The following is a 429,829-nucleotide window of genomic DNA, read 5'->3' on the forward strand; positions in this document are numbered from 1 at the left end:
AGCGTACCTGCACTTTGCGCTACATTCGGCACGTAACCGATCAGTCCCAGCCCTACACCGGACAGCGTACCAGCGAGGGATTGAGCGAGCTTGCGGGAGAAGTTGAACAGCGAGTACGTAATACCATCTTTGCGCTCACCCGAACTCCATTCGCCATAGTCGATAATATCCGATACAAATGCCCATGTAACACCATTCGGAATACTGATCCCGATAAAGGCGATACTGGCAAGAATCGTAAACACATACACATTGGAAGGCATCATAAAGTTAATCGTATCCGCAATCACACTCACTGCCAGACCGATCAGTGCTGTATTGCGTTTGCCGAACTTTTTAACCAATTTGGGCAGGAACAGTACCCCGATAAAGGACGAGCCGATAATAATAAAGTTCATATATGCCATCAATTCCACATTGCCAAGATTGTACTGAGCAAAATAAACGAGCATCGCGGATTTGATATTGTAGGCGGAGATGGTGAATACCGTCATCAAGACGAGCACCAGTAGCGGCTTGTTGCTAATAAACGTTTTGACGATCAGTTTAGGCGACAGCTTCTCTTTTGGCGGCGCCTGATTGACAACTCGCTCCTTCGTACCACGATAACAAAAGACGAAAGCGATTACACCAATCGCCGACATCAACGCCATTACAACCGGATAACCGACCGATGGATTGGAGAAGTGCACGATTAGTGGCATAACAACCACACTCGTAATAAACAGCGCGCCGAGCGAGCCTGCCTGCCGGAACGAAGATAACGACGCTCGCTCCACCGTATCCTGCGTAATCGCTGCACCGAGCGAACCGTACGGAATATTCACAAACGAATACCCAATGCCCCAGATCATATACGACGCATACGCATAGAACAATTTGCCACCTGTCGACAGATTCGGCGAGATAAAGGTCAGAATCGTCAAAATCGCCAGTGCGATGCTGCCCATGATCAGATACGGTCTGAATTTGCCACGTGGACCGATATTTTTACGATAATCAATAGATGAACCGACGATAGGATCACAGAAAGCGGCGAATATTTTGCTGACTGCAAAAATCCCCCCTGCCGCATATGCCGGAATGCCCGCCACATCAGTAAAGAACTTTAATAGATACAATTGCCCCAGGTCAAACATAAATCCGTTCCCAAAGTCACCAAGACCGTAGGAGATCTTTTCTTTTAAACTGATTTTGCTTGTTGTTGCTTCGGCATCCGTGTGAACGCCCTCGATTGTTGCTGTCCCCATCATGAACCCTTCCTTCTTCTGTTCAATATGATTGTGATGACACGATCAAAAAGCATATGCTGCTGCATAGTATATATTGTGAAATTTTTCACTTTATATTCCTGCATTGCTCCTTGATTCCCCCATGCAGGGCAGTGTGTAGGCAGATAAAGCTGTGCAGATATCTGCTTACACCCTGTTGCACGTATATCCCATATTTCTTTTACGCTAGATCAAAAGTGTATGCTACTGAGCAGCTGATCACGAAACAGATACAACCGCTGGGAAATCGAAGTACTGTTCCGCATTGTTGTAGCAGATGCCCGCTACAATCTCTTTTAATACATTCATATCGTCCGGCACCTCGCCGCTCTCCACCCAGCTTCCGAGCAGATCACATAGTAGACGGCGGAAATACTCATGCCGTGTATACGACAAGAAGCTGCGTGAATCGGTCAGCATACCGACAAAACGGGCGAACACACCGAGATTGGCGAGAATACGCATCTGCTCAAACATGCCATCTCGATGATCGTTGTACCACCATGCGGTACCAAACTGGATTTTGCCGGGAATGCCGCCGCCTTGGAAGCTGCCTGCGATACTTGCCAGCACATGATAGTCGTTCGGATTGAGCGAATACAAAATGCTTTTTGGCAATCCGCCCGCGCTTTCCATATCGTCCAGCAGCGATGCCAGCGGGGTTGCAATCGCGCCATCGTTCACCGCATCATACCCCGTATCTGATCCCAGCTTGCGGAACATCGGCGTATTGTTGTTACGCAGTGCATGGATGTGTAGCTGCATCGCCCAGCCCAGCTCATGATACAACTGGCTCAGGAATACGAGCGTATGTGTTTTGTGCTTGGCTTCTTCTTCCGGCGTCACCTGACCTTCGCGCAATGCTTTGGCAAAAATGGCGCTAGCTTCTTCGCGAGTTGCTTTGCCATAGACGACCGTATCGAGCGCATGGTCAGATACACGTCCACCAGCGGCATGGAAGAAACGAACTCGTTTCTCCAATGCTTGCAAAAATTGATCATACGTCTGAATGTCCGCACCGTTCGCAGCAACCAATCGTTCCAACCATGGACGGAATGTGTCACGGTTGATCTCCAGCGCCTTGTCTGGGCGGAAGCTTGGCAGCACGAGTGTATCAAAGCCTTGTAGCTCACGGATCGCTGCATGATGTTCCAGCGAATCAGCAGGATCATCGGTCGTGCAGACGACCGTCACTTTGGACTTGGTGATCAGATCGCGTGCGCCAAAACCAGCGCCTTGCAGCTGCTTGTTTACCTTTTCCCAGATCGACGGTGCAGTCTTCTCGTTCAGCAGTTCATATACGCCAAAGAAACGCTGCAATTCCAGATGTGTCCAGTGATGTAGTGGATTGCCGATCAGCTGGGGTACGGTTTTGGCCCAAGCGAGGAATTTGTCATAGTCGTCGGCATCGCCGGTGATGTACTTCTCCTCTACACCATTGGCACGCATCACTCTCCATTTGTAGTGATCGCCATATAGCCAGGCTTCGGTAATATTTTTGAAGCTTTTGTTCTCGTATATTTCCTGTGGGCTCAGATGACAGTGATAGTCGATAATCGGTAAATCTTTGGCTGTGTCATGATACAGTTGGATCGCAGTTTCGCTGTGTAACAGAAAGTTCTCATCCAGAAATTTGCGTGCCATATCGGTTCATTCCTTCCCTGATTCAGACTGTTTTATTTATTTTGTTAACGTTAACATTTCATGGTTTCATTGTAGCTCTTTTCTGCCAAGAAGCAATAGGAAACTTCAATTTTTAGTTGTTACAGTTGTTTGAAATGAATGACGCTGTATCTGTAACAGATATCACAGATAAACGCTAAAAAAAGTGATTCGTCTATTGCCCAATGGTTCGCCTCCTCCGCTATATCCAGTATAAACAAGCTTACATTGTATTTCTTTTCATTACAAAAATAGGATATTGCATCTATCCAGTTACGTGAAACAGCTACTCTCATCATGATCGATTACGTTTCATTCATAAATAGGTTATCATTTCGATATATATTGCTGTTCTATTATGACCTTTTCATCCTTACATACTAAGAAAATTGCAGAACAAGCAGTATTCTCCTTTCTTCCCCACTCCTTTGTCACAAAAAAGCCATGCTCTGATCTGATGTTATTATGATTATTCTCATATGTTTGCCTGTATCGTCTTCCCTATTCTTGTATATCATACTCAGCGATCTCATAGTTTCTTCTCTCTCTCATGCCACGTTCATGCAGATCATCTTTCCATTCTTGCAGATTATTCTCCATCGTTGCAGATCATCTTCGCTACAAGCACTTGCCCTCCCCTTATAACTGAACAGTACATAACACAAAAAGCGGCATCCCCTCTCCATTGAGAAGAAATGCCGCTAATCATGCACATGCTCTCATTTCATTCAGAGCATAATGTCTATTTCAGTTGTAATTCATTCTATTGAAACAACCCAATTACGAACGTGTATGCTGCTCTAGCCACTGCACCGTATGTTGCAGCTTGCCGCCTGCACGTTCAATCGCCTGCTCTACCTGTACTGTTGCTGTACCGCCATAGACGTTACGCGCATTCACTACCGTTTCCGGTTGCAGCACTTGATAGATGTTATCGTCAAACAGTGGCGAGAAGTTCTGGAACTCTTCCAGCGTCAGATCCAGCAAATACTTACCTTCCTGAATGCAGTACAGCACCGTTTTGCCGATCACTTCATGCGCCTGACGGAAAGGCAGACCTTTGTTCACAAGGAAGTCTGCAATATCGGTCGCATTTGAAAAGTCCTTATTGACCGCTTCTCTCATCCGCCCAGTATTTACCTTCATAGTGGAGATCATTGGCGCGAATAGTTGCAGTGCACCTTCCAGCGTCGCGACTGTATCGAACATGCCTTCTTTGTCTTCCTGCATATCTTTGTTGTATGCCAGTGGCAACGACTTCAGCACGGTCAGCAGACCGATCAGATTGCCGTATACCCGACCTGTTTTGCCGCGTACCAGCTCTGGTACGTCCGGGTTTTTCTTTTGTGGCATAATGCTACTACCAGTACAGAATGCGTCATCCAACTCGATAAAGTTGAACTCCGTACTGCTCCATAGCACCAGTTCTTCGCTCAGACGCGACAGATGCGTCATGATGAGCGAAGCACCCGCCAGAAACTCGACGATAAAGTCACGGTCACTAACTGCATCCAGACTATTTTCATATACACCGTCAAAGCCCAACTGCTCTGCCACAAAATGACGATCAATCGGGAATGTCGTACCTGCCAGCGCACCTGCGCCAAGCGGCAGTACATTGATCCGTTTGTAGCTGTCCTTGAGTCGGTCGATATCTCGCTCAAACATGGACACATACGCCATAAGATGATGCGCGAACAGAATCGGTTGCGCACGTTGTAGATGCGTATAACCGGGAATGATTGTATTCAGATTGTCTTTTGCCTGCCCGATCAGCGCTTCCTGCAACGTGTGCAGCAGTCCGGTCAGTTCTACTACCCGATTGCGCAAGTACAAGTGCATATCGGTTGCCACCTGATCGTTACGACTGCGACCAGTATGCAGCTTGCCACCGACTGCGCCGACTTCTTCGATCAGATGCTTTTCGATATTCATATGAATATCTTCATCCGATACGGAGAATTGCACCTGCCCGGCACGGATTTTGTCCAATACTCTGTTCAGACCGGCTTTGATCGTCTCTACATCTTCTGCCGGTACGATGCCACATTTGCCCAGCATCGTAACATGCGCCAAACTGCCCTGAATATCTTCTTCTGCTAATGCTTTATCAAAGTTGATGGAAGCTGTATATTCCTCCACCAGATGATTCGTTTGTTTCGTAAAACGTCCGCCCCATAATTTGCTCATGTTGCCGGTCACACTCCCTGCTTCACTTGGCTTGCTGCTTGCTGTTGTACGCCCGCGCCGACTTTCAGACGCAGTGCATTCAGCTGAATAAAGCCAGCTGCATCGCCTTGATCATACGCATTTGTCGGATCGGCTTCCATCGTAGCGATATCCGGATTGTACAGACTGTATGGGCTGCTCAAACCGGCAGCGATGATATTACCTTTATACAGCTTCACGCGTACCGTACCAGTCACGTTCTTCTGACTTTCGGTTACAAGTGCTTGCAGTGCCAGACGCTCTGGTGCGAACCAGAAGCCATTGTACACGAGGTTCGCATAACGAGTAATGAGCGAATCACGCAAACTCATCACTTCGCGATCCATCGTCAGTGACTCCATTTTACGGTGAGCAGTGAACAGAATCGTGCCGCCCGGTGTCTCGTATACGCCGCGACTCTTCATGCCGACAAAACGGTTTTCCACCATATCGACGCGACCGATCCCGTGCTTGCCGCCCAGCTCGTTCAGCTTCTCCATCACTTCCAGCGGAGTCAGCGATTGACCGTTGAGCGAGATACAATTGCCTTGTGCAAATTCCAGCTCCAGCATTTCCGGCTGATCCGGTGCATCTTCCGGGGATACACTCAGGACGAACATATCTTTGTTGCTCTCTGCACTTGCGTCAAAGTTCGGATCTTCCAGTACGCCGCTTTCGTAGCTGATATGCAGCAGGTTACGGTCGGTGGAATATGGCTTCGCCGCCGATGCTGTTACCGGAATGCCATGAGATTCAGCATAAGAGATCATTTCCGCACGTCCCGGGAAGTCTTCACGGAATTTCTCCAGACGCCAAGGCGCGATCACTTTGATCTCCGGTGCCAGTGCTGCTGCATTCAATTCAAAGCGAACCTGATCATTCCCTTTGCCGGTTGCGCCGTGAGCGATAGCAATGGCGCCTTCAGCACGAGCGATTTCCACCATACGTTTGGCAATCAGTGGACGCGCAATACTGGTGCCCAGCAGGTATTGTCCTTCATACAGCGCACCTGCTTGGAACATTGGATAAATGAAATCTTCAGCGAATTCTGCGCGCAGATCGTCGATGTATACTTTGGATGCGCCAGTTGCCAGTGCTTTTTCTTCCAGACCGTCCAGCTCGTCTGCCTGTCCGATATCCGCTGTAAACGTAATGATTTCCGCGTCATATGTTTCTTTTAGCCATTTCAGGATGATGGACGTGTCCAGTCCACCGGAGTATGCCAGTACAATTTTGTCTTTTGCCATTTTAAGTGCCCCCCAATGTAAAACCTCTTGAAGCGGACAGGTGGATCGCAGACACACACAAGTTGCGCCCGCTCTGTTCCTGTCCGTCAAAAGGCTGTGTATTGTTCATTATTGTTATTGTAAAGGTTCCTGCTGCGCCCAACAACCGGGTTGTGCGCTTTGTTTCTGATTAGGAAGAGATTAGCCGATCAGCGCCGCCATAATCGCTTTTTGCGCATGCAGACGATTTTCCGCTTCATCGAAAATAACGCTGTTGCCACCGTCGATCACACCCGCGCTCACTTCTTCGCCGCGGTGAGCAGGCAGACAATGCAAGAAGATATAATCTGGCTTCGCATGGCTAACCAGTTCCTCATTCACCTGATACGCTGCAAATGCTTGCTCCCGTATCTTCTGCTCTTCCTCAAAGCCCATGCTCGCCCACACATCGGTATAGATCGCGTCTGCGTTGGCTACCGCTTCTTTTGGATCACGTACAACCTTGATCGTTGCGCCGCTCTCTGCTGCCAGCACTTCGCACTGCTTCAACACTTCAGGATCTGGCTCGTACCCTTCCGGGCTTGCTACATATACATCCAGACCGACACGCGCGCCGCCGATCATGAGCGAGTGCGCCATATTGTTGCCGTCGCCGATATACGCCAGCTTCAGTCCTTTCAGCTTGCCTTTGTGCTCCACAATCGTTTGGAAATCTGCCAGCACCTGACATGGATGTCCTAGATCGCTCAGTCCGTTAATAACCGGAATGTCGGCATATTTCGCCAGCTCGGTTACATTTTCATGACCGAACGTACGAATCATAATACCGTCCAGATAACGAGACATCACTTGCGCCGTATCGGCAATCGTCTCGCCGCGTCCCATCTGAATATCATTTTTGCTCAGGAACAGCGCGTGTCCGCCCAGCTGATACGTACCGACTTCAAACGATACGCGTGTGCGAGTGGACGACTTTTCAAAAATCAATCCAACTGTTTTGCCTTCCAGCGGGCGATACACTTCACCAGCTTTTTGCTTGCGTTTCAATTCAATCGCCAGCTCGATCAGAAAATGAATTTCCTCAGCGGTATAGTCGCTCAGCTCAATAAAATCTTTGCCTTTAAAATGGCTCAATTCCAGCTTGCCTGTTTGTGTTGCATCGGACAATGTTCCAGCCTCCTCAGTAATCGGTGACATTGTTGCTGTATGCGGATTAGGCATACGGCACACCGATCTGTTCTTTGTATAGTATGCACGCTATATCAGGTGCACGATTGTATGATTAGGAATCGTATGGTCAACCTATATTATTCATGCGTATGCAACCGATTGGGTGCATCAAATGAGTGGAAATGCACAAAAAATAAGTGGAAATACACACGTTTCGCTTACTTGCCGTTCGGACTGCCCGCCGTTACGACTGGCGCATATTCCTGAATAATCTCGCTCAAAAGAGTGATCGCCTGATCAATTTCTTCTTTTGTGATCAGCAGATTCGGCAGCAAACGGATAACATTCGGACCAGCATTAACGAACAGCAGACCTTTTTCCTGTCCAACAAGAATGAGTTCGTTGATCGGACCTGCACATTCGATCCCGATCATCAACCCTTTGCCGCGAATCTCCAATACAAATGGATGATCTGCAAATTTGTCATGCAGCTGTTGATTCAGATAGTCGCCCATCTGTGCAGCATGTTCGACTACATGTTGCTCCTGTAACGTTTCCAGTGTTGCGATTACCGCTGCGGTTGCGAGCGGCGTACCGCCAAAGGTCGAACCGTGACTGCCTGCGCTGAATGCTTCTTTCAGATGAGCTTTGCCAACCATCGCACCAACGGGGAATCCGCTTGCCAGACCTTTTGCCAGTGTGAAGATATCCGGTTCGATACCGTAATGTTCAAATGCCAGCAATTTGCCAGTACGTCCCATACCGGTCTGAATCTCGTCGATAATGAGCAGCAGACCATTTTGTTTGCACAACTCTGCTACTGCCTGTACATACTCCACACCTGCCGGATGCACGCCGCCTTCCGCCTGAATCATTTCTAGCATGACAGCAGCGGTATGCGGTCCGATTGCATCTTGCAGGGCATCCAGATCGTTCAATGGAACAGTAATAAAGCCTGCTGGTAGTGGATGGAAGCCTTCTTTCACTTTATCCTGTCCGGTAGCAGTTAACGTTGCCAATGTACGACCGTGGAATGACTGGGTAAAGGTAATGATCTCGTAACGCTCTTCGCCTTTGATCTTTTGCTGATACTTACGCGCCAGTTTGATCGCCGCTTCGTTCGCTTCCGCACCGCTGTTACAGAAAAACACCGCGTCACCGGATGTCATCGATGTCAGCATTTGCGCCGCTTTTTCCTGATTCGGAATCTGGAACAGATTGGACGTATGCCACAGTTGATCCAGTTGATCCTTCAGCTTGGCTGTTACACGTTCGGGAGCATGTCCCAGATTGGTTACTGCCAGTCCGCACATAAAGTCCAGATACTTCTTACCGTTGACATCCCATAGATAACTTCCTTTTCCTTTGTCAAAAGCAAGTGGGTATCGCGCATACGAAGGGAATAACGCACTTTCGGTATTTGCTGGTGATTGCTGGTTGTTGATCGGATTAGCCATGCTGGTCACGCTCCTTAATCGTTGGTTTACACTGTTCGTTAGAGAATTGGCACTTGCTGTAATAGTGAACGTTACACTTACAGTACGGTACTTCGCACAATGCGTGTGCCAACAGCATCGCCGTTCAGTACCCGGCTCAGAATGCCAGGCTCACTGCCATCCACGATAATCACTTCTTGTACATCACCTTGAATGCAGGCAATCGCTGCTTTGACTTTGGGGATCATGCCGCCATAGATTTCGCCAGTTTCGATCAACTGCTCAATGTCTGCGATTGTTACTTGCGGCAGTACTTTCTTTTCGCCGTCCACTTGCTTCATAATGCCCGGTACGTCGGTGACCACGATCATGCGTGGTACGCCAAGGTGCGAAGCAACCGCTCCCGCCGCCGTATCGGCATTGATGTTATAACGTTGCCCGGTAGCATCGACACCTACTGGAGCGATGACCGGCATATAGCCCAGATCAGTAATGGAGCGGATAATGGATGCCTCTACATAAGTGACATCGCCCACCAATCCGACTTCCGCGGAATTGGCAACCGGTTTGGCCTGAATCAGACCGCCGTCGACACCGGAGATGCCGATAGCTTTTGCCCGGCTGCCCTGAATTCGTCGGACGATCTGCTTGTTGATGCTACCCGAAAGCACCATCTCCACGACATCCAGCACTTGTTCGGTCGTTTTGCGTAATCCGCCGACAAACTCGGTTTCAATCCCTAATTTGCCCAGATTGTCCGAGATCGCCGGGCCACCGCCATGCACGATAACTGGCTGAATACCAGACTCCTGAATCTGCTGCAAATCTGCAAAAAATGAATCCGGCAGCGCCGCCAACGTACTGCCGCCACATTTCATCACAAAGGTACGGGCTGTCTGTTCTGTCATATCCATATCCTCCATTCTCCGATTGTCTATGTTGTATTGTGGTTCTATTGTAGATAAATGATGTATCTCGTTTCTGAAAATATCGTTGGATATCGCTTGGTATGAAAGTCACTCGTTACATATATTTAAACGTCATAGCCGATATGTACACTGGCAACAACAACCTGCCCTGTCGTTATTGCCATCATAATATTAAATTCCCAATTCCATGGTTACGTACGATACGCCGCATTGATACGCACATAATCGTATGTCAGATCGCAGCCCCATGCGAGTGCGCTACCTTCCCCATAATGCAGATCGACCACAATCTGTACCGTATCGCCTTTCAAATATTCCAGCGCCGCATCTTCATCAAATGGCACTGGACGCGATCCAGTAAGCACGACGATATCTCCAAGGCGAATATCGACTGTATTCACATTTACCGGTTCGCCAGCACGCCCAACCGCCGCAATCACACGTCCCCAGTTGGCATCTGCACCAAACATAGCAGATTTGACAAGACTGGAACCAATGACCGTTTTGGCAATCGCTCTGGCGGACAGATCACTAATTGCACCGTTGACCACAACCTCTACAAGCTTGGTCGCTCCTTCGCCATCGCGGGCAATCGCTTGTGCCAGATGCTCACATACATGGCGGAATCCAGCAGCATATGCTTCCCAATCAGCATGCGCTGGCGTCAGTTCCTCATGCTCTGCCAGTCCGCTTGCCATTGACACCAGCATATCGTTGGTACTCGTATCGCCATCAACCGTAATCATATTAAACGTACGATCTGTCGTATCGCGTAGCAACTGATGCAGATGAGCAGATGAAATCTTCGCATCCGTCGTCATAAATGCCAGCATCGTCGCCATATTGGGGTGAATCATGCCCGACCCTTTGGCTGCTCCAGCGATGTGAACAGTAACACCATTCACTTTCACCGCTACACAGATTTCCTTTTTCACCAGATCGGTCGTCAGAATCGACTGGCAAAATGCTTCTGCATGCTCCGCCGTATTGCCCGTTGCCGCAGCCAGATTATCGATACCGGAAGTGAGACGATCCATTTTCAACAGTTCGCCGATGACACCAGTCGATGCAACCGCCACATCGTCTTCATGCAAATGAAATTGCTGCGCCGTGCGCGCACGCATCGTATACGCATCCTGCTCACCTTGCTGACCAGTACAGGCGTTTGCATTACCACTATTCACAACGACAGCGCGCAGTGTACCATTGGTTAGACTTTCGCGAGTCACTTGTAGCGGTGCCGCCTGAAACAGATTCGTCGTATATACTGCCGCCGACGCTGCCGGAACATCACATACGATAACGCCTAGGTCGTTACGCTCTGTCTTTTTCAATCCGCAATGCAGCCCTGCTGCCTGAAATCCTGCCGGTGTGACGATTGAACCGTTCTGAACCTGTTGAAATGCTTGATCTGACATGATATCTCCACTCACTTCCTGATCGACGATGTAAATTTGAGAAGATGTATTTGTAGAAAATAGATACTCTATACCGATATGTGCATGATCGCGAGATCAGCAGCGTCATTGTTGATCGTATCTGTTAAGGATACACCGGAATCATGTTGAGTCCGAGATTCTCATCCCAGCCCATCATCAGATTCAGGTTTTGAATTGCCTGACCGGCAGCACCCTTGACCAGATTATCAATGACCGACACAATCGTCATACGACCGGTACGCTCATCCAGTGCAAAGCCGATATCGCAATAGTTGGAACCTGCTACCTCTTTGGTAGATGGCCATTGTCCTTTGCTCCGTACACGGACAAATGGACGATCTTTATAATAATCGCGGTACAGATCAATCCAGTCCTGCTCGGAATGATTGCCTGTCGCCGTCATATACATCGTACTCATAATACCGCGTGTCATCGGCACGAGATGGGTTGTAAATGTGACTGTCACTGGCTTACCTGCGACTTCACCAAGCACCTGCTCGATTTCTGGAATATGCTGATGCTTGTTGATTTTATACGCTTTGAAGTTTTCATTCATTTCCGCATAATGGGATGTCAGGCTGGTGCCTCGTCCTGCACCAGATACGCCGGATTTGGCGTCAATAATGATCGTATTGGTATCCACCCAACCAGCGTCCACACCCGGTAACAGACCGAGTAGCGTCGCTGTTGGATAACAGCCGGGATTGGAGATGAGTCGCTGACCTGCTACACTTGCGCCCTTACGTTCGCATAATCCGTATACCGCTTCAGCCAGCACATCCGCCTGCGGTGCTGTATGCTTGTACCATTGCTCGTATACAGCTGCATCCTTGAGACGATAATCGCCAGACAGATCGATCACTTTCAGACCTGCTTCCAGATATTGCGGAGCCAGTTCGCCGCTCACACCGGATGGTGTCGCCAGAAAGACCAGATCTGCTTTTTGCGCTGTTTCGGCAGGATTCACACCGTCCAACTCCATATCCAGCAATCCATTCAAATGTGGAAATTGATCCGACATCGGCTTGCCACTACTAGAAGCCGAGATTACCGATGCAATCTCTACTTGTGGATGATGCTGCAAAAAACGAATCAGTTCCACCCCGCCATAGCCGGTGGAACCTACAATTGCGACTTTTAGTTGATCTGAACTCATCTTCCATTCCCCCTGTTCCTTGCTTCTACGCCATATCATACGTTGCCAATCTGCTTCATCTATCGCTGTTGCTGTATCGATGTTGGCATGGCTCCGATTGCTGAGGTGGCGGTAACGTCTCCGATGAATAAGCTGTGTATTATTATACATCATATGTAATATAAATACAACTTTGCACACAAACATTATTTCAGCCTGACAGTTTATCATATCTCCGTTATGGTGCGGATTCCTCTCCAGATGATGATAGAGCCGTGTCATGTTAAAATAAAGACAAAGCATGATCCCAGCTACATCGTTATCCTTAGTTTATACCAATGTGAACGGAGTGAGTTCTTCGATGCATTCATCATTTTCCTTTACAACCGATACAGCCGCTCTCTCGATCTTCGACTTGCAAGCTATTCGTCATCGAATCGACGATACGTCCGATTGGTGGACGATCGAGCAAGATGAATTGGAAGAAAGCAATTATGGTCGCATCCTATTCTTGCATGTAGAACATGACGGTACATACGATGTGCATATCGTAGCGCATATTGAGCAGCCGCAAATGTCCGGTATGCTGTATGTTCCATCAGGTCAACTGTTCGCAGGTGCAGCCGAGGATACAACCGGCGGCGATCTGGAGCCAGATGATTCCTCGGCTGTATCCGGTCAACTATGGACGATACGCCCCGGTGTATATCAAGTGCAAGCTGCTCGACAACAACAGTCTATCCAAATGGCGCTGATCTGGTTAGCAGATACTCCCTCTGCAATTCCCAATTCTAATCGTCCCACATCAGCCGAATCTGAAATCAACACGACGTCTACAATTAATCCGATACCCAGTCATGCCAGCCCTTCCGTGAATAACGTCATACTGAACAACTTGAACCAGCGCCTACGCCTTTAATTTAACATCTGCCTGCGGTCTGCGCTTCTCACCATATCCAATGAAACGATTTACCAAAAAAAGAGCATCACACCTCTACGTTCGAAGTGTGATGCTCCTTACCATTTCATCCCGGTAGCTTAAACCCTTTCCCCAGCACCTCATGCGCATTGCTAATAATGACAAACGCCTCTGGATCGACCGACCGCACAATCGTTTTTAAGCGGCTAGCTTCATTTTGCCCAACAACAACCATGAAAACAGTACGCTCATCCCCCGTATAACCGCCCTCTGCATTCAGCTTCGTTAACCCGCGATCCAGATCATTCAGAATCGCCCGCTGCATTGCCTCGACTTCCTCGGAGATAATATAGGCAACTTTTGAATTGCTAAAGCCCAGTTCTACCGCATCAATCATTTTACTCGTCACAAACAACCCGATCAATGCATACAGCGCCTGTTCTGGCTTGAGAAATATCGCCGCCAGCAGAATCACCGTACCATCGGTCATCACCACACAAAACGACATGCTAAACCCGGTCAGCTTATGAATCATCTGCGCCAATATCGCCATGCCACCAGTCGATCCGCGACCACGAAACACAATTCCCAAGCCCAGACCTACACCAATTCCTCCATATAGTGCGCCGAGCAGCGGATTCGTCGTCGGCGCGGGAATATCCCGCGTGATGTATACAAACAATGGTAATACAATTGTGCCCAGCAGCGAACGAATACTAGAATGCCGCCCCAGCACAAAATATCCCGCCACAAATAGCGGAATATTAAACACCCACTGCGTATACGCCGGTTCCACGCCTAACACTTGCGCCGCAATAATCGAGATGCCCGCCACGCCACCAGACGCAATATGATTAGGCAGCAAAAACAAATTAAATGCCAGCGACATCACAAACGCGCCCATAATAATCAGCGCCGCATCCCACGCATTGCGCAGCGGCCCTGTCAAAGGAATCACCGGCGGCTTCCGCCTGCGTCCCGTTGTTGTCAAAGAAGTCATCATCTCCACTACCACCCATATCCACAAATTGATAAAACCAACATTTTAAATATCTAATAGGTTCCCATACAAGAATCATCCCATTCCCAATCCGATTCCCATCATCTATCGCGGCTTTTATTGTAGTAGAAAAGTCCATTTCCCGAAAGAACACGCGGCAAACGGGTGATACTTTAACCCGGGAGAGAACCAAAGCGGCACAACAGAGACGAATAATTGGAATAAAGCCAATCAGCCAAAATAATTATCGATATTACTTGACGCGTAATAGCCATTTTTTAATTTGAAAATAATTCGTTCCTCATCCAGTGATTGTAGAACAATTTCTTTTTCCAACTCTTCCAACCAAGCTATTTTTATTCTTTTTATAAAAATAGTTATCATAAACTGGATCAGGATAACGATAATGCCTATGGCGAAACCGTCAAATAGTTGTTTCCAGAGTAAATTATTAAAATTTACCGTTTGTATTATACTGTAGGTAAGATACGCATGAAGAAATATAGATGCCCCTGTCCAAATGAGCATCATACTAATTTTTCGATCCCGTGTTACATATAATTCAGATTCTAATATTGTAGACTGTTCAAGCCTATACTTTTTAATTTGAATATATACTAACATCATAAAATCGTAAAAATATCGAATACTATATAATGCAAAGTATAATTCAAATACGTAATACCCTTTAGTGTGACTTATAGCAAGTAATATCACGTTAATTGATACATTCACCAAATTAACAACGGCATCAAATACTTGAAGAATCATATTACCTTTATGATCAATATTCTTCTTTTTACTGTAATAGAAATTATGAATCTTATCATTTCTCACATACACATTAAAAATGTCGAACGTCGAAATCAAAATATTTGTAAAAAAAGCATACCCAACTATCACAACCAACCCATGTTTTTGGATGTTAACGATGTCGGGATATAACCAGTAAGCTAACCCCAATAAGGCGACTGCTATCACCCAATTGTTTAACCCACCAGACATTATTTTTTGTCGTTCACGCTCCTGCAATCGATTTATATAGTCCAACCACTCTTTTTGTGTGTTCATACGTTCCATTTTGACTCCGCTCCTTAATGATCATCATTCGTCCACTTTCACACCAAAAAGACTGCGCTTTACAGATAATACACTCCACCTGTAAAACGAAGCCTTTTCTATTCACATTGACGTCGAATGTCAAAAGATACTGCTGTTATCCTATCTCCAATCCAATCTTACCGTAACCACGTCGTCGCTGAAGCCTTTCGCACCAACAATTCATAATACCGCCCCAATCGATGCAGCCCCTCTTCTAGCAACTCCACACTGCCTGCAAAACAAATTCGCACGCGGTGCAGCCCCGCCGGACCAAATCCTTCCCCCGGTGCTACAATCACCTTCTCTTCATGCAACAATCCAAATGCAAATGGCTCCGAAGTCATTCCCGTTGCCGAAATGTCCGCCATAATATAAAACGCCCCCTGTGGACGCGAATGCGGAATTCCGTACTGCTCCAGCAGCTCGCACGCACGATCTCGCTTCGCTTTATAGCGCAACCGCTCTGCCTCTACATGGGACTGATCCCCATTCAGCGCCGCTTCGCCCGCCTTTTGCGTAAACTCCGCCGCACAGGTCGTTGTCGGCTCCAACAGCTTCCATATTAGCTCCGTCAATTCCTCCGGCACGATCATATAACCGAGACGCCATCCGGTCATCGCATACCCTTTGGAAAAGCCATTCACGCTTACAATCCGATGCGCCAGATCTGGGCGTACTTCTAGCGGACAACACACTTCGCCATCGTAAACCAACTCATCATAAATCTCATCCGAAATCACAAATAGATCGTGCCGCTCCGCCAGTGCCAACAGCTCCTGCCATACCTGACGCGGATACACTGCTCCAGTCGGATTACAAGGCGAATTGACAATAATCGCTTTCGTTGCTGGAGTGATTTTGGACTCCATATCTTGCAAATCCGGTATGTATCCATCTTCCGCCCGCGTAGCATAATACACCGGCTCTGCATGTTGCATACACAGCATCCCCTCATAATTAGGATACCCCGGATCTGGAATCAATACTTCCTCACCCATATCAACCAAAGACAGCAAAATCGCATGCAGCGCACTCACCGCACCTGTCGTGACCACGACACGCCCCGGATCGATCTCTATGCCATATTTACGCTGCATCCGCGCTACAATCGCCTCACGCAGCGAAGGCAAGCCCGCATTGGATGTGTAATGCGTATAACCCGCTGCCATCGCCATTTGTCCCGCTTCGACGATATGTGCCGCCGTATCACCCTCCGGCTCGCCAATCTGTAACGGAATCACATCATCATATTGCGTAGCTGCCACCATAATTTTACGAATGCTATTCGGACGCATGTTTTGTCTATGTACAGATGGTTTCCCTCTCATCGTCTCCACCGTCTCCTGTCTCTGTAAATTAAAATCATTATCCATCCCCATCTATTAGATTGCAAGATGACATAAGCAAGTCACTCATACATTCAATCCGTACATCCAATATCACTAAGCACCATGAACGATGAGCATATCTCTGATCGTCCACACTTCATATCTGTACACAAATCAGCCAGATCTCCACATACACAAACCAGATCTTCCTATATATCTATCGTCTAACAAAAAAAGCTCCGGCATCCCCTCCATCGCTGGAAAAGCATACCGAAGCTATCTATCGATCTTATTGTATTAGCAGATCACGATTGACTCCTTTGGTACCAATACCAACTAGAATATACAAGCTGCAATCACAATACAACTCATCCATTCTGTCAGTATCAGCCAATCATTACTCTACCTCAATCTTCAACTGACTACGCAGATAACCGTCGATAAACGAATCCAGATCTCCGTCCATCACAGCACCGATATTACCGGTTTCCACTTGCGTACGATGGTCTTTGACCATGCTGTACGGATGGAATACATACGAACGAATCTGGCTACCCCAAGCGATTTCGGATTGCTCGCCGCGGATTTCTTCCAGATGTTTACGTTCTTCTTCAATCTTACGCTCATACAATTTGGAGCGCAGCATTGTCATTGCACGCTCACGGTTTTTGATCTGCGAACGCTCGGTTTGACAGCTGACTACTACACCGGAAGGAAGATGCGTAATCCGAACAGCGGAATCCGTAGTATTGATATGCTGACCACCGGCACCACTGGCGCGGTACGTATCGACTTTCAGATCTTCTGTACGAATCTCGACCTCAGCATCATTCGTAATCTCAGGCACCACATCACACGATACAAACGACGTATGACGACGACCCGACGAGTCAAATGGGGAAATACGAACGAGACGGTGTACGCCTTTTTCTGCTTTCAGATAACCATAAGCATTGTAGCCCTTGATCAGCAGCGTAACGCTCTTGATCCCAGCTTCGTCACCCGGCAAATAATCCAGCACTTCCACTTTGAAGCCGCTTTTCTCCGCCCAGCGCGTATACATACGCAGCAGCATTGAACCCCAGTCCTGAGACTCCGTACCGCCTGCACCCGGATGTAATTCCAGAATCGCATTCAGCTTGTCGTACGGCTCATTCAGCAGCAATTGCAGCTCGAATTCCTCGACTTTTTTGACAAGTGCAGCGACACCTGTTGTCACTTCAGCTGCCAGCTCAGCGTCGTTTTCCTCGTCTGCCAGCTCAGCCATCAGACTCACATCGTCATATTCCTGTTGCAGCTTATTGTACTGATCCACAGAACCTTTGACTGCATTCATCTCAGCAATGACCGCCTGTGCAGATTCATTGTCGTCCCAGAAATCCGGTGCAGACATTTTCACCTCAAAGTTCTCGATCATTTCATTTTTGAGATCTAAGTCAAAGAGACCCCCTAAGATTTGATAGTTTCTGCGCCATCTCGCGCAGATCATGCTTTACATTTGGTTCGATCATTGAACATTCACCTCATTTAAAATTTAAAACGCTACTTTCATTATACATACCCCAGTAGCAGCATGCTGCTTCCATCCTGCTCGCCTCGTCAATAATCCGAGAAAAGACACCCACGATAACAGTGAGTGTCTCTCTGCTCTATCCATATGCCACACAATGCCGTGTGGACATACTATGTTGCTTGTTTTATTTCCGTCTGCGACGACGTTCTTCGCGGGAAGGACGTTTCTCCGCCGTTTCGGAACTGTTCGTGCTGACTTTGCTTGTATCCACAACCGCTTGACGCTCTTGTTGACTCTGACTTTGAATTTGCGCTCTCATCACATAACCGGCAACCTCTTCTTGAATGTCAGCGATCATTTGGTTGAACATTTCAAAGCCTTCGAATTGATATTCGCGCAGCGGATCAGTACCGCCGTAAGCACGCAAGTGAATACCTTGGCGCAGTTGCTCCATCGCATCGATGTGATCCATCCATTTGCGGTCAACCGCACGCAGTACAACCACTTTCTCGAATTCGCGGATCGTTTCTTCGCCAATTTCTTTCTCACGTTGCAGATAGTATAGCTCTACACGCTCAAATAGGTAATTGACCATTTCTTCTTTTTCTTTTTCTTCCAGCTCTTCCTTGGTTACATGGGTCGTTTCAACGAGGAAGTTGTTGTTAATATAGTTCGCAACTTCTTCCAGTTCCCAGTTTTCCGGAATATCGTCATTACAGTGAACTTCAACGACACGTTCCACACAAGGTTTGATCATTTGCAGTACAACTTCACGAATGTTGTCGGACTCCAGCACTTCACGGCGCTGTTTGTAAATGATCTCGCGCTGTTTATTCATCACATCGTCATATTGCAAGACGATTTTACGCATATCAAAGTTACTACCTTCAACACGGCGTTGTGCAGATTCTACAGCACGAGTGATCATACGGCTCTCAATCGGCTGATCTTCTTCAAAGCCGAGTTTTTCCATCATGTTCATCACGTTGTCCGCGCCAAAACGCTTCATCAGTTCATCACCGAGAGACAGATAGAACTGCGTAGAACCTGGATCACCCTGACGACCAGCACGACCACGCAGCTGGTTATCGATGCGGCGAGATTCGTGACGCTCGGTACCGATGATGTGCAGACCGCCCACTTCGGCTACGCCTTCACCCAGAATGATATCTGTACCGCGACCTGCCATGTTCGTAGCAATCGTTACCGTACCCGGTTGACCAGCACGTGCAATGATTTCCGCTTCTTCTGCATGGTATTTCGCGTTCAGTACTTGGTGCTTGATGCCTTTACGTTTCAGCATTTCGGACAGCAGCTCGGAGTTCTCGATCGATACGGTACCGACCAGCACTGGCTGGTTTTTGGCATGGCGTTCTACGATTTCTTCGACAACTGCACGGAATTTGCTTTGTACGCTCTTATACACAACGTCTGGAGAATCCTGACGTTGATTCACACGGTTCGTTGGAATTTGCAATACTTCCAGACCGTAGATTTTTTTGAATTCTTCTTCTTCGGTTTTCGCTGTACCGGTCATACCAGCAAGCTTGCGGTACATACGGAAGTAGTTCTGGAACGTGATCGTTGCCAGCGTCATACTTTCGTTTTGTACTTTGAGGTTTTCTTTCGCTTCAATCGCTTGGTGTAGACCATCGCTATAACGACGACCTGCCATCAGACGACCGGTAAATTCATCGACGATCAGAACTTCACCCTCGGACTCAACATAGTCAACGTCACGGTGCATAATAACATTCGCTTTCAGCGCTTGTACTACGTGGTGGTTAATCGTTACATTTTTATTGTCATACAGGTTTTCGACGCCAAAGAAGTTCTCGGCTTTTTCTACGCCTGCTTCAGTCAGTGCTACGGATTTTACTTTGATATCTACAGTGTAGTCATCTTCCGCTTTCAGACTTTTCACAAAACGATCAGCTGCAAAATACAGCTCTGTCGATTTTTGTGCCTGACCCGAGATGATCAACGGTGTACGTGCTTCGTCAATCAGAATCGAGTCGATCTCATCAATGATACAGAAGTGCAACGGACGCTGTACCATTTGCTCTTTGTACAGCACCATATTGTCACGCAGATAGTCAAAACCGAATTCGTTATTCGTACCATACGTGATGTCGCAAGCATATGCTGCTTGTTTTTCTTCGTGCTTCATACCGCTCAAGTTAATGCCGACACTCATACCGAGATAGTTATAGATCCGACCCATTTGCAGGCTATCGCGCTGTGCCAGATAGTCATTGACAGTAACGACGTGCGCGCTTTTGCCTTCGAGGGCGTTCAGGTATACAGGCAGTGTACCTACCAGCGTTTTACCTTCACCTGTTTTCATCTCGGCAATTCTACCTTCGTGCAGTGCGATACCACCGATCAGCTGAACGTCAAAATGACGCATGCCCAGCTGGCGTTTAGATGCTTCGCGTACGGTTGCGAAAGCTTCCGGCAGCAACTGCTCAAGCGTTTCTCCCTTTTCGAGACGTTCACGGAACGCTGCTGTTTTGCCCTGAAGTTCTTCATGGGACAAAGCCTCAAATTCCGCTTCCATATTATTGATAATGTCTACGGTTTTCATAATCCGTTTGACATCACGTTCATTTGAATCACCAAAAATTTTCTTAACGAGTCCTAGCATGGTTAACCCCTTTCGCGCAATACAAAGATAGATTATTGAATAATGGAACAGATACGACGCTTCCGGGGGATTATTCAATAATCTCAGTTGCAATAAATTGTACCAGTTTCAGGGAAGCGCCGCAACAAAACAGCCCTGCTGCCCTGCGATTCACCGGATGATGTTATACCAAAATGTAAATACGACCAGAGAAATCATATCCCGTGTCCGTAAAGTTCAATATGAAATTTGTTACGTAGTTTGTTACGTGGATAATAACTAACAATCTTGATTGTATATTGCATCCATTCGTTATCACTTGATTGTGACAGTATACTACCCTGTACCATACGCAACAACTTGCCATTTTGTTTCCAAAAATACGTTTTTTTCAGAAAAAAACGCAAAAAAAAGTAAAATTCGATAAAATGCCATCTTCATAGACGACCGTTGTTACCCGATTGCATACCCTGATTCGCTGTCTGGCAGGGTGTAAGTGCAGATGGCGAAATATGGATGTGCCGCATGCAATACCACCTAATCAGTATACTCTACTTTATAGTGGAATGCACTTGTTTGTTGAATGCTTTTCCAGTTTCTGGGGACACCAAAAAGAGCCTCATCCGCATAAGCGGACAAGGCTCCCATTACATATTCCATATCAGGGTTACAGCGGATACTGCGTTAACGTTCCATACGTACTCTAGTTGCCTGATCTACAATATCACAACATGTTGCCGGACAGGAATGATGCGAATCATTACTCCTGCTCGATCAGACCGTATTTGCCGTCATCGCGGCGATATACGACATTGACCTGCTGTGTGTTGACATTGGAAAATACAAAGAATGTATGTCCAATCAGATTCATTTGCAGAATGGCTTCTTCAACGTCCATCGGCTTCAGGAGGAAGCGTTTGTTACGGACGATTTCGTATTCATCAGTTTCCACTTCGATATCTTCGTCTTCATCAACCGCCAGCGAAGCGATGATTGGATCTTCCACGAAGAATGCTTTCAGGTTCTCGTCGTTTTGACGGAACTTGCGGTTTAATTTGGTTTTGTGCTTGCGGATCTGACGCTCCAGCTTGTTCACTACGGAATCAATGGAAGCGTACATGTCCTCGCTACGGTCTTCCGCGCGAAGCAGCAAACCCGGGAGTGGAATGGTTACCTCTACGGTAAAGCGTCCGCGATTGGAACTGAGTGTCACCATACCGTCGGAAACGGGCGGTGCATCAAAGTATTTCTCCAGTCTGTTCAGCTTTTTGTCCACATAATCTTTAATCGCATCTGTAACTTCAAAATGTTGACCTCGAGTAGCAAAATTCATGTGGCATTCCTCCTTTATCGAATTATAACATAGATGTCAGGTGTAAGTAAAAGGAGCGTTAACGTGGATTTGCAAATTATTAAAGCGTTAACAATTCCGATTCAACATTCTTCCTGTTTGCAACCCTGACTACAAAATAACACTAAATTGCAACAGCCGCTAAGTTAACTAAAAATGGTGTGAGATTGATTCGTATTTGTCGTCTACCATTTTGTATATTTAACGTTGCCGTTACTTTTTTGACTTAACCGATTTGGAGATTGTTAAACAGGTTGTAGCGATCCGACATCAAAATAACATATAGTTATGTGTGGAAATAGCGCATGACGATAGAGCAAAAGAATCATGCCAAAGCATCGCAACAACTCCGAATTGGGATACTATACTGCTTCTTTTTATTTATAATATTAGCTTCGTATACAAATACTTTTGTTTAAGTATGTACAAGATATTTATTGTTGGAACATGTAAAATATACACAAAAAGACCCCGGAATGACTTCCGGAGTCTTAGCTAATTGTTCAAATGTAACCATCAGAATTACCTATGTAAGGTCGGCAAAAGCCAAGGGATGATTATAATTTGATAACGTTAGCTGCTTGAGGTCCACGCGCGCCTTCGACGATGTCGAATTCTACGGATTGCCCTTCTTCAAGCGTCTTGAAACCTTCGGATTGAATTGCGGAGAAATGTACAAATACGTCGCCGCCTTCGTCAGTTTCGATGAAGCCGTACCCTTTTTCTGCGTTAAACCATTTCACTTTACCTTGCATGCAATAACATTCCCTTCGTTATCAAATAAAATAAGGCATCGCCTACATTTCTGAATATACCATTTTTGGTTTCTAAATGTCAATTGGAAAAGTAAAGGTTTTCTTGTAATTATATTACATAATAGAAGGAACATTTATATAGCAATTACAAAGAAACTATTTATTCCAAAATGTAGTGTTCTACTCACCATGTAACTCTTGTCGAATGTCCATCATTAGGTTCTGAATATCCAAATCGGGATTTTTTATTTGAGCCAAATAATGGACTGCGAGTTTCTTCTCTCCAAAGTTATATAGCATAATCCCCATATTCGATAATAGCTCTTCATTGGCTTCATTCCATTTCAATCCATTTTGGAACAGGGGCAGCACCAGATCATACTTTTCATTATTGTACAATTCAATAGCCAGATGATTGTATAGTACACTTCTATCTTCAGTGATGATTTTATTACCATCAATGTATGCTATGAGATCGTCCATATGAATCTCATTTGCCAATAACAGGTTGACCATACTAATTACAAACTCATCACTTTGAGGGACAAGCTCATCAAGAGATGATTGTACAATCGTTTGACCGCTGACAATATAATTTTCCACTTCATATTGGCGTTTGGTACTTGGATCGTGAATACTAATTTCAGCAATCTTATCAATTTGCGCCTGCTGTTCATCAGTAAGCGGTTGAGACACTTCGCCAATGCATTCTACATTTTTATAATTGGCTTTGTTGAATAAATTACGAAGCTCTACATGGCTGAAATGATGAAGCGGCACTTGATGCGCATAACCGATATATTCAGGTTTATATTGTCCGTTGATAAAATCAATAACATCCTCATAGAACATACCATTATGAACCTTAGCCAGAATCATCCCGTCACTTTTTACATATTTACGTATATCGGAGATTAATGCATATGGATTCGTAACATATTCAAGGACATTCGGTAGCAAGATATAATCAAAATACTTTTCTGGGTAATCCAAATCCTTCTCTATATCTCCCACGACAGCATTGGAGAAATGTGAAGCAATAGCAATAGCGGCTTTGTTAATATCCACCCCATGAAGTTCAGCATTCGGATATTGATTTTTAATCTCTAGCAGAGTCGCTCCGCATCCGCAGCCCAGTTCCAGTACTTTCAATTCAGCATCCGCATGTGTATTGATTTTTTTGATCAAAGTATAGTTAATTTGAGTGGCATAACCGGAATGGAAACCCCATTTTTGACGAAACTTTTCCTGATTGATATTCATGACATCTGTATATGAATTACCAGGTCTTGCTTTGAATGATACTGAACCAAAATGATGAATAAATGTATCTCTACACACCATCATTTTATAACCAGCCTGCAAAATTCTGAATGAATAATCGCTATCTTCAAAATTACCCGGCGTGAATATCTCGTCCAATACTCCGATTTGATCAATTACTTCTCTTTTGATTAGCATGCACAAGCCTACAAGCTTTATCCGTTCTTCCCATTTGTCAGGATTAGAGACGTTCATACTAATGGCAAACTGAAGCATATCTTCGATCGAATCATATGGAACAGGAATCATTTGGTGATTAGCAGAATTATTGGTGACAGGTCCAACAGCACCAATGGATTCATCGCTATACAAGCAGGTCAGCAGATTATCCAACCATTCTGGTGCTACAATGACATCATTATTCAGCAGCAGAACATTGTCTCCCGTAGCAATCGCAATCCCTTGATTACAGCCTTTGGGGAAGCCTTCGTTTTGCGAATTGAATATTGTCATAATATCCGTTTGCTCTGCTAGCCAATCTCTTGTTCCATCTGTAGACAAATTATCTACTACAATCAGTTCATAACTACCGGGGGTAGTAAATTTTCTAATGCTATCAATACATACTTTCGTATAGTTCAATTGATTGTACGTTAAAATAACAATGCTTGTTTTCATAGGTTGTGCAGTCATATGATTCATCTCCAAATGTCCTGACTTGATTGGCTTAGAGCTAGTTACAGGACTCCATTTATGTTTTGATAGATTCGGTCACGCACCTCACCAAATAAATGCCAATCGGTTTGTGTAGCATTATCACTACTTTCACGCTGCGAATATTCACTGGTAACTTCACGAATATGATAAAACCCACTAACATCACTAAGTCGAATCCAAAAATCCCAATCTTCTAAAACACCATAATCCTCATTAGCTCCGCCTATTTGAAGCGCCAAATCCCTCTCAAACAATGCTGTCAAAATCGGAATGTAGTTGGTTTGCCGTAGCAACATATAGTCAAAATCCTGAGAGTGTCTCAAGCTTTTGGATTTTGTCTGCCAATTATCGCCTTGTTTCGTTTCACTTCTTAATAGCGCATTCGAATATACCACTCGCTGTTCATTAAAGATCACTTCGCTCATAAGCAGCGCAATATGATTCGGATAAATCAGATCATCGTCATCCACAATATTAATATAGCTTCCTGTTGCTAGCTTAAGCCCTTGATTCAAAGCTGCTGCTCGTCCAACGGACTGCTCATATCTCTCATACAAATAAGGATAATTCAAATTGTCTAGTATATCCTGTACATCTTCTCCACCATCGTTAATAACGACTACTTCGATGGAAGTGTAGAACTGCCGATTAATACTTTCCAGACAACGCTGCAACAAGTCTTTTCTATTTTTGGTTCTAACAATGATGGAAACGGTCGGAAGATGATTCAGCTGACGCAATACTGTATTCAGTTCCTCATACATCATGCCCATCAATTGATCAAACAGATTCAAATCCAGCTCTCTCAAATCCGCAACGTATTTGATCGCCGTATCATAATCACCGATACTCATCAAAAAGTAGGCAATATTGAACATTAATTCTTTATTCTCAGGCTCAATCTGCAAAGCTGCTTTAAAGTAAGGAAGTACCCGTTCCACATGGCCCTGCTCAAAAAATAAAACGCCAAGCGTATTATACAATTCAAATTGGCGCTCTGATCTTTGTTTATACTGAATATGATCCATCAAAAGCTGATCTGGATATTCAGCAACTTGTTCATACAACGATTCTGGTTGAACCTGTTCAAAAACGGCACTCAGTTGACTTTTCTGAATGAGTAAGACGTAGTCGCTATATAGAAGCTGATCCTGTAATTGGGGATCGATCATATTTGTAATACTCCGAACAAATGCAGCGTCCATGGATAATGCAGGAATACCGTACGTACTCACCACATCATACTCTTGTTGTGTTACCAAATGCTTAATATCATCCAGCGTATAAGTAGAAGTTGGCGAATCATAAGACTGCTTGTCAGCATGACTCCAATTTCCGTTCAGCAAACGCTTGATGTTATTAGCATTCATCGCATTGGACACATTCAAAATCACTTGCTCTTTAGCATGCAATTGACTTGAGATTTGAGCCAGATATTGCTGAGGATCAGCTACGTTTTCCAATTGATTTGTTATAACTGCTATATCGTTTTGAGTAGTAGCCAATACCGCTTTTTTATCCGCGATAGCCAGCTCTAGTCGCTGCTTCTCTGGCTGTTTGTTCCATTTAAGCCTGAATCTTGCAATATCAGCATGCAATAGATCGTCCAATAAATATACACCGGCTGGTGCTTTGAAGAAATTGCGATCTCTGTACTGTTGAACTTGTACCTGATTCTGATTAGCCCGGGTCAAAAAATCCAATGCCATTAAGCGAGCAGTATGAAATTGCTCATCCAATCTCCCTATTTTCGCAAAGATATCGCTACTCATTACAAAGCATTCCATACTCAAATCGAACGGCTCAATACTGCTTAACTCCGAATTCAGTTCTCTTACATTCACATGAATAAACACACTAGCTGTCGAATTATTTAGCTGGTGCGTCAAACAAAGATTTGCCAGACCATCTTTGCTCATAAGTATATGATCATTCACAACCAAAATATGTTTGTAATTCGCAATCTCCAACCCTTTATTACAAGCTTGCGCATAATTGAGCTGTTGATGACTGAATAAGGTCAACAAACCACTTTGTTCAGCCAACCAGCTTGTAATCTCACTATTTGGGATTGTTTCTACCACGATCAACTCATAGTGCTGTTCTATCATATTTTGCTTAAGATGCTCCATACATTGAACTAGCTTTTCAAGACTGGCACCTGCAATCAAAACAACACTTAGCGTTTGCAAGTGCACCTGTTCATTCATCTCCACCAATACATCACTCCGTTCCGTCCAAATAATGATATCGAATTATGGAAACGTCAATCCTTTCAATCTGTCCATAGAAGGAGAATAATCGTAATCGGCAGCCAAAATATACTGCTCCTTTGCTTTTTCCAATTGCCCGGTCACTTCATAAAACACACCCAGATTATGATGCGCTGCAAAACTTCCGGTTCCGCGTACACTACCTTCCAGATCGCTCTCACCGATTTCCAGTGCACGCTGATAAAATTGCTCAATCAACGGCAACATATCGCCGTACTGCTCTGTATCGCTCAGAATCAGCTCTAGCAAATACAGCGCCGATACAAAATAAAAATCTGGATACTGCCCGAAATGCTGCTGTTCATTTTCAATGATGGATAATCCAACTTCCAAATGACCAGAAGCGATAATTGCATACATCAGATTGATTACGATACTTGCAGCATAATTCTCATTGCCCTGCATATGCAGATAGGCTTCTTTCCCATGCTGAAAAGCCAACTCATGCTGATCTAAACCACGATACTCCTTGGCAAGCTGATAATGGTAATATGGATCATTGGGTTGCTCCGCCAGCACAGCTTGTAGAATCGGAATATTGCGCTGACTTCTCGACTGCTCGTAATAGCCGTCATGTTGGATTTCAATATTTACAATTGACCGCGGATAATGAGACTGTACTTGTTCATGAATTCTGCCTTCATATCGGCAATCCGCTGGCAGTAATCTGGAAATATAACTTTGTTCATAATTAATACCATCTGTCCCTTTGAAGACATCGATGCGTTTCAAGCGTCCGATCTGTGTTACAGGCTGATTGATAAAGGTACGAATGGCTTCCCCACAATCGTTGGAAATATACTCATCTGCATCTAGCACCAGATTCCAATCACTAGTCGATTGGGATAATGCAAAATTACGCGCCGCTGCAAAGTCCTGCGTCCATTTGTAGTCCACAATTCTGGCATGGTATTGTTCGGCAATTTGCTTCGTGTTGTCCTGTGATCCGGTATCAACAATAACGATATCGTCCACATACGCAACTACACTATCCAAACAACGTTTTAGCGTCCGTTCTTCGTCTTTGACGATCATAACAAGCGTAATGGTTGGGTTCATAGTTCCTCCTTCCGCAACAGAAAGGTTTTCTTTATTTTGGGATTTATTTGGAAATCCAAGCCTTATAGCCTATTATTGGTATATAGTTTATTAAACACATTATGGCGTTTACTCTCGGCTCCGCCCTTATGTAATACGGAGTCTATTTCATTCATTTGCGTCTGCGCATTTATGAAAATGATTCACATTGATATTATCGACAAGCATAGACGGATTTTATATAGGCACAGGGGTATAAATTTCATGAGGCATTTATAGGAAACAGCGTTTATCCGATATAGTGTATAGGTACACATGATGAAAGGTGGGGAATTATGAATCAGCGTTTGAAGGTAGCTATGTTGATGAGCAGTTATTCCGGCTCAAATACGCTGGCGTTATATCGCAATATGCCAGACTACATCCGCGACAAATATGAAGTAGTGCTGCATGAACTAAATCATGCGCATCAGCATCCAGACTTTTACCATAGCGATGTTTACATCAATACACACGGCGAGTACCCATCCAATCCGGGCAAACTGAATGTAGAATTATGGCATGGCTTTCCGATCAAAGGCATGGCATTCATGGATCGTGAGGAGAAGACCGATCCAGCTGAAATCTTCGGCTACTGGTCGGATATCAATATCATTGCCTCTTACTCCCCTCTGTATAATACGTTGATGAACGCTTGTAACGGAGCGCGGATTGAGCAATACCAGATTACCGGTATGCCGCGCAATGACCTGTTGTTCAATGATAACAGTACACAGCGCTTAACGAAGATGATCCCGGAGCTAGCTGGTAAAAAGATTCTCTTCTTTATGCCAACCTTCCGCAAGTCTGTCGTTACTCCTGAGAAAATAGATGGGCGTAAAACCGAAAGCAATCTGTTCGGCTTTGAGCATTTTGATCAGGCAGCATTTGCTCATTTTCTACAGGAAAACAATTTGGCGCTAGTTGTAAAGCTGCACCCATTTGAGGAAGCTTATTTTCTAGATAGCTTCGCCGACTGGAATGCGCAAAATATTTATTTTCTGACGAACGAAATGCTAATTGCAGAGCAAGCGGATCTATACGAATTGCTTGGTGCAGCAGATCTACTGATGACTGATTATTCATCTGTGTATTTCGATTATATGCTGCTGGATCGTCCGCTGCTGTTCACACCTGTCGATCTGGAGCAATATCGCGAGACACGCGGGTTTCTGCTAGAGCCTTATGAATATTGGACACCAGGACCAAAAGCGCTCGATCAGCAGCAATTAACGGATGCCATCTCAGTTTATCTCCATGATCCGACAGCATATCGCGAGCAGCGGCAACAATTACTTCCTCTTATTCACACGTATACCGACAATCGTTCGGCAATGCGAGTATGGGAAACGATTGATCGTTATATCGTAGAACATGCTCACCAGATTGCCCAGCAGCAGCAGCATACGACGGAGAACCGGCAATTGCAGGAACAGATCAAGCAGTCGATCTACACGATGATTGAGCAAGGAAAAGTAATGGATGCAGAACGCTCACTGCAAGAATATTTGCAAACTGCCAAAGCTGACGCCGATGTCTTTTCGATGAAAGCGATGATTCACCTGCTCGCCGGACAATTGCAGGATGCCATCGATACGTTGAACAAAGGAAGCGAGTTCTTCCCCGGTAATGCCGATTTGATCTACAATCTTGCATACATGTATGAAAATGCGAGTGACTGGCAGAATGCCTCACTGCATTACCAGAAATTCATCTTGATGTCTGATAACGAAGATCTGAAGCAAGCTGCACAACAAAAAATACAGTTGCTCAAGCAGGAAGGGGCATGGGAATGAAGAAAATTATTACGTACGGTACATTTGATTTACTTCATTACGGTCATATTTTGCTGTTTCAGCGTGCACGTGCACTAGGCGATCATCTGACGGTTGCATTGTCTACAGACAGCTTCAATGCTATCAAAGGCAAACATGCACACTTTTCTTACATTGAGCGCAAAATGATGCTGGAAGCGATTCGCTATGTGGACGAAGTCATTCCCGAAGAAAACTGGGAACAAAAGAAGGACGATGTAGTGAATTACCATATCGATACGTTTGTGATGGGTGATGATTGGCAAGGTAAATTTGACGAATTGAAGCCTTATTGCAATGTCATTTACTTACCGCGAACACCGGACATCTCGACCACATCCATCAAGACCGATATTCGTCAGTCTGCCCCTGCTCCCTTCTCACCAAACACTGGCAATATGTAAATAAACTGATACAGGAAGGTATTCGCTTCTCTAGCATGAATACCTTCTATTTATTTGGGTGGAACATACAGGTCACCATAACGGAGGACAATATGAAACTGATTAGTCTATGCATGATTGTAAAAAATGAAGAAGATGTGCTCTCCCGCTGCCTTGATAGCGTCAAATCGATTGTTGACGAAATCGTAGTTGTCGATACTGGTTCGACTGACGGTACGCGCGCAATCGCTGAACAGTACGGTGCCAACATGTTTGACTTTGCGTGGATCAATGACTTTTCCGCCGCCAAAAATGAAGCCATTCGTCATGCCAGCGGTCAATGGATTCTATTCCTAGATGCAGATGAATATTTCCGTGGCAATGATGCACTGGAATTAAGAAACTATCTGTCCCAACAACAACCACAGCCAAATGTAGTCTTTAATTTGCCTGTTATTAACTACACTGGTTCTGCCAAAGAAAATCATATTATGGAAAGCTCTGCCGATCGCGTCTTCCCCAATCATATGAATATCTGGTATGAACGTCCGATTCATGAACAGATTGTATCCAGACAACCGGATATGCAGTTGTACAACTTCAAGCTTCCATATCGGATTCATCATTCCGGTTATTTGCATGAGACGCTGGAAAAGAAAAACAAGCACGAACGCAATATGCAGATTTTCAACAATTATGAGAAAAACAACAAATTAGAAGCCTACGACTTCTTCACACTTGGCAACGAATATTACGCTACGCAAAATTATGCGCGTGCAATTGAATATTTTCAAAAAGCGATTCAACAGGCAGAATCGGTCAAAGTCGCTTGGTATCCCCATGCACTAATTGCTCTAATCAATACGTATTATCATTCTGGACGCTTGAATGATTCATGGAAATTGATTGAAGATAAGCTGGTATTATTCAAAGAATATCCTGAATATTATACGTTCCGTGGTATCCATTACGAATGGTTCGGTCATTTTGACGAAGCCAAACAAGCGTATCAACAGGCGATTCAGGTCGCGGAAAAGAAAGCTGCACAGCATCTAACATTCTGGATATACAGCCCAAGTATGGGCTTCGATATTCCAATTGAACGCCTTGGCGATATCGCTCTCCGTTTTGGCGAAGCTCAAACTTATATTTCGTGGTCACTCAAATTGTTAGCGCAAAATAATGAGAATATTACGCTATTGATCCGTACACTGGAGCAAATTTCGTTAGTCGATTCTGCCGAAGGCATTATTCGATTACTGCGCGGATTTTACGATGATCAGAATATGTATCATACAATGTTGCTATTTGAAGCCTCACTGGCAATCGCCAATGCTGAGATGGCGCATCATTTTCTGGCACTGCTCGGTTCGGAGTATGAGCTATCTGCGCAACAACAATTACGCCTTGCTTTAATCGGCAAAGATGATGCAGAATTGACCTTCGCACTCCAAACTGCTGAAAAAGAACAAAATCGTTCACTCGGGTTAAATAAGCAATTGATTCTGGCAGCGCTCATCCAGCGTAATCTCACGTTGCTGAAGCTTGTAGACGCAGGCACGACCGATGCAACCATCTGGCAAACCATTGCGGAACGATTGTTACGCGAGGATGCCAATAACACAACTACCGATACTACTGCGAAGGATGATCACGAAGAGATCGATAATGAGCAATTATTTTTACTTGCCAAAGACCTGTTCCTGCTAAAACAATTTGATACGTTTGACCAGCTCATTCATCGGTTTTCGCAACCCGGTCTTGTTAATATGCTCGCGAATTATTTCTACACTCGCGATTGCAAAGACATTGCATTTAATTACTATTCCCTACTGCTCTCAAAACAGCAATTGGATGTGATCAGTCTGGAAAATCTGGGCTTTTATCATATTCAAGAAAACTTGCCGGATGAAGCTGTTGAGTTTCTAGTCGAAGCATTGCGTCTTGATCCTAACCGCATTTATCTCTATGCTACCCTTATCCGTTATGCTGATAGCGAGATCAAACAGCAATACATTCAGCAGTTCAGAGACCGCTTTGGCAAATTAACCAGCGTATCCTTTTTACGACTTTGATTCTGGATAAAGGAGACTATTATGAAGATTGCATATTTTATTATGGCTCACCATAAACCGGATCAATTGCAGCGCTTGCTTCAAGCGATCTACTCCCCACAGCATCTATATTTGATTCATGTGGATAGCAAGGCAGATGCTTATCTGCACGATATGGTATCGTTTTTTGCCGAGAATAACGACAATATCAAAATATTAACCAGCCGCTCGGTTCGCTGGGCAGCATGGTCTCAAGTTCAGCTAGAGCTGGACGCCATTCGCGAACTACTACATCTGGATCGCGAATGGGATTATTATGTGAATCTGAGCGGCCAGGATTTCCCACTCGTCAAACAGGAGCAGCTGGAGCAGATATTAGAAGGTGATACAAGTAACTATGTACGGATTGAGACCCTACCGCCTGCCGAAAAGAACGTCCGTCAAAACTTTTATTGGGTTGAAGATATGGGGCAAATCAAGCGAATGGGCGAACGTGAGCCATTTGAATCGTATTTTGAAAGTGATATTACACCAGTATGCGGTTCTAGCTGGAAAATGATTACCCGCTCGTTAGCGCACTTTGCTGTGTATTCCACATTTTCTTATGAACTTCAGGAATACTGTCGCTACTGTCTGGCACCGGATGAGATGTTTTTTCAATTGCTATTGTACAACTCCGATTATGTACTGACCCATAGCAATATGCTGCATCGATTTTTTGAAATGGAAACGATGCAGGAAGGTGCAATGAGCCGACCACGCATTCTAACCAGTGCAGATTTGGACAAGATTCTGCAATCGGATTGCGTGTTTGCACGTAAGTTTGATGATGCTATAGATAGCGAAATTTTGACATTGCTAGAAAAGCATCTCGGATTGCCAACTGCTTAATGCTTATTCGTCTATCTCTTAGACGCATTATATCATTCATTCTTTCCATGTATGGCATAAGCCAATCAATCTCTAATGCTAACTCTTACGTCTCTTATTCATCTTATTGCCAACAGAAAAGCAGCCGCTGGATGATCATCCCGGCTGCTTTTTATCGTATACATTTTAAAGCAATATTAACGACTATATGGGTTATTGTAGCTCATTGCTGCACCTTTGTTATCGCTGTATGCTTTACTTTGCATATGATACTGGCGAATTTTGCGAAGCTGCAATGCGGCATCATCTTTGATTTCATTCATACGTCCTACAATAATCTCATCGTACGAAAGAATATCGCGAATCATCTGCTTTTCTTCCTCATTGACCTGCTCTTTTTGCTCCAGATCGCTCATTGCTCCATTGCGTAGAGCAATCAGAGCGATCAGCTCGTTCTCCTCTGCTTCGGCGATATTCTCAGCCGTATACACGGTCTGATTGTACAGCTTGCGCAGCGAGCGTTCAATCATAATGAAACTTCCTGTTGTACCGCTTCGCCGGAACCGACAATACGGATACATTCTTTCCAAGTATCGCGCAATTCGGTCAGATGTCCGATAATTTCCTCGGCATCTTCCGCATTTTTGCGGATATTGGCTTGGATCAATTTGTAGTTCATGTATTCGTACAAACGAGCTAGTTCTTTGGAGATCGGATATTTGTGATCCAGAGCAGCAGTCAATTCGTTAATAATGGCTTGTGCACGCACCAAACTTTTGTTTGCCAGTTCGTATTGTTTATCGTTAATGGCGACGATTCCTTGTTTCGTAAAACGAATCGCTCCATCGTACAGCATAATAATAAGTTGCCCAGGGGAAGCCGTTTGCACCGATGACTGTTGATATTTTTGAAATGCTAAGTTCAAAATTCTTCACTCCTTAAGAGAATAATTAGCCTGAGTAGCTGGATAAGCTGGTTGACATCGAGTTATATTTACTTACAGCCGATTCCATTGCCGTGAATTTAGTATAGTAGCTATTTTCGATACGCGTCATAAATTCCTTGAAGTCGGAAATCTTATCTGTCATCGCTGTAATTTGACGACTCAATTCCGAGTTGGAAGCAAAATCAGTGTTGGTTGAAGTACTTGTTGTAGATGTACCTACTGAGCTGTACAGGGAAGTCAGTGCCGTATTAGCAATCTTGGACATCCTTGTGAATACACCAGAACTGGTACTGGAAGCGGAAGTATCACTGCTTGTTTTGCCAAACAGTTCTGCGACACGATCCGGATTGGCTTCGATAGCTGCAGTCAGTTTGTCTTCATCCTGAATGACCAGCTTCCCTTTTTCGCTATACGTACCAGTCGTGATACCGAGCGTCTGTAAGTTCAGCGTAGTGCCATCAGAAGTAGTTACTGACGCAAGCGATGTCATACGCAAATCAGATACCATTTTGGACAATGTCGTATCGTTGCGTAAGCTACCACTTTTTGCTTTCGTTTCCCACAATGCAATTTGATCATCGGTCATACTTTCTTTTTGTGTATCTGTCAGTGGCGTATAACTACGGTATACACTTTCATCCAGTTCGGAATTGACTTTATCAATTAGTGTATTGTAATCGCTAATAAACGATTTAATAGTCGAGAGAATAGAGCTTGTATCAGATTTAACGTTGATATTGGTTACACCGCCAGTACCGGATACGCTATTCAGTGTCACGCTCACACCATTGACGGTGAAATTGTTGCTGGAATATTCCATATCCATACCGTTAACATTAACCTTGGCTACTTTACCAGCAGCGGACAATCCATCTTGCTTAAAACCATTAGAGTTGGTAAATAGGTCACCGCTTAAGCTAACTGCTGTTGTAGAGCTAGTATCGGTATTATTGATTGTCAGTTCGCCAGTAGAGGAGCTGAATCCGGCGGTAACACCGGCGCTGCTGGCATTGATCTTACTTACCAAACTTGCTACTGTATCTGTATCATCAAAGCTAATCGAAGTTCCGTTAATAGAAACCGTATTGCTGCTATAGCTGATTGTACCTGCCGATTTTAAATCTCCCAGCGTTTTGGAAGAATCAGAGGATGAAATCCCGGTATCTAGCGAAACACCGGTTGCATTGGACGATAGTCCTTTAAGATCGCCGCCAACACTTACTGATGTTCCTGTGCTATTGGAAGAGATCGACAGCTTGCCGGAAGTAGAATCATAGATGGCTGTGACACCAGCTGACGTGTTAGAGTTGATTTTGGTAACAAGTGAACTCATTGTATCACTCGAACCGTCATATGAAATCTGAACACCGTTTACTTCAACATAGCCTGTATTTCCAAGAGAAGTACCTAGGGTTTGCGTGGAACTTTTAACACCAGTAGATAATTGAAGATTGCCGGAAGTTGCCAGCTGGTCGACACGTACAGCCAGTGAACCTGTAGCTGTACTGGATGCCGTTGCAGTAACCGCTGTTGTATTACCAGTAACTGCTGTTGTCTTGGCACTTAGTGCTGTCGATTTGGAATACGTAGACAGCTTGTTATTACGAAAATCAACGATGGATGTAGTTAGAGTACGATAATCCTCCTGTTTCCATTCCATCTTTGTTTTTTGCTGATTCAGCTTGTCCAGCTTGGTTTGCTGAGCCTCCATCAGTTTTTTGACGATTGAGTCTACATCCAGACCGGAAGTCAATCCGGATAATCTTGTAACTGCCATTGCAATTCCTCCCTATACTTTTTTATCGACCAAAATGCCTGCATTTTCAAGCATTTTCGCAACGGCATCCAGTGTTTTTTCAGGTGGAATTTCACGAATAAGGTTACCGTTGTCTTTATCATAAACTTTGATCATAATCGCATTTAATTTATCATGTACCGATATTTGGAGGCTAACATTCGGACCTTGCATAGCCCGCGTGATTCGCTCCATCTCCTCGACTTTTTTCTTATCATCGACGGACACCACTTGAACTGACGGATCACTTGCCGTATCTTCCTGAATTGGAATGGCATTAATCTGCACAGGTTCGCTTGGAGTAATATGTAGCAGATTGGGATTGGCTGAGCCTGTTGCTGAAACGTTCATCTTCATTAGAACACCTCTTTTCCCGGTATAATACCCGGTGGGATGAATGATTTCATATCTTGCCTGTTATTATATATATCGGCTCTATTGGAAGAGCATTGAATATAAATTTCATATTTCCCGGTAAATAATAGGTAAAATAGTGCGTAGTACCTTATCGTAATATCCATTTTTTCGCAATCGGGAAATGATACATAATATAAAAACAAGAGGTCCTAGGATTCCAGGACCTCTTGACTTGGCGAGATCGCCACCGCTTAATATTAACGCAGCAGGGACAGTACGCCTTGTGGTGCAGAGTTAGCTTGGGACAGCATGGATTGTGCTGCTTGTACCAAGATGTTGTTTTTAGTCAGTTTTACCATCTCAGAAGCCATATCAGTGTCACGGATGTTGGATTCCGCTGCTGTCAGGTTCTCAGTAGTTGTACCCAGGTTGTTCGAAGTGTATTCCAGACGGTTTTGCTTAGCACCCAGTTTCGCGCGCTCTGTTGCTACCGATTGGATTGCTGTTTCGATGCTGCTCAGGCTTGTTGTAGAAGTCAGGTTTTTGAAGCTTGTAGTAGTGATAGCACCGATCGAGATGGTTACACCAGTTTTGTCGCCAACTTGGATGGTAACACCCTTCGTGATGCTGATACCGTTGAAGGTTGTTTGGGACATGATGTTGTCGATTTGTGTACCCAGCTCGCCCAACTCTTGGTTGATGTTCGCTTTGTCAGTGGAAGAGTAAGTTCCGCTGGCTTTTTGTACATTCAGTTCTTTCATACGTGTCAGCATGGAGCTGACTTCGTTCATTGCACCCTCAGCTGTTTGTACATACGAGATACCATCTTGTGCGTTACGGGAAGCTTGTTCCAGACCGCGAATTTGACCGCGCATCGATTCAGAGATCGACAGACCCGCTGCATCATCTGCTGCACGGTTGATACGCATACCGGAAGACAATTTCTCCATACTTTTGCTCGAAGAAGCACTGTTCAGGTTCAGGTTACGCTGAGTGTTTAACGCTGCAATATTGTGGTTGATAATCATGATATTATTTCCTCCTTGAAGGTACGTTCCCACGTCCATGTGGTTTATTTTGGCGATTCAGCGAGCTGATTGCTCCCGCCTTACCGCTCTATAATATATATCGTCGCTTGTACCTGAATTGTTTATAGCAAATGGAACCTTTTTATCCCATTTTTATAATTAATTTTGCGTTCGTCACCTATAGACAGTCGTATACAAATAGATGTAAGAGTCATGATGATTTTAGATCGCATCATCAGATTCTGTTTGAAGAAGTGACATGCAAAGAAAAAAAGACCCTGAACATTCCAGGGTCTTTTAGATTGGCGAGATCGCCACCGCTTAATATTAACGCAGCAGGGACAGTACGCCTTGTGGTGCAGAGTTAGCTTGGGACAGCATGGATTGTGCTGCTTGTACCAAGATGTTGTTTTTAGTCAGTTTTACCATCTCAGAAGCCATGTCAGTATCACGGATGTTGGATTCCGCTGCTGTCAGGTTCTCAGTAGTTGTACCCAGGTTGTTCGAAGTGTATTCCAGACGGTTTTGCTTAGCACCCAGTTTCGCGCGCTCTGTTGCTACCGATTGGATCGCTGTTTCAATGCTGCTCAGTGTAGAAGCAGAAGTCAAACCTTTGAAGCTACCTGTAGTGATGGCACCGATCGAGATGGTTACGCCAGTTTTGTCGCCAACTTGGATCGTAACACCCTTCGTGATGCTGATACCGTTGAAGGTTGTTTGGGACATGATGTTGTCGATTTGTGTACCCAACTCGCCCAACTCTTGGTTGATGTTCGCTTTGTCAGTGGAAGAGTAAGTTCCGCTGGCTTTTTGTACGTTCAGTTCTTTCATACGTGTCAGCATGGAGCTGACTTCGTTCATTGCACCCTCAGCTGTTTGTACATACGAGATACCGTCTTGTGCGTTACGGGAAGCTTGTTCCAGACCGCGAATTTGACCGCGCATCGATTCAGAGATCGACAGACCCGCTGCATCATCTGCTGCACGGTTGATACGCATACCGGAAGACAATTTCTCCATACTTTTGCTTGAAGAAGCACTGTTCAGGTTCAGGTTACGCTGAGTGTTTAACGCTGCAATATTGTGGTTGATAATCATGATATTATTTCCTCCTTGAAGGTACGTTCCCACGTCCATGTGGTTTATTTTGGCGATTTAGCGAGCCGATCGTACCCGCCTTACCGCTCTATAATATATATCGTCACTGTCTCAGGCTTTGTTTATAGCCATTTTACATTTTTTTAAAATTAATTTTAATAATATATTTCTGGATTTAAGCGTCTTTCTGTTTGGTCAGTTGGCTTTGTTGCTTTTTCCATTGTTCCAACAGTTCCGGTCCTACCGCAGCATGCTGATTACTTAATTGGATCGTTTCGTAAACCTCTTTACGATAAATATCAATGTTCTTAGGCGCAGCAATGCCGATTTTGATTGTATCGGCGTCAACGGACAGAACTGTAATTTCAATTTGATCATCAATGATGATGGATTCGCCTTTTTTACGCGATAGTACGAGCATAATTACAACTCCTCCTTCGTCTGTTTATTCGTCCGGGATTGTAGTGGATGCTTGGTTGTGTAAGGAGTATTTTGCAAAATAATCTGTTTTGCCTGCTGTTGCTCCACATTGAATATGATAGGAGCTGCCAGATTCATTGTGATCTTCTCGGATTGCGTATGCCAGGTTACGATACAACGTACCGCCACATGCTGTTCATCATTGATCTCCAGCTCTTCCTGAACATCTTGAGGCAATTCAAATTCATATTGCGGGAAAAATACGAATGGATCGACTATGATAAAACTAACATGCGGATTATCGACTGCTTGTAATAAACTAAATGATTCATATTGCGGAACAACAGTGTACTGATTCAGTTCAGGGAACCCAGGAATGCCTTTGGCAAAATGGTAGCTGTTCTCTTCCAAAGTAGTTGTATGATCCGGTGAAATGGATGAATTGGACATGGATGCAGAATCCTCCTTAGTTTCAAGAAAAGGCTACGGACAGAGGTAGTCCATAGCCTTTTAAATTTACCTTTATGGTGTATATTGTAAGTTTAACTCAAGAAATTAACAAGAGACATCTTCATAACAGAAGCAGAAGTTTGCAGTGCTGCCTGATAAATCGTTTGTGCTGTTGTTGTCTTGATCAACACTTCTGAAATATCGGCATCTTCAACATCAGATTGAAGTGTTGTTACATTCAGTTCGCGGTCTTCCAAACGACTCTTCACCAATTCCACACGGTTCGTTTTGGCACCGACTTCGGAACGAGCAGCTGACATTTTGGTCGCTCTGCTCTGGATATTATCCAACTCGCTACTGACTGTAGAAGAATCTCCACTGTCCATCGCTGTAGTCAGACGATCAATTACTGAAAATACATTGTCAGTATCCGTACTGCTACCAAAAAAGTCATTACCACTCGTACTCACACCAAGCGATACCTGTTCACTGATACCATAGGTAATAGAACCAGTATCGGTTGCAACATTGGAATAACTCGTTACAGAATCAGATAATTGATATGGTTTTGTTTCAGACTGTTGACCATTGAAAATATATTTGCCGGTCAATTGGCTGTTACCGATATCAACCAGTTGTTTTTTCAACTCTTTCAGCTCATCACTGATCGCTGTCAAACCGCCACTTTCCGTTGTGCCTGTACTTGCTTGTGTTGTTAGTTCTTTGATCCGAGTCATAATATCGCCAGCTTGACCCATAACGGTATCGGAATAATTGAGCCAACTTTCCGCATTATCGGTGTTAGTCTGATATTGCTTGTTGGAATTCAGCTCAGCACGATAGCGGAGTGAATACGTTGTACCGACCGGATCATCCGATGCTTTGTTAATTTTTTTACCAGTTGACGATTGATTATTCAGATCATTCATTGTATTCATGTTGTTATTCAGGTTGCGCAGTGTCTGATTCGACATCATCGTTGAGGTAATACGGATTCCCATATGCGATCTACTCCTTATTTATTAAAGTCCAACTCTACCCGTGCTGTTAATCAAACGGTCCAGCATTTGGTCCATTGTCGTCATGAAGCGTGAAGCAGCACTGTAAGCATGCTGGAATTTGAGCAGATCGGTCATTTCTTCATCCAGCGAAACGCCACTGATGGATTGACGACTAGAATCTACCTGATCGGTTAATGTCTGTGCATTCGTTGATTGACGTGTCGCTTCTTGCGAATCAACAGCCAATTGACCTACCATACCATTAAAATAATCTTGGATCGTTGTTGGCGTGCTACCACCAAAATCCATTTTGTCGCCTTGTAATTCAGACATGATCAAAGCAAGTCCACCGTTACCGGCAACAACCTTCTCATTGGTTCCTGTACCTGTCGTACGCAGAGAGAAGGCAATTTGGCTTGGATCATTCTGAAGTGTTGTATTCAACGTAATATTGCCTGCTGTAATCGTACCACTACCATCCGAAGTACTGAAAAAGTCGCCGCCAGCTTCACCGGAACTATTATAGCCCAGTTTATGCAGACCGTTAATTCCATTGACAGTAACCGTCAAGTCAGAAGTTAATGTCCGGTTGCCTGCTGCATCGGAATAAGTCACACCGTTTAGTACTGTTCCTTCTGGAATGACCGAACCTGATGGCAATGTTACACTAACCGAACCGTTGGCAATCGTATTCGCCAATTGATTGAGCTGCGTTTTTTGATCAGCAACGTACTGGTCACGAGAATACAACATACCTTGAATTTCTCCGCCAGTCAGTGTGCCATTCTCATAAGCTGTTTGCACACCAGCAGCTGTAAGCGGAGTAACGGTACCGCTAGTTACTACCTGTTGTCCACCAAAAGTCACCTGATAACCTGTGCTCAATTCAGTCACCGATACGTTACCATATTTGGACAGTTGATCGATAGCATAGTCACGTTGGTCACGAAGATCGTTGGCATCATTGCCTTGAGCTTCGATTTTCATAATGTTCTGGTTGAGTGTTCCTACGGTTGATAACAGTGAGTTGGCAGTCGATACATCCAGTGCTACGCTCGATGTCAAATCTGTACTCAATGTATCCAGTTGTTTGCTCATCTGATTCATTGCATCAGTAAGAGCAAGTGTATTTTCTTTTAATACTTTCTGGTTGGTTGTGCTTTGCGGATCATTGCTAAGGCTGGACCAAGCAGTCCAGTAGTTGTTCAATACGGTTTGCAAACCGGTATCCGAAGGTTCGTTGACGATCGTCTCCAGCTTGCTAAGAGTATCCGCTTTGACGCTCCAGCTTCCCTGGGAAGCATTCTCATTACGGTATTGTGTATCCAGGAACATGGAGCGAACACGCTGAATCGAGGTTGCTTCCACACCTGTACCGATTTGTCCGGAGTTGGTCGAATTGCGGAAGGCCACTGCTTCCAGGGGATTAGTGGCACTTGTATGTACCACCTGCCGCGAATAACCAGCTGTATTTGCGTTGGCAATGTTATGAGAAACAGTATTTAAAGATGTCGTTGTGGTGCTCAGACTCCGGCGTGACGTCTCAATGGAATGAAATGTTGATGTCATATGATCCTCCTAATATTAACCTCGTGTATCAAATAATCCCGAGCGGGTAGCGCCATATGCTTTGTCTGCCGGATGCTGGTACGTTGCTTCCTGTTCCGGAACAAGCGTCATCATTTCCAATGAAAGATCCACGTAATCCAAAGCCTGTTGAATGAGCTGTTTATTAAGGTCATTAAGCTGTTGGAACTGCTGCAGGGTATCGAACAGTTCGGAGCTAACATCCAGCAGTTGTTGCTTCTCAGCGGGATCAAATACAAGGCGAGCTAGTTCAGCAAGATTCAGACGCAGTTTGGACTTAATGCCTCTGTCCAGCAGGAAGGCGTATACCAATTGCTCACGTTCCTGTTCCTGTTGTCCAATATGCTTGGCTAATTTGGATTCCTGATTCATTACAGCAATCAGTTCATTCACATTGTTTTTGATGACGGCCTGCTTTTTGCTTTCTCCCAGTTCAATCATTTGCAGGTGACTTTCATTCAGTTCTTTTAACTTGGCCACCAGCGGCTGCACAGTTCCACTCATTGATTAATTCCCCGTTCCTTTTAAGAAAGGCAGTAGTTTGTCAGCCAGGGCTCCTGCATCCACTTGATACGTCCCAGCAGCTACTTGCGCTTTCAGACTTTGAATTTTTTGTGCACGTTCTGCATCAGCAGACGCTTGCGTTGCATTGGCTTGCAACATTTCCATAGCTTCCGGCGAGATCGAAACTTCGTCTTTGCGATTAGCTTTCTTTTCGTTCGTTACGGCTTTGGCTTCTGCACTGCGTTGATATGGGTTAATTGCCCCTACACGTTGTGTATCGTTAATTTTCATAGTTTTTTACACACTCCTTAGTAAATTTGAGAAAGAGTTCCTACTTCATGGTGTCATATGCGTCGGGAAGGTGGACCGTCTTTTCAAAATTAGGAAGTCCTTTTGAGATAACAGGAAGGTTGGGTGATAGTCGGAATAAGAAGGTTCCTGGTATCATTAAGACAACCGAATTTGTTGTTACTAAGATTATCGACCACTTTCGCATCAATTTTTATAGTCTTAAAGTGGTTAATTACGTAGTAATTTTTTTCGTTTCTTAAGTCCCAATCCTGCACAGCTATGCAAGCTTTAACACTCTGATAGTACTAGGAAATGTCGTTATTTGACTAGGAATAGGAAATATTTCTAGTCTTTTCGGAATTTGTCGACAATTCGGTATGCTCCCTGGTTCTTAGTACCGTGTTCTTCTTTCGGCTGTTCTGCCGGTTCTTCATAAGCATGACGAATATCTTTGGTAAGGCGTGAGCGGCATGAATCGCACATATTGCCTTCGCGGATAACTGTCCCGCATACTTCACAGGCATATCCCATATTGGGCGCATTGGCGATGGAGATGCGACCTTCACGAATAAATTGAGTGATCTGCTTGATAGGAACTTCCGTCGCTTCGGACAGATCGGTAATGGTAGCTCCTCTATTTTGGCGCAGATAATGATTGCAATCCTCGTATTGACGCTCAATCTTTTTGATACAGTCACTGCACATTCCTCTTAAATTCAATACATACAATTTCCCGCACTGAGGACAATTTCCTAAGTTCATTGCTGTTTGCCTCCTGTCATTCTGTACAATCTATATGGCCCAGCTTCACAGTTATTAAATAAGATGTCTTTATTTATATCGTAAATTAAGCGTCATTTTATTAGTGTTATATGTTAAAATTGTGAGATTTGCGTATGTGTGTAGGCTGAGTTCTATAAATTGTCATACGTTTGACGACATGGAAGCAAACAGAGCATAGATATGATCACCACTTTATAGATTCATTAAAACAACCTTTTGATAAATAAAGTTGTAGCTACTTGCTGCATCAAGAACGTGCACAAGTAAGTGAGAAGATGCGAAGCTGACTATATTGTCGCTGCGCACTTTCCTGTAAAGCAATCGCACAGCTATTTATTGTACTTCCTGTTGTATAGATATCATCAATAAGCAGTAGCTGCATGATTCGTGGCTGCTGCTTTTCTTTGGCATTATCAAATAGGAAGGGATGATTTAGCGTCCTATACAAGGACAAAGAACGAGATAATACATGTTTAGGCGAAAGCTTGGTATGCTGTTCCTGACGATAATGCTGTTTATTATCCTCATTCTCTTCCCATTGTGCAAGCCAGTCACCTGCCTGCGGCAAACATGAGAAAATACCTTGTACATTACGCTGCCTTCCAGCACGTCCTTGCGAGCTTTGCTTGTTTGTGTGACGATTACGCTCCAATAACGATATACAAGGGATTCGCAATTGTGCTGCCAGTTGTTCCGCCATCACTTGGGCTTGATCAAATCCACGACTTTGCAGGCGATCTGTACTAGCTGGCACCCAGGTAATCATGTCGGGTCGCCAGAACCTACGGTAATGTAAGGATAATTCGGTTTGCATGCGATAGTAGCCATGCTCCATCAATACTCCAAACAATGCAGCATATCGCTCATTACCTCGATATTTGTATTCGGCTAGCCATTGCCGTACATCCGGCGTATAAGAGACCGCACTACGATTAAGCATAAATGCACGCTGTGCAAACGACTGCCGCCGACAATCTGGACATAGCTCTGCTCTCCCGCATACTCTACATTTCAGATCAATGATCCATGGAATGCGTGCTGCACATGTGGAGCATAGACCGGGATATGCTCCATGCGACGCTATATTGCGATTGCAGACGATACAGCAATCATGTTGAGGGTACCAGGAAGTCTGCCATTGTTTATGTAAAAATGAGAAAATATTCCTGAGTCTCATTTTAGGTAGCCCTCCTTGCGTGCGGCTTTGTTCATATAGCGAATTTGCCGAATTGCTTCTTGTTGAGAAGCTGTCCGCTCGGTAGCAGCAAATATAACCTGCCCTGCTGGATCTTCTTTGGAACGTCCTGCTCGTCCAGCCATCTGAATAAGGGCAGCTGTACGGTAGACAGAATGATTGGCTTCTATTATATATACGTCGCTCTGCGGTACGGTAACTCCTCTCTCCAAAATCGTCGTTGTCACAAGTAAACGAATATGCCGATCACGAAATGCCATGACCTTTTCAGCGCGATATGCATCCTGTGAGGACGTTCCTACCACCACCAGATGAGGAAAATGATGTTGGATGAGTGTCACCATATCTGTAATCCAATCAATTCTTGGCACAAACCAGAATATTTGGGCATCACGTTCGATAGAATGACGTAGCTTAATGATCAACGATGGTGGAATGCTATTCTTTTGGCGCCAGTAGGAAAATGGAGCCATTCTCAACCAATGTGGAACAGGAAGAGGATGACCGTGAAAACGTGCTGGTACTTTGGCATGTGCGAGCGTTCCATATTGGATTTGCTTCTGTAATTCTTTAGAAGGAGTAGCTGATAAATATACATATTTCCCATGCGGCAAGCACACCTGACTAGCAGCATATTGCAACATAGGATTGCCTTCGTACGGAAAAGCATCGATTTCGTCGATAATAACCAGATCAAACGCCGCTCCATAACGAAGCAATTGATGCGTAGTTGCAATGACAATTTGTCCTTCCTGCCAGCGCTGCTCACTGCCACCATACAATACAGTTACCGTCTGTGCTGGAAAAGCTCTGCTGATGCGTGGTGCCAGCTCTAACACTACATCTCGCCGCGGTGTAGCGATCAGAACACGTCCTTGCTGCTGAATCATATAATCTACTAATGGAAATGTCATTTCGGTTTTGCCGGCGCCTGTCACTGCCCATATTAGAAAGCGAGATTGCTGATTGTAGGTTGATTGTTCCACAGTAGGATTTTGTTGAGCATACGTAATTTTCTTATGACTATACCTAGCAGCTAAATGATTATGTAATGCTGAATATATACGTTGTATACTTGTTATCTTTTTATATAGAAATGCTTCTGGATAAACCTGCAATTGATCTTGTAAAAATAATAATGCTGTTCCAGCTGCCTGTGCTTGTGGCACACTTAGTCCCCAACTGTCCTGAAGTTGCTGCAATGTTTCACGGGAAACATTGGTTGAACGTTCAATCGTTGGAGCAGCAATGCTTCTATTGGTAATCGGTGGACGAACTGCTTGCAACAATATCCCACATTCTCTGCTACGTCCCATAGTAAGGCATTCTTCACAATATCCGCAGCTTGATGATCCACAGCTGGCACACGGTGTATAGACGATCTTCGTACTGTTACATCGCCGACAACGACTTGAATGGGATGAATGATGATGATGCAATGACTGCGATTGTGCAGATAACATAGCTAGGCGTTGCTGGAAACGATCTACAACAGACATTTTGGCAGTTATTGGTTCTTGTACATAAACAGCACTGAGCAGACGAATCTGCTTTTGTAAATAAGCAAGCTGTACACAGCTACGCCAGCTATTCAGATACGGCGATTGACGATCTTCTATGACATTCTGAAATTCCGACACTAGCAATGATCTGCCATTTAACAAACCCGTAATGAAAATGGCACCACACACCAGTTGTCGTTTTGTAGATGAATCCATGATATTGCCCTTCATATCGCCTGAACGATACGTTGCTAATAAGCTCTGCCCTTGTTGTGTGTAGCCCTGTTCAGCTTGCCATAACAGCGATGGCGCTGGATGCAAATGAGACTTTACAATGTGTCTGTATTGCAAAGCCCAACCAGCTGGACGATCAGTAGCGATCAGCCAAATGCGCTGAACAGCTTTTCCCTTTCTATTGTTAGCTGTCCACCACAAAAGATCCACTCGCAAATCCAATGATACTTCGATTTGCAGTTCCTGTTCATATTCCACAGCGTATACATGTAATTTCGTACCAATCACTCCTCTTCAAAACATAAAAAAGCACACTATCCCTTCACAGGAACAGTGTGCTTCACTTGTTGTGTTCATTATGAACGCTTTACATCCGGCAAGCAATACCGGATTTGCGCAGTCTGGAATTACAGTGTAACCCAGCCATGTTTAATGGAATTAATAACAGCTTGTGTACGATCGTCCACTTCCATCTTCTGCAAAATACTGCTGACATGGTTTTTCACTGTTTTTTCACTGATGAACAGGTATTCACCGATCATCTTGTTACTTTTACCTTCTGCCATCAGACGCAGTACTTCAGCTTCACGGCGAGTCAATGGGTTATCGTCACCAGCTACGAATTTCACGCCAGTATCACCATTGTTGTTATTGTCTGCCAATGTACCCGTTTCATTCACATATGTCATGCGGCGCAGTTGCTGAATCAGCTTGCCCGTTACTTTTGGATGGATATAGGCGTGACCTTCCACTACCGAGCGGATGGCGTTAACCAAAGACTCGGCTTCCATATCTTTTAGCAAGTAGCCGGAAGCACCTTTGCGCAGCGTTTCAAACACATAGCTCTCATCGTCATGGATAGACAGAATGATAACCTTGATATCCGGGAAAAGCTCACGCAATTTCTCCGTTGCTTCTACACCGTTCTCGATTGGCATGTTGATATCCATCAACACTACTTCCGGTGGAGTGTGGTTACAGAACTCCAATACTTGAATGCCATCTCCACATTCACCGATAACCTCCAGATCATCCTCCATATTAAGGATGCGCTTTAGACCTTCGCGGAATAGTTGATGATCATCGGCCAATAGTATTTTGATCTTTTTAGAGCCGTAATCATGGTTTTCCATCCTGTTACTCCTTTCACTTTTCCACATTCGTTGGAATATGAATCACAATTTTCGTCCCCTGATTTTCGGCAGATTCAATTTCCATTCTACCGTCAAGCAATTCGACGCGTTCCCGCATACCAATCAGACCAAAATTATTATGGTCTTTGGTGCGCTGTTCTACTTTTTCCAGATTAAAGCCCTTTCCGTTATCTTCTACGGTCAGCTTCACAATCTGGGCCTGGAATGTAATGATGACTGTTACATACGTAGGCTCGGCATGCTTGGATGCATTCGTTAGCGCCTCCTGAACCAGGCGATAGATAGCAGCTTCCATGGCGGAACTAAGCCGGTATTCCTTGCCTCTGGTTTCAAAAATGGATCGGATTTTGGTTTTATCCTCATAATCCTGAACATACTTCCGCAGAGTTGGAATAAGCCCCAGATCATCAAGGGCCATCGGTCTTAAGTTAAAGATGACTTTTCTCATTTCTTCTAGACTAGAACGCACTTGCGCTTTTAAATCTATTATTTCGTCTTTGACCATAGCATAATCCTGCTTTGTAATCATTCTTTCCACAATTTCGGTCCTAAGAACTAGGTTTGCCAGCAATTGTGCTGGTCCGTCATGGATTTCGCGGGAAATACGTTTCCGTTCATCTTCCTGCGCCAGAATGATTTTCAAGCCGATTAATTGCCGATTTTTAGCTGATTCGATAATACGGGTTACTTGATTAAGCTCGCCGGACAGATATTCCAGTACAACTCCCATTTGCGAACCGATCGTTTCGGCACGCTCGATAGAGCTTTCTACATTCTTTACCCGTTTTTGCAGGTCGTCGCGCCGCGCTTTTAGATACATTTCTTTTTCGCGATATATCATCAGATCAAGCTGCAGCTGAGTCGCCCTCTCGTAGGCTTGCTTGATATCTTCTTCATTATACCGCACAAAGTCACGACTTACCTCAGTCAGTCTGATTCGGGAACTGCGATAACCGACTTCGAGCTGATCCACTTTCTCAATCGTCTCTGCTGTCTCACGCAATACCAATTCCAGTTCGGTATTGAGAGACAGCAGCTCACGACGAGAAGTGTCCAGAATCTCAAAGATCTGGTATTTGCTGTTTTCCATTACATTTGTCGCGTTCTTAATGACGTGATCTATCGCATCAGCGTGGAACTCCACTTGATCTTCTCCATTTCTGTAAGTCATTTATAATGATACTTTTATATCATATTATAACTTATCACGATTGGATAGTAATCGTCTTGGTTGTTTGATCCCATTTTACGTTTAATCCCAGCTGTTCTGACACGAGTCGCAGAGGGACTAAAGTCCTGCCAGATACAACAACCGGTGCCACAGAAGAGCTTTGACGCTTGCCATTTACTACAAATGCCTTGTCACCAACTGTCAAATCCATCAACTGACCAGAGCGCAAAATCGTCACACGCTGGCTACTTTGATTCCAGTTAGCCTGACCGCCAAAAGCATCAACAATATATTTGACAGGAATATACGTTGCATTGTCTTTTAACATTGGTGCGGCATCGATCGATTGAGATGTACCATTAAGTGTAGCTGTTTTTTTGCCAACTGTCATAGCTAGCGAACCGGTTGGATTCGTATACGTCGGCGTTTGAGCTGTGCCGGTTAGTTTAATGTTATCCAACTGAATCATGCCTGTCGCTGCGCGTTCATCCTGTCCTTCTTCCACATTGACTACATAGAAGCGTTTCAGTTTAGCCGGATATGCGATATTCAGTCCAGACAGATCCACGTTGAGTGTTTTCCAACCTTTCCAGTTAATACTCTTCGCCAGATCAATGTAGACCGTTTTGCCATTAGCGTCTGTTACTTCACCACGCAACCAGTTGTAACTTTGATCGCCATACACATCGACTGACATCGCTGTCGATCCAGCAGTCAATGCTTTGCCAGCAGTACCATTCAGCTGAACATAAGCATATTTCTTACCAGTACCGGCTGTCATGTCATAGCTTAATTGCAATGCTTTGGAATTAGAATGATCATCTGCTCCTTGAGTAACAGTCGCTGATCCAGTTACCGCACTTGGATTGCCAAGGAAGCTAATTCCGTAATTCACATTTTCAAAATCTTCCCATGTACTGCTAGCAGCTCCGCCGCTGGTCAAGACGATCATCGTACTAAAGCCGTCATAACGTGCAATCGCGTAACCGACGTCCGTACCGTTATTGACCGAATTAATCGTCAACTGATCACCTTTGACCGTTCCTTTAAAGCCGACAAATTCCCATTTCAGCATTTCAGGAGCGATTGTCAGATTGGAGCCATTTTTCAGTGTTGCAGTTACAGGTACCGAAAGCGTAGTACCTGCTTTCAAACTTGCCGTTTTGGTAGCTGGAGTCAGACTTTGGATCGCTTCTGCTCCGACCACTTCTACATTCATGCTGGTGCTGATGCCGTTACTAGTAGCAACGACTTTGGCTGTTCCTGATTTTAGCGCCTGGAACTGAGTGCCATTCCATTTGATATTGCTATTACCCGCTTTCCAGGTTGGCTTGATCGCATCGTTTTTGATCGGATTATAGTACGTATCATAACCCTTGGCCGTGTAGGTGGCTGTCTGACCAAGCAGAAGCTGCTTAGGCCCACTGATACTAAACCCTTTTACACTGCCCTGTGGCGCGCTTGTGTACACGCCTAGACCGTTGACTACGCTACGCTGCGTTGTACCACCATATTCTGTCTCAAACGTCAGGTCAGCCTGATCCTCGCCCAGCGGACGTGTAACCAATGTAGTCGAACCGCCGCCGTCCAAATTCAGACCTTTCCAAACACCGATGGAGGTCATAAAGGATTGCAGTTCGTATAGTGACATCCCTGCACTGTTGTTGTTGTCTTCTACTGCAACAATGTAAGCATACCGTCCATCCTGAGAATAACCGACTGCTGTACGTGCACGATTACCGCCAAGCGCCGATACACTACGTGAGAAAGAAGTTGCTTTTCCCTGATCAACCAGAATAGTATGACCACCAATCATCACTTCAAGATCAGATGGATTTACCGTTTTACCAGTAGATTTTACTTGTAGCGCATAATCAGCTGTCACTTTTTGTCCAACCGTCATATGTTGCTGAATAAATTTGGCTGCTGTACCATGAGCACGCAAAATATAGGCGCCTGCCGGTACCGTCTGATTAATGCCTTTATTCAGCGAAATCTGCTTAATCACACCATCCTGCACCAACACTTCAGTTGGTGTAGTAGAACTGTTAGCTGGACGCTCTACCGCTTTCCACGCATCCGTATAAATATACATTTTATTTGTATGGCTGAACGTTTTATCTGGTTCTGTCATATACGATGCTTGGTTAATACCAGCCAGATCAAAAGTCGAACCATCTTCTGCGGTTACTTTTCCAGTAAAGTTGAATTGCTCAATCATCGGTGTGCCACTTTTGGTAACGCCAAATGCATACATCCCGCTGAGCTGCGAAGGGCTAGACATCAGAACACCGTTCGAAACTTGAGCCCCCATCGGTACGCCTTCTGCACTTGTATTGAAGTAGTCACCGTTCACGCCAGCTACCGCACCTGTTTCCTGTGCCATGCCTTCTACGGATTGACGGGTTGTAAATTTACCGTTCTTACCAGTCATCACATTCAGATTCACGTATGGATTTTGTAAATCAACCTGTACCACATCAGCCAAAATGTTCACTGTTTTACCAGAGCGGCTAGTTTGATATCGGTATTGCAGCAATTTGGCTCCTGACGTAATAGTGCTTTCATCTAGTTTCGTCGTTGCAGCCGCACTTGCCGTATGTGTAGATAACAATGTGCCTGCGGGAATACCCAACTCGACTACAGGCTGAATCCACAACACACCTGCAACAGTCAAGGCAATCCATTTGGTCATTGTTTTTGTTTTGCCAATCATCAATTCAAACGCCCCTATCCTCAAAATTACTAGTCAATTGTTCAATATACATCTACATACATGCTAAAAAAAGCCTTATACAGTTAGACTTCACTACAGCGAAAAAGTTACGCTATTTGCAGTAATTCAGCAAAATAATGTCCATATCCATACTCCATAACAAACTTATCATTGTGCAAAGTCAATGCACACTAGTTGTAGTATAGTACAATGCCCTTTATTTCAGAAGTTATATTTATTCGTGGCATGACTAAGAGGGCTGTAATAGACGTTTTGAGATTGGCCTAATCAAATCTTAATAAAACAGTATATGTATACAAGATACTGCAAGCACCTTATTTTCTGATGAATAGAATAATCCCAAAATAACAGTATATTGAAAAGAAATAAAAGAAACCGCACGGTAAATGTCCCCGGCGGCTTCTCCTTTTAAAATTCCATATTTTCTTTAAGCGTAGTGCTACTATGAATAAAGCATATTATATTGAATCGCATACACCATCATAAAAACTATGTTGCCGGAATAAACAATCATTCCACTGCTATTTCAATATACAATCTCGCTTTTATTATTCATATCATTATGCATAAAATACAGATTTTACAGACCTGCTTCAGATTTCAACAGCTCTGCTTTGTCTACACGTTCCCAAGGCAAATCTATATCTGTACGACCAAAATGACCGTACGCAGCAGTTTGACGATAAATAGGACGACGCAGATCCAGCATACGGATAATGCCCGTTGGACGCAGATCAAAATGCTTACGAATCAGTTCCACCAGCTTATCTTCCGCTACTTTACCTGTACCATACGTATCTACATTAATGGAAACCGGGTTAGCTACACCAATAGCATAAGCCAACTGAATTTCACATTTATCAGCCAAACCTGCTGCAATGATGTTTTTGGCTACATAGCGTGCTGCATATGCAGCGGAGCGGTCAACTTTTGTAGGATCTTTACCGGAGAAAGCGCCCCCGCCATGACGTGCGTAGCCGCCATATGTATCCACAATGATTTTGCGACCAGTCAATCCGGCGTCACCCTGAGGACCACCAATCACAAAACGTCCTGTTGGGTTAATAAAGTATTTTGTTTCATCATCCAATAATTCAGCAGGTACTACCGGCAAAATTACATGTTTGCGGATATCGTCCTGAATTTGTTGCAACGATGTATCAGCTGCATGCTGAGTGGAGACTACAATCGCATCGACACGAATCGGTTTGTTATCCTGATATTCCACAGTTACCTGTGTTTTACCATCTGGGCGCAAATAGTTTAGTGTGCCATCTTTACGTACTTCCGACAAACGGCGAGCAATGCGATGAGACAATGCGATAGGCAAAGGCATCAATTCAGGAGTCTCGTTCGTTGCAAATCCAAACATCAGACCCTGATCACCGGCACCAATATTTTCAGTTTCCAACTTGAGTTGCTCTGGATCACGTGTTTCCAATGCAGAGTTTACACCTTGTGCAATATCTGCAGATTGTTCATTCAAAGAAGTTAGTACTGCACATGTATTGTAATCGAAACCGTACTTGGCACGTGTATAACCAATTTCTTTTATCGTGTTACGCACAATTGCCGGAATATCAACGTATTCCGATTTGCTGCTGATTTCACCGATAACAAGAACCAGACCTGTGGCAACAGATACTTCACAAGCCACACGCGCATTAGGATCATTTTCCAAAAATGCATCCAGTACAGCATCCGAAATTTGGTCACAAATTTTATCAGGATGTCCTTCTGTTACAGACTCTGATGTGAATAGATGTTTTTTAATCGTGGACAACAGATTCAACCTCCCATATGGATATTAAGGTGAGCGTATTGTGCAAAATCCCCAGCATCCCAGCAGAGCGTTCCCACACAAAAAATGAACCCTTTCCACCCGGAAAAGGTTACTTTTACAAGCCTCACAGGTCATGATAACTCATTTAATAATAAGTGTCAAACCAATTAATACACAAATTCCAGTCGGAATTAAAGGTTTTAATCTGATAGAGTATTTTAATCCAAGATTATACTAATAATAGACTATGAGTAAGGTGATATATATGCCCATACTATTTTCTACTGTAATGTTATTGCCAATAAACAGTGTCCAAGGTTATACGTACAATTAAAACGTAATCTAGTACATATCAAACAATATTGAAAACAATCATGTAGAAGCATAAATAGTATCTATGCTTCTTTCGTATATATTTATGCAATATGAATGATGAAGATTATTGCACCCCATAACTACCGATTACCATAACGGTAGCATTAGAACTCGAAGCTGCATCTACGGTAACGCCGCGTCCATCACGAGGGAATAACAGTAGATGGTTATTACTTATTACTTGAGAACCGCCGACTTCTGTTCCACTTGTAATATCGATGATTCCATTGGATGCATCACTGTATACGATAGCCTTTCCTTTACGCACAATGACTTGTGTACCTGCATTAGCAATCAACTTTTTCCCTGGACGTAGTTCTACGATCGATACTTTAGAATTACTGTTTGTACTTGTTAATGTACCTGTCGTATTCGAACCAGTATTAGCTGTACTAGAAGTATTGTTCGTATTTGTGGTAGAAGAACTCGAATTTCCAGAATTCGTACTGGAACTATTAGAGTTAGTAGGAGTTGTGCTCGTATTCAAACTGCCTCCCAATGCCTTTTGAATTTGCTGATCCACATAACTTTTGGTAACAACAGGATCATCCGATGAACCTAGCTGACTACTTGCATTACTCACTGTTGTAAATGAGCTTCCTACCCAGATCCCTATTCCAACAGTGGCTACGGCTAAAAGCCAGGTTGAACGCTTTTTCATACATACAGCCTCCTTCATAATCAACAATATTAAACGTATATTTATTTAAAAGTAAAGTGTGCATTTTATATGGTACAAATAGTAATCATCTGAAATGCTAGAGCAACAAATTAGCATATATAAACAAAAATACCCCGGAGCAGTTTCCTACTCCGAGGTATCTCAGCGAAGGTATGACTACCTTCTATATTGCAGCAATCATATCAAGAGATATTATTTGCTGTTTACTGTTACAGTTTTGGAAGCTGCGTCGTATTGAACAACTGCATCCAGAGCTTTACCAACCCATGCGATAGGCAGTACAGTACGGTTGGATTTAGTTACAGCTTTAACATCCATGTTGATTGTAGAACCATTGATTGTCAGTTGGTTAGTGTTCAGTTTCAGCTGAACTACACGGTCACCTTTGATCAGGGTTACTACGGAAGTAGCTTTGTCGAACAGGATGTTAGCTTGAGTCACACCCAGAGCTTCTGCAACGTAACGAACTGGCAAGTAAGTGCGTCCGTTTTCTACATAAGGAGCAACTTCAGCTGTGCGAGTTTCACCGTTTACAGTGTAAGCAGTGCTACCAATAGTGTAGATAGCTTCTACAGCATTGTTTTCAGTACCAGCTGGAGCAGTACCGATTGTAGCGATAGATGCTTGTGCAGCATAACGATAGCTGGAGTTCCAAGTATCAGCTACATCATCAGCACCATGGTATGCAGTGTAAGCTGCTGCATCGCCTTGTACTTTAGCAACGATGTCGCCTTGTGGTACAGTGCGGTCGATACGCAGGTTCACACCACTTACTGTGATTGTACTTGCAGATGTGCTTTCGCTATCAACGTAGAAGCGCAGAACGCCTTGAGTACCGCTGTTGTTGTAAGTATCAACGGATACGTTACGGATAGTCAGGTCACCAGAAGTTACAGATACTGTTGGTGTAGAGCCGAAAGTTACGCCAGCTGGCAGCAACAGTTCAACCAGACCATTACCATCGTCAGTCAGTGCACCAGCAGCGCCTTCTTTCAGAACCAGATCGCCGATAGAAGCATTGTCAGTACCGATAGCAATGTTGTAAGTTGCATTAGTAGCAGTCAGTGCCAGAGAAGAAACGGAAGTAGCAGCTTTAACTGTACCAGTCAGACCTTGGCTACCTGCAACAGTCAGGTTCAGATCACCTGTGAAACCTGGTTGTACAGCAACTTCAACGTCTTTCAGAGTTACATAACCAGCTTTGTTAGAAGTGTTCAAAGCGCCAGTACCGCTCCAAGTCAGACGCAGTGTACGACCATCAGTACCGCTGTAGCTAACTGTTGGTGCATTCAGACCATTTGCTGTTTCAACAGAACCTGTTGTACCAGTTGTGTCTTCGCCATCTTCGTAAACAGACTGCCAACGAGCGCCTTCAGGCAGTTGCAGAGTTACAGTACGGCCACCAATGAAGGAACCTGCTACTGCTTCTTTAACAACGATATCACCCAGTTGTTGCTCATCTTGTCCACCAACTACTGTAGTTGGGGAAGCAACTGTTACGCCACCGCCATACTCGCCATAGCTACCTACAACCAGAGAAGATACGTTTGCGGAAGAGTTACCGCTTACTGTAGCAGTGATGTCGCCATCTTTTGCTTTATCTTCGTCACTCACGTTAAATGTCAGTGGCAGGTTGAAAGAAACTGCATCGTCAGACAGTTGAGAAGCGTTAATAGTAATTGTATCTGTACCAAAACCAGTGATTGTAGGAGTCACATCAGTGTCACCATACAGAGTTACTGGAGCATCGTTAGAAGTCCATTCGAAACCAGCTGGCAGTTTCAGTTTCAGACCATTGCTAGTTTTGAGGGAAGCTGCAACAGCTTCGGATACTTTCAGTGTGAAATCGAAAGCGTCGCTGCTGGATTGAGTATCGTTAGCTTCTACCGCGATTTGACCCGCACCTACTACAGTACCTACTTTTACAGTACCAGTTGGAAGACCACTGTTGGAAGCAGCACTGAATGTCAGGTTAACATCACCAGTAGATTGACCAGAAATGTTGATATCGCCCAGGTTCAGGTTTACGTTTTTGTCGTCTGTACCAGTAGGGTTGCTACCGTTATAAACGATTTGTGCTGTGTTATTGCTGATCAGGTAAACTGCAGCAGTAACACCAGTAGCACCAGAAACACTAAATGTGTTTTGATCTTCTACAAATCCAGTTTGAGAATTTGCAAGAGCAACTGTACCGCTAGTGTAGTTACCAAATGTGTAACCAGATGGCAATGTGAAAGTCAATTTGCTGTTGTTAGCACCGCTCAGTGTACCTTCATCCACAGTAACTTGAACGCGACCCAGAGAAGCGGAATCGTAGCTTTGAGTTCCGAAAGTTGGAACGTTGTAAACTGTGAAGCCACCAGAAGCTTGTGCTTGTGTTGGAGCAATGATACCTGCAACTGGAGCTACGCCTGCCAGCAGAGCTGCGCTTGCTGCGACGTTAATTACTTTTTTAGTAGACTTTTTCATAACCTTTTGTTCTCCTCCTTGAATATCATAAACATTTTTTTTGTTTTTTTGTTTGTTATGGATTTTGTCACTCATCAGTCGTTACACCCCCTTTCCGAGTTCAAGCAAATCCCTTTTTATGATGATATCTGTGACAAAATCACAGAAAATCGTAACCGGAACATTCGTCAATCGAAAAACCGCAGTGTCCAAAAGTATTATACATTGCGCCAATGATGCCGTAAAGACATTTTTTCACATCGGAATTGTTGAATGTTCCACTAGGGTTCATTGTCATTCAACAACCTGCCAGCATGTGTTTGCTGTCGTTTCATCAGGTTCATATATGTAGACGCATGTTTTCTTCAAAAGTTGCAGTGCCTTCAAAAAAAGTTTTACTTTTTTTGCCGAACCTTATTAATCATACTACACTTTTGTAAGAAATACTAATTTCGCCCACATTACCTGAGTCTACAGTACTTTTCATTAACTATATTAGTACTAAACAGGTTTGTTGTTATTTAAACAGGTGAATCAGCGAATATTTTAAACTTGCTCGCTGTTTTCAAAATTATAGACGCGGGTGGTTGCAAAAAGGTTGCATGGTTTTTAAAGTTTTTTATCTTTTTTTCTAAATTCTTTTGTTTAGTCCTGAAATAATGCTTCTAATCCCTTGCTATGACTGGGGTTTCGGATATTTTAGATCATTTGAATTTCTTTAAGAAAAGAATATCATCCGATATTGCATCACTTTTTTTCTCTGTTCTATATATTTGGATAGTTAGTTTTATACCTTTCACTTTTTTGGCGGTCGCTGATTTTCGTTCATTGAGTGCTTTTAATGCATACTCAATCTTTGAAGCTTTAAGATTAAAACCATATGTAAAACACATTCCAACTATTCCATCGATATCATTTTGCTTCTAAAACATACAGGTTATCAAAAGAACCCCCTGCCTCCATAAAATTGGAAGACAGGGGGTTTGAAGTATTGAATAAATCTATACCAATATCAATTAAAAATATTACTTTTAAGACATCTTAGGCAGCAATTTTTGACCGATCATAACACGTGCGAGGATGGCAGCTGTATCAGCACGCAGCATTTTGGCTGTTGGCTCGAAGTTGTATCCTTTGCTTGTGTCTGTAGAATCGATAGCAGAGCCGTTAATATAACCTTTTTTGGCTACTGCCAGTACGGATGCACGAGCATAGCGGTCAATAGAAGCATAGTCTTTGAAGATCTTTTGCAGACCAGCATCGACTTTGGTATTATCGGTTTCCAGTTTCAGGTTAGTTGCACTGGCAATAATAACAGCAGCATCCTGACGGGTAATATTATCCGCAGCACTGAACACTTGCGGCTGTGTACCACGTACGAAACCTGCACGGGCAGCTGTCTCAATATAACGGAAGTCATAAAGCGAATCATCCGTAATCGAGTTCAAACTTGTACTTACATCGATAAAGTGTTTGGTACCATTGTAGTTCAACGGAATTTCCAGAGCTTTAACAATCGCAGTTACAAACTCACCGCGAGTAATATATTGGTTCGCACCGAAAGCTGTATCTGGATCGGTCGCTTTCATGATTCCTTTGGAATAGAGAGCTTCCATGTAGTTACGTGCATAACTGTGCTGAACGATATCGTTATACGAATAGCTCAGTTTGGCAACAACATAGTAACCGAATCGGTCAAACGGTACAGTGATTGTACGCTTGCTAGCGTTAACTACGCCACCGATATTGCTCCACTGTTTCAATTCAGGGTCAAAATACAGCACTGTTACAGTTTTGCCTGCATCTACAGCCATATCAGACAGATAGGACAAAGTAATGGTACCACGCTTCGAAGGAACGAGTTCATTCTCAGAAGCACGCAGGTAGTAGCTTTTCGCTACAGGGCTGCTTGTATACGTTGCTGGTTGGTACGGATCTTGCCCTTCTGTAATCGGATCGTAGGCTGTTGTTGTTGCATCATCGGCAACACCTGGATCGATCCAATATACATCACTTGCTTTCACGAAGTGAGTATTAAAGTTGGTTACAAAATATTGTTTACCTACAGTACTGAACAGAGCTTTTACACCTACTGGTGCAGTTTCGATATCATAACGTTCTACTACACCGTCATTGCTGTTCGCGATAGCAAAGAGCAATGTGTTGCCGGAGAGAACTTCGCCACTATAATCATCAGTGGAGTCAGCATCTCTGCGAATCAAGCTAGTACCAGCAGGGAATTTCAGTTGCAGATCGCCATTAAATACCTTAGCGGAGTTTTTCATCGCCTGCATATATTGTGCGCCAGGAATGTTCGTAGGCACATACGTTACAGTAACGGTATCTTTAGTTGTATTATCACCGATTTTTACAGTAATTGGGATCTTAGTTTCTTTATTCGCTTTGAGATCTTTGACGCGGATATGGTATGCATATTCAAACTCTGGAGTACCATCATGGTCCATATCCAGTTGCTCTACTGTTGCAGTTTCTTTGTTGATTGTGACAGCTGATGCATTTTTGGAGTTAATAACAACATCAACAAAGTTGCTGTTGGTAGTTTTTTGAGCCGTCAGTGGTCGAACGATTTCGTAAGTTGCACTGATTGGGTCAATCTCCATCGTTGCCGTTGCGGTTGGACCACCATCACCTGTGTTGTATACGGTAAATGTGTACACAACCGGGCTACCATCTGTAGGCATAGTTTGATTACGAAGTACAAAAGCAAAGGACTGTGTGCTGTAATCGTAGTAAACACTTAAGCCTTGCACTACAGAAGTATTAGATGTATTAAACGCATCCGAAGTAGCAACACCTTTTTGCATACCACCAAATTGCTTATCGAGAGTCCAGGTAGATACAGTCGCACCAGTAGAATCAGTAATGACAAGTTTATAGTTTGTTTTGGTTTTAATAGATGTGAGATTTCCTGTTACAGCAGAAGCAGTAGTTCCCAGATCAACAAAATCAAATGTTCCATACACATTGAAATTAGATTGTTTAGTCGTATAATTAGATCCACTCATCGGAAAATTGGTGTCATCTTTAGCTGTTGGTACAGCATCATTTGCATTATTGTAAGTGAATGGGAACATACCCAGTGTTGTGTTATACGGAACAACTGGAATATCTGTTGGTACCAGATTTACTTTAATTGTATTCTCATACGAAGTAGTGCTCGATTTAAATACGAATTTGATCGTATTCTCACCGGAGAACATTGCGCTATAAGCATCACTATAACTTACAACCTGGAAGTTCTCGATACCTTGTCCACTCACTTGTTGCAGTGGTACAAGAGTATTATTGATATAGAAAAATACGGTTTGTCCGTCGCCGCTGTATTTGATTGTGCTAGTATCGGCTACGTTTTGCAGTTTACCTTTGAAACTATCCAAACCTGTAACAACAACTTCTTGATTCACAGCGGAGTTGTTTTGTCCATAACTTACCACTTGACCATCATACGCTTTGGTATAGGTGATATATGGACCATACAGAATATTTACAGTTGCAGAAGACGTACTTGTCTCGGAACCTTTTGTTGCCGTGAAAGTCAGTTTCATCGTTCCAGTAACCGGAATTTTGCTCAGTTGGATGAGATAACGTTTCATCGTTTGCTGTGTTCCGTTTACGCTGACTACGGTACTCGAAGTTGCGATTTGGCTTGTTGTCCAAGTACCGGCTGTTACCGACTTGCCAGTGGAATCAACAATTCCGGTCAAATCTACAGTCGTGCTGCTATCGGCATTGGCTACCAGTACTTCAACAGCTGTTGGCAGTGAGAAGATGTTAGCACCGTCCAAAGTCGTTCCGGTCATACTTAGTGCTTGACTGGACGTCGTGGATGCGGAATAGCCGGACAGATAATTCAGTTTGTAAATATAAGGTGATGTGGAATTACGCAGTGTGAAGCCAAGACCCGGGCTTGTGATAGTACCGCCGGATGCTGTCAATTTTACATTCACTTGTTGTGCAAATGTAATGCCACTTGTATCCGGAATAGTATACGAGAGTGTCATATACGATGTTGTATTGTCGACTAGTGTTGGCGTGATCGTACCTGTTGCTGTTACGCCACCAGACAAGGTATACGTCAGGTAGTCTGTCAGTGTAGGTACTTTACCGTCTGTCAAAGGAATAACAACTTTACCTGTTACGCCTGCTTTCCCTGTGCCGTCAGATTCAGGAGCGATACTGAAGTCAGGATAGTTGGACAAATCAGTCGATTTGTTGCTGCCATTCGTGGCATACGTATCATAGAAGGTGGTACTTCCGTTGTAGAATGTCACTTCGCGAGTTGTCGTGAGTGTCTGTGTACCATTGGAAGCTTGAATGCTCAATGTGTTCTTACCGCTATTGATTGTAAGTGGTGCTACGGTAAAAGAATAGTTATTCGAGCTGGAAACGGTTGCTGTACGACTGGAACCGCCATTTACCGATACGGTTACTTTCGTTGCGTTAGGAGCAAAACCTGTTAAAGAGATACTTGCTGTACTTTGACCAAAACTTGTTCCGCTTTTAGTCGCTGTCAGAATAGCTGGTGTATCTTCGCTCAATGCTGTAGTATTACCATCCAGCAAAGCGGAAAGATTATAAATGGTTGGACCATCATGATATTCAAAGTAGATCGATTCCGATACGTTGGAGCCACCACCGGATGCTGCACCGGAGAAGGTTACTTTATTCAGACCGGCATACAAAGGAATATCAGTAACCGTGATGCTGGAGTTGCTAGTTGTGTAGTTGGACAAACCAGTCGTCTGGTTAGTCGTATCTTCTACATAACCGCTACTTCCTTTATAAATGCGTGTTACGCTATAACGAATGCTTGTTGCATTGACGCTGTTATAACTACCTGTAATGGTTACTTTGCTATCTCCCACAACGTGCGGGGAAGTAGGATCATAACTTTCGTTAGGGAAAATGAAAAAGCTGCCTGTTGCTGCATGGGCTGTGCTTCCACCGATTCCCTGCGGCAAAAGACCGACCAGCAAGACTACCGCCATAATCATCGATAGTATTTTCTTCAAAATAATGTTCCTCCTCTTATTCCGGTCGCAGCTCCAACTCTATTTTGCGGGCTTAACCTGTCTACCCTTTTTATCGGCAACGGTAGCGAAGATTTTAATAAAATCAGGAAATTAACAAAAAAAACCTGTCATGTACAAGAGTGTACATGTTGCGATATGGACAAATTTCGGAATATGGTCGCTGGATAACTGAACTTGATGTATGTAGTACGATTGGATTTTCTTATAGATAATAATCTTCTTTTTCAAGCACAAAATGGAATACATATAATAGAAGAAACTCGATTTTCTGCTTCTGAATTAAAGTTTATTTATAACAAACGTTACTATTCTGTATACAAAAAAGCCTCCAGCTACCTGTTACGGTAGTAGAGGCTTTGCTTAATTTCGATTCAGATGAAGCTGTAGAGCACATATATTGTCTATGATCATTCATGTTATATCATGATTATTCATATTCAATATGTTGCATGTGCGTTTATAGTTGGATCAAGATCACTTGGAAACTAATACGATCTGTTGCCTTATGGTTTACTGCTACGTGTTGGATCAGGCTTAACACGCAAGCGGGCAAACAGATCAAGCAACGGACGCTTCGTTTGACCGACCAGCCCGATGAGTTCGGCACCAATCTGCATGACGAACATCATTACGCAAATGACGGCAAAGGTAACCCAGTTGGCATCGTTTACGGCTGCTGTTGATTGAATGATAGCCAAAACTCCGAAGAAAGCGGCAATTCCGTAAATCAGCAGTACCGTCTGACGATGGCTCAAGCCCAATTCGCGCAGACAATGGTGAAGGTGTCCTTTATCCGGTGCAAAGATCGGCTTCTTATGTACCCAGCGACGAATAATAGCAAAGAATGTGTCTGACAGAGGTACGCCGATAATGATCAGCGGTGTAATGAATGATACAACGGCAATTTGTTTGAATCCAAGCAGCGAGAGCATCGCCAAGCTGAATCCGAGGAACAGTGAGCCAGTATCTCCCATAAAGATTTTGGCAGGATGGAAATTAAAGTACAAGAATCCAACAATCGCGCCAAGCAGCAGTACACATAATACAGCTACCGGATAGTTGCCCATAATAAGTGACATCGTAAAGATGCTACCAATAGCAATTGCGGATACACCAGCTGCCAATCCATCCAACCCATCAATCAGGTTGATCGCGTTCGTAACTCCGACAATCCATAAAATGGTCAGCGGAATCGAAATCCAGTTTTCGAGTGAGAAGTAATTATCCTGAAAAGGAATATCTAAAAAGTCAACTCTAATTCCATATCCAAATACGACGATACATGCAGCTGCCAGTTGTCCGCCCAGCTTTACTTTAGCTGAAAGCTCGAAACGGTCATCCAATACGCCAATCAAAATGATAATGGCGCCAGCAGTGAAAAATGCCTTCATGAAGTTGGCATCACGCGCCGGAAGATCAAAAGGCAAAAACGGCAGTACGACCAGAAACGCAATAGTAAATGCAAGAAAAATACCCAGACCGCCCATACGTGGCATAATGCGCGTATGTACTTTGCGGGCATTGGGAACGTCCACTGCTCCGATCTTAACCGCAAACTTTTTGACGAGAGGTGTAAGAACAAGCGCAAGAACGAGCGCCAGTACAAACCCAAGAATACAAACGATTAACATTTTGCTTTTCGACCCCCAATTTATCTCACGGAGCCAATTATAACCCCGTTCGAATCTAAACACCAAGCTTTTTTTCACGGTTTTTCAGCGGAATGTGCAAAATAATCCTGTATTTATTGAGCTTTTGTTACACTTTCCTTGTCTTTAAGCACTTTTACGGCAAATTTGGGCAGCACAAGCATCCGTTTATAACGGTGTGGCTCTTTCAACAGCCGATAAAACCATTCCAGACGTAATTTCTGAAAAGCGACCGGTGCCCGTTTGGATTTGCCTGAAATAATGTCAAAGCTTCCGCCCACACCCATCATTACCGGCACATTCAGCTGCTGCTTATGTTCACCGATCCATGGCTCCTGATTGTCTGCACCGCGCGCTACAAACAGTAGATCTGGCGCTGCCGCACGGATCGTGGCAATGACTTCGGCATCTTGATCTGATCCGAAGAACCCATCACGATAGCCGGCAATGATAATCCCCGGATATAAACTTTGTAACCGGGTAGCAGTCGCCTGAATCACTTCCGATGTGGAACCGAGCAGATACACCTTCCAGCCATGCTGCTGTCCTACGTCCATCAGGCGGTGCAGCAGATCAAATCCAGCTACGCGCTCGGCAACCGGCTGACCACAAGCTGATGCTGCCCATACCAGCCCTGCTCCGTCAGGAACAAGTAATTCAGCTTCCTTCATCACTTTCATGTATTTGGGCTGTTCCAGCGCTGTCATGATCATGATGGGATTAGCGGTAATGATCTGGCTTGGTTGGCGTAAGGCAATTCGTTCTTCCAAGTAGCGCACAGTGTCATCCATATTCAGTTTGGATACATTCAATCCGTAGATCGGAACGGTTGGGATGGTACGGGTTGCATTCATCTATTTGATCACCTTTGTTTCAAAAAATAATGAGCGATAAATTGTGCCGGGCTAGCGGCATCTTGCTTGAGCGCCTCAATATATGGCGCTTTTTCATGTTTCCATTGTGGTGATTGATCTAGCAGAGCCATCATTTCGGCTTGCAAATGATCACTGTTCACTACTGTACTTGTGCCTGTCGGCTGAATATGCAGGCGATTCAGAAACTGGTCGATCTTCGGATCGTAGGAGATACCCAGTAAGGGAACCTGCAACGAAGCAGCGTAGATCAGACTATGCAGTCTCATGCCCAGCATTAGATCGCATTTGTTCACTTCAGCCAGCATTTGCTGTGGATCGGTTACTTGTTGCGCGGTGCTGATGAAACTGCCATTGGCGTTAAGATCACCGATTCGCTTAATCACATAGGCAGAAGCTTGCTCGTCTTCTGGCAAATGAAAGGGCAGAAAGCGTAAATGAACCGGACGCGCAGCAGCGAGCTTTTTTAAACCATCAGCAATGCCATCCAGTTCTCGGCGTTGCTTATCCCAGAAACGAATGGAAATACCGATCACCGGCAAACCAAGATCTTCTTTGGAACCATGCGATGACGGTATCGTCGAAATCGCATCCGACGTTTGATCGTGATCTGGTCCCTCTGCGGGTACGATAACATCCGATGGATTGTTGATCGACAGTTTCTTTGTCAGATCAGTTGTTGCCGTGTGTAATGCGGTTGCTCTTTTGCCGTCCGCATGGGTAGCGACCGTTTCTGGCAACGTCAACCCCATGACCGGATCGGCAACGACAGATACGCGTTCTGCTTCGATTCCCATTCTGCCCAGTAGCGCAGCAGATTCTTGATCGCGGACAGAAATATAAGCACTTTTGCGAAATACATTGCGAATCCATTTGAAGAAAAAGGGACGCTGTACGGGACCGACACCTTGCGCATAAATGAACACTGGTTTACGTGCCCATTGCGCAATATGGACAATACCAAGATAGTACGGGATGGTCAGCAGACCGGTGGAATCCTGCAATAGACTGCCACCGCCACTGATCATACCATCGCTTTCCTTCATAAGTTGGCGAATCTCGGCAAGCTTCATCCGATGGACAGACCGCACATTATACATACGTGCAGTCCATTCCGGATCATTGGACAGGACAACAGGGACAATACGAATGCCCTCTGCTGCTTCCTGTGCTGCCAACGAATTTAGGATGGACTTCAGTACTGCCTCGTCGCCGCTATTCCGGAAACCGTAGTAACCGGAAATTACGATTTGAACAGATTGGGAAGCCATTTACGCCAACACCTTTCGATGAATTGCCAGATCACAATCGCTACCAGACCAAGAACCAAACCAAGTCCCATACCGAGCAGGCCACGAGACAGGGAAATCAGAACTGGTGAGTGAATATGGGCAAATGTGTCGACCATCGACAACTGACCAATTGAAGCGATAATTAGAATATAAATTGCTTGGCGATATTTCGCAGCGATAAAGACGCCAACGATAAACAGCGGATGCGCCATCAAAAATTCTTTGTTACGCGGACGGACATTGAATAGTCCTTCTAATGAATTACGGAATTGCAGTTCAAGCGGCGATACCGTTCCCGCATTACCTGTACGAGACAGATAATACATACCAACAATACCAACGATCCCGAGCACAATCACCCATGTCAGTGTAATTGGACGAGTCAGCAGCTTGCGGATACCAGAGAATCCAAATCCTTGATTGCCACGATAAAAAGCAATATACAGCGCAGTCAGCGCAATCGGTGCAAAATGCAGCAGGCTGACACCACGGAACTGGTTGATCACGAGTTGATACGTAATATCATCCAGCAGACCGATAATGAACAGCGCGCCAGTCAGTGACCACAGCGATGTGCGCAAGAACAATAGAACAGATTGAACGACACGGTTGCCAACTGTAAGTGTATGGCGTGCATCGTATAGCTGATCGACTTTGCGAACGGCATAAATCATCGCAATCGTCGGGATACTGATTGCTGCGAGTAGCGCAACGCCCTGCTCTAGCAACAATGACTTGTGAATCACGATCAAGCCTGCACTGCCAATCAAACCAAGTGCAAATACGGTCAATGCCCATTTACGTGCAAAGTAGTGTACCAGCAGTGAAATCGCAGCAACTGCACCAATCAGCACAATTAGCTTAACGACGCGCTCCATTGGGAATGTACTCACATCACGCGCTTCAGCTGGGGCGATTGTAAAGCCATTTTTCTGAATATCCTGCATCGCATGACCTTTCGCCTGCAAGCTCTGGATAATGTTATCAATCGAATTTGTCATAGCGGCTTTGGTTGTATCACGCGATACCGCCAAGTTCAAATACATCATACGAATATTACGGTCTTTGCTTGCCAGTACAAAACGGTCAGCAACCGTAATCGGATCAAGCTGAGAATCCCCTTGACTGAGCGAATACAGACGAACGACATTGTAATCGTTCAAATACGCCAGTTTGCTAAAGCCATCTTGTGGCTTTTTCAGATTCTCAATAGCAGCGATCGCAATATGATGCTTTTTGAGCAGCTCAGCGAATGCCGTAATACTTTTCTTCTCAATATCATCATTAAAGCCCGTTACTGTAGCGCCATCAAACAGAATCGTTTTAACGCCGTACGCGGAAAATTGATCCATCAGCGCACTCATCATTTGTTGATTGTACGGCAGTGCATCGTTGAGACGCGGTACGATCTGGAAGCCCATATCATACATCATTTTCATAGCAACTGGGTCAGGATCAAGTGGCTTCAAGCCAGCATCATCCGTAGACGTTTGAATGACGACACCCGGCAGTCCCTGATACGACCAGGACGATACTGGAATAGACAATGAACTGAATACCCGCTCAAGAACAGGACGCAACGTCTGCTCGTTCTCTTTGCTGGTGAACTGGACATATGTAAAATTGTCGTTGAGTGGAATCACCTGATTTTGGAAATTAGCCACATCCGCAGAACTATACACATGCAGACGACCGGACGATTGCAATTCGCTCAGATTACTCTGGTACAGAGCAACGGAGCCAATCCCGGCATTTTTCATTAATTGCAGCTGTTCCCGGATATAATCCTGGGGATGAGGCTGATACGACGCAACAGTAATCAGATCACGATAATTTAATACAAACTCCACATGTTTGGACGTGCTCTCGGTTTCGATCCGGTTATAGGCAATCGGCAGCGAAGCCAGCATACCGATAATGACGAGAATCCATAACCATTTCGCAGAAGCATTATTCCAATGTTGCCATTTCTGAACCACTCAAGTACCTCCTTAATAAGTTCGTTATACGCCTACCGGACAATGTCCTAATTGCGCGCATAACGAATGGTTCCGTCGTCCGCAAACTGCCATGCAACGGAACCGCTTCATTCATCTGCTCTATTATATACTGTACAACAGCCGCTATAAAGTATTCCTTTTTCATAAAAAGCAAGATATCCAGCTGGGTGAATTGCAATTGTGCTTACGTATTATCCGTCAACGCGGCTCATCACTGCTTGCTTCAAGTTGTTCAGGCGTGCTTCGGAATCGCTCGCCGAATCACCGCGTACGGCAAAGTACACTTTGATCTTCGGCTCAGTACCGGATGGACGCAGGCAGAACCAAGAACCGTCTGCCAGCATGAATTTCAGCACGTTTTCTTTTGGCAGTCCATTCAGACCTTTGGAATAATCCAACGCTTCACTCACTTGTACGCCACCGATCTCGGATGGGCTATTGGTGCGCCAGTTTTCCATAATGCCCTGAATTTGAGCAACGCCGTCTTTGCCTTTCAGTGTACGGGATTCCAGACCTTCAAGGAAGAAACCGAATTGATCGTACAGCTCTTGTAGCACATCGTACAGCGTTTTGCCTTGCTGTTTGTAATACGCAGCAGCTTCGCTGATCAGCAGTGCAGCAACAACGGCATCTTTGTCACGAGCGTAATTGCCTGCCAAGTAGCCATAGCTCTCTTCATAGCCAAACAGGAATGTGTGCTCACCGGATGCTTCAAATTGATCCATTTTCTCACCGATGTATTTGAAGCCAGTCAGAGTGTTGTATACTGTCGCATGGTAGTGCTCGGCGATCGCTGCACCCATTTCACTCGTTACGATTGTTTTGACAACTGCGCCGTTAGAAGGCAATTTGCCTTGCTCTTGCAGTTGGCTCAGATAGTAGTGAATCATAATTGCGCCAGACTGGTTACCAGTTAGAACGAAATATTTGCCGGATGGGTCTTTAACTACTGCACCCATACGGTCGCTGTCTGGATCGGTTCCGATCAGGATGTCAGCACCAATCTTCTCGCCCAGCTCAATTGCCAGCGTGAACGCTTCGCGTTCTTCCGGGTTTGGAGATTTGACAGTACTGAAGTTACCATCTGGCTCCTGTTGTTGTTCTACAATCGTCACGTTCGTAAATCCAAGGCGTTTCAGACCTTCTTTTACCGGACGATTCCCCGTACCATGCAGCGGTGTGTAGATAATGTTCAGGTTTTTACCGGCATCGCCTGCTAGCAGTTCACGATTCACACTGATCGATGTCACAGCATCCAGGAATGCTTCATCTTCATCGTTACCGAGCCATACGAGCAATCCTTGTTGCTCCGCTTCTTCACGGCTAATGCGTTTGATGCTGGCGAACGAATCAATATCACGGATTTTGGCAATAACTTGTTCCGCTTCGTCTGGAACGAGCTGACCACCATTATTGTTATATACTTTATAACCGTTGTATTCCGGTGGATTGTGACTCGCTGTAATAACGATACCGCCAGTTGCCTTCAGATTGCGTACGGCAAATGACAGCTCTGGTGTAGAACGCAGCGAAGGGAACAGCTTGGCAACGATTCCGTTACCCGCTAATACCAGTGCTGCTTCCAGTGAAAATTCGGGGGAAAAATGACGGGAGTCATGTGCGATAACGACGGACGGCTTGCCCTCTCCGTTATGTACAGACAAAATATATTCAGCCAGCCCTTGCGTGGCACGTCCTACAGTGTAAGAATTCATACGGTTGCTACCCGCGCCGATGACGCCGCGCAGTCCGCCTGTACCAAACTCAAGATCTCGGTAGAAACGGTCTTCCAGTTCGGATACTTGACCGTCCAGGCTTTGCAGTTCCTGCTTGGTCTGTTCATCAATTGTTGTATCGTTAAGCCATTGTTGCAGATTGCGCTGTGCTTGCTCGCTAAGTGTTGTCATTATATCCATCCCTTCTCCACTGCTCGATATAGGTATATCCTGATCCAATATAATTTTTATCTTACCGCTCAGGCTTTGTCTGGATCGGTAAGGGCAAACATGATCTCGCCTTCGGCAACGACTTTACCGTCTACGGTTGCTACCGCGCGACCTTTGCCGATGGAAGCTTTCATACGAGTGATCTCCACTTCAAGGCGCAGTGTATCGCCTGGTACGACCTGTCCACGGAAACGAACACCGTCGATTCCGGCAAACATCGCCAGCTTGCTGCGGTTGGCTTCTACTTTCAAGATTGCTGCTGCACCTACCTGAGCGAGTGCTTCCACGATCAGTACACCTGGCATTACCGGATAGCCCGGGAAATGACCAGTGAAAAATGGTTCGTTGATCGTTACATTTTTGATGCCTACCGCACGTTTGCCTTCTTCCAGCTCCAGCAGCCGGTCAACTAGCAAAAAGGGCGGGCGATGCGGAATAATCTCTTGAATTTGTTGTATATCGTACATGCTGATAAAACTCCTCTCATTCCTCATCATTATAGGGGCTTGATCCTTATAATGGAATATAACTTTCGGGCAAATGTTGCGCCGCTTCCGGTCTTGCTCATCCGGGCATTCCCCATCATTATAACGGTTTCGGCATAAAAAATAAAACTCCTGCAAATGCAGGAGTCTCTTGTCGTTATGGTGCATATACAAGCTCAAAAATATGAGCCCATGTTTCGGGATAAAAGACATCAGCAAAGCTCTGATGTCCAATCATAGCGTAGCCTACAGTCATGCCGATCAGTGCAGCGGCAGCAAAGCCGACCAGCACCAGCACGAACTGAAGTGTTCTCATACCTGCGGAACGCGGAGATGCAGCTGGCTTGTCTTTGGGTTTCTCCGGTTTTTGCGTTTCGGAAGTTGTCGGTCTTCGGGTTAGCCGCTTGTTAGGGCTTGCCTTCTGAGTCCGTGCTGCTTCCTGAATGGCGGAACGGCGATTAGCCACGAATCGTATTGGTCAGGTTCATCATTTGATCACTGGACGACAATGCACGCGCTGCCAGCTGATATGCGCGCTGTACATTCATCATATCTGTCATTTCACTGCTCAGATCTACGTTGGAAGATTCCAGAAATCCCTGACGAATTTCGGTATCTGCCGACATCGTGCCTACGACTTGAGCACGCTGTGCATTAGCAGGAAGTACGAACAGATTGCCATCCATTTGCTGCAAGCCTTCTGGATGAATCACACGATCTACGCCGATACTTTGTGGAATCTGGCGCTCCCGTCCGTTCTCCACTACCGTTTTGTTCACAATGGTTACTCGTCCTTGTCCATCTGTAGAACGAATAACGCCTTTATCATCAATACCGATATCGGTTTTGGCAGGAACTTTGATCGGATCGCCTTGATTATCCAGCAGCAGATACCCTTGAGCTGTTGCCATATAAGCACTCTTCGGATCATTCGCGACCGGGACAAAATGGAACGAACCTTCACGTGTCCAGCCTTCCTTGCCATCTACACTTACACGGAACATGGCATCGCCCTGGATCGCCAGGTCGGTCGGGTTGCCTGTCGTTTGCATCGCACCCTGAGTCATGTTCATCGTTACATCGCCCATGCGTGCGCCAAAGCCGATATTGTAGCCACTAGCGGTCGAACGACCAGCCAGCGAAGAAGCTGCACCCGGTTGTTGTTTGACAATTGCAAACACATCCTCAAACGTCGCTTCCTTGCTTTTGTAGCCTACTGTATCTGCATTCGCGATATTATCCGATACAACGCCCAGCTTTTGTTGAATACCGCTCATCGCCACCATGGCGCTGATCATGGAATTGTTCATTATTGGCCTCCTTTGTTTGCCAGTTATTACACAGCAAGTATCTTGCTTTTATTATACGCGGCCGACATCGTTAACAGTTTTATCGAGGCTTTTATCATAAAATTGGACAATTTTTTGGTTTGCTTCATAGGCGCGTAAGGCGGCACTCAGTTCAACCATCGATGCAGCAGCATCGACTGTGGAGCCTTCCAGATACCCTTGGCGCACTTCCACGTTATCTGCCGCTTGCAGCTGTCTTACACCAGCTTCTGCGGTATTGGCAGCACTGATTTGAAAGAGTCCATCACCAGTACGTGTCATCAAACCAGGCTGGTTGACGACAGTAATACCAATCTGACCGACCTGCTGCCCCGTTTGCTTGGAAGAGATCACACCGCGAGAATCCACGTTATAATCACTCATTGAGCCTTGCAGCGTAACTGGGTTTCCATTGCTGCCCAGTACGGCGTTGCCAGTAGATGTGCGCAGATTGCCTGCACCATCCAATTGAAAATTACCATCCCGAGTATACCCGGTTTCGCCATCTTTTCCGGTCACGGCGAAGAATGCCTGTGGACGATAAGTGATCGTTCCATTATCTGCTACGTATTTGCCGGAAGCATCGAAAGGAATATTTTGTCCGGTAGCCGGATCAGGCAGATTCATTTCCGATACAATTGCAAAATCATCCAAGGAGTTTGTCTGACGAACATCACCTTGTACATTGACAGACACACTTTCCTCAGCCAGGACGCCAGTATTAATGCGACCGATTTGACGGCTTGTTTGTCCTTGGTCACCACCACTCAGGGAAATGAGCATCTCCGGGAACGAACGTTCAATGCTCTCAACTTCCTTATAACCGGGCGTATTGATGTTTGCAATGTTCTGCGTAATGGTATCATGACGGCGCTGTTGTGTAATCATGCCAGAAGCGGCAGTATAAAGACCTCTTAACATTACCGGATACTCCTCTCACTTCTCAAAATTCCGTCTCTGTTCCGTATCAGTCAGCAGGGATTCTGTCGGGTTACTTCTTTATTTTACCGCAAATTAACAGGATGTTCATGTATTATTGCTATATTAAATGCGAAAAGGCATAACTATACTGTGATTCGTTATTATTTATATCGGCATGCCTAGAACTTTTTTTTAGATACTTTATCCAAATTATTTAACATAATTCCAGTTCCTTTAACGACACAGTGCATCGGGTCTTCAGCAACTAGCACGGGAACATGCAGTTCCTGAGACAACAATTCTTCCAGACCGTCCAGCAATGCACCACCACCTGTCAAAATAACACCGCGGTCGATAATATCTGCCGACAATTCTGGTGGAGTCTGTTCCAGCACCATTTTGGCGGAACTCACGATGGACAAAATGGTATCGGACAATGCCGCTTGCACTTCGCTTGCTGTAATCGTTATTGTCTTCGGCAGACCAGTTACCATATCGCGACCACGAATATCCATCTCACGCTGAATCCCGCTTGGACGTACAGTAGCGATATTCACTTTGATATCTTCAGATGTGCGTTCACCGATCAGCAGTTTATATTCATTTTTGATATAACGCATAATGGATTCGTCGAATTTGTCGCCTGCTACTTTGAGCGATGACGAAGTAACGATGTCCCCCATCGACAAAACGGCAATATCGGTTGTGCCGCCGCCGATATCGATAACCATATTACCACTTGGCTCAAAAATATTCATGCCCGCGCCAATCGCAGCCGCTTTCGGTTCAGCTTCCAAAAATACGTCCTTCGCACCAGTACGCTCTGCGGCTTCACGGATCGACTTTTGCTCCACAGACGTAATGTTCGTCGGCGCACAAATCAAAATGCGCGGATGACTGTACCAGTTACGCGCGCCTACTTTATTAATAAAATGTTTGAGCATCGATTCTGTCACTTCAAAATCGGCGATCACGCCATCACGCAATGGACGAATAGCCACAATATTCCCTGGTGTTCTGCCGATCATCCGGCGTGCTTCTTCACCGACAGCTAGTACGCGTTTGGTGTCTGTTTCCAGTGTTACGACAGATGGTTCGTCCAGTACTACACCTTTACCTTTTACGTGAATGAGTACGTTTGCCGTACCCAGGTCAATTCCGATATCCTTGCTAAACATGTCAAGAGCCTCCAAAAGTCGTATTTCCGGTAAAAGAGTCTCTTATCACCACACCGTCTGGGCGAATTCACCAACAAAGCTGTCTGTAAGTTTGGTTGCTGCCATGGATCACAGAATTCGCATTTCGTCCAAATGCTCAGATCGTCAAACTCTAATCACGGTCAATCTTTATTAAAATTAGCATAATTGCATAGTGGATTCAACGATAATGTTCGGGATTTGGCGGAAGTAACAGTAATGTAACCACGCAAAAAGCCGGACACGAGGTCCGGCTTCAGCTAATGGTACTATGCAAGGCTATATTCGCGAACATGACGGTCATCCATTTACACGCTCATAGCGTATATAAAGTAACCGGTATTCCGCGTGTCAAGCCAATGATTTAACATTACACACCAGTTGGTTGTACATTCAGCATAGATACATTTGCCGACTTGGCTTTTTCAGCCAGTACAGCAGCTGCTTCATTTGCTGATGGTACAGCTTTGACTTCGGCATCTTCCAGACGCCAGATATCAGCACCCAGACCGGACAGCTTCTCAGCCAGATGTACATAACCGCGGTCGATATGATGAGTACCGCCCACTTCGGTTGTACCATCGGCAATCAGACCAGCACAGATCAATGCAGCACCAGCACGAAGGTCGGTTGCGCATACTTTGGCGCCAACCAGTTGTGGACCGCCTGTGACGATGGATGTTCTGCCTTCGATACGGATACCCGCATTCATCAGGTTGAACTCGTCCACGTGCATAAAGCGATTTTCAAACACGGTTTCGGTAATGATGCTAGTTCCTTGAGAGCCAAGCATCAGCGCCATCATTTGTGCCTGCATATCCGTTGGGAATCCAGGATAAGGCAACGTTTTGACATCTACAGCACGGAGCGGATGATTGGCAACAACACGTACACCATTTTCATCCGGTGTAATCTCTACACCCATTTCTTCCATTTTGGCGATGACTGGACCGAGATGGTCTGCAATCGCGCCTTCTACATATACATCGCCGCCAGTGATGGCAGCTGCTACCATATACGTTCCCGCTTCAACACGGTCAGGAATCACGGTATGTTCAGTTCCATGCAGTTTTTCCACGCCTTCAATGCGAATCACGCCTGTACCTGCACCACGAACTTTGGCACCCATTCCATTCAGGAAATTAGCCAGATCCACGATTTCCGGTTCTTTGGCAGCATTCTCAATCGTTGTAATGCCTTCTGCCAGAGTCGCCGCCATCATGATGTTCTCGGTAGCACCCACACTTGCAACATCCAGATAAATCTTGGTGCCGCGCAGTCTGCCATCGCATTTGGCTTCGATATAACCGTGGCCGAGATTGATCTCTGCGCCCATCGCTTCAAAGCCTTTCAAATGCTGGTCAATCGGACGTGTGCCAATCGCACAGCCGCCCGGCAACGAGATACGGGTTTTGCCCAGACGGGTCAACAACGGACCCATTACCAGAAAAGAAGCACGCATTTTGCTAACCCACTCATACGGGGCTTCGCAAGAAGACAATTCCTGTGCATCGACATGGATTGTCTCATTCTGGTATGTAACCACAGCTCCAAGCGATTCCAATACTTTGTTGATAGTCATTACATCGTCAAGGGAAGGTGCTTCGTGAATGATGCTTACACCTTTTTCTCCCAGTAAAGAGGCAGCAATAATCGGGAGAACTGAATTCTTTGCCCCGCTAACTTTGACATTCCCTGTCAATCGCTTGCCACCGCGGACGATAAATTTGCTCATTAGGATTCCCTCCGCGCGTCATTTTGCTTGTCCGGCATTATAAAGTGAATGTGAATAGTAGGATGAACATGGCGATGGCCCTGGAGGTCATGCTGTCTGATCAATGAAGATGCCAGCCTGTATACTACGTTATTCGCTTTCGGTTTACGATGCCTATTGCATGTAATTTGGATTTAAAATTGAATGTAATGGTTGATGTTCCAGCGGTTGTCCAGTTTCAAACATGAAGTCAAATGTGCGGTTACGTGAATAGAAATAGTACGGCGGCTTAACAATTGAAATAAGCCTAACACACTTATAACCGTAATCCCCACATTCAAAACATAAATCGCAGTGCCTGTGTCCACTGGAGATAGTCGAGCAAAAACGCGGATACGAAATGCCCAAGCACAATCGCTAGTAATAAATGAAGCATTTTACCAGCAGCATTCTTGGGATGACGAACCAGCAGATCAAACTTAAAATTTTGCAACGCCCACCATGAAAGACCAATGCAAAGCAGCGAGATGATAATGGATAGCAAACCGTTTGTGCCGACAGCGGCTCCCGCATCTACTGTGCTCATTCCAGCTCACAGCCTCCTTACTTAAATTACTTGGCAATCAGTCTTTTATACGGACTATTCTATAATACTTGCCCTTTAGCAAAGAATCTAGTCCCAAATTTACAAATTTCACCGTATACATGGCATATTCGTGCATTTCCTGAAAAAAAAACAAGGTTTTCGCGTGTTTCATGCATTCAAATCAGCTTTTTTCAGCGAATATCTCGGAAATACAGATGGGTCTAAACACCCAACCACACAAAAACAGCCGGACCGTTATGATGACGGGCCGGCTTGTTTCTATTATCGGTTTTCACCTGAAGAAGATACTTTGATACGGTTCATGGCGCGTTGCAATGCAAGCTCGGCGCGACGGAAATCAACATGATCCTGACTAGAGCGGTTGCCCAGTCGGCGTTCGGCACGCTCTTTGGCAGCGCGTGCGCGTTCTACGTCGATATCGTTTGCTCGTTCCGCACTTTCTGCGAGTACGACCACTTTGTCGGGACGCACTTCCAGAAAGCCGCCCTGAATCGCAAAGGTACTTCTTTTGCCGCCAGCCTGGAATGTCAACGGCGCCACTTTGAGTGGAGTTACCGTTGGAATATGGCCGGCGAGAATGCCCAATTCGCCTTCGACACCTGTGGCGATCAAACGATCCACCTGTTCGGAAAAGACCAGGCGCTCAGGTGTGACGATTTCCAATAAAAACGTGCTCACTTTCATCCCTCCTCACGTTTTGTAGGCATGCTCTTACAGTGTTTTCGCTTTCTCCACTGCTTCCTCGATTGTGCCTACAAAGAGGAATGCCGCTTCCGGAAGCTCATCGTGTTTACCGTCCAGAATCTCTTTGAAGCTACGTACAGTTTCTTTAACCTGTACATAACGACCTTTGATACCGGTAAACTGCTCGGCTACGTGGAAAGGCTGGGACAGGAAACGCTGAATTTTACGCGCACGCGAAACAGTCAGCTTATCTTCCTCGCTCAGCTCGTCCATACCGAGGATTGCGATAATATCCTGTAGCTCCTGATAACGAGCCAGAATGCGTTGTACGCCTTGAGCCACATTATAGTGCTCTTCGCCAACAACTTCTGGAGTCAGGATACGAGAGCTGGAAGCCAGCGGATCAACCGCCGGGAAAATACCCATCTCGGAGATTTTACGCTCCAAGTTGGTTGTTGCATCCAAGTGGGCAAACGTTGTTGCCGGAGCTGGATCCGTATAGTCATCCGCAGGCACGTAGATCGCCTGAATGGACGTAACCGAACCTTTTTTAGTAGAAGTGATACGCTCTTGCAGCTGACCCATCTCTGTAGCGAGGGTTGGCTGGTAACCTACCGCAGACGGCATACGACCGAGCAAGGCGGATACTTCAGAACCCGCTTGAGTAAAGCGGAAGATATTATCGATAAACAGCAGTACGTCTTTGCCTTCTTGATCGCGGAAATATTCCGCCATGGTCAAACCGGTCAAAGCAACGCGCAGACGTGCGCCCGGAGGCTCGTTCATCTGTCCGAATACCATCGCTGTTTTGTTGATAACACCAGACTCTCTCATCTCGTGGTACAGGTCATTACCTTCACGAGTACGCTCACCAACACCGGAGAATACGGAGATACCGCCGTGCTCTTGTGCGATGTTGTTGATTAGTTCTTGAATGGTTACCGTTTTACCTACGCCGGCACCGCCAAACAGACCGATTTTACCGCCTTTGGCATAAGGTGCGAGCAAGTCGATAACTTTGATCCCTGTTTCCAGCATTTCTGCTTGTGTCGACAGTTCATCAAATTTCGGTGCTTCACGGTGAATCGGGTTATTGATCTCGGAAACAACATCACCCGCTTCGTCGATAGGCTGACCGAGTACGTTAAATACGCGACCCAGTGTTACTTCACCAACTGGAACAGAGATCGGTGCACCCAGATCCTGTACTTCCAAACCGCGCACAAGGCCATCTGTGGAAGACATTGCAATACAACGCACCAGGTTATCACCTTGGTGGTTGGATACTTCAAGCGTCAGGTCGATCTTTCTACCGTTTTCCAGTGTCGTATCGACCTTAAGTGCGTTCAGGATTTCCGGCAGTTGACCGCGTCCAAACTCAACGTCGACAACCGGACCCTGAATACTTACAACGCGTCCTGTATTCATTATCCTTTTCCCTCCTACTGACTTGCTGTATCAAACCATATTGGAAGCGGTGCTGAATGGAAATGAATCCACCAGCATCCGCTTTGAAGATAAATTACGAATTCGAAAATAGACTGAAAAGCGAACCCTATTTACGGCATAACCGCAATTGTGGTCTGCGCTTCTTAGTTTTGTGCGTTTGCGCCAGCTACAATCTCAGTAATTTCCTGGGTAATAGCCGCTTGACGTGCACGGTTATATACCAGTTTGAGATCGCCAATCAGCTGGGAAGCATTTTTGGTTGCACTGCCCATTGCTGTCATACGTGCACCCTGCTCACTTGCTTTACCTTCCAGCAATGCATTGAAGATCAGAGTCTGCGCATATTTGGGTAGCAGGACAGCCAGTACTTCCTCGGCTGAAGGTTCGTATTCGTAGCTAGCCGTTACTGCACTAGATTCCACTTCCAGAGCATCCATTGGAAGCAGACGTACAGACGTCGGTGTTTGTGTTAACGCGTTAATAAACTGGTTATAACATAAGTACAGTTCGTCGTAACGACCTTCTTCGTACCCTTGAATCGCTGCCTGAGCAAGCGATTTGATATCCGCATAAGACGGGAAGTCCGTCAATTCGGCTACCGAATCGGTGATCGGCATACTACGACGACGGAAATAATCGCGCCCTTTACGTCCGATAACAAACAGTTCGTACTCATCTGTAGAAGAGTGACGCTTCTTAATATCTGCGCTAACCTGACGCAGAATGTTGGCATTGTAACCGCCAGCCAGACCACGGTCGGAAGTAACGATTAAGTAGGCAACACGTTTAACCGGACGTTTGTCCAGCATCGGGTGCTTAACGCCTTTCGTACCAGAAGCGATACTCGCAACGACTTCGCGTAGCTTATCGGAGTAAGGACGTGCAGCTTGAGCCTTCTCCTGCGCTTTACGAAGCTTAGATGCTGCGACCATCTCCATCGCTTTGGTAATCTGTCTCGTGTTTTGAACACTTTTGATCTGCCTTTTTACTTCGCGCATACCTTTAGCCATATGGTTTCACCACCTTAACCTTTGAATCGCGTTCAAAGTCATACGATCACTGTCATATCCAGACGTTGGCTGACAGCACAATCGTGCTCTTCCTAGAGACATCGACTGCTGCAAACATGCCGCAGGTCAGTCGGTCTATACACCTGTATATGGAATATAACCATCTGACCTGAAGATGTGCTATTGCGGAAAAGTTACCAGACGAAGCCGGAAGTGTCCTTTTCGCGCATCATTTATAGGATACTACCCGCTATGTACGGGTAGCGGTTCGTTCAGAGCCGGTTTTAGCTAGTTGCAAAACCTTTTTTGAAAGATTGGATTGCTTCTACCAGAGCGGCTTCGTTATCGGAAGTCAGATCTTTGGTATCGCGGATCGATTGCAGAACAGCATCATGACTCGTTGTCATGAACGACAGGAATTCCGATTCAAAACGACGTACATCAGCTACTGGAATATCATCCAGATGACCTTTGACTGCCGTATACAAGCTGACAACCTGCTGTTCAACGAGCAGCGGTTGGTTGATGCCTTGTTTCAGAATTTCCATCATACGTGCACCACGGTTCAGACGGGACAATGTCGATTTATCAAGGTCGGAACCGAACTGAGCAAATGCTTGCAGCTCGCGGTATTGCGCCAGATCCAGACGCAGTGTACCAGCAACCTTTTTCATCGCTTTGATCTGTGCGGAACCACCGACACGAGATACGGAGATACCTACGTTGATCGCTGGGCGTTGACCTGCATAGAACAGCTCGGACTCCAGGAAGATCTGACCGTCGGTAATGGAGATTACGTTCGTCGGAATGTACGCCGATACGTCGGACGCTTGTGTCTCGATAAATGGCAGTGCCGTCAGGGAACCGCCGCCTCGTGCGTCACTCAGTTTCGCTGCACGTTCCAGCAAACGGGAATGCAGATAGAATACATCACCAGGGAAGGCTTCGCGACCCGGTGGACGACGGAGCAGCAAGGACAGTTCGCGATAAGCAGCTGCCTGTTTGGACAGGTCATCATAGATGATCAGCGCATGTTCGCCTTTGTACATAAAGTACTCGCCCATTGCGCAGCCCGCGTAAGGAGCTATGTACAACAGTGGGGATGGATCAGATGCGGATGCAGTTACGATAATAGTGTAATCCAATGCGCCATGACGACGCAGCGTTTCCACTACTTGTGCTACTGTGGATTGCTTTTGACCGATAGCGACATAAATACATTTTACGCCTTGGCCTTTTTGGTTGATGATCGCGTCGATCGCAATCGCCGTTTTACCCGTTTGACGGTCACCGATGATCAACTCACGCTGACCACGACCGATTGGCACCATCGCGTCAATCGCTTTGATACCAGTTTGCATAGGCTCATGAACCGATTTGCGGTCGATAACGCCTGGTGCAGAACCTTCAACCGGACGGAATTCTGTTGCTGCAATCGGTCCTTTGCCATCTACAGGTTGACCCAGTGGATCGACAACACGGCCCAGCAAAGCTTCGCCAACAGGAACTTCCATGATGCGGCCAGTACGTTTTACCTGATCGCCTTCGCGGATATCTGTATATTCACCAAGGATAACGACACCGACATTATTAGCTTCCAGGTTCAGTGCCATACCCATAACGCCATTGGAAAACTCAAGCAGTTCGCCGGACATTGCGTTTTGCAAGCCGTATACACGAGCGATACCATCGCTTACTTGGATAACGGTGCCGACTTCAACGACTTCAATATCGCTTTTGTACTGCTCTATTTGACTTTTAATCAATGTACTGATTTCTTCAGGTCTGATACTCAAGTCAGTCCCTCCTGTCTCTTATGCTTGTTTCCGAAAAGACTTTTCCAAACGTTCCAGTTTACCTGAAACGCTGCCGTCATACAGCTTGTCGCCGATGACTACTTTGAGTCCGCCAATGAGCGACTCATCAATTACATTTTGTATACGAAGACGCTTGCCTGATAATTGACCGAACGTAGCGGACACTTCCGCCTGCTCTTGCTCGGTTAATGGAAACGGTGTGTACACAGTCGCATCTGCAACATTCAGCGTATCGCTGACAATATTGTTGTAGCTGCTCAGCAGTTCGGGAAATACCTCATATCTGCCGCGCTCAATCAAAAGCACCATCGTACGCAGCAGGGCATCGGAAACTTTGCCCGAAAATACGTTATCCAGCACCTTTTCCTTATCAGCCAGCGATATATTCGGCGTAGCGATAAAATTGCGGAATTCATGATCCGCTGCCAGCGCGTCGACAACGGCTTTCAGTTCCTGACCGGTTTCTTCCACACGTCCACTATCGGACGCCGCTTCAAAAAGGGCTTTGGCGTAACGGGACGATACTACAGTATCGCGGCTCATTGTCTGATCCCTACGTCTTTCAGGTAATCATCCACCAGTTGTTCCTGCGCTTTTGGATCAACTTCTTTTTGCAGCACTTTGGAAGCGATTTGTACGGATACAGCACCGATTTCGCTGCGCAGTGCAGCCACGGCTTTGTTTTTCTCGTTCTCGATATCGCGAGCAGCCTCGTTTTTGAGACGCACCGATTCTTCTTTTGCTTGATTGATCAGCTGTTCAGCTTGGCTGTTGCTCGTTTGACGAGCTTGCTCAAGAATATCCTGAGCATCTTTACGTGCCTGCTGCAAAGCCACTTTTTGTTCTTCTACATATTGAGTTGCCTGATTGCGCGTCTGAGCTGCTTCGTCCATTTGCTGCTTGATCAGTTCGCGGCGTTTTTCCATCACCGAAAACAGCGGACCAAAGGCATAACGGTTCAAAAGCCAGTACAGGATCAGAAACGCAACGATTACAATCACAAGGTTAGTCCATTCAAAATGCAAATCAGTTCACTCCTTCCCCGAAACTTCCAAATCGAAATACATTCATTTAATGAAGAGAAATGAAAATATCATCCGAATCCTATGACTTCACGTACACTTACGCTAAAAAGAAGGCGCGGATGGCTGTGGCCTTCCCCGCCAGTTGATTTGTTCTTTGTTTATGCAGCAGCGTAGAAAATGAATGCCAGTACGACACCGATGATTGGCAGTGCCTCTACCAGACCTACACCGATAAACATTACTGTTTGCAGTGTGGATTTCGCTTCCGGTTGACGAGCGATACCTTCTACCGTTTTACTTACGATCAGACCGTTACCAATACCTGCGCCCAGTGCGCCCAAACCTACGGCGATAGCTGCCGCCAGAAATGCTAATGCTCCCATTGAAAAAATCCTCCTTAGAGTGTGTAAATTATTATTTATGTTGAGCCCGGTACGAAGGGATATCCAACTTCCGAACTGTAAAACCAGTTACAAAAAACTATCAGATCACGCTCTTCAAAATCGGCAACTGTGCGTCGATAATGAGTTAATGATCTTCGTCCGTCTCCAGCGACTGTGATATGTATACCATAGCCAGAATGGTGAAGACAAAAGCCTGGATGGTGCCGACAAAGAGACTGAATCCCTGCCAGACAATCAATCCGAGCACGGAGGCAATCGCCCCTGCTCCAAACCACAGTGTGGACATTTTAAGCAACACGGAAATCAGTACTTCGCCGGCAAAAATATTACCGAATAGACGCATACCGTGTGTCAATAATTTGGAGAACTGCTCAATCAGGTTAATTGGGAAGAAGAAGAAGAACGGTTTGAAATAATGGCCGAAATAGTGCTTCGGATTCTTCACAATACCTAGGAAGTGAACCAGAACGAATACGATCAGTGCCAATCCCATTGCGGATGCAGCATCAGCAGTTGGTGATTTCCACCAGCCTACCTCAACATACTCTTTGCCTGAATTCAGACCATCGAGAACCGTTGTGAGCGGCAAACCGAAGAAATTAGCTGCTGCAGGGTCTGTATACTTGAACGGAATAACAAGCGGTAGACCGAGCAGATTACTGACAAAGATGAACATAATCAGTGTCAGACCAAGCGACAAGAACGGTGCTCCCTTTTTGTAGTCCATTGTACTCGAAATCAAACCCTGTACGAATTCGACTACCCATTCCATAAAGTTTTGCAGTTTGCCTGGATTCTCTACAGACAGATTGCGGGTGGCCAGTTTCGCCAGTGCGAATACAATGATACCACTTACAATTACGGTTAAGATCAGGGCAAGGTCAAACTTTAAATTTCCAATCTGAACTATCGGTGCTTCATGCATTTTTCTCACCCCTTTCGTTGTCGGACTCTGACTTACTTTCGCGACGAGAAAGGATAAAGCCTATAATGACAAGTGCAAACGGTGCAAATACAAGACTTCCAGCAAGGGCGTGAATCTCAAACACCTTCGGAAACTCGACTGCAAGAATAACGGCACCAATCGAAAAAGCCGCCCGCTGTGCAAATCCCAATCCTTTGAATCTCTTTCCTGTGCCGCTAGCTGCCTCATCGGTCATTTTTTGCACCTTACGAGCCAAATACTTCGTATTCACGAAGCTGACCGCCGAGCCCACAATCAGCCCGAAGGCAATGGGACGGTATTCCGGAAGCAATGCGACAGCAAGAAAACAAAGCGCGAGAAAAGCAAAGGTGGTCCGGGTCAGCCAATAAATGTACGCTGGTATTTCATTCATTCGGTTCCCCCACTATTTTCTTAATGATGACAATGATACCTACAATGCCTGCAAACAGACCTGCAAGCACGCCGATGGCAATACCGATTCCTGAACCATTCCACATTCGGTCCAGCCAGGAGCCAAACCAGAATCCGGCGAGTGTGCACACAGTCAGATCGATACCGATCGCACTCACCAGTCCAACCGCCTTCCAAGGTGACGAACCGTCCGGTTTGCGCTGTTGTTGTTCTGTCATAACACACTCCACCCTCGGAATCCCAGTTCATTGTACTGAATCGTTCAAGTCTTTGTCAAACCATTTCGCTTTAGCACTTTAACGCAAAGTCTTCACGAAACACCACTTGATACTGTGCGATTGATCACACGTACCCTACAGTATCACTGTATACTGCAATCGTCTTTTTCACAAGACGGCTGTAGGTCCTTTTTTGAACGTTGTGTGAAATTCTTCGGGACGTTCTTCCAAAACACCGTAATGATGCAAAATCGCATTGACAATTCGTTTGGAAGCCTGCCCATCACCGTAAGGATTCGCCGCTTCACTCATGGATGCGTACAGCTGTTGATCGGTCAGCAGTGCATGAGCACGTTCATAAATTTGAGTCTCATCCGTACCAACCAATTCCAGCGTACCCGCATCAATGCCTTCCGGACGCTCAGTCGTATCCCGCAGAACGAGAACCGGTACACCAAACGAAGGTGCTTCTTCCTGCAATCCGCCGGAATCCGTCAGAATCAGATGGGTATGCGGATAGAAATTATGCAGATCAACTACATCCAGCGGATCAATCAGCTTGATGCGTGGATGGTTGCCCAAAATCTCATAAGCCGGTTCTTTGACTGCCGGACTTGGATGCACCGGATACACAATCGCTACATCTTCGAACTCGTCAGCGATGCGTTTCACAGCACGGAAAATATTGCGGTGTGGTTCGCCCTGCGATTCGCGGCGGTGTGCCGTCATCAGAATCAGGCGCTTGCCTTCTGCCCACTGCAATACCGGGTGGCTGTAATCAGGCTGTACTGTATATTGAAACACATCTGTTACCGTGTTGCCTGTGATATACACGCTTGACGGGGATTTATTTTCTTTATGCAAATTGCCTGCCGACCATGCTGTCGGTGAAAAATGCAGATCTGCCAGTACGCCGGTCAGTTGACGGTTCATCTCTTCCGGGTACGGGGACATTTTGTTCCAGGTGCGCAGCCCTGCTTCCACATGACCCACATCGATCTGTTGCATAAAGGCGGAATAACTCGCCAAGAACGTCGTCAGCGTATCACCATGCACGAGTACGATATCGGGATTGGCATCACGCAATACCGGCTCCAGTCCCTGTAGCACGCGAATCGAAATCTCATTCAGCGTCTGGCGATCTTTCATCACGTCCAGATCGTAATCCGGGGTAATGTTGAACACTTCCAACACCTGATCCAGCATCTGACGGTGCTGTGCAGTTACACAAACAACCGATTCGATATGCTCTGGGTGCTTTTGCAGTTCAAGAATGAGCGGAGCCATCTTGATCGCTTCGGGACGTACGCCAAAAATCGTCATTACTTTAATCTTTTTCATAACTTTGGTTTATACCTCGCTTTACTTAGTTCCGTAGAGACGGTCGCCTGCATCGCCAAGACCCGGTACGATATAACCATGATCGTCCAGACGCTCATCCAGTGCAGCTACATAAATATCTACATCAGGATGCGCATCCTGTACTGCTTTGACACCTTCCGGTGCAGCAATCAGGTTCATCATTTTGATCTGGGTGCAGCCACGTTTCTTGAGCACATCGATAGCAGCAATAGCGGAACCGCCGGTTGCTAGCATCGGATCGATCACGATCAGTTCACGCTCTTGCACATCGGTTGGCAGCTTCACATAATACTCCACCGGTTGCAGCGTGTCTGGATCACGGAACAGTCCTACATGTCCTACTTTGGCTGCGGGCAGCAGTTTCAATACGCCGTCCACCATACCCAAACCGGCGCGCAGAATCGGCACCAGACCGAGCATACGTCCAGAGATTACTTTTCCTTCTGTTTTCACGACCGGCGTTTCAACCGGAATCGACTCCAATGGAATATCGCGTGTAATCTCGAATGCCATCAAGGTAGCAACTTCGTCTACAAGTTCGCGGAATTCCTTCGTATTGGTGTTTACATCACGAATAAATGTAAGTTTGTGTTGGATCAAAGGGTGATCGCATATCACCAGTTTTGCCATGGTTTGTCCCTCCGGTATATGTTCAATAATAACAATGGTAAGTCCTATCGATGCGTATGTATTCAAAACACATGGCACAAGGTTGAGGACCGGGGAACACACTTCCCCCCGTAAATCTTGTCTATTATATCATTACACGAGGTCAATTTCACCAGCAACTCCGACGAATTCATGCAATTCTCGAATATGACAGTATAACGCTTACAATTTCCAAATGATAGCGTATTTATCCTGAAATCACCCAGTACTTACTATTATAATAGGAAATGGCTTGAATGGGGCAAATTATTTTAATTTTTCTCAAAAAATTTATTGTAAAAATTAACAAGAAAAAAGCCAGCAGATAATTACGCATCTGCTGGCTTTTATGATCGTATGCAGCGACTGATTATTCCGCCAATTGCATATTACATATTGTAAACGAAACGTATGAACCACGCGGTCTATTCATTCTCAAAATAGTCGGAATGACAGACTGAATTGCACAAATTCAGCGCGCGTAGAATTAATACTTCACTTGTTGATACAGGGGGAATTGCGATGTCAATTCTGCTACGTCTTTGCTTGCTTGTGCCAGTACGGCTTCGTCTTTTGGTGCTTTCAGTGTAGCGGCGATGATCTGACCGATTTTCTTCATCGCTGCTTCGTCCATACCGCGTGATGTCGCTGCTGGCGTACCAAGACGGATGCCGCTCGTGATGAACGGGCTAGTTGGATCGAATGGAATGGCATTTTTGTTTGTTGTGATGCCAACGGAATCCAGCACATGCTCGGCTTCTTTACCTGTGATATGCACGCTGCGTGTATCTACCAACATCAGATGGTTATCAGTACCACCGGAAACGATCGTCAGACCTTCTTCCACCAGTGTCTCAGCCAGTACTTTGGCATTTTTCACTACGTTTTGTGCGTACGTTTTGAACGAAGGTTGCAATGCTTCCCCCAGTGCAACCGCTTTGGATGCGATAACGTGCATCAGTGGTCCACCTTGTGTACCTGGGAATACAGCTTTGTCGATCGCAGCTGCCCATGGCTTGCGACAGATGATCAGACCACCACGCGGTCCGCGCAATGTTTTGTGCGTTGTTGTGGTTACGAAATGAGCATGCGGAACAGGGCTTGGGTGTTCGCCCGCTGCCACCAGACCAGCGATATGTGCCATATCAACCATGAACAATGCACCTACATCGTTGGCAATAGAAGCCAGTGCTTCAAAGTCGATGGTACGTGGATATGCACTTGCACCAGCTACGATCAGACGAGGACGATGCTTGAACGCCGCTTTGCGCACTTCATCATAATCGATCAGGAAGTTGTCTTCACGTACGCCGTAAGCAACGAAATTGTATAGCAGACCGGATGCATTTACAGGGCTACCGTGGGTCAGGTGACCACCATGCGCTAGGTTCATACCGAGTACTGTATCGCCCGGTTTCAGTGCTGCCAGGTATACTGCCATATTCGCCTGTGCACCGGAGTGCGGCTGTACGTTGACATGCTCAGCACCGAACAGTTCTTTGGCACGGTCGCGTGCGATGTCTTCTACGATGTCGACATGTTCACAGCCACCATAGTAACGTTTGCCCGGATAGCCTTCAGCATATTTGTTAGTCAGTACGGAACCCATCGCTTCCATAACCGCTTCGCTGACGATATTCTCAGACGCAATCAGCTCGATATTATCGCGTTGGCGTTTCAGTTCCAGTCCCATTGCTTCCAGTACTGCCGGATCATTGTTTCTCAGTTGCTCCATCATTGTTCATTTTCCCCCTGATCATGTTCATTATTCGTTAAGTGACATTGCACATGCGCTCAGGCATGTCCTATCAATCGCACGTTCCACCATCAGCCGAAGGCAATGGGGTGTACACCGCGCGTTCGCCGCCAATCAGTTTGGGGCGAGTGCGTGCGGCATTCACTCTAGCTTCGCCAAGCTGACGCAGATGCGTGCGGTAAGGCACAGCAACACGTTTCAAATGCATTCCGATTAACGTTTCTCCAATATCGATGCCCGCATGAGCTTCGATGCTTTCCGCCAAACATGGATCTTGGGCGGTTTGGTACACATAAGCTGCCATCGAACCGCCCGCCTTGGGAATCGGTACGGCAGCGACCTCTGTCCAGTTGTATCGATCCAGACTGGAGCGTTCTACGACTAGTGCACGATTCAAGTGCTCACAGCATTGAAAAGCAAGCTGAAAGCCAAATTCGCGTTGTACGTCACGAATGCCTTCCACCAGCGCTTCCGCAATATCCAGTGTACCGGATGTGCCGATATGCTGTCCGGCAATCTCGCTTGTACTTGCGCCAATGACCAGAATACGATCTGGTCCAAGACTGGCAGCTTCCGCTACCTCACGGGTAATCAATGCCGCATCGCGCCGAATAGCAGCGATCTTCTCGTCATCCTTCATGATCTTTGCCTCCTTGTGCAGCTATAGGATCGCCGGTTTGCAGCCGTGCAGGCTGTTCACCTGCCATGTAGTATCATTATAGCGCGCAGAGGATGCAGCGGCGACATTACTTTGTAAAACCGCATCGCCGCTTCACGAAAACATGCCCAAAAGACCAAAAAAAGAGCAGGACACACAGGTTATGACTGTGTATCTGCTCTTTGCCCAGGCGACCGGCCGTATGTTCCGATGCTCCATTGTGGTTAGGTTCCACTCTTGTCGCCAGTTACATCGGATCTGTCTTTGTGCTTCCATCATAAGGCATGTTTTTTGGAAAATCAACCGGATTTGTTCAAAAAAATCGATGAAATTCTTTGAACAATACAATTATCGCGGACGATACGCTTCCAGCTTATCCAGCAGCTTGTCCAGTGCAGCGCGAATATCCGCGGCGGCATATTCGTAATCATCGCGCGTACCGCCATAAGGATCAACAATATCAAAGCCGGGAATACGCTGTTGAATCTCGATCAACCGTTCATAATCAGCGGAATCAATCGTACCGCCCAGTGCGCGGCTGATTTCAATACCAGCGTGCAGACTGTCGAGTTCTTCCAGATCGGCGATGACGGTAGCGTCGTTTTCTACATATTCCTTGAGTGTATATATTTTGCCAGCAGTCTGGGGAAAACGGCGCAGCACTTGCTGCTTATGGCTACCCGTTAATGTCAAAACCAGATCCGCCCAGTGTATAGTCGTTGGTGTCAATGAGGATGAAGTAAGCTGATCATAAATCTGGTGATCATGCAGCACTGCTTCCGCATGGCGAGATACGGACATGCCATCCACGGCAGCAACACCAGCAGAGCGGACTTCGACAGGTATGCCGCGCTCCTTTGCCAGTTTCCGCATAAAGCCTTCCGCCATCGGGCTGCGGCAGGTATTGCCGGTACATACAAACAAAATATGATGCATGCTCATACCTCCCGTTCCTTCATATATTCGGATATATGCCCAAGTAGGGCAATCTTCCGTGTCATTCATTATAGCAGACTCTGACTGCCGGGACACTATACAACATACGCTACGTACGAGTATGTCACTGTATAGATCAATCTTAGTCTATCGTAATGATCTGTCCACCTGCAGCCTTGGATAAGCGGTTCATCACTGCCAAGCCAACCCCGGATTCTGAACAGCCCTGTGCCAGAATATACGTAATGTTGTGATCGTCAAATGTACGCAAGCTGCCGTACAATCGACTTGCTGCCTGTTCCGGTTGTTCAGCACTGCCAAGTGATAATCGCAATGCCGAGCCGTAATCCGTCGTATCTTCATCAAACGTCAACACACCGACCTGTTCACCACGTTGCTGGGCAGCCAGCAATTGCTGCTGCATCCATGCACCGACATGTGCCGGACTATGACCGATGACAATACTCATATTGCCACGCGGAGCATAGTGCGTATACTTCATGCCTGGCGCGAGCGGTGCGATCTCTGCCGAGACACCTGCCAATCCGGGATCAAGCTGTACATCTGTAGCAATGGTCAGTAATTGTTCACGCGTAATCCCGCCCGGTCGCAAAATAAGCACGGTGCCGTTCTCCTTCACTTGAATCACGGTAGACTCCACGCCAACACCTGCATCCCCACCATCGACAATACCATCGATTCTGTCTGCCAGATCATCCGCCACATGAGCAGCAGTTGTCGGGCTAGGGCGACCGGAACGGTTAGCGCTTGGCGCAGCTAGCGGTTTGCCGGAAGCAGTAATCAATGCTAGCGCCACCGGATGATCCGGCATCCGTATGCCAACAGTGCGAAGCCCTGCCGTCACGCGTGGAGACAGCACATCCTCCACTACCGGCATCACCAGCGTTAGTGGACCCGGCCAGAACGCATCCATCAATTGACGCTCCAAGGGCAGAACACGCTGTACCAGTTCATCCAACTGATGATTCTGCGAAATGTGGACGATCAACGGGTTATCTGCTGGTCTTCCTTTGGCAGCGAATACCGCTTCTACCGCTGATGTATTGCCCGCATCGGCGCCAAGACCGTATACCGTTTCCGTTGGAAATGCGACAATACCGCCCTGCGCCAGTACAGCTCCCGCTTCTGCCAGCTGTTCCGGTTGCGACGTATGCTGGGTAAGCTGCCAGATTGTGCAAACTTGCGGTTGTGTCTTCCCACTCGCCTGCTGATTGGATTGCGATACCGATTCTGCTTCGTGACTCATGATTGGCAAACCTCCTATCTCCTTGTTCCTGCTATCGATCTATATTTACTTAACTCATTCATTCTTCAAAATAAAAGGAGTACCGTCTATGTTAGCGCGGTTCTCCTTGGGTACAATGTGCGATTAAGACGTGCTAACTTGCAATTGAGACGTATCAAAGCAACGATCACTCTACTTGCTCCAACAGGTATACTTTCGTCCTATCGTATCGGTATCTTCGCATCCAACGCAATCGTTATCGTCGTATTCAATGCATACGATAATCTGATCAGGTTGCTTTGCTGCCTACATACCGATCTGCCACTGCTAGTGGCAACTCGTCTGTATCGACCTGATTGTGGATGCGAATGCTCATAACCAAACCCATACACGCCATATTCATCAGCAGCGATGTACCACCAAAACTAATAAACGGCAGCGTAATCCCGGTCAATGGCATCAGCCCGATAAACATGCCGATATTTTCAAAAATCTGATATAGCAGCATCGCTACAATCCCGATAATCAGATACGGTCCGGCACGCTCGCGACATTCTAATGATACGAGTACCAGCCGGTGAATGAGTGTGAAATACAGCAGCAATAACACCGCTGCCCCGATAAATCCGAACTCCTCCGCTACGACGACGAAGATCGAATCCGAGTATGTCAGCGGTACGCGATCTGCCTGCACCGAGCTGCCTTTCATATATCCTTCACCGCTCAGACCGCCAGAAGCGATTGCCAGCTTGGCATTGCGCGTATGATACACTGCCTTCGCCGTTGCTTCATCCGGCATCAGCCATGGATCGATCCGTTCCATCCAGTGCTCGCGATTAATATCGACCAGATATTTCTCAATATTATCGTGATACGCTACATAACTGCGAATCCCGACTACAATGAGCAAAATCGCAAGTGCGGTTACGAGTGCCGCCTGCGTATATTTCATATTGCCGATCCAGAGTAATGCCATCGTGATAATCAGATAACTGAGTGCGTTCCCAAGGTCATTTTGCACCATTACGAGTGCAAACGGCACAAATGTAATACCCAGCAATGGAATAATATCGCGCCAGAAGCCGAGTTTTAGCTTGTTCTTGTTCGCCAGCATGACGGACAGGAACATGATCAGCACCATTTTGAACAATTCTGCCGGCTGCAAACTCACACCGCCAAAATTCAGCCAGCCCTGCGCATTGTTCAGCGTTTGCCCGACGATCATAACGAGCAGCAACAATGCCAGACCACCGATGTAAATGTAAAGCGAATATTTGAGCCAGAAACGGTAATCCACCAATGCCATCACGAAGAAAACGATAAATCCCAGCGCATAATACATCGCCATCTTGCTGGTGGAATCACCAAACTTGGCACTGGAATGGGTGGCACTGTAGATCACGATCAGACTTGTACCCATCAGCACAAGCAAAATGGCAAAAAGTGGCCAGTCGATCCGCTTCAGCTTTGCGATCATGATTGTCTCCTTTTCGTTCCGGTCCCGCGCTGTCTGTTACAGCATCCCGATCACATGCCGTTCGATGCCCGCAAGATCCTTGATAATATGAATCTGATCATATCCGGCAGTGCGCACCATATCCGCTACATCCTGTGCTTGCCCCTGCCCAAGCTCAAATGCCACCATCGCTGGCAATCCGCTTAATAACGACAGCTGTTCCATCATGATCCGGTACGGTCCAAGCCCGTCCGGTCCGCCTGCTAATGCACTTAATGGTTCATGCAAACGTACCTCCGGCTGCAATCCGGCAATATCATCGTCGGGAATATACGGCGGATTGGACACGACAATATCTACGCGGCGTCCAGCAAATGGCTCTAACAGATTGCCCTGCTCCCAATGAATCGGCGTCTGCTGCCGCTCACTATTCTGCCGCGCTACCTGCAAAGCATCCAGCGAAATATCGCTTGCCCAGATATCCCAATCTGGCATCATTCGTGCCAGTGTCAGTGCAATTGCACCACTGCCAGTGCCGATATCTACGCAGACTGGACGGTGAGCATGATTGGACGTAGTATCACTTTGCCAATTCTGACTTTGCATATCCGTTATGCCCTGCTGAATTATTGCATCTGTATCTTCAGAATGGATATAATCACCAGCTGAATGTGCAAGATCAGCATCGTTGTTATCAGGCAGCTCTTGTTCTCCTTGTGAAAAGACCAAATCAGCTGCCAGCTTAGTTACCGATTCGACGAGCAGTTCCGTTTCAGGACGTGGAATCAGCACAGATGGGGTCACGATAAACACTTCACCGTAAAATTCCTGCTCCCCAATAATATACTGCGCCGGTTCACCAGCCGCTTTGCGCTGAATGACCTGCTCCCAGATCTCACATTTGTCCTGAGGAAACGGCTCTGGTAGCGCCATATAATACGCCGCACCGGACAAGCCCAGCACCCATTCCAGCAGCAGGCGGGCGTTAGACTCCGGCTCCATCACATCATGCTGCTTTAAAAAAGAAGAAGCCTCAACATAGGCTTCCCTTATACTTTGTTGTACCTTCATTCTGAACAGAGGCTGTTGTTCTAACACATCAAGCCTCTTTTGCCATCAGGTCTGCCTGCTCTGCTACGGTCAATGCAGATACGATATCTTCGATCTCACCGTTCATGACCTGATCCAGCTTGTGCAGCGTCAAACCGATCCGGTGGTCAGTAACACGGCTTTGCGGGAAATTATACGTCCGAATACGCTCACTGCGATCACCGGTTCCGACTTTGCTTTTCCGCTCGCCAGCGTATTTTGCTTCTTCTTCCTGACGCAACATATCCGAGATACGTGCGCGCAGTACTTGAAGGGCTTTTTCCTTATTGGAGTTCTGGGATTTGCCATCCTGACAAGTCGCCATAATTCCAGTCGGCATGTGGGTTACACGTACTGCCGATTTGGTCGTATTGACGGACTGACCGCCCGCACCACTGGAACAGAACGTATCGACACGAATATCGCGATCATGAATCTCGATATCCAGCTCTTCCGCTTCCGGCATAACTGCGACCGTTGACGTCGATGTGTGAATACGTCCACCGGACTCGGTTGTCGGAATCCGTTGTACACGGTGAGCACCGCTCTCAAATTTCAGCTTGCTGTACGCGCCGCGTCCATTGATCAGGAATGTAACCTCTTTGAATCCACCAAGATCGCTGACGTTCGTATCCAGCACTTCCACTTTCCAGCCCTGCGTATCAGCGAAACGGGTGTACATGCGGTACAGATCGGCTGCGAACAATGCCGCTTCGTCGCCGCCTGCCGCGCCGCGAATTTCCACGATGACGTTTTTGTCGTCATTCGGGTCTTTGGGCATGAGCAAAATATGAATCTGGTCTTCCAGTTCATCTTTGCGTGAAGACAATTCATCAATTTCCATTTTGACCATCTCGCGCATCTCGTCGTCGAGTTTCTCGCCCTGAAGCTGCTTGGCTGCATCCAGTTCTTCGGTCACTTTACGGTATTCGATATATGCTTCATATGTCGGCTGCAAATCCGACTGTTCTTTGGAGTAATCGCGCAGACGCTTGGAATCGCTCGCTACGTCTGGATCGCAGAGCAGCTCGCTTAATTTGTCATAACGGTCTGCCAATGCCTGTAAACGGTCTAACACAGGAAACCACCTCTTTAGTATTCATTCGTCTAACAGTTGTTCGCTGCATCGAATATGCCGGTGTAATCCGGGCGGTGTCCCTGTTACGAAGACGATCGGGCAGCTTATTTTGTTACGATAACTGGACAATTATGTGCAAAAAAGTTTGCTTTTGAGACAAGTTCATATCTACAAAACAAACTTTGTAAAGATAAAAACAAAACCTCAGTTCCAGACAGCATGATGCCAAACAGCGTGAACCTAGACATATGCGGACAAAACATAAGGTTACGACTCTTAATTATAGCATAGAATATACCGCTTTCCTATCCTAAAATCTGCTGTTTTCACTTCATTTTTGGCGGGTGAACTAGGTTTGCTTCTCCTATGTAAGTTTATCTATACTAAGGATGCCGAAAATGACGGTAATCATTGCATTGCACATTCAAAATCAGGAGGTCTTCTCATGGAAAAGATTACACTGGGTCAACAAGGTCTGAGCGTGTCCAGACTTGGATTGGGTTGTATGGGCATGTCGGAATTTTATGCAGGACGGGATGAGCAGGAATCACTACGCACGCTGGATATGGCGTTTGACAAGGGCATTACCTTTTACGATACGGCAGATATGTATGGCAGTGGGCATAATGAGGAGTTTATCGGTCCTTTCATTCGTCAGCACCGCGATGAGGTTGTACTTGCTACCAAATTTGGTAATGTGCGCGGAGAAGATGGTTCGTATCAAGGGATCAAAGGCACACCAGAATATGTGCGGCAAGCCTGCGAGAAAAGTCTGAAGCGACTCGGCGTTGATGTGATCGATCTGTATTACCAGCATCGCGTCGATCCGAATGTGCCAATTGAAGAAACGGTTGGCGCTATGGCGGAGCTAGTGCGTGAAGGCAAGGTTCGTTATCTCGGTCTGTCTGAAGCTGCACCGGAAACCATTCGGCGCGCCCATGCCGTCTTCCCGATCTCGGCGCTGCAAACGGAATATTCCCTTTGGAGCCGCGATGTAGAAGATGAAATTCTGCCACTTTGCCGGGAGCTAGGTATTGGTTTTGTACCGTACAGCCCGCTGGGACGCGGATTCCTGACTGGGCAGATTCAATCGTTCAACGATCTCGCCGAGGATGACTATCGCCGTTCGTCACCGCGCTTCCAAGGCGATAATTTCCAGAAAAATCTCGATCTGGTGGAGCGTATCAAAGAAATCGCTACTGAGAAAAACTGTCCGCCTTCGCAGCTGGCGTTGGCATGGCTGCTAGCGCAGGGCAACGACATCGCGCCGATTCCGGGTACGAAGAAGACGAAGTATCTGTTAGAAAATGTCGGCGCAGTGGATATTTCGCTGACGCCAGAGGAATTGCAGCGCATCGATGCCGCTGCTCCTAAAGGCGCCGCTGTCGGTGAGCGATATAACGAAAGCAGCATGAAGACGATCAACTATTGAGTATAGTGTTAGTGAACGATTCGTTGCGATGTGGAGTGAGCTAGCATCATGTAGCAAGCTTGAGCAACCTGTTCGTCCATTGTGATGATCATAGGATTGTTGATGATATTGCGAGTACAGAGAGTAATATGTAGTACGCTGAATATAGAGAGTATATGTAGTGCGTTATAGTATGGATGTTGTTATTCAAAAAGCCGATTGCTCGTAGGGAAAGGAGCTTCGGCTTTTTGAGTATACATATGCAGACCGACTTTATAAAAGCAGCCAAGCAACCGATATAGATCATTGCAGCACCTACCGAAAAATGGCATATTTGCCATGGGAATTGGTTATTGGTCATTATTGTTGGATAGCAATAATCAGATTTGTAGTAGAACGTATTAGAGCAAGGATAGAGATTCAATACTAATCGGTAGTGCAGCAATAGTAAGTATACATAGATATATGGAGGGTATAGAAAAATGTACAGAAAAGCAGCATTCGGACGCGCTAAAATATATGTATTCCATTGGGTCGCCATTCTTTTCATGGCGTTCGTCAGTTACATCCTTTGGAACGTTGCTTTAGAGCGAAGTGGTAGTTGGATTGCATTGTGTTTTACGCTCTTGATTATGGTGTCGCTATGGAACAGCTATAGCGGAACTGTACGGGCACGGCATTATCATCACGGTAAAGGCTTTATGTATTATCGAATGACAGACTGGCAAATGATGATGCGGGAATGGATCATTGTGCTATTATGGGCAGCCATTTTCATTATCGTGATCTTCAGTCCGTGGAGCGATCTTACGATTATTGGGATGACAGGTGCTATCGCTATGATTGTTTTATTGTATCAACGCTTTATGACATGGGCACGCAGACGTCGACAGCACATGGATCAGCAACTGATTCACGTTCTGAAGCAGCGCAGAATTTTGAATGAGGAGGAAAATGTTACTGCGATTTTTGGGAATTTGAAAGTCTCCGCTATGATTACTGATACGGTAGTTACAGGTATCGACGATTTGCATGTGTTTCGTCAGCATGATGCAGCATTTATGGCGCTTACTGAACAGGAGTGTATTATCGGGACTCAGCAACCTGGTAAGCTTTTTGTATATACATCCATTCCTTATTCGCGTATTCATCAACTGGCTGTACTGAGCGGTGGAACGTCATATAAAAGCAAATCTCAATATGCTCCGGGTATGATTCTGATTGTCGGGGACGAGCAAGCCCGGCAATGCAATGTCAAATTTTCGCTTGCGACGCCGTCTGTGATCCAGCGGTCTATACGTGAATTGCTGAATCAGATGGATATGGCGCAAGCTGGGATGGATCGTTTGGAACATCCGATAAACCGGACGCATGATGCGTATATACCGTTTGAGCATGCACGGGAAGTGTCGACGTTGGAGACGTATGCGCCCTTTGAGCGGTAAGGAGCGTTAGCACAATGAACCTACTCAATCGAACCCGCAGAGGCGAATGGAAAATCTACCTCATGCATTGGATTATATGTCTGTTTACACTGCCCCTTTGTTATTTTGTATATGATGAAACAGGAATCGGCTATTCCTTTGCGCTTGTGGTTACGACGACTGCACTTTTCTGGTTATGGCTCCCGCGTATACTGATACTCAATCCGAAAACATCACACTATCGTCCACATCGTGGATTTATATTTTATCGTCTGTCCCCATCGTTTCGAATGGGATATTTTATCGTCTTTTATGTATTGTTTTTGCTGACAACTATTCTATTGTATATTACCAATGCATTACAACGATGGATGCCTATAATGTGTACATTGATTTTGTTGATTTTGCCGTTCTTTTACTGGTTGTTTATCAAATATCATCAAAGACTGTTACGAGAGAATCTAAAGACTACACAAGTATTAGTAGAAAAAGGGATTCTATCGGTGAATGATGAACTGGTGGCGGCATATAGCAATCTATCCGGGCACCGATATGAAAATGAAGCTTACTCGGATGATGATATTGAAGATTTGCGTCCTGGCGGAATGAACGGCTCATTTACTTCTCCGCTTCATTTTCTGGTTCTGACTCCCTTTGAATTGATTATGGGTACACAGCGTCAGGGAGAAGATTTTGCTTTTACAACGATGCTGTTGCAGGACATTAGGCAACTCTATGTATCGACCAATTCCATGAAGCAATTCGACTCCTTCAAAGAGAATAATCAGTTGATTGTAATCGGAAACGGCAACTATCGACAATATCATTTTGAATTTAGCGATGGTATGGGTACGACGATTCGTCCCTTTGTCCAGCAGTTGTTAATCCAGATGGATCACGCTCATCTCCGGCAAAATCCCGGCTTTATTCCATCGATTCGCAAGCATCCTGCTTATGTGCCGTTTGAACAGATTCCGCTCCTGTCTACAACAGACGAAGTGTATTTGCCGTTTATGAAATAAGAAGATACCGTTAGACATGGTATGAATGTTCCAATATGCAATATCAATCATTAAAAAGAAACCAAAAAAGCCTGATGGATCAAGCTGCGAAAGGAACTATCCTTATCGTGCTTGTCTCCATCAGGCTTTTTGCTATATACGCTTATGCTCATGCAAAAGTATCAATGCCAATGATCATCTCCGTCATACTACGCATCTTGTATCTAACGATATCCAAAACACGCATTGCATCACATCTGACGATTCTATTCGCATCGTACATCGTACAACATTTACACGTTAAAACGGAAATGCATCACATCGCCGTCTTTGACGATGTACTCTTTGCCTTCCAAACGCAGTTGACCGCGTTCTTTGGCGCCGTTCATCGAACCAGCTCCTACGAGATCATCGTAGCCCACTACTTCTGCACGGATAAATCCGCGTTCGAAGTCGGTGTGGATCACGCCAGCGGCACCCGGTGCTTTGGTTCCTTTGCGAATTGTCCATGCGCGTACTTCCTGCACACCGGCAGTGAAATACGTGTACAGTCCGAGCAGACGGTAAGCCGCTTTGATCAGACGGTTCAAACCGGATTCTTCCAGACCAAGTTCTTCGAGGAACATCGCTTTGTCTTCGTCGTCCAGCTCGGAGATGTCCGCTTCGACTTTGGCACTGATTGGCACAACTTCTGCGTTTTCAGCAGCAGCAAATTCTTTTACTTTGATTACGTAAGGATTGTTGTCGGCATCGGTTACGCCGTCTTCGCTTACGTTCGCTGCATACAGTACCGGCTTCATTGTCAGCAGATGCAGATCGCGGATGATGATTTGCTCATCGTCAGTCAGTTCTACGCTACGTGCAGGCATATCGCTATACAGGGCTTCTTTGATGCGCTCCAGTACTTCGATCTCTTGCGCATACTGCTTGTTGCCGCCCTTCATGTTCTTTTTGGAACGGTCGATCCGTTTGTCGACGCTCTCCAGATCGGCGAGTACCAGCTCCAGATTGATCGTCTGGATATCGCTGATCGGATCGATTTTGCCATCAACGTGGGTGATGTTCTCATCTTCAAAACAACGAACAACGTGTACAATCGCGTCGACTTCACGGATATGAGCGAGGAATTTGTTACCCAGTCCTTCGCCTTTGCTCGCGCCGCGTACCAGACCAGCGATATCGACGAATTCGAATGCGGTTGGTACGGTTTTTTTCGGTACAACCAGTTCTGTCAGTTTATCCAGACGCTCATCCGGTACTTCGACAATACCGACGTTTGGATCAATCGTACAAAACGGATAGTTAGCGGATTCTGCGCCCGCTTGTGTAATTGCATTAAAAAGAGTGGATTTACCTACGTTAGGCAATCCGACAATACCAGCTTTCAAAGCCATTTATATGACAACTCCCATATGTTGAATTGGTGACAGGTCTCATCTGAATTTCCACACTATTATATATGACAACCTCAGGTGTGGCAAACGATTAAACGATAAATTTATCCGCCTGACCTTTTAGCTGCCCTGCCAGGTTGTTCAGATCACCAGAAATGTTACGTAATTCGGAAACAGACTGCTGCTGTTCCAAGGCACTTGCCGCTACTTCTTCGGTCATAGCGGACGTCTGCTCGGTAGTGGCAGCAATATGCGTCAGATGCTCCTCGACTTCGTGGCGGATATGCTGCATACGGCCAGTTTTGTCCGACAGATCGCTAGCGAGACGCTGTACATCCTCAGACACCTGACTGACCTGCTCAAACGATTCCATGCACTCGGCAATTCGATGTTCCTGCTGCTCTGCCGACGTCAGACTGCGAGCGAATTCAGCATGAATGAGCACAATCTGCTGCACAAATTGTCCCAAAATGCGGTCAATCTCACGGATTGATTCACCAGACTGCTGCGCCAGCTGTCCCATTTCATTGGCAACGACCGCAAAGCCGCGTCCTGCTTCACCGGCACGAGACGCTTCGATGGAAGCATTCAGCGCCAGAATTTGCGTTTGCTTGACGATGTCCTGCACTTGTCCGCTAATGCCGGAAGCTTGCCGTGATTGCTCTGCCAGCGTATCCGATAGCTGCTGCAATTGCTGCACGCTGCTCACATTGGCTTTGCCCTGCTCTAGCAACAGTTCATGCTCATGCAGCACCGTATTGCGCACCGTAGTCAATTGCTGTGCGGTAGCGCCGAATTGATGCACATAGCTGCCAATCTCGTCCATGATCTGACCAAGACGCGCGGACTGGTCAACCGATTGTTCCGTTTGTTCTGCCTGCTGATTCGCACCAGAAGCGATTTCCTGAATAGCACGCGACAATTCCTCTGTCTGACGCAAGGTAGCACCGGATACTTCGCTAATGTGACCAGACGATTGTTGCAAGGTATCCGAGCTATGCTGAATACTGGAGATCATGTCAGTAATATGAGCGATCATCGCATTGTTCAGATCACTAATCTCGCCCAGTTGATCGCTAGTGATGCGTTTCGATGCAATGGTCAGATTGCCTTGCGTCACTTGCTCCATGCTATGCTTGATCTCTCCTACTTGGCTCAGCGTGCGCCGGATGAAGATCATTGCGACAATCGCTGCCAACAGGACAACAGCTGCGAAGATCGGGATTACTAGCTGATAAGCGGTAGTCAACGTACTCTTGTACACATCACTGACCGTTTTCGCCGGAATATCGATGCCGACATAACCAATCGTCTGACCGCTGCTATCCTGAATCGGAGCAAAAGTAGAGAAAAATTCGCCCCATGTATTATCCGCAACAAGTGGTGTCGTCACAACCTGCCCTGCCAGCACTTGACGATCCACCGCACTGGAGAAGACAAAATCATCGCCATACGCGCTGTAATTATCATCATTCCATGGTGCTCCATCGACGGTATAGATCCATTTATCATCCACATGATTGAACATGTACACATACATCGCACCCGTCTGCTCACGCAGCTTGATCAATTCGTCGCGTAATTCCTTATAACCTGTCGTCTGCTCAGGATCAGACGACGTATTCACCGATTGAATGGCCGCTTGATCCAGACCGGCTGCTGTTTTGGTCGTCAAAATGACATTGTTTTGCTGCAAAGTGGACAGCGAAGATTGCTGAATCAGATGCTGGGTCGTCCACATCGTCAGCAATCCGATCATCAACAATGGCACTAAAATAATCAAATATAATTTCAGGCGCAGTCCTGCCCTAATGCGTCGCTTTGTCTTTCTCATGCTGGTTCCTCCCGGGTGCTCATTTCGCTGCAACAAAGAATACATTCCATTGTCGCAACATTGACTTTAACCTTCCTATTATCGACGCCTGATCAAGGATTATGTATACTTCCTCGGTAACTTTCACGGAGTTTACCTATTCTCTGAAAATGAATCCGCCTACAGGGCAGAGAACGATCCAGCATCCATTTTCCAACAGCAAAAAAAGCCCGGACAATATCCGAGCTTGAGCTTGATCAGAGGATTATTTCGTCATACATACCATCCCTTAACCGAAATAAGCACCCTTCTCATACAGATGCTTACTCTGCTGAAGGTCTTTAATATTGCGTGCGCCAACACCAAACATCGCAGCAGATAATTCAAACTCCACCTGCGCCAATACCTGTTCCAGCGCTTCGATGGAATCGACTGCTGCACCGAGGAGTGAGCGTCCGAATCCTGCTAGATCGGCACCGAGGGCGATAGCTTTGGCAGCATCCACGCCGTTGTGCAGACCACCGCTACCGATCAGTGGAATCTCTGGCAACGTACGTCGCACATCTATGATGCAATCCGCTGTTGAATTTCCCCAATCGGCAAAAGCTTCCGCTGCCGCGCGCCGCACAGCATCATGGCTGCGGAATTTCTCGACCTGACTCCATGAAGTGCCACCTGCACCCGCCACATCGATAAACGCTATCCCAGCATCCGCCAGTCTGCGCGCTGTCTCCCCGTCGATGCCCCAACCGACTTCCTTCACGCCCACTGGCACATCTAATTCGCTTGCTACCTGCTCCATCCGTGACAACAATCCGGCAAAATTCACATTGCCTTCCGGCTGAAACACTTCCTGCAATGTGTTCAGATGCAGCACCAGCGCACTCGCTTCCGCCAGTTCGACCGCACGGCGGCATTGTTCCACACCGAATCCGTAATTCAACTGCACTGCGCCAAGGTTGGCGATCACCGGAATATCCGGCGCTTCCTGACGAATATGAAACGTCGCCGCTAGTTCGTCATGCTCAATCGCCGCGCGTACCGAACCGAGACCCATCGCCCAGCCACGATGTTGCGCTGCCTGCGCCAGACGGCGATTGATCTGCCCGGTCGCTTCGCTGCCGCCCGTCATGGAGCTGATCAGCAGCGGTGTACGCAATTCCATGCCGAATAGCGATGTTCCCAGCTGCACATCAGCAAAATCCAGTTCTGGCAATGCCTGATGACGGAAACGATATCGTTCGAACCCGGATGTTACGCCTTCGCCGGCGACATTTTCCTCCAGACAGAGGCGGACATGCGCGCTTTTGCGATCCGAAATATGTCCCTCTTCGGGATGATTGTGCTTCATAGTTGCTTCCTTCCTTGATCAGGATATGTAGGCAATCGACGTTTGACGCATAGAAACGGACATTTGCATCTTCGTCCTTGCACTGTTTTCCCGCCAGATCATTTCTCATATGCTTCACTATACCAGCAATTGCGCATATTCCAAACCGTAATGCAAATCTACTCTTACATATGGCATACTTGCGGATCTATCAACTTTGCGATACACAGCATCAGCACTCACCTGTGCGAATGTTCGGCGATGTGACGTGCAACCAGTTGACCGGATAAAGTAACAATAGGCGTGCCACCGCCCGGATGTGTCGTACCACCCACATACCATAACCCTTGTACATCCTGACTACGATTGCCCGGACGGAAAAAGGTCTGGCGTGCGCCATTGGATGAAATGCCATAAATGGCTCCTTTGTGCGCATACGTATCCCGCTGAATATCCGCTGGCGTATAATGCTGCCATACCTCCGCCTGACGAATGCCGGTCAATCCGTACTGTTCCAGCATACCGGCAATCCTTTGCCCATATGCGTGTTGCTGCTCCTGCCAGTCCCAGCTGTTCGACGTATACGGCGCATTGGCAAGAATGAACAGATTGCTGCCACCCGCCGGTGCCATCTCCGGTTCAGAATATCCGGAATGACAAATGTACAGCGTCGGATCTGCCGGTGCCGTGCGTTCCTTGAAAATATGCTGAAACTCCGGCTCATACTGCTCCGGGAAAAATACCGTGTGATGCAGCAGCTGATCATATCGCTGCGGCACCCCTGCCAGCGTGACAAAACCGGACAACGATGGCTCATAGCTGTCAATTCGCCGATCACTGAGCGATGGACGCTGCTCCGGTTCTAATAGCATACGGCTCGTACTAAGCACATCGCCATTAACGATCACCAGCGGCGCTTCATAATGACCACGATTGGTATCCACACCAGTCACCTTGCCAGACGTAGTCAGAATCCGGTTCACTTCGGTTCCGGTCTGGATATGTATGCCTAGCTCCAATGCCAGCTGTTCCATGCCGCGAATAATCTGATGCGTCCCGCCTTGGACACCGTATACTCCATCGTTCGCCTCCACATGCGCCAGCATCGCGAAGATCGCTGGTGCCGCATAAGGCGATGCGCCCACATAAGTCGCATAACGACCGAACATTTTCAGTGTATGCGGATGGTGGAAATATCGCTGCAACAGCTGTTGCAGCGTCGTCAGCGGACGTACACGCAGTAGACTTTTCCCCATTGCTGGCGTCAGCTTATCCTTCCACGACAATAGCAATGTATTCAGAAAGCGCGAATCCGCCTCACGATACAGCGCCTGCGCTTCCTGTAAAAAGCGCTTGTACTGCATGGCATCCTGCGGGCTGAACGCAGCAATCTGCTGCGCGGTCACATCCGCATCCCGGCTCAAATCGACAATATGCCCGTCGGCAAACACATTACGAGTACGCGGCTCCAATTCGTACAGCTGCACATACTCATCCATAGAACGCCCCGCCTGTTCAAACACACTGCGGAACACATGCGGCATCGTAATCGTGCTAGGTCCGCGGTCAAAATGGTATCCATCGATCTCCACCGCTTGTAGCTTGCCGCCAATCGTTGGCTGCTTCTCCAATATCGTGACTTCATAGCCGCGCGTAGCTAGTCCAATCGCGCACGATAATCCGCCAAAGCCGGCTCCGATAACGATAACCTTGCGTTGACCAGAAGATGTATTGATATTCATCCGTACGTCCTGCCTTTCCAGCTGTATCCTTTGCCATTCAGACTGCTGATCCATGAATCCAGCAAAATCAGGATCATACCTATCGCACCCAGCGGCATCAGCACACCCATCCAGAACGGCTTACCGCTGAATTGATCGATAATGCCTTTCGTAATCATTCCAATCAGTACCGCAGCCGCAGCCCAACCTACAATAATCGGTTGCAATGTGACGATACCAACAAGCAATGATACGAGCGGCAGTAGAAATAGAAGTGTATATATCCCGACAATACCGAGTACCAGCCAAGCATTGCGCCCGGTACCGACAAAGATATTTTTCTTATACCCTTCCCATACTTGCGCTGCATTCCGATACATGCGAGCGGACGTATAACGATGTACATCCGCCAGCGTCACCGGATCACCTACCGATTTGACGGCTTTGGCAAGTTCCATATCTTCCACAATATGATTGAAAATATGCTCATGCCCACCTGTGCGTGCATAACTGTCTCGATGAATCATCAGCCATGCCCCCGTTACCGCTAGAAAAAAGGGCTTTGGACTGCGACGCACCATTATGATCGGTAGATGATACCCGATAATAAACGCCATCATCGGCACAACAATCCGCTCCAACCACGTTTCGGTATCCATACGTGGAAAGCCGCTGATCAGACCGGTTCCTTGCGAGCGTGCAGTGACCATCGCCGCTTCCAATGCTTCTCGTTCCAAGCGTACATCGGCATCGATAAACAGCCACCATTCGCCCTGTGCATGCTTGGACAGCTGATGACAAGCGTATGATTTGCCCATCCATTCCTCTGGTAGCGGTTTTCCCTGAAATAGCCGGATACGATCATCAATCTGCATCAGCGCCTTAATCTCCTGCTCTGTACCGTCTTCGGAATGATCGTTAATAACTAGAATTTCCAGCCGAATCGTATCCGTACGACAATCCAGCACCGATTGCAGACATTCGCGAATATTCACTTCTTCATTGCGCGCCGGAATCAAGACTGACAGCAGCGGCAATTCACTATTCTGCTGCTTGGTGTGGATAGACGTATTTAGCTGAATCGATGTATTCAGTTGACTTTTCAAAGGCAACTCAGATGGTTCAGGATACACCTGCTCCCATGATTGTCGTTGCACTGTATCGCCAAGCCGCGGCATTTGCCGTATATTCCAGATCGTAAACACCAGCTGCAATCCCAACACGATGATAATCACTTGCAACAGCAATTCCATAAACTCACCTTTTTCTCCACTGGCGGTATTGGTCGTATCGGTCATCGGTCGAACGGCGGGGCGGAATCAAGTTCCGTTCATCCGCCATATTGCCATCCTGCCGAATCATCTGATCGCGATGCCAGTTCAGCTGCGAGGTCAGACGTTCTTCCAGCAATGCTGAACATTCAGCAGAACGTAAATTTTGCCAGTCTTCGCGCAGCGGTTCGCCAACATGTAGCGACACCTGCAAGCGCGCATGCTGAAACAATCCGTAATACAGCGTCACTGGAATGACCGGAGTATGTACAGGTGCTTGCCGCAACAACAAATGAATACCCGGGCGAAAGCCCAGTGGTCTTGTATCCAGATGCTTCATCTCCCCTTGCGGGAAAATCCACACCCGACCGCCATTTTGCAGCAATTGCCCGCCATAACGCATCGATTGCCGAATGTCACCCGGGCTACTTTTATCAATCGAGAATGCACCCAATTTCCCGAAAAAAGCATACCGCTTCAATTGTCGCTCCTCCATCATCACATAATGATCCGCATGCGACGTCTGCCGAAATGCATGATATAGCAGCAGTCCATCCCACCACGAACTATGATTCATAATATAAATCGCCGGCTGCCCAGCAGGAATCACATCCAATCCATGACCACTCATCGCAAACGATTGAAACTGACGGCGTAGCAAATAACGATCATTGTACAATCTGAATATACGATCAAATCCAGCCGATTTACGCGCGGCGATCATAACGGTAACTCCCTTCCGCCAGCAATATACCTACCAGCGCAAAAATGACCGATCCGGTAATGCCATGCTGCCATGCCAGCAACCCGAACATAAGCAGAATCGCCTGATACAACCAGACCGCCTGTCGTCTAATACGCCGCGATAATGTCAGCAGCGGAATACTCAGCGACAGCACACCGCCAACGACAAACCATGCGACAAAGTTGCTCCACGGTACGCCGTAAAAGCCACCGCTACCACCCCAATGCCAGAAACCACGTGCATGTGCGACCGGATCAAGTACCAGATCAAGAATAATAATCCATACCCCAACCAGACATGCGCGTACCACTTTTCCAACCCAGCCGTGTAACCCACGTACACTGGATAATAGAATCCCGCCCGTCACTACCGCAATCCAAGCAAAGCCAAGCGTCCACGGCACCCCCCAGATCAGCGCACCTAACGTATTGCTGTACGCATATTGTCCAAACGGCCAACCGGTATGTACACCAAGCCATTCCAGCGCCATGCCGCCCAGCCACATGAGCGCAGCGGCAGACACCAGATGTCGCATCGAGATTACGTTTGCATGACTGACTGACCGGTCGGACAGTGGAGTTTGCACCGTGCTTTTACGAACGAGCGACAGCGCGTATAAGGCATAAAACACGAGAAACAGTCCATTGGAAACATCCAGTACCTTTGGTACACCGATCGTCAGCAGTAATCCTGCTCCGATCACATACCAGACCCAGAATACCCATGCCATCCTACGAAACCGCCGGACGGTTCAGCATATCCATATTCACATCATGACGCTGGGCAATGCCGATCAGCATCATCACCTTCTGCTCATCGCTCACAATCGCGCGCTGTGTAAACACGTCATATCGATTGTCCCGAATGACATCCATAATGCCTGCATAGAACGTCGCCGCAAGTTCCACCGTAAACGCGCTGCGCTCTGGATATTCGTCCAGATCACCCAATCCGGTAGCGAACCACTGCTCTGCCAGCAGACGCAACTCTTCCATCATGTTTTCGAAATTGGCATTGATCACGCCATCTTCCAATTCCTGCTCCGTATACCCATGTCGCGCCATCAACTCCAGCGGAATATAACGACGACCGCGACGGCTATCTTCGCCAATGTCGCGCATGATGTTAACGATCTGCATCCCTTTGCCAAGTGCAATGCCGGAATGGCGAATCAGCTCGCTATGCTCGCCTTTTAGTACAGGCAATAACATCTCGCCTACTGTACCAGCGACCAGATAACAATAATGCTCCAGCTCGCGCATCGTGGAATACCGAGTAAAGGTCAGATCATACGTCTGCCCATCCATTTGCCGCTGAAACGGCGCTTTGGACAATGCCGGAAACTCGTGGAACAACCAGCGCAGCGAAGGCCAGATAAAATGTCCATCTGCCAGCTCAAGCGCCGCAAACTTTGATTGCAATTCACGAATGCTATACGGCGATTGCTCCGGCTCATCCACACTGTCATCAATTAAACGACAAAAGGCATAGATGACATGCACCGCTTCCTTTTGCGGACTCGGCAGCCAGCTAAATGCGTAATAAAACGATGATGAACCCTGACGAATCATCTCTTCGCAGTTTTTCAGATCCATTTCGGTTGCGTATTTCAAATTCCCAACTCCTTTAACATTTGCTGTGCCGCCATTCGTGCGCCCTGCATGACAATCGGTACGCCGCCGCCCGGATGAACGGAAGCACCTGCCGCATACAGACGACGAATGGTCGGAAATGGACGTGGCTGCGGTCGATATACACCGGACTGTCGGATAATCGGGGCAATACCGAAGCTGCCACCACCGTACAATCCGCTTTGCAAAGCGTCTGCTGGCGTACGTACCTTCATCCAATCGATCGAAGCACGAAGACCATGCCAACCGCGCTGCTCTACCGTATTCAATACTTGCTCCACCAGCGCCCCCGTATCCTGCTCCCAAGCGATGCCTTCTGCATCCGTTACCGGAATTAGGAAGTACAATGCGCTGCGTCCGGGTGGAGCTGCTTGATCATCCAGTGCTGTCGGATTGAACACGTACACTGACGGATGCGTCGGCAATTGCCGCTGTCCGAATGTCTGACGCAAACTTTGATTCAGATCATCTGGCAAAAAGAACTGATGGGTCAGCTGATCGTCCCAACGCCGATTGGTGCCTGCATAGATCAGCACACAGCCAGATGACGGTTGAAACGGACGACGACGTGGCTTGAGCTGCGGATGTGCATGCTCAAGCAGTCGGTCGATAGATGGAAAATCGCCATTGAACAACACGCTGTCAAACGGCAATCGCTCCCCGTCGGCTTGTACGCCGATGCATACACCGTTGCGTACTTCCAGACGCTCCACCGGACAATTGGGCTGAATCGTCACACCGCGATGATGCAGCTCCTCGCCGAGAATTTGCGGCAGTGCGCCATATCCACCTTTGAGCATCCAGATACCAAAAGCATGTTCCGCATACGGCAGCATCGTGTACAGCCCTGGCGACTTTTCGGGAATGCCACCAATATATAGGCTTTGCAGCGAATACGCTTCACGCAGACGCGGATTACGGAAATACAATCCAGCAGCACTGCTCAGATTCCGATACGCACGTAGACTGCGCATCAAGCCTAAATTACTGCGCGAGAAGAACGAACCTGCATTCGGAAAATCACGTTCCAAAAACGAAGCCTGTCCCCGTGAGAATAACGGCGTCATATCACGCATAAAGCGCTGAAATCCAGCTCCCTCGCCGGGAAATAGTCGTTCGATCTCCGCCGCCTGCTGCTCTGTGCCGCGATGCTTGGTCATCACACGTCCATCCGTATAATGAATCCGGTACAGCGGATCACATTCCAGCAATGGCAGTCGGTCACGGCTAATACCCGCTTCTTCCATAATGCCATGCAACATCTCTGGCAGCAGCACAATCGTCGGTCCCTGATCAATCTGCATACCATCCTGCTCTTCAAAAGCAATGCGACCACCCAGCCGATTGCTTTGCTCAAAGATCGTCACATCTGCGCCGCGCTGACTGAGCAGCAATGCCGTTGTCAGTCCGCCGATTCCGCCGCCCACGATGGCGACCTTTTTACGACGGCTCATGACGGCTCCGCTTCGGCAAGCACGTTTGCGGCATCCTGCGAATGGCTATGGGTGACGCCATCCTGTTTGAAGATCAACGCCGTGCTAATACGCGCCGATTCGAAGATAGTCGGCAAACCGCTGCCCGGATGCGTACCACCACCGACGAGCCATACATTATCTACTTCCTCAAACTGATTGTGCGGACGAAATGCCATCATTTGCCCCAGATTATGCGTCAGATTGAACACAGCGCCCTGATACACATCCAGCTGCTGCTCCCAATCGAGCGGTGTGAACAATGTCAGCTGCTCAATCCGGCTACGCAATCCTTGCAATTGCGGAATCTGCTCAGCACGGTTCAGCATCTGCTCCTTCACATCTTCGCGCTTGGCTTCCCAGTCTGTTTCGCCGCTCAGATTCGGAGTCGGCATGAGCAGATACAGCGCCGATTTGCCCGCAGGTGCCAGCGTAGGATCAAGCCGTGACGGATTATGCACGTACAGAGATGGATCGTCCGACAGCGTCTTGAACTTGGTTACTTCGTCGACGTATTGATGATAATTGTCCGAGAAATGTACGGAATGATGATCCAGATCGACCTCGCCATCAATGCCTAGGTACAGCATCGCAGCAGAGCAAGAATACGTCTTGGCAGCAACTTTCTCCGGCGCATACTTGCGCAATACACCCGGCTCGAACAATCGATTCATCGCCGTCGCGAAGTCGGCATTAATCACCACATGATCTGCCATGATCTGCTGTCCATCATCCAACAATACGCCAGTTGTCTTGCCATTCTCAGTCAGTACACGCTGTACTCCCGTACTGGTATGTACGCGTCCGCCATGTTCAGAGATCACCTTTGCCATCGCTTCGAATACAGCATGCACGCCGCCTTCGGGATGGAACAAACCGTAGCGATGTTCCAAATACGACAAAATGGTAAATGTACCCGGACAATCCCATGCCGACATGCCCAGATATTTGGACTGGAACGTAAATGCCTGCTTCAATCGCTCATCGGTAAAATACTTGGATAAGCGTCCGTACACCGTATCATGCAGATGCAGCTTCGGTAGCGCACGAATGACATCCGCACGCGCATAATCCAGCAAGCCTGCAAATGGACGACGCAGCAGCGGCATTACCTTTTCCAGCTTCACATCTTCCTCTTCCAGATAGCGATAATATCCGTCCTCATTACCGGGAAACAGCGCTGCAATCTGCGCTGCGGTATCCTCGCGATTGCGCGAAGGCTTAAACACGGTATCGCCAAAATGCAAGCTGTACAGCGGCGTCAGTTCTTGCATGTTTACATAATGATGAAGCGAACGACCCGATAGACTGAACAATTCTTCAATGAGATGCGGCATCATCAAAAAAGTCGCCCCACGGTCAAATCGGTAATCGCCGAGTTCCAGCCTGCCAGATCGTCCACCGACTACAGGCTGCTTCTCGAATACATCCACCTCGTACCCGTGACTCGCCAGCAGCATCGCTGCCGCAAGTCCGCCCGGTCCTGCTCCGACGATAACTGCTTTGCGGGTAGATTGAGTCGCTTTCATGACATTCCCCTTTGTTCCGAATTAAGATCCTTTGGTAAGGTGCGTAAAAAAGATAAAATTGCAACCATTTACCCATACGCTATATATAAACAATTAACACCCCGTTTGAACACCCTGTCCGTTAGGCTGTCACACATATTCCACAATTGTTATCTGTCGTCGTGCCGTACTGTAGGCGCAAACAATTGTTCATACAAGTATTTGCTCTGTTTATCATCCTTTTGCTCCCTTTTTGATGTCCGTATTCTTCGTACAGAAGTCTATATTCATCATACAGCTCATCTGTGTTGCAGCTTACTGTCTATCTCCTGCACCAAATGATCTGCTTACGATGTAGCAGTTGCGTCAAAGATACGGCTTTGTTGTTATATGGTTAGATAGGATGGATATGCACGGATTCCTTTGCATGACCACCCCCTTATATTGAAAGGAGTCTATATCCACATGAGCGCATTTTCGGAAAATACTTCCCCCGTGCACAGTTCACGTTCCAGCCGTCATACTAACAAACCGAAGCAGCGTAACGGCTGGCGACTCTCGACTGTCCGCATCTTACTCGGTCTATTGGTGCTATGGCTGATCGCCGTCATGGTCTACCAGACCAACAAACCGCTACCAGCGGGCGTCTCGTATGAGAGTCCCGTTTACAGTGTGGATCATGTGAATTTCTACTATGACCTCACCTATCCCGCCGCCGGATCAGGCGACCGATTTACCCAGAAACGGCATATTTACGATCGTGTGCTGAAGATGATTGACGAAGCGAATCAGTACGTCGTTATCGATATGTTCCTGTTCAACAACTATGTACATAACGGTCAGAAGTACCCGTCCCTCAGTGAAGGGCTGGCAAACAAGCTGATCCAGCGCAAGCAGGAAAAGCCGGATATGCAAATGGTGTTCATTACTGATGAAGTGAATACCGATTACAACTCCACCCCCAATCCATTGCTGGAAAAATTAAAGCAAGCAGGCATCAGCGTCGTTATGACCGATGTTGATCCACTTCGTGATTCTACGCCTGTGTACTCGGCGGTATGGCGTACCTTTTTCCAATGGTTCGGTCAAGCAGGCAAAGGTACAATTCCGAACGCTATGGCAACATCCGGTCCAGATATGACGTTCCGCTCGTATTTGAAGCTAATGAATGTCAAAGCCAATCACCGCAAAGCGATCATCACCGACAACAGCGCGATGGTATCGACTGGCAATATTCACGATGCGAGTGCATACAACTCGAATGTCGCATTTGAAGTACAAGGTCCCATCATCGGCGAATTGCTCAAAGCCGAGCAAGCGGTCGTTAATCTATCCGGCAGTACTATAACATTGCCAACGTACGATGACAACACCGCAACCGCCGATAATCAAGGCACAGGCGACACTGTAGACCCTGCTTCTGCATCATCAGTCTCTGCATCGTCGACTGCCACCGCTCAAACCGAATCAACTTCGAGTAACACAACCAACACTGTCCATACTGCATCCAGTAGCTCAAGTAACGCCGCATCCGGCTCTACCAACGGTAGCAGTACTGGTCAAAATGGAAGTACGCTTGATCCGTCAACTGGCGGCTCTGGCGATACTAGTGACGGCGGTAGCGTCACATCGACCGACTCTACCGGCAGCGGTCCGATTCAGCTGCGTTATATGACTGAAGGCAAAGTGTACGACCGCCTGCTGGAAGCGATTCGTTCTACCGAGAAAGGTGATACGCTCTGGATGGGCATGTTCTATCTCGCTGACAAGCAGGTAACGAGCGAGCTACTGAGTGCATCGCAGCGCGGCGTCAATATCCAGCTCATTCTTGACCCGAACCAGAATGCATTTGGACAGGATAAGATTGGGATTCCAAACCGTCCGGTCGCTGCCGAACTAAACGATGAATCCGGCGGCAAGATCGGCATTCGCTGGTACAATACGACCGACGAACAATATCATACGAAGCTGATGTACATCGATTCCGCCAACAGTGATGATCTAATCATCGGTGGCTCGTCCAACTTCACGCCGCGTAATCTCAAGGATTATAATCTGGAAAATGATTTCTGGATTTCCGCTCCAGGCGACGAGCCATTAATGCGTGAGGTAAACAGCTATTTCAATATGCTGTGGAACAACGATGGCGAACAGTATACCGTTCCGCTCAGCGACTATCAGGAAGATACAACATGGCTCAAAGACATCGCGTATCGCTTACAGCTCATTCTTGGCTTTACGACATTTTGATATTTTAGCGATTGCTTTGATATTATGCTCTAGCAATCATGTTAAGCATCGAACAGCACTTGTACGATTCACTCTTTATCTTTATTTTCAGTTCAAATGAATACAAACGCAGGCTCTCCTACAAACACAATGTAGCAGAGCCTGCGTTTTTGATGTCACTATGTATTTGCCATATCTGTTTGACATCTCAAATTTGTGGTGATACTATTTTAACTAACGACCGTTAGGTAGGTGATATTGTGAATGTAAAAAGTCAATTGCTCAATATTGGTTTGTCCCATTTTGCTCGCGATGGATATGAAGGAGCTTCCCTTGCAAAGATTGCCGCTGAAGCTGATATTAAGAAGCCATCGATCTATGCGCATTTTGATAGCAAAGCCGATCTATTTTACAAAGTTCTAAAACGAGCAGCACGCGTACAGCAGCATTCCATTATGCGCTATATATTGGAGCATCGCCAGGATACGTTGGAGCAACAGCTGCATGGACTGCTGCATCATATTTTGCAGCTGTATCATACCGACGATACGATCAAATTCGTTGTACGCATGTCCTTTTTTCCGCCGCAGGCATTGGAACAACAAGTATTTCCGTTAATCTACAATATGCTGGATGAGCTGGAACGTCATCTGATCAAGCTATTTCAGTATCAATTGCAGCAGGAGCAGGATACGTTGCAGCTCATCGTATCAGTAGAGCAAGCGGCACGCGCGTATATGACCTGCGCCGATGGTATCGTCATTGAAGTGTTGTATGGACAGGATCAGCGCTCCATCCAGCGACTTGATACGATCTGGCCGATCTACTGGCGCGGCATTATCGACAAGTCTGAATAGACGCATCGCAACATATCGGAACAACTCAACATTCGCAAGAAATCCAAATGTAGCAAAGATATAGATACAAAAAGGAGTTTGAGTAATCATGAATCGCAACTGGTTATACGTATTGATTGGCGGCTTGATCGAGGTCGTGTGGGTGTCGGGGCTGAAGCACGCTGCGTCACCGGGAGAATGGACGTTAACAGCAATCGGTATCGCCGCAAGCTTTTACCTTATCATTCAAGCTTCACGTCGCTTGCCAGTAGGCACAGTATATGCCGTATTTACTGGTATCGGCACGGGCGGAACAGTAGCGGCAGAGATGCTGATCTTCGGCGAACCGGTACAATGGGCGAAGATCGGTCTGATCCTGCTGCTGATGGCTGGCGTGATTGGATTGAAGCTTGTTACTGATAGTGATAGCAAATCCACAGCAAAGGCAGGTGAAGCATAATGTATTGGCTGAGTCTGATCGCTGCTGGTTGTTTTGAAATATTCGGCGTCATTTGTATGAATCGACTCGTTCGGCAACGCTCTCTGATGAATGTATTGCTGATGATTGTGGCGTTTGGCGGTAGCTTCTCGTTTCTGACATTTGCTATGAATGGCATCTCTATGGGCACGTCGTATGCGATCTGGACAGGGATTGGTACGGTGGGCGGAGCAATTGTCGGCATGCTTATGTATAATGAAGCAAGAAGCGGATTGCGCATTCTGTTTATCGCCATGATCGTAACGTCGGCAGTCGGATTAAAATTGATCTCCTGATGGTTGTCTGTTCCGGCATCACTCCGACCATACGAAAGTGGCGTTACAGACTGCGATACCGATATGGCAATCCACTCGTCACTACATGGTTTTGAAGGAGTATGCACGTATGATTACAACGGTCACGCTTAATGCAGCGCTGGATCTTGTGTATCAAGTATCCACGCTGCGTCCCGACACGGTACATCGCATTCAACACGGACTGATTCTGCCCGGCGGCAAAGGGGTCAACGCCGCCCGCATCATTCATCGGTTCGGTGAACCGGTAACCGCCGCTGGATTCGCAGCCGGTCATAATGGATATCGACTCATCTCGCTGCTACAAGAGGAAGAGATTCCGGCGCGGTTTACCGAAGCACAGGGCGAAACCCGGTTCGCGATTACGGTACTGGATCGGGAACAGAAAACCCAGACTGAATTTATCGAGCAAGGGGTTAGCGTCAATGTACAGCAGCTAGATCGGGTCGAAGAAGCGATTGCCAATCTGGCAGCCCATTCGCAGTGGGTGCTATTCTCCGGCAGTATGCCTAACGGCTGTCCCCCTCCCTTATACGGACGGCTGATCGAGATTGCCCGTCGTCATGGAGCGGCAACGGCGCTGGATACGAGCGGCGAAGCGCTGATGCATGGTATCAAGGCAGCGCCGTATCTAATCAAGCCCAACGAGCAGGAAGCCTGTCAGTGGGCAGGCATCTCACCCGATTCGGCGGATCGTCCCAAGCGATTGCGTCAGGCACTAACGGCGATGATGGATTACGGTGTAGAAATGCCCGTCATCTCGCTCGGTGCAGAGGGCGCAATTGCCGCCGAACGCTCGACAGGCAATTTCTACGAAGTGTCTGTACCACAATTGCAGATCGTCAGTCCACTCGGTAGCGGCGATGCGATGATGGCAGGAATGCTCGTATCTGCCAGTCGCGGTGGCTCAACACGGGCGATGCTGCGATTAGGTGCCGCCTGTGGCAGCGCGTGTGCGCTATATCCCGGAGCCGGTATACTGGACATGGAAGATGTGTACCGCATCGGCAATCATATCGACATACAACAATCCCCTGAAGCTTAAAGCTCAGGGGATTGTTGTGCGTGCGGGAAAGCGTACATCCATAAAGATCTCACCGGTCTGCGTATCGCTTACGACAAAATTGATTTCATGTGGAACCAGTTCATTGCGTGCGTACTGTCTAGCCCAGTCCAACGACGGAAATTCCTTTTCAACCTCACATGATCGGACGACAATCTTCGGCAACATGCCCCTATGCTCGTTCAAGGTGGTCAGCCTCCCTTTACTACTCCATTGGACAATCCAGCTGCGTTTGAAGCCGTATAGACGCATTTTTTGTATAAAAATAACAATTATGGGCTAATATTCACTCCATAACTAATGTCAGATAGTTCCTTAGACGTACCGCAGGTCTACTGCATAATGGCGCAAATCTTCCTGATCCTGTTCCAGATAAGACAGTACCATCTCCGCCCACTGTCCATATAGGGACTGAGTCGCTTGCTGTTGCAGCTGCTGACACAATGCCGGAACCCACGGCTGTAAATAATGCTCCATAAAATCAAGCTGCGCTTGAATTACGTTGATCTGCTCCAGCGTATTGCCTTCGCTCTCGGCTAATCGTTCTGCCAGCAGTGACATGAATTCCAATTCAATGCCGATATGATCATCGGTTTCCTGCGCGGTCTTTTTGAAGGTAATGCCTGCACGAGAATAGACCGAATTCAGCATCGCTTCATATCCGCAAGGCTCTTGCCCTGGACGAACATACTCTGCCGCTCGGAAGCCGGATGGCAATCCGTGCTGTTCAAACAGATGCTCATATACGCTGCACTGCTGGTCAGCGTCCTGAATAATATTGGCAAGGGGTGTATCTTCAAGCGTGAGCAGCAATGCGTGAGGACGAGCGGATAACTGCATCAACCGTCCCGCTTCCCGGCGCCATTCGATCAGCTTGGAAAGGGTTGGTTTGCGCTGCAACATCTCACTCAATAAACGATACGTCATGACCCGGCTGTATAACCAATCTGTGTTCGTCTTCACTTCTGCATTCACCGTCATGTCAATACACTCCTTGTGATTTTTTTCACTTCAAATATGATGTCATTTCAACTATGATTGCACTAATTCACTTCAGGCGGTACATAGTATGAACATGTGACGCCTGTACGTTTGCGAAGCAGATAGCGGACTATCTTTCGCTTGACCATATTGTAACCGATATCACAAACTCCATGTGCATTTTACGCATACGTTCATAAAATAGTCATCTTTTTCCAAAGATTACCTGACAAAATCATGCCCAGTGTCACAATATTAGAATAAAAGCCGTAACGAACAGTTTTTTAGCTGTCGAACGGCTTTGGGACAATATGCAGTTTGCGTGCTTGTTCATACGCTTGTGGATCATTCATATTGTGTAGACACCATGCTGTCAGATCGCCTTGCATATCAGATGGTTGTGTACGCAGAATATCTTCCATTGAGAGCTTCCGTACATGATGCTGCCCCAGCCAGTCCATCACCTTCAACCGCCCCTGTTGTAACGACGTCGCAAGCGAGGCACGTACACTATGATGATACACCGCATACAGTGGATGCGTACGCTGTTTATATGTCGGCACCACCGCCTGTACTGTCGGCGTTCCATCATACTGGACTTCGCTGTTATATGCTTCATGTAACAACAGATTCAATAAAGTAGTACTAGCAAAAGGCAAATCACACGCACTCAGCACATACCATTCTGCATCCAACGTATTCATCCCCGCATACAAGCCTGACAACGGACCTGCGCCCGGAAACTCATCCTGCGCGAGCGGTATATTCAGAACATCATACTGTCGATCCAGAGCCGAAGCGAGACACATCTGATCTACACACGGTTGCACGGCAGCTACAACCCGCTCGATCACCGTCTGCCCACCAATATCCAGCAATGCCTTGTCTCTGCCCATCCGCCGCGATTGTCCACCTGCTAGTATAATGCCTGCGGTCGCGACTTTACTGTTATTTTGCCGTTGATTCCGTTGATCCATATGATCTATCCATCCTTTCTGTTCCTCATCATCGTTTCTATGCTCCATGATCTATGTTGTCTTCGTTACGTTGGATATATTACGGCTACGCGCTTATGGATTCAAATTGTATGAGAACCTAGCTGCGCTAGTTCTACATTTTCATATGATACAGCTGTTATCTACTCAAGAATACAATCGCCTTTCCTTTTCAGGCACACGTTACGTATACCGTTATTATAGCGATTTAGCCTGCATGTTTCGCCTATTCCGAATGAGCCGGTAGCAATGCAATATATCTAGATTCATAAACCCGCAGATAGCCGCATTCTCATACAAAATGGTTTGTATCCCCTTACAACTAATGATACAGTAAATGCAATGTCCCATGGAAAGGATTGTCGCATCGTGGATTCATACCCAGTCAAGTCTGCTTTTACCACACTTCGGTGGTATACCTTTTTTATTTATGGAACGATGGTGATCTTCACCAGCTTCTTTCAATTATATTTGCAAGATATCGGCATGACCCAGAGTGAGATTGGCGCCTTGATGGCGATTGGACCTTTTATATCGTTGTTCGCGAACCCGTTCTGGGGCTATCTGGGTGACCGGCTGCAAAATGTACGGCTAGTGCTACTACTGATGATGACTGGTACGCTGCTAATCGTACAGATCGTTTTCCATCTTAACGATTATGTGGTGATGTACATCGTCATGGCGTGCTTTTTCTTTTTCCAGACGCCAATGTTTGCACAATCCAGCACACTGATCCTCAACTATATCGACGGTACACCTTACAAATTCGGTGGCTTTCGATTGTATGGCTCGCTTGGCTGGGCATTGACTGCGGTTTGTGCCGGACCGATCATTGATTATCTCGGTGTGCCACGAATTGGTAATGTATTTACGATGTTACTGCTCGTAGCGATTGCGCTGATGCTGATGTTACCTGCACAGGCGAAGCAGCCCGGCGGCGGTGCTGTTATGAATCTGACCGCGTTGAAGCAGATCGGGAGCAATTTGTATTTTATCGGCTTTATCGTGCTCGGTGTGCTCGTTTCGATTCCAAATATGATGAATAGCACCTTTCTGTCTCTGTATGTGATTGAACTCGGCGGCAGCAAAAGTATGGTCGGATGGGCTGTATTCGCATCCTCGATCTTTGAAGCGGCGCTGTTTCTGTTATTTGACCGATTTCTAAAACGCAAAGTGTCCTTTATGATCGGTTGGTTGGCACTTGTCAGTCTGTTATTCACGCTACGCTGGCTGCTCATGGCAGAAGCGGTGAGCCCGCTGCAAGTCATTTTCATCCAACTGCTGCATGCAGTGACCTTTGGCGGATACTTCTATGTAGGTACGCAATTGACGATGATGTTCGTACCGAATGCGTTCCGCAGCTCGGGGCAAGCACTGTATACGATGACATGGAGCGGTGTCTCCGGTGTCGTTGCCGGCTTCCTCGGCGGCTGGTTATTCCAGAATTTCGGTTCCGAGCAAATGTATCTGGCAGGTGTCGCACTGTCGCTTCTAGGCGCGCTTGGCTTTGCATTTATGTGGCTGAATATCCGGCGTACCGACTACCGTCTGCCGGATGAAGACATATAATATGTAACCAGTAAAATAACCAACAAAAAATCAAATAACCAACAAAAAATCAAATAACCAACAAAAAAGTCGCGGCTCCGTTACAGGGAACCGCGACTTTTGTATGAAACTTAAAATAATTTGTATCCTCGTTCAATGAACTACAGATGCAATATCCATGCTACATTTGTGCTACCGTTACGCTTTTGGCAGCTTGAACGAACTCTTCATGGATACGACAAGGTTAAACACCGGATCGCCCGGCATCGTGTATTTCGGATCAGCACTGAAATACCCATGACGGAAAAATTGATAACGATCATATCCTTGCGATTCTTTCAGACCCGGCTCAACAAAACCATGAACGATTTCCAGTGAGTTCGGATTGATAGAATCAAGGAACGTTTTCTCTGGAATCTCATCGTTGCCACCAGCAGTTTCTTCGACCAGCTCTTCTTCCTCGGCTTTGATCAGCGGCTCGTACAGACGGAATTCTGCCGGTACAGCTTGTGTCGCTTCGACCCAGTGGATGGTACCTTTCACTTTGCGACCGGTAAAGCCGGTGCCGCTCTTCGTTTCCTGATCATACGTACAATGAATCTCAGTCACATTGCCGTCGGCATCTTTGACAAAATCATTGCATTTAATGAAATACGCATGCTTCAGACGCACTTCATTGCCCGGATACAGGCGGTGGTACTTGGCAGGCGGTTCTTCCATAAAGTCGTCCTGCTCGATATAAATTTCGCGCGAGAACGGAATTTGACGGATACCCATCTCTTCGTTCTCCGGGTTGTTTTCCGCGTCCAGCATCTCCACTTGTCCTTCTGGATAGTTGGTAATGACCACTTTCAGCGGACGCAGTACGCCCATCGTGCGCGGTACAGTCAATTTCAGATCTTCACGGACAAAGTGATCTAGCATTTGCAGATCGACGATACCCTGACTTTTGGAGATCCCGGTCTCGAATACGAAGGAACGCAGTGCTTCCGGTGTGAAGCCGCGACGTCGCAAACCAGAGATTGTCGGCATACGCGGATCATCCCAGCCGTCTACAATGTTCTCGTCCACAAGCAGCTTCAGCTTGCGCTTACTGGTCAGCGTTTGTGCTACATTCAGGCGACCGTACTCATATTGATGCGGCTCGGCATCGACATCGCACTCACGGATAACCCAATCGTAAAATGGACGTTGGTCTTCAAACTCCACCGTACACAGGGAATGGGTAATCTTCTCATACGCATCTTCCAGCGGATGGGCAAAGGTATACATCGGGTAGATGCACCATTTGTCACCTGTGTTATGATGCTCCAGATGCGCGATACGATAAATGACCGGATCACGCATATTGATGTTCGGCGAGGACATGTCGATCTTGGCACGCAGTACCTTTTCCCCGTTGCCGAATTTGCCGTCACGCATTTGGCGGAACAGCTCCATATTCTCGTCGACGCTGCGATTGCGGTACGGGCTGTCTTTGCCCGGCTCGGTCAGCGTACCACGATTTTCGCGAATTTGGTCAGCGGTTTGGTCGTCGATATAAGCAAGACCTTTGGTGATCAGCAGCTCGGCTTTTTCGTACATAAAGTCGAAGTAATCGGAAGCAAAATATTTACCTTCCCATTCATAGCCCAGCCATTTCACATCTTCCTCAATGGAACGGACATATTCTTCGTCTTCTTTGGCAGGGTTCGTATCGTCAAAGCGCAGATGCGTTTTGCCACCAAATTCGTCAGCCAGCGCAAAATTCACCCAGATGGCTTTGGCATGACCGATATGAAGATAACCGTTCGGCTCCGGCGGGAAACGAGTCACAATGTTGTTCACTTTGCCGGACTTCAGGTCGTCGGTAATGATTGTTTTAATAAAGTTAGAAGGAGTCAAATTTGGGTTCTCCACACCTATCAACCTTTCATCGTTCAGTTTCTGTTCAATACATTCTATTATAACGGTTATATAGACTTAGGCAAGGATAAGCGGCTTTTTACAGTCACGCGAAATGGTAATGAAAACGCTATATTCCCCGCAAAAACCCTTTTGACGAAGATCAGGGAATACGGTAGCATAGATGAATATCATGACTGACTGCATAACAAATTCACTATTATAAAATCCAAGGAGTGTGTATGATGAACCAGATTAAACTGTCCCGTGAAACCCGCGATACACTGATTGCCAACATCCAACAATTTTTTGAAATGGAGCGTGGCGAGATGATCGGTGAGCTGGCAGCAGATGGCGTGCTGGACTTTGTATTAAAAGAAATCGGTCCGCATATGTACAATCAGGCACTTGCCGATTGCCGTACACTCGTTAACGAACGGATGGCAGGCATCGAAGAAGATATTTATGCGCTCGAACAGCGAACTGCTCTACGCAAACGGTAATTCTGATCCAGTCTTTGCACGTTAGACTACGAAAGCGAGGAAGCACTGCATGTTTACATACATTCTGGATGAAGAGATTGAATTAAGACCGCTGGAACCGGCGCACGCGCGTCACATTTATCAGCTGATCGATCAGTCCCGCAGTCATCTGCGTCAGTGGTTGCCCTGGGTAGATGCCAATACGTCGGTCGAGGACAGCGAGAACTTCGTACGCGCCAGTCTGACGCAGGCGATGGAAAATGGTGGCTTCAACGCGGGGATTTGGTACAAAGATCAGCTGGCTGGCATTATCGGCTTTCACGAGATCAACTGGAATCACCGCTCGGTCGGCATCGGTTACTGGCTGGGCGAGTCGTTTCAAGGCAATGGGCTGATTACTTCTGCGCTGCGGGCGATGCTGGATTATGCGATGCTGGAGCTGAATTTGCACCGGGTGGAGATCCGCTGTGCCACCGCGAATAAGCGTAGCCGAGCAGTGCCAGAGCGGCTTGGATTTATTTTGGAAGGCATTATTCGGGAAGCAGAGCTACTGCCATCGGGGTATGTGGATCATGCGGTGTATGGGATGTTGCAGCAGGAATGGAAGTTGAAGCGGTAAACGATCCTAGTGTCTATTAAAAAAAACCACATTCAAGCGATACACGCCTGAGTGTGGTTTTTTATATGTTTTATTAAAATAGATATGCAGGGATCAATAATACTTTCTTATTCGTTAGAAAAATCCAAACTTTTGGCAACCTGTAATAGTAGTTTTTGATTCGCATCAAAAAATGTTTGAGGTACATCAGCGTAAAAATGATACGTTGCGCCGTCCTTGGACATATACACCATATCGTACATAATACGATTATTTTGCTTACCTGTTACAAGAATTGCTTCTTTTCCATTGTTTAATATGACCTTTTTCCGCTTCATTCCTTTTTCTTGCTTATGATACGGATCTGATATTCCTTGCAAGTAGTTTGAACCGTACACTCGAATATCAACATTAGGGTTGTTGGTATATAAGCTTTTACCATCGCCATTAAATGCCTCTTCGCCAGCTTTCCAACTTGTAGGATACTGAATAGAAAATCCAAATCTTTCATTTACATATTTCGTTAGCTTCTTACTCTTTTTGCTTATCTGCTGCACTTGTTGTTTTTCATTGGTTTTTGATGTTTGGTAAGTAATAGAATTCGCAGGGTTGCTAAAATGATTGGCTTGCAGCAGTATTGTTGAAAATCGCTGGCTGGTCGGTGCAGCAAGTACTGCGTTGGAGCAGGTGGCACAGAGCGTTGCGGCAGCGGTAGCTATCCATATGAGCATTATCTTTTTCACATCAATTCTCCTTTTAAAATTGGTCTACAAAATATCCTTCCGAATCCCAATACTCTTCGTACTTTTTATAGATATCGCGAATAGTATCCTTAGGTGGACCTGAATTCGCCAGCAACCAGTTTAGTATGTAAGCAAAATCTTCATTGCGATCCTCCCAGATAAAATCCAAAAGGTCAGATTCCACACGGACCAACAATCTCTGTCGTTCCACCTATCCCATTGAAATAAAACTTCCACTCCTGGACTACATCTTGCGGATTATAAGGCAACAGATATTCCACAAACTGATGGATGGACGGAAATTCTTCAATTCGGGTATTGAGACTATGACACAATTCCTGAATCTGCTCCACTGACAAGTCATGTGGAAAATATGCAGTAAAATTAACTCCCACTACGATTCGCTCCTTTCAAATGTGATTGTATTTCAACTTTGGCTAATGACTCCATTATAGTTAAATATTCTCTCTTTTTCACACTTTGACTTCTTTTGCTTGACTGCAAGTTCATTTACATTTGTTTTTTCAATTTTTTTGTACTATCGAAATAAGTGAATGTGGCGCAGTTGTGACGTCCAGACTCATCGCTTCTTTCTTTTCATCATTTCTTTACACCAATTTAAGTTTGATTTAAGCCAGCACGTTTATGATAGGGTTGCACCACCATTATGAAAGCAAACGCAAAGAGAGGTATCCATATGAAACGCACGAACATCAATCACCGCGCCCGCAAAGGCAAAGCGATGATCAGCACACTGTTCCTCGGCATTGCCATTAGCAGTATGTTACTCGGAGAACAAGCGAATGCACAGGCAGCCGTCAAAACGTCCACTGCTTCCTCTGTTGTCCGTGAACAGCAGGACCCATTCCTGAGTGCAGTCGGCGCCACTTCAGATGAGGATGTCTATGATGATCTGTATGAAGGTGAAACACTCGCGGATACAGCACGCCGCAACGAGAAAGACCCACAGGCTGTGATTGACCTGCAGGTGTCCCAGATGAACGACATGCTCATGCAAAGGCTGATCAACGGAAGCCTGACGCCTGATACATACCGGGCGCAAAAGGAAGAGCTGACCGAACTGATCACGAAAAGTGTCTACGGCCAGCAATCCTATAACCTGTAATCTATAACCAGTACGTCATCAAAATGTCATCCACATATTGTCCGTGAATATAGAATTGTTCCTGAAGCCGTCCATTTTCGACGAATCCGTATTTGTCGTAAAAATGGACGGCTTCTTCGTTCGTCGATAATACGCGCAGGGTCAGCTTGCGAATACCTTGCTGGCGTGCATATCGGCATAACGTATCCAGCAGCTTGACGCCGACACCGAGCCGACGATAGTCAGGATGAACAGCGATGTGAATATCGTATACATGACGACTAACGGCAAACGACTGCGGACAAGCAAACCCAACATATCCGCAGATCACATCGTCCTGTACCGCCAGCAATTGGCTGCCCGGCGGACAAGCTTGTAAATATTCACGACGAGTTGTGCAATAAAAGACGGACGGTGTATTGATATGATTCCAGACAAGCTGATCCAGCTGCATCAGCTGCCTCGCATCCTTCATAGTAGACAGGCGAATGGTGATATTCGGTACGGAACGAATCGGCATGACAGGAACTCCTTTCGATCTGGAGTACATTCATCTACAGTCATCCTGAGCCAAACTTGAGTAAAGACGACTTGAATAAATTATAAACAGGAATGAACAAAATAAATACCAGCAAAAAAAGCACTCTTCTGCAAAAAGAGTGCTTTTCAATACGCTATGCAGACACAATTTGTCTATTTACTGTGCTGTGCTGTGCTGTGCTGTGCTGTGCTGTGCTGTGCTGTGCTGTGCTGTGCTGTGCCAAATGGTATTACTTTCTACTTTCCAAAAGACAAGCTTACTGTCTAGGCTTCAGCATCACTCCGCGCTGCGCAACACTATGAACCAGATAAAATGCGAGCGACAACACAGCTGCAATCACAGCGACCCATGTCACCGGAATCAATCCACCTTGATCGTAGAATATTCCCATCACGTAAGGTCCGATTACCCTACCAACCGCACCGATGCCACCAGCGACACCGAGATAAAATGGCGCATACGCCCCCGTCCGCTCAGACACAAACGACGGAATCGCCGGAGAGATCAGCATCTCGCCAAATGTAGTCAGAATCATCGCTACGATAAACGCAGGATAGTTGTGAAAACCTAGAATGACGATATAACCAAGCAGGTAAAAGACCGCGCTCGCCGTCATCTGCGCCTGCGCCGTACTAGCGAACCAACGCCGAATCAAGTGAATGAATGGCTGTCCAGCAAAGATCAGAATGCCATTCATCGTCCACAGCAGGCTATAATAGCTGATCAACAGACCAGAGCTGACGATAAACGGCGATACCCCGGTATTCCAGATCGAATTGCCCAGCCACAGGAACAAAGTCGCTACACCCATAAACAGATAAATGCGCACCTGTCCCAGCAACCAGCCCGTACTTTCCCCACGTCCCGCTTTCGGACGACCGGGATTGTTATCGTCGATATGCTGACTGTCGCCCGTACCGATTTTGCTCAAATAAACGAAGAAAAATCCGGCAAACAGCACACAACTCAATCCATTAATTACAAACGACAAATAATACGAAATATCTGCCAGCACACCGCATAACGCCGTTCCCAGCGCTACCCCGATATTGTTAGCAACATACACGATATTGAACAGCTCCCCGCGCCGATCCGCAAAGCGAAACCCGATAAACGCCTGAATCGCTGGCATCGACATAGAGTTGAACAGCCCGATCATTACCATCGCCCCCATAAACCAGTACCAGTGCGTACTGACAAAAGGCAGTGTAAACAAAAACAGTCCATTGAATAGCAGCGATCCCACGATTAGCTTACGCACACCGAGTCGATGATATAGCGAACCACCCAACAGTTGCCCGATAATGCCGCCCAGCGATTGCAATAGCACCACCAGACCGGCATCCTGCATCGGACGCCCCAGCTCCTGATACACAAACAATGTAACGAGCGGCCACATTAACGACCCGCCTGCCGCATTCAGCAGACTGGCAAGCAAAAACACCTGAATTTCCTTTGGATATGATTTGAGCCAGCGCATGATGTATTCCTTTCTATCCTCATTCCAATGTCAGTTCCGATCTAAGCATGTATAATGAAGGCAATGACCTGTTATTGGCTTAACTTGCTACGGAACTTAGCTAAACAGCGCAAATAGCCAAACATACACGCTAACGCCATCTCGTCAAACACATAAAGTCTAGTATGCTTGATCACAATCGCAACGGGCAAGCATCTTCATTGCCGCTTTACACTGATAAGGAGTTGAATATAGATGAAATATCCACAGTCTCCGACATTGGAGCAGCTGTACGAGGAATACTATACCTTGTTAACTGCTGTCGCTTACCGGATGACCGGTTCGCATGGCGATGCCGAAGATATGGTGCAGGATGTATTTGCTCGGCTGACACAGGAGCCGCTTGCAGACATTACTCATATCAAAGCGTATTTGATTCGTGCTGTCACCAACCGTAGTCTGAACCTGCTGCAATCTGCCCGCAAGCGGCGCGAGCTATACCCCGGCCCATGGTTGCCCGAACCGAATGTACTGCCGCTCCATTCTGCCCGGCATATAGAAACGGCTTCTCTGTCCGCGCAGCCTGCCATTACAACAACTGATGCGGCAACCATACATTCCCACACCCCGTCTACTCGTCCATTGCCACTATCCATACAACCGTTACTGAACGACAAAGTCACCGGATTTTCCGATTCCGATAAGCAAGGCACCGAGCAGCTTATGCTGCGCCAGGAAGAGATCAGTTATGCCGTGATGGTCATGCTGGAGCAACTTACACCAGTGGAGCGAGCAATCTTCGTACTGCGGGAATCGTTTGAATTGGATTATAGCGAGATTGCCAGTTATGTACATAAGTCCGAAGCTGCCTGTCGTAAAATATTAAGTCGCATCCGCTCCCGTCTACAGCCCGCCAGTCACGCAGAAGCTGATGACCGACTCCATACGATGAATCCTACAATACAGAGCGAATATTTTGCTTCAGCCTTTTTGCAAGCAGCACGTAGTGGGAATTTCACCCCGCTGCTGCATTTGCTTCAGGACGATGTGCGCATGTACACCGATGGCGGTGGCAAAGTGCGTGCTGCGATCCGTCCAATCTTAACACGCTATCGTGTAACTACGTTTCTACAAGGCATTGCTGGCAAAGGTGCAATGTAAGGAAATTGGTCAGTCATTTCCGTCAACGGCGAACCGGGCTTGCAGCTGATTCGGGATGGACAGCCTGTGTATGTGTTCTCGTTTGCATATGGTATGCAGGGACAGGTAGAGCATATTTATATGATCTCTAATCCAGATAAATTAACGAGAATCATGGCGCAGCATACTGTGTAAACCAAGTGCAATATTGGCATTCACTATACTTGTCACAACCTCCTTCGCTATCTTGTCTGTATATAAGAGGGCACTTCTTCAACGCTGTGCCTCTGTATACTATTTGTGTCGCACACCAGGAATATGATTTCATAGCTTATCCCTGATGTGCGACAACCATTATGAGGAGGAAATCTCTATGCAAGTACGTCTCGACCATTACAAAGCGAACCCCGGTGTTTACAAAATGATGCTACAGATGGAGCAGTTGATCAAGGAGCAGGAATTGGACCCTGTATTATATGAATTGATCAAAATCCGCGCTTCCCAGCTCAATCGCTGCGCCTTCTGCCTAGACAAGCATATCCGCGATCTGCGCAAGATGGGCGAACGCGAAGAACGGATTGCACTACTGAGTGTCTGGCGTGAAACGCCTTACTATACCGATGCCGAACGTGCGGTTCTGCATTTGACTGAAGTGGTCACGGATTTGACGCATCAGGGTGTGCCACAGGATGTGTACGATGCGGTGCTGGAGCATTATGATGAGCAACAGTTTATGACCATCTTAACTGCGATTAATGCGATCAATTGCTGGAATCGGATCGGTGTGGCGACTGGAATGTTTCCCGGTTGCCGCTAATTGCAGATCGGATCGATGCACGTTATGATGCACATCCTAACGTAGACATCATGATATTCAATCTGATGATGAAGTTGAATGTTTCGACAGATGCTAAATAATGCCGAAATAGCGTTTCGACTTACTGTATTTGCGGTCTGTATGTGCGTTATATTGGCGTTCTTTTCCTGCGTATATGTATACAAAATAGCAAAGTAGAATTTTTTCGTTTTTTTGAATATAGCTATGTTTCAATCACACACTTACCGTTTAACAATAAGTAACGGCATTTGGCAAGAGTGATGTCCCCTTCATTCTTACCTTCTGTCATATCATGGACCACTCCCGGAATCCGCCATACTACGGTTTCGTTCCCCCGAACCGAATTATGGCGGATTTCATTTTGCCTACTATTGATTACATCAAAACAGGACCTGCTCTGAGGATGCAGGTCCTGTTTCTTCATATATTCTGTTCCGATGATTGTTCTACAATTTGGTTTCTTTGCAACATAGCCGAGATGACGAACGCCATTCATTGGCACGGTCAAACCTTCTCATTTTTACTTAGCTGCATCATATAAGCTAGTTGTAGTTATGATCTCGTTGTATTCATAATCTGGCTATATCACTTCATTACCGTTTCCCTTGTTGCAGTGCCAAAATGCTGTTCAGCAAATGCAATTTGCGAATCGGCTTGGTGATTACCGTCTCAAATGTATCGCGGAACTCACCCTCTACTTTCTCACCGAGAGGAGCTAGTAAGAACAACGGCTGCTTCTGAATCTTCGTCCGCTCTCTCATCCAGCGTTCGCGATCAATGAGCACGAGGTCCACCAGTACGAGATCATATTCATGATGATACAATTCGTCAAAGAAACGTTCATCCATCTCGTGAACGACGGTTACCTGTGCATTCCACTCATCTAGCATATTGCGAAGTAGCGTACGGCAAATGCTGTTGTTCTCCAACAGCAGAATACGAGTATCATGCAATACGCTATTTTGGAATGGAATCGACGGCAGATCCGTATACCGTTCAAAATGCAGCACGATATCAATCGCTGTACCGACACCATCCATGCTTTTGGCTTCAATCGTTCCGCCCATCAGTTCAACGAGCTGCTTGCAGATAGCCAGTCCAAGTCCCGTACCTTGATGCATATGCTCACTCTGCTCATGCATTTGAGTGTAAGATTCAAAAATATGCGCCAAACGCTCCTTCGGAATACCAATCCCTGTATCTTCGACACAGATCTTGACGGTTAAACGATCTGGCTGCTCATCGGGCAACAGAAACAGCGAGATTGTAATATCTCCTTGTTTCGTGAATTTGATCGAATTTTGCAGTAAATTCATCATAACCTGTCTGACTTTGAGTGCGTCGCCAATAACAAACAGCGGAATATCTGAATGTACATTCAGATGAACATGTACGCCTTTTTCAAATGCACGCGGCGATAAAGCATATGTCAAATCTTCAATTGTATTAATCAAATCAAACGGATCGCGATTCAATTTCAACTTACCAGCTTCCATCTTGCCAATATCCAGCAGGTTATTAACGAGCGCCATCAACGCTTCACTACTACCGTTCAGTATCCCCATATAACTTTGCTGTTCTTCATCCAAAGATGTATTTTGCAAAAGTTCAATCATGGACAGAATGCCGTTCATGGGTGTACGGATTTCATGGCTAAGCATGGATATAAAGCGTGCCTTATTCTCGGCTTTCTGCTCGGCAATCATCAATGACTGCTCATGATCGTCCAACTTGAGCCGAAGCCTAGCTAGCTCCTGTTCCATTTCTTGTTGCTTTTCAATTAGTTCGTTTATCTTTTCCATCTTGCACCTCGAGAATCGTTCTGTACAAAATTAATCATTTCACAAATCCTGTATATCACTACAATTTACACTATTACCCGTATCTTATGATTTAAACCAATTTTATAATTCGAAACCTACTTAGCTATCAATTTGTGAAATGAGACCTGTAATAATAAGCAAAAAGCCGGGACTTCGCCCGTGCAACATGGGCGTCTCGGCTGACTTCTTGCATCATGGATCATACAGTTGGACTAACCAAATGATCCTACTTGCGTAATGTGCTACAGATCAGGATTGCATCAATGCGTCTGCTCGCTATGCTGCAATGGCATCGCCGTCGCAGAAGCCGCTGTATGTTCGTTCAGCGCCGACTGTGTTGATACGCCATGCTGCCCACTAGCATTGCCTGCTGCTGACATGGTTGCATTGGTGGGACGGATATACGCGGTAAAATACGCGCAAGCAACAAACAACGCACCACCAGTCAGATTACCAAGCCAAACAGGTACGAAGTTCATAAAATACTGTTCCCATGAATAATGACCTGCGAAGATCGCTGCCGGAATCAGAAACATATTAGCGACAACGTGCTGGAATCCAATGGCAACAAACGCCATCGTCGGGAACCAGATGCCCAGCACCTTGCCACTGATGTTATCTGCGCTGTACGACAGCCATACAGCGAGTGCGACCAGCCAGTTACAACCGATACCGGAAATGAACATTTGCAGGAATGTGCCTTCCAGCTTGTGCCCTGCCATCTCAACCGTCTTCGCCAGATACGGTCCGGTTTCCGTCAAACCAACGATATGTCCGAAGAAATACGCGACGAACAAAGCACCAAGCATATTCGCAAGCGTAATTGCTACAAGATTGCGCGCTACTTCCATCGTTGTAATTTTACGTGCCATGCGTGCCAGCGGAACCGCCATCATATTCCCAGTTAACAGTTCACCACCAGCGATTAGCACCAGAACAAGTCCGACCGGGAATAGCGAAGCTCCGACAAAATTGGCAAAGCTGCCCCATTCTTCCGGCATGCTGGCAATGACCCGAATATCTAACAAAAATCCAAGTGCGATAAAAGCACCCGCCAAAAATCCAAGCACCAGCATCTGCGTCCAGCTGGAGCGTGCTTTGGTCACTCCAGTGTCAATCGTATTCATCGCGATTTGCTGCGGTTTGTAGTAAGCCATGAAGGGTTCTCTCCTTTGAATGTATGGTCATCCGTTTCGGTTAGCGGATATTTTCATATTTCAATTTTAATGAATTTACTTTGTGAAAAAAGTAACATTTGTCACGATGAAGAGAATTTTTACGATAAACTGCGAAATTCATCACCATACATCGACGCAGACAGCCAAATAAAAAAGCCGCCATCATCAGATGGCGACTACAATGAACTTGTATCCTATGCAGATATGATTACACGTTCACGGTTTCTTTTTGCGCGACTTGTGGCAGTGCTTGCAGACCGACGCTGTTCAGGTAGTTCCACGGTTTGTTGTAGTGTGGTTGGAAGAAGAAATCAACAAAGGCAAGCTGATCAACCGTCATACGCGCCTGAATGAATACCGAGATCGTATTGATCGATTGCGTCAGATCGGCGTGCGACATGATCTGTGCACCAAGAATGCGACGGCTACCTGTTTCATAAACGACTTTCAGAGTCACTTTCTCATGGGTTGGCATGAATTCAGGACGGTAGTTGTCGTGAATAGTCGATGTTTCTACGTCCAGACCAGCAAGGCGTGCAGCGACTTCGGTCATACCGGTTGCAGCGATGTTTTCTTCATAAATTTTGATACCGGATGTGCCTTGTGTACCAAGATATTCAGTCGTCGGGTTCACCAGATTGCGGGCAACGAGTGTACCCATGCGTACCGCATTGGTTGCCAGCGGGATGTACGCGTGTTGCTGGGTTGGGTTGTAGAAGATCGCACAACTGTCACCAGCGGCGTATACGTCTTTTTTGCTCGTTTGCATGTAGTTGTCAACGACGATTGCACCGTTTGGCAGCATGTCCACCTGACCTGCCAGCAGTTCGGTTTGTGGACGGAAGCCGATGCACAGAATGACCATATCGGCGGTGTGTGTACCTTTATCGGTAACGACGGTATTTACTTTGCCATCGGTGCCTTCAAAGCGTACGACTTTCTCATTCAACGCCAGCTGGATACCTTGCTGTGTCAGCACTTCTTCGGTACGAGCGGTAAATTCAGGGTCAAGGTATTTGCTCAGAATGCGTTCTTCGGCATCGATCAGCGTCACTTGTTTGCCGTTCATTTGGAACGCTTCGACCAGCTCAACACCGATGTATCCAGCACCGACAACAACGATATGATTGGCAGATTTGGCTTTCTCAATAATTGTATTCGAGTGATTAAAGTTCTTAGACAATACGATATTATCTAGTTCAATGCCCGGGAATTTGGGAATGATCGGCCACGAGCCAGTCGTAACGATTAACTTGTCAAACGTATCTGTCAGCTCGGTTCCGGTCGTCAGATCGCGGGCAGTCAATGTTTTGGCGTCGGTGTCGACGGAAGTGACCTCGTGCAGCATTTTGGTGGTCACACCCAGTTCAGCTAGTTGCTGTGGCGACGAGTAGAACAACCCGTTCGCATCTTCTACGACACCACCGACATACAGCGCGATACCGCAAGACAGGAACGAAATATTGTCATTGCGTTCGTACACGGTGATTTGAGCATCCGGGTACAATTTGGCGGTGTTGACGATGGCGGCGGTTCCTGCGTGAGTACATCCAATAACTGCTACTTTCATGGTTTCTTCCTCCTGTGTGTAACTCTATATTTTTGTATGTGGTGCAAATAAGTTATCCATTCCGTCAGTGACATCTGCTCCGTTCAGCGTTCTGTTCGCTAGCGGAGACAACTTAGTGAATACATTCACATTTGATAATAAAAAGAGAGGACAGCGATCTGAAGATGCAGATGGGAGTTTGGGATGAACATTCGTCTGCGGAAAGCTGTCCAAAAGGTACATGGAGGAACCGGGGAGAAACGTTGCCTGTTTCGGATTCCGATTCCGATTCCGGTAAAGATGTATTGCCTGATGGGGTATAGTTGAAAACGTTGGTTGTGAATGTTTTCACCTTATGTGATTATTATATTGTGATAAATGTCACAATGCAAGGGGTTTGGGGAATGTTCATAGTTTGTTCAAATTTTCACATTTGGGGTGTGATTTGTTGTGTTGACTTGTTTGAAATAATGGCATGTAGGCAGCATGCACTCCGGGAAGGAATACGGGAACGTCCTCGGGTGGAGCCGCGGGAATCTTTTGGAATGGGAGTAAATGAAGATTCCCGCACCTCCAAAGTCGTCCTTTTCCCGTATTCCTTCCCTCCGTTCCGTGCGGCTTGCATCAATTTAAAAAATGTAACACCTTCAAAATCCTATAAGTGACTTTACTTCCGTAACGGTAGGTTTATAGGATGAAAAGTTGATGGGAAGTACAGTATGCTCTACATCATTCCATGCATGTACAAAACCCATCGAAGGTCGGTAGACTTAATCGGTGGGGTCTTTTACGTCTTTTGATTTATAGCGCATGATTCTATATAGTTTGCGTCCGCTAAGAGTACTACTTAGGGTAGCGGCAATTGCTTTTATAAAAAAACAGGTTCAACCGGGGACGAAGTGGCGTGGTGTACGCTTCTTCGTCTCGGGCTGAACCTGTTTTTAGGTGTCGTATTTTAGTGCTTGATGGATTGGGTAGCGCATCTCGGTTCCATGGGCAGAATATTGCATCTGCCTTTTTATGCAGGATACGATTGGGATGGATTAGTTTCGTGCGGCTTGCAGGACGTGTCCGTGTTGGCGGACTTCTTTGACTTGTTGTTCGGCGTTCAGGGCAGCTTGCACGTTGCCTTCGAGGGCGTATGGCAGGCAGAGTGGCACGCCGCTGCGTGGGTCGGTGACGATGTCGGCTTCGATGCCGAATACGTCGCGCAGAACGTCGCAGGTCATGACTTCGGTTGGTGAGCCTTCGGCGATCGCTTTGCCTTGTTTGATCGCGATCATATGGTGTGCGTAGCGGGATGCGTGGTTCAGGTCATGCACGACCATGATGATGGTGCGATGGGCATCAGCATTGAGTTTTTCTAGCAGTTGCAACACTTCCAGCTGATGCGCCATATCAAGATAGGTGGTCGGCTCATCCAGGAACAGAATATCGGTATCCTGTGCCAGTGACATGGCGATCCAAGCGCGCTGGCGTTGACCGCCGGACAACTGGTCGATGGGACGATCGTGGAAATCGAGCATACCTGTCGCTTCCATTGCCCAAGAGATCTTCTCTTTGTCTTCCGCCTTCATCGAACCGAAGCCTTTTTGGTATGGGAACCGACCGTATGATACTAGTTCGGTTACAGTCAGCCCTTCCGGTGCAGTTGGGGTTTGTGGCAAAATGGCGAGCTGCTTGGCAACTTCGCGTGTGGATTGCTTGTGAATCGATTTGCCGTCGAGTAGAACGGAGCCGTTTTTCGGTTGCATAATCCGCGCCATCGTCTTGAGAATGGTCGATTTCCCTGATCCGTTCGCACCGACAAGCGCCGTAATCTGCCCCTGTGGAATTTTAATATTCAAATCCTCGACAATCAGGCGATCCTCATAAGCAATATCCAATTTGGACGTCATCAAACGCACCATAGTTACCCATCCCTTTCAATCCGCAGCCGCCTGTTTGGCGGTCTGTCTGTATAATTCGGTGTGGCTCTTGCTGCCTCACCTTATGCCGATTGTATTCCGGCTACTATCCTTACGAAGTTCATCTGCAATCTTTTTACGACTTACATCTATTCTGTACTGCATCGCTCTATATGGAACGAATACAGCTTTTTGCTGAAAAATAACTTAGGCATATATTGCACACCTACATTCGCTATATGCGACATGCGACAATGCCTTTCCATCCGTTCAAGCGCGTGAGCGTGCTAGTAAGTATAGGAAGTACGGTCCGCCGATGATGGCAACCATCACACCTGCGGGAATTTCCGAGTTTTCCATCAGGGTGCGACCGACCATATCAGCGATGAGCAGTAGCACTGCACCGATCAGCGCACTGACTGGAATGACGTGCTCATAACGCGGACCGACGAGACGGCGTGCGATATGCGGACCCAATAATCCGATAAAGCCAATGCCACCACTAACTGCAACACAGGCGGCGCTCAGCGCTACTGCAATTACGAGCAATAACAGTCGCTGGCGATTTAAATACGAACCAAGTCCGGTCGCTGTATCGTCACCGAGCGAGAATACGTCCATCTGTCTTGCTTTCCATAATGCTGCTGGCAGCAAGACGATAATCCATGGCAACAATGCCGTAACAAATTTCCAGCTACTGCCCCAGATGCTGCCTGCTTGCCATGTCGCGATAAAGTTAAATTCATTCGGATCAAGCTGCAAGGTCAATACGATCATAAGCGCATTGATGCCTGCCGCCATCGCGATCCCCGACAGCACAAGACGTGAGGACGAGATGCCCTTGTTTTTTTTGTAAGCCATCAGGTAGATACCAGTTGCGGCAGCGAACGCACCGATCAGTGCCAGAAATGGCAACAGCATCGGTGATGCCGACTCTCGCATAGGATTGGTCACGACGAACAGCACGACTGCAAGCCCTGCACCGGAATTGATACCGAGGATACCGGGATCAGCCAGCGCATTACGAGAGACACCTTGCAAAATCGCTCCTGCGACCGCCAAGCCCATACCGACGAGCAAAGCGATCACGATACGCGGCAATCGAAATTGAAATAGGATAAGTTCATCCCGCGCGGTTCCGCCGCCAAATAGGGTGCGTAGCACTTCCATTGGTGACATTTTCGTAAAGCCAGTATTCATGCTAAGCAGCAAGACAACAAAAGCAGCAATCGCCAGAACAACTAACGTAATGACTGTGCGAACCGTTCGTTTACGATTGAATATGACCTGATTCACAGATTATCCCCCACTTTCTTCCGAATGACATAGAAGAAGTAAGGAACCCCGATCAGGGCAATCAGCGCACTGACCGGCTGCTCGGTCGGCGGATTGAGCAATCGTCCGAACGTATCGGCGAATACAAGCAACAATGCACCGAGAATGGCAGATGTCGGAATTACCCATTTGTAATCGACACCAACGAGTGCACGCGCAGCATGTGGAATCATCAGACCGATGAAGCCAATAGCGCCGACTGTGGATACCGAAGCGCCTGCCAGCACCATCACAACCAGTACAGCACCAAGCCGTACTAACGCCGTGCGCTGTCCCAAACCAGAAGCGACATCATCGCCCAGACTGAGAATTGTTATCGATCGGGAAAGGAGAAACGAACCAATCAGCGCCGCTGTAATCCACGGCCATAGGATATTCACCTGACTCCACGTAACCCCTGCCACTCCGCCCGCATACCAGAACGCCAAGTCCTGTGAAATGCGGAAGTACAGCGCAATGCCTTCCGATAATGCAACAAGCATTGCTGCCACTGCCGCGCCTGCTAGTGCTAACCGCACTGGCGTTAATCCGCCGCGTGACAGCGAGCCTATGCCATAGACGAGTACTACACTCAGCGCTGCGCCGAGAAATGAAAACATAATCAGCTGGTTAAAGCTCAGTCCAGGGAAAAAAGCAAAACACAGTGCCAATACAAAACCTGCACCTGCATTGATCCCAAGTAAACCGGGATCTGCTAACGGGTTACGCGTCATCCCCTGCATAAGCGCACCAGCGACAGCAAACGATGCTCCAACCAGTGCACCGGCAATAGCACGCGGAAGCCGTAGCTCCCAGATCACCTGATGATCCTGATTCGATGGATTAAAATGAACCAAAGCCTGCCAGACGACGTCCAGCGGGATTTGCCGACTTCCTTTGGCGATCGAAAACGCCAATCCGGCAGCCAGCAAAATCAAACCGCCGATAATAATCAGAAGCGCTGCGTAAGGACGCGACCAGATTTCTTCTTTCGGCGAGGTCTGCCGGCCTTTTACATGCGTACTGCGAGTCATAAGCAAGCCTCTTTCTAAATCTCATAATCAATACATATAAATGGAGCCGCCGACATCCATCATGGATAAACGGACAGCTCATTGTGGGTGTATATGCTAGTTTGTTATTTTCTTCTATACAGATGTGTTCATGATAACTTCATTTGCAAAGCATATAGTTTAAGATACTGATAATCATTATCACTTGTCAACCTGAAATCGTAAAAAGGCGGCTAATTTCCTAATGGTTTAGAGGACGCCATGGGTGTTGGAGCTTGGTGCATGGCATCTTTCACTTCAGGAAGGAATCAGGGAGCTGTCTTTTAAAACAGGCTCCAGTCGAATTCTTTGGATAGGCGTTCCAATAGATGGACGCCAGCGATGCTGTTGCCGCGATGGTTTAGGGATGGGCCGACGAGACCGATGCCGTATTGACCGGGGACTAAGGTTAGGATGCCGCCGGAAACGCCACTTTTGGCGGGCAGCCCGACTTCGATGGCGAATTCGCCAGAAGCGTTATACATGCCGCAGGTGACCATGAATGTTTTGGCGATCTGGACGTAGCGGCGTGGGATGAGCTTCTCGCCGGTGTGTGGATCGACGCCATCGAAGGCGAGTACAAGCGCCATACGGGACAGGTCTGCGCACGTCACTTCGATAGAACAATGACGGAAATAGACGGACAGCACATCTTCGACCGGATCTTTGAGCACGCCGTTTTGCTTGAGGAAATAGGCGAGTGAGCGGTTTAAGTCGCCCGTTTCCAGCTCGGAGCTGTACACGTCCATATTGTAATCCAGCGTATCGTTGCCGGATAGTTTACGGAAAAATTCCAGAATGCGTTTGGATTTCTCTTCCGGGCTATCACCTGCGATCAGGGACGAGACGGTGATTGCTCCGGCATTGATGAGCGGGTTGAACGGGATGCCCGGCTCGACCAGTTCCAGTTTGATCATGGAATTAAAATCGTCGCCGGTTGGCTCCTTGCCTACATTGTAAAAGACCGCTTCTTCGCCATGATCGATCAGCGCCAGAATGAGGGTGAATACTTTGGAGATGCTCTGCATGGTGAATTTGAGACCGCAATCGCCAGCGGAGATGCTTTCGCCTTGCGAGTCAGCGATGTAGATTCCGAGTGCATCGCGAGATGCTTTGGCAAGCTCAGGAATATAGGATGCCACGTCGCCCTGTCCCGTGCGAAGGCGACTTGTTTCCAGCCAATCGGGTAGTTTCTTTTTCATTTTGTCCATTTGTTCCATACTCATATTCAATCACTCCTATTTTTGTCGATTTGATGTCTTTGTGTGAGGAAACGATCTTTTTGTATATACTTTCTATATATGGAGATTATTCTGTTCTCATTTGATATGCTCTTGTCCTGTATTGTTGCTGATTTTGACTTTCTTTACTATAGCAGAGATGGGCAAAAAGTTGGTATGCTGAACGTAAAAGTAACTTTTTCAGCAGAACGCGGTATAATACTCATACCGGCTCCAACAATTATGCTTGATAGTCAGTACCCAACATTAGCGGAAAGTGGTGAACCGATGAACGGCAAATTAAGAACAGCCATCGCTGGAATTCCAGTGGAACAGTATGCAGTGCAGGGAAATCTTCCGCTTTGCCTGTCCGACGGTGCATCGCCTGCGCTGGACAAGCTCAAGCCGCTGGCGGATGAAGTGTGGAGCGATGGGCAGCATGAGGTGTTGACGTTTCATTATGCCGGACATGCAGTCCATATGACCTTTCAAAGCTCTGGTACGTATTTATTTGACAGTATGGATATTTGGGCAGATATGTCCGATTGCGGCGAGATCGGCATCGGCGCGCCGGAAGGATTATCACTGCTGGCAGCGCGCATGTCGCTGGAAATGGATATTTTTGAGCTACCGGATGAAATGATCTGTCTGCTACCCAATGCGGTTACGGTACATTACCGCAAGCATAATCAGCAGTGGATGCTGACCAAGATTGCCGGAGCGTATCGCAATTATGAGGATACCCGCTCTAGTCTGCATGTGATTGCTAACGCCGGATAATATTGCTGAATACAACCAAAAGCCTTCACCCCGTTTACGATTGACGGGGGAAGGCTTTTTTTGAGATATAGGTGACGAGCTTACGAATGAAGTGTATGCGATGGTACGGATTTGTTCTTTTTGACTGCTGCTTTGCCAAACCAGCGGTCGCCGAATTTGTACACGATAATACCAGCGACAATCACGAGTACGCCGATAACTTTGCCGGGCGTCAGTGGAATGCGCTCCAGCACCAACCAGCCTGTCGTATCGAACAACAGTGCCGTACTGAGCTGAGCAATCAAGACGATGGATGTGGCAAATGTCGGTCCCAGACGGCGAATACCTTGCACAAGGCAGAACACAACGCCAACTCCAATCGCACCGCTAATCCAGTACCATGGCTGCATATGTTGCAGCGAAAATGTTCCTTTGCCTTCAAAGATCAGGCTGGCGGTCAGCGAAGCGATAAAGCCCATTCCTAGCACCAGCGTCGTTGTTGCCCATGAGCCAACCTTGTTGTTGACCTGATTGTTAAAAATCGTTTGCAGACTAACAAGCGCGCCTGCAACTGCCGCGAGCAGTATGCCCATAACCATGTGTATCCCCCCTGCTATATCGATGACGGATAATTGATCCGTTGTGTCGTTTCATTGTGTATGTTGGCATGTAATGCTCGTTTATAATTTTAAAATAACGACGCCAGCGATCATCAGCAGTACGCCGAGACATTGCGGCCATGTGATCTTTTGCCGGAGTACGCCGAACCAGCCGTTGCTATCCACCACAAAGGTCATACATAGCTGTGCAATGAGCAACGCTGACACGGTAAATGTAACCCCGATATACTGAATCGCGGTCACTTCGCTGAAGATGATGACCGATGCGAATGCACCGCCAAACCAGTAGAGTGGCTTCACCTTCCGCAATCCTTGCCAGTTGCCATCGCGCACGATCAGCAGCATCAGTGCCGCCAAAATAAAGCCAGTCAGCTGCGTAATCGTCGCTGCCTGCCAAGTGCCGATATCGTAGCTAATCCGGTTATTCGCTACACCCTGCAATGTAATGCACGCACCGCCAAGCAGTGCGAATAAAATGCCTTTGAACACATGACAAACCTCCCAATCCCTTACCGTACGAATCTTCGCTACAATAAACCCTTTTCCCATTAAAAGGCATATCTATCTGTTCATAAAGGACATATGTCCCATTAGGGCAGTTATCAGGTGTTCATTGACTCCATCATGCCCAGTTTTGTTGTAAAAAGGGGGGGTTTTTTACCATTATAGATGAACGGAATATGTCCTATTCTTAAGGGAGGAATGTGCAAATGACGATTGCCGATGTAACGGGGCTGGTCACGACGGTTGGCTTTCCGGTAGCGCTTTGTTTTGTACTGTTAAAATACGTTTTGCAAAATATGGAAAAGCAGTTGAATCAGCTGGATGAAACGGTAAAAGAACTGACAGAAGCGATCCGCAGTCTACGTAGGGAAAGTAGTGACAAAAGTCAGTCCTCACGTCATCACAACACACGAAGGCGCGACAATGACTCGGATGATCAGATGTAAAAAAAGGATGCTCCGACTAGGGAGCATCCTGCTTGGCGTGTTATGACGCTTGAGAATGGTAAAAAGAATAGTCTATCCCGCCACCCGTGTACATGGACAGGGCTTATAACGAGAATCCCAATTAACGACGACCGCGACGGCTATCTGAGCTACGACCGCCCGCATTGCTAGAGCGATTGCCACCAGTGTTACTGGAGCTGCGTCCACCTGCGTTGCCGGAACGATTACCGCCAGTAGCGCCGGAGCTACGTCCGCCCGCGTTGCGACCGCCTGCGCTACCAGAGTTGCGATTGCTGCCAGCGCCATTTCCGTAACTGCGTCCACCTGCTTCGTAGGCACTACCACTACGGCTTGCACTATTACCAGTGCTGCGTCCGCCAGTGCTGCTGCCTTTACGGTTGCTTGCTCCGTATTCGCGTGTACGTGCATTGCCAGCGTTGGAAGCAGCACCGTTGCCTTTGGATGAATCGCGGCGGAAGTTGCCTTCTTCATCTGTACGGCGGGATACCGCACTTGTACTTGCCGGGCTATCCGGGCGTGCAGAACGTTCGTTACGCTTGTTTTTGCCTGTGCGTTTTGGACCGCTAAATTCTGCGGATGCGCTGCGGTCATTGGTACGTTCACCTGCACGCTCGTTGCTGCGTTCCGTTGTACGACCTGTACCGCCGCCACGGCGACCACCGGAAGAACGTCCGCCCTGTTGAGCGGAACCGCCACGACTGCCATAACCGCCAGCAGAGCTGCGTTTGTTTTTGCCATTTCTACCAGATTCGGTTGTACGACCACTGCCGCCGCTACGCGGTTTGTGCTCGCGTACATTGGACAGCAGCTCACCGGAATCATCGGATTGCGCGGATGTACGAGAGATTTCGCGTTGCAATTTCTGCGCCGTCTCGCGTTCAATCTGCTCCAGTTCGCGGCGATCATGCGGCGTTACGAATGTAATCGCACGACCTTTGCCACCTGCACGTCCAGTACGACCGATACGGTGAATATAATATTCGACATCCTGTGGGATATCGTAGTTAAATACGTGCGTCACACCTTCGACGTCAATCCCACGCGCTGCCACATCTGTCGCTACAAGCAATTGCAGCTTCGCTTCGCGGAATGCCTTCATGACTTGCTCGCGCTTGTTCTGAGACAGATCGCCATGCAGCTCGTCTGAGGAGTAGCCCAGTTCTTGCAATTCTTCGTTCAGCTTAGCAGCACGACGCTTCGTACGGCAGAAAATCACTGCCAGATACGGTTGCTCACGGTCGATATATTCTTGCAGTGCAGCCAGTTTGCCGCGTGGCGTACATTCCACAACGAGCTGACGGATCAAGTTCAGTGGAACGGTTTCTTCGGTGCCGACACGAATATCATGCGGTTTACGCATATATTGTGCGGACAGGCGACGAACGCCCTCTGGAATCGTTGCAGAGAACAGCATCGTTTGACGGGATGGTGAAGTTGCCAGAATGATCTGCTCCACTTCCTTCAAGAATCCCATATGCAGCATTTGATCCGCTTCATCCAGTACGAGCGTGCGAATCTTCGTCATATCCAGTGTGCCACGACCCATATGGTCAAGCAAACGCCCTGGTGTACCGACAACCAGATGGCAACCGCCTTCCAGCTTGCGCAGCTGACGTTCTACGTCCTGACCGCCGTAAGCTGCCAGAATACGTACGCCTTCGTAAGCGTCAGCAAGCTTGCGCGCTTCAGTAGCGATTTGCAGCGCCAATTCACGCGTTGGCGCTACGATCAGCGCCTGCGGAGCACCGGTTACGTTCAAGTTTAATTTTTCAAAAATAGGCAGCAAAAATGCCAGCGTCTTACCTGTACCGGTCTTCGCCTGTACAATCGCGTCTTCGCCCTGGAGCAGAAGCGGAATGGATGCCTGTTGCACTTCAGTCGGCTGGGCAATGCCGTTCGCTGCGAGCAATTCTACTGCCGCAGACGAAATATTGAAAGAGTTAAAATTTGTCACTGTGTTCACCTGTTCTTCCTTCATATTGGGCAGCCCGTCCGCACATCATGATGCAACCGCAAATCCATACGGCCCAGGCCAGAGTCGTCCGCCATGTACAGATGATCATTTATCTGTTCATTCAACGTCCGCTCGTAAAAAGAAGCATCGGCTCATCCCGATGCTTCAGTGCCGGTCAATCACCGACACGATATAATCATACGAAATACGACATGTTCATTTGTTCATCATTACAGCTTGTTTGCATAGCGAAACGCCGTCAAAGTGCAGACGTCTCTAGCGTCAATATAACGTGTATTCCGGTTTCCGTCAATGCCCGGACGAAATTGAGCCGTGACTAAGGCGCTCATACAATTCGCGACTTTCTTCATTCAGACCGCGAATATGCAGTACTTTACCATGTTGCTCGTACTTGTCCTTGAGCTTGCCGATACCAATGACCGCCGAGTGATCCCAAATATGGGAACGGGCAAAGTCGATAGTCACATCCTGCGAATCGTCCGCCGGTTTGAAATGATCAACAAACTGGCTCATCGTCCCGAAAAACATCTGTCCACGCACTTGATAGATCCGATGCTGCGGTGTCGATTGTGCAGTTTCTTCGATATGCAGCTGCGACATCTTCCAACCGAAACGCAGCGCGCTCATCACAACACCGACGCCTACACCGATCGACAGATTGTCGGTCAGCACGACGATCACAACAACGGTCACCATAATGATCGCTTCTGCCAGTGGTACTTTGTGAATGGTCAGCAGTGAATTCCAGCTAAATGTACCGATGGACACCATGATCATTACACCCACCAGCGCCGCCATTGGCACCTCACGTACAATCGTACCGAGCACAACCAATAGCACGAGCAGAAATGAACCTGCGATAAAGGTGGACAGTCGTCCGCGTCCACCCGATTTGACGTTAATGACCGATTGTCCAATCATCGCACAACCCGCCATCCCGCCGAACAAGCCGCTGACGATATTCGCTAGCCCTTGTCCTTTGGCTTCGCGGTTTTTATCGCTTTTCGTTTCGGTCATTTCATCGACAATGGTCGCTGTCAGCAGCGATTCCAGCAACCCGACAAAAGCAATTGAGATCGAATACGGCAAAATCGTAACAAACAAATCCCAGCTCAGCTCTACCATCGGCAGATGGAAAAATGGCAGCTCATTGCTCAGCTTGCCCATATCGCCAACGGTACGCACATCCAGATGCAGGAAGTACGTGAGCAGCGATACGATAATAATCGCTACGAGCGGCGCCGGAACAGCTTTGGTAAACAGCGGCAAAATATAAATAATCGCCAGCGTCAGCGCTACCAGCGCATACATCAGCCAGTTGGCTCCAACAAACTGCGGCAGCTGTGCCGAGAAGATGACAATCGCTAGTGCATTCACGAATCCAGTCATAACTGACTGCGGAATGAAGGTAATAAAGCGCCCAATCTTCAGCCAGCCAAGAATAATCTGAAAAATCCCCGCCAGAATCGTTGCCGCAAACAAATATTCTACTCCATGCTGCGCCACCAGCGTACCAACCAGCACAGCAATCGCTCCGGTTGCCGCCGAGATCATCCCCGGTCGTCCACCCGCCAGCGAAATGACAATCGCAATACAGATGGAAGCATACAAGCCGACCATCGGATCAACACCCGCAATAATCGAGAAGCCGATGGCTTCCGGTATCAAGGCAAGGGCTACTGTAATCCCTGCCAGCACATCAGGTCGGATATTACCGAACCATTGTTGTTTATACGTCATGATCATCCTCTTTCGGGCATGGAGCAGCGATCCGATTGAATGGACTTGCATTCCCGGACGTTACTGATCAGATTGAAGCGCCATGCTTGTTTGTAAATAGTAAAATGACTTCCCTCTCGCGGGGAAGATCAGAGCCGTATGTACAGATAGATTTCCATTATAGCCAATCCGCTGTCATTACACCAGAGAATATTCAATTGTAATCGCTATCATCAAAATAGTATGGGATTCGTCTTCAAACCCAATACGTACTCTCGTGATCCGCAAGCATGCATCAAGCCGAGATGACAACAAAAAAAGGGAACGGACGATGTTTCCTCCATTCCCTTTTACAAACTAAATATGTCATATCTACATCAAGCGTATATGATCTAAAACCTGCCTGATTTGAAAATAGCAAACAATAGCCAGATGACCATCAGCGTCGCTATAATAAAGCCAATCTCGACTACCGGCAGTCCCCACAAAATCGGCGTCTGGTCACGCAGTGACGAACCGATAATCAGCCCGACCATAATGATACAGAACGCCAGCAGCACGATACTGAATGCCAGCCGGTTCACGATCTGATCCATCTTGTGCAGCAATTCGCCCAGCTCCGGTACGTTGACTTCAACTTTGAGCTTGCCAGAGCGAATCATCCGCGATAGTTCCGACGCCTGCCTCGGCAGATCCGTCAGCACTTCAACCGCCTGAAAAGCACCATCGGTAATACGTTCACGCAGCTTTTTCGGGCTATAGCGCTCGCCCAGCAGTCGCCTGCCGAACGGTTCCGCCATATTGAGAATGCTGAGCGATGGATCAAGCCGTTCGATCACGCCTTCCAGCGTAATGAGCGCCTTGCCAAGCAGTGCCAGATCGGACGGAATATCAATCCGGTAGTTACGAATAATCGCAAACATCTCGTTCAGCGCTTCCCCCAGATCAATTTGCGAGAACGGTACATCGTAGTACTGCTCTCGCAATCGTTCCAGTTCACCGCGCATGGCAGAGATGTTAATATCATCCGGCACAAAGCCGAGTCGCATAATCGCTCGTACCATACTGTCCGTATTTTTGCGTAATAAGGCGATGACGAAGGACGCGAGTCCATTTTTCGTATCCGTATTGAGACGTCCCATCATACCAAAGTCCAGATAAGCGATGCGTCCATCCCGCAGCGCCAGCAAATTGCCCGGATGCGGATCGGCATGGAAGAAGCCATCGATAAAAATCTGCTTGAGCATCGAATCAACCAATCGCTGCGCCACATTCGACAGCTGCAATCCTTGCTGCACGATCTGGTCGGGACGCCCCATATGAATGCCATCGACGAACTCCATCGTTAGCACACGGGCAGATGTATAATTCCAGAACGTCTTCGGAATCTGGATATTGCGGTCGCCGTCAAAGTTCTGTGCAAGCCGCTCCATGTTGCGTCCTTCCACATTGTAATCCAGCTCCGCACGCATCGATTTGGAAAATTCCTCGATGATCTTGTCAATATTGTAATGAGACACCCAGTCCATATGACGACGAGCAATCCCAATCAGATCCTGCAAAATCTCCAGATCGCGATTTACGATGCGCGCCACGCCCGGACGTTGTACTTTGATCGCTACCATTTCGCCGGTATGCAATTTCCCCAGATGCACCTGCCCAATCGAAGCCGCCGCAATCGGCTGCTCCTGAAAGTTCTCCAGCATATCTTCCAGCGATGCACCTAGCTCTAACTCGATAATCTGCCGCGCTTCTTCACCGGCAAATGGCGGCACCTGATCTTGTAACTTGACCAGTTCTTCAATAACATTTTCCGGCAGCAAATCCGAACGTGTACTCGCCAGCTGCCCCAACTTGATAAAGGTCGGTCCCAGTTCTTCCAACACGAGTCGAATCCGTTCGCCCACCGTACGGATGCCCTGCGTCTCACGGCGTACTAGCTTGAGTGGAATCGCCAGCATCCGGTTCAGACCCAGTTCCTCGACCATATAACCAAAGCCATGACGCATCAGCGCCATGGCGATTTCTCTGTACCTTCCGGCATGCCGGATATGGAGAGACATCTTATGACAATGGCGGCTGCGGCTGTTCCTGTTCTTTCTCAGCCAGGCGCTTCTCCAGCACAGTGATCCGCTGTTCCAGTTGTTCAACGGTCGCTTTGGTCGGTACATCTAACTCGGTCAGGGCTTTTTGCACCTGTAGGCGTACCCAGTCCTTAATCTGACCCTGCTCTTCGGCACCGCGATCCATCAGACGATCAATCAAGGCGTTGGATTCGGATGGTGCCAGTTCCCCACGTTTCACGAGATCGTTAACCGCCTTTTCCACTTTCTCTTTGCTGACGACTGTCACACCAAGACCTAGGGATATCGCTTTTTTGAACAAATCGCTCATTTCCGTTCCTCCTGACATAGATTAAATACAACCAAGCAGTCTGCATATTGGCATAGTCCGGTAAAAGTAGAATGGGACATGCTCGTTCCATTTCCCTTACCGGAGCATGACAATATGACCATGCATATTGTGTCTGTTTCCAGTATAACGGTTTGAGCGTCATATGCCTAATCTCATCTTCATTTGGCTTGCTATCCTCTTGCTACTATGATCTGCATGCTACAAAATCCCGGCAGCCCAGTTTAATCCTTGTACGATCATGCGCTGGAATTGCTCATATTCAAATGAAGGGGCATGATGTCCCGGCATCAGGTAGACCGTGCGTCCCAGACCGTATGTGGAGCACCATCCTGCTGGCCAAGTATCATCGTCCATGCTGTACTCCATTAGAATGGTACGCTCCGCGCCAGCGAGTAAATTGAACTCATACGGCTCCTCCTCCATGCTGAATGACGAGATACCCTGCATGATCGGGTGTCCTGGCGAAGCGATGTGCATGTCTAGCTTGCGGTAGTCGGTATGACCGCGATATTGCGCGCCCATCAGTTGTCGTAGTTCATAGTTATGTTCCTGCAAAGACACGCCGCAATGCAGGATAAGCAGTCCGCCTCCATTGACCACATATGTAATGATACCGGCGGCATGCTCCGGGCTAATCTTCTTGTTGAATGCATCGGTGTAGACGATGCACACATCGTAGGCTTCCAGTCGCTCCATTTCGAACATTTCGTAATCGTCGCTAATATGCAATTCCCAGCCCTCTGGCATCAGTGTATGGATGTGCGACTGAATCCGATCCAGCGGGTGGTACGGTGCATCATCACCGTAATCGCCAATCAATAGCGCCTGTCTGACATGATGTTTGTGATTGGATTGTGCGTTCATATACGGTTACGTCTCCTTTGCAGTGTAATAAGGTGGCTTGGTGAATCCACCGTACGACAATGAAAAAAGGACATTCGGCATTGGAGATCAAGCTCCGAACAAGATCAGACTTGTTCGCCGAATGCTCCATTATGTCCTTACCCGTATTTTGATACGATTGTACATATTATTTCAATTTTTATGTTTTTAATTTAAGGAATGAAATGGATATTTGCGATTGGACTGAGCGTATACGTCGTCTATAAACGGATTGTATAGGTATGATCATAACAAAAACAGCATGGTCCATTTGTTTAAAGGGCATCATGCTGTTCATCGTATAGTTATGCAGTTATTCACTGGCTAACAGGTATATATCCATCTATGCAGACAATTAGGCTTTCTTGACTGCTTTTTTGCGAGTAGGCTTTTTCGCTTTGGCTTGCTCTTCTGCTACACGCGCCGCTTCTTCTTCCGCTTCACGCTTTTGCACTTCCAACTGCTTCGCTTGCTCTTTTTGCTTCGTCTCATACGCTTGATTCAGCGTGTTCTGAATATCCTCTTTACGCATTTTCAGATGACTGCTAAAAATATCCGGGAATACGAATACTTTGCGTCCTACATTCTGAGCAAACATGACGGTGATCCGCTCATTATCGTTTTCCAGCACCTGTCCTACGCCAAATACTTCGTGCATTACCTGTTCGTCCGTTAAATTCATATGTTTGCCTCCTGTGGCCGCTCATTGGCTGGATACGCCAGATCGCTGTTAGCCGGATTGGATAAAATCATTCGCTATGACTGGAGAGATCGCGTTGTGTGTAGCGTGCATCTTGCGTGTGGATGTAGCATACGGAGAGTGATGAGCGGGGGAGCATTGCTAGCAGAGGATAGACATTAGCGTCCATTCTGTGTTTTGTGCAGCATACATATGCTGTTGTAGAAATAGAGACAAAAAATGCAGCGACACTTGTTAAAAATCGAAGCGATGTTAACAAGGCCACTGCATGTCTGTGAAGTGTTGTTTATTCATTATAGCATAAATTGCGCTTATACAGTGAAAGGAATATGTCACAGGTGTATTTTTAAGCATTTTACGATTCTATAAAAGCCGATTTTATTCTGCATACCTATTGCCTTTCCAACATCAACAAGCTAGCGCATACTGTGCGCTAGCTTGTTCTATCATGATTCCTGCAAAATTCTCATGATGCGTTCCAACATATGATGTATGTTCAATATGATGTACATTCAATGTGGATTGCGATTAATTGTACCTCTTACGCCCAGTATTCATCAGGCACATAACGAATTTCCGATGCTGCTTCAATCACAAGTATTCCCTGCGCCGAATCAAACTGAACTGTCTCCGGGCTGACATAATACCAGTGCTTGATCTGCGGACCCTCTGCCGGAATTTCGAAACGGAACATATTCAGTTCTCCACGAAAATGAACGATATCCGCAGCAATATCAGGCGGTGCATTGCGAAAGGTCATCCGATATCCACCTTCTGGCAGTACTGCGAATTCATATTCCAGCGGTAGCTTATTATTGTTGAGAAATTCGCGCCCAGTTACCGCATGTTTGACCATCACTGTCTCTTTCATGCTTCTCCTCCTTACGGCAGATCGATCAGCAGCCAGAATACGGGTTGCTCTGCGACCAATTCCAGTTTGCTCACTTCTTCAATCCGGGCGGCATCGCGTGTCGACAATTCATGTTCATCGTTCACGCGCAGCGAGCCATTTATTACAAATACATACGTACGGCGATGCGGCTGCTGGACAAATTCAATCCGTTGCCCCGCTTCTAATCGACTCAAATAAATCGTCAGATCCTGATGAATCGTTGCCTGATTCTCGCCACCCTGACGGCTAACGATTGGCAACAACGTACCATTCAGCGATGCCGGATGAAACGAAGATGTCATATACGACGGCGTCAATCCGCGTGCCTCCGGTTCAAACCAGAGCTGCAACAAATTACAGTCATGCTCATCTGATGCATTGTGTTCCGTATGCACCACACCACTGCCTGCCGACATGCGCTGAATACCGCCAAAGGAACTGACTGCTTCATTCCCCAAATTGTCTTCATGACGCAACTGCCCCTGTAATACAATCGAGACGATCTCCATATCACTATGCGGATGCGCGCCAAATCCACGAGATGGGGAAATAATATCGTCATTAAACACACGCAACGGTCCAAAACTCACATTGTCACTATCCTGATATTCCCCAAACGAAAAGCTATGACTCCCCCGCAACCATTCACGGTCAAAATGAAAACGTTGATCTGCTGGATAGATGGTAAACATGATGAGATATCCTCCCTGATCTATACTGAATAAATGTAATAAACTAACTAATATAATGTATTATATCCGCTAACCGTTCCACATACAAACCTAGATTTGTACTCACGAAAAATGTCATCCGGCATCCTCATAGAGTCATACCGAATCATACCCAAGCGTTCTATTTACAAAAGGCAGATTTCCATACAAAACAAGCCGCTGCCCCTATTGTTTATATGGAGCAACGGCTTGCTATTTAAACATACTCATTTATACATTTGGAACAATGTACTGCATATAAGATCGCATAATCTATTGCACAAGCGAGCGTCAAACTTACAATTTAAAGCGCGATACGAGCTGTTGCAGCTGCTCTGCCAATCGAGTCAGGTCTGTAGCAGCACTCGATACCTCCTGCATGGATGCCAATTGTTCCTCGGCTGCGGCGGAGATCGTTTCAGTATTACCTGCGGCTTCATCCGAGATGCTGGCGATATTCTCGATCGATTCGACTACTGCGCCTGCATCCTGATTGAGCGAGCTAGTAGTGACCGATACGTCATCCATTTTGCGTGATACAGCTTTGATCGAACGATTGATTTTGGAGAAGGAGCGACCGGATGTATCGACAGCGATAATACCGCCTTCGACATTTTGCTTCGCCTGATCCATAACTTCTAGCGATTCGCTCACGACACCTTGCATACCGATGATCAGATTGCTGATACGCTGCGCAGAGTCTGCTGATTCCGATGCCAGTTTGCGTACTTCCTCGGCAACAACGGCAAAGCCTTTGCCATGCTCACCTGCACGTGCCGCTTCGATGGAAGCGTTCAGCGCCAGCAGATTCGTCTGTTTAGCAATATTGCGGATCAGATCGACAATGCCGTCAATTTCAGACGACTGCTCACTCATCTGATTGATAATTCCGTTCAGTTTTTCCACCGTTACCTGAATATCGTAAATTTTCTGTACGACATCGATGACTGACTCGTTGCCTTTGGCAGCAGCCTTGGCAGCTTCATCCATCGTTTGCGTGACATCGCCTACGTGAGTGGAAATTTCGTCTACACGTTGTGACATCCGCTGAATAGCAGCAGCACCTTCGGTTACACTTGTCACCTGACGGTCGCTACCAGTAGCCACTTCTTGAATCGCAAGCGTCACATGTTCTACCGAGCGACTTGTTTCCTCCGCTCCAGCAGCCAGCTGCTCGGAAGCCGACGATACATTATCCGTCGTATCGCGTACACTTTCGATCATATCGCGCAGATTGCTAACCATGATCGCAAAGTCGCGTGCCAGATCGCCGATTTCGTCATTGTTACTCTGATCAATATTAACGGTCAGATCGCCTTCGCTAATCTGATGCGTCGTTTTGCGCAGACGGCTGATCGGTTTCATAATCATGCGGATACACCAGAACACGATAATTGCAGCAACAACGAGCGAGATACTGACGATGATTAGCGCCATCGTACGCACAGGCTCAACCGCTTTTTCGATTTCGCTCTGATACATCGTACCAGCGATCTTCCAGCCTGTCGCTTCATTGGTCAGGAAAACCATTTTCTTCGGTTGCCCTTCAAACAGATAATCAATCTCGCCTGTTTTCTCAGCATACATTTGTTGCAGATATGCGCCTGTCGCTTTATCTCCTGTTTTACCGTTACGGCTGGAAATATAGTTCTGGTCAGCATCCAGCATAATGACATAGCCTTCCTGACCAACCGGAATATCCGCCAGTTTGGCGAGGTTTTCCAGATTGAGCGATACACCGAGTACACCGGAATTATCCGGCAATGTACGGGCAATAACGACAACGGGTTGATTGTTGGAGTTGATCACAACTTTTGTAATGACCGTTGTTCCCGGCGCTGCTATCGCTTGCTTGTACCAGTCCCGTTCACGCGGATCGTAACCATTCTCGTTTTCCTTTGGAATCGCGCGAATCATCGTACCATCCGGCGTACCGACAAATGCATCTACCGTTTCGGGATGCAGCCCGACATAACGCGCCAGCTCCGGTACAATCTGCGGACTAAAGCGTCCATCGATCATAGATGCGTTGAACAATTTCGACAAATACTCAACATCGTAATCCTTCGCACTGAGTGAACTTTGTACAAAGTTATTTGCTGTATTCACGCTTTGGCTCGCGCTTGTAATCAGCTGGCTTTCAACTTGATTTTTGGCATTGCTGTACATCGTGATGCTTATTACAAGGCTTGGCGCCAGTAATACAAATGCAAAAGCCACAATCAGCTGATTACGAATAGACCAGCGTAACCGGGGCTTCTTCAACCATTTTTTCATCAATCTCACACTCTTTCCTTATTAAATTACGATCATCTGTGGTATATGGATGTTAGTCTTGATCAGTTACACTATATATCGCCTAACGAGTGGCAATTATTTAGCATGTTATCTAGTTCATGCGAATTTTGTTGAAATATGTACGTATTGGTTGTTTCAAGTAACTTTTGTCATGGATAATCGCTAAATATATCATTATAATACTTACCGTCCATTTCTTTCGGCATGTTTCACCAAAAATATTTCCCGTTCACTCCGCTTACAATTCTGCCATCGCCTCCCAGACAATTGCCATTCTCCCTTTGGTAGTCCCAGCTTCCCTATCCACATTGAACATAACAAAAAGGAGCTATGGCATCTGCCACAACCCCTATCCATCTGAATCCTCTCATTGATCATTCTGAATGATCTCATCCATCATTAGCGATATATGCAATCCATGTAACCGCCTGTGTTCATCCTACGCAGATGCTACTTTACGAATTCTGTGCCAATCGTCCACGTTCACTGCGTTCTTTTTTACCGAACAATACACCATCTAGTGATAGTAGTGCACTGCCAGTCAGTGCCATTTGCAAGCTGGTGAACAGAATCAGATAATCAAACTCCGTACCCATCATAAATGGCTGACCTGCTTTTGCAGTCACCAGCACGCCAACCATAACAATCGTCAGTGCCAGACCTGCCAGACGAGTAAATAGACCAACGATCAGTGCGATACCGCCTGCAATCTCAATGACTGCCACTACAGGTGCCAGAAATGCTGGCAACCCTAGACTTTGGAAAAATCCTTGCGTACCACCAATACCACCTTGAAACTTGGAAAATCCGTGTAACAGGAAAATCACACCTGTTAGTACTCGCGTAATTAGCAAGCCCAGCTCTACATATCGTTTATTCAAACCCATTACCAATTCCTCCTTTGATTGTGTCCACTACAAAATGTAGTGTTATTGTATAAAAAGCCGCCCGTCGTGCCCTGCTCAGCCTCTCATCAAACAAGCAGGACACTCTGTATGTCTATACAAGCGACCATAATAACAAAATACTAAGCGCCGTTAACACCGGCAGCGAGATTACAACTGATCCTAACGGCAGACGCGGCGATGTACCACTCTCCGGTTCGAGAATGCGGTGAATCCGGTAGTTGAGTGACGTTTCTGCGAATGAAGAATAGATCATACGGGCAGGGAAATGGATACCACCGTGCGTACGGTTGACCAGCTTCAGCAGCGCTCCGCCAATGCCGAGCGGCGTGCCCAAGCGCTGAATCGCATCATGATCTGCCAGCACCTCACGCGAGATTTTGTACTGGTGCGCCATATTGCGCAGTACTGGCAAAAACCAGAGCGCAAACGCCGCCTGTCCCAGCAAAAACGTAACCAACGGATCGCGCTGACGATAGTGAAACAGCTCGTGATGCACAACCGCCTGCTGCTCTTCTTCATTCAACAGCTGCAATAAACCTTCCGACAAAATAATGCGCCGACGCCAATTGCCCATCGTGAGCGCCAGCGGCTGACGGCAAGAGACGATGATGAACATCGCTTGTCCATCTGGACTGTAACGGTCGTTAAATGCCGCCGTTAATGCTGTATGTTCCAGCTCCCGGCAGCGCCGCACTGCACGAACCGAACCATACCATTGATCCAGCCCATAGCCGACGTATAAAACAAACGTACATGTCACCAGTCCCGCTAGCAGATGACTGACCGAAAACCAGCCATGATTCTGCATCCACATATTGCATATACGCAGCAGATCAAACGGCAGATTCCAGCCAAATAGCATATGCAGCGAATATACGCCCATCAGCCCTAGCGTAAACAGAGACATACTCAAACTAACCTTCAACAAACGCTGCGAACGACGTTGCCACCATTCTACTCGTTGTTTTTCCATTGTTTGATTTTATCCTCCAAGGCTTGAATAAGTTTGGGGTCCACTTCTTCCAGCACATCAACCATATGATTGACAGCCAGTGTACCGAACTCCTCCATCAGTTCATGAGTCAGTTCCCTGGATTGATTGTTAAGAAAATCTGCGCGGCTTTCCGGCGGAACGTAGTGGAAGCTTTTGCCTTCGATATGACGGGATAACGCACCCTTGTCTACTAGCCGATTCATAACCGTCATCACCGTATTGAAATTGAGCGGCTTGCTCTGGCTGATGACAGTTTGCACTTCCTTGATCGTCAGCGGATGCTGCGCTTCCCACAGCACATTCATAATCTGTGCTTCCAGTGGACCGAAAAAGCGATCCAGTCCGGTAGCACCTACATTGAACTTTTTGATTTTCATTTTCTGTATGCCACCTCACACTACACATTGTAGTTCCAACCGCAAGAGCAGTCAAATTTGTGAAGTTAATTGTATAATATCACAATTTGCGTAACAGTCTATACTTTTCGTTAGTTTCTTTCGTTTAACTTTCAGGGAGTATGCTATCCAGCATGTTTATAATGTACATCATCAGACACCAAGTGCATACGCCCTGAAACTATAACTATGCAGTCGCTATACATGCTTTCCTTCTATTTCATCAACTAAGATCAGGTTCCCACTATTCAATATCCTTCGTTCCAGATCAATGTCATTTCCACTGTATCTGAGCCGGGCTGTACAGGGCTGGCATTCAAAATCCAGCTTTCCCCGGTAGCATCGTTACTGCCCTGAATGACCAGTTGTTTTTCGCTAATCTTCTGCAAGGCATCGGGCATATCCTGAATACGGAAATACTCGCTGTACGTCTTGGCTAGCGTTTCCATATCCAGCTTCGTCTGTAAAGTAAGCCGTACAAAGTGTTCATTTGCCGTATCATTGTGCACCGCAGTTACGACCGTAGCATCATCAGGAATAGGAAAATCCGCAGGCACTCCATCACCGGGTGCACGCGCCACCACACTTTGCGCCGCCAGACTAGCTGCTTCTGCCGAAACGGGTTGTGCCACCATTCCGGGTACTAATAACGCAGCCGCCAGCAATCCACACATACCAGAACCTGTCCATCTGTTCATGACAACCTCTCCTCTGCTGTCGTATCGTCCATCACAAGCCATTACCTGCTGACCGGCAATCCGCTTCCTGTATGATCATTCACGACCAGAACCGACGTAACACGGGAGAACCCAAACAAGGACAAGCGCCAACCTATACAACCGTTACGCCTGTCCCTGTCGGTATATCAATCTATAAGATGACCCTGAGGTCGTATGCGCTGCGGCTTACGGATTCAGGCGCTGTAGGCTCACCAATAGAAGACGAGGAATCTCAATTACAATCGTCATGTCTCCCTCATGTCCTGCTGGCTTCCCTACTTCACAATATCCGGCTATAAGCGCCGCAGACCTTGCCATATGGGCTTGTCGAACAGCTCCGTTTCCTCTGCTTCTGGGTATAAGCCGCTAGACGATCCGCTTCGCTTATCCCCTTCTATACGATAGAGCGATTCAACAGGCTGTATATAAAAGCGTCCGGTCTTATTCCAGAAAAGGCTACCCCTTGCATGGTTAGAAGACCGGACGCTGAATATCAGTGTTCCTGTAGTATATGTTGCTGTAAATGATTCGTAGTGACTTAGAGAAGCACGGTAGTCAGATGATCAACTACGCAGTTGCGACATGAATTCGCTGATATCCACGCCAAGTCCCTGAGCGAGACGCATACCGTATTCACGGTCGGCACGGATAAAGTTGCAAATGGCGCGCAGTTGAATGTCTTTTTTTACTACCTGTAAATCATTAACCAGATTGTTGAGTAAATTATCCTTTTGTTCGTCAGAATAGGAACGATATTGTTCACCAGCCTGTGCAAAATCATCGGTTTTCTCGATTTTCTGGCGAGTCACATGACCTTGCAGCTCCACTTCGGTATCGCGGTAAGCCGGATCTTCGGATGGACCTTCCGTATAACTGTTCGGCTCGTAGTTGTACGTGCTGTTATCTTGATTCACATTCATAAAGCCGTCGCGTTGGTGGTTACGTACCGGTGCGTATGGGCAGTTCACCGGAATTTGCAAATAGTTCGGTCCGAGACGGTGACGCTGGGTGTCTGGATAGGAGAACAGACGACCTTGCAGCAGCTTGTCTTCAGATGGCTCGATGCCTGCAACGACTGCGCTTGGCGAGAATGCAGATTGCTCTACTTCGGCAAAGAAGTTTTGCGGATTTTTGTTCAGTGTCATCGTACCGACCAGATGCAGCGGGAATTGGTCTTCCGGCCATACTTTGGTCGGATCGAGTGGATCGAATGAATAGTTGTCGATATCTTCCGGCTGGATAAACTGCACTTTCAGCTGCCATTCCGGGAATTTGCCCTGCTCAATATGGTCAAACAGATCGCGGGTTGCGTGGTTGAAGTCTTTTCCCTGCTGCTTTTCCGCTTCGTCGGCAGAGAATGTGCGCACGCCTTGTGACGATTCCCATTTGTATTTGACATACGTGACTTTACCTTCGTCATTGATCCACTTAAATGCGTGTACGCCGAAGCCGTCCATCTCGCGGTAGCTTGCTGGTGTACCATGATCTGAGAACAACCAAGTCATCATATGCGTCGATTCTGGTGTCAGTGTCATGAAGTCCCAGTAACGACCAGGGTTCTGGATATTCGTTTGCGGGTCTGGTTTCAGAGAATGCACCATGTCCGGGAATTTGATCGCATCACGGATAAAGAATACTGGCAAATGGTTACCGACGATATCATAATTGCCTTCTTGCGTGTAGAACTTCACCGCAAAGCCGCGCGGATCGCGTGCTGTTTCCGGGGAACCGACACCGTGAATAACAGTGGAGAAACGGACAAATACGGGCGTTTCCATACCTTCTTCTTGTAGGAACGCTGCTTTGGTGTACTGCTTCATACTATTCTCAACGCGGAATACGCCATGTGCGCCTGCGCCGCGTGCATGTACAACGCGCTCGGGAATACGTTCACGGTCAAAATGGGCAATCTTCTCGATCAGGTGGTAATCCTCCAGCAGTGTAGGCCCTCTGCGTCCGGCTGTTCTGGAGTTCTGGTTGTCTCCAACCGGAGCACCCTGGTTTGTTGTCAAACGGTTATCCATCGTTAGATCATCCTTTCGTTATGCCTGATTTCGCATGTCCATGAATCGTACTTCCATGATTTAGACTTGCATTTAGACTCATTTCAAAAATCAGAAGTTAGACTTATTCTAACATTGGATAGTGGCTCCTTCATGAGGGCTGGATGATGCTTCCATGAAGATGGGGTGAACATGCTTCAGCAGATTTCTCGCGTTTGAGGGAGCTGTTGAGACACTGCGCTCCGGTAAGAGATAGGGGAAACGGGCTCAGGTGGAGCCGCGGGAATCTTATGAATGGGGAGAGAGTGAAGATTCCCGCCCCTCCAAAGTCGCCCTTATTCCCCTATTCCCTTCCCTACGCTCTGTGCAAAGAGTTTCTTGTAACGGGATCTAGGGGTTGCTGGAAGCTGTTTGGGTGGGGAGGTGGCAGGTTTTTTATAAGGAGTGAATACGCTGGGTGATTAGATGCAGACTTGATAAGGAGTAAAAAAGGAATTAAAGGCTACAGAAGGTTTAGAACTTTAGAACTTTAGAACTTTAGAACTTTAGAGATATTGCGGGTGGCTTGATGTAGTTGTTGGGTTGTTTGTAGTGGGATTGAATATGATGCGGGTCTGGTTATAGAGGAGCTAGGAGATGGAGACGGTTTTGTATCATTTTTTGTAGCGATGGAGAATGTGGGGTGAATGGTATATGAAGTGAAATGATACAGTTCTAGGCGGAATTCAGAGTTTCTTTTGGCATGAATGAAGTCATTCGGTAGGATCGGTGGGCGTTTTATTTTGTTTGTATTAGGGTGGAGTGGATTGAGCTTGTAGGGCATTAGCAGATAGTATCAGGAATTTGGGGGACAAAATAAAGACCAGTGAGCACTTAGGGAAGTGTCGCTGGTCGGACTGGGCGTATGGAATTGGTTGTGTTTGTTGGGTAGTGCGGTTATTGGTTTGTTGAGAGTAGCTTCTTTGTGGGGAAGCTGGGATGGGCTTGGGTATTGGGCGATGTTTGGTGATGGTCAGCATCCACTTGTTTGTTGAGATCATCGTATTGTTTGTTGAGATCGTGATGAATTGTGAATGGAGATAGATGCTGGATCAGTCCGCCAGACGGTAGCCTACGCCACGTACTGTGGCGATGTACTGAGGAGCGGAGGCGTTGTCGCCGATTTTTTTGCGCAGACTTTTGACGTGGACGTCGACCACGTTGCTGCCGCCAAAAAATTGGGTGCCCCAGATTTCGCTCATCAGTTCTTCGCGGGACAGTACGCCGCCTTCGCTTTCGATCAGCATTTGCAGCAGATCGTATTCGGTTTTGGTCAGTTCAACGCGGCGTTGTCCGCGGTATACAGTCATTTTTTTGCGGTCGATCCACAGGTCTTTGAAGACGATACGGTGCTGGGTATCATCGGCTGCGGGTGTCACGGGACGGCTGGCGTTGGAGCGGATGACACGTTCCACGTGATACAGCCCTTCCTGTGGGCGCATCGGCCAAATTAATAATTCTTCTTCTGTCCATTCCTTCATGCCAAGTGCAAGCATTTCTTCACGAACGAGGAAAATCGACGGCACATGAGAATTATTCTCATTAATGCGCAACTTAGCCAATTCGATGTCGCCGCTACTCGCAGATGAGATCATATCAAAAATATACAGGTCTGCGCTAATCGAGCCAGCACCGCTATTTTCCCAGCGATGAAAAACCATTACATCAAAGCAGCTATCGGACAGCATACGTGTCAGATCGTGTACACGGCTTGGAACCGGGCTAATAATAACAACACGGCGCGTGACTGGGCAAGCCAGCGGCATATGTTCAGCGGATGCATAATCAGTAGAAAGATAATCATTCTCAATTATTTTTTCGATTTGTTTTTGCATTCGGTACACACTCCTCTAAATACGACATGTGCATGATGGACATCGTACCCGGTTTCCTCCGCTACATCAGCGTACCATTGCAGAGGTGCATCGGTCATGACTTCATCCACACGTCCGCAAGTTTCACAGACAATATGCTGGTGATCGTCCATTTTGCCGTCGTAACGACTGGCGGTTTCACCAAGCTTCAATTCACGGATCAGACCGTTATCTGTCAAGTATCTTAACGAGTTATATACAGTTCCATAAGCAAAATTATGACCACGCTCTACCAACCGATTCATCACGTCAGCGGCAGTAGGGTGATCCTCGGCGTTGTAGACGATATCGTAAACAGCTTTCCGCTGCGTCGTCAGGTTGATTGTTTTCACATGGATCATTCCCTTAATTTTGATTTTAGAATAAGTATAAATCCATTTCAAATGTCGGTCAATAGGTTTAGCCACTAAAGTGATAATGATTCTCAGGATTTTGGGGATTTGTTGCTGGATTTGTCGATAATGATTCGTATTGCGGTGAAATTGGGATCATTTTTGTAGTGGAGTCGGTAAGGCTTTTTGGTATTTTACACTATTGACGGAATTTGAATCGGGTTGTATTGCGGTTGAGTATAGTAAACTAGAAATAAAAAAGCCCTTGAGTTTTGCTGCTCAAGTGCTGAGGTGCATGGATGAGTTGGATTAACCATTTACTATTTCATCATTAGTTTGCTTGATTTTCTTTAAAATAGAATTTAATTGATTCATATCAAAATGATTCGCATTGTCACTAGCAATAAAAAATAACTTTAACCAAAAAGCATCGTTCTCAGCATGATTTTCGATAGCTTGACGAATACATTCTTCATTCAACTTTTTTACAATGATAAACGGAGGTCCTGCCGAAATATAATTAACTCCTTCATTATCCATCAGTGTTATTAAATTAAGCGGTGTTATCGCAACAAATGTGAGAAGCGTATGATCTTCTAACTCGACAAACACGTCGATATTATCATTGTTTTCATCCACATCAGATAGTGGCGTTGGGAAAGAAATATTTTTTATTATGATTGATTCCTCATTTCTATTTTATAGACTGGTTGTAATTTTTGTTTCAAGAATTTCCATTAGTGATATTTAAGTAGCCTATCTATTGTTTTCTAGAAGTTCTTCCTCAATTGGCTCACGCACTAAATGCTTGAACTGCAGTTCGCTTGCTCCATCTTTTCTATAGTTTTCTCTCGCTTGTAGTAATGAAACCTGGTTGGCTCCTATACTTCTACTAGGGTAAGCATGAGCAACTTTATCATCACTTTACACTGTAAAATAGCCGCAGCACGCACAGGGTAGTCTTTCTAGTTGACTTCCCTTTACAAATTTAGATTCGCTTGCTCTACCATCCAATGTTTTGCCTTCTCTCCTTCCAGCATGATAGGTTCCTCTACTGTTCCAAGATTAATACTTTCAATATCAGCTTCCTCGATACCTTTCATTCCAGTAAGATTTGCTCCTTGAAGAAGAACATTTTTGAATTTGCTTACTGTTATATCTACGTGCATTAAATTCGCCTGCCGAAAATCTGTACGTACGCATAAGGTATTTGTCAAATTAGCATATTCTAAATGACTACCAAAAAATACGGTTTCAAAACAATCACTTTTCACGAAATTGGCGTAAGTTAAAGTCGCATAAGAGAAGTCGACAGAGAGGAGCTCTGCCTTAACAAATGAACAATAATCCATTGTCGCCTCACGAAAAGTGGAAGAACATAACCACCCTCGATAAAATTCGGTTTTGCTTAAATCCAGTTGATCAAATTTACACTCTGTTAAAGAAGCACTATCTAGAGATAACTCTTTCAACGTGACATCCATTCTTGTAAAATCCACTTCGTCTTCCACTAACTTTTTACCTTGCTTTGCAATTGTTTCTATCCATAATTTATGCAATTCAAGTTTCTTTTCCATGAGCTGCTTAATCATTCTTTGCATTCTCCTTTTTAATAAGGATACCAGATCACTCTGTCATTTTTGCCTGAACTTCCAATCGCCCCTCTTGATTGTATTACGTGATCTCCTGTCAAGTTCCTTGTATCTATAATTACGTTATATCCTCTACCAAATTCTTTATTTATTTTTCCCATAGCATTTTCTAGATTAAAAGCCCCTTTTTTCTTATTTGTATGTCCATCTGGATAAGATCGAAATCTTTTCACATCCCATTTTATGCCCGTTGTAGTATCAATGAAATCCGCTCCTGCATTGCTATTAGTATCGCGAATAACCCAGCACAATATTTATTTTTCTTCTAAATCTAGTACAATATTTCGTTCTTCTTTACTGTAGCTGTAATTGGTTTCTTTCAGATTTTCCTTCAGTCCGCGAGTTTCATCCAATGTTAAACGATTACCACGTAGTGTAGGAATTAGATTTAGTTATGAAAAAACGCATGGAAATTAATAATTCCATGCGCATTACAACAATTTTAGTTTTTAAGAGAACAGCGCAATTTAATTATTTTGAATTCAATTACTCTTGAATCATTCTCAAGTCCAAGGGAGAGGCTATTCATCAAAACGATTCAGCCAATATGAGGGCTTTTCTGTAGGAATTAACTTTTTCAATACCTTTAAGCATTCCTTGTTCTTCGAGACTAGTATTTCTTATGATTTGTCAGTAATAGACGCTTCTATTTCTTCTAACCTATGGCATCGAGTGAACATGCTTGTATCGATTTTAATCCCCTCTGAATCTCAATAAACAATATAAATTTATTTTATTATCTGTACAGTTCTCCCTCGTATTTTATTGCTTCATATTCAAAAAGCAGCTTTTTTGTATTAATAGTAGTATTTTGAGAATATCCTGAATAATCCAAAGCAAGTATTATATTTCTTAGAATACTTTTCCACTCTGCAAGAAACATTTGTTTCTCCATTTCAACCTCTCCACTGCTTGTTAATAATTGTTCGGTATTTCCTAATACAGCAGACCATTTTGCATCTATTGTAACTGTGTCCATCCCCCATGATAAAATCCATATGCTAGAAAAATCGTTGGATGGCCAATGTATTTCTTTTTTTCCATATTCAATACCTCTTAAAGAAGCTAACATATCTAAAATATCGTCTAACATGACACTAATATCGTATTTATAATTTAAAATTATAGGGACGTAATTCCATATCAGTAATGCAGACTCATTTACAAGTGGAAAAGAATGTTCTACTGCTTCAGAAAGAGTTGTTGCAGTCAACTCAGTCGCCTTTATAAATCTGGGACAACTTGCTTGTATAATTAGTGACATCACTTATCCTCCTAATTTGCTATGTATTCAGCGGGATATTTTATAACCATATTCTACTAGCTTGCGCTTCTACCGAATCCTCATTGATAAACCGACCCATTCTAGGATCATATAATACAATCCACTTTCCGCATCTTGGTATTCTCCAGCATATTTAAACGGATTATATGTCTTCTCTTGCTCTGCTACCATATTGCCAAACTCATCATAATCATACGTGTTCGCCACAGTTCCATTGTCGTAAAGAATACCGATAACATCCCCGTGCCCATTGTACAGATAATAGTATAAGGTATTGCTATCCGGCTTTTTCTTCAACAACACCCGATTCTCAAATAGATCATGCGCATACGTTGCCTATCGCAAACTTGGCTGGTTCATGCCTATCAAACGGTTGAAAGCATCATAACGAATGCTTTGAGTGCGCCATCGCAATATTATAAAGAAGCTACTGTATCCTTTTCGTCTAAATGGTACAGTAGCTTCTCTCATTAAATATTCTGTTTATTAGTTTCTGGAAATTCTTCCTCAATTGGTTTACGCACTACATGTTTACATTGTAGTTTACATACTTCATACTTTTTCCAATTGATTTCTATTACGAATGTAGATTCGCTTGCTCTAGCATCCAATATTTTGCCTGCTCTCCCTCCAGCATGATAGGTTCCTCTACTGTTCCTAGATTAATGCTTTCAATATCAGCTTCCTCAATTCCCTTCATTCCAGCAAGATTGGCTCCCTGCAAAAGGACATGATCAAATAAACTCATTTTGATATCAGCTTGCATTAGGTTTGCCTTTCGAAAATCTGTACGTATGCATAACGTATCGGTTAAATTGGCATATTCTAAATGACTACCAAAAAAAACTGTTTCCCAGCATTCACTGCTCAAAAAATTGGCATAAGCTAGTACCACATGTGAGAAATCGGCATATCGCAAATCTGCCTTAACGAATGAACAATAATCCATTGTTGCCTCACGAAAAGTAGAAGAGCATAACCATCCTCGATAAAAATCTGTTTTGCTCAAATCCAATTTATCAAACTTACAATCTATTAAAAAAGCACTATCTAGAGACAACTCTTTCAGCGAGATATCCAATTTTGTAAAATCCACTTCATCTTCAGTTAACTTAGTACCTTTTTCTCCGATAGTTTCTACCCAAAGTTTTTGTAACTCAATTTTTTTTCCATGAGCTGCTTAATCATTCTTTGCATTCTCCTTTTTTAATAAGGATACCAGATCACTCTGTCATTTTTGCCTGAACTTCCAATCGCCCCTCTTAATTGTATTACGTGATCTCCTGTCAAGTTCCTTGTATCTATAATTACGTTATATCCTCTCACGAATTCCGCATTAATTTTTTTCATTGCTTCTCCTAGATCAAAAGCCCCTTTTTTATTGTTTGTATGACCAACTGCATACGATCGAAATCTTTTCACATCCCATTTGATCCCCGTTGTAGTATCAATAAACTCCGCTCCTCCATTATTATTGGTATCGCGAACAATCCAACTCAATATTTGTTTTTCTTCTAAATCCAATCCAATATTTCGTTCTTCTTCGCTGTTATCGTCTATTTTAAAACCTTTTGAAGGGTCTTTAGCAAGTGCTTCATATTCTCCAGCACTTCGACACCATCATATAGGTCGGATGGAGATACTCCATAATTTTGATTTGTACTAGCCGAATTATTCCCATTATTACCTTTCGGGCTACCGCCTGCATTGCTGGAACTCGATTTCCCTTTCGATGCAGGTGACATTCCGCCACCAAATGGTTTCTCTTTATTCGGTTTTTGCGAATCATTTCCACTTGGATCTACATAGTTTGCAGGGTTATTCTCTACATAGGTATATATATTAAGAGTCAACGGATTCGAAATCTGTCCTTCCACCGTATCCTCATTGATAAACCGTCCCATGCTAGGATCATAGTATAGAACTAAAGGAAAGACCTTGAGAATTAAAGCAAAATCCTCAAAGTCTTTTTTGTTAAATATTTACTTTTTTCACCTAAATACTATTCACCATACTCAGACATACAATATTTCATTACATTACTGTTCACTTCTTCCCGAGTTTCCATCGTAGCATAGAAATCTAAATTATTTATTTTGCGTCATTTTGCATATTAAAAATATCGACAACCTCATATAATAAATCTGTTTTATCCTCTAATCGTTCAATCTCATCTTTTATAATTTCCATATATTCTTTTCTTTTTTCTTCAGTTACATTCTGAATCACAGCTTCAATCATTAAAAATGACTTTCGACTCACTTCAAAATTCCCTTCCATCACAAAATTAAAAAGCATGTCTAAATGAATGGAATAATCAAACGACTCTAAGGATGCTAGTAATGTTCCTCTGTAACCTTCTGTTTTTGGTTTTTTAATTGCTTTACAATAGGTTCAAGAGCTTCAGTTTTTCCAATATCTGCTAGAGCGAGAGCAATTGAATTTTTTATAAGAGCATTCTCGGTCAATTCTAATTGTTCAATCAGATAGGGTACAGCCTCGTTTACTTTTTTCTCGCCAATTTCTTCAATCGTTTGTATTGCTTGATCAATACAGTTCTCATTTATTTCTCTAGATAATTTATCAATCATATTCCTCATCTCCTATTTTATTTAACTTTTGGTCTTCCACTTTTCTCCCACCATTTTTGAAAATCTCTATCATTATATCCATACCATTTATCACGATCTTTTTTCTTCCCCCCTCTAAATTCGGTACCTTTTCCCTTACCTTTGTTTTGAGAAGTAGAGGTACTATCAGAATACTGATTAATGCTATTGGATGCTTTACTACTTTTAACAATTGCCAGTAGAGTTTCAGCTTGAAAATTCTTATATAACTTTTCCCAATATAAATATAGCTATCTCACTTTCACTGGTATAGGGAAAAAGAAAAAAACTGAAAAGTTTCCTTTTTTCAGGTCGACATGATATTAATTTTTACTTTTGATTACATTGATAACTTCTGCACAATATAATGGTTTGTTGAATGTACCAATTGGAACACAAAATGTCGAGTAAAATACATTTCGTTTTTTTTCAAAACTCTTTTTACTTTTTAAGATTTGGAGTTCATTTCCAAAATCCAACGTTTGATGTAATTTCATATCTAAAACTTTTAAATCAAGACATATAGCTAGCTTTCTACATGTTTCAATCGTTTTCTCAAAGCTTCCCTCAGGATTACATATGGCAAATCGCACAGATATCTCATTCACTTCAACCTCTTTTATTCCCGATCCAATCTGAACCTCGACAATATTGGACAGATCATTGTAAGAATAATAGCATTCTGTATCATCCGTTTTCCACATATCTTTGGGAATATAATTTTGGAAATGTAATTTAGATTCTAAGATTCTTGTAATGTCTGTAAAAAATATAGATTCCTTACCAAATGTTTCCCAACCTTCATCAGTAAGTGATACATTATTGTTTTTAGGAAATAGAAGAAAATTATATGATTCCATCCCCATATTATCTACCTCCTGCTTCATAGGTTTGGTTTAACAACTCATCAGGGGATACGCCCCAAGTATTTTTCAATTCTGCTTCAGAAATGTATTCGACTGGAACATTTGCAATGCCTGCTTGCTTTGCCGCAGATGCGCGATGATGTCCATCAACTATTATCAATTTGCCTTTAACTTCAAAAACTTTAATTGGCTCGCCATCCCAACCATTTTGCTTCATGTTTTTTATCAGTTTTTTTATTTGACTTTTACTCATTTCGTCCTTTGTTTGACGACTAACTAAATCAAATGGATTGCTAAAACCGCACTTATCTGTGTTATGCACCCAAATTCCAAGATTGCTAACAAAGTACGTATGAAATGTAGCAACTGTCATGTTATAGACTGTTACATGCTTTCGTTTTAGCTCTATACTATCTATGTGAAGCGCGCTCCCGTTACTTTTAAGCAACCTATCTCCAACCTTAAGATCTTTAGCATCGATCCATCCTTTACCCTTAACATAAAACGGGTGGTTATACGTAGATTCAATGACTTGATTTCCTACTCGAATAGCATAAATTTCATCTGTCTTATGGTTAAATGTAGCAGTAACTTCTTTATACGATACTTCACCAGTCTTTTCATCCTTAGAAAGTACAAGATCCCCAATTTGAATGTCTTCAATTGGTTTTTCACCCTGTTCTGTTTGCACTTTCGTTCCTGCGGTGAAGCAATTACATTTTTTGGCGTAATCTAGTGCATCGCCGGTGAGCTTAAATTCCTTTTTAAAGGCATTTCCTGCATCGTCCACCAGACTTAAAATGAGTTTGCCGCCCTTTACTACTTTTCCGACGGGAACAAATCCAGCTGCTGATAAACTTTTAGCTAAATTCGATGATCCTGGATCGCGTAAAGTATTCACATCATCCAAGATTAAAAAGTTTAATACATTTCCTACAGGTCCACTCCAGCCTGTCCACGGATCTGTTAGTGTAACTGTACTACCATCGCCACCGCCAGCACCAAGTACATTATCGTGCCCGGTCGGATCGACATAGACTAGTGGATTGTTTGTAACATAGGTATATATATTAAGAGTTAACGGATTCGAAATCTGTCCTTCCACCGTATCCTCATTGATAAACCGCCCCATGCTAGCATCATAGTAACGAGCATTCAAATAATACAATCCGCTTTCCGCATCTTGGTATTCTCCAGCATACTTGAACGGATTATATGTCTTCTCCTGCTCTGCTACTGTATTGCCAAACTCATCATATTCATATGTGTTCGCCATTGTACCATTGTCGTAAAGAATACCGATAACATCCCCGTGCCCATTGTATAGATAATAGTATAAGGTATTGCTATCCGGCTTTTTCTTCAACAACACCCGATCGCCACGTACATATTCACTATTGTCTGTACCCTTGGACTCGAAAATGACTTTGCCGCTTCCATTACTGACATATTTGTTTGTAACTTTGGTGGAGTTTCCTTTGCTATCCGTCGCTGTCACTTGCTTTTGATAGCGAGTTCCATCCGGCAAATAACGGAAATCGAGCGTCTTCCCATCCGATTTGTACTGGTCAAGTTGATCCAATGCATTGTAGCTGTAATTGGTTTCTTTCAGATTCTCTTTCAGTCCGCGAGTTTCATCCAACGTTAAACGATTCCCACGTAGATCATACGTATACGTTGCCTGGCCCAGACTTGGCTGGTTCACGCCAATCAAGCGGTTCAAAGCATCATACGTGTAGGCAATGACTTCGTCGTTTTTGCCTTGACGTTTCTCGATAGCTTGCACAATATTTCCGTTATCGTCATGTTCGTAATAAGAAGAAGCAATGACTTCGCTATCTAGGGTTGTCGTCATATTGCTCAGTTGATTCAATGCATTATACGTATAGCTACTTTTCAGCACTTTTCCATTGGTCATTGTTGGATACGTGATCGTCTCCACTTGTCCCTGAGGCGTGTACGTATATTGAATGTCTTTTGTACTGTTGCCAATATTGATATTCGTTAATTGCTGTTTGCTATCATACGTATAGTTTTGACGTGTTCCTTTTACTGGAGTGCTTCCCGCTTGGAAATCTGTCTGCATAGAAGAGACTTGTCCCCAGCCGTTGTAGGTCAAATTCATTGCACCTACATAGTCAGTACTCGTCGTATAGGCACGTTGCTGAATGACACGACCCAACAAGTCTGTTTTTACTTGCTGATTAATGACTGGTAGGTTCGTTGTTTGCAAGCTAGCTTGGCTGGTTTGGATATCTCCTTTGCCAAACGTACTGGTGTATTTTACAGTTTGTGCTTTAGGGGAGGTCATGGTTTTGGTGTAATTTTTAAGTTGTCCCCACTCATCGTAAGCATAATTGGTACCGGAGCCATTCCGATCCGTGGAAGCCTGTAATCTTCCTAATGCATCGTACTGATTTTTGGTGCTTTCGTTAGCTGCATCCGTTTTGCTGAGAAGCAATTTGGATTCATTGTAGTCTTTGGTATAGATGACGGCATTCTGATTGTTCGTATCTTGCAAGCTGACTTTGGTCAATTGATCATTGCCATCGTACTCATAAGTGGCTGTTTGATTGAGCGCGTCTTTCAGACTGACTGGTCGATTTAACGCATCGTAACGAATGGTCTGAGTAACTCCTTCGTTATTGCGCTGCTGCTTAGGATCGGTGTAAGTTAACATATTGCCAGCAATATCATAGGTGTACGACTCTTTTATCGGACTGCCTTTACCTGCCGCATCTTTGTATGCCGTCGTTTCCAGCAAATGTCCCCATTGATCATATTGTTGATCGACCGCATTCAATACGGTTCCGCCCGCATTGGAAAATGTTAAGTAGTTACGATACTCCGCAACGTTATGATCCATTTTGGTTTTGTTGCCTTGAGCATCGGTCGTTTCGGTCACTTCTCCCCATGAATCGTAGGACATGATGACGTCATCGACTGGACCGTTTCGTAACTCCAAATTGGAAGAACCTGCCGTTTGACGATAGACCGCTGACGTTTGCTTGGTTGGTCGCAATTGGGCATCCGTTGTATACCGAATCATCTTCAGTGTGACATCCGTACCAATCCGGTCACTATATGAATCGGTCAATGTCATGCCAAACCCATCATAGGTGGCTACCTGTTGATTGAGTGTCGTCATTTTCCCACTTGATTTCTGTATGGCATCCTGATAGGTAGTTACGATCAATCCGGCTACGATTGGACTGCCATCTTGACGATTAATAAAGCCTTCATTGTATTGAATATGTTCCGTAATATCGTAGGTTTCGCCATCGCTATTGGTAACGGCTGGTTTTTGGGTAGAGATGATTCGATCCAGCGTATCATACGCATACGTTGTCTTCTTACCTTCACTATCGGTTTCTTCTGTTACTAGACCGTTTCGTAGATTGTAGGTATAGGATTTGCTGTTTTGCAATTCGTTACCGTCGCTGGCAGACCGGAAATATTCACTAACTTTGGATGGTAGCGTGTATCCAGTTTCCGCTCCATATTCGGTTACGGTACGAGCACGTACGCCTGGTCTCACCGGGTGCTCTACGGTTATTTGGCTTACCGCATCACCTGCCTTAGCATACGTATAGGTAGTTTGTTCTTCATTAGGATTCATTACAGAACTTAGTCGACCATCGCTTGTATAGGCATAGGTTGTTATCAATTCCTTATCGTTATTTTGATATACGGTTTCGGAAGATATTTGATTGTACTGTGAATCGTATTTATATACTGTGGAGTACTTCTGTTTGGTATCTGCATTGGACAATTGATCTGCTGTCAAAGGAGCTGTTGTTTGTTTCAGGTTGCCGTAATCGTCGTATGTGTTTTCAGTATATCTTGTTGTCTCGGCTCCATTATCATTGATGGTTTCTTTGATGTTGGTCGGATTGTATTTAAAGATATCATTATATGCTTCATACCTGGTCATACTGGAATAGCTATTTTCGCCATAACGGAGCAAATCCTGTTTCTGTCCTTTGTAATTGAAACGGGTTAATGTACGAAAGGTTTGCTGATTCCCGTCCATTTGTAATGCTTCTTGCTCGTACGTATATCCATCTAGAATATCGGTTTGACTGTCCGCCTGTGGTCTGCCCGTGTAGTCACCTGTATACGTATAGGTTTCTACTTCTACCTGATTTGTTCCCTCAGAGCCGTCTTGTTTTTTGGCTTCATCTGCTCGACGAGTCACCGCATAATCCATTGTCAATCCATCTCGTCCCAGATTATGTTCCGTGCGAGTATATGCATAAACTGTATGGGAACGTGGATATTGGATAGAACTTAATGGAAAATAAGCTCGTCTGCCTATCCCTTTTTTAGTATTCGACTCTTTATTTGTATAACTGAATTCGGTGTTACTATTGGCTTGATAGTCAAATGTAACATTCCATAGATACTGTCGTTCTCCATTTGATTGATCATGAACATAAGATAGCGTACGGAGTACCGGATTTACATCCTGAACATACCTGTTCTTTTCGTCAAAATTGTCGCCACGATCAATAGCTTCCCATTGTTGAGGTTGACTTTTCAAAACTAATTCTGCTTGTTCATTCCCATCTGGAGTGATAGAGGATACCGTCGTTGTATGTTCGGTATCTCCACGCTGATAGTCTACTTTCAGTTTACGACCTGCTGTATCCGTAATGATCATCTGTTGCAGAGGTTCTCCGCTGTATTCATAGGTAATTCGATTGCCAAAGCGATCTACAATACCAATAAGTTGACCTTTGTCGTTAAAATATTCACGCTTTTTATCTGGGTATTCCATATAAAAAGCGGATGAAACTCCTACATGCTGATAGCTGCCGCTATCCTTCATAAAGCGCATATTTTTCTGTGGCGGATTAACAAGATGTGTTTCTCCTGCTAGTCCAGTTGTTGCTTTGAAATCTACCTCGTAAGAACCGCCCTGACCATTATGGTAATAATAATACGTATCTGCACTGCCCTGCGATTGTTCGATTTGCAAAGAGGGAATCTGAAATGACCATCCATTGCCTAACTGAAATCGATTAACTAGATAATTCTTATCTGCCCATTCGGTACGAGCAAGATTTTTGTATTTTAGATACCCCTCACTGCTCCCACCTTCATAAACAATAACTGGAATCAGAGCATTCGCTTCTAGAAAGCTATGTGCTTGATTGGATTGATACATGATGCCCAAATTCATGTCTAGTCCGTCTCTACCAGGATACTGAAGCGCATTAAATTTCCACGTCAATGCACCTGTTGCAGGGTCGATATCTTCACTTGTTTTTTGACGGTCAGCATATTGTTCATTCAAAATCTGATTCATATAGCTAGGTTGAATAAGATCACGATAATTATTTAATTTGTCATGTGCTTCTTTTAAAATTTGGTCATTCGTAGTCAATGCAGACAGTGATGACATCGAGTATGTATCTTGCTGAATCGTCTGATTGGATAACCATTCTGGTGCAATTGGGATCGCTATATGAGGATTCATTTCTGTGAAAATACCGTATACATCGGCGCTAACGGTGGACGTATCTGCGATTTTCAGCCCACTATCCGGTAACCATGCTGCCCAAGTCAATCCGCTTTTCTTTTTCTGCTGCCAGATATCCAGAGGGTCGATACTTTGAATGGCAGCAAGTAGATGCAATTGGTACCGATCGTAGGGTCCTGCTCCCGCAAGCATCAACTCGCCTACTTGTTTACTAGTCAGGGCAGGTCGTAACACCTCAGGAACTGGCAAATCTGATTCTTGATCTAGTTTATCTTTGTTACTTTCCGTTTGTGCTGACAAGCCTGACTTTGATAAACCGGATAAAGTGTACACGTCATCTTGAACATCCTGATCCTCAAGCTTTACTATTTGGGGCGGGTCAAGGACAGGCTCGCTATAATCTTCTGTGCTTAGGGTAACGCCAGGAGGCAAGATGGCTTCCGTGCGTGTACTTCCATGTTTATTTTCTACAGCATAAGCTGACGGTGGCAGAAAATCGATACAACCAGTAATGAATACAATGACAGTTAAAAAATAAATAATACTCTTTTGAACATGCTTATTCATTCGTCTCACTATTCCCCTTTATCTGTTTTATATCATCTCATTTCTACTTTGTAGCTGTAACCGATCGTTTTACTAAATTCCCATTTTTGTCATAAGAAAAAGTTATTTTGTAGCCAGGCAGCGTAATAGATTGAAGACGTCCGCTAGTATCGTATTGGTAACTTCGAGAAGTTGCTGCATCAACATAAGAAGCCATGCCAAACGTACCTGCAAAAATAAATACAGCTAATAGTACACGTAACACAATTTTCATCATGATCTTCCTCCTTTCTTTTTTACATTTAAAAGAGAGCTGTTTAGCAAAGAATATAAAAGTAACTTGCTCACTTCTACACTTTATATTGTAATCACTGTTATCTTTATCCACTATTCGTTTTTTAGTAAACCGATCCCAAATAATGAAATAGATACTATATACCTATAACAATTGTTAAATAAATTCTAAAAAGTCCCAAATGTCAAATAGACCTGAACCACATACTTGGTTAGCATGCGATTAGGTCTATTTGATGTATAATTCCAACGTTGTTCTATACTTAGAACCACAACTTTACATATTATTTATTCAAACTGTATATTTAGCTCAAAACCTTCTCAATCGCTTCCACCACATCACTACTCAACGTCACACCCGAAGCACCTGCATTCTGCTCCACCTGCTCTGGACGGCTCGCGCCAACGAGGGCGCTGGATACGTTAGGTTGACGCAGAATCCATGCCAAGGCAAGATGTGTCAGCGACAAACCCGCTTCGTCGGCGATCTGTTGTAGTTGCTGCACTTGCTCCAGCTTTTGGTCGTTGATCTTCTTGTCGTCCCAGTTGAGCTTGGCGGCGCGGCTGTCGGATGGGATGTCGGTTAGGGACTTGTATTTACCGGTTAGCAGACCTTGAGCCAGCGGGGAATAGACGACCTGACCGATGCCGTACGTTTCGCCGAGCGGAATCACTTCGTCTTCGATATAGCGGTCAAACATATTGTACACGGGCTGGTTAACAACGATCCGATCTAGCAGGTAACGGTCGGCAACACCGACAGCAGCTTGCATCTGTGCAGCCGTCCACTGACTTACACCGACGTACAATACTTTGCCCTGACGAACGAGATCGTCGAGTGCGCGCAGTGTTTCTTCGATTGGCGTTTCCGGGGAGAAGCGGTGGCAGTAGTACAGGTCGATATAGTCATGACCTAACCGCTGCAAGCTCGCATGGCATTGCTCGGTAATATGTTTGCGGGACAGACCACGGTCATTGGGACCGTCGCCCATATTGCCGAACACTTTGGTGGCGAGTACGTAGGATTCGCGCGGATAGTCTTTTAGCGTTTCGCCAACTACTTTCTCCGCTTCGCCGCGTTCGTACACATTGGCAGTATCGAAAAAGTTGATGCCCAGCTCGTACGCTTTGCGGATGGAATGAACGGCATTCTCGCGTTCGACGTAACCGCCGTACGTCAGCCAGCTGCCGAGACTAATCTCGCTAACTTTTAATCCACTACCGCCAAGTCGTCTGTAGTTCATGGTCATGGTATTTCCCTCCCGAATATGTAAGTTTGCGCCTCCACGCTCCATCCCTATAGATGAAAAATATATACCATTTTCCGCTATCCATATGGAAGAATCCGCTTACAGCATCCATTCTTCCCCATTTTAGAGCTTCTATTGGCGATTAGGCAAGCGGTGTTGGCGTTTATATGTATATATGGCATGTCTTTTGTATGCTGCACGCTGGACGACTTGGTAGAAGAGCAACGACTAATTGTTTGCTCTATATCCTCCATATAGGCTGCTTAGATGTAGCGATGTATGATGATATGTAAACTGCTTGTTCTAACAAGTGCACATGACCAGCAAGTACACATGCCTGACCAAATCATGTTTGTATCATAGCGATATCTGGTTACGTCTTCGGTGCGATATGGTACAAATGAATCGAATGAAGGCTTTACTGCGTAATATAACAGGTGACTGCCGACAGCTTAGGCTGACGCAGCAACAGGCAGCTCGGGAACAGGTACTGCCAACCGTTACATATTGCCCAGAGCAAGGACAGACACATTCCACATACCGAATCAAAGGGGGACTACCATTCATGCTGCAAAGCCGTTTTTTCCGTTTGGGCGCTGGCATTGCCCTAGTTTTACTCATTATTTATCTCGGAACGCTAGTTGATTTTATTTTCGTTCCGATCCGCTCGCTGATTAGCTTGACGATTGTACCGCTGCTGATCACGGCGTTTATGTATTATCCGCTTCGCCCGCTTGTGAATTATTTGGAAAAGAAAAAGCTAAAACGGTCATGGTCGATTTTGTTAATGTATCTGGTCGTTATTATTTTACTGGTCGTCTTCGGGTTCCTGGTGTGGCCGACGCTACGTGACCAGGTGACTAGTTTTATTGCAAGTGCGCCAGACTTTACGCGCAGCATCATTGCGCAAGTGCAAATGCTGGAACAACAGCCGTTTGTACAGCAATTCATGCCTGCAGGCAGCAGCGGCACCAGTACCGAAATGCTGCAAAAGCTGACCGAGTATCTGAACACGGCATTCGACTGGCTGTCTGTGCATCTGTCCAGCATGTTCTCGTTCCTGTCCAACTTTTTCTTGGTCGTGGCAACAGTTCCGATTATGCTGTACTACCTGCTCAAAGATGATAGCAAGCTGTCGGGACGCTTACAGCAGATCTTCCCGCGTAATTACCGTGAAGACGGTAAGCTGATGCTGGATGAGATCGACGATGCACTGAGTAGCTTTATCGCGGGACGTGTACTCGTAAACTTCGCGCTCTGTGTGCTGCTGTACATCGGGTTTCTGATTATTGATCTGCCGTATTCGCTCTTGCTCGTTGTGCTGGCGTTCTTCCTGAACTTTATTCCATATATCGGGGCGATTCTTGCCGCGGTGCCAGTAGCGATTGTCGGTCTGATCGAATCACCAGCAATGGGAATCTGGTCGATCGTTATCGTCATTATCGCTCAACTGATCCAGAATAACCTGCTGGAGCCGATCATCTTCGGGAATCAGCTGGATATTCATCCATTTACAATTATCGTCCTGCTGCTTGTCGGTGGCGATATGGGTGGTATTCTCGGAATGCTGCTCGTTATTCCACTCTATATGGCGGCAAAAATTACAATTGTACACATCTATCGTATGTACTTGAAACAGAAGATCGGGAATGGATTACAGTAGATTCGCGCAAACCGGAGCGATGTACATGATGTACGTAGACTCCGGTTTGTTTTTTTGGGGAAAAGAAAACATATAAAAAGCCAGTTGCGCGTGATTCCGGTGTAGTTGGGTAATAGTAAGATAACATGATGTAACTTTTACCAAATCCAACTACAAAGGAGAATGAATGATGGACTCTCAAACAACCAAAACGATTGCAATTGGAGCAGTAACAGGTGCGCTGGTTGGTGCAGGCGTTGCCGTACTCGTCGCTCCGCAGCAAGGACAGAAAGTACGTGAGAAGATCGCTGAAGTTTCCGAATTGGTGAAGGAAAAAGGCCCGTTAATCAACGAAAAAGGTCACGAGATCGCCGAAAAAGGACAAGAAGTCGTCGGCGCAATTAAGGAATCGCTGCATACTGCTCAAGATTTCAAAGCCGAAGCAGGCTCTGCGATTAGCGAAGTGAAGTCAGAAGTTAAGGACTTCCAGCAAAACAAAACTGGTAGTTCTTCTAACGTGCGCAGCATTCAGAGCTAAAGAGATAACGCTGGGAAGTGTATAACAGCTTCGTTTGATACACTGTATTTGCACGCAAAGCATGACATAGCGCAGAATACGGCTAGCTATAAGCAAAACAGCATTACGCGCAAAATATGACTCAATATACAGTTTGCAAGGAACAAGAATTGGGCATGATTATAAAATAAAGACCCGAATACAGCTACGGATCTAAGCTTCCGTATATGTATTCGGGTCTTTTTATGAGCAAATCCATGCTTAGTGAATCTCCGGCGTTAATACATGACGTGCTACACCAGTACGATACGCCGCTTCCATTACGGCTTGTCGAATCAGCTCCACGACGCGTTGGTCGAATACGTCTGGAATGATGTAATGCTCGTTCAGATCGGCAGGATCGATAACGGATGAGATCGCCTGCGCTGCCGCCAGCTTCATCTCCTCATTGATGTCAGTTGCACCACAATCCAGTGCGCCGCGGAAAATGCCGGGGAAGCAGAGTACATTGTTGATCTGATTTGGGAAATCGGAGCGCCCAGTCGCCATTACGCGTACGAATGGCGCGGCAAGAACCGGATCGATTTCAGGAATCGGATTTGCCATTGCAAAGATAATTCGGTCATCCGCCATGCGCTGTACATCTTCTACACTCAAAATGTTGCCTGCCGACACACCGACAAACGCATCCGCGTCTTGGATGACATCAGATAATGACCCTTCTTCTTCAAACGGATTGGAGATAGTGGCGAATGTATTCCAGTGTGGATTGTCGTAGTGCTCATTGCGATGAATAGCGCCAAAGCGATCAACGCCGATCAGATTGGTGGCACCGGCTTTGAGCAGCATTTTGGCGACGGATAATCCGGCTGCGCCGAGTCCGTTCACGACGATTTTGGCAGTAGTGATGTCTTTGCCGCAAACTTTGAACGCATTCAGTAGTCCAGCGAGTACAACGATAGCGGTGCCATGCTGATCATCATGGAATACGGGAATATCCAGCTCGGCGCGCAGTCTCGCTTCAATCTCAAAACAGCGTGGGGATGCGATATCCTCCAGATTAATGCCGCCAAAGGTTGGCGCCAGCGCTTTGACGATAGCGATGATCTCTTCGGTGTCCTTTGTGTCGAGGCAGACCGGTACGGCGTCTACATTGGCAAATTGTTTGAATAGCGCGGCTTTGCCTTCCATGACTGGCATCGCGGCGTGCGGACCGATATCGCCCAGACCGAGTACAGCGGTGCCGTCGGAGATGACAGCGACGGTGTTTTTCTTGGTGGTCAGTTCGTAGGCTTTGCTCTGGTTACGGGCGATCTCTTGGCACACCTGCGCGACGCCGGGGGTGTATACTTTGGCAAGGTCTTCTTTGTTTTGGATCGGGTGTTTGAGCATGGTTTCGATTTTACCGCCTTGGTGCAGTTCGATAATGTCTCCTAGGATTCCCATCGTTATTCCTCCGTGAGTGAATTTCTCCTTGGTAAACTTGGAATGATTGCGTGGTTGCACGGGAACGCTGCGGGAAGGGATTGGGGAACGGACTCCGGTGGAGCCGCGGGAATCTACCGATTAGGATGGAATGTAGATTCCCGCCCCTCCAAGGTCGTCCTTTTCCCCAATTCCCTTCCCTCCGCTCCGTGCTTACGCATCATGCCTAGTTTACGGAGATGGTAATTCTTTCGTTTGCCAGCCCCAGCCTGAATGTAGTAGGGTTTAAAATCTGCTTTGGTGGGTGGACGGGGTGCTGAGTTTTATTGGATATGTTGGAGCTTGGTGTTTGGGTTGGATTGTTTTGATAGATTATTTATTTCAACCGCCCCACATGGATAGGAGTAGGGTGGCGATGACTACGGTTAGGGCGCCGCCGATGCGGGTGGAGATTTGGGCGAAGGGCATGAGTTCCATTCGACCGGAGGCGGATAGGATGGCTACGTCGCCGGTTCCGCCTAAGCCGCCGCGGCAGCCGGTGACGATGGCGGCTTCGACGGGGTACATTTTGACCCATTTGCCGACGAAGTAGCCGCTTAGGATCATGGCGATGATGACGGTTCCGCAGACGATGATGTATGGGAGCGACAAGATTGCGGCTACGTCACCGAGTGGGATGTACAGGATGCCGAGACCGACCATGATCGGCCAAGTGAGTGTGCCGGATACGAATTTGTAGAGCTGGTATGCGCCTTGTTCGATTTTGGCGGGCAGCAGGTTGCATACTTTGAGTAGGGCGGCACCGAAGATCATCAGGATTGGGCCGGGGATGCCGACGAATGGGGACAGTAGGTGCCCGGTAATGAACAATCCACAAGCGAACAGCAATCCTGCGCCCATCAGGGCGAAGTCGGGTTTGAGTCCGTCGTAGACGCTGCCGCTCATCGACTTGCCATCTTTTTCTTTGACGAGTACGCCGTTGCCGGTAATGGAACTGTTTTTGTCAGCCATTTTCTTCAAAATACCTGCGCCGATGATCGCGAATACGTTGCCGATGACAGCGGCTGGGATCATCTGGGCGACATAGCTGGCGGATTCGCCGCCGAGAATTTGAGAGAAAGCGATCGACAGTGGCAGGATGCCTTCACCAACACCGCCTGCAATAATCGGTACAATAATGTAAAAGAACGCGTGATATGCACTGTAGCCGAACAGTATCGCAACGCCGAGTCCGGCGGCAACAGCTGCCAGTGTACCGGCGATCATTGGGATGAAAATACGGATAAAGCCGTGAATCAATGTTTTACGGTTCATCCCGGTGATGCTACCAGCAACCAGACACGAAATGTACAGATACAAAAAGTTGGATGTCTTCATCAGCGTCGTCACCGATTCAATGACCGGCGGATTCAGCACATTCCAAAACACCAAGAACGATGGCACCATCAGCGATAGGATCGCGGGACCGCCAATATGCTTGAGCAGCGGTAGCTTGAAGCCCAGCTCGCTGAGCAGCACGCCCATGATCATAATGACTGCCAGACCGCCGATCATATCATTTGGTAGCTCGTTCAATGCAGCGGCGGCGAATCCGATCACTGCCAGCAGTATATACAGCGGTAGGGGAATCGCCCCGATCTTGATCTGTACGAGCTGCTTGATCCAGTTCGGCAAACCGCCCATACCAGTTGTTGCAGGTGTCTGATCCAGATGAGAATGCCCCGGATGCTGAATTGACTTTTCCATAACTTTTGTACCTCCTTCGTGTAGTACACGTCTCTCTATTTGTTTGGGTTTGTCGTTTACATGTTCATCTTAATCCTGTTGTAAGCGCTTCACCATTTTTCTAATTAATGAGTATTGTTTTTAAACTTTTTAAAGTAAGCGCTTGCATATTTAGATAAAATTCAGGGTGAGCGCGATTCTTTTCGCTCTGTTTTTCATACGTTTTCAGTTTTATTAGTATAGTTTTCAGGATTTGATAGCCGGTACATGCTGGATCGAACGCAAAAAGCACGGTTTCTATGGATGATAGAAACCATGCTTTTTGAAATGTGAAAAACAGAGGAACAGGCTATATGAGATACAGCTATTACCGAACTAGATAGTCTGTCTATGTCCGAATATCGATGTCAGTTCAGCATATCGTCCATTCTCTCCATAATGATCGTCTCGACCACTTACTGAACAACAATCAACGCTGAGTACAAACTGACCTACATACGACCGACTAGATGTATCTCCCAACAATCGTCTCACTGCCTGGCACGATATGATACTTTTTCACCGGTCTGCCAATAGTGCCGTACGTCGTTTCCAGCTCTAATACTTTCAGTTCTTCCAGCGCAATTAGATATTTGCCCACCGATACGCGAGACAAGCCCGTTACACTGGCAATCTCTTCACTGGAAAAGGACGGACCTTGATGCGACTGAATCGCTTCCCAGATCATGCGCAGCGTCGTACGAGTAAAACCCTTGCTCAACACTGCACGATCCGGCTGACTGCCGGGCTGAGTCAACATATCCAGCTCCGCCTGTGCCATATTGCTATTGTTGTATAGCAGCGAATACCGCTCCCGATACGCTGACAGCGCCGAGCGAAAACGTTCAAATTCAAACGGCTTGATCAAATAATCGACCGCTCCATTTTGCAGGGCGTAGCGGATACTTTCCTTGTCACTCGCCGCCGAGATGATGATCACATCAATCCCGATATTGGCACGCCGGATGTCTGAGAGCAGCTCCAGACCGTTTTGTTCTTTCATGTAAATGTCCAGCAGTACCAGCTCAAACGACTGCTGCTCCAGCAATTGTAGCGCTTGCGAAGCGGACGCCGCCCAGCCGCTAAATTGAAACCCTTCCACCTGACCCAGATAAAATTTATTCATTTCCGCTACCATCGGGTCGTCTTCCACGATCAATACATGGATCATTTAATCACCACGCTTTATAGAATAAGGAATATGAATCGTAAACTGTGTACCGCCACTAGCTGGACGAATAACCTCAATGCTGCCGCCCAATGTTCCCAGACTACGACGAACGAGATACAGACCGACACCGCGATCCTGCCCTTTGGTAGAGTAGCCTTGTTCATACATTCGTGCTGCCACCTCCGGTTCGATCCCTTGCCCGTTGTCGCTTACCGTTATCTCCAGTATGCCGTCTCTATAATCAAAAGCAAGCAGAATCGCTGGTTCTGCCGCCTGACGCGATGCTTCCAGCGCATTTTCCAGCAGATTCCCAACAATCGTCACCAGCTCATGCGCTACTTGCGGATCGGCGGCTTCTGGTAGCACACCGTCATCCCGCAATTGCATTCGTACACCTAGCTCGCGCGCGCGGCTCAGCTTGCCGATCAGGAAGCCTGCTACGACCGGGTCTTTGACCTGTTGTAGCACATTGCCTGCTTCCAGCTGCATACTTGGCACAATGCTTTTCAGATAATCTTCCAGCCGCTCGTACTGCTTCATATGCAGCAGTCCCATCATAATATGCAGCCGATTCATAAACTCATGCGTCTGCGCTCGCAGCGCTTCGGCATATAACGAAATACCGGACAGACGCTTCATCAACATACTGATCTCGGTCATGTCGCGGAAGGTCGCAATCGCTCCCTCCGTCTGACCGCCCACCATCACTGGCTCCACATTGACGAGTAGCGTATACCCGTTGATCTCAATCTCCACATCTTTGAGCGGTTCACCGCCTAGAACTTTATCCATCTGCAATTGCCGCAGAAATTCGCGGAATCGCCGTTCATTATCCTCACGCCCACCGCCCAGCAGACGATACGCCTCTGCATTGGTCAACGTGATAACCGATTGACGGTCCACGGATAAAATGCCTTCTTTTGCCGATTGCAGCATAGCGCTGCGCTCCTCCAGCAGACGGGCGATCTGCTCCGGTTCCATGCCAAACATCAACTTTTTGATTTTACGTGCTAGCAGAATCGCACCAGCCGTGCCCAGACAACCGCCCAGCAGAATGCCCCAGTAGAGTATCCATTTATTTTCATTGATCGCCGTTGTCAGACTGCCGATAGACACACCGACCGCTACCGCACCTACTTGCTGCCCGGCGGCATCACGGATCGGCTCAAAGGCACGGATCGAGCGTCCGAGCGAGCCGTCAGCGATGGATACTGTTTCTTCGCCATGCAGTGCATCCACTTCATCCCCACCGCGAAAATGCTTGCCGATCTGCGCCGGATCAGGGTGCGATAGCCGCAGTCCTTGCATATTCATCACAACGACAAATTCCACATCGTTGCTAGTGCGTACCTGCTCCGCATATGTCTGTACTGCTGTCCTGTCACCTTGCCCATCCAGCGCATCCTGTACAAGCGGTGTATACGCGACCGTGCGGGCAATCGCCAGCGCTCGCTGCTCTACCGCCTGCCGCGTATGACCGGACACTTCGATGCTGAACATCAGATAGACGCTCAGCAGCACGACTGCCACGACGAGACAGACCAGCAGCGTAATCGTCATTTGTAAACGGAAACGCCTGCTTCTCTTCATCCTACTCACCTCGAACATTGCACTTTTTTTGCATACTATACCGTTCATGCGGCAAATACAACGACAATTTACTATAAAGAAGAAACCCGAATTTTATCTTACATTGCATAAACACTTTTGCAAAATTTTAATACAGAGTTTACAAAACTCAGACTCAAAGCTAACACTGCGAACCTAGAATAAGTTTTGTAACCAACAAACACATACAAGTATTGCGCCTTTAATTAGGGGGAGGAGACTTTACCAATGTTTAAAAAACTGCCAATCATGCTTCTTACGCTGACTATGGTCCTTGTGCTTGCTGCCTGCGGATCGTCGAACAGCGGCACAACTACAGGGTCTGGATCAACGGATGCAGGTTCCGGCGAATCCGCCGATCTGAGCGGTTCCATTCTGGCTGTAGGTTCCACAGCACTGCAACCACTGGTTGATCAAGTCGCTCAAAAGTTTATGGCAGACTCAAAATATACAAATGTTGCCGTTCAAGTACAAGGTGGCGGTAGCGGTACTGGTCTGACACAAGTGTCCGAAGGTCAAGCAACGATCGGTAACTCCGACGTGTTCGCCGAAGAGAAGCTGGATGCGGACAAAGCAACTGGACTGGTTGACCATCAAGTAGCCGTTGTAGCCATGGCAACTGTTGCCAACAAAGATGCGAATGTAAAAAGCCTGACCAAACAACAGCTGGTTGATATCTTCACAGGCAAAGTAACAAACTGGAAAGATGTTGGCGGTGCGGATCAAAAGATCGTAATCATCAACCGTCCGAGCAGCTCCGGTACACGTGCTACATTTGAAAAATACGCACTCGGTCAAAAAACTGAAGACCCAGCGGGTTCGATCCAACAGGATTCCTCAGGTACAGTGAAAAAGCTGATCGCCGAAACACCTGGCGCAATCGGTTATCTGGCACTGTCCTACTTGGATGATAGCGTAGCTGAACTGAGCTATGACGGCGTTGAGCCAACAGTTGAAAATGTAGAAGCCGGTAAATATCCAATCTGGGCTTACGAGCACATGTACACCAAAGGTGAGCCGGATGCTTCCACCAAAGCATTCTTGGACTACATGCTGAGCGACGATGTGCAACAAAGCGATGTAACTGAGCTGGGCTACATCCCAATCTCCGGCATGCAAGTCACTCGCGATGCTGAAGGTAAAGTCACTCAAAAATAATCATACCTCAATATAGCGTTTGAAAAGAGCATGCTGTCATCTGGACCGCTGCTACAAGAGGCGGAACTCCGCCTCTCTTTTCACGTTTTGATACAGATTGTACATTCCATCACATCCTCCCCGGTGTGACATAGAGCTTCATCAAGAATATGCTGACATGTTGATTTTTAACGCCTGAAGAAAAGAGGTTTTTATTTATGGAGCACTCCAAGGTTTCTCCGAGAGAAGCGCAGCGCCGCAGATTGCCGCTGGAAAAACACCGTCTAGAAGACTGGATCGGTCGCATTTATACATCTATATGTGTCGTGTTTCTGATCGCGACGATCGTATCGATTGTTTACTTTGTTACATCCAAGGGCATTGCTACCTTTGCCGTGAATGGCGTTGCGATGTCTGACTTCTTCTTTGGTACGCACTGGGCGCCGGATTCCTCGCCGCCCTCATTTGGTGCATTGCCTGCGATTACCGGTTCCTTTCTCGTGACGCTGCTGGCGGCGCTGATCGCTAGCCCGCTGAGTATCGCAGCTGCGCTATTTATGACCGAGATCGTGCCGACATTCGGTAAACGTATTCTGCAACCGGCGATTGAGCTACTGTCCGGTATTCCGTCTGTCGTGTACGGATTCATCGGTCTGACGCTGATCGTACCGTTTCTGCGTGACCATGTGGGCGGGCAAGGGATCGGCGTAGGCGCCGGTGCACTCGTGCTGTCGATTATGATTTTGCCGACGATTACCAGTGTAGCGGCGGATGCGCTCGCCAACCTGCAACGTGGACAACGCGAAGCTTCGTATGCGCTTGGTGCCACTCGCTGGCAAACGATCTATCGCGTTGTATTGCCTACCGTATTGCCTGCACTGTTGACCGGTATCGTACTCGGTATGGCACGCGCCTTCGGTGAAGCACTCGCCGTACAGATGGTTATCGGTAATGCTCCATTTATCCCGACATCCCTGCTGGAATCTGCTTCAACGCTGACTAGTGTCATCACGCTTGGTATGGGTAACACAGCGATGGGTTCCATTCAAAATAATGCATTGTGGAGTATGGCGTTCGTACTGATGCTGATGACCTTCATCTTCATCATGATCATCCGCCTGCTTGAAAGGAGAAACCGGATATGACAACCTCTACCAATACATTGCGCGCCAAAGCGAGAAAACGCGCCAGAATCGCAGACAAAGTCGCCACGGTTGTCATTATCGTGCTTGCCCTGTCTATCGTCGGTATTCTCATTGCTCTGCTCGGCTTCATCATGTTCCGTGGACTCGGTCATATTAGCTGGGACTTCCTGACGTCCAAGCCGCAAACAATTCGCGAAGGCGGCGGCATCGGACCACCATTGTTCAACTCGCTCTATCTGCTGGTCCTGACTATGATCATCACCATCCCGCTCGGTCTGGGCGGCGGCATCTATATGGCGGAATACGCCAAACCAGGTAAAATCACCAGCTTTATCCGTCTCGTTGTGGAAGTGTTATCCTCCTTCCCGTCGATCGTTATCGGTCTGTTCGGCTTGCTCGTCTTCGTCAACACACTCGGTCTGGGCTTCTCGCTGTTAGCAGGTGCGCTGGCATTGACCATTTTCAATCTGCCGCTCATGGTACGGATTACTGAGCAGGCATTCACTGGCGTTCCGCGTGAGCAAAAAGAAGCCGGTCTGGCACTCGGATTATCCAAATGGAAAATCATCACGTCCATCATGTTGCCGGTTGCGATTCCATCGCTCGTGACGGGTACGATTCTGGCAGCAGGTCGCGTCTTCGGTGAAGCAGCTGCATTGCTGTTCACGTCCGGTATGACCACGCCGCCACTGAACTTTTCCGATTGGAATCCGCTGCATCCACGTTCTCCGCTGAACCCGCTGCGTCCGGCAGAGACACTGGCAACGCATATTTGGAAAGTTAACAGTGAAGGTCTGGCACCGGATGCTCTGCAAATCGCTGCTGGCGCTTCCGCAGTACTCGTCATTATGGTGCTGATCTTCAACCTGCTGGCACGCTGGGGCGGACGTACACTATACCGCTACATGACCGCGTCCAAACGAATGAACTAATGTTTGATTGACTGACCTTTTCTCATTACCGTGATTCACTGAAGGAGGAACCTTTCTATGGCAATGCCAATGCCTTTTAGTACCGAAGATTTGAGCATCTACTATGGCACATTCCAAGCCATTAAAAATATCAGCATGGGCTTTCCTGCCAAAAGCGTAACTGCCCTCATCGGTCCGTCCGGCTGTGGCAAATCGACCTTCCTGCGTTCACTGAACCGTATGAACGATGAGATTGCTGGAGCGCGTTCCACCGGGCATATTTGGATGGACGGCATCGATCTGACCGCATCGGAGACAGATGTGATCAAGCTGCGTCAGCGCATCGGCATGGTGTGGCAGCGCCCGAATCCATTTTACAAATCCATTTATGAAAATATCGCCTTCGGTCCGCGTTACTATGGGATCAAAGGACGCAAACAGCTGGATGAGATCGTCGAAAATAGTCTGCGTAAAGCTGCACTGTGGGACGAGGTCAAAGATCGGTTGAAAGAATCTGCTCTCTCCCTGTCCGGTGGTCAACAGCAGCGTCTCTGTATCGCTCGCGCTTTGTCCGTCAATCCGCAGATTCTGCTGCTGGATGAGCCAGCTTCCGCTCTTGATCCGGTATCAACTGGCAAGATCGAGGAACTGATCACCGAGCTGAAAAGCGATCTGCGCATCGTTATCGTGACGCATAACATGCAGCAAGCGGCGCGTGTGTCGGATTACACGGCATACTTCTACCTTGGTACATTGGTGGAGCATGGTGAGACGGATCAGATTTTCACTAACCCTGAGAAAACATCGACACAGGAATATATTATGGGACGCTTCGGATGAAGCGTCTTTTTTTCGTTCGCCAAGTTCGCCACATTCGCTACGCTTATTTTGAAAATTATTGAGATTGGTCAAAGATTATTTTGTACAGCAAGCGTTCTTTAGCTCACTCTGTAGAGGATAGCTGTTCAAATCGTTAATCTTCATGAGCGCAAAAAAAGTAGCCCTTGCAATGGCAGGGCTACTTTTCGTTCTTATTTCCATCATCTGATCACTGATTTAGACTGACATATTACACATCATCATGCGATGGATACACTCGGAAGTTGCTAATACGTGTTCCTTGATTGAATACCAGATAGATGTCGCGCCGCTGCTGCGGATCGTTTTGAGTGTATACATTGGATACCTCTTTTGTTGCAGATACAGCCTGCGAACCGTCCACTTGAACTTGATTCGCGTTAGCTTGATCCGCATTGTTTCCATGTATACGATTACCATCTGTAATGTCGTTTGCATTGATGTCATTCGTATAGACGTTAGCAGAGTCGTTTGCCGCTTGTGCAATATCCAGTGTAACACGTACATCTTGCCAGTTTTGCTCCCCGGATTCAGTAGACAGCGTAGCCGTTCCTAGTAAAGGGCCATCATAATAATCGAGATGAACTTCAATTGTGCCGCCCTGCCCTGTCTGCGCTACGCGCGCTTCCCATGTATAACGGTCTGCTTCCAGCGCCACATCACCGAACAAGATCCATGCGCCATCTGCCAGTGCTTCCACTGCTGTACCGCCTTCCTTTGATTCGACTAGATGAACATGGCGGTAGTCGTCGTAATTTTCGGCATGTACACCATTATGCAGCTGTTGCGGTGGGATGATTTCGCCGTGGATGATCACTTCCGTTTCCAAGCGAATATCTGCTGACGAACGACCTGTCATAAATGTGTATACGCCATCTTCTACACAATACCGATTGCGTGTGACATCCCAGAATGCCAACTGCTGCACTGGTATATGGAATGTTACCACTTCCTCGGCTCCCGCTGACAGATGAATACGGCGGAATGCTTGTAAGGTACGTAGCGGACGCTTCACACGCGATTCTGAGGACATCCGGCTATACAGTTGTACGACTTCATCCGTATCCACTGTCCCGGTATTATGCACTTTGATCGACAACGCAATCTGCTCTTGCGCATCCTTGTCCGCAGCGTCCGGCTCCAACTCGCTGTATACAATTGGTGAATACGTCAGCCCATGCCCGAACGGATACAGTACCTCTCCGGCAAAATACTGGTAGGTCTTTTCCGAGCGAATAATATCGTAGTCCCGCAGATCGCCAAGCTGCTGCGCCGAGCGATACCATGTCATATTGAGTCGACCAGCAGGCGCATAATCGCCGTACAATACATCCGCTACAGCATTGCCCAGTTCCGGTCCAGCATGGGACAGATATAGAATCGCTGGAATATGCTCCTGCACCCATTCCATAGCAAATGGATAGCTGCCGACCACGACGACAACGGTGTTCGGATTTACAGCGTACACTTCCTGAATCAACTTCAATTGTGCGTCTGGCAGCTCTAACCCCGGACGATCCACTTCCTCTTTTCCGTTAATTAGCGGATGATTGCCGACGAATACGATTGCCGTTTCCGCTTCAGCTGCCAACTTCACCGCCTGCTGCGTGCCGTCAGTAATGACCGTTTTGGTAAAAGTAGACTGTCGAACCGCAGCAGATTCAGCTTCTGTTGCAATAGCGGACGTGTCCTTGTCATGGGCAATTGCATCTGCCGGACCGCCAAACGAAGACACCCCGCGCCGGTCAATCGCTGAACGTTGCCAATCTGCTCGTACGGGCGGATATACGCCTTCTCCCTGCGCGATGCTCAAGCTATGATCCTCTGCATGATGATACAGCTCCAGATTGTTCCACGTGCGAATACTGACATGTTCATCTGACTGCTGTTCCAGATGCAGTACTTCTTTGGCAAACCAGCCGTAAATCTCATCGCCTGCCACCGCAATCCGCTGCTGCTCATCATCTGCCGCCAGATACCTACCTGTAGCTTGTGAGCGAATCGTATAACTGCCATATCCCCAATCGGAAATGTTAAACAAATACGCATCCGGTACAATATCTGCATCGGTGTGTTGCACATCCTCTTGTTCACTGGCGGACGAAGTACTCGTAATAAACTCGCGGTCTTCCGAGTGATCACCAGCAGCCCGATCCGCTACCAGACGGTCAGTAGCATCCAATGCTGTATTTGGCGTTGTCTCCTCGTTGCTACTGTCAATCCTTGCAGCATCGCTGTTAGAGCTACGATCCTTTTCCGCAAAGGGTTCAAATGCTACACGATACGTACCAGCTTCTACAGATACCGACTCTGCTGCTGATTCTGTTACGCTGTCGATCACTCCGATTTCCGGTAATTGCACTACTTCCGGCTCATTCGTAGCAGCAGAAGCTGCTGGTCTTACGCTTAACAACAGTCCATCTTCCGAATGAAAGGTAACGAGATCATTGCCATCGCTATAGTGCACATCACCTGCCACGTTGTTGCGAATCGCTTCCAGCGCTGTGACCGCATAAGGCAGTGTGCCAGAATACCAATCCCGATACACGACATTGCCCAGCTCGCCGATCACCGCTATACTTCCCGTCGTTTCCTTCGATAGCGGCAAAGTACCATGCTCATTTTTCAGCAAAACAACCGATTTGCGTGCAGCTTCGGCGGACACTTGTTTTGCCGCTTCTGTCATCATGGATTCTTCGCCGATCGCTGCATACGGATTGAGTTCTGCCGGATCAAATTCGCCCAGCCGGAACCGAACACGGAACGTGTTGAACAGCGCACGATCAATATCTTCCCAGCTCAACAATCCCTGTTCCAGCGCTTCGACTAGCGCCGCCTTGGACAATTCGGCATCATCAGTAATACTGTCGATGCCCGCTTGAATCGACTCAGCAACACCCGGTGTATGGGAATCGTAATATTCGTGATCCCGCATAATACCCATCATATCGCCCGCATCGCTGACGATAAAACCATCCATCTTCCACTCGCCCTTCACTACTTCATGCACAAGCGGATGCAAAATCGCCGGCGTACCGTTGATCGAATTGTACGACGTCATCATCGACTGCGCGCCACCCTCGATAAACGGCTGTTCAAATGCTTTTAGATAATATTCCCGCATATTACGCGGATCGATGCTGGATGAACCAGTACCGCGATCCACCTCATTGTTGTTACCGAGAAAGTGCTTTAACGTCGCAACCGCTTTCAAATATGTAGGATGATTCCCCTGAATGCCCTGAATAAGATGACTGGTTAGCTCGCCGGTCAATTTCGGATCTTCCCCATATGCTTCCTCGTTACGTCCCCAGCGCGGATCACGCTCCATATCGACCGTTGGCGCCCACAGCGTCAGCCCGTTAACGGTCGGATTGCGCTTATACATCACACGTGCCTCGTCCGAGATCACATTACCGACACGCTTCATCAGCTCCGCATCCCATGTGCAAGCAAGCCCAACCGGCTGCGGGAAAAAGGTCGCTTCGCCCAGCCACGAGATGCCATGCGCTGCTTCGGTTCCATGCTTGTACGCGCCAATGCCCAGTCGTTCTACTGCCGGTTGATGTTGAAGCATGGATTCAATTTTTTCCTCCGCAGTCAGACGAGAGATCAGATCGTGCACCCGGGTATCCTGATCCAGCGTATGATCCTGAAACGGGTAATGATTATTTTCTGTCATAATATTCCATCCCTTTCGATTTATAATAAAATAAGTATGGGCTTTCTATAGTGAAGCAGCAGTTCCTCTGCATCTTGCCTGTACGTACACTTATCATTCAAGAGAACACAGGCTTTACGAATAATGGTAAAGCAATCATTTTTCAAAAGAAAGCCCTTACAACAAGAATGCTCAGTTCATAATTAGCGTAATAATTAGTGATAGGAAGATAACATCAGAATTGCCAAAATAGACCGTATCCATTCGACGATATCGCAACAATGATACGTCGCTGAGCGGCTGTCTATACGAAATAAATGATCTTTCGCTGGCTAAGTAACGGTCAGCAATTATTTTTCTGCACATCACATAACCAGCGCCGCTGTTTGTCGTCTGTATGGATAAAGAAACTGTCGCTATAGAGAGGGGTATTCTGTTGAACGATGACGATATTGTAGACCTGTACTGGAATCGGCATGAATCGGCGATTGAAGAATCGTCGCGCCAGTATGGACGATATTGCTATTCTATTTCTTATAACATTTTGCATGATAACGGCGAAGCTGAGGAGTGTGTGAACGATACGTGGCTACGCACATGGAACGCGATTCCGCCGCAGCGACCAAGCAAGCTATCCTTTTTCGTCGGACGTATCGTACGCAACCTGTCCTTGGATAAATACAAAGCCAAAAAAGCCAAAAAACGAGGTGGAGAAATGCTGCCTTTGCTGGAAGAACTGATCCAGTGCATACCGGCAAACAACGATGTAGAAAAGGCGATTCTGGATCAGGATCTCGCCCGTACGATCAATCAGTTTATGCACACCTTGCCAGAACGCGAATGCAATCTATTTCTCGCTCGCTATTGGTACAGCATGCCGCTGTCCGAGATCGCTGACAAATTCGGCGTGAAGGAAAATAACATCAAAGCCAGCCTGTTCCGCAGTCGTGGCAAATTGAAACACTATCTGATTCAGGAGGGGATTCATCTATGAGCATTCATACCACACCGGATGAACGGCTGTTTCAGGCAATTGGACAAGTCGACGATGTGCTGCTGGAACGATTAGAAGCGCAAATGCAGGCGCCGAGTCGCAGCATGAATACGAAGTCTACATCTTGGTATCGCAAGCGCTGGGGCGGCATTGCTGCTGGGCTAGTTGCGACTACCGCTGCCTGCATCCTTATTTTCAATAGCATAGGTGAGCAGTTACCTTCTATGTATACCGCATCGGGCACTGTGATCGATAGTTATACTAGTGCAACGCTGCCTCCATCATCCAGCGTATCGCCAAGTGTGGCATCTCCGCAGAACGGCATTGTCACGTTGGACAATGATCTCAACAAAGCGCTGAATGAGCATGCCGGGCAGCAGGTGACTTATTTTGTCGCGATTGATCTGTATAGCAATGGCTCTCCGCTGGCAGTGAATCGTACAGAAGCTCGCGACGAGGTGGAACGTTTGCAGCAAGCTGATTACAAAGTCGGCTATGCGCAATCGTGGACATATCAGGGCGATATGCAGAAAGTATATCAAACGTACATCGCTGGTTATTTCACCGCCGAGCAGTTACAGCAGTTTACCACCAACCCGGATTACGGATACTCTCTGCACTTTGTATTCAATGGCGACGGCTCCCCTGTTTCGCCGAATAGCGGTATTTTCACCCAGCCGGATGATCCCGCTTTACAGCAGCCCGTTAAATAATCCAAAAAACTTTGATAAATAAAATAACCGATGATCACGATTGTCGTCTTTTAGGATAGAACGACCTTACAACACCGAATAACGATCACAATTTTAAACCCAACTTCGAGGAGGAACTACCTATGAACACGAACCACCAAGACAACCAAACAAACAAAAGCAAAAAAATCGCTGGCGCAATCCTGACCGCTTCTCTGCTGTCCGTCTCCATTGGCAGCACATCATTCGCCGCCGCATTCGCTGATCTCAAAGACACACCAGATCACCAGAAAATCACTTCCCTTAATTCGCAAAAGATCATTAACGGTGTAAGCGACACAAGCTTCGCACCAGCCGCATCACTAACTCAAGCACAAGCACTGCAAATGATCGTCAAAGCATTCAAGCTGAACACATTGCCTCAATCCGACGCACTGGAAAGCTTTGCCCAGCTATTCCCGAAAGTTAAGGAAGATGCCTGGTACTCCACTTCGTTCGGTTACGCACACCAAGCTGGTCTGGATATCCCAAAATCGGTTGATCCTAATGCCAAAATCACCCGTGAACAGTATATCGACTATGTGATGACCGCCATGCAGGTTGTCGGCAAAATGCCAGCGACTGACGTTGTTGCTCAAGATATCAAAGACAAGGACAAACTGGACGCCAACTACCTTGATTCTGTACAGCTAGCACTCGTCTTCAAAATCATCAGCCTGGATAGCAACGGCAATTTCAATCCGAAGCAGGACATAAACCGTGCCGATGCAGCCGTGAGCATGTACAACGCCCTTGATTATTTGAAAAAGAACAAAACCGGCGGTAAAACTACCATCGACGTACTGCCTGGCGAGAAACCGACTACCACTAATGGAAACAACGCCTCCAGCAGCTATGCCGCACCAGCTAATGGCAAATTTTTTCTGACCGAAGGCGTGCAAAAAGCAGTCGAAGAGCATGCAGCCGATCAAGACGCCCAATACTTCGTAGCCATCAATCTATTTTCCAAAGGCACACCGCTGAAAAGCGACAGTGCTCAAGCCAAAGCCGAACTCAAACGTCTGAAAGCACTTGGCTACAATGTCGATTACAATACAGCATGGACGTATGAAGGCAATCTACAAAAAGTGAATTACACCTATCTGGCGGGCTACCTGACAGCTGCTCAACTGAAACAATTCAAAGCGGATACCAACTATGGCTATAGTTTTGACTTTGCCAACAATGGCGACGGTTCTGCTGTCAATGCCAAAAACGGCGCTATTAACGGCTCCACTAATGGTGCTACAGGCGACGGCATCACTTCCACCGGTATTGCCGCTGGCAGTTACGCTCCAGCTGATAATGGCAAAACCCTGCTCATGTACGATATTGAGCAAGCAATCAAGGAACATGCCAGCGACAAAAATGCCAAATACTTCGTAGCAATCGACCTGTTCAAAAGCGGCTCCCCGATCGAGCCGAACAGCACTGAAGCTCAAGCTGAACTGCAACGCCTGAAATCGCTCGGTTATGATGTAGCCAATGCCAAAGCATGGACGTATCAAGGTCAATTGGAGAAGGTCGACTATGCCTACCTGTCCGGTTACTTCACCGCCGATCAACTGAAAAGCTTCCAAACTAGCCCATCGTACGGCTACAGCATCCATTTTGCAGCCAACGGTGACGGCTCTGGCGCACCTGCCAAAGACGGCGCAATTAACAGCTTCAACAACACGAGCGGTATCGCCTTTTAATACAACTCACGGAAACTGCTCTGACAACCACTATCGTTTCCATCTTCATATAGTCTGTCTATTTGTAAAATAACTTTCCATTGTACACTCACCTTCGACATAACATCCTGCTCATCCCCAGTCGCACTGCCCGCTTCATGGGATGAGCCTCAACAACGATGGAACGATAACGAATATATACTCACAACAAAAACGCCCCTTTCTATAGATTGTATAGAATGGGGCGTTTGCTATGATCATTTATGAATGATCGGCATACGCGCTAAGTTCATACACACTAACTGAGCAGATCAGCCAATGGATCGCGTTTTGGTGCGGTATTGTTGTTGCTCAGCGACGGTGTATTAGCTTCTGCTTTTTCCAGACCAAGGCGGCGGGTCATCTGATCGTTAATTGTGGACAGCTTCGCCGTGTAATCCTGACAGCTGACGATGATCTCGCGGTTGGAACGCTCGGACGTATCCAGCGCAGTCATCAAATCGGAGATCGCTTGATTGACCGATTCCAGCGACATCGTTGGCTTTTTGAGCAGCTCGGCAGAGCGTTCGCTGTTCGTTTTCAGCATCTCAGCGTTACGTTTGAACTGATCCTCAATTGTCTGGTTGACACTCTCGACCGCATTGGCAACACGGGTCTGATCTTCAATCGCCAGTGCAATCATGGCGGAGATTTTGATCAGATTGGCGGCTTTGTATACGGAATCGTTAACCGAATCAATCAGTTTATCATTCGTATCGTTGACGATATCCGTTGCAGCAATCGCCTGATTGAACAACATAATATTTTCGGTCATCGATTGGATACGAGTGACGACCTTACGCAGTCCGCGTTCCAGATACACTTTGCGAGTTTCGTTTTCCGGCTTTTGAATTTCGGCTTCGAACAGTGTTTTCAGCTCACCGCCCATTGCGATTTTATATTGCAAATTGTAGATTTCCTGCAAGGAATTGCGCTTGAGTGTACGCATGCTGATCATATTTTCTTCCAGCGTATCTTTACCGTCGCGCAGACCCTGTACGATCGCATCGACGTTTTTGCTAACAGATTGATATTTGTAGACGTAATTTTTGAGTGGAGATTTGCGCAATAGCTTGCCGAACAGACTGACATTTTTGCTCTGCTGGAGCGCTTCGCATTCATCGCGTAATGACAGGATCAGATCGGAGACATGCTTCGATTTGCCGGACATGAGATCATTGACCGGACGATCTAGCATTTGCAGCGTCTGGGTGGCACGCTCCTGCGTTTGCATGCCCAGCTTGCCCACTTCATCCATCAGCACATCCAGATTCATATTGTCCGCTCTGGACACTTGCTGAATAATCGTAGACGCTTCACGGGTTACTTTCTCTTCATCTTCCTTTTTCAACGAAATCGGTGATGTTGCCATAGGTTCATCTCCTTTAAACCGTTAATGGTGACGCTTGGATACAGCTTAGGTAACGCTTAGTAGTAGACAACTTGATTGGGCCGCTATGATCGATAATGGATTACGAATACCGCTGGTGTAATATCTCGGCGCGCGATTGCAGCTCCAACAGGTCTTTATGTTCAATCGTTTTGACGATCTGGGTGACACGGTTATTCACATCTTTGATTCCGTCCAGTAAGATGCGGCGATTTTTCGTTTTGGCTTCCCCACTCAGACGCAGAAATGGATTGATGACACCGTTCAGATCCTTCATCACCAACCGTTTGATCGTGTGGTTAATATCATCATTGTTCAGGTCGGACAATACTGGAATGACACGCTGTAACCGTAAAAATAGCGCACAGGCTTTTTCCACAATTTCGTTATCCAGATTGTTCTTCTGACCTTCGGAAATGATCATATCCTCTAATACGCTTAAATATTCCAGCACCGGCTGAAAGATCGGCAACACGTCCGCACTCGGCTGACCGGTCAGCGCAGCATTAGAGCCTGAAGTTGGCACTGGCTGTGCAGACGCCGCAGAAGAGGACTGTGTCTGCCCTGCTGTACCGGGCGCTGTGGACGCAGAACCACCGCGATCTGACGAAAATGGTGCATGTCGCTGCTGCTCATGCTCTACAGCACGTTGTCTTGCAGCTTGCTCGTATTGCTCCTGCAACGGATGGCGCTGCGGTGAGCCTTGATTCTGTATACGTTGTCGACCGGATGACTGTGGCTGCGAGAGCGGCGGTTGTCCCGGTGACGGCGGCAATTCAGCGGGACGATTTTGCGAGCGTGCCGCCCAGATTACGCCGTAAACAGAACCTGCGAGTGGAAACAGCATTGCGATAAATCCGGGCGTCCATATGCCTACCATGCAGCCGATCAGATAACCGACTCCACCGCCAAGCACTGTTTTGCCTATCAGTTTGGCTGTACTCATCTGTAAACACCTGCCTATATAAAATTCGTCATGTCCTATGCTACGTGCCTGCCTGTCCGCCGGTTGCACCATGATAGCAATATAAGCCTTATGTCACAGATGACGTATGCCCTCAGGCTACAGCTACTCAATCTGTATATGTTGAGCCACTTCTGCATCAGCTTCCCTATCCAGCTACTTGTGTATACAATGGTTCCCCAACACACGAAGCGGCTTATTTGACTATTTTACTCATGATCAGCGGTTGCTCCACATACGTAGTCAGCAATCCGAACTCCGGTTGCGGCACCTTCACCTCGTATCCAAGTGCTAGCTTCACCGCCAGATAAGGGAAATTGATACCAGTCAAACAGGACATATGCAAACCGCCGGACATGCGCGGATTGATTTCAAGCGCTTTGGGCGTATCACCCTGATAAATCAACTGTAGATTATAATTATAAGGAATCCGGTAATAGCTTGCTACTTTGGCGGCGATATCCAGCAGCTCCTGATTCTGTTCCAACAATCGTGAACGTCCGCCACCTTTGCGGCGCGGAATCGCTGCCAGCAGTTCTCCTTCTGGTGAAGCAAGACAATCGATGCTGTATTCCGGTCCTTGTAGCAATTCCATCACCATCAGCTCAGGAAATGTCTCCGCCGCTGACAACGTGCGATACACCTGATCAAACGATACGTTCGCACTGACCGTACTGAACAATTCTTCCAATGGATCAAAATCGTTGTTGATGATACGGAAGCCGACACCGCCCTCCATCCGCGTCGGTTTGAAGCAGACTTGCAATCCCAGTGCAGCGATGCGTTCATATGCTGCTTTGAATTGATCTGCCGTATGTACCACTTCATATTCCGGCACGATCATCAATTGCTGCTGCTCCGCCGAGCGGAAGAAGTTACCTTTATCCTCAATCTCGTCCAGCAGCTTCGCATCGGTACAGCACACCAGCTTCACGCCAAGCTGTGCAAATTCCTCCGCAGCCGCCACAACATAACGCATCCCCCAGCGCGGTACGAACACTTCAATCTGATGACGACGGCAAAAGTCGAGGCAAAAGTCCGCATACTCTCGTCCGGTCAACACTGGTTCCACTTCTGTATAATCGCAGGACAGTAACGACACATGCTCTGGATCGCGATGCGAGCCGTAAATCTCAAACTGCATTCCATCCTCATTGTTGCGAACCGCCTGAATATAATGATATCCCACCGCAAAGCTGCGGTTAAACCAGATTCGGATCTTTTTGTTATCTGTACTCATGCTTGGCAATCCCTTCCCTGTCCATAATATCCGCTACAAATTGCACAATCTCGTCCGCCGCCAGAATGCCCGACCGCTTGGTAAAACCGAATGATACCTCGCCCAGCGTCCCATTCTGAAGGGCACGATACAGCTCGCCATGCGCTGGTGCGATCCCGGAATCCGCAGCATCCAGCAACCCACGATCCAATAGCGAATCGCCAGAAGCGATCACATGCGTCGCACCTGTCATTTCCCGTACTCGCTGCATCGCCCGATTTTTGCTAACTGCAAACGGCACCAGATACACCTTGCGCCCTTGAATCGAAAGCTCCCAGCCCAGTTGTGCCAGCTGCGGACGCAGTGCCATCACCTGCTCATACGGCATCTGTTCCCGATTGACCAGCACCGAGAAGAACGTATCCTCCCAATAGCTCTCCTTGATCACCCATTCTGGCTGTGCCACGCTGTGAAATAATGATATAACTTCCGCCGCAGGTGCCGCTTGCTGCCGCACATCGTCCATGATGTACTGATGCCATTCCTGATCAATCTTGCCGTTGATCAGAATATGACCGCCATTGCTCGTAATGGCATACGCGGGCACCACTACATCGCGGAAAATATGAATCCGATGATACAGCTCCAATACGCGCGTCGTCACTGGAACAAATGGAATCTGCGCCGCGATGTCCTTCAACTTATGAAGCGCCTGAATAGAAATATGCGACACGATGCGCTCGTCCACCATTTCGGCAACCATCATAATATGAGGATCAATCTCCATTCCGCGTGAACGTTCAGAGTAAATAAGCGTCTGATCCAGATCGCTTGCATATAACAGCATTAGCAGTCACCTTCTCTCGGTTTGATAATGCCGCAACATGCGTACGTCATCTCAGACTTCACTTCTACCATTGCCCCGCGCTCACGCGCCAATAGCAAAATATGACGCAGATGTGGATTGTCCTCACGGTTGATCAGAATTTTCCAAGGCACTCGGCGCAGCAGTACCCGTGTCGTCTCACCAACACCCGGCTTGATCAGATTGATATCGCGCAAGCCGTACTGCTCCTGAATGCCTTGAATATCCTCCATGCCCTGCCAATCCGCTGGCTCCGGCTGCTTCAACAACTGCTCCGCCTGTGCCTGTGCTTGCAAGACTACATGTTCAAAATAAGCGCTAATCGTATCTACAAACACATTGGACAAATCCTGCTCCAGCCAGTGCTTATAGTACTTCGATCCATGAAAATCATCTTCTCCAATCAGATCATCACGCAGCACCGTGCGACTCATCAATCCTGAAACGGTCGAATTCAGACAAGCACTCGGAATGAGGAAATCTGCCCTTGTTCCGTACGTATCCGAACAGCGTCCGGGGTCAGCAAGCACCGCCAGATCATCATTCAGCTGCACTCCGTATGTCTCGGCAAACTGACGACATGACTCCACCAGCACGCGGCGAATCGCCCCTTTGCCCGTCCAGCCATCGACAAACTGAATCTCCGTCTCCGTCCCATGCTGTTGCAGTATATATTTGAGCGCATTGGTGTCGATGCCTTTGCCGCGAATAATGGAAATGCTATAATGCGGCACATCCAGCTGATGCACCTGTTGCAAATACCGCTTGATCAAAATACCAACCGGCGTACCTGCACGCGCCAGCGATACTAGCACCAGCTTGCGTCCGCGCTTACGCACAATCAGCTCACTCACCACGCCAGCCGCCAGCGCCACTTCCTCCGCCGATTGCTCCAGCGCCGCGCGATACAGCTGCACATATTCCTCTGTCGGCTGATACTCCTGCGGTAGCATTTCCGAATAGTGCGTGCCTGTCTGAATCGCTTCTTCGCGTTCTTCCGTACCGCGTTCCAGATTCACATCACTCAGATCCTTCAGCAAAAAGACGACATCCGCCGGAGCATAGCTGCCTAGTCGCGCCGGAGCAGCTAACTTCGGCTCTGCCCAATCTGCCCAAGAACCATTCCCCGCTTCACCCGCAGCCAGATTACGCTCACTCATGGACATCCCCCTTTCCGCCCACTTGTTCCACCTGCGGACCGCAAACGACAACATGAATCTGCCGGAATCCACGCGTGCGCAGTACATCCATCAATTCATCCAGATGCCCTGAACGCACATCCCGTTCCAAAAAGACAAATACATCGTCATATCCATGCCGCGGAATATTGTACACATAATTGCTCACACTGCGATCTTCCGCCGAATGAAACACATATCCCGAATGAATCGCATAATCCGGCGCTTCGGTCCGATATACCGGGCTGCGGGTCGTGGAATGATAACGTACACCTTCCCCCATCTCCGCACCGATTCGCATCGGTACATACATAAACTCCTCCGTACCGAGACAGAGCGTTCGTTCCCCGCTACGCATCTCCCGCAAACGACGACCTGCCGCCGCAATACTATCATCCAACCGCTCATTGTCCGCTGACGCCAAGCCAAAGCGCCCCGTATGCTTCACAAATGGCGACGCATGTACTTGCTCCAATCCATCCACCGAAGCGTGGTCATGTAGCTGCTGGAACGTATGATCCAGATAGATCCATTCTACTGGTACCTGCTCGTCGATCTCTTCCAGCATAAAGGGCGGATGAGTCAGCGCCGCCTGTCCTTCCACCGCAATATTGCCTTTGATTAGCGATAGCGGCACAATGTCAATATGCAGCTCCTGCTCCAGTTCAGCATAACGCTGCACATGCTCTGCACTGCGCCAATCCAGCAATGAAGCGACATAATACGTTTGCCGTGGATACTGCTCATGAATGGCGCGGATAATATTGAGCGTTGTTTTACCAGTCGTGATCTCGTCATCTACCAGTACAATCGACTGCGTACCGTCGATCATACCCTCTTGCTGTGCATAACAGCGATGCGCCACCGCATGGGAATGCTCTTCTTCAAACTGGATCATCGGTGTCAGATCGGGAATATGATGCCGAGTCGTGTGCACATACGTCGCCTCATTGCGAAATGGCGCATACATGCTATGTCCAAGCGCTGTCGCCGTCTCCGCAAATCCGATAAACGATAGCGGTTGCTTCGCTTCCAGCTGTACAGCCATCAACTGCTCATACGCTTCTTTTGCACCTTCTCCGGTTGTTAGCGCCCGCAATACGGATGGCAGCAGAGACTCTACCACGTCAGTAGTAGGATTGACTGTCTCGCCATCCTTAGAGTATTCAGGTTCAACATCCGTCTGAGAAGAACGGGTTTCACTGATATTGGGCGTCTGTTCATCACTTGCGGATTGTTTTGCATATTCTTTTGCCCATGCTGCATGTAACTCCCGATACAGCAGCAGCGACAACGCCGCGCCGCTCAACAGCGACACATACGGATCAACTGCCAGATGCTTACCCAGCACCTTGCTAACAAATAAAAACGAACGCTTCGGATTAATCCGTGCCGCCATGCCAAACAGCGATTCCAGCGGCAATTGAAATGGATTCTGCTCTACTTCCACCGTCACAGTTAGCTGTTCCAGCACATTATACGTATACACGGCGTTCTTGTTCTGAGAGTAAAGAGATGAAATGTTGTTGTTCATGCAGCACCCCGTATATTTTTGATCTAGCCATTACTTTTTGCGCCCAGTTCAGATGGGGCTTGATTTCATTCATTTTGTTAGCATATCCGCTTTTGAATACGCCCAGCTCGCCGTTGTTGCGCTCGATAATGCCGAGTGCATCGTCGTATTCCTCGCGCGTGACCGTATACATCGATTGTACCAAACGAATATGGGAAGGATGAATGATCGTTTTGCCAATCATGCCATTTTCCTTATCCATCATTACCTCGCGGATCAAACCGTCCACATGGCGATTAATATAGTCGTTGCGCAATCTGCGCCCGTCATCCCCGAGCGCCTCTTCAAATGGCGACTGCCGAATTTGCGGCTTCAATACGCGCTCCCCGCTGGCAAAATACTCCCATACCGGTCCCGAGATCACATACGGCGAATCCATCCGCCCAAAAATATTAATAATATCCGCAATACAATCCCGAATCGGCGCAATCTCATAAATGGTCACATCCGAATTGCGCCGCAGTCCGAACAGACTGGAGAAATCCGTCGCACCGATGCGCACATTCAGCACATATCGCTTGTACTGATCCAGCACACGCTTAATACCAAGCAATGCTCCTAACCGACTTTCGCGGTAGATCACTTCGGCTGTTTCCAGAATAGGCAGCCCGTACAGCACAGGTGCATACTCCCCTGCCAGCTCATTGTATTCCGCAATCATTTCAAAATAAAGCTGTCCCTGCTCTGCCCCAAACTTCGGCAGCATAATCCCCGTAATTAGCTCCATACACTGATCCATCCGCTGCAATACGCGCCGCAGCTGTTCCACACTGCGCACCCGGATAAATAGTAGCGGCAGACGTTCCTGTATCTCCTGATTGTGCTGCAATTCCGCCTGTAGCTGCTGCAATTGCAGATGCAGTGACATCTCCGCCGTCTCTACCTGCTGATCGCCAATCGCATCCTCCAGATCGAACACCCAAGTCGTCAACCCCATATGCTTGCCAGACAGCACATCTGCCGCAATCGTCTGCCGGGTCGCCGGGCAATACAGCGCCGCTCCGACCGCATACGATAAGAGCTCCTGATCCGAATCATTACCATAATGTACAGGCAACGAATAAAACAATTCCTGCTCTTCAGCCGGTGACAAATAATTAAAATAACGCATAATACCCCTCCCGGTATAAACCAGCTCATATGAAGATCAGCAGTACGTGAAATGTAAACGCTGAATTGTAAGATATTTTGCTAAAGCAAAAATCACTTTTGATTTGCACCTCGCGTTTAAAAAACGTAAACGCTGAATTGTAAGATATTTTGCTGTAGCAAAAATCACTTTTGACTTGTACCCCGCGTTTGGAAATCGCAAACGCTAGAAGTAAAACAAAGTCCCTCCTATTGCAGCACAGGAGGGACTCTCATCATCCGGCATATCGTATGCCGGTCAGATTACAGCTTGCTTGTTCCATACCGTATAGCTTTCGTTGCAGACCAGATCGTCATTGCTATGCTTACGAACCAAGCTGCCGAGTTCCATCGGCAGATCCATTCGCCGCAACATGTCCGTATTGTGCATATTGCGAGCAATGATTATTTTCGTCCTGCTTTCCAGCGCATATTCCAGTTGAAGGCAAGGTCCATTTCCTGATGACCGCTAAAATACTGTACAACCTTCTCAATACTGAATGTCTCTCCTACATTGCGGATCATCGCGACCGCACACATCGTACGGCGATTGTCCGGCTCATCCAGACGAACGATAATATCAGGTCCGCCCTGCTGATTAATCGTGACAACCCCATCCGCTTCCGTCCAGCGGCTAATCCCTTCATAAATAAAAGAGAACACCAGCACTCGCTTGATATCGGAGATACGGTTACCGTTAATGCGCATATTCTCGCCATTGCTGCGTTCGCCAGTGCGATCATCCGCATCCAGCGACACATAAGGCGGCACATCAATGCGACCAAAGCTATTGCCCAGCGCCTGTACGACACCTTTGCTACCATCCTGCAATTCATATAGACAGCCCAGATCAAGATCGGTGCCGCGACTGCTACCACCGCTGCTACCGCCAAATCCGAACAATCCGCCGCTTTTCTTCTGCTGCTGACGATTCCAGTTCAGGTTGATCAACAGCTCGCCCAGCGCAACGCCCGGCTTTTTCTGCAAATTGATCACATCGCCCTTTTTCTTCAACTCAATCTTGGACAGATTAAGCGGCGCAGACGGTGTCGGTGATTGCTGCACAGGTGGAACCGACGCTGGCGTTGCCGGTGGCTGCTGTACAGGCGGAGATGACGGTGACGGAATCGGCGGTTGCCGCACAGGTGGTGCGGGCGGAACCGGCGGTGGCGATGGAATCGGTGGCGCAGGAGTCGGTGTTGGCTGCTGTGAGCCAGAAGGTTCCTCCACCTCGATCCCATAACTGCCACACAATTCCTTCAACCCGCCAAAGTACCCTGCTCCGACCGCAGCGAATTTCCAATCTGACTGATACCGATACAGCTCACCGATCACGATCGCCGTTTCATTGGAAAAGCCCGCTTCCAGATTGTAGCGGAACAATTCCGTTTGCCCCGCTTCATTTACCCCTCGTATGTACATTTGCTGCACACGGCTAAAATTATTCCCCGGCGCATCTGCATTATAGATCGTCAGCGTCAGCGCAATCTTATGTATATGCTGCGGAATACGCTGCAATTGAATCGTAAACTGCCGCTTGTCACTGCCGTTTTCCTGATCAACATAACGAATAAAGGAATTGCCCGTATTCCCATAAAAGATCAGATCATCATCGCCGTCCACCTTGCCGTTATCACGCAGCAAAAACGCCGACGTATCCAATTCCAATCCAGCCGGTGCCTGCCATCCCAGCAGTACACGGAACTGATCCATGCCGGGGTTGCTTTTCGTAATATCTGTTTTTTGCCCTCTGACGATATTGGTGCTCATTGCTCACCCTCCCGATGTCCATGCTGACAATTTAGAACCTGTATGATACCGATACCTCAAGCAGATCATACAGCATGCCCCTGATGTTAAAATGACATACAGGAGCGTGCCCTGTATGTCATTGGTTTCATGCGTAAAGCTTCTATACAGACCTGCCGCAAATGTATGCGGCAGATCATATTATTTACAATGTAGGTAGTCGTCTTAGCCTTGCAGACCGTAGTCGCGTACGAGACCTGACAGACCATCGCGGTAGCCGTTACCGACTGCGCTAAATTTCCATTCGCCGGAGTGACGGTACAATTCGCCAACCACGACACCTGTTTCGATGGAGAAATCTTCGCCCAGATCAAAACGAATCAGTTCTTCGTTTGTCGCATCATTAACGATACGTACATATGCGTTCGACACTTGACCAAAGTTCTGGTTGCGCGCATCTGCTTCATAGATCGTGATCGTAAACGCAACTTTTTCTACCGTTTGCGGTACGCTTGGCAGATCGATTTTGATCTGCTCATCATCGCCATCGCCGGCACCTGTACGGTTGTCACCGCTGTGTACGACGGAGCCGTTTTCGTTTTGTGGGTTATTAAAGAAGATAAAGTCTTTCTCACTGGCTACTTTACCTGCACCATTAGCGCAAAATACGGATACGTCGAGGTCAAAATCGCCACCGCCGTCATATTTGTTCGTATCCCAGCCCAAGCCGACTGTGATTTTCGCAAGTCCGGGGTTGGTTTTAGTCAGATCGATTTTTTGGCCTTTACTCAGGTTAATTGGCATAGTCAGTTCCCTCTTTCTTCGATTAAGTATAGGTTCTGCAAACTGTGGCATCTTCCTGCATGAATGAAGCAGAAATGGGTGCCTGTTTTGTTACACGTATTGGCGAGCGAGAATGTCTACATGCGCCGCTTGTTTCCCTTGACCAATCGCATTGAATTTCCAATCGGAACCATTGCGATACAATTCGCCGGTGACAAGAGCCGTCATGCCTGCATAATTGTCAGTCAGGTTGTAACGTGCCAGTTCTTCGCCCGTTTGCTCATTCGCAACGCGGATATACGCGGAAGCGATCATACCAAAATCCTGACGACGCTGCTCCGCCTGATAGATATTTACCACAACTAGAATCTTATGAACATCCGCTGGTACTTTGGACAGATCAATGAAAATCTGCTCATCGTCGCCTGCGCCTTCGCCGGTCAAGTTATCGCCGCTATGGCGCACCGAACCGCATTCACTAGTCAGGTTGTAGAAACATACCAGATTGCCTTTCTTGAGCAGCTTGTCGTTGTCGCTGAGCAGCAGAGCAGATGCGTCACAATCGACATCAGCTCTGGCTTTTTTGAAGCCGAACAGACCACGCGATTGCGATTCGGCAGGGTCCCAGCCCAGACCGACCAGCAGACGGGTGAGGTCGCTTCTGCCCTTCGTCAGGTCAATCTTCTGTCCTTTTACGAGATTAATCGTCATAAATGATACGAGCCTCCTCTTAGGTATTGCTAGATAATACTGCGCAGGCTGCAATTCCGTTTCATTTTTTTGCAAAAAGGAAAGCAAAGACATCGTGATGCCGGAGAAAGGCTCTGGTAAGAAAGCCTGTTCATTTCCATTTTAGCAGAGATGAAGGGCAGAATGAAAATTTAGCTTTTCGCCCACTGCTCACGATGGTAGTTACAGGTAATATGTATGAATAATGACAATCACATCTATGCTTATTGTCCCATACGTTAGCAAAAAACAAACCTCGTCCTTTTAGATATCCGCAAGGATCAACGCTGTGTAAACTTCGGTTCAAAAGGTATACAAAAAGCGCCCGAATGATTGGTTCAGGCGCCTGCTTGGCGATTATCGTTAGTGCGTATACATCTATATCAATCGACGAATTACAGTCTGTTACGAACGTTGTTACCCGGCATGCTTGTTACGCTTGGTTGATGAATGTTTGGAAACGTAAAGCGAAACCATATCTCCCATCAGCAACAGTACAAAAGCGACCATCGCCGTACCTGCTGACTCCTGCGCACTATTTTGCAATCCATACATCCAGAACAGATAAACAATAGCGGCAAGAATGATATTACCGATCAAACGTTTTTGCACAAACAAAGTGAAGGCTGTAAAAAGCCTATTCATGGTGGACCCTCCATAAGATGTAATATGCTCCCGGCATTGTTTTTACCCGATTCTGATCCCATATAAACAGGTATAATCGGACTATATTTGAACAATCGCCATTGTAGCCATCTATTCCCATCATCATGGCTAGTGGTACGGATACCGGAGACTCTCATTATTATGTATTTCCGCCCTTGTCACCAGTGCATAATTAACTAAATCTACTATTAAATCTTTGTCGAAATATATCAATTACTGCATAACAAAGCATCATTTACCCGGTTATTAGCTGCACATCAACGCAAATAACACCTGTCTATTGCTCAGGTGCAGTCCATGCAGCAGCGCGCCTCCGATTCAGCAGCATTCGGAAACCGTTCGGTTATGCAATGATAGATACGATTCAGATGAACAAACACTCAAACAGACCTATGCAGCAGCACCGGCATAATACCGGCAGCAAGGCTGTGCGCTGCTGCAAACGACAGGACGACAATGATGCTCAAACCATATGCGTAAACGAAAATGGTGCACAGTCAGGCTGGGGCGCGTAACCGGGCAGAGCTGTTTCCGCAGAATGACTCTTGTTCCCATTATGACAGATGTTTTCAAAAAACGAGTTTTTAAAGTTTTATAAACAATTGTTTAAATTAAGGATATGTAGACAAAAAGAAAAAGCCCGATCAATCGGATCTGGGCCTTACCGGGATACTGCTTATGATATTACTATGGTCTAGCTGTCTTGCTAATGATCAAACTATGTGGTGTTCTATGATATAAACAACATACTACTTATGATATACGTACCTATGGGTGTGGCTACTGTCTTGCTACAAAGTGATGCTCACTCTTCTACCTGATTCCGACAAACGAGACTAACGCTAGCATTAATATCTTTCTCTATGTGTATTAATCCGCCGTCTTCCCCCGTCTGTTCACCGGTACAGGTTCACATTCAAGCTTAGGTGAAACGTTACGATCACTACGCAGGCAACAACGCAAGTCAGTCACCAGTAAAAGTAACTAACTTGTATCTCCTACACATCCTATTATTACAGGAGTTTACAAAAAACGGAGTTATTTTTTTTGTAATCATACCCTTTTTTTTGAATTAATGATCGTAAACTGGAATGAGATACATTTCATATAACAAGTTACCAAAAATAAAAATTATCGTTTTTGAGTAACATGTATAATAATAAAAATTATCATTTTTTGGCAAAGATGAGCACATTCGGGTAGCCTGGGTTTAGGCTTATACGTCTGTGCTCTAATTCGGTATCGAGATAAAGATTAGAACGGATTAGCCTAATTATTACGTATGGATCATGAAAATTTTTACAGCGAAAATGAAACGTAATCACTAACTGACTACGTAATAGATAAATAAGTCGTACAATGGATTGCACCGGTGCTGTATCAGATCCGTTCTATGCCTTACAGGAAGGGAATGATCCGCATGGATAGATTAATTACACTAAGAACCGAACTGGAATCCGAAATCCAGCGTCAGGGCTATTCCCTGAGCAGCTTCAGCAAAGCGTCCGGGATCAACCGCGGAATCCTGAGCGCTACGCTGAACGGCAACCCACCCAAACCGATGTCCATCAATCAACTGGATGGCATGGTGAGAGCGCTTGGCAAGCCCGAAGGCTGGCTGTACGAGCTGTTCGTCGAAGAATGCTTCAACGAGTCCGGCAAAACCAATTGGCGACGCGTTCGCCCCCTGCTGCTGCGTTGTGTCGATCTGCATCAAGCAGATCTGATTCGCCGTACATTGGATTTGCTCATGGAGAATCCCGCACATGTTAGCCATGTGTTTGATATGGCGGAAGAACTCGTAGCAGAGGGGCGTGGCGCGGATGCTGTGCCGCTGTATCAGTGTGTCATTGAGAACGAGCGCAACTATCAGTCGGAGCGCTTGGCTGTTAGTCAGTACCGCCTGTTTCGCGCTGCGCTGGGACATAATATCGAGGATAATTTGAAGGCTGCGCTGATCTTTGAATCGTTTCGCAATCGCCTGCCAGCGCATTTGAAGTTGGATGCGCTGTTGAAGCTGGGGAATATTTATTTCACTGTTCAGGACTGGGATGCTTTGCTGCTCACAGCAGACGAGTTGTTTGTACTGGCAGATTATCTATATCAATGCCATAGCAAACACCCTCATTCCGTCCGCAAACAACCGTATCCGTCTGCGGAACGTCCACTGGTGTTTTATTATGCGCAGAGCTTTATTTTAAAGTTTGCCAGTTATGAATTGACTACTCGGTATGATCTTGCTCACGAAGCATTGAAAGGCTTTACAGATTTGAGCTGGTTTGAAGATACTCATCCCGAACATAACAAATACGTGGAACGTCTAGAACTCGTAGCCTATTTTAATAAATTAAATCTGATGTTGCTGGAAGGAAACGATTCATGCCTGTCTGAATATTTGGCATTAATGAAAACCTATCCAGGCGAAATTCTGCCGAGCCTTATGATTATTGTGCAGGCTGCTGCCGAATATGGATTCAACATTGATGATATTTTGGAGGAATATCACGATTTACTTTATCCAGACGATATCATTGAACAACTGACACTGGGTAGAATATCTAACCAGCACTATTCCGATATTGCTGTAGGCATTAGCCGCTATATCAGTATTTATTACCATTTGACATTGTATCAATGTAATCGCAATTTTTACGATCGCAGATTGGAAAAAATATTGGCATCACTGGAGTCTGTTGTTGAGAAGTACAATCGGGGACGCATTTTGGATTGTTTGAATCTTTTAAAAAAATTAAGAGATCTGAAGCACATATAATCTCTTTAGCACTTTAACTGAGAATACAAATTGAACGTCGTATGCAAGGTAGGGACTGTAAATGGATCATATCAAAACTTTGCGTCACGAAATAATCAAAGAACTACAGAAGAGAAATTACTCTTTAAGTGTCTTTAGTAAACTTTCAGGCGTTAATCGTGGGATATTGAGTTCTACTCTTAACAGTGATACTCCGAAACCGATCTCTATCAATCAATTGGATCGAATGGGAAAAGCACTTCAAAAATCGCGAGGTTGGTTGTATGAAATTTTCATCCAAGAATTATTTTGTAAGCCTGAAAATTTAAATTGGCGAAGAATTCGTGCATTATTGATTAATTGTATTGAGCTTAATCATTTCGAATGGATAAGACATATCTTGGATCTAACTTTGGAGAAATATGAATATATTGAAAAAGTATTTGAGTTGGCTGAGGAGCTTGTATGTAAGGAACAATTCGATGCTGCAATCATATGCTACCAAAGTATTGTTAATAACGAGCGCCACTCACATTCAGAGCGGTTGGCAGTTAGTTATTATAGAATATACATGATTAATCGTGATCAAAATATTGAAAAAGATTATCAAGCAGCAGTACTTATGCAACAGTATCAAAAACATCTACCCGATCATCTTAGATTACAAGCACTCACACATGCAGCTGGAACCTATTATTGGGTGAAAAATTGGACTTTGCTTGATCAATGTGCTGATGAATTAATCATTTTAACGAACCGTATATTGAACAATTTTTCTAAAGTACCGCAAACAGACCCTTATTTTCACCTTCATATTCCACGACCATTTGTGCGTTATTACGGACAAGCCTACTTAATCAAGGGGACTTTTTACGAACATACAGGGGATTATGAGAAAGCTTTGGAATATGCCTATAAGTATTATGATCTGAAGCATCTAAAAGGTATAAGTGAAGAGAGCGATTATGAAATTGATAAGCTTTATATTTATGCTCAAGGCAATATATATGGCATGCATCTTCATATGGGGTAAGTTTGAAATTCTTGATAACTATGTAGATTTTCTAAAGAAAAATCCTGAAGAAATTGTGCCTGGATTATTACTTATTCTTACAGCTACTAATAAACACAGTATGAATGTAGATTGGATCGTCAAACTATTCGCCCATCAAATTGATTCTTTTTTAATGGATAGTAGCAATAAACATTATGCTTCTTCTGCTATAGATGGCTATTTTGTAAATATGGTTTATCAATTAGCATTGTACCAATCCAAACAAAAAAAGAACTATAAACAATTAAAAAAAACACTAAAAACGTTTGAACGCTCAGCTAGTCGATATAATATGAAAAGAACAATCGATATGACTCCATTACTCACAAAATTAATTCAGTTACCATAATCCCCTCTATTCACCAATAAGAATTAGTGTATTGCTTATATAGCAATATAGCTGATTCTTATTTTTTATACATGAAATCAAATAAAGATTTCGTTTGAAAAAAGGCTGGTGGTTATTGAATTGCCGCATGTTACCTATTTTTGATACCTAATTTGCTATTTTTTCATTAAAAGTAATTGACCACAGTTCAAACTGCAATATATAATGTAATAAATTTGAAATCATGGGTTTACTGGGGCGCAACAAACGGGAAACTTTCGACATAAAGGGGTGTGTTCGGTTTATGATTACCAACACCACGACCATTAGACTTGAAATTGAACAAGGAATTCGGCAAAAAGGGCATTCATTAAGCAGCTTCGGTAAGCTTGCTGGGATCAACCGCGGGATCATTAGTGGTATTTTGAATGGTAATCCGCCAAAATCGATTTCGATCCGCCAGTTGGATTTGATGGCTACAGCTTTAGGTCATGAAGAAGGCTGGATGTACGAGTACTATGTAGATGAATGCTTTATTAATGAAAAAGCGGACTGGCGTCGAATCAAAGCATTTTTGTTGAGATGTACTGAAATCAGTCGGTTTGACTGTATTCAGGCTGTATTAGATCGTTTGATGGAAGATTTATCAAATACAATTTCTGTGTTTGGATTAGCGGAAGAATTGTATCATGAAGGAAAAGTACAAGAAGCTATCCCTTTTTATGAATGTGTTATCGAGAATGAGAAACATCAACATTCAGAAAGATTAGCAATCGCTCACTACAGAGTTTTTCGTGCATCAATAGGCGATAATACAGAGAAGAGCTTACGTGCAGTTATAAGATTCGAGCCTTATCGTAATCGCCTTCCCGAAAATATAATGCTAGATGCATTATTGCAATTAGCTAGCGTTTATTATAATTTCCAAGATTGGGAATTAATGAGTAGTTGTGCTGATGAACTTCGTTCATTAGCTGAAACAGTTTACCAAGCTGAATGCGAGAAATTGAAGATCAATAAAAATCATTCTCTTCTAGAAACTGAAAGAGAACTTGTAGTCTATTATGGTCAAGGAAACTTGATCAAAGGTATCGCTTTAGAATATTTAGACAAGTATGAAGAAGCGAAAAAATGTATTCAAAACTATGCAGATTTAAGCTGGTTTGAGGGACTAAATGAGAAAGGCAAAGAAGAAGTTGAGAAGCTGAAATTATACTCTATTGCCAACATGCATAATCTTGGTTTATTAATGGGGAATATAAATAATATCGATAGCTACATTTCTTTTTTAGAAGACCACCCAAAAGAAATTTTGCCTAGTATGCTTGTTATATCAAGAGCAGCTAATAAATATACTCTTGATATTGACTATATTATTGAAAAATTCAAAGATATTCTATACCCAAGTAAAGTGGCTCATAATGCATCCTATCCTAAAGTTTCTATAGGTCGATATATGATCCTGTACTATCAACTTGCGGTATATCATATTGACAAACAACAGTTTCGTATTGGATTAGATGAGTTGCTTAGAAGTCTCAGATTGTCTATTGCTTTGTCAAATAAAAATAGGACATTAGATTGTATTACTTTATTTGAACAATATAAAAAACACTCTCTTGAGCAGCAAACTAACCAATATGAAAAAAATTAAAGGAGGTTAATAATAATGAAAAAAGCTTTGATTTTGTTGACATTATTTACACTGATTAATGGTGCTACTTTTTTAAGTCATGCACCTATTGAGAAATCAACTCGATTAACAACATTAGATAATGGTATAGGCGGATCTTAAAATAAAAAGGTATCTTTGTCCTTAGACAAAGATACCTTTTTATTTTGATTCAGCGAGTATTTTGCTCTTGATAATCCTCATAATTCCCAAGCGACACTTTCAACTCTCCATCCCCCAAACTCCAAATCTGTCCCGCGATCCGATTAATAAAATACCGATCATGCGATACAGCCAAAATCGTTCCTGGGAATTCTTCTAGTGCTTCCTCCAATGCTTCTCTTGACGAAATGTCCAGATGATTCGTCGGTTCATCCAAAATCAGCAGGTTGGGGCGCTGGTGCATCAGGATTGCCAATCGCAATCGGCTCCATTCTCCACCTGATAGACCAGATACTTTTTGGAACACATCTGGGCCGTAAAATAGGAATTTGGCGAGTTGTCCGCGGGCGGCGCCTTCCTCCATGCGAGCGTGTAGTTTGAACCATTCCAGTACGGTTTCGCCAGCGTTCGGTGGAGCGGCTTCTTGTGCCAAGTAGCCGGTGTCAGTGCGGGAACCTAAGCGTAGGGTGCCTGCGTCGGCTTCTTCCTGACCGAGGATCATACGTAGCAGCGTCGTTTTGCCCGCTCCATTGCCGCCGATGATAACAGCGTGTTCGCCATAACGTAGCAGGGCGGATGACTCCTGCAATAGTGCTTTGTCACCATAGCTTTTCCATACTTGATCCAGCACTAGCACGCGTTCGCCGGAGCGTCCCTGTTGTCTCCATTCCAGATCGATCTGGGCGCGTTCCATCACCGGGCGTTTGACTTTTTCCATACGGTCGAGCGCTTTTTGCATGGAAGCGGCGCGGCGGTGAAAACCGGGATTGGGCGGGTTGGAGCGGTTGCCCCAGTCGATCAGACGTTTGATCGATTCTTTGATGCGCTTGATTTCTTTTTGCTGATCTTGGTAATTCTCGTATTGGTTGATGAGACGGCGTTGTTTTTCCTCGCGATATGCTGAGTAGTTCATCGGATACGATGTAGCTTCGCCGTCTTCTAATTCGATGATCTCCTGTACGACTTTATCTAGAAAATAGCGGTCATGCGAGATGACGACAACGGTCGCGTTCGATCCGCTGATAAACTGTTCCAGCCAGACGACGGCATCCATATCCAGATGATTGGTCGGCTCGTCGAGCAGCAGAATATCCGGGTTGGTCAGCAGCAGCGCCGCAAGCGCTACACGCGTCTTCTCCCCACCGGACAGAATATCTACTGTCTCGTCGTAGCGGGACTGCGGAATGCGTAGTCCGGCAGCAATCGCATCGATGCGGGCTGACATCTCATACCCACCCTGATCTTCAAAACGATCCAGTGCTTCGCCGTATTCACGCAATGTCTTGTCCATTTGCTCTGGCGATTGATTCGTATCGCTCATACGAATCGTCAGCTCTTCCATGCGCTGCTGCAATTGCAACAGATGGTGAAAGCTGGCACGCAAGACGTCCATGACGGTAGTGCCGGCTGCGTAATCCGGCACCTGTGCCAAGTAGCCGACACGAGCGCCTTTTTGAATATGCAATTCGCCCTGATATGGACGTTCTTGACCGGATAGTAGGCGGAACAGGGTCGTTTTGCCCGCTCCATTTAGACCGATGAGACCGATTTTGCGACCGCTGTGGATTTCAAGGGTGACGCTGGACAGCACCTGCTGGGCGCCGTAATATTGTTGAACCTGCTGACAGGCAATCATAATAGACATATTGTTCATTCTCCTCGTGTGAGGCAGCCGGGCTTGTACTACAAGGACATGGGAAGTAACAACAAGAACGGCTGCGCTAGTGTATTGGAAGACAAACCGATCCAGTATATGGCTATGATCTGATTCGCTTCTTGCATAGATATGGTCGAGGAAATGCGCTTCTGCCTGTCAGCTCGGAATAGGAATCATTCCGTTTTAATTGATTGTGCCTTGGAGATGATACTATCTCACAATCAGAGCACAACAAAAAAGCCGCAGGGGAAATGTCCCTGCGGCTGTCATGGGTGGAGTTGCGGCAGAATACGAAGCAGATAGATATCCGTACGCTACATTCTGCACATACAAGTATGCCGACGATGTAAGGCATATTCGTATAGGTACAATTCCGAAGACAACTGTTCATTCGCGATACGGAGTGCAGAGGATCGCTGATATACGTTGTCACGCAGACAACAATATCGTTACGCTGATCCAATTCGTATGACGGTGATACATAATGAGTATATCCATTCATTACATCTTGATCACTGTCACAACGTGTACACTGCTGAAAATCCGACCGAGGCTGAAGGCAGGAGCGGCATTTCGCCATTTGGGAAGTATTCATTTTTGGACAGACTTCTCCCGTCTTCGTAAAATGTGCCTGCAATATTATATACGCCAACAACTCGGTGTTCCAGCGCAATATACAATGGGAAATTCAACATCCTGCCTCACCTCCTTTGGTATAACATCGTCTACAATGACCCGTCATTCCTTCCCGGGAACAGCGGATTGCGCGCGATGTCGTGATTACATCTTTTGTACCACAGCCGGGAACCATCTGGCAAGTTGTTTTTGCCTGATACTGCTTCGCAGCAACAGTCTGAGCATTGCCCAGCCTAGCATGGCACCTGTAAAATTGAAAATAATATCGTTCACATCGACCGTACGATATGTGAAGCCGAGCAGCAGGTCGATCATCCCTTGCAGCGTCTCGATAACCAGTCCGATGCCAACGGCAAACAGCAGCATACGGCGGGTCGTCATAGAGATCAGCAGCGGCAACAACAGACCGTATGGAATGGTCATGAGCACATTAAGATAGTTCGATTTGTCGACCAGAATGGAATCGTAAAATTGTGAATGAAACGGGATCAGATTCAGTCGCACCATGCCTTTGTCGCCTCCAGTGATACGCATCAGCTCCAGCAATTGCGAATCGACGGGAAATGGGAAAAAGGTGTATTTGATAACATTCAGCAGGTAGATGCCGAACAAGCCAGTCAGCAGTACTTCCATCAGTGATTTATGATATATCCGGCGTAAAATCAGCAATACGATCAGCAGTAGCACAATGCCGATTAACCAGATCGTTGAATCGAATAGTAGCATGGCGTCTCTCCTGTTCTGTCGGGATGTGGATGTGGATCTGGAGTAGGTAATGCGGTTATCGTAACAGGATGCGAACGATACAGCTTCTTATTGTACAGGTTTTGCCGATCACTATGCAAAATGCCGCTGTATAAAGCTTCGTTATTGTCTATGCTGACACGAGTGCCGTTCATACCTACAATACCGTCTCGTGACATCCAACCAATAGAAACACCTTGTTACATGAATATATTACGGATTGATCTATACTCTTCGTACTTTTCAGGTATATCGTTTAGAGGTATATCATTGGGATGAGTATAGACAGCTGAATATCAAAATGACAATAGACGAATACGGAGGATATCTACATGCCTAAGGAAGAAGAACACATCAATACGAATGCAACCGAACATGTACTACAGAGTACGGAGCATCAGCGTGAAACGGCAAACTCCAATGTGAAGGATTCACAGCAGATTGCCCTCCCTCCTGCTCTATTACAGCTATTAAACGGGCAGCGCTTGGAGGATCATCAGCATCTGGCTATGCTGCTGCTGACGGTTGGCGAGAATGGATTTCCGTATCAGGCGATGGTCAGTGTGGGCGAAGTGCTGGCAGTGGATGAACAGCATGTGCGGATTGCGCTGTGGACAGGCACGAATACGACGGGCAATTTGCAGCGAGATGGCAAAGCGCTATTGTCGTTTGTGTATGCAGACGCCGGTTGGACTTTACGGTTGCGTATGAAGGAGCTGCCTGAGCTGGCAGACAGTATGTATCCGCGTGCACGGTTCGAAGGCACGATAGAGCATATCAAGCAGGATATCGCGCAGTATGCCGACCTACTGACCGGCATCACCTTCCGTTTGCATGAGCCGGAGCAGGGATTGGAAAGGTGGAAGGTTACACTAGACGAACTAAAACGCTAATGATTTACTATGTGCCTTCCGTTATAACGATTCACTTTGGTATATAAAGCATAGATATCTGTTATGAATTTGGAGTATAGACTGATTGAAAAATATCCGTGTCCTCTATTTGCGGGTGCGGCGATTGGCGAGGACGCGGCGGATGATTTTCTGAATAAGCAGTGGTAGAACGAAAGCCAGTACGGCAACGACCATCAGCATATAAGCAAATATATTATTCGGATCAGATGGGTTGGACAGTACGGTTCGGACAGCGAGACCGATAACAACGAGACACGTAATCGCTCTCATAATAATAAATCGCATAAGTGGAAATCTCCTTTGTTCAAATGGATGCAAACTCCGCTTCATCTTACCCGAAATATCGGTTGTTCCGCAACGGTAGCGGTTAGATTCACTGCAAGAAGTGGTAATGAATGATGATACGCAGACCACTGATGCAGGAGGGACAGCATGAAGGACGATACGAATAAAGAGATTACGCGCAAGGCAGCCGAGATCGAATTGCCGGAAGCACCATACTCATTCTGGCGGGCAACGACTGAATTTCCGACATTCGCGCCGCTCGCAGAAGAACTGGATGTAGAAATTGCCGTCGTTGGCGCAGGCATTACCGGCGTAACGGCTGCCTATTTGTTAGCAAAGGAAGGCAAGCAGGTCGCGCTGTTTGAGGGCGGCAAGGTGTTGAACGGTACAACTGGCTACACCACTGCCAAAGTCACCTCCCAGCATGGCTTGATCTACGACCATATTCGCAATCATTTTAGTGATGAGGAAGCGATTCTGTATTATGAAGCCGCCGAAGAAGCGAAAAGCTTTATGCAGCGAATCGTGCAGGATAACGGTGTAGAGTGCGATTGGCAGGAAGAAACGGCTTATGTATATGTCGAATCGGACAGCTCGGAATTGAAGCATTTGAAAAAGGAAATGGACGCTTACCGCGAGCTGGGTATTCCCGGAGAATGGGTCGAGTCATTGCCGATTCCGCTGCGTGTGGAAGGTGCTATTGCGCTGCCGGGACAGGCTCGCTTTCATCCACTGCAATATTTGAAATTCCTGCTGCTGGAGTTTTTGCGACTAGGTGGGACGATCTATGAGCATACGATGATTGAAGAAGTGGAGAATGGCGACCGTCCGCGACTGCTCGTACAGGACAAGGAGTTTGGCGTCAACTGCGATATCGTTGTGTCCGGTTCGCACTATCCGGTGACCGACCAGAATGGCTTTTATTTTGCCCGTTTGCAGCCGGAGCGTTCGTATACGCTGGCGATTCGTGCAGAGACGCCGTTTGAGAGTGGGATGTACATCAGTGCGGACGATCCGAAGCATTCGCTGCGTTCGGCTACATTTGACGATCAGCAGTATGTGATTGTTGGTGGTAAAGGGCATCGCACAGGTCAGGAAGAGGATACAACTGCGCATTATGCCGATCTGGAGGTGTTTGCGGGCAATCTGCTGGGCATTAAAGAAGTTCCTTACCGCTGGTCGTCACAGGATCTGTATTCGCTCGACAAGCTGCCCTGCATCGGTCAGCTGACGAGTGATACGCCGAACATCTATGTCGGAACCGCTTATGCGAAATGGGGTATGACATCCGGTACGCTGGCAGCGATGATGATCACCGATATGATCACTGGTCGCGACAATCGTTATACCGAGCTGTTCGCTCCATCCCGCAAAACGCCAGTGCTGAAACGGATGCAAAATGCAATCAGCCACAATCTGACGGTAGCCAAAGAACTGGTGACTGGCAAAGTGGACTTCAATCTGCGCAAAGCGGATGAGCTACAGCCCGACGAGGGCGCGGTCATCTGGCAGCGCGGCAAACGTACGGGCGCTTATCGTGATCCAGAGGGCAAGCTGCATCTGGTCGATACGACGTGTACGCATATGGGCTGCGAGGTACAATGGAATGATGCCGAACGTTCATGGGATTGTCCGTGTCATGGCGGACGGTTTGATTATAAAGGGGAAGTATTGGAAGGACCGCCAACAGAAGCGTTAAAGAAGCTGTAACGGTTAGTTTGTGCTCATACGTATGCTTGTGCTTGTACTCAACTCCATAAAGCCGCTATCGGATGCTGTATGCTCCGGCAGCGGCTTTATTTATGCCTTTATTGTATATCAAGGCACAGATTGAATTCTGTATATGGAATTGCTGTATGTTCGTATTTGCGATGGTGGTAGCTGTTGTATCGTATGTTGTATCGTAATACCCATTATGAAGTAACTGTATACTTCAGTTTAGGTTAGTATTGCCGAATCTGTGCACAATACAGGCACACTTGGATTAGCAACCCTTCTCTTCGGTCACTTTCACCTCGTTGGTCTTCGTGCCGTCATCCTCTTCCTGCGTAATCCATTCGATGTGGAATTTGCGGATCATGGCGAGGACAGCGCGGAATAGCGTATTGGCATTCCCGATAATGAACATGATCGTACCGGTCTTCGTATCGCTTGTAAAAAAGAAATAACTGCCGATCAGGAAGCAGACGGTTGTGATGATATCGTTCAATAGGCTGATCAGTTCATAACAATTTTGCGTTACTAGCCGACGATCCTTGAATTCAACCGTTAGCTTGTAAGAGTCGGGGCGACGGATACGAATCCGATTTCTTTTGAGTGGCTGGACAGCCTGGGGTTCTTCTTGTTGATTGTTCATGAGGCAACCCTCCCTCCGATGCACTTACCCGTGTTATCGACGGTTATAACAGGATGTTGCCACATTCAAAAGGTTCCATATTCGCACCATTAACGCGTTATACATACTGAATTGTAGCAATCGGGGCTTTGCAGATGTATAGCGGTGAACATATCGAAAACTTCTATGCTGTATCAATTTTTGTGTAAGCATGAATTATCGATTGCTTCCACCATGCTGTCATGCGAGAATAGGTTCAATTCCAATGCCGAAGGAGAATGATCATGACCGAACCGAACCCGTATTTGCTGGAAACTCTCGCCATTCACGCTGGACAGGAGATTGACCCGACGACCTTCTCGCGTGCTGTGCCGTTGTATCAGACATCATCGTATGGATTCCGCGACAGCGAGCATGCTGCCAATCTGTTTGCGCTGAAGGAATTTGGCAACATTTATACGCGGCTGATGAACCCGACGACCGATGTGTTTGAAAAGAGGCTGGCAGCGCTGGAAGGTGGCGTGGGTGCACTTGCAACGGCATCCGGTCAGGCGGCGATCACATTCTCCATTCTGAATATTGCGGCGGCGGGCGATCATATTGTGTCGGCAGCTAGTTTGTACGGTGGTACATATAATCTCTTCGCACATACGTTGCCCAAGCTGGGCATTACGGTGTCATTTGTCGATTCGGATACACCGGACCATTTCCGAGCAGCTATTACGGAACAGACCAAAGCATTATATGCGGAAACAGTCGGCAATCCGGGCGGCAATGTGCTGGATATTGAAGCGGTCGCCGCTATTGCGCATGAGCATGGGATTCCGCTGATCGTAGACAATACATTTCCAAGTCCGTATTTGCTGCGTCCGATTGAGCATGGCGCGGATATTGTCGTGCATTCGGCGACCAAGTTTATCGGCGGACACGGTACATCCATCGGCGGCGTCATTGTAGACAGCGGGAAGTTTGACTGGAAAGCACATGGTAAGTTCCCCGGGCTGACAGAGCCTGATCCAAGCTATCACGGGTTAGTGTACAGTGATGCACTCGGTCCGCTGGCATATATTATCAAAGCGCGCGTACAGCTGATGCGCGATCTGGGCGCGCCCATCTCGCCATTTAACGCATGGCTGTTGTTGCAAGGGCTGGAGACGTTGCATCTGCGTATGGAGCGTCATAGTGAGAATGCGTTGCAGGTGGCACGATATCTGGAGCAGCACGCAGATGTAGAATGGGTCAGCTATCCCGGTCTGGAAAGTCACTCATCGTATGAGTTAGCGCAAAAATATTTACCGCTTGGTAAAGGTGCAATTCTGACCTTTGGTATTCGCGGCGGGGCGGCAGCAGGACAGAAGCTGATCGGCAATGTGAAGCTCTTTTCCCATTTGGCGAATGTAGGCGATTCCAAGTCGCTGATCATTCACCCTGCCAGCACCACGCATCAGCAGTTGAATGAGGAGCAGCAGTTGTCTGCGGGCGTGAATCCAGAGCTGATTCGATTGTCGGTCGGTACGGAGCATATTCGCGATCTGATCAACGATCTGGAACAGGCGATTGCGATCAGTCAGCAGAAGTAAACAGATTATCTGCTGATATGAACTTGAATAGGATCGTTATCAGGTCGCTATTAGATCGCTATCAGACTGTTGTTGAGTTGTGATTTGGCTGTTATATGGTTGTTATCTAGTTGTTATCTAGTTATTATGTGTTGTTGATTACGGTGAAACTTATAGCTATTTTCTATGGATGATGTACCTTTTTCATTCACACACCAAATGCCTGTTTCCGCGAAGGAAGCAGGCATTTTTATAGCATATCCACTTTTTAGATGCGCTTTTACATATACATACGACAAACCTTCATGCATCTCTATCTACACATATTACCGATATACCCCACGTCGTCCAGCGATAAAATCGGATAGCATATCTACATTTTGCGCATTGAACAGCGGCGGCGCGTCCTGCGGTGCAACGAACCGTAGCGCACGCGTTTCTTCATTTTCGCTCAACGGCTCTCCGCCGACAATCCGGCATACAAAAGCGACTAGCATCGTCTGCGCTTCGTCGCCGTTGGGATAGGTATAATCGTACAGCGTGTACACTCCTTGCAAATAATCCACCTCTACCACGTACCCTGTCTCCTCCATCACTTCGCGAATCGCTGTCTGCTCTGCGGATTCGCCCAGCTCCATCGCCCCGCCCGGAAATCCCCATTGATCGTTATCCCGCCGATGTTGCAGCAGAATCTCCCCGTGGGCATTGACGATAATCGCTCCAGCAAAGTTGGAGAAGATTTTGGACGTGCCCGTTTTGGAGCGAATCCAGCCGATATAGTTTGCCATGTGATAATCCTCCTTCGTATGCGCTGATTTCTTTGTATGTAAATCTGTATGTAAATCGTATACCATCCCTTGTATCAAACACAAAAATCCCCTTTTCTCCTTCCCATCGTAGCTGCGGCTGTGGCATATAGCACAACTCGCAGCAGTGGAAATTTAAAAAAGGGATTGGATTGGGCAATCATACAGTTGACCTTCATGCGCGGTATACAGACTTGTGCAACATGCAGAGTAAATGACACTCTCCTGCATCAGGCAATGACCTCAACGCTCGTGTTGACCGATACGGCGGATGCGATCCGCTCATGGTAGGCTTCCAGCGAACAGTCCACAATTTTATCAAATACGAGCGGGTTGCATTCCGGCAATAATACGGTCGCATAATCCCACGCATTTTGCTCAATCCGTAGTGCCAGACGAGCGTGTACTAGTGGATCATGGCAATCGTCCAGCTCATCCGCCAGTTGTTCAAGCAGCGGATCATGGGCATGTCCCATTTCGTGAGCGAGAATAATGGTAAAATAATCATCAATATGTTTGAGCGAACCGAACAGCTGAAAGCACTGTTCTTCGATCTCGTGCAAATAGAGTGTAATCATCCGGCTGTTCAGCGAAAATTTGCCGCCAACGGAACGGGAACCGGGAAATTTCTTTCTGGTACGAACCCGTACATCACTATTAGCGCGTCGAAGCAAGGTCTCAATGGTCGTTTTTACGTGACGGTGGTCCACAGGCATCCCTACGCTTTCCTGAATTTTGGTTCGAATTGGCTGTTTCAGCAAGTTCATGCAGTGCAGCAATTACTGAACCATTATACAGGAATATGTCGGATTATGTAACCGATTTTATTACCCTTTTTCCAACATTATGAAACCTTTTTTTGCGGACGTGGAAAATAGTATAATAATCTGGCGGGTTTCTGACCGGCATCATCCTTTCATTTACTTAGGAGGTTTTTATCATATGGAACTAAAACACAAAACGGCAATTATCACTGGCGCAGGCAAAGGCATCGGCAAAGCAACTGCTGAGCTGTTAGCATCCGAAGGCGTTCACCTTGGTCTGCTGGCACGTACAAGCGGCGATCTGGAGCAGCTGCAATCCGAGCTGAGCGGCAAGTACGGCGTCGACGTCTTCACGGCTACCGCTGACGTTGCCAATGCTACAGACGTGCGTGCAGCCGTCTCCTCGCTAGCAAGCTCACTCGGTCATGTCGATATTCTGATCAACAACGCAGGTACAGCCTCGTTTGGTAAACTAGCAGAAATGGACCCGGAACAATGGGAGCAAATCATCCGCGTGAATCTGATGGGCGCGTATTATGTGACCCATGAATTGTTGCCAGCGATGATCGAGCAGGGCAGCGGTGATATTATCAATATTGCGTCCACAGCGGGCGAACGCGGTTTTGCCACGGGTTCTGCTTACTGTGCTTCCAAATTTGCGCTGATCGGCATGACCGAAGCGCTGATGCAGGAAGTGCGCAAGTCCAACATTCGTGTGACTGCACTCACACCAAGCACCGTCAATACGCCGCTGGCAGTGAATGCTGGATTATCGATTGGCGACGAAGATCGCATGATGCAACCAGAGGATGTCGCACAACTGATTCTGGCAGGTCTGAAGTTACCATCCCGCGTTGTCCTGAAAACGGCAGGAATCTGGACGAACAATCCGCAATAACAACGCTGCGATCCACGAGTCAAGAGGACGAATTTTGCATAACTTCTCTCATTTGCGGTACTTCTGCAAATAAAAATCATGTATACTAAGATGTACTGTAAATAATTTCCTAATACATGAGGAGTGTACAGCATGAGATCAATTTGTGTATTTGCCGGTTCAGGTACGGGTGTGCATCCAGAGTATATGCAAGCGGCATCCGAACTAGGTACAACCATCGCCGGGATGGGCTATCGTCTGGTGTATGGTGGTTCGCGGCTCGGTCTGATGGGGTCAGCAGCAGAAGCGGCGCTATCTTCCGGCGGCAAAGTGACGGGGATTATGCCCGGCGGCTTGCTACACGGCGAGCGCGTGCACAAGGAATTGAGCGAAATGATCTCCGTGGACAGCATGCATGAACGCAAAGCGATGATGCAGCAAATGGGTGACGCCTTTATCGCACTGCCCGGCGGACTTGGTACATTGGAAGAACTGTTCGAGGTGTTGTGCTGGTCACAGATCGGCATCCATAATAAACCGCTTGGACTGTACAATATTCGCGGTTATTATGAACCGCTGCTTCATATGCTACGCCACGGAATACAAGAAGGCTTTGTTGCTGAGTCGTGTATGAGCCGTCTGTTCGTTTCGACCGATCCGGCGGAACTGGTACAGGCGGTCAGTCATGAGCTGCCAGTGACGTCCGATCTACGTTGGCTCTCATCCGCCTATCGCAAAGATGTGCCGGAATGACTAAGATGTACTGCCGAGTGTAATGTGTTCATAGAGTCGTAAGGGTCAGATTTCCCTTGCTATTCCCTATCGTAAGATCATCCATGTGTATCACAATACAATCATATGCAAAATCCCGCAGGCTGCTATTACGGCAGACTCTGCGGGATTTTTTGTTCATACTGGTTATATTCAAATGGCTATATCCAGTTCACGATAACGTACATGCACGGTCATTGACGATAATCTATCATAGGTTGCCAGTACTACCGTGCCAGTAAGTACTCAATTGCTTTCCGGTAACATGTCAGTCCGGGCGCTCAATCAAGTAATAATAAATGAGACACATGTGGCTTACAAATTGCTCATGCGGATCATTGAGGTCGAAACCGGTAATATCGCGGATACGCTCCAACCGATATTTGACCGAATTGCGGTGGATAAACAGCTGGCGGGCTGTATCAAGCAGACTGCCCCGCGTTTCCAAATAAAAGAACAGGGTGCGCAACAGATCGCTATTGTGCTCCTCATCGTACTGCTTGAGCTTGCCCAGCTTACGGTCGAACAACTCGCCAAAACCGCGTTCATCCACCGTACCGCGCAGCAGATGGTAAATCTCTACGTCCTTGTACGCGGTCACTGGTCCACCGCCGCTTAGTCGTCTGGAAATGGTCAGCGCATGACGGGCTTCGCTGTAGCTCTCGTGCATATCCCATAACCAAGTCGGACGACCAATACCGGCGCGATAGCCCGTCAGCTTGCCCTGCCGGTCATTTAGCCAGCTGCCGACAATATCTGTCCACGGAATCAACTCCTGTCGGGTCATGCCGTTCTCTCCATCCGCAGCCGGGGTCGGCAGGAATAACACTGCCCGATTACTACGGAACTCTACATGCGGACGTACACCGTATGTGGTCGCTTCCGGTTCCAGCAGTTCGTTAATCCATTCTTCCTCTGGGGCAATTTGCCCTTCAATGACTGCCACTTCCCATAGCTGCGCCGGATTCATGCCAAGCTGACGACCGCGCTGCTCCACTTCATGCCGTGGCGGGGCGGGCGGTGTCATCAGCTCATCGATAAAGTTGCCGCGTAGCCGATTTTCCGTATCCTCGATAATCTTGTTGCGCATCAGCTCCAATGCCAACACCAGTCGCGCCTGCTCGACACCGATCTCCTCCATATCGTCCAGCCGCTCTTTGTCCACGATTAGCCGCGCGACGGTACGCCGATCCACATTAATATTCCAGCTGAGCGGATGCGCTGCCTGATGATAATTCCAGCCTGCTGGTGAAGCGACAATCGTTACCCCGGCGTTGTCGATCACAGCGACTGGCGCTTTGAGCAGATCGGACACATGATCGTTGACCGCCTGAATGCCGATATTTTCCAATACCATCATCGTCAGCTTACGATACACTTCATCCGAACGGCGCAGCATGGATGCTTGTCGATCCAATACTTGCTCCATCACTGCCTGTGTAATATCGGTATATGGTATGTCTAGTGGCAGCTCAATCAGCGGCAATCCGTACTGCTCACTCATCTGTAATGCTTCCTGCGGAATCGCCTGAACGAACTGCTCTGACTTGATCGCTAGTCCAGCCGCCTGTCCACGGGCGAGCGACTGAATCATATCTACCAGTCGCGAAGGTTGTTGACGAAGCGCATAGGCAGTCGTCATTAACAGCACGCCTTCTTTTACCCAGTCGGTCAGATCTGGCGCCTCGATAATGTCGATAGATTGCACAGCACGATCCAATCCGCGTTTTCCGCTGATCAATCTTGCACTTTGCAGCGGCGGTATTTGCAGCAGTTCCCTTACGGTTATTCCTGTTGTCTTCATTCTGTTCACCGCCGTTAATTCCAATTTGGATAAGATAGAAGTTTGCTTCGTTCCATTTCCTAAACCAGTTCGCCCGCACGCATAATCAGACGATCATCCAGATACACATCCGGCTGCTTGACCACAATGTCGATATGTACGCCAGCTGCGACTGTACCGCCAAACGTATTATTGCTGCCAAAGGCGACATGAATCGTACCGTACACCTTCTCATCTTCCAGCACGACACCGGTAATGCGCGCCTTATCGTTAGTGCCGATGCCAAATTCGCCCAGCATACGCCCCTGATCATCGCCCAGCATATGCAGCAGCTCGTCACCTTTATCCCCTTTCGCAGCAATAAGGCGACCCTCCTGTACAGTCAGCAATAGCGGGCTACGTAACGCGCCCAATCCAGCGACCGAGCCGTCCGCAATCAGCTCACCTGTAGCGGTGCCTTCTAACGGAGCAATATATGCTTCACCAGAAGGCAGATTGCCTGATTCGCCCGGATTCAAATATAGCCCTGTACTTGGCACACCTTCACGGCTTTCAATGGAAAAGCTTAAACTGCGACCGTCCTTTTCAATCCGAACGGTGGATGCGTCAGTCAGCAGCGCGGTTACGTTTTCAGTCAACTCTTTGACTTTGTCGTATTCGGCTGTAATCGCACCGTGCGTAAACATGTCCTCTGTAATGCCCGGCATCGTTGCCAGACGTGCACCGGCAGCTGCTGCTTGCTTGCGGGCAGCCGTATGAGTCAGCGAATAGCGGGTTACGCAGACGACAACGGATGCGTTCATCATTGCAGTTGCGATCGCTGCTGGTGGCTCTTCGCCGGATTTGCTGCGTTCTTGCATCAGCAGCAGCATACTTTCCGCACCAAGGCGTTTTCCTGCTTCATATAGTGATTCAGCCAGTTCTTTGCGGCTATCATCGGTAACAACAGCAAGCGATTCTCCGGCTTTCAAACCGAGACAAGCTGTGAGTACATTTTTGCTAATTTCGATACGTTGTTCGTTCATTCTACTCCACCCTTTACGTTCAGTTCCCACACCGAGATGATGCATTATGACGCATGTACGCCGATGCTATACGGGTTACTGTATATTGTTCCATAAGTATATTCCAAACATCAACCTTAATTGATAGCTGTTTTGCCGAATATAGTAGGAATATGATTGCTATTCCCATTCTATCGAAACGTTTATATGATATAAAGTTTACTTTAATGAGTAAAAATATCTAACATAAAGTATAAATATGCATTGTTATATTTTTCTTTTGTTGATAAAATTACGACTATCAAATCCAGTATATGGAGGTTACATAGTGAAAAAGCATAGTGCGTTACTTTTACTTACATTGATCTTTGTATTATTAGCTGGTTGTGGAACCGCTCCCGCGAAAGATCCGGCTCCCGCAGCATCTAGCAGTACTGAGAGCGAGCCAACGGCAACCGACAGCAGTACGCCGATCAAAATCGCTACTGATGCTTCATACGCACCGATGGAATTTATGGATCTCGATCAGGTCAAAGGCTTTGATATCGACTTTATCGACGCTGTGATGAAGCAGGCAGGCTTGACGTATGAAGTAACCAACACCGGTTGGGATACGATGCTGGAAAGTGTGCGTCAGGGCACAGAGTATCAAGCAGGTGTATCCTCCGTCTCCATTACCGATGAGCGTAAGGAGAGCTATTCCTTCTCGCTGCCGTATTTTGAATCCACGAACGTGATCATGGTCAAAGAGGGCAGTGATATCAAGTCCGCACTGGATTTGAAGGACAAAAAAGTCGCTGTGCAAAACGGTACGACTGCGGATATCCTCATGTCTGGCATTATGGGCAAAGATAGCGCTAACCTGAGCCGATTCGAGAGTAATGCACTGGCACTGCTGGAGCTGGACAATGGCGGAGCTGATGCTGTAGTTGCGGACATCGCCATCGTGCGCGAATATATCAAAAACAATCCAGATAAAAAGCTGGTCAGCATCACCGACCCGGACAATTTTGATTCCGAATACTACGGTATTCTATATCCAAAAGATAGCGAGCTGAAAGCCAAACTCGATCCGGCGATCCAGACGATTATCGATAACGGCACCTACGCCGAAATCTACAAAAAATGGTTTGGCGAAGAACCGGATCTGACGAATCTGAAAGCGGCAATGGCTAAAGGATAAAAGGAGCAGCGCCATGAGCGATTTTCGTATTGACATCATTCTGTATTACATCCCGTTGCTGCTCAAAGGCACGCTGCTGACGATTGGTGTCTCCATCGTCTCCATCTGTCTTGGCTCGATACTCGGACTGATCGTTGGCTTTGGACGCATGTCCCGACATGCGTATATTCGTTTACCAGCGGCATGTTATATTAACTTCTTCCGTGGAACCCCGTTACTGGTGCAGATCTTGCTCGTGCACTTTGGCGTGGTGCCGCTACTGATCGACCGTACCGATGTGTTGTTCGCCGCCATCCTGTCGCTCACGCTCAATTCGGCAGGCTACAGCGCCGAGATTTTCCGCGCTGGTATTCAGTCGGTGGAACGTGGACAGACCGAAGCGGCACTATCGCTCGGCATGACGCGGCGGCAAACGATGCGCTATATTATTTTACCGCAGGCGATCAAACGCATGATTCCGGCGTTTGGTAATGAATTCATCGTCTTGATCAAGGATTCATCGCTATTAACGATTATCGCTGCCAAAGAATTAATGTATTACGCCAACCTGATGCGCGGACAATATTTGCGTATTTGGGAACCGTATCTGACCGCGGCGATCATTTACCTGATTTTGACGTATACGCTGAGCAAGCTGCTAAACTGGTGGGAGCGACGGATGAACCAATCTGGCGAATCGCACTAAAAATCTCACTTCAGCACATTACCACATAACAGCATATGTATACGCAAAAGCCCCTGTCATTGAGTCGCATGATCCAACATGCAACGCAATGACAGGGGCTTTCGTATGACACAACAGCAATGTCCAGAACAAGGACAACCTGTATATGAACGTCAACCGATCAGTACCTTTTCCTCTGGATAGCTGTACTTAGTCGGCTTGTTATTACGCGCCAGTGCAAATGCCAGCGCCAGTGGACCGAGACGTCCAATAAACATCGTAATGACGATGACGAGCTTGCCTTCCGGTGACAAATGCGGAGTCAGTCCCATCGAGGAACCAACCGTACCAAACGCCGACACCGCTTCATAAAAGATCGCCAAAAACGTCGCGCTTGATCCACTTTCTGTAATCGTCAGCATGATCGTCAGCACAACGACGATGCCAAGCGAGATCATAATGATCGCCAGCGCCCGAAATGCCGTATCAAAGCTAATCTTGCGCTTAAACGCATGAATCTCCGAACGTCCACGCACAACGCTGTACAGACACAGCAGCAGAATCGCAAACGTATTGATCTTGATCCCGCCACCGGTCGAACCGCTCGCCGCCCCGATAAACATCAGCATAATAAAGACAAACTGCGTTGCTGCCATCAATCCGCCGATGTTAACCGTGTTATAACCGGACGAACGTGGCATCACCCCTTGAAAAAGAGCTGCCCAGATTTTATCACCCAGACTGAGTGAACCTAGTGTCGCCGGATTGCTCCATTCCGCAATCAGTACAAAAGCAAAGCCGAATACCGTTGCGATCAACGACGATACTAGCACCAGCTTCGTATTCAGCGAGAATTTATGCCAGCGCCGTTTACGCAAAATATCGGTTACAACGATAAAACCCAATCCACCGATGACGAATAACGTAATCACGACGGTATTGACCACCGGATCACCAACATGCTCTGACAGACTGTCAGCACGCAATGCGAATCCAGCGTTATTAAACGAAGAAATCGCATAAAAGGCCCCGTAATACCATGCCCGTTTCCAGCCCAGTTCCGGTGTCCAGTGCAGCGCTAGCGTTAACATCGCTACCGATTCCAGTACAAATGCAATCAGGAAAATATTCAGCGATAATTTCACCAGACCTTGCGTGGATACCGCGTTCGTCGCCTGCTGAATGAGCAAACGCTGCTTCAAGCCAATCTGCTTACCGAGCAATACGGCAAACAGAATACCAAACGTCATAAAGCCAAGTCCGCCGATCTGAATCAGGATCATAATGACCACCTGTCCAAACAGGGAAAATGCAGTGCCTGTATCAATCACTGCCAGCCCCGTCACACACACCGCCGAGGTGGACATGAACAGTGCGTTCAACCAGCCAACGGATTGTCCGTTCGCGCCTGAGATCGGCAGCATGAGTAGCACCGTGCCGATCGCGATCAGAATGGCAAAGCCCATTGGAATGAGCCTTGTCGGATGGACAAAGCTCTGCATTTGCCGGTTCATCCGGCGCACGGCGGCGTTTTTACCAATGCCTAGCATGTTTTACATTTCATCCTCTCAATGAAACGGACATCCACCTCCGCCCGTTTGCTTCCTTTGATGGTTCGTATGATGATCGGAGTCCGAAGCTTGACGCTCGTACATCCGTTCTTGATAAAAGAAATTCGGTGTGACAATCCGATTGTTATACGGACGATGGAACATATGGGTCGTCGCCGGAGACATTGGCGGAATGAGCCATGTCCAGTTCCCAGTCACCTCGCGTCCTGCCGCTTCCTCGCGCTCCTCGAATTTGCGGAACTGTGTGGCAGCGGTATGGTGGTCAACGATGCTGACACCCGCTTTTTTGTAGGAGTATAACACAGCCGCATTCAGCTCGACCAGTGCGCGATCCTGCCACAGAGTGGACTTGCTGGACGTATCCAGCCCCATGATGCGTGCCATATCCGGCAGCAGGTTATAACGATCTTCGTCGGCAAAATTGCGCGCTCCAATCTCTGTCCCCATATACCAGCCATTAAACGGTGCAGCAGTATAATGAATCCCGCCGATATTGAGCCGCATTTCCGACACAATGGGTACAGCATACCATTTCAATTCCAGCTCTGTAAATGCCGGAAAATCGGCGTGCTCCATCTGCACTTCCAGCACATCTTGCGCCGGAATCTCGTATAGTTGTGGCTTGCCACCATGCTCGCTAATTACTAACGGAAGTACGTCAAAATCCGTCCCTTTACCCTGCCAGCCGAGATGACGACAGAAGTCGGTAAACGACAGCGAAGCTGGATCGCCAGTCATACTGCCATCTTCATTGCGGTAGCCCGCATAGCGAATCAACTGGTGATTCCAGATGCGCGTCTCCTGTCCCTCGGTATCGCGCGGACGGAAGATAGTGATCGTCGGACGGATTTTGCCGTCGTTGGTAGCGTAGCGAATATGCTCTAGCAGTTCCTGGGCGATCTGATCGGTGCCGCGGACATGCCGTGCATCGCGCACGTCAAGATGATCCCAGAATAGTCTGCCGACACAGCGATTGCTGTTGCGCCATGCCATTTTGGCACCATGATGTAATTCTTCGATCGTATGGGTATACATACCAGTCGTTTGTATGTCTGTATCAATCTCCGCCAGTCGTTGCTCTGTTTGGGCTGCGCTAATGCCCAGCTCCTCGTAACACTGACGAATGAATAATTCTGCCTCTTGCAGCAGCGGATAGGTCACCGCCATCACATCCACCTCATTTTGGAATGGTTACATGTTCTATATGCCTCTAACATACATTTGCTACTCATCTAAGCTAACGCAAACGTGCAAACCGCAGATCACTTCCTGCGCCGATTGTGGAATGTTGGACACATTTCATTTGCTTGTTAACTATCCTGCTATAAAATCGCATAGAATCTCAGAGCAAATCGTTGCCTTCTTCAGACGAACTCCGAAACGTTTATACGTAATTGTTACATTATGCTTCATTATACGCTCGCATAGGTGATCTGACAGTAATATGCGAAATTTGTCACAAAAATAGCATACAAAAAGCTCCCCAAAGCCTACTATCGGCAGTTTGGAGAGCCTTTATAACAGAAAATGTACTGCATGTTATGAAGCTTTGATGAGTTCCTTGTTCAAAAAGAAGAGTTGATCCGGTTCAAAGATCCAGCCTCGGATTAGCGACCCAGATATGCATTCAGCATCCAAGCTGCTTTTTCTACATCACGGCGAATACCGATCAGCAGGTCAGCTGTTGGTTGATCGCTCAGTTGCTCCGCCAGAACGATTGTTTCCGTCATCTCACCAGACAGGGTAGCAAAGTCTTCGACCAGCGAGCCAACCATTTGGTTTGCGGATTCTGTACCGGTTGCTTCCAGCAGAGTGGACAGTTCCAGTTGTTCTTTGAGTGTAGCGACTGGACGACCACCGATTGCCAGCAGACGCTCAGCTACATCGTCCATGTAAGCTGTTGCTTGATCGTACAGCTCTTCGAATTTGGCATGCAGAGTGTAGAAATTCTCGCCTTTTACATACCAGTGGAAGTTGTGCAGTTTGCCATACAGCAGCGACCAGTTAGCGATTTGCACGTTCAGTGCGTTGTACAGGGATTCCAGTTGTGTAGTCTCAGATGTATGGGTTTGGTTATTAGTAGTTGTCATAGTAAATTCCTCTTTTCTTTATTTTAAATTTAGACTTATTCTAATTCCTGATTTAATACTAACAGATGGAATCAAATTTGGCTAGTCTTTTTTCAAAATTTTTCAGAGGAATTTTCATGAACGCTTGCATTCACCGTAATGGCTAGGTTCCTCACCTAACAGTTTCCGATCAAGAATAGGGGGAGAGCGGCGACAGCCAGACGGTGCCAGTGCCACGATAGACGTTGACCAGACCTTCGCCGGATGCGGCAGAGCCGAATTTCGTTTTACCAGACTTCTCGACGGTGAATTGCAGCGAATTCGACCACATCATCGCAAAATTGCCGTCTACTTTCAGCTCGTCATTTTCCAGCTGAACGACAACCGTTTCCTCAGCCGGAACCGGAGCTTCCAGTGCCATAATGCCTTTGCCCTTGGCAGTCATATTGAACAGACCCTCGCCGCCCAATGCTGCGGAGGAGAAATTGCTGCGTGCGGTGACGCCGATGTTGAGCGACGTATCACAGGCGAGGAATAGACCGTCCTCGATCACCACTTCATCATGATCGACGTCGATCAGCCAGATGTAGTTGTAGGTTGGCTCTAGCAGAATTTTACCCGTACCACGATACTGCGGCTTCACTACGCCCGTACCGCTGGCTGCCGATTTGAAAATACCGCTGACCAGACCGCCCACTCCCTGAATGCCAGTCGTCATCTCCATCCGACCAACCGTATACTGCATCGCGCCCGCTTTCATCATAATTTCGCTATTGTTCAGCTCAATCATCAGCTGTTTGCGGCGCATATTGCTGTGCGACATATAATATTGCGCTGTCGCTTCCGCTACAGAGGTGCAGCTGAGATCCTTTATGTATTCCAGTACGGTAAAGCCGCCAAGCTGCTCCCTAATGACGGTATTGCTATTATCGGTCAAGTTGTTAATTGTAAAAGCCATCGTTAACGCCTCCCTTATAATGGTAAAGCATGGTTACCCCTCTATCTTAACGAAAAGCGATCCATTAAGGAAAGGCTGCATTTTGCAGCGCCTACGATGTTTATCGGGAGCAAGTTAGCAAAAGATGAACAAAAAATATAATCGACACTTTTCGACCGTTTTTCAACTGTGAAGTAACATTTGTTTCCATTGTAAGCGATTGCTTTCCGAGGAAAGAGTGTTTCGTCTAGTCCTTTCTATTCAGCCGCTCTCCGCTAGACCCACAGACCTGCATTGTCAACCTGCGGACGGCAAATTGACGAGCATCCCCGTTTTCTCATACTATGATAGAAGCGTGGTTTGCTGCACACAAACCAACTCCCCGGAATATTGCACAACCAGCCATTGCAACCGGGATACCACCCAATTTGCCGCAAGGCGAATACAATGTTAAAGGAGGTCCATTCGTGGATATTATTTCAGCCATTATTATGGGGATTATTGAGGGGCTTACCGAGTTCCTACCGGTATCGAGTACAGGTCATATGATTCTGACTGCATATCTGTTAGGGCTTAATGAAAACTCCGAGCAGGTCAAAACGTTTGAGATCGTTGTACAGCTCGGTGCGGTGCTCGCTGTCGTTGTCCTCTACTGGCGCAAGTTTATCGATATTCTGATGACGATTCCCGATGTGTTCCGTGGACGTGTCAAGCAGGGCAACAGCATCAACGGTCCACGCCGCCTGAATATTTTACATATTGCACTGGCTATGCTGCCGGCTGTGGTAGTGGGGCTATTGCTGCATGATGTGATCAAAAAGTATCTGTTCGGCCCGGAAACGGTCGTCTACAGTCTCGTTGTCGGCGGTCTGCTGATGATCTATGCCGAATGGCGTAAAGGGCGTAGCGCAGGCGAGATGACGGTTGACGATATTACGTACAAGCAGGCATTCGGTATCGGTCTGTTCCAATGTCTCGCTCTATGGCCGGGCTTCTCTCGTTCCGGTTCGACGATCTCCGGCGGTATTCTGCTCGGTGTATCGCATACGGCAGCGGCGGAATTTACTTTCCTCGTATCCGTACCGGTTATGTTTGGTGCAACTGGACTGGATCTGGTGAAAAGCGCGCAATATCTGAGCATGGATGACTTCGGCTTCTTTGCCGCTGGTTTTATCGCTGCCTTTATCGTAGCGATGATCGCGATCAAAACATTCTTGAGCCTGCTGAAACGTCTATCGTTGACTGTGTTCGCGGTCTATCGTTTTGTGCTGGCGATCGTTTTCTTTATTTTGCTGACTCAGTGATGATTCGTTGTTATAGGATTATCTATGCCACTCCGGTGAAAAGTTTCATTGGATTTTGAAACCGGGTGCGGTAAAATACGTATAATGTGACAGATATCATCTGTGCGTCGTGGCATATGCTGCGATTCAGGACGAAGATATACTGAACAGGACTGCCGGCGGTAGGCTGGCACGGGTTATCGTATCGATACCTGTGCAAGCACACCGCCGGCAGTCATATCCGGACGGAAAAACCGTTATAACAAATGGGAGATGCGAATTGGATCATTTACCTTCACGAAGGCGGCAGATGAGTGCCCTTGTCTTTAGTCTTATCCTGCTTTTGTTCTGCTTGCCTTTTCAGTCGGCAGACGAAACAGATTATGACTTTGCCGTCACCAACGGAATCAATCCGGGCAATATGTCATGGAGCGCACCGCGCCATGCACCTAACAGTAACGATGGCAATGATGTCCCCGATCTGACGGGTGGCATCTCGTTAAGCGTGCTGTTTGCCGGATGGACGTTGTTGCCGGTCATCGGCCGCACTCATCTGCTATCCTGCATACCTCTCCTGCTCAAGCGCCTACTGCTGGCAGCGCTCAAGTACCGGTCCAATTATATGGATCAGGCTGTGATGATTGTGTAGCCTGATTGTACTGCAAGTACGCATAGTTAATATGTATCCATATTATTGAAACGGTGACGATGCCGCTGGCGCTATCCATTGCTACATATGTAGCAACTGGGCAGTGCTCCGGCTCGCGCGAAGGGAGAGAGTTTTGTTGACTGACAGTGGTATTAATATAGGACTCAATTTTACTTTATTTATTATTTTGATCGTGATGACCGCCTTTTTCGTGGTGGTGGAATTTGCAATTGTAAAGGTGCGGGGTAGCCGGATCGATCAGCTGATTGCTGAAGGTAACAAAAATGCTCGGTATGCGAAACAGGTCATTTCCAATCTGGATGGGTATCTGTCGACGTGTCAGCTGGGGATTACGATTACAGCACTCGGTCTTGGTATGCTCGGGGAACCGACGGTGGAAGCGATTCTGGAGCCGGTTTTCCATAGTTTGAGCGTACCTACCGCGTTGTCGCACATTTTGTCATACGCTATTGCTTTGATTCTAGTTACGTATTTCCACGTCGTTGTCGGTGAATTGACGCCGAAGACGATTGCACTGCGCAAAGCGGAAATGGTGACTCTATACACTGCGCGCCCCATCATCTGGTTCAACCGGGCGATGTATCCGTTTATCTGGGTGCTGAATGGTTCTGCCAATCTGCTGCTCAAGCTGATCGGTCTGCGTCCTGCCAGCGAGTCGGAAGAAGCGCACAGTGAAGAAGAACTGCATATTATTCTCAACGAAAGTTACGAGAGCGGTAAGATCAACCAGAGCGAATTTGGCTATGTGAGCCGAATCTTTGCTTTTGACGAGATGATTGCCAAAGAGCTGATGGTGCCGCGTACCGATATGGTCTGTCTGTTTGCCGACAAGACGCCGGAAGAAAACCGTGCGATCATCCGCCGTGAACAGTATACGCGTTTCCCAATTGCCGAAGGTAGTAAGGATAATATCGTCGGTATGGTCAATACGAAGCAGTTCTTCCTTGCTGCCGAGGAGCAAGCCGATCTGCATGTAGCTTCGCTCATTCACCCAGTGATGTCCGTATCCGAGACGATTCCGGTTAAGGATCTGTTGAAACGGATGCAGCGCGAAGGTACGCATATCGCCATTCTGGTGGATGAATATGGTGGTACATCTGGTCTGATTACGATTGAGGATATTCTGGAAGAGATCGTCGGCGAAATCCGTGACGAATTCGATGCGGACGAAGAAGACGAAATCCAGCGTATGGATGAGAATCGCCTGATCGTTGACGGCAAAGTATTTATCAACCGGGTCAACGATATTTTGAATATCGAGCTGGATGATGAAGAATTGGATACCATCGGTGGCTGGCTGTATAACCAGCGTCCTGATCTGCCGGTCGGCGCTGTGTACGAGTTCGAGAATCTAACGATTCGCGTCCTGCGCCGCGGTGTACGCCGCTATCGCAAGCTGGAGATTACACGTCATCTGTCTGATTCAGAACTGGCAGAGCAGGAAGAAGAATAACAAAATGAGCTGGTAGTTGCTCGTTGAACTGCCAACAGCCGTTAGCACTTGCGTGGGCTAACGGCTGTTTTTTTGTACAGCGCATTTGCACATCATGTACATCATCTATATGGATTATTATCTTTCACTCTGACTTCTAATCATATGAAGTACTACACGTAATATAAAAAGCCTTTATCTGTTGATAAAGGCTTACTTGTTGTATTCGATTGGTATTCGATTGGTATTCGATTCAATACAGATACAAAGCTTATACACTCACCAGATCGCCGACTCGCTCTACGATCAGTGGCACGACTTTGCCTGCGTTTACATCAATCAGTCCGTGATCGGTAATTTTAAGAGCCGGGCTGACAGGCAAGGAGTGCGTGCTAACGGACATGATGGGATTGTAGTGTTTGTATCCAAGCCCTCTCATCGCGGATACGAGCTGCTCCACCTGTACAGCCGTCTCTTCCAGCGGCGCTTCGGTCAGAATACCGCCCACTGGCAAATCCAGTGCCGCCTGCACACTACCATCTCCTGCCACGCAGAAGCCACCCTGCACGCCAACGACATGATTAGCCGCTGCCAGCATATCGTCCACCTGATGTCCCACAACAAGCAGATTGTGATTATCGTGCGAATAGGTCGTTGCAATCGCGCCGCGCTGGATTGTATCGCCGCCGATCAGCCCATAAGCACGATTTCCGTTTTTGCCATACCGCTCAAAGGTCGCAATTAACCCATACCCGCTCTCCTGCCAGCATAGCCGCTGATTACGCACTGGAATATCTACCAGCCGTTCCTCGGTAAACGTGGATCCGTCCTTGACGATCATCGCCCGGCAGCGGTACAGCCCATCCTGAATCGGTACATGCACATCCAAATCCTCTGCTGTCAGCGAACACAATTGTACACTACGGTAAAAATGCGCTGGGAACTGCTTGTCCTCTACGGTTTGCAGATAGCTGTCGCCTTCGCGATACACCAGGTGCCCCTTTTTATACACTTCGTCGATTACAAATTCATTCACATCCGACAGCAATAGGAAATCTGCCACCTTGCCCGGCGATACCGTTCCGCGGTCGGTCATCTTCATCCGACGCGCCGGGGTAAAGGTCGCCGCATAGATCGCATCTTCCGGGCTCATACCCATATGAATCGCTTTGCGCACGATATGATCCAGATGCCCTTCCCACGCTAATCGGTCGGTCATCACATCATCGGTGACAAAGCAGAAATGTTCCGCTACATCATGACGGATTACATACTCCATCACTTCCGGCGTCATCGACTTCTCCTGCAATTCGATAAACATGCCTGCGGCGATGCGCGCGGTCATGCCTTCAATACTCTGATGCGTATGATCTGAATCCACACCAGCAAGCATAATACGATGCAGATCCAGATCAAGCAGCTTCGGCGTGTGTCCCTCAATAACCAGATGCGGATAGCTCTCTTTGACATGACGCAAAATATGATTCGTTTTGCAATCTGGATCACGGATCACATCGACATAGTTCATAATTTCGCCGAGACAGGCAATATTGCCCGATGTCATCAGCTCGTCGATATCCGCAATTTCAATAGAGCCGCCAGTCGTTTCTAGCGGTGTCGCCGGGACCGAGCTTGGAATCCCGTAGAACATATCGCAGACGGTATTCTGGCTGGCAGCCATCATTTCCTGCACACCTTCGATACCGAATACATTCGCCATCTCATGCGGCTCCGGTACAATCGTAGTTACGCCGCGCCGAATAATACCATGGGAAAAGGTCGCTGGTGTCACCATCGAGCTCTCGATATGCAGATGAATATCGATCAGACCGGGGATCAGGTGTCGCCCCTCTCCCTGCACGGTAACTGCCGCTGAGAAGCGGTGGGAATCGCCATCGCCGATATAAGCGAATTGACCATTCTTCACCGCCACCATGCCATGACGAAACTGCTTGTAATAGCTGTTGAATACCTTTACGTTCGTGATCAGCAGATCTACTTCATAGGAACTCATAGCTTCACCATCACAATCTTGTCTGCCGGAAAATGAACCCCGACCTGCATACCCGGCGCTAGCGGCGCATCCATCTCCTGATTCACGGTGAACATACCGAGCGGTGTCTCCACTTCGTACTGGTAACTGCGCCCCAGATACGTACTCACTTTGATCGTACCCGGCAACGTATTGACCGGTGCAGTCAGCGATTGTCTTGCCTGTTCTGCTGCAACTAGTTGCAGATCATCTGGACGAATCGCGCCTTTGTACTTATCTGCTGTCGATTGTCCGGGCTGCAACGAAGCGGCAAAGCCATATTCGCCCGCCGTCCATTCTAATCCCTGCACGCCTTGACGCGTATCACCAAAATCAAGGAAATTGTTAAACCCGATAAACCGCGCGACATATTCCGTTTTCGGATACTGATAAATGTCTGACGGTGCACCCAGCTGCTCAATCCGCCCAGCGTTCATAATCGCCACACTGTCAGAGATGGAGAAGCATTCTTCCTGATCATGCGAGACATATACCGCCGTCATGCCTAGCTCCTGCTGCAAACGACGAATCTCCACTCGCATCGTAACCCGCAGATTCGCATCCAGATTGCTCAGTGGTTCATCAAACAGCAGCAGATCCGGCTCAATAACGAGCGCCCGTGCAATCGCGACCCGCTGACGCTGCCCACCGGACAATTCTTGCGGAAACCGTTTCTCAAATCCGTTCAGATTGACGATTTCCAACATACGCAATACTTTAATTTTCACTTCTGCTTCCTTCAACTTGCGTAGCCGCAATCCAAAGGCGACATTATCGTATACCGAAAGATGTGGGAACAACGCATAGTTTTGAAATACAAAGCCAAAATTACGTTTGCTCACTGGTAGTCTTGTATAATCACGTCCGTTGAATAGGAACTTGCCATCCTTCGCTTCCAGAAATCCGGCGATCAGGCGTAACGTTGTTGTTTTGCCGCAGCCGCTCGGACCGAGCAGAGAGAGCAATTTGCCTTCTGCCAGTTCTAGATCAAAATTTTCAAGAATCAGGTGGTTGTCATACGCCACCGATACTTGTTCCAAGTTGAGTAATGCCATAGCCGTATGCCTCCAATAGATGTAATCCGGCATCGTTGCCAGCCGGTATGCTTATAGTGTTGTCTATTCCGAACGAATACGTCAGCGTTTGGTAAAATACGATAGTCCGCCCATCAAGCGTTCAATACCGAACATGAGCAGCACGGTCAGCAACATCAATACGACCGAGATTGCCGCAATCGTTGGGTCAAAGTAATTTTGTACATACGTCAGCATCTGGATCGGTAATGTACTGATTCCCGGACCGGTCATGAAGACGGAAATGTCCACATTGTTGAACGACTCCAGAAAGGCGATCAATACCGCTGCCATAATGCCAGAGCGAATATTCGGCAGGACGACCTTGAAAAAGGTTTCGACCCGACCTGCACCAAGGCTAATCGCCGCCTCTTCAATCGCAAAGTCAAAGCTCGACAAGCTGGAGCCGACGACCCGAATAATGAACGGCATCATAATAACGGTATGCCCGACCAGCAGCCCGGTGTAAATCGGCAGATGATACATAACGAGCACATATTTGAGCATCGTAAACCCAAGCACGATGCCGGGAATTAATACTGGCGACAGGAAGATTGCATTCAGCAGATCGCGTCCTTTGAACCGATAACGGCTGAGCGCATATGCCGCCGGAATGCCCAGCACGAGTGCTAGCAGATTGCCAAGCAGTGAGATGATGATCGAGGTGACGAAGGTTTTTGGGAACATGCTCACTTCCCATATATTCTGATACCATTTCAGTGAGAAGCCGTCCGGTGGAAACTTGAGTACTGTTCCTGGACCGAAGGAAGTCACCGAGATAATAACGAGCGGTCCCAGCAGAAATAGAAATACAAGCGTGCTGAAAATCGCCAGTCCGTAATGTCTTTCTTTCATGCTAGGCTCACCCCTTCGGATTCAATTTCACAGCTGCCTTGTTCATCAGGGCAACAATGATTAGTGTAATGACAATCATAATCGTAGCGATGACGGACGCTAGATACCAGTCATTCAAGGTCATCGCATTTTGATACAGAAAGGTGGAAATGACCCGCTCTTTCCCGCCTAGCAGCGCCGGGGTGGTGTATGCAGTCAGACTGCCGACGAAGACGAGTACACTGCCGATGATCAGACCGGGAATGGTGAGCGGGAACAGAATTTTGCGTAGTGCGGTAAAGCGAGATGCACCCAGACTTTCCGCGGCACGGATCAGTTCGTAGTCGACATTTTCCATCACGCCGACCAAGGTGATGATGATGAGCGGCAGGAACAGATGCACCATACCGATAATCATCGCTGACGGTGTGTACAGAATCTCCAGCGGCTTGTCGACGATACCGATGCCAGTCAGCAACTGGTTCACTAGTCCATTGCGTCCGAGGATGATCATCCAACTGAACGAACGCACAACCGGGCTAGTCAGCAGCGGGAAAATCGACAGCGCCAGCAGGATTGCCTTCGGACGTTTGCCCAGTCGGGATATGTAAAAGGCGACCGGGTAGCCGAGCACGATACAGATCAGTGTGGTCAGCAGGCTGACTTTGAGTGTAGTCAGCAGGATTTTATTGAAATAGGCGTCTTTGAAAAAGTGCAGATAACCGTCCAGCGTCGGTCTGCCTTCCTGTACAAAGGTGGACCCGATCGTCAGAATGATCGGCACCAGCATGAAGACGGTCAAGAATAGCAGACCGGGCAGGAGCAGCCAGTAGATGTGCCTTGATTTGGTCATGGTGGGGGCGCTCCTTGAATTTAGTTGATTTGGCGGGATTGCAGTACATACGCTGCGGGAAGGGATAGGGGAACGTCCTCCGGTGGAACGCGGGAATCTTTTGGAGTAGGAAGGAATGAAGATTCCCGCGCTCCAAGGTCGTCCTTATCCCCCTATTCCCTTCCCTCCGCTACGTGCTGAATCCCGCTTTGGGTGGTGTAGCAGGGTAGAGATTAAAATCATTTTGCTTTGGGGGTGTAGCAGGTTGATTGGTTTGTTGGTTGTGTTTTGATACTTTACTGGTTTGCAATTTTTATAGACTTGGGTTTTGGTAAGGCTATGGGCTTGAAGTTGTTCGTCTGTAAATAAAGTGTTCTTGTGTCTTTTTGAATATTCGTTCATTGTATGAATTGATTTCGGGTAATACTTTATTTTTTTGTCGTCTATTATTTCTATCGTTGCGTAAAGTTGTATCTATTTCTTAATAGATGACGGTGTCGTCACTTTCTCTTTGAGAAATACTTTGTATCGAATGTTCTTCTACAACCTGCTTAGAGCGCTTAGGAAGTAGTGGAAGAATTCGATGTGGTCTACGTTTAGGGCGACTTGGATGTTGGGGTGTTTGCCTAGACGGTTTTGGAAATCGCAGACGGTTTGACCGTCGCAGAGGTCGCTGTTGGTTTCGACGTCGACGTGGTAGGCGGTTGTGCTTACCAGTTTGGGATTCAGGGCGGCGGCTACGGCTAGTGGGTCGTGCATGGCGCAGGCTTGTACGCCGTTGCGTTGTTCGTAGCGTTGCATGTAATCCGATGTGCTCTGACGGACGTAGGCGGCGATTTCCGGTTTGGCGGTGCGTGCTAGGGCAGCCAGATGGTTGCGGTCGAGCAGGACGCGCCGGGTGACGTCGAGCGGGATGAGCACGATGTGCTGGAATCCGGCAGCGAAGACTTGTTTGGCAGCTTCGGGATCGACGTAGATGTTGTATTCGGCTGTTGGTGTGATGTTGCCATACTCATTGACAGCGCCGCCCATGATAATCACTTCGCGGACGTATTGCGGTAGATCGGGCTGATGCAGCAGGGCGCGTGCCAGATTGGTCAGCGGCGCGGTCATGATCAGGGTAATCTCGCCGGGGCGGTTCATGACCTGCTCGATCATATATTCATGCGCGGGTTGCGCTTCGGTACTACGCTGTACGTCCATATCTTGTAGCGCGCCGCCGATGCCGTCGTTGCCATGCACGGCATGTTCAAATGTCGGTTTCCGCACCAGCGGCGCGTTAGCACCGCGGTAGATGGGAATGTTGTTATGCTGAATGAGCTGTGTGATTTTTAACGTATTGATCGTTGCCTGTTCCAGCGAGACGTTGCCGTTGACAGTCGTAATGCCAAGGATGTCACAATCGCCGCTGCCAGCAGCTAGCATGATGCCGAGTGCGTCGTCGATCCCTGTATCTACGTCCATGATGACGGTACGTTTGTTGGTTTGCGTATCCATAAGGTGAAGGTTCATCCTTTCGATATGGGAATCAGCGATGGAGATCAGCCGCCGATTTCACGGTTCCAGCGATCCGTCCATGTTGGCATATTGTCGTTGACGAATTTCATATCAAGTTTGCGCAGACTTTCGATCACGTCAGCGCCGTATGTTAGTCCTTGCGCTTCTTCGTCAGTCAGGACGACCTGCGTATTGACCGGAGAATCGACTTTGGCTTTGGCGGAAGCTTCCTGCACGTCTTTGCCTAGCTGCCAGTCGATAAATTGTTCTGCTAGCTCTTTGTTGGCACTGCCTTTGACGATGTTCACGGTGTTGATAACGGCATAGCCACCGTCTTCCGGTGAGACGAATTTGGCGTTCGGTACAGCTGCTTGAATATCTTTGAAATACATTTCCATAATCGGTCCGCCAGCAATCTCGCCCTGACCGATCATATTCACGTATTCAGACGTCTGGCTATAGTATTTGACCACACTGTCGTTCAGCTTGGTCAATTGTGTGAAGGCGGCGTCTTCGCTAAATTGTTCATTGCCTGCGGCACGGGAAGCGGCGTCGACCATCATCGGACCAGCAGTGGCAGTAATCGCTGGCATCGTCAGATTGCCTTTGAATTCCGGTTTCCACAGATCAGACCACGATTTCACTTCGCCACTCACCATATCCGGGTTGTACGCGATACCAAGCTGCGCGACGGTGTAGGCAGGACCGTACTGGTCGCCATTGGGTGCTTTGGCAATGTCGTAAATATTGTCAATGTTCGGGATTTTGCTACGGTCGATGGTGTCGAACAGTCCTTCGTCGATGCCTTGCTGCGCATAATAGTCGGACAAGTAGATCAGATCGACGTTAGAACTGCCCTGACGAATCTTGTTCAAACGCTCGGCGTTATTGCCTGTCTCCAGCACGATGTCAACGTTATGCTCCTTTTCAAACGGTTCAAATACCGATTGTTGCAGGAAATCTTCGGAAAAGCCCCAAGTCGAGATCACCAGCTTCGGCTTGCCATCACTGCTGTCAGAGCTATTGCTTGTACTGCCTCCTGGTCCGTCAATCGTCGTGCCGCAACCAGCCAATCCTACGCCAGCCAGCGACAGCGCCAGTATTCCACTCATCCACGTCTTTTTGAACATTGTCAAATCCCCCTTTAAAATGATCCACCGTATTGTGCTTTCCTATAAAAAACAAAAAAGAAAAGTATTCTTGTCAGAGAACAAGAACACTTTTCTTCGATAAACAAAGGAAAAGCGGTACCCGTTGCAGCCTGTGCCATGCGGTCAACCTTTAAGATAGATCAAAAAGGAAAATCCGCCAGCCAGATCAACATAGCGCAAAGCGTTATTGCGCCTGAGGTTCCTTCACCAGGATCACATTCGTAAATGCCCACTGGGTCGGCGCGTCATAGTCACGCAAAATCGCTTCAATATTCAGTTGCATATCCTGCTCCAGCTTTTCGCGGAATTTGCGCTTATATACCATCGACAAGCGAAAATCCACTTCCTGCTTGAGCGCCAGGTCTTCCCCTTCCAGCGCTGCCGAGCGCGGTGAGCGCCGGTGTCGTGCCTGAAAGGTAATCAGTCCATCCTCCACGGTCACACGCAACAGCGTCGTTCCGTAACCGAATAGTTCCTTGGATACTTCGTTATACAGCTGTGCCATCCGTTTCTTGGACTCGTTATGGTCCAGAGGTAGAGGATTCATGTTATCACCTTCGCCGGAAAATGTCGTACATTGTCGTGTACTGACCCTGTCATTATACATAAATTAATCGGTACAGGCAAGACAATATCATTTTAAAATTGAAAATATGCTCCAAAAGCGAACATTACATGTAACTATCGATAGTTACAGTCAATAACGCGCTGGTGCTGATTTCTTCGCCAGCTCAATCATATAATCGGCAAACGCTTCTGGATCGGTATCGTACACGAGATTGACTGGACGACCGTCTGGCTGTTCTACCGTTCTGCCCTGCGATGGACCGTCCGGGATGACGATGCAGTTGATCGTCTTTTTGCTCACCAGCTCTGGTTTGCCAATCGACAGCGTTGTCAGTACATCCCAGAAGTAGTAGGTGGAATTGTTCTCCATATGCACTAGTGGCGGGCAACAAGCATAACAGTTGCCGAGGAAATCAACACCTTCGTACCGGCGTTCGGATGACCAACGCTTGCGGATTTTCAGATCGAGCGGTACTTTGATCGTACTTTCCAGTGCAACCAGATCGATCTCGATGCCGCTTTGCCATACACGATGCGCCGCTTCCGGGTCCCAGAATACATTCCATTCGGCGGTGCCGTCATGCTCTGGCTCATCTACATTACCACGTTCAAAGCCGCCGCCCATCCAGACCAGCTTCTCGATCTTGTCTTCAATCTCGGGCGCTTCATCCAGTGCACGCGCCAGATCGGTCAGCGGACCAGTGAACAGCAGCGTTGTTTTACCTTCGGTTTGCAGCAGTTGCTGGATCATATGACGATGTGCGGGAAGTTCCGACAAGGGCGCTTCCATGTTGCCAGATTCGTTCAGGATTGGCAGGGCATCCACGTAAAACGTATGCATGCGCCATGCTGGTGGAAATGGATTTTTGCCGCGCGAATTGGATTTGGCAGTTTCCGGTGCATATGTTCCGAAACGGTCAATGATTTTGCGGCTTGCATCAGCACCCGGCTCCAGATAGCCGTCGGCTGGAATGACCGATACACCAGTCAATTGCACATTGTCCATTTGTAGCAGCATAAACAGGGATACCAGATCATCGACACCGGCATCATGGTTAAAATATACGGATTTGGTCTGTGACATTGCGTTTGATTCCCCCAATTTTGTTTGCTCAATCAGTCCGCAGCTGTGCCTGTCGCAGCCGCTTGCGAGATGGCAAGCATTGGCAACGGACGGCGATCCAGAAGGCATGTCGTTCCGGCAATCAACGCCATACGATCAAGGCGTACTGCCAGCATGCCATACGGCTTGTTTCTATTATGAGGGAAGCTTGCAGGATGTTCCACAGTCATTTACTGGAAGCTGTGCATCTCATCCATTGCTGCTGCTCGTTACATCTTCCGGTTCACCAACGAGAAAGGTCAGCTTGCCCGGTAGCACACCGAGCTTACCCGGTGTTTGCAGATAAATCTCGCCATCCGTATCCGCTGCCATCGGCTTGTCAGTGATCACATGCAGCCGCGAGGTACGGATATACTGAATGTTGTCATTTTGCGGCGCCCATTCGCCCGGCACTTTGCGACTGAGCAGCTCACGCAGCAGCGGCAATCCTGCCTCGCGAATCACTAGCACATCCAGCAATCCATCCTGTAGCGATTTGTCGTGAAACGGCAGCGGATTGGTGCCGAGATAGCGTCCATTTGCCGCATAGATCATCACTGCTTCGCCGGACAGCTCCCCATCGTCATGCTCCAATTGAAAACGAAACTGCTGTGCCGTTCGCACGGTTTGCAATGTACTGAGGAAATAACTCAGCTTGCCAAATGCCCCTTTCATATCCGCGTTAATATTTTGCGACGTTTCCGAGATCAGCCCAATGCCATAGAAATTCGTAAAATAATGCCCGTTCGCCGTACCGATATCCAGCGTGCGCGTATGACGCAATATTAATGCTTCCGCTGCGCGCTGTAATTGCTGCGGCATAAACAGCGCACGCGAAAAGTCATTGCAGGTGCCGCCCGGCAGCACGCCGATTACCGGCGGATGCTCCAGATCCGCCAACCCATTAATACACTCATGCACCGTACCATCGCCGCCAAAAATATATACCACATCATACTGCTCCCCCAGATCACGGCATAGCTGCTTCGCTTCGCCCGGTTTGGACGTACGTCGTACATTCAGTTCTGGCAGCTCCGGCGACAGAATGCCAAGCACCATACCGAGCTGCCCCTCATCAACCGAACCGGCATTGCCGTTATAAATAAAAAGACCTTTATCGTACATCGTATAACCCCCATTTTGGATCATTGGCAGATAATAGCGCACCGATGATATGATTTTTTACATGATTTTGCGACATTGGCGTATATTTTGCGTGCCTTGTTGCGATATAATGGAAATTGTTCGTTAAATCTGGCTTTTTTGCAAAAAATCGATTCAATTTTACGTTTTATTGGGTTTGCAAGTGTTTTTATGCTATAATTTATATAGGTAGATTATCATTATGATTTAAAGATAAAATGTTTGTTGAGTAGTTCGATAAAGCCGCTTCCGGTTACAGATTTGAAGCCCTACAGAGACAGATATTGCAGTAATCCGGCGGTCGGTCACTTGTTCGCTGATGTCACTTTCGTAATCCGGAACTCCACGCAGCGTTATGGAATTAATCAACAATCCTGCCAAACTACTCCGGAAATGAGGATTGTGTATGCCAAGAAAACACCGTAAAATGTCGTTGACTCAATTGCTAGCCAAGTTTATCTTTATCACGACCGGCGCCGTTCTGATGGCGGTAGCACTCGAAATTTTCCTAATCCCCAACAGCGTGATTGATGGCGGTATTACCGGTATCTCGATCATCCTGTCTGAGCTGAGTACGATCCAGCTTGGTATCTTCATCTTCATCATCAACGTGCCGTTCCTGATTATCGGGTATAAACAGATCGGTAAAACGTTCGCCATATCTACCCTGTACGGTATCGCCGTCATGTCGTCGATGACCGCGTATTTGCACCATGTACCAGCACTGACCGATGATAAAATGCTCGCCAGTATGTTCGGCGGCGTCATTCTCGGCTTCGGGATTGGCCTTGTTATCCGCTTCGGCGGTTCATTGGACGGAACCGAGATTGTAGCGATTCTGTTGTCTAAGAAGTTCCACATGCCGGTCGGTCAGATCGTCATGATTATCAATATCTTTATCTTTACCGCGGCAGGCTTTGTATTCGGCTGGGATTCCGCAATGTTCTCCATCTTCACCTACTATATTGCCGCCAAAGTGATGGATATCGTGGTGGAAGGTTTGGAAGAATCCAAATCCGTTACGATCATCTCGCAAGAATACAATGAGATTTCCCAAGCGATCATGGATCGTCTCGGTCGTAGCACTACATTCATGTATGCCAAAGGCGGATACTCTGGCGAAGATACGCAAATGATCTACTGCGTCGTCAGCCGTCTGGAACTTGCCAAATTGCGCAACATCGTACACGACATCGACCCAACTGCATTCCTTGCTGTTGAGCATGTGAGCGAAGTGATCGGCGGCAATTTTGAGAAGAAAAGTATTCACTGATTCCGCGTTAGCCGCCGTATGATGAACTGTGGAGTAGAAACGTTCTATTAACCATAACCCAATCGATACGGTGTCTGATTCAATAAAAGAAGCTTTTTCTCGGTATAGAGAAAAAGCTTCTTTTTTCATATGTAAAAGGGGACTTATTGAAAATAACAGATTGATATGATGTAGACTACATTAATTGGAATGCAATTTTGAACTTGCAACTCCTGTAGTCTACTTATTAAAACTGCCTTATGCTTTCGTATCGTATAGAACCAGAACTTTTAAAGGATGAATAGTTCCTTCTGCCAAATCAGCAAAACATTGAATCAAGTCCTGACTTTTTACAGTTAGCTCGAATATTTCGCTTAACGGAACTGTATATTTTCGGAGATTATCGAAATACCACTTCGCATGTTTTTGATAATCCCAGCCGTCGCTTGAAGCGACAACCTTCAATTCTTTTTCATGAAATTCAGGTCGCAACTTAAATGGTTCCTTATTTCCATCAGAAAGAACGCAAATCGTACCTTCCTTCACAACGGCACATTGAAGAATTTCAAATGCCTCGTTTGCGGCAGAACATTCTACGCCAAATTCATAGTGATTAATGGAACATTCATTTCTAGTACGGAAAAGCTTTTTAGCACCTAATTCTAATGCAAGTTCTCCCCTTAAATTATTTGATTCTAATACGTCAATTTGTTCAATCCCCATATATTGGCTTAAAAAATGTACCGTTAATAAACCCATCGTTCCCATGCCCGTGACCAATATTTTGTTATGTGGATCGGGGTTGAGTTTTAGTACACCTTTTGCAGCGTCACAGGATAAGATAGCTAGCAGAGCATCTTCAGGTGAAAAATCTGCTGGAACAGGTATCACTCGGTCTGCTTGAATTACACCATAATCTTGATGTCCATATGAAGCTAATACGCGGTCTCCCACTTGTAGTGATTCTACATGCTGACCGACCGATACAATCTCTCCAAAATTTTCATAACCAGTTCCTTTCGGATACATCGGTGCTTGATCCGACACATCACTTTCTAAGTATTGAGGAAGTTCAGCACCTATACTAATTGCCCCGGCAATCGTTCTAATCAATACTTCATCGTTTCCAAGATCTTTGATTTCACTTTGGCACCATTTCAAATCTTTTTTTCCATATAATACGAGCGAATGCTTTTGCATAGCAACCCCCATCCAATCTAGGTACTGGTTCAACACAAATGAACAACATGGATCTCGATATTCTTAAACAAGTTACTGCTGTTCCTCATAGGCTCTCACTTTTTTTGTAAAAGTTATGCGAGCAATATGTAGAGCTTTGAACGTAGCGATCGCTGTGATCTCATCTGTCTGTCATGCTTGGTACATCCATACGAAATTCTCGCCTAACTGGATAGCGCGATGACCAAATTTTAAGCCATTCGTTTAGGCAACGGTAATGCTTTACTGCTACCGAATCAAGTTCTTATTCCACTCTGTGTAAGCCAGCAAACTAAGCATCTAATCTTCCAGAAGCTATTTGACTTCACTCATGTCGCAGAATTCCCTGCTATCGAACAGCTCAGAATTATCTAAATAACGTCTGTTCAGATTGTTGCATATGATTACTCTCTCTAGATACACTTATAGTAGAGCAACACATAGTCGTATAGCATATTATCCCGATCCCCGTACAATCAGCTTTTCACAATAATCAAAACAGCATATACATAGGAGGCATCACCATGTCTGAAGATCATACGCACATCAATCGTAAGCCAACTACATTACAGCTCTCTCTCAATCATGAGCAGATACGCCAACTAATGCAAGCCGATCCTGTACTAGGGCGATTAATCCAACTCATCGGACCGCTGGATATTCCACTACGTGCGGACCCCTTTATGTCGCTCGTCTCGTCCATCATTTCACAGCAATTGTCTGTCAAAGCTGCCGCCACCATCTGGGGGCGTGTTGTAGAGCTATGCGGCGATCGTATGAATGCTGATAGAATCAGCGAATTGAGCGACGAGCAGCTGCGCGAAGTCGGCGTATCTATGTTCAAAATCCGCTATATCCGCGATTTGTGCCATCATGTACAGGAGGGCATGCTACCGCTAGAACAATTAGATGAGCTATCTGATCAGGAAGTGATGAAGGCGCTGATCGCGGTCAAAGGCATTGGACGCTGGACAGCGGAAATGTTTCTCATTTTCAGCCTTGGTCGTACGGGGATTCTCTCCCATGGCGATGCCGGATTGCAACGCGCCGCCCGCTGGCTGCATGGCATGGAGGAACGCGAAGATGGCGGCTACACCCAGCAGCACGAGATCAACTGGACAGCACATCCAACCGCCGCGTCCATTTACCTGTGGGAAGCGATCAATATCGGCTGGGTCGATTCGGGCAAGAGTTTTGCCGATTACGATGTGCCGGATGATTCTACATCCTAACTCAGTGGGCTAAATAATCCAGTGGAAGCGGAGAATATACCAGCGAATATACATAGATATTCCGCTGCTCATATGTAAGGATATCGTCTCGTTGATCATATTAATCCATATTCTCTACCCTCTTTCCATCCTATCCATCACTTATGTCATCTACATCATCCACCTTATTGTACAGCAGCCTCTACCAAAAATCCCGCTGACCAAGCAGCACATAAGCTGTCAGTCAGCGGGACAAATCTAGCCTTTTTCCAAGTACTCTATTCCCTATTCTTCATCCTGTTCACTGTACCTCACGATGCTCCATCATCCTTCCCAATGAAGCATTCACACGTTAACCAACCGCCTGACCAGCAAACTGACTGTTGTACAGATCCGCATAAAATCCATTCCGTTCCAACAACTGGTCATGCGTACCCTGCTCGATCACTTCGCCGTGGTTCATGACCAGAATGTGATCGGCGCCGCGAATCGTGGACAGACGATGGGCAATGACGAAGCTCGTGCGATCCTGCATTAGCTCATTCATCGCCTGCTGAATTAGCACCTCGGTGCGTGTATCGACACTGCTAGTTGCTTCATCCAGAATCAGAATCGACGGGTCAGCGAGAATGGCGCGTGCAATCGTGAGCAATTGCTTTTGCCCCTGTGAAATGTTGGACGCTTCTTCGTTCAGCACCGTGTCATATCCATCCGGCAAGGTACGGATAAAATGATCCGCCCGCGCCGCCTCGGCTGCCTGTACAATCTGCTCCACACTCGCACCTTCCCGACCGTAGGCGATATTGTCGCGAATCGTACCGCCAAACAACCACGTATCCTGCAACACCATACCGAACAGACTGCGCAGCTCTCCGCGTGGTATGTCCGTAATATTCCGTTCGTCGATCAGAATGCGACCGCCGTTCAACTCGTAAAAGCGCATCAGCAGATTGATCAGCGTCGTCTTGCCCGCACCAGTCGGTCCCACAATCGCTACCGTCTGCCCGGCATTTACATGAATATTCATATCCTTGATAAGCAACTGTTCCGGCTTATAGCCAAATTGTACATGTTCAAAGGTCACATCTCCGCGTACCCAGCGCGGATCGCTATCCATCGATGTGTCCGAAGTAGGAACACCCATCGATATCGAAGAACCTTGACGCTGTTGTTCTCTGGCAATAGCCAGAGCAGGCTGTACCTCCTCCTGCTCATCCAGCACTTCAAATACGCGCTCTGCCGACGCAATCGCCGACTGGATAATATTCGAAATATTCGCCAGCTGCGTAATCGGCTGTGAGAATTGGCGTGCATACTGGATAAATGCCTGAATGCCACCGATGCCAATCGCACCGCGTGTCACCATAATGCCACCAACGACACAGATCAGCACATAACCGATATTACTAACAAAGTTCATCAGCGGCATAATGATACCGGAGATAAACTGTGCACGCCACCCGGATTGATACAGACGGTCATTCAGCGTATCGAATTGCGCTAGCGACTGCTGCTCCTGACCGAATGCTTTGACGATAGGATGACCAGTATACATTTCCTCCACATGTCCGTTCAGCTCACCAAGCGCCGCCTGTTGTCCGGCAAAATGCTTTTGCGAACGCTTGGCGACGAAGATGGTCGCGACCAGACTGAGCGGAATCGTCAGCACAGTGATCAGCGTAATCAGCGGGCTGAGCGATAGCATCATAATGATAACACCGACCAGCGTCACCGCTGAGGTGATTGTCTGCGTCAAGCTTTGCTGAAGCGTGGTGCTAATATTATCCACATCGTTCGTAACGCGGCTTAGTACCTCGCCATGACTGTGCCGATCATAATAACTGAGCGGCAAGCGGGTCAGCTTTTGTTTGATCTCGCGGCGCATCTCATACACCGTATTTTGCGTAATACCGGCCATCCAGAACTGCTGAATATACGAAAAGAGGGCGCTACATATATACAATCCGGCGAGCATCAATAGCAAACGCGAGATCAGACCAAAGTCGATCTCCCGTCCGCCGCTCACACTGTGAAACAATTCATCCGTCGCCATCCCGAGAATGCGCGGCGAAATAATACTGAATACGGTACTCAAAATCGCCGCCACCAGCACCCCGGTCAGTTGCAGACGATGCGGCTTCAAATAACTCAGCAGGCGGCGGAGTGTACGACCGAAGTTTTTCGGTTTATCGCCCGGCATCATCATCCCCGGCGGACCGCCAGGAGGTCCTCCCATCGGTCCGCCCGGTGGTCTGCCAGAAGGTGGGCGTTTCGGTGGTTGCTGTTGATTCATGCGCTCTCCTCCTCCGACAACTGGGACGATACAATTTCACGGTAAACGTCACTATGTTCCATCAATTCATGATGATTGCCCATGCCGACAATACCGCCATCGTCCAGCACAATGATGCGATCTGCATCACGAACCGTACTCACACGCTGCGCGACCATTAGCACTGTGGAATGAGTCGTTTCCGCCTTCAAGGCGGCGCGCAGCCTTGCATCTGTTTTAAAATCCAGTGCCGAGAAGCTATCATCGAAAATGTACAGCTCGGGACGACGCACCAATGCACGCGCTATCGACAAGCGCTGCTTTTGCCCGCCAGACACGTTTGTACCGCCCTGCGCGATCATCGCCTGATAGCCGTCCGGCATTGCCGAGATAAAATCATCCGCCTGCGCAATGACAGCCGCATGTCGAATCTCTTCTACCGTTGCCTCACTGTGACCGTAGCGGATATTATCCGCAATCGTACCGGTGAACAGTAGCGCCTTTTGCGGGACATAGCCAATATGCTGGCGCAGCTCCGTTTGCTGCATGTTCCGAATATCTACCCCGTTGATCAAAATAGAACCGTCACTCACATCGTAAAAGCGCGGAATCAGATTCACCAGCGTCGATTTACCCGAGCCAGTACCGCCAATAATCGCTATTACTTCGCCGCGTTTGGCTGTAAACGAAATCCGGCGTAGTGCAGGCTGCTCCGCACCCGGATAATAAAATTCCACATCGCGGAATTCCAGCACTGCCGCACCTGTGTCTGCTTCAGCCACCGTCGGCTGCTCTGGATCAACGATGTCCGGCTGCATATCCAGCACTTCATTGATGCGCGTAATCGAAGCCGAAGCACGCGGCACCATAATGAAGATCGCCGACAGCATCAGAAATGAAAATAGAATCTGCGTTGCATACTGTACAAACGCCATCAGATCACCGACCTGCATCCGTCCATAATCAATCTCCATACTGCCAAACCAGACAATCGCGATAATCACCAGATCAAGAATCAGCATCATCATCGGCATCATCAGTGCCATCAGCTTGTTCACCCGAATCGCTGTATCCGCCAGATCGCGACTCGCTCCGTCAAAGCGTGTATTTTCATACCGATCCCGGTTAAAGGCACGGATGACGCGAATACCAGTCAGATTCTCGCGAATGACCATATTGAGTCGGTCGAGCTTTTGCTGCATCACTTTGAACAGCGGAAAGCCTCGCCGCCCGATCAGCCAGATTGCCAATCCAAGTAGCGGAATCGCCACGATGAAGATCAAGGATAATTGTCCCTGCTTGGAAACCGCCATAATGATACCGCCCAGCATCATCAGCGGCGCCATCAGCATCATACGTAGCATCATCGTCAATACTTGCTGCAATTGAGTAATATCGTTCGTCGTACGCGTGATTAGGGAAGCGGTACCAATTGTATCGAATTCCTGTAACGAAAAATGCTCCACATGCGCAAATACACGGCTGCGCAGATCACGTCCGAAGCCGAGCGCCACGCGCGCCGAAAAAAAACTTGCAAAAATCGAACAAATCATTCCGATTGCCGCAACAATTAGCATGTAAAAGCCGATATTCCATATATACGGGATGTTCCCGCTCACAATGCCCGTATCCACAATGTCCGCCATCAAGGTCGGCAAATACAGTTCAGACATTGTTTGAACAAACGTTAAAAACAGAATAAAAATTGCGGCCCCATAATAAGGCCGCAATAGACGGAGCATTCTGGTCATCCTCGACCATCCCCTTTTTGGGTAGGCTCCAGCGGTTCAAATACTCGTTCTTCAAAATATTGATAAGCACGTCCAAGCAGTTGTGCCAGCTTGTGACTGTCTTCCTCGCCCAGATATTCAACCAACCCCTCAAAAGAACGTTTAAATCCCGACAATGATTGTTCCATGATGGTTTCGCCTCTGTCCGTCAACGTTACACGAACAGCACGACGGTCACTTGGGTCCATATTGCGTTCTACCAGCCCGTCATTTTCCATACCCTTGATTAATTGGGTGACGGTCGGTGAGGTTACTCGCAGCATACGACTCAGTTCAGATACCTGAATCCCGCAGCTTTTGCAATCCTCTTGGTTGCCGATACAGATCAGCGCCATAATTTCACTCGGTTTGTAACCATCCACGCCTTTTTGCTTCCAATCTGCCTTTCGAAACATTCGAAACGCACGAAGCAATTCTTCGCCCATTGGCGAGATTCCTTCAAATTTTATATCTTCCACATTCTTCACCCCGAAATTTCATCACGTATTTTGTACTACACGGCAATTATTTAGCATTACTATTTATTAGGTTATCTAATTTTAGAACTTTCAGTAAATCCTTGTCAATCATTATCTCTATTATAATACCATTAGTTGCACACTTTTTAAGCTTATTCTTGCAAAATAACGTATATTCGTACCAATATATTTGCACAATACGATCTACCGTTTTTGTTTGCTTGATTTGGATTGCGCTTGTGGCAGCATTATGTCATCCCAGAGCGGGGACTTCCATATCTTAATACCACCATTAATTGTTAAATAAGTGTTAAGATATGACTTTTTTGCAAACTTGCTAAATTTTTTGACAGTTAAATGTTAAAAAAGCTTAATAACTGTACGATAAAGAGAATATGGGATTTGCGTCGTTAAGCAAACCTCGCGAATGATATAAGGAGGTATATGAAAATGAAAAAGAGCAAGCTGCGTTCGCATCAACATAGAACGTTCAAACGTGGCGCATGCGGCTGGCTGGTTATTCTGTTATTACTGCCGTCTCTACCGATTCATGCCGAGGGCATCGCCCATCATGGACAAGTCGGTCAAGATACCTTTTTGGGCGGTCAATATATGGAATTGGGCATTTCGGGCAGCGGTACGCTGGGAACATCCAGCAATAGCCCGGGCGGCTTTCACCCCGGACAGCTTCGTCAAACCATCGGATTGAATACCGACAGCGACGGCTACGATACTGGCAAGGACATGAGCAGTGGAGATTATGTACTGCCAGGCAGTCCATCGGAAGGCTTTATCGTCGGATATAAACCACAACCTTCTAGTACATCTGCCAAAAGTTTTATCAATGAAGAACTGAACGGCAATATCGAAATCCCCGGTACAACGCAAGATATATCCTCGGATGACCAACTTGCCGCTCGCACCGTCGGCAAAACGCTAGATAACGCGCTTGGAGTAGATCAAACCATTTCATTCAAACCAGGAGATTCCTTCTATAAAACCACCATTACTCTTACCAACACCAGCGTAACCGACTCCGTTTACGATGTTCACTATATGCGCTTCCTTGATCCCGATATGGATGCTGACCTGAACAGCGATAACAGCACCATCAACTGGGTTCCTTCCAATCCACCACAAGATTCCGATGCGATCGCCGTTGCGATGGGCAATGTGAGCGATAACGTATTTATGTATGTAGCAAGCGACAAGCGTGCACAAGCATCTGTCGGCTTCAGCCGCGATGCTTACAGCGAGCCTGCGTTCCGCGCAGATGGCGGACAGCATACCGATGTACAGCTGGCGGATGACTGGCTGACGCTTACCTTTAACGCTGGCGATCTGGAGCCGGGCAAATCAACAGAGCTGGTCTTCTACAGCAGCGTTGATCCGAATATGAATGCTGCTCTGTCTGCGATTCATGCCGATTACCAAACCGCACCAGAAGACCTGCCAACCGATATCGCACTGTCTAACGATACACTGACTTGGGATTCTACTGCTGGTACATTCGTTGGTCAATTGAGCGCAACGAGCAGCAATCCGGACGACGCCTTTATTTTCAGCCTCGTATCTGGTGAAGGCAGCGAAGGCAACAGCTATTTTGACATCAACAATAACCGACTGGAAGTATCTAACACTCTAGTACGTGGCGTGAACAGTTATCCTATCCGCGTGAGAGTGACCGGACCGGAAGGCGGCACATTTGAAAAGAACTTTGTCATTCATGCGACTGCACCGGAACAGAGCGCCGAGCTGACAGCCTTGTCGCTGCAAAACGGCACCCTGCAACCTTCGTTCCAACCAGATGTAACATCATATACTGCTAGCATGAACGCGGATGCTTCCAATATAACCGTATTTGCCAGCGTATATGATCATGATGCAACACTGTCTGTGAATGGCGTTGCTGTTACGGATGAAGTATATGGCACTGGTGAACTGCAATATACCGCTCCGCTGACAGACGATCTGACGACACTGGCAATGAAAGTCACTGCTCCTAACGGACGATCCAAAACGTACAACGTTGACATTATTCCAGCGTCTCTGCAAGCTCCACCGCAACAGGACACACCTGCAACGGACGATCCGGCAACCGTTCCAGCACCACCGGTTGGCGAATCGACACCGGGCAGCACACCATTCCCGGGTACACCGGTAAGTGACACGTATGTACCTGCCGAAGCACCGATTACGATCACCTTCCCGTTCCTGCCACAATTGCCGGTCGATCCAACGACTAGCATTCCGGTCATCTTTGACGGCGGTAGCGGTAGTGATGGCGCAGGTGCATCCCGCTTGGATGACATCGTTGCTTCCGGCTCCGGCACATCCGGCAGTGTAACCACTCCGGCAACGACCGATACGACCAAAGCAACCAACACCTCTGCCAAAACTTCTACAGCCGCAGATAACAGTACTGCTAGCAAAGCAGCCGTTGTTCGCAAAGGCTATGTACAAGGATATGAGGATGGTACCTTCCGTCCAGACCAACAAGTGACCCGTGCGGAACTGGCTGTGATGCTGCAACGTCTGATCGGCGATAACAGCGATAGTACTACCGCCAATTTCAAAGATGTTCCTGCTTCCTACTGGGCATCGAATGGGATTCAATTGGTAGAAACCAATGGCTGGATGAAGGGCTATCCAGACGGTAGCTTCCAACCGGGACAAGCATTGACTCGCGCTGAACTCGCTTCCCTGATCTCGCGCTGGAAAGGTCTGGACAGCAGTGATACTTCCACTGCAACGCCTGCCGATGTACAGAGCAACTGGGCAGCATCCGATATTAACAAAGTCGTCTCCGCCGGTCTGATGAAAGGCTTCCCGGACGGCAAATTCTATCCGAACCAACCGGTTACTCGCGCTGAAGTGGTTACTGTGCTGAATCGTATTCAAAGCAGCAGCACTTCCACCTCTGGTACTGCATCTTCGTGGAAAGACGTAACGCCGCAACACTGGGCATACGACGCAATTAATAAGGCTTCGGAGTAAATCCATTCGTAACATTGCGGATATTACGGATATTCATTTTCCACACAAAACGTCTAGTTGTACAAGCATTCATTAAGTAATACCCATTGCATCAGAAGTACAGCAAAATCCCCCGATACTATGAAGCGTATCGGGGGATTTTTTGTGACGATTATTCAGCGCTCCGGCTTCCACTCTGGCGGCAACAGCTGCGCATATGGATTTTGCAAAAATCGGTCGTCCACTAGCATCAGCAGCCCGTGATCCTGCTCGGTACGGATCAAACGACCGCCTGCTTGCAGTACTTTATTCATGCCCGGATATACATACGCATAGTTGTACCCGCTATGCCCTTCCCGTGCAAAATGCTCACGAATCAGCTCACGCTCCGGTCCAAGCTGCGGCAATCCAACACCGACGATAATAACACCGGTCAGCCGGTCACCTGCCAGATCGACACCTTCACTAAAAATACCGCCCATTACTGCAAAGCCAGTCAACGTGCGCGTGTGATCTGGGCGGAACGCTTCCAGAAACTTGTCTCGCTCCTCCTCCGCCATATTCGACTGCTGCACCAGAATATCGCTATCCGGCTCCAGCGCCTCAAAGGCTTCCAGCACATCACGCATATACTGATACGACGGGAAGAAGGCGAGATAATTGCCACTACGTCCGTTGACTAGCTCCGCTAGCAGCCGTGCCAGCTCATCTCGCGTTTTCTCCCGATCCCGATAGCGGGTCGACAGCGGCACAATCCGCACTTCCAGTTGTTCTCGTGAAAATGGTGACGGAATCGAGATATTGTAATCGTCCTCCTCCGCACCCAGCATATCGCGGTAATAACGAATCGGCGACAGTGTTGCCGAGAAATGAATGACCGAGCGATAGCCTTTGGCCGTCTGGCGCAATTGCAGTGACGGATCAATGCAGAACATGCGCAGCAGCACCTCGCTGCCGTCCACCTCCACATACGTAATATGGCTGGACAGATCGTACAGCCGCCCGATGCGTAGAAATGTCTGGGTCGCAAAATACGTTTCCAGCAGCAATTCAATCTCACCGTCCGCGCCCTGCTCTAGCAGCGTGACTTCGGCGCGAATCACAAACTCCTCCAGCAGCTTGAACAGATCCTCCGGTGCTTCGCTGCGACTGATCATATCCTTCTCGCCCATCTGCTTGCGCAAGCGCAGGAAGTAGGCGTTGATCGCACCAGCGATTTTGGATAGTGGATCGGATGACGTCTGGAAGTCCCGTTTTAGATTCAGAAAAGACGACTTGGTCAACTGAGCGGAAAACATATTCCGTCCGCGGTCGACGAGATTATGCGCCTCATCGACGAGCAGGACGGTGTTTTTGCGCTGATCGTCGGTCAATCGTTTGAGTGAGACACGCGGGTCGAAGACGTAGTTGTAATCGCAAATGACCGCATCCGACGCATACGAAGCGTCCAGTGACAGCTCAAATGGGCAAATCATATGCTTTTGCGCGTATTGCTCGATGATGTCGCGATTCATCAGCGTCTCGTTGGTGAGCATATCGAGAATCGCTTCATTGATCCGGTCGTAGTAACCATCCGTGTAGGCACAATTGTCGCGACCATTCATGCCGTCCGCCGTGCAAAAGCAGACCTTGTCTTTGGCGGTAATCGTCACACCGTGCAGATGCAATCCGTTTTGCTGCATCCGCCCCAGCGCATCCTCGGCATTGGCACGGGTGACCGTTTTGGCGGTCACGTACATCAGCCGCTCGGCGCGCTCGTTCCCGATACTTTTAATGACTGGAAATAAGGTCGAGATCGTCTTGCCTGTACCGGTTGGCGCTTCGGCGAATAGATTGACCTTCTCCCCGACCGTTTTGTACACCGCTCCCGCAAATTGCCGCTGCCCGGAACGATAGCCGGAGAATGGAAATGGCAGCCCTTCGATGCTCTCATTGCGGCGGCGACGGTGTTCAGCCAGCATCTCTGCATATGGTGCATACCGTGCAATCGTATCCATCGCAAAATCCTTCAGCTCCTGCCGCGTACGAATACGCTCCAGCTTCGTCTCCCGTCCGCTGCTCTTGTGCACATACGTCAGCTGTACGCGCACCTGCTCCAGCTCACGCTGCTCTGCCAAAATATGCCCGTACATCTGCGCCTGCGCCCAGTGTACCTCGCGTCCGTCGCCAATATCTTCGGCAGAGATCGAGGTGGACTTGATCTCGTCTACCGTTAACAGCCCAGCTTCATCCGTCCACATGCCGTCGCATCTGCCTTCGATGCGGAACAGCAGATCGCGGAACGGAATCTCGATTTTGAGATGTACTTCCTTTTCCCCGTGCTCGTCGTAGCCCTCTTGAATCTGCTTGTGAATGCGCGTGCCTTCTTGCATCGACTGCGCCACCCGGAAGCCGGATTCGATACTGCCCGTCCGGTACACATACTCTACCAGCGGTCGCACTGGAATCTCGATCAGAGTTGTCATGGGCGGCACCTTCCTTTCTGTGTTGTATATGTCTATCGGATACACTCAGAGTGGACTTGTGTATACAATGATTCAGTAGATTACTATCGATACTATATATTTTCAGCGACAGGAACGTCATTTCTCATCATACCAGATTTGATCCTTTGCCACGTCGCACAATATTCATAAACATACAATATTTATCCATCATCATAGCATCAAAAGACATAGCGCAATGTCAGGTTCGACCGGTATGATACTTTTATTTATAATAGTAAAAGATGGATAATATGGATAAAAATTAAGATAACGCACAGGATGCCACTGCATCCCTTTACCCTGTATGCGGAAGGATGATTCTGCTTCATGACTTCAATGCTTCGACTTCGACTGCACTTTCTATTACGTAACAAGCAAACTCGGCTCATTCTGCTGCTGACGCTATGCCTATCACTGCTGATCTCATCCATTGGTCTGTTCTCGTATTCCCGTTATCGGCAGGAGCTAGACAGTGAGCTGAATATTCCGAATATCGAACTGCTGCAAATCAATCTGGATGTGACCAACCGTGCCTTTCGCCAGTTCGACAATCTGGCGGTGGATGCGTCATTTCAGCCAGATGTGCTGCGCAATATGAATGATACCAATGAAAATGGCACGGCGTCCTCCAATCTGCGAAGTTATTTGCAAACGTTATCATCGACCGAAGGCATCTCATCGATTCAATTGATTCGCTTTGCGGACGAAACGGTATTGTCCAGTGACCACAAGCGGCAAAGCTGGCAACAAGCGCCTGACAATACATGGATGGATTCTATTCGGCAAGTGCAGCGACGCCCACTGTTAATCCAACGACGCTGGCAGGGACGAGATGCAGCCCAGGGCAATACGATGCTGTTATCACTGGCACGCCCAGTCGTCGTACACGGGCAAGTGCGTGGCGCAGTGCTGGTCAATCTTGATTACGACCGCTTCTTTTCCAACTTTTACGTGCATCTGTCCAGTGCGCAGATGGTGTACGATCTGGACGGACGCTTAATCTATCCGAAGCAGGAGCAGACAGTCGATGATCACGGAATGGATCAGGTATTACAAACGTTAGGTGTACAGCCGTATGCCTATGTGCAGCTAAATGGACAGGATTATATGGCAAATCAGAGCTTTTCCGATGTGACCGGATGGCGACTTGTCTCGCTCGTACCAATGGAGGAACTACTCAAACATGTTCGGCTCGCTCGCAATATGATGCTACTGCTCTCCGCCATCTCCATCGTGATCGGCTGCGGCGTCATGTATTACTACAGCTATGCCGCCTTTCGCCCGCTGCGCCGGATCAGCACGTTGCTACAACCAGAGCAGGAGCATCCGCGCCGCACCAGTCTGCATGAGTTGGAGCATATGATCGGACGTCTTGTTGGCGATGCGCATAGCAAGGATGTGCTGGCAGAACGCAGCTTGCCGGAATTGCAAAGCAAATATGTGCAGGATATTTTACATAAACATATCGGCAGTCGCGATATCCGTGCCAAATGGGAGCAATACTTCGCCAACTGGCAACCTGCTCCACTCTATATCGTTATGCTATCGATTGATCGGTATGCCCAGTGGGCAAGGCAATATTCCGAGGACGACCGCACGCTGCTGCACTATGCGCTGCACAATCTGATCAGTGAGATTCTACGCCCACACTGGCGGCTCGTCATTGTAGGCAGTGAGCGAGATCAATGTATTGTACTCATTCAACCGGATGCGACTTCTGTACAAGAATCCGATGCCGCGCATACTGCATCAGCAGAGCAGCCGGCTGCCCATGACTATGATCGTGAATATGACAGTGATCATGAGCAGGCATATGAACAACAGTTACAGCCTGATCTATATGACATTATTGCAGCAGCAAGGCAGCACCTACGTATATCGCTTTCCGCCGGAATCGGTACACAGATGCAGTCTGTACAAGAGGTATCAATTAGCTGTGAAACGGCTTCACAGGCGCTTGCACGGCGATTGTACGCAGGGTATGGACAAGTCCATACCTATACTGCTAATACTGCTTCATCTCTGCCAGCCGAGCAGGAATGGAGAGATACACTCATAACGCTGTCAGAACAAGATGATATCCATTCGCTACTGCCTATAATACGAAATGGGTGGAACGAGATTGTTCAAACTCATCCAGCACCAGAACGTGTATATCCGCGATTGTACGATCTATTGGAGCGATTGGTGACTGCTGCTGTTCGATTGCAGCTGCATGTACCAGACGAATGGACATATGATCCGGTGCATCTGCTATCTACATTGGAGCTGGATGAGATTATTCAGCAATTGGAGCAGCTATTGCATGAGCTGGAACAACATTCCACTACACGCCGTACTTCGCGTGAGCAGATGATCATCCAAACGATTCGCGACTATATGCAGCAGCATCTGGATGACAACATCGGATTGCCTGATATCGCAGAGCAAGTGCAACTAAGCGTGTCTTCGGTTAGCCAGCTGTTCAAAGAGCAAACCGGCAGTACGATCTACGATTATTTGACCCGCTTGCGAATCGATCATGCGTGCGAGCTATTGCGTCATACCAATCTGAAAATCGCCGATATCGCTCACAAGGTCGGCTACCAGAACGAGAACAGCTTTATCCGTACCTTTCGCAAATACAAATTCACCACACCGGGCAAATATCGGGAACAGCACTAAGCAGCCCCACCCAGTATAGAGTGGGCAGTATCGCTGAACAAGCTACACAATCAATCTTCAAGCAAGCCATATCATGCATATGCAGATTGACCAGACAGTATGCACATCTTCCAAACCCGCGCCACGTCGGCGTTTTGGCGTACATGATGGCGAAATGCAGTATAGATGTACATCTGACCGCAGACTACACTGAGACTGTACCCGTTGAGCCTATGATCCCGGCACACTTTGACATCGTAAGGTGAACAGAATGTGCACTTGGCTGATATGGCAAACGGACAACAGCAATCTGCGGGAGGTGAATAATCCCATTGCCACTAGATCCGATATGCTCCCATCGTTGATCGTATTCGCATAGGATATACGATATCCACATACGATCAACGATGTGAGTATACGAATAGAAGCATACGCTTCACTCTTGACATCGTTGGAACAGAATAGCGAGAGTAGCTTTCTAGTGGCAATCGAAATGAGGGTGTGTCCCATTGTTCAAATTATCATTCCAAATGAATAGACGACTCCGCCGAACGGCAGGCATCATCATAACGGCGGGACTGGTGATCGGATTGATTACCTTTTTTGCAGGTAGATGGTCGCCGGTATTTCCATTTTCCGGGCAGGCGGACGGACATTATCCGCAAAAGCCCATTACACTTGTCGTCCCGTATGCGGTCGGTGGTGGTACAGATATTACTGCGCGAGCGCTAGTAGAAGCAACACAGCCGTATCTGAGCCAGCCCATTCATGTGGTGAACCGCACTGGTGGCGGCGGGGCAATCGGTCTGATGGAAGGCGCGGGCGCCAAGCCAGACGGATATACCGTCACCTATCTGGTTGCCGAGCTAACTACATTGCCTCATATGGGCTTGCTGCCGATGGATTATCGTCAGTTCAAACCGATTATACAAACGAATGCCGATCCGTCCGCCATTACGGTACGGGCAGATGCACCGTGGAAGACTGCGGAGCAATTTCTCACGTATGCACGCACTCATCCCGGCGAACTGCGCATGGGCAATGCAGGCACCGGCAGTATTTGGCACCTCGCTGCCGCCATGCTGGAACGATCCGCGCATGTGACCTTTACCCATATTCCATATGAAGGTGCTGGACCTGCTGTATCCGCGCTAGATAGCGGCTTTGTCGATGCGGTGCCAGTCAGCCCCGCCGAAGTGAAACAGGATGTGGATATTGGCAAGCTACGCATATTATTTATTAATGGCAATGAGCGGTCGCAAGTCTTCCCGCAAATTCCGACGTTGCAAGAAGCAACCGGATATACGACGGATTTTAACGGCACTTGGCGTGGACTTGCGGTGCCGCAAGATACACCTGACGAGATTGTACACATTCTTGCCGATGCCTTCACCCGCGGTACTGGTGAACCAGCATTTCGCGAACAGATGGCAGATGCCGGTCTCGGACTGCGCGTACGTAGCAGTGACGAATGGGAGCAGCAGCTCAGGCAAAGTCACGAACGGTATGCCAGATTAATTCCCGAGCTTGGTTTAAGCCGCAATGAAGCAGGGCAGCCGTGAATATGCGCTGCTTCGTGTCACCAGATGCAGACAGATCTGTGAAGGCAAGGTACACGAAAGGACAAATTAACGATGAGAATCAAATATTTTATCGATAAAATCCCCGGTGGTATGATGCTGGTGCCACTGTTCATCGGAGCATTAGTGCACACGTTCACACCGGGAGCTGGCGAATACTTTGGCTCGTTTACCAAAGGGTTAATGACCGGTACGGTGCCGATTCTGGCAGTCTGGTTTTTCTGTATGGGTGCTTCGATTGATGTACGTGCTACAGGTACCGTGCTGCGCAAATCCGGTACACTCGTGCTAACCAAAATTGCGGTCGCATGGGTGGTGGCGATGATTGCTGCGCAATTCTTGCCGACAGGCGGTGTTCAGACTGGATTTTTCGCCGGATTATCGGTGCTGGCACTTATTGCAGCGATGGACATGACCAACGGCGGACTGTATGCGTCTATTATGCAGCAGTATGGTAGTAAGGAAGAAGCCGGAGCGTTTGTGCTCATGTCGCTAGAATCTGGACCGCTGGTCACGATGCTGATTCTTGGCAGTACAGGCATGGCGGTATTCGAACCACAGACATTCGTTGGAGCGGTATTGCCGTTTCTGGTCGGCTTTTTGCTGGGGAATCTGGATCATGATCTACGCGCGTATTTTGGCAAGGCAACGCAGACGCTGATTCCGTTCTTTGGCTTTGCGCTTGGTTGTACGATCGATCTGGGCGTGATTGCACAAACAGGCATGCTCGGCATTGTGCTGGGGATTGCCGTTATCATCATTACTGGTATTCCGCTCATGCTGGCGGATCGCTGGATCGGTGGCGGTAACGGTACGGCAGGTCTTGCTGCTTCCAGTACCGCCGGTGCCGCAGTCGCCAATCCCGTCATCGTAGCGACGATGAAGCCGGAATTTCTACCAGCGGCTCAATCGGCAACCGCCCTTGTAGCCGCGTCGGTCATTGTGACTTCCATTGTAGTACCGATCCTGACTGCATACTGGGCGAAGCATATGAAAAAAAAGCATGGTCATCTGCAAACAGCAGCGGATGCTCCCCTGCAACCGACAGACGCTGAGGTCAAGCTTCGTAATGCCCGCAGCCATACGTAAGATGCAACACGAATCTTAGCTAATATTCATTCTGCATTCGGCTCACAACCGTTTAACGCTATCCTCTGCTCCGTATATTCATATGGACAGCTCCGCCTCCAAACTGGATAATATTGCTGGAAATTGGAAAATGATCTCTGGAGGCGATACATATGAAACATGCAATGAGCAAACTGTTATTATCGACTGCCCTGACGGCTGCTGCTTTTACCGCTATCATGCCAGTGCCATCTGCGCACGCGGCGGTCATCGACCACGACAAAGTGGTTGGCTTCAGCGAAGTTACACCGACCAACGACTCGCAAAAAGCTGCCAAAACGTTTCAACCGTTTCTAAAGGTGTACAACGGCAGTGTGCCCTTCCCAGCAGTCGATGCACAGGGCAATACGAGCGGCGGCTTGCAGCCGACAGGTGCCTCCGAAGGTCAGAGCAGTAAAAGCACCGGGCAAATTTATGCTCGTTCCGGCTGGTATAACGGGGTCTGGGCGATTATGTATGCGTGGTATTTTCCAAAGGATGAGTCTTCTCCAGGGCTTGGTCATCGACACGACTGGGAAACTGCCGTGATCTGGATTGATAATCCGGCAGTGACAAGCCCCAAAGTACAATCCATCTCTTATTCGCAGCATGGCGATCTGCTGAATGCAGCACCGACAAGCAGCAATATGAGCGGCAATCATGCGCTCATCGGCTACCGCAGCGTGTGGCCCCTCAATCATTCCTTATTCAGCGTAACCGATGTGGGTGGTACACAGCCGTTGATCAACTGGGAGCAGCTGACTCCGGCAGCACGGACAGCGCTGAATACGACCGACTTTGGCTCTGCCAATGTGCCGCTCAATGATGCGAATTTTAATACGAATTTGCAGAAGGCATGGTTTAAATAAGCCGTAAGTTTGCCTGGATGATGCAGTCTCCACTGTGTGGATTACCTTTTGTATCCCAATACTGTCCATATCAAAAAAGCCCGGATATCGTGTACAGACACGCATCCGGGCTTTTGCTATAGCATGCCAGCTTTGCATTTCAACTTTCAACTGTTCATATGAGTGATATCTATAAATGAGACGAATCTCTCTTTTTTGTTGGTTTATTGACATATCGAGAAAAACAGATATAATGATTTGCATGGAACCAATTGATGTATTCAAAGCTTTATCGAATGAGACTCGCCTCAACATTTTAAAGTGGTTAAGGGAACCAGAGAAGCATTTTCCTAAACAAGGAGCACATATTCCGAAGGAGGAGAATTTTGATGGTGGAGTATGTGTAGGCGATATTCAAGAAAAAGCTAAAGTTTCTCAATCTACGGTATCACACTACTTAAACATCATGCAGAAGGCGAATTTACTCGAATCTGTACGCTATGGTCAGTGGACGTATTATAGAAGAAACGAACATTTTATTCGTCAATTCATTGAGTTGATAGAATCTGAAATCTAAGATTTGGGTTAAAGGAGGACTTAGCTGTAAAGATCAAGTTATAGGTTCATTAGATAAATATAAAAATAAAATATTTTTTTTTTTTTAATTAATCGATTATTCTCGATATATAGTTTAACGTTCTGTTCAGATGATTTTGATTGAAGGAATGAATATTATGATCTTGCATATGACGGCTTAATAAGGAAGGAAGACAGGCGTGAAAAAATTAATCTTTTATATCATTGCTATTTTTACTGGATCTCTACTCAGTCTTGAAGGAGCTCTCTATGGCAAACTAGGGGAACAGGTTGGAACGTTGGAGACGGATTTTTATAATTTCTTTATGGGAGCAATCATTTCGCTCATTCTCCTTATTTTTTTTGGACGTGGAAACTTAAAGCAAATCACTACATTTCCTAAATGGAATCTAATTGGTGGTGTTTTAGGTGTCACTTACTTATTGACCTTAGTTATTGGTGTTCCAATTGTCGGTGTAGGCGTTTCTATGATTGCGATTGTTGTAGGACAAATGGTTACCAGTATGTTAATTGATCATTTTGGTTGGCTTGGGAGTACGCGCAAAAGAATTGGCTCCAAACGAGTAGCAGCTTTAATCCTCATGTTAGCTGCATTAGTCTTTACTTTATTTTAATACCAAGGAGGATTTTTCATGGGAATTGGATTATTAATTGTCATTGTAACATTAATAGGTGGTGCAGGACTTAGCGCCCAGTCTTCTCTTAATGGTAAAATCAGTCGCACCATTGGACTGTTGGAAACAGTATTCTTTACTTTCGCTTCCGGTGCTCTAGTATTAGCAGTACTCGTTATTTTTTTTGGAAGTGGACATTTGTTTGATCTCATTCATGCACCAAAATTACAATTGTCAGCTGTTTTCTTAGGGTTCGGTTACTTATTCCTATCCACATTTTCTGTAAACATGATTGGAGTTACTCCCGCGAACCTAACCGCAATTGTTGGACAATTGTTAGCCGGATTTGTTATTGATGCTATCGGTCTCTTCGGTAGTGAAATAATCAATTTTTCATGGCAACGCGGTGTTTCGCTGGTTTTAATGTTAATTGCCCTGTCACTAATCTTTAGTGAAAAAACAGAAAGTGTACAAATCGCAAAATAAGATAGATACCCTTCTCAGCAAATGTACAGCTCTCATGAGTAATTCTTATACACTTTTCTCGTAACAAAGCAAAAACGAAAAGTATAAAAACCCATATACCAATCATTCATATCTTATATGATCTAACCAAAAAGGCGCCTAACATTAGGCGCCTTTTCACATTAACTGTTTAATGTAATTGTAGATTATCACTTGTAAATAGAACACTTATCGCATAATGCTAGTACGTTTATCATATATACCTATTACTCACAGTTCATGCGAAAATTTGCAATTTCGTTGGCATATGATACGTTTTGTTGTCTTGCGCAGTACAAGCTGTTGCTGATCAGTCGCCGATTTTCACCAGAATCTTCGCGTGGCTCTTATCGCTGAGCAGTAGCTCCAACCCTTGCTCCACAATATCATCGAGCTTGATTTTGCGTGTGATGACCTGCTTCACATCCAGCGCGCCAGCAGCGATTAGCGAAATAATCTCCGGGAAAATGTGGCGGTATGCCAGCGTTGCCGTGATCGTCGCTTCCTTCACTAGCAGTTGGAAAAAGTCCACTTGCAGCGGCTTGGAAATGGCAGCGATGACAACTACCTGTCCACCTTTTTTCACAATCGATACCGCGCTGTCCATCGTTGGCTGTACACCCGCCGCTTCAAAGGCAATATCAATGCCACCCGATTGCTGGCTAATTACTTCGGTAGCATTCACTTTGGCACTATTGACCGGAATCGCGCCAAGCTTTGCCGCCAGATCCAGACGCTCGTCGAATACGTCTACAGCGAAGATTTGCGACGCGCCTGCGGCTTTGGCACATAGCACGGTTAGCAGACCGATTGGACCAGCGCCGTATACGACTACTTTTTGCCCGACTTTGAGACTGCTGTGCCGTACCGCGTGCATCGCTACCGCTGTCGGCTCGACCAGCGCGCCTTCCTCAAAAGAAACCTCATCCGGGATCTGATGTGCCATGTACGCTTCCACTACGACATAATCAGCGAAGCCGCCATCACTGTTCAAACCGACAAAGCCAAAATCTACACATTGATTGTACTGTCCATGCAGACAATATTCACATACCCCGCAATGATACAACGGCTCTACCACAACGCGCTGACCTACATTGATTCCGCTTACATTTTCACCTAGCTCTACAATCGTTCCGGCAAACTCGTGACCAAGTGTCAGCGGCGCCTTTTGATGGGATAACGGATGCTCCTGCCCTTCCTGAATTCCTACGCCATGATGATACGCATGCAGATCACTACCGCAAATACCCGCGTATTCAACCTTGATCTTCACCTGACCCGCTTGTACACTACGCACCTCGCGTTCCTCGACCCGCACATCCTTTTCACCATACCAGACTGCTGCTTTCATGACATACATCTCCTTTTGCATTCTATGGGCTCTATTCAAATGATGGATTACACTCAATCCGTATTGTTCAAATTTTATTATATCGCCAATACAATATCATTTATAATAATAGATATTAATAGAACCATTAGTAAAAATAATGGAAGGAGAACATCATATGAATCTGGAGCAGCTAGAATATATCGTAGAAATCGCCAAAACGCGTTCCTTCTCCGCCGCTGCATTGCAGTTGCATATGACCCAGTCGGCAATCAGTCAATCGGTACAGCGCTTGGAGCAGGAATTGCAGCTGACGATCTTCGAACGTTCACGGCAGGGCACAATTCCGACCGAAGAAGGCAAAGTATTGATCGAGCAGGCAATCGACATTTTACAACGTGTGCAGTTGATGCGCCTGACTGGAGAGGAGAGCGGGCAACTGAGCGGTTCGATCCATGCTGCTACCTTTCCTAGCGTGATGCCGTATCTGATCCAGACGACAGCAGATATGAAGCTGGAGTATCCAGATCTCGATATCTCAATTGAGGAAAAGAGTTCGATGGACATCGTGGAGGACATTCGGCAGAATCGCACCCAGCTTGGGTTTATCGCCATTTATAACCAGCAGCTCTCCGGGTTGAATGGACTGCGCTTCAGTCCGATGTATACTGGCAAACTGGTAATTGGTGCGCATCCAGATTCCCAATTGGCACAGTATAGCCGGGTGACCCCAGAGCAATTGATCCAGCACAAGCTGGCGCTGTACAATGACCGATTTGTACATGATTTTGTAGATCGGTTCACGGATACATACGGCGCATTGTCGATTCTGTTCTGGACGAACAACTCCGAGGCGATTACGAGCACGATGGATAGCGGTCTTGCCGCGAGCATCGGGCATGACTTTTCCCTGTATCAACATCCACTGTACAAGGCAGGTCGCATCAAAATTATCGAGATCGCCGATATTCATCAACCGGATATGCAGATCGGCTTTGTCCAGTCGCAAGCACGCCCGCTCAGTCCGGGTGCAGAGCGCTTTGCCACCCGTTTTCGGCAGGCGATTGAGATGGCGCATTTATAACAGACAACAGGCGAAGCTTAACTACCAAGCTTCGCCTGTTCAAGTGCCTAATGACACTCCCACCATAAATAACATCACTGCCGCATCTTCTCGCGCGTAAACCGCAGCCATTCGCGCGCGGCAAACGACAAATACCGCTCCCGATGCCAGATCATACCAAGCTGCCACGGAATCACCGGCTGAATACCGGGGATGATGTGCAGATGCTCCTGATTGATCTGACTACAGATCGTCTCCGGCAATAGCGCAATACCGAGTCCCGCACCAACCATCTCGCTAATCAGATCCCATTGCGAACTTTCATAGATTACCCTTGGCTGAAAGCCTGCCTTAATACACGAATCGATAATCCGCCCATGCAGCGTGAAGTCCTCACGGAAAATAATAAAAGAATCTTCCGCCAGCTCCTTCATCTCCACCTGCTTGCGCCCGACCAATCGATGCGTCGTCGGCACAAGCAGATTCAACTTTTCCTCTCGAAAGGAAAAATGCTCCAGTACATTCTCTGCTACCGGCAATACGGTCATACCAATATCAAGCGAGCCGTTCACCACATCGCTTTCTACCTTTTTCCCACCATCCTCAAACAATTGAATCGTCACATTCGGATATAGCTGATGAAATTCCCCGATAATCTGTGGGAAGAAGCGCGACCCGATCATCGGCGGCAATCCGATGCGCAGATGCCCGCTCTCCAGATTACGCAGATCATCCAGCTGCGATGACAGACTTTGAAATGACTTCACGATCGTTTGCGCCTGCTGCTCAATAACCCGCCCTGCATCAGTCAGCTCCACCGTCCGTCCAATCCGATTAAATAGCGGCGCACCCAACTCTTCCTCCAGCGAGCGAATCGTCTTGCTGATCGTCGGTTGCGTGATGAACAGCGCTTCTGCTGCTTTGGTGAAACTGCCCGTTCGTACCACTTCCATAAAATACTCCAGATGCCGAATATCCAATTGCTCATCCTCCTTCTATCCACCGATATATATCAAACATTCCAAAACGGAATACATTTCATGCCATATATGAATTTTACCTATGAAAGAAAGAGATGTAAACTTTTCATATCAACCGGTATGGCGGATCGCATTCAGGCATCAGCTGCGCCGGTTTCATCATTCCAAACCTAGGGCTGATCAAGCCTGCTACGTATAGAAAGAAGGATGTACGTTATGAAAACTATAGGGAAAGGCATTTTACAGGTCGCTGTGCTGATGGGCTTCTCGCAATTGTTGAATCTGCTCGTGAACTGGCTGCACCTGCCTGTTCCCGGTAGCATTCTCGGTATCGCCATCCTGTTTATCCTGCTGCAATCCGGCGTCATCAAGCTGGAATGGGTAGACATCGGAGCAAGCTGGCTGCTGGCAGAGCTGCTGCTCTTCTTCATCCCATCTGCGGTCGGCGTTATGAATTACATTCCGATGCTGGAGCAAGATGGCGTTCGCATTATGGCAATCGTTATTTTCAGTACGATGCTGGTGATGGCAAGCTCAGGCTTGCTCGCCGCAATTATGTCCAAACGAAAGGAGCGTCACGCAGAATGAACAGTATCATTTTCCTGCTATCCACACTTATCATCTACGCAGGAGCCAAAAAGCTATACCGTCGCTTCCCGCGCGTCTATCTGTCTCCGCTGCTGACGACTCCACTCGTGCTCGTCATTGTGCTGCTGAGTATGCGCATTCCATACACGCATTACAACGAAGGCGGACATCTGCTATCCCTGTTACTGCAACCGGCAACGATCGCCTTTGCCATTCCATTGTATAAAAATTTGCATACACTCAAAAAACATGCAGGCGAGATTATCGCAAGCGTCCTGTTCGGCTCCATCGTCGCCCTTGGCAGCTCGGCACTGCTGGCACGCATGATGCATCTGGATCACGATCTGATGGGCAGCATCATCCCTCGCTCCATCACTACCCCAATCGCCATGAACGTATCGCAGGCGATTGGCGGCGTACCGACCATTACCGCGGTGTTCGTTATCATGACCGGCTTGATCGGCAGTATGATGGGACCGTATATCGTCAAATGGCTACGCATCGAGAGCGAAATTGCGCGCGGCATTTTATTCGGAACCGCCGCTCACGGAACAGGCACATCGAAGGCATTTGAACTTAGCTCATTGACTGGTACGATCTCTAGTATTTCTATGATTTTATCCGCCTTATTCACACTGGCGGCAACTCCATTACTCACATTCATAATGCTGTCCTGAAAAGGGCAGTATTTTTTTGTATATTTACTACGCTATATACATTATAATCTTATCATGACAGTTTGATTCCTATAATTTGAAATTTATTTATACATTAATTTGAATTTTTATTAATTTATTTAAAATTTATAATATATAGAGAATACCAAGTCGGTTAGCATATTCTATTAATACAACCCCTATTTTATAAGGTAAAATCTGTATTTCTCGTTGTTAAATCCATTTTTACCCATTTTAGTTTAGCGTATGAATTATGACAATTTCCATTATTTTTATGAACATCCAATTCCGAAAGGTGAATTTCATGCTAATATTGTTGTATATTTGTATAAGGGCAGCCTGCTGCTGGAGCCAACAGGTACAAATGAATATGCAACGCCTAATGTTAATCAATTTAAACTGACCAAAGCGGAGGACCTTTATTATGAAAAAAACAGGTATGGTACGTCAGTTGGACAGTCTCGGCAGAATCGTTATTCCCAAAGAAATCCGGGACACGATGGAAATTGGCATCAGCGATCCAATGGAGTTCTTTATTACGGAGAAGGAGATCATCTTCCGTAAGCACAAAGGCATTCAATGCATCTTTTGCGGCAGCTTCGACGATCTCGTGTATTACAAAGATCAATTCATCTGCGGCGATTGCGCTGAACAGATGGGCGACGAATCTCAGCATACTCCAATGGAGGAAGCCAAAGAAACACCTGCTATGAACCGCAATCTGCAATCATCGCTTAGAAAATCACGCAGCAAACGGGGGGAAATGCTGAGTAAAGTCGAAAACGCTATGCAAGAAAATCCGGGTGCTACCCAAAATGAATTAGCACGTATTCTCGGCATCTCGCAAAGTCGGGTATGCCAGATTCAAAAAGAACTTCGTTCCGCCAATTACGAACGCTGATCCTTCGGTTCATTCCGCTTCACAATTACGCGAGCGCTCCACGGGTAGTCAACAAACGCCAGGGATGACGGCAGCAGCTTCGGCTGGCTCCACCGGCATATGCGGTTGGTATCGATTCCATTAATCGCTGCGTTTGTGCAGAATAAGGACAGTCAAACAAACCCCACTTTTTCCGTTATACGGGAAAGGTGGGGTTTGTCGTTGGCAAGGAATTTTTTCTTTGTAAACATTCGCTTCTCTATCGATATTGTGAAACTTTACCTTTAGGCAGAAGCTGAGATCATATACGAAGACCATATCTATTCTACCCTTGGTATGGCTGACCATCACATGAAGCCTACTATGTTGATCCGTATTTATCGCAAGTAGAGATATCCCATGCTTATTGTATTGTATCCAAAATCGCTTTATTCCTTGACCCAGTAGGCGCTGCCATCCTCCTGCCGATCCATAAATCCGTATTCGATCAAATACCGGCGCAGCGTTACATAATCAGCAAATGCGGCAGATAGCTGCTCATTCACTTCTTTTTCCGTATACTGTCGTCCACTTGTAAACCGCTTCATCAGATGACGCAGAATAGCAATCTTCCGCTTCTCTTTACGCGGGAATTCGGATAGCCGCCCATCCAATCCTTCTTTGAAATACTGCTTCAGAATTGCCGCATTCTCTTGCTCGGTCATATTGTAGCGCTCATCCACCATCGTCGCTGTACGATGGATCTCGATAAATGGTGCGGGGTCATTGTTTTGCTGCTCCAACAATTCCATAATCGCTAACAGCACACGCGCCTGCTTTGCCTTTTCCCGCAGAGCAAATCGGTGATTGCGAATGGTGGATTTGCTACTTCCATGTGCCGCGACCAGATCAGCATCGCTTTTGCCTTCATAAAAAGAACGCAGCAACTCGCATTGCAGCTCGGTCAGCCCGGTCAGCTTTTTGTTGAGCATCAGCAGATAATGAAACATGGATACGTATTTGCTGCGGATATGCTGCTGCATAAAGCGCTCTGCCTCATAAAAGTATCCATCCTGCTCATAGATTCTTCCTTTTTCAAATACCTGCCCATCGATCAGACAAACAAAACCGCCAAACGGTCCCGCCTGCCGCTCCTCCATATAGCCTTGCTTCAATTCTTCCAGAGAAGCTTGCCAGAACCGATCGGATTGCTGCTTGCCGGTAATTTCACTCATAATGATGTGCTCCTTCGTTAATTATCCATTCACATGTTGTTGGATCTGTGCCATACATTGCTCGTATTGCTTCAATCCACTACTTCTATTCCTTCACCCAATATGCACGTCCATCCTCTTGCCGATCCATGAACCCGTAGATGATAAGATATCGTCGCAAGGTCGCATAATCGTCAAAAGCGGCTGCCAACCGTTCATTCACTTCTTGCTCTGTATACTGACGTCCACGCTCAAATCGTTGAAGCAGATGGCGCAAAATAATAATCTTGCGCTTCTCCTTACGCGGAAACTCTGACAACCGTCCATCTAGCCCGTCTTTGAAATACCGCTTCAATATCGATTCGTTCTCCTGCTGTGTCATCGTATACCGATCATCGACCAACGTCACGGTCTCGTGCATCGGCATGATAGACGATTCGTTCTGGTTCTGCTGTTGTTTTTCAGACGCCGATGACTTGGATATAGACGTATCCGATATTTGTTGGGATGTATTCGGCACATGTGTAGATTCATCCGTAGTTTGCGTAGATACATGCACGGTTAGTCTAGACAGATCGTTTTGTTGTCTATTGGTTTCTTCATTCATTATTATATACTCCTTCTATTGGTGATTGGCTTGGTTATTTGCCCTCATATTTGGATTTGTTAGCACACCCAACGCCAAATCCACTATTGTATGCGCCACGATGAATACCTTCGACTTATTTTGTCTCATCGGAATATGGAATGGAATGGTTACATATTGCATGAACTTATTACATTGACTTATTGTGATTATGAGTATAATATCTAGTTAATAAATAGTCAAATCATAATTTTGTCTATAAAATAAACAGACAAGTGTTATTCCATCTATTATATGTATACTACGAAGGAGGAATTGTAATGGAAAAGTTAAAACGAAAAGAATTACAGGAGCAGTACAAGCAAATGAAAACATATATGGGCGTCATCCAGATCGCGAATACGATCAACGGCAAAATCTACCTAGACAGCTACCCCAATCTAAAAAACAAATGGCTGACCTTAACGATGCAACTCAATCAAGGACGCTTCGCCAATGCTGGATTGCAAAACGATTGGACGTTGTTCGGAGAAGAAGCATTTCATTACGAGGTATTGGAGCAGAAGGAAACGGATACAGTTACGGATATACGTTGGGAAAAGAAACAGATGCTGAAACCGTGGTTGGCAAAGCTTCAGCCTTACGGAGAACGCGGATACAATAAACGGCAGCCTTCGCTTGAGCAATAAGCTTAGTAAGAACCGTACTTTAGAATCGGAATCTGATCGAATATGCTTACATGAAGAATCATACAAAATACCCCTTCCACAACAATGGGAAGGGGTATTTTGCATTCATATTTTGATCGTTTAATCTATAACCTGTACGTTTGTATCTATCATACACCTGAATATGCTCTTACGAAGATTGTACCGGTGTCTGACCTTTCACCTTTGAAGACGATGCTGGAACGGCTGGACGCGATAACGAATACAGCGCACACAGGAACGACAGCACGACGATTCCTGCGCCAACCCAGGCGTTAATCGTAACTGCACCGGTATTTTTGATCACGATTCCGCCGAATGCGGAGCCGATCGCGATACCGATTTGCAGAGCGGAGAAGTTGAAGCTTTGTTGAATATCGGATGTTTCCGGTGCTACTTCGATCAGGTAGCTCTGCTGTGCCGGAGACAATGCCCAGCTCAGTGCGCCCCAGATAAACAATACAACCGGGAAGATAAACACCGATTTCGCTGAGAATGGTAATACGAACATCGCCAGAGCGAATACACCGGTTACGATAAGCATACTTTTGTTACTACCCAGACGGTCAGACATCACGCCGCCGATCATACCGCCGCTAACGGCTGCAAGACCGAATACGAAGTAGACGATACTGATCCAGTAGGCGTTCAGATTCATTGTACTTTCCAGAAATGGCGTCAAATACGCATACATCGTATAGTGACCTGCCAGCAGCAGCATCGTTACAAGATGCGCGCTGAGGATTTTGGAATTTTTCAGGGAAGCCAGCTGTGCTCGTAGCGGCATGGACTTTTCAACCGGAATCGGAGCGAGGAATACTCCGATGATCACCATCGCTACCAGTGTCAGCAGCGCAATCGCCAGAAACAGTACGCGCCAGCCGAGGGCTTCTTGAATCAGTACACCGACTGGTACGCCGAGTACGATCGACGAGCTAATCCCCATCGAGATAATACCGATGACACGTGCACGGAATTGTGGAGCAACCACTTTCACCGCAATCGTCAGCGACAATGTTGTGATCAACGAGCCACTGGCAGCGGTGATCATACGGGAAATAAACAATACTTCATAGTTCGGACTCCAGAACGCTAGCACAGCGCCAGCGGTAAAGGCAAGCATCGACCACAGATAGAGCGCCTTGCGCTCCACCCGCGATGTTAACGCCAGCAGTGTCGGTCCCGAAATTGCATATACGAGTGCATAAATGGTGATCAGCTGCCCAGCTGTCCCGATCGATACATTCAGATCGCGGGCAATCTCCGGCAGTACGCCACCAATAATCAGTTCAATCAATCCCACCGTAAAGGTGGCAATCGTCAAAATCAATACTTTAAAATTCAAGCTGTCTCTCTCCTTTGCATGGAACGTTTCTTTTATAACATGCATGCAGACGGCTGTCGTCACAGACCCCTGCTTATGTTCCAAAACGTGAGCGCCGGAATCCTGCAAATCCATAAAAAAATCCTGATTACGACAGGATGCACGGACGATGCACCATCTGTAGTAATCAGGATTGTTCGGTTCCTGGTAGAGACCCTCAAACCATATTATTGAGGTTATACACGATGTATTATAAATTCCATAACTCATTCAGTTGTAAGTGAATTGTTGATAGCACGTCACATCAACATTACATACCTTACCAGATCGAAAATGGGATTTCAACTGTTATTTTCATAATTTTTTTGATTTCCTGCCAATTTTGCAAAATGCCCTCGCACGACTCGGCGAAATTCCTGCGCTGCCTGCGAGATATACGTTTCCTGTCGCCAGACTAGCACAATCTGTTTATTTCCTTTTATCCGTTCCGCCCGCAAGACAATGTTCATCTAGGAAAAAGCGCTAGCATTGTGTTGAGTGTGCTTAATTAGAATTCGCGCAATCTTCTATTTAGGATCGGTAGTGTTTTAATAATTAATCATAGTAATTCTGAATAACTACTTATGCAAAATATATCTCACTCGCAATCTTGTGAATATACTAAGGTACCTTTAAGTAATACTTTTTTCACTTGAAAACCAGAATCCAAAATTACCAAATCAGCAGCGTAACCTTCTTTGATTGCACCCAAATGATACTGTTGCAATATACGTGCTGGAGTAGCTGTAGCCATTTTGATCGTCTCATATAATGGAATCTTCATATGCACCGCTGTCTGTAATGCCATATTCATAGTAACGGTGCTTGAAGCGAGCGTTCCGTCTGAAAGTCGAGCGATACCATCTTGTACAGTTACTTGGTGCCCCCCAAATTGAAAACTTCCATCCGCCATTCCCATAGCCTGTAATGCATCTGTAATGAGAACCATTCGATCAGCCGTTTTTATTTTATGCATTAACCGCACAATGCCATGGTGAAGATGGACATGATCTACAATAGCTTGTACGCTAACTTCATCATGTTCCAATGCTGCCGTAGTGATTCCTGGATTACGATGATGAATATGCGGCATGGCATTAAAACAATGTGTAATATGTGTAACTCCATTTTTAAAAGCATGTACTGCTTCTTCATATGTGGCATTAGTATGTCCAGCTGCAACAATAACATGCTTTGACTTCAAATATTCAATGAGTTCGTCTGCTCCCGGCAATTCAGGTGCAATCGTAACCATTTTGATCAAACCTTCTGCATGTTCAAAAATCAATCTCATTTCATCGATATTGCAATGTCGAATAAATCGAGGATCTTGCATCCCTTTTTTTTCGATATTTAAATAGGGACCTTCTAAATGAATGCCTAAAATATGTGCTCCCTGTTCTCTACCCACCACTTTTTTAACAGCTTCAATCATACATAATAGTTGCTCTAACGAGGAAGTTACAGAAGTAACCAAAAATCCAGTACATCCGGTTTGGAGACATTTTTGGGAGACCTCTTGGATGCTCTTTGTCGTTCCATCCATCATATCGTAGTTATTAGCACCATGAATATGAACGTCTATCATACCTGGAATAATGAGCTGATCGTCTCCGTCAATAATATGTTCAAATATACTTTCATCTCTATCTAGAGGTGACTGTATTGCTTGAATGTTGCTATTTGCAATGACCAGATCGGCGTGTACTTCTCCTTCAGATGTAGCCATTTTCACATTTTTAATTAGAGTTCTCATTGTTCACTCTCCAATAGTCCATTTTATGCCTTTATGTTCAAGGCTATTCCTAATAGATTCTGGAATTGTTGCATCGGTAATTACGTAATCAATACCTTCCAAAGACATTTTAAAATTTCCTTGGTTGTGAAATTTGGTATGATCGACCAGCAAGCAAGTAATATCTGAATTGTTAATAATCATTTCATGGAAAGAAATATCATCTATTTCGGAATAAAACAAACTTTGCTCATCCATACCAGAAGCACCAAGAAAAGCAATGTCAAAATGAAATGAATCGATTTGAGAGAACGTAACAGATCCTTTTAACAAATGAGAATCTTTTTGAAAAAATCCTCCTAGTAAAAACACCTCATAGTTGTACTTCGAGAAAGTTAGTGCATTATCTAACGAATTTGTTACAAACAAGAGCTGCGGCGCCTGTACATGTTCAGCTAATAATTGAACCGTCGTAGAAACATCTAACCATATAACTTGGTTATCCTTCATGTATTGTGTAGCCAAACGAGCAATTTTTTGTTTAGCCAAACTATGTTTGATTAATCTTTCTTCATAATTCTCAATACGTTCTTTTATTTTGGGAAGTGTAATTCCGCCACGTATTTTCTCTGCATAGCCATGTTCTACAAGATTTAAAATATCACGTCGTGCAGTATCTTTTGATATTGCGAATTTATCCATTAGATCTGACAATTCAAGCATTTGCTTTTCTTGCAAACATTCTAAAATTTTAATCATACGTTCTTTTTTATCCATCATCATCCCTCCCACTTTATTATATCTTATATTAGCATTTTTTTGCATTTTTTTATCAAAAAAATAAGTTTTTATGATCTTAAATAAACTAAAATTATAAAATAGATAGCAAAAAGAGCCAGTTTTGTATCCAAGTGTGTCGTTGACCTTTTTACATCTATCCAGATCGATATACAGGAAGCACAGTTGACGTTTGGTATCAACTAACATTTGCTCCAATATTGTTTCAGTGCGTTGTGGTTCGGCAAATCAGTTAGATGGTCGTAACGCGCCATCGTCTGCTTCTGCCTCAGCTCTACGTCTTTTTGCGTAATCGAACGAACCCTATGCTTGAGCGAACTCGATAGGATATTGATCTCTTGAAAACCGCCTTTTCGTGTAGTTTTATATCTTCGCCAGCAGCAAAGCGGTTGACGCGTAACTTCGGCGGCATTCTCGCTTCGACGTTGATCAGCATTATTGCAGGAGCGGCATTTACGGCAGACAATTTTCACGAGTTGACGATGGTATTGATAGGATTAGCAGTGGTGTACGGCGCTGTGCTGTATGGACGCCAGCGTATGAGTAATTCAACTAGAAACAGGCAGGGACAATATGAATCGAAATGATCTTGCGCCATCACCATGACTATCTTCATCACAACTTGACTAAAATGATTTTCATCATGAAAATATGCAAATATTATTGACGATGACGGGCATACGTTATATGCTACTTATGAAATCGCAACCAATCGCATAACGACCGTACATCGGCGTGTTACCAGCAATGGGCATGAGCCAAGCAACGGAGCGTAGTTCTCGCATACGTATATCGTATGTGCTGCCTCCTTTGTCTTGGCTCTTTTTTGCGTTTCGGCAGGGTGTCTAGGTTCCATTACGAGTAGGAAATGCGCAATGTGGTGTCTGCAGCGCTTCATTGTTCTTTTCCAACCTCGTCTGGCGTGGTATTCTGCAAGCAAGAGGTGATTGTCTCCATGAACAGAGAACAGCGGATGTTACAGGTGGATCGGGTGGTAGGCAACAATATTGTCATGGCAACAGATGCGTTAACTAGCGTGGAATATGTGCTGCTGGGGAAGGGTCTGGGCTTTGCCGCCAAACATCTACAAGAGCTGGACACAGCAGACGAACGGATTGAGAAACGATTTCGGCTGGAAGATCGCGAGCAGATGATGAATCATCCGACCTTTTTTGAGGATATGGATGCGCCGGTGATGGAAGTATCCGACCGGGTCATTCAACTGATCGGACAGCGGTTCCCCGGACAATTGAATGACAAGATCTATCTCGCGCTGCCCGGTCATATCCAGTTCACCGTGTACCGGATGAGGCACAGCATCGAGATCGTGAATCCATTTTTGCAGGAAACGCAGGTGTGTTTTCCGCAGGAGTACGAAGTGGCATTGGAGGCGCTGAATCTGATGCGTGAGACGTTTGCGCTGGATATTCCAGAGGATGAAGCGGGCTTTCTGACGTATCATATCCACTCTGCTATCACGCACGTGCCAGTCGGTCAGCTCGTAAAAATGTCCTCGCTGCTGAGCAAATTGCAGCGCATGATCGAGGATGACCGCCAGATTCTGTTCCAGCAGGGCAGTATGAATCAGGTGCGCCTGATGATCCATCTGCGCTTTGCATTGGAACGGATGGTACAAGGTTCGCTAGTGGACAATCCGCTCATTCAGCATATTCGTGAGCAATATGCGGAGGAATACGAATTGGCGGTACGGATGAAGCAGGTCATGGAACGGGAAATGAAGCTGACGGTTCCGGAGGATGAGGTTTGTTTTCTGGCAATGCATTTGTATCGCTTGTTCCGCACGTATAAACAGGAGGGATAATCGGAAGTAGGCGTATTGCCGAAAGGCAGTAGAGAGAAGGAATGCCAATAGCGCGCATTTACGATTTTTTTGTGAAAATATTTTTCGTGAATGACATATTCATTATCTCTTACATGCCGTACTATTGTGTCCTTCCCTGTGTCTCTACTTCATTCTTCGTATTCCAGTAATGATTCTACTATTCGTACACTTGTAACGATCTCCGTCTACTTTTGCCGTGTTCCCACCATTGCTGTGTTTTACAAAACAAGAGGTTCGTCGTTATGGTACAACTGCAATTCAATACACTGATCACCGAGATGGGGATTCGGGATCAGTCAAGGAGGTTTATGCCCATGCTTCAATTTTTGCAAAAGATCGGTCGCTCGTTGATGTTGCCGGTTGCTACGTTGCCTGCTGCGGCTATTTTGCGCGGATTCGGCTTGTTAAACTATGAGACGGACATTCCGCTCGGCTCGACCGTCGGTGGGTTTTTGAACCATTATATCGCGCCGCTGCTAACTGCTGGTGCAGGTGCTATTTTTGACAATCTCGCGCTGATCTTCGCAGTTGGTATCGCGATCGGTATGGCACGCGATGCGGTTGCGGCACTGTCCGCTGTACTAGGTTATATGATTTTGACTGCCATTCTGGGAATTATCCCTGGCATGATGGGCTACATACCGGATGACGTGAAGCTGAATATGGGCGTGCTCGGCGGGATTCTCGTCGGTCTATGGGCAGCTTATATGTACAACCGTTTCCACAATATCAAAATGCCGGACTGGCTCGGCTTCTTCTCGGGTAAACGCTTTGTACCGATGGTTACCGCAGCCAGCACGATTGTACTGGCAACACTGGTCGGTATGATCTGGAGTCCGATTCAGGACGCGATCTCTGTGTTCGGGATGTGGGTCGTTGGTCTGGGCGGTTTTGGTTCGTTTGTATTCGGTGCAGCGAACCGTTTGCTCGTGCCCATCGGTCTGCATCACGTACTCAACTCCATCGCCTGGTTCCAGATCGGCGATTATACGAACGCTGCTGGTGAAGTGGTGCACGGTGACTTGACACGCTTCTTCGCTGGCGACAAAACGGCAGGCATGTTCATGTCCGGCTTCTTCCCGATCATGATGTTTGCATTGCCGGGTGCGGCACTTGCCTTTATCCATACCGCACGTCCGGAGAAACGCAAAGCGGTTGCCGCGATCTTCATTAGCGCAGCGATTGCTTCGTTCCTGACCGGGATCACGGAGCCGCTCGAATTTGCGTTTATGTTCACTGCACCGCTGCTGTATCTGGTGCATGCTTTGCTGACGGGGTTGTCCGGTCTGATTATGTACATGCTAAATGTAAAATTAGGCTTTGGCTTCTCCGCTGGTCTGATCGATTATCTAATCAATATGAAGCTGGCGACCAACCCGCTGCTCATGATTCCAGTCGGACTTGGATTTGGCGTTGTGTATTACGTCTTGTTCCGTTTCCTAATCGTCAAATTCAACCTGAAAACACCGGGTCGCGAAGATGACGATGTAGCAGTAACTGCGGTTCCAGCTAGCGGGAATGCTAGTGAAGTACCTGCCGCTGCAATCGCTGCATCCGGTACTGCCGGAGATAGCAAAGCTGCACAGGTATTGACCCGTCTCGGCGGCTCGCAGAACATCGACAGCATCGATGCCTGTATTACCCGCCTGCGCCTTGTTGTCAAAGACGACCGTCAGGTCGAAGACGCCGAATTGCGTAAATTGGGCGCAGCTGGTGTGATGCGACTCGGTAGAGGTGCCGTACAAGTTATTTTCGGTACTCAGTCAGAAACGCTCAAAGACGAGATCAAAGACATCATGGATCATCGCCAAGCGTAATTGCCGGGATGAGTTTAGAATAGAACTGACACAAACAGGCATCTCCCTCACCTTGCTTCTGGTGACCGGGAGATGCCTGTTTCTTTTTCCAAAAACCAATTGCCGTTCTCCATGCTTCTACTATTAAGAAGATACAGCCGCTCGTACTAACACATCAAGTAAACCGTACAGCACTTCGCGATTGGATGACGGAATGTGAAACGAAGAGATGTCTGCTGCATTCTGCACATATTCCGAACCATCCAGATAATCCGCATCATGCTGAAGTAATAGCTCCACACTCTCCGGTGTACTCTCGAAATGAAACTGCAACCCAATCACTCTTTCGCTATACACAAACCCCTGATTGGCACAAACGTCACTCGCGAATAACCGCTCCGCTCCTGCTGGAATACCAAATTGCTCACCATGCCAGTGCAGCACTGTCAATGTCTCTGGCACAAACTCATACCGCTGCGATACACGACGCACAGGCTGCCAACCAACTTCGCGTGTACCCGCGATGACCTCTGCACCTAGTGCTTTGGCAATCTGCTGTGCACCGAGACAAATGCCCAGTATCGGCACCTGTCGCTCGATCGCCGCACAGATTAGCTCCCGCTCAGCGGCAATCCAGTCTGGTTCAAGATCGTTGACACTCATCGGTCCGCCCAAGATAACTAGCAACTCCAACTGATCTGCAATGGGCAACGGCGCTGCCAGATCCAATCGGTGTACCATTAACTCGTGCCCGCGCTGCTCCGCCCACTGCCCAACCGCAGCTGGTCCTTCAAAAGCAATATGCTGTATAACATCTACTCTCATCGTGATCCCTCCTCAGTCCTGCTTCCCTCTATTCTTCGTATTCCCTCTGTCGAACATTATACCGTATGATGTGACAATCACCGAGCAATCGACGAATTTATGGGTATACAGTAAGTATAGGTATCTGCCCGGCAGCTTTACTACATTAGCAGTCGGTGACCATCATTCTTGTTCAGGAGGAAACCCGCATGCCCGACAAATTCGACTACGATCTGGACTATCCCAACCTCAATCTGCGCGAGCATCCCGAGCTATACCGTGTCGGCAAGGGCGAGCAGGGTGTACTGATGGTGGAACCGTACAAAAGCGAGATTTTACCCCACTGGCGTTTTAAAAATCCAGATATCGCTACCGAATCATCTGAGAAAATCTACACCATGTTTCTGGATTACAAAGAAAACGACGACTTTGTTGGCATGGATATGGCGCGCAAATTTCTACAAATGGGCTACACCCGTGCCCGCCGCTACACCAACCACAAAGGCGGTCGCAAATACGACGAAGACGGCAATATCCTTCCCTATACCAGCGACCCGATCAAAGCAGAATCGGCACGTATTTTCAAAGTAAAATGGGATGAAGTCAAGGTGGATGCGGATTACGTACGTATGAAAAAAGAGCATCAGCAGCGCTACGGCGGCTGATGCTCTTTCTTTGCCAACTAGTACACGATTCGACTGTCATCTCCTCTCACATTTGCCGTATAACGATTCATAAAGGAGCCTACTCTCTGCTGAACTTCTTTTACAACTATACGACTTGCATCGTTATCTTATATAATTTCATTGTTTACGTGTATGATAAGATCACTCGCTTCCATACTAGATCTCTGCAATCCATACTAAACTTCTACAATCCAACTGCACCACATAGGATAAGCACAAGATTTCTGCTGACGGTATGTTCCGCATGTACTTCTTTTGGAAGGAGACGGTTATGAAAATCAACGAACTCGCAAGTAAACTCGGAATCTCCACGCGGACGATCCGCTTTTACGAGCAACATGGTTTGCTGCCGGGTGTGAAGCGGGAGCAGAATGCTTACCGTGTCTTCGACGAGCAGGACGTGTGGCGTCTGCAAACGATCATCGCGCTGCGTGAAGCTGGGATGGCGGTGAAGGAAATACGGGAAGTGCTGGATGTGGAGCAAATGCCAGATCACGAACGGCTTCGGTATGTATTGGAATTGCAGCAGGCGCTGTTAACGGGACAGTGGCTAGAGATGCGGCGAATGGCGGAGACGACTTCGCAGATGCTGGATTTGCTGCGTGCCGAGCAGGATGTGCCCGTACAGGAGTTTTTTGAAATGGCACAGCAGGCAAGGCAACTTCGTGAATTGCGGCAAAATTGGCGAGATCACTGGAACTTTGACCAACGTGCAGTTGAGCACGACGTTTACGTACAAACCGACAGTCAGCAATATCCTGGCTACGATGTTGCGCTCTCGCATACAGCGTCAACCGTGCGCGCTACCGCTGGTGAACACGGATTGGATCTCGGCACCGGAACTGGTAATCTCGCTGGAACACTGTTGGCATACGGCGCACATATGTCCGGCATCGATCAATCACGCGAAATGCTAAAGCAGTGCCGCAGCAAATTCCCGCAAATGGACGTGCGAATCGGCAATCTGCTGTCAATTCCGTACGCGGATGATAGCTTCGACTTTGCCGTATCCAGCTTTACCTTTCGCCATCTGACCGAATCGCAGCTGCCACTGGCGCTAGAAGAACTGCATCGCGTACTGCAAAAGCATGGACGAATCTGTATCACTGACCGTGAATCGGAACAGGAAGTGACATTGGATCAAGCGCAAACCGATGGAATGGATGCCAAGGCGGAGTATCGCATCGCAAATGAACAGCATTTCAAGCTGTCCGATGTGCTGTACAACTGGTTAGAGCAACATGACTATATGGTGCAGCGCACTTCCCCCTATCCCGCTGTCTTTACCTTACTCGCTGTACCGATTCATTCGCGTGCTTGAGGATATAAAAGAACAGAAAAAGACCGCTTTTTCGGATTGATCGTGATGTCAGGGAAGAAATCCGAAAAAGCGGTCTATGGTTATGTTTAAAGTAAAGATTAGCTATGTCGAGGAAAGCAAATTGCGGAGAAGATAGAGGAACTATTCAGTAAAACCGGAATTTACGACTTGATAATAATGATGACACCACGATCCATATTGTTGGACATTGACGTGCCTCCTTTGGTAATAAAATGGGGGAAACAGTACATTGTTGTACACGTCAGGTTGCTTATTTGATGATGATGATTACTTCGCGTGTTTGTGCAGATGTCATTGTATTGTCTCCTTTCTTGATTTCAGAGTATGAGTAGAGTTGGACAGCAGATTATCGGATGATGATGATCACGTTTTGAACTGGAGTCATGGTCGTCCCCTCCTTCGTTTTAAAGTTGATCCTGCGACGACTGTAACTTTGCGGCATCCAGCTTACTTCGTTACGATAATGATCACGTTACGTTCGTTTGTCATGTGTACCCCTCCTTCACTTCAAAATGGAATTCACCACTTTTTCCACCTAACAACACCGATTACTTCGTTACGATGATGATTACGTTGCGCTCGTTTGTCATGTGTAGCCTCCTTCACTTCAAAATGGAACTCACCACTTTTTTCGCCTAACAACACCGATTACTTCGTTACGATAATGATCACGTTACGCTCGTTTGTCATGTGTACACCCTCCTTCGCTCCAAAATGAAATCCACCACTTTTTTCGCCGACTAACACCGATTACTTCGTTACGATAATGATCACGTTACGCTCGTTTGTCATGTGTATACCCTCCTTTGCTTCAAAATGGAACTCACCACTTTTTTCGCCCGCCAACACCGAATTACTTCGTTACGATAATGATCACGTTACGCTCGTTTGTCATGTGTATACCCTCCTTCGCTCCATGATGAAATTCACTACTTTTCACCAACTACCAGCAGCCCAATTACTTCGTCACGATGATGATCACATTGCGCTCGTTTGTCATGCCGCTCACCTCCTTAATGGAATCTCTATTGCCACTTTGCCCATATCGTTGGTCAGCGTGCTATCGCATACGGCTTGAGCTGAGACGGGTATACCACCGCTGACTTCAAAATGCTATACATGTACATATCCCGGTGCTCGCCTTCCCGGTATACATGATCCCGCAGCACACCCTCCTGTTCAAAACCAAAGGCATGAATCAGGCGCATCGCCCCTTGATTATGCAGATGAACTTCGCCGGACACTTTGCGCAAATTCAGATAGTTGAAGCAGTATTGCAGGATCAGCTCGGTTACGTAAGTACCGACTTTTTTGCCGACGAATTCCGGTGTCAGCACCAGACCGTATTTGCAGCGTTGATGGATGTACGATGTTTCGTACAGCATCGCCATACCGGCACGCTCCCCATTTACTTTGACGATAAACATCTTGTTATCACCGGATTCAAACACCGCTACCGTCTTATCAATACTGCCAGCAGAGATCGGATAATCCGACGGCTCCAGAGCGTTCATGACGACAGTCGGGCTATTGTATAGCTCCAGCAAAAATCCTTTGTCATTGTCCTCGACACCAACCAGCACAATCCCTTGCTCTGCATTCATCAACATGAGAATCCCTCCATCATTGTAATTGGGTGTATCATCCATGCGGTGTAGCCTGCTTGCACTGCCTAACTTGAAGCTGCCTAACGTTGTATGACAGCAGGCACGACGGCATGTTCAGGATGCAGATTCCAGTTGAGTGGGCCGGTGACACTGCGCAATAACTATAGATCGTCACGCTAAAGCGGATCGTTGCTGTACATATATTGGTTGTACTTGGAATCGTTATTCACAAATGAGCGGTTTGCAATGGAACAGTTTATAACCGAACGGCTAACGATTTGCTTACCAGTGAACGATTATTTGCGAAACGAATGATACCAACGGTTATTCTGCCAATCCCAGTACAGCAGGGGTCATATCCTTCGCTGGCGGCATAGCACGAGTATGCTTGTTAAGCAGCCAGTACGCCGAGTTCAGCACGACGATCACGCCGCAAGAGATGATGAGTACCGAGTTGCCTGCCCATGCGCCAAGTGCTCCACCAAGAATAGCGCCAAGCGGTGCGATCGCGGCGGACAATCCGATAACAGCTGCCATCACTCGTCCAATGAGCTGCGGCGGTACAATCGATTGAATCATGACCTGAGACAATACGTTGATCATACCTGCCGGAATCCAGCCGATAGCGAACAGTGCAATCGCCATCCATGCCGAAGGGACAAGACCGGTGAACATCCAGCATAGACCGCAGATGAAGATGAGTAGGCAGTACAGCAAGCCCATTTTGAAACGGTACAGCTTGAGCATTGAAGCGGCGTATGAACCAGTCACGATACCCACGCCCGCAGCAGCCATGAAGAATCCGTAGTATTGCGGTCCGCCCCAGCTTTCGCCAAATGCGGGCAATACCGCATAGATCGAAACCCCAGCGAGATTGACGAAGATGATGCCGAGCAGCATACGGGTGAAGACGGGCTTTTTCAATACATCCAGCCCTTCACGCAGATCGCTCATATACTGACGAAATACAGTTTTCAGCGTTGGTCGCTCTGCAACAGTCTGTTCATTTTCAGGTGCCGCGAGAGCATCTTCATGGTTCTCTGCTTGCTGAGCCTTCTGCTTCTGCTCGGCTTGCGGCAATCGCAGCAGCGTGAATAGCAGCGCAGTCAGTACGAAGGTCATACTGTTCAGATAGAAGACCGATACGGCTCCGATCATGGCGATAACGATACCTGCCAGTGAATTAAAAGCCGCGTCACTCCCTTGATAGGCGATGGCGAATAATGAATTACCGCGTGTGAGCTGTTCTTTTGGTAATACTTTGGGTAGCAGACTCAGCTGCGTCGGATAAATGAACTGATTGAGTAGTGAGATGATCGGCATCAGGGTTAGCACGACAGCGATGGTAAGCAGCTGGTAGGCGTATAATGCCGGGATGATCAACAGCAGTAGTGCTTGTGTGAGCTGCGTGAAGATCATGAGCCGTTTGGCGGGAAAGCGGTCGATCAATGGACCGAGTACGATCTGTGCCAGCGCTGGTAGTGAAGTGAGAAATAACGCCAAGCCCGTATACAGCGTCGATCCTCCCAGTTGATACACCATCCACATGGCAGCGATGGCGTAGAAGCTATCGCCCATATTTGCTAGAAAACGTCCACTTAACAACAGGTTAAAGTTCCAGTTTCGGAATATTGAACTCATGTGACTTTCTCCTTTCATGTTTATTAAATTGTTCGGTCATATTTTTTTGACCGTTTTGGTGAAATAAAAACCTACACTCTTTCAAGTAATAGGTTTGTATTAAGATGAAGCTTAGTCGGCAGATTTGACGGTACTCAGCTCTGCCCACTGAATCTTCACTTCGTAGCTAGACTGCTCGCCATCTCCGCCCTTACCATTCCATTCCTCGTACAGACGATCCACGCCATCCAAGAAACGTTGCAGCGATTCGGCATTGCCTTCAAACTGATAATCCTTTTTGGTTAATTGCGGTACTCCGCTGAAGCTAAGCAAATCTTCGCTTGGAATGATTGCCTTGGCGACGGGACTGTAGAACTTTTGCAAAATCCCGTTTTTCTCTTCCCGACGAATGACTTCGATGATGCCGTTCTTTTCCAGCTCCTGTAGATGGTAATGAATTTTGGAGCGGGACAGATCCATCTTCTCGGCCAGTTGCTGACCGGTCATTGGCTCTCTGCCCAGATGATACAGCAGTTGAACCCGGAATGGATCGCTGACTGCGCGTAGTTGGTTTAATTCATCAATAATCAGAACATCCTTCATTTGCAACTCACTCCCACTTTTTTGAAACCGTCAGTTTTGTTTGACCGTGTTGTTTGATTGTATTGTATGATGGCGGAAGTGGTATTGTCAACATGTTTTTGAACTTTTTTCCAAATTAAATTCGGGACTGCTGTTATCGTGTTCACGGTAGTTATTGCGGTTGTCATTGCATATGTATTTGGTTATCGTTGCATCCGCATTTTCGTTATACTAAAGGTATGGTAGAGCTTCGTCTCTATTATTGTTTATTGTGAAAGGAGCGTACAGGAGATGGATCGTTCATTGTATCATCGTACAGCATGGAATGCACAGACTACTCGCCAGCGTGCACAATGGTTGAAGCAATTGGAACAGCAGCTTCCGTCTGGGTTTGTACTCCAACGATTGGAGTCATTCAGCCGATATGGACAGACAATAGAAACAGGGATTTTTACATATGAAGACGAAGACACGGAATTTGTCTATGTGCCGGGTGATACGGTGACGCTCGGTTGGGAGCAGTGGCCTCTCGAATGGGATGCAGAGACGCAGGAAGATCTGGAAGACGGCTTGGGTGGAATGGAAATGGAGATCGACGAAGCTGGAGCGATGGTATTGCAGCAAATGTCCCCGGTACGGCAAGTTCATATCCCGCCACTGTTAGTAGAGCGGCACACGGATTCCGTCGGCTGGCATCCGTACGACCCAGAGCAACTTGATCCGCATGAAGACGTCGATCTGCTGGAGCGACTGCAATCCTTTCGTGCTTCCTCTCATCATAGTCTGGAAGTAGATCAGACCTGCTTGCTGGAACGCGACGGTGAACAAGTGAACCTCTATCTATTCAGCGATACAGAGGATGTGCAGGAATGGACAGAGCAGCATCTCGCGGCACCATTTACATTACCGACAGAAGATGAATGGGAGTATCTATACGGCGGTGGATGTCGCACACTGTTCCCGTGGGGCGATAACTTTGACTATACGATGAAGGTCAAACATTTTGGCGATCTGGCGAACAAGCACACTGCCCATCATGCAGACGAACGTCAGCAAGCTGTACCGTCTGACTCTACTTCCGCTTCGCCTCCGTATGATCTGGAACTACCTAATGCTTTTGGGCTTCATTTTGCTGGTGATCCGTATCGGTATGAGTTGACGCTAACGGCAGACGGACAGGATATTGACAAAGGTGGGGATGGCGGTAGTGCCATTTGCGGCGGTGTAGGTGTTATGCTCGGTTATTTGCCTGTGGCGACGTATTATCGCAATCCGTATCAGGATGAATTGGACTGGGCAGAACGCATGAGTTATATGCAGTACCGCCGAATTGTGCGACTGGCATCTTCTTAATGCCTATGGTCGCTATGCGTTGTTGCTTACCCTCTCTCCTCTCGCTTGCATTGAAAATAGAATACAACCGCGCGCAATCGTAGTTACGACTCGTACAATCGCATTTGCTACTATACAGTAACCATATCAAAAACCCGTCCGCATGTATGCGAACGGGTTTTGATGCTTTACAGCTATATTCACCATCGTCTCAAGCTGCGATATCTTAACAATAGCTTTGATCGCAACAATAACGATGGATTCATGAGATGAAACTAGAGATCCGATCCAACGGATACATTACACCGGAGCCGGAACAGGTGCATTGTCGAGCACTTCTGGCTCGTCGTGCTGCACGAGTGCGTGTTTCTCCCATGCTCTGCTCTTCCAGCGGAAGTACATAATGACCGCGCGTGTCCACTCATCTGCGGCAATTGCCAACCAGATGCCTGCCAGACCAAGGTTCATTTTGAAAACGAACAGATACCCGAGCGGCAGACTCATGCACACCATAGAGATCAGTCCGATATATACAGGGAACTTGGCATCACCCGATGCACGGAGCGAGTTAATAATGACGATGTTGCATGTACGACCTGTCTCCAACAAGAAGCTGAGCAGGATGACCTGCGACGCCATACGGATAATCTCTGGATTGCTTGTAAACATGCCGATCAGCGGCTCGCGCAGCAGGATGATGACCACATCCATCACCAGCGTCGCAGCCATCGCCCATTTTACACTTTTCCATACCCGGTGATACGCTTCTTCCTTACGGCGTGCGCCGACCAGACGACCGACGATGATCGCTGTACCCATACCGATTGCGATACTGAACAGATAGATAAAGGTCGAGATGTTATTCGCATATTGGCGCGAAGCCATCGCTTCACTGCCGAGATACGTAACATAGAAGACGAACACGAGTTGGCACAGTTGATACATAATTTGCTCAACAGCGGACGGAACGCCGATTTTTAGAATTTTCATTACATATTCTTTGGACATTTTGAAGTAATCGCCAATCATGATGCGTACTTCCATCACACGGTACATGAGCCAGAAGAAGATCAGTACGCAGACGAGACGGCTCACAATCGTGGAGATCGCTGCACCCTGCACGCCCATTTGCGGCAAACCCCAGTGACCAAAGATCAGCAGATAGTTGAGACCGATGTGCAACACGTTCATAAAGACCGAGACGAACATCGTTTCTTTGGTAAAACCGTACGTACGGATAACCGCCGCCAGTGTATTGATCAGCGCCTGCAAGAAGATCGCACCACCGACAATAGCGATATAACTTTCAGCAAGGGTTAGAATATCACCCTGTAAATGCATAGCTTGCATAATATGGCTACCAAACAGCAGGAAGGTGCCACTGAGCAGCAAACCGACCGACAGATTCAATGTGATAGCAACCGCCGTAATACGGCTTGCCTCCAACAACTTGCGTGATCCGATATACTGGGCTACAACGATTGCCGCCCCGTTACCGATAACCTCCAATACCAGTATTGCGATTGAAATAACCTGATTGGATGTACCGACCGCTGCAACGGCATTATCGGACACGTCGCTCAGCATTAATGTGTCGACAATCCCCATTAACATAAATAAGAATACTTCGAGGAAAATCGGCCATGTCAGTTTGAACAGATTGAATTGTTTGTCTGCGATGGGAGCTGCGTTTTGTGTAGGGTTCATAGCGCTCATGATGTCACCTTCCTTTTGCTTGTTTCTTGTAATTTGGATATTTCGTATGGCAGTCTACGCTGCAAAAAACCTTCATGTCAAAATTACCGTTTTGCGTGAAGGTTGATAGGCTTTTCCGACGGGCATCTCGTAAAACTCAATGTATCTTAGCACATCCATTTTCACATTGCACTACTAAAATTGAAATTTTCTGAAAAATTTACAGACTTTTTGATTCATGCTTTTTGTGTAAGGGTATATAGATGGTTTATGTGAAAAAATACGCATGATATCGATGATTTTCAGCATTTTCATAAGTGATTCAGATAGCAAAAAAGGCATCGTATATTCTCCTGCTAGCACAGGGAATACGATGCCTTTTGTATTGGATACAGCCTGATATGCACGTATTTGTTAACATAATTTCGTGAAAATGGTGTGGGAACAGGTCGTTTCTCTTCTTCTATGAAACAAAATGATCGTCACTATCCATCGTTTCTTCTATAAGATGGATTTTATAATTATTCCAGTTGTCGAAATGCGTTCGAATTTTTCATGTTTGAAAATGATTCATGGTTTACATAATGGCATTACAACTCATTCAACGACGGTATCTCTTCGTCATTGTTATTGCTCGGCAAGTGTTACAGAGACGCTGTTGTATCCAGGACGCAGCGACATCGGGTTGCCCTGAATCGATACGCCAAATTCGTCGCTAACCGTGCCGACGATGCTAATGCCGGACGTGTCGATCTGTACCGCGCCAAAATTCATATTGTAACTGGTAAAGTAACTCACATACGCGTTGCCGACTGTTTGCAGGTCTGCCTGTGTGCTATATACGAGCAGCAATTGCTTTTTGCCGCCTACTGCCTGTTGAACAAGTTTGATTTTGGTCGCATCGGATGGGAAAGGGAAATCGGTGGACAGGTAGGGGCTTTGGATCGTGCCTGTCGTCATGCCAATATTGTAGGTAACCGGAGCGGGGTTGTCATTCAGACTGTCAATTGGACCGGGTGGCACATTGACTGGCGCACTGACGCCAACAGATAGAGTGTCATCATTGTTGGTGCTAGTCGATGGGCTGGAACTGCTCGTTCCGGCGGACGCTGTACTAGGTGTCGTGGATGAATTGCTCGATGCGGACGGTGAGGTGGTCGTCTTGGATGAGACGGCTTTCTGTTCGGTATACGTATCCGAATCGGCAGTTGCAGAGCCGATCAGAACTTTATTATTTACAGCATCATATAATACGGATGTGTTCAACGATTCGCCAATGGAACGGATCGGCAGATAGGTGGTGCCTTCAAACGTGATGGGCGCTAATGTTTTTCCGTTGGTATCGACTGGTGTATACGCTTTGCCTTTGACGAATACCTGAATGCCGTGATTTTTAAACGCCTGAATGCTCTCCAATTTCGCACCGGCATATACGCCGACCGAGCCAGACAGCAATATACCTGCCAGCGTCATAGGAACCAGCCATTTTGCTTTTTTCATAAGTTGTCCTCCTGTTGGCTTCATGATTCGCCGTCAACGGTAGGGATAGAGTGCGTCTCTGTCGGCAATTCAAATGGATTCATAGTGATATTAATATCGGCTATGTGCACCCAAAGAATTATATGTTATCAATGGATTATATTGGCATAATGAAAAAGAATAAAAGTCGGTTCAGTCACGGAATCACCGTGCTGCCGACTTTTATTTGAGCGGGTTCATCTAACAGGCATCCAAACCTGCTTGATTTACGTTTTATTAGATAAGGGTAGAATCATCTTCCGCTATTCAATCGTCTTCTCTATTGTGCCGATACCGCTCTGCCTGATCATGAATATGCCGATCATATCCATTTCGGTGCATCCACACCCCATTATTAATGCTTGCCAGCTGACCAAGCCCAAACGCAATTGCCAGAATCAAAAAGATCAGCCCATAAGCATACATGAAATATCCAAAATAAAAGCAAGCCACAATGCCTGCCAGAACGATCAGCAATACACCTAACAAGATGCGGATCATGATTTTTCTCATCGTTGTTCTCCTCTGCTTGATCCTACTTTATTCGTTGCCAAAAAGCGGTGCATATCCAGATACGAGTCTGCTTCTGAATCGCTGTTCACTGCGTCGCAAGCACCTGTTTTTATTTTAACAAAATTGCGCAAAATTTAGCATGACTTTTTGCGTGCGAGGAGTATAATGATATACGCTCGTGAACTGCGTTGATTTTGCCAAATGGGTGTATATAAAAGTTAACGTATGCCATCGTCATTCGCATCCTATAAAATACGGTGCTTTACCGTGGCATTTCTGCAATATTTTTGCCGCTTTTTTATACGTTCATATTGACGCACACTTGTATTATCAGTATGTTGTTAATGGCATCCAAAATCGTATTTAAATTTACACAATGAAGGGGTACACAACGATGTTAGGCAAGTTAAAGCGTATCTTAATCGGAAGACCTATGAAATCTGCAGAACTTGAAGCTGAAAAACTGGGCAAGCTGAAAGCACTCGCAATCCTGTCTTCCGATGCGCTATCTTCGGTCGCATACGGAACCGAACAGATTTTGCTCGTATTGATGGTAGCGGGTGTAACCGCACTCTGGTATTCAGTTCCCATCTCCATCGCAGTCTTGGGATTGCTCGTTATTCTCGTCATCTCCTATCGCCAGACCATCTTCGCCTATCCAACCGGCGGTGGTGCGTATATCGTCGCCAAGGATAATCTCGGACAAGTGCCCAGTCTGATCGCGGGCGGTTCACTGCTCGTCGACTATGTACTGACCGTAGCGGTAAGTTCGTCCGCAGGTACGGATGCAATCACGTCCGCATTTCCTGCGCTGCATGATCATCGGGTGTTAATCGCGTTGATCATGATCGTATTCTTAACCCTGATGAACCTGCGTGGGGTGACCGAATCGGCATCCGTGCTGGCGATTCCGATCTACCTGTTCGTTATCTCGATCTTCTTCCTGATTATTAGCGGTATCTTCAAATATATGACCGGAGGCATCGTAGCTGCCACACCGGAATTGACGACAACCGTATCCAATGTCAGTCTATTCCTTTTATTGAAGGCATTCAGTTCTGGTTGTTCGGCACTGACAGGGGTTGAAGCGGTCTCCAATGCGATTCCGAACTTCCGCCAGCCTGCGGAACGCAATGCTGCTGCTACCCTCGTTATGATGGGCGTCATTCTCGGTAGTATGTTTATCGGGATCAGCTTGCTTGCCTACTGGTACGGCATTAGCCCGCGTGCCACTGAAACGGTCATCTCGCAAATTGCGCGTATGACGTTCGGCAGCGGTGTCATCTACTTTATTATTCAGGGGGTTACTGCCCTCATCCTGTTCCTCGCAGCGAATACAGCTTACTCAGCATTCCCGCTGCTGGCATTCATGCTTGCCAAGGATAAATACATGCCGCATATGTTCATGGTGCGCGGCGACCGTCTCGGCTTCTCGAACGGTATTATTTTCCTGAGTTTGGCTTCGGCAGTACTCGTTGTCGTCTTCCGTGGGGAAACAGACAGTCTGATTCCACTGTATGCGGTCGGCGTATTCATTCCGTTTACATTGTCCCAGCTCGGGATGATGATTCGCTGGATCAAGCACAAACCGGCACACTGGGTACTGAAGCTGATCATCAATACGATTGGTATGCTGACCACGTTGTCGATTACGCTGATCTTCATCTTCACCAAGTTCGCGCAAGTATGGATTATCTTCATCTTCTTGCCAATCGTCGTCTATCTGTTCTATAAAATCTATGTCCATTATCGAAATACAGCAGAACAGCTGCGGATCGATCTGGATAACGATAAACCACAAGCAAAAGGCAATACGATCATCATTCCAGTCGCAGGCATTACGCAGGTCGTAAAAAATACGATCAGCTATGCGCAGACGCTGTCCCCGAATGTGGTCGCGGTGTATGTCGGCTTTGACGAAGAAGCGATTGAGAAGATGGAACGCAAATGGGAGCAATGGAATCCAGGCGTGCGTCTGATCGTGCTTCGTTCCCGCTATCGCAGTATTCTCGGTCCATTGCGCCGATTCATCGACACGGTAGAATGGAAACAAGGTGAAAAGGATCATATTACGATCCTTATTCCGCAATTCGTCACCAAGCACTGGTGGGAAAGTATTCTGCATAACCAGACCAGTCTGCTGATGCGTGCGTATCTGATCAACTACAAAGACGTTGTCGTTGCGACCGTACCATTCCATCTGAAAAACTAGCTACCAAACGATTCAAGCCGCATTCCGATGATTCCAACGGAGTGCGGCTTTTTCATATGGCGTCTTTTTACAAATTTTGTAGGATGATTGAGCATATTAATGCTAAAATGGGTACAGATATTACGAACGTCATACGGACAATATTCCAACTGGAGGGGTAATGATGAATAAGAAACGAACGACCGCACTCTCTGCTGTAGCTGCACTTGGTATCATCATGTCGGTTCCGGCATATGCTTCGGCTTCATCCGATCTTACAGTCCCGGCGGTGGGCGAAGCGACCGTAGCTACACCAACCGCACCCAAAGCGCCAACGACACCGACTACACCATCCGTTTCATCCGGTTCCAGCACATCCAGTTCCGGGTCAAGCAACAGTTCGAGTTCGTCTAGCAGCCAGACGTTAAGCCAGCGCTTGGTCAATGTTGCTGGCTTCAGCACAGCCAAACAGTTCACTGGTTATTACATCAACCTGCAACGCGCGGTAGCGAACGGTAATCGCGATGCCGTCGCCAAGCGTGTATCGTTTCCACTGACTGTGAATACAAGTAACGGAGCTCGCCGTAGCATTTTGAACGAAAAGCAATTTCTGAATGAATATACATCCATCATGACGACAAGCGTCCGTCAGACACTCGCGAAGCAAAATGTAAATGATGTGCTGGTGAATGCACGAGGTGTAAGCATCGGTAACGGCACATTGTGGATTAGCCCGATCAATGACCGTCCCGGCATTTACGCAGTTAATCAGTAAGAAGTATGAAGATCTAATCGATATGATCAAAGAAGGAGCAGACCGCGAGATGGTTTGCTCTTTCTTTGATCTATTCACTTTTTCTTTTTGCGCACATTGCCATCCACGACGGTGTAGACATACAAACAATCCTGCTATGATCCTCATCATTTTGCAACATCACCTGCTGCTCATCGTTAACCGTAAATATCGCCATACGCTACCTCCTGTTTGCCAAGTCTATTCATTTCTGTATCGTCCACTGCATGATTGTAAAACGTTACTGTCATTGTAAAGATCATGTAGCTGTAAAACACACCCTACACTGTAGTGATCGATAGTCGTTCTTTAAAATAGTATTTTTTGAGATAGTAGTTCTCTGAAATACTACTTTCTCTAATCGACCGTTTCTGCTTCTATACAAGCAATACAATATAAAAAGGACACTCCACAACCTAGTATGGTTGCAAAGCATCCCTTCAAATATACTCTCTATATAAAAAACCATCCTACACATTTCTACACATTTCTGCGAAGTTCTACATCCAGCATACTGAATACCATTTCCAGAACACTTCAATCGCACGACGGAACTACGATGCTATCAATCGAATTGCCTGTCCTAACTATTCCCTCTACTTACTCCACATATTGCATCTGCTCTATTTCATCTGGGTACTCTGTATATTCTGTTTACTATATCTACTGTGCTCAATCTATTGACTTCACTTAAACTCTATCTACTGTATGCATTCTATCTACTGACAATCAATCCGCTGTTCGACCGCCTACACTCAACTTCTGATGTCGTGTCTGCATTGCTGCTTGTTGATCTGGCGCTTGCGATTGTAGTGGCTCCTGCTTCAATTGCTTTTGCCGGAATAGAGATTGCAATGATTCGTAGTTAGTCAGAATCACTCCGAACAATACGACTACCGCTCCTGCTGCAACGAGCCAGCTCAGTGGTTCTCCATAGAACAGCCAGCCGAAGATCAACGCCAGCACGGGCGAGATGTACAACCATGTTGATGGGAATACGGGATTGGTGCGGGACACGAGCCAATAAAACAAAGTATGACCACCCATTGAACCGACAATGATCAGATAGATCAGCGAACCGATGGCAGATGGCGACAACATCGCTTGCAGATGAATATCGTTGTGCTCGGTAATCAGTGATAACACCAGCAGCATCCAGCCACCATGCATGAGCTGGGCAGCATTTTGTGAAATAGGTGAGATGTGCTTCATATCTGAACTCGCCTTTTTGGAATACACGGCGCCGCTGGCGTACCCAATCTCACCAACAATGACAACCGCACAGGCGATCATCCACAGCATATGTACACTGCCAGACAATCCGGGCAACATCAGCAGACCGACACCTGCTAATCCGATCACTGCGCCGACAAAAGCTAGCGCTGGTACTTTCACTTTCAATACAACCGCACGAATCAACAGCACCATCGCCGGACCTGTTGCCGACAATAGCGCACCTACACCGGACGTAACATACTGTTCTGCCCAGTACAGCGCCGCGAACGTCACAAAGGTCATACTGCCACCAATCAGCAGCGTCTCCTTACGCCAAAACACCGAAAAGCTGGCTTTGCCGCGCAGCCGCATAATGATCATCAGAATCAATCCCGCCAAGAAAAAGCGTACCCCTGCGCTCCAAAACGGTGGCAAGCCTGCGTCCACTCCCACCTTGATCGCCAGAAACGTTGTGCTGAAGATCAAGCACATAATCGCATAACCGAGCATAATCATCTGTCATTCCTCCTCTTTGTTCTGTTATTGTAAAGGAGACACAATAGAACAGATGGAAGAAGACAGAACAGATTTTGTTCTGCGCAATCGTAATACGTATTATGATGGATGGAACCGTAACCTAGGGTAATTCTAACTATTTTGTATCGTAAACTTTGGCTTGATACCGTAACCTTTGGCAAGGAGTAGTTCACTCGCATAACTATTTGTAATTGTCACAAGATCCACCGGAAAGGAAGTCGAAAAGCATGAAATCTTCGCAAACATATTCCCAATCAGGCAATAATGCTGGCAACCTATCCCTTTCATCCGATACGCGTCACTCGTTTCGTCAGATTAGTGCGTATATTGAAGCACGAATCGGACGCGGCGACTGGCAGGCGCATGAACGACTACCATCTGTACGCCAATTATCACAGGACAGCGGAATGCACCGATTGACTGTGTTCAAAGCCTACCAGCAGTTAAAAGATCAGGGCACGATCTATGCACGCAACAAATCCGGTTATTATGTCGCCCCACCTGCCGTGCAGAATATGACCAATGAAAATGAACTGGAACCGGCGCTATTTGAAGGCAATATGGGCGAATTGCATCGACTTCCAGCACGATACCAGTTTTCGCAAGCATTGATCGATCCCAATCTGTTGCCGAATCATTATTTTGCTGAATATACGAAAAAGGTGTTCGATCTATATCCGAAGCTGCTCGGCATGTATGCTCATGTGCAGGGCGATCTGGAGCTGCGACAATTGCTGGCACGTTATTTTAGCCGCAATTCGCGCTTTCATATCGATCCCTCCGAGCTACTCATTACGAGCGGCGCACAGCAGGCAATTCATCTGATCGCTGAAGCATGGATTCGTCCTGGGGACTATGTGCTCATTGAGTCACCGACATATGCAACAGCACTGGATGTGTTTCGGCAAAAGGGCGCACGACTGCTGACGATTGATATTGACCATAACGGCTACCAGATGGAGCAGATTGAACAGATGATGCAGCGCTACAAGCCGCGCCTCTTTTATGTGAATCCGACCTTTCATAACCCGACTGGCTTGTGCATTCCTGCCGAACAGCGCAAGCAGGTTGTCGATCTGGCAGCGCAGCATCAATGCCTGCTGATCGAAGACGATACATGTAGCGATATTTATTTTGACCAGCAGCCACCGCCACCGATGTTTGCTTACGATACAGAAGGCTATACGATCCATATTCGCAGCTTTAGCAAATACATCTCGCCCGGTCTGCGCATCGCCTGTATCGCGGCACGGCAGCCTTGGTTTAAGGCATTGCTTTCTGCCAAATCGCTCGTTGACGGTGGCACACCGCTGCTGAATCAGAAAGTGTTTTTGCATTATTTTATGTCCGACCGATTGCATCGTCATCTCGATACGCTGCGGGTTGCTCTCCATATTCGCAAAGAGATTATGCAGAAGGAATTGCAGCAGACGGGTTGGGAATATAATGAGCCGCAAGGCGGACTGAGCCTGTGGGTCAAATTGCCAGATCATCTATCTGTACCACGTCTGCTTAGCCGCTGTCTGGAGCGCCAGATCACCTTTGTACCGGGTGCATTATTCGAACATAATGACGAGCGCTCACAGCAGCATATTCGGCTTAGTTTCTCCTTTGCCAGCGAGCAGCATATCCGTGATGGCATACGCGAATTGGTGGAAATCGCCCGTGAGTTAACTTAAAAGATACAGCACCTTTGTCTATAAAACGGTACAGCAAAAAAGCAGATGACTGTTCATTTTTTCGAAAAAGCAGGTCTCTGCGCTGTACTTTTTTAGTTTTAACATTCCACAACATACGTTCTAATTCTCATTAAAGATACAATAATTTTCATCTTGAAAACACGTATAGTTCCCGATTCTTTACCCGGTGCATATCGTTATTGCCCGGGTAATATTGCGTTCATAATTACTTCCTCTCTGCCGTTTCTTGTTGTGAGTTCGAGATCTTATTGTTGTTCCAATTCAAGGCTGGCTGGTGCCAGTTGGAGCGTTCCGTTCTCATATTGGTAATTGGCGTGTAATTCGCCAATATAAGTCATCATGCCAACCTGTAGCGAGTAAATCGCAGACAGAGTATTGCCGTTCACTTCATATTGCTGTACCGCACCACCTGTCACGGGTGGTGTATTCTGCTGCGTATCCGGTTGTTCTGCCAACTGGCTGAGCGGGATGGAGCTAGTTTTGCCGTTTAACGTAAGTGTCAGATTGCTGCCTTGCACTGCCGAATGAAATTGATTGCCAATCGCTTCATTCAACGATTGAACCGGAATGCTGTCACCATTCTGGCGGAATACTTGCACGCTGTTCAACTCGACTCCGGTGCCATAGCCGGAAGTCAGATGAATGATAAATTCCTTCTGTCCATCTCCGTCCAGATCAGCAGTCGTGATCTGTGGAGCATACGTTGGATTCTGCACCTGTGTGCCAGACAGGCTGCATTGAAAGACTGGTGTACGCAGGGTCAATTGTCCGTACGATCCCTGCTCGTCAGCGACACCGTCAATCTGTACACCGAGATCGCTGTTTGAGGCGACGATTTCACGATTGCCGCTCTCTTCGTCACCGACCAGCTCATCACGGTTACTTGCAGATTCACTAACAGACACCACATTGGTTACAACCGCTTGGTTCGCCGTACTGGCTTGGTTTTGACACGATTGCAAGCGTGCTGCCGATACCGTTTCAATACATACTGCACTCAAAATCAAAGCCAAAAACAGCCATTTTTTCATATTCTTTTTTATATTCAAAGGATTGCCTCCTGAAGGATTACACTGATAATATTAAAAGTTGAGGCTCCGCTTCGGAAAATCAGACAGTGCGGAGCAGCCTGTCTGACTGGATTATTCGGTTTCTACTTCTATGCTAAGGCTTATTAACCATAATTACCAGAAAAAATTGAAATTTTCCGAACAACAATTCAAATTTGGATTTCAATATAACAATATCGAACAAATGATCCCGATTTTGAGTGCTCCCTCCATCCTTTTCGTCTGTTATACGATGCGGATAGACACAATGTAGCTTGGGCAACATACATATGCCAGTAGTGTATAGAAAGGAGACGACCTAATGATCACCATTCGTGAAATGAACATTACCGATTACGAAGCGATGATTCAGCTCTGGAATCACACCGAAGGTATGGCGCTGAGTGGAGCCGATTCTCATGACAGTATTCAGCGCTATCTGGAACGTAATTCTGGTTGCTGTTACATAGCTGTCCATACCGATTCAGATGGGACAAAATCTGAACTGGTTGGCACCCTGCTTGCCGGGCATGATGGCAGACGCGCCTATCTGTATCATATGGCGGTAAATCCGACTTACCGCGGGCAGGGCATTGCTCGCCGAATGCTGGATGCCAGTACAACAGCACTTGCTGCGCAAGGCATCGACAAAGCGCATCTGTTCGTAATGGATAGCAATAGCAGCGGGCAGCAATTCTGGCGTGCTAGCGGCTGGGAGAAGCGCGGGACGTTCGGTGTATTTTCAAAGGATCTATAAATGCATAGCAGCTCTGCAACTACGCAATCATCCTACAATCAAACAAGCCTCTCCGATCATAAGAACGGAAAGGCTTGTTTCTCGTATAAAAAGCGTATTGTATATTCAGATTGCGATTCAAATTCTATTTGGTTCGTGCTGAAATTATCTTACTGTGTTGCGTACGATTGATTTTCGGGGATGTATTGAACTGTGCTTATGAAGATTGCTTCAAAAGATACCGTCTGAATCCACTTATAGCGATTGCAAACAAAATCCAATAAATGACGCCACCTAGCAACAGATATTGGTATATCATCGTTCGACTTATACTTTCACTGCTATTCACGCCAAACATAACTAACCAGATAATCAATAATACAGGTGCTGACATGATGGTCAGAAATGTTCCCCACCCATCACGAAAAATCCCTTTGAAATCTTTTAGACTAAAAATCGTTCCATACAGGATACAAATCACAGCGATCAGAATGAGAGCAACAAACGAAGCGCCCATCCACAATCCACCTGCAATAAAAGAAATACTGAATAGCAGCGTGTAAGCAGCACTCCTTGTTATATTCTGGCGTACGCTCACTTGCTCCCCACGACTAAACCATTGAATGCCTTGTATGACTGCACTTGTATACAAAATACATAGAAATATAAGATTGAATGCCAGATACATTTCACTATATTTGACCATCAATATCGTATACATGCCTGCCATCAATACGCCCAGCACTACTACACTTGCACTAATCTTCCATGAAGGTTTCCAGTTCATCGTTATGCCTCCCGTTCCTTTTGTTCTTGCTGTTTATGTACTGCTGATCTGCCCTTTTACCTTCTTACATCACAATCTACTTCTCTAGACTTCTTACCAACAGTCCCGTGTAGCAATAGGATTTATTATATCCACATTATACCTTTTATCCCTGTCAGCGCCAAATTCGCAGACGCTAACAACGTATTGTATAATCACCGTCAACATGTGATCAGGCGGAAAATTGCACTTTTCCCGGTATATCATTTACGCTATCATTAATGCTAACTGAAGGGTTGCGGAAGGGAGCGGTTCAGGATGAACAATCGCATGACGGAAAATGTAATCGTTACGCGTAACAAACTGCGCCGAGATACGCTGATCTCGGTGCTGGACGAATTTGATGGTAAGATGATGCAGCTGGATGCTGACAAACGGGCGGAAAAGTATCGCAAAATGTCGCAATCGGCATTTTCGTTTTTTCGCGGTAGCGCGTATTTGTTCTATTTTGACGCGACCCGGCATTATTTTCCGTATCATACACCAGTAGATCGACCGACGTGGATTCAGGGGGATTTGCATTTTGAGAATTTTGGTGCGTTTCGCAATGAGTCCGGCGATATCGTGTATGATGTGAATGATTTTGACGAAGGGTATGTAGGCTCGTATCTGTACGATGTGCTGCGCATGTCGGTCAGCATCGCACTTGTTGCCCGGCAGCTCGGATATGATCAGGCGCAGCAGCTAGACGTGCTGGAGCATTATGCCCGCTGTTATTATAAGCAGATTCATCGTTTTGCACACAAAAAGGATGATCCCGGCAAATTCGTTATGGATGAGAAGCATGCTAGCGGACCAGTGCGCAAACTATTACGCAAGCTGGAAAAGCGCCGTCAGGGTCATTTTCTGGAAAAGGTGACAGCGGTCATGCAAAGCGACCGTGTCTTTTTGGAAAATAGTGAACTCGTCGTACCATCTGCTCATGAACAACAGTTATTGGAGCAGGCATGGAGTCAGTACCAGCAGACGCTGTTATGCTGTGAGGACGATGTGAATCATTACAATATCAAGGATATCGCTATCAAGCATGGCTCTGGCACCGCATCCATTGGGTTGGATCGCTATTATGTGCTGATCGAGGGCGGCACAGCGCAGCAAGGCAACGATGATCTGGTGTTGGAAGTGAAGGAAGTACGCGCCCCGGTTCCAGCGTATTTTCTACCATATAGTGAATCGTTCTGGCAGACATTTGTCCAGCAGGGCAAGCGTGTGACAACGACACAACAAGCGATGCATCATCATGAGGATGCGTATCTTGGCTATATGACGCTGGATGGGCGCGACTTCTACGTGCGCGAACGTTCTCCTTACAAAAAGCGACTCAAGCTGGAGCATATTACCGACACCGACTGCATGAACAAAATCCTGTCCGTCATGGGCAGTCTGACCGCCAAAATGCACGCCCGCGCCGATTCCGATCTCAGCAGCGGCATTCTGGATTACCATAGCGAGCGCGAAATTACCAAAGCGATGGGCGACAAGCCGGACGGCTTTGTGCAGCATATCTCGCGCTGGGCATACGGCTATGCCGATCAGGTAGAAAAGGATTATGCGCTATTCTGCGACTGGTCATCTTCGTTTCAAGCACCGACCGCAGCTTCTGATTCCGCATCGATTGAGCAGTAATCCGGCGGAACGTTCAAGCTCTGCATAGTCAATGATGTAGGGTCAACTGTATAGGTACCCACTACGTTCGTGTATACCAACGAACTTCGTAATCTACCAAACAACGCAAGCCCCGACTGTTCACACAGTTCTATTCAAAGGGCTTGCGTTGTTTGGTATTGATGCGTGGACTGAACTGTTGATGGCAAATGGTACGCGCTGTATAGGTTGCGTTCTACTGTGTAAAGGAATGGTTACTATTTTATATACAGAGAGCGAGGCACTGCTATTCACATCTTACTTTCTTATATTATGAATACAGCACCCGATCTGCATCGCTTAATGTATACTGGGATGCCAAATAATCGCGACTTTCCTGTGCCAGACGGCGAATGCGCTCCATATCTACACCGACTAGCTTGCCGTGGCGTTTGACCGGACGACCTGCTACGAATACGGTATCTACATTGGACGCATTGGCCAATTGTACTACCGCGCCAACTGGATCAATGACCGGGAACAGATTCAGCTCATCTGTACGCAGCATGATCAGATCGGCGGCATGTCCCGGCTTCAAACGTCCGATGCGGTCATCCAGTCGTAGTGCGCGTGCACCAGCTGTTGTGGCAAATTCCAATGCCTGTCCAGCAAGCACATTCAGCTCGCCCGGCATTTGCCCCTCTGCTAGAATCTGTTCATTCACTCGTGCCCGTTCCGCCTGCAACGCAAATTTCATCTGGGCGAACAGATCGCCTGCGGTCGATGTCACGACATCTACCCCAAGTGATGGAATCCCACCCTGCTCCAAGAAAAATCCTGTCGCCGGATAGCCATGTCCCATCATCATCTCCACTTCTGGTGTGACAGATAGCGAAGCACCAGCATCGGCGAGCATTTTGTATTCGTCGGTTGCCATTTTGTTGCCATGTACCATATTCAGATCGCTTCCTAGCAATCCGGCTTCATATAAGCGTGTCACCGAACGATCCTGTGCTCCCCAGTTCCCAAAGCCAATATGCATCGAACAAATGGCATTCAGCTCGCGCGCGATGCCGATCTCCTTCACCGTTGTATCCCAATGGCTGAATTCTGGACCACGAATCGCCAGTCCCATCGTCAGCAGCTGATCATCCGAAGCAAAATACTGCTTTTTCACCCGGTATACATCATCCGAGATGACAAGCTTGCTATCGCGGTTCCAATATTCTGTCTCACCATTCACTCCCATTGCAAATACTGCCCGAATACCGGACTCCTGCAAACCACGGATCAAAGCATCGGTATGTTCCGGCGAATAGGGCATACTCCAATCCAGCAATGTCGTCACCCCTGAATGAAGCGCTTCCAATGAACCGAGCAGATTGGCAATGTAACTGTCCTGCGGACGCAACTTACTACCCAATCCGCCATAGTACAGATTTTGCAAATAGACTGGCAGTGACCAGTTCGTTCCTGCTGTGCGCACTAGCGACTCCCACACATGCCGATGCGTATCAACCAAACCCGGCAAAATAATCATGCCGGAAGCGTCAATGATTTCGTACCCGCCCGCATGCAGCTGAATATCCGGCGCAACCTGCTCAATGCGATTGCCACGAATCACGACATCTGCCCGCTTCAGCGAACCAAGTGAAGATTCCAGCGTCAACACGGTACCATTTTTCAACATATAACCTTCATTGTACATGGAAAAGACCTCCTTGATCAATTGGATAATATAGATAATATGGATAAATAAGGTATACACTCTTATCATATCTTATACTAATTATAGTTACAATATAAAAGTTAGTATTATAACTTGCGAATTTGCGGATTGACTGGATTACTTCCACTTTGAAGTCCATATTTCATCGTAAAAAAACCTGCTAGCGCAGCAGCGGCGATAGCAGGGTTACATGTATACTGACATTCACATTGTGGTTATACATTCACACGATAATCGAACAATCGCATTCGTTTGATCAACGTACGATACGATTGATGTACCAATGCGTTTATTTTTATTTTACCGAACCGCGTGTGACGCCGCTAATGATCCATTTCTGAGCAAACAGGTAGATGATGATCATCGGCAACATCGCCAGCAGATAAGAAGCGAATGCCAAATTGTAGTCTGTGTTAAACTGCCCTTGGAAAATGTATTGTACGAGCGGTAGCGTATACATATTCTGGTCGCTAATGATGATGAGCGGTAGCAGAAAGTCATTGTACGTAGACAGACAAACCAGAATCCCCACCGTTGCATTGATCGGCGCCATCAATGGGAAAATGATCCGCCAAAATGTGCCCCATGTGCTCGCACCATCCACTGTCGCCGCTTCTTCCAGTGCAACCGGAATCGAGCGGATATAGCCGACATACACAAACACGTTAAAGGCGAGCGCATACACGGTATGCAAAATCGTCAGCCCAACCAGATTGGTCATATGCAGCGCCGCAGTCAATTTGACAATCGGCAGCATAATGATTGGAAACGGAATAAACATCGCGCTGACAAAGTAGAAATACAATCCTTTGAAAAACTTGCTGCGCTCCATATTCCGTCCAATCGCATATGCGACCATGGAGTTCGTTAGCAGCGTCAGCAGTACAGTTGCCGTAGTGACCATCACACTGTTGCGGAACGCTTGAAAGAAATTCGTAACCTTGATCGCACTGGCAAAGTTGTCAAACCGCCATTGTGTCGGCAAACCGAACAGCGACTGTGCCATCTGCTGCGGGTCTTTTAACGCAATGGTCACCGCCATATACAGCGGAAACAGGATGATCAGCGTACCGAGTGCAACCAGAATATTGATCGGCCAATTCGTTTTGGAGTGTTCTCTCATTACATATCCATCTCCCTTCTTTGCAGGAAGCGAATTTGCAGAATTGAGATGATTGCGATCACAATAAAGTAGATCACCGAGTTCGCCGACTGGTATGCAAACTCTCCACCTTCAAACCCGCCGGTATAGATCAGAAACGAGATCGATTGCGTTGCGCGTCCAGGTCCACCGTTCGTCAATGCGACGATCTGGTCGAACACCATCAGTGCATTCTTCATCGCAAGTACCATATTGATCGTGAAAAATGGGGCGATCAGCGGAAACGTAATACTCCAGAATTCGCGCCATTTCCCCGCTCCATCCAGACTGGACGCTTCGTACACATCGCTCGGAATCGTCTGCAAACCAGCAAGGTACAGAATCGTATTGAGCGCGATGCCCTGCCAGACAGCAACGATGACAACACCAAGCCAGGCGAGACTTTCGTTACCGAGAATGTTGGTGGATAGGGCGTTAATGCCGAGCGATTGTCCCCAGACGGTGAATACGTTTGAGAACAGATAGTTGAATATGTAGCCGACGATCAACACGCTGAGAATATTCGGCAAAAAATAAATCCCCCGGAAAAAGTTGCGGAAGCGAATACTCGCATTCAGTCCCAGCGCGATCATCAGACTGAAAATGTTCACCAGTATGGTGACAACGACAGCGAATTTGATCGTAAACCAGTAAGCGTCACCGACTACATTGTCGGTAAACAGATTGATGTAGTTACGTAGTCCGATAAAGTCGTACGTCTGACCGAAGCCGTTGTAATTGGTGAACGAGTAATACACGCCTTGGATTGCCGGTAAGGTCAGGAAAAGAAAGAACAGCAGTACGGCGGGAATCGTCATCCAATAGTAAGTGTAGATGCGTTTGGACATAAATAACTCCTTTCTGCCTGGCTATGTGGAACAGATTTGGCTGGGATGCAGGGTGCGCTTCGGGAAGAGATAAGGGGACGGGACTCCGGTGGAGCCGCGGGAATCTTTGGAGTGGGAAGGAATGAAGATTCCCGCAGCTCCAAGGTCGCCCTTACCCCTTATTCCCTTCCCTCCGCTCCGTGCATCTTGCCTCATGTTTCCTGTAGCCTTGCTCGCCCTGCGGGCGTCGCGGGTGGTAGGTTGAGAGATTAGAGATTAGAAATTTAAAAGCCTTTGTTACTGGTAGAGATTTAAGTGCTTGATTTTGATTTTATTTGTTGGGAATTGGCGTTTTGGATTGATTAATTCTGAATCGTTTGGATAACGATTGGGTAGAATTGATGGATTAGTGCGTGCAATAGGTTTTGGTAATCTGAAATGTTGCGTTAGTGATGGGACTGAAATATTGGATGTACTAGACGACTGTATAATGTAGCGTGTTCTGAGTTTGACTAGCTGGCTCGGCGGGCGGCTACTTTGTCCCATTCTTTGTCCAAGGTGCTTAGGAAGCCGTTGATGTCTTTGTTTTGTAGGAAGGCTTGGACGGTTGGGTTGAGTTGGACGGCGCTTGGGATGTAGTGGTCGACGAAATCGACGATTTTGCCTTGTTCAAAGTAGGGCAGCAGACCGGAGACGCTTTCGTCTTTTTGCTGCACGCCGTCTACGGCGGAGAACAGGTTTTGTTGGTCGATGTATTGTTGACTGTTGGCTGGCTCCAGCAGGAAGGCGATGAATTGCTTCGCTTCTTCCGGGTGCTTGGTTTGGCTGGAGATGGTCAGCAAGGTGTCGACACCAGCAGTTAGTTTGTTTTGGGACTCGTCATCGCTGGCGGGCAATGGGAAGAAGCCTAGATTGATGTCTGGATTGACTTTGCGAATCTCGGAGATTGCCCAGCTGCCTTGAATGTACATGGCGGCTTCGCCGTTGCCGAATGCACGGTTGCCGTCGGCGTAGCTTTTGCCAAAGTTGTCGTTGTGACCGTAGTTCAGCAGCTCCAGCTGCTTTTTGGCGACTTCCTGATATGCTGCCTGGAAGGTCGTCTGGTTCTCGCGGCGTTCTTTGTAAAAGTCGATGCCGACGAGCGAGCCGCCCATATCGTTGAATGGCAGATTCGTTTGCCAATCATCCTTATAAGTAAAGTAGAAGGGGATCGTGCCGCCTGCTTTCGCTTTTTTAGCGGTGGCGATTAGCTCATCCCATGTTTTCGGTACGGACAGACCGAGCTTTTGGAAAATGTCTTTGTTGTAAATGACACCGCTCGCGTTGAGTGCGAACGGGACGCCAGTCACTTCCTGCATGCCGGTCACATCGTTCAGCATTTGTACGTATTTGGGTTCAACCTTTTGCAGCAAAGGATCGCCGGTCAGATTGAGGAAAATGCCGCTCTGGGCGAGCAGCGAATATGTATCGGTTGCACCCAAGCCGATAATGTCCGGCACATCGTTTTTGACTACGCGGGTTTTGAGTACGGTTTCGGCATCCGGTGGATTGACCTGTGTGACGACGATATTCGGATGCTGTTCATTGAATTTGGCAACCAGTTCGTCAAAGCTGGCTTTGGCTTCCGGTTTGTTCTGGAAAAACTCCAGCTGGACTACATCGTTATTAGCGCCGTTACCGCTCGTGCAGGCAGAGAGTGTCAGCATAAGCAGCAGACCTGCCAGACATGCACTTCCCCATTTTCTCATATTCACATCCCCTTCAAGATTGATACATGCAGCGTTGTCGGTTACTACCATACCGTTATTGTAAAGCGCTTACAATATGCTTAAAGTGGCAAATTCTGTAGATACACATGAACTGTTGCGATATTTTGCACATTTTAAGCAATACTGTTTTCCTACACTAAGATAACCTTTTAGCAGTTTTAAGAAACCGTTTACAGTACATTTTTTGTTGTTTTGCCGAAAGGTAGAATTTCCCATTCGGCTGTTGACGAGTTTGCGCAATATGCTGAGATATGAAAGTAAAATTTATCCTTTTTAAGCAATGTAATATGAATCATAATCGTTCGCTAGAAATGGTAATAACCGCAGGCATTTTTTATTGCTGTCAGGAATGGTAAGATGAGAATGAGTCTGTTTTGAATGAGAGGAGTCTGCCAACGATGCAACCTATTCACCCGCTTGTATATGCCGGACTGGGCGCCGGGGTGGTTATTTATGTAATCGGACTGCTGCTGGTGCGACTGGTGCCGCAGCCGCGATTTTTCCGGTTTATACCGGGATTGCTCAGCCTGCTAGCGAGTCTGATTATCCTTTATTTAAATTTGAGTGTATACGCCAAATCCGCAGCATGGACGGGACTGGCGGCATTTACGCTATCATTGATCGGGACATCGCTGATTGGGTTGGTGCTGTTGATGTTTCAGCTCTTTTATCAACAGTCTAAAGGACGTGTCGGTTCGTAAAGTAGGCGCGTTATCGTGTGTGGATGTATGTTTACTACCTCATGGCTACGGCTTGCTGAGACAGGTGCGCCGGGAAACTGCATATATTGGAGGTAAGCGAGATCGCTGCGGGATATCGTTTTTTCACTGTTTCATTTGAACATTGCGTTTGAAAGGTTCAAGCGCTTAGGAGATGATCGTATGGGAGCTTGGTTGATCGGTGGCGGGACGGCTGTTGTGTTGCTGCTCGTCAGTATTATTGTGAGTGTGCGGAATCGGAATTCGCGCAATATTCAGTTTATTCCTGGACTGATCGGCGTGCTGGTTGGTGCGTTGCTACTATTGTTCAGTCTGTTCCAGCCGGGTTGGGCGGGTTTTGGGTATTTGATCATGGCGATTCTGGTCATTCTCGGTGCGCTGGCAACGCTGTTTATTATGCTCGTTGTAGGCAAACGAATTGCAGGGCAGCGGTAAATTACTGCCAAGATGAACAGTATCTTCATAAATGAGGGATTGGTATTTGTCTTGCTACATCGAAACACGTTGTGTCTAGAATTGCACCTAATAACAAAAGCGCGTTTTGTCCTGTTCAGCAGGTACAAAGCGCGCTTTTGTTATATTCTAGTGAACCGCAGTAGCTTCAGAGATTGGCGATGTAGTTTACGATGGAGTGAATTCATTGGGTCATGGCATGTAGCCGATTCGTTGAGCCTATGGGAACAACGCTGCCATCCACCTTTATCCTCCAACTGCGCCTAGCTGTTCTTCATTGTAAAAGGTCATCCGGTTCTTGCCCGCACGCTTCGATCTGTACAGCGCCTGATCCGCCATACGTACAATCTCAATCGGATTGTCGCTATCCGTTGGATACAATGCACCGCCGATGCTGCATCCGATCATCACTTTCTGGTATTCCAGCATGAAGGGACGATTCAGCTGCTCGATAATGGCAGCACCATATTCCATCCCCTGCTGACGGGATTGCTCATAAGGCGTATGCAGCACCACCAGAAACTCATCACCGCCCAAACGCACAGTAATATCGTCTTCGCGGGACAGATCGGTCAGTCGCTGCGCGACCTTTTGCAGTAAATGGTCACCTGCTTGGTGTCCAAGTGTGTCGTTGACCTTTTTAAATCCATCCAGATCGATATACAGAAAGCACAGCTGGCGCTTCGTATCATCCAGTGTTGCCAGCGTTTGCTCCAAATACTGCTCCAGCGCGTTGCGGTTCGGCAAACCAGTGAGATGGTCGTAATGCGCCATCGTCTGCATCTGCCCCAGCTCCACGTCTTTTTGCGTAATCGAACGAACCATGCGCTTGAGTGAACGTGACAGAATATTGATCTCCTGAAAACCGCCCTTTTCCGGTAATTCTACATCTTCACCAGCAGCAAGGCGGTTGGCGCGATTGGTCAAACGACGAATCGGCGCGGCGATCTTGCCTGCCGTAAACCAGCCGATCAGCGCAAACACCACAGCTGCGCCGATCGCTGCCAGCGTTGTAAAGCGGTTCAACTCCGCTACTGAAGCCAGCGCCGTAGATTCTGGCTGACGCACGAGTACGGTCCAGCCGAGACCTTTGTAATCCATATAGCCATCACCGTAGGCGTACCCGGTCAGATAGCTTTTGCCATCCGGCCACTGCTCCAGTTGCCAGCCGGACTGACCAGATTGCGCCAATGTCACACTGTCGAGCGGTAATGATGTGCCCACCATATCGTCCGGGCCAAGCAGTACCGTGCGGTCGTTGCGACTGACGATGAACAGATCGACATCCTTCTCGTCATGGCGCAGCGATGTTAGCATGGAGCGCTTGATCTCGCGTGCCCATTCCCAGCTCATATGCGCTGCCAGTACGCCAATCGTACGTCCCGAATTGTCCGTGACTGGCAGACTGATATCGACAAATTGCAGCGGCTCCCCACTCGGATTCGGAAGCAATTTGGCAAGCAATACAGCATCGTGAACGTCACCGATAAACTTTTGCTTGATGCCCTGCTGATAGACGGGACGCTGCGACAGATCTTTTCCAAGCAAAATATTCCCGGTCGATGCCAGCACTTTGCCTGTTGTATCCATATAAGCAATCCATGAGAACGATGGAAAACTAGTTTGCAGCTGATCCAGCATCTCATGAATATCTTCTGTCTTCACATTGTCGATCAGCACGGGCAACCGCGCCAGCATGTCCATTTCCCCAGAACGCGTCCACATAAAATTGTCCAGCTTGTCCGCCGTATCATATGCCGTACTGGACAACGATTCCCCAATTTCATTCTTCACACTATGCGCCGCATACCGATTGAGCACTAGCCCAAGCGTCAACGACAAGACGAGCGACAGCACAATAAATGTAATCATCAAACCCGTACGCAGCTTCACTCCCATACCATTTCCCCCACCTATGTGTATGCTTGCTGTATAACTTATAGTAACTGTATCGGCAGGAGGTATAGTTTAGTGAAGATTTGATTGTTGAAACATGTAGATTTTTGGGTTTATATGTCGAACGTGATCAGAATTACATTTCTATGTTTGTGCTAATTCTGAATAATCATGTACACATATAGTAATCACAACACATATGAACTGTCATTGAACAATTGTTTTTATTCTATATTGCTATTATTGCTTCAAAACTTTCAAATTCTTAAAATCTATCACCATACCGTAATGCAGTAAAATATCTACTCCCAGAATAGCATCAAATCCATATGTATCTCGCGTAATTCCTAATTGAATTGTAAATTCTTCAAGTTTTAGATCGTCAATATACAGACCAGATACTGGCTGCTGATAGCATAATTCACTCTGACCACCAACACCATACATCCGTACAGACTGACCCTGAATAAAATCGATATAAAGTCCAATCGGCTGTACAGCATCGGTATCAAATATAGTTGTAGAGCAGCCAGTATCCAACAACACTCGCTCCAGTACATGTACATTTTCACCGTATGTTAATTTTAACGAAACGACGGGCAGTCCATTTATCATGTTAATATTCATTGTAACCCCCGGATACCTGTAAATGGCTGCTCGATCACTTCGATACTTTCATTGCCTGTGTAAAACACATATAGCTCTCTGGACGGATCAGCTATATGGCGTTTGCGATACATTTGCCATGCTTGTTGCGGATCGTCAAAATCACTAACTACTGACATATCCTCAATACTGCGTTTATGATTGATAGTATAAGCAGATAACGCTTCGATTAGTACCCAACAATGAGGATATTTGGCACGAACTATTTCCCATTGCATGTGATCACCTCCATCAAATGAATTACCCTCATTGTACCGTTGGATGCTAACGGTGACAATTGATGAATACAACGAATTCGCTACTAGCATCAGTTCCTATTTATAGAAGCCGAATCAGGTCTTATCCCCTGATTCGGCTTCTTGTATACAACACATTTCGATTACTGAATATCCTTCAACACATCCAGCAGCATCTGCTTGAACAGTGGACGATCAATACCTTCGCACACGCGTACATTCGCCTGCTGACCAAGCCGTCCATTAATATCGACTACGCTATAGCCGCGCGTCCATTCGCCTTTCGTTTCCACATCGACAAAGTACTCATGCGACTCTGTCATCACGGCTTCATTCGCCGCCACTGCCATGAGCAGCGTATCGGGATGCGTTGTACCGTTCAGACGATGCACCTGCTTGTTAAACTGCATCACCACGCGATTCACATCGATAAAAAATTGCGAACCAGACGTGCCAAGTGTCTGAATTTCTGCATGATCGTCGTCATCCATCAAGGAGTGGCGAGTACACATCTCCCAACCGACCATCGTCGTCGGGATGCCGGAGCGTAGAACGATATGCGCCGCTTCAGGATCGACGTAAAAATTGTACTCTGCCGCCGGGGTAATATTGCCGAGTGCATTGTTCGTGCCACCCATTACGTACAAATGAGGGATTTTTGGTACAATGGTTGGGTCTTTTTGGATCGCCATCGCGATATTGGTCAGCGGCGCAATTGCCAGCAGATGGATCTCACCCGGATATTGATGCACCGTTTGAATTAGAAAATCCACAGCATGACCATCTGCTGGACGCTGAATCGCTGGGGGAAAGTTGGAACCGCCCATACCATCGCTACCATGCACATCTTCCACTGTTCGATGATGCTCTGCATTCCATGTCGTCAGCAGAGGACGCTCACACCCTTTGTAGACTGGAATCTGTCCATGTTCGCCGCCTTTGCCAGCAACTTGGATCGTATAAAGTGCATTTTCTACTTCCTGATCGAACTGCACGTTACCACCAGTCATCATAATGCCTTGTACGTCAAAATGATGCAGTGCAGTCAAAATAGCGATCGTATCGTCACCAGCCGTATCGGTATCAATAATAGCTTTGCGTAGCGTAGTCATAAGGTTCTCTCCTGTTCGGATAAGGATGTAGTACATTTAGAGCTATGATATTAATTGGAATCGTATTGATTGGTGCTATAAATAAGCTGTATATAGATGAATTGCATGTAGATACATTGCATACAAAGGTGTGACATGACTAGTTGCATATAGGATGGATACCATCGTCATGTACACTACGTTGTCTTTTCGCATATACACATTATTCATCTCGCAGTGCCAGACCAGTACGCAGGGCATATGCCCAATCCTGTCTTCCGCGAGATGCTGCCTGCAATGCTGCACGTTCCCAATCATAAACGATAGAACGATGCGTCACATTCCAGCGTCCGTCGGTATAATCCAGCACAGCGTACTGTGCATGTGGAACACGCGATTCCATCACATGGTCATACGGCAGATCGTCATGATAGGCGGGCAAGCCGATGCTGCCTGGATTGATGATCATACGTCCGTCAGGCAAATATTTGATGCTTGGCACATGGGTATGAGCACACAGAATCATGGGCTGCTCAATCCCGTTTAGCAGTTGAAGTAGCTCGTCATCGGAACGCCATTGCGTGCCTTGTGGCTCAATCTTTTCTAGCAAAGGCACATCGTCTACTGTCGGCTGAGCATGACACATGTACAGGTGTTCTGTTGTACGAACCAGTGGCAATTCTAGCAACCATTGAATCTGTTCTACACGTAGTTGCTCTATCACATAGTCAAACGTGGCATTAGGCGGCGCAATCGGATCGTTACGCTTTTGGAACTGATTTGGTTCGTCAGCGACACTTGTTATGCCATTCTCCAACTCACGATCCTGATTGCCACGAATGGAGAGAATCGTACGATCCATCAGGCGCTGCGCGGTTTCTCGTGGATAGAGCGCTCCATATACACTGTCGCCCAGATTGTAAATGTCCGTAATGCCCTGTGTATCGATATCATGCAATACGGCATCCAGTGCAGCGATATTGCCATGAATGTCTGCAATGATGGCGATCATTTGCCTTTCAGTTGCCATATGGTTTCCCTCCATTTCGCGCTGTGCTTGCTGCTCATGAACAGACTATTATTTCAGCCAGTCTGAATAGAAATTCCGGTAGCCTTCTTTCATGATTCGACTCGCAAAGGTGCTGAACGCGTAGTCCCGGTTGTCCTGCGAATATCGGCGCGGCGAGGAAGCCGCCATATTGACCAGCTCAAACCAGTTACGCTCATTACCAGCAAAGGAATGCGTAGAGCTAATATGGTCGTAGCACGGATGCTCTGGCTTGACGACGATCTTGCCCATCGCAAGCGCTTCGGTCAGCGGCATGGCAAATGTATCGAAGCGAGAACAGCTCCAGTATACCTTTGAGCTATTCATCAGCTGAAACACCTCATCCTGAGACAACGCGAATTGTAACTTCACATTGGACGGAATATCGTATTTCTTCATACTTTCGCGGTACCGTTCGCCGCCAAATACCATATATACTTCCTTATCCGGGTTGTGACGCGCGTATTCGATCACCAGATCGGGACGACGATTCTCTTCATCTCTGCCGATCCATAGAATGCGATTCTCTACAACATCGTCAGGATTAAAATGCGCTTCCGCTAGTTGCTCACTAAAGCCGATCGGAATCACATCCACATTCGTCACGTTAAATTGCGACGCCATTTGTCGTTTAAGAAACGGAGTCTGTACGACCGCCCGATCCACCATACTGTAAAATGGCTTCATCATCTCATATCCGGTCAGCGCTGGATCGGGGAAGCTGTGCGGAAACAGTACACTTCTAGGCAAAAACATCTTCAAAAATGTAAACCCGGACACCGTATACAGCACATGTTCAATGTTATGACTATGTATCTGATCCAGCACGATATCGTAGTTGACCAGATCGCCCTTCTCATGCTCATAGCCGGGCAGCCAATCGTACCCGCTCACATGGCGCTCTGGCGAAATAAACACCACTTCCACGCCCAATTCCGCACTCAACGCCTTCAGCCGTTCCGCGAACACCCGCGGTCCCTGATTCTCGGTAAACTGGATTTTGCGCATAACCAATCCGATCTTTGTCATAAATCTGTTCTTCCTCCCGTCTGCCTGCAATATTCATTACCACTATATCGAGTTTGCCGCCATCTGCCAACTGTCCGACTGGATCAGAACGCACCAATAGCCCTGTAAGATAAGACGAACATGATCTCACAAGGCTGTTGGTATTTCTATTGGGTCGTTCTGTTGCTCTGTTCCTACTCTTGTCATTGCTCCGTCACTGCACTGTATCGTACTACACTTTAAATCCCTTCAGATCGGGTTGTTGCAGCAATTTGTAATACAGATTGGTCGCATCCAAGCCGCCAGTTTCCGAGATAGCGAAGTATGGAATCTGCCCTGCCTGAATATAACCAAGCGACTGATACAGCAGATTAGACGGATCGCCGTCCCGAGTGTCCAATACAAGTAATATGCGATCTGCTTGCTCCGCAGCCTGCTGTGCCTGCTCCATCAGCAGACGAGCGATGCCGCGGCGACGAAACTTGGGATGCACCATCAGCTTGGCAATATCGGCGCGATGAGCCCCGTTCGGTTTGCCACATAGCTGTACCTGTATCGTTCCCGCCAGTTGTCCATCCACCTCAGCGATTAGCAAAATAACACCCGGTGCTGGGACGCTTTGCCAGTATTGCCCCGCTTCCTGCTCCGACAAAGGCGGCAAAAATCCAATCGATGCTCCATCATGTACGACTGTAATCAGCATCTCCGTGAATGCTGCCAAGTGGCTGTCCAATTGCTCTAATACGCGAATCTGAACCGATGTTGTCATATGCCCTCTCCCCCACGCAGGATAATGACAAGCATTGTCCTGCTCTGTATCTCATATTTCGTTGCCATCAGCGCCTGTCGGTTCTGTGTAACACGATATCGTTAGTATAAAATCCAGCAACAACGAGAAAAAGGGCAAACCGACGGCGATCCTTTTCCGCTTTTGTTATACATTGTCGTTGAAACTCAGGTCGTTCGCTCCTGCATGCAACCGTCGCAACCTATTTCCACAACCAGCTACTCTTCTTCTCGAAACCACAATCTGCCAAAATCTACCCAGCCGCGTTCATTGATCTGCACATCACATAACGAAGGATGGAAGACCATCGCCGCCGTTCGCTCCGTCAGAAATACACAGCTATACGCCTGACGCAGCTCGTCATGTACCGCATCCAGCCAATCACTAACAGAGAACAAGCAGGTATCATCCAAAACCGTAGCATGTATATCGGCAAGCTGTTGTTGCTGATTATAATAACGATCGCACATCCCATTGTGAGCATCATGTTCAGACAGCAAACGGTCAGTCCATGTCTGTAGCCTGATCAACGAATCGTCAGGCAGTAAGCGGCGAATCAAGCTATTGCTAGACTGGATATATTCCAGCTGACGATATAGCCCACCACTCACAACCGCTTCAAATAGTAGCAAATCCGCCTTGGCTAGCACAGATTCGCTATTCAGCTCTGACCATGGCACAATCTGTACAGACAAACGAATACCGATTGCAGCATAAGCATCGCGCAGCCAATACGCCGCCCGCTCATGCCGCTGAAAGGTGTACAAATGTAGCTCGCTACCATCATATGCAGATTGCTGTACCTGTTGTATGGCGTACTGTATATCAGTTTCTATTGGAAAAGGATCGTCAGCAAAAAGGGGCTTTCCACTGTTTGTATGATCCGATTGCAAAGAAGCAGCACGAAGTGCATGTTTATGCCACTGTTCCGCCTGCATTGGTGGCAAATGATCGGCTGTACCACTCCCATCGTGCACGGTCAGACCAGTTGCTGGCATGCCATACGTATCCCCCAGCTCCATCATCATCGCCAGACGATCTACTCCATAACAGAATGCTTGCCGCAACGCCTCATCCTTTGCCAGTATGCCATATCTGCGGTTCAGCATCAGCATAGATACACCAGTCGGTGTCTCCTGACGTGGTAAATGGTCAAACACGGCGGTATCGAATTCTCCAGTCAACACGGTCAATACGCCCGGACGATAGCCAGAAGACACCGACATCTCCTGCTCTGGTACGATCAGAATCTCAATCTCGTCCAGCAAAGCCCCTTGCCCGTAATATGAATCAAAACGTTCCAGCACACATCTACCCGCCGTACGTTCATTCAGCCGATATGATCCGGTTCCAATCGGCAGAATAATAGTTTCAGCAGCATCTATTCCCGCTGGCACAATAGAGGCACCGCTATGACTGAGCAATAGCGGCAACAGACGATTCGGCTGATTCAGTTCAATGATCACTTTGTGCGGATGGACGGCATGAATCTCGTTTACCGTTTGCATGAGCCAGCGATGCGCATAAGTTCCATTCATGAGCCGCTGCAAACTGGCAACCACATCATCCGCCGTCAACAATCGGTCATTATGAAATCGCACATGCTTATGCAGATAAAAGCTCCATCTCGTCGCATCCGCATTGCCTTCCCAATGATGCGCGATACCCGGCTGCAATGAATCGGTCGGCACATCGTATTCCACCAACCGACTGTATACTTGGTATATCAATTGTGTATCAAATGCAAACACCGCATCCGCCGGATCGAGACACACAATCGGACGATAAATCGGCAAACGCAGCGTCTCTTTTAGCAACACCGATGAATCCTGATTCCTCTGATGACCCTGATATCCAAAATAACTGCCCAACCAGTCCATAAACACAGACTGCACCTCCACCGGAACTCCCGGCTGATGCAGCCAGTCAAACGCACCCGGTACATCCCCATGCTGTACCCGTTCCTTCGCTTCATCCAGCACGACCTGCGCCAACGGTCGGCAAAAGGTCAATACCGACGTATGACCACGTCCACGACCGGATACAAATACAATCCAGCCCGCTTCCATCAACCGAGAAGTGATCAGGCGAGCATTGCGCGAAGTACAGCACAGCGCCGCTGCCAGTTCTGCCATCGTGACATGAAACGCTTCATCCTGACCGCGTTGCTGCCAGCACAGTCTCAACCGCACATACTCTTCAGCAAGCCGCATGATCGTCCACCTCCCTATGTATGTTACGCATATCCGCTTTTATGTATCGTTAGCCACCGATGTATACACTGCTCCAAATGCTCTGTAGTCTCCGTCTGCTGAGCAAGTAGCTGCGTTCGTGGCCAGATCGGCGGCTCCTGACGCAGATCCTTTTGAATTAAGAGCAGCATCCAGATGGAGTACACGATGGCGTACACCAGATAATCCTGCTCAAATTTGGCAAAGAAAACATATTCGCTCGTCAGCCCGGCTCCCTCTCGATCTGGTGCAAATAGCTGCTCTGATTCATTTAGCGCTAGATCAGTAAACCAGTAATGTTCCAGCAAGGAATGACGCAGCGATGGAGTCATACTACGCGGGAACAACGGATGGGATAGATCCAGCAGATGATACACATCCCAGAACAGTGAACCTATATGGCTATGTTCCCAATCCAGCACCATTAGCTGCTCCTGTGGATTGACGCCGTAATTGCCAGTATGTAGATCGCCATGCAGCAGCACAGCTCGCTGGGATGATAGGCGTTGTACCGTTTCAGCGATATCCTGTTTCAGCCAACGTAACCATATATCCGGTTGCTGACGGATGTCGTCTACCTCGGTTACATCTGTAGCAGAAGCATTCCATGAGGATACTTCACACAATACTGGCAATTGCAGCAATATCTCCTCAGCCTGCTGCCAGCGTGATATGACCGATGAGGCAATGTCAGGCAACGGCGGCTTTTGCCCGACTTGCGGAAATGGCATCAATTGACTCACATCCACCCGATGCCAGCACACCATCTGCTCCACGATCTGCAATAGCTGCTTGTCACTATGAACATGATTCAGCACACCGATATCCTCCATCACGATCCAGCGTAACGGATGAACGATAAAGGATGTGGTAAGGGACGCTTCATGTTCAGCATTGTCTATCCACTGATGGACGTCAGCCTGTTCTTCTGCCGGAGCAGCACAGACGAGCAGTTGCGGATACCGGGGCGGCATGGGCAAGCTTTCCAGCAATGGCATCACTTGTACATACGCCCTGATTTCGCGAAAGGAATCTTCTCCCTGCGGAAGTGGTTTGTAAATATAGCTGCTGCCATCTTCCAGCCAAAAGCGCTGTACCGAATGTCCATGCAACCCTGTATAGATAACCTCGCTATGTATTGCCAGCTGTGGATGCAATTGACCGTCATGCTGCACAAGTTGTGTCCAATCAACCGACTTCATATACTTCACACCTCCTACTAATTTTCCGTGTGCGTGTGCGTGTGCGTGTGCGTGTGCGTGTGCGTGTGCGTGTGCGTGTGCGTGTGCGTGTGCGTGTGCGTGTGCGTGTGCGTGTGCGTGTGCGTGTGCGTGTGCGTGTGCGTGTGCGTGTGCGTGTGCGTGTGCGTGTGCGTGTGCGTGTGCGTGTGCGTGTGCGTGACAATTGTAGCGTCGTACATACTCGCATGCCAATACGCTATGTTCAAAAATTCCGTTGCCACTCTAACCTTATGTATTACTATATCACGCCCCAATATCGCTACACCAAACACAACCTGACACCGAACAGATATGCTCTACTCCATCGAAAAGAATTGTACATAGCAAAAAAAGGCATCTTCATTCGGATGCCCTTTTCGTAGATCTATAGATGAATCTCATGCCTGTACACATACCCTGTAGATCAAAATTCCTCATACTCCGCCGGATCTTGATCCCATAGACGCTTGTTATCCTTGCTGAACGCGGAGATGGTTTTCAATTGCTCGTCCGTTAGCTCAAAGTCGAAGATATCCAGATTCTCGTGCTGGTGCTCACGCGAACCCGCTTTGGGAATCGGAACAGCGCCGAGTTGCGTATGCCAGCGCAAAATGATCTGCGTCGGCGTCTTGCCATATGAATCAGCGATTTCTTTGATCCCGGCATCTTCCAATACACTTTCGCCGCGTCCGCGACCGAGCGGGCTCCACGATTCGGTAATGATGCCATGCTTGTCATTGGCAGCACGCTGCTCTGCCTGTTCAAAATACGGATGCAGCTCTACTTGATTCAGTACTGGTGCAACGCCTGTTTCCTTAATAATGCGTTCCAGATGCTCCGGCAGGAAGTTGCTGACGCCGATGGAGCGAACATAACCACGCTTCCGCGCTTCGATGAGCGCTTGCCATGCTTCTACATATTGATCCTGTTTCGGATTCGGCCAGTGAATAATGTACAGGTCAAAATAGTCCAATCCTGTACGAAGCAACGATTCTTCTACAGTTACAAGCGCTTCGTCATATGCGTGGTGACGACCGGGCAGCTTGGAGCAGACACGCAGCTGATCGCGCGGAACCGAGCTTTCGCGCACAGCACGTCCTACCGCACCTTCATTCTCATAGTTAAACGCCGAGTCGATCAGTCGATAGCCGACGTCGATCCCCTGCTTGATGGATTCTACACCTTGATGACCGTTAAGTGAGTAAGTACCCAGCCCAATCGCTGGAATGTCCAGTCCGTCGTTCAGCTTCTTGGTTGGAACTTGGCTTGGCATATGATAATTCCTCCTTATCCGAATGGATTACTAGAATGTCCTACTCTAGCACTTTAAACATATAGGTATGCAAAAGAAACCCATCTTTTTACAATCAAGATGGGTTTCCGATATGGTTCAATCCGTATATACGTTTAGAACGATTGGCACAAGATGTGAATACAAGCTGATTTTTATTCGTTTAACAACGAAAAAACATCGATATTTCTCATATCCTTGCCAATTCAGCGCTTGATCGCCTTCGTCCAGAATCCGCCGTGAAACTCGCGCGGCTCTACCATGATGACAAAGGCTTTTGGATCGATCTCCAAAATGTTCTTATACAAATTCTCGCGGTTTTTGCGTTTGGCGAGAATCTCCATCATGATGCGTTCGCCATCGCGACCGTGACCGATCCAGGCGGTGACGCCGTAGCCTTTGTCGCGCAGCACTTCAGCGAGACGATAATTCGGCGCGTCGCTGATTACCTTGACGGTAATGTAGCCGAGGGCAATTTTCTCCTCAATCCACGACCCTAGCAGAATGCCCATGCCGTAACCGACCGCATAGACGACCAGACTGACGATCTGATCCAGATAGCTGAGCACCATATTCAAGCCGAGCACATAAATGACAACCTCCACGGTGCCAATACTGGCTGCCACATACTTCTGACCTTTGAGTGTCAGAATCGTGCGCAGCGTATACGCCGTTACATACACAATCTGAATCGCAAAAATAAACAGCAAAATCGTAAACATGTCACCAAAACACCTTTCCGGGCATTCCCCTCAGCTTCGCGTACGCATATTCTCCGCGCTTGCACAAACCTTCCGTCAGAGCAACACAATTCCACCAAAAATCATCTTATTTTTAGCTGTGGAACCGATAGACCGCCTGCGTCATCGTTCTCTTTTAATAGTAAAATAAGAACATAAGTTCCCTTATATGGAAATAATATCGCAAAAGGAGCTGAACATCATGTCCGTTACGCAACCGTTAAGCGAACAATACAGGCAGCGGCTACGGCAGGCATCTTGGCGGATGCAGTACCGCGCCAAAACCAGATTATATCATGAAAAGGTAAGTTTGAATGAGCAAATCCAACCATTTCCCGTAAAAACGGATGAAATGGAGTCAATTGTCATGCAGGAATGGATGCATAGCCTGCCTTGGGAAAAAGCAAAGCAGATTATGATCGGTCTGTACGTGGACGGTCGCAACGAACAGGAGCTGGCAGACCAGCTGCAAATCAGTCAACAGGCGGTGAACCGATGGAAGCGCAAAAGCTTGCAATTCCTCTCTCAGACGAGCAATTTATGACCTTGCTACAACAAGCGCGTCAACCGGATGGACAGCAGGCAATGTTGAAACTGCTGGACTATTACGAGCCGGAAATGCGCCAGCTTAGTCGTTACATGCATATGGCACCCGAAGACGCGATGCAGTCGCTGCGACTGGAGCTGATTGAGCTGCTCAAGGAGCAGCCGCCAGTTGTGTAACATAGTCCGCGATATCCACCCGACAGCAACAGCAACAGCAACAGCAACAGCAACAGCAACAGCAACAGCAACAGCAACAGCAACATGTGTCAGTATCGCCATGAATCCGGTAAAAATCAAGTTCATGTTCTCATCGTTTGATACAATTCTTTCACGCTTCAATCACTGTATGTTCGTCAATACTCAAGCTTGTACTAACGCCGACAATTCGGCGGCGAAGACCTGTTCTTCCCGTTCATTAAAAGTAGATAATAGCACCGTAACGATACCAGTCTCTCTTCGTTTCGGCTGTACATCAAGCACCTTCACTACCGTATGCAACACATCGCCGGGACGTACTGGACGAATGAATTTGACGTTGTTCATAGCAGTTCCAGCGATCACATCTTCGCCGTAGCTGCCAGTTTCTACCCACAATTTAAACGACACTGCCAGCGTCTGGATACCGGAAGCGATAATGCCGCCAAAGCGTCCAGCACTGGCTTTTTCTGCATCCAAATGCATATATTGCGGATCGTATTCTGTTGCAAACGCATGGATATTGTCATCTTTCATCGTCAATGTACCAGTCTCAAATATCTGACCGATGTAAAATTCATTCAACTTCATCTCTCGCACCTCTTGCGTATAGGATCTGTAGCAGGTCAATCGAACTCGGTTAAGTATGCGCGTCCTCTGTTATTTCCGTCAACTCTCTAGCGCACACCGCTACCAATCTCTGCTTGTACAGCAAAGGCCCCCTGCATGCAGGAGGCTTGTGCGTATATTGAGGAACATATATTGAGAAGCGTATATTTCAATAGTTTCGAGATTATCTTCCGATCACGATTGTGGCGGTTGAAGTACTTCTTGTTCCACTTCTTCCGGCCAGTGCAGCTGTACGCCGCGATGCGTTAGCAGCTCCTGGTAGCGACTAACATGCTCGCTGGAAGCATACACCTCCTGCGGTGTCAATTCATTGGCAATCGCATATGCCGCCAGATACCCCGCCGCTTCACCGATATTCCACTCGACTGGATGTAGACGATAGCAGCCGCCAGCAATTTGGGTCATGCTAATATTTTTGCAGGCAGGCAGCAGATTTGTGATACGTACCGGAATGAGTGAGCCTAGCGGAATCTCGAACGGATAATTCGGAATGTAAAAGGTACGGTGTGTCTTCACCGTCGGATGCAGATCGAGCGAATAGCTGCCGATGCCGACGCTATCTTCGTAGCGCTTGATTCCCTGTTCACCGCGTAGCTCTTTGCTCACATCATGTTCGTTGATGGTGTACATGCCTTTGATCCGGCGTGATTCGCGGATATATGGCGATTTGGCAAGCCCATCTTCCGTACCGAGAATATCACCGCGCAAACGGATACCCGGATAGCCTTTGCCCCCATCTAGACGCGGCGCTTCGGTTTGCAGCCAATAGACGAGTGACAGCGTCAGCTGACGCGCACTTTCCAGATTCGGTAGGCGTTCTTGTAATGGCACACCTGTCACTGGACCAGCGTAATAATCGTTCATCGCCCAATTGAGCAGACTGACTTCGGCGCTCAGTTGTTCCGTCCAGATCGCTGGATCGACGATGCGGCGGTAATCCCACAATGAAGTGACACCTTGCTCATTCGGGAACAATGTGAACTCCTTGAGCTTGCTCGTATCGTTGGCATCTGTCGCATACCAGCTCAGAATCGGATACTCGGAAAAGGAAGGCTTGTATGCTTTCCAGTATTCGTACTGCTCTGGCTTGTCGATAGTAAAGTCGCCACCTTCGATATAATCCACTGCTGCCACATGGGTGATCGACTGCATATCCAGTGGCTCCGCTTCATCCAGCGCATGCGGCTCGTTCGTTTGCGATTTGGATTCAGCGCCGCTCACATACTCTGTACCGCTAAGTTCCAGCAGATCGCCTTCATCTGTACCGTCGAGATAGTAGGCGCCGATCAGTGTGGAATAGCGAGAATCGCAATCCCCGGTATGACGCACGGTTACGGATACAATCTCATCATGCGCCGTCACGGCTTCCACTGGTTCGGTATGGTATAGCACTTCAATGCGTCCAGTGTTGAGGTACACCGCCAGCATATCCTCCAGCACTTGTAGCGCAATCTTCGGCTCATGTGCCAGTCGACTCACCCAGCCATTGCCAGGATTGAGGATCGGATTTTCCAGCGCTTCTTCGGTCAGTGGATAGTTGAGACGATAATATTCACGCACCCGTTCCCGAAATTCGATAAACGTTCCTGGCGCGCCGATGCCTTTTTCAATCCAGCGATGTTCATCTGGCGGCACTGCCTGTGAGGTGAGCTGTCCACCAATCCAATCGGTCGGCTCGGTCAAAATAACTTTCAAGCCCTGACGTGCAGCCGCCAGTGCGCCCAGCGTACCGCCGAGACTCGCACCGATGACGATAACGTCCGCCTGTAATGTGCGGTAGCCGGTTGGCGGCTGGTTCGTCGTTTGCAAAATCGGTTGCTGTGTATGGGAATGATGATGTTGACTCATAATTTGGTACTCCTTTCGGCTGATCATGTAGTAGTTATGCTAGAAATGAAAAGACAACGTTCATTGTAGACGGACAGATAATCCAACCTCAAACATACGGTTCCACGGCATATAACAGTCGCGAATCTCGATCGTATGCCCTTCTTGGGTGAGATAGCGGGCGATAAATTGCTCTAATCCAGTACGCACCATCTCGGAGACAAGTCCGCGCGGTCCATCTAGCCGGAATTTATCCAATCCGAGTTCCTGAATCGGACCATTGCTGAGCGCTTTGCGCACAACCGAATCATATCCGAAGTCCTCCACATACCGCAGCGCCAGAAAATGGTCATGGCGACGACTATCTCCATATTGTGCGTACAGCATCGACTGCGCAATAACGGTGCCGAGCGTATTGGAGCTTGTATTCCAGCCTGCATATCCAGCGAGACGGTACAATATTCCTTTTTGCCGTAACAGATCTAACAATTCCAGATCTCCACCGTTGGCATATGCAATATCCGCGATTGCAACGACCGGGCGTTGCGGTGGACGGCGATCTGTCGCAGGAGCAGTATGCTGAGGGAGCGAATGCGATTCGTAAGAAGTCGCATCTGCCGCATCCATTTCATCGCGGGCATGAATCTTCCTTCCATTTGCCAGTTCATCTGCTATGTCATTAGCAAATGAAGCATCGTTCTCTATCTGCGGCGCTTCTTCCGCTGCAAGGTAGGTGGCACGATATGCCGCTTCCTGCTTGCGATCATGCTTGCTTAGCAAATATGCGGCATACTCGACCAGCTCCACCACGGTACGCTCGGTATCATAGTTGGCAGACGGCGCGCCCTGATTGACGGCTTCGCCCATTTTCTCGCCCGGTGTATTCACCAGCAGCACGATATCCGCTTCTGCTGAACTGTCAGCAACGATGCCACCGGCAGCGATAATCTGGTATTTTAACGTTTCGTATAACCGCCGGTCTTCGTACGCTGGGATGATATGTGGCCCTTCTACTGAGCCAAATCGTGGATAGATCAGCGGTACAGCATTGTTAAGCGTATTAACCATGCGTGCGACCAGTGTACATCCGACCTCGTCTGCCCCGGGATACATGTACACTCTTGTCCCTAATTGCCGCTCCCGAATGCCTGCTCGCACAAGCTGCTGATCGCGAGCAGTATAACCATATGGCGCTGAATCGTCCTGCGGGAAAATCAGAAAATCAATCGTGCCGTCCGCCACATATTCCAACGCCAGTCGATTGGCTTCCCGGTTAATCGCGCGGCGACCCAGATAGTCGTCCAGTACCTCCTGCGGCAGACGGCTATTGATGTCATCCAGCTCCGCCTGCTCCTCTGTCGTCAGCGATTGTACTTCTGACAGATGCTCCAGATACCCTTTGCGGAAAATCTCGCGTCCCCAGTCAGCATAATAGTCCGGCTCCTCATCTGACGACGAATATTGCGGACAACGCATGATCAGTTGAAATGCGTAGATGATTAGCTGCGGGTTGTTTTCTTTTAATGTACGTAGATACCGCAAGCGTTCGGCAATCTCTTCACTGCTCCATTCATGCAGTCGGGAAGGAACGATGCCGCCATATAACAGCGTATCAAGCGACAATACCGCTCCGCTGGCTTGTCTCGTTTCCATTTCCGTCCATGTCCATAGCCGGGATGTATCGGCAGGTTGCTTTTTCTGCCCCATCCATTCAATCGGCGGACGCAGCGGCTCGTAATCCGTTGAGCGAGCAAGCCGATACGGAAAATGAAAATTGCACGGTCGCTCGTCCAGCGGCATGATAACGATCTGTCCTTTTGTACCAATGGTTGTATTCATGATTATGCAGACTCCTTTGGACGTATGTAGTGTCCGCAGACAGCAGTCGATGATCGCTAGGCATACTGTCCACGAACGAACGTACATGGATGTTAGACGGTCACTACATTCATACAAATTTACCCATAGTTAAAAACATCTGTATTCCCATCCAAACATATTACGGCGCAAAAGTAAAATCCAGCCCCATATTTTGCTTATTTAGCAAACGTTAATTGAGAACACCTGCCTCTCTTTGTCCCTCAAAACAAAGCAGCATCTCGTCCCTTACTGTATATGTAAAAATAAAAGGCATTGGTACAACCAACATAAAAAAAAAGATTGCATACTCGCCATCTTCTCTTTATAAAAAGCGATATCTGTACATCTCCGCATACATTTTCAGCTACATTACAGATAAATCACACAGTACGAAAGAAAGGGACAGGCGAATCGCCTATCCCTTTACCGCTCCTGCCAGACCTTCCATATAATAACGCTGGGTGAACAGGAACACGACGATGATCGGGATGACCGATATGATCGTGCCTGCTGCAATCCAGCCAAAGTTATACGAAAACTGTCCATTCAAATACGTAAGTGCCGCGGCGAGTGGATATTTCTCCGGGTCGTCCAGTACGACGATGGGCCAGAGGAAATTGTTCCAGAACGCCATTACTTCCAGCAGCATAATAACCGCGATGCCCGGCTTCACCAGCGGCAAGACGAGCTGCCACCAGATGCGCAGCTCAGAAGCGCCGTCCATTTTACCAGAATCGCGAATCTCGGACGGAATGCCGAGAAATGTCTGTCTCATGAGAAAAATATTAAATACCGATACCGCCGCAGGCAGTACGACGCCAAGATACGTATTGCCTAGATGCAGCCATTGGATTGTCAAATAATGCACAATCATCGCGGTCGCCGACGGAATGATCATCGTCGCAATCAGAATCGCAAACACGGTATCTCTGCCGCGAAAACGGAACAGCGCCAGCGGATACGCCGTCATACACGACAGCACAATATTGCAGACAACCCCGATCACGGTAATGATCACCGTATTCATAATGTAACGCGGGAAATTCATATAGTTCCATACCTGCGCATAGTTGGCGAAGTCAATAAACGTCGGCAAGATCGCTGGCGGATTCGCAAACACATTGCGCCCCGGCATCAGCGACACGCTGAGTAGCCATAGAAACGGGCCAGTCATAAACAGCGCCAACAGCAGTAGCAGTAGATAGGTAAGCGTATAATTCAGCATCTTTTTCATCCGGCGCGCCGTCACACCAGATGATACGGCATGGTTACGGGAATGCTCCATCGCATTGTTCATGAGTACGTCTGTACACCGCCTCTCCGGTTCAGACGGAACACAAAGATACTGAGCGCACCAACGATGACGCTGACGATCAGACCGAGCGCGGACGCATAACCGAAGTTGAACTGCTCCAGACCCTTCTGGTAAATGTATAGACTGGACGTTAGTGTCGCATTGCCCGGTCCGCCATTCGTCAGTACGAACATCTCGTCAAATACCCGAATGGCACCCATCAGCGAGATCAGCGTACAAAATAAAATATGCGGACGCAGCAACGGAATCGTAATCCGCAAAATTCGTTGCCAGCGCCCCGCTCCGTCGATCATCGCCGCTTCATACAGCTCTGACGGAATCCCTTGCAACCCGGCGAGGTACAGCACCATGTAATAGCCAAGCCCTTTCCACATCGTGATGAACATGAGCGCATACAGTGCGGTACTGCTTGTGGATAGCCAGCCGATTTGCTCCTGAATCAGACCGAGCTGCATCAGGATATAGTTGATTACCCCGTTGCTGCTGAACAGCCAGCTCCACATGAGCGCAACCGCCACCATCGAGGTGACGACCGGAATGTAGTAGGCGGCGCGAAATGCCTTGATCAGCGGCAGGCGAGTATTGACCAATATCGCCATCAGGATAGACAGGATCTGGATGCACGGTACGATCAGTACATATACGAGCGAATTCCAGAGTGAAGTCAAAAAGCTTTTGTCATGTACGGCAGTAACATAATTGTCCACGCCGACATAGTGGGTTTCTCCAATGACCGAATAATCGGTCAGGGACAGCGGAATACCGTATACAATCGGCCATAGCACGAATACGGCTACAATCAGCAGACCGGGAGCCATGAAGGCCCACGCGGCAAACGTCTCGGTTTTCATCCATCTCATCATGCTCGTTCACCGCCTTTGAAGGGTCAGGTACGTTCTCATTTATAGAGGTGACTGTTGACTGGGTATCGTCGCGACAAGGTGTACGCCACTAGATGGCGTCCGATTTGAGATGCGCCCGATGCGAATCCTACACGTTCGCAATCGGGCGTACTGGAATTACTGCTTCAGAATTTGGTTTACTTCCTGTTCGGCGGTAGTCAGTCCCTGCTGTGGGTCTTTGCCGTTCAGGAAAATCTCCTGCAATTGCACAGCAATCGCAGAGTTGATATCGCTGGCATTTGGCACACCGACCATATAATCGACCGCCTTGTCCAGACTTTCGGCGGAAGCGACTTTCGCCTGCGATTCTAACGTATTATCGTTCTGCGTAAAGTACGCATCTTTGATCGATTCCTTCGTGCTTGGCAGCGTATTGGCCGCTTTGGAGAAGGATGTCTGGTTTTGCGCGTCAGTCAGGAATTTGGCAAATTCCGCTGCCTGCTGCGGTGCGCCCGATTTGGCAGGCACGACCAGATTCATCGTATTGGACAGACGCACATCGGCTTTGCCTGTCGGCAGCGGCACGGCGATGGTGTTTTTGTACACATCCGGCGCAGCCGTTTTAATAAAGTTGATAAAGGTCGGTCCGGCGATCTCGAACGCCGTCTGCTCGCTGGAGAAGTACTGAATTTGCTTGTCAAAATTGGAATCCTCGCCGACCAGTACGCCTTCCTGAATCAACTGCTGCATATTGCGGATCATATCGAGCGCAGCAGGTGTATTGAAGGCGGCAGCCGTTTTGTCGTCATTCAGAATGGAGATGCCTTCCACCGGGAATAGACGCGCGGCAAAGGTCAGCGCATACCCGCTAGCACCGGTTTTGGCTTTGATCTGACGCGACCATTCGTTCAGCTCATCCCGCGTCTTGGGCGGATTGGCAGGATCGAGTCCCGCCTGCTTCACCAGCCGGGTATTCATATACAGCACTTCCGTACCGGTATACCACGGCAGCGCATACGGCTTGTTGTCCAGCACCGTGGAATTGAAGATGCCGTCAAAATACGAAGACCTTTCGGTATCGCTCAAATACGGCGTTAGATCCGCCAGTGCGCCCTTAGACGCCATCTGATTGGCAAATTCAGTATTCAGATTCACCACATCCGGTACGTTGCCACTCGCAATTCCGGTTAATAACTTATTAGAGATGGCATCGTATGGATAATCACTCCATTCGACCGTGACGCCGGGGTGGTTTTTTTGGTATTCTGATATCAGGTTATTAAAATAATCGTTGAATGTCGGTTGCAGGGCAATCGTCCAGAATTTAATCGTTATCCGTCCATCTTCTTCTTTATTACTCCCGGCATCCGATCCGCACGAACTGAGCACAGAAGACAATAATGCAGCCAGCAGACACAGCACCGCTAATCGTCTGACTTTTTTATTCACAGGCTTCATTCCTTTCTTGGTATCATCCGGCTTCTTCTGCTCCACCGTTTCCGTACTCTACATCCTATGTAGCATGAAGTGAGAATTTTTTCGCCTTCGTCTCGCATTATATCAAATTAGAATGTAACAAAAAAGGGATGAGCAGGAATTAAAAGGGAATCCTATACACCGATAAACAGCAACTCTGATTAATTATCAGCAAAGAAGGTGAGTTAGATGCAAACCGCATGGATTTTGTTGGCAGTCGGAATGATTGCCGTTTTGTTCGTACTGGTCTGGATTGCGCTTATGCTTGCTTCCGGTCAGCGCAGACTGCCGAATAACAATACACCGCGTCCGCGTGTGGATCACGATTCCAATACCGACCCACATCACGACGCACCGAATGTCGTACATCTCGCCTCCTTCCGCCAGCGCCGCAACGGAAAAGGCAAAGAAATAAAGCGCAACAATTCCCAGCCAGAACCGATTTTGAAAAAAGAAAATGTAGCAGAGCTGCACAAAAAAGCAGTACCTGCCACCGTTCGACCGCTGCCGTTGTCCAAATCTGGCGACGTTCCGGTCAAACCAAGACTGCAAAAATGCTCCTACTGCAAAAAAGAAGTGCATCGGCTGACTTTTTATGCGACCGATGAGGGCGGGCTAGTTGGTGTCTGCAAGGACTGCGAGCCGATTGCCAAACGTCAGGATCTGCTGCCGCTATAATGTGCGATGGCATGCATAATCATTCGCAAGGCATTTTAAAATGAAACAGGTGAGAACGATGCAGCATATACACCAGGAATCATCGACAGCGGCTCAGGGCGAGCCGCCAGTAACGGAAGCGCATTCCACCGCTGTCGTACAGCAAACGGCGGACAGTAAAACCTGTTCCCGTTGTGGCGGCATGTATCCGCTCTCGCACTATTTGAAACGAACCGGACGCAAATCGGGACGTTCCAGTCGGCGCGGCACGTGCCGCGACTGCCGTAAACAATTGAAAGCCGCCGCTCAGGATGGATTGATCGTAGAATCCGGGTCTGTCAAGCAAGAGCAGAAGCCACCGCTGCCTGCACCGCATCATCCTGCACCTGAAATGACGTTGACGAATACCGTTCATTCGCCGACACATACGCAAGAGAATCATGTCACGATTCCAGCCGTCTCTATCGTAACCGCTCGTCCTGTACGCAGTCTGCCATCCATTGAGCATAAGGACATTCGCGGACACGGGCTGGATCTTGCTGTGCTTCGTCCGACCCGGCGCGGCATTGTGCATATGCGTGGACGCACGGACAAAGGTCGCCGCTGGCATCAGGAAACCGATCTGGAGACAGCGGCAACGTTAGTACGCGAATATGCCGCTGTTGTAGTCAACCGCCATACGATTCGTCGTCTGTACAGCAACCGTTCGTTTCGTAAATATATTTTGGAACGAGATCGGTATACATGCTATTTCTGCGGCGGTTCTGGCGATACGATTGACCATCTGTTGCCACGCGCACGCGGTGGGCATACAACACCGCTAAACTGCGTATGCGCCTGTAATCTGTGCAATCAGACGAAGGCAGATCATGATCTGCATCATTTTATCCAACCAGTCGATTCGCCTGACGGCGTGCACGAAGGTAGTTCATCCTGAGCGTTATGAACAACATTATTCCCAATATCACAACGGAGCGCTGATCTGATAGTGTGCATATAGCACAGATGTATGACCGGATGACATCCAGCTTATGGAAATTCGTAGGCAAATTCCGGTTTTTTCTATTGAAGCCGCTTTCTTCATGCTATATGATAAAAGCATCCTATGCAGGGCGTTGGAGGTCATGATGAACAAATATCAATTTATCTGGTGTGAAGGCGTGCTCGGTTATGGTGGGCTAACTTCACTAGGGGTAATGGCGATGCATTATATGGATCATACCTTTGTTTTGACGCTGCACGGAATCTGGAATGAAGTGTCCCGAACCGTGCCTTTGTTTTTGCTGTGCGGATATTTGCTGGGCGAAATGATCTGGCGCTGGAAATCTGTCCGTTCGGAAGCTGAGAAGCCTTAACAGAGCTGCATGCTATGGCGATTGCACATGTAATTGTAGTGCCTATCACATACTGACAATATAAATCTATGTATCTTCAACCATACAGTCACACATCAAAAAGCAGCCTGTCCGCCGTTGATCCGGCAGGACAGGTTGCTTTGTTATGCGTCTATATTATGCGTGTCTCATCCATCTTGTATCTGTACTGGAACAGATCTTCTTCACTGGTCCGAATATTCTTCGCTAGCACGGATATTTTTCGCTTATTCGCGTCCACGATTGCGCGGCAACATCGGTTCGCCTGTGAATTCCGACTCATGATGACGCAGCAGATCCAGTTGCCGCAAAAATTCATTCAGTCGCTCCTCCGCCTCATCCAGCGCATGCTCGACAGCGGACAAATCCAGCGGTGTCTCCATCAGGTAGCGACGTGCTTCTTCTTGCGCTTCAAAACTACCCTCCTGCGCAGAAACAGCCAATCGGATATCGCTCTCTGTCTGCATATCTGTTAACTGGCGAGCTGCATCGCGATGTTGTCCGCTGATTGCCTCCCAGCGCTCCATATCCAGCTTTTTGCGCAAATCCAATTCATCCAAATATCCAGTCAGCTCCAGACGCAAAGTATGTACGCGATCAAACAATTCCCGTATGCGCAGACTGTATTCGTACGCCTGACGATAGGAAGGGAGATCATGATCCAAGGCAGAGGTAATCTGCGGCAACAACGAAGCCGCCTGTTCCAGCAATTGCTGCATCTGCTCATAGCGCTGCTGCTGTCTCGTCATATGCACCTCAGCATACACTCCACTCAACTGCTGCAACTCGCGCTCATACCATTCCGGCAACAGCTCATATTCCTCCAAAATCCGGGTCGTTTCATCAGCAGTATGCACCGCTTCATCCCGAAAACGGATCAATTCGCTCACCAGCTGGCGGCTATCCTTCATTAACTGATCCACATGTTGCCTTAGAGCCAGCGCACGGGTCTGATCGCCGCGTACTTGCAACTCGCGCCATTGTCGCTCTTCCATTCGTGCTTGCTCCAGCAGTAAAAAGGGATTCTCGGCACGAACATTCAATTTCTCGCGCTCGACCAGCTCATGCAATTCAGCGGTTACATGATCGATGGAGTGCAGCGAATGCGATTCCGCTAACGTGGCGGTCGTCGATGATAGCAACGGACGCGTAACTCCGGCAATCATCTCAAAGCGCTGCTGAAGCTGCTCCGGTTCGGTTGCCCAAGAGGAGAGTTCATTTTCCAAGCGATTCAGCTCGCGTCCTGTACCTGTTAGCGACCAGATGGACATAGAGAGCGATTGCAATACTTGGCGCCATTGCTGGACGTGTTGTAGCTGCTGCTCACCGTCGCGCTGAATTTGCTCTAGCAATAGCGACTGATCCCGGCTGACTCGTTCTCGTTCCAGCAAAGTAAACAGCTCGGAATCCAGCAGTTCGTGCAGCACGGTATCCAGTTTATTCAACCGCTGCCGCAGCAGGGAGCGGCGTTTGCGCAGCTTGCGCGTCCGTAGCGTAAACAAAAGCAGCACAATGCCCGCTGACAATAACAGCACGGTAGCAATACCCAGCATCAATTGACGCAGCGTACTAGCGTTGAAGCGAGATTCCGCCTGATCAGTTGCTGTGGCAGTGCCATCATTTCCAGCACCATTCTCGCCACTGGACGTATCTCGCAATCCGTTCAAATACTGACTGACCGCAATGACACCACCAGCGATATCACCGTTTTTGGCATACGGAACAAACTGGGTATCGGTGACCCCTTCCACCGTCCGTGCATTGCTGGCAGCGATGCGTTCCGCCAGTTCTTCATTTTGAAAAACGAGATGGACATAGTTCGGATTACGGGTAATCAGCAGCAGCAACTGGTCGCCGCCCATCCCTTCTTCGTCGTATACTTCATTGGCAAAACGACTGCCCTCGGTCTGGGTGTAACCGTTCACAGTCATAACCTGCAATGTATAATGATGACCGGTCAAAGCCTGATTGATCCGTGCCGTATCTTTTTCCGTAAACATGCCAGTGTAATCGGTAACATGACCGTTACGATAACCGCCACTTTCGGAAGCATAGGTCATCATTGGCAGCAAACTGTTGCTCAGCATCAGCAGCCCTATGATCAATAACCATTGCCACCGCCATATGAATATCGTTTTCATCCTGTTCCCCTTTATTCCAAGGTGCGGAGCTATAATCCTTTACAGTATGCCGTAATATCATCATCTGTACAACGTATTATGATACAATTATCGGCAGAAAAGAAAGCAGAAATTAACAATAACAGGCAGTAATTTGAAGAATATTGTGCAAAATCGACCGGAAATGCTAATTTGGGGGTTCTGCTGTTGCGAAATGAGAGATGAACGCGCAACGTTCTACTGTCTCCCTGATCTTTTACAGAAACGAGGTATAACGATGAATACATCCACACATACAACGGAAGCAAGATTGCTATCGCTGAATACTGGTATGCCGGTACATATCGAATGGAATGGCAAATCTGTCTACACCGGTTATGTCAAAACGCCGGTTCATAAGCCTCTATTTATGAGTGAGAACGGTATTGAAACAGACGGACAAGGAGATTTGAAAAATCATGGCGGACCGGATAAAGCTGCCTGCGTTTACTCTGCTCAGCATTACCCATGGTGGAGTCAGGAAATGAATCGTCCTTTTGAAGCGGGCGCATTTGGTGAGAATTTTACGGTGAGTGGGTTACTGGAAGAAGATGTATGCATCGGTGACGTATATACGATTGGTACGGCGATCGTACAGGTGAGTCAGCCGCGCCAGCCATGTTTCAAGCTATCCGCACATCTGGAACGTCAGCAGATGATCGTTCGTGTACGGGAAACGGGATATTCCGGCTTTTATTTCCGAGTGTTACAATCTGGCGAGGTGACAGCTGGAGATACGTTCCAATGGAATCGGCGCGAGGGTCATGGGACAACGATTGCGGAGTGTAACCGCCTGCTGTATCACGAGAAGGGCGATACGCCTGCATTACGTAGCGTACTGGAAGAACCGGCGCTCGCGGCTTCCTTGCGCAAACATCTGAGCAAACGCCTGATAGACAAGGTGTAAGATCATTATGCAAGCGGTGGATCGTAAAGATGGACTCGTATGGTCGTAGAACTTCGAACGGCGAGTCAGCGGTGCTTATATGATCGCAGAATTGCGAGGAGAGGCGATATGATGGGGAGATCGATAGAAGCTTCACGTCAATGACTGTACTTGTACATTTGTCAGAATTGACTATCGTCCATAGCAATAACGTTTTTGCGATAAAATGTATGTATATCGGTTTCATTCCCTGTCGGATTCGATTATTCTACTCATAAAGAAAGCCTGCGGTGCTGGATACACCACAGGCTGGAAATGATAAGATCGGCGGACATACACGGCGATCGCTTACAATCAATATTCAAGGACATCGATTGTACAAATTTATTCCCCGAATTGCTGTAACATCTGCTGCTCTCGCTCTGCCTGCGCACAAGGAGACAAGCGCAGACTGATCTTGTGCTCAAATGGCGTCATCAGATTCACTAGCAATGTGCGGCAATTCGACGGATAGCTCGCTTCGCGCACCGCTGTTGCCCAATGCTCATACGCTCCACCTGTTAGCTCCATCCAGTCGTCGCCATGCTGTATCCGCACCATGCCAGTTTGCCACAATTCTACGCCTTCCGACACCTCGCGTAACTGTCCATCCTCCGCAATCATCTGCGATTCATTGCCAAAAATAAACGACAGCTGGGTCATCACTTCCGCTGGTTCGCTGCACCGAATATACAGATCCAACCCATTCACCTGCTCTACCGTTTCCACCTCCACACGATACGCTTGCGTATGCGTGCTTTCGCGCTGCGCATGAGGCAATATATACCATGGGCTGCTTTCCCCATGTATCCCTGTATGCTCTGGCAAATATGGCGCCGGGATCGGTGAGCGGTAGCCTTTGTGATAGAGCGCCGTCATCCTGTATCCACTTTCCGTTTCAACCAGCGTCTGCATCGGTACAAACCCCGGGTTAAAATACGATGCCAGCTGCACGCCTAACAATCGTACATCCCCATGCCGCAGCGCCAGCAATGACGACGTTTCGGTCATCATCGTCAGACTTGTATTGCCGTGTCGCATCCGCAGCACCGGCGCGCCAAAGTCGAGATGCGGACGGCTATACTGAATCGCCCGATATTCGTGAGCATCCGCCTGATCGAGATATGCCTGTCGGTCAAATGTTCCGTTGATCATCCGCCGATAATGACGTGGCAGCTCACCCGGTTGTACCGACTGCCCACTCCCCGGATACAGCAGCATCCCGATCAATGGATTGTTTGCACAGCTGGACGGTTCGTGAAATGCCGCTGCCGCCAATTGCGCCATCGCGGCGAACTGCGCATTGTGATCCATCTCTGCCATCATCACATACGACAGCAAATAACTGTCCATCGTAAATGTCTGCCCAAAATCCTGCCGTCCCGAATAATCGGTCACAACTTCACCGGACGGATGAATAAGATACATCATCATCTCCAGATTACGACGCACAGGCTCCAATAACTCCGGCATATGCAGCAGCCGCGACGCATGAATCAGCATCACATCACTCACCGCGTTATAAATGCCGTTGCTGCGCTCTGTCCACTCACCGTCCGGTGTCGCATCCAATCCTTCCGCCAGCCACATCTGCGCCCGCTTCCGCAAGCGTTCATCCCCGAAGATTTCATGCAAAAATCCAAGCGCCGCACTGATCACCCAGCGATGATTCGGTGTATGACAGCCGCCAGTCAGCATCACTGGCATACTACGCTCCAAAAACTGATTCATTTTACCAAGTGTCGGCTCGGCAGCTGCCCAATTTTCGCGCGATAACAGCAAATATAGCTGTGCATATCCCACAATGACAAACGCGGTATCTGGTGGCGAATGAAAATTCGTCCACCCCGGCGAGATCGAACCGTCCTCATGCTGCACACGCAGCATATATGCCGCTGCCAGCTCCAGCCGCTCCAGCACCAGCGTATTGCGATAATATACCGACTCCGGCTGCACTAGCGCCGCCGTCCAGACCGACATCCAGACCGGCGTACCAGCATGATGATTTGGCCAAGCGATACCATTCGCAGGGTCAATCACACCGCCATAGTACCGGCTCTGCTCGTCCATCACCTGACCTTGCAATCCGCGTTCCACCCAAGCTTCGTTTACATGGATCAGCTTTTGCAGGATATCCATGCATTAGACTCCCTTCGCCAGACTTGCTTGCCGCTGCTGAATTTTGTCGGTTAGCAAGCGGTGGCTAGTATGAATCTCGTCTGGCTGACAGGCGGCTTTCAGCTCGTATACTTTGATCGGTGCCTGCTGAATAATATCCAGAAAGCGGTCAAAATATTCCATATCCTTGCTATGCACATAGGGACACCAGTGATCGGATAGACCGAGCGTTTCGTGGATATGTACCCCAATAATATCGTCCTTCATCGCGTTTGCTTCTTCGGCGTTATGATACAGCCCCATCCGATCCATCATCATGCCATGACCGATATCGTACCAGAGATAGACGGGCGCACCTTTCATACGTTCGCGGACTTTCTTCGCTTCGGTCAATGTTGGCATCTGATAACAACGTGACCGCGTTTCGATACCAAAGGCAATATCGTAGCCGCGTGACATCGTAATCTCGCATACTTCTTCCAGACTATGCTGAATACGCTGCAAATAATGCTCAGACAGACGCTCGCGCCGCTCCAGCATCTCGTTCCACAGCTTCTGATACGCTGGCGAATCCTTTCCCTGCTCGTGATAGATGCCTTTCAGTTCCTCGTCGATGTTGTAGGAAAACGGCACCTCGCCTGGATGCACCACGACCGCTTTTGCTCCATAGCGATGCGCGTATTCCGCTGAACCGACCAGCAGCTCCACTGCACGCTTGCGCTTGTCCTCATCGTCAAATCCGAGCAGCACCGAATCGGTGCCATAGTCTGGGTCAGGTGTATGCGGGAACGTATTATGTACGCTCGATACGCCCATCTCTCCTTTTTCAATCAGCGGTTCAATCGTCTTCAGCATCTCTGTCGTCACGTTATAATTCAGCTCTACATACTGGAAGCCTAGCTCGCTAATCTCGCGGATCATGCCTGCTCCGTCATGGGGATAACGCTTGATGTTCCAGCAGGTGGAAAAGGAATATTCGCCTTTGGATGAATGCATGCGTCACGCCTTCTTTCTCTCTGTAGTTTGAATTCGGATTCACTAATAAAAGCAGCAGATGCGGCCTCCACAGGGAAAGCCGCACCGTTTGCTCCTCGTTATCCTTTGACCGCGCCCAGCATAACGCCGCTCACGAAGAAGCGTTGCAGCCACGGATACACGATTAGAATCGGCACCGTTGCAAAGATTACGCTTGCCGCTTTGAGACTTTCCGGCATCATCTGCGCGGCACCCACGACCTCATTGCGCATCAGTTCGGTCGCCATATTGTTCTGAATGAGCTGATACAACTTCAATTGCAGCGGATACAGCTCAGGGCTATTAATATACATCAGCGTATCCATGAAGCCATTCCAGCGACCGACCGCATAGAACAGACTCAGTGTTGCCAGCACCGGCAGCGACAGTGGCAAAATGATACGCACCAGCGTCAGGAAATGACTGCTGCCATCAATCTCCGCCGCTTCTTCCAGACTGTCAGGAATGCCTTTGAAAAAGGAGATCATAATGATCAGATAAAACGGGCTAATGAGTCCCGGCAAAATAAGTGCCCACATCGTATCCAGCAGATGCAGATTGCGCACCAGAATGTATTCTGGAATAATCCCGCCGCTGAAAAACATCGTAATGATGATCACGACCATAAAGAAGCCGCGACCTTTCAGATTCGATTTAGCGAGTGGAAAAGCGGCTGCAATCGTCATTGCCATACACATGAGCGTGAACACAACGGTTAGCAGCACCGTAAAGCCGAGCGAGCGAATCATCGACGGATCGCCGAATACTTTGGTATAGGCTTCAATCGTAAACTCTTTGGGAAATAGTGTAACTTCACCGGACATGATCGGACGCGCCGAGCTGAACGAGATTGCCAGAACGTGAATAAACGGGAAAATACAGATCAGTACCGAGATTGCCAGCAACGTCACATTCACAATATCAAATATGCGATCACTACGACTGATCGTTGGTTTGATCTTGATGCGATCCGTTTCGTTAACGCGAGCTGCTTCTGCCATTATAAAATCCCCTCCCCGGTCGTTTTCTTGGCTGCGAGGTTCGCACCTAGTACGAAGATCAGTCCGACCACTGCCTGGAACAAACCGACTACCGTTGCCAGCGTGTACTGACCGGATTCCAAACCGATCCGGTATACGAACGTACTGAGTACATCCGAATATTCCTGTACAGCCACATTACCGATGACAAATGGACGTTCAAATCCGATCGTCACCATATTGCCCAGATTGATAATCAACAGCGTGATGATCGTCGGACGCAGACCCGGCAGCGTAATATGCCAGATGCGCTTCATTCGTCCTGCGCCATCCACCTCGGCGGCTTCGTACAATTCCTTGTTAATGCCAGTCAATGCTGCCAGATACAGAATGGTGCCCCAGCCTGCACTTTGCCATACGCCAGTCAGCAAGTACGTAATGAGCCAGTAATGCGGATCGGTCAAAAACGGAACTGGTTGAAATCCGAACGATACCCACAGATTGTTAATAAAGCCGGATTGCGTACCAAACACTTGATATACGATTCCCCCGATAATGACCCAAGAGATAAAATGCGGAATATAGAGAATGGTCTGCGACAGTTTCTTGAACCACACCGCCTTCACTTCATACAGCATAATCGCCAGAATGAGCGGTGCCGGGAACGAAACGATCAGGTCCAGAATGTTCAACATCAATGTATTGCGAAGGGTACGGTAAAAGTCCTGATTTTGAAACACTTCACGGAAGGCATCCCAGCCAATCCATTCACTGCCGTTAATCCCTTGAAAGAAGTTAAAATCCTTAAATGCAATCTGTACGCCATACATCGGTCCATATTTGAAGACGGCAAAGTAGGCAAGCGGCAGCATGAGCAGGAAATACAGCTGCCAGTATCTGCGGAGGTAAGTGGACGTTTTCACTGTCGTACTCCCCTTTCGGTGGATAGAATCGCATATCGGTATTGCTCGGTGTGACTTACGCCAGACAGAGTGATTGCAGACATGTATCGGAATACAGCTGATGCTGCCGACTTCATACTGGACAAGCCCTTAGATAATCCTAGATAAGCAAGCTTGTAATACCAAGGCTATGTCTCGAAGTCGGCAGTACAGCTGCCAATACAAGGTCGTCCATTAGATAAAGAAGGGAGTAATGCTTCTTCGATTGGCAGATGCGATAGATAGGGAATTCAGAGCGGTTGCTGCGTATACCTCACCGCAATCGTTCGATATTACCTGCATCGCACCTGCAATCGAAGATCATCTTCAGCGCCGGTTTACTTCGTTGCGCCGCCTTCCTGGAATACTTTGGTACGTTCGTCCAGAATCGCTTGACCGCCGCTGCTCATATAATCTTTGACGAGTGAATCGTAGGTCGTGTCAAACTGAGCTTCCGGCGCCATTGTCGCTTTGACGATCAGCTGTGCATATTTGTCTTGCAGGGCACTGCCGTATTTGGCTTCGGCTTCAATTGGTTTGTTGAAGTTCACCGGTGCAATCGTATCGGTGTTAGAGATGTCGACCGATTTGCGCATATCGGCTTGATATTCTTCCGGCACCTGCATAATGTAGGCGTCGTTGTTCTGTTCTTCGGTACCGACGATTTTGCCGTTCGCGATAATTGCCATATCGCCGTAGTTGTACAGGCGGTTCAGCGCTTCTTCGGACGCATCTTCCTTCGCTACCGGGATGCCGTCCTTGAGCGTGTAGTTTTCGCCTTCCACGCCATTTTGCATATCAAACAGATTTTTGTCGGATGCCATCCAGTCGAGATATTTGATCGCTTCCACCGCTTTGCTGCTCGATTTCGGAATCATAATATACAGACCGTTGGATGCATATTCCGGTTTGGCATGCTTGCCTTCATTGTTCGTAAACACGTCCGTTGGCGTCAGTGCGGCGTCTTTGACGTTCGTTTGCAGGTTTTTGTAAGTGCCGTTATAGCTAAAATACAACTCGCCCGCATCCTCCGTGTAGAAGCCAACTTTGCCGTTTTGCACATCTTGCCAGAGTTGCTTTTTGTCCTCATCCAGACCGAAGTCCTTGCTGATCAGCCCTTCGTTGTACAGCTTGTTCATATACTTCAAGCCGTCCTTGAAGCCGGGCAACAGCGTCGGATAATCGCTGGAACCGAGCTTTTGGGTGAGGGTGTATTTTTGCTCATCGGTGAGTGGTTGTTGAATAAACGACCAGAGCAGCGGCTCATACTGTGCAGGTGCAATCGTCATGCCGAATGGAATCAGACTGGTGCCGACTTTGCCGGGGTCTTGATCTTTGAATGCTTTCAGTGTGGTGTACAGCTCGTCTGTCGTTTGCGGAACTGGTAGCTTCAGTGCATCCAGCCAGTCCTGACGAATATAAGAAGCGTATTTGCCAAGCACGGAACGCTTGCCCGGAATGGCATATTGTTTGCCTTCAATTTGCCCGTAGGAGAGCGTATCGTCGCCTAGGAATGTTTTCAGATTGGGACCGTATTGATTCAGCAAATCGGTCAGGTCGGTCAGACCGCCCTGTTCGGCGTATCGGTTAAATGTCCCTTGATCATACGTAAATACGATATCTGGTACATCGCCGCCGCTTGCCATCAGGACATTCAGCTTTTGCAATTCTTCGGAACGTGGGACAGGGACGTATTGAACTTCGATGTTATTCTTACCGCCGAAGCGTTCGTTAACAAGCTTGGTCAGATAGTTGTTACTAATCGTAGAGCCTGCTGGCGAGTTGCCACGGTCGAACACTTCCACTTTCAGTACGGATTTGCCATCTGCGGTCGTTGCTCCCGCTTCGCTACTTGAGCTAGAACAGCCTGCTAATATCGCTGTACCTGCCAATACCGTCGCCATCATCGTACCGGATACTGCTTTAACCCAACCTTTGCGTGAATACCATTTCATCTCCCCAACCCCTTTGTTCACTTTTCTCCCTAACGTATTGGTGTCAGCAGATTCTTTTATTTTTGTTAACTTTCCTGCCATTTATCATTTTCGGGATGCCCCAATTATGGCATCAGATCATGAAATCACTCAATAAACTTGTTTCAGGAGATAAACAGAGGCGGTTAAATCCTTATACATCAAGGATTTTTAGTAATGAAAATATAATAACTTAAAATGTTATATTCAAGTAATATTTTCATTATGAACTCTGTTACAAGCTTTGTTTTGATGTAGAACGGTTTTGAACGGACCACATGGAGTTGAAGAAATGAATGGTATGGATCATCAGGTGAAGCCAATCGTGTTTTCCTATTATATTGAGGAAGTGGTTACACGATAGCTTCTACCGATTCCCAACTGGCAGTTGCATAATCTGTTCTATTATTTAGCGATGTTGCCTTCTTGATACACTTTGGTGCGCTCATCCAGAATTGCTTGACCACCGCTGCTCATATAATCTTTTAACAGTGATTCATAGGTGGCGTCGAATTGATCTGGCGATACCATTGTTGTTTTGACGATCAATTGATCGAATTTGTCCTGCAAAGCGCTTCCATATTTAGCTTCCGCTTCAATCGGTACACTGAAATTGACCGGTGGGAACGTATCGGTATTAGAGATTTCAACCGATTTCGCCATATCCTTCTGATATTTTTCTGGCATTTGTTTAATATAGGCTTCGTTATTTTGTTCTTCGGTGCCGACGATTTTGCCATTGGCGATAATTGCCATGTCTCCATAGTTGTACAGACGGTTCAGCGCTTCATCCGTCGCATCAGGTTTAACAACTGGAATGCCGTCTTGCAGTGTATAATTCTCGCCCTCTACACCATTTTGCATATCAAACAAGTTTTTGTCAGATGCCATCCAGTTTAGGTATTTGATTGCTTCGACCGATTTGGTACTGGATTTCGGGATCATAATATACAGACCGTTGGACGCGTATTCCGGTTTGATATGTTTGCCTTCGTTGTTGGTAAACACATCTGTTGGTGTGAGAACGGCATTTTTCTCATTGGTTTGCAAGTTCTCATACATGCCGCCTGCATAGTAAGGGTTACCTGCGTCTTCAGTAAAGAAGCCCACTTTCCCATTTTGCACATCCTGCCCAAGCTGCTTTTTGTCCTCGTCCAGACTAAAATCCTTACTAATCAGCCCTTCGTTATATAGCTTGTTCATGTATTGCAAGCCTTCTTTGAAGCCGGGTAGCAGTACCGGATAATCACGAGAGCCAAGCTTTTGTAGCAGGGTATATTTTTGCTCGTCTGTCAGTGGCTGTTGAATGAAAGACCAGAGCAGCGGCTCATACTGTGCGGGAGCAATCGTCATACCGAATGGAATCACACTTGCGCCAACACCACCGGGGTCTTTGTCCTTGAACGCCTTCAGCGTCGTATACAATTCATCTGTCGTCTGCGGAGTTGGCAGATTCAACTTATCTAACCAGTCCTGACGAATATAAGAAGCGTATTTCCCAAGTACGGATCGTTTCCCTGGAATCGCGAACTGTTTACCTTCCAGTTGTCCATAAGCGAGTGTATCGTCACCGAGGAATTTCTTGAGATCAGGACCATACTGATTGAGCAGATCGGTTACATCGGTCAGTCCGCCTTGTTCAGCGTACCGATTGAATGTACCCTGATCATAGGTGAATACGATATCTGGCACGTCGCCGCCGCTCGCCATCAGTACGTTCAGCTTTTGCAATTCTTCAGAGCGGGGAATCGGTACATACTGTACCTCAATATTGTTGCTGGCGCCGAAGCGTTCATTGACAAGCTTGGTCAAATAGTTGCTATTAATCGTAGCCCCGGCGGGCGAATTGCCGCGGTCAAACACTTCCACCTTCAAGACGGATTTGCCGTCTGCCGTTGTAGCCCCTGCATCACTGCCAGAGCTAGAACAGCCTGCTAGCAGCGTTGTACCTGCAAGTGCTGTTGCCATCATCAAACCGGACATACGCTTGAACAACTTTCTTTTTGAATACGCTTTCAATTTACTCAACCCCTTTGTCAGCTTATGTCCCCTGTGCCGTGTATGTACCGCATTCGATGCTTGCGGGTAAGAATGATTCAATTTAGGGATGTCCCAATTATGGCATTTTGCTTTTGAAATGCTCAATAAACTTGATTCCATCCATAAACTTTTAAGTAAACGCTTACATTGTAAGGTGATCGACATGTCATCTGCTTTCTTGCACTGAATTCGCCGTATAAACGATTTTCCGATTCCTTGAGACCCCTTGCTACTACTGGCTTGGCGAGTAATCCCGTCCCTCTTTCTGGCAAAAAGAGAAAAAGCAGCCCGACCTCGGACTGCTCATTTTCATCATGAAAATCAGTGCTTATCTTCGCCTTGCAAGAACATTTCTCTGCATCTCATACACCTGTTCAACAAGTGTCGACATTGCAGCTGTATCTTCCATACGCCAAATTCTATTCGCTAGACTTGCGATATGATTCGTACCTACTTCCGCTGTTCGCTCGGCGGCAGCAAGGAACTGCCGGGCTTCATTTTCAGCTTGCGATAATCGCCCGGCGTCACGCCGATAATACGCTTGAACACCCTGCCAAATGTAATCGAGTTCGCATAGCCGACCTGAGTCGCAATATTCTGAATCGTATCGTCGGTTGAGGATAATAATTCTTCCGCGCGTTGTAACCGCAGCTGCACAAGCAGATCGATGAATTTGACATCCAGCTCTGCCTTGAACAGATGACTCACATACTTGGGCGTGACATGGAAGCGTTCGCTCAGATGATTGAGTGACAAATCTGGATTCGCAAAGTTCTCTTCCATATACGCCTTCATCTCGCCAATCAGGGCGCGATGATTCGTAGAATCGCCTGCCTGCTCATACATCTGCGCCACCTGCTCCAAATATTGCAGCAGCGATGCATGAATCTCCTCCACCGTCTCCGCTTCTGCGATTGCTTCCATTACCCAATCTGCCTGCTCGCCGGATAATAGGCGATCTAGCGGTTCAGACATGCCTTCTAGCTCACGACCGAGTATTTGTAGTAGCGATAATACCAGGGAACGAATGCTGTCATCTTTTAAAATATCTTCTTCAAACCGATCAAGCAGCTGCTTGAGTCGTTCCCGCCACTCCGGTTGACGCAGCCGATACTCCTTGATCCAATCCGAGATCGCCTGCAAGTACCGATAGCTGTCCGGCTCTCCACCTTCCGGCAGATCGCTGTACATCACTACCCCGTCACGTCCAAGCGTCATCGAATATTTCATTGATTCTACCGCCGTTTCGTAAGCGAGATGTAGATCGGCAGATTGACGCACCGTAATGCCAGTGCCAAAGCTCATCGTCAAATGCAGATTATGCTCCACCCACTCGCGACTACCGGCCGATAGCGAGAACAGCAGTCGCATCCAGCGGCGTTCATCGCCTGTACCAGCAATAATAATACCTGCACGGCGCACGCTGATCCATTCGCACCAGCCGGAGACGCCATCCTGCTGCGCCAATTCCTGAAACACATTGGTCAGCGCCAGCTTGAGCGTATTGTGCTCCTGCGTACTGCCCTTTTCCCGAAACGCATCATAATCCTGAATCTCAGCGACGATAAAGGCGTACTTCAATTCATCCGCCTGCTCCGGTCGTCCGTGCAGATCGGGGAAAATACGCAGCTGCTCCAGCTCCTGCTGCAATTGCTCCGGCGGCTCGCCTTCAATCCAGTTCATGAACAGCCGACGGCGGCGAATGAGCAGATTCTCATGATGCTGGCGCTCATAATCGACCGTTTGCTTCATCAGGCTCTCCAGCGCTTCGTCGATCAGCGCCATTTCGTCCTTGCGTGCGGTTTCGGTGCCTGATAATTGCAGCGATTCAATCCGCTTCATCATCACCTGAATCGGCTTGTAATTTTTGCGAGTAATGTAAATGATATAAGCGATCGACACCGCTACGACGAGCACGCCAATCAGCACCCAGATGTAGGAGATGACCGATACCCACGCAAACAATTGACCTGCACGCAGCCCGCTATCCAGATTCCAGTTCAACCGATCAGAATGCAGCTGAGTCAGCGGCTCGTCCTGCTCTGCTTCATCCTGCTCGGTCAGCGCGGGTGGATACACCTGCTGTCCGGCTGCATCGGTAATATTCAGAAACGACACTTGCGGATTAACCATCGACGCCGCCAGCTGCTGCATTCCGTACACGCTCACATTGATCACAATCATCCCCTGATCGCCAAATGGCAGCGGCAATCGCTTGTGCATACTAATCACCTGCCGACTTGGATCGCTGCCCATCTCGGCAAAGGAACGCATCGCCGACCAGCCCTGCTGCTCCGGTTCGGTCAGCGCCTGTTTGACGAATGGCTCATCTCGGAATCCACTTAGCGGCTGTAACCCTTGCACAGTCAGCACACTCTGGTCGGCATCCCGATAAATGTAGATCGATTCCAGCAGATCGTTATTGTCCATCAATTGACGCAGACGCTCGACCGTCTGGTAGGTTACTGCTGTATCGCCAGAATCACGATCCGCCAGAAATTCATCATACGCTGTCGACGTCTCTACATCGCGCAGCACATCCATCTCAATTCCCTGCACCGACCGATCCATCGTATCCATCATATAACTGGTGGAGATACGATCCGCCCGCGCCGTTTCCTGCCGCGAAATCTCATTAATGACAATAAACGACAGAAAGATCAGCATCGAGATCGTTAGCAGAAAAATTGGAAAATACGATAAAAGAAGACGACGATACCAGTTTTTTGACAGCAATGGGCTTCCCCCTCCCGTACACATGATCTATCCCGCTGCACATTCCCGCCATGCTCTTCGCCGTGCTTTTTTATAACATAGGAGATCATCATCTTACGTTCTGATTGTTCTATTTCGCCCAATTCCAGCTTCGTCAGGTGATATTCAGGTAATATGATGTAAGGATTTCTCTGATTTTATCCTTTTTGCATACTAGATGTTCATATACCTAACTTCCGTAAATTGCTTACACTGACTTTTATTTTACACTTTTCTGCGTGGACTGTAGAGGGGATAAAGGGATTATATTTTTAAATCGACAAATTTCTCATGTATGCAGAGAGGGAGAACTCCAGAAGATGCCTGTTTTACGTGGAAATGGAGTAACGACTGCGCAGCGCCACATAGCCGAGCAATACCGCGCCCAACACGGCGCTGATCACGCATGACAGATTCATCATCGCTGCACCGCCTGTTTGCAGCAAATACCCGTTCAATAGATTGCCCGCAATACCTGCGAGACCGACAAATACCATATTAAAAATACTCTGACCGGTCGCCTGCATATGTTTGGCGGCGATACGGGATACATATTCCACCGCAGAGATGTAAAAGAATCCAAACGACAAGCCATGCAGCAATTGCACCGCTATCATGACCCACGGAACCGGAAACAGATATTGAATGCCCCAGCGCAAAATATACGCAAATGCCGCAACCAACAGCATACGCTCATGCCCGAAGCGCCGAATGACACGCGCCGCGATCAGCATCGCCGGAATATTCGCTGCTGATGCGATGAACAGTCCAACACCCGCCATTTCCAGCGTACCGCCCGCCTCTTGAAATGACAGTACAAAGTACGAGTTGAACGCCGTCAGCGTCTGATTCACCAGCAAACAGCCACCGAGAAAGCAGAGAAACATCCTATTGCCCAGCAGTGTCCGAATGCCCGCCGATAGCGATTGCGATAACACTCGACTCTCATCCGAACGGCGCGGCAGCCAGAACGTCAGCGCCGCCGCCAACAGATTGAACACGAGAAATGGAACCCAGATCAACGACACATCCAACCGACTAATATACAGCCCGCCCAGATAACTTCCCGCCGCCGTGCCAAGACTGCCCAGAAAACGAATCGCTCCATACGTCGTATGCGCCTTTTGCGCCGCGACCAGCGCATATGAATCTGACATCGGTGCCTGTGTTGCCGCAAACACCATCGATAACGTATATATAACCGTCAACACTAGAAAATACGGACTCTGGTAAAAGACCGACAATACCGCTGGCACTGCAACACTAAGCATCAGCACCAACCGCATTTGTTGAAATCGGTCAACCAGCATGCCCCATACGGGTTGAATCAGAATCGAGATCAACGTTCCAATCGACATCAGCAGCCCAACCTGCGCACTGCCCATTCCGCCATGCACCAACATAGATGACAGATACGGATTGAACATGCCACCCGCCAACCCCGCCAGCAAATAAAACCCACGAATACGCAGCAGCGTCTGCCGCGCCTCGGCATCTACTTCCGGGCGCTCCGCAGCCTGCTTACGCACGCCCGCTTTCTCACCAAACAACGAACCCATTCCCATTTGCTCCTTTATCCAATGGAGTGCCCGCTCTGATTGGCAGGCTTTTTGTCTGTTTTCTATAGTCTGTCTGTTTTAGATTCTCATCTGTGTTCAAACACAGTATGGTGTATTGTTCTAATGCTTTGTTTATTTTGTGCATACAGTAAGGTTCTCATCCCATGTATCGAATGCCATTCGCTCAGATCTGTTCCCGTATGACTGCTGTAATCGCGCCATACACAGCTCCTAGTGCTCCGGCTTCATTGCCTAGCTGTGCCGGGACAATCATACAATCAATCGGGATCAATGCTCGCGTCCGCCGCTGTAGCTCTGCCATATAATATGCCGATTCCGACACGCCACCGCCGACAACGATGCACTGCGGATTCAGCAGCGCAATGATATTCGCCAGTCCTGCCGCCATATAATCTAGCGGTTGCTCCATTATCGCAACTGCTTCTGCATGACCAGCCGCCGCCAGCTCCAATACATGCACCGCCTGCACCTGCTCTACATTGCCGCCCGCTGCCTGCAAGACAGTATCAATACTTGGCGAAGACAAGTCGCGTTCTTGCAACCAGCGCCGCGCGTGCTCACCGATGCCCGTTCCCGATGCCAGCGCTTCAAAACGTCCGAATGCAGTGCTGCTTGCCTGCTGTGCCGCTGATTCTCCCGGTTGGTGATCCACGACAAAGTACGAAATCTCGCCCGCCGTATAATCCGCTCCATGATACAGCTGCCCATTGATAATTGCGGCGCCTCCAATGCCTGTACCGACGGTCACCATGACGAGATGACGACGCTCAGCCCCTGCTCCAAGCCAGCGTTCACCGAGTGCCGCGACATTCACATCGTTGTCGAGATACAGCACACCGTCATAATGCGGCGCAATCCATTGCTTGAGATTGATTCCATCCAGCGGCAACGCGGGCACATGACGAATTGTGCCTTCTTCCGGGTTAACCGCACCCGGCAAGCCGATACCGATGCCTGCCAGCTGTTGTCGCTTTAATCCCTGCTGCTGCAATACTTCATCCAGCATAGCAAAGAGCCATGTTACAAAATCCGACGGTTTCGCCGTTTGCACCGTCGGTCGTTTACACCTCGCCGCAATCTGGCCGTCACGGCGAGCAAGGATGATCAGCGTCTTGGTTCCGCCAATATCAATGCCTGCATACCAATCAGAGGAAGATGTAGATGCTGGTGGGATTATAATTCCGTTCTGCTGTTGCTGCATAATTTGCCTCCTATTTGTGTATGGATACGGGGGTACCGACAGCTAGCACATCCTCGCGAATATGGACAAATGCACGCTGGACGCCCGCCCGCGCTGCTCCGCGCATAACGGCACTGTCGCTCAGAGCGGAAGATTTCAACTGCGGCATCGCTGGTACAAACGGTTGCAACGATTGCTGAAGCTGCGGAACGAACAGCTCCGCCTGACTGCCAATCGGTCCGCCGAATACGATCATTTCCGGTGATAACAGCGCCGTCATCTGACTGAGCGGCAATACGAGTCGTTCCACATACTGCTGCACAATAGACTGCGCCGCTGGCTGCCCCTGTGCTGCCGCATCCAGCAATTGTTCTACTTGCCATCCATCCAGACCAGCATTCGGATGCTGCGCCGCATAATCTGCCATCAGCTCACGTAATCCTTCACTGCCAATCTGCTGCTCCAGTCGACGATGCTGTCCCGATGAGCCAGCCGTCAGCGATGTAGCAGATTGTCCGATTTCACCAGCAGCTCCGTGCAGTCCACGATACAGCTTATCGTCGATCATTAGCCCGGCGCCGACCCCTTCTCCAAGATACAAGTAGGCAAAATGGACAGCGGTCTTCGCTACACCATATTGCTTTTCCGCAGCCGCTGCCAGATTGACGTCATTGTCCAGCAGCACTTCCATGCCGAGCTGCTTGGACAGTGACGTTGACGATAGCAAAGACATATATGGATTCAGCTGTGGCAATAACGTTTGAATCCGACCAGTGACCGGATCAACAACCGCCGGAATGCCCGCACTGGCAAAACGAATATGCTGCGGCGTAATACTCAGCTGCTCGGCGCACTGGTGCATACGGGACAATAACAGCGATGCCAGATGCTGCTCATCGGGATTATCACCACACTCTGTCCATAACACCGGCTCACCCGCTACGACATGACCGGACAGATCAGCGATGCCAGTCGCGATGCCTTCCGGTCCAATATCTAGCACAAACAAGTAAAATACATTCGCATTAAATTCCAGCACTTGCCCTTTGCGCCCTTGCTGATTGCTATCCAGCCCTGTTTCACATATCAACTGACGATCCAACAATTGCTGTACCGCCGCTGATACCGTCGGTTTGCTAATCCCAGTACGACGGCTAATCTCTGCCCGCGACAGACCCGGGTACTGCACGATCAATTCCAGAATCAGATACTCGTTAAAATGACGAATCATCTGTGGATTTCCGATAGATGTTGGCATAGTTCCTCCTCCATTTTCATTTTCGTTTTCGTTTTCATTTTCGTTTCAAATGAACATCATTCATCACAAAAAATAGCACCAAAACAAATGATTGTTTGCTGCATCGGAAGTGTGAGATCGCTATGTTTTTTATATTAGTAAACTTTGTTTACTAAATTCGGTTGGGTTTAGTATACGCCCGCTCTTTTGCGCTGTCTATTGTTATTTTCCATAAATCGTTTTTATTTTGATAGCAACGGAATTGGATGCTGAATTGGATGGGTGTTCTACTCCGGTCATTGGATCAGCAGCGCCGCTTCGAGATTCGCTTGCATCCCCCTTCGGGATAATGAGACAATATCATGTGCAATGCTAATGAACGATGTATTGATGCATAGGATAAACGACCATTTCGACATAAGCTACATACAGAGGAGGACTGACCTTGCAACTTCACAAAGGCGACATCTTATTCCGTCAGGGCGAAGACGGTCCGCTATATCGAATCAACAGTGGATTGTTCAAAATCGTCCGGCTGCACGAGGACGGCAGTTTGTTTTTGTTCAATATTATCGTGCCCGGCGAGATGATTCCGCATCATTCGCTGATCAGTCCAACTAGCTATCACGGCACAGCTATTGCCCTGACCAACGCCGAAGTAGAAGTAGTTCATGCCGCCGATTGGTACTACCGACTAGAGCACGAGCCCGCTCTGTACCGCGAAGTAGCGACACTGATTCAGGACAAGCTGCGCATGATGCAGCAGCGTATCGACCAGCTCACTCGCACCACCCCGGCGGAAAAACTAGAGCAGCTTCAGCACTGGTTTGCCACTTATCTCAACGATATTAGCCTCACCGATATTCTCACTCAGGATGAGATCGGTCAATTGATCGGTCTACGCCGGGAAACAGTCAATCGTTTGCTACGCGCGCAGACTCGGCAGCAATAGAACTAGGCTGCATAGAAACCTAAATAGAAACAAATTCGGCTCGTAAGCATTACGGAATGGTACTCAACTCAGCTAAACCACTCCACATTTCATTTGAGCCAGACGCCTATTTTATAAAACCAGCCCTCACTTGCTCACGAAAAAAGTGGAACTCGAACACAAAAAAGCAGGCTTTCGGTTGAAAGCCTGCTTTTTCTTTACGGTTGGATTCACTATGGTTCGATTCAGCAAAACGTCTATATCGGAGTCTCTCACAATGTTGCGGAGACTCCGACTGCATACGCTGCCTCTCTCCCATCAGCTATCCAGTCCTGCGCTTAGCGCACTTCCATATGCAGATCGCCCGGCTTTGCCCAGCCGATCTTTTTCAATACGCCGTACAGCGCCAGTGTAATCATCGCTGGCAATACCATTCCGATCAGCACGTATACCGTAAATGCACCCGCACCCTGAATCGCCAAAATATTCAACGGCGCAATCAACGAGTTCAAGCCCAGACCTGCCAATTCGTAAGATGCTTGGAAATGGAACAGCAGCGTCGCAATCGGGGCGCAAATAATCGCGGAGATAAAGGTCGGAATGACCAAGCGCGGATTTTTGACCAAATTCGGGAATTGCACTTTCGGTGTGACCAGAAACTGAGCGATAAAGCCGCCCGCGTCATTTTGTCGTACCGACATCAGGGTAAAACCGACAAACTGCACAGTACAACCGATCAATGCCGCTGCACTGGATACCGGGTCTAATTTGAGAGCAATCGCAATCGCTGCCGACGATGCCGGAGACATGAGCAAAATACTCCACACGAGTGAAATCGCCATCGGTGCCAGCAGTGGATGACCTTGTACCGACGTCGTAATCGCCGCGCTGATCGTCGTCAGTAGCGGCGTCACCACTGCCGCTAATCCCGCACCGACCAGACCGCCGACAAAGACCGCACCTAGCGGAATCGCCATCATATCAAGTTTGGTGCGTCCGGTAATTCGTTTCCCTACGTATGTAGCTGCCGCAGCTGCCAGCACCGCGCTGATCGGCTGCCCGGTTACGAGCGTCATGCCGCCATCTGAATTTATATGCAGGGCTGCGCCGCCAATCGTACTTGCCGCCATTGCACTGAACAAGACTAGCGAGTTGCCGCCCAGCTGGTATGCAATGCCCGCGCCCAGTGCCGGTGCTAATAGCAACTTGGTTACGGTACCGATGGACACCAACGTATCCCAGCCCAAAAATTTGCCAAACGTTTCAAACAACAACCCGATCCCCAGCGTCACGAGAACCGCGTTTGCCATGCCTGCCGATGCCTTATACATGCGGCTGATGAGATACTCCTTCATTTTACCGTTTCCCCTTTGTGCCAGTTCTACATGATGCAATTCCTTCCATTCCGATCCAACGGTGACATCAAGGAAATACATTTGCGTTCTGTAATCCTACATCAGCGATTTAACGCTGTAAACTATCATTTTTCAGAAAATACAGCAAATACACAAAATTTTCGCAATTTCATGGATATTCACAATTTCGACCAGAAAACACAAAAAAGCCGTCCCCAAGATGGACGGCTGATCAGACTTGCATGCATCAAGCCTGCTTCATGTTGCATCTTCCGTTGGCAAGCCGGTTCCAGGTGCCCAAGTGTTTCACCTCGAATCGGCTTGTCTGACGGATATGCAATTAAACGCTCGCGCTAAACAGGCTTCCGATGCCCATTTGTGCAAAGCTACGTTCTCTGGCTTCTTGTTGCTCTTGCTCTTTCGCCTTTTTGGCTTCACTGTTTTGCATTTTTTTCATAGCATCCAGTGTTGCTTCTTCGGTCGATTTCGGCTCATCCGTTGCGCTCGTTTGCTCGGTGGATGTGCTGTCTGTTGTGCCGTCGGACGAGCTGCTGCTGGAACCAGAACTTGCTTTTGCCTGTGCGATCTGGCGTTCAATCTGTTGAATTTGCTGCTGAATCTGCTTGATCTGTTGCTCCGTATCCGAACTTGTTTTGTCTGTGCCGGATTGAAGCTTGGTCAATTGGGTTTGCAGCGTTGCTTTTTGTTTTTCCAGCGCGGCCGTGTTGCTGGAAGATTGGGTCGATGAATAGGCCGACGCTGTTGTTGACGAGGTGGATGAAATGTTCATGGGAAAACTCCTCTGCTCCGTAGAATAACCCTCGTCTTGTTCCAGAATTCCCACTTTATTTATCGGCAGAATATGGTTGTTTATGTATATGACGTTGGTTGAAAATCGGAAATTGGTGCAACAGTCGCTGCGGAAAGGAATAAGGGGACGTCCTCAGGTGGAGCCGCGGGAATCTTTGAATGGAGGAGAGAATGAAGATTCCCGCCCCTCCAAAATCGTCCTTTCCCCTTATTTCCTTTCCTCCGCTTTGTGCTGGAGCCAATATTCGATTTTAGCAGGGGAATTTGGCAGGGAGAGCATGGGAGTGGAGTGCATGCATGTGGAAATTTTTACTTTTTTGAGTGGAGTAGGAGGAGTAAGAGGTGGGGATCGTTAATGTTTTGGTTTTAAGTTGTGGGTGTAGGTTATTACGTAGGGTTTAGGAATGTATATTGAGTTGGGAGGGTGTTTGGGATGAGTGGATTTGTTGAGGGTTTGCGGGAGGTTTATTTTGAGGATGATGGGGTTATTCCGAATTCGGGATTACCTGTTTTGATGTATAGAGGGGTTTTGAAGGATCGATTGGGGGATGTAGAGGCGGTTTTTAATGGGAATAGATGGTTGAATAGTTGGGTCAATGGGGTGTTTGGGTATCATCATTATCACAGCAATTCGCATGAGGTGCTGGGAGTTGTGAGTGGCGAAGTGACGGTGCAGTTGGGTGGCGAGCAGGGGCAGGCGTTTACGCTGGTTGCTGGGGATGTGGTAGTGCTGCCAGCGGGAACGGGGCATAAGCGGTTGGAGGCTAGTGAGGATTTTCGGATTGTAGGGGCTTATCCGGGTGGGATTTCGTACAATACGCGTACTGGTGAGCCAGGGGAATATGAGCAGGCGTTGGGAGAGATTCCGCAGGTGCCTTTGCCGGATACCGACCCGGTGTTTGGAGTAGATGGACCGTTGGTTCGGTTGTGGCGTGGGGAGAATTGAGGGTACAATTCGTGGGAGTCGTTATGGTGTAAGGAACCGCTCAGCATGGATGAGCAGGAATCCTTATATAGTGTAGGTATAAAATAAAGACCCGATAGAGTTTGGACTCTGTCGGGTCTTTGGCGTTAGATCATGTGGAACCTTTTATTAAAACTTGAATTTGTCGACCATGCCGCTGAGGCGTTCGGCGCTTTCGTTGGTTTTCTCAACTTCGGTAGATACGTTGCCTGCTTTTTCGAGGATGGCTTGGGCGGCTTCGGCGATTTCTTCGGTGGCGTTGGCGGATTCGTTGTTGGACAGGGCGATTTCGTGGATCGCTTGTGCCAAGTTTTGTACGGATGCGCTCAATTGTTCACTTGTCGCGCTAAATTCGCTTACCATGCGGTCGATGTCGCTGGCATCTTGCATATAATAGTCGCTCGTCTTCTGCATCATATCGTAGTCGGCTGCGATCTCGGTAGTCAGCAGACCGATCAGGCGACCAGTGTATTGTTGCAGGTTGTTGACAGAATCAACCACTTCTTCGGTGATGCCTTGAATTTGACCGACGGTATCGCGTGATGCGTCGGCAAGCAGGCGGATTTCGTTCGCTACGACAGAGAAGCCTCTGCCCGCTTCACCAGCACGTGCAGCTTCGATGGAAGCGTTCAGTGCAAGCAGGTTGGTCTGCTTCGTAATTTGCAAAATGGATTCGCTCAATGTTTTGATCATTTCGACCGATTTGGATTGCTCCATCGCTTCTTCTAGTCCCGATTTGATCTCATTGTAAGCTGTACCTGTATTGGCAATAGACGTCGTCAACTTCTCTTTCAATTCGGTAGCACGCAGATTGATCGCGTTAGCGTTCTCTGCTCCTTCTTGTGCACCACGGGCAATCGTTTCAATCGCCGTCTCAAACTCACGGGTGGATGCACTGATCTCCTGCGTCGATGCGGCAGTTTCTTCCATGCCTGCGGACATATTTTGCGTCGTTGCCGATACATCCTGAATGCTAGTAGACATGTCGTTAAATACACTGTTCGTATGCGCGTTGACAGAGCGCAATTGCTCTACTTCGCCGGAGACAGCCGTAATCATCGCACGAGTCGATTGCTGCATCTGATTCATCGCTTGTAGCAGTTGACCCGTTTCGCCGTTCAGATGCTTGTATTTCTCCGGAATTTCGGTGGAATAGTCACCTGCGGACATACGTTTCAGACCGGAAGATGCCAGTTGTACCGGACGGATAATGCCGCGTACAAGCAGGAACATAATGGTCAGTGCTACGATCAAGCTGATCACAGTTACGAGAATCATCAGCACGATCATCTCGTGAACGCGTTCCATATAGATGCTAACCGGCTGCATGGTCACGACGGTCAAACCAAGATCGCCGTCTTTTTGGAATACAGCCATATAACGCATGCCATTGATCGTTACAAAGCCGTTGCCGCTAGTGTTGGATTGAACCTGCGCATACATGCCTTCGGTATCGACTTTGCTCAGATTCAGCTTCATGACTTGCGATTCGTCTGGAGAAGCAACGACATCGCCATTGGCATTCAATACGATCGTATTTAGCGTATCGCCATCGCCTTTACGGACAACATCCTGTAACAGGACGTTGACATTCAGCGGAGATGCGAATACGGTAGGTTGATTGTTGGTCGTGCCATTGGCTGCCGCAACGACATTTCCGATTACGATCACGGACGAGCCGGATACCGGAGATGTCATAATATCGCTAATGAATGGACCCGGATTTTGTTGTACTTTGGGATACCATGGGTCTTTTTCGGCTGTCGGTGTATAACCGACCGAACTGCCGCCGATCCCATCTACGTATAGCGCACCGTTATGCATGAAAAAGATATTCTCATACAAACCGCCGGAATCTTGCAATTTCTTCGTTATGTTCTCGCGAATGCGACTCAATTCTTCTGTATTCGGTGTACCCGTACGATCCAGATTGTTGAAGAAGTCTACGTTGTACGGATCGTTCACAACGGATTCTGCTGCATTTTGTTGGGATTTGATGATGATGTTTAGTTCTTTAACTTTTTCGCTAACAACACTGGATAGTGACTGCATGTTGGATTGCTCATACGATTCGGTCATCCGGTAACCGACGATCAGCATAACCACGATCATTGGAATCACGATACAGAGAGCCGAAATCCCCAGTATCCTCACGAAAAGACTGCCTGACCATTGCTTGAATGTACTCATAATATTGATGTTCTCCTTTGTATCTTCTATCTAAAATATGCTGTATACTTTCCGCCTATGCGTCGTCCGTCACAGAAACAATGAATATAGTCACTAGTATATGTTCAAGATTGTAACCTTGGTAGTGGTTCTTTAAGACTATATACCTGTTTATATCCTAAATAGCTTGCATTGAATCATTATTTTGATTTTAAGTAATTAAATTTTATAAAACATATTAATTTTCATGCTAAATAAGTCTATATATACATATATAATCCGTTGTCAGCTGAAGAGAACCTTAAAATTAGCTAAAATATATTATTTTTCGCGTTTTTTTGCGTCTGAACAGAAACCGCTGGGGAAACCAATCGTATACACACGGTAAGATTACCGAAGGAGGTTATTCATATGGGTCTGATCAAGAGTATTATCAAACAAGTCATGAATTCCAAATCTTCCAAAAAACATAGTCATCATTCCTATAGCAGCAGCGACCGCTACCGTCGTGGTGGTCACCACAACCAGTATAATCACAATCATTACAAGCGTCGTGGCAAAGGTAGCTCCTACAGCAGCAGTTAACGGATTGCATCCTTTGCTCAATAGACCGCATCACACACAACATGGCATGACAAAAAAGCAGCCTCTCCCTCATTTAAAGGAGAAGCTGCTTTTTTTATATAGTCTACTCTGTACTTCATACTCCGCAGCATGAATAGCTGTGCAGCATCGTGTCGATTGGCAACGTGCTTGTATGCTCCAACCAGCTGTGTATTACTACAACACTATTCTTCACGTATCCGCATTCAGTAAAGACAATGCCTGCCGCAGATCTGCCTGTACGTCTTCCAGCCGATCATACGGCGTATCCGCTTGAAGCAGCCGCCGAATCAACTGGTGAGTATAGGGATGAATGTCCAATTGCTGTTCCCAGCTGGCATTGTCCAGTAGTGGCTCTGATTCCGGTCTGCCTGTTCCATGACGATGTGTATTATCTTCCCCCTGCGCAACCGTTACCAATCGCTGCTCGTCAAAGCTGCTATACAACATATATAGTAGCAGATGACCCATCCCGTAAAAGTCGCTACGTACATGCAGCGAACGGCGAATCACCTTCTCCTGCTCATCTCCACTGACTAGCTCGTCCAACTGCTGCACAAGCGCCGGTGGCTCATCCTGATGCCATGTGAGCCCGAAGTCGATCAATTGAATCCGTCCTTTATCCCACAGCACATTGGACAGACTAATATCGCGATGCACCATCTGGCGCTCATGCATTTGCTGCACCAGTTGAGACAACTCCAGCATGAATTGCAGCGATTCCCGTTCTGTAAAAGAATGCTCCTGCTCAAATAGCAACTCGCCCATGTTATACCCGTTCATAAACGACATAACCAGACAACGCTGCTTACGATACACAAAATGATCCAGCAGTCGCGGCATCTGCGGATGATCCAGCGCCTGCATGGCGCGTAACTCGCGGTCATAGATCAGCTGCGCCCGATGATCGCCGCCGCGTAGAGGCTGGATCGTTTTCAGTACCACGTTCTTACCATTAGCAGATAGATCACGGCACATATAGGTGACGCCGTAGCTACCCATACCGAGCCGCCCTTCCACCTCATAACGCCCGTGAATGACCATACCCGGCATAAAATGTCGCTCCTGCAACCAGCGGGACAGATGCCCAACCATTCGCTGTAATGCTCTCAACGCTCAACCAGCCTTTCCCTTTTGCAACTCGTTTATTCCGGCAGCTTGCCCTTGTCCGTCTTCGTGCGGAATTTGCGATACAGCTTGCTGATGCTCTCCGGGGTCACGTCAATACCGCGCTCATACGCATACTTGACCGAATAACCTAGCGCTAGTGTGACCGATCCAGCGATACCAGCAGCGGCAACCGTCCCTGCGCCAGGGAACAGCTTCACCACCTGTGCAAACAACGTCCGTCCCAGATTCCCAACGATGGAAGCGATAACGATCTCCTTCGCCGCCTCGCGACTAAGTGGACGCTCATACAGCGTTGCCAATCGTGTAAGCAGCCCAATCTGGATCGCTGTCAGCGGAATAATGTCTGCACCCGGCAACGGAGCCGCGCCAATCGCTCCTGCGGAAGTAGCTGCGCCGATGATCCATTTGTTGGCGACCGATGATTTTTCTTTGATCGTGCGGGCGAAGACGATGTCCTTACTTTTTTTTTTGAGCAAATCGAGAATGGCGTAGCGTAACTTCTCGATATTCTCGCCCGTGCGTGACGATACCGGAATCACCTCGTAACGGTCGCCCGTTTCTTGCCGAATCCGGCGAACCAGTCGGTCGATCTCTTCGGCAGCGTCGATTTTGTTCAAGACGATCAGGATATCGCTGTTGATCTTCTCCAACGCTTCCAGCGACTTCTTCTCCGCTTCAGAAAAGACCGTGCCTGCGGCATTAAGGAAAAATAGCACCACATCCGTTTTGCGATAATATTCGCGCGTGCGCTCGGAATTGGCTGTATTCACATCGTTCAAGCCGGGCGTGTCGATCAGGATGATTTTGTCGCGATATGGATATTCCCGAATTTGAGTCGTCTCGCCCGGCTCCGCGCCGACACCAGCAACCTCGTCACCGATAATACGGTTAATGGTGGACGATTTGCCTGCATTCACATCACCGACCAGCGCGATCAACACCTGCTGCTCCATCTGGCGGTTAATCTCATCCATTTCCTGATCAAATGCTTGATCCGCCCGGCGTCCAATATCCGCCTTGAGCTGCTTGTCCTTGAGATTCACGATGACTCCTCCGTCCGTTAAATAACTGAATTGGCTATGATTGATGCAAGACGATATGATGCAGAACGATATAGTGTGTGAAGCAATGGATTATATGTCAGACCGATTTTCCTTACTCTCGCTCATTTACTCCCAGTTTTCCAATACCAGCTTACCAATCGTATTGCCAGATTCTAGCTGGGCATGGGCTTCGCGCAGATTCGCAGCGTTGATCGGTTCCAGTCGCTCCGATTCGGTACTGTGGAATATACCTTCATCTACCAGCGAAGCTACCTTTTGCAAAATACGCTGCTGCTCCTGCATATCCGCTGTTTCGTACTTGGCACGGGTGAACATGAACTCCCATGCAAATGAAGCACTTTTATCCTTGAGCAGCCCGAGATCGACCGGCTCTGCCGTCTCCACAATCGAGCAAATACGTCCCTGCGGCGCAATGACTTCCGCCATGCTCTGCCAGTGCTGATCCGTATGGTTCAGACAGAAAATATAATCCACTTCGCCGATGCCTAGCTCCTTCAGCTGTGGCAAGAACGCCTCGCGGTGACTGATCACATGCTCCGCACCGTGCGCCAGCGCCCATTCTTCCGTTTCCGAGCGTGATGCAGTGCCGATGACGGTTAAGCCCGCCTGACGCGCAATCTGGGTAGCAATGGAGCCAACACCACCGGCGGCGTTGATGATCAGAATGCTTTTACCTGCATTGTGCGCCGAATCTTCCGCTATACCAAGCCGATCATGAATGCCTTCCCATGCGGTAATTGCTGTTAAAGGCAATGCAGCTGCCGCGGCAAAATCCAGTCGCTTCGGCTTGTGCGCCGCAATCCGGTAATCGACCAGATGATACTGACTGTTGCCGCCCGGACGTGTCACACTACCGGCATAATACACTTCATCTCCCAGCTGAAATCCTTCCACTCCACTGCCTACCTGCTCTACGATACCAGCAACGTCCCAGCCGAGAATGCGCGGCTGTTCCTCTACTTTATCCTTAGGCGCACGTAGCTTCGTATCAACTGGATTCACCGAGATCGCCTTCACCTGTACAAGCAGATCATGGTCACCGGCAACCGGCTTGTCTATCTGCACATCCTGCAAGCTCTCTTCGTTCTCAATCGGCAAATACTGGGTGAGCCCTACCGCTTTCATTACAGTCATCATGGTATCCTCCTCTAATTTCCGTTCTATCTATGTGTAGCGGCATATACGCCACTGCATACTATCTAGTTCCATTGTAAAAGAATGGCTACCCGCCAAACAATACAGTACGTTGTATAATACCCTTTTTTACTATGGATGATGCCAACTTTTCCAAACCGATGCTTGGAATGGTGATACTGTTCTGACATTGTTCATTTTGCGATGCGGCTTATCTGTGATTCCACTGTTGCTGCGCAAGTCTGTGTTCCGCTGATCTCACATGCTACAATGCCAGTGTTTACAGGCGGTCTGACAACGACCACATTTCAAGGGACAGGAGTTGAAGCAGCCATGATCAAGTTATCTGTATTTACGGTATGTACGCCGGAGCTGACACCGGAGCAGCTCATCCAAGCAGCAGAAGCAGCAGGCATTCAAGGCATCGAATGGCGATATGCAGGTATTCCGCAAGAGGCTACCAAAGAAGCACCTTCCTTTTGGCGAAATAACCGCTGCTCCATCGATCCGCAAGGCGATGCGGCGATAGTAGATACCATTCGACAGCAAACAGACAAACATCGTATGCGTTCCATTGCACTCGTGCCATATGTAAAATGCGGCGATCTGGATGCGGCGGCACAGGCATTTGCTACTGCCAAACAGCTAGATGTGCAGATGATGCGAGTCGGGGTGCCATCCTACACTGGGGAGCGGCATATAGAGGATTTGCAAGAGGAAGCGGTGCGTTATCTGGATGCGATTCAAGATATGGCGCAGCAGTACGGCATCAAGGCGCTGGTAGAAACACATCACGGCACGATTGCCCCAAGCGCTTCGCTTGCATTGCGATTAGTAGAGCGCTTCAATCCGGCGCACATCGGCGTACTGTACGATCCGGGCAATCTCGTACACGAAGGGTATGAGCATCATCGCATGGGTCTGGAAATGCTGGGTCCGTATTTGGCGCATGTCCATGTCAAAAATGCCGCCTGGCAGCAGCAGAATGGACAATGGCAAAGTGACTGGGCGCCGCTAAACGAAGGCATCGTGCGCTGGGCGCCTATCGTACGACATTTGCAACAGCTTGGGTACGATGGCTATCTTGGTGTGGAGGATTTTAGCGGTCAATGGGCGGGTGAGACGATGTTGCGCCATTTTACCGATACATTTCTGGCGCTAATACGGCAGGATCACGAACAGGAGGCGTTATTATGATGCAACCATCTGTAAGAGTCGGCGTGATCGGCATTGGTAATATGGGTAGTACACATGCACGCACCTTGCTATCCGGTGCAATTCCAGGTGCAGAGTTGACAGCAGTATGCGATATTCGCGAAAGTATGCGCACATGGACACAAGAACATCTATCGGAACAGGTTACGTTCTGGAGCGACTCCATCCAGATGATGGAGTCTGGTACGGTGGATGCAGTCATTCTCGCCACTCCGCATGACGATCATGCGCGGCAGGCAGTGATTGCATTTCAACATGGATTGCATGTACTGGTGGAGAAGCCTGCCGGGGTGAGTACAGCACAGGTACGGGAAATGAACGAAGCGGCGGCGGCACATCCGCAAAGCGTATTCGCTATCATGTACAACCAGCGTACCAACCCGGTCTATGCCAAGCTGCGCGAGCTGATTCAGTCCGGTGAAGTAGGACAGATACGACGCATGAACTGGATCATTACGAACTGGTATCGTCCGCAAAGCTACTATAACTCTGGTGGCTGGCGTGCTACGTGGGGCGGCGAAGGTGGCGGTGTGCTGATCAATCAATGTCCGCATCAACTCGACCTGCTGCAATGGATGACCGGGCTGATGCCGGAGCGTATCCGTGCCTTTTGCCGATTCGGACATTATCGCGATATTGAGGTTGAGGACGATGTGACCGCCTATCTGGAATATGCTAATGGAGCGAGCGCCGTCTTCATTACGACAACTGGCGAAGCACCGGGCACGAATCGATTTGAAGTGACTGGCGAACGCGGGAAAATCGTCATCGAAGACGATCAATTGACGTTCTGGCGGCTGCGCGAGCCGGAACCACAATTCAATGCCCGCTACACTGGTAAATTTGGCAGCCCGGAATGCTGGCAATGCGATATTCCAATCAGCGAACAGGAAACTGGGCATCCCGGCATCATCCGTAATTGGATCGAAGCGATTATTACTGGCAGTTCTCTGTTGTCACCCGGCGTGGAAGGCATTAACGGATTAACGCTGTCCAATGCGATGCTGTTGTCTACATGGACGGACGATTGGGTGCAATTGCCGCTGGATGAGCAAGCCTTTGAGCAACAGCTGGAGCAGCGGCGTCAGCAATCGGTATATCAACCCGGACAGACCGTATTGGACGATAACGCTACACCTGCCGATCTAAGCGCAACATACAAATAACCGCTTAGGATATGCAATACGCAAGTTCATCAATAGCATTCCATACGGAAAGGAACGATCTGGATGAGCAAGGATGGCATGTTTTACGCACCGACTACCGACTATCATCATGAGCCGGTATGTGCACCCGGCGAATTCGTCTTCGCGGCGGTGGCGCTAGATCACGGACATATTCACGGCATGTGCGCGGAGCTAGTCAATGCAGGGGGGACGCTGAGATGGATCTACGATCCTGATCCACATCGCGCTCAATCGTTGCAAAACAAGCACCCGCAAGCGCGTATCGCCCCTTCGCTGGAAGCGGTGCTGCATGACGACGAGGTTCTGCTCGTAGCAGCGGCAGCGATCACCTCGGAACGCGGTCCGCTCGGTATGCGTGTGATGCAAGCAGGCAAAGATTATTTTACCGACAAAGCTCCGTTTACCACATTGGAGCAGCTAGTAGAGGCACGCATTGAAACGGCGCGCACCGGACGCAAATATATGGTCTATTACAGTGAGCGACTACATCAGGAGAGCGCGATCTACGCGCTTCAACTCATCCAGCAGCAAGCGATTGGCAAGGTGGTGCAGATTATGGGCACCGGACCACATCTGCTGGCAGCACAGCGACGACCGGACTGGTTTTTCCGACGGGAGCAATATGGAGGTATTCTGTGCGATATCGGCAGTCACCAGATTGAACAGTTTCTCACGTTCAGCTCGTCGCTGGATGCACAGATTAATTTCAGCCGGGTGGCTAATTTTCATCATCCGCAATATCCCGAATTGGAGGACTTTGGCGAAATCTCGCTGACCGGCAGCAGTGGCGCCTCCGGGTACATGCGTGTCGACTGGTTTACCCCGGATGGGCTAGGGACATGGGGCGACGGACGGATGACGATCCTCGGCACAGACGGCTATATCGAACTGCGCAAATATATCGACGTAGCGCGCGAGCCGGGGGGCAATCATGTGTATCTGGTGAACCATGAGGGTGAATATCATTTTGACGTATCAGGCAAGGTCGGCTATCCGTTCTTCGGTCAGCTGATCCGCGATGTGCTGGATCGTACCGATCACGCGATGACACAAGAGCATACGTTCAAAGCGGCGGAAATTTGCCTACTTGCCCAGCAGCGTGCTTGGAATCGTACCAATCCGATGCAAGGCTTTACCGATATCGAAGCCAATGGAACGATAACTCCACAATCTACGAACTAAAACCAATTGCAAATCCGGCAAAAGGTCTGTTCCTCCCCAGATGACATGCTACAATAGAGACAAATGTAATCGTTATCATTATGGAGGTGCAGCACTCATGCCGGATGCACTGCGGATGGAGCAGGCGGTCACTCTCGGCTATCGGGAAACGCGTGCGTTTGAACCGGTGGCAGCGGACGGATTTCATTCCCATCTGCATTATGAAATTTACTATTTTCACGAAGGTTTGTGCACGTATATTGTTGGGGAACGCATCTATCAGTTGCATCCGGGCGATGTGCTGCTGATGCACGGTCGCACCTTGCATCGTCCGCATCCACAGCCGGGGCATCCGTACGTGCGTTCTACGCTGCATTTTGACCCTGCGTTGCTGCATGAGTATGTACAGACGAGTTATGCTGACAAGCTGTTGTTGCCATTTGAACAATCTGGTGGCATTCGTTTGCAACTGACATTACAGGAGCGCAGCGATCTGGAAGTGCTGTTAGAGCAGCTCAGTCGGTTGTCACATGAGCCGCAGCAAGGTCAGATTCCACTGCCTTTTATGATGAAGTTATGCGATCTGCTGGCACTGCTTGCTGGATGCTGTGAGCGTCAGGAAAGCCCGGTTGTTCGCGAAGGCAAAGAGATGTACGCCCATCATATCGTCGACTATATCGAGCAGCATTATATGCACGATATGACGCTGGAGCAGATCGCCGACCATCTGCATCTGTCACGCTCGTACGCGTCCTCGCTGTTCAAGGAATGGACGGGCATAACGATTTTTAAATATTTGTACCATCGCCGGATCAATCAGGCAAAGCTACTGCTGCAATACCAACACGATCTACCCATCAGCGAAATCAGCCGTCGCTCCGGCTTCAAACAGCCCGCTCATTTTAGCCGCATGTTCCGTGAGGAAGTCGGTTGTTCACCGGAAAGTTATCGTTTGCGGGAGTAGCAGGATTGGCGGTCTCACTGAAGATGATGTAACTCCGATATTGCATAGAAAAAGAGTCGCGTAGACGTTATCCTCCGTCCACGCGACTCTTTTTCTATACTATAAACCATTCACATTCGCCGTGCTCGCTGTACAACTCCGCACTTCGTTCCTTCGTTCCTTCGTTCCTTCGTTCCTTCGTTCCTTCGTTCCTTCGTTCCTTCGTTCCTTCGTTCCTTCGTTCCTTCGTTCCTTCGTATCAATTGTACCGCCTGCTACCCTGCATTAATCCAACCTGCTTTTTGCAGCAAACGACGAATCATACTTGCCGCCTGAGCACGAGTCACATGACTTTGCGGCTCAAAGCGTCCTTGATTGCCCTGTACGATTGCGCTTTTCGCAGTAGCAGCAACTGCCTTTTTCGCCCAGTTGGATACTTGTTTGCGGTCGGAGAACCGATTCAACTGCTGCTGCACCTGACTGTCCGACAGCGTAGTTGATTGACCGGTATAGTCCATCGCATGGCTCATAATCATTGCCGCTTCCTCGCGCGTAATATATTGATTCGGACGGAAATTGCCGTCGTTGTATCCTTCGATCAGCCCGTGATTGATCGCTGTTCCTACTACACCAGCGTACCAGTCTGACGTATGCACATCTTTGGGCAAATGACTACTCTGCTCATCCGCCAAGCCCAGCGCACGCACCAGCATCGCTGCAAACTCCGCACGCGTCACTTCACGATCCGGTACAAAGTTACCGTCCTCACCGTTCACAATCAGCCGCGATGCCATATCATTAACATCGTCTTTGCTCCAACTGGATGCTACATCGGGAAACGTCTTGCTGCTCTGCACCAGCGCATACATGCCGTCTGGTACAAAGCCGTGAATAACTACGTCATTAGAACCGCTCGATGAACCTGCGCCGGATGTCGTTGTAGTAGAAGGATTCGCATTCTCTGTATTGGTGGACTGCCCTGCATTGTTGAGATTGCTTGTGGCAGCGGACTGACTTTTACCGTTGGACGCATTGGTAGTAGTACGATTCACTACAGTAGGCACCGCAATGATACGCTTCTGTACCGGATTCCAGCGAATAGCCGTCGTGATATTGACGTTAGAACTAGACGGATGCAGCGTAAGCTGTCTGCCCTTTGCAGGAACAGAAGTATTCGCATTACTATTGCTACCTGTACCTGTACCTGTACCTGTACCTGTACCTGTACCTGTACCTGTCGCAGCAAACAGCATATTGGGATCGATAGCAACCGGAGCTGCCGAACCACCTGTACCGGTTAGCGAAAATTGTACCGGCGTACCAATCGCTTTCATTCCTGCTTGCTGTTCTACCTGCTGCACTGCATTGGCTATATCCTCACTCACAGGCGCGATGCCAATATGAAGCGTAATATGTTGCAGAGAAGACGGGCTACCCGGTAATGACAGCAAAGCATTGCGGCTCATCCCTGATACCGGCAGCTCATAGTCGCCAAGCGGCGATTCCACTCGAATACCACCTTGTCCGTCATATAGCGCCTGCATTACATCCCCGTTCAGTACACAATCCACCGTCGTATAGCCTGATGGAATCACAATCGGCACTATCCGGTCAGATGAAGATGCCAACTGTTGCACAATGCTCTCCTTACGCGGCGTAACCGTCAGTTGACCGGGCGCAGACGATTGAGCGGTATACAGACCATTTCCATCTGGTAATGCTGTTGTACCGGAATTGACAGTACCGGAATTGACAGCATCCGAATTGGAGTTGGGAGTGTTTGAAATATTACTGGAATTGCTGTTGTTGCCGTCACTACTGTTTGCCGAAGATGTTCCTGTATTGCTGCCCGAAGTTGCATTGGTCGTATTGTTAGTCGTTGAACCTGTATTGGAAGTTGTCGACTCCGTTCCTGTTGTCGTATCTGTACCGATAGTCGCACCTTGCTGTGTACCATCCGCGCCAGCTCCATTGATGCTAATGTACGCCAAGCGAAACGCTGTCGACGGATCGTTATACAAACGTAAGGTCAGCCAGCCCTGTGCAGGTGTAAACGGCGTCTCCCCCTCTGCCGCATCATTCCAGACACCATTGCTGCCATCTGTGGAATTGAGACTATATTGCATGGAAGTCATCGTATATTCCAGAGCTGGGATCGCTGGGTCAAGCATAACGGATGCTAGTGACGGCGCCGTATTCACCGCCGGATTGTAAATGGTGTACTGCACCTGATACGATTGCGCCGATGCCGACGGCACAAGTAGCGAGAAAAGCATACATCCCGTCAGCAGCATTGCAAATAGTCGCAAGCCGAAAGGAAGCTTACGCACATCCCCTATACTACTATTCAAACTACCTCTGCTGGACATTGACGATTGGGATATCCGATTGTGGTCATTGTTCATATGAGTTCGCTCCTATTTCATCTCGCTTGTTCTACTTCTATATAACGGGTGCTGGATGCAGAATCATAATGCCTGTTGGCGACTTTTGCACGTATCCATCGATGCTGGTAATCTTCCACTCTCCGTCGGACTCTTTTTCCATTACATCATCAATGCAAAAGCAGACCGTCAAAGCGTCTGATGTAACCACGCTCTCCATCTATCTCATGATTCAAAGCTTTTTTACGATCAGTGTTCGGCTGTCTCTTTATTTCCGTGTGTTTGCACATGCTGGAATGGGTATGTACATAACAGTACGTTTATTTCGCTGAATATCCTGATCAATACAATGAATCTGCAATTCTATGCAATATACACATCACGCAATCGAGGAGGATTTCACATGAAAGCAGTTATTATTGAACAATATGGTGACGAGAATCAACTCAAGCTGGCAGACGTACCCGATCCGAAACCGGGTTCCAAGCAGGTTGTCGTGAAGTTAAAAGCTACTTCCATCAACCCGATTGATTGGAAGCTACGCGAAGGGCACCTCAAACAAATGATGGATTGGGAGTTCCCGATCATTCTCGGCTGGGATGCCGCTGGTGTAATCACCGAGGTTGGCGATGACGTCACCGAATGGAAGATTGGTGATCATGTCTTCGCCCGTCCAGATACGACTCGTTTTGGCACATATGCTGAATATGTCGCGGTCGATGACAATCTGCTCGCTCCGTTGCCACCGGGTATCAGCTTTGCCGAAGCGGCTTCGATTCCACTAGCTGGATTGACTGCATGGCAGGCTCTATTTGATCACGGTCAGCTCAAGGAAGGCGAAAAGGTACTGATTCATGCCGGAGCAGGCGGAGTCGGCACACTGGCGATCCAGCTTGCCAAGCACGCAGGCGCGCACGTTATCACGACCGCCAGTGCCAAAAATGCGGAATTTTTGAAATCGCTTGGCGCGGATGAAGTGATTGACTACAAATCCACGAACTTTGCTGAACAATTGTCCGATATCGATCTTGTGTTTGACACGATGGGTGGGCAGATTCAAAAGGACAGCTTCAAGGTGCTCAAAGAAGGCAGCGGTCGCTTGATCTCCATTTTGGATCAGCCGGACGAGGAACTTGCCAAGCAGCACAATGTAACTGCCAAAGCGATCTGGCTGCAACCGGATGGCAAGCAGTTAGAGGAGTTTGGTAAACTGCTGGAACAACGCAAAGTGAATGCTATCGTCGGCACCGAGCTGCCGTTTTCTGAGGAAGGTCTGCGCGAAGCTCACCGTCTTAGTGCAACGCATCATGCCAAAGGTAAAATTGTGATCACCTTTGAAGATGAGGTACAGTAAGGACATTTGCCTGTCATAACGGGAGTCAATGATCCCAACAAATGATAATAGAGATACAAACGCAGGATTGGACGTTCCGGAACGATGATAAACATTGCAAAACAGTAATCTGCATACCACCTGCGTTTACAAACTTGACGATTTTGCCCGCAGCCGATGCAGTATAATGGCTGTAACAAATCCATGTTTTATTAAGGAAGGTGCAGTATGATGTGGCTTATTAATCCGGCGACCGTATTTCCTGATCCACTGTTTCGTATCGTCTGGCTGCTGGAACTCGCCGTGCTGCTGGTGCTGATCATTGCCGCCATGCGGCTGACGCGCCGAGCATGGATCAGCGCTGCTATATTATTTGTTATTGGACTCGGCTCTACTTTGCCGGGCTGGATCTATCAGATGATTCATCCCGATTATATTGGAGCTTTGATTGATATTCCGTTATTGTTGATGTTCCCGCTCATGGCGGTCAGTCTAGTATGGGCGATTGTTGCATGGGTATTTCGCTGGTGGAGCAATCGGCAGGATGGCGAACGCAAAGTGAAACCCGCGTCGCAACCCTGATCGACGCTCATCCGATTCAGCGGACTGACGGATGACTGCATATGAAACATTGTAAATACCAAGAGCAGTCATCTCGGATGTAGCAGGACGCATGTCATCTACGAATGGGGTATCCAGACGTAGATTGTACTAGACATACAGAAACGAAATGATATGAAAAACCGCCCCGGCGCAGGTGTATGATCACCAGTCGCCGGGGCGGTTTGTTGTTGAAGTATCCATATTATGAATATCGATTGTGCCTATCGCATGGATAGCAGCTATATATTCATCGCCTGCTTCATAGTACAGGTGCTTTAGACGAGCATATACTGCACCGTGGAAATGGCGATTATTATGATCTACGTGACAATTGTTATGCTTGCTCGTTCAGCAGTTGACGGATTGCATCGACGGTCGGAGTGAGCGGACGACCGAGTAATGTTTCAAAATCGCTTTGCTCCACGGCAAGCTCGCCTTCACGAATATCGTGCTGAATGCTAACCAGCATCGGGATCAGGAAGTCCGGCAGACCAGCACCTTTCATAATCTCTGCATACGTAGCATCATCCACATGCTGTACCGGAATGTCTTTGCCCAGTGCTTCGCCCGCAGCTGCTGCCAGCTCATCCTGTGTTAACAGCGGACCAGACAGCTCGTAAATGGTGTTGTCATGACCTTCACCCGTCAGCACGACTGCTGCCGCCGCAGCGTAATCGTCGCGTGTTGCCCAGCCTGATTTGCCGGAACCAGCGGAAGTTACCCATGGTGCGCCCGCAGCTGCGGCTTGAATGCTGGACAGTTCATTTTCCAAATACCAGTTGTTGCGCAGGAACGAATACGGAATGCCCGTTGCTGCAATTGCTTCTTCGGTTGCTTTGTGTACTGGTGCGAGGAACAATTGGCTATCTGCCGCATTGCCGACGCTAGTGTAAGCGATAAAGCCGACATTAGCACGCGCTGCCGCTGCTACCGCATCATTATGCTGACGAATGCGTGTCTCGTTATCGCCATCTGCCGAGATAATCAGCAGACGATCCACATTAGCGAATGCCGCTTCCAGTGTCTCTGGCTTGTCAAAATCACCGTGACGCACGTCGATGCCTTGTTCACGCAGATGTACTGCTTTCTCCGGGTTGCGTACGCTGACTGCCAACTCGCTGGCAGGTACTTTTTTGAGCAATTCATTTACCACTTTAGAGCCAAGATGTCCGGTTGCGCCTGTAATTAATATTGTCATATTCATATCCTCCTATAGTGTGAAAATGTAGGTATCGTAATTGCCGTTATAACCTAAGTGGTTACAACGAATGTATAAAATAAAAGCCTGTGTAGAGGCTCTCATTTCTGTCTGTTCCTGCTGTCTGAATATCCAAGATGATAAAAGATCGTGCGGGCTGCATCAAGATTGGTCTGCTCGTCATCTGCTTGATCGTATCTGGATCTGCTTGTGCTCGCAGCCATACGTTATATGGTTACGAATTGATTGCTAAGCTGTGCCAGCGTCGTGCGGGCAAGCCGTTGCTCCATCGCCGTCTGCGCTTCACGTAATTCTTCCTGAAGCACCTGCTCAATATTGCGTCCGACAGGACAAGCGATGCTAGAATGATCGTGAATGCCGAACAGTTTATTTTCCTCCGTTACATGGACGGCGCGGTAAATGTCGAGTAAGGTGATCTGCTCTGGCTGGTGCAGCAAATACGCTCCGCCGATACCAGCGCGCACCTCGATCAGCCCTGCCTTTTTCAACATGCCCATAATCCGGCGAATGACGACCGGGTTCGTATTGACACTTGCAGCGATAAAGTCGCCTGTGCATTCCAGCGGACACAGATGGATCAAGGACAGCGTGTGTACCGCCATTGAGAAGCGTGTACTGATTTGTTTCATTTTGTATCACCACCGTTGTAACCAGTATAGTTACACTAATTGCAAAAGTCAACAGCTTTGCAGAGACTACTTTTGATCAATGTTACGTTTGCTAAACGGAATGAAGGATGTCATTATATTACCGGAGTTATCGGATGAATCATAAATGATCATCTGCTACTACAAAGTGCAATCAACAGAAAAACAGTTTGCTGTCCATCGTCAGCAAACTGTTCCTTATGATCGATATGTCATTCATCTGTACGTCATTCATGTTAGATAGCGAGTGCCTGCTCCAATTGTTCCGATATTCCTGTCCGCCGATCAACACTACTATTCCATCTCTCACAGCGATGCCGCAGAGTCCAGTTCCTGAGCGTCATGCTGCAATTTCTCCGCAGTTGTACGAATGATCAGCATCAAGGCACGCGTCATCAGATCCATCGGCAGCGACGGCAAGGTCGGCTTGTGTAGCGCCATCTGGGTAGAAGCTGGGAAATGAACGAATCCAGCACGTACGCCCAGGTGTCGCTGCTGCAAATAATCCAGCACGCCATACATCGTATTGTTGCAAATAAACGTACCCGCCGTATTGGATACCGCAGCCGGAATTCCATTTTCCAGCAAACGGCACGTCATCTCGCGGATCGGCAAGGTGGAGAAAATACCATCCGGCCCATCCTCACGAATCGGCACATCCTGCGGCCTCGCATTCAGATTATCAGCATACTCTGCGCCCGGCTCAACATGTTTCACATTGACAGCGATTCGCTCCAGACTCACTGCGGTACGTCCAGCAGCCAGCCCACACATAATAATCGCATCCGGCTGAAAATCTTCGGCTTCGCGAATGAGTAACTCCACGCATTCATCATAATGTACCGGTAACAGCAGTGTCCGCAGTTCTACCTGAATATCCGCAAACGAATGGTCCTCGACCGCCTCAAGCAAGTACTCCGTCGGGTTGATATGATGCCCGCCAAACGGCTCAAATCCGGATACCAGTATTCTCATTGTCTCTACCTCCAGTTGGATGAATACAACGTTTGAAACCACATTCCCCATTTTGAATCAACATCATGCAAATAAAAAAACGAATATTGTAAAGGAATATACTTTACCTTTATAAATATATTACCTCTGCTTTACAATTCGGGATCGTGAGCAAGTATTCCTGTCAACGGCTAACAAATTTTTCAAATGCCGTTTGGAGCAATCGCGGTTCGGTTTATGAAGATTGGACAGATATTCAAGATGGATTTGACATTCTTCGCTGGGACGTTATAATTAAATTATGTTTTATCAAATATAATTTTGCATAATGAAAGTGAGGAGATTTTTGTAATGTCTGTACATGACTATTCTGCCCTGACAATCGACAAACAGGAGAAATCATTATCCGACTATAAAGGGAAAACACTGTTGATTGTGAATACCGCGAGCGGCTGCGGCCTGACTCCTCAGTATGAAGGACTGCAAAAACTTTACGATACGTATCAAGATTCCGGCTTTGAAATACTGGGCTTCCCTTGCAACCAGTTCAAAGGACAGGAACCGGGCACCGAAGCCGAGATCAAGGACTTCTGCCAAGTGAACTACAATGTAAGCTTCCCACTGTTTGCCAAAGTCGACGTCAAAGGTGACGACGCTCACCCGCTGTACCGCCATCTCGTTGATGCAGCACCAGAGCCATCTCGTACCGGCGACATCGAATGGAACTTTGCCAAGTTTCTCGTTGACCGTGACGGCAAAGTTGTCAAACAATACCCTTCCCGCCTCGAACCTTCGGAGATCGAAGCCGATCTGCAAAAAGTACTGGCTGGCGAAGCGGTTTCCTGACGATAGTTTCCATATTCAGGATAAATATAATAAGGATGCATATGCTTTACTACTTCACGATACCAACTACAATTCAGGAGGATGATGAACAATGGCACTGACATTCACAGATATGGTAACGCAAGCAAGAAACAACGTACCGGGCGTAACTTCCCAGCAAGCACGCGAGAAAATCAACGCAAACCCGGATACATTCGTGATTGACGTACAGGATGCCAAAGACGCTGGCGCATGTGGACTCATTCCAAGCAGCACGAACATCTCCCTTGGCATGCTGCCAATCCGCGCCGATCTCGGTCTGCCGGAAGAACTGCGCGACGAGCGTCTGAGCGATCGCAATCGCCCAATCCTCGTTACTTGTGGTGCTGGCGGTCAAGCAGCTCTGGGCGCATACGCGCTGAAGCTGATGGGCTTCACTGATGTAGCATACATCGATGGCGGCACAGCAGCATGGAAACAAGCTGGCTTTGACGTGGAAGAAGCGTAAGTAGCCCCCTCTACTTACGCTAATACGCAAGACTGCATGACCTTACCGTGATTACCCCCTTTATACCCCAAAGCGTGATCATAGGATTGCCCTCGGAATCAGTTTCCGGGGGCTTTTTGGTATGTATTGTGCTTCTTACTGTCAGTAGAGTATGCGCTCAGCATGTGCCTCTTTTTACGATCTGCTTCGATGTAAGCCTTTTTATAAAATATTATATTTTTATTTTCTCAAATTAGTTGTTATCCGCATTATATGTAGCAACAAATATGTTTAGCTCCGATAACTAAATGGGTAATGTTCTTCACAGCCGCGTGCCGCTGCGACAGATGTGTATGATGAGCATAAAGACTCTCCGTGTCTGGCCTGATCGGCAGGTCGTTTGCTTGCATGCAGGAGGGTCATACTCGTATGGCTCTCGTTTGAATGGTCAAACGCTGGAGGTAGCAAATCTATTTTGCGTAGTAATGATTATGTTTCATGGAGCCTCACGTTTGGAGTTCACCATCGCTAGAAAGGGAGATGTATACATGAATCGCAATGTGACAATGATGCAATTTTTTGAGTGGCATGTGGAGGCTGACGGTTCACACTGGAAACGACTGCAAGAGTGGGCACCTGAGCTAAAACGCGCAGGAATCGGTACGCTCTGGGTTCCACCAGTAACGAAGAGTAATTCACCGGAGGATACCGGGTACAGCGTATATGATCTGTACGATATTGGTGAATTTGACCAAAAAGGTGGAGTTGGCACCAAATACGGTACTAAAAAAGAACTGCTGGACGCAATTGCCATCTGCCATCGTCTCGGTCTCAACGTCTATATCGATCTGGTCATGAATCACAAAGCCGGTGCAGACGAAACCGAAGTATTTAAAGTAATTGAAGTCGATCGGAACAACCGCACCGAGGAAATCTCGGATGAACCGTTCGAGATTGAAGGCTGGACCAAATTTACGTTCCCTGGGCGCGGCGATACATATTCGCCTATGCAATGGAATTATCGTCACTTTAATGGAACCGATTTCGATAACCGTGAAGGACGAAATGGGATTTTCCGAATTGCAGACGGAGACAAACAATGGAATGAGAACGTAGATAACGAATTTGGCAACTATGATTACTTGATGTTTGCCAATATTGATTACAATATGCCAGAAGTACGTGAGGAAATGGTCAACTGGGGCAAATGGATGATCGATACAACACGCTGCGACGGCTTCCGCCTGGATGCGATCAAGCATATTAACCACGAGTTCGTACGCGAATTTGTGAATGAGATGGTCAACAAACGTGGACAGGACTTCTACATTGTCGGCGAATTCTGGAATCCAGAGCTGGCGGCTTCGCAGGAATTCCTCGATACCGTCGATTACAAAATCGATCTGTTCGACGTCTCCCTGCATTACAAGCTGCACGCCGCATCCACATCGGGCAACTCATTCGATCTGTCTACCATTTTCAATGATACGCTAGTACAGACACACCCGACGCATGCCGTAACATTCGTCGACAATCATGACTCCCAGCCGGATGAAGCGCTGGAATCGTGGATCGAAGATTGGTTCAAACCGCTGGCATACAGCCTTATATTGCTGCGTCAGGATGGGTATCCGTGCGTGTTCTACGGTGATTATTTTGGAATCGGCGGTGAGAACCCGGTGCCAGACAAAAAAGACATGCTGAACTGTCTGCTGTATGCGCGTTACCACAAATCGTATGGGGAACAGGATGATTATTTTGACCATCCGAACACGATTGGCTGGGTACGCCGAGGCAGTGACGATATCGAGCGTTCCGGCTGTGCGGTCGTGTTGACTAACGGTGAGGAAGGCGAGAAACGCATGTTTGTAGGCGAAGAACGCGCTGGGCAAATCTGGATCGATCTGACAGGCAACCGCCGTCATCATGTGCAGATCGAAGAAGACGGCTGGGCAAACTTCCCGGTGAACGGTGGCAGCGTGTCTGTCTGGACATTGCCAGAAACCGATCTGACCGAGGAACAAGTTGGCGAATATTACGAGTCAGGTCAACCTTGTCTGGCATTGCCGGAGGAAGGCGTTTTGGAAGAAGGTTCCGATCTGCTGAATATCGAAGCTGCTGAACCTGTGGAAGAAGATCAGGAAGCTGACAAAGCGTAATAACTGTATGAACGTATATGGAGAATAGGATCACGTATGATCTGTGTATGATCATTCTATCTTCCCCATGTTGATTAGAGTAACTTGCAACGATTCTATACCTCTTACAAAAACCCGGTCGTCGGAAGGAATTCTCCTCTGAGAATGCAACTTCCAGCGACCGGGTTTTCTTATATGCTATCCTACAACTCCATTCATGAACAACGATGAACTGCCAATCAAAGACAATGTATTCAGGAGGGCACGAATACGATACGCTTCTGCGGATCGACAGGCGCAGTCCATACCTGTTCCACTTCAGATAACGGATAAGATTGCGTTGGAATACGCAGTGTACCAGAGGCGATACAGTCGATCAATGCCGGGAATGCTGCCAGATAACCCGCCGCCGTCACAGATCCTTGACCGCTGCCGAGTATACGAAGATTCGCGGAGCGCAGTGCAGCGGAAGGAATCTGCGCCTCGGCACCTGCCATGGATCCGATCTGAATCCAATCCAGCGCGCGACTGCGATCTTGGCGTCGGGTCAATATGGACATCACCGCCTGTTCCATCGGTGCGCCCCACAGATAATCAATTACTACATCCACTTCTGCCGCCGCTTTGCCTAGTCGTTCTGCTACATCGGATGCTTCTCCTTCTAGCGAAACGACCACATCGGCACCCAAGTCTGTTAATGCTTCTAGGCGCGCCTGATTACGTCCTGCGCCAATCACTTGCTCTGCTCCGAGCAACTTGGCAATTTGTACTGCCATCTGTCCCGAATTACCAGTCGCCCCCATAATCAATACCCGACTACCCGGACGAAAATCAATCCGACTGCGCAGCGCCACCCAAGATGACATTGCCGGATTCATCGCTGCCGCAATGTGCACCGGATCAGCATCTGCCGGAATCACGACGCTCCGGCGGATATCGATAATCGTCCGCTCTGCCATCGAGCCAAGTGCAGCATCCTCCATCACAAAATAGACATTTCGCCCATCTTCCAACCTGCCTACACCATCTACACCAGGAATTAGGGGCAACTGCCCAATGCTCGTATAATGCGAACCATCTGCCTGAGAGCGAACACGTTGATGTAGCCCGGCGGCAAGCACATCAACATATACTTCATGTGGTTGCTGCAAGCTGCGAAGTTCGAACTCACCGTATTGTGGTGCTTTTGTAAAATCATGAACAATTGCTGCTTTCATTACAATCCCCTCCATATTGGATACGATAATTTGACTCATACAAGACCCGACTTACTCACATATTTAATTTGTCAAACAAACTATTATAGTTTGTCATACCAACAAAATAGATATTGAATATAATATAGTTTGCATCACAAACAAAGTCAACAAAAAGTTTGTATCGCGTACTATATGCATATTTCTATGTTATACTACACTCATCATTATACGTACTCCCTTCTCAAAAAAGCACGTTTTAACGTGTTTTTGTTAACCGTCATACGATGCAATACCACCTTCATATTTACATTTTGCTAGGATTGGAGTGAATACATATGCAGCACCATCTGTCACCACAACCGAGTGAGACGCCACTGGTGGATCATCTTGTTCAGCTTACGTATTTGATTCAGACGATTTTGCTGGAGGCGGGTACTGAGCATGATCTATCCTTTGTACAAATTCGTCTGCTCGGCATATTACGTGATCGTGAACCGGGTATGCAGGAATTGGCGCGTCATCTGAATCTGGATAAATCGAGCGTTACGGGGTTAATTAATCGCGCGGAGCGCCGCGGCTTGGTAGAGCGCATCCCTTCACTCACAGATCGCCGAAGCTTCTCGGTTCGTCTAACCGACAGCGGATTGCACATCGTGCATACGGTCGGTGGCGAGATTGAGCGGCGGATCGACGAAGCCGCATCCAAGCTGACGCAACAAGAGCGCGCCCAGCTGATCAAGATCTCCGCCAAAATGATCCACCGCACCTGAGTCACGAGGGCGGGAATGAAGCTATTTGGTATTTGGGTATACCGTATAGAAGGAATCTGCGGTAGATCAGAGTGCTGAAGCAAGTACGAGTCTTTTTCTTTCTTGTAAATGACGACAGGATTTGTCACTATTGTCTGCTATCCTGAATAGTGTACATAGAGAGATTGGAGTGAGCATCAATGGAGACGTTCAAGGAACGATATAGCGAGCATTTTTTGCAGCGATTTGTGGAGATTGTACATGAGCATACAGATCATTTTGACGAGCGGCTATTCCATGAGCAAGTGTATCGCAATGATTGGCAGGAGCTGGCATTCAAGCAGCGCATTCGGCGGATTAGCGAAGCACTGACGGCGGCTCTACCACTGCCGTATGAGCAGGCGGTACAACTGCTAATGCAGATTGCGCCGCAGTGCCGAGGGGTAGAATATTTATTTTTCCCGGATTATGTAGAGTTGAATGGGTTGGATCACGTCGAGCTGTCGATGAAGGCGCTTGAAGTGTTGACTGTGTATTCCAGCGCGGAGTTTGCGGTACGTCCATTTATATTGCAATATCCGATCGGTATGCTGAGACAGATGAATATATGGGCACAGGACGACAACGAGCATATTCGCCGATTGGCAAGTGAAGGCTTCCGTCCGCGATTGCCGTGGTCATTTCAGCTCAAGCCGTTTATTGCCGATCCTGAACCGACACTTGCGGTGCTGGAACAGCTCAAGCGCGATTCGTCGCTATATGTACGTAAAAGTGTCGCCAATCATCTGAACGATATTGCCAAAGATCACCCGGAGCGAATCGCCGAGATCGCCCGCCAGTGGTACGGTCAGCATCTCTATACCGACTGGATCGTCAAGCACGGCTGTCGGACACTACTCAAGCAGGATCATCCGCAGGTGATGCAATTGTTCGGTTATGTTGCTAGCGAGACAGTTACGATTAGCAATTTGCAGATTAGTGCGCAAACGGTGCCCATCGGCGGTGAGATCGATATATCCTTTATCCTGCATAATGAGGAGGACATTCCGCAAAATGTACGGATCGATTATGAAATGCAGTTTATGAAAGCAAACGGGCAGCAGGCACCAAAGCGATTCCGCTGGGTATCGCGGGACTTCGCACCCGGGCAGCACGAGATGCGCAAAAAGCATTCGTTCAAGCTGATCACAACGCGCAAATATTATGCAGGACAGCATCATATCCATCTGTATGTAAATGGCGTGCAGGTCGGTGAGGTTTCATTTGAAGTAACGGATGCTCGTTAAATCGTACACAAGGGCGCGATGACGTTTCATGCCCTAATACTGCACACAACAAAATAACCTTCCAGCTCACCATGATCGGTGAATCGGAAGGTTGTTTTGTTGTTTCAATCCGGCGTAAGGGCAGAAGACTGGATGCACATACATAGGTACATCCTTCTCTTCCCTACTACGCTTGCACATTATCGCCGGATGACATGTATTTGGTCCAATCGATATTAGAATGGGTCGTGTAATTAACGCAAGGTACGAATACGCTCTTCCAGCGGCTTGAATTCTTTGTCGCCCGGAGGTGCAGTCGGTTTACCAAACGGCATCTGCGCAACTAGCGTCCAGCTTTCTGGAATATCCCACTCTGCTTTGATCTTCTCGTCAATCAGCGGATTATAATGTTGCAGCGTCGCGCCATAGCCTTCTGCTTCCAGCAGCGTCCAAATCAGATACTGGTGCATACCGTTTGCTTGCTGCGACCATACCGGGAATTTATCCTGATACGCTTGGAATTGATCCTGCATGCCACGGATCACGGCTTCGTCCTCGAAGAACAGGATCGTTCCGTATCCTGCTTTGAAGCTGTCCATTTTTTGCTGAGTCGGCTCAAAGCTGTCGGCTGGTACGATTTCTTTTAAAATATTCGTGGTGTAGTCCCACAATTGATCATGCTTGTCGCCAAACAGGATGATGATGCGGGCGCTTTGTGAGTTAAACGAAGACGGCGTGTGCAGTACAACATGCTCTACGATCTCTTGAACGCGCTCATCCGGTATAACAGCTTCCTTGCTGATGCCATAGACACTTCTTCTGTTCTTTATTGCTTCAAAGATTGCTTCGGTACTCATTACAGAATCCTCCTTTGAAATAAAGATAGAGTCTTGAAACTCTACATCCTTATTTAACCAGACCCACTGCAAAAAAATCAGTGACTATCTATTTTGCATAACTTCGCATCGCAACACAAAATGTCCAAAGAGTTTAGAACATTGATCCATTACGATTTTTGCGTGATTATGCAGAATTTAAGATATTTGCAATGTACGTTCGTCATCGGACTAGGGTTAGCTGAAGATCAATTGGTTTAATACAGGGTACAGATTCCAGATAGGGATCGTCTGACTGTAGCAACGTGGCAGATACTTCCCTTTACAACTGGACAGACATTTCGCCGCAAAGGAGTGAGTAGCATGATTGAAATCGGTCTGACCGGCTTTGGCGATCACCCGGAGCTGTACGGCAAGATCAAAGCGCCGGAGCGGCTGCCTACGTATAGCGAGCATTTTCCGATTGTCGAAATCGACAGTTCGTTTTACGCCGTACAACCGGTGAAAAATGTAACCAAATGGGTCGAGCAGACACCGGATCATTTTGGCTTTGTTTTCAAAGCGTATCAGGGCATGACCGGGCATCTGCGGGGCAAAAAGAATTATTTTGATACAAAAGAAGAAATGTTCGAGGCGTTTCATGTATCGCTGCAACCGGCGATTGATGCAGGCAAGCTGCGCATGGCGCTGTTTCAATACCCGCCGTGGTTTGATTGCAACCGTGATAATGTGGAGACGCTGCGCGAAACGCGTGAGCTGATGAAGGATATTCCGTGTGCACTCGAATTCCGCAATCAGTCTTGGTATATGCCAGAGTTCCGTGAGCGGACATTGGAGTTTATGCGCAAGGAAGATTGGATTCATACGATTGTGGATGAGCCACAAGCAGGTTCAGGATCGATTCCAATCGTAGCCGCTGCCACCTCACGTCAGGCAACCTATGTACGGATGCACGGACGCAATGTGGACGGCTGGCACAAGAGCAGTCATCCCGACTGGCGCAAACTTCGTTATCTGTACAAATACAGTACCGAGGAACTGACCGAATGGCGCGACCGACTGCTATCATTGCAGGATCAGAGCGAGCATGTGTATGTCGTCTTCAACAACAACTCCGCTGGCGATGCTACGCCAAATGCGAAAGAACTGATCGGTATGCTGGCGGACAAGGATGTACTGTCTGAGAAGCACGATATAGGAAGTTCATAGGCACGTATGGACTGCTGACCATTTTTGCATAATTGATCATTGTCATCACATTTTTTCGTAAAAACGTCTTTTATAATTATATCTATCTTTTAGGATTGTAAAAAAGTAGTTCTCGTCCTTCCTACTATGAAGGCGAGAACCACTTTTTTTACGATGATTGTGGTGACTCTGCCACCAGTTGCTTACGATGAATATGTTCAGTACCGGCATCGCAGGCGGTCTGATAATACCAGCATTTGTGATTGATCACGTCCATCGTTTTCTTCAATTCTTCCATTTGGGCTTCAACAATCGCTTTGCGTTCGATAAACATATCGTATCGCTGCTTCAATGTCGTATCCCCTTCTGAACACCAATCAATGAAAATTTTAATCTCCTTGATCGGCATTCCCGTATCCTTCAAGCATTCGATAATACGCAGCGCCTCAATATCCGAATCCTTGAACAGACGAATCCCACCCGCTGTCCGTTCTACAAATGGCAGCAAGCCTTCCTTATCATAATAACGCAGCGTATACGAGGTGAGATTTAACATCTTGGCAACTTCACCAATGGAATAATGTCCCATGCTTCTGCTCCTTTTCTCTAGATATAAACTTCGAGCCAACTCTATCTTCTGCTTGCGATTCTAGCACTGGATATAGCACATGTCAAAGCCATGATTCGGCTTCCTTTTCTAATATTCATACCAAAAAATTTAAATCCCCCTATTGACTTAGAGTTAACTGTAAGGCGTAACATGACCTTGCACAGCCCACTCAGCTTGCAAAGGAATGCGCGTATATTGTCACGGGCATTCGCAACGCGATTGCATGAATATGTGTGCATGAATGAGTATGAGGCTGTATCGTGCATCTATTTCTTTGAGGAGGTTTTATTAATGGTAACTGCAAAAGCGCGTGCTGTTGGAGGTCCAGACCAATCCTTTCACGCTACGGAAATTACAAGACGCGAGCTGGACGTACATGATGTTCTGATCGAGATCAAATATGCTGGCATCTGCCACTCTGATATTCATACTGCCCACGGTGAATGGGGACCTGTTCATTATCCGCTCGTACCCGGTCATGAGATTGCCGGTATCGTTACGGATATCGGCTCCGAAGTGAGCAAATACCAAGTTGGTGACCGTGTCGGTGTTGGCTGTATGGTCGATTCCTGTGGTACATGTGCGAATTGCCAAAAAGGCGAAGAGCAATATTGTCTCAACGGCAATGTGCCGACTTATGCAGGCGTAGACAAATACGGCGAGCCGACGCAGGGCGGATATTCATCTCATATCGTCGTTACCGAGGAATTCGTTGTGCGCATTCCTGACAATATTGAGCTGGACGCCGCCGCTCCACTGCTGTGCGCTGGTATTACTACGTATTCTCCCCTGCATCACTGGGGTGCAGCTCCTGGTAAACAAGTAGCCGTTGTGGGTATGGGTGGACTTGGACATATGGCGGTGCAAATTGCTCATGCTATGGGTGCTGAAGTGACTGTACTGTCACAAACGCTGAGTAAAAAAGAAGACGGTTTGCAGCTCGGTGCTGATCATTATTATGCAACCAATGATGAAGATACATTCAAAACGCTTGCCGGACAATTTGATCTGATCATCAACACCGTTAGCGCCAGCATCAATCTGGATGCGTACTTCTCCCTGCTGACACTGGACGGCACGCTGGTCAATGTTGGTGCACCGGGAGAGCCGCTGTCGCTGAATGTGATGTCCCTGATCGGTCATCGCCGTTCGTTTGCCGGCTCTATGATTGGCGGTATCCGTGAAACGCAGGAAATGCTGGATTTCTGTGCTGAGCACAATATCGCACCCAAAATCGAAGTCATCTCCGCCGACCGTATCGATGAAGCGTATGAGCGAGTACTGGCTTCCGATGTAAAATACAGATTCGTGATCGATACTAGCACGCTGTAAGAAGTTACGGCTTCTGGATACATTTTCAGATCTGAATCTGCATAAATATCTGTGTCTATGTTGGATATCTTTATCTGTTTCTATATGTAATTCTGTCGTCGTCTAGCTTCATTACGACATTGACTTCAATCCAAATGGAGGCGCATGAATGATGGAAATGAATGAGTTTATCGAATTTTGCAAACAAGGGAATCCCATTGCGGGAGAAGATACAGAATTGCATACGTTGTTGACGCGTTGCAGTTACGACGCGCAGCGAATCACAATGACGCTCAACAATACGTATCATTCCCGCGAGCAAATCGTGGATCTATTTAGCGAGCTGACCGGTACAACCGTTGATCCGTCCTTCATGTGCTTCCCTCCGTTTTATACCGACTTTGGCAAACATATTACTATCGGTAAAGATGTCTTTTTCAATACAGGCTGTTCCTTTCAGGATCGGGGCGGTATTACGATTGGCGATGGTACGATGATTGGGATGAATGTGACGATTGCGACGCTGAACCACGGATTGCCATTAGCAACGCGGAATACTACGTTTGCTGCTCCGGTTGTGATCGGCAAGCAGGTGTGGATCGGCTCTGGCGCAACCATTTTGCCCGGTGTCACGATTGGCGACCATTCCGTTGTTGCGGCTGGTGCTGTCGTTACTAGAGATGTACCGCCAGATAGCGTCGTTGCTGGAGTACCTGCCAAGTTTATACGCAGCATTGATGAGGAACAATAAATGTCTTCCTTGCTTTGACCTATAACCAGCAATAGAATGATCCGAATGCAAGATGCAACAGATGTTCAGATTCGTAGCCAACGATTCGGCGAACAGGCTTGAACATAAGTGTATAAAACAACCGCCTTCCCCTGCGTGCAACGCAAGAGAGGCGGTTATTTTATACTTTCCATCTGAAATGAATATACGGAATATGACATCTCACATACATACTATTGCCGGAAGTGATCACATATTGCACCATCTAACAGAGAGTACTTATCACAAACTGCTTGTTGTCTAATTCGTATTGCTACGTTGATTTATTGCCATGACTTAGGACAACAGATCAATCGCCGATTGCGGTACAAAAACCTTCTCGCCGTTGTACACAACATTACCATTCAATCGTACATTTTCGCCGTTCAAAGTTACGATACTTTTAAATACCGGCAGACGCAAAGTATCGTCACCTTTGGTTACGACCAGTACCGGATTCTTCTCATCGCTGTTATCCCAGCTCACGCTTGCGCCGCGAGTTGTAAATGCTTGCTCGGCAGGCACGAACAGTTCTTGTGTCGTTTCGTCCAGATTCACGCCAAGCGCCGCTTCCATGTAGCGAGCGATATCGCTATTTTCCACCAGACCACTTAGCTGCTTGCCACTCGGTGCGTATGAATACAGCACGACATCACCGCCCGTATGTCCACCGCTCGTCCAGCCGATATGGGCACGTTTGCTAATGATCGGACCTACGGCGTAGTTCATACTGCCGGATTTGGCAGCCTTGATGGCGGCAATCTCATCAGCAGTCAAATCGGTAATACCGAAGTTCTCGCTCACCACCTGCTCAATATTGCTACGGTCGCTGTTGAACAGCTTCTCTAAGCCTTCACCGGTCACTTTTGCTTTTTTGAGCGGCTCGATAAAAGTCGACAATGGCAATTCATCATATGTTGTCGTTGTATCTCGGTCGCCGATAGTCAGACCGCCGTTGTGGTGATCTGTAGAAGCGATCACGAGCGTATTCTGATCTTCTTTGGCAAAGGCAAGCGCTTCGGCAACCGCTTTGTCAAAGGCATTTACATCGCTGATGATGCCGATTGGATCGTTCGCGTGCGCTGCCCAATCCACTTTACTGCCTTCAACCATCAGGAAAAATCCATCCTCGTCCTTGGACAAGACTTCAATCGCTTTTGCCGTCATTTCTGCCAGACTTGGCTGCTTGACCGGATCACGATCCATGTCGTACGCCATCGCTTTGTCAGCGAACATGCCCCATACTTTGCCGTTGTTGGCGGCTTTTAGCTCGGCGGTATTGGTCACAACATTGTAGCCAAGACTGTGAATGTCACCGATCAGATCCTCGCCATCTTTACGTCCGGCTGCTGTAAAATACTGCGCCCCGCCGCCCAGCACGACATCGATACCGGCATACACTTGCTGTTCACTCAGTGCATCGTAATTGCTGCGATCCGGGTAGTGCGCGCTGAATGCCGCTGGTGTCGCGTGCATAATCTCGGAAGTGGCGATAATGCCAGTCGACTTGTTCGCCAGCTTGGCAGCTTCCAGAATGTTAGCAACCGGCTTCTTCTGATCGCCTGCCGCAATCGCATGCAAGCCAGGCATCGTATTCTGATCCGGCAACACACCAACATAACCGGTATGCGACTTATGCCCGGTCGCAAATGCCGTACCTGCCGGTGCGGAATCGGCAATCGCTGCATCGGCGGAATAGGTGCGCACCAGACCGCTCGCCATCTCATCCAATGCCAACATCTCGCCACCGTTATACCAGCGTGCCAGTGCTGTAGCATCCTGCGCCATACCGTCAGGAATGAGCATGATCACATTTTTCGCCTTGATCTCCGGCTGCTGCTTGGCTGCCGCTGCTCCCGTTCCTGCTGGAATCCCGAACAGCATCGCTGCTGTCATAACTCCTGCCATGATGGGTGCCGCTTTTTGCATACTATGTTCACACATGTTTGTCCAACCCATTCTTCATCTCTCCTTTATGTGTAGGCATAATGAATATCCGAATCCACTCGCATATTCTATGTAATTTCCCTGTTGCCGAGATTCATCGTACCAGCCAACAATCAACGCTATGTACGGCGAAATAGGGGCTAAATGTAAAAAAAGAGCCGGTTTGTCAACGTAACGTCAACAAAATCGACTCTGTATCGCTATAGTTTCATATTTTTTAGGTCACTTTTTACAAAATCAAGGATTGGTTCGTCTGCTCTTCTGTATTGATCCTTACCTCTTGTTACAACTTTATTCGTACAACAATAATGAATCTCAAAACAGTGAGATTGCATGACGATGGCTGCATAGGTATATCTTAAAGTGATCAATATTGCAATTGCTTTGACTTGCGGAAGTTTGACGGTGATGCGCCGACACGCTGGGTAAACAGATTTACAAGACTACGACCGTTGTGATATCCAACCTCGTAAGCGATTTCATTTACAGATAGCGAAGTTTGCAACAGCAGCTCTTTGGCGCGGTTGATCCGGGTATGGATCACATAGTCCAGCGGTGAGAAGCCGGTTTGCTTTTTGAAGCGATGGGCAAAATAGTACGGGCTGAGATGCGCTGCTTCCGCCAGCGATGACAGACTGATCGGCTCGCCGATATGCTCTTTTATATAATGAATCGCTGCCTCGACCGGATCTTCCTTGGCAGTAAACTTCGTTGGTGGTACAGCAAGCCGTTCGATCAATTTGTAAATACGTAGCGACGTCTGGAAGAACGATTCTTCACCTTTTTTACGATGAAATTGCACCAGATCAAACAGCTGCATCCCAATGGACGCACAAGATTCATCCTGAATGAGCGAACCGCGCTGCTCCCGAATATGACGTACCAGCTCATGCGCATTGGAACCTTCAAAATGCAAATAACAAAACTCCAACCCATCGCGCGCATGGTAATAATGCGGCTGAGTACAATCGAGCAGCACGACATCGCCTTTGCGTGCATCAAATGATTGCCCGCCTGCTTCGACATGCAGCTCACCTTCGCGAATATATAGGATCAACAAATAATGATACGATTGACGCTTTTTAAAATAATCAGCAGTACAGAAATAATGACCGCACCACGTCGGATAAAAACACAATTCTCGCTGACCCGACGAAGGCGAGAAAGCAAAACATGCCGATTGCGGCAGGACACCTGGATCTACACTTTTCATACATATCCTCCTTTGTGCGACGGAGTAAATACAGCAATATTGATGAATTCTTGAGCAAGTTGAGTAGGTTATGCCATCTTTTATCCAGTATATAATTCAACTGTGGCAAAAGAAAGCTACAATTGCAATCCAATCTCATATCGTATAGATCGTATACTGCTGAAAGGTGGAATTACTTATGTTAAATGGTGAAAAACAAATTGCAAACCCACTACGCTGGGCGATGGTAGGCGGCGGACGAACCGGGAATGTCGGCTACAAACACCGTCTAGGCGCACTGCGCGATAATACAGCTTTTCAGCTCGTTGCCGGGGCATTCGATATCGATGCAGAGCGGGGTCGTAGCTTTGGCACCAATCTGGGGGTAGAGCAAGAACGATGCTATGCTGATTACCAGACGATGTTTACCGAAGAAGCGAAGCGGGAAGATGGCATTCAGGTCGTAACGATTGCTACGCCTAACTTTACCCATTACGAAATTACGCGCGCTGCACTGGAAGCTGGGCTGCATGTCATTTGCGAGAAGCCTTTATTTTTCAAAATAGAAGAAGGAGAGCACATCAAAGCGCTAGCAGAGCAGCACAACAAAATCGTCGGCGTGACCTACGGCTTCTCCGGCAGTCAATTGCTGCTACAGATGCGGCAAATGGTGCAAAACGGCGATCTGGGCGATATTCGGATGGTGGAGCTGCGCTATACGCATGGCTTTGGCTGTGACGAGATTGGCGACAAAACCAATGAAGGGCAAAAATGGCGTGTCGATCCTACCAAGTCCGGTCCCTCCTTCGTACTGGGCGACATCTCCACCCATACCTTTTACATGTCAGAGCTAATCTGTCCGCATCTGAAATTAAAAGAATTGTTGTGCGACCGCCAAAGCTTCGTCGGTAGCCGTGCACCGCTGGAAGACAACGCCTATGTGCTAATGCGCTACGAAGGTGGAGCGGTCGGTCGGATGTGGGCATCGGCAGTCGATGCAGGCTGTATGGATGGCCATCGGATTCGTATTATCGGCTCCAAAGCATCGGTGGAATTTTCGGACAATCAGCCCAATGAACTGCTGTACCAGATTCAGGGACAACCGATTCAGAAGCTCATTCGTGCAATGCCGTATCTATATGACGAATGCAATGCGGATGAACGTCTGGGCGCGCTCCATGCCGAAGGGCTGCCAGAATCGTGGGCAAATCTGTATCTCAAGTTCGCACTCGCGATTGATGCCAAAGAACGCAATGATTCGGAAGCGCTTGCAAAATTAGTGTATCCTGGGATTGATGCAGGCATCGAAGGCATTCGCTGGGTTCAAACGTGCGTGGAATCTGCCGATCAGGGCGGCGTCTGGGTAACGTACAACTGACGATGTATATTCCATTTCAATCCAACAGGAAAAGGGGACTTTACTATGCAACTGGCAATCTGTACGGATGTATTTGCGGAACTTTCATTGACCGATATGCTCGACAAGGTGAAAAGTCTGGGCATTGACGCGGTCGAGATGACGGCTGGCGGTTGGGGGGCACGCGCTCATGTGAATACAGCGGAACTACTCGCGGATGAGCACAAGCTGGCAGCCTTTCAAGCGGAGCTAGATAAGCGCGGTATGCGTATCTCTGCGCTGAATACGTCATGCAATCCGCTCTGGCCTTCGGAAACGGGCAAGCAATACGAGCAGTCTATGTACGACTGTGCAGTGCTGGCAGGCAAGCTTGGTGTGACCAAACTGGTGGCGATGGCGGGACTGCCTGCCGGTTCGCCTAACGATACGACTCCGAACTGGATCACCTCTACAATCTCGTGGCCGGACTTTATGGCACCAGCGTATGAATATCAGTGGAACGTAACGATTGCCTTTTGGAATCAATATATCGCCCATTGCAAACAGCATGGCATTCAGCAGATTGCCATCGAGGAATTCCCCGGAACGATGGTCTGGAATGTGGAGACGCTGCTCAAGCTGCGCCATGCGACCGATCCGATGCTCGGCATCAATCTGGACCCGTCGCATATGATCGTCCTTGGTGCCGATCCGATTGCGGCTGCGCGCGCATTAAAAGGGGCGATTTTTCATCTGCATGGCAAGGATGCGCGGATTGAGCGCGGATTGGCAGATGTGAACGGACTGCTGGAGCCGAAGCCGGTGACAGCATCGGCAGAGCGGACATGGAATTACGTCGCGGTCGGCTGTGGTCAGGATCTGCAATGGTGGAAGGAATTCTTCTCTGTCTGCCGGATGATGGGCTATAACGGCGATGTCGCGTTGGAAATGGAAGATATGACGATGTCGGTGGAAGCAGGTGTACTCACGTCGATTGATGCTTTGAAGCAGACGATCAGTAGATAACGATCTCTATGTTGAAATGAACTCTAACATGTAAGCAGACACACCAATATTGCCGAGGAACCGGAGGCTTGAATGATGAATACGGAACTGGACGCACGAACGAGAAGGAAAATGACCTTTATTGCTATGATTGTAGCACTGGGCGGGCTACTGTTCGGCTACAATACAGGTGTGACGAACGGTGCCATATCATTTATGAAGCTTCCAAGCGAACTAAATCTGACCCCATTTACTGAAGGTGCGGTCGTCAGTGTGTTGACACTTGGCGCTGCGATTGGAGCGATTTTTGGCGGTACGCTATCGGATCGGTTTGGACGAAAAACCGTCATTTCGTATCTGGCTGCCATCTTTTTGATCTTTTCGGTACTGTGTACGCTGGCACCGAATGTACTCAGCATGATCCTATTCCGATTTGCACTTGGGCTGGCGGTCGGTGGCGCTTCTGTTACGGTACCGACCTATCTGGCAGAAATCTCAACTGTTGAAATGCGTGGCAAAATCGTTACGGTCAACGAGCTGATGGTCGTCAGCGGGCAATTTCTCGCTTTTGTCGTCAGTGCGATTCTTGGCACCATCTTCGCCGAATATAGCAGCATCTGGCGCTACATCCTGCTCGTTGCCGCACTGCCCGCTGCCGGGCTGATTATCGGACTATTTCGTATTCCAGAGTCACCGCGCTGGCTATTTCATCACAAAGGACCACAAAGCACGCTGGCTGCTCTGAACAAAATCAGACCTCAGCATATCGCTCAAGCGGAGATCGACAGTCTGGGCAATATACCGATTCCTTCACGCGAACCAAAGCAAGCCTTCTCATTCAAAGAGTTATGGTCGCCGCCGTTTCGCCGTCTGCTGCTAGTCGGCATGTGTCTGGGTGGTATTAGCCAGCTGATTGGGATTAATGTCATTATGTATTATGGCACTACGATTCTCGGTGAAGCAGGCTTTGGCAGTACCGCTTCCCTGTATGCCAATACGGCTAACGGTCTGATCTCGGTGCTTGCCGTTGTTGTCGGTATGAATCTGATGCACCGGGTGGATCGGCGCAAGATGCTGATTGTTGGTATTGTGGGCACGCTGGTATCCATGTTTGCCATTACGTCGCTGCTGTGGACGATGATGGGTTCGCCGATATTGCCATATTTGGTTATTGGCTTGACTGTCGTCTTTATCGCCTTTTTTCAAGGATGCATCGGTCCGATTGTCTTCCTGCTGCTATCCGAGATGTTTCCACAAAAGCTACGCGGCTTCGGCGTCGGACTATCCACGTTTGCGTTATGGATGTGCAACTTTGTCGTCTCGTTCGTATTCCCTCTATTGTTATCGGGAATTGGTCTTGCGCATACGTTCCTTATTTTCACGCTATTCAATGCTGTTGGACTGCTGTTTGCGATCAAATGTGTACCGGAAACGCGCGGCAGAAGCTTGGAGCAGATTGAGCGCGAACTGCACGCTCCACTTTCCAAACAACCAGTGACAGAGTAAACGCAATCGAATAGGGAGCAACTACAAACCAATGCCCGGCAATGCGCATGATAACATGCGTAATGCCGGGCATTTGATTTTGTAACGATGGATCAATGTCCAATGATTATTTCCCATTCACGATCCGTTTGTACGTCTCAATCGCCTCTGCACGCGATTGCTTCAGATCGACGATGGCATCTGGGCGCGGCTGGTGGATTTCTTTTGCTGACAAATCCTTCAGCTCCGGCAGCCATTGACGGATATACTCGCCCTGCTCATCGTATTTGGCAGACTGGGTAACCGGATTAACCACTCGAAAGTACGGCGACGAATTGGCGCCTAGCGATGCGCACCATGTCCAGTTGCCACGGTTGATAATATTGTCATAGTCCAGCAACTTGCGGCGGAAATATTGTTCGCCCAGCGTGAACGGGCATTGCAGATTTTTGGTCAAAAACATCGCGCACAGAATGCGCAGCCGATTGTGCATCTGACCCGTTTCGTTCAGCTGACGCATCGCTGCATCAATTACCGGAATACCCGTCTCGCCTTTGTACCATGCTTCAAAGTGCTTATCAGTCAGCGGCGACAGATCGAATGTCTTCTCATATTGAAAATAATCCTCGTCATAGATCGCCAAATACAGATAGAAGTCGCGGAACGAAATCTGCCGCACCCATTCCTCGCTCTGCTTGTGCTGAATCGCTTCGTTGTACATTTGCCGAATCGAGATCGCGCCAGTCACTACATGCGGATTCAGCTCGCTGGACGGATCGATGGAATAATAGTCGCGCTCCTCGCCATAATCCTGCACTTTGTCCTTGAGGAAATGCTCCAGCTTCGGCTGTGGATCATCGGCAGGCTCGTAATCATCCAATGAGAACGGCAGATCAAACTTGGCAGGCCAATCCACCTGCCGCTTGCTGACACGCAGCTCCTTGAGCGATACAGGCGACACTGGATTATGATGCTGATCCAAGAAATCGAGCCATTTGCGATGAAAGGGCGCGAATACTTTATAATAGCCGCTTTTACCAGTAAAATCAGCGAACGGCTCTACATCCAGCATCATATGATCGACCAGCAACGTAAACGCAACATCCGCATCTTCCGCCACTTTGCGCAGCTTGCGGTCGCGCTCCTTGGCGTACGGTGTAAAATCGCGATGCGCCACCACCTCGTCGATATCCAGCTTGTCCAGCACGTATTCCAGCACTTCCTCCGGCTTGCCATAAGCGATCTGCAATTCCCGCTGATGGCGATGATACTGGCGAATGAGCCGCTGTACATGGCGCATGAAATTGACGCCGCTATGCTCCTTTTCCCGATGCTTTTTCAGTAAAAAGGGATCGATAATGAGCAGATGGATACTCTCATCTCCAGCTTCTTTTAAATAGTCAAAGCCTGCTAGATCGTGAGTACGTAGGTCTTTACGATGAATAAACAGCTTCAATTCGTTGTCCTCCTGATGTTAGAAATGATTGCCGCAGCAGCGTGACCGCTAGGGGAGCAGATATGACGTTGCACCCATACGTTCATAGTTCCTCTGCCAATAGTGCTTATTTTGTATATATACACCTTTTTGGCGGTCATGCCACTTCTTCGATACGCGGAAATGTGTTCATATGCGCAATATATAGACAATACATAGACATGACAAACAGGCAAAACGGTACCATCTGCACCGGATCACCTGCCTTTTGTATACATGTAGCGTAAGTCGTACCTGCATACGATAACAAGCTAAACTGCCAACTCCCCATCATAACAGGTACCACTATATGAACAGGCAACCGCCACAATCTCATTCATCATAGCGCCAATCTGCTCAGTACGTCCGCTAACGGCATGTCCTCCATCGAATCCAGACGCAGATCATGATGCTCAAATGGCAGCAGCGCAGTGACCGGATTCGGCACAATGGCACAATGCAGACCTGCCGCCTTCGCCGCCCGCAAGCCGTTTAGCGAATCTTCAAACGCAACCGCTTCGTTCGCCTGAATATCTAGCTCATCCACGACACGCAAATACAGCTCTGGATCAGGCTTCACCGCAGACACATCATCACTCGTCTTGATCACTTCAAAATAATGACGCAAGCCAAGCCGATCCAGATAATATTCAATCCATTGACGATCCGAACTGGTGGCAAGACCGATGCGCAGTCCAAGCTGCTTCGCTTCTGCCAAATAATCCGCTACCCCACCGCGCGCCTGAATCAACTCCACGCGTGCTGGGATCATCTCCGCCACTTCCCGCTCAATCTCTAGTCCAATGCCCGGCTTACCCAGCGTCGTCTCGACATACTGGCGAAAATCATCGCTATGCGTACCGATACTGGGTGCAAACTGCTCTAGCGTCAGCTCCAGCTCATGACGTGCCAGCACTTCTTGATAACATTCAAACCAGACCGTTTCCGTATCCAGAATCAGCCCGTCAAAATCAAACACAACCGCCTTGATCATACGTATGAAGTTCCCCTTCCTATCCCTGCCGATATGCGATCAGGTGTATCGTTTATTGATAAGAATGCTTTCCCGTGACTAGTCAGCGAAACTGCCTTTTTGACCATGTGGCTATTATTGTGGAGAACAGAGCACAGCTTGTCAACCGGTGTTAGCTTTTGTTTAACATTAGACAACGCAGGGTAATAATGATCAGGCTTCAATCAACACCTGAATATCAAAAATATCAAATGATTCCATCATATGAAGAGGAGATGTTCAACATGACAAACCATAAAGATAGCGGTCTGGGCGATAAAGTAAAAGGTGCCGTATCCAAAGCAAAAGGCGAGATCAAAGATCAATACGGTAACGCTACCGATAACGCTTCCCTGCAAGCTGAAGGTAAGCTGGACAAAGCTAAAGGCGAAGTTCAACAAAAAATCGGCGAAGCCAAAGATCGCCACTAAGTTCGCAACACCATCTACCATGATAGCAGTCCATCGTACCCGTCATTTTGCAATCGCTGCAAGATGAACACATCGCAACGGTCTGCCATACGATATAGCCAAAAACCGCCACAACCTTTTATAGGTTAGTGGCGGTTTTTTTGCTTTTATTTCACTGCTCTTATTCGCTTGCTTTCATTAATCCTGTGCTCAGTTCAGCCATTCGATAACTTGCTCTACGGTTCTTCTCGCTTTTGGACGCAGCTCTTTGTCTGTACGGTAGCCAAATGCAGCCATGACGCTGACGCCAAATTCATTAGCATCCATGATGCCTTCTGCTGCGAGCAGTTTATCCACTTCGTTTACCTGGAATCCTTCGATAGGACAGGAGTCGATGCCGATCTCTGCCGCCGCAGTCATCATATTGCCTAGTGCAATATACGTCTGTTTGGATGCCCAGTCGAACAAGCTGCGTTCGCTTTCCAGAATGTTCAGATCGCGCTCCTGAAATTCACGGTAGCGACCTAGCACCTGATTGAAGACTTCTTCTGTCATCTGTTTTACTTCCAGCATTTGCTCACGCAGATACGCGGAATCGTAACGGACATTTTTACGCGCCAGAATGATTACAAAATGGCTTGCTGTCGGCAGTTGTCCCTGTGCGCCCCATGTCACTTCACGCAGCTTGCTGCGCAGCTCTGGATTTTGTACGACGAGGAATTTCCACGGCTCTGAACCGACCGAGCTTGGTGACAGACGTCCGGTTTCCAGAATGAAATGGAAGTCTTCATCAGAAATTTTGCGATCAGGATCAAATGATTTGGTCGCATGTCTGAACTCGTACGCCTTCAGAATTTCCTGTTTTCTCTGTTCGTTGTTCATGTATGGTTCCTCCTATATATTCACTATTGATAACATACTTACTTTTAATAACAATAGCCAGTATAAATTATTGTGTTGTTCATCGTCAACTACTTCCTGCACACCTTCATTCTTCCTTCATACCACCGTATCATAGTTCCAATGAGAACGAACGTATGTCGCAATGATATGTTGTGCTAACAAAAAAGCAGTTCTATCACAGCGCTACTAAATGAACGCGCTGGATAAAACCGCTTTTGCTAGAGAACGGAATGACTTTACAGATTTTGTTCCACTCATTTGATCCAAATAATACCATTGTTTATACAACGATTAGATCAAATGCCTCTGTTTTCTGCTTCCTTTAGCCATTATCATTTGGATAGAACAACTGTATATCCACCAGATTCAGTAGCCTCAAATTGCACACCATATTTGTATTTATCACCATAAGGAATCACAGTTGAATTGACATAATGCTGAGTACCGTCGGCAAGCTGCACTAAGATTTTCAACTTTTTAAGTTGACTCGCATTCAATGTGTTATCTTCTACTGGCAAGATTATCCCAATAGAATGATTGGAATCTCCACTCAAATGTACACTCATCGTCAATCCTTGCGCACCTACAGGACGTGCAATCGTTGTATCAATGTGTAACGCTACATTCGTATCCTGCTTTACATTTTGCAGCGTAGTCACAGGCAGTAGAATTTTGCCATACAGAGCATCAATACGTAATCCAAAATTAGCGCTAGACATTAACTTTGCTCCGCGATCGGTTAATGTTAACGAGAGATCCGCTGTTTTCAGCGAATCATTGTTGGCAGGCATATTGAAGATGCCTGTATCTCCACCATCTTTGCGCAGCATATCTGTTGTAAGCGCAGCTTCCTTCGTCCCGATAATCACTCGATCACCCAGCCACTCATTAGGAGTAAGATGACGTTCTACCGTAAGACTGACCGGACGCGAACCACCTGCTTGATTACTAACTACGATAGCTGGCAGCACAGAGACTGCCGGATTGCCCGGCGCATCCGGGAAGACTTGTACCGGAACAGGCGGTGTTGTCGGAATGAATACCGATGAATCATCCACAGATACTACATTATCCACCGCATCAGGTGAAGGTGCGTGCGCAACCGGATAACTGGCAGAATATACGGTATCATCCCGTTGAAATAAAGAAATAAATGTAGGCGCTAGCACAAGGACGACCAATAGTATCATTGCACTGATTATTCTACTCACATTGTTGTTCAATTTGTTGCCTGCTGTCTTCAGCTTTTGCCAGATATTCATACCGTTATTCTCCTTGTTGACCGATTCATTTACGTAATCCGGTAAAAATGAGTGAAAAGCGACAGAGGGACGGGCAGAAAGGGCTATATCAAATGATTTTCGCAAAGGAAAATCGCAGATTCTGTTCATTTTATAGTTCTCATTATACATCACAATTATCATGTATAGTGGTAAAAATGTAATAAATAGTAATTTAGTCCCATTTCCTAATTTTAGGATGTATTCATATTATTTATACGGCTAATTTATAGGTTTGGTTGATAGTTTTTGTAGAATTTGCAAAAATAGTTTTGAGTCTTTTGTAGAAGGGTAAACAAGAGGAACTCTCTTTGAGGAGGTACATGCTTATGGGATTTATGGAAAATTGGAAAGCACTTCAGAAGTATTCTGCTCAATCGGCGGAACGGTTTTTGACCATCTATCTGAACACTGAACCAACTGCCAACACCCAGCCGGAATGGAAAATACGCCTCAAGAATGGTTTTAAGAAACTCGCCGAGTACACAGAAGCTGGAGAAGAACGCAGATATCTGGATATGCTGCTGGAACTTCAGTCCAAAGTGGAAGAACGCATCGAGAACAGCAGAACTGAGATGAAAAAGGGCTTGATCATCGTAGCCGATTCGTCAGGCGGACTGTTTTTCTGTGAAAAAGTGCAGACCGGCGTACCTAACGCTTTTTATTTCGAGTCAGAGCCACATCTGGAAGAACTGGAAGCGCTCATGTCGCGCTGCCCAGCGGCTGGTATCGTGCAGCTCAGCAACGACACCGTAACTGTACTTGACAGCCTGCTGTGCGAGATTAACGGCGAAACGTATTTTGAGTGGGATCTGGTGCATGATGAATGGCGCGAACGTTCCAGCCAGAATACGAGTGATCTGAAGTCAGCAGTCAACAAACAACGGGAAAATTATACTGAACAATGGGAAGTCATCCGTCCGCGCTGGATCAAGCGGCTGGTGCCCATCATTGAACAACTGGCACGGGAGCATCAATGGGAAGAGATTGTAATCAGCGGTGAGAAGCAGCTGGCTTTCCAAGTGAAAGAAGCGCTGAATGCGCGCATTTCCGTCCATGTTGTACCCAAAAACCTTAGCAATATGAAATCCCGCGACGTATTACAAGAAGCGTACGCTGTCCTGCATTCGTAATTCGCGAGAGATTCCTTCTAACATCGACAACAATAGCCCTGCGGCAGACCGAATCTCTATTCTCGGTGTGCACGACAGGGCTTTTTATGTCTGAATAATAGGAACATTTGTTCCCTACCATCTATTTGTGTTATGCTGTCTGCAACAGATACAATGCGTATAAGGATTGTTTGACATCATCGTTTGCACAGCACGCGTGTTACATAGAACTCAGAATGTTGTAAGGAAGTTATGGAGGTGAAGTTCATGAACATCACAGTCACCGTCAAAAGCCCATCCCGGCGCAAGAGCGGTCTTATACAGCAAAATCTCTCTCTCCCCTCTGCCCCCGCACATCTGCGTCAACTGATCGGCATGATTGTGCAGTCCGAAATTCAACGTTTCAAGGACAAGCAAGAAACATCTTCCTTAATGCCCTACTTGACCGCCCCCGAGATTGAGAACAGTGCCCACACTGGCAAAATCGGTTTTGACGATATCGTGAGTGAAGCTGTACCGGATGAACAACAGGCGCTGGACGCAGCATGGTCGGCTTTTGAAGATGGCTTATACCGGGTGTTTATCCGGGAGCAGGAATGGACGAATCTGGATGAAGTACTGGATATGCAGGAAGGCGATACTATCGTATTCATTCGTCTTGTAATGTTATCCGGTAGATTGTGGTAACTGTGTCATTAACGAAAGGAGCATGAATCGTGGGAAATTGGAATACATTAACCGATGAACTCGTTCGGCAATTGCAGCAGCGTGTTGGACAATTAGATGAACAGCAGCAAAAGCTGGCAAAATGGTGTGTTACGCTGACTGGCGAATTTCACGCCTCATATGAACCGGAGATTCAACAAGCATTGCAGCATGAATTACAGCGAATCGCTGCACAGCAACCGCAGCAGCTATTCGCTCCGCTACTCCCTATCGTGCAGCATCTATCTGGCGAAGTCGCAGCACAGCAGCTGGACTATATTATCAAGCACACAGCAGAGTACCCGTATAGCGTCGGCTATATGCGCCGCCCTTATCGCACGTCCAATCTTCTTTTACATATGGATCAAGTCATTAACAAGATGCTCTCACTTATCCGTCTGCACGGATTCGGCTTCACACTGACACAATATTTGACCGCACCGGATTATGATCTGGTCGAACCGTATATGCTCAGCCGGGAAATTGTTATCCCTGATCTGATCGCTTATGCGCTGGATCAACAGGATCAGACTGTGCATGATGCGTTATTAACGATTATTCATGGCGATAATCAGAATGCGTTGCTGGCACGTCCTATGATCAAAGGCATGCTGATGTCCCATCGTACGGAAGCGCATCAATCCATCAGCGATCTGCTGCTTGCTGCGCGCTTGCAGGAAGGCTTGCGCCAATCGATTACCGAGGTCATGGACGAAGGTACAGTGGACAGTATGCGCGGCTTGCTGCATACCATTCTTGAGCACAATCTGATTCGCTACAGCTCTGTCGTACGGGCGCTGGATGTATGGACGGGGATGAATCTGGAAGCCGCCAATACCCGAGTCGCAGGGCAGGTGATTACACAGCTGTATGAAGTGCTGTGCGACGCTTCGCTGCGTCAGGAATGGTTATCCAGCGAGAACGCCAATCACATTTATCTTGCCCTATGGGCGATTGCCGTACATGAAGAGGATAATGTACCAGCTGCTCTGGAGCAGGTCATTCATTCCGGTCTTCGTTATCGTAAAATCATTGGACTGTATGTACTGGGCAACAGTCAGAATACCGAGCTGCGATTAGCAATAGCTCGTCAATTGTTGCAAGAGTCAGCGATTCAGCCAGCGGAAGACCCGGAGCTACTCTATCGAATCGTATATAACTACGCTTACGGCTGTGAATACGTATGGGATTTTGTCGGCGACAGCAAGGAATCGGAGCGACTTCTGCGTATTCGGCGCACACCGCAACTGGAAAGTAAGAGTCAACGCGCGCGCGATTTCGCCACATTCCGTGCACTGTTGGACGGGATGCCTGGCAGCTCGCTTGCCGGAGCTTCCAGCGTGTTGGATTTTGCATCGTATCAGCTGGATCACGATCTGCTGATTGATAAGCTGCTGTATTTGGCATCTTACGACAATGATCCCGCTTGGATGGAGCAAGTGCTGCAATACAAAGATAAAATGTCGCCGGATCTGCGCGGCAACATACTGGAATATGTCATTCGTGATGGTAACGATCCCGCCCAGCGCCGTTTTGTGCTGGAAGCACTGGCTGACAAAAGTATGAGTAATCGTGAGAAGGCACTGCATTGTGCTACTCATTTTGTGCTGCGTGCGGATGAATTGCAGCGGATCGAAGACCTGTTCAAACTGAAAACCGGTTCCTTGCGGCAAGGTGGCATTCGTATCCTGCTCTCTCAGCCAGAAGAGATGCTTGATCCCGTACTACCACGCCTGCTGCATGGCAAAAGCGAGTTGCAGCGACTTGCCGGGCTGGAGATGTTAACGGAATTACAAGGGCTACCTGAGCGACAGGAGCAGCTGGCACGCCTGATTGGGCTGACGGAAGTGATCCAGTCGCCAACGGCGAAGGAACAGCTGCTGCTGGATAAGCTTCATACCGCAAACGATGCACCTACCTATACAGCTGCCAACGGATTCGGTCTATTTGATCCGCAGCAAACGGAAGCATGGCTACAAGAGCCTGTCGATACGAAGGGGTTTCGGTTTGATCGCGATATGTTCCAAATGTCGACCGAACGAATAGCTAGTATTTTGCAAGGATTGGACGAACTGGTACATGAGCATCGGAATGTGGAATACGATATTCGTCACTACGGCGGGTATACATCGCAATATTTGATTGGTTCTCGTCTGATGATGATGAATATGGACACAAATGATGAGCAGACATCCATGCTGGAGCAATTTCCACTGGTGCATGTTTGGCGAGAATTTCTGCAACGTTATCAACTGACTCCACAGGAACTGCTAGAATTGCATGTACATTATCAGCTGTATGATTCCTTGTTCCAATATTATGATACATCTAGCGGTACGTTCAGCCAGTTGCCCGGATGGTGGAATTATCGAGGAACGAATTTGAAAGAGTTACAGCAATGGCTCAAACCATTCCTTGCATCGGTCTATCCGCTGGAGCATCTGCTGACTGTGACCGATTATTATGCAAAACAAACCTATCCGCAGCAGACCAGCATGCTCTTATGGGCAGCATTTAACGATGTTAGGAATGACGATACGTGGCAGACTGTACGCTTTGCGCTGCATACGTGGTGTACAGCGATTACAGCAAAAGAAGTTCAAGAACATACCCATATTTGCGAAGTTTTACTGTCGCCATGGATTCGGTTATTGCACAATGATCATATATCTGAGAAACAATTCAAGGACGTATTCCAGACACGTTATCAGACGGAGCAGACGATTGTCGGTCTATTTGATCTGAACGCCCCAGCCGATTATGGACGTGCTCATCAGCTCCATCTGATTGAAGATAACGAAGTATACCGCCGCATCTTGAGTCAATCGGATTCGCGTAGAGACTATATGCGTGCTCTGACTACGATCTATTCGCGGAATAATCTGGTAGAGAAATATCCCAATCTGCTACCGATTCGCGATCATACTGTTGCACGTATACTGGATATCGAATTAAAGCGCGGGGAACTGCCGACCGAAGTCTCATACATGGCAGCGAATATTGAGCGTTTTTACGGCATGCACTACTTTGTCGATATTCTCGTGCGACTGGATCGGGAAACGTTTATTCGTGGCTATATTTACAACTCTGGCAACAGCAGTACCAAAAAGGAAATCTTCAGCCAACTATTGAAACGATGCTACCCAATTCAAGGGGAAGATGAAGCTTTATTGGCGCAATTGTTGAATCAGCAGCCTGTACCGGAACGTCGATTGCTGGAAGCGGCGATGTACGCGCCGCAATGGATCGAGATTGTTGCCCGTCATCTGAATTGGAACGGATTGCGCAGTGCCGCTTGGTACTTCCACGCGCATATTAACGAAACCTTTTCCGCGGAAAAGGAAACCATTGTGGCGCATTATTCACCGATTACACCACAGCAATTCAACGACGGTGCCTTCGATCTGAACTGGTTCCAGCAGGCATATGACGAGCTGGGTGCAGAGCGCTTCAAGCTGCTGTATGAATGTGCCAAATATATCTCCGGTGGCTCCAATCACCGGCGCAGTCAGCTGTTCGCTGATGCAGTGCTTGGCAAGCTGAATGTAGAACAGACACGTCAGCAGGTAGAAGACAAGCGCAACAAGGATCAGCTGTTGACGTACAGCCTGATTCCGCTGGCAGAAGGCAATTCGCATGATGCCGATCTGCGCGCACGTTACGAATATATTCAGCTGTTCCTCAAGCAGAGCAAAGCTTTTGGTGCTCAGCGTCGTGCCAGTGAAAGCAGTGCCGCCGCTATTGCGCTGGACAATCTGGCACGCAATGCAGGTTATACCGATGTCACCCGACTAAAATGGGATCTGGAAGCACGCAAGCTGGACGAGCTACTGCCGTATTTTACCGATCACGAAGTAGAAGATGGTCTACTCGTACGACTGGATATCGACAGTGAAGGGCAAGCCAGTCTGCTCGCTGCCAAAAACGGCAAGCCGCTCAAATCTGTACCAGCCCGCTTGAACAAGCATGACTATATTATCCGACTCAAGGAATTGAAGTCTGAGCTGACCGATCAGTATAAGCGTGCACGCGAGGAACTGGAACGCTCGATGCTGGCGGAAACGGTATTTACGGCGAGCGAGATCGCTACTCTGCTGCGCAATCCGGTGCTGTCGCCACTTTTCACAGCGCTCGTGCTGCGCAAAACCGATGGCAGTGCGCTTGGTTATATTAGCGGACATACGGAACACGAACAGCAAGCTCCATTGCAATTAGTCGCTCCAACAGCTAGCGCAGATGCTAGTGCGACGACAGCCATAGTAGATAATACTGCCAAGGATCACCAGCCTGACGATATCCAAGCAGGTTATGCGCTGACCTCTGTTCCACTATTGCCAGAGGACGAATTAGTTATCGCGCATCCACTGCATCTGTATGAGAGCGGCACATGGCATCTGTTCCAGCGCCATCTGATCGAGAAACAATTCTGGCTACAACAGCAGGATCGCGGCAACAAACAACAACGCGAGCCATTCAAGCAAGTATTCCGTGAATTGTATCTGCCCAATGCCGATGAGAAGTCCAGTAATACCATTTCTCGTCGCTATGCCGGGCATCAAGTACAGCCGGGCAAAACGACTGCTCTGCTGCGTGGACGCGGCTGGACAGTCAGTTATGAAGAAGGGCTGCAAAAGGTCGATTACCGTCACAATCTAATCACCAGCCTGTATGCGCTGGCAGATTGGTTCTCACCTGCCGATACCGAAGCGCCCACGCTGGAAACGGTCAGCTTTTACGATCGCTCCAGCTATAAACCAGTATCGCTGGATCAAGTGCCACCTATTGTCTTTTCCGAAGTGATGCGCGATATTGATCTGGTTGTCAGTGTAGCTCATGTTGGCGGTGTCGATCCTGAAGCTAGCCTGACGACGATTGAACTGCGCAGTGTCATCGTGGAAGAGGCGGTGCGCCTGCTGAAGCTGGACAATGTGAAGATTAGCGGCAACTATGCGCATATTACCGGCAAACTGGGCGAATACAACGTGCATCTGGGCAGCGCCAATGTGTCCAGACCAGCGGCGGACTCCCTATATATCATTCCGGTGCACTCCCAGCATCGTGGTCGTCTGTTCCTGCCATTTATCGACGAAGACCCGCGTACAGCAGAGATTGTTTCCAAAGTTCTACTGCTTGCCGAAGATCATAAGATCAAGGACCCGCAAATTCTGGAACAGATCAACAATGGATCGCGGTAACGAATACAAACTTGCATCGTTACTGTCGTCACACCGCGGTCGCGCTGAGTTCATACTGAGTTCATGCTGAGTCCACATTGAGGATATTGCCGAAAAGGAGCTTACATTTGTGAATGTATACAGTCAAGGTGTGTTCCATCAGATGGATATGGCGATCCAATCTGTCATCAATATGATTCATACGCTACGCGCTGAAGACTTGAATGTGAAGCCAACGCCGGAGAAGATGTCCATCGGTGAGCTGCTTGTGCATATGTCTGTACTGTGCGAAGCTGATTTTCTAATCGGCGCTGGGGCATCTGAGGAAGAGATGGATATCTTTTATGCCGATAGCGAGCCTGCCATGAATAGCGAAGACATCATCCATTCGCTGACCAAGCATTATACCGCTTTGAAGCAAGGCATTGCCGGGCTGACAGAGGAACAGTTGCTAACGCATACGACAGCTTACTGGGGTGGAACGCATTCCCGTTATGAGTGGCTGTTAGATACGCAGGCTCACTTTTACCATCATCGTGGGCAGCTGCATGCGATGCTTGTGCATGTACTCCAGCGTGATCCCAAAGTACAGCTATTTGAATGAGCGCTGACCATGACAATCATCAAGGAATGAATGGACTGAACAATACAGAACGACACTGATACAGAACACGCTCATCATACCAAACCATAGTGATATAGAACGACAATGAGAACCATAATGATAAATAAAAGGGCAGAGCGATCTTGGAATAGACCGCTCTGCCTTTTTTGGTGATACGTTTGATAACACAATTGATAATACAACGCTGTTTCCTTCGATGATGTGCTTCATTTACAGCTCATACGCATTCCATACCATCACCGCTGCACCCGTAGATACTGCGGTCTCCTGCAAAATGCCTTTGGAAAACTCCGGCTGGTAGCTCGCAGAATAATAAATGTTTTGCTCTGCTACTGCAATCGCTGTATCGTAAAACAGATCGTGCGCGCTGATCATCACGCCACCAAGAATGATTCGTTCCGGGTGCAATACATTGATCAGATTCGCTAGTCCAATGCCCATATACGCCGCCGATTGCGCAAAAATCTCGCGCACATACTCATTGCCTGATTGCATCGCCTGCACAATTGTCGCAAAATTAATCGCTTCCGGCTTCAATGCCAGATTGCCGCCCGTCCACTGCTCCCGACTCATTTTACTACGCGAGCGTACCTGCTGCTCCACCGCCTGCACCGATGCAAAAGCTTCCAGCGCGCCATAGTTGCCTGTACCGTGCAGTCGTGGTCCATCTGTCTGAATGATCATCTGACCAATCGAACCTTCCATATCGACCGCTCCATGCACAATTCGTCCGTTGGACATCATCGCCGACCGCAAACCGGTGCCGATATGCACATACAGCATATGTCGGATATGATCGCCGCGCACCATCCAGTGCTCACCCGTGAGCGCCGTATTCGCACCATTTTCTACAATGACCGACAACTCAGTCGCTTCCTCTAGCCAGCTGCGCAGCGGCACATCGTTCCAGCCCGGCGCGGCAAAATAGAGCGGATTCAGAATCCGTCCCTGCTCCCGACTAAGTGGACCTACCGCACCGACACCCAGACCAAGCACCAGATGCCGCGGAATATCGTGACGTAACAGTAGCTCATGAATCTGCTGCGATGTATGCTCAACGAGTCGCTGCGGGGTCATCTGTTCATCCATGCTCCAGCGCACCATTTCCAGCGGTCGCATCTCCATGTCGTATAACCCCAACACCGAATAAATCCGCGAAATATCCAGCCCCAGAATGTACCGATGTGCCGGATTGATTTGATATAAAATAGGACGACGCCCACCTGTCGATTGCCCAAAGCCGGATTCCATAATCCAGCCCTCACGCGTCATTTCATCCAACAGCCGCGTCAGACTGCTGCTGGTCAACTGAAACTGCTCCATGATTTCAGCCTTGGAAATATTGCGCTGCGCCGCGATGCGATCGTACACCGCTTTTTTGACCGAAGGCATCCCTTTTATGTGTTTTGCCATGTCATTTCACCATTCCCTATAATTCTTATCGGAATTATTTTTTTCATTATATCCGTTTTTGCTAGGGAATGCTATGTATTTATGTTAATTGTTGATATTTGGAAGAGGAATACGGTTACTCATTCTCCAAATGCTTAAGGGGAGTCGTTCCGATAGGATCACGAATTTCGCCATTTGTTGGTCGATGCTGCATTTGTTTAACTCCCGCATGAGCAAAGTACGTATACGTTATGTTAGGTTCATCTGCAAACACCACATCCACATAAAATGCGGGCAGCATAATTCCCCAGAATCCTTCTACTGACTGCAATTCTTGTTGGGTATAGTGCTCTTGCTGTATCAGATAATCTGTAACTCGCTGCGCATAACTCCATTTGTTGTACTGTACATATCCATATGGCGTACCGACCAGCAGTGCGATTATGATTGCTGCTATGATAAGTCTTCGTTTGGATTGAGGACTCATCTTTTGAGGTGGTGAACCATTACCGCCGCGTCCTTGTGAGAATCTGCGGTCATATTGCTGATTTTGCACTTTCATACGAAGCCTCCTTTGTATCATCATTAGGTGATCTCGAACTAGATCATTCCGACATAAACAGATCATCTCGTTGATATCCACCAGCAAAACATATTGTCTGACAAATGACATACCTGTTTATACGTTCAGCATAATATGTAAAGTTAATAAAATCCATTTTATACCAAATATTAAATAATAACACAAGCTCATTCTCAAACGAAAAAAACGCCTTCCCTATAATCAAGCAGAGAAGGCGTTCTTTATTATATTCTATTTAAATCTTTAGATAATGTGTGTGTTTGCCTAGCCAATGATGATGCACCAAACACGGATTCGAAATCGCTAATTACTTCGCTTCCGTTACTACGCTAATGCGCTCGTTAACATGGGCTGCTTGTTCGGCTTCGTCTACAATCGCGATGGCATAGTCAGCGTAGCTGGAATAGCTGTTGCCTTCACTGTTGACGGTCAGTTTTTCGCCTGCCAGTGTGTAAGAGCCTGTGCGCGGACCGCTTGGGTCGAAGAAAGCGCCTGGGCTAACAAATGTCCATTGGATGCCGGACGATTGCTTCAGGTCTTCCAAGTTTTTGCCTTGGTTGGATGCAGTCGGTTTGTATTCGTCTGGGAAGTCCGGTGTATCAATCAGACGAGTCGTTTGCGCATCATCCACATACAGGCTACCTGCGCCGCCTACGACGATCAGGCGTGTCGTTGGGTTTTGTTGCAAAATATCGATCAGGTGGCGACCGACGGGTACGTGCTGCTCCGCATCAGGAGACCCAAATGCGTTCACCAGTACGTCCACACCTTGCAGATCGTTGGCAGTCAGATCGTTGACTTCTTTTTCAACGACATGCAGCTTGTCATTTTGCACTTTGCTTGCGCTGCGTACAACGGCGACTACTTCATGGCCTCTGCTCAATGCTTCCTCGGCGATCAGTGAACCTGCTTTACCTGTTGCTCCAATAACTGCGATTTTCATATCAATTGCCTCCCTGTAAAATGATGTATCTATAGCATTCAGCTTGCATACAAATAACGTCTTCCTGTAACCATAATAGTTACATTACATTCAAATGTCAACTTTTCATCGTCGATTCCATTCATTTTCCCATTTCGGTACAAAGCTTAACCTGCTGCAATACAGCTGATAACAAGGCCTGGTGAAACGGGTAATGCATAGGAGGTAAACGAAATGGCAAGAGCCACAGCGTGTTCTAAAACGTACTCGTTAGCGTAAACGAATGCACAATTGCATCTATCCACCATTTATACCAATCAGTTGAAGATGAAACGTCATTTAACAGACAAAGGAGTTTTGATCATGAGCAATGTAGCATGGATTGGCACCGGACATATGGGGTTGCCGATGGCACAGCGTTTGCAACAAGCAGGCTATTCCATACACGTATACAACCGGACTGCCGACAAAGCAGCACCACTAAAACAAGCGGGCGCTACACTATATTCGTCCTCGGGCGCAGCGGCAGCCGAAGCGGATATGATTTTCATTATGCTGACCAAGGGCGATACCGTGCAACAAGTGCTGGATGGTGAGGACGGCATTCTGAATCATGTACGCGCAGGCAGTTATATCGTCAACATGAGCACAATTAGTCCGGGCGAAGCGCGAGCATTTGCACAATCCGTACAGCAAAAAGGCGCTATCTATCTCGATGCACCTGTGTCTGGTTCAGTTGCCCCCGCGCAGCAGGGACAACTCGTTATTTTGGCGGGCGGTACAGCGAATGCGGTACAGCATTGTCAGCCGTATTTTGATATGCTTGGCAAACATACGATTCATTTTGGCGATGTTGGCGCAGGCAGTTCTGCCAAGCTGTCGATCAATCTGATGCTCGGCATTACGATGCAGGGCATTGCCGAAGCACTGGTGATCGGGGAGCATGCCGGGTTGAAGCGCGAGCAGCTGATTGAGATGATCGGTCAATCCGCAGTCGCTACGCCGATGCTGAATGCCAAAAAAGACTCTTTATTGCAAGAAGACTTTCCATCCGCCTTCATGATTCGCCTACTATCCAAAGACCTCGGTCTGCTAATGGACGAAGCGCGCCGTGACGGTGTTGATCTGCCACTCGCGGCTGCCGCCGACCGCACATTTGCCGATGCGACAGAGCATGGTAAAGGCGAGCTCGATATGGCAGCGATTTTGCTGGAGCTTCAGGAGCGCAGCCAGCGATAACAGATATTTGTAAACTAATCAGATCAACATCATATGAACCCCCAAACCGCTCATTCCTTTTACACAATCAGCGGCTTGGGGGTCTTGTATGAATCTCTGCAACTTCATTCAGCGAGCCTCTATACCTGCCCGAATAAAATCGACCACACGCTCCGCTGTCCGTAACTGTCCTTCCCCATTGCGAATGATGACATCGCATTGTGATAGCGCTGCAATCTCCTGATCAAATGAAGCCAATCGCAATTGCTGCTCCTCCACGCTCACCTTACGATCAAACAACCGCTGTGCCAATTGCTCGCGACTAGCACTTACACCGATCAATAGTGCCTTGTCGCCCAGCTGTCGTTTAACAAGTGCCGCTCCCGGCGCATCCATCACGCTAGAACGCGGCTGCTGATCGCGTACCGCTTCATCCAGCGAGCTTCGCGCTGTACCGTACAGATTGCCGCGATATTCGCTAATTTCCAGCATTAAGCTCTGACGATTCATCACCTCCATCTGCTCGCGTGTAGCAAAGTGGTAATCTACCCCGTCCTGCTCGCCCGTTCTTGGCGTACGCGAAGTCCATGTGACGATCTTCGGCAAGCCCAATCGCGCTTGTAGCGTGCTTTTCCCCGAAGCACTTGGTCCCTGAAAAATCACGATGGAAAATGACATGTAATCCCCTCCTATAAGTATGCCCATTATACAAATGCACCTTCCTTTACACAAGCGCAGACAACTACAGATGAATGTCACTTCCTAGCATAATTAACTTGCTATTGTAGCCATTTCAGCTTCTCATTTGCAGGATGTTGCGTATGGCGTTCCTTTCTAAAAGATGGTTGCCTGCCATGAGATGTTATATTAAACTGAAATGTATGACTTTTCATTTTCTTGCATACATATTGATAAACAGGAGGAAGTATATTAGTGGATATTTATTTGAAATATATTCTGATTGGGCTAACCATCGCTCTGCCGATTGGTGCGATTACGGTGGAGATGATCAAGCAAGGCTTGAAGAACGGCTTTATCCACGGTTGGGCGGTTGGTCTCGGTGGCATGACGATTGATCTGACGCTGATTGTTGTGCTGTATTTTGGCGGAGCATCCGTATTATCATTGCCGTATATCCAGATTCCACTCTGGCTGATTGGTGCTGGATTTCTTGCGTATCTAGGTTATGATTCCATCCGTAATGCCGACAAGGACATTACGCCAGCCGATAGCAAAACGCAAAAATCATTCTTCGCCACTTACCGCAATGGCTTGCTCGTCGCCATTTCGCCGGGGAATCTAGTATTCTGGGTATCCGTATTTGGAGCCGTGCTCGCCAGCTCATACGATACACGTCAACAGGGCGGCTTTGTAATTGCAGCCTGTGGGATTCTGAGTGGTATCCTTGCTCATGACATAGTGCTGTTAAGCATCGTATCGGTGACACGTAAAGTGATGAGTCGCCAAGCGATCAAGATCGTCTCTATAATCGCCGGTTTGCTATTGATCGGATTTGCGCTTTATTTTGTATACCAATTTGTATTGGCGCTCATGCCGTATTTGAGATCATAATGTGACACGATCATAGCTACATACTGCATGAATATACATGAATGTCACACTTGAGCAGATTGCATTCGGAATATAGATTTTGCTGCCTTCTCTTCAAAGAGCGGTGGTATAATGGGAAGAATTTAGATGACATATCATCGTATATTGCATAGGAAATGAGGAATGATTGGGATGGAAAAAGCAACATTTGCTGGCGGGTGCTTCTGGTGCATGGTGACACCGTTCGAGGAACAGCCGGGGATTCATGGCATCATATCTGGATATATGGGCGGTACAGTCGAGAATCCAACCTATGAGCAGGTATTAACTGGCGAAACCGGGCATCTGGAAGTCGTGCAAATTACGTATGATCCTGACATTTTCCCGTATGAGCGTTTGTTAGAACTATATTGGCCGCAAATCGATCCAACGGATGCAATCGGTCAGGGCAATGATCGTACTAGCCAGTATCGGGCGGCGATTCTGTACCATACCGAGCAGCAGCGTGAGCTTGCCGAGCAATCCAAAGTGGATCTGCAACAATCCGGTCGTTTTGAACAGCCGATTGTGACTGCGATTGAACCTGTATCCGTCTTCTATCCGGCAGAAGAATACCACCAGAATTTCCACAAAAAAGATCCGAAATACTACAAAGAATCCCGCATGTATTCCGGTCGCGACGAGATTATTAATAAGTACTGGAAATGATCACAATGGAGACATATGGTTATACGTGCGCTATCCCTCGGCTCTACTGATTCATTGTCCATGTCTATACACGATGTCGGACTAGAAAAGGAGTGCTTATATGCCGTCATCCCTTTCAACGCGAGCTACCGCCATTCAGTTTAAACAGGTATCTGTACATCTAGTAACATCAGCAGATCAACCGCCTGCAACGATTTTGCAGCATATCGACGGCGAGATTGCGCAGGGCAGCATAACGATGCTGATCGGCCCTTCCGGCTCCGGCAAGAGCACACTGTTATCGCTATGCAATCTGCTGCTAACTGCCAATGAAGGCGAGGTGTCCGTACAAGGAACGCTCGTGCACGACTGGCAGATAAATCAGCTGCGGCGAACGGTAGGCATGGTGTTTCAGGATTCACCGATGCTGCCGGGAACGGTGCGCGACAATCTGTTGACTGCCAGCCGACTGCATCAGCTTCCAGTGGACGATCCGGTGCAATGGCTGGAGCGTGTCGGTCTATCGTCTGATCTGCTGGAGCGACAAGCAAGCGAGCTATCTGGTGGGCAAAAGCAACGGATTGCGCTAATACGGACACTCATCGGTCAACCGGCTATTGTACTGCTGGATGAGATTACATCTGCACTCGATCCATCGTCTGTGCAGCATATCGAGCAATTATTACTACAGCTCAATCGAGACAAGGGCACCACGCTAGTGTGGGTCACGCATCATCTGGAGCAAGCGCGTCGTATCGGGCAGTATATCTGGTATTTGGAGAATGGGCGGCTCGTCGAAACCGGCACAGCCGATAAGATGCTGTCTCATCCACAAACGGATGCAGCACGACAATTTCTGTCATCCACACAGGAGAATCCTACGCTATGAGTATTCTGGCGCTAAGTTTGTCCCTATCGTTTGTGCTGCTTGCTGTTGTGCTGTCACGCTCCTTCAAGCTCGGTTTGGAAAAGGACGTTATGATTGCGATGCTGCGTGCCGCTGTGCAGCTCATTATAATCGGCTACATTTTGAATATGATCTTCGGGTTACAGCAGCTATGGGTCGTCGCGTTATTCGTTCTGCTCATGATCGGTGTCGCAGCTCGCAATGTCGCCAGCAAGGGCAAGCGCCTACCTGGATTTGCTATAAAAGTATTTGGCACCTTCGTGATTGTGGAGCTGCTCACACAAGCGATTATGCTTGGACTTGGTATCATCCCGGCAACCGCACGTTATATCATTCCGATCAGTGGGATGATTATCGGCAATTCGATGGTACTGGGCAGTCTGCTGATCAGCCGTCTGCGTTCCGAAGTCAGTCTGCGATAGCGTGAGATTCTGGTCATGCTATCGCTCGGGGCAACGCCACGACAGGCGATTTTGCCAGTCCTCAAAAGCGCAATTCGCTCCAGCATGATCCCTACCATCGACGGTCAGAAGACGATTGGACTGGTGCAGCTACCTGGTATGATGACAGGTCAGATTATCGCCGGTGCTGATCCGATTACGGCGGTACGCTTTCAGCTGCTGATTGTATTTACCTTGATGACATCTGCTATTGTGACCAGTATTCTGCTCGGTCTGCTAGTTGCACCTAGTCTATTTAACAAGCATCAGCAGCTGCAATTGGATTGGCTAAAATAAGCGATTCCCGCTCATCGACATGCGATTGATCTGTTCATGATCATTCGTCTATATCGAATATAGTTCGTAAATCCAGTCTTGCATTTTGCGAATGACGGGCATATAATGGCTAATAATTCAAACGGAAGCCCTGTGCTCCCGACTACATGGATCGAAGGAGGAGATTGTTGTATGAAGCAAGCGGATACTATGATTTGTCGTCTGGATGTATCGTGGATCATTCCATCATGCGGAGTCTCCTCCATCGGTCTGACCGGAAAGCTGTATCATTTTCATAGGCGTTAGCCAATCTGTTGAATTATACAACAGGGTGGCTAGCGCTTTTCGCGTTGGCCTCCCTGCGGGATATGAAACGCGCAGGACCAAGAGGTCCTGCGCGTTTTTTGTTTGATACCGTCCAACCGGCATATCCTACCTATCCCGAAGGAGAGATTATTATGCAAACCCTGTATATGCAAAATGTCAAAGGCACGTCCGACTACACGGGCGGCGAACAACGGCTGCGCCGACAAATTCGCAATCTGCTGGAGCAGCAGTTTTCCTGTTTTGGCTACGAGGAAGCGGAGACTTCTGTACTGAGTGAACTGGAATGGCTGACTTCCAAATACGGCGGTGGCGAGGAAATCACCAAAGAAATCTATCAGTTGAGCGATCAACGCGGTCGAGAGCTTGGATTGCGTTACGACCTGACGATGCCGCTGGCGCGCTTGCTGACCTTGAACCCCGGTCTGCGTCTGCCATACCGCCGTTTTGAAATGGGCAAAGTGTTCCGTGACGGGCCAACCAAGCGCGGACGGCTGCGTGAATTTTGGCAATGCGATGCCGATGTAGTCGGTCTGACCGGACCAGAAGCGGAATTGGAGCTGTTCCAACTGGCCATGCAGTCATTTGACCAATTGGATATTCCGGTGGTCATTCGCTGGAACAATCGGCGCCTGCTGGCAGAAGTGCTAACAGCGCTTGGTGTGCCGGAAGCGTTGCTCTCCTCAGTCATGCTCACGCTCGATAAATTGGCGAAAATCTCCCGCACCGACGTTGCTACCGAATTAAGCGGCAAAGGATTGAATGCCGCCTCAACAAATCGCCTGATGGAGCTTATCGACCGCGATCCTCAGCAATTGACACTAACCGCCCTTTCGATTGCATACGGATTGGAAGATCAGCCGGGGTGCAGAGAAGCTATGCGCTTGCAGCAGTTACTGACGGCTCTAAACATGGACGAAGTATGTGTATTCGATCTCTTTCTATCGCGTGGATTATCCTTTTACACCGGCACTGTATACGAAATCTTCGATGCCACCGGTCAATACACATCCAGCCTCGGCAGCGGCGGACGATATGACGGCATGATCGGCAAGCTAGCTGGCGATCCAGAATTGGAGTTGCCTGCGGTCGGATTGTCATTTGGATTGGAATCAGTGATGGAATTGTATCGCCAGCAGACGCAGGCGCAAGCGATTTTGCGCAATTGTGCTGCTATAGATGTGGCTGTAATACCGATTGGGGACACAGTGGTGGAAGCTGTTTGTACGAGCGGTTTACTGCGCGCGGCAGGCATCTCCACCATTACGGATACGAGTGGCCGCAAGCTCGGCAAATTGCTGAACAGTCTCTATACGCGTGGTATTCGTTTTGTAGTGTTAATCGGCGAAGATGAAGTACGTACACAGCAGGTGAAGCTACGCGATCTGGCGGAAGGCGTAGAAATGGCTGTGCCTGTGGAGGAAGCAGTCCACCGACTGACGCAGCTGTGTTTGTAACATAACAAAGGAGCACAACAAAACAGCGGATCGAATAGAAAAGTATCCGATCCGCTGTTTTACTAACTATAGTTTCCAACATCGTAAAACAATATCTAGGTTCCGTCTCGCATAGTGCACAGGTTGTGGCTATAGTGTTTCATCTAATACTCCAAGCACAGTGCTGTCCGCAGATGTATCTGTCATTGTCACTCTCATTGAATAGCTGGCACCATCGCAAAGCAATTGCAATGCAGCTGCTGTACGTCCATCTTTCCATTCTGTTTGATATTGAAAAGATTGATATTGCATCGAATAAACCAAACTTGTTAGCTGCTTGTTTCCTTGTGGTTCTTTAAATGATTGATCTTTGGTGAATTTCCCCAGATTACGACTAAACTCATTTTTGACACCAACATAAAACCCAAGCATAGTAGCCACATTGTAAGGATCAGCAGCATTGTATTGCGATACATCAACATCTGCTATCATCCTAACCAAAGAATCATTGTAAAAAATAAAATACGTTGTACTTGGATTATCATTAATTGTATCCATATACTGCATGATCGTAATGCTATTATTAGAGGACTGGTCAACAAACATATGGTCATCCTTAACAGCTTTTAGCTGCTCTGGCGCTATGCCCCACAAATGTTCAAATGAATTCAAGATTGGCTTTTCGCCAAGCCAGACCGCATAGCGGATCGTATCAATCCCAAACACTTTACCTGTAATCTGACCAAGCGATTTCAGTGAAATGAATGCAGTTCCGTTTATTTTTTGTGGAGCAGTTGATAGAGCTTTTTTGCTACCATTCACTTTTGCCGTTTTGCTGGTAAGAGTGAGTACAATATAATTACCTTCATTGTTTTTCATGCTCCACACATTGGATTGAATACTTGTCGTATAGCCAAGTGCAGTAAAAGCAGTTTTTAGCGGAACCATCATCGTTCCATTTTGCATAACAGGTACGGACTTAGCATCCAATTGCACCTGATCCACATACAGCCGATAAGCGGGAGTCGCTGCCGACGCATGATGTGGATAAAATATACCGCTTATGGATAATGCTACAATACATATTACGCTTGCTAATAAAAACTTCCTCATTCTATGTAACCCCTTTTTATGTAGTGTATAAAGATTATATCACCTACCAGCATAGAAAGAATAAAGAAACTATCCAGCAGCCTATGTAATGAAATGGATCGCTACACTCGCCATTTTGTTCACCGCTTCATCCCCTGTTTACAACCATGCTATAATAGAGCAGGCACTGCGCGGCTGAGAAGATGCGCAGAGGCACAATCACTTTGACACAAGTGCAGCTTCGTCTGCGCAGGAGGTATATAGCTATGGACATGACAAGTTATCAGGTGGAGTGGATTCGCGATCCGTTCGGCATTTTATCCGGCAAGCGTTATGAGTTCAGAATCGATCTGGATGTGGATGCGGAGGACGATCTGTACACACCGAACGGTGTATATATTCGCGCCGTTTATCGCGTAGAAGACAAACAGGGCAAGCTGGTCACATACGATCTGGTCGAAAAGGGAACCGATCGTCTGCTCGAATTTGATCTGGAAGATGATGAAGAGAGCGAACTGGCAGCATTTTGCGAACAGCACTGGCAAGACGCTGAATAATCCTGTTTTCCACTTACGTTTCGCTTCATGATAGTGAGCGAATTCGCAACATACACAGGATGCCTTCCTATACGGATACGCACAATACGGACGTGACATACGCATTTCGTGGGAGGAATGGAATATGAATATTACCTTACTCGGTTCCACCGGTCGTACGGGTCGGCTTATTTTGCAGTATTTGCTACGTGCTGGACATGATGTTACCGTGCTGGTACGTTCACCCGAACGCTTGCAGGAGCAACTGTTTACGACCGACATTCCTTCGCTGGATCAGCAAGGAGTGCCGATTCGTGGCGAAAGGGAGCTGTTGCAGCCTTCTTTTGCCAATATGATCGAGACGGTCACGCCTACAGCAGATGGGATACGCAGCAAGGATACACGTTTGCATCTATTGACTGGCGATACGCGTAACAGTACCCATCTGTTTGCTGCTTTGAATGGAGCAGATGCAGTGATTAGCGCCATCGGTACTGACAAGTCCGATGCATTAACTGTGACGATGAATACGTTAATTCCACTTATGCAGCAGCAATCCATTACTCGACTGATCACCATCGGCACCGCTGGCATTTTGCAAAGTCGTACCGCCGCTGACCGCTATCGCTACGAAACCGCCGAATCAAGGCAGCGTAGCACCCGTGCCGCTGAGGAACACCGCAAAGTGTATGAATGGCTGCACGAGTCCTCTCTACAATGGACGATCGTCTGCCCGACCTATTTGCCGGACGGCGAATATACAGGCGGCTACCGAGTAGAACGCGACATGTTGCCGGATGGTGGTAAACAAATCTCGACCGGAGATACAGCTTATTTTACCTATCAGCAATTGCTTGACGATCGCTATATTGGCTATCGGGTCGGACTCGCATACTGATTCACTGGTTCGTTCCCTTCCAGTTCACCGCTGACCAAATCCATTACACTGATCAAGTACTCTCTTCTCCACATTATGCGAAAAACTCACCCTTGGCGCACCGCCGCAGGATGAGTTTTTTGCGTATTCACAGATCATAACGATGCACATGTGCAATTGCACTTCACACCATCAGTTCCCATTCACACTCAATGCTCCAGTACATGTTGCTGCTGCCGATATTCTGTCGGTGTGAGCATATACTTTTTCCGAAATACTTGTGTAAAATGCCGCACACTCCCATACCCGATCTGCTCCGCAATATCCACCAGCCGCAGATGTGGGTTCAGCAATAGTTCCCGCGCCTGATCCAGACGCAGTGAGATTACATATTCTTTATACCCTTGCCCCGTCTTCTGCTTGAACAGCTGGCTAAAATACACCGGATTCAAAAACACCACCGCCGCCACCTTTTCCAGCGATAATTCCTCTTGAAAATGCGCCTGAATATATTGCAGCGCCATCCGAATTGCTGTATCGCTACTTTTGCCCTCCGGCTGCTCATACATAGCGACAGCTGGGCGATGACGCAGTTGCTTTACCTTTTCCCCCACCTGTTCAAACCCGCGATGCGGACCAGAATGCACCGTATACAATGATTGCGTTTTCAAGCAACGCTGCAACTGTTCCACAATCCGCTCCTGCAATTCCTCTATGCACACATCTGCACGCAGCGATACCAACCCTAGCAGGCTATGCCGATCCAAACTCACCACAAAGCCGCGCCCGTACTCCTGCATCAGCTCGGTGAGTACATTTTCTACAATAAAATGCTCCAATGGACCATGATTCCCACCCTGCTCCAATTCGGCAGAGATCAGATAATACTCCGGGTAATCGTCCAATAATGGCTCCAAACTAATCTTACCGACACTCAGCCCCGCCGCCAACCGTTGAAATGCCGCCTCGCGCAAATAATGTAGCCCTTCACGCAGCGTCTCCTCTTCCTGCACATGATTGCGCTCCTGCACAATTTCCGCCGTCAGTGTCTGCATCAGCTCGGTCAGCTTTGTTTTACCAATTGGCTTGAGCAAATAATCGCGTGCGCCCAGATGCACCGCCTGCTGCGCATAACTGAATTCGGAATGCGCCGAGATGACAACCCATTTTGCCTGCGGCTGCTTATTGCGGGAGATACGCATCAGCTCCAGCCCATTGATGCCGGGCATTAGAATATCTGTCAGTACTACATCCATCTGGTAACGGCTCATCAGCTCCACCGCTTCCTCTGCCGATGCTGCCAGATGCACATCATATTGCGGAAATGCATTGCGAATCGTCCGCTTGATACCTTCTCGTATAAAATTCTCATCGTCAGTGATCAAAATATGCATGATTCTGTCCTCCTTCATGATATTTCCGATCCATTACTTCTTCCCTGTAGCTAGCTCCGTATCGCACGTTTGAGTTAGTTCCACATCATTCGCTGCTATCATCTCACTCGATGTTGTTACTGTAACCGCCTGCGCTCTTATGATCTGACTCAGCTTTATTGCTGCGATTCACCGTACCATCATTGTATTCATACGAATCGGCTGCCAACGCTGGCGCCGCCCATTCTACTGGCAAAGGCAGCCGCAACGTAACCGTTGTCCCTTGACCAACCCTGCTCTCAATCCCAATTCCGTATTGCTCGCCAAACATATATTTCAGCCGCTGATGTACATTTTGCATCCCAATTCCCTGACGAAGCTTCGCCACCGTCATGCCATCGTTACCTTGCGAATCCTGTTGCTGATCCGGCAAATGCAGAGAACGACGCAACCGATTTAGCGTCTCTGGCGTCATTCCTGCCCCGTCATCCTGCACACGGATATTCAGATACTTCTCATCCGGCACCGCCTCCACGAGCAAATGACCCTGTTCCCGCTGTGCCTCCAGCCCATGCTTGACCGCATTCTCAATCACTGGTTGTAACAGCATTTTGGGCACGATCAGATCCAGCCATCGTTCATCAATGACAATCTCCACCGTCAGCCGATCCTCAAGTCGCATCTGAATAATAGTCAAATAATGCCGAATTTGCTCCACTTCCTCGCGCAGCGTTACCTCTGCATTGCCTTCCCAGTGACTGCTGTATCGGAACATCTGCGATAACGACAGTACCACCTCGCCCAACCGATCATTGCCCTTTTCATCCAGCATCCAGTAGATCATATCCAGCGTATTATACAGAAAGTGCGGATTCACCTGCGATTGCAGCGCATGTAGCTCGGCATTCTTCTCACTCACCGTGGACAGCTTCACCCGCTCAATCAGCTCCTCCACCCGCCGAACCATATGGTTAAACGAATCCACCAAGCCGTTAATCTCCTCATACGACGTCACATTGACCATCCCGTGGAAATTCCCGTTCTCCACCTGCTTCATCTGCCGTACCAGTCGACCGAGCGGCGAAGAAATCGTCCGCGACACAATCAACGCCACTAACGCCGAGAACAACAGCAAAATCGTCACCACAATGAATAAATACCGCTTCGTCTGCGCCAGCTCCACATTCAGATCCTGCGATGGTGTCGTACTTACAATCGTCCAATCGATTTTATCCAGCCGCGAAGCTGCCACCAGTGTCGTTCCATCCTGCCGCACCGTCACTTCGCCCGGAATATCCGGCAGCTCCAGATGCTCTGGCAGACGTGCAGGCTGCGGGTTCGGCTCTAGCGAGATTGCTACCGGTTGACCGGTGCCATTCACGATATTCACCTTGCTGTTCGGTCCCAGCTTCAGATTGTTGACCGCAGCCACAACCGTATCCGCCTTCGCCTCAAACAGAACAATCCCAATCTGATGCTGCTCATTCAGATCGAAGATCGGACGCCCAAACGCAAATACCGGCGAATCCTCCATCGTATCAATCAGCGAATGTGAGAACACACCGAGCCACACCATTTTGCCAGTCGATGCATTAATCTGCTTATACCAGTCGGATGAAGCATAATTGGGATCAGTCACAGTCGTATAATTGCCGTAATCGTAGATTTTGCCGTTCTCCCCGATAATATGAATACCGACCAGATCGTCACGGGAAAAATAAATCGCACCCATCATATTCGTAATATTGTGCTGATTCACATACTCTACTTGCGGCGGCAATATCCGTTTCTCCGCCACCAGCCGTACAATATCCGCATTCGTACTGATCGACTTGGACAGACTGTCATAACTGGCGAGAAGCAGATCCAACAGCCCTGCTGTCTGCGATACATTTTTGCGAGCAATCTCGCCTAGCTTATCATGAAACTGCGTCGTCGCCCGGTTATAAAACAACACCGTCACAATCAACAAAATCGCCGTCATACATACCAAGAACAGCACAAACAACCGATGATGAATCGACCGAAACCTGCGCGGCACACCAACCCCTCCCCCATAAACCGCCTACTCAGCACCTAACTGTCACCTTTTCCTTTTCCTTTTCCTTTTCCTTTTTCATTCAACATTCAACATTCAACCTTCAACCTTCAACCTTCAACCTTCAACCTTCAACCTTCAACCTTCAACCTTCAACCTTCAACCTTCAACCTTCAACCTTCAACCTTCAACCTTCAACCTTCAACCTTCAACCTTCAACCTCAATTGTTAAACTGTACACTTCAAAAGTCTACTCTTTTCACACCACTCCACAACTTTATACGCGTACTCTGTTCACGTCACTCCGCGATTACTTTCACAGAAGACTCTCTCACTCATAATCCCAATTCCCGGCTACATCAAGCTACACGACACCGTCTCTTACAAGTCAAACAGCGACAGCAGCGGAAGCTCATTCCCTCTGCTCCGCACCTGTCGCCCACAACCTGTCCCCTCATCTCCAAATCATACCAGACTACATGATATCAGAGGGTTTATTTTACAAAATAATATATAATTGTGCTTACATGAGAACGATACAATCTACAGCACATGCTACGCATAACTTATAACACTTTAACAGCATATACGTACTTCTCCATCTGATCGTCCTTTGAACAATCCTTTCAACAATCTTTCAAAAAACTTCATAATCCAATAATGAACATCCCAGAGTCAAAACCTCAGAGTAAATATCTTAGAGCGAATACTCTAGAGCAAACATTTTAGAACAAACATCTCAGAGCAAACACCTTAAAGCGAATACCTTAAAACGAATACCTTAAAACAAACACCTTAGAGCGATCGTCGATCCACCCAGCGTATTACGTTCAACGTCAACCTACCCTTTAACCGCTCCCGCAACCATACCTTTCGTAATCCGCTCCGACAGGATAAAGTAGATAATAATAACCGGCAACGCACCCATAATCAGAAACGCCCCGATATTACCGTAATTGACCGAATACTGGCTCACAAACGTATACACCCCAAACGGCAGCGTCTTGAGATTCTCTGACGAGATAAACGTCGCCGCCACAATATACTCGTTCCAAATATTAATAAAAGTCAGAATACACACCGTCATTACCGGCGGCATCGAAATCGGCAAAATAATACTGCGAAAAATCCGATATACACTCGCCCCATCGATAAACGCCGATTCCTCAATATCCGTCGGAATTGCTCGCATAAATCCGCTCAGAATAAACACCGCGATCGGAAGCGCAAATGCCGTATACGGAATAATAATCGCCCAGCGTGTATCCAGCAGATGCAGGTTTTTGAAAATAATCATTAGCGGCAGCAGCGTCGCCTGCATCGGAATCATCATTCCTAGCAAAAATAGCAGCATCACATACGGTCCGTACTTCCACTTAAACCGCGAGATCGCATACGCCGTCATCGCACTAAGCAAAATCACCGCAACTAGCGTCACACCCGTCACCAGCACACTGTTGCCCAGATACTTGAGATAACTGCCCGACGTATAGGCTTCCGCATAATTATGCCATTGCGGAATCTTCGGAAACGAAAAGAAACTGCCACTCAAAATCTCTTCATTCGTTTTCAGCGAGTACATGAGCAGCCAGAACAACGGATAGATCTGCGTAACGACCAGAACGGCGAAGAGCAGATAGACAAACCCTTTTTTCACTTTTACCATCGTATATGCTCCTCTCCTCAGGTCACTTTACGTTCAATCCGGTTAAAGATAAAATTAATCACTACCGTAATGATCAGACAGAATACGACCAAGAACGTCGCCACCGCACTGCCGTACCCATATTTCTGGGATAAGAACGACATATTGTACATATGCGTCGCAATCGTATCCGTCGCGTGTGCAGGGCCCCCGCCCGTCATAACCATTACCAGTTCAAACGCTTGCAGCGAGCCGATAAATGCCAGTACAATTGAGATTTTAAAAATAGGCACAATCATCGGAAATGTAATATACCGATCCGCCTTAAATCCTTCCGCACCATCAATTTTCGCTGCTTCATAAATCTCATCGGGAATATTCTGTACCCCAGTAAACTGAATCAACAGATGATATCCAAAATACTGCCACAACGATACAAAATACAGAGCGTACATCGCATACGCTGGCTCTGTTAACCAGCTGTGCGTCCAATTCTCCAATCCCAACTGTACCAGAATCCCGTTCAACATCCCGCCCATCGAAGTCGGATTGTAGATCGTTTTCCACAGCTGACCGAGAATAACGTTCGACAGAATGACAGGTACAAAATAAATCGTCACCAGCCGATTTCCCTTACGCACATACCGATTCAACAAAATCGCAAATAACAGACAAAACGGAATCTCAATCATCGAGAACACCGCATACATCACCGTCCGCTTCACCGACGGCCAAAAGTTATTGTCTGCAAACAACAGCGTATGGAAGTTCGCCAGTCCTACAAATTTCGCGTCCCCAATCCCATTCCAATCCAACGTCGCCGTATAAAAAGAAACCAGAATCGGCACAAACACCGTCCCGATATATAACAACAAACAAGGCAACACAAACACCGCAATCGTCCGCGCTGGCACCTTGAGTACATTCATGGTTGCTCCCCCTCCTTTTTCTATATCCTTGTTAAGCATCATCAGTACTTCTTAAAAATAACAGGGACGCAACCGGCGCCCCTGTCATTTTTTCCACTTGCGCCTATTCATTTTCACTCAACGGATCGCTATCGCATTTTCACTCAACGGATCGCAATCGAAGTCGATAAAGTATGAACTACCAACCTCACCGTTCATCTTTGTAAATCATTTGGCTGATTACTTCTAACTCAAATCCAAAATAAGTATTGCAAGTGACTCTACAGCACTCATTTCCTCAATTCAGATTGAATTCAAGTGCTACCCAATTTTCACTTCACTAGTTCAGATTCGATTCCAGTATCGTCCAACTCTTACCTCATCAATTCGGGTTTGCTTCAAATGCTGCCTGATGCTCCTCAGCCACTTGCTTCGGATCGACCTGCTGTACAAACAGGTTTTGAATACTGCTCAAATGCACCTGCGATACAGCCGGATTCATCGTATTATCAAACGACAAATCGCCGCCTTTGATATTTTTGAACAGATCCAGCACTTCAATCGCCAGTGGAGAGTAACCCGCTGCTTTGAAGTCGCCGTCCACTTTCTGACCAATACCTACCGCATTTTTCAAATCAAACGACACCTTCGGATACTGAGTCGCAAAATACTTCAAGAAATCCTTCGTTTCCGTTAAATGCTCACTATTCGCAGACACTGCAAATGCACTACCCGGCGCTAGCATGTATTGATCTGGATCGCCTTTGCCATTAACCGTCGGGAACTTGAACACTCCCACATCTTTGCCGACTGTAGACGAATCATTCGCCCCCGTCTCCCACGTACCGATAAAGAACATTGCCGCCTGCCCTGTACGGAACATATTACCGCCTGCTGTCGCATCAATCGAAGTTGCACCATCCGGGAATGCTCCCGCCTGTACCAGCTTCTCAAACGCCTCTACCGCTTCAGTAAACGCAGGATCGTTAAACGTCTTCTTGCCATCTGCAACATCCTGCAAGAAGCCCGGCCCACCGTTCGTACGCAGCAAGATGTTCATGAACAAAAATGAACCTGTCCAAGAATCTTTCTCCCCGATCGCAATCGGTGTAATCCCTGCCGCTTTCAGCTTGCCTACATCTTGTAGCAACTCGTCAAATGTAGTCGGTGGTGCAGCAATACCCGCTTTTTCAAACAGCGCCTTGTTGTAATAACCTACCTCGATATTATTCCCATCCGGCAACGCGTATACTTTGTTGTCCTTGCTGTAATAATCGAGCAGGCCCTTTTGATATGTATCACGAAGGCCATCCTGATCGAGAATATCGTCCAACGGTGCCAGCAAACCAGCATCTACATAAGGCTTCATCTGTGCAGCCGGATTCACGATGGTGATATCAGGAATCTCGCGCGAAGCTGCCTGTGTTTTCAATTTCAACTTCTGCTGATCCGTATTGAGTGTATCCAGTGCAATCTCAATATTCGGATGATCCTTCTGATATTGATCCACAATCTGACGAATCATTTTGTACGTCGGTGTCGTTGGATCTGGATAAATATTTTGGAACGTAATCGTCACTTTCTCGCCGCTCGTCCCCGTTCCTGTACTGCTGGCACCTTGACTACCAGAATCGCTATTCCCACAAGCCGCCAATCCCAACGTCAATGCTCCTGCCATTACCAATGATAAAAGTCTGCCTGTCTTTACCACCATCTGTGTTCATCCCCTTTGATGAATATCTGTTTGATTAAACCATGTATAATCGTTTAGCCGAATATCCACATTATCATGTAAACGCTTACTAAGAACAATACAGAAATTCAAGTAATAAGGTTCGTGTTTTTAAGGTGTTTGTAAACTTTGTAAGCAACGATACTCTAAACGAAAGCACCTAAAACCATGAATTTCTACAGCTTCATCTCCCACAACTCTCTATCCCTCTATCCCTCTATCCCTCTATCCCTCTATCCCTCTATCCCTCTATCCCTCTATCCCGAATAAGTTTATCTTCAAAATATCTAATTTCAATACAAATAGCCCATCCTAACCTAAACAAATTAACTCGCAACGCCAAACATTAAATAATAACTGCGTCCCATTAAACAAATGAAAATCGAACAACAACGTACAACAAAAAAGGTCGAAACAAAACAACCCCAAATAAAAAAGCACTTTTATGAGAAAAGAGACTGTGTACACAATCAACAATTCTTCTCATAAAAGTGCTTTTTATTCCGCATTCCTCTATACAATCGGGATGACACGATTTGAACATGCGACCCCCTGGTCCCAAACCAGGTGCTCTACCAAGCTGAGCTACATCCCGTTAAAATAAAATGGCGCGCCCTAAGAGATTCGAACTCCTGACCTTTTGATTCGTAGTCAAACGCTCTATCCAGCTGAGCTAAGGGCGCAAATGGAGCGGACGACGGGAATCGAACCCGCGACCCTCGCCTTGGCAAGGCGATGCTCTACCGCTGAGCCACGTCCGCGTCTTGCTTGTACTTCTCAGTCCATTTCCTCTTTTCGTCCGAAAACCAAAAGTAAAAATGGCGGAACCGACGGGATTTGAACCCGCGATCTCCTGCGTGACAGGCAGGCATGTTAACCCCTACACCACGGTTCCATCATTGCGGGGACAGGATTTGAACCTGTGACCTTCGGGTTATGAGCCCGACGAGCTACCGGACTGCTCCACCCCGCGTCATTGATAAGAAAATCTAGATGGTGGAGACTGAGGGGATCGAACCCCCGACCCTCTGCTTGTAAGGCAGATGCTCTCCCAGCTGAGCTAAGTCTCCATCTCATGACCCGTAGGGGATTCGAACCCCTGTTACCTCCGTGAAAGGGAGGTGTCTTAACCCCTTGACCAACGGGCCATACTATCAAAATGTAATGCCTAATCCCTATTACGGGCGAAAAAAAATCCCCTAAGGGGAATACGCTTGGCAACGTCCTACTCTCCCAGGACCCTGCGGTCCAAGTACCATCGGCGCTGGAGGGCTTAACGGTCGTGTTCGGGATGGGTACGTGTGGAACCCCTCCGCCATCATCACCAAACGTGCAGATGTGTTGATCACCTGAAAACTGAATCCGAAACGATCCATCGCGTGTCTAGAATCTTGGATAAGCCCTCGACCGATTAGTATTGGTCAGCTCCATGCATTGCTGCACTTCCACCCCCAACCTATCAACCTCGTCGTCTTCAAGGGGTCTTACTAAACTTGGGAAATCTCATCTTGAGGGGGGCTTCACGCTTAGATGCTTTCAGCGCTTATCCCGTCCGCACGTAGCTACCCAGCGATGCTCCTGGCGGAACAACTGGTACACCAGCGGTGCGTCCATCCCGGTCCTCTCGTACTAAGGACAGCTCCTCTCAAATTTCCTACGCCCACGACAGATAGGGACCGAACTGTCTCACGACGTTCTGAACCCAGCTCGCGTACCGCTTTAATGGGCGAACAGCCCAACCCTTGGGACCTACTTCAGCCCCAGGATGCGATGAGCCGACATCGAGGTGCCAAACCTCCCCGTCGATGTGGACTCTTGGGGGAGATAAGCCTGTTATCCCCAGGGTAGCTTTTATCCGTTGAGCGATGGCCCTTCCATGCGGTACCACCGGATCACTAAGCCCGACTTTCGTCCCTGCTCGACTTGTAGGTCTCGCAGTCAAGCTCCCTTTTGCCTTTGCACTCTTCGAATGATTTCCAACCATTCTGAGGGAACCTTAGGGCGCCTCCGTTACATTTTAGGAGGCGACCGCCCCAGTCAAACTGCCCACCTGACACGGTCCCCGTACCGGATCACGGTACTAGGTTAGAACTCAGATGCGATCAGGGTGGTATCCCAACGGCGCCTCCAAGGAAGCTTGCGCTCCCTCTTCCAAGGCTCCCACCTATCCTGTACAAATCGCACCCCAGTTCAATATCAAGCTGCAGTAAAGCTCCATGGGGTCTTTCCGTCTTGTCGCGGGTAACCTGCATCTTCACAGGTATTAAAATTTCACCGGATCTCTCGTTGAGACAGCGCCCAAATCGTTACGCCATTCGTGCGGGTCAGAATTTACCTGACAAGGAATTTCGCTACCTTAGGACCGTTATAGTTACGGCCGCCGTTTACTGGGGCTTCGGTTCATAGCTTCGCCCGAAGACTAACCACTCCCCTTAACCTTCCAGCACCGGGCAGGCGTCAGCCCGTATACTTCGCCTTGCGGCTTCGCACAGACCTGTGTTTTTGCTAAACAGTCGCTTGGGCCTTTTCACTGCGGCCCCCTCGTGCTATTCACACTACCGGGGCACCCCTTCTCCCGAAGTTACGGGGTCATTTTGCCGAGTTCCTTAACGAGAGTTCTTCCGCGCGCCTTAGAATTCTCTTCTCACCTACCTGTGTCGGTTTGCGGTACGGGCACCTGCTTCCTGGCTAGAGGCTTTTCTTGGCAGTGTGAGATCATGACCTTCGCTACTGTAAGTTTCGCTCCCCATCACAGCTTGACCTTAGAGTGTGCGGATTTACCTACACACCAGTCTCACTGCTTAGACAGGCATCCATCAGCCTGCGTCACTACCCTCCTGCGTCACCCCGTTGCTCATAGCGGCTTTCGGTGGTACAGGAATTTCAACCTGTTGTCCGTCGACTACGCCTTTCGGCCTCGCCTTAGGTCCCGACTTACCCTGAGAGGACGAGCCTTCCTCAGGAACCCTTAGGTTTTCGGCGGATCAGATTCTCACTGATCTTTTCGTTACTCATACCGGCATTCTCACTTGAAATGATGTCCAGCGCTCCTTGCGGTACACCTTCAATCCTCATTCAACGCTCCCCTACCCCTGATACAGATGTATCAAGCCATAGCTTCGGTGGTGTGTTTAGCCCCGTTACATTTTCGGCGCAGAGTCACTCGACCAGTGAGCTATTACGCACTCTTTCAATGGTGGCTGCTTCTAAGCCAACATCCTGGTTGTCTGGGCAACTCCACATCCTTTCCCACTTAACACACACTTCGGGACCTTAGCTGATGGTCTGGGCTGTTTCCCTTTCGACAATGGACCTTAGCACCCACTGTCTGACTCCCGGAATAAAGTCTGCGGCATTCGGAGTTTGACTGAACTTGGTAACCCTTGCGGGCCCCGCATCCAATCAGTGCTCTACCTCCGCGACTCATCTTCCGAGGCTAGCCCTAAAGCTATTTCGGGGAGAACCAGCTATCTCCGGGTTCGATTGGAATTTCTCCGCTACCCCCACCTCATCCCCGCACTTTTCAACGTGCGTGGGTTCGGACCTCCAGTACGTGTTACCGTACCTTCATCCTGGACAGGGGTAGATCACCCGGTTTCGGGTCTACGTCCACGTACTACAGTCGCCCTATTCAGACTCGCTTTCGCTGCGGCTCCGGCTTCTCACCTTAACCTTGCACGGGAACGTAACTCGCCGGTTCATTCTACAAAAGGCACGCCATCACCCATAGATCGGGCTCTGACTTCTTGTAAGCACACGGTTTCAGGTTCTATTTCACTCCCCTTCCGGGGTCCTTTTCACCTTTCCCTCACGGTACTGCTTCACTATCGGTCGCTAGGGAGTATTTAGCCTTACCAGATGGTCCTGGCAGATTCATACGGGGTTTCACGTGCCCCGCACTACTCGGGATCCGTCTCGGAGGGAACACACTTTCAACTACAGGGCTTTCACCTTCTACGGCGGGCCGTTCCA

364 protein-coding genes, 7 tRNA genes, 2 rRNA genes, 2 pseudogenes and 2 riboswitches (2 of these 377 cut by a window edge) are annotated in these 429,829 nt (G+C 47.5%); of the genes and pseudogenes, 113 read left to right on the top strand and 262 right to left on the bottom strand.

The annotated features are described in order from the left end of the window. The 9 genes from ACE3MZ_RS20510 to argC form a co-directional block, all read right to left on the bottom strand. Window positions 1-1,250 carry the 5' portion of an MFS transporter gene (locus ACE3MZ_RS20510; protein WP_411346870.1) on the bottom strand. The gene continues 157 nt to the left of window position 1, outside the view, so only the first 1,250 of its 1,407 coding nucleotides appear in the window; it begins with the start codon at window positions 1,248-1,250; its stop codon lies off the left edge, out of view. A 240-nt stretch (window positions 1,251-1,490) separates the two neighbouring features. Continuing rightward, complete coding sequence (gene uxaC, locus ACE3MZ_RS20515) at window positions 1,491-2,915, bottom strand: glucuronate isomerase (RefSeq protein ID WP_411343942.1); 1,425 nt, start codon at window positions 2,913-2,915, stop codon at window positions 1,491-1,493. 798 nt (window positions 2,916-3,713) lie between these two features. Next, window positions 3,714-5,123, bottom strand: coding sequence for an argininosuccinate lyase (argH, locus tag ACE3MZ_RS20520; RefSeq protein WP_411343943.1), 1,410 nt, complete (start codon window positions 5,121-5,123; stop codon window positions 3,714-3,716). Window positions 5,124-5,131: 8 nt separating this feature from the next. Beyond that, the gene (locus ACE3MZ_RS20525) at window positions 5,132-6,388 is read right to left on the bottom strand and encodes an argininosuccinate synthase (RefSeq protein ID WP_411343944.1); all 1,257 of its coding nucleotides are present in this window, start codon (window positions 6,386-6,388) and stop codon (window positions 5,132-5,134) included. A 180-nt stretch (window positions 6,389-6,568) separates the two neighbouring features. Continuing rightward, window positions 6,569-7,534, bottom strand: coding sequence for an ornithine carbamoyltransferase (argF, locus tag ACE3MZ_RS20530; RefSeq protein WP_411343945.1), 966 nt, complete (start codon window positions 7,532-7,534; stop codon window positions 6,569-6,571). A 221-nt stretch (window positions 7,535-7,755) separates the two neighbouring features. Then, window positions 7,756-8,994 (bottom strand): acetylornithine transaminase, encoded by a 1,239-nt coding sequence (locus ACE3MZ_RS20535; protein WP_411343946.1) that lies wholly within the window; start codon window positions 8,992-8,994, stop codon window positions 7,756-7,758. A 77-nt stretch (window positions 8,995-9,071) separates the two neighbouring features. After that, a complete protein-coding gene (gene argB, locus ACE3MZ_RS20540) occupies window positions 9,072-9,881 on the bottom strand; it encodes an acetylglutamate kinase (protein ID WP_411343947.1) in 810 nt (269 codons plus the stop codon). A gap of 212 nt (window positions 9,882-10,093) precedes the next feature. Beyond that, window positions 10,094-11,320 carry a bifunctional glutamate N-acetyltransferase/amino-acid acetyltransferase ArgJ gene (gene argJ / locus ACE3MZ_RS20545; protein ID WP_411343948.1) on the bottom strand — a complete coding sequence of 409 codons (1,227 nt, stop codon included), beginning with the start codon at window positions 11,318-11,320 and terminating at the stop codon, window positions 10,094-10,096. 124 nt (window positions 11,321-11,444) lie between these two features. Then, complete coding sequence (gene argC / locus ACE3MZ_RS20550; protein ID WP_411343949.1) at window positions 11,445-12,497, bottom strand: N-acetyl-gamma-glutamyl-phosphate reductase; 1,053 nt, start codon at window positions 12,495-12,497, stop codon at window positions 11,445-11,447. Between the two features lie 340 nt (window positions 12,498-12,837). Here argC and ACE3MZ_RS20555 point away from each other — a divergent pair, with 340 nt between their 5' ends. Then, window positions 12,838-13,395: a DUF6386 family protein gene (locus tag ACE3MZ_RS20555; protein ID WP_411343950.1), complete on the top strand. Its 558-nt coding sequence runs from the start codon at window positions 12,838-12,840 to the stop codon at window positions 13,393-13,395. Between the two features lie 106 nt (window positions 13,396-13,501). Here ACE3MZ_RS20555 and ACE3MZ_RS20560 read toward each other — a convergent pair whose 3' ends face one another. The 10 genes from ACE3MZ_RS20560 to ACE3MZ_RS20605 form a co-directional block, all read right to left on the bottom strand. After that, the gene (locus ACE3MZ_RS20560) at window positions 13,502-14,398 is read right to left on the bottom strand and encodes a YitT family protein (RefSeq protein WP_411343951.1); all 897 of its coding nucleotides are present in this window, start codon (window positions 14,396-14,398) and stop codon (window positions 13,502-13,504) included. Window positions 14,399-14,626: 228 nt separating this feature from the next. Further along, a complete protein-coding gene (locus tag ACE3MZ_RS20565) occupies window positions 14,627-15,475 on the bottom strand; it encodes a hypothetical protein (RefSeq protein ID WP_411343952.1) in 849 nt (282 codons plus the stop codon). Between the two features lie 158 nt (window positions 15,476-15,633). Next, on the bottom strand, window positions 15,634-16,824 hold the full coding sequence (locus ACE3MZ_RS20570; protein ID WP_411343953.1) for a pyridoxal phosphate-dependent aminotransferase: 1,191 nt from the start codon (window positions 16,822-16,824) through the stop codon (window positions 15,634-15,636). Between the two features lie 397 nt (window positions 16,825-17,221). Continuing rightward, window positions 17,222-18,335, bottom strand: a protein-coding gene (gene prfB, locus ACE3MZ_RS20575; RefSeq protein WP_411343954.1) for a peptide chain release factor 2 whose coding sequence is annotated in 2 segments (ribosomal slippage) — window positions 17,222-18,262 and window positions 18,264-18,335 — 1,113 coding nt in all. Because the reading frame shifts where the segments join, the coding sequence is not laid out codon by codon here. A 186-nt stretch (window positions 18,336-18,521) separates the two neighbouring features. Beyond that, window positions 18,522-20,984 carry a preprotein translocase subunit SecA gene (gene secA / locus ACE3MZ_RS20580; protein WP_411343955.1) on the bottom strand — a complete coding sequence of 821 codons (2,463 nt, stop codon included), beginning with the start codon at window positions 20,982-20,984 and terminating at the stop codon, window positions 18,522-18,524. Window positions 20,985-21,723: 739 nt separating this feature from the next. Next, window positions 21,724-22,296, bottom strand: a complete 573-nt coding sequence (hpf, locus tag ACE3MZ_RS20585; RefSeq protein ID WP_411343956.1) for a ribosome hibernation-promoting factor, HPF/YfiA family — start codon at window positions 22,294-22,296, stop codon at window positions 21,724-21,726. 575 nt (window positions 22,297-22,871) lie between these two features. Next, complete coding sequence (locus tag ACE3MZ_RS20590; RefSeq protein WP_017815470.1) at window positions 22,872-23,069, bottom strand: cold-shock protein; 198 nt, start codon at window positions 23,067-23,069, stop codon at window positions 22,872-22,874. Window positions 23,070-23,249: 180 nt separating this feature from the next. After that, the gene (locus tag ACE3MZ_RS20595) at window positions 23,250-25,025 is read right to left on the bottom strand and encodes a glycosyltransferase (RefSeq protein WP_411343957.1); all 1,776 of its coding nucleotides are present in this window, start codon (window positions 25,023-25,025) and stop codon (window positions 23,250-23,252) included. A 44-nt stretch (window positions 25,026-25,069) separates the two neighbouring features. Beyond that, window positions 25,070-27,259, bottom strand: coding sequence for a glycosyltransferase (locus ACE3MZ_RS20600; RefSeq protein WP_411346871.1), 2,190 nt, complete (start codon window positions 27,257-27,259; stop codon window positions 25,070-25,072). A 45-nt stretch (window positions 27,260-27,304) separates the two neighbouring features. After that, on the bottom strand, window positions 27,305-28,381 hold the full coding sequence (locus tag ACE3MZ_RS20605) for a glycosyltransferase (RefSeq protein ID WP_411343958.1): 1,077 nt from the start codon (window positions 28,379-28,381) through the stop codon (window positions 27,305-27,307). 314 nt (window positions 28,382-28,695) lie between these two features. On the opposite strand from ACE3MZ_RS20605, the gene ACE3MZ_RS20610 reads away from it, so the two are divergent. The 4 genes from ACE3MZ_RS20610 (at window position 28,696) to ACE3MZ_RS20625 (ending at window position 33,541) form a co-directional block, all read left to right on the top strand. Next, window positions 28,696-30,195 (top strand): CDP-glycerol glycerophosphotransferase family protein, encoded by a 1,500-nt coding sequence (locus ACE3MZ_RS20610; protein ID WP_411343959.1) that lies wholly within the window; start codon window positions 28,696-28,698, stop codon window positions 30,193-30,195. Continuing rightward, window positions 30,192-30,617 (top strand): glycerol-3-phosphate cytidylyltransferase, encoded by a 426-nt coding sequence (gene tagD / locus ACE3MZ_RS20615; RefSeq protein WP_411343960.1) that lies wholly within the window; start codon window positions 30,192-30,194, stop codon window positions 30,615-30,617. The genes ACE3MZ_RS20610 and tagD overlap by 4 nt, the downstream gene beginning before the upstream one ends. 92 nt (window positions 30,618-30,709) lie before the next feature. Beyond that, complete coding sequence (locus ACE3MZ_RS20620; protein ID WP_411343961.1) at window positions 30,710-32,671, top strand: glycosyltransferase; 1,962 nt, start codon at window positions 30,710-30,712, stop codon at window positions 32,669-32,671. A 21-nt stretch (window positions 32,672-32,692) separates the two neighbouring features. Next, window positions 32,693-33,541, top strand: coding sequence for a beta-1,6-N-acetylglucosaminyltransferase (locus tag ACE3MZ_RS20625; RefSeq protein WP_411343962.1), 849 nt, complete (start codon window positions 32,693-32,695; stop codon window positions 33,539-33,541). 176 nt (window positions 33,542-33,717) lie between these two features. Here ACE3MZ_RS20625 and ACE3MZ_RS20630 read toward each other — a convergent pair whose 3' ends face one another. From ACE3MZ_RS20630 to prfA, 53 genes are all read right to left on the bottom strand, one after another. Further along, window positions 33,718-34,050 (bottom strand): hypothetical protein, encoded by a 333-nt coding sequence (locus ACE3MZ_RS20630; protein WP_411343963.1) that lies wholly within the window; start codon window positions 34,048-34,050, stop codon window positions 33,718-33,720. Then, window positions 34,047-34,445 (bottom strand): flagellar export chaperone FliS, encoded by a 399-nt coding sequence (gene fliS, locus ACE3MZ_RS20635; RefSeq protein WP_367064349.1) that lies wholly within the window; start codon window positions 34,443-34,445, stop codon window positions 34,047-34,049. Before fliS ends, ACE3MZ_RS20630 begins: the two co-directional genes overlap by 4 nt. Window positions 34,446-34,470: 25 nt before the next feature. Then, entirely contained in the window at window positions 34,471-36,243 is a 1,773-nt protein-coding gene (fliD, locus tag ACE3MZ_RS20640; protein WP_411343964.1) for a flagellar filament capping protein FliD, read from the bottom strand. Window positions 36,244-36,255: 12 nt separating this feature from the next. After that, on the bottom strand, window positions 36,256-36,618 hold the full coding sequence (locus ACE3MZ_RS20645) for a flagellar protein FlaG (protein ID WP_411343965.1): 363 nt from the start codon (window positions 36,616-36,618) through the stop codon (window positions 36,256-36,258). 257 nt (window positions 36,619-36,875) lie between these two features. Beyond that, window positions 36,876-37,646, bottom strand: coding sequence for a flagellin (locus ACE3MZ_RS20650; RefSeq protein WP_411343966.1), 771 nt, complete (start codon window positions 37,644-37,646; stop codon window positions 36,876-36,878). Window positions 37,647-37,973: 327 nt separating this feature from the next. Beyond that, on the bottom strand, window positions 37,974-38,744 hold the full coding sequence (locus tag ACE3MZ_RS20655; protein ID WP_411343967.1) for a flagellin: 771 nt from the start codon (window positions 38,742-38,744) through the stop codon (window positions 37,974-37,976). Between the two features lie 175 nt (window positions 38,745-38,919). Further along, window positions 38,920-39,165, bottom strand: a complete 246-nt coding sequence (gene csrA / locus ACE3MZ_RS20660; protein WP_411343968.1) for a carbon storage regulator CsrA — start codon at window positions 39,163-39,165, stop codon at window positions 38,920-38,922. 2 nt (window positions 39,166-39,167) lie between these two features. Then, the gene (fliW, locus tag ACE3MZ_RS20665) at window positions 39,168-39,614 is read right to left on the bottom strand and encodes a flagellar assembly protein FliW (protein ID WP_411343969.1); all 447 of its coding nucleotides are present in this window, start codon (window positions 39,612-39,614) and stop codon (window positions 39,168-39,170) included. Window positions 39,615-39,706: 92 nt separating this feature from the next. Beyond that, window positions 39,707-40,615 (bottom strand): flagellar hook-associated protein FlgL, encoded by a 909-nt coding sequence (gene flgL, locus ACE3MZ_RS20670; protein ID WP_411343970.1) that lies wholly within the window; start codon window positions 40,613-40,615, stop codon window positions 39,707-39,709. Window positions 40,616-40,636: 21 nt separating this feature from the next. Then, window positions 40,637-42,184: a flagellar hook-associated protein FlgK gene (gene flgK, locus ACE3MZ_RS20675; RefSeq protein ID WP_411343971.1), complete on the bottom strand. Its 1,548-nt coding sequence runs from the start codon at window positions 42,182-42,184 to the stop codon at window positions 40,637-40,639. A 15-nt stretch (window positions 42,185-42,199) separates the two neighbouring features. Next, window positions 42,200-42,706, bottom strand: coding sequence for a flagellar protein FlgN (locus tag ACE3MZ_RS20680; protein WP_411343972.1), 507 nt, complete (start codon window positions 42,704-42,706; stop codon window positions 42,200-42,202). Between the two features lie 3 nt (window positions 42,707-42,709). After that, window positions 42,710-42,997: a flagellar biosynthesis anti-sigma factor FlgM gene (gene flgM / locus ACE3MZ_RS20685; RefSeq protein WP_411343973.1), complete on the bottom strand. Its 288-nt coding sequence runs from the start codon at window positions 42,995-42,997 to the stop codon at window positions 42,710-42,712. Window positions 42,998-43,342: 345 nt separating this feature from the next. Further along, on the bottom strand, window positions 43,343-43,759 hold the full coding sequence (locus ACE3MZ_RS20690; RefSeq protein WP_411343974.1) for a TIGR03826 family flagellar region protein: 417 nt from the start codon (window positions 43,757-43,759) through the stop codon (window positions 43,343-43,345). A 268-nt stretch (window positions 43,760-44,027) separates the two neighbouring features. Beyond that, on the bottom strand, window positions 44,028-44,546 hold the full coding sequence (locus ACE3MZ_RS20695) for a ComF family protein (protein ID WP_411343975.1): 519 nt from the start codon (window positions 44,544-44,546) through the stop codon (window positions 44,028-44,030). 407 nt (window positions 44,547-44,953) lie between these two features. Continuing rightward, window positions 44,954-46,999 carry a DEAD/DEAH box helicase gene (locus tag ACE3MZ_RS20700; protein ID WP_411343976.1) on the bottom strand — a complete coding sequence of 682 codons (2,046 nt, stop codon included), beginning with the start codon at window positions 46,997-46,999 and terminating at the stop codon, window positions 44,954-44,956. A gap of 119 nt (window positions 47,000-47,118) precedes the next feature. Next, complete coding sequence (locus ACE3MZ_RS20705; RefSeq protein WP_322906498.1) at window positions 47,119-47,844, bottom strand: response regulator transcription factor; 726 nt, start codon at window positions 47,842-47,844, stop codon at window positions 47,119-47,121. A gap of 13 nt (window positions 47,845-47,857) precedes the next feature. After that, window positions 47,858-49,009, bottom strand: a complete 1,152-nt coding sequence (locus ACE3MZ_RS20710) for a sensor histidine kinase (protein WP_411343977.1) — start codon at window positions 49,007-49,009, stop codon at window positions 47,858-47,860. Between the two features lie 61 nt (window positions 49,010-49,070). Continuing rightward, window positions 49,071-51,752: a stalk domain-containing protein gene (locus ACE3MZ_RS20715; RefSeq protein WP_411343978.1), complete on the bottom strand. Its 2,682-nt coding sequence runs from the start codon at window positions 51,750-51,752 to the stop codon at window positions 49,071-49,073. Window positions 51,753-52,353: 601 nt separating this feature from the next. After that, on the bottom strand, window positions 52,354-53,556 hold the full coding sequence (gene metK / locus ACE3MZ_RS20720; RefSeq protein ID WP_411343979.1) for a methionine adenosyltransferase: 1,203 nt from the start codon (window positions 53,554-53,556) through the stop codon (window positions 52,354-52,356). A gap of 439 nt (window positions 53,557-53,995) precedes the next feature. Then, window positions 53,996-54,592 carry a hypothetical protein gene (locus ACE3MZ_RS20725; RefSeq protein ID WP_411343980.1) on the bottom strand — a complete coding sequence of 199 codons (597 nt, stop codon included), beginning with the start codon at window positions 54,590-54,592 and terminating at the stop codon, window positions 53,996-53,998. A gap of 213 nt (window positions 54,593-54,805) precedes the next feature. After that, window positions 54,806-57,082: a stalk domain-containing protein gene (locus ACE3MZ_RS20730; protein ID WP_411343981.1), complete on the bottom strand. Its 2,277-nt coding sequence runs from the start codon at window positions 57,080-57,082 to the stop codon at window positions 54,806-54,808. Between the two features lie 1,010 nt (window positions 57,083-58,092). Then, window positions 58,093-62,094 carry an S-layer homology domain-containing protein gene (locus ACE3MZ_RS20735; RefSeq protein WP_411343982.1) on the bottom strand — a complete coding sequence of 1,334 codons (4,002 nt, stop codon included), beginning with the start codon at window positions 62,092-62,094 and terminating at the stop codon, window positions 58,093-58,095. Between the two features lie 524 nt (window positions 62,095-62,618). Then, window positions 62,619-63,746: an MraY family glycosyltransferase gene (locus tag ACE3MZ_RS20740; RefSeq protein ID WP_411343983.1), complete on the bottom strand. Its 1,128-nt coding sequence runs from the start codon at window positions 63,744-63,746 to the stop codon at window positions 62,619-62,621. A gap of 113 nt (window positions 63,747-63,859) precedes the next feature. Beyond that, window positions 63,860-64,618, bottom strand: a complete 759-nt coding sequence (locus tag ACE3MZ_RS20745) for a WecB/TagA/CpsF family glycosyltransferase (protein ID WP_411343984.1) — start codon at window positions 64,616-64,618, stop codon at window positions 63,860-63,862. Between the two features lie 8 nt (window positions 64,619-64,626). Beyond that, the gene (locus ACE3MZ_RS20750; RefSeq protein ID WP_411343985.1) at window positions 64,627-65,907 is read right to left on the bottom strand and encodes a polysaccharide pyruvyl transferase family protein; all 1,281 of its coding nucleotides are present in this window, start codon (window positions 65,905-65,907) and stop codon (window positions 64,627-64,629) included. Beyond that, window positions 65,880-67,907 carry a DUF5693 family protein gene (locus ACE3MZ_RS20755; RefSeq protein WP_411343986.1) on the bottom strand — a complete coding sequence of 676 codons (2,028 nt, stop codon included), beginning with the start codon at window positions 67,905-67,907 and terminating at the stop codon, window positions 65,880-65,882. Before ACE3MZ_RS20755 ends, ACE3MZ_RS20750 begins: the two co-directional genes overlap by 28 nt. Before the next feature lie 212 nt (window positions 67,908-68,119). Beyond that, window positions 68,120-69,835, bottom strand: coding sequence for a phospho-sugar mutase (locus tag ACE3MZ_RS20760; RefSeq protein ID WP_411343987.1), 1,716 nt, complete (start codon window positions 69,833-69,835; stop codon window positions 68,120-68,122). Between the two features lie 68 nt (window positions 69,836-69,903). Beyond that, window positions 69,904-70,341: a 3-hydroxyacyl-ACP dehydratase FabZ gene (gene fabZ / locus ACE3MZ_RS20765; protein WP_411343988.1), complete on the bottom strand. Its 438-nt coding sequence runs from the start codon at window positions 70,339-70,341 to the stop codon at window positions 69,904-69,906. Window positions 70,342-70,516: 175 nt separating this feature from the next. After that, window positions 70,517-70,825: a DNA-directed RNA polymerase subunit beta gene (locus ACE3MZ_RS20770; protein WP_411343989.1), complete on the bottom strand. Its 309-nt coding sequence runs from the start codon at window positions 70,823-70,825 to the stop codon at window positions 70,517-70,519. Further along, window positions 70,818-71,669, bottom strand: a complete 852-nt coding sequence (locus ACE3MZ_RS20775; protein WP_411343990.1) for a flagellar hook-basal body protein — start codon at window positions 71,667-71,669, stop codon at window positions 70,818-70,820. The genes ACE3MZ_RS20770 and ACE3MZ_RS20775 overlap by 8 nt, the downstream gene beginning before the upstream one ends. A gap of 51 nt (window positions 71,670-71,720) precedes the next feature. Next, window positions 71,721-72,608, bottom strand: coding sequence for a flagellar hook-basal body protein (locus ACE3MZ_RS20780; protein WP_411343991.1), 888 nt, complete (start codon window positions 72,606-72,608; stop codon window positions 71,721-71,723). 179 nt (window positions 72,609-72,787) lie between these two features. Then, window positions 72,788-73,786, bottom strand: coding sequence for a rod shape-determining protein (locus ACE3MZ_RS20785; RefSeq protein ID WP_411343992.1), 999 nt, complete (start codon window positions 73,784-73,786; stop codon window positions 72,788-72,790). Window positions 73,787-74,174: 388 nt separating this feature from the next. Next, a complete protein-coding gene (gene murA, locus ACE3MZ_RS20790; protein WP_411343993.1) occupies window positions 74,175-75,539 on the bottom strand; it encodes a UDP-N-acetylglucosamine 1-carboxyvinyltransferase in 1,365 nt (454 codons plus the stop codon). Window positions 75,540-75,855: 316 nt separating this feature from the next. Next, on the bottom strand, window positions 75,856-76,104 hold the full coding sequence (locus ACE3MZ_RS20795) for a DUF1146 family protein (RefSeq protein ID WP_411343994.1): 249 nt from the start codon (window positions 76,102-76,104) through the stop codon (window positions 75,856-75,858). Window positions 76,105-76,386: 282 nt separating this feature from the next. Beyond that, window positions 76,387-76,803, bottom strand: a complete 417-nt coding sequence (locus ACE3MZ_RS20800) for a F0F1 ATP synthase subunit epsilon (protein ID WP_411343995.1) — start codon at window positions 76,801-76,803, stop codon at window positions 76,387-76,389. Between the two features lie 33 nt (window positions 76,804-76,836). Next, window positions 76,837-78,237 (bottom strand): F0F1 ATP synthase subunit beta, encoded by a 1,401-nt coding sequence (gene atpD, locus ACE3MZ_RS20805; RefSeq protein ID WP_411343996.1) that lies wholly within the window; start codon window positions 78,235-78,237, stop codon window positions 76,837-76,839. A gap of 164 nt (window positions 78,238-78,401) precedes the next feature. Further along, the gene (gene atpG, locus ACE3MZ_RS20810; protein ID WP_411343997.1) at window positions 78,402-79,268 is read right to left on the bottom strand and encodes an ATP synthase F1 subunit gamma; all 867 of its coding nucleotides are present in this window, start codon (window positions 79,266-79,268) and stop codon (window positions 78,402-78,404) included. Window positions 79,269-79,552: 284 nt separating this feature from the next. After that, a complete protein-coding gene (gene atpA, locus ACE3MZ_RS20815; RefSeq protein ID WP_411343998.1) occupies window positions 79,553-81,064 on the bottom strand; it encodes a F0F1 ATP synthase subunit alpha in 1,512 nt (503 codons plus the stop codon). 18 nt (window positions 81,065-81,082) lie between these two features. Then, on the bottom strand, window positions 81,083-81,628 hold the full coding sequence (locus tag ACE3MZ_RS20820; RefSeq protein ID WP_411343999.1) for a F0F1 ATP synthase subunit delta: 546 nt from the start codon (window positions 81,626-81,628) through the stop codon (window positions 81,083-81,085). After that, window positions 81,625-82,110 (bottom strand): F0F1 ATP synthase subunit B, encoded by a 486-nt coding sequence (gene atpF, locus ACE3MZ_RS20825; RefSeq protein WP_411344000.1) that lies wholly within the window; start codon window positions 82,108-82,110, stop codon window positions 81,625-81,627. Before atpF ends, ACE3MZ_RS20820 begins: the two co-directional genes overlap by 4 nt. 158 nt (window positions 82,111-82,268) lie before the next feature. Further along, on the bottom strand, window positions 82,269-82,493 hold the full coding sequence (atpE, locus tag ACE3MZ_RS20830) for a F0F1 ATP synthase subunit C (RefSeq protein WP_188774165.1): 225 nt from the start codon (window positions 82,491-82,493) through the stop codon (window positions 82,269-82,271). Window positions 82,494-82,638: 145 nt separating this feature from the next. After that, on the bottom strand, window positions 82,639-83,439 hold the full coding sequence (atpB, locus tag ACE3MZ_RS20835) for a F0F1 ATP synthase subunit A (RefSeq protein ID WP_411344001.1): 801 nt from the start codon (window positions 83,437-83,439) through the stop codon (window positions 82,639-82,641). Continuing rightward, a complete protein-coding gene (locus ACE3MZ_RS20840; protein ID WP_411344002.1) occupies window positions 83,432-83,851 on the bottom strand; it encodes an ATP synthase subunit I in 420 nt (139 codons plus the stop codon). The genes atpB and ACE3MZ_RS20840 overlap by 8 nt, the downstream gene beginning before the upstream one ends. Beyond that, window positions 83,844-84,089: an AtpZ/AtpI family protein gene (locus ACE3MZ_RS20845; protein ID WP_411344003.1), complete on the bottom strand. Its 246-nt coding sequence runs from the start codon at window positions 84,087-84,089 to the stop codon at window positions 83,844-83,846. The genes ACE3MZ_RS20840 and ACE3MZ_RS20845 overlap by 8 nt, the downstream gene beginning before the upstream one ends. 168 nt (window positions 84,090-84,257) lie before the next feature. Continuing rightward, on the bottom strand, window positions 84,258-85,430 hold the full coding sequence (gene wecB / locus ACE3MZ_RS20850) for a non-hydrolyzing UDP-N-acetylglucosamine 2-epimerase (RefSeq protein WP_411344004.1): 1,173 nt from the start codon (window positions 85,428-85,430) through the stop codon (window positions 84,258-84,260). Window positions 85,431-85,451: 21 nt separating this feature from the next. After that, window positions 85,452-86,081: a uracil phosphoribosyltransferase gene (gene upp / locus ACE3MZ_RS20855; RefSeq protein WP_411344005.1), complete on the bottom strand. Its 630-nt coding sequence runs from the start codon at window positions 86,079-86,081 to the stop codon at window positions 85,452-85,454. 505 nt (window positions 86,082-86,586) lie between these two features. After that, entirely contained in the window at window positions 86,587-87,837 is a 1,251-nt protein-coding gene (glyA, locus tag ACE3MZ_RS20860) for a serine hydroxymethyltransferase (RefSeq protein WP_411344006.1), read from the bottom strand. Between the two features lie 70 nt (window positions 87,838-87,907). Next, window positions 87,908-88,495, bottom strand: coding sequence for a TIGR01440 family protein (locus ACE3MZ_RS20865; RefSeq protein WP_411344007.1), 588 nt, complete (start codon window positions 88,493-88,495; stop codon window positions 87,908-87,910). Between the two features lie 195 nt (window positions 88,496-88,690). After that, a riboswitch (ZMP/ZTP riboswitch) is annotated at window positions 88,691-88,774 on the bottom strand. Between the two features lie 87 nt (window positions 88,775-88,861). Beyond that, window positions 88,862-89,449: a low molecular weight protein arginine phosphatase gene (locus tag ACE3MZ_RS20870; protein WP_411344008.1), complete on the bottom strand. Its 588-nt coding sequence runs from the start codon at window positions 89,447-89,449 to the stop codon at window positions 88,862-88,864. Window positions 89,450-89,591: 142 nt separating this feature from the next. Further along, window positions 89,592-90,716 (bottom strand): L-threonylcarbamoyladenylate synthase, encoded by a 1,125-nt coding sequence (locus ACE3MZ_RS20875; RefSeq protein ID WP_411344009.1) that lies wholly within the window; start codon window positions 90,714-90,716, stop codon window positions 89,592-89,594. Between the two features lie 268 nt (window positions 90,717-90,984). Beyond that, complete coding sequence (locus tag ACE3MZ_RS20880) at window positions 90,985-92,172, bottom strand: FtsW/RodA/SpoVE family cell cycle protein (RefSeq protein WP_411344010.1); 1,188 nt, start codon at window positions 92,170-92,172, stop codon at window positions 90,985-90,987. Window positions 92,173-92,208: 36 nt separating this feature from the next. After that, window positions 92,209-93,222, bottom strand: coding sequence for a N5-glutamine methyltransferase family protein (locus ACE3MZ_RS20885; RefSeq protein ID WP_411346872.1), 1,014 nt, complete (start codon window positions 93,220-93,222; stop codon window positions 92,209-92,211). Window positions 93,223-93,250: 28 nt separating this feature from the next. Further along, on the bottom strand, window positions 93,251-94,318 hold the full coding sequence (gene prfA / locus ACE3MZ_RS20890) for a peptide chain release factor 1 (protein WP_411344011.1): 1,068 nt from the start codon (window positions 94,316-94,318) through the stop codon (window positions 93,251-93,253). Between the two features lie 445 nt (window positions 94,319-94,763). On the opposite strand from prfA, the gene ACE3MZ_RS20895 reads away from it, so the two are divergent. The 3 genes from ACE3MZ_RS20895 to ACE3MZ_RS20905 all read left to right on the top strand — a co-directional run bounded on the left by ACE3MZ_RS20895 (window position 94,764) and on the right by ACE3MZ_RS20905 (window position 98,175). Then, a complete protein-coding gene (locus tag ACE3MZ_RS20895) occupies window positions 94,764-95,750 on the top strand; it encodes an aldo/keto reductase (RefSeq protein WP_411344012.1) in 987 nt (328 codons plus the stop codon). Between the two features lie 461 nt (window positions 95,751-96,211). Beyond that, a complete protein-coding gene (locus ACE3MZ_RS20900; protein WP_411344013.1) occupies window positions 96,212-97,174 on the top strand; it encodes a hypothetical protein in 963 nt (320 codons plus the stop codon). Window positions 97,175-97,188: 14 nt separating this feature from the next. Continuing rightward, window positions 97,189-98,175, top strand: a complete 987-nt coding sequence (locus ACE3MZ_RS20905; RefSeq protein WP_411344014.1) for a hypothetical protein — start codon at window positions 97,189-97,191, stop codon at window positions 98,173-98,175. A gap of 272 nt (window positions 98,176-98,447) precedes the next feature. On the opposite strand, the gene ychF is transcribed toward ACE3MZ_RS20905, so the two are convergent. The 10 genes from ychF to ACE3MZ_RS20955 all read right to left on the bottom strand — a co-directional run bounded on the left by ychF (window position 98,448) and on the right by ACE3MZ_RS20955 (window position 111,060). After that, on the bottom strand, window positions 98,448-99,548 hold the full coding sequence (gene ychF / locus ACE3MZ_RS20910) for a redox-regulated ATPase YchF (RefSeq protein ID WP_411344015.1): 1,101 nt from the start codon (window positions 99,546-99,548) through the stop codon (window positions 98,448-98,450). 91 nt (window positions 99,549-99,639) lie between these two features. Next, the gene (locus ACE3MZ_RS20915) at window positions 99,640-101,382 is read right to left on the bottom strand and encodes a methyl-accepting chemotaxis protein (protein WP_411344016.1); all 1,743 of its coding nucleotides are present in this window, start codon (window positions 101,380-101,382) and stop codon (window positions 99,640-99,642) included. A 268-nt stretch (window positions 101,383-101,650) separates the two neighbouring features. Continuing rightward, window positions 101,651-102,712 (bottom strand): type 2 isopentenyl-diphosphate Delta-isomerase, encoded by a 1,062-nt coding sequence (fni, locus tag ACE3MZ_RS20920; RefSeq protein ID WP_411344017.1) that lies wholly within the window; start codon window positions 102,710-102,712, stop codon window positions 101,651-101,653. Between the two features lie 218 nt (window positions 102,713-102,930). After that, window positions 102,931-104,433: a phytoene desaturase family protein gene (locus ACE3MZ_RS20925; RefSeq protein WP_411344018.1), complete on the bottom strand. Its 1,503-nt coding sequence runs from the start codon at window positions 104,431-104,433 to the stop codon at window positions 102,931-102,933. Further along, window positions 104,430-105,665, bottom strand: a complete 1,236-nt coding sequence (locus ACE3MZ_RS20930; RefSeq protein WP_411344019.1) for a glycosyltransferase — start codon at window positions 105,663-105,665, stop codon at window positions 104,430-104,432. The genes ACE3MZ_RS20925 and ACE3MZ_RS20930 overlap by 4 nt, the downstream gene beginning before the upstream one ends. Before the next feature lie 4 nt (window positions 105,666-105,669). Continuing rightward, a complete protein-coding gene (locus ACE3MZ_RS20935) occupies window positions 105,670-106,407 on the bottom strand; it encodes a lysophospholipid acyltransferase family protein (protein WP_411344020.1) in 738 nt (245 codons plus the stop codon). Continuing rightward, the gene (locus ACE3MZ_RS20940; RefSeq protein WP_411344021.1) at window positions 106,391-107,158 is read right to left on the bottom strand and encodes a carotenoid biosynthesis protein; all 768 of its coding nucleotides are present in this window, start codon (window positions 107,156-107,158) and stop codon (window positions 106,391-106,393) included. The genes ACE3MZ_RS20935 and ACE3MZ_RS20940 overlap by 17 nt, the downstream gene beginning before the upstream one ends. Window position 107,159: 1 nt before the next feature. After that, window positions 107,160-108,041 carry a phytoene/squalene synthase family protein gene (locus ACE3MZ_RS20945; RefSeq protein WP_411344022.1) on the bottom strand — a complete coding sequence of 294 codons (882 nt, stop codon included), beginning with the start codon at window positions 108,039-108,041 and terminating at the stop codon, window positions 107,160-107,162. Further along, complete coding sequence (locus ACE3MZ_RS20950) at window positions 108,038-109,513, bottom strand: phytoene desaturase family protein (RefSeq protein ID WP_411344023.1); 1,476 nt, start codon at window positions 109,511-109,513, stop codon at window positions 108,038-108,040. Before ACE3MZ_RS20950 ends, ACE3MZ_RS20945 begins: the two co-directional genes overlap by 4 nt. Further along, window positions 109,510-111,060, bottom strand: coding sequence for a phytoene desaturase family protein (locus ACE3MZ_RS20955; protein WP_411344024.1), 1,551 nt, complete (start codon window positions 111,058-111,060; stop codon window positions 109,510-109,512). Before ACE3MZ_RS20955 ends, ACE3MZ_RS20950 begins: the two co-directional genes overlap by 4 nt. 444 nt (window positions 111,061-111,504) lie before the next feature. Here ACE3MZ_RS20955 and ACE3MZ_RS20960 point away from each other — a divergent pair, with 444 nt between their 5' ends. From ACE3MZ_RS20960 to ACE3MZ_RS20980, 5 genes are all read left to right on the top strand, one after another. Next, window positions 111,505-113,289, top strand: coding sequence for a phospholipase D family protein (locus ACE3MZ_RS20960; protein ID WP_411344025.1), 1,785 nt, complete (start codon window positions 111,505-111,507; stop codon window positions 113,287-113,289). Window positions 113,290-113,528: 239 nt separating this feature from the next. Further along, window positions 113,529-114,125 carry a TetR/AcrR family transcriptional regulator gene (locus ACE3MZ_RS20965; protein WP_411344026.1) on the top strand — a complete coding sequence of 199 codons (597 nt, stop codon included), beginning with the start codon at window positions 113,529-113,531 and terminating at the stop codon, window positions 114,123-114,125. A gap of 88 nt (window positions 114,126-114,213) precedes the next feature. Next, complete coding sequence (locus ACE3MZ_RS20970; protein ID WP_411344027.1) at window positions 114,214-114,564, top strand: DMT family transporter; 351 nt, start codon at window positions 114,214-114,216, stop codon at window positions 114,562-114,564. Further along, complete coding sequence (locus tag ACE3MZ_RS20975) at window positions 114,564-114,878, top strand: DMT family transporter (protein WP_411344028.1); 315 nt, start codon at window positions 114,564-114,566, stop codon at window positions 114,876-114,878. The genes ACE3MZ_RS20970 and ACE3MZ_RS20975 overlap by 1 nt, the downstream gene beginning before the upstream one ends. Window positions 114,879-114,987: 109 nt before the next feature. After that, window positions 114,988-115,941 (top strand): 1-phosphofructokinase family hexose kinase, encoded by a 954-nt coding sequence (locus tag ACE3MZ_RS20980; RefSeq protein ID WP_411344029.1) that lies wholly within the window; start codon window positions 114,988-114,990, stop codon window positions 115,939-115,941. A gap of 3 nt (window positions 115,942-115,944) precedes the next feature. Here ACE3MZ_RS20980 and ACE3MZ_RS20985 read toward each other — a convergent pair whose 3' ends face one another. From ACE3MZ_RS20985 to ACE3MZ_RS20995, 3 genes are all read right to left on the bottom strand, one after another. Next, window positions 115,945-116,145 (bottom strand): hypothetical protein, encoded by a 201-nt coding sequence (locus ACE3MZ_RS20985; protein WP_411344030.1) that lies wholly within the window; start codon window positions 116,143-116,145, stop codon window positions 115,945-115,947. 129 nt (window positions 116,146-116,274) lie between these two features. Beyond that, complete coding sequence (locus ACE3MZ_RS20990) at window positions 116,275-116,940, bottom strand: molecular chaperone (protein WP_411344031.1); 666 nt, start codon at window positions 116,938-116,940, stop codon at window positions 116,275-116,277. Window positions 116,941-117,224: 284 nt separating this feature from the next. Next, on the bottom strand, window positions 117,225-117,917 hold the full coding sequence (locus tag ACE3MZ_RS20995; protein WP_411344032.1) for a molybdenum cofactor guanylyltransferase: 693 nt from the start codon (window positions 117,915-117,917) through the stop codon (window positions 117,225-117,227). 387 nt (window positions 117,918-118,304) lie between these two features. Here ACE3MZ_RS20995 and ACE3MZ_RS21000 point away from each other — a divergent pair, with 387 nt between their 5' ends. After that, entirely contained in the window at window positions 118,305-119,504 is a 1,200-nt protein-coding gene (locus tag ACE3MZ_RS21000) for an MFS transporter (protein ID WP_411344033.1), read from the top strand. 177 nt (window positions 119,505-119,681) lie between these two features. On the opposite strand, the gene ACE3MZ_RS21005 is transcribed toward ACE3MZ_RS21000, so the two are convergent. Then, window positions 119,682-121,382, bottom strand: coding sequence for a glutamine--tRNA ligase/YqeY domain fusion protein (locus tag ACE3MZ_RS21005; RefSeq protein WP_411344034.1), 1,701 nt, complete (start codon window positions 121,380-121,382; stop codon window positions 119,682-119,684). A gap of 227 nt (window positions 121,383-121,609) precedes the next feature. On the opposite strand from ACE3MZ_RS21005, the gene ACE3MZ_RS21010 reads away from it, so the two are divergent. Together ACE3MZ_RS21010 and ACE3MZ_RS21015 are read left to right on the top strand one after the other, a co-directional pair. Beyond that, a complete protein-coding gene (locus tag ACE3MZ_RS21010; RefSeq protein ID WP_411344035.1) occupies window positions 121,610-121,870 on the top strand; it encodes a DUF2164 domain-containing protein in 261 nt (86 codons plus the stop codon). Window positions 121,871-121,919: 49 nt separating this feature from the next. Then, window positions 121,920-122,468 carry a GNAT family N-acetyltransferase gene (locus ACE3MZ_RS21015; RefSeq protein ID WP_411344036.1) on the top strand — a complete coding sequence of 183 codons (549 nt, stop codon included), beginning with the start codon at window positions 121,920-121,922 and terminating at the stop codon, window positions 122,466-122,468. Window positions 122,469-122,575: 107 nt separating this feature from the next. Here ACE3MZ_RS21015 and ACE3MZ_RS21020 read toward each other — a convergent pair whose 3' ends face one another. Together ACE3MZ_RS21020 and ACE3MZ_RS21025 are read right to left on the bottom strand one after the other, a co-directional pair. After that, window positions 122,576-123,190, bottom strand: a complete 615-nt coding sequence (locus ACE3MZ_RS21020; RefSeq protein WP_411344037.1) for a hypothetical protein — start codon at window positions 123,188-123,190, stop codon at window positions 122,576-122,578. 173 nt (window positions 123,191-123,363) lie between these two features. After that, a complete protein-coding gene (locus ACE3MZ_RS21025; protein WP_411344038.1) occupies window positions 123,364-123,585 on the bottom strand; it encodes a hypothetical protein in 222 nt (73 codons plus the stop codon). Between the two features lie 302 nt (window positions 123,586-123,887). Between ACE3MZ_RS21025 and ACE3MZ_RS21030 the strand changes: the two genes are divergently transcribed. After that, window positions 123,888-124,316, top strand: coding sequence for a hypothetical protein (locus ACE3MZ_RS21030; protein WP_411344039.1), 429 nt, complete (start codon window positions 123,888-123,890; stop codon window positions 124,314-124,316). A gap of 1 nt (window position 124,317) precedes the next feature. On the opposite strand, the gene ACE3MZ_RS21035 is transcribed toward ACE3MZ_RS21030, so the two are convergent. Together ACE3MZ_RS21035 and ACE3MZ_RS21040 are read right to left on the bottom strand one after the other, a co-directional pair. Beyond that, window positions 124,318-124,815 carry a GNAT family N-acetyltransferase gene (locus ACE3MZ_RS21035; protein ID WP_411344040.1) on the bottom strand — a complete coding sequence of 166 codons (498 nt, stop codon included), beginning with the start codon at window positions 124,813-124,815 and terminating at the stop codon, window positions 124,318-124,320. Window positions 124,816-125,092: 277 nt separating this feature from the next. Beyond that, the gene (locus ACE3MZ_RS21040; protein WP_411344041.1) at window positions 125,093-126,316 is read right to left on the bottom strand and encodes an MFS transporter; all 1,224 of its coding nucleotides are present in this window, start codon (window positions 126,314-126,316) and stop codon (window positions 125,093-125,095) included. A gap of 234 nt (window positions 126,317-126,550) precedes the next feature. Here ACE3MZ_RS21040 and ACE3MZ_RS21045 point away from each other — a divergent pair, with 234 nt between their 5' ends. From ACE3MZ_RS21045 to ACE3MZ_RS21055, 3 genes are all read left to right on the top strand, one after another. Continuing rightward, window positions 126,551-127,456 carry a sigma-70 family RNA polymerase sigma factor gene (locus tag ACE3MZ_RS21045; RefSeq protein ID WP_411344042.1) on the top strand — a complete coding sequence of 302 codons (906 nt, stop codon included), beginning with the start codon at window positions 126,551-126,553 and terminating at the stop codon, window positions 127,454-127,456. 39 nt (window positions 127,457-127,495) lie between these two features. Continuing rightward, window positions 127,496-127,630 carry a hypothetical protein gene (locus ACE3MZ_RS21050; protein WP_411344043.1) on the top strand — a complete coding sequence of 45 codons (135 nt, stop codon included), beginning with the start codon at window positions 127,496-127,498 and terminating at the stop codon, window positions 127,628-127,630. Window positions 127,631-127,808: 178 nt separating this feature from the next. Continuing rightward, a complete protein-coding gene (locus tag ACE3MZ_RS21055; protein WP_411344044.1) occupies window positions 127,809-128,252 on the top strand; it encodes a carboxymuconolactone decarboxylase family protein in 444 nt (147 codons plus the stop codon). A 614-nt stretch (window positions 128,253-128,866) separates the two neighbouring features. Here the strand turns inward: ACE3MZ_RS21055 and ACE3MZ_RS21060 are convergent. The 7 genes from ACE3MZ_RS21060 to glsA form a co-directional block, all read right to left on the bottom strand. Further along, a complete protein-coding gene (locus ACE3MZ_RS21060) occupies window positions 128,867-130,075 on the bottom strand; it encodes an ATP-binding protein (RefSeq protein WP_411344045.1) in 1,209 nt (402 codons plus the stop codon). A gap of 281 nt (window positions 130,076-130,356) precedes the next feature. Continuing rightward, the gene (locus tag ACE3MZ_RS21065) at window positions 130,357-131,253 is read right to left on the bottom strand and encodes a formate/nitrite transporter family protein (protein WP_411344046.1); all 897 of its coding nucleotides are present in this window, start codon (window positions 131,251-131,253) and stop codon (window positions 130,357-130,359) included. Between the two features lie 229 nt (window positions 131,254-131,482). Next, window positions 131,483-132,844, bottom strand: a complete 1,362-nt coding sequence (locus ACE3MZ_RS21070; protein ID WP_411344047.1) for an FAD-dependent oxidoreductase — start codon at window positions 132,842-132,844, stop codon at window positions 131,483-131,485. 1,022 nt (window positions 132,845-133,866) lie between these two features. Beyond that, window positions 133,867-134,733: an ABC transporter ATP-binding protein gene (locus tag ACE3MZ_RS21075; protein WP_411344048.1), complete on the bottom strand. Its 867-nt coding sequence runs from the start codon at window positions 134,731-134,733 to the stop codon at window positions 133,867-133,869. Window positions 134,734-135,000: 267 nt separating this feature from the next. Then, entirely contained in the window at window positions 135,001-136,026 is a 1,026-nt protein-coding gene (locus tag ACE3MZ_RS21080) for a FecCD family ABC transporter permease (protein ID WP_411344049.1), read from the bottom strand. Then, window positions 136,023-137,078 carry a FecCD family ABC transporter permease gene (locus tag ACE3MZ_RS21085; protein ID WP_411344050.1) on the bottom strand — a complete coding sequence of 352 codons (1,056 nt, stop codon included), beginning with the start codon at window positions 137,076-137,078 and terminating at the stop codon, window positions 136,023-136,025. The genes ACE3MZ_RS21080 and ACE3MZ_RS21085 overlap by 4 nt, the downstream gene beginning before the upstream one ends. Window positions 137,079-137,380: 302 nt before the next feature. Further along, a complete protein-coding gene (gene glsA / locus ACE3MZ_RS21090; protein ID WP_411344051.1) occupies window positions 137,381-138,322 on the bottom strand; it encodes a glutaminase A in 942 nt (313 codons plus the stop codon). A 282-nt stretch (window positions 138,323-138,604) separates the two neighbouring features. Here glsA and ACE3MZ_RS21095 point away from each other — a divergent pair, with 282 nt between their 5' ends. After that, window positions 138,605-139,096: a hypothetical protein gene (locus ACE3MZ_RS21095; RefSeq protein WP_411344052.1), complete on the top strand. Its 492-nt coding sequence runs from the start codon at window positions 138,605-138,607 to the stop codon at window positions 139,094-139,096. An 80-nt stretch (window positions 139,097-139,176) separates the two neighbouring features. On the opposite strand, the gene ACE3MZ_RS21100 is transcribed toward ACE3MZ_RS21095, so the two are convergent. Together ACE3MZ_RS21100 and ACE3MZ_RS21105 are read right to left on the bottom strand one after the other, a co-directional pair. Next, window positions 139,177-139,674 carry a DMT family transporter gene (locus tag ACE3MZ_RS21100; protein ID WP_411344053.1) on the bottom strand — a complete coding sequence of 166 codons (498 nt, stop codon included), beginning with the start codon at window positions 139,672-139,674 and terminating at the stop codon, window positions 139,177-139,179. Between the two features lie 81 nt (window positions 139,675-139,755). Further along, complete coding sequence (locus ACE3MZ_RS21105) at window positions 139,756-140,184, bottom strand: DMT family transporter (RefSeq protein ID WP_411344054.1); 429 nt, start codon at window positions 140,182-140,184, stop codon at window positions 139,756-139,758. 221 nt (window positions 140,185-140,405) lie between these two features. On the opposite strand from ACE3MZ_RS21105, the gene ACE3MZ_RS21110 reads away from it, so the two are divergent. Then, window positions 140,406-140,645 (top strand): hypothetical protein, encoded by a 240-nt coding sequence (locus tag ACE3MZ_RS21110; RefSeq protein WP_411344055.1) that lies wholly within the window; start codon window positions 140,406-140,408, stop codon window positions 140,643-140,645. A 121-nt stretch (window positions 140,646-140,766) separates the two neighbouring features. Here the strand turns inward: ACE3MZ_RS21110 and ACE3MZ_RS21115 are convergent, their stop codons facing one another. From ACE3MZ_RS21115 to ACE3MZ_RS21265, 31 genes and pseudogenes are all read right to left on the bottom strand, one after another. Further along, window positions 140,767-142,620 carry a DEAD/DEAH box helicase gene (locus ACE3MZ_RS21115; protein WP_411346873.1) on the bottom strand — a complete coding sequence of 618 codons (1,854 nt, stop codon included), beginning with the start codon at window positions 142,618-142,620 and terminating at the stop codon, window positions 140,767-140,769. Between the two features lie 309 nt (window positions 142,621-142,929). Next, window positions 142,930-144,381 carry a SulP family inorganic anion transporter gene (locus ACE3MZ_RS21120; protein ID WP_411344056.1) on the bottom strand — a complete coding sequence of 484 codons (1,452 nt, stop codon included), beginning with the start codon at window positions 144,379-144,381 and terminating at the stop codon, window positions 142,930-142,932. Between the two features lie 371 nt (window positions 144,382-144,752). Continuing rightward, the gene (locus tag ACE3MZ_RS21125; RefSeq protein ID WP_411344057.1) at window positions 144,753-146,423 is read right to left on the bottom strand and encodes an ABC1 kinase family protein; all 1,671 of its coding nucleotides are present in this window, start codon (window positions 146,421-146,423) and stop codon (window positions 144,753-144,755) included. A 1-nt stretch (window position 146,424) separates the two neighbouring features. Further along, window positions 146,425-146,754, bottom strand: a complete 330-nt coding sequence (locus ACE3MZ_RS21130; RefSeq protein ID WP_367063737.1) for a phasin family protein — start codon at window positions 146,752-146,754, stop codon at window positions 146,425-146,427. A gap of 219 nt (window positions 146,755-146,973) precedes the next feature. Then, window positions 146,974-147,639 carry a ThuA domain-containing protein gene (locus tag ACE3MZ_RS21135; protein WP_411344058.1) on the bottom strand — a complete coding sequence of 222 codons (666 nt, stop codon included), beginning with the start codon at window positions 147,637-147,639 and terminating at the stop codon, window positions 146,974-146,976. Between the two features lie 373 nt (window positions 147,640-148,012). Next, the gene (locus tag ACE3MZ_RS21140; RefSeq protein ID WP_411344059.1) at window positions 148,013-148,339 is read right to left on the bottom strand and encodes a hypothetical protein; all 327 of its coding nucleotides are present in this window, start codon (window positions 148,337-148,339) and stop codon (window positions 148,013-148,015) included. A 559-nt stretch (window positions 148,340-148,898) separates the two neighbouring features. After that, window positions 148,899-149,228, bottom strand: a complete 330-nt coding sequence (locus ACE3MZ_RS21145; RefSeq protein ID WP_411344060.1) for a hypothetical protein — start codon at window positions 149,226-149,228, stop codon at window positions 148,899-148,901. Window positions 149,229-149,239: 11 nt separating this feature from the next. Beyond that, a complete protein-coding gene (locus tag ACE3MZ_RS21150; RefSeq protein WP_411344061.1) occupies window positions 149,240-149,941 on the bottom strand; it encodes a pirin family protein in 702 nt (233 codons plus the stop codon). Between the two features lie 315 nt (window positions 149,942-150,256). Next, window positions 150,257-152,236 carry a methyl-accepting chemotaxis protein gene (locus ACE3MZ_RS21155; RefSeq protein ID WP_411344062.1) on the bottom strand — a complete coding sequence of 660 codons (1,980 nt, stop codon included), beginning with the start codon at window positions 152,234-152,236 and terminating at the stop codon, window positions 150,257-150,259. A 476-nt stretch (window positions 152,237-152,712) separates the two neighbouring features. Further along, window positions 152,713-153,138, bottom strand: coding sequence for a DoxX family protein (locus tag ACE3MZ_RS21160; protein ID WP_411346874.1), 426 nt, complete (start codon window positions 153,136-153,138; stop codon window positions 152,713-152,715). Window positions 153,139-153,256: 118 nt separating this feature from the next. After that, window positions 153,257-154,138 (bottom strand): M56 family metallopeptidase, encoded by an 882-nt coding sequence (locus ACE3MZ_RS21165; RefSeq protein WP_411344063.1) that lies wholly within the window; start codon window positions 154,136-154,138, stop codon window positions 153,257-153,259. Then, window positions 154,120-154,536 (bottom strand): BlaI/MecI/CopY family transcriptional regulator, encoded by a 417-nt coding sequence (locus ACE3MZ_RS21170; RefSeq protein WP_411344064.1) that lies wholly within the window; start codon window positions 154,534-154,536, stop codon window positions 154,120-154,122. The genes ACE3MZ_RS21165 and ACE3MZ_RS21170 overlap by 19 nt, the downstream gene beginning before the upstream one ends. 266 nt (window positions 154,537-154,802) lie before the next feature. Next, window positions 154,803-155,252, bottom strand: coding sequence for a hypothetical protein (locus ACE3MZ_RS21175; RefSeq protein WP_411344065.1), 450 nt, complete (start codon window positions 155,250-155,252; stop codon window positions 154,803-154,805). Between the two features lie 584 nt (window positions 155,253-155,836). Beyond that, entirely contained in the window at window positions 155,837-157,297 is a 1,461-nt protein-coding gene (locus tag ACE3MZ_RS21180) for a catalase (protein ID WP_411344066.1), read from the bottom strand. A 1,070-nt stretch (window positions 157,298-158,367) separates the two neighbouring features. Beyond that, the gene (locus tag ACE3MZ_RS21185) at window positions 158,368-159,150 is read right to left on the bottom strand and encodes a winged-helix domain-containing protein (protein WP_411344067.1); all 783 of its coding nucleotides are present in this window, start codon (window positions 159,148-159,150) and stop codon (window positions 158,368-158,370) included. Then, on the bottom strand, window positions 159,126-159,521 hold the full coding sequence (locus ACE3MZ_RS21190; protein WP_367063725.1) for a Fur family transcriptional regulator: 396 nt from the start codon (window positions 159,519-159,521) through the stop codon (window positions 159,126-159,128). Before ACE3MZ_RS21190 ends, ACE3MZ_RS21185 begins: the two co-directional genes overlap by 25 nt. A gap of 309 nt (window positions 159,522-159,830) precedes the next feature. Further along, window positions 159,831-160,133, bottom strand: a complete 303-nt coding sequence (locus ACE3MZ_RS21195) for a hypothetical protein (protein ID WP_411344068.1) — start codon at window positions 160,131-160,133, stop codon at window positions 159,831-159,833. Between the two features lie 144 nt (window positions 160,134-160,277). Continuing rightward, window positions 160,278-160,430 (bottom strand): annotated as a pseudogene (locus ACE3MZ_RS21200) (CPCC family cysteine-rich protein); the annotation flags it as partial. A 71-nt stretch (window positions 160,431-160,501) separates the two neighbouring features. Beyond that, window positions 160,502-161,113, bottom strand: a complete 612-nt coding sequence (locus ACE3MZ_RS21205; RefSeq protein WP_411344069.1) for a pentapeptide repeat-containing protein — start codon at window positions 161,111-161,113, stop codon at window positions 160,502-160,504. Between the two features lie 17 nt (window positions 161,114-161,130). Then, window positions 161,131-161,424: a hypothetical protein gene (locus ACE3MZ_RS21210; RefSeq protein WP_411344070.1), complete on the bottom strand. Its 294-nt coding sequence runs from the start codon at window positions 161,422-161,424 to the stop codon at window positions 161,131-161,133. Window positions 161,425-161,909: 485 nt separating this feature from the next. After that, window positions 161,910-162,437 carry a hypothetical protein gene (locus tag ACE3MZ_RS21215; RefSeq protein WP_411344071.1) on the bottom strand — a complete coding sequence of 176 codons (528 nt, stop codon included), beginning with the start codon at window positions 162,435-162,437 and terminating at the stop codon, window positions 161,910-161,912. 69 nt (window positions 162,438-162,506) lie between these two features. After that, complete coding sequence (locus ACE3MZ_RS21220; RefSeq protein WP_411344072.1) at window positions 162,507-162,758, bottom strand: hypothetical protein; 252 nt, start codon at window positions 162,756-162,758, stop codon at window positions 162,507-162,509. A gap of 277 nt (window positions 162,759-163,035) precedes the next feature. After that, window positions 163,036-163,554 carry a pentapeptide repeat-containing protein gene (locus ACE3MZ_RS21225; protein ID WP_411344073.1) on the bottom strand — a complete coding sequence of 173 codons (519 nt, stop codon included), beginning with the start codon at window positions 163,552-163,554 and terminating at the stop codon, window positions 163,036-163,038. Between the two features lie 110 nt (window positions 163,555-163,664). Beyond that, window positions 163,665-163,982, bottom strand: coding sequence for a hypothetical protein (locus ACE3MZ_RS21230; RefSeq protein ID WP_411344074.1), 318 nt, complete (start codon window positions 163,980-163,982; stop codon window positions 163,665-163,667). 32 nt (window positions 163,983-164,014) lie between these two features. Next, window positions 164,015-164,335, bottom strand: a complete 321-nt coding sequence (locus ACE3MZ_RS21235; RefSeq protein WP_411344075.1) for a hypothetical protein — start codon at window positions 164,333-164,335, stop codon at window positions 164,015-164,017. A 214-nt stretch (window positions 164,336-164,549) separates the two neighbouring features. Beyond that, entirely contained in the window at window positions 164,550-164,720 is a 171-nt protein-coding gene (locus tag ACE3MZ_RS21240) for a hypothetical protein (protein WP_411344076.1), read from the bottom strand. Window positions 164,721-164,794: 74 nt separating this feature from the next. Then, window positions 164,795-165,049, bottom strand: a complete 255-nt coding sequence (locus ACE3MZ_RS21245; RefSeq protein ID WP_411344077.1) for a HEAT repeat domain-containing protein — start codon at window positions 165,047-165,049, stop codon at window positions 164,795-164,797. A gap of 341 nt (window positions 165,050-165,390) precedes the next feature. After that, the gene (locus ACE3MZ_RS21250; RefSeq protein WP_411344078.1) at window positions 165,391-165,933 is read right to left on the bottom strand and encodes a hypothetical protein; all 543 of its coding nucleotides are present in this window, start codon (window positions 165,931-165,933) and stop codon (window positions 165,391-165,393) included. A gap of 1 nt (window position 165,934) precedes the next feature. Beyond that, window positions 165,935-171,985 (bottom strand): polymorphic toxin-type HINT domain-containing protein, encoded by a 6,051-nt coding sequence (locus tag ACE3MZ_RS21255; RefSeq protein WP_411344079.1) that lies wholly within the window; start codon window positions 171,983-171,985, stop codon window positions 165,935-165,937. Window positions 171,986-172,028: 43 nt separating this feature from the next. Beyond that, complete coding sequence (locus ACE3MZ_RS21260; protein ID WP_411344080.1) at window positions 172,029-172,241, bottom strand: RHS repeat domain-containing protein; 213 nt, start codon at window positions 172,239-172,241, stop codon at window positions 172,029-172,031. 322 nt (window positions 172,242-172,563) lie between these two features. Continuing rightward, complete coding sequence (locus ACE3MZ_RS21265; RefSeq protein WP_411346875.1) at window positions 172,564-173,502, bottom strand: aldo/keto reductase family protein; 939 nt, start codon at window positions 173,500-173,502, stop codon at window positions 172,564-172,566. A 571-nt stretch (window positions 173,503-174,073) separates the two neighbouring features. On the opposite strand from ACE3MZ_RS21265, the gene ACE3MZ_RS21270 reads away from it, so the two are divergent. Beyond that, window positions 174,074-175,171 (top strand): AI-2E family transporter, encoded by a 1,098-nt coding sequence (locus ACE3MZ_RS21270; RefSeq protein ID WP_411346876.1) that lies wholly within the window; start codon window positions 174,074-174,076, stop codon window positions 175,169-175,171. 166 nt (window positions 175,172-175,337) lie between these two features. Then, window positions 175,338-175,688, top strand: a complete 351-nt coding sequence (locus ACE3MZ_RS21275) for a YtxH domain-containing protein (RefSeq protein ID WP_411344081.1) — start codon at window positions 175,338-175,340, stop codon at window positions 175,686-175,688. A gap of 240 nt (window positions 175,689-175,928) precedes the next feature. On the opposite strand, the gene ACE3MZ_RS21280 is transcribed toward ACE3MZ_RS21275, so the two are convergent. The 4 genes from ACE3MZ_RS21280 to dcuS all read right to left on the bottom strand — a co-directional run bounded on the left by ACE3MZ_RS21280 (window position 175,929) and on the right by dcuS (window position 181,617). After that, window positions 175,929-177,113: an NADP-dependent malic enzyme gene (locus tag ACE3MZ_RS21280; RefSeq protein ID WP_411344082.1), complete on the bottom strand. Its 1,185-nt coding sequence runs from the start codon at window positions 177,111-177,113 to the stop codon at window positions 175,929-175,931. Window positions 177,114-177,473: 360 nt separating this feature from the next. Further along, a complete protein-coding gene (locus tag ACE3MZ_RS21285) occupies window positions 177,474-178,775 on the bottom strand; it encodes a 2-hydroxycarboxylate transporter family protein (protein ID WP_411346877.1) in 1,302 nt (433 codons plus the stop codon). A 547-nt stretch (window positions 178,776-179,322) separates the two neighbouring features. Continuing rightward, window positions 179,323-180,027 carry a response regulator gene (locus ACE3MZ_RS21290; protein ID WP_411344083.1) on the bottom strand — a complete coding sequence of 235 codons (705 nt, stop codon included), beginning with the start codon at window positions 180,025-180,027 and terminating at the stop codon, window positions 179,323-179,325. Further along, entirely contained in the window at window positions 180,028-181,617 is a 1,590-nt protein-coding gene (gene dcuS, locus ACE3MZ_RS21295; protein WP_411344084.1) for a DcuS/MalK family sensor histidine kinase, read from the bottom strand. Window positions 181,618-181,863: 246 nt separating this feature from the next. Between dcuS and ACE3MZ_RS21300 the strand changes: the two genes are divergently transcribed. The 4 genes from ACE3MZ_RS21300 (at window position 181,864) to pstB (ending at window position 185,668) form a co-directional block, all read left to right on the top strand. Continuing rightward, on the top strand, window positions 181,864-182,793 hold the full coding sequence (locus ACE3MZ_RS21300; protein WP_411344085.1) for a phosphate ABC transporter substrate-binding protein: 930 nt from the start codon (window positions 181,864-181,866) through the stop codon (window positions 182,791-182,793). Between the two features lie 197 nt (window positions 182,794-182,990). Then, window positions 182,991-183,917 carry a phosphate ABC transporter permease subunit PstC gene (gene pstC / locus ACE3MZ_RS21305; RefSeq protein ID WP_411344086.1) on the top strand — a complete coding sequence of 309 codons (927 nt, stop codon included), beginning with the start codon at window positions 182,991-182,993 and terminating at the stop codon, window positions 183,915-183,917. Then, window positions 183,914-184,849, top strand: coding sequence for a phosphate ABC transporter permease PstA (gene pstA / locus ACE3MZ_RS21310; RefSeq protein WP_411344087.1), 936 nt, complete (start codon window positions 183,914-183,916; stop codon window positions 184,847-184,849). Before pstC ends, pstA begins: the two co-directional genes overlap by 4 nt. Before the next feature lie 63 nt (window positions 184,850-184,912). Next, a complete protein-coding gene (gene pstB / locus ACE3MZ_RS21315; protein WP_411346878.1) occupies window positions 184,913-185,668 on the top strand; it encodes a phosphate ABC transporter ATP-binding protein PstB in 756 nt (251 codons plus the stop codon). Between the two features lie 229 nt (window positions 185,669-185,897). Here the strand turns inward: pstB and ACE3MZ_RS21320 are convergent, their stop codons facing one another. Next, the gene (locus tag ACE3MZ_RS21320; RefSeq protein ID WP_411344088.1) at window positions 185,898-189,368 is read right to left on the bottom strand and encodes a glycoside hydrolase family 3 C-terminal domain-containing protein; all 3,471 of its coding nucleotides are present in this window, start codon (window positions 189,366-189,368) and stop codon (window positions 185,898-185,900) included. 415 nt (window positions 189,369-189,783) lie between these two features. On the opposite strand from ACE3MZ_RS21320, the gene ACE3MZ_RS21325 reads away from it, so the two are divergent. From ACE3MZ_RS21325 to ACE3MZ_RS21335, 3 genes are all read left to right on the top strand, one after another. After that, window positions 189,784-190,341, top strand: coding sequence for an RNA polymerase sigma factor (locus ACE3MZ_RS21325; RefSeq protein ID WP_411344089.1), 558 nt, complete (start codon window positions 189,784-189,786; stop codon window positions 190,339-190,341). Further along, window positions 190,338-191,054, top strand: coding sequence for a hypothetical protein (locus ACE3MZ_RS21330; RefSeq protein ID WP_411344090.1), 717 nt, complete (start codon window positions 190,338-190,340; stop codon window positions 191,052-191,054). Before ACE3MZ_RS21325 ends, ACE3MZ_RS21330 begins: the two co-directional genes overlap by 4 nt. A gap of 122 nt (window positions 191,055-191,176) precedes the next feature. After that, entirely contained in the window at window positions 191,177-192,769 is a 1,593-nt protein-coding gene (locus ACE3MZ_RS21335; RefSeq protein ID WP_411344091.1) for an S-layer homology domain-containing protein, read from the top strand. 277 nt (window positions 192,770-193,046) lie between these two features. Here ACE3MZ_RS21335 and ACE3MZ_RS21340 read toward each other — a convergent pair whose 3' ends face one another. From ACE3MZ_RS21340 to ACE3MZ_RS21390, 11 genes are all read right to left on the bottom strand, one after another. After that, a complete protein-coding gene (locus ACE3MZ_RS21340) occupies window positions 193,047-194,159 on the bottom strand; it encodes a toxic anion resistance protein (protein WP_411344092.1) in 1,113 nt (370 codons plus the stop codon). Between the two features lie 100 nt (window positions 194,160-194,259). Further along, entirely contained in the window at window positions 194,260-195,123 is an 864-nt protein-coding gene (locus tag ACE3MZ_RS21345) for a hypothetical protein (protein WP_411344093.1), read from the bottom strand. A gap of 214 nt (window positions 195,124-195,337) precedes the next feature. Then, entirely contained in the window at window positions 195,338-196,381 is a 1,044-nt protein-coding gene (locus tag ACE3MZ_RS21350) for an ATP-grasp domain-containing protein (RefSeq protein ID WP_411344094.1), read from the bottom strand. Beyond that, entirely contained in the window at window positions 196,368-197,207 is an 840-nt protein-coding gene (locus ACE3MZ_RS21355) for an HAD family hydrolase (RefSeq protein ID WP_411344095.1), read from the bottom strand. The genes ACE3MZ_RS21350 and ACE3MZ_RS21355 overlap by 14 nt, the downstream gene beginning before the upstream one ends. Continuing rightward, on the bottom strand, window positions 197,207-198,391 hold the full coding sequence (locus ACE3MZ_RS21360; protein WP_411344096.1) for a cysteine protease StiP family protein: 1,185 nt from the start codon (window positions 198,389-198,391) through the stop codon (window positions 197,207-197,209). The genes ACE3MZ_RS21355 and ACE3MZ_RS21360 overlap by 1 nt, the downstream gene beginning before the upstream one ends. Continuing rightward, a complete protein-coding gene (locus tag ACE3MZ_RS21365; protein WP_411346879.1) occupies window positions 198,378-199,802 on the bottom strand; it encodes a phosphoribosyltransferase family protein in 1,425 nt (474 codons plus the stop codon). Before ACE3MZ_RS21365 ends, ACE3MZ_RS21360 begins: the two co-directional genes overlap by 14 nt. Before the next feature lie 76 nt (window positions 199,803-199,878). Beyond that, the gene (locus ACE3MZ_RS21370; RefSeq protein ID WP_411344097.1) at window positions 199,879-201,087 is read right to left on the bottom strand and encodes an HpcH/HpaI aldolase/citrate lyase family protein; all 1,209 of its coding nucleotides are present in this window, start codon (window positions 201,085-201,087) and stop codon (window positions 199,879-199,881) included. Window positions 201,088-201,509: 422 nt separating this feature from the next. Beyond that, window positions 201,510-202,874: a TerD family protein gene (locus ACE3MZ_RS21375; RefSeq protein ID WP_411344098.1), complete on the bottom strand. Its 1,365-nt coding sequence runs from the start codon at window positions 202,872-202,874 to the stop codon at window positions 201,510-201,512. A 204-nt stretch (window positions 202,875-203,078) separates the two neighbouring features. Further along, the gene (locus tag ACE3MZ_RS21380; RefSeq protein ID WP_411344099.1) at window positions 203,079-203,657 is read right to left on the bottom strand and encodes a TerD family protein; all 579 of its coding nucleotides are present in this window, start codon (window positions 203,655-203,657) and stop codon (window positions 203,079-203,081) included. A 90-nt stretch (window positions 203,658-203,747) separates the two neighbouring features. Next, a complete protein-coding gene (locus ACE3MZ_RS21385; protein ID WP_411344100.1) occupies window positions 203,748-204,347 on the bottom strand; it encodes a TerD family protein in 600 nt (199 codons plus the stop codon). Between the two features lie 435 nt (window positions 204,348-204,782). Then, complete coding sequence (locus ACE3MZ_RS21390) at window positions 204,783-205,010, bottom strand: hypothetical protein (protein ID WP_411344101.1); 228 nt, start codon at window positions 205,008-205,010, stop codon at window positions 204,783-204,785. Between the two features lie 1,441 nt (window positions 205,011-206,451). Between ACE3MZ_RS21390 and ACE3MZ_RS21395 the strand changes: the two genes are divergently transcribed. The 5 genes from ACE3MZ_RS21395 (at window position 206,452) to ACE3MZ_RS21415 (ending at window position 210,960) form a co-directional block, all read left to right on the top strand. Beyond that, window positions 206,452-207,804: a DNA-binding protein gene (locus tag ACE3MZ_RS21395; RefSeq protein ID WP_411344102.1), complete on the top strand. Its 1,353-nt coding sequence runs from the start codon at window positions 206,452-206,454 to the stop codon at window positions 207,802-207,804. A 61-nt stretch (window positions 207,805-207,865) separates the two neighbouring features. Further along, window positions 207,866-208,816 carry a hypothetical protein gene (locus ACE3MZ_RS21400; protein WP_411344103.1) on the top strand — a complete coding sequence of 317 codons (951 nt, stop codon included), beginning with the start codon at window positions 207,866-207,868 and terminating at the stop codon, window positions 208,814-208,816. Continuing rightward, window positions 208,749-209,186: a hypothetical protein gene (locus ACE3MZ_RS21405; protein WP_411344104.1), complete on the top strand. Its 438-nt coding sequence runs from the start codon at window positions 208,749-208,751 to the stop codon at window positions 209,184-209,186. The genes ACE3MZ_RS21400 and ACE3MZ_RS21405 overlap by 68 nt, the downstream gene beginning before the upstream one ends. A gap of 283 nt (window positions 209,187-209,469) precedes the next feature. Then, window positions 209,470-210,819, top strand: a complete 1,350-nt coding sequence (locus ACE3MZ_RS21410) for a DNA-binding protein (RefSeq protein ID WP_411344105.1) — start codon at window positions 209,470-209,472, stop codon at window positions 210,817-210,819. Window positions 210,820-210,834: 15 nt separating this feature from the next. Continuing rightward, window positions 210,835-210,960, top strand: a complete 126-nt coding sequence (locus tag ACE3MZ_RS21415) for a hypothetical protein (RefSeq protein ID WP_411344106.1) — start codon at window positions 210,835-210,837, stop codon at window positions 210,958-210,960. 49 nt (window positions 210,961-211,009) lie between these two features. Here ACE3MZ_RS21415 and abc-f read toward each other — a convergent pair whose 3' ends face one another. From abc-f to ACE3MZ_RS21430, 3 genes are all read right to left on the bottom strand, one after another. Further along, window positions 211,010-212,644 carry a ribosomal protection-like ABC-F family protein gene (gene abc-f / locus ACE3MZ_RS21420; RefSeq protein WP_411344107.1) on the bottom strand — a complete coding sequence of 545 codons (1,635 nt, stop codon included), beginning with the start codon at window positions 212,642-212,644 and terminating at the stop codon, window positions 211,010-211,012. A 530-nt stretch (window positions 212,645-213,174) separates the two neighbouring features. Next, window positions 213,175-213,351, bottom strand: coding sequence for a hypothetical protein (locus tag ACE3MZ_RS21425; protein ID WP_411344108.1), 177 nt, complete (start codon window positions 213,349-213,351; stop codon window positions 213,175-213,177). Between the two features lie 85 nt (window positions 213,352-213,436). Continuing rightward, complete coding sequence (locus tag ACE3MZ_RS21430; RefSeq protein WP_411344109.1) at window positions 213,437-214,018, bottom strand: VanZ family protein; 582 nt, start codon at window positions 214,016-214,018, stop codon at window positions 213,437-213,439. 350 nt (window positions 214,019-214,368) lie between these two features. On the opposite strand from ACE3MZ_RS21430, the gene ACE3MZ_RS21435 reads away from it, so the two are divergent. Beyond that, window positions 214,369-214,929, top strand: a complete 561-nt coding sequence (locus ACE3MZ_RS21435) for a pyridoxamine 5'-phosphate oxidase family protein (RefSeq protein WP_411344110.1) — start codon at window positions 214,369-214,371, stop codon at window positions 214,927-214,929. Between the two features lie 105 nt (window positions 214,930-215,034). On the opposite strand, the gene ACE3MZ_RS21440 is transcribed toward ACE3MZ_RS21435, so the two are convergent. Beyond that, window positions 215,035-215,235 (bottom strand): hypothetical protein, encoded by a 201-nt coding sequence (locus ACE3MZ_RS21440; RefSeq protein ID WP_411344111.1) that lies wholly within the window; start codon window positions 215,233-215,235, stop codon window positions 215,035-215,037. Window positions 215,236-215,382: 147 nt separating this feature from the next. Here ACE3MZ_RS21440 and ACE3MZ_RS21445 point away from each other — a divergent pair, with 147 nt between their 5' ends. Then, window positions 215,383-216,945: an FAD-dependent oxidoreductase gene (locus ACE3MZ_RS21445; RefSeq protein WP_411344112.1), complete on the top strand. Its 1,563-nt coding sequence runs from the start codon at window positions 215,383-215,385 to the stop codon at window positions 216,943-216,945. 274 nt (window positions 216,946-217,219) lie between these two features. Here the strand turns inward: ACE3MZ_RS21445 and ACE3MZ_RS21450 are convergent, their stop codons facing one another. Next, complete coding sequence (locus ACE3MZ_RS21450) at window positions 217,220-217,591, bottom strand: YrhK family protein (RefSeq protein WP_411344113.1); 372 nt, start codon at window positions 217,589-217,591, stop codon at window positions 217,220-217,222. Between the two features lie 263 nt (window positions 217,592-217,854). Here ACE3MZ_RS21450 and ACE3MZ_RS21455 point away from each other — a divergent pair, with 263 nt between their 5' ends. Further along, complete coding sequence (locus ACE3MZ_RS21455) at window positions 217,855-219,150, top strand: homocysteine synthase (protein ID WP_411344114.1); 1,296 nt, start codon at window positions 217,855-217,857, stop codon at window positions 219,148-219,150. A 305-nt stretch (window positions 219,151-219,455) separates the two neighbouring features. Here ACE3MZ_RS21455 and ACE3MZ_RS21460 read toward each other — a convergent pair whose 3' ends face one another. Together ACE3MZ_RS21460 and ACE3MZ_RS21465 are read right to left on the bottom strand one after the other, a co-directional pair. Then, on the bottom strand, window positions 219,456-219,917 hold the full coding sequence (locus ACE3MZ_RS21460; protein WP_411344115.1) for an NUDIX hydrolase: 462 nt from the start codon (window positions 219,915-219,917) through the stop codon (window positions 219,456-219,458). Window positions 219,918-220,165: 248 nt separating this feature from the next. Beyond that, entirely contained in the window at window positions 220,166-220,651 is a 486-nt protein-coding gene (locus ACE3MZ_RS21465; RefSeq protein ID WP_411344116.1) for a hypothetical protein, read from the bottom strand. A gap of 226 nt (window positions 220,652-220,877) precedes the next feature. On the opposite strand from ACE3MZ_RS21465, the gene ACE3MZ_RS21470 reads away from it, so the two are divergent. Both ACE3MZ_RS21470 and ACE3MZ_RS21475 read left to right on the top strand, forming a co-directional pair. Continuing rightward, complete coding sequence (locus ACE3MZ_RS21470) at window positions 220,878-221,597, top strand: 3-ketoacyl-ACP reductase (protein WP_411344117.1); 720 nt, start codon at window positions 220,878-220,880, stop codon at window positions 221,595-221,597. 132 nt (window positions 221,598-221,729) lie between these two features. Beyond that, window positions 221,730-222,329, top strand: a complete 600-nt coding sequence (locus ACE3MZ_RS21475) for a TIGR00730 family Rossman fold protein (protein ID WP_411344118.1) — start codon at window positions 221,730-221,732, stop codon at window positions 222,327-222,329. A gap of 286 nt (window positions 222,330-222,615) precedes the next feature. On the opposite strand, the gene ACE3MZ_RS21480 is transcribed toward ACE3MZ_RS21475, so the two are convergent. Both ACE3MZ_RS21480 and ACE3MZ_RS21485 read right to left on the bottom strand, forming a co-directional pair. After that, the gene (locus ACE3MZ_RS21480; protein ID WP_411344119.1) at window positions 222,616-224,151 is read right to left on the bottom strand and encodes a PucR family transcriptional regulator; all 1,536 of its coding nucleotides are present in this window, start codon (window positions 224,149-224,151) and stop codon (window positions 222,616-222,618) included. Window positions 224,152-224,210: 59 nt separating this feature from the next. Beyond that, the gene (locus ACE3MZ_RS21485) at window positions 224,211-225,155 is read right to left on the bottom strand and encodes an aminopeptidase (RefSeq protein ID WP_411344120.1); all 945 of its coding nucleotides are present in this window, start codon (window positions 225,153-225,155) and stop codon (window positions 224,211-224,213) included. 307 nt (window positions 225,156-225,462) lie between these two features. Here ACE3MZ_RS21485 and ACE3MZ_RS21490 point away from each other — a divergent pair, with 307 nt between their 5' ends. Beyond that, complete coding sequence (locus tag ACE3MZ_RS21490) at window positions 225,463-226,317, top strand: basic amino acid ABC transporter substrate-binding protein (protein WP_411344121.1); 855 nt, start codon at window positions 225,463-225,465, stop codon at window positions 226,315-226,317. A gap of 13 nt (window positions 226,318-226,330) precedes the next feature. Continuing rightward, window positions 226,331-227,002, top strand: coding sequence for an amino acid ABC transporter permease (locus tag ACE3MZ_RS21495; RefSeq protein ID WP_411344122.1), 672 nt, complete (start codon window positions 226,331-226,333; stop codon window positions 227,000-227,002). A 152-nt stretch (window positions 227,003-227,154) separates the two neighbouring features. Here ACE3MZ_RS21495 and ACE3MZ_RS21500 read toward each other — a convergent pair whose 3' ends face one another. The 4 genes from ACE3MZ_RS21500 to ACE3MZ_RS21515 all read right to left on the bottom strand — a co-directional run bounded on the left by ACE3MZ_RS21500 (window position 227,155) and on the right by ACE3MZ_RS21515 (window position 231,579). Next, on the bottom strand, window positions 227,155-228,531 hold the full coding sequence (locus tag ACE3MZ_RS21500; RefSeq protein WP_411344123.1) for a TrkH family potassium uptake protein: 1,377 nt from the start codon (window positions 228,529-228,531) through the stop codon (window positions 227,155-227,157). Between the two features lie 18 nt (window positions 228,532-228,549). Beyond that, window positions 228,550-229,719, bottom strand: coding sequence for a nitric oxide synthase oxygenase (locus tag ACE3MZ_RS21505; RefSeq protein ID WP_411344124.1), 1,170 nt, complete (start codon window positions 229,717-229,719; stop codon window positions 228,550-228,552). 440 nt (window positions 229,720-230,159) lie between these two features. Beyond that, window positions 230,160-230,642: a Dps family protein gene (locus ACE3MZ_RS21510; protein WP_411344125.1), complete on the bottom strand. Its 483-nt coding sequence runs from the start codon at window positions 230,640-230,642 to the stop codon at window positions 230,160-230,162. 169 nt (window positions 230,643-230,811) lie between these two features. Beyond that, on the bottom strand, window positions 230,812-231,579 hold the full coding sequence (locus ACE3MZ_RS21515) for an AIM24 family protein (RefSeq protein WP_411344126.1): 768 nt from the start codon (window positions 231,577-231,579) through the stop codon (window positions 230,812-230,814). Between the two features lie 446 nt (window positions 231,580-232,025). On the opposite strand from ACE3MZ_RS21515, the gene bacA reads away from it, so the two are divergent. The 3 genes from bacA (at window position 232,026) to ACE3MZ_RS21530 (ending at window position 234,964) form a co-directional block, all read left to right on the top strand. Then, on the top strand, window positions 232,026-232,862 hold the full coding sequence (gene bacA / locus ACE3MZ_RS21520; RefSeq protein WP_411344127.1) for an undecaprenyl-diphosphate phosphatase: 837 nt from the start codon (window positions 232,026-232,028) through the stop codon (window positions 232,860-232,862). A gap of 289 nt (window positions 232,863-233,151) precedes the next feature. Beyond that, window positions 233,152-233,490 carry a hypothetical protein gene (locus tag ACE3MZ_RS21525; protein ID WP_411344128.1) on the top strand — a complete coding sequence of 113 codons (339 nt, stop codon included), beginning with the start codon at window positions 233,152-233,154 and terminating at the stop codon, window positions 233,488-233,490. Window positions 233,491-233,626: 136 nt separating this feature from the next. Beyond that, window positions 233,627-234,964 carry a hemolysin family protein gene (locus ACE3MZ_RS21530; protein ID WP_411344129.1) on the top strand — a complete coding sequence of 446 codons (1,338 nt, stop codon included), beginning with the start codon at window positions 233,627-233,629 and terminating at the stop codon, window positions 234,962-234,964. Window positions 234,965-235,214: 250 nt separating this feature from the next. Here the strand turns inward: ACE3MZ_RS21530 and ACE3MZ_RS21535 are convergent, their stop codons facing one another. The 10 genes from ACE3MZ_RS21535 to ACE3MZ_RS21580 all read right to left on the bottom strand — a co-directional run bounded on the left by ACE3MZ_RS21535 (window position 235,215) and on the right by ACE3MZ_RS21580 (window position 245,156). Next, window positions 235,215-236,957, bottom strand: coding sequence for an adenine deaminase C-terminal domain-containing protein (locus tag ACE3MZ_RS21535; protein WP_411344130.1), 1,743 nt, complete (start codon window positions 236,955-236,957; stop codon window positions 235,215-235,217). Further along, a complete protein-coding gene (locus tag ACE3MZ_RS21540; protein WP_411344131.1) occupies window positions 236,954-238,030 on the bottom strand; it encodes an ABC transporter ATP-binding protein in 1,077 nt (358 codons plus the stop codon). Before ACE3MZ_RS21540 ends, ACE3MZ_RS21535 begins: the two co-directional genes overlap by 4 nt. A gap of 81 nt (window positions 238,031-238,111) precedes the next feature. Next, the gene (locus tag ACE3MZ_RS21545; RefSeq protein WP_411344132.1) at window positions 238,112-238,903 is read right to left on the bottom strand and encodes an ABC transporter permease; all 792 of its coding nucleotides are present in this window, start codon (window positions 238,901-238,903) and stop codon (window positions 238,112-238,114) included. Between the two features lie 7 nt (window positions 238,904-238,910). Next, window positions 238,911-239,735, bottom strand: coding sequence for an ABC transporter permease (locus ACE3MZ_RS21550; protein WP_411344133.1), 825 nt, complete (start codon window positions 239,733-239,735; stop codon window positions 238,911-238,913). Between the two features lie 519 nt (window positions 239,736-240,254). After that, window positions 240,255-241,211 carry a nucleoside hydrolase gene (locus ACE3MZ_RS21555; RefSeq protein WP_411344134.1) on the bottom strand — a complete coding sequence of 319 codons (957 nt, stop codon included), beginning with the start codon at window positions 241,209-241,211 and terminating at the stop codon, window positions 240,255-240,257. Between the two features lie 44 nt (window positions 241,212-241,255). After that, the gene (locus ACE3MZ_RS21560) at window positions 241,256-242,341 is read right to left on the bottom strand and encodes an ABC transporter substrate-binding protein (RefSeq protein WP_411344135.1); all 1,086 of its coding nucleotides are present in this window, start codon (window positions 242,339-242,341) and stop codon (window positions 241,256-241,258) included. 205 nt (window positions 242,342-242,546) lie between these two features. Beyond that, window positions 242,547-242,909 (bottom strand): DUF2294 domain-containing protein, encoded by a 363-nt coding sequence (locus ACE3MZ_RS21565; RefSeq protein ID WP_411344136.1) that lies wholly within the window; start codon window positions 242,907-242,909, stop codon window positions 242,547-242,549. A gap of 150 nt (window positions 242,910-243,059) precedes the next feature. After that, on the bottom strand, window positions 243,060-244,013 hold the full coding sequence (locus ACE3MZ_RS21570; protein WP_411344137.1) for a nucleoside hydrolase: 954 nt from the start codon (window positions 244,011-244,013) through the stop codon (window positions 243,060-243,062). A 32-nt stretch (window positions 244,014-244,045) separates the two neighbouring features. After that, window positions 244,046-244,222, bottom strand: coding sequence for a hypothetical protein (locus ACE3MZ_RS21575; protein WP_411344138.1), 177 nt, complete (start codon window positions 244,220-244,222; stop codon window positions 244,046-244,048). Between the two features lie 19 nt (window positions 244,223-244,241). Further along, on the bottom strand, window positions 244,242-245,156 hold the full coding sequence (locus ACE3MZ_RS21580; protein ID WP_411344139.1) for a diacylglycerol/lipid kinase family protein: 915 nt from the start codon (window positions 245,154-245,156) through the stop codon (window positions 244,242-244,244). Window positions 245,157-245,580: 424 nt separating this feature from the next. Here ACE3MZ_RS21580 and ACE3MZ_RS21585 point away from each other — a divergent pair, with 424 nt between their 5' ends. Next, a complete protein-coding gene (locus tag ACE3MZ_RS21585) occupies window positions 245,581-246,447 on the top strand; it encodes a YitT family protein (RefSeq protein WP_411344140.1) in 867 nt (288 codons plus the stop codon). Between the two features lie 237 nt (window positions 246,448-246,684). Here ACE3MZ_RS21585 and ACE3MZ_RS21590 read toward each other — a convergent pair whose 3' ends face one another. Next, complete coding sequence (locus ACE3MZ_RS21590; RefSeq protein ID WP_411344141.1) at window positions 246,685-247,626, bottom strand: alcohol dehydrogenase catalytic domain-containing protein; 942 nt, start codon at window positions 247,624-247,626, stop codon at window positions 246,685-246,687. Window positions 247,627-248,168: 542 nt separating this feature from the next. On the opposite strand from ACE3MZ_RS21590, the gene ACE3MZ_RS21595 reads away from it, so the two are divergent. Further along, window positions 248,169-248,876: a DNA-3-methyladenine glycosylase family protein gene (locus ACE3MZ_RS21595; protein WP_411344142.1), complete on the top strand. Its 708-nt coding sequence runs from the start codon at window positions 248,169-248,171 to the stop codon at window positions 248,874-248,876. A 331-nt stretch (window positions 248,877-249,207) separates the two neighbouring features. Here ACE3MZ_RS21595 and ACE3MZ_RS21600 read toward each other — a convergent pair whose 3' ends face one another. Genes ACE3MZ_RS21600 through ACE3MZ_RS21610 form a run of 3 tightly spaced genes read right to left on the bottom strand, consistent with a single transcriptional unit; the run spans window position 249,208 to window position 253,375 of the window. After that, on the bottom strand, window positions 249,208-251,148 hold the full coding sequence (locus ACE3MZ_RS21600; protein ID WP_411344143.1) for an ABC transporter ATP-binding protein: 1,941 nt from the start codon (window positions 251,146-251,148) through the stop codon (window positions 249,208-249,210). After that, a complete protein-coding gene (locus ACE3MZ_RS21605) occupies window positions 251,145-252,878 on the bottom strand; it encodes an ABC transporter ATP-binding protein (RefSeq protein WP_411344144.1) in 1,734 nt (577 codons plus the stop codon). Before ACE3MZ_RS21605 ends, ACE3MZ_RS21600 begins: the two co-directional genes overlap by 4 nt. Then, window positions 252,875-253,375 carry a MarR family winged helix-turn-helix transcriptional regulator gene (locus ACE3MZ_RS21610; protein WP_411344145.1) on the bottom strand — a complete coding sequence of 167 codons (501 nt, stop codon included), beginning with the start codon at window positions 253,373-253,375 and terminating at the stop codon, window positions 252,875-252,877. Before ACE3MZ_RS21610 ends, ACE3MZ_RS21605 begins: the two co-directional genes overlap by 4 nt. Before the next feature lie 450 nt (window positions 253,376-253,825). Here ACE3MZ_RS21610 and ACE3MZ_RS21615 point away from each other — a divergent pair, with 450 nt between their 5' ends. Then, window positions 253,826-256,372, top strand: coding sequence for an S-layer homology domain-containing protein (locus ACE3MZ_RS21615; protein WP_411344146.1), 2,547 nt, complete (start codon window positions 253,826-253,828; stop codon window positions 256,370-256,372). A gap of 155 nt (window positions 256,373-256,527) precedes the next feature. Here ACE3MZ_RS21615 and ACE3MZ_RS21620 read toward each other — a convergent pair whose 3' ends face one another. After that, window positions 256,528-258,816, bottom strand: coding sequence for an ATP-dependent DNA helicase (locus tag ACE3MZ_RS21620; protein ID WP_411344147.1), 2,289 nt, complete (start codon window positions 258,814-258,816; stop codon window positions 256,528-256,530). Window positions 258,817-259,164: 348 nt separating this feature from the next. On the opposite strand from ACE3MZ_RS21620, the gene ACE3MZ_RS21625 reads away from it, so the two are divergent. From ACE3MZ_RS21625 to ACE3MZ_RS21655, 7 genes are all read left to right on the top strand, one after another. Further along, window positions 259,165-261,501 (top strand): AraC family transcriptional regulator, encoded by a 2,337-nt coding sequence (locus ACE3MZ_RS21625; protein WP_411344148.1) that lies wholly within the window; start codon window positions 259,165-259,167, stop codon window positions 261,499-261,501. A 509-nt stretch (window positions 261,502-262,010) separates the two neighbouring features. Beyond that, a complete protein-coding gene (locus tag ACE3MZ_RS21630; protein WP_411346880.1) occupies window positions 262,011-263,042 on the top strand; it encodes a tripartite tricarboxylate transporter substrate binding protein in 1,032 nt (343 codons plus the stop codon). A gap of 72 nt (window positions 263,043-263,114) precedes the next feature. Further along, window positions 263,115-264,149, top strand: a complete 1,035-nt coding sequence (kdgT, locus tag ACE3MZ_RS21635) for a 2-keto-3-deoxygluconate transporter (protein ID WP_411344149.1) — start codon at window positions 263,115-263,117, stop codon at window positions 264,147-264,149. Between the two features lie 164 nt (window positions 264,150-264,313). After that, on the top strand, window positions 264,314-265,036 hold the full coding sequence (locus tag ACE3MZ_RS21640; protein ID WP_411346881.1) for an NPP1 family protein: 723 nt from the start codon (window positions 264,314-264,316) through the stop codon (window positions 265,034-265,036). A 241-nt stretch (window positions 265,037-265,277) separates the two neighbouring features. Beyond that, window positions 265,278-265,592 carry an ArsR/SmtB family transcription factor gene (locus ACE3MZ_RS21645; RefSeq protein ID WP_411344150.1) on the top strand — a complete coding sequence of 105 codons (315 nt, stop codon included), beginning with the start codon at window positions 265,278-265,280 and terminating at the stop codon, window positions 265,590-265,592. Between the two features lie 199 nt (window positions 265,593-265,791). Next, entirely contained in the window at window positions 265,792-266,226 is a 435-nt protein-coding gene (locus ACE3MZ_RS21650; protein ID WP_411344151.1) for a DMT family transporter, read from the top strand. An 18-nt stretch (window positions 266,227-266,244) separates the two neighbouring features. Beyond that, window positions 266,245-266,712, top strand: a complete 468-nt coding sequence (locus ACE3MZ_RS21655; RefSeq protein ID WP_411344152.1) for a DMT family transporter — start codon at window positions 266,245-266,247, stop codon at window positions 266,710-266,712. A 328-nt stretch (window positions 266,713-267,040) separates the two neighbouring features. Here ACE3MZ_RS21655 and ACE3MZ_RS21660 read toward each other — a convergent pair whose 3' ends face one another. Next, complete coding sequence (locus ACE3MZ_RS21660) at window positions 267,041-268,084, bottom strand: 2,3-butanediol dehydrogenase (RefSeq protein ID WP_411344153.1); 1,044 nt, start codon at window positions 268,082-268,084, stop codon at window positions 267,041-267,043. 157 nt (window positions 268,085-268,241) lie between these two features. On the opposite strand from ACE3MZ_RS21660, the gene ACE3MZ_RS21665 reads away from it, so the two are divergent. Next, window positions 268,242-269,147 (top strand): LysR family transcriptional regulator, encoded by a 906-nt coding sequence (locus ACE3MZ_RS21665; protein WP_411344154.1) that lies wholly within the window; start codon window positions 268,242-268,244, stop codon window positions 269,145-269,147. A gap of 74 nt (window positions 269,148-269,221) precedes the next feature. Here ACE3MZ_RS21665 and cidR read toward each other — a convergent pair whose 3' ends face one another. Next, the gene (gene cidR, locus ACE3MZ_RS21670; RefSeq protein ID WP_411344155.1) at window positions 269,222-270,106 is read right to left on the bottom strand and encodes a cidABC operon transcriptional activator CidR; all 885 of its coding nucleotides are present in this window, start codon (window positions 270,104-270,106) and stop codon (window positions 269,222-269,224) included. Window positions 270,107-270,322: 216 nt separating this feature from the next. Between cidR and ACE3MZ_RS21675 the strand changes: the two genes are divergently transcribed. The 3 genes from ACE3MZ_RS21675 to ACE3MZ_RS21685 all read left to right on the top strand — a co-directional run bounded on the left by ACE3MZ_RS21675 (window position 270,323) and on the right by ACE3MZ_RS21685 (window position 272,272). Beyond that, entirely contained in the window at window positions 270,323-270,694 is a 372-nt protein-coding gene (locus ACE3MZ_RS21675; protein ID WP_411344156.1) for a CidA/LrgA family protein, read from the top strand. Next, window positions 270,691-271,371 (top strand): CidB/LrgB family autolysis modulator, encoded by a 681-nt coding sequence (locus ACE3MZ_RS21680; RefSeq protein ID WP_411344157.1) that lies wholly within the window; start codon window positions 270,691-270,693, stop codon window positions 271,369-271,371. The genes ACE3MZ_RS21675 and ACE3MZ_RS21680 overlap by 4 nt, the downstream gene beginning before the upstream one ends. 424 nt (window positions 271,372-271,795) lie before the next feature. Further along, window positions 271,796-272,272, top strand: a complete 477-nt coding sequence (locus ACE3MZ_RS21685; protein ID WP_411344158.1) for an AbrB/MazE/SpoVT family DNA-binding domain-containing protein — start codon at window positions 271,796-271,798, stop codon at window positions 272,270-272,272. A gap of 407 nt (window positions 272,273-272,679) precedes the next feature. Here ACE3MZ_RS21685 and ACE3MZ_RS21690 read toward each other — a convergent pair whose 3' ends face one another. Beyond that, window positions 272,680-273,465: a DUF2087 domain-containing protein gene (locus tag ACE3MZ_RS21690; RefSeq protein ID WP_411344159.1), complete on the bottom strand. Its 786-nt coding sequence runs from the start codon at window positions 273,463-273,465 to the stop codon at window positions 272,680-272,682. An 85-nt stretch (window positions 273,466-273,550) separates the two neighbouring features. Then, on the bottom strand, window positions 273,551-274,051 hold the full coding sequence (locus ACE3MZ_RS21695; RefSeq protein ID WP_411344160.1) for a DUF2087 domain-containing protein: 501 nt from the start codon (window positions 274,049-274,051) through the stop codon (window positions 273,551-273,553). Between the two features lie 299 nt (window positions 274,052-274,350). On the opposite strand from ACE3MZ_RS21695, the gene ACE3MZ_RS21700 reads away from it, so the two are divergent. Continuing rightward, window positions 274,351-274,719 (top strand): GIY-YIG nuclease family protein, encoded by a 369-nt coding sequence (locus ACE3MZ_RS21700; RefSeq protein WP_411344161.1) that lies wholly within the window; start codon window positions 274,351-274,353, stop codon window positions 274,717-274,719. A gap of 169 nt (window positions 274,720-274,888) precedes the next feature. On the opposite strand, the gene ACE3MZ_RS21705 is transcribed toward ACE3MZ_RS21700, so the two are convergent. From ACE3MZ_RS21705 to ACE3MZ_RS21715, 3 genes are all read right to left on the bottom strand, one after another. Continuing rightward, on the bottom strand, window positions 274,889-276,082 hold the full coding sequence (locus ACE3MZ_RS21705) for an MFS transporter (RefSeq protein WP_411344162.1): 1,194 nt from the start codon (window positions 276,080-276,082) through the stop codon (window positions 274,889-274,891). A gap of 143 nt (window positions 276,083-276,225) precedes the next feature. After that, window positions 276,226-276,324: riboswitch (purine riboswitch) on the bottom strand. A gap of 374 nt (window positions 276,325-276,698) precedes the next feature. Further along, a complete protein-coding gene (gene nagA, locus ACE3MZ_RS21710) occupies window positions 276,699-277,856 on the bottom strand; it encodes an N-acetylglucosamine-6-phosphate deacetylase (protein ID WP_411344164.1) in 1,158 nt (385 codons plus the stop codon). 3 nt (window positions 277,857-277,859) lie between these two features. Next, window positions 277,860-278,618 carry a DeoR/GlpR family DNA-binding transcription regulator gene (locus ACE3MZ_RS21715; protein ID WP_411344165.1) on the bottom strand — a complete coding sequence of 253 codons (759 nt, stop codon included), beginning with the start codon at window positions 278,616-278,618 and terminating at the stop codon, window positions 277,860-277,862. A 353-nt stretch (window positions 278,619-278,971) separates the two neighbouring features. Between ACE3MZ_RS21715 and ACE3MZ_RS21720 the strand changes: the two genes are divergently transcribed. The 3 genes from ACE3MZ_RS21720 (at window position 278,972) to nagE (ending at window position 282,293) form a co-directional block, all read left to right on the top strand. After that, window positions 278,972-279,220: a hypothetical protein gene (locus ACE3MZ_RS21720; RefSeq protein ID WP_411344166.1), complete on the top strand. Its 249-nt coding sequence runs from the start codon at window positions 278,972-278,974 to the stop codon at window positions 279,218-279,220. 368 nt (window positions 279,221-279,588) lie between these two features. Further along, entirely contained in the window at window positions 279,589-280,455 is an 867-nt protein-coding gene (locus ACE3MZ_RS21725) for a PRD domain-containing protein (protein WP_411344167.1), read from the top strand. A 335-nt stretch (window positions 280,456-280,790) separates the two neighbouring features. Further along, on the top strand, window positions 280,791-282,293 hold the full coding sequence (nagE, locus tag ACE3MZ_RS21730; protein WP_411344168.1) for an N-acetylglucosamine-specific PTS transporter subunit IIBC: 1,503 nt from the start codon (window positions 280,791-280,793) through the stop codon (window positions 282,291-282,293). 123 nt (window positions 282,294-282,416) lie between these two features. Here the strand turns inward: nagE and ACE3MZ_RS21735 are convergent, their stop codons facing one another. Then, entirely contained in the window at window positions 282,417-283,097 is a 681-nt protein-coding gene (locus ACE3MZ_RS21735) for a type 1 glutamine amidotransferase (RefSeq protein ID WP_411344169.1), read from the bottom strand. 188 nt (window positions 283,098-283,285) lie between these two features. Here ACE3MZ_RS21735 and ACE3MZ_RS21740 point away from each other — a divergent pair, with 188 nt between their 5' ends. Both ACE3MZ_RS21740 and ACE3MZ_RS21745 read left to right on the top strand, forming a co-directional pair. Beyond that, entirely contained in the window at window positions 283,286-283,741 is a 456-nt protein-coding gene (locus tag ACE3MZ_RS21740; protein WP_411344170.1) for a DUF4385 domain-containing protein, read from the top strand. Between the two features lie 292 nt (window positions 283,742-284,033). Then, window positions 284,034-285,083, top strand: coding sequence for a MerR family transcriptional regulator (locus ACE3MZ_RS21745; protein ID WP_411344171.1), 1,050 nt, complete (start codon window positions 284,034-284,036; stop codon window positions 285,081-285,083). A 1,073-nt stretch (window positions 285,084-286,156) separates the two neighbouring features. On the opposite strand, the gene ACE3MZ_RS21750 is transcribed toward ACE3MZ_RS21745, so the two are convergent. From ACE3MZ_RS21750 to ACE3MZ_RS21760, 3 genes are all read right to left on the bottom strand, one after another. After that, window positions 286,157-286,714 carry a GNAT family N-acetyltransferase gene (locus ACE3MZ_RS21750; RefSeq protein WP_411344172.1) on the bottom strand — a complete coding sequence of 186 codons (558 nt, stop codon included), beginning with the start codon at window positions 286,712-286,714 and terminating at the stop codon, window positions 286,157-286,159. A gap of 321 nt (window positions 286,715-287,035) precedes the next feature. Next, on the bottom strand, window positions 287,036-288,352 hold the full coding sequence (locus ACE3MZ_RS21755; RefSeq protein WP_411344173.1) for an MFS transporter: 1,317 nt from the start codon (window positions 288,350-288,352) through the stop codon (window positions 287,036-287,038). A gap of 111 nt (window positions 288,353-288,463) precedes the next feature. After that, a complete protein-coding gene (locus ACE3MZ_RS21760) occupies window positions 288,464-288,934 on the bottom strand; it encodes an ArsR/SmtB family transcription factor (RefSeq protein ID WP_411344174.1) in 471 nt (156 codons plus the stop codon). Window positions 288,935-289,204: 270 nt separating this feature from the next. Between ACE3MZ_RS21760 and ACE3MZ_RS21765 the strand changes: the two genes are divergently transcribed. Continuing rightward, the gene (locus ACE3MZ_RS21765; protein ID WP_411344175.1) at window positions 289,205-290,266 is read left to right on the top strand and encodes a hypothetical protein; all 1,062 of its coding nucleotides are present in this window, start codon (window positions 289,205-289,207) and stop codon (window positions 290,264-290,266) included. A 279-nt stretch (window positions 290,267-290,545) separates the two neighbouring features. On the opposite strand, the gene ACE3MZ_RS21770 is transcribed toward ACE3MZ_RS21765, so the two are convergent. The 3 genes from ACE3MZ_RS21770 to ACE3MZ_RS21780 form a co-directional block, all read right to left on the bottom strand. Continuing rightward, complete coding sequence (locus ACE3MZ_RS21770; RefSeq protein ID WP_411344176.1) at window positions 290,546-291,961, bottom strand: MATE family efflux transporter; 1,416 nt, start codon at window positions 291,959-291,961, stop codon at window positions 290,546-290,548. A gap of 606 nt (window positions 291,962-292,567) precedes the next feature. Beyond that, a complete protein-coding gene (locus tag ACE3MZ_RS21775; RefSeq protein ID WP_411344177.1) occupies window positions 292,568-293,440 on the bottom strand; it encodes a hypothetical protein in 873 nt (290 codons plus the stop codon). A gap of 285 nt (window positions 293,441-293,725) precedes the next feature. Then, the gene (locus tag ACE3MZ_RS21780) at window positions 293,726-293,971 is read right to left on the bottom strand and encodes a hypothetical protein (protein WP_411344178.1); all 246 of its coding nucleotides are present in this window, start codon (window positions 293,969-293,971) and stop codon (window positions 293,726-293,728) included. 394 nt (window positions 293,972-294,365) lie between these two features. Here ACE3MZ_RS21780 and ACE3MZ_RS21785 point away from each other — a divergent pair, with 394 nt between their 5' ends. Both ACE3MZ_RS21785 and ACE3MZ_RS21790 read left to right on the top strand, forming a co-directional pair. Beyond that, window positions 294,366-296,183 carry an APC family permease gene (locus ACE3MZ_RS21785; protein WP_411344179.1) on the top strand — a complete coding sequence of 606 codons (1,818 nt, stop codon included), beginning with the start codon at window positions 294,366-294,368 and terminating at the stop codon, window positions 296,181-296,183. 160 nt (window positions 296,184-296,343) lie between these two features. Beyond that, complete coding sequence (locus ACE3MZ_RS21790; protein WP_411344180.1) at window positions 296,344-296,937, top strand: hypothetical protein; 594 nt, start codon at window positions 296,344-296,346, stop codon at window positions 296,935-296,937. Between the two features lie 70 nt (window positions 296,938-297,007). On the opposite strand, the gene ACE3MZ_RS21795 is transcribed toward ACE3MZ_RS21790, so the two are convergent. Both ACE3MZ_RS21795 and ACE3MZ_RS21800 read right to left on the bottom strand, forming a co-directional pair. Beyond that, window positions 297,008-297,133 (bottom strand): hypothetical protein, encoded by a 126-nt coding sequence (locus ACE3MZ_RS21795; RefSeq protein ID WP_411344181.1) that lies wholly within the window; start codon window positions 297,131-297,133, stop codon window positions 297,008-297,010. Between the two features lie 551 nt (window positions 297,134-297,684). Further along, a complete protein-coding gene (locus ACE3MZ_RS21800) occupies window positions 297,685-298,686 on the bottom strand; it encodes a DMT family transporter (protein WP_411344182.1) in 1,002 nt (333 codons plus the stop codon). A 248-nt stretch (window positions 298,687-298,934) separates the two neighbouring features. On the opposite strand from ACE3MZ_RS21800, the gene ACE3MZ_RS21805 reads away from it, so the two are divergent. Beyond that, window positions 298,935-300,386, top strand: a complete 1,452-nt coding sequence (locus tag ACE3MZ_RS21805; protein ID WP_411344183.1) for a PLP-dependent aminotransferase family protein — start codon at window positions 298,935-298,937, stop codon at window positions 300,384-300,386. Window positions 300,387-300,652: 266 nt separating this feature from the next. On the opposite strand, the gene ACE3MZ_RS21810 is transcribed toward ACE3MZ_RS21805, so the two are convergent. Beyond that, a complete protein-coding gene (locus ACE3MZ_RS21810; protein ID WP_411344184.1) occupies window positions 300,653-301,456 on the bottom strand; it encodes a hypothetical protein in 804 nt (267 codons plus the stop codon). 322 nt (window positions 301,457-301,778) lie between these two features. Between ACE3MZ_RS21810 and ACE3MZ_RS21815 the strand changes: the two genes are divergently transcribed. Continuing rightward, the gene (locus ACE3MZ_RS21815; RefSeq protein WP_411344185.1) at window positions 301,779-302,213 is read left to right on the top strand and encodes a GNAT family N-acetyltransferase; all 435 of its coding nucleotides are present in this window, start codon (window positions 301,779-301,781) and stop codon (window positions 302,211-302,213) included. Window positions 302,214-302,409: 196 nt separating this feature from the next. On the opposite strand, the gene ACE3MZ_RS21820 is transcribed toward ACE3MZ_RS21815, so the two are convergent. Beyond that, window positions 302,410-302,979: a hypothetical protein gene (locus ACE3MZ_RS21820; protein WP_411344186.1), complete on the bottom strand. Its 570-nt coding sequence runs from the start codon at window positions 302,977-302,979 to the stop codon at window positions 302,410-302,412. 297 nt (window positions 302,980-303,276) lie between these two features. On the opposite strand from ACE3MZ_RS21820, the gene ACE3MZ_RS21825 reads away from it, so the two are divergent. Continuing rightward, a complete protein-coding gene (locus ACE3MZ_RS21825; protein ID WP_411344187.1) occupies window positions 303,277-304,644 on the top strand; it encodes a DUF2252 domain-containing protein in 1,368 nt (455 codons plus the stop codon). A 289-nt stretch (window positions 304,645-304,933) separates the two neighbouring features. Here the strand turns inward: ACE3MZ_RS21825 and ACE3MZ_RS21830 are convergent, their stop codons facing one another. The 4 genes from ACE3MZ_RS21830 to ACE3MZ_RS21845 all read right to left on the bottom strand — a co-directional run bounded on the left by ACE3MZ_RS21830 (window position 304,934) and on the right by ACE3MZ_RS21845 (window position 310,047). Continuing rightward, window positions 304,934-306,310: an amidohydrolase family protein gene (locus ACE3MZ_RS21830; protein WP_411344188.1), complete on the bottom strand. Its 1,377-nt coding sequence runs from the start codon at window positions 306,308-306,310 to the stop codon at window positions 304,934-304,936. A gap of 316 nt (window positions 306,311-306,626) precedes the next feature. Then, window positions 306,627-307,454 (bottom strand): carbohydrate ABC transporter permease, encoded by an 828-nt coding sequence (locus tag ACE3MZ_RS21835; RefSeq protein ID WP_411344189.1) that lies wholly within the window; start codon window positions 307,452-307,454, stop codon window positions 306,627-306,629. Next, window positions 307,454-308,320, bottom strand: coding sequence for a carbohydrate ABC transporter permease (locus ACE3MZ_RS21840; protein ID WP_411344190.1), 867 nt, complete (start codon window positions 308,318-308,320; stop codon window positions 307,454-307,456). Before ACE3MZ_RS21840 ends, ACE3MZ_RS21835 begins: the two co-directional genes overlap by 1 nt. 491 nt (window positions 308,321-308,811) lie before the next feature. Continuing rightward, window positions 308,812-310,047: an ABC transporter substrate-binding protein gene (locus ACE3MZ_RS21845; protein WP_411344191.1), complete on the bottom strand. Its 1,236-nt coding sequence runs from the start codon at window positions 310,045-310,047 to the stop codon at window positions 308,812-308,814. A 419-nt stretch (window positions 310,048-310,466) separates the two neighbouring features. Here ACE3MZ_RS21845 and ACE3MZ_RS21850 point away from each other — a divergent pair, with 419 nt between their 5' ends. Together ACE3MZ_RS21850 and ACE3MZ_RS21855 are read left to right on the top strand one after the other, a co-directional pair. Next, window positions 310,467-310,769 (top strand): hypothetical protein, encoded by a 303-nt coding sequence (locus ACE3MZ_RS21850; protein ID WP_411344192.1) that lies wholly within the window; start codon window positions 310,467-310,469, stop codon window positions 310,767-310,769. Between the two features lie 180 nt (window positions 310,770-310,949). Then, window positions 310,950-311,222, top strand: coding sequence for a YesK family protein (locus ACE3MZ_RS21855; RefSeq protein WP_411344193.1), 273 nt, complete (start codon window positions 310,950-310,952; stop codon window positions 311,220-311,222). Between the two features lie 264 nt (window positions 311,223-311,486). On the opposite strand, the gene ACE3MZ_RS21860 is transcribed toward ACE3MZ_RS21855, so the two are convergent. The 11 genes from ACE3MZ_RS21860 to ACE3MZ_RS21910 form a co-directional block, all read right to left on the bottom strand. Beyond that, a complete protein-coding gene (locus tag ACE3MZ_RS21860; RefSeq protein ID WP_411344194.1) occupies window positions 311,487-313,139 on the bottom strand; it encodes a diguanylate cyclase domain-containing protein in 1,653 nt (550 codons plus the stop codon). Between the two features lie 237 nt (window positions 313,140-313,376). Next, window positions 313,377-313,763 carry a hypothetical protein gene (locus ACE3MZ_RS21865; RefSeq protein WP_411344195.1) on the bottom strand — a complete coding sequence of 129 codons (387 nt, stop codon included), beginning with the start codon at window positions 313,761-313,763 and terminating at the stop codon, window positions 313,377-313,379. Further along, window positions 313,760-314,020 carry a hypothetical protein gene (locus ACE3MZ_RS21870; protein WP_411344196.1) on the bottom strand — a complete coding sequence of 87 codons (261 nt, stop codon included), beginning with the start codon at window positions 314,018-314,020 and terminating at the stop codon, window positions 313,760-313,762. Before ACE3MZ_RS21870 ends, ACE3MZ_RS21865 begins: the two co-directional genes overlap by 4 nt. 161 nt (window positions 314,021-314,181) lie before the next feature. After that, window positions 314,182-315,150 carry a nucleoside hydrolase gene (locus ACE3MZ_RS21875; protein ID WP_411344197.1) on the bottom strand — a complete coding sequence of 323 codons (969 nt, stop codon included), beginning with the start codon at window positions 315,148-315,150 and terminating at the stop codon, window positions 314,182-314,184. Window positions 315,151-315,352: 202 nt separating this feature from the next. Further along, window positions 315,353-316,159 carry a metallophosphoesterase family protein gene (locus ACE3MZ_RS21880; RefSeq protein WP_411344198.1) on the bottom strand — a complete coding sequence of 269 codons (807 nt, stop codon included), beginning with the start codon at window positions 316,157-316,159 and terminating at the stop codon, window positions 315,353-315,355. Between the two features lie 48 nt (window positions 316,160-316,207). Then, window positions 316,208-317,206, bottom strand: coding sequence for a glycosyltransferase (locus ACE3MZ_RS21885; protein WP_411344199.1), 999 nt, complete (start codon window positions 317,204-317,206; stop codon window positions 316,208-316,210). A gap of 211 nt (window positions 317,207-317,417) precedes the next feature. Then, window positions 317,418-317,954, bottom strand: coding sequence for a GNAT family N-acetyltransferase (locus tag ACE3MZ_RS21890; protein ID WP_411344200.1), 537 nt, complete (start codon window positions 317,952-317,954; stop codon window positions 317,418-317,420). 236 nt (window positions 317,955-318,190) lie between these two features. Next, window positions 318,191-320,185: an ABC transporter substrate-binding protein gene (locus ACE3MZ_RS21895; RefSeq protein ID WP_411344201.1), complete on the bottom strand. Its 1,995-nt coding sequence runs from the start codon at window positions 320,183-320,185 to the stop codon at window positions 318,191-318,193. A 23-nt stretch (window positions 320,186-320,208) separates the two neighbouring features. Continuing rightward, window positions 320,209-321,405 (bottom strand): phosphotransferase family protein, encoded by a 1,197-nt coding sequence (locus ACE3MZ_RS21900; RefSeq protein ID WP_411344202.1) that lies wholly within the window; start codon window positions 321,403-321,405, stop codon window positions 320,209-320,211. A 442-nt stretch (window positions 321,406-321,847) separates the two neighbouring features. Beyond that, window positions 321,848-322,696 carry an aldo/keto reductase gene (locus tag ACE3MZ_RS21905; RefSeq protein ID WP_411344203.1) on the bottom strand — a complete coding sequence of 283 codons (849 nt, stop codon included), beginning with the start codon at window positions 322,694-322,696 and terminating at the stop codon, window positions 321,848-321,850. 224 nt (window positions 322,697-322,920) lie between these two features. After that, complete coding sequence (locus tag ACE3MZ_RS21910; RefSeq protein ID WP_367063596.1) at window positions 322,921-323,436, bottom strand: DUF2179 domain-containing protein; 516 nt, start codon at window positions 323,434-323,436, stop codon at window positions 322,921-322,923. Between the two features lie 220 nt (window positions 323,437-323,656). Here ACE3MZ_RS21910 and ACE3MZ_RS21915 point away from each other — a divergent pair, with 220 nt between their 5' ends. Then, window positions 323,657-323,998: a sigma-70 family RNA polymerase sigma factor gene (locus ACE3MZ_RS21915; protein WP_411344204.1), complete on the top strand. Its 342-nt coding sequence runs from the start codon at window positions 323,657-323,659 to the stop codon at window positions 323,996-323,998. Then, complete coding sequence (locus tag ACE3MZ_RS21920; protein WP_411344205.1) at window positions 323,995-324,177, top strand: hypothetical protein; 183 nt, start codon at window positions 323,995-323,997, stop codon at window positions 324,175-324,177. The genes ACE3MZ_RS21915 and ACE3MZ_RS21920 overlap by 4 nt, the downstream gene beginning before the upstream one ends. 183 nt (window positions 324,178-324,360) lie before the next feature. Here the strand turns inward: ACE3MZ_RS21920 and ACE3MZ_RS21925 are convergent, their stop codons facing one another. From ACE3MZ_RS21925 to ACE3MZ_RS21950, 6 genes are all read right to left on the bottom strand, one after another. After that, window positions 324,361-324,786: a MaoC family dehydratase gene (locus ACE3MZ_RS21925; protein ID WP_411344206.1), complete on the bottom strand. Its 426-nt coding sequence runs from the start codon at window positions 324,784-324,786 to the stop codon at window positions 324,361-324,363. A gap of 213 nt (window positions 324,787-324,999) precedes the next feature. Next, window positions 325,000-326,673 (bottom strand): FAD-dependent oxidoreductase, encoded by a 1,674-nt coding sequence (locus ACE3MZ_RS21930; RefSeq protein ID WP_411344207.1) that lies wholly within the window; start codon window positions 326,671-326,673, stop codon window positions 325,000-325,002. 60 nt (window positions 326,674-326,733) lie between these two features. After that, window positions 326,734-328,491 carry a DUF4127 family protein gene (locus tag ACE3MZ_RS21935; RefSeq protein ID WP_411344208.1) on the bottom strand — a complete coding sequence of 586 codons (1,758 nt, stop codon included), beginning with the start codon at window positions 328,489-328,491 and terminating at the stop codon, window positions 326,734-326,736. A gap of 436 nt (window positions 328,492-328,927) precedes the next feature. Next, the gene (locus ACE3MZ_RS21940) at window positions 328,928-329,746 is read right to left on the bottom strand and encodes a carbohydrate ABC transporter permease (protein ID WP_411346882.1); all 819 of its coding nucleotides are present in this window, start codon (window positions 329,744-329,746) and stop codon (window positions 328,928-328,930) included. A gap of 59 nt (window positions 329,747-329,805) precedes the next feature. Then, window positions 329,806-330,690 (bottom strand): carbohydrate ABC transporter permease, encoded by an 885-nt coding sequence (locus tag ACE3MZ_RS21945; protein ID WP_411344209.1) that lies wholly within the window; start codon window positions 330,688-330,690, stop codon window positions 329,806-329,808. Between the two features lie 156 nt (window positions 330,691-330,846). Then, complete coding sequence (locus ACE3MZ_RS21950; protein WP_411346883.1) at window positions 330,847-332,127, bottom strand: ABC transporter substrate-binding protein; 1,281 nt, start codon at window positions 332,125-332,127, stop codon at window positions 330,847-330,849. 207 nt (window positions 332,128-332,334) lie between these two features. Here ACE3MZ_RS21950 and ACE3MZ_RS21955 point away from each other — a divergent pair, with 207 nt between their 5' ends. The 3 genes from ACE3MZ_RS21955 to ACE3MZ_RS21965 all read left to right on the top strand — a co-directional run bounded on the left by ACE3MZ_RS21955 (window position 332,335) and on the right by ACE3MZ_RS21965 (window position 334,157). Then, on the top strand, window positions 332,335-332,823 hold the full coding sequence (locus ACE3MZ_RS21955) for a hypothetical protein (RefSeq protein WP_411344210.1): 489 nt from the start codon (window positions 332,335-332,337) through the stop codon (window positions 332,821-332,823). Between the two features lie 58 nt (window positions 332,824-332,881). After that, window positions 332,882-333,739, top strand: coding sequence for an HNH endonuclease (locus tag ACE3MZ_RS21960; protein ID WP_411344211.1), 858 nt, complete (start codon window positions 332,882-332,884; stop codon window positions 333,737-333,739). 187 nt (window positions 333,740-333,926) lie between these two features. Beyond that, a complete protein-coding gene (locus tag ACE3MZ_RS21965; protein WP_411344212.1) occupies window positions 333,927-334,157 on the top strand; it encodes a hypothetical protein in 231 nt (76 codons plus the stop codon). A gap of 245 nt (window positions 334,158-334,402) precedes the next feature. Here ACE3MZ_RS21965 and ACE3MZ_RS21970 read toward each other — a convergent pair whose 3' ends face one another. Continuing rightward, window positions 334,403-336,316 carry a TPM domain-containing protein gene (locus tag ACE3MZ_RS21970; RefSeq protein ID WP_411344213.1) on the bottom strand — a complete coding sequence of 638 codons (1,914 nt, stop codon included), beginning with the start codon at window positions 336,314-336,316 and terminating at the stop codon, window positions 334,403-334,405. A gap of 256 nt (window positions 336,317-336,572) precedes the next feature. Between ACE3MZ_RS21970 and ACE3MZ_RS21975 the strand changes: the two genes are divergently transcribed. Beyond that, on the top strand, window positions 336,573-337,241 hold the full coding sequence (locus tag ACE3MZ_RS21975) for an MOSC domain-containing protein (RefSeq protein WP_411344214.1): 669 nt from the start codon (window positions 336,573-336,575) through the stop codon (window positions 337,239-337,241). A gap of 363 nt (window positions 337,242-337,604) precedes the next feature. Here the strand turns inward: ACE3MZ_RS21975 and ACE3MZ_RS21980 are convergent, their stop codons facing one another. From ACE3MZ_RS21980 to ACE3MZ_RS22025, 10 genes are all read right to left on the bottom strand, one after another. Next, a complete protein-coding gene (locus ACE3MZ_RS21980) occupies window positions 337,605-339,398 on the bottom strand; it encodes a hypothetical protein (RefSeq protein ID WP_411344215.1) in 1,794 nt (597 codons plus the stop codon). 3 nt (window positions 339,399-339,401) lie between these two features. Continuing rightward, complete coding sequence (locus ACE3MZ_RS21985; protein ID WP_411344216.1) at window positions 339,402-340,373, bottom strand: sugar phosphate isomerase/epimerase family protein; 972 nt, start codon at window positions 340,371-340,373, stop codon at window positions 339,402-339,404. Between the two features lie 98 nt (window positions 340,374-340,471). Next, the gene (locus ACE3MZ_RS21990; RefSeq protein WP_411344217.1) at window positions 340,472-341,392 is read right to left on the bottom strand and encodes a carbohydrate ABC transporter permease; all 921 of its coding nucleotides are present in this window, start codon (window positions 341,390-341,392) and stop codon (window positions 340,472-340,474) included. Continuing rightward, window positions 341,392-342,243 carry an ABC transporter permease gene (locus ACE3MZ_RS21995; RefSeq protein WP_411346884.1) on the bottom strand — a complete coding sequence of 284 codons (852 nt, stop codon included), beginning with the start codon at window positions 342,241-342,243 and terminating at the stop codon, window positions 341,392-341,394. The genes ACE3MZ_RS21990 and ACE3MZ_RS21995 overlap by 1 nt, the downstream gene beginning before the upstream one ends. 407 nt (window positions 342,244-342,650) lie before the next feature. Then, the gene (locus ACE3MZ_RS22000; protein WP_411344218.1) at window positions 342,651-344,267 is read right to left on the bottom strand and encodes an extracellular solute-binding protein; all 1,617 of its coding nucleotides are present in this window, start codon (window positions 344,265-344,267) and stop codon (window positions 342,651-342,653) included. A gap of 423 nt (window positions 344,268-344,690) precedes the next feature. After that, window positions 344,691-346,268 (bottom strand): extracellular solute-binding protein, encoded by a 1,578-nt coding sequence (locus ACE3MZ_RS22005; RefSeq protein ID WP_411346885.1) that lies wholly within the window; start codon window positions 346,266-346,268, stop codon window positions 344,691-344,693. A 507-nt stretch (window positions 346,269-346,775) separates the two neighbouring features. Further along, window positions 346,776-349,061 carry a helix-turn-helix domain-containing protein gene (locus ACE3MZ_RS22010; RefSeq protein WP_411344219.1) on the bottom strand — a complete coding sequence of 762 codons (2,286 nt, stop codon included), beginning with the start codon at window positions 349,059-349,061 and terminating at the stop codon, window positions 346,776-346,778. A gap of 347 nt (window positions 349,062-349,408) precedes the next feature. Continuing rightward, window positions 349,409-350,638: an MFS transporter gene (locus tag ACE3MZ_RS22015; protein ID WP_411344220.1), complete on the bottom strand. Its 1,230-nt coding sequence runs from the start codon at window positions 350,636-350,638 to the stop codon at window positions 349,409-349,411. A 184-nt stretch (window positions 350,639-350,822) separates the two neighbouring features. Further along, window positions 350,823-351,860 carry an ROK family protein gene (locus ACE3MZ_RS22020; RefSeq protein WP_411344221.1) on the bottom strand — a complete coding sequence of 346 codons (1,038 nt, stop codon included), beginning with the start codon at window positions 351,858-351,860 and terminating at the stop codon, window positions 350,823-350,825. A 10-nt stretch (window positions 351,861-351,870) separates the two neighbouring features. Further along, window positions 351,871-353,097 carry an ROK family transcriptional regulator gene (locus ACE3MZ_RS22025; protein WP_411344222.1) on the bottom strand — a complete coding sequence of 409 codons (1,227 nt, stop codon included), beginning with the start codon at window positions 353,095-353,097 and terminating at the stop codon, window positions 351,871-351,873. A gap of 424 nt (window positions 353,098-353,521) precedes the next feature. Here ACE3MZ_RS22025 and ACE3MZ_RS22030 point away from each other — a divergent pair, with 424 nt between their 5' ends. Further along, on the top strand, window positions 353,522-354,028 hold the full coding sequence (locus tag ACE3MZ_RS22030) for a Crp/Fnr family transcriptional regulator (RefSeq protein ID WP_411344223.1): 507 nt from the start codon (window positions 353,522-353,524) through the stop codon (window positions 354,026-354,028). 317 nt (window positions 354,029-354,345) lie between these two features. On the opposite strand, the gene ACE3MZ_RS22035 is transcribed toward ACE3MZ_RS22030, so the two are convergent. After that, on the bottom strand, window positions 354,346-355,362 hold the full coding sequence (locus ACE3MZ_RS22035; protein WP_411344224.1) for a PTS transporter subunit IIC: 1,017 nt from the start codon (window positions 355,360-355,362) through the stop codon (window positions 354,346-354,348). Window positions 355,363-355,702: 340 nt separating this feature from the next. After that, window positions 355,703-356,152, bottom strand: coding sequence for a FlxA-like family protein (locus ACE3MZ_RS22040; RefSeq protein WP_411344225.1), 450 nt, complete (start codon window positions 356,150-356,152; stop codon window positions 355,703-355,705). A gap of 453 nt (window positions 356,153-356,605) precedes the next feature. Here ACE3MZ_RS22040 and ACE3MZ_RS22045 point away from each other — a divergent pair, with 453 nt between their 5' ends. Next, window positions 356,606-357,118, top strand: coding sequence for a cupin domain-containing protein (locus tag ACE3MZ_RS22045; protein WP_411344226.1), 513 nt, complete (start codon window positions 356,606-356,608; stop codon window positions 357,116-357,118). A 147-nt stretch (window positions 357,119-357,265) separates the two neighbouring features. On the opposite strand, the gene ACE3MZ_RS22050 is transcribed toward ACE3MZ_RS22045, so the two are convergent. Beyond that, on the bottom strand, window positions 357,266-359,326 hold the full coding sequence (locus ACE3MZ_RS22050) for a methyl-accepting chemotaxis protein (RefSeq protein WP_411344227.1): 2,061 nt from the start codon (window positions 359,324-359,326) through the stop codon (window positions 357,266-357,268). A 390-nt stretch (window positions 359,327-359,716) separates the two neighbouring features. Here ACE3MZ_RS22050 and ACE3MZ_RS22055 point away from each other — a divergent pair, with 390 nt between their 5' ends. Beyond that, window positions 359,717-359,890 (top strand): hypothetical protein, encoded by a 174-nt coding sequence (locus tag ACE3MZ_RS22055; protein ID WP_411344228.1) that lies wholly within the window; start codon window positions 359,717-359,719, stop codon window positions 359,888-359,890. A 210-nt stretch (window positions 359,891-360,100) separates the two neighbouring features. Here the strand turns inward: ACE3MZ_RS22055 and ACE3MZ_RS22060 are convergent, their stop codons facing one another. The 3 genes from ACE3MZ_RS22060 to ACE3MZ_RS22070 form a co-directional block, all read right to left on the bottom strand. Further along, on the bottom strand, window positions 360,101-361,021 hold the full coding sequence (locus ACE3MZ_RS22060) for a serine/threonine protein kinase (protein WP_411344229.1): 921 nt from the start codon (window positions 361,019-361,021) through the stop codon (window positions 360,101-360,103). 32 nt (window positions 361,022-361,053) lie between these two features. Further along, entirely contained in the window at window positions 361,054-362,082 is a 1,029-nt protein-coding gene (locus ACE3MZ_RS22065) for a GTPase (RefSeq protein ID WP_411344230.1), read from the bottom strand. Window positions 362,083-362,208: 126 nt separating this feature from the next. Beyond that, window positions 362,209-363,237, bottom strand: a complete 1,029-nt coding sequence (locus ACE3MZ_RS22070) for a zinc-binding alcohol dehydrogenase family protein (RefSeq protein WP_411346886.1) — start codon at window positions 363,235-363,237, stop codon at window positions 362,209-362,211. Window positions 363,238-363,570: 333 nt separating this feature from the next. Between ACE3MZ_RS22070 and ACE3MZ_RS22075 the strand changes: the two genes are divergently transcribed. The 4 genes from ACE3MZ_RS22075 to ACE3MZ_RS22090 all read left to right on the top strand — a co-directional run bounded on the left by ACE3MZ_RS22075 (window position 363,571) and on the right by ACE3MZ_RS22090 (window position 367,764). After that, window positions 363,571-364,434 carry a sugar phosphate isomerase/epimerase family protein gene (locus tag ACE3MZ_RS22075; RefSeq protein WP_411344231.1) on the top strand — a complete coding sequence of 288 codons (864 nt, stop codon included), beginning with the start codon at window positions 363,571-363,573 and terminating at the stop codon, window positions 364,432-364,434. Further along, a complete protein-coding gene (locus ACE3MZ_RS22080) occupies window positions 364,434-365,618 on the top strand; it encodes a Gfo/Idh/MocA family protein (RefSeq protein WP_411346887.1) in 1,185 nt (394 codons plus the stop codon). The genes ACE3MZ_RS22075 and ACE3MZ_RS22080 overlap by 1 nt, the downstream gene beginning before the upstream one ends. Window positions 365,619-365,681: 63 nt before the next feature. Beyond that, window positions 365,682-366,821, top strand: coding sequence for a Gfo/Idh/MocA family protein (locus ACE3MZ_RS22085; protein WP_411344232.1), 1,140 nt, complete (start codon window positions 365,682-365,684; stop codon window positions 366,819-366,821). A gap of 97 nt (window positions 366,822-366,918) precedes the next feature. Then, window positions 366,919-367,764, top strand: a complete 846-nt coding sequence (locus tag ACE3MZ_RS22090) for an AraC family transcriptional regulator (RefSeq protein WP_411344233.1) — start codon at window positions 366,919-366,921, stop codon at window positions 367,762-367,764. A 254-nt stretch (window positions 367,765-368,018) separates the two neighbouring features. Here ACE3MZ_RS22090 and ACE3MZ_RS22095 read toward each other — a convergent pair whose 3' ends face one another. After that, window positions 368,019-370,148, bottom strand: coding sequence for an S-layer homology domain-containing protein (locus ACE3MZ_RS22095; protein ID WP_411344234.1), 2,130 nt, complete (start codon window positions 370,146-370,148; stop codon window positions 368,019-368,021). 382 nt (window positions 370,149-370,530) lie between these two features. Between ACE3MZ_RS22095 and ACE3MZ_RS22100 the strand changes: the two genes are divergently transcribed. Both ACE3MZ_RS22100 and ACE3MZ_RS22105 read left to right on the top strand, forming a co-directional pair. Then, entirely contained in the window at window positions 370,531-371,481 is a 951-nt protein-coding gene (locus ACE3MZ_RS22100; RefSeq protein WP_411344235.1) for an NADP-dependent oxidoreductase, read from the top strand. 207 nt (window positions 371,482-371,688) lie between these two features. Next, window positions 371,689-372,042, top strand: a complete 354-nt coding sequence (locus tag ACE3MZ_RS22105) for a hypothetical protein (protein WP_411344236.1) — start codon at window positions 371,689-371,691, stop codon at window positions 372,040-372,042. Window positions 372,043-372,397: 355 nt separating this feature from the next. Here ACE3MZ_RS22105 and ACE3MZ_RS22110 read toward each other — a convergent pair whose 3' ends face one another. The 3 genes from ACE3MZ_RS22110 to ACE3MZ_RS22120 form a co-directional block, all read right to left on the bottom strand. After that, window positions 372,398-373,261, bottom strand: coding sequence for an SDR family oxidoreductase (locus tag ACE3MZ_RS22110; RefSeq protein WP_411344237.1), 864 nt, complete (start codon window positions 373,259-373,261; stop codon window positions 372,398-372,400). A gap of 227 nt (window positions 373,262-373,488) precedes the next feature. Beyond that, a complete protein-coding gene (locus tag ACE3MZ_RS22115) occupies window positions 373,489-373,911 on the bottom strand; it encodes an Rrf2 family transcriptional regulator (RefSeq protein ID WP_411344238.1) in 423 nt (140 codons plus the stop codon). A gap of 324 nt (window positions 373,912-374,235) precedes the next feature. Next, window positions 374,236-374,904 (bottom strand): pyroglutamyl-peptidase I, encoded by a 669-nt coding sequence (locus ACE3MZ_RS22120; RefSeq protein ID WP_411344239.1) that lies wholly within the window; start codon window positions 374,902-374,904, stop codon window positions 374,236-374,238. Between the two features lie 330 nt (window positions 374,905-375,234). Here ACE3MZ_RS22120 and ACE3MZ_RS22125 point away from each other — a divergent pair, with 330 nt between their 5' ends. The 3 genes from ACE3MZ_RS22125 (at window position 375,235) to ACE3MZ_RS22135 (ending at window position 378,354) form a co-directional block, all read left to right on the top strand. Continuing rightward, window positions 375,235-375,729: a glutathione peroxidase gene (locus tag ACE3MZ_RS22125; RefSeq protein ID WP_411344240.1), complete on the top strand. Its 495-nt coding sequence runs from the start codon at window positions 375,235-375,237 to the stop codon at window positions 375,727-375,729. A gap of 91 nt (window positions 375,730-375,820) precedes the next feature. After that, a complete protein-coding gene (locus ACE3MZ_RS22130) occupies window positions 375,821-376,216 on the top strand; it encodes a rhodanese-like domain-containing protein (protein WP_411344241.1) in 396 nt (131 codons plus the stop codon). A gap of 527 nt (window positions 376,217-376,743) precedes the next feature. After that, complete coding sequence (locus ACE3MZ_RS22135; protein WP_411344242.1) at window positions 376,744-378,354, top strand: alpha-amylase; 1,611 nt, start codon at window positions 376,744-376,746, stop codon at window positions 378,352-378,354. A gap of 233 nt (window positions 378,355-378,587) precedes the next feature. Here the strand turns inward: ACE3MZ_RS22135 and ACE3MZ_RS22140 are convergent, their stop codons facing one another. Further along, window positions 378,588-379,550 (bottom strand): quinone oxidoreductase family protein, encoded by a 963-nt coding sequence (locus tag ACE3MZ_RS22140; protein ID WP_411344243.1) that lies wholly within the window; start codon window positions 379,548-379,550, stop codon window positions 378,588-378,590. A 317-nt stretch (window positions 379,551-379,867) separates the two neighbouring features. Here ACE3MZ_RS22140 and ACE3MZ_RS22145 point away from each other — a divergent pair, with 317 nt between their 5' ends. Next, window positions 379,868-380,302 carry a MarR family winged helix-turn-helix transcriptional regulator gene (locus ACE3MZ_RS22145; protein ID WP_411344244.1) on the top strand — a complete coding sequence of 145 codons (435 nt, stop codon included), beginning with the start codon at window positions 379,868-379,870 and terminating at the stop codon, window positions 380,300-380,302. A 179-nt stretch (window positions 380,303-380,481) separates the two neighbouring features. Next, window positions 380,482-381,567, top strand: coding sequence for a DNA alkylation repair protein (locus tag ACE3MZ_RS22150; RefSeq protein ID WP_411344245.1), 1,086 nt, complete (start codon window positions 380,482-380,484; stop codon window positions 381,565-381,567). 233 nt (window positions 381,568-381,800) lie between these two features. Here the strand turns inward: ACE3MZ_RS22150 and ACE3MZ_RS22155 are convergent, their stop codons facing one another. Next, window positions 381,801-382,403 carry a nitroreductase family protein gene (locus ACE3MZ_RS22155; protein ID WP_411344246.1) on the bottom strand — a complete coding sequence of 201 codons (603 nt, stop codon included), beginning with the start codon at window positions 382,401-382,403 and terminating at the stop codon, window positions 381,801-381,803. Between the two features lie 342 nt (window positions 382,404-382,745). On the opposite strand from ACE3MZ_RS22155, the gene ACE3MZ_RS22160 reads away from it, so the two are divergent. Next, the gene (locus ACE3MZ_RS22160; RefSeq protein ID WP_411344247.1) at window positions 382,746-383,591 is read left to right on the top strand and encodes a DUF72 domain-containing protein; all 846 of its coding nucleotides are present in this window, start codon (window positions 382,746-382,748) and stop codon (window positions 383,589-383,591) included. Between the two features lie 148 nt (window positions 383,592-383,739). Here the strand turns inward: ACE3MZ_RS22160 and ACE3MZ_RS22165 are convergent, their stop codons facing one another. After that, window positions 383,740-384,159, bottom strand: a complete 420-nt coding sequence (locus ACE3MZ_RS22165) for a MerR family transcriptional regulator (protein ID WP_411344248.1) — start codon at window positions 384,157-384,159, stop codon at window positions 383,740-383,742. A 312-nt stretch (window positions 384,160-384,471) separates the two neighbouring features. Here ACE3MZ_RS22165 and ACE3MZ_RS22170 point away from each other — a divergent pair, with 312 nt between their 5' ends. Continuing rightward, window positions 384,472-385,512, top strand: a complete 1,041-nt coding sequence (locus tag ACE3MZ_RS22170) for an NAD(P)-dependent alcohol dehydrogenase (RefSeq protein WP_411344249.1) — start codon at window positions 384,472-384,474, stop codon at window positions 385,510-385,512. Between the two features lie 151 nt (window positions 385,513-385,663). After that, window positions 385,664-386,242 (top strand): sugar O-acetyltransferase, encoded by a 579-nt coding sequence (locus ACE3MZ_RS22175; protein WP_411346888.1) that lies wholly within the window; start codon window positions 385,664-385,666, stop codon window positions 386,240-386,242. A 315-nt stretch (window positions 386,243-386,557) separates the two neighbouring features. On the opposite strand, the gene ACE3MZ_RS22180 is transcribed toward ACE3MZ_RS22175, so the two are convergent. Next, on the bottom strand, window positions 386,558-388,189 hold the full coding sequence (locus ACE3MZ_RS22180; RefSeq protein ID WP_411346889.1) for an alkaline phosphatase: 1,632 nt from the start codon (window positions 388,187-388,189) through the stop codon (window positions 386,558-386,560). Window positions 388,190-388,574: 385 nt separating this feature from the next. Then, the gene (locus ACE3MZ_RS22185) at window positions 388,575-389,420 is read right to left on the bottom strand and encodes a helix-turn-helix domain-containing protein (RefSeq protein ID WP_411344250.1); all 846 of its coding nucleotides are present in this window, start codon (window positions 389,418-389,420) and stop codon (window positions 388,575-388,577) included. A gap of 178 nt (window positions 389,421-389,598) precedes the next feature. On the opposite strand from ACE3MZ_RS22185, the gene ACE3MZ_RS22190 reads away from it, so the two are divergent. The 3 genes from ACE3MZ_RS22190 (at window position 389,599) to ACE3MZ_RS22200 (ending at window position 393,246) form a co-directional block, all read left to right on the top strand. Then, on the top strand, window positions 389,599-390,777 hold the full coding sequence (locus ACE3MZ_RS22190) for a Gfo/Idh/MocA family protein (RefSeq protein WP_411344251.1): 1,179 nt from the start codon (window positions 389,599-389,601) through the stop codon (window positions 390,775-390,777). A 45-nt stretch (window positions 390,778-390,822) separates the two neighbouring features. Beyond that, window positions 390,823-391,761: a sugar phosphate isomerase/epimerase family protein gene (locus ACE3MZ_RS22195; RefSeq protein ID WP_411344252.1), complete on the top strand. Its 939-nt coding sequence runs from the start codon at window positions 390,823-390,825 to the stop codon at window positions 391,759-391,761. 72 nt (window positions 391,762-391,833) lie between these two features. Beyond that, the gene (locus ACE3MZ_RS22200) at window positions 391,834-393,246 is read left to right on the top strand and encodes a sugar porter family MFS transporter (protein WP_411344253.1); all 1,413 of its coding nucleotides are present in this window, start codon (window positions 391,834-391,836) and stop codon (window positions 393,244-393,246) included. Between the two features lie 106 nt (window positions 393,247-393,352). On the opposite strand, the gene ACE3MZ_RS22205 is transcribed toward ACE3MZ_RS22200, so the two are convergent. Then, window positions 393,353-394,681 (bottom strand): cryptochrome/photolyase family protein, encoded by a 1,329-nt coding sequence (locus tag ACE3MZ_RS22205; protein ID WP_411344254.1) that lies wholly within the window; start codon window positions 394,679-394,681, stop codon window positions 393,353-393,355. A gap of 358 nt (window positions 394,682-395,039) precedes the next feature. Continuing rightward, entirely contained in the window at window positions 395,040-395,693 is a 654-nt protein-coding gene (locus ACE3MZ_RS22210) for an HAD family hydrolase (protein WP_411344255.1), read from the bottom strand. A gap of 263 nt (window positions 395,694-395,956) precedes the next feature. Here ACE3MZ_RS22210 and ACE3MZ_RS22215 point away from each other — a divergent pair, with 263 nt between their 5' ends. Further along, on the top strand, window positions 395,957-396,142 hold the full coding sequence (locus ACE3MZ_RS22215; RefSeq protein ID WP_411344256.1) for a CsbD family protein: 186 nt from the start codon (window positions 395,957-395,959) through the stop codon (window positions 396,140-396,142). Between the two features lie 189 nt (window positions 396,143-396,331). Here ACE3MZ_RS22215 and ACE3MZ_RS22220 read toward each other — a convergent pair whose 3' ends face one another. Next, a complete protein-coding gene (locus ACE3MZ_RS22220; protein ID WP_411344257.1) occupies window positions 396,332-397,003 on the bottom strand; it encodes an NAD(P)H-dependent oxidoreductase in 672 nt (223 codons plus the stop codon). A gap of 353 nt (window positions 397,004-397,356) precedes the next feature. Beyond that, window positions 397,357-398,286 carry a hypothetical protein gene (locus tag ACE3MZ_RS22225; RefSeq protein WP_411344258.1) on the bottom strand — a complete coding sequence of 310 codons (930 nt, stop codon included), beginning with the start codon at window positions 398,284-398,286 and terminating at the stop codon, window positions 397,357-397,359. A 347-nt stretch (window positions 398,287-398,633) separates the two neighbouring features. Between ACE3MZ_RS22225 and ACE3MZ_RS22230 the strand changes: the two genes are divergently transcribed. The 4 genes from ACE3MZ_RS22230 (at window position 398,634) to ACE3MZ_RS22245 (ending at window position 405,899) form a co-directional block, all read left to right on the top strand. Beyond that, entirely contained in the window at window positions 398,634-399,437 is an 804-nt protein-coding gene (locus tag ACE3MZ_RS22230) for a VLRF1 family aeRF1-type release factor (protein ID WP_411344259.1), read from the top strand. A gap of 246 nt (window positions 399,438-399,683) precedes the next feature. Beyond that, on the top strand, window positions 399,684-400,103 hold the full coding sequence (locus ACE3MZ_RS22235) for a hypothetical protein (protein ID WP_411344260.1): 420 nt from the start codon (window positions 399,684-399,686) through the stop codon (window positions 400,101-400,103). Window positions 400,104-400,132: 29 nt separating this feature from the next. Beyond that, window positions 400,133-405,316, top strand: a complete 5,184-nt coding sequence (locus ACE3MZ_RS22240) for a DUF4132 domain-containing protein (protein WP_411344261.1) — start codon at window positions 400,133-400,135, stop codon at window positions 405,314-405,316. A 109-nt stretch (window positions 405,317-405,425) separates the two neighbouring features. Continuing rightward, complete coding sequence (locus ACE3MZ_RS22245) at window positions 405,426-405,899, top strand: DinB family protein (protein WP_411344262.1); 474 nt, start codon at window positions 405,426-405,428, stop codon at window positions 405,897-405,899. A gap of 231 nt (window positions 405,900-406,130) precedes the next feature. Here ACE3MZ_RS22245 and ACE3MZ_RS22250 read toward each other — a convergent pair whose 3' ends face one another. From ACE3MZ_RS22250 to ACE3MZ_RS22260, 3 genes are all read right to left on the bottom strand, one after another. Beyond that, window positions 406,131-407,333 carry an ROK family protein gene (locus ACE3MZ_RS22250; RefSeq protein ID WP_411344263.1) on the bottom strand — a complete coding sequence of 401 codons (1,203 nt, stop codon included), beginning with the start codon at window positions 407,331-407,333 and terminating at the stop codon, window positions 406,131-406,133. 115 nt (window positions 407,334-407,448) lie between these two features. After that, complete coding sequence (locus ACE3MZ_RS22255) at window positions 407,449-407,874, bottom strand: DUF3139 domain-containing protein (protein ID WP_411344264.1); 426 nt, start codon at window positions 407,872-407,874, stop codon at window positions 407,449-407,451. Between the two features lie 328 nt (window positions 407,875-408,202). Further along, window positions 408,203-408,838, bottom strand: coding sequence for an NAD(P)-dependent oxidoreductase (locus ACE3MZ_RS22260; RefSeq protein WP_411344265.1), 636 nt, complete (start codon window positions 408,836-408,838; stop codon window positions 408,203-408,205). Between the two features lie 342 nt (window positions 408,839-409,180). Between ACE3MZ_RS22260 and ACE3MZ_RS22265 the strand changes: the two genes are divergently transcribed. Next, window positions 409,181-410,056, top strand: a complete 876-nt coding sequence (locus ACE3MZ_RS22265) for an NAD(P)-dependent oxidoreductase (RefSeq protein WP_411344266.1) — start codon at window positions 409,181-409,183, stop codon at window positions 410,054-410,056. A gap of 108 nt (window positions 410,057-410,164) precedes the next feature. On the opposite strand, the gene ACE3MZ_RS22270 is transcribed toward ACE3MZ_RS22265, so the two are convergent. Beyond that, window positions 410,165-410,713, bottom strand: coding sequence for a guanylate kinase (locus ACE3MZ_RS22270; protein ID WP_411344267.1), 549 nt, complete (start codon window positions 410,711-410,713; stop codon window positions 410,165-410,167). A gap of 255 nt (window positions 410,714-410,968) precedes the next feature. Here ACE3MZ_RS22270 and ACE3MZ_RS22275 point away from each other — a divergent pair, with 255 nt between their 5' ends. The 5 genes and pseudogenes from ACE3MZ_RS22275 to hisS all read left to right on the top strand — a co-directional run bounded on the left by ACE3MZ_RS22275 (window position 410,969) and on the right by hisS (window position 415,677). After that, window positions 410,969-411,607, top strand: a complete 639-nt coding sequence (locus ACE3MZ_RS22275; protein ID WP_411344268.1) for a LysE family translocator — start codon at window positions 410,969-410,971, stop codon at window positions 411,605-411,607. A 171-nt stretch (window positions 411,608-411,778) separates the two neighbouring features. Further along, window positions 411,779-412,294 carry a peptide-methionine (S)-S-oxide reductase MsrA gene (gene msrA / locus ACE3MZ_RS22280; RefSeq protein WP_411344269.1) on the top strand — a complete coding sequence of 172 codons (516 nt, stop codon included), beginning with the start codon at window positions 411,779-411,781 and terminating at the stop codon, window positions 412,292-412,294. Window positions 412,295-412,394: 100 nt separating this feature from the next. Beyond that, window positions 412,395-413,162, top strand: a complete 768-nt coding sequence (locus tag ACE3MZ_RS22285) for an ATP-binding cassette domain-containing protein (protein WP_411344270.1) — start codon at window positions 412,395-412,397, stop codon at window positions 413,160-413,162. Next, window positions 413,159-413,917: pseudogene (locus ACE3MZ_RS22290) on the top strand (ABC transporter permease). Before ACE3MZ_RS22285 ends, ACE3MZ_RS22290 begins: the two are co-directional and overlap by 4 nt. Before the next feature lie 437 nt (window positions 413,918-414,354). Then, complete coding sequence (gene hisS / locus ACE3MZ_RS22295) at window positions 414,355-415,677, top strand: histidine--tRNA ligase (RefSeq protein ID WP_411344271.1); 1,323 nt, start codon at window positions 414,355-414,357, stop codon at window positions 415,675-415,677. A gap of 129 nt (window positions 415,678-415,806) precedes the next feature. On the opposite strand, the gene ACE3MZ_RS22300 is transcribed toward hisS, so the two are convergent. After that, window positions 415,807-416,769: a copper amine oxidase N-terminal domain-containing protein gene (locus ACE3MZ_RS22300; protein ID WP_411344272.1), complete on the bottom strand. Its 963-nt coding sequence runs from the start codon at window positions 416,767-416,769 to the stop codon at window positions 415,807-415,809. 245 nt (window positions 416,770-417,014) lie between these two features. On the opposite strand from ACE3MZ_RS22300, the gene ACE3MZ_RS22305 reads away from it, so the two are divergent. Next, on the top strand, window positions 417,015-417,305 hold the full coding sequence (locus ACE3MZ_RS22305; protein ID WP_411344273.1) for a DUF6509 family protein: 291 nt from the start codon (window positions 417,015-417,017) through the stop codon (window positions 417,303-417,305). Between the two features lie 124 nt (window positions 417,306-417,429). Further along, window positions 417,430-418,182 (top strand): NAD(P)-dependent oxidoreductase, encoded by a 753-nt coding sequence (locus ACE3MZ_RS22310; RefSeq protein ID WP_411344274.1) that lies wholly within the window; start codon window positions 417,430-417,432, stop codon window positions 418,180-418,182. Between the two features lie 188 nt (window positions 418,183-418,370). Here ACE3MZ_RS22310 and ACE3MZ_RS22315 read toward each other — a convergent pair whose 3' ends face one another. The 14 genes from ACE3MZ_RS22315 to ACE3MZ_RS22380 all read right to left on the bottom strand — a co-directional run. Beyond that, complete coding sequence (locus ACE3MZ_RS22315; RefSeq protein ID WP_411344275.1) at window positions 418,371-419,555, bottom strand: response regulator; 1,185 nt, start codon at window positions 419,553-419,555, stop codon at window positions 418,371-418,373. A gap of 103 nt (window positions 419,556-419,658) precedes the next feature. Then, a complete protein-coding gene (locus ACE3MZ_RS22320) occupies window positions 419,659-421,575 on the bottom strand; it encodes a histidine kinase (RefSeq protein ID WP_411344276.1) in 1,917 nt (638 codons plus the stop codon). A gap of 838 nt (window positions 421,576-422,413) precedes the next feature. Further along, window positions 422,414-423,238: a carbohydrate ABC transporter permease gene (locus ACE3MZ_RS22325; protein WP_411344277.1), complete on the bottom strand. Its 825-nt coding sequence runs from the start codon at window positions 423,236-423,238 to the stop codon at window positions 422,414-422,416. A gap of 17 nt (window positions 423,239-423,255) precedes the next feature. Beyond that, window positions 423,256-424,146 carry a carbohydrate ABC transporter permease gene (locus ACE3MZ_RS22330; protein WP_411344278.1) on the bottom strand — a complete coding sequence of 297 codons (891 nt, stop codon included), beginning with the start codon at window positions 424,144-424,146 and terminating at the stop codon, window positions 423,256-423,258. Between the two features lie 361 nt (window positions 424,147-424,507). Further along, on the bottom strand, window positions 424,508-425,839 hold the full coding sequence (locus tag ACE3MZ_RS22335) for an extracellular solute-binding protein (protein WP_411344279.1): 1,332 nt from the start codon (window positions 425,837-425,839) through the stop codon (window positions 424,508-424,510). A 539-nt stretch (window positions 425,840-426,378) separates the two neighbouring features. Continuing rightward, window positions 426,379-426,452: transfer RNA gene (locus ACE3MZ_RS22340), tRNA-Pro, on the bottom strand. A gap of 11 nt (window positions 426,453-426,463) precedes the next feature. After that, a tRNA-Arg gene (locus tag ACE3MZ_RS22345) sits at window positions 426,464-426,540 on the bottom strand. A gap of 3 nt (window positions 426,541-426,543) precedes the next feature. Beyond that, window positions 426,544-426,618, bottom strand: a tRNA-Gly gene (locus ACE3MZ_RS22350). 58 nt (window positions 426,619-426,676) lie between these two features. Continuing rightward, window positions 426,677-426,752, bottom strand: a tRNA-Asp gene (locus ACE3MZ_RS22355). A gap of 4 nt (window positions 426,753-426,756) precedes the next feature. Continuing rightward, a tRNA-Met gene (locus ACE3MZ_RS22360) sits at window positions 426,757-426,830 on the bottom strand. 21 nt (window positions 426,831-426,851) lie between these two features. Further along, window positions 426,852-426,927, bottom strand: a tRNA-Val gene (locus ACE3MZ_RS22365). A 6-nt stretch (window positions 426,928-426,933) separates the two neighbouring features. Continuing rightward, window positions 426,934-427,005: transfer RNA gene (locus tag ACE3MZ_RS22370), tRNA-Glu, on the bottom strand. A gap of 64 nt (window positions 427,006-427,069) precedes the next feature. Beyond that, a 5S ribosomal RNA gene (rrf, locus tag ACE3MZ_RS22375) occupies window positions 427,070-427,186 on the bottom strand. A gap of 62 nt (window positions 427,187-427,248) precedes the next feature. Further along, window positions 427,249-429,829, bottom strand: a 23S ribosomal RNA gene (locus ACE3MZ_RS22380); it runs 349 nt beyond the window's last position.

The sequence above is a fragment of the Paenibacillus sp. WLX1005 genome, from assembly GCF_046603685.1.
Classification (GTDB): domain Bacteria; phylum Bacillota; class Bacilli; order Paenibacillales; family Paenibacillaceae; genus Saccharibacillus.

What these genes read in the sequence shown, in the direction of transcription:
- ACE3MZ_RS21380 (WP_411344099.1), bottom strand. Translation starts at nt 203,657, where the DNA reads ATGCCAATTAACCTGAGTAAAGGCCAAAAAATCGATCTGACTAAAACC.
- fni (WP_411344017.1), bottom strand. Translation starts at nt 102,712, where the DNA reads ATGAAGCACAATCATCCCGAAGAGGGACATATTTCGGATCGCAAAAGC.
- ACE3MZ_RS21870 (WP_411344196.1), bottom strand. Translation starts at nt 314,020, where the DNA reads ATGCAATGGGAAATAGTTCGTGCCAAATATCCTCATTGTTGGGTACTA.
- ACE3MZ_RS20975 (WP_411344028.1), top strand. Translation starts at nt 114,564, where the DNA reads ATGTATTGGCTGAGTCTGATCGCTGCTGGTTGTTTTGAAATATTCGGC.
- atpG (WP_411343997.1), bottom strand. Translation starts at nt 79,268, where the DNA reads ATGGCTAAAGGTATGCGCGAAGTAAAAAGGCAGATCAAAAGTGTTCAA.
- ACE3MZ_RS22020 (WP_411344221.1), bottom strand. Translation starts at nt 351,860, where the DNA reads ATGCAGCAACAGCAGAACGGAATTATAATCCCACCAGCATCTACATCT.
- ACE3MZ_RS21550 (WP_411344133.1), bottom strand. Translation starts at nt 239,735, where the DNA reads ATGACCAAATCAAGGCACATCTACTGGCTGCTCCTGCCCGGTCTGCTA.
- ACE3MZ_RS21625 (WP_411344148.1), top strand. Translation starts at nt 259,165, where the DNA reads ATGACTTCAATGCTTCGACTTCGACTGCACTTTCTATTACGTAACAAG.
- uxaC (WP_411343942.1), bottom strand. Translation starts at nt 2,915, where the DNA reads ATGGCACGCAAATTTCTGGATGAGAACTTTCTGTTACACAGCGAAACT.
- ACE3MZ_RS21470 (WP_411344117.1), top strand. Translation starts at nt 220,878, where the DNA reads ATGGAACTAAAACACAAAACGGCAATTATCACTGGCGCAGGCAAAGGC.
- glsA (WP_411344051.1), bottom strand. Translation starts at nt 138,322, where the DNA reads ATGAGTATGGAACAAATGGACAAAATGAAAAAGAAACTACCCGATTGG.
- ACE3MZ_RS21150 (WP_411344061.1), bottom strand. Translation starts at nt 149,941, where the DNA reads ATGTTTACCATCTATCCAGCAGATCAACGTTTTCATTTTGACCGTGAA.
- ACE3MZ_RS21465 (WP_411344116.1), bottom strand. Translation starts at nt 220,651, where the DNA reads ATGCCTGTGGACCACCGTCACGTAAAAACGACCATTGAGACCTTGCTT.
- secA (WP_411343955.1), bottom strand. Translation starts at nt 20,984, where the DNA reads ATGCTAGGACTCGTTAAGAAAATTTTTGGTGATTCAAATGAACGTGAT.
- flgL (WP_411343970.1), bottom strand. Translation starts at nt 40,615, where the DNA reads ATGGGAATCCGTATTACCTCAACGATGATGTCGAATCAGACACTGCGC.
- ACE3MZ_RS20605 (WP_411343958.1), bottom strand. Translation starts at nt 28,381, where the DNA reads ATGAACCCAACCATTACGCTTGTTATGATCGTCAAAGACGAAGAACGG.
- ACE3MZ_RS22185 (WP_411344250.1), bottom strand. Translation starts at nt 389,420, where the DNA reads ATGAAAAGTGTAGATCCAGGTGTCCTGCCGCAATCGGCATGTTTTGCT.
- ACE3MZ_RS20560 (WP_411343951.1), bottom strand. Translation starts at nt 14,398, where the DNA reads ATGATGACTTCTTTGACAACAACGGGACGCAGGCGGAAGCCGCCGGTG.
- ACE3MZ_RS21910 (WP_367063596.1), bottom strand. Translation starts at nt 323,436, where the DNA reads ATGTTTACGATTTTGCTGTTTATTTTTGCGATTCAGATTGTGTATGTA.
- ACE3MZ_RS22230 (WP_411344259.1), top strand. Translation starts at nt 398,634, where the DNA reads ATGGGATTTATGGAAAATTGGAAAGCACTTCAGAAGTATTCTGCTCAA.
- ACE3MZ_RS21990 (WP_411344217.1), bottom strand. Translation starts at nt 341,392, where the DNA reads ATGGCAGAAGCAGCTCGCGTTAACGAAACGGATCGCATCAAGATCAAA.
- wecB (WP_411344004.1), bottom strand. Translation starts at nt 85,430, where the DNA reads ATGAAAAAGATTAAAGTAATGACGATTTTTGGCGTACGTCCCGAAGCG.
- ACE3MZ_RS20875 (WP_411344009.1), bottom strand. Translation starts at nt 90,716, where the DNA reads ATGAGTCACGAAGCAGAATCGGTATCGCAATCCAATCAGCAGGCGAGT.
- ACE3MZ_RS21925 (WP_411344206.1), bottom strand. Translation starts at nt 324,786, where the DNA reads ATGAAGTTGAATGAATTTTACATCGGTCAGATATTTGAGACTGGTACA.
- ACE3MZ_RS22335 (WP_411344279.1), bottom strand. Translation starts at nt 425,839, where the DNA reads ATGGTGGTAAAGACAGGCAGACTTTTATCATTGGTAATGGCAGGAGCA.
- ACE3MZ_RS21280 (WP_411344082.1), bottom strand. Translation starts at nt 177,113, where the DNA reads ATGGGAATCCTAGGAGACATTATCGAACTGCACCAAGGCGGTAAAATC.
- ACE3MZ_RS20645 (WP_411343965.1), bottom strand. Translation starts at nt 36,618, where the DNA reads ATGAAGATGAACGTTTCAGCAACAGGCTCAGCCAATCCCAATCTGCTA.
- ACE3MZ_RS21860 (WP_411344194.1), bottom strand. Translation starts at nt 313,139, where the DNA reads ATGGGAGTGAAGCTGCGTACGGGTTTGATGATTACATTTATTGTGCTG.
- ACE3MZ_RS22305 (WP_411344273.1), top strand. Translation starts at nt 417,015, where the DNA reads ATGGACATGACAAGTTATCAGGTGGAGTGGATTCGCGATCCGTTCGGC.
- ACE3MZ_RS21945 (WP_411344209.1), bottom strand. Translation starts at nt 330,690, where the DNA reads ATGATGAGATGGATGAAAACCGAGACGTTTGCCGCGTGGGCCTTCATG.
- ACE3MZ_RS21180 (WP_411344066.1), bottom strand. Translation starts at nt 157,297, where the DNA reads ATGGATAACCGTTTGACAACAAACCAGGGTGCTCCGGTTGGAGACAAC.
- ACE3MZ_RS21830 (WP_411344188.1), bottom strand. Translation starts at nt 306,310, where the DNA reads ATGTACAATGAAGGTTATATGTTGAAAAATGGTACCGTGTTGACGCTG.
- ACE3MZ_RS21965 (WP_411344212.1), top strand. Translation starts at nt 333,927, where the DNA reads ATGATGAACAAATATCAATTTATCTGGTGTGAAGGCGTGCTCGGTTAT.
- ACE3MZ_RS21955 (WP_411344210.1), top strand. Translation starts at nt 332,335, where the DNA reads ATGCAAACCGCATGGATTTTGTTGGCAGTCGGAATGATTGCCGTTTTG.
- ACE3MZ_RS21100 (WP_411344053.1), bottom strand. Translation starts at nt 139,674, where the DNA reads ATGGTTATGGGCATACTGCTCGCGGCAGTTGCAGGCGCGCTTGTTAGT.
- ACE3MZ_RS21620 (WP_411344147.1), bottom strand. Translation starts at nt 258,816, where the DNA reads ATGACAACTCTGATCGAGATTCCAGTGCGACCGCTGGTAGAGTATGTG.
- ACE3MZ_RS22190 (WP_411344251.1), top strand. Translation starts at nt 389,599, where the DNA reads ATGTTAAATGGTGAAAAACAAATTGCAAACCCACTACGCTGGGCGATG.
- ACE3MZ_RS21535 (WP_411344130.1), bottom strand. Translation starts at nt 236,957, where the DNA reads ATGAGTTCCTATGAAGTAGATCTGCTGATCACGAACGTAAAGGTATTC.
- ACE3MZ_RS21285 (WP_411346877.1), bottom strand. Translation starts at nt 178,775, where the DNA reads ATGGGCGGTTTGCCGAACTGGATCAAGCAGCTCGTACAGATCAAGATC.
- ACE3MZ_RS21405 (WP_411344104.1), top strand. Translation starts at nt 208,749, where the DNA reads ATGAAATTGATAAGCTTTATATTTATGCTCAAGGCAATATATATGGCA.
- ACE3MZ_RS21840 (WP_411344190.1), bottom strand. Translation starts at nt 308,320, where the DNA reads ATGTCCAAACGCATCTACACTTACTATTGGATGACGATTCCCGCCGTA.
- ACE3MZ_RS21570 (WP_411344137.1), bottom strand. Translation starts at nt 244,013, where the DNA reads ATGTCACAGACCAAATCCGTATATTTTAACCATGATGCCGGTGTCGAT.
- ACE3MZ_RS20900 (WP_411344013.1), top strand. Translation starts at nt 96,212, where the DNA reads ATGTACAGAAAAGCAGCATTCGGACGCGCTAAAATATATGTATTCCAT.
- ACE3MZ_RS20780 (WP_411343991.1), bottom strand. Translation starts at nt 72,608, where the DNA reads ATGTTAAGAGGTCTTTATACTGCCGCTTCTGGCATGATTACACAACAG.
- ACE3MZ_RS22045 (WP_411344226.1), top strand. Translation starts at nt 356,606, where the DNA reads ATGAGTGGATTTGTTGAGGGTTTGCGGGAGGTTTATTTTGAGGATGAT.
- ACE3MZ_RS21360 (WP_411344096.1), bottom strand. Translation starts at nt 198,391, where the DNA reads ATGTCCATGAGTGAGCGTAATCTGGCTGCGGGTGAAGCGGGGAATGGT.
- ACE3MZ_RS20925 (WP_411344018.1), bottom strand. Translation starts at nt 104,433, where the DNA reads ATGAATATCAATACATCTTCTGGTCAACGCAAGGTTATCGTTATCGGA.
- ACE3MZ_RS22270 (WP_411344267.1), bottom strand. Translation starts at nt 410,713, where the DNA reads ATGTCATTTTCCATCGTGATTTTTCAGGGACCAAGTGCTTCGGGGAAA.
- ACE3MZ_RS21040 (WP_411344041.1), bottom strand. Translation starts at nt 126,316, where the DNA reads ATGCGCTGGCTCAAATCATATCCAAAGGAAATTCAGGTGTTTTTGCTT.
- ACE3MZ_RS20795 (WP_411343994.1), bottom strand. Translation starts at nt 76,104, where the DNA reads ATGAGCACAGTAGATGCGGGAGCCGCTGTCGGCACAAACGGTTTGCTA.
- ACE3MZ_RS22035 (WP_411344224.1), bottom strand. Translation starts at nt 355,362, where the DNA reads ATGAAGGAGTATCTCATCAGCCGCATGTATAAGGCATCGGCAGGCATG.
- ACE3MZ_RS20820 (WP_411343999.1), bottom strand. Translation starts at nt 81,628, where the DNA reads ATGAGCCGCGATACTGTAGTATCGTCCCGTTACGCCAAAGCCCTTTTT.
- ACE3MZ_RS21435 (WP_411344110.1), top strand. Translation starts at nt 214,369, where the DNA reads ATGCCTAAGGAAGAAGAACACATCAATACGAATGCAACCGAACATGTA.
- ACE3MZ_RS21975 (WP_411344214.1), top strand. Translation starts at nt 336,573, where the DNA reads ATGAATACATCCACACATACAACGGAAGCAAGATTGCTATCGCTGAAT.
- ACE3MZ_RS21780 (WP_411344178.1), bottom strand. Translation starts at nt 293,971, where the DNA reads ATGAGAAAAATCATGATCCGCATCTTGTTAGGTGTATTGCTGATCGTT.
- ACE3MZ_RS21095 (WP_411344052.1), top strand. Translation starts at nt 138,605, where the DNA reads ATGAACGGCAAATTAAGAACAGCCATCGCTGGAATTCCAGTGGAACAG.
- ACE3MZ_RS21655 (WP_411344152.1), top strand. Translation starts at nt 266,245, where the DNA reads ATGGGAATTGGATTATTAATTGTCATTGTAACATTAATAGGTGGTGCA.
- ACE3MZ_RS22330 (WP_411344278.1), bottom strand. Translation starts at nt 424,146, where the DNA reads ATGAATGTACTCAAGGTGCCAGCGCGGACGATTGCGGTGTTTGTGTTG.
- ACE3MZ_RS22090 (WP_411344233.1), top strand. Translation starts at nt 366,919, where the DNA reads ATGCCGGATGCACTGCGGATGGAGCAGGCGGTCACTCTCGGCTATCGG.
- ACE3MZ_RS21980 (WP_411344215.1), bottom strand. Translation starts at nt 339,398, where the DNA reads ATGGATATCCTGCAAAAGCTGATCCATGTAAACGAAGCTTGGGTGGAA.
- argJ (WP_411343948.1), bottom strand. Translation starts at nt 11,320, where the DNA reads ATGTCAGATCAAGCATTTCAACAGGTTCAGAACGGTTCAATCGTCACA.
- ACE3MZ_RS21265 (WP_411346875.1), bottom strand. Translation starts at nt 173,502, where the DNA reads ATGAACTACAGACGACTTGGCGGTAGTGGATTAAAAGTTAGCGAGATT.
- ACE3MZ_RS21270 (WP_411346876.1), top strand. Translation starts at nt 174,074, where the DNA reads ATGCTGCAAAGCCGTTTTTTCCGTTTGGGCGCTGGCATTGCCCTAGTT.
- ACE3MZ_RS20940 (WP_411344021.1), bottom strand. Translation starts at nt 107,158, where the DNA reads ATGGCATGGGTATTCTGGGTCTGGTATGTGATCGGAGCAGGATTACTG.
- ACE3MZ_RS21370 (WP_411344097.1), bottom strand. Translation starts at nt 201,087, where the DNA reads ATGCGTTATTTTAATTATTTGTCACCGGCTGAAGAGCAGGAATTGTTT.
- ACE3MZ_RS21575 (WP_411344138.1), bottom strand. Translation starts at nt 244,222, where the DNA reads ATGACTGTGGAACATCCTGCAAGCTTCCCTCATAATAGAAACAAGCCG.
- atpB (WP_411344001.1), bottom strand. Translation starts at nt 83,439, where the DNA reads ATGCATGAAGCACCGATAGTTCAGATTGGAAATTTAAAGTTTGACCTT.
- ACE3MZ_RS22215 (WP_411344256.1), top strand. Translation starts at nt 395,957, where the DNA reads ATGACAAACCATAAAGATAGCGGTCTGGGCGATAAAGTAAAAGGTGCC.
- ACE3MZ_RS21130 (WP_367063737.1), bottom strand. Translation starts at nt 146,754, where the DNA reads ATGAGCGATTTGTTCAAAAAAGCGATATCCCTAGGTCTTGGTGTGACA.
- ACE3MZ_RS21390 (WP_411344101.1), bottom strand. Translation starts at nt 205,010, where the DNA reads ATGAATAGGCTTTTTACAGCCTTCACTTTGTTTGTGCAAAAACGTTTG.
- ACE3MZ_RS21715 (WP_411344165.1), bottom strand. Translation starts at nt 278,618, where the DNA reads ATGATGATGGATAAAAAAGAACGTATGATTAAAATTTTAGAATGTTTG.
- ACE3MZ_RS22285 (WP_411344270.1), top strand. Translation starts at nt 412,395, where the DNA reads ATGCCGTCATCCCTTTCAACGCGAGCTACCGCCATTCAGTTTAAACAG.
- ACE3MZ_RS21340 (WP_411344092.1), bottom strand. Translation starts at nt 194,159, where the DNA reads ATGGCAACATCACCGATTTCGTTGAAAAAGGAAGATGAAGAGAAAGTA.
- ACE3MZ_RS20690 (WP_411343974.1), bottom strand. Translation starts at nt 43,759, where the DNA reads ATGAACTTAGGAAATTGTCCTCAGTGCGGGAAATTGTATGTATTGAAT.
- ACE3MZ_RS20915 (WP_411344016.1), bottom strand. Translation starts at nt 101,382, where the DNA reads ATGAGAAAGACAAAGCGACGCATTAGGGCAGGACTGCGCCTGAAATTA.
- ACE3MZ_RS22120 (WP_411344239.1), bottom strand. Translation starts at nt 374,904, where the DNA reads ATGAGAATACTGGTATCCGGATTTGAGCCGTTTGGCGGGCATCATATC.
- ACE3MZ_RS21255 (WP_411344079.1), bottom strand. Translation starts at nt 171,985, where the DNA reads ATGAATAAGCATGTTCAAAAGAGTATTATTTATTTTTTAACTGTCATT.
- abc-f (WP_411344107.1), bottom strand. Translation starts at nt 212,644, where the DNA reads ATGTCTATTATGATTGCCTGTCAGCAGGTTCAACAATATTACGGCGCC.
- ACE3MZ_RS22085 (WP_411344232.1), top strand. Translation starts at nt 365,682, where the DNA reads ATGAGCAAGGATGGCATGTTTTACGCACCGACTACCGACTATCATCAT.
- ACE3MZ_RS21685 (WP_411344158.1), top strand. Translation starts at nt 271,796, where the DNA reads ATGAAAAAAACAGGTATGGTACGTCAGTTGGACAGTCTCGGCAGAATC.
- ACE3MZ_RS22140 (WP_411344243.1), bottom strand. Translation starts at nt 379,550, where the DNA reads ATGAAAGCAGCAATTGTTCATGATTTTACAAAAGCACCACAATACGGT.
- ACE3MZ_RS21755 (WP_411344173.1), bottom strand. Translation starts at nt 288,352, where the DNA reads ATGAGTTCAATATTCCGAAACTGGAACTTTAACCTGTTGTTAAGTGGA.
- ACE3MZ_RS20745 (WP_411343984.1), bottom strand. Translation starts at nt 64,618, where the DNA reads ATGAATGCAACCCGTACCATCCCAACCGTTCCGATCTACGGATTGAAT.
- ACE3MZ_RS21250 (WP_411344078.1), bottom strand. Translation starts at nt 165,933, where the DNA reads ATGGGGATGGAATCATATAATTTTCTTCTATTTCCTAAAAACAATAAT.
- ACE3MZ_RS21065 (WP_411344046.1), bottom strand. Translation starts at nt 131,253, where the DNA reads ATGGCTTACTACAAACCGCAGCAAATCGCGATGAATACGATTGACACT.
- ACE3MZ_RS21275 (WP_411344081.1), top strand. Translation starts at nt 175,338, where the DNA reads ATGATGGACTCTCAAACAACCAAAACGATTGCAATTGGAGCAGTAACA.
- ACE3MZ_RS21775 (WP_411344177.1), bottom strand. Translation starts at nt 293,440, where the DNA reads ATGAAAAAAGCAAAATGGCTGGTTCCTATGACGCTGGCAGGTATATTG.
- ACE3MZ_RS21155 (WP_411344062.1), bottom strand. Translation starts at nt 152,236, where the DNA reads ATGAAAAAATGGTTGAAGAAGCCCCGGTTACGCTGGTCTATTCGTAAT.
- nagA (WP_411344164.1), bottom strand. Translation starts at nt 277,856, where the DNA reads ATGAGAACTCTAATTAAAAATGTGAAAATGGCTACATCTGAAGGAGAA.
- ACE3MZ_RS21035 (WP_411344040.1), bottom strand. Translation starts at nt 124,815, where the DNA reads ATGCCGATTCGTTCCGTACCGAATATCACCATTCGCCTGTCTACTATG.
- fliW (WP_411343969.1), bottom strand. Translation starts at nt 39,614, where the DNA reads ATGTCCAATTCATCCATTTCACCGGATCATACAACTACTTTGGAAGAG.
- ACE3MZ_RS21645 (WP_411344150.1), top strand. Translation starts at nt 265,278, where the DNA reads ATGGAACCAATTGATGTATTCAAAGCTTTATCGAATGAGACTCGCCTC.
- ACE3MZ_RS21400 (WP_411344103.1), top strand. Translation starts at nt 207,866, where the DNA reads ATGGATCATATCAAAACTTTGCGTCACGAAATAATCAAAGAACTACAG.
- ACE3MZ_RS21555 (WP_411344134.1), bottom strand. Translation starts at nt 241,211, where the DNA reads ATGGATACGCAAACCAACAAACGTACCGTCATCATGGACGTAGATACA.
- ACE3MZ_RS21765 (WP_411344175.1), top strand. Translation starts at nt 289,205, where the DNA reads ATGGATCGTTCATTGTATCATCGTACAGCATGGAATGCACAGACTACT.
- ACE3MZ_RS21260 (WP_411344080.1), bottom strand. Translation starts at nt 172,241, where the DNA reads ATGATGAAAATTGTGTTACGTGTACTATTAGCTGTATTTATTTTTGCA.
- ACE3MZ_RS21665 (WP_411344154.1), top strand. Translation starts at nt 268,242, where the DNA reads ATGAATCTGGAGCAGCTAGAATATATCGTAGAAATCGCCAAAACGCGT.
- atpD (WP_411343996.1), bottom strand. Translation starts at nt 78,237, where the DNA reads ATGAATACAGGACGCGTTGTAAGTATTCAGGGTCCGGTTGTCGACGTT.
- ACE3MZ_RS21640 (WP_411346881.1), top strand. Translation starts at nt 264,314, where the DNA reads ATGAGCAAACTGTTATTATCGACTGCCCTGACGGCTGCTGCTTTTACC.
- ACE3MZ_RS21480 (WP_411344119.1), bottom strand. Translation starts at nt 224,151, where the DNA reads ATGAAGACAACAGGAATAACCGTAAGGGAACTGCTGCAAATACCGCCG.
- ACE3MZ_RS21875 (WP_411344197.1), bottom strand. Translation starts at nt 315,150, where the DNA reads ATGACTACGCTACGCAAAGCTATTATTGATACCGATACGGCTGGTGAC.
- ACE3MZ_RS22070 (WP_411346886.1), bottom strand. Translation starts at nt 363,237, where the DNA reads ATGACTGTAATGAAAGCGGTAGGGCTCACCCAGTATTTGCCGATTGAG.
- tagD (WP_411343960.1), top strand. Translation starts at nt 30,192, where the DNA reads ATGAAGAAAATTATTACGTACGGTACATTTGATTTACTTCATTACGGT.
- ACE3MZ_RS21750 (WP_411344172.1), bottom strand. Translation starts at nt 286,714, where the DNA reads ATGTTGATGAATGCAGAGCAAGGGATTGTGCTGGTTGGTGTCGAGGAC.
- ACE3MZ_RS21905 (WP_411344203.1), bottom strand. Translation starts at nt 322,696, where the DNA reads ATGCCAAGCCAAGTTCCAACCAAGAAGCTGAACGACGGACTGGACATT.
- ACE3MZ_RS22110 (WP_411344237.1), bottom strand. Translation starts at nt 373,261, where the DNA reads ATGACAATATTAATTACAGGCGCAACCGGACATCTTGGCTCTAAAGTG.
- msrA (WP_411344269.1), top strand. Translation starts at nt 411,779, where the DNA reads ATGGAAAAAGCAACATTTGCTGGCGGGTGCTTCTGGTGCATGGTGACA.
- hpf (WP_411343956.1), bottom strand. Translation starts at nt 22,296, where the DNA reads ATGAATTTTGCTACTCGAGGTCAACATTTTGAAGTTACAGATGCGATT.
- ACE3MZ_RS22000 (WP_411344218.1), bottom strand. Translation starts at nt 344,267, where the DNA reads ATGAAATGGTATTCACGCAAAGGTTGGGTTAAAGCAGTATCCGGTACG.
- ACE3MZ_RS21890 (WP_411344200.1), bottom strand. Translation starts at nt 317,954, where the DNA reads ATGACAACATCGGTTCAGATTCGCGTATTAGAGCAATTGGACAGCCAC.
- ACE3MZ_RS22095 (WP_411344234.1), bottom strand. Translation starts at nt 370,148, where the DNA reads ATGAACAATGACCACAATCGGATATCCCAATCGTCAATGTCCAGCAGA.
- ACE3MZ_RS22005 (WP_411346885.1), bottom strand. Translation starts at nt 346,268, where the DNA reads ATGTCCGGTTTGATGATGGCAACAGCACTTGCAGGTACAACGCTGCTA.
- ACE3MZ_RS22025 (WP_411344222.1), bottom strand. Translation starts at nt 353,097, where the DNA reads ATGCCAACATCTATCGGAAATCCACAGATGATTCGTCATTTTAACGAG.
- ACE3MZ_RS22105 (WP_411344236.1), top strand. Translation starts at nt 371,689, where the DNA reads ATGATGTGGCTTATTAATCCGGCGACCGTATTTCCTGATCCACTGTTT.
- ACE3MZ_RS21375 (WP_411344098.1), bottom strand. Translation starts at nt 202,874, where the DNA reads ATGAGCACCAATATCGTCAGAGGGCAAAAAACAGATATTACGAAAAGC.
- ACE3MZ_RS22220 (WP_411344257.1), bottom strand. Translation starts at nt 397,003, where the DNA reads ATGAACAACGAACAGAGAAAACAGGAAATTCTGAAGGCGTACGAGTTC.
- ACE3MZ_RS21045 (WP_411344042.1), top strand. Translation starts at nt 126,551, where the DNA reads ATGAAATATCCACAGTCTCCGACATTGGAGCAGCTGTACGAGGAATAC.
- ACE3MZ_RS21675 (WP_411344156.1), top strand. Translation starts at nt 270,323, where the DNA reads ATGAAAACTATAGGGAAAGGCATTTTACAGGTCGCTGTGCTGATGGGC.
- ACE3MZ_RS21205 (WP_411344069.1), bottom strand. Translation starts at nt 161,113, where the DNA reads ATGATTAAGCAGCTCATGGAAAAGAAACTTGAATTGCATAAATTATGG.
- ACE3MZ_RS22175 (WP_411346888.1), top strand. Translation starts at nt 385,664, where the DNA reads ATGGAAATGAATGAGTTTATCGAATTTTGCAAACAAGGGAATCCCATT.
- ACE3MZ_RS21300 (WP_411344085.1), top strand. Translation starts at nt 181,864, where the DNA reads ATGTTTAAAAAACTGCCAATCATGCTTCTTACGCTGACTATGGTCCTT.
- ACE3MZ_RS20555 (WP_411343950.1), top strand. Translation starts at nt 12,838, where the DNA reads ATGCATTCATCATTTTCCTTTACAACCGATACAGCCGCTCTCTCGATC.
- ACE3MZ_RS20930 (WP_411344019.1), bottom strand. Translation starts at nt 105,665, where the DNA reads ATGGAATTGCTGTTGCAAGTGATTATCATCGTGTTGGGATTGCAGCTG.
- csrA (WP_411343968.1), bottom strand. Translation starts at nt 39,165, where the DNA reads ATGCTCGTACTATCGCGTAAAAAAGGCGAATCCATCATCATTGATGAT.
- ACE3MZ_RS22300 (WP_411344272.1), bottom strand. Translation starts at nt 416,769, where the DNA reads ATGAGGAAGTTTTTATTAGCAAGCGTAATATGTATTGTAGCATTATCC.
- ACE3MZ_RS21330 (WP_411344090.1), top strand. Translation starts at nt 190,338, where the DNA reads ATGAGCATTCATACCACACCGGATGAACGGCTGTTTCAGGCAATTGGA.
- ACE3MZ_RS20655 (WP_411343967.1), bottom strand. Translation starts at nt 38,744, where the DNA reads ATGATTATCAACCACAATATTGCAGCGTTAAACACTCAGCGTAACCTG.
- ACE3MZ_RS20695 (WP_411343975.1), bottom strand. Translation starts at nt 44,546, where the DNA reads ATGATTACCTGGGTGCCAGCTAGTACAGATCGCCTGCAAAGTCGTGGA.
- ACE3MZ_RS20565 (WP_411343952.1), bottom strand. Translation starts at nt 15,475, where the DNA reads ATGGAACGTATGAACACACAAAAAGAGTGGTTGGACTATATAAATCGA.
- argH (WP_411343943.1), bottom strand. Translation starts at nt 5,123, where the DNA reads ATGAGCAAATTATGGGGCGGACGTTTTACGAAACAAACGAATCATCTG.
- ACE3MZ_RS21070 (WP_411344047.1), bottom strand. Translation starts at nt 132,844, where the DNA reads ATGAAAGTAGCAGTTATTGGATGTACTCACGCAGGAACCGCCGCCATC.
- ACE3MZ_RS21355 (WP_411344095.1), bottom strand. Translation starts at nt 197,207, where the DNA reads ATGCTGTTATATGCAAGCGATCTGGATCAGACGCTTATTTACTCTGAA.
- ACE3MZ_RS21790 (WP_411344180.1), top strand. Translation starts at nt 296,344, where the DNA reads ATGATGAATAAGAAACGAACGACCGCACTCTCTGCTGTAGCTGCACTT.
- ACE3MZ_RS22325 (WP_411344277.1), bottom strand. Translation starts at nt 423,238, where the DNA reads ATGGTAAAAGTGAAAAAAGGGTTTGTCTATCTGCTCTTCGCCGTTCTG.
- ACE3MZ_RS20970 (WP_411344027.1), top strand. Translation starts at nt 114,214, where the DNA reads ATGAATCGCAACTGGTTATACGTATTGATTGGCGGCTTGATCGAGGTC.
- pstC (WP_411344086.1), top strand. Translation starts at nt 182,991, where the DNA reads ATGGAGCACTCCAAGGTTTCTCCGAGAGAAGCGCAGCGCCGCAGATTG.
- ACE3MZ_RS21320 (WP_411344088.1), bottom strand. Translation starts at nt 189,368, where the DNA reads ATGACAGAAAATAATCATTACCCGTTTCAGGATCATACGCTGGATCAG.
- ACE3MZ_RS22225 (WP_411344258.1), bottom strand. Translation starts at nt 398,286, where the DNA reads ATGAATATCTGGCAAAAGCTGAAGACAGCAGGCAACAAATTGAACAAC.
- ACE3MZ_RS21145 (WP_411344060.1), bottom strand. Translation starts at nt 149,228, where the DNA reads ATGAAAGAGACAGTGATGGTCAAACATGCGGTAACTGGGCGCGAATTT.
- ACE3MZ_RS22145 (WP_411344244.1), top strand. Translation starts at nt 379,868, where the DNA reads ATGCAGCACCATCTGTCACCACAACCGAGTGAGACGCCACTGGTGGAT.
- ACE3MZ_RS22265 (WP_411344266.1), top strand. Translation starts at nt 409,181, where the DNA reads ATGAGCAATGTAGCATGGATTGGCACCGGACATATGGGGTTGCCGATG.
- ACE3MZ_RS22150 (WP_411344245.1), top strand. Translation starts at nt 380,482, where the DNA reads ATGGAGACGTTCAAGGAACGATATAGCGAGCATTTTTTGCAGCGATTT.
- ACE3MZ_RS21915 (WP_411344204.1), top strand. Translation starts at nt 323,657, where the DNA reads ATGTCCGTTACGCAACCGTTAAGCGAACAATACAGGCAGCGGCTACGG.
- ACE3MZ_RS21485 (WP_411344120.1), bottom strand. Translation starts at nt 225,155, where the DNA reads ATGAACGAACAACGTATCGAAATTAGCAAAAATGTACTCACAGCTTGT.
- ACE3MZ_RS20715 (WP_411343978.1), bottom strand. Translation starts at nt 51,752, where the DNA reads ATGATTGGCAAAACAAAAACAATGACCAAATGGATTGCCTTGACTGTT.
- upp (WP_411344005.1), bottom strand. Translation starts at nt 86,081, where the DNA reads ATGGCAAAACTGGTGATATGCGATCACCCTTTGATCCAACACAAACTT.
- ACE3MZ_RS21740 (WP_411344170.1), top strand. Translation starts at nt 283,286, where the DNA reads ATGCCCGACAAATTCGACTACGATCTGGACTATCCCAACCTCAATCTG.
- ACE3MZ_RS21770 (WP_411344176.1), bottom strand. Translation starts at nt 291,961, where the DNA reads ATGAGCGCTATGAACCCTACACAAAACGCAGCTCCCATCGCAGACAAA.
- ACE3MZ_RS21060 (WP_411344045.1), bottom strand. Translation starts at nt 130,075, where the DNA reads ATGGAAAAGATAAACGAACTAATTGAAAAGCAACAAGAAATGGAACAG.
- kdgT (WP_411344149.1), top strand. Translation starts at nt 263,115, where the DNA reads ATGAGAATCAAATATTTTATCGATAAAATCCCCGGTGGTATGATGCTG.
- ACE3MZ_RS21660 (WP_411344153.1), bottom strand. Translation starts at nt 268,084, where the DNA reads ATGAAAGCAGCAGTCTGGTATGGTGAAAAGGATGTGCGGGTCGAGGAA.
- ACE3MZ_RS21245 (WP_411344077.1), bottom strand. Translation starts at nt 165,049, where the DNA reads ATGATTGATAAATTATCTAGAGAAATAAATGAGAACTGTATTGATCAA.
- flgK (WP_411343971.1), bottom strand. Translation starts at nt 42,184, where the DNA reads ATGACATCAACATTTCATTCCATTGAGACGTCACGCCGGAGTCTGAGC.
- ACE3MZ_RS20935 (WP_411344020.1), bottom strand. Translation starts at nt 106,407, where the DNA reads ATGATCGCCGCGCGTAAATCGGCTGGATTTGATCGTATATTCAGATTG.
- ACE3MZ_RS21425 (WP_411344108.1), bottom strand. Translation starts at nt 213,351, where the DNA reads ATGTTGAATTTCCCATTGTATATTGCGCTGGAACACCGAGTTGTTGGC.
- ACE3MZ_RS21455 (WP_411344114.1), top strand. Translation starts at nt 217,855, where the DNA reads ATGACCGAACCGAACCCGTATTTGCTGGAAACTCTCGCCATTCACGCT.
- ACE3MZ_RS20650 (WP_411343966.1), bottom strand. Translation starts at nt 37,646, where the DNA reads ATGATTATCAACCACAATATTGCAGCGTTAAACACTCAGCGTAACCTG.
- ACE3MZ_RS22165 (WP_411344248.1), bottom strand. Translation starts at nt 384,159, where the DNA reads ATGGGACATTATTCCATTGGTGAAGTTGCCAAGATGTTAAATCTCACC.
- ACE3MZ_RS20730 (WP_411343981.1), bottom strand. Translation starts at nt 57,082, where the DNA reads ATGAAAAAGTCTACTAAAAAAGTAATTAACGTCGCAGCAAGCGCAGCT.
- ACE3MZ_RS20845 (WP_411344003.1), bottom strand. Translation starts at nt 84,089, where the DNA reads ATGACAGAACAACAACAGCGCAAACCGGACGGTTCGTCACCTTGGAAG.
- ACE3MZ_RS21565 (WP_411344136.1), bottom strand. Translation starts at nt 242,909, where the DNA reads ATGAATCCTCTACCTCTGGACCATAACGAGTCCAAGAAACGGATGGCA.
- ACE3MZ_RS21580 (WP_411344139.1), bottom strand. Translation starts at nt 245,156, where the DNA reads ATGTACGATAAAGGTCTTTTTATTTATAACGGCAATGCCGGTTCGGTT.
- argB (WP_411343947.1), bottom strand. Translation starts at nt 9,881, where the DNA reads ATGACAGAACAGACAGCCCGTACCTTTGTGATGAAATGTGGCGGCAGT.
- ACE3MZ_RS21560 (WP_411344135.1), bottom strand. Translation starts at nt 242,341, where the DNA reads ATGTTCAAAAAGACGTGGATGAGTGGAATACTGGCGCTGTCGCTGGCT.
- ACE3MZ_RS21495 (WP_411344122.1), top strand. Translation starts at nt 226,331, where the DNA reads ATGAGCGATTTTCGTATTGACATCATTCTGTATTACATCCCGTTGCTG.
- ACE3MZ_RS21430 (WP_411344109.1), bottom strand. Translation starts at nt 214,018, where the DNA reads ATGCTACTATTCGATTCAACGATCTGGTTAATCGGCATTGTGCTACTG.
- ACE3MZ_RS21690 (WP_411344159.1), bottom strand. Translation starts at nt 273,465, where the DNA reads ATGAGTGAAATTACCGGCAAGCAGCAATCCGATCGGTTCTGGCAAGCT.
- ACE3MZ_RS21510 (WP_411344125.1), bottom strand. Translation starts at nt 230,642, where the DNA reads ATGACAACTACTAATAACCAAACCCATACATCTGAGACTACACAACTG.
- ACE3MZ_RS20595 (WP_411343957.1), bottom strand. Translation starts at nt 25,025, where the DNA reads ATGACTGCACAACCTATGAAAACAAGCATTGTTATTTTAACGTACAAT.
- ACE3MZ_RS21085 (WP_411344050.1), bottom strand. Translation starts at nt 137,078, where the DNA reads ATGACTCGCAGTACGCATGTAAAAGGCCGGCAGACCTCGCCGAAAGAA.
- ACE3MZ_RS21985 (WP_411344216.1), bottom strand. Translation starts at nt 340,373, where the DNA reads ATGCATTCATCCAAAGGCGAATATTCCTTTTCCACCTGCTGGAACATC.
- ACE3MZ_RS21815 (WP_411344185.1), top strand. Translation starts at nt 301,779, where the DNA reads ATGATCACCATTCGTGAAATGAACATTACCGATTACGAAGCGATGATT.
- ACE3MZ_RS21500 (WP_411344123.1), bottom strand. Translation starts at nt 228,531, where the DNA reads ATGCTAGGCATTGGTAAAAACGCCGCCGTGCGCCGGATGAACCGGCAA.
- ACE3MZ_RS20870 (WP_411344008.1), bottom strand. Translation starts at nt 89,449, where the DNA reads ATGCATCATATTTTGTTTGTATGTACCGGCAATACCTGCCGCAGCCCG.
- ACE3MZ_RS21135 (WP_411344058.1), bottom strand. Translation starts at nt 147,639, where the DNA reads ATGAACGCACAATCCAATCACAAACATCATGTCAGACAGGCGCTATTG.
- ACE3MZ_RS21605 (WP_411344144.1), bottom strand. Translation starts at nt 252,878, where the DNA reads ATGACCAGAATGCTCCGTCTATTGCGGCCTTATTATGGGGCCGCAATT.
- ACE3MZ_RS21885 (WP_411344199.1), bottom strand. Translation starts at nt 317,206, where the DNA reads ATGACAAAGATCGGATTGGTTATGCGCAAAATCCAGTTTACCGAGAAT.
- ACE3MZ_RS21395 (WP_411344102.1), top strand. Translation starts at nt 206,452, where the DNA reads ATGGATAGATTAATTACACTAAGAACCGAACTGGAATCCGAAATCCAG.
- ACE3MZ_RS21415 (WP_411344106.1), top strand. Translation starts at nt 210,835, where the DNA reads ATGAAAAAAGCTTTGATTTTGTTGACATTATTTACACTGATTAATGGT.
- ACE3MZ_RS22180 (WP_411346889.1), bottom strand. Translation starts at nt 388,189, where the DNA reads ATGCAAAAAGCGGCACCCATCATGGCAGGAGTTATGACAGCAGCGATG.
- ACE3MZ_RS22170 (WP_411344249.1), top strand. Translation starts at nt 384,472, where the DNA reads ATGGTAACTGCAAAAGCGCGTGCTGTTGGAGGTCCAGACCAATCCTTT.
- ACE3MZ_RS22155 (WP_411344246.1), bottom strand. Translation starts at nt 382,403, where the DNA reads ATGAGTACCGAAGCAATCTTTGAAGCAATAAAGAACAGAAGAAGTGTC.
- ACE3MZ_RS21385 (WP_411344100.1), bottom strand. Translation starts at nt 204,347, where the DNA reads ATGACGATTAATCTCGTAAAAGGACAGAAGATTGACCTGACGAAGGGC.
- ACE3MZ_RS22200 (WP_411344253.1), top strand. Translation starts at nt 391,834, where the DNA reads ATGATGAATACGGAACTGGACGCACGAACGAGAAGGAAAATGACCTTT.
- ACE3MZ_RS21445 (WP_411344112.1), top strand. Translation starts at nt 215,383, where the DNA reads ATGAAGGACGATACGAATAAAGAGATTACGCGCAAGGCAGCCGAGATC.
- ACE3MZ_RS21125 (WP_411344057.1), bottom strand. Translation starts at nt 146,423, where the DNA reads ATGTCTCTCCATATCCGGCATGCCGGAAGGTACAGAGAAATCGCCATG.
- ACE3MZ_RS20980 (WP_411344029.1), top strand. Translation starts at nt 114,988, where the DNA reads ATGATTACAACGGTCACGCTTAATGCAGCGCTGGATCTTGTGTATCAA.
- ACE3MZ_RS21540 (WP_411344131.1), bottom strand. Translation starts at nt 238,030, where the DNA reads ATGGCATTACTCAACTTGGAACAAGTATCGGTGGCGTATGACAACCAC.
- ACE3MZ_RS20865 (WP_411344007.1), bottom strand. Translation starts at nt 88,495, where the DNA reads ATGAAGGATGACGAGAAGATCGCTGCTATTCGGCGCGATGCGGCATTG.
- ACE3MZ_RS21800 (WP_411344182.1), bottom strand. Translation starts at nt 298,686, where the DNA reads ATGATTATGCTCGGTTATGCGATTATGTGCTTGATCTTCAGCACAACG.
- ACE3MZ_RS20840 (WP_411344002.1), bottom strand. Translation starts at nt 83,851, where the DNA reads ATGAATGAAATACCAGCGTACATTTATTGGCTGACCCGGACCACCTTT.
- ACE3MZ_RS22235 (WP_411344260.1), top strand. Translation starts at nt 399,684, where the DNA reads ATGAACATCACAGTCACCGTCAAAAGCCCATCCCGGCGCAAGAGCGGT.
- ACE3MZ_RS22135 (WP_411344242.1), top strand. Translation starts at nt 376,744, where the DNA reads ATGAATCGCAATGTGACAATGATGCAATTTTTTGAGTGGCATGTGGAG.
- ACE3MZ_RS21845 (WP_411344191.1), bottom strand. Translation starts at nt 310,047, where the DNA reads ATGAGAAAATGGGGAAGTGCATGTCTGGCAGGTCTGCTGCTTATGCTG.
- ACE3MZ_RS21450 (WP_411344113.1), bottom strand. Translation starts at nt 217,591, where the DNA reads ATGAACAATCAACAAGAAGAACCCCAGGCTGTCCAGCCACTCAAAAGA.
- fabZ (WP_411343988.1), bottom strand. Translation starts at nt 70,341, where the DNA reads ATGTACGATATACAACAAATTCAAGAGATTATTCCGCATCGCCCGCCC.
- ACE3MZ_RS21585 (WP_411344140.1), top strand. Translation starts at nt 245,581, where the DNA reads ATGCCAAGAAAACACCGTAAAATGTCGTTGACTCAATTGCTAGCCAAG.
- ACE3MZ_RS21590 (WP_411344141.1), bottom strand. Translation starts at nt 247,626, where the DNA reads ATGCAAAAGCATTCGCTCGTATTATATGGAAAAAAAGATTTGAAATGG.
- ACE3MZ_RS20590 (WP_017815470.1), bottom strand. Translation starts at nt 23,069, where the DNA reads ATGCAAGGTAAAGTGAAATGGTTTAACGCAGAAAAAGGGTACGGCTTC.
- ACE3MZ_RS21545 (WP_411344132.1), bottom strand. Translation starts at nt 238,903, where the DNA reads ATGAAAGAAAGACATTACGGACTGGCGATTTTCAGCACGCTTGTATTT.
- ACE3MZ_RS22255 (WP_411344264.1), bottom strand. Translation starts at nt 407,874, where the DNA reads ATGAAAGTGCAAAATCAGCAATATGACCGCAGATTCTCACAAGGACGC.
- ACE3MZ_RS21055 (WP_411344044.1), top strand. Translation starts at nt 127,809, where the DNA reads ATGCAAGTACGTCTCGACCATTACAAAGCGAACCCCGGTGTTTACAAA.
- ACE3MZ_RS21120 (WP_411344056.1), bottom strand. Translation starts at nt 144,381, where the DNA reads ATGACGTATAAACAACAATGGTTCGGTAATATCCGACCTGATGTGCTG.
- ACE3MZ_RS21505 (WP_411344124.1), bottom strand. Translation starts at nt 229,719, where the DNA reads ATGGCGGTGACCTATCCGCTGCTGCAAGAGGCAGAATTATTCATTCGT.
- ACE3MZ_RS21185 (WP_411344067.1), bottom strand. Translation starts at nt 159,150, where the DNA reads ATGCAAAAACAAATCGAAAAAATAATTGAGAATGATTATCTTTCTACT.
- ACE3MZ_RS20750 (WP_411343985.1), bottom strand. Translation starts at nt 65,907, where the DNA reads ATGGCTTCCCAATCTGTTCAAATCGTAATTTCCGGTTACTACGGTTTC.
- dcuS (WP_411344084.1), bottom strand. Translation starts at nt 181,617, where the DNA reads ATGAAGAGAAGCAGGCGTTTCCGTTTACAAATGACGATTACGCTGCTG.
- ACE3MZ_RS21515 (WP_411344126.1), bottom strand. Translation starts at nt 231,579, where the DNA reads ATGGCTTTTACAATTAACAACTTGACCGATAATAGCAATACCGTCATT.
- ACE3MZ_RS21175 (WP_411344065.1), bottom strand. Translation starts at nt 155,252, where the DNA reads ATGAACAGATGGACAGGTTCTGGTATGTGTGGATTGCTGGCGGCTGCG.
- ACE3MZ_RS22210 (WP_411344255.1), bottom strand. Translation starts at nt 395,693, where the DNA reads ATGATCAAGGCGGTTGTGTTTGATTTTGACGGGCTGATTCTGGATACG.
- ACE3MZ_RS20995 (WP_411344032.1), bottom strand. Translation starts at nt 117,917, where the DNA reads ATGGATCAACGGAATCAACGGCAAAATAACAGTAAAGTCGCGACCGCA.
- ACE3MZ_RS22050 (WP_411344227.1), bottom strand. Translation starts at nt 359,326, where the DNA reads ATGAGTACATTCAAGCAATGGTCAGGCAGTCTTTTCGTGAGGATACTG.
- ACE3MZ_RS22260 (WP_411344265.1), bottom strand. Translation starts at nt 408,838, where the DNA reads ATGAAAATCGCAGTTATTGGAGCAACAGGTAAAGCAGGTTCACTGATC.
- ACE3MZ_RS21345 (WP_411344093.1), bottom strand. Translation starts at nt 195,123, where the DNA reads ATGAGTACAGCCAAACTGATAGGCAAAACAGTGCTTGGCGGTGGAGTC.
- ACE3MZ_RS22080 (WP_411346887.1), top strand. Translation starts at nt 364,434, where the DNA reads ATGCAACCATCTGTAAGAGTCGGCGTGATCGGCATTGGTAATATGGGT.
- ACE3MZ_RS22075 (WP_411344231.1), top strand. Translation starts at nt 363,571, where the DNA reads ATGATCAAGTTATCTGTATTTACGGTATGTACGCCGGAGCTGACACCG.
- ACE3MZ_RS21950 (WP_411346883.1), bottom strand. Translation starts at nt 332,127, where the DNA reads ATGAAGCCTGTGAATAAAAAAGTCAGACGATTAGCGGTGCTGTGTCTG.
- ACE3MZ_RS20760 (WP_411343987.1), bottom strand. Translation starts at nt 69,835, where the DNA reads ATGACAACACTTAGCGAGCAAGCACAGCGCAATCTGCAACAATGGCTT.
- ACE3MZ_RS20535 (WP_411343946.1), bottom strand. Translation starts at nt 8,994, where the DNA reads ATGGCTAATCCGATCAACAACCAGCAATCACCAGCAAATACCGAAAGT.
- murA (WP_411343993.1), bottom strand. Translation starts at nt 75,539, where the DNA reads ATGAGCAAATTTATCGTCCGCGGTGGCAAGCGATTGACAGGGAATGTC.
- ACE3MZ_RS21110 (WP_411344055.1), top strand. Translation starts at nt 140,406, where the DNA reads ATGACGATTGCCGATGTAACGGGGCTGGTCACGACGGTTGGCTTTCCG.
- ACE3MZ_RS21010 (WP_411344035.1), top strand. Translation starts at nt 121,610, where the DNA reads ATGATGAACCAGATTAAACTGTCCCGTGAAACCCGCGATACACTGATT.
- ACE3MZ_RS21630 (WP_411346880.1), top strand. Translation starts at nt 262,011, where the DNA reads ATGAATAGACGACTCCGCCGAACGGCAGGCATCATCATAACGGCGGGA.
- argC (WP_411343949.1), bottom strand. Translation starts at nt 12,497, where the DNA reads ATGAGTTCAGATCAACTAAAAGTCGCAATTGTAGGTTCCACCGGCTAT.
- ACE3MZ_RS20570 (WP_411343953.1), bottom strand. Translation starts at nt 16,824, where the DNA reads ATGAGAGGGAAACCATCTGTACATAGACAAAACATGCGTCCGAATAGC.
- ACE3MZ_RS21290 (WP_411344083.1), bottom strand. Translation starts at nt 180,027, where the DNA reads ATGATCCATGTATTGATCGTGGAAGACGACCCGATGGTAGCGGAAATG.
- ACE3MZ_RS21700 (WP_411344161.1), top strand. Translation starts at nt 274,351, where the DNA reads ATGGAAAAGTTAAAACGAAAAGAATTACAGGAGCAGTACAAGCAAATG.
- ACE3MZ_RS21820 (WP_411344186.1), bottom strand. Translation starts at nt 302,979, where the DNA reads ATGAACTGGAAACCTTCATGGAAGATTAGTGCAAGTGTAGTAGTGCTG.
- ACE3MZ_RS21015 (WP_411344036.1), top strand. Translation starts at nt 121,920, where the DNA reads ATGTTTACATACATTCTGGATGAAGAGATTGAATTAAGACCGCTGGAA.
- ACE3MZ_RS21725 (WP_411344167.1), top strand. Translation starts at nt 279,589, where the DNA reads ATGAACAGAGAACAGCGGATGTTACAGGTGGATCGGGTGGTAGGCAAC.
- ACE3MZ_RS20620 (WP_411343961.1), top strand. Translation starts at nt 30,710, where the DNA reads ATGAAACTGATTAGTCTATGCATGATTGTAAAAAATGAAGAAGATGTG.
- ACE3MZ_RS21600 (WP_411344143.1), bottom strand. Translation starts at nt 251,148, where the DNA reads ATGAATCAACAGCAACCACCGAAACGCCCACCTTCTGGCAGACCACCG.
- ACE3MZ_RS21525 (WP_411344128.1), top strand. Translation starts at nt 233,152, where the DNA reads ATGAGTGCCCTTGTCTTTAGTCTTATCCTGCTTTTGTTCTGCTTGCCT.
- ACE3MZ_RS21960 (WP_411344211.1), top strand. Translation starts at nt 332,882, where the DNA reads ATGCAGCATATACACCAGGAATCATCGACAGCGGCTCAGGGCGAGCCG.
- ACE3MZ_RS21895 (WP_411344201.1), bottom strand. Translation starts at nt 320,185, where the DNA reads ATGCGGCTTGCTGAAGAGTATGTGCGGTTGAGACTGTGCTGGCAGCAA.
- ACE3MZ_RS22125 (WP_411344240.1), top strand. Translation starts at nt 375,235, where the DNA reads ATGTCTGTACATGACTATTCTGCCCTGACAATCGACAAACAGGAGAAA.
- ACE3MZ_RS21615 (WP_411344146.1), top strand. Translation starts at nt 253,826, where the DNA reads ATGAAAAAGAGCAAGCTGCGTTCGCATCAACATAGAACGTTCAAACGT.
- ACE3MZ_RS21475 (WP_411344118.1), top strand. Translation starts at nt 221,730, where the DNA reads ATGAGATCAATTTGTGTATTTGCCGGTTCAGGTACGGGTGTGCATCCA.
- flgM (WP_411343973.1), bottom strand. Translation starts at nt 42,997, where the DNA reads ATGAAAATTAACGATACACAACGTGTAGGGGCAATTAACCCATATCAA.
- ACE3MZ_RS20740 (WP_411343983.1), bottom strand. Translation starts at nt 63,746, where the DNA reads ATGTTAATCGTTTGTATTCTTGGGTTTGTACTGGCGCTCGTTCTTGCG.
- pstB (WP_411346878.1), top strand. Translation starts at nt 184,913, where the DNA reads ATGCCAATGCCTTTTAGTACCGAAGATTTGAGCATCTACTATGGCACA.
- ACE3MZ_RS20705 (WP_322906498.1), bottom strand. Translation starts at nt 47,844, where the DNA reads ATGGAAAACCATGATTACGGCTCTAAAAAGATCAAAATACTATTGGCC.
- ACE3MZ_RS21165 (WP_411344063.1), bottom strand. Translation starts at nt 154,138, where the DNA reads ATGGAAAAACAACGAGTAGAATGGTGGCAACGTCGTTCGCAGCGTTTG.
- ACE3MZ_RS21215 (WP_411344071.1), bottom strand. Translation starts at nt 162,437, where the DNA reads ATGTCACTAATTATACAAGCAAGTTGTCCCAGATTTATAAAGGCGACT.
- ACE3MZ_RS20775 (WP_411343990.1), bottom strand. Translation starts at nt 71,669, where the DNA reads ATGAACAATTCCATGATCAGCGCCATGGTGGCGATGAGCGGTATTCAA.
- ACE3MZ_RS21835 (WP_411344189.1), bottom strand. Translation starts at nt 307,454, where the DNA reads ATGAGAGAACACTCCAAAACGAATTGGCCGATCAATATTCTGGTTGCA.
- ACE3MZ_RS21680 (WP_411344157.1), top strand. Translation starts at nt 270,691, where the DNA reads ATGAACAGTATCATTTTCCTGCTATCCACACTTATCATCTACGCAGGA.
- ACE3MZ_RS21865 (WP_411344195.1), bottom strand. Translation starts at nt 313,763, where the DNA reads ATGAATATTAACATGATAAATGGACTGCCCGTCGTTTCGTTAAAATTA.
- ACE3MZ_RS22130 (WP_411344241.1), top strand. Translation starts at nt 375,821, where the DNA reads ATGGCACTGACATTCACAGATATGGTAACGCAAGCAAGAAACAACGTA.
- ACE3MZ_RS21460 (WP_411344115.1), bottom strand. Translation starts at nt 219,917, where the DNA reads ATGGCAAACTATATCGGCTGGATTCGCTCCAAAACGGGCACGTCCAAA.
- ACE3MZ_RS20785 (WP_411343992.1), bottom strand. Translation starts at nt 73,786, where the DNA reads ATGTTTAGCAAGGATATCGGAATTGACCTGGGTACGGCAAACGTACTC.
- ACE3MZ_RS21825 (WP_411344187.1), top strand. Translation starts at nt 303,277, where the DNA reads ATGAACAATCGCATGACGGAAAATGTAATCGTTACGCGTAACAAACTG.
- ACE3MZ_RS21880 (WP_411344198.1), bottom strand. Translation starts at nt 316,159, where the DNA reads ATGGCAACTGAAAGGCAAATGATCGCCATCATTGCAGACATTCATGGC.
- ACE3MZ_RS20610 (WP_411343959.1), top strand. Translation starts at nt 28,696, where the DNA reads ATGAATCAGCGTTTGAAGGTAGCTATGTTGATGAGCAGTTATTCCGGC.
- glyA (WP_411344006.1), bottom strand. Translation starts at nt 87,837, where the DNA reads ATGATGGAGCAACTGAGAAACAATGATCCGGCAGTACTGGAAGCAATG.
- ACE3MZ_RS21140 (WP_411344059.1), bottom strand. Translation starts at nt 148,339, where the DNA reads ATGAATTTAACGGACGAACAGGTAATGCACGAAGTATTTGGCGTAGGA.
- ACE3MZ_RS21350 (WP_411344094.1), bottom strand. Translation starts at nt 196,381, where the DNA reads ATGAGTACAGATAACAAAAAGATCCGAATCTGGTTTAACCGCAGCTTT.
- ACE3MZ_RS21075 (WP_411344048.1), bottom strand. Translation starts at nt 134,733, where the DNA reads ATGGTGCGTTTGATGACGTCCAAATTGGATATTGCTTATGAGGATCGC.
- ACE3MZ_RS20630 (WP_411343963.1), bottom strand. Translation starts at nt 34,050, where the DNA reads ATGATTGAACGCTCGCTGCGCAAGCTGTACAATCAGACCGTGTATACG.
- atpE (WP_188774165.1), bottom strand. Translation starts at nt 82,493, where the DNA reads ATGGGAGCATTAGCATTTCTGGCGGCAGCTATCGCCGTAGGTTTGGGC.
- ACE3MZ_RS22250 (WP_411344263.1), bottom strand. Translation starts at nt 407,333, where the DNA reads ATGGCAAAACACATAAAAGGGATGCCTTCGGTCAAAAAAGCGGTGTAC.
- ACE3MZ_RS21440 (WP_411344111.1), bottom strand. Translation starts at nt 215,235, where the DNA reads ATGCGATTTATTATTATGAGAGCGATTACGTGTCTCGTTGTTATCGGT.
- fliD (WP_411343964.1), bottom strand. Translation starts at nt 36,243, where the DNA reads ATGGCAGTTACAAGATTATCCGGATTGACTTCCGGTCTGGATGTAGAC.
- ACE3MZ_RS20895 (WP_411344012.1), top strand. Translation starts at nt 94,764, where the DNA reads ATGGAAAAGATTACACTGGGTCAACAAGGTCTGAGCGTGTCCAGACTT.
- ACE3MZ_RS21920 (WP_411344205.1), top strand. Translation starts at nt 323,995, where the DNA reads ATGACCTTGCTACAACAAGCGCGTCAACCGGATGGACAGCAGGCAATG.
- ACE3MZ_RS21745 (WP_411344171.1), top strand. Translation starts at nt 284,034, where the DNA reads ATGAAAATCAACGAACTCGCAAGTAAACTCGGAATCTCCACGCGGACG.
- ACE3MZ_RS21410 (WP_411344105.1), top strand. Translation starts at nt 209,470, where the DNA reads ATGATTACCAACACCACGACCATTAGACTTGAAATTGAACAAGGAATT.
- ACE3MZ_RS21940 (WP_411346882.1), bottom strand. Translation starts at nt 329,746, where the DNA reads ATGAAAAAGATGCTGAATTATACGCTTACCTATCTACTGCTACTGCTG.
- ACE3MZ_RS20880 (WP_411344010.1), bottom strand. Translation starts at nt 92,172, where the DNA reads ATGATCGCAAAGCTGAAGCGGATCGACTGGCCACTTTTTGCCATTTTG.
- hisS (WP_411344271.1), top strand. Translation starts at nt 414,355, where the DNA reads ATGCAAACCCTGTATATGCAAAATGTCAAAGGCACGTCCGACTACACG.
- ACE3MZ_RS21935 (WP_411344208.1), bottom strand. Translation starts at nt 328,491, where the DNA reads ATGAATACAACCATTGGTACAAAAGGACAGATCGTTATCATGCCGCTG.
- ACE3MZ_RS22015 (WP_411344220.1), bottom strand. Translation starts at nt 350,638, where the DNA reads ATGGGTTCGTTGTTTGGTGAGAAAGCGGGCGTGCGTAAGCAGGCTGCG.
- ACE3MZ_RS20525 (WP_411343944.1), bottom strand. Translation starts at nt 6,388, where the DNA reads ATGGCAAAAGACAAAATTGTACTGGCATACTCCGGTGGACTGGACACG.
- ychF (WP_411344015.1), bottom strand. Translation starts at nt 99,548, where the DNA reads ATGGCTTTGAAAGCTGGTATTGTCGGATTGCCTAACGTAGGTAAATCC.
- ACE3MZ_RS22160 (WP_411344247.1), top strand. Translation starts at nt 382,746, where the DNA reads ATGATTGAAATCGGTCTGACCGGCTTTGGCGATCACCCGGAGCTGTAC.
- ACE3MZ_RS20955 (WP_411344024.1), bottom strand. Translation starts at nt 111,060, where the DNA reads ATGAAAGCGACTCAATCTACCCGCAAAGCAGTTATCGTCGGAGCAGGA.
- ACE3MZ_RS21970 (WP_411344213.1), bottom strand. Translation starts at nt 336,316, where the DNA reads ATGAAAACGATATTCATATGGCGGTGGCAATGGTTATTGATCATAGGG.
- ACE3MZ_RS21930 (WP_411344207.1), bottom strand. Translation starts at nt 326,673, where the DNA reads ATGAGTCAACATCATCATTCCCATACACAGCAACCGATTTTGCAAACG.
- ACE3MZ_RS21795 (WP_411344181.1), bottom strand. Translation starts at nt 297,133, where the DNA reads ATGGCGATATTTACGGTTAACGATGAGCAGCAGGTGATGTTGCAAAAT.
- ACE3MZ_RS21170 (WP_411344064.1), bottom strand. Translation starts at nt 154,536, where the DNA reads ATGAAAATCAAAAAGTTCAATGTAGGTGCTACCGGACTGGATCGCTTT.
- ACE3MZ_RS21760 (WP_411344174.1), bottom strand. Translation starts at nt 288,934, where the DNA reads ATGAAGGATGTTCTGATTATTGATGAATTAAACCAACTACGCGCAGTC.
- ACE3MZ_RS20960 (WP_411344025.1), top strand. Translation starts at nt 111,505, where the DNA reads ATGAGCGCATTTTCGGAAAATACTTCCCCCGTGCACAGTTCACGTTCC.
- ACE3MZ_RS21335 (WP_411344091.1), top strand. Translation starts at nt 191,177, where the DNA reads ATGAACACGAACCACCAAGACAACCAAACAAACAAAAGCAAAAAAATC.
- ACE3MZ_RS20725 (WP_411343980.1), bottom strand. Translation starts at nt 54,592, where the DNA reads ATGAAAAAGCGTTCAACCTGGCTTTTAGCCGTAGCCACTGTTGGAATA.
- nagE (WP_411344168.1), top strand. Translation starts at nt 280,791, where the DNA reads ATGCTTCAATTTTTGCAAAAGATCGGTCGCTCGTTGATGTTGCCGGTT.
- ACE3MZ_RS20680 (WP_411343972.1), bottom strand. Translation starts at nt 42,706, where the DNA reads ATGAGTGGAACTGTGCAGCCGCTGGTGGCCAAGTTAAAAGAACTGAAT.
- ACE3MZ_RS21030 (WP_411344039.1), top strand. Translation starts at nt 123,888, where the DNA reads ATGAAACGCACGAACATCAATCACCGCGCCCGCAAAGGCAAAGCGATG.
- ACE3MZ_RS20990 (WP_411344031.1), bottom strand. Translation starts at nt 116,940, where the DNA reads ATGACGGTGAATGCAGAAGTGAAGACGAACACAGATTGGTTATACAGC.
- ACE3MZ_RS21995 (WP_411346884.1), bottom strand. Translation starts at nt 342,243, where the DNA reads ATGCTGCCGCTTGCCTACTTTGCCGTCTTCAAATATGGACCGATGTAT.
- ACE3MZ_RS21850 (WP_411344192.1), top strand. Translation starts at nt 310,467, where the DNA reads ATGCAACCTATTCACCCGCTTGTATATGCCGGACTGGGCGCCGGGGTG.
- ACE3MZ_RS22055 (WP_411344228.1), top strand. Translation starts at nt 359,717, where the DNA reads ATGGGTCTGATCAAGAGTATTATCAAACAAGTCATGAATTCCAAATCT.
- ACE3MZ_RS22100 (WP_411344235.1), top strand. Translation starts at nt 370,531, where the DNA reads ATGAAAGCAGTTATTATTGAACAATATGGTGACGAGAATCAACTCAAG.
- ACE3MZ_RS21900 (WP_411344202.1), bottom strand. Translation starts at nt 321,405, where the DNA reads ATGAAGTCGGTTGATTGGACACAACTTGTGCAGCATGACGGTCAATTG.
- ACE3MZ_RS21365 (WP_411346879.1), bottom strand. Translation starts at nt 199,802, where the DNA reads ATGGCGGCACGGATTAATCCGAAGCGTTCGTTTTTATTTGTTAGCAAG.
- ACE3MZ_RS20885 (WP_411346872.1), bottom strand. Translation starts at nt 93,222, where the DNA reads ATGAAGGTACAACAAAGTATAAGGGAAGCCTATGTTGAGGCTTCTTCT.
- ACE3MZ_RS21595 (WP_411344142.1), top strand. Translation starts at nt 248,169, where the DNA reads ATGTCTGAAGATCATACGCACATCAATCGTAAGCCAACTACATTACAG.
- ACE3MZ_RS21735 (WP_411344169.1), bottom strand. Translation starts at nt 283,097, where the DNA reads ATGAGAGTAGATGTTATACAGCATATTGCTTTTGAAGGACCAGCTGCG.
- ACE3MZ_RS21855 (WP_411344193.1), top strand. Translation starts at nt 310,950, where the DNA reads ATGGGAGCTTGGTTGATCGGTGGCGGGACGGCTGTTGTGTTGCTGCTC.
- pstA (WP_411344087.1), top strand. Translation starts at nt 183,914, where the DNA reads ATGACAACCTCTACCAATACATTGCGCGCCAAAGCGAGAAAACGCGCC.
- ACE3MZ_RS21805 (WP_411344183.1), top strand. Translation starts at nt 298,935, where the DNA reads ATGAAATCTTCGCAAACATATTCCCAATCAGGCAATAATGCTGGCAAC.
- ACE3MZ_RS22195 (WP_411344252.1), top strand. Translation starts at nt 390,823, where the DNA reads ATGCAACTGGCAATCTGTACGGATGTATTTGCGGAACTTTCATTGACC.
- ACE3MZ_RS20950 (WP_411344023.1), bottom strand. Translation starts at nt 109,513, where the DNA reads ATGAGCCGTCGTAAAAAGGTCGCCATCGTGGGCGGCGGAATCGGCGGA.
- ACE3MZ_RS20600 (WP_411346871.1), bottom strand. Translation starts at nt 27,259, where the DNA reads ATGAATGAACAGGTGCACTTGCAAACGCTAAGTGTTGTTTTGATTGCA.
- ACE3MZ_RS20905 (WP_411344014.1), top strand. Translation starts at nt 97,189, where the DNA reads ATGAACCTACTCAATCGAACCCGCAGAGGCGAATGGAAAATCTACCTC.
- ACE3MZ_RS21695 (WP_411344160.1), bottom strand. Translation starts at nt 274,051, where the DNA reads ATGAATGAAGAAACCAATAGACAACAAAACGATCTGTCTAGACTAACC.
- ACE3MZ_RS22315 (WP_411344275.1), bottom strand. Translation starts at nt 419,555, where the DNA reads ATGCATATTTTGATCACTGACGATGAGAATTTTATACGAGAAGGTATC.
- ACE3MZ_RS22115 (WP_411344238.1), bottom strand. Translation starts at nt 373,911, where the DNA reads ATGAAACAAATCAGTACACGCTTCTCAATGGCGGTACACACGCTGTCC.
- ACE3MZ_RS22040 (WP_411344225.1), bottom strand. Translation starts at nt 356,152, where the DNA reads ATGAACATTTCATCCACCTCGTCAACAACAGCGTCGGCCTATTCATCG.
- ACE3MZ_RS22310 (WP_411344274.1), top strand. Translation starts at nt 417,430, where the DNA reads ATGAATATTACCTTACTCGGTTCCACCGGTCGTACGGGTCGGCTTATT.
- ACE3MZ_RS21785 (WP_411344179.1), top strand. Translation starts at nt 294,366, where the DNA reads ATGTTAGGCAAGTTAAAGCGTATCTTAATCGGAAGACCTATGAAATCT.
- ACE3MZ_RS20625 (WP_411343962.1), top strand. Translation starts at nt 32,693, where the DNA reads ATGAAGATTGCATATTTTATTATGGCTCACCATAAACCGGATCAATTG.